Source organism: Paraflavitalea sp., from assembly GCF_059502485.1.
This window is the reverse complement of record NZ_JCACET010000010.1, coordinates 2,133,847-2,595,219: the sequence shown is the minus strand read 5'-3', so window position 1 is coordinate 2,595,219 and position 461,373 is coordinate 2,133,847. Positions and strand designations below refer to the sequence as shown.

357 protein-coding genes and 1 tRNA gene (1 of these 358 only partly in view) are annotated in these 461,373 nt (G+C 46.4%); 177 read left to right on the top strand and 181 right to left on the bottom strand.

Annotated features, from left to right (window positions below; all coding sequences use genetic code 11):
- Positions 1 to 696, top strand: partial view of an amidohydrolase family protein gene (locus AC5JBY_RS27515; protein ID WP_495907890.1) — the final stretch only. The gene continues 2,385 nt to the left of window position 1, outside the view; only the last 696 of its 3,081 coding nucleotides appear in the window; its start codon lies beyond the left edge, outside the window; the stop codon is at positions 694 to 696.
- A gap of 21 nt (positions 697 to 717) precedes the next feature.
- The gene (locus AC5JBY_RS27510; RefSeq protein WP_495907889.1) at positions 718 to 2,028 is read left to right on the top strand and encodes an amidohydrolase family protein; all 1,311 of its coding nucleotides are present in this window, start codon (positions 718 to 720) and stop codon (positions 2,026 to 2,028) included.
- Between the two features lie 94 nt (positions 2,029 to 2,122).
- Here AC5JBY_RS27510 and AC5JBY_RS27505 read toward each other — a convergent pair whose 3' ends face one another.
- The 13 genes from AC5JBY_RS27505 to AC5JBY_RS27445 all read right to left on the bottom strand — a co-directional run bounded on the left by AC5JBY_RS27505 (position 2,123) and on the right by AC5JBY_RS27445 (position 14,774).
- Positions 2,123 to 2,563, bottom strand: coding sequence for an NUDIX domain-containing protein (locus tag AC5JBY_RS27505; RefSeq protein ID WP_495907888.1), 441 nt, complete (start codon positions 2,561 to 2,563; stop codon positions 2,123 to 2,125).
- Positions 2,564 to 2,590: 27 nt separating this feature from the next.
- On the bottom strand, positions 2,591 to 3,109 hold the full coding sequence (locus tag AC5JBY_RS27500; protein WP_495907887.1) for a pyridoxamine 5'-phosphate oxidase family protein: 519 nt from the start codon (positions 3,107 to 3,109) through the stop codon (positions 2,591 to 2,593).
- A 126-nt stretch (positions 3,110 to 3,235) separates the two neighbouring features.
- Complete coding sequence (locus AC5JBY_RS27495; protein ID WP_495907886.1) at positions 3,236 to 3,913, bottom strand: hypothetical protein; 678 nt, start codon at positions 3,911 to 3,913, stop codon at positions 3,236 to 3,238.
- 70 nt (positions 3,914 to 3,983) lie between these two features.
- Positions 3,984 to 4,937, bottom strand: coding sequence for a hypothetical protein (locus AC5JBY_RS27490; RefSeq protein WP_495907885.1), 954 nt, complete (start codon positions 4,935 to 4,937; stop codon positions 3,984 to 3,986).
- Between the two features lie 74 nt (positions 4,938 to 5,011).
- The gene (locus AC5JBY_RS27485) at positions 5,012 to 5,629 is read right to left on the bottom strand and encodes a helix-turn-helix domain-containing protein (protein ID WP_495907884.1); all 618 of its coding nucleotides are present in this window, start codon (positions 5,627 to 5,629) and stop codon (positions 5,012 to 5,014) included.
- Between the two features lie 232 nt (positions 5,630 to 5,861).
- Positions 5,862 to 6,779, bottom strand: a complete 918-nt coding sequence (locus AC5JBY_RS27480; protein WP_495907883.1) for a UbiA prenyltransferase family protein — start codon at positions 6,777 to 6,779, stop codon at positions 5,862 to 5,864.
- Positions 6,776 to 7,501, bottom strand: coding sequence for a BlaB/IND/MUS family subclass B1 metallo-beta-lactamase (gene bla, locus AC5JBY_RS27475; RefSeq protein WP_495907971.1), 726 nt, complete (start codon positions 7,499 to 7,501; stop codon positions 6,776 to 6,778). Before bla ends, AC5JBY_RS27480 begins: the two co-directional genes overlap by 4 nt.
- 23 nt (positions 7,502 to 7,524) lie before the next feature.
- Positions 7,525 to 8,010, bottom strand: a complete 486-nt coding sequence (locus tag AC5JBY_RS27470) for a phosphatase domain-containing putative toxin (RefSeq protein WP_495907882.1) — start codon at positions 8,008 to 8,010, stop codon at positions 7,525 to 7,527.
- 14 nt (positions 8,011 to 8,024) lie between these two features.
- Positions 8,025 to 8,594: a hypothetical protein gene (locus tag AC5JBY_RS27465; RefSeq protein ID WP_495907881.1), complete on the bottom strand. Its 570-nt coding sequence runs from the start codon at positions 8,592 to 8,594 to the stop codon at positions 8,025 to 8,027.
- A gap of 6 nt (positions 8,595 to 8,600) precedes the next feature.
- Complete coding sequence (locus AC5JBY_RS27460; protein ID WP_495907880.1) at positions 8,601 to 9,548, bottom strand: nitrilase family protein; 948 nt, start codon at positions 9,546 to 9,548, stop codon at positions 8,601 to 8,603.
- A gap of 76 nt (positions 9,549 to 9,624) precedes the next feature.
- Positions 9,625 to 10,053, bottom strand: coding sequence for a hypothetical protein (locus tag AC5JBY_RS27455; RefSeq protein ID WP_495907879.1), 429 nt, complete (start codon positions 10,051 to 10,053; stop codon positions 9,625 to 9,627).
- Between the two features lie 101 nt (positions 10,054 to 10,154).
- A complete protein-coding gene (secA, locus tag AC5JBY_RS27450; RefSeq protein ID WP_495907878.1) occupies positions 10,155 to 13,484 on the bottom strand; it encodes a preprotein translocase subunit SecA in 3,330 nt (1,109 codons plus the stop codon).
- A gap of 312 nt (positions 13,485 to 13,796) precedes the next feature.
- A complete protein-coding gene (locus AC5JBY_RS27445) occupies positions 13,797 to 14,774 on the bottom strand; it encodes a c-type cytochrome (protein WP_495907877.1) in 978 nt (325 codons plus the stop codon).
- A gap of 228 nt (positions 14,775 to 15,002) precedes the next feature.
- Between AC5JBY_RS27445 and AC5JBY_RS27440 the strand changes: the two genes are divergently transcribed.
- Positions 15,003 to 15,755, top strand: coding sequence for an XRE family transcriptional regulator (locus tag AC5JBY_RS27440; RefSeq protein ID WP_495907876.1), 753 nt, complete (start codon positions 15,003 to 15,005; stop codon positions 15,753 to 15,755).
- Positions 15,756 to 15,908: 153 nt separating this feature from the next.
- On the opposite strand, the gene AC5JBY_RS27435 is transcribed toward AC5JBY_RS27440, so the two are convergent.
- From AC5JBY_RS27435 to guaA, 9 genes are all read right to left on the bottom strand, one after another.
- The gene (locus AC5JBY_RS27435; RefSeq protein ID WP_495907875.1) at positions 15,909 to 16,823 is read right to left on the bottom strand and encodes a histone deacetylase family protein; all 915 of its coding nucleotides are present in this window, start codon (positions 16,821 to 16,823) and stop codon (positions 15,909 to 15,911) included.
- Positions 16,820 to 17,485 carry a ligase-associated DNA damage response endonuclease PdeM gene (pdeM, locus tag AC5JBY_RS27430; RefSeq protein WP_495907874.1) on the bottom strand — a complete coding sequence of 222 codons (666 nt, stop codon included), beginning with the start codon at positions 17,483 to 17,485 and terminating at the stop codon, positions 16,820 to 16,822. Before pdeM ends, AC5JBY_RS27435 begins: the two co-directional genes overlap by 4 nt.
- A gap of 26 nt (positions 17,486 to 17,511) precedes the next feature.
- Entirely contained in the window at positions 17,512 to 17,970 is a 459-nt protein-coding gene (locus AC5JBY_RS27425) for a heme-binding domain-containing protein (RefSeq protein WP_495907873.1), read from the bottom strand.
- A gap of 76 nt (positions 17,971 to 18,046) precedes the next feature.
- Positions 18,047 to 20,533 carry a ligase-associated DNA damage response DEXH box helicase gene (locus AC5JBY_RS27420; protein ID WP_495907872.1) on the bottom strand — a complete coding sequence of 829 codons (2,487 nt, stop codon included), beginning with the start codon at positions 20,531 to 20,533 and terminating at the stop codon, positions 18,047 to 18,049.
- Between the two features lie 22 nt (positions 20,534 to 20,555).
- Positions 20,556 to 21,938, bottom strand: coding sequence for a c-type cytochrome (locus tag AC5JBY_RS27415; RefSeq protein ID WP_495907871.1), 1,383 nt, complete (start codon positions 21,936 to 21,938; stop codon positions 20,556 to 20,558).
- Positions 21,939 to 21,980: 42 nt separating this feature from the next.
- On the bottom strand, positions 21,981 to 23,630 hold the full coding sequence (locus AC5JBY_RS27410) for an ATP-dependent DNA ligase (RefSeq protein ID WP_495907870.1): 1,650 nt from the start codon (positions 23,628 to 23,630) through the stop codon (positions 21,981 to 21,983).
- Positions 23,623 to 24,645 (bottom strand): ligase-associated DNA damage response exonuclease, encoded by a 1,023-nt coding sequence (locus AC5JBY_RS27405; RefSeq protein WP_495907869.1) that lies wholly within the window; start codon positions 24,643 to 24,645, stop codon positions 23,623 to 23,625. Before AC5JBY_RS27405 ends, AC5JBY_RS27410 begins: the two co-directional genes overlap by 8 nt.
- A gap of 87 nt (positions 24,646 to 24,732) precedes the next feature.
- The gene (locus AC5JBY_RS27400) at positions 24,733 to 25,938 is read right to left on the bottom strand and encodes an ABC transporter substrate-binding protein (protein WP_495907868.1); all 1,206 of its coding nucleotides are present in this window, start codon (positions 25,936 to 25,938) and stop codon (positions 24,733 to 24,735) included.
- A gap of 109 nt (positions 25,939 to 26,047) precedes the next feature.
- Entirely contained in the window at positions 26,048 to 27,580 is a 1,533-nt protein-coding gene (gene guaA, locus AC5JBY_RS27395; RefSeq protein ID WP_495907867.1) for a glutamine-hydrolyzing GMP synthase, read from the bottom strand.
- Between the two features lie 121 nt (positions 27,581 to 27,701).
- Between guaA and AC5JBY_RS27390 the strand changes: the two genes are divergently transcribed.
- Positions 27,702 to 28,421 (top strand): head GIN domain-containing protein, encoded by a 720-nt coding sequence (locus AC5JBY_RS27390; protein ID WP_495907866.1) that lies wholly within the window; start codon positions 27,702 to 27,704, stop codon positions 28,419 to 28,421.
- A gap of 4 nt (positions 28,422 to 28,425) precedes the next feature.
- On the opposite strand, the gene pbpC is transcribed toward AC5JBY_RS27390, so the two are convergent.
- From pbpC to AC5JBY_RS27375, 3 genes are all read right to left on the bottom strand, one after another.
- On the bottom strand, positions 28,426 to 30,768 hold the full coding sequence (pbpC, locus tag AC5JBY_RS27385) for a penicillin-binding protein 1C (RefSeq protein ID WP_495907865.1): 2,343 nt from the start codon (positions 30,766 to 30,768) through the stop codon (positions 28,426 to 28,428).
- A 197-nt stretch (positions 30,769 to 30,965) separates the two neighbouring features.
- Positions 30,966 to 31,400, bottom strand: coding sequence for an IS200/IS605 family transposase (tnpA, locus tag AC5JBY_RS27380; protein ID WP_495907864.1), 435 nt, complete (start codon positions 31,398 to 31,400; stop codon positions 30,966 to 30,968).
- A gap of 5 nt (positions 31,401 to 31,405) precedes the next feature.
- Positions 31,406 to 31,753, bottom strand: a complete 348-nt coding sequence (locus AC5JBY_RS27375) for a hypothetical protein (protein WP_495907863.1) — start codon at positions 31,751 to 31,753, stop codon at positions 31,406 to 31,408.
- Between the two features lie 535 nt (positions 31,754 to 32,288).
- On the opposite strand from AC5JBY_RS27375, the gene AC5JBY_RS27370 reads away from it, so the two are divergent.
- From AC5JBY_RS27370 to AC5JBY_RS27350, 5 genes are all read left to right on the top strand, one after another.
- Positions 32,289 to 37,703, top strand: a complete 5,415-nt coding sequence (locus tag AC5JBY_RS27370) for an alpha-2-macroglobulin family protein (protein ID WP_495907862.1) — start codon at positions 32,289 to 32,291, stop codon at positions 37,701 to 37,703.
- 22 nt (positions 37,704 to 37,725) lie between these two features.
- Positions 37,726 to 37,893, top strand: coding sequence for a hypothetical protein (locus AC5JBY_RS27365; protein ID WP_495907861.1), 168 nt, complete (start codon positions 37,726 to 37,728; stop codon positions 37,891 to 37,893).
- Between the two features lie 166 nt (positions 37,894 to 38,059).
- Positions 38,060 to 38,893 carry a sigma-70 family RNA polymerase sigma factor gene (locus tag AC5JBY_RS27360; protein WP_495907860.1) on the top strand — a complete coding sequence of 278 codons (834 nt, stop codon included), beginning with the start codon at positions 38,060 to 38,062 and terminating at the stop codon, positions 38,891 to 38,893.
- A 68-nt stretch (positions 38,894 to 38,961) separates the two neighbouring features.
- Positions 38,962 to 39,429, top strand: coding sequence for a carboxymuconolactone decarboxylase family protein (locus AC5JBY_RS27355; protein ID WP_495907859.1), 468 nt, complete (start codon positions 38,962 to 38,964; stop codon positions 39,427 to 39,429).
- A 130-nt stretch (positions 39,430 to 39,559) separates the two neighbouring features.
- Positions 39,560 to 40,729, top strand: a complete 1,170-nt coding sequence (locus AC5JBY_RS27350) for an MFS transporter (RefSeq protein ID WP_495907858.1) — start codon at positions 39,560 to 39,562, stop codon at positions 40,727 to 40,729.
- Here AC5JBY_RS27350 and AC5JBY_RS27345 read toward each other — a convergent pair.
- The 3 genes from AC5JBY_RS27345 to AC5JBY_RS27335 all read right to left on the bottom strand — a co-directional run bounded on the left by AC5JBY_RS27345 (position 40,689) and on the right by AC5JBY_RS27335 (position 44,660).
- Positions 40,689 to 41,600, bottom strand: coding sequence for a toxin-antitoxin system YwqK family antitoxin (locus tag AC5JBY_RS27345; RefSeq protein WP_495907857.1), 912 nt, complete (start codon positions 41,598 to 41,600; stop codon positions 40,689 to 40,691). The two genes, AC5JBY_RS27350 and AC5JBY_RS27345, sit on opposite strands and share 41 nt — an antisense overlap.
- 197 nt (positions 41,601 to 41,797) lie before the next feature.
- Positions 41,798 to 42,907 carry an energy transducer TonB gene (locus tag AC5JBY_RS27340; protein WP_495907856.1) on the bottom strand — a complete coding sequence of 370 codons (1,110 nt, stop codon included), beginning with the start codon at positions 42,905 to 42,907 and terminating at the stop codon, positions 41,798 to 41,800.
- Positions 42,908 to 42,926: 19 nt separating this feature from the next.
- On the bottom strand, positions 42,927 to 44,660 hold the full coding sequence (locus tag AC5JBY_RS27335; protein WP_495907855.1) for a M14 family metallopeptidase: 1,734 nt from the start codon (positions 44,658 to 44,660) through the stop codon (positions 42,927 to 42,929).
- A 131-nt stretch (positions 44,661 to 44,791) separates the two neighbouring features.
- Between AC5JBY_RS27335 and AC5JBY_RS27330 the strand changes: the two genes are divergently transcribed.
- From AC5JBY_RS27330 to AC5JBY_RS27315, 4 genes are read left to right on the top strand one after another with little or no spacing between them, the layout of a single operon-like run.
- Positions 44,792 to 45,655, top strand: coding sequence for an ABC transporter permease (locus tag AC5JBY_RS27330; protein ID WP_495907854.1), 864 nt, complete (start codon positions 44,792 to 44,794; stop codon positions 45,653 to 45,655).
- A gap of 3 nt (positions 45,656 to 45,658) precedes the next feature.
- Entirely contained in the window at positions 45,659 to 46,903 is a 1,245-nt protein-coding gene (locus tag AC5JBY_RS27325; protein WP_495907853.1) for an ABC transporter ATP-binding protein, read from the top strand.
- 25 nt (positions 46,904 to 46,928) lie between these two features.
- Complete coding sequence (locus AC5JBY_RS27320; protein WP_495907852.1) at positions 46,929 to 47,948, top strand: glycosyltransferase family 2 protein; 1,020 nt, start codon at positions 46,929 to 46,931, stop codon at positions 47,946 to 47,948.
- Entirely contained in the window at positions 47,948 to 49,006 is a 1,059-nt protein-coding gene (locus AC5JBY_RS27315) for a glycosyltransferase (protein WP_495907851.1), read from the top strand. The genes AC5JBY_RS27320 and AC5JBY_RS27315 overlap by 1 nt, the downstream gene beginning before the upstream one ends.
- Positions 49,007 to 49,014: 8 nt before the next feature.
- Here the strand turns inward: AC5JBY_RS27315 and AC5JBY_RS27310 are convergent, their stop codons facing one another.
- Together AC5JBY_RS27310 and rpsT are read right to left on the bottom strand one after the other, a co-directional pair.
- Positions 49,015 to 51,228, bottom strand: coding sequence for a S41 family peptidase (locus tag AC5JBY_RS27310; protein WP_495907850.1), 2,214 nt, complete (start codon positions 51,226 to 51,228; stop codon positions 49,015 to 49,017).
- A gap of 474 nt (positions 51,229 to 51,702) precedes the next feature.
- Positions 51,703 to 51,966, bottom strand: coding sequence for a 30S ribosomal protein S20 (rpsT, locus tag AC5JBY_RS27305; RefSeq protein ID WP_119051641.1), 264 nt, complete (start codon positions 51,964 to 51,966; stop codon positions 51,703 to 51,705).
- A 283-nt stretch (positions 51,967 to 52,249) separates the two neighbouring features.
- Between rpsT and AC5JBY_RS27300 the strand changes: the two genes are divergently transcribed.
- Both AC5JBY_RS27300 and odhB read left to right on the top strand, forming a co-directional pair.
- Positions 52,250 to 55,009, top strand: coding sequence for a 2-oxoglutarate dehydrogenase E1 component (locus AC5JBY_RS27300; protein WP_495907849.1), 2,760 nt, complete (start codon positions 52,250 to 52,252; stop codon positions 55,007 to 55,009).
- A 107-nt stretch (positions 55,010 to 55,116) separates the two neighbouring features.
- The gene (gene odhB / locus AC5JBY_RS27295) at positions 55,117 to 56,361 is read left to right on the top strand and encodes a 2-oxoglutarate dehydrogenase complex dihydrolipoyllysine-residue succinyltransferase (protein ID WP_495907848.1); all 1,245 of its coding nucleotides are present in this window, start codon (positions 55,117 to 55,119) and stop codon (positions 56,359 to 56,361) included.
- A 503-nt stretch (positions 56,362 to 56,864) separates the two neighbouring features.
- On the opposite strand, the gene AC5JBY_RS27290 is transcribed toward odhB, so the two are convergent.
- The 3 genes from AC5JBY_RS27290 to AC5JBY_RS27280 all read right to left on the bottom strand — a co-directional run bounded on the left by AC5JBY_RS27290 (position 56,865) and on the right by AC5JBY_RS27280 (position 63,760).
- Positions 56,865 to 59,807, bottom strand: coding sequence for a T9SS type A sorting domain-containing protein (locus AC5JBY_RS27290; RefSeq protein ID WP_495907847.1), 2,943 nt, complete (start codon positions 59,805 to 59,807; stop codon positions 56,865 to 56,867).
- A gap of 175 nt (positions 59,808 to 59,982) precedes the next feature.
- Entirely contained in the window at positions 59,983 to 60,609 is a 627-nt protein-coding gene (locus AC5JBY_RS27285) for a response regulator (protein WP_495907846.1), read from the bottom strand.
- A 115-nt stretch (positions 60,610 to 60,724) separates the two neighbouring features.
- Entirely contained in the window at positions 60,725 to 63,760 is a 3,036-nt protein-coding gene (locus tag AC5JBY_RS27280) for a sensor histidine kinase (protein ID WP_495907845.1), read from the bottom strand.
- Between the two features lie 93 nt (positions 63,761 to 63,853).
- Between AC5JBY_RS27280 and AC5JBY_RS27275 the strand changes: the two genes are divergently transcribed.
- Positions 63,854 to 65,050, top strand: coding sequence for an RsmB/NOP family class I SAM-dependent RNA methyltransferase (locus AC5JBY_RS27275; RefSeq protein ID WP_495907844.1), 1,197 nt, complete (start codon positions 63,854 to 63,856; stop codon positions 65,048 to 65,050).
- A gap of 4 nt (positions 65,051 to 65,054) precedes the next feature.
- Here the strand turns inward: AC5JBY_RS27275 and AC5JBY_RS27270 are convergent, their stop codons facing one another.
- The 3 genes from AC5JBY_RS27270 to mnmA all read right to left on the bottom strand — a co-directional run bounded on the left by AC5JBY_RS27270 (position 65,055) and on the right by mnmA (position 69,038).
- On the bottom strand, positions 65,055 to 67,031 hold the full coding sequence (locus tag AC5JBY_RS27270) for a S8 family serine peptidase (RefSeq protein ID WP_495907843.1): 1,977 nt from the start codon (positions 67,029 to 67,031) through the stop codon (positions 65,055 to 65,057).
- Between the two features lie 44 nt (positions 67,032 to 67,075).
- Positions 67,076 to 67,849 carry a hypothetical protein gene (locus AC5JBY_RS27265; RefSeq protein WP_495907842.1) on the bottom strand — a complete coding sequence of 258 codons (774 nt, stop codon included), beginning with the start codon at positions 67,847 to 67,849 and terminating at the stop codon, positions 67,076 to 67,078.
- Positions 67,850 to 67,943: 94 nt separating this feature from the next.
- Complete coding sequence (gene mnmA, locus AC5JBY_RS27260) at positions 67,944 to 69,038, bottom strand: tRNA 2-thiouridine(34) synthase MnmA (RefSeq protein WP_495907841.1); 1,095 nt, start codon at positions 69,036 to 69,038, stop codon at positions 67,944 to 67,946.
- 287 nt (positions 69,039 to 69,325) lie between these two features.
- On the opposite strand from mnmA, the gene AC5JBY_RS27255 reads away from it, so the two are divergent.
- The 3 genes from AC5JBY_RS27255 to AC5JBY_RS27245 all read left to right on the top strand — a co-directional run bounded on the left by AC5JBY_RS27255 (position 69,326) and on the right by AC5JBY_RS27245 (position 71,932).
- Positions 69,326 to 69,778, top strand: a complete 453-nt coding sequence (locus tag AC5JBY_RS27255) for a single-stranded DNA-binding protein (protein ID WP_495907840.1) — start codon at positions 69,326 to 69,328, stop codon at positions 69,776 to 69,778.
- Positions 69,779 to 69,983: 205 nt separating this feature from the next.
- Positions 69,984 to 70,841: a LamG domain-containing protein gene (locus tag AC5JBY_RS27250; RefSeq protein ID WP_495907839.1), complete on the top strand. Its 858-nt coding sequence runs from the start codon at positions 69,984 to 69,986 to the stop codon at positions 70,839 to 70,841.
- A 173-nt stretch (positions 70,842 to 71,014) separates the two neighbouring features.
- Positions 71,015 to 71,932, top strand: coding sequence for an NmrA/HSCARG family protein (locus tag AC5JBY_RS27245; RefSeq protein WP_495907838.1), 918 nt, complete (start codon positions 71,015 to 71,017; stop codon positions 71,930 to 71,932).
- Between the two features lie 8 nt (positions 71,933 to 71,940).
- Here AC5JBY_RS27245 and AC5JBY_RS27240 read toward each other — a convergent pair whose 3' ends face one another.
- The 4 genes from AC5JBY_RS27240 to AC5JBY_RS27225 form a co-directional block, all read right to left on the bottom strand.
- Positions 71,941 to 73,242 carry a hypothetical protein gene (locus AC5JBY_RS27240; protein ID WP_495907837.1) on the bottom strand — a complete coding sequence of 434 codons (1,302 nt, stop codon included), beginning with the start codon at positions 73,240 to 73,242 and terminating at the stop codon, positions 71,941 to 71,943.
- A 16-nt stretch (positions 73,243 to 73,258) separates the two neighbouring features.
- Positions 73,259 to 74,545, bottom strand: a complete 1,287-nt coding sequence (locus AC5JBY_RS27235; RefSeq protein ID WP_495907836.1) for an RNA polymerase sigma factor — start codon at positions 74,543 to 74,545, stop codon at positions 73,259 to 73,261.
- Between the two features lie 71 nt (positions 74,546 to 74,616).
- The gene (locus AC5JBY_RS27230) at positions 74,617 to 74,967 is read right to left on the bottom strand and encodes a YciI family protein (RefSeq protein ID WP_495907835.1); all 351 of its coding nucleotides are present in this window, start codon (positions 74,965 to 74,967) and stop codon (positions 74,617 to 74,619) included.
- 165 nt (positions 74,968 to 75,132) lie between these two features.
- Positions 75,133 to 76,848 (bottom strand): PQQ-dependent sugar dehydrogenase, encoded by a 1,716-nt coding sequence (locus AC5JBY_RS27225; RefSeq protein ID WP_495907834.1) that lies wholly within the window; start codon positions 76,846 to 76,848, stop codon positions 75,133 to 75,135.
- Positions 76,849 to 77,458: 610 nt separating this feature from the next.
- On the opposite strand from AC5JBY_RS27225, the gene AC5JBY_RS27220 reads away from it, so the two are divergent.
- Complete coding sequence (locus tag AC5JBY_RS27220; protein WP_495907833.1) at positions 77,459 to 78,337, top strand: bestrophin family protein; 879 nt, start codon at positions 77,459 to 77,461, stop codon at positions 78,335 to 78,337.
- Positions 78,338 to 78,346: 9 nt separating this feature from the next.
- Here the strand turns inward: AC5JBY_RS27220 and AC5JBY_RS27215 are convergent, their stop codons facing one another.
- The gene (locus tag AC5JBY_RS27215) at positions 78,347 to 79,225 is read right to left on the bottom strand and encodes a YihY/virulence factor BrkB family protein (RefSeq protein ID WP_495907832.1); all 879 of its coding nucleotides are present in this window, start codon (positions 79,223 to 79,225) and stop codon (positions 78,347 to 78,349) included.
- A 766-nt stretch (positions 79,226 to 79,991) separates the two neighbouring features.
- On the opposite strand from AC5JBY_RS27215, the gene AC5JBY_RS27210 reads away from it, so the two are divergent.
- A complete protein-coding gene (locus AC5JBY_RS27210) occupies positions 79,992 to 81,875 on the top strand; it encodes a BamA/TamA family outer membrane protein (RefSeq protein WP_495907831.1) in 1,884 nt (627 codons plus the stop codon).
- Positions 81,876 to 82,236: 361 nt separating this feature from the next.
- The gene (locus AC5JBY_RS27205) at positions 82,237 to 82,497 is read left to right on the top strand and encodes a hypothetical protein (protein WP_495907830.1); all 261 of its coding nucleotides are present in this window, start codon (positions 82,237 to 82,239) and stop codon (positions 82,495 to 82,497) included.
- Here AC5JBY_RS27205 and AC5JBY_RS27200 read toward each other — a convergent pair.
- The 5 genes from AC5JBY_RS27200 to AC5JBY_RS27180 form a co-directional block, all read right to left on the bottom strand.
- Positions 82,494 to 83,273: a TIGR03915 family putative DNA repair protein gene (locus AC5JBY_RS27200; protein ID WP_495907829.1), complete on the bottom strand. Its 780-nt coding sequence runs from the start codon at positions 83,271 to 83,273 to the stop codon at positions 82,494 to 82,496. The genes AC5JBY_RS27205 and AC5JBY_RS27200 overlap by 4 nt on opposite strands.
- Entirely contained in the window at positions 83,273 to 84,529 is a 1,257-nt protein-coding gene (locus AC5JBY_RS27195; RefSeq protein ID WP_495907828.1) for a putative DNA modification/repair radical SAM protein, read from the bottom strand. The genes AC5JBY_RS27200 and AC5JBY_RS27195 overlap by 1 nt, the downstream gene beginning before the upstream one ends.
- Positions 84,530 to 84,718: 189 nt before the next feature.
- Positions 84,719 to 85,468: a DUF72 domain-containing protein gene (locus AC5JBY_RS27190; protein ID WP_495907827.1), complete on the bottom strand. Its 750-nt coding sequence runs from the start codon at positions 85,466 to 85,468 to the stop codon at positions 84,719 to 84,721.
- Between the two features lie 455 nt (positions 85,469 to 85,923).
- A complete protein-coding gene (locus tag AC5JBY_RS27185; RefSeq protein WP_495907826.1) occupies positions 85,924 to 87,150 on the bottom strand; it encodes a sterol desaturase family protein in 1,227 nt (408 codons plus the stop codon).
- Positions 87,151 to 87,183: 33 nt separating this feature from the next.
- Complete coding sequence (locus tag AC5JBY_RS27180) at positions 87,184 to 87,504, bottom strand: carboxypeptidase-like regulatory domain-containing protein (RefSeq protein ID WP_495907825.1); 321 nt, start codon at positions 87,502 to 87,504, stop codon at positions 87,184 to 87,186.
- Between the two features lie 421 nt (positions 87,505 to 87,925).
- On the opposite strand from AC5JBY_RS27180, the gene AC5JBY_RS27175 reads away from it, so the two are divergent.
- The 3 genes from AC5JBY_RS27175 to AC5JBY_RS27165 all read left to right on the top strand — a co-directional run bounded on the left by AC5JBY_RS27175 (position 87,926) and on the right by AC5JBY_RS27165 (position 90,436).
- Positions 87,926 to 88,807: a DUF4382 domain-containing protein gene (locus AC5JBY_RS27175; RefSeq protein ID WP_495907824.1), complete on the top strand. Its 882-nt coding sequence runs from the start codon at positions 87,926 to 87,928 to the stop codon at positions 88,805 to 88,807.
- A gap of 103 nt (positions 88,808 to 88,910) precedes the next feature.
- Entirely contained in the window at positions 88,911 to 89,267 is a 357-nt protein-coding gene (gene queD / locus AC5JBY_RS27170) for a 6-carboxytetrahydropterin synthase QueD (protein ID WP_495907823.1), read from the top strand.
- A 113-nt stretch (positions 89,268 to 89,380) separates the two neighbouring features.
- Entirely contained in the window at positions 89,381 to 90,436 is a 1,056-nt protein-coding gene (locus tag AC5JBY_RS27165) for a hypothetical protein (RefSeq protein ID WP_495907822.1), read from the top strand.
- Positions 90,437 to 90,690: 254 nt separating this feature from the next.
- Here AC5JBY_RS27165 and AC5JBY_RS27160 read toward each other — a convergent pair whose 3' ends face one another.
- The gene (locus tag AC5JBY_RS27160; RefSeq protein ID WP_495907821.1) at positions 90,691 to 92,520 is read right to left on the bottom strand and encodes a M61 family metallopeptidase; all 1,830 of its coding nucleotides are present in this window, start codon (positions 92,518 to 92,520) and stop codon (positions 90,691 to 90,693) included.
- A gap of 83 nt (positions 92,521 to 92,603) precedes the next feature.
- On the opposite strand from AC5JBY_RS27160, the gene AC5JBY_RS27155 reads away from it, so the two are divergent.
- The gene (locus tag AC5JBY_RS27155) at positions 92,604 to 93,080 is read left to right on the top strand and encodes a nucleoside deaminase (protein WP_495907820.1); all 477 of its coding nucleotides are present in this window, start codon (positions 92,604 to 92,606) and stop codon (positions 93,078 to 93,080) included.
- On the opposite strand, the gene AC5JBY_RS27150 is transcribed toward AC5JBY_RS27155, so the two are convergent.
- Together AC5JBY_RS27150 and AC5JBY_RS27145 are read right to left on the bottom strand one after the other, a co-directional pair.
- Complete coding sequence (locus AC5JBY_RS27150) at positions 93,077 to 93,442, bottom strand: hypothetical protein (protein WP_495907819.1); 366 nt, start codon at positions 93,440 to 93,442, stop codon at positions 93,077 to 93,079. The genes AC5JBY_RS27155 and AC5JBY_RS27150 overlap by 4 nt on opposite strands.
- A gap of 31 nt (positions 93,443 to 93,473) precedes the next feature.
- On the bottom strand, positions 93,474 to 94,043 hold the full coding sequence (locus AC5JBY_RS27145) for an RNA polymerase sigma factor (protein ID WP_495907818.1): 570 nt from the start codon (positions 94,041 to 94,043) through the stop codon (positions 93,474 to 93,476).
- Positions 94,044 to 94,220: 177 nt separating this feature from the next.
- On the opposite strand from AC5JBY_RS27145, the gene AC5JBY_RS27140 reads away from it, so the two are divergent.
- Positions 94,221 to 94,994, top strand: a complete 774-nt coding sequence (locus tag AC5JBY_RS27140; RefSeq protein WP_495907817.1) for a C40 family peptidase — start codon at positions 94,221 to 94,223, stop codon at positions 94,992 to 94,994.
- A gap of 132 nt (positions 94,995 to 95,126) precedes the next feature.
- On the opposite strand, the gene AC5JBY_RS27135 is transcribed toward AC5JBY_RS27140, so the two are convergent.
- The 3 genes from AC5JBY_RS27135 to AC5JBY_RS27125 all read right to left on the bottom strand — a co-directional run bounded on the left by AC5JBY_RS27135 (position 95,127) and on the right by AC5JBY_RS27125 (position 97,670).
- Positions 95,127 to 95,687, bottom strand: a complete 561-nt coding sequence (locus tag AC5JBY_RS27135) for an inorganic diphosphatase (protein WP_495907816.1) — start codon at positions 95,685 to 95,687, stop codon at positions 95,127 to 95,129.
- 118 nt (positions 95,688 to 95,805) lie between these two features.
- Entirely contained in the window at positions 95,806 to 96,207 is a 402-nt protein-coding gene (locus tag AC5JBY_RS27130) for a hypothetical protein (protein WP_495907815.1), read from the bottom strand.
- 428 nt (positions 96,208 to 96,635) lie between these two features.
- Positions 96,636 to 97,670, bottom strand: a complete 1,035-nt coding sequence (locus AC5JBY_RS27125; RefSeq protein WP_495907814.1) for a PhoH family protein — start codon at positions 97,668 to 97,670, stop codon at positions 96,636 to 96,638.
- 303 nt (positions 97,671 to 97,973) lie between these two features.
- Between AC5JBY_RS27125 and AC5JBY_RS27120 the strand changes: the two genes are divergently transcribed.
- Positions 97,974 to 98,378 (top strand): winged helix-turn-helix transcriptional regulator, encoded by a 405-nt coding sequence (locus tag AC5JBY_RS27120; RefSeq protein ID WP_495907813.1) that lies wholly within the window; start codon positions 97,974 to 97,976, stop codon positions 98,376 to 98,378.
- Positions 98,379 to 98,388: 10 nt separating this feature from the next.
- Here the strand turns inward: AC5JBY_RS27120 and AC5JBY_RS27115 are convergent, their stop codons facing one another.
- The 4 genes from AC5JBY_RS27115 to ahcY form a co-directional block, all read right to left on the bottom strand.
- A complete protein-coding gene (locus AC5JBY_RS27115; RefSeq protein ID WP_495907812.1) occupies positions 98,389 to 99,129 on the bottom strand; it encodes an EcsC family protein in 741 nt (246 codons plus the stop codon).
- A gap of 218 nt (positions 99,130 to 99,347) precedes the next feature.
- Positions 99,348 to 99,857 carry a YdeI/OmpD-associated family protein gene (locus AC5JBY_RS27110; RefSeq protein ID WP_495907811.1) on the bottom strand — a complete coding sequence of 170 codons (510 nt, stop codon included), beginning with the start codon at positions 99,855 to 99,857 and terminating at the stop codon, positions 99,348 to 99,350.
- Between the two features lie 81 nt (positions 99,858 to 99,938).
- Positions 99,939 to 100,208: a hypothetical protein gene (locus AC5JBY_RS27105; protein ID WP_495907810.1), complete on the bottom strand. Its 270-nt coding sequence runs from the start codon at positions 100,206 to 100,208 to the stop codon at positions 99,939 to 99,941.
- Between the two features lie 272 nt (positions 100,209 to 100,480).
- The gene (ahcY, locus tag AC5JBY_RS27100) at positions 100,481 to 101,806 is read right to left on the bottom strand and encodes an adenosylhomocysteinase (RefSeq protein WP_495907809.1); all 1,326 of its coding nucleotides are present in this window, start codon (positions 101,804 to 101,806) and stop codon (positions 100,481 to 100,483) included.
- A 212-nt stretch (positions 101,807 to 102,018) separates the two neighbouring features.
- On the opposite strand from ahcY, the gene AC5JBY_RS27095 reads away from it, so the two are divergent.
- Positions 102,019 to 102,321 carry a hypothetical protein gene (locus tag AC5JBY_RS27095; protein ID WP_495907808.1) on the top strand — a complete coding sequence of 101 codons (303 nt, stop codon included), beginning with the start codon at positions 102,019 to 102,021 and terminating at the stop codon, positions 102,319 to 102,321.
- Positions 102,322 to 102,325: 4 nt separating this feature from the next.
- On the opposite strand, the gene AC5JBY_RS27090 is transcribed toward AC5JBY_RS27095, so the two are convergent.
- The 7 genes from AC5JBY_RS27090 to AC5JBY_RS27060 all read right to left on the bottom strand — a co-directional run bounded on the left by AC5JBY_RS27090 (position 102,326) and on the right by AC5JBY_RS27060 (position 107,258).
- Positions 102,326 to 102,736, bottom strand: a complete 411-nt coding sequence (locus AC5JBY_RS27090) for an RrF2 family transcriptional regulator (protein ID WP_495907807.1) — start codon at positions 102,734 to 102,736, stop codon at positions 102,326 to 102,328.
- A 59-nt stretch (positions 102,737 to 102,795) separates the two neighbouring features.
- Positions 102,796 to 103,017: a response regulator transcription factor gene (locus tag AC5JBY_RS27085; RefSeq protein WP_495907806.1), complete on the bottom strand. Its 222-nt coding sequence runs from the start codon at positions 103,015 to 103,017 to the stop codon at positions 102,796 to 102,798.
- Between the two features lie 242 nt (positions 103,018 to 103,259).
- On the bottom strand, positions 103,260 to 103,976 hold the full coding sequence (gene dapB, locus AC5JBY_RS27080; protein WP_495907805.1) for a 4-hydroxy-tetrahydrodipicolinate reductase: 717 nt from the start codon (positions 103,974 to 103,976) through the stop codon (positions 103,260 to 103,262).
- Between the two features lie 63 nt (positions 103,977 to 104,039).
- Positions 104,040 to 104,744 (bottom strand): DUF5683 domain-containing protein, encoded by a 705-nt coding sequence (locus AC5JBY_RS27075; RefSeq protein WP_495907804.1) that lies wholly within the window; start codon positions 104,742 to 104,744, stop codon positions 104,040 to 104,042.
- Positions 104,745 to 104,755: 11 nt separating this feature from the next.
- Complete coding sequence (locus AC5JBY_RS27070) at positions 104,756 to 105,679, bottom strand: ParB/RepB/Spo0J family partition protein (RefSeq protein WP_495907803.1); 924 nt, start codon at positions 105,677 to 105,679, stop codon at positions 104,756 to 104,758.
- A gap of 16 nt (positions 105,680 to 105,695) precedes the next feature.
- On the bottom strand, positions 105,696 to 106,496 hold the full coding sequence (locus AC5JBY_RS27065; RefSeq protein ID WP_167289921.1) for a ParA family protein: 801 nt from the start codon (positions 106,494 to 106,496) through the stop codon (positions 105,696 to 105,698).
- Positions 106,497 to 106,574: 78 nt separating this feature from the next.
- Positions 106,575 to 107,258, bottom strand: coding sequence for a metal-dependent hydrolase (locus tag AC5JBY_RS27060; RefSeq protein ID WP_495907802.1), 684 nt, complete (start codon positions 107,256 to 107,258; stop codon positions 106,575 to 106,577).
- Positions 107,259 to 107,338: 80 nt separating this feature from the next.
- Between AC5JBY_RS27060 and AC5JBY_RS27055 the strand changes: the two genes are divergently transcribed.
- Positions 107,339 to 107,848 carry an NADPH-dependent FMN reductase gene (locus tag AC5JBY_RS27055; protein WP_495907801.1) on the top strand — a complete coding sequence of 170 codons (510 nt, stop codon included), beginning with the start codon at positions 107,339 to 107,341 and terminating at the stop codon, positions 107,846 to 107,848.
- A 70-nt stretch (positions 107,849 to 107,918) separates the two neighbouring features.
- Complete coding sequence (locus tag AC5JBY_RS27050) at positions 107,919 to 109,163, top strand: metallophosphoesterase (protein WP_495907800.1); 1,245 nt, start codon at positions 107,919 to 107,921, stop codon at positions 109,161 to 109,163.
- 698 nt (positions 109,164 to 109,861) lie between these two features.
- Here the strand turns inward: AC5JBY_RS27050 and AC5JBY_RS27045 are convergent.
- Together AC5JBY_RS27045 and AC5JBY_RS27040 are read right to left on the bottom strand one after the other, a co-directional pair.
- Positions 109,862 to 112,018, bottom strand: coding sequence for a PAS domain-containing hybrid sensor histidine kinase/response regulator (locus tag AC5JBY_RS27045; RefSeq protein ID WP_495907799.1), 2,157 nt, complete (start codon positions 112,016 to 112,018; stop codon positions 109,862 to 109,864).
- 105 nt (positions 112,019 to 112,123) lie between these two features.
- Positions 112,124 to 112,816, bottom strand: coding sequence for a LytR/AlgR family response regulator transcription factor (locus AC5JBY_RS27040; protein WP_495907798.1), 693 nt, complete (start codon positions 112,814 to 112,816; stop codon positions 112,124 to 112,126).
- Between the two features lie 234 nt (positions 112,817 to 113,050).
- Here AC5JBY_RS27040 and AC5JBY_RS27035 point away from each other — a divergent pair, with 234 nt between their 5' ends.
- Entirely contained in the window at positions 113,051 to 113,638 is a 588-nt protein-coding gene (locus tag AC5JBY_RS27035; protein ID WP_495907797.1) for a porin family protein, read from the top strand.
- 74 nt (positions 113,639 to 113,712) lie between these two features.
- Here the strand turns inward: AC5JBY_RS27035 and AC5JBY_RS27030 are convergent, their stop codons facing one another.
- Both AC5JBY_RS27030 and AC5JBY_RS27025 read right to left on the bottom strand, forming a co-directional pair.
- On the bottom strand, positions 113,713 to 114,204 hold the full coding sequence (locus tag AC5JBY_RS27030; protein ID WP_495907796.1) for a DoxX family protein: 492 nt from the start codon (positions 114,202 to 114,204) through the stop codon (positions 113,713 to 113,715).
- 89 nt (positions 114,205 to 114,293) lie between these two features.
- Complete coding sequence (locus tag AC5JBY_RS27025; RefSeq protein ID WP_495907795.1) at positions 114,294 to 114,872, bottom strand: Crp/Fnr family transcriptional regulator; 579 nt, start codon at positions 114,870 to 114,872, stop codon at positions 114,294 to 114,296.
- A 17-nt stretch (positions 114,873 to 114,889) separates the two neighbouring features.
- Between AC5JBY_RS27025 and AC5JBY_RS27020 the strand changes: the two genes are divergently transcribed.
- From AC5JBY_RS27020 to AC5JBY_RS27005, 4 genes are all read left to right on the top strand, one after another.
- The gene (locus AC5JBY_RS27020) at positions 114,890 to 115,414 is read left to right on the top strand and encodes a hypothetical protein (protein WP_495907794.1); all 525 of its coding nucleotides are present in this window, start codon (positions 114,890 to 114,892) and stop codon (positions 115,412 to 115,414) included.
- A 217-nt stretch (positions 115,415 to 115,631) separates the two neighbouring features.
- Positions 115,632 to 118,034, top strand: coding sequence for an endopeptidase La (gene lon / locus AC5JBY_RS27015; RefSeq protein WP_495907793.1), 2,403 nt, complete (start codon positions 115,632 to 115,634; stop codon positions 118,032 to 118,034).
- 398 nt (positions 118,035 to 118,432) lie between these two features.
- A complete protein-coding gene (gene porQ, locus AC5JBY_RS27010; RefSeq protein WP_495907792.1) occupies positions 118,433 to 119,506 on the top strand; it encodes a type IX secretion system protein PorQ in 1,074 nt (357 codons plus the stop codon).
- Between the two features lie 230 nt (positions 119,507 to 119,736).
- Positions 119,737 to 120,138 (top strand): response regulator, encoded by a 402-nt coding sequence (locus AC5JBY_RS27005; RefSeq protein WP_495907791.1) that lies wholly within the window; start codon positions 119,737 to 119,739, stop codon positions 120,136 to 120,138.
- A 55-nt stretch (positions 120,139 to 120,193) separates the two neighbouring features.
- Here AC5JBY_RS27005 and bioB read toward each other — a convergent pair whose 3' ends face one another.
- From bioB to AC5JBY_RS26965, 8 genes are all read right to left on the bottom strand, one after another.
- Entirely contained in the window at positions 120,194 to 121,207 is a 1,014-nt protein-coding gene (bioB, locus tag AC5JBY_RS27000) for a biotin synthase BioB (protein ID WP_495907790.1), read from the bottom strand.
- A gap of 96 nt (positions 121,208 to 121,303) precedes the next feature.
- A complete protein-coding gene (locus AC5JBY_RS26995; RefSeq protein WP_495907789.1) occupies positions 121,304 to 122,806 on the bottom strand; it encodes a sulfatase-like hydrolase/transferase in 1,503 nt (500 codons plus the stop codon).
- Positions 122,803 to 124,302: a sulfatase-like hydrolase/transferase gene (locus tag AC5JBY_RS26990; RefSeq protein WP_495907788.1), complete on the bottom strand. Its 1,500-nt coding sequence runs from the start codon at positions 124,300 to 124,302 to the stop codon at positions 122,803 to 122,805. The genes AC5JBY_RS26995 and AC5JBY_RS26990 overlap by 4 nt, the downstream gene beginning before the upstream one ends.
- A complete protein-coding gene (locus tag AC5JBY_RS26985) occupies positions 124,299 to 125,684 on the bottom strand; it encodes a class I SAM-dependent methyltransferase (RefSeq protein WP_495907787.1) in 1,386 nt (461 codons plus the stop codon). Before AC5JBY_RS26985 ends, AC5JBY_RS26990 begins: the two co-directional genes overlap by 4 nt.
- Positions 125,677 to 125,859 (bottom strand): hypothetical protein, encoded by a 183-nt coding sequence (locus AC5JBY_RS26980; protein ID WP_495907786.1) that lies wholly within the window; start codon positions 125,857 to 125,859, stop codon positions 125,677 to 125,679. The genes AC5JBY_RS26985 and AC5JBY_RS26980 overlap by 8 nt, the downstream gene beginning before the upstream one ends.
- Complete coding sequence (locus tag AC5JBY_RS26975) at positions 125,856 to 126,962, bottom strand: M42 family metallopeptidase (RefSeq protein ID WP_495907785.1); 1,107 nt, start codon at positions 126,960 to 126,962, stop codon at positions 125,856 to 125,858. The genes AC5JBY_RS26980 and AC5JBY_RS26975 overlap by 4 nt, the downstream gene beginning before the upstream one ends.
- A gap of 62 nt (positions 126,963 to 127,024) precedes the next feature.
- Positions 127,025 to 128,557 (bottom strand): hypothetical protein, encoded by a 1,533-nt coding sequence (locus AC5JBY_RS26970; RefSeq protein WP_495907784.1) that lies wholly within the window; start codon positions 128,555 to 128,557, stop codon positions 127,025 to 127,027.
- 21 nt (positions 128,558 to 128,578) lie between these two features.
- Positions 128,579 to 129,052, bottom strand: a complete 474-nt coding sequence (locus AC5JBY_RS26965; RefSeq protein WP_495907783.1) for a hypothetical protein — start codon at positions 129,050 to 129,052, stop codon at positions 128,579 to 128,581.
- A 42-nt stretch (positions 129,053 to 129,094) separates the two neighbouring features.
- Between AC5JBY_RS26965 and AC5JBY_RS26960 the strand changes: the two genes are divergently transcribed.
- Positions 129,095 to 130,081, top strand: coding sequence for a long-chain-fatty-acid--protein ligase (locus AC5JBY_RS26960; protein ID WP_495907782.1), 987 nt, complete (start codon positions 129,095 to 129,097; stop codon positions 130,079 to 130,081).
- A gap of 48 nt (positions 130,082 to 130,129) precedes the next feature.
- Complete coding sequence (locus tag AC5JBY_RS26955; RefSeq protein ID WP_495907781.1) at positions 130,130 to 130,510, top strand: hypothetical protein; 381 nt, start codon at positions 130,130 to 130,132, stop codon at positions 130,508 to 130,510.
- On the opposite strand, the gene AC5JBY_RS26950 is transcribed toward AC5JBY_RS26955, so the two are convergent.
- Positions 130,511 to 131,584 carry an oxidoreductase gene (locus AC5JBY_RS26950; protein WP_495907780.1) on the bottom strand — a complete coding sequence of 358 codons (1,074 nt, stop codon included), beginning with the start codon at positions 131,582 to 131,584 and terminating at the stop codon, positions 130,511 to 130,513. It lies immediately after the preceding gene.
- A gap of 34 nt (positions 131,585 to 131,618) precedes the next feature.
- Entirely contained in the window at positions 131,619 to 132,932 is a 1,314-nt protein-coding gene (locus AC5JBY_RS26945; protein WP_495907779.1) for a gluconate:H+ symporter, read from the bottom strand.
- A gap of 56 nt (positions 132,933 to 132,988) precedes the next feature.
- Here AC5JBY_RS26945 and AC5JBY_RS26940 point away from each other — a divergent pair, with 56 nt between their 5' ends.
- Positions 132,989 to 133,999: a metal-dependent hydrolase gene (locus AC5JBY_RS26940; protein ID WP_495907778.1), complete on the top strand. Its 1,011-nt coding sequence runs from the start codon at positions 132,989 to 132,991 to the stop codon at positions 133,997 to 133,999.
- On the opposite strand, the gene clsB is transcribed toward AC5JBY_RS26940, so the two are convergent.
- A complete protein-coding gene (clsB, locus tag AC5JBY_RS26935) occupies positions 133,970 to 135,169 on the bottom strand; it encodes a cardiolipin synthase ClsB (RefSeq protein WP_495907777.1) in 1,200 nt (399 codons plus the stop codon). The genes AC5JBY_RS26940 and clsB overlap by 30 nt on opposite strands.
- Positions 135,170 to 135,339: 170 nt before the next feature.
- Between clsB and AC5JBY_RS26930 the strand changes: the two genes are divergently transcribed.
- Positions 135,340 to 136,332: a helix-turn-helix transcriptional regulator gene (locus AC5JBY_RS26930; RefSeq protein WP_495907776.1), complete on the top strand. Its 993-nt coding sequence runs from the start codon at positions 135,340 to 135,342 to the stop codon at positions 136,330 to 136,332.
- A gap of 9 nt (positions 136,333 to 136,341) precedes the next feature.
- On the opposite strand, the gene AC5JBY_RS26925 is transcribed toward AC5JBY_RS26930, so the two are convergent.
- From AC5JBY_RS26925 to AC5JBY_RS26915, 3 genes are all read right to left on the bottom strand, one after another.
- Positions 136,342 to 136,608 carry a hypothetical protein gene (locus tag AC5JBY_RS26925; protein WP_495907775.1) on the bottom strand — a complete coding sequence of 89 codons (267 nt, stop codon included), beginning with the start codon at positions 136,606 to 136,608 and terminating at the stop codon, positions 136,342 to 136,344.
- A 1,386-nt stretch (positions 136,609 to 137,994) separates the two neighbouring features.
- A complete protein-coding gene (locus AC5JBY_RS26920; protein WP_495907774.1) occupies positions 137,995 to 138,525 on the bottom strand; it encodes an RNA polymerase sigma-70 factor in 531 nt (176 codons plus the stop codon).
- Positions 138,526 to 139,083: 558 nt separating this feature from the next.
- The gene (locus AC5JBY_RS26915) at positions 139,084 to 139,803 is read right to left on the bottom strand and encodes a sugar transferase (protein WP_495907773.1); all 720 of its coding nucleotides are present in this window, start codon (positions 139,801 to 139,803) and stop codon (positions 139,084 to 139,086) included.
- 155 nt (positions 139,804 to 139,958) lie between these two features.
- Between AC5JBY_RS26915 and AC5JBY_RS26910 the strand changes: the two genes are divergently transcribed.
- Complete coding sequence (locus tag AC5JBY_RS26910; protein WP_495907772.1) at positions 139,959 to 140,912, top strand: hypothetical protein; 954 nt, start codon at positions 139,959 to 139,961, stop codon at positions 140,910 to 140,912.
- Between the two features lie 14 nt (positions 140,913 to 140,926).
- On the opposite strand, the gene AC5JBY_RS26905 is transcribed toward AC5JBY_RS26910, so the two are convergent.
- The 5 genes from AC5JBY_RS26905 to AC5JBY_RS26885 form a co-directional block, all read right to left on the bottom strand.
- Complete coding sequence (locus AC5JBY_RS26905) at positions 140,927 to 142,351, bottom strand: B12-binding domain-containing radical SAM protein (protein ID WP_495907771.1); 1,425 nt, start codon at positions 142,349 to 142,351, stop codon at positions 140,927 to 140,929.
- Positions 142,348 to 143,157, bottom strand: a complete 810-nt coding sequence (locus AC5JBY_RS26900; protein ID WP_495907770.1) for a class I SAM-dependent methyltransferase — start codon at positions 143,155 to 143,157, stop codon at positions 142,348 to 142,350. The genes AC5JBY_RS26905 and AC5JBY_RS26900 overlap by 4 nt, the downstream gene beginning before the upstream one ends.
- The gene (locus tag AC5JBY_RS26895) at positions 143,150 to 144,610 is read right to left on the bottom strand and encodes a B12-binding domain-containing radical SAM protein (protein WP_495907769.1); all 1,461 of its coding nucleotides are present in this window, start codon (positions 144,608 to 144,610) and stop codon (positions 143,150 to 143,152) included. Before AC5JBY_RS26895 ends, AC5JBY_RS26900 begins: the two co-directional genes overlap by 8 nt.
- Before the next feature lie 301 nt (positions 144,611 to 144,911).
- Positions 144,912 to 145,859 (bottom strand): hypothetical protein, encoded by a 948-nt coding sequence (locus AC5JBY_RS26890; protein WP_495907768.1) that lies wholly within the window; start codon positions 145,857 to 145,859, stop codon positions 144,912 to 144,914.
- Positions 145,856 to 146,578: a class I SAM-dependent DNA methyltransferase gene (locus AC5JBY_RS26885; RefSeq protein ID WP_495907767.1), complete on the bottom strand. Its 723-nt coding sequence runs from the start codon at positions 146,576 to 146,578 to the stop codon at positions 145,856 to 145,858. The genes AC5JBY_RS26890 and AC5JBY_RS26885 overlap by 4 nt, the downstream gene beginning before the upstream one ends.
- Positions 146,579 to 146,727: 149 nt before the next feature.
- On the opposite strand from AC5JBY_RS26885, the gene AC5JBY_RS26880 reads away from it, so the two are divergent.
- Complete coding sequence (locus AC5JBY_RS26880; RefSeq protein WP_495907766.1) at positions 146,728 to 147,735, top strand: glycosyltransferase family A protein; 1,008 nt, start codon at positions 146,728 to 146,730, stop codon at positions 147,733 to 147,735.
- The gene (locus tag AC5JBY_RS26875; protein ID WP_495907765.1) at positions 147,732 to 149,273 is read left to right on the top strand and encodes a hypothetical protein; all 1,542 of its coding nucleotides are present in this window, start codon (positions 147,732 to 147,734) and stop codon (positions 149,271 to 149,273) included. Before AC5JBY_RS26880 ends, AC5JBY_RS26875 begins: the two co-directional genes overlap by 4 nt.
- Here AC5JBY_RS26875 and AC5JBY_RS26870 read toward each other — a convergent pair.
- The 3 genes from AC5JBY_RS26870 to AC5JBY_RS26860 are packed head-to-tail and all read right to left on the bottom strand — an operon-like array spanning position 149,270 to position 153,172.
- The gene (locus AC5JBY_RS26870; RefSeq protein WP_495907764.1) at positions 149,270 to 150,448 is read right to left on the bottom strand and encodes a glycosyltransferase family 4 protein; all 1,179 of its coding nucleotides are present in this window, start codon (positions 150,446 to 150,448) and stop codon (positions 149,270 to 149,272) included. The two genes, AC5JBY_RS26875 and AC5JBY_RS26870, sit on opposite strands and share 4 nt — an antisense overlap.
- Positions 150,445 to 151,515: a glycosyltransferase family 4 protein gene (locus AC5JBY_RS26865; protein ID WP_495907763.1), complete on the bottom strand. Its 1,071-nt coding sequence runs from the start codon at positions 151,513 to 151,515 to the stop codon at positions 150,445 to 150,447. Before AC5JBY_RS26865 ends, AC5JBY_RS26870 begins: the two co-directional genes overlap by 4 nt.
- On the bottom strand, positions 151,502 to 153,172 hold the full coding sequence (locus AC5JBY_RS26860; protein ID WP_495907762.1) for an ATP-binding cassette domain-containing protein: 1,671 nt from the start codon (positions 153,170 to 153,172) through the stop codon (positions 151,502 to 151,504). Before AC5JBY_RS26860 ends, AC5JBY_RS26865 begins: the two co-directional genes overlap by 14 nt.
- A gap of 218 nt (positions 153,173 to 153,390) precedes the next feature.
- Between AC5JBY_RS26860 and AC5JBY_RS26855 the strand changes: the two genes are divergently transcribed.
- The 8 genes from AC5JBY_RS26855 to AC5JBY_RS26820 all read left to right on the top strand — a co-directional run bounded on the left by AC5JBY_RS26855 (position 153,391) and on the right by AC5JBY_RS26820 (position 171,566).
- On the top strand, positions 153,391 to 154,263 hold the full coding sequence (locus tag AC5JBY_RS26855; protein ID WP_495907761.1) for an ROK family protein: 873 nt from the start codon (positions 153,391 to 153,393) through the stop codon (positions 154,261 to 154,263).
- A 134-nt stretch (positions 154,264 to 154,397) separates the two neighbouring features.
- Positions 154,398 to 158,549, top strand: a complete 4,152-nt coding sequence (locus AC5JBY_RS26850) for a two-component regulator propeller domain-containing protein (protein ID WP_495907760.1) — start codon at positions 154,398 to 154,400, stop codon at positions 158,547 to 158,549.
- Between the two features lie 191 nt (positions 158,550 to 158,740).
- A complete protein-coding gene (locus tag AC5JBY_RS26845; RefSeq protein WP_495907759.1) occupies positions 158,741 to 161,608 on the top strand; it encodes a TIM-barrel domain-containing protein in 2,868 nt (955 codons plus the stop codon).
- A gap of 47 nt (positions 161,609 to 161,655) precedes the next feature.
- The gene (locus AC5JBY_RS26840; RefSeq protein ID WP_495907758.1) at positions 161,656 to 164,850 is read left to right on the top strand and encodes a SusC/RagA family TonB-linked outer membrane protein; all 3,195 of its coding nucleotides are present in this window, start codon (positions 161,656 to 161,658) and stop codon (positions 164,848 to 164,850) included.
- A 19-nt stretch (positions 164,851 to 164,869) separates the two neighbouring features.
- Positions 164,870 to 166,489: a RagB/SusD family nutrient uptake outer membrane protein gene (locus AC5JBY_RS26835; RefSeq protein WP_495907757.1), complete on the top strand. Its 1,620-nt coding sequence runs from the start codon at positions 164,870 to 164,872 to the stop codon at positions 166,487 to 166,489.
- A gap of 29 nt (positions 166,490 to 166,518) precedes the next feature.
- Positions 166,519 to 167,727, top strand: a complete 1,209-nt coding sequence (locus tag AC5JBY_RS26830) for a glycan-binding surface protein (protein ID WP_495907756.1) — start codon at positions 166,519 to 166,521, stop codon at positions 167,725 to 167,727.
- Positions 167,728 to 167,819: 92 nt separating this feature from the next.
- The gene (locus AC5JBY_RS26825; protein ID WP_495907755.1) at positions 167,820 to 169,745 is read left to right on the top strand and encodes a T9SS type A sorting domain-containing protein; all 1,926 of its coding nucleotides are present in this window, start codon (positions 167,820 to 167,822) and stop codon (positions 169,743 to 169,745) included.
- A gap of 69 nt (positions 169,746 to 169,814) precedes the next feature.
- The gene (locus AC5JBY_RS26820; RefSeq protein WP_495907754.1) at positions 169,815 to 171,566 is read left to right on the top strand and encodes a glycoside hydrolase family 9 protein; all 1,752 of its coding nucleotides are present in this window, start codon (positions 169,815 to 169,817) and stop codon (positions 171,564 to 171,566) included.
- Positions 171,567 to 171,671: 105 nt separating this feature from the next.
- Here the strand turns inward: AC5JBY_RS26820 and AC5JBY_RS26815 are convergent, their stop codons facing one another.
- Positions 171,672 to 172,433, bottom strand: coding sequence for an SDR family NAD(P)-dependent oxidoreductase (locus AC5JBY_RS26815; protein ID WP_495907753.1), 762 nt, complete (start codon positions 172,431 to 172,433; stop codon positions 171,672 to 171,674).
- Positions 172,434 to 172,729: 296 nt separating this feature from the next.
- Entirely contained in the window at positions 172,730 to 173,764 is a 1,035-nt protein-coding gene (locus AC5JBY_RS26810; RefSeq protein ID WP_495907752.1) for a LacI family DNA-binding transcriptional regulator, read from the bottom strand.
- A 392-nt stretch (positions 173,765 to 174,156) separates the two neighbouring features.
- Here AC5JBY_RS26810 and AC5JBY_RS26805 point away from each other — a divergent pair, with 392 nt between their 5' ends.
- The 14 genes from AC5JBY_RS26805 (at position 174,157) to AC5JBY_RS26740 (ending at position 193,863) form a co-directional block, all read left to right on the top strand.
- Positions 174,157 to 177,381, top strand: a complete 3,225-nt coding sequence (locus AC5JBY_RS26805; protein ID WP_495907751.1) for a SusC/RagA family TonB-linked outer membrane protein — start codon at positions 174,157 to 174,159, stop codon at positions 177,379 to 177,381.
- Positions 177,382 to 177,398: 17 nt separating this feature from the next.
- Complete coding sequence (locus AC5JBY_RS26800) at positions 177,399 to 179,168, top strand: RagB/SusD family nutrient uptake outer membrane protein (RefSeq protein ID WP_495907750.1); 1,770 nt, start codon at positions 177,399 to 177,401, stop codon at positions 179,166 to 179,168.
- 28 nt (positions 179,169 to 179,196) lie between these two features.
- Positions 179,197 to 180,789, top strand: a complete 1,593-nt coding sequence (locus AC5JBY_RS26795; RefSeq protein ID WP_495907749.1) for a DUF5123 domain-containing protein — start codon at positions 179,197 to 179,199, stop codon at positions 180,787 to 180,789.
- Positions 180,790 to 180,813: 24 nt separating this feature from the next.
- Positions 180,814 to 182,202 carry a pectate lyase family protein gene (locus AC5JBY_RS26790; RefSeq protein WP_495907748.1) on the top strand — a complete coding sequence of 463 codons (1,389 nt, stop codon included), beginning with the start codon at positions 180,814 to 180,816 and terminating at the stop codon, positions 182,200 to 182,202.
- A complete protein-coding gene (locus AC5JBY_RS26785) occupies positions 182,186 to 182,953 on the top strand; it encodes a rhamnogalacturonan acetylesterase (RefSeq protein WP_495907747.1) in 768 nt (255 codons plus the stop codon). The genes AC5JBY_RS26790 and AC5JBY_RS26785 overlap by 17 nt, the downstream gene beginning before the upstream one ends.
- A gap of 7 nt (positions 182,954 to 182,960) precedes the next feature.
- Positions 182,961 to 184,334 carry a pectinesterase family protein gene (locus AC5JBY_RS26780; RefSeq protein ID WP_495907746.1) on the top strand — a complete coding sequence of 458 codons (1,374 nt, stop codon included), beginning with the start codon at positions 182,961 to 182,963 and terminating at the stop codon, positions 184,332 to 184,334.
- A 45-nt stretch (positions 184,335 to 184,379) separates the two neighbouring features.
- Positions 184,380 to 184,889, top strand: coding sequence for a hypothetical protein (locus tag AC5JBY_RS26775; protein ID WP_495907745.1), 510 nt, complete (start codon positions 184,380 to 184,382; stop codon positions 184,887 to 184,889).
- Between the two features lie 75 nt (positions 184,890 to 184,964).
- Positions 184,965 to 185,942: a pectinesterase family protein gene (locus tag AC5JBY_RS26770; protein ID WP_495907744.1), complete on the top strand. Its 978-nt coding sequence runs from the start codon at positions 184,965 to 184,967 to the stop codon at positions 185,940 to 185,942.
- 98 nt (positions 185,943 to 186,040) lie between these two features.
- Positions 186,041 to 187,057 carry a zinc-binding alcohol dehydrogenase family protein gene (locus tag AC5JBY_RS26765; RefSeq protein ID WP_495907743.1) on the top strand — a complete coding sequence of 339 codons (1,017 nt, stop codon included), beginning with the start codon at positions 186,041 to 186,043 and terminating at the stop codon, positions 187,055 to 187,057.
- 70 nt (positions 187,058 to 187,127) lie between these two features.
- The gene (locus tag AC5JBY_RS26760; RefSeq protein ID WP_495907742.1) at positions 187,128 to 188,762 is read left to right on the top strand and encodes a glycoside hydrolase family 43 protein; all 1,635 of its coding nucleotides are present in this window, start codon (positions 187,128 to 187,130) and stop codon (positions 188,760 to 188,762) included.
- Between the two features lie 123 nt (positions 188,763 to 188,885).
- Complete coding sequence (locus tag AC5JBY_RS26755; RefSeq protein WP_495907741.1) at positions 188,886 to 189,482, top strand: RNA polymerase sigma-70 factor; 597 nt, start codon at positions 188,886 to 188,888, stop codon at positions 189,480 to 189,482.
- Positions 189,483 to 189,559: 77 nt separating this feature from the next.
- A complete protein-coding gene (locus AC5JBY_RS26750; RefSeq protein WP_495907740.1) occupies positions 189,560 to 190,993 on the top strand; it encodes an NHL repeat-containing protein in 1,434 nt (477 codons plus the stop codon).
- A 126-nt stretch (positions 190,994 to 191,119) separates the two neighbouring features.
- Complete coding sequence (locus AC5JBY_RS26745) at positions 191,120 to 192,778, top strand: hypothetical protein (RefSeq protein ID WP_495907739.1); 1,659 nt, start codon at positions 191,120 to 191,122, stop codon at positions 192,776 to 192,778.
- Between the two features lie 74 nt (positions 192,779 to 192,852).
- Complete coding sequence (locus tag AC5JBY_RS26740; protein ID WP_495907738.1) at positions 192,853 to 193,863, top strand: tetratricopeptide repeat protein; 1,011 nt, start codon at positions 192,853 to 192,855, stop codon at positions 193,861 to 193,863.
- Here the strand turns inward: AC5JBY_RS26740 and AC5JBY_RS26735 are convergent.
- From AC5JBY_RS26735 to AC5JBY_RS26700, 8 genes are all read right to left on the bottom strand, one after another.
- Positions 193,852 to 195,582, bottom strand: a complete 1,731-nt coding sequence (locus tag AC5JBY_RS26735; RefSeq protein WP_495907737.1) for a hypothetical protein — start codon at positions 195,580 to 195,582, stop codon at positions 193,852 to 193,854. The two genes, AC5JBY_RS26740 and AC5JBY_RS26735, sit on opposite strands and share 12 nt — an antisense overlap.
- Positions 195,583 to 195,607: 25 nt before the next feature.
- On the bottom strand, positions 195,608 to 200,425 hold the full coding sequence (locus AC5JBY_RS26730; protein ID WP_495907736.1) for a hypothetical protein: 4,818 nt from the start codon (positions 200,423 to 200,425) through the stop codon (positions 195,608 to 195,610).
- Positions 200,422 to 203,181, bottom strand: a complete 2,760-nt coding sequence (locus AC5JBY_RS26725) for a hypothetical protein (protein WP_495907735.1) — start codon at positions 203,179 to 203,181, stop codon at positions 200,422 to 200,424. The genes AC5JBY_RS26730 and AC5JBY_RS26725 overlap by 4 nt, the downstream gene beginning before the upstream one ends.
- Positions 203,178 to 206,567: a DUF6603 domain-containing protein gene (locus AC5JBY_RS26720; RefSeq protein WP_495907734.1), complete on the bottom strand. Its 3,390-nt coding sequence runs from the start codon at positions 206,565 to 206,567 to the stop codon at positions 203,178 to 203,180. Before AC5JBY_RS26720 ends, AC5JBY_RS26725 begins: the two co-directional genes overlap by 4 nt.
- Positions 206,568 to 206,573: 6 nt before the next feature.
- On the bottom strand, positions 206,574 to 209,261 hold the full coding sequence (locus AC5JBY_RS26715) for a hypothetical protein (protein WP_495907733.1): 2,688 nt from the start codon (positions 209,259 to 209,261) through the stop codon (positions 206,574 to 206,576).
- Between the two features lie 286 nt (positions 209,262 to 209,547).
- Positions 209,548 to 210,108, bottom strand: coding sequence for a hypothetical protein (locus AC5JBY_RS26710; protein WP_495907732.1), 561 nt, complete (start codon positions 210,106 to 210,108; stop codon positions 209,548 to 209,550).
- 96 nt (positions 210,109 to 210,204) lie between these two features.
- On the bottom strand, positions 210,205 to 210,630 hold the full coding sequence (locus AC5JBY_RS26705; RefSeq protein WP_495907731.1) for an SRPBCC family protein: 426 nt from the start codon (positions 210,628 to 210,630) through the stop codon (positions 210,205 to 210,207).
- A gap of 113 nt (positions 210,631 to 210,743) precedes the next feature.
- Positions 210,744 to 211,433, bottom strand: coding sequence for a hypothetical protein (locus tag AC5JBY_RS26700; RefSeq protein WP_495907730.1), 690 nt, complete (start codon positions 211,431 to 211,433; stop codon positions 210,744 to 210,746).
- A 458-nt stretch (positions 211,434 to 211,891) separates the two neighbouring features.
- Here AC5JBY_RS26700 and AC5JBY_RS26695 point away from each other — a divergent pair, with 458 nt between their 5' ends.
- The 13 genes from AC5JBY_RS26695 to AC5JBY_RS26635 all read left to right on the top strand — a co-directional run bounded on the left by AC5JBY_RS26695 (position 211,892) and on the right by AC5JBY_RS26635 (position 232,518).
- Positions 211,892 to 213,001 carry a FecR family protein gene (locus tag AC5JBY_RS26695; RefSeq protein ID WP_495907729.1) on the top strand — a complete coding sequence of 370 codons (1,110 nt, stop codon included), beginning with the start codon at positions 211,892 to 211,894 and terminating at the stop codon, positions 212,999 to 213,001.
- Positions 213,002 to 213,257: 256 nt separating this feature from the next.
- Positions 213,258 to 216,539, top strand: a complete 3,282-nt coding sequence (locus AC5JBY_RS26690) for a TonB-dependent receptor (protein WP_495907728.1) — start codon at positions 213,258 to 213,260, stop codon at positions 216,537 to 216,539.
- Between the two features lie 18 nt (positions 216,540 to 216,557).
- A complete protein-coding gene (locus AC5JBY_RS26685; protein ID WP_495907727.1) occupies positions 216,558 to 218,258 on the top strand; it encodes a RagB/SusD family nutrient uptake outer membrane protein in 1,701 nt (566 codons plus the stop codon).
- A 731-nt stretch (positions 218,259 to 218,989) separates the two neighbouring features.
- On the top strand, positions 218,990 to 220,633 hold the full coding sequence (locus AC5JBY_RS26680; protein WP_495907726.1) for a glycoside hydrolase family 28 protein: 1,644 nt from the start codon (positions 218,990 to 218,992) through the stop codon (positions 220,631 to 220,633).
- A 31-nt stretch (positions 220,634 to 220,664) separates the two neighbouring features.
- Positions 220,665 to 222,653, top strand: a complete 1,989-nt coding sequence (locus AC5JBY_RS26675; RefSeq protein ID WP_495907725.1) for a glycoside hydrolase family 88 protein — start codon at positions 220,665 to 220,667, stop codon at positions 222,651 to 222,653.
- 104 nt (positions 222,654 to 222,757) lie between these two features.
- Positions 222,758 to 224,281, top strand: a complete 1,524-nt coding sequence (locus AC5JBY_RS26670; protein ID WP_495907724.1) for a tagaturonate reductase — start codon at positions 222,758 to 222,760, stop codon at positions 224,279 to 224,281.
- A gap of 114 nt (positions 224,282 to 224,395) precedes the next feature.
- The gene (locus AC5JBY_RS26665; protein ID WP_495907723.1) at positions 224,396 to 226,048 is read left to right on the top strand and encodes a UxaA family hydrolase; all 1,653 of its coding nucleotides are present in this window, start codon (positions 224,396 to 224,398) and stop codon (positions 226,046 to 226,048) included.
- Between the two features lie 18 nt (positions 226,049 to 226,066).
- The gene (gene uxaC / locus AC5JBY_RS26660) at positions 226,067 to 227,509 is read left to right on the top strand and encodes a glucuronate isomerase (protein ID WP_495907722.1); all 1,443 of its coding nucleotides are present in this window, start codon (positions 226,067 to 226,069) and stop codon (positions 227,507 to 227,509) included.
- A 16-nt stretch (positions 227,510 to 227,525) separates the two neighbouring features.
- Positions 227,526 to 228,296 (top strand): SDR family oxidoreductase, encoded by a 771-nt coding sequence (locus AC5JBY_RS26655; protein ID WP_495907721.1) that lies wholly within the window; start codon positions 227,526 to 227,528, stop codon positions 228,294 to 228,296.
- A gap of 58 nt (positions 228,297 to 228,354) precedes the next feature.
- Positions 228,355 to 229,185: a 5-dehydro-4-deoxy-D-glucuronate isomerase gene (gene kduI, locus AC5JBY_RS26650; protein WP_495907720.1), complete on the top strand. Its 831-nt coding sequence runs from the start codon at positions 228,355 to 228,357 to the stop codon at positions 229,183 to 229,185.
- A gap of 20 nt (positions 229,186 to 229,205) precedes the next feature.
- Positions 229,206 to 230,228 (top strand): PfkB family carbohydrate kinase, encoded by a 1,023-nt coding sequence (locus AC5JBY_RS26645; protein ID WP_495907719.1) that lies wholly within the window; start codon positions 229,206 to 229,208, stop codon positions 230,226 to 230,228.
- 1 nt (position 230,229) lies between these two features.
- On the top strand, positions 230,230 to 230,883 hold the full coding sequence (gene eda / locus AC5JBY_RS26640; RefSeq protein ID WP_495907718.1) for a bifunctional 4-hydroxy-2-oxoglutarate aldolase/2-dehydro-3-deoxy-phosphogluconate aldolase: 654 nt from the start codon (positions 230,230 to 230,232) through the stop codon (positions 230,881 to 230,883).
- 66 nt (positions 230,884 to 230,949) lie between these two features.
- On the top strand, positions 230,950 to 232,518 hold the full coding sequence (locus tag AC5JBY_RS26635; protein ID WP_495907717.1) for an MFS transporter: 1,569 nt from the start codon (positions 230,950 to 230,952) through the stop codon (positions 232,516 to 232,518).
- 223 nt (positions 232,519 to 232,741) lie between these two features.
- On the opposite strand, the gene AC5JBY_RS26630 is transcribed toward AC5JBY_RS26635, so the two are convergent.
- The 4 genes from AC5JBY_RS26630 to AC5JBY_RS26615 form a co-directional block, all read right to left on the bottom strand.
- Positions 232,742 to 233,059, bottom strand: coding sequence for a DMT family transporter (locus tag AC5JBY_RS26630; protein ID WP_495907716.1), 318 nt, complete (start codon positions 233,057 to 233,059; stop codon positions 232,742 to 232,744).
- Positions 233,060 to 233,131: 72 nt separating this feature from the next.
- The gene (locus tag AC5JBY_RS26625) at positions 233,132 to 233,698 is read right to left on the bottom strand and encodes a Crp/Fnr family transcriptional regulator (protein WP_495907715.1); all 567 of its coding nucleotides are present in this window, start codon (positions 233,696 to 233,698) and stop codon (positions 233,132 to 233,134) included.
- A gap of 76 nt (positions 233,699 to 233,774) precedes the next feature.
- Positions 233,775 to 235,079, bottom strand: a complete 1,305-nt coding sequence (locus AC5JBY_RS26620) for a Gfo/Idh/MocA family protein (protein ID WP_495907714.1) — start codon at positions 235,077 to 235,079, stop codon at positions 233,775 to 233,777.
- Positions 235,080 to 235,107: 28 nt separating this feature from the next.
- Positions 235,108 to 235,836: a ThuA domain-containing protein gene (locus AC5JBY_RS26615; protein ID WP_495907713.1), complete on the bottom strand. Its 729-nt coding sequence runs from the start codon at positions 235,834 to 235,836 to the stop codon at positions 235,108 to 235,110.
- A gap of 235 nt (positions 235,837 to 236,071) precedes the next feature.
- Between AC5JBY_RS26615 and AC5JBY_RS26610 the strand changes: the two genes are divergently transcribed.
- From AC5JBY_RS26610 to AC5JBY_RS26580, 7 genes are all read left to right on the top strand, one after another.
- Positions 236,072 to 236,848, top strand: coding sequence for a hypothetical protein (locus tag AC5JBY_RS26610; RefSeq protein WP_495907712.1), 777 nt, complete (start codon positions 236,072 to 236,074; stop codon positions 236,846 to 236,848).
- A gap of 42 nt (positions 236,849 to 236,890) precedes the next feature.
- A complete protein-coding gene (locus tag AC5JBY_RS26605; protein ID WP_495907711.1) occupies positions 236,891 to 237,463 on the top strand; it encodes a hypothetical protein in 573 nt (190 codons plus the stop codon).
- Positions 237,418 to 238,695 (top strand): hypothetical protein, encoded by a 1,278-nt coding sequence (locus tag AC5JBY_RS26600; protein ID WP_495907710.1) that lies wholly within the window; start codon positions 237,418 to 237,420, stop codon positions 238,693 to 238,695. The genes AC5JBY_RS26605 and AC5JBY_RS26600 overlap by 46 nt, the downstream gene beginning before the upstream one ends.
- A 36-nt stretch (positions 238,696 to 238,731) precedes the next feature.
- Positions 238,732 to 240,663: a hypothetical protein gene (locus tag AC5JBY_RS26595; protein ID WP_495907709.1), complete on the top strand. Its 1,932-nt coding sequence runs from the start codon at positions 238,732 to 238,734 to the stop codon at positions 240,661 to 240,663.
- Positions 240,660 to 241,796 (top strand): aminotransferase class I/II-fold pyridoxal phosphate-dependent enzyme, encoded by a 1,137-nt coding sequence (locus AC5JBY_RS26590; protein WP_495907708.1) that lies wholly within the window; start codon positions 240,660 to 240,662, stop codon positions 241,794 to 241,796. The genes AC5JBY_RS26595 and AC5JBY_RS26590 overlap by 4 nt, the downstream gene beginning before the upstream one ends.
- Positions 241,735 to 242,637: a hypothetical protein gene (locus AC5JBY_RS26585; protein ID WP_495907707.1), complete on the top strand. Its 903-nt coding sequence runs from the start codon at positions 241,735 to 241,737 to the stop codon at positions 242,635 to 242,637. Before AC5JBY_RS26590 ends, AC5JBY_RS26585 begins: the two co-directional genes overlap by 62 nt.
- Positions 242,638 to 242,961: 324 nt before the next feature.
- Entirely contained in the window at positions 242,962 to 243,792 is an 831-nt protein-coding gene (locus AC5JBY_RS26580; RefSeq protein ID WP_495907706.1) for an amidohydrolase family protein, read from the top strand.
- Positions 243,793 to 243,928: 136 nt separating this feature from the next.
- Here AC5JBY_RS26580 and AC5JBY_RS26575 read toward each other — a convergent pair whose 3' ends face one another.
- The 5 genes from AC5JBY_RS26575 to AC5JBY_RS26555 form a co-directional block, all read right to left on the bottom strand.
- Positions 243,929 to 245,299 (bottom strand): sigma 54-interacting transcriptional regulator, encoded by a 1,371-nt coding sequence (locus tag AC5JBY_RS26575; RefSeq protein WP_495907705.1) that lies wholly within the window; start codon positions 245,297 to 245,299, stop codon positions 243,929 to 243,931.
- Positions 245,300 to 245,911: 612 nt separating this feature from the next.
- The gene (locus AC5JBY_RS26570; protein ID WP_495907704.1) at positions 245,912 to 246,481 is read right to left on the bottom strand and encodes a hypothetical protein; all 570 of its coding nucleotides are present in this window, start codon (positions 246,479 to 246,481) and stop codon (positions 245,912 to 245,914) included.
- 2 nt (positions 246,482 to 246,483) lie between these two features.
- Entirely contained in the window at positions 246,484 to 247,209 is a 726-nt protein-coding gene (locus AC5JBY_RS26565; protein ID WP_495907703.1) for a dioxygenase family protein, read from the bottom strand.
- A gap of 146 nt (positions 247,210 to 247,355) precedes the next feature.
- Complete coding sequence (locus AC5JBY_RS26560) at positions 247,356 to 248,057, bottom strand: LytR/AlgR family response regulator transcription factor (protein WP_495907702.1); 702 nt, start codon at positions 248,055 to 248,057, stop codon at positions 247,356 to 247,358.
- Positions 248,058 to 248,075: 18 nt separating this feature from the next.
- Positions 248,076 to 249,185, bottom strand: a complete 1,110-nt coding sequence (locus AC5JBY_RS26555; protein WP_495907701.1) for a sensor histidine kinase — start codon at positions 249,183 to 249,185, stop codon at positions 248,076 to 248,078.
- Positions 249,186 to 249,367: 182 nt separating this feature from the next.
- Between AC5JBY_RS26555 and AC5JBY_RS26550 the strand changes: the two genes are divergently transcribed.
- Positions 249,368 to 249,790, top strand: a complete 423-nt coding sequence (locus AC5JBY_RS26550; RefSeq protein ID WP_495907700.1) for a small multi-drug export protein — start codon at positions 249,368 to 249,370, stop codon at positions 249,788 to 249,790.
- Positions 249,791 to 249,856: 66 nt separating this feature from the next.
- Here AC5JBY_RS26550 and AC5JBY_RS26545 read toward each other — a convergent pair whose 3' ends face one another.
- Together AC5JBY_RS26545 and AC5JBY_RS26540 are read right to left on the bottom strand one after the other, a co-directional pair.
- The gene (locus AC5JBY_RS26545; RefSeq protein WP_495907699.1) at positions 249,857 to 252,508 is read right to left on the bottom strand and encodes a matrixin family metalloprotease; all 2,652 of its coding nucleotides are present in this window, start codon (positions 252,506 to 252,508) and stop codon (positions 249,857 to 249,859) included.
- 71 nt (positions 252,509 to 252,579) lie between these two features.
- The gene (locus AC5JBY_RS26540; RefSeq protein WP_495907698.1) at positions 252,580 to 253,077 is read right to left on the bottom strand and encodes a DinB family protein; all 498 of its coding nucleotides are present in this window, start codon (positions 253,075 to 253,077) and stop codon (positions 252,580 to 252,582) included.
- A 164-nt stretch (positions 253,078 to 253,241) separates the two neighbouring features.
- On the opposite strand from AC5JBY_RS26540, the gene AC5JBY_RS26535 reads away from it, so the two are divergent.
- The 4 genes from AC5JBY_RS26535 to AC5JBY_RS26520 all read left to right on the top strand — a co-directional run bounded on the left by AC5JBY_RS26535 (position 253,242) and on the right by AC5JBY_RS26520 (position 259,402).
- Positions 253,242 to 253,643 (top strand): BlaI/MecI/CopY family transcriptional regulator, encoded by a 402-nt coding sequence (locus AC5JBY_RS26535; protein ID WP_495907697.1) that lies wholly within the window; start codon positions 253,242 to 253,244, stop codon positions 253,641 to 253,643.
- A 20-nt stretch (positions 253,644 to 253,663) separates the two neighbouring features.
- The gene (locus AC5JBY_RS26530) at positions 253,664 to 255,649 is read left to right on the top strand and encodes a M56 family metallopeptidase (protein WP_495907696.1); all 1,986 of its coding nucleotides are present in this window, start codon (positions 253,664 to 253,666) and stop codon (positions 255,647 to 255,649) included.
- A gap of 228 nt (positions 255,650 to 255,877) precedes the next feature.
- The gene (locus AC5JBY_RS26525; RefSeq protein WP_495907695.1) at positions 255,878 to 258,322 is read left to right on the top strand and encodes an outer membrane beta-barrel protein; all 2,445 of its coding nucleotides are present in this window, start codon (positions 255,878 to 255,880) and stop codon (positions 258,320 to 258,322) included.
- A 147-nt stretch (positions 258,323 to 258,469) separates the two neighbouring features.
- Positions 258,470 to 259,402, top strand: coding sequence for a D-2-hydroxyacid dehydrogenase (locus AC5JBY_RS26520; protein ID WP_495907694.1), 933 nt, complete (start codon positions 258,470 to 258,472; stop codon positions 259,400 to 259,402).
- Positions 259,403 to 259,416: 14 nt separating this feature from the next.
- On the opposite strand, the gene AC5JBY_RS26515 is transcribed toward AC5JBY_RS26520, so the two are convergent.
- From AC5JBY_RS26515 to AC5JBY_RS26490, 6 genes are all read right to left on the bottom strand, one after another.
- Positions 259,417 to 260,367 (bottom strand): DUF4034 domain-containing protein, encoded by a 951-nt coding sequence (locus AC5JBY_RS26515; RefSeq protein ID WP_495907693.1) that lies wholly within the window; start codon positions 260,365 to 260,367, stop codon positions 259,417 to 259,419.
- Positions 260,368 to 260,383: 16 nt separating this feature from the next.
- Positions 260,384 to 262,681, bottom strand: coding sequence for a S41 family peptidase (locus tag AC5JBY_RS26510; protein WP_495907692.1), 2,298 nt, complete (start codon positions 262,679 to 262,681; stop codon positions 260,384 to 260,386).
- Positions 262,682 to 262,789: 108 nt separating this feature from the next.
- Entirely contained in the window at positions 262,790 to 264,727 is a 1,938-nt protein-coding gene (locus AC5JBY_RS26505; RefSeq protein ID WP_495907691.1) for a gamma-glutamyltransferase family protein, read from the bottom strand.
- A gap of 52 nt (positions 264,728 to 264,779) precedes the next feature.
- Positions 264,780 to 265,427 (bottom strand): YdcF family protein, encoded by a 648-nt coding sequence (locus AC5JBY_RS26500; protein WP_495907690.1) that lies wholly within the window; start codon positions 265,425 to 265,427, stop codon positions 264,780 to 264,782.
- A gap of 14 nt (positions 265,428 to 265,441) precedes the next feature.
- Complete coding sequence (locus AC5JBY_RS26495) at positions 265,442 to 265,672, bottom strand: hypothetical protein (RefSeq protein ID WP_495907689.1); 231 nt, start codon at positions 265,670 to 265,672, stop codon at positions 265,442 to 265,444.
- A gap of 36 nt (positions 265,673 to 265,708) precedes the next feature.
- Positions 265,709 to 266,254, bottom strand: coding sequence for an SET domain-containing protein (locus AC5JBY_RS26490; RefSeq protein ID WP_495907688.1), 546 nt, complete (start codon positions 266,252 to 266,254; stop codon positions 265,709 to 265,711).
- Positions 266,255 to 266,814: 560 nt separating this feature from the next.
- Between AC5JBY_RS26490 and AC5JBY_RS26485 the strand changes: the two genes are divergently transcribed.
- Together AC5JBY_RS26485 and AC5JBY_RS26480 are read left to right on the top strand one after the other, a co-directional pair.
- Positions 266,815 to 267,243: a MauE/DoxX family redox-associated membrane protein gene (locus tag AC5JBY_RS26485; RefSeq protein ID WP_495907687.1), complete on the top strand. Its 429-nt coding sequence runs from the start codon at positions 266,815 to 266,817 to the stop codon at positions 267,241 to 267,243.
- Positions 267,244 to 267,352: 109 nt separating this feature from the next.
- Complete coding sequence (locus tag AC5JBY_RS26480) at positions 267,353 to 267,640, top strand: hypothetical protein (RefSeq protein WP_495907686.1); 288 nt, start codon at positions 267,353 to 267,355, stop codon at positions 267,638 to 267,640.
- Positions 267,641 to 268,022: 382 nt separating this feature from the next.
- Here AC5JBY_RS26480 and AC5JBY_RS26475 read toward each other — a convergent pair whose 3' ends face one another.
- The 5 genes from AC5JBY_RS26475 to AC5JBY_RS26455 all read right to left on the bottom strand — a co-directional run bounded on the left by AC5JBY_RS26475 (position 268,023) and on the right by AC5JBY_RS26455 (position 275,113).
- Entirely contained in the window at positions 268,023 to 269,405 is a 1,383-nt protein-coding gene (locus tag AC5JBY_RS26475) for a RagB/SusD family nutrient uptake outer membrane protein (protein ID WP_495907685.1), read from the bottom strand.
- Positions 269,406 to 269,410: 5 nt separating this feature from the next.
- A complete protein-coding gene (locus AC5JBY_RS26470) occupies positions 269,411 to 269,692 on the bottom strand; it encodes a hypothetical protein (RefSeq protein ID WP_495907684.1) in 282 nt (93 codons plus the stop codon).
- A gap of 76 nt (positions 269,693 to 269,768) precedes the next feature.
- Complete coding sequence (locus AC5JBY_RS26465; RefSeq protein ID WP_495907683.1) at positions 269,769 to 272,876, bottom strand: SusC/RagA family TonB-linked outer membrane protein; 3,108 nt, start codon at positions 272,874 to 272,876, stop codon at positions 269,769 to 269,771.
- A 269-nt stretch (positions 272,877 to 273,145) separates the two neighbouring features.
- A complete protein-coding gene (locus AC5JBY_RS26460; protein ID WP_495907682.1) occupies positions 273,146 to 274,375 on the bottom strand; it encodes a FecR family protein in 1,230 nt (409 codons plus the stop codon).
- A gap of 105 nt (positions 274,376 to 274,480) precedes the next feature.
- Positions 274,481 to 275,113: an RNA polymerase sigma factor gene (locus AC5JBY_RS26455; RefSeq protein ID WP_495907681.1), complete on the bottom strand. Its 633-nt coding sequence runs from the start codon at positions 275,111 to 275,113 to the stop codon at positions 274,481 to 274,483.
- A 429-nt stretch (positions 275,114 to 275,542) separates the two neighbouring features.
- Here AC5JBY_RS26455 and AC5JBY_RS26450 point away from each other — a divergent pair, with 429 nt between their 5' ends.
- The 16 genes from AC5JBY_RS26450 (at position 275,543) to AC5JBY_RS26375 (ending at position 302,204) form a co-directional block, all read left to right on the top strand.
- Positions 275,543 to 276,943 (top strand): sugar porter family MFS transporter, encoded by a 1,401-nt coding sequence (locus AC5JBY_RS26450; protein ID WP_495907680.1) that lies wholly within the window; start codon positions 275,543 to 275,545, stop codon positions 276,941 to 276,943.
- Between the two features lie 60 nt (positions 276,944 to 277,003).
- Entirely contained in the window at positions 277,004 to 278,290 is a 1,287-nt protein-coding gene (locus AC5JBY_RS26445; RefSeq protein ID WP_495907679.1) for a DUF4861 domain-containing protein, read from the top strand.
- Between the two features lie 570 nt (positions 278,291 to 278,860).
- Positions 278,861 to 282,574, top strand: coding sequence for an ATP-binding protein (locus tag AC5JBY_RS26440; protein WP_495907678.1), 3,714 nt, complete (start codon positions 278,861 to 278,863; stop codon positions 282,572 to 282,574).
- A gap of 6 nt (positions 282,575 to 282,580) precedes the next feature.
- On the top strand, positions 282,581 to 283,798 hold the full coding sequence (locus AC5JBY_RS26435; protein WP_495907677.1) for a hypothetical protein: 1,218 nt from the start codon (positions 282,581 to 282,583) through the stop codon (positions 283,796 to 283,798).
- Positions 283,799 to 283,807: 9 nt separating this feature from the next.
- Positions 283,808 to 285,199, top strand: coding sequence for a ComEC/Rec2 family competence protein (locus AC5JBY_RS26430; RefSeq protein ID WP_495907676.1), 1,392 nt, complete (start codon positions 283,808 to 283,810; stop codon positions 285,197 to 285,199).
- A gap of 229 nt (positions 285,200 to 285,428) precedes the next feature.
- On the top strand, positions 285,429 to 288,110 hold the full coding sequence (locus tag AC5JBY_RS26425) for an ABC transporter permease (protein WP_495907675.1): 2,682 nt from the start codon (positions 285,429 to 285,431) through the stop codon (positions 288,108 to 288,110).
- 172 nt (positions 288,111 to 288,282) lie between these two features.
- Positions 288,283 to 289,497, top strand: coding sequence for a sensor histidine kinase (locus AC5JBY_RS26420; protein ID WP_495907674.1), 1,215 nt, complete (start codon positions 288,283 to 288,285; stop codon positions 289,495 to 289,497).
- A 605-nt stretch (positions 289,498 to 290,102) separates the two neighbouring features.
- Entirely contained in the window at positions 290,103 to 290,753 is a 651-nt protein-coding gene (locus AC5JBY_RS26415) for a response regulator (protein WP_495907673.1), read from the top strand.
- A gap of 51 nt (positions 290,754 to 290,804) precedes the next feature.
- Complete coding sequence (locus AC5JBY_RS26410; RefSeq protein ID WP_495907672.1) at positions 290,805 to 293,918, top strand: ligand-binding sensor domain-containing protein; 3,114 nt, start codon at positions 290,805 to 290,807, stop codon at positions 293,916 to 293,918.
- A gap of 406 nt (positions 293,919 to 294,324) precedes the next feature.
- On the top strand, positions 294,325 to 294,882 hold the full coding sequence (locus AC5JBY_RS26405) for an RNA polymerase sigma-70 factor (protein ID WP_495907671.1): 558 nt from the start codon (positions 294,325 to 294,327) through the stop codon (positions 294,880 to 294,882).
- Between the two features lie 42 nt (positions 294,883 to 294,924).
- A complete protein-coding gene (locus AC5JBY_RS26400; RefSeq protein WP_495907670.1) occupies positions 294,925 to 295,920 on the top strand; it encodes a FecR family protein in 996 nt (331 codons plus the stop codon).
- Positions 295,921 to 295,981: 61 nt separating this feature from the next.
- Complete coding sequence (locus AC5JBY_RS26395) at positions 295,982 to 298,561, top strand: TonB-dependent receptor (RefSeq protein WP_495907669.1); 2,580 nt, start codon at positions 295,982 to 295,984, stop codon at positions 298,559 to 298,561.
- A 3-nt stretch (positions 298,562 to 298,564) separates the two neighbouring features.
- Positions 298,565 to 299,644, top strand: a complete 1,080-nt coding sequence (locus AC5JBY_RS26390) for a DUF4249 domain-containing protein (RefSeq protein ID WP_495907668.1) — start codon at positions 298,565 to 298,567, stop codon at positions 299,642 to 299,644.
- 165 nt (positions 299,645 to 299,809) lie between these two features.
- Complete coding sequence (locus tag AC5JBY_RS26385; RefSeq protein WP_495907667.1) at positions 299,810 to 300,661, top strand: glycosyltransferase family 2 protein; 852 nt, start codon at positions 299,810 to 299,812, stop codon at positions 300,659 to 300,661.
- A 40-nt stretch (positions 300,662 to 300,701) separates the two neighbouring features.
- Complete coding sequence (locus AC5JBY_RS26380; RefSeq protein ID WP_495907666.1) at positions 300,702 to 301,439, top strand: polysaccharide deacetylase family protein; 738 nt, start codon at positions 300,702 to 300,704, stop codon at positions 301,437 to 301,439.
- A 3-nt stretch (positions 301,440 to 301,442) separates the two neighbouring features.
- Positions 301,443 to 302,204: a glycosyltransferase family 25 protein gene (locus AC5JBY_RS26375; RefSeq protein WP_495907665.1), complete on the top strand. Its 762-nt coding sequence runs from the start codon at positions 301,443 to 301,445 to the stop codon at positions 302,202 to 302,204.
- A 215-nt stretch (positions 302,205 to 302,419) separates the two neighbouring features.
- Here AC5JBY_RS26375 and AC5JBY_RS26370 read toward each other — a convergent pair whose 3' ends face one another.
- Entirely contained in the window at positions 302,420 to 303,433 is a 1,014-nt protein-coding gene (locus tag AC5JBY_RS26370) for a LacI family DNA-binding transcriptional regulator (RefSeq protein ID WP_495907664.1), read from the bottom strand.
- A 173-nt stretch (positions 303,434 to 303,606) separates the two neighbouring features.
- Between AC5JBY_RS26370 and AC5JBY_RS26365 the strand changes: the two genes are divergently transcribed.
- The 11 genes from AC5JBY_RS26365 to AC5JBY_RS26315 all read left to right on the top strand — a co-directional run bounded on the left by AC5JBY_RS26365 (position 303,607) and on the right by AC5JBY_RS26315 (position 329,944).
- Positions 303,607 to 306,804: a SusC/RagA family TonB-linked outer membrane protein gene (locus AC5JBY_RS26365; protein ID WP_495907663.1), complete on the top strand. Its 3,198-nt coding sequence runs from the start codon at positions 303,607 to 303,609 to the stop codon at positions 306,802 to 306,804.
- A 19-nt stretch (positions 306,805 to 306,823) separates the two neighbouring features.
- Entirely contained in the window at positions 306,824 to 308,440 is a 1,617-nt protein-coding gene (locus AC5JBY_RS26360) for a RagB/SusD family nutrient uptake outer membrane protein (protein WP_495907662.1), read from the top strand.
- 70 nt (positions 308,441 to 308,510) lie between these two features.
- On the top strand, positions 308,511 to 309,398 hold the full coding sequence (locus AC5JBY_RS26355) for a DUF5017 domain-containing protein (RefSeq protein ID WP_495907661.1): 888 nt from the start codon (positions 308,511 to 308,513) through the stop codon (positions 309,396 to 309,398).
- Between the two features lie 20 nt (positions 309,399 to 309,418).
- Positions 309,419 to 313,708, top strand: coding sequence for a sodium:solute symporter family transporter (locus AC5JBY_RS26350; RefSeq protein WP_495907660.1), 4,290 nt, complete (start codon positions 309,419 to 309,421; stop codon positions 313,706 to 313,708).
- Between the two features lie 252 nt (positions 313,709 to 313,960).
- Positions 313,961 to 317,365, top strand: coding sequence for a hypothetical protein (locus AC5JBY_RS26345; RefSeq protein ID WP_495907659.1), 3,405 nt, complete (start codon positions 313,961 to 313,963; stop codon positions 317,363 to 317,365).
- Positions 317,366 to 317,375: 10 nt separating this feature from the next.
- Positions 317,376 to 318,788, top strand: coding sequence for an SGNH/GDSL hydrolase family protein (locus AC5JBY_RS26340; RefSeq protein ID WP_495907658.1), 1,413 nt, complete (start codon positions 317,376 to 317,378; stop codon positions 318,786 to 318,788).
- A 298-nt stretch (positions 318,789 to 319,086) separates the two neighbouring features.
- Entirely contained in the window at positions 319,087 to 320,949 is a 1,863-nt protein-coding gene (locus AC5JBY_RS26335; protein ID WP_495907657.1) for a glycoside hydrolase family 97 protein, read from the top strand.
- 4 nt (positions 320,950 to 320,953) lie between these two features.
- Positions 320,954 to 323,791 (top strand): hypothetical protein, encoded by a 2,838-nt coding sequence (locus AC5JBY_RS26330; protein WP_495907656.1) that lies wholly within the window; start codon positions 320,954 to 320,956, stop codon positions 323,789 to 323,791.
- A gap of 10 nt (positions 323,792 to 323,801) precedes the next feature.
- The gene (locus tag AC5JBY_RS26325; protein ID WP_495907655.1) at positions 323,802 to 325,799 is read left to right on the top strand and encodes a glycoside hydrolase family 2 protein; all 1,998 of its coding nucleotides are present in this window, start codon (positions 323,802 to 323,804) and stop codon (positions 325,797 to 325,799) included.
- Positions 325,800 to 325,826: 27 nt separating this feature from the next.
- A complete protein-coding gene (locus tag AC5JBY_RS26320) occupies positions 325,827 to 328,112 on the top strand; it encodes an FAD-dependent oxidoreductase (protein ID WP_495907654.1) in 2,286 nt (761 codons plus the stop codon).
- 212 nt (positions 328,113 to 328,324) lie between these two features.
- Entirely contained in the window at positions 328,325 to 329,944 is a 1,620-nt protein-coding gene (locus AC5JBY_RS26315; RefSeq protein WP_495907653.1) for an OmpA family protein, read from the top strand.
- A 131-nt stretch (positions 329,945 to 330,075) separates the two neighbouring features.
- Here the strand turns inward: AC5JBY_RS26315 and AC5JBY_RS26310 are convergent, their stop codons facing one another.
- Positions 330,076 to 331,053, bottom strand: coding sequence for a GlxA family transcriptional regulator (locus AC5JBY_RS26310; RefSeq protein WP_495907652.1), 978 nt, complete (start codon positions 331,051 to 331,053; stop codon positions 330,076 to 330,078).
- Between the two features lie 129 nt (positions 331,054 to 331,182).
- Here AC5JBY_RS26310 and AC5JBY_RS26305 point away from each other — a divergent pair, with 129 nt between their 5' ends.
- On the top strand, positions 331,183 to 332,736 hold the full coding sequence (locus AC5JBY_RS26305) for an MFS transporter (RefSeq protein WP_495907651.1): 1,554 nt from the start codon (positions 331,183 to 331,185) through the stop codon (positions 332,734 to 332,736).
- 6 nt (positions 332,737 to 332,742) lie between these two features.
- On the opposite strand, the gene AC5JBY_RS26300 is transcribed toward AC5JBY_RS26305, so the two are convergent.
- Positions 332,743 to 333,630 carry an alpha/beta fold hydrolase gene (locus AC5JBY_RS26300; protein ID WP_495907650.1) on the bottom strand — a complete coding sequence of 296 codons (888 nt, stop codon included), beginning with the start codon at positions 333,628 to 333,630 and terminating at the stop codon, positions 332,743 to 332,745.
- Between the two features lie 219 nt (positions 333,631 to 333,849).
- Here AC5JBY_RS26300 and AC5JBY_RS26295 point away from each other — a divergent pair, with 219 nt between their 5' ends.
- From AC5JBY_RS26295 to AC5JBY_RS26270, 6 genes are all read left to right on the top strand, one after another.
- Positions 333,850 to 336,171: a S9 family peptidase gene (locus AC5JBY_RS26295; RefSeq protein ID WP_495907649.1), complete on the top strand. Its 2,322-nt coding sequence runs from the start codon at positions 333,850 to 333,852 to the stop codon at positions 336,169 to 336,171.
- Positions 336,172 to 336,341: 170 nt separating this feature from the next.
- The gene (locus AC5JBY_RS26290) at positions 336,342 to 337,643 is read left to right on the top strand and encodes a hypothetical protein (protein ID WP_495907648.1); all 1,302 of its coding nucleotides are present in this window, start codon (positions 336,342 to 336,344) and stop codon (positions 337,641 to 337,643) included.
- 46 nt (positions 337,644 to 337,689) lie between these two features.
- Positions 337,690 to 338,865 (top strand): FG-GAP repeat domain-containing protein, encoded by a 1,176-nt coding sequence (locus tag AC5JBY_RS26285; protein ID WP_495907647.1) that lies wholly within the window; start codon positions 337,690 to 337,692, stop codon positions 338,863 to 338,865.
- A 108-nt stretch (positions 338,866 to 338,973) separates the two neighbouring features.
- Positions 338,974 to 339,753: a hypothetical protein gene (locus tag AC5JBY_RS26280; RefSeq protein WP_495907646.1), complete on the top strand. Its 780-nt coding sequence runs from the start codon at positions 338,974 to 338,976 to the stop codon at positions 339,751 to 339,753.
- Positions 339,754 to 339,987: 234 nt separating this feature from the next.
- Positions 339,988 to 340,869, top strand: a complete 882-nt coding sequence (locus tag AC5JBY_RS26275) for a hypothetical protein (protein WP_495907645.1) — start codon at positions 339,988 to 339,990, stop codon at positions 340,867 to 340,869.
- Positions 340,870 to 340,894: 25 nt separating this feature from the next.
- Positions 340,895 to 341,488, top strand: a complete 594-nt coding sequence (locus AC5JBY_RS26270; RefSeq protein WP_495907644.1) for a hypothetical protein — start codon at positions 340,895 to 340,897, stop codon at positions 341,486 to 341,488.
- 77 nt (positions 341,489 to 341,565) lie between these two features.
- On the opposite strand, the gene AC5JBY_RS26265 is transcribed toward AC5JBY_RS26270, so the two are convergent.
- The gene (locus tag AC5JBY_RS26265; protein ID WP_495907643.1) at positions 341,566 to 342,327 is read right to left on the bottom strand and encodes an MBL fold metallo-hydrolase; all 762 of its coding nucleotides are present in this window, start codon (positions 342,325 to 342,327) and stop codon (positions 341,566 to 341,568) included.
- 109 nt (positions 342,328 to 342,436) lie between these two features.
- On the opposite strand from AC5JBY_RS26265, the gene AC5JBY_RS26260 reads away from it, so the two are divergent.
- The 11 genes from AC5JBY_RS26260 to AC5JBY_RS26210 all read left to right on the top strand — a co-directional run bounded on the left by AC5JBY_RS26260 (position 342,437) and on the right by AC5JBY_RS26210 (position 352,053).
- Positions 342,437 to 343,516, top strand: coding sequence for a YncE family protein (locus tag AC5JBY_RS26260; RefSeq protein WP_495907642.1), 1,080 nt, complete (start codon positions 342,437 to 342,439; stop codon positions 343,514 to 343,516).
- A 242-nt stretch (positions 343,517 to 343,758) separates the two neighbouring features.
- Positions 343,759 to 344,643, top strand: a complete 885-nt coding sequence (locus AC5JBY_RS26255) for an alpha/beta fold hydrolase (protein ID WP_495907641.1) — start codon at positions 343,759 to 343,761, stop codon at positions 344,641 to 344,643.
- 89 nt (positions 344,644 to 344,732) lie between these two features.
- Positions 344,733 to 345,506: a hypothetical protein gene (locus AC5JBY_RS26250; protein WP_495907640.1), complete on the top strand. Its 774-nt coding sequence runs from the start codon at positions 344,733 to 344,735 to the stop codon at positions 345,504 to 345,506.
- A gap of 87 nt (positions 345,507 to 345,593) precedes the next feature.
- Positions 345,594 to 345,860, top strand: coding sequence for a DUF2024 family protein (locus AC5JBY_RS26245; protein ID WP_495907639.1), 267 nt, complete (start codon positions 345,594 to 345,596; stop codon positions 345,858 to 345,860).
- Positions 345,861 to 345,888: 28 nt separating this feature from the next.
- Positions 345,889 to 346,506 (top strand): MarR family winged helix-turn-helix transcriptional regulator, encoded by a 618-nt coding sequence (locus AC5JBY_RS26240; protein ID WP_495907638.1) that lies wholly within the window; start codon positions 345,889 to 345,891, stop codon positions 346,504 to 346,506.
- Between the two features lie 7 nt (positions 346,507 to 346,513).
- Positions 346,514 to 347,266, top strand: coding sequence for a YggS family pyridoxal phosphate-dependent enzyme (locus AC5JBY_RS26235; protein ID WP_495907637.1), 753 nt, complete (start codon positions 346,514 to 346,516; stop codon positions 347,264 to 347,266).
- On the top strand, positions 347,263 to 347,946 hold the full coding sequence (locus AC5JBY_RS26230; protein ID WP_495907636.1) for a type 1 glutamine amidotransferase: 684 nt from the start codon (positions 347,263 to 347,265) through the stop codon (positions 347,944 to 347,946). Before AC5JBY_RS26235 ends, AC5JBY_RS26230 begins: the two co-directional genes overlap by 4 nt.
- Before the next feature lie 42 nt (positions 347,947 to 347,988).
- Positions 347,989 to 348,201 (top strand): YwbE family protein, encoded by a 213-nt coding sequence (locus AC5JBY_RS26225; RefSeq protein WP_495907635.1) that lies wholly within the window; start codon positions 347,989 to 347,991, stop codon positions 348,199 to 348,201.
- An 86-nt stretch (positions 348,202 to 348,287) separates the two neighbouring features.
- Positions 348,288 to 350,771, top strand: coding sequence for a T9SS type B sorting domain-containing protein (locus tag AC5JBY_RS26220; RefSeq protein WP_495907634.1), 2,484 nt, complete (start codon positions 348,288 to 348,290; stop codon positions 350,769 to 350,771).
- Positions 350,772 to 350,865: 94 nt separating this feature from the next.
- The gene (locus tag AC5JBY_RS26215) at positions 350,866 to 351,687 is read left to right on the top strand and encodes a DUF6597 domain-containing transcriptional factor (RefSeq protein ID WP_495907633.1); all 822 of its coding nucleotides are present in this window, start codon (positions 350,866 to 350,868) and stop codon (positions 351,685 to 351,687) included.
- 69 nt (positions 351,688 to 351,756) lie between these two features.
- Positions 351,757 to 352,053 (top strand): YciI family protein, encoded by a 297-nt coding sequence (locus tag AC5JBY_RS26210; RefSeq protein WP_495907632.1) that lies wholly within the window; start codon positions 351,757 to 351,759, stop codon positions 352,051 to 352,053.
- A gap of 22 nt (positions 352,054 to 352,075) precedes the next feature.
- Here AC5JBY_RS26210 and AC5JBY_RS26205 read toward each other — a convergent pair whose 3' ends face one another.
- From AC5JBY_RS26205 to AC5JBY_RS26190, 4 genes are read right to left on the bottom strand one after another with little or no spacing between them, the layout of a single operon-like run.
- Positions 352,076 to 353,218, bottom strand: coding sequence for a cytochrome-c peroxidase (locus AC5JBY_RS26205; RefSeq protein WP_495907631.1), 1,143 nt, complete (start codon positions 353,216 to 353,218; stop codon positions 352,076 to 352,078).
- Positions 353,219 to 353,244: 26 nt separating this feature from the next.
- Positions 353,245 to 354,861, bottom strand: coding sequence for a DUF6850 family outer membrane beta-barrel protein (locus AC5JBY_RS26200; protein ID WP_495907630.1), 1,617 nt, complete (start codon positions 354,859 to 354,861; stop codon positions 353,245 to 353,247).
- 13 nt (positions 354,862 to 354,874) lie between these two features.
- Positions 354,875 to 356,194: a DUF4876 domain-containing protein gene (locus tag AC5JBY_RS26195; protein ID WP_495907629.1), complete on the bottom strand. Its 1,320-nt coding sequence runs from the start codon at positions 356,192 to 356,194 to the stop codon at positions 354,875 to 354,877.
- A gap of 39 nt (positions 356,195 to 356,233) precedes the next feature.
- Positions 356,234 to 359,179, bottom strand: coding sequence for a TonB-dependent receptor (locus tag AC5JBY_RS26190; RefSeq protein WP_495907628.1), 2,946 nt, complete (start codon positions 359,177 to 359,179; stop codon positions 356,234 to 356,236).
- 213 nt (positions 359,180 to 359,392) lie between these two features.
- Here AC5JBY_RS26190 and AC5JBY_RS26185 point away from each other — a divergent pair, with 213 nt between their 5' ends.
- The 4 genes from AC5JBY_RS26185 to AC5JBY_RS26170 all read left to right on the top strand — a co-directional run bounded on the left by AC5JBY_RS26185 (position 359,393) and on the right by AC5JBY_RS26170 (position 364,745).
- Positions 359,393 to 359,977, top strand: coding sequence for a Crp/Fnr family transcriptional regulator (locus tag AC5JBY_RS26185; protein ID WP_495907627.1), 585 nt, complete (start codon positions 359,393 to 359,395; stop codon positions 359,975 to 359,977).
- Positions 359,978 to 360,036: 59 nt separating this feature from the next.
- Positions 360,037 to 360,840 carry a DUF2306 domain-containing protein gene (locus tag AC5JBY_RS26180; RefSeq protein WP_495907626.1) on the top strand — a complete coding sequence of 268 codons (804 nt, stop codon included), beginning with the start codon at positions 360,037 to 360,039 and terminating at the stop codon, positions 360,838 to 360,840.
- Positions 360,841 to 360,961: 121 nt separating this feature from the next.
- On the top strand, positions 360,962 to 362,320 hold the full coding sequence (locus AC5JBY_RS26175; protein WP_495907625.1) for an aminotransferase class I/II-fold pyridoxal phosphate-dependent enzyme: 1,359 nt from the start codon (positions 360,962 to 360,964) through the stop codon (positions 362,318 to 362,320).
- Between the two features lie 25 nt (positions 362,321 to 362,345).
- Positions 362,346 to 364,745 carry an ABC transporter permease gene (locus tag AC5JBY_RS26170; RefSeq protein WP_495907624.1) on the top strand — a complete coding sequence of 800 codons (2,400 nt, stop codon included), beginning with the start codon at positions 362,346 to 362,348 and terminating at the stop codon, positions 364,743 to 364,745.
- Positions 364,746 to 364,808: 63 nt separating this feature from the next.
- On the opposite strand, the gene AC5JBY_RS26165 is transcribed toward AC5JBY_RS26170, so the two are convergent.
- The 8 genes from AC5JBY_RS26165 to AC5JBY_RS26130 all read right to left on the bottom strand — a co-directional run bounded on the left by AC5JBY_RS26165 (position 364,809) and on the right by AC5JBY_RS26130 (position 377,633).
- Positions 364,809 to 367,460: an HD domain-containing protein gene (locus AC5JBY_RS26165; protein WP_495907623.1), complete on the bottom strand. Its 2,652-nt coding sequence runs from the start codon at positions 367,458 to 367,460 to the stop codon at positions 364,809 to 364,811.
- 415 nt (positions 367,461 to 367,875) lie between these two features.
- Positions 367,876 to 367,949 (bottom strand) — tRNA-Met (locus AC5JBY_RS26160).
- A 225-nt stretch (positions 367,950 to 368,174) separates the two neighbouring features.
- Positions 368,175 to 369,254, bottom strand: coding sequence for a PorP/SprF family type IX secretion system membrane protein (locus AC5JBY_RS26155; RefSeq protein ID WP_495907622.1), 1,080 nt, complete (start codon positions 369,252 to 369,254; stop codon positions 368,175 to 368,177).
- Positions 369,255 to 369,359: 105 nt separating this feature from the next.
- Positions 369,360 to 374,447 carry a PKD domain-containing protein gene (locus AC5JBY_RS26150; protein WP_495907621.1) on the bottom strand — a complete coding sequence of 1,696 codons (5,088 nt, stop codon included), beginning with the start codon at positions 374,445 to 374,447 and terminating at the stop codon, positions 369,360 to 369,362.
- Positions 374,448 to 374,737: 290 nt separating this feature from the next.
- Complete coding sequence (locus AC5JBY_RS26145) at positions 374,738 to 375,934, bottom strand: pyridoxal phosphate-dependent aminotransferase (RefSeq protein WP_495907620.1); 1,197 nt, start codon at positions 375,932 to 375,934, stop codon at positions 374,738 to 374,740.
- A gap of 17 nt (positions 375,935 to 375,951) precedes the next feature.
- A complete protein-coding gene (locus tag AC5JBY_RS26140) occupies positions 375,952 to 376,398 on the bottom strand; it encodes an SET domain-containing protein (RefSeq protein ID WP_495907619.1) in 447 nt (148 codons plus the stop codon).
- Between the two features lie 335 nt (positions 376,399 to 376,733).
- Positions 376,734 to 377,177, bottom strand: a complete 444-nt coding sequence (locus tag AC5JBY_RS26135; protein ID WP_495907618.1) for a DUF1573 domain-containing protein — start codon at positions 377,175 to 377,177, stop codon at positions 376,734 to 376,736.
- A 12-nt stretch (positions 377,178 to 377,189) separates the two neighbouring features.
- A complete protein-coding gene (locus AC5JBY_RS26130) occupies positions 377,190 to 377,633 on the bottom strand; it encodes a DUF1573 domain-containing protein (protein ID WP_495907617.1) in 444 nt (147 codons plus the stop codon).
- 141 nt (positions 377,634 to 377,774) lie between these two features.
- Here AC5JBY_RS26130 and AC5JBY_RS26125 point away from each other — a divergent pair, with 141 nt between their 5' ends.
- From AC5JBY_RS26125 to AC5JBY_RS26110, 4 genes are all read left to right on the top strand, one after another.
- Positions 377,775 to 380,168 (top strand): alpha-ketoacid dehydrogenase subunit alpha/beta, encoded by a 2,394-nt coding sequence (locus AC5JBY_RS26125; protein ID WP_495907616.1) that lies wholly within the window; start codon positions 377,775 to 377,777, stop codon positions 380,166 to 380,168.
- A gap of 97 nt (positions 380,169 to 380,265) precedes the next feature.
- A complete protein-coding gene (locus AC5JBY_RS26120) occupies positions 380,266 to 380,886 on the top strand; it encodes a trimeric intracellular cation channel family protein (protein WP_495907615.1) in 621 nt (206 codons plus the stop codon).
- A 56-nt stretch (positions 380,887 to 380,942) separates the two neighbouring features.
- Complete coding sequence (locus AC5JBY_RS26115; RefSeq protein WP_495907614.1) at positions 380,943 to 381,749, top strand: PhzF family phenazine biosynthesis protein; 807 nt, start codon at positions 380,943 to 380,945, stop codon at positions 381,747 to 381,749.
- A 1-nt stretch (position 381,750) separates the two neighbouring features.
- A complete protein-coding gene (locus tag AC5JBY_RS26110) occupies positions 381,751 to 382,068 on the top strand; it encodes a hypothetical protein (RefSeq protein WP_495907613.1) in 318 nt (105 codons plus the stop codon).
- Positions 382,069 to 382,168: 100 nt separating this feature from the next.
- On the opposite strand, the gene AC5JBY_RS26105 is transcribed toward AC5JBY_RS26110, so the two are convergent.
- Positions 382,169 to 382,891, bottom strand: coding sequence for a YebC/PmpR family DNA-binding transcriptional regulator (locus AC5JBY_RS26105; protein ID WP_495907612.1), 723 nt, complete (start codon positions 382,889 to 382,891; stop codon positions 382,169 to 382,171).
- 146 nt (positions 382,892 to 383,037) lie between these two features.
- Positions 383,038 to 384,708 (bottom strand): amino acid permease, encoded by a 1,671-nt coding sequence (locus AC5JBY_RS26100; RefSeq protein WP_495907611.1) that lies wholly within the window; start codon positions 384,706 to 384,708, stop codon positions 383,038 to 383,040.
- A 203-nt stretch (positions 384,709 to 384,911) separates the two neighbouring features.
- On the opposite strand from AC5JBY_RS26100, the gene AC5JBY_RS26095 reads away from it, so the two are divergent.
- The 8 genes from AC5JBY_RS26095 to AC5JBY_RS26060 all read left to right on the top strand — a co-directional run bounded on the left by AC5JBY_RS26095 (position 384,912) and on the right by AC5JBY_RS26060 (position 394,170).
- Complete coding sequence (locus AC5JBY_RS26095; protein ID WP_495907610.1) at positions 384,912 to 386,177, top strand: dicarboxylate/amino acid:cation symporter; 1,266 nt, start codon at positions 384,912 to 384,914, stop codon at positions 386,175 to 386,177.
- 98 nt (positions 386,178 to 386,275) lie between these two features.
- Positions 386,276 to 387,034: a DedA family protein gene (locus AC5JBY_RS26090; protein WP_495907609.1), complete on the top strand. Its 759-nt coding sequence runs from the start codon at positions 386,276 to 386,278 to the stop codon at positions 387,032 to 387,034.
- Positions 387,035 to 387,037: 3 nt separating this feature from the next.
- The gene (locus AC5JBY_RS26085) at positions 387,038 to 388,285 is read left to right on the top strand and encodes an MFS transporter (protein WP_495907608.1); all 1,248 of its coding nucleotides are present in this window, start codon (positions 387,038 to 387,040) and stop codon (positions 388,283 to 388,285) included.
- A gap of 20 nt (positions 388,286 to 388,305) precedes the next feature.
- Positions 388,306 to 389,298: a glycosyltransferase family 9 protein gene (locus tag AC5JBY_RS26080; protein ID WP_495907607.1), complete on the top strand. Its 993-nt coding sequence runs from the start codon at positions 388,306 to 388,308 to the stop codon at positions 389,296 to 389,298.
- 50 nt (positions 389,299 to 389,348) lie between these two features.
- Positions 389,349 to 390,428: an Ldh family oxidoreductase gene (locus AC5JBY_RS26075; RefSeq protein WP_495907606.1), complete on the top strand. Its 1,080-nt coding sequence runs from the start codon at positions 389,349 to 389,351 to the stop codon at positions 390,426 to 390,428.
- Between the two features lie 126 nt (positions 390,429 to 390,554).
- On the top strand, positions 390,555 to 391,877 hold the full coding sequence (locus AC5JBY_RS26070; protein ID WP_495907605.1) for an aspartate kinase: 1,323 nt from the start codon (positions 390,555 to 390,557) through the stop codon (positions 391,875 to 391,877).
- 238 nt (positions 391,878 to 392,115) lie between these two features.
- Complete coding sequence (locus AC5JBY_RS26065) at positions 392,116 to 393,378, top strand: carboxypeptidase-like regulatory domain-containing protein (protein ID WP_495907604.1); 1,263 nt, start codon at positions 392,116 to 392,118, stop codon at positions 393,376 to 393,378.
- A gap of 6 nt (positions 393,379 to 393,384) precedes the next feature.
- Positions 393,385 to 394,170, top strand: a complete 786-nt coding sequence (locus AC5JBY_RS26060) for a hypothetical protein (protein ID WP_495907603.1) — start codon at positions 393,385 to 393,387, stop codon at positions 394,168 to 394,170.
- 7 nt (positions 394,171 to 394,177) lie between these two features.
- Here the strand turns inward: AC5JBY_RS26060 and AC5JBY_RS26055 are convergent, their stop codons facing one another.
- Entirely contained in the window at positions 394,178 to 395,107 is a 930-nt protein-coding gene (locus AC5JBY_RS26055; RefSeq protein WP_495907602.1) for an alpha/beta hydrolase, read from the bottom strand.
- Positions 395,108 to 395,257: 150 nt separating this feature from the next.
- Between AC5JBY_RS26055 and AC5JBY_RS26050 the strand changes: the two genes are divergently transcribed.
- Both AC5JBY_RS26050 and AC5JBY_RS26045 read left to right on the top strand, forming a co-directional pair.
- Positions 395,258 to 395,719 carry a hypothetical protein gene (locus AC5JBY_RS26050; RefSeq protein ID WP_495907601.1) on the top strand — a complete coding sequence of 154 codons (462 nt, stop codon included), beginning with the start codon at positions 395,258 to 395,260 and terminating at the stop codon, positions 395,717 to 395,719.
- 108 nt (positions 395,720 to 395,827) lie between these two features.
- Complete coding sequence (locus tag AC5JBY_RS26045; RefSeq protein WP_495907600.1) at positions 395,828 to 396,766, top strand: hypothetical protein; 939 nt, start codon at positions 395,828 to 395,830, stop codon at positions 396,764 to 396,766.
- A 37-nt stretch (positions 396,767 to 396,803) separates the two neighbouring features.
- On the opposite strand, the gene AC5JBY_RS26040 is transcribed toward AC5JBY_RS26045, so the two are convergent.
- Positions 396,804 to 397,940 carry a glycosyltransferase family 4 protein gene (locus AC5JBY_RS26040; RefSeq protein WP_495907599.1) on the bottom strand — a complete coding sequence of 379 codons (1,137 nt, stop codon included), beginning with the start codon at positions 397,938 to 397,940 and terminating at the stop codon, positions 396,804 to 396,806.
- Positions 397,941 to 398,044: 104 nt separating this feature from the next.
- The gene (gene queA / locus AC5JBY_RS26035) at positions 398,045 to 399,094 is read right to left on the bottom strand and encodes a tRNA preQ1(34) S-adenosylmethionine ribosyltransferase-isomerase QueA (protein WP_495907598.1); all 1,050 of its coding nucleotides are present in this window, start codon (positions 399,092 to 399,094) and stop codon (positions 398,045 to 398,047) included.
- 382 nt (positions 399,095 to 399,476) lie between these two features.
- On the opposite strand from queA, the gene AC5JBY_RS26030 reads away from it, so the two are divergent.
- Positions 399,477 to 403,364: a TraB/GumN family protein gene (locus AC5JBY_RS26030; protein ID WP_495907597.1), complete on the top strand. Its 3,888-nt coding sequence runs from the start codon at positions 399,477 to 399,479 to the stop codon at positions 403,362 to 403,364.
- Here AC5JBY_RS26030 and AC5JBY_RS26025 read toward each other — a convergent pair.
- Positions 403,361 to 405,073: an ABC transporter ATP-binding protein gene (locus AC5JBY_RS26025; RefSeq protein WP_495907596.1), complete on the bottom strand. Its 1,713-nt coding sequence runs from the start codon at positions 405,071 to 405,073 to the stop codon at positions 403,361 to 403,363. The genes AC5JBY_RS26030 and AC5JBY_RS26025 overlap by 4 nt on opposite strands.
- Before the next feature lie 35 nt (positions 405,074 to 405,108).
- Between AC5JBY_RS26025 and AC5JBY_RS26020 the strand changes: the two genes are divergently transcribed.
- Entirely contained in the window at positions 405,109 to 405,861 is a 753-nt protein-coding gene (locus AC5JBY_RS26020; RefSeq protein WP_495907595.1) for a phosphodiester glycosidase family protein, read from the top strand.
- On the opposite strand, the gene AC5JBY_RS26015 is transcribed toward AC5JBY_RS26020, so the two are convergent.
- Positions 405,836 to 406,606 carry an AMP nucleosidase gene (locus AC5JBY_RS26015; RefSeq protein WP_495907594.1) on the bottom strand — a complete coding sequence of 257 codons (771 nt, stop codon included), beginning with the start codon at positions 406,604 to 406,606 and terminating at the stop codon, positions 405,836 to 405,838. The two genes, AC5JBY_RS26020 and AC5JBY_RS26015, sit on opposite strands and share 26 nt — an antisense overlap.
- 107 nt (positions 406,607 to 406,713) lie before the next feature.
- Between AC5JBY_RS26015 and AC5JBY_RS26010 the strand changes: the two genes are divergently transcribed.
- Together AC5JBY_RS26010 and AC5JBY_RS26005 are read left to right on the top strand one after the other, a co-directional pair.
- Complete coding sequence (locus AC5JBY_RS26010) at positions 406,714 to 407,154, top strand: type I restriction enzyme HsdR N-terminal domain-containing protein (protein ID WP_495907593.1); 441 nt, start codon at positions 406,714 to 406,716, stop codon at positions 407,152 to 407,154.
- 51 nt (positions 407,155 to 407,205) lie between these two features.
- Positions 407,206 to 409,500, top strand: coding sequence for a DUF2339 domain-containing protein (locus AC5JBY_RS26005; RefSeq protein ID WP_495907592.1), 2,295 nt, complete (start codon positions 407,206 to 407,208; stop codon positions 409,498 to 409,500).
- A 79-nt stretch (positions 409,501 to 409,579) separates the two neighbouring features.
- Here the strand turns inward: AC5JBY_RS26005 and AC5JBY_RS26000 are convergent, their stop codons facing one another.
- The 8 genes from AC5JBY_RS26000 to AC5JBY_RS25965 form a co-directional block, all read right to left on the bottom strand.
- The gene (locus AC5JBY_RS26000; protein ID WP_495907591.1) at positions 409,580 to 410,110 is read right to left on the bottom strand and encodes a GNAT family N-acetyltransferase; all 531 of its coding nucleotides are present in this window, start codon (positions 410,108 to 410,110) and stop codon (positions 409,580 to 409,582) included.
- Positions 410,107 to 410,529 (bottom strand): GNAT family N-acetyltransferase, encoded by a 423-nt coding sequence (locus AC5JBY_RS25995; RefSeq protein WP_495907590.1) that lies wholly within the window; start codon positions 410,527 to 410,529, stop codon positions 410,107 to 410,109. The genes AC5JBY_RS26000 and AC5JBY_RS25995 overlap by 4 nt, the downstream gene beginning before the upstream one ends.
- An 86-nt stretch (positions 410,530 to 410,615) precedes the next feature.
- The gene (locus AC5JBY_RS25990) at positions 410,616 to 411,164 is read right to left on the bottom strand and encodes a DUF1003 domain-containing protein (RefSeq protein WP_495907589.1); all 549 of its coding nucleotides are present in this window, start codon (positions 411,162 to 411,164) and stop codon (positions 410,616 to 410,618) included.
- Positions 411,165 to 411,258: 94 nt separating this feature from the next.
- Complete coding sequence (locus AC5JBY_RS25985) at positions 411,259 to 411,651, bottom strand: hypothetical protein (RefSeq protein ID WP_495907588.1); 393 nt, start codon at positions 411,649 to 411,651, stop codon at positions 411,259 to 411,261.
- A 120-nt stretch (positions 411,652 to 411,771) separates the two neighbouring features.
- Positions 411,772 to 413,181, bottom strand: coding sequence for a Glu/Leu/Phe/Val family dehydrogenase (locus AC5JBY_RS25980; protein ID WP_495907587.1), 1,410 nt, complete (start codon positions 413,179 to 413,181; stop codon positions 411,772 to 411,774).
- Positions 413,182 to 413,393: 212 nt separating this feature from the next.
- A complete protein-coding gene (locus AC5JBY_RS25975) occupies positions 413,394 to 413,603 on the bottom strand; it encodes a CcmD family protein (RefSeq protein ID WP_495907586.1) in 210 nt (69 codons plus the stop codon).
- Between the two features lie 8 nt (positions 413,604 to 413,611).
- Entirely contained in the window at positions 413,612 to 414,283 is a 672-nt protein-coding gene (ccsA, locus tag AC5JBY_RS25970) for a cytochrome c biogenesis protein CcsA (RefSeq protein WP_495907585.1), read from the bottom strand.
- A gap of 93 nt (positions 414,284 to 414,376) precedes the next feature.
- The gene (locus AC5JBY_RS25965; RefSeq protein ID WP_495907584.1) at positions 414,377 to 415,045 is read right to left on the bottom strand and encodes a heme exporter protein CcmB; all 669 of its coding nucleotides are present in this window, start codon (positions 415,043 to 415,045) and stop codon (positions 414,377 to 414,379) included.
- A gap of 83 nt (positions 415,046 to 415,128) precedes the next feature.
- Between AC5JBY_RS25965 and AC5JBY_RS25960 the strand changes: the two genes are divergently transcribed.
- Positions 415,129 to 416,007 (top strand): DUF6263 family protein, encoded by an 879-nt coding sequence (locus AC5JBY_RS25960; RefSeq protein WP_495907583.1) that lies wholly within the window; start codon positions 415,129 to 415,131, stop codon positions 416,005 to 416,007.
- A 31-nt stretch (positions 416,008 to 416,038) separates the two neighbouring features.
- On the opposite strand, the gene AC5JBY_RS25955 is transcribed toward AC5JBY_RS25960, so the two are convergent.
- Entirely contained in the window at positions 416,039 to 416,608 is a 570-nt protein-coding gene (locus AC5JBY_RS25955; RefSeq protein ID WP_495907582.1) for a thymidine kinase, read from the bottom strand.
- Positions 416,609 to 416,684: 76 nt separating this feature from the next.
- Between AC5JBY_RS25955 and AC5JBY_RS25950 the strand changes: the two genes are divergently transcribed.
- Positions 416,685 to 417,395, top strand: a complete 711-nt coding sequence (locus tag AC5JBY_RS25950) for a DUF8457 domain-containing protein (protein WP_495907581.1) — start codon at positions 416,685 to 416,687, stop codon at positions 417,393 to 417,395.
- Here AC5JBY_RS25950 and AC5JBY_RS25945 read toward each other — a convergent pair.
- Positions 417,368 to 418,651, bottom strand: coding sequence for a 3-deoxy-D-manno-octulosonic acid transferase (locus AC5JBY_RS25945; RefSeq protein WP_495907580.1), 1,284 nt, complete (start codon positions 418,649 to 418,651; stop codon positions 417,368 to 417,370). The genes AC5JBY_RS25950 and AC5JBY_RS25945 overlap by 28 nt on opposite strands.
- 411 nt (positions 418,652 to 419,062) lie before the next feature.
- On the opposite strand from AC5JBY_RS25945, the gene AC5JBY_RS25940 reads away from it, so the two are divergent.
- From AC5JBY_RS25940 to AC5JBY_RS25900, 9 genes are all read left to right on the top strand, one after another.
- Positions 419,063 to 420,199: a DegT/DnrJ/EryC1/StrS family aminotransferase gene (locus AC5JBY_RS25940; protein WP_495907579.1), complete on the top strand. Its 1,137-nt coding sequence runs from the start codon at positions 419,063 to 419,065 to the stop codon at positions 420,197 to 420,199.
- A gap of 55 nt (positions 420,200 to 420,254) precedes the next feature.
- The gene (locus tag AC5JBY_RS25935) at positions 420,255 to 421,574 is read left to right on the top strand and encodes a UDP-glucose dehydrogenase family protein (RefSeq protein ID WP_495907578.1); all 1,320 of its coding nucleotides are present in this window, start codon (positions 420,255 to 420,257) and stop codon (positions 421,572 to 421,574) included.
- 41 nt (positions 421,575 to 421,615) lie between these two features.
- Entirely contained in the window at positions 421,616 to 422,596 is a 981-nt protein-coding gene (locus AC5JBY_RS25930) for a UDP-glucuronic acid decarboxylase family protein (RefSeq protein ID WP_495907577.1), read from the top strand.
- Between the two features lie 133 nt (positions 422,597 to 422,729).
- Positions 422,730 to 424,010, top strand: coding sequence for a nucleotide sugar dehydrogenase (locus tag AC5JBY_RS25925; protein ID WP_495907576.1), 1,281 nt, complete (start codon positions 422,730 to 422,732; stop codon positions 424,008 to 424,010).
- Positions 424,010 to 425,074, top strand: coding sequence for a dTDP-glucose 4,6-dehydratase (gene rfbB / locus AC5JBY_RS25920; RefSeq protein WP_495907575.1), 1,065 nt, complete (start codon positions 424,010 to 424,012; stop codon positions 425,072 to 425,074). Before AC5JBY_RS25925 ends, rfbB begins: the two co-directional genes overlap by 1 nt.
- Before the next feature lie 16 nt (positions 425,075 to 425,090).
- Entirely contained in the window at positions 425,091 to 425,651 is a 561-nt protein-coding gene (rfbC, locus tag AC5JBY_RS25915) for a dTDP-4-dehydrorhamnose 3,5-epimerase (RefSeq protein WP_495907574.1), read from the top strand.
- A gap of 9 nt (positions 425,652 to 425,660) precedes the next feature.
- Positions 425,661 to 426,527 (top strand): dTDP-4-dehydrorhamnose reductase, encoded by an 867-nt coding sequence (gene rfbD, locus AC5JBY_RS25910; RefSeq protein WP_495907573.1) that lies wholly within the window; start codon positions 425,661 to 425,663, stop codon positions 426,525 to 426,527.
- A 1-nt stretch (position 426,528) separates the two neighbouring features.
- Positions 426,529 to 427,740 (top strand): glycosyltransferase, encoded by a 1,212-nt coding sequence (locus tag AC5JBY_RS25905; protein ID WP_495907572.1) that lies wholly within the window; start codon positions 426,529 to 426,531, stop codon positions 427,738 to 427,740.
- 78 nt (positions 427,741 to 427,818) lie between these two features.
- The gene (locus AC5JBY_RS25900; protein WP_495907571.1) at positions 427,819 to 428,754 is read left to right on the top strand and encodes a hypothetical protein; all 936 of its coding nucleotides are present in this window, start codon (positions 427,819 to 427,821) and stop codon (positions 428,752 to 428,754) included.
- Positions 428,755 to 428,817: 63 nt separating this feature from the next.
- Here AC5JBY_RS25900 and AC5JBY_RS25895 read toward each other — a convergent pair whose 3' ends face one another.
- The 4 genes from AC5JBY_RS25895 to AC5JBY_RS25880 all read right to left on the bottom strand — a co-directional run bounded on the left by AC5JBY_RS25895 (position 428,818) and on the right by AC5JBY_RS25880 (position 431,177).
- Complete coding sequence (locus AC5JBY_RS25895) at positions 428,818 to 429,498, bottom strand: TapB family protein (protein WP_495907570.1); 681 nt, start codon at positions 429,496 to 429,498, stop codon at positions 428,818 to 428,820.
- Positions 429,499 to 429,665: 167 nt separating this feature from the next.
- The gene (locus tag AC5JBY_RS25890) at positions 429,666 to 430,196 is read right to left on the bottom strand and encodes a hypothetical protein (protein ID WP_495907569.1); all 531 of its coding nucleotides are present in this window, start codon (positions 430,194 to 430,196) and stop codon (positions 429,666 to 429,668) included.
- Positions 430,193 to 430,537, bottom strand: a complete 345-nt coding sequence (locus AC5JBY_RS25885) for a hypothetical protein (RefSeq protein WP_495907568.1) — start codon at positions 430,535 to 430,537, stop codon at positions 430,193 to 430,195. The genes AC5JBY_RS25890 and AC5JBY_RS25885 overlap by 4 nt, the downstream gene beginning before the upstream one ends.
- A 67-nt stretch (positions 430,538 to 430,604) precedes the next feature.
- Positions 430,605 to 431,177, bottom strand: coding sequence for an RNA polymerase sigma factor (locus tag AC5JBY_RS25880; RefSeq protein WP_495907567.1), 573 nt, complete (start codon positions 431,175 to 431,177; stop codon positions 430,605 to 430,607).
- 165 nt (positions 431,178 to 431,342) lie between these two features.
- Between AC5JBY_RS25880 and AC5JBY_RS25875 the strand changes: the two genes are divergently transcribed.
- The gene (locus AC5JBY_RS25875; protein WP_495907566.1) at positions 431,343 to 432,470 is read left to right on the top strand and encodes an SGNH/GDSL hydrolase family protein; all 1,128 of its coding nucleotides are present in this window, start codon (positions 431,343 to 431,345) and stop codon (positions 432,468 to 432,470) included.
- A gap of 86 nt (positions 432,471 to 432,556) precedes the next feature.
- Here the strand turns inward: AC5JBY_RS25875 and AC5JBY_RS25870 are convergent, their stop codons facing one another.
- Both AC5JBY_RS25870 and AC5JBY_RS25865 read right to left on the bottom strand, forming a co-directional pair.
- Positions 432,557 to 434,080 (bottom strand): IPT/TIG domain-containing protein, encoded by a 1,524-nt coding sequence (locus AC5JBY_RS25870; RefSeq protein WP_495907565.1) that lies wholly within the window; start codon positions 434,078 to 434,080, stop codon positions 432,557 to 432,559.
- Positions 434,081 to 434,093: 13 nt separating this feature from the next.
- Positions 434,094 to 434,465 (bottom strand): hypothetical protein, encoded by a 372-nt coding sequence (locus tag AC5JBY_RS25865; protein WP_495907564.1) that lies wholly within the window; start codon positions 434,463 to 434,465, stop codon positions 434,094 to 434,096.
- Positions 434,466 to 434,873: 408 nt separating this feature from the next.
- Between AC5JBY_RS25865 and AC5JBY_RS25860 the strand changes: the two genes are divergently transcribed.
- Both AC5JBY_RS25860 and AC5JBY_RS25855 read left to right on the top strand, forming a co-directional pair.
- Positions 434,874 to 435,923, top strand: coding sequence for an N-acetyltransferase DgcN family protein (locus AC5JBY_RS25860; protein WP_495907563.1), 1,050 nt, complete (start codon positions 434,874 to 434,876; stop codon positions 435,921 to 435,923).
- An 11-nt stretch (positions 435,924 to 435,934) separates the two neighbouring features.
- The gene (locus AC5JBY_RS25855) at positions 435,935 to 437,002 is read left to right on the top strand and encodes a mandelate racemase/muconate lactonizing enzyme family protein (protein WP_495907562.1); all 1,068 of its coding nucleotides are present in this window, start codon (positions 435,935 to 435,937) and stop codon (positions 437,000 to 437,002) included.
- On the opposite strand, the gene AC5JBY_RS25850 is transcribed toward AC5JBY_RS25855, so the two are convergent.
- The 8 genes from AC5JBY_RS25850 to AC5JBY_RS25815 form a co-directional block, all read right to left on the bottom strand.
- Positions 436,997 to 437,311, bottom strand: a complete 315-nt coding sequence (locus tag AC5JBY_RS25850; protein WP_495907561.1) for a hypothetical protein — start codon at positions 437,309 to 437,311, stop codon at positions 436,997 to 436,999. The two genes, AC5JBY_RS25855 and AC5JBY_RS25850, sit on opposite strands and share 6 nt — an antisense overlap.
- Positions 437,312 to 437,409: 98 nt before the next feature.
- Positions 437,410 to 438,306: a toxin-antitoxin system YwqK family antitoxin gene (locus tag AC5JBY_RS25845; RefSeq protein WP_495907560.1), complete on the bottom strand. Its 897-nt coding sequence runs from the start codon at positions 438,304 to 438,306 to the stop codon at positions 437,410 to 437,412.
- A gap of 685 nt (positions 438,307 to 438,991) precedes the next feature.
- On the bottom strand, positions 438,992 to 439,918 hold the full coding sequence (locus tag AC5JBY_RS25840; protein WP_495907559.1) for a nucleotidyl transferase AbiEii/AbiGii toxin family protein: 927 nt from the start codon (positions 439,916 to 439,918) through the stop codon (positions 438,992 to 438,994).
- Positions 439,915 to 440,706 carry a type IV toxin-antitoxin system AbiEi family antitoxin domain-containing protein gene (locus AC5JBY_RS25835; RefSeq protein ID WP_495907558.1) on the bottom strand — a complete coding sequence of 264 codons (792 nt, stop codon included), beginning with the start codon at positions 440,704 to 440,706 and terminating at the stop codon, positions 439,915 to 439,917. Before AC5JBY_RS25835 ends, AC5JBY_RS25840 begins: the two co-directional genes overlap by 4 nt.
- Positions 440,707 to 440,880: 174 nt before the next feature.
- Entirely contained in the window at positions 440,881 to 441,732 is an 852-nt protein-coding gene (locus tag AC5JBY_RS25830; protein WP_495907557.1) for a protein NO VEIN domain-containing protein, read from the bottom strand.
- A gap of 93 nt (positions 441,733 to 441,825) precedes the next feature.
- The gene (locus AC5JBY_RS25825) at positions 441,826 to 442,575 is read right to left on the bottom strand and encodes a hypothetical protein (RefSeq protein ID WP_495907556.1); all 750 of its coding nucleotides are present in this window, start codon (positions 442,573 to 442,575) and stop codon (positions 441,826 to 441,828) included.
- Between the two features lie 14 nt (positions 442,576 to 442,589).
- A complete protein-coding gene (locus AC5JBY_RS25820) occupies positions 442,590 to 442,832 on the bottom strand; it encodes a hypothetical protein (protein ID WP_495907555.1) in 243 nt (80 codons plus the stop codon).
- Between the two features lie 190 nt (positions 442,833 to 443,022).
- On the bottom strand, positions 443,023 to 444,342 hold the full coding sequence (locus tag AC5JBY_RS25815; RefSeq protein ID WP_495907554.1) for a hypothetical protein: 1,320 nt from the start codon (positions 444,340 to 444,342) through the stop codon (positions 443,023 to 443,025).
- A gap of 494 nt (positions 444,343 to 444,836) precedes the next feature.
- Here AC5JBY_RS25815 and AC5JBY_RS25810 point away from each other — a divergent pair, with 494 nt between their 5' ends.
- Together AC5JBY_RS25810 and AC5JBY_RS25805 are read left to right on the top strand one after the other, a co-directional pair.
- Entirely contained in the window at positions 444,837 to 446,006 is a 1,170-nt protein-coding gene (locus AC5JBY_RS25810) for an AlbA family DNA-binding domain-containing protein (protein WP_495907553.1), read from the top strand.
- Positions 446,007 to 446,192: 186 nt separating this feature from the next.
- The gene (locus AC5JBY_RS25805) at positions 446,193 to 447,737 is read left to right on the top strand and encodes an LA2681 family HEPN domain-containing protein (protein WP_495907552.1); all 1,545 of its coding nucleotides are present in this window, start codon (positions 446,193 to 446,195) and stop codon (positions 447,735 to 447,737) included.
- A 447-nt stretch (positions 447,738 to 448,184) separates the two neighbouring features.
- On the opposite strand, the gene AC5JBY_RS25800 is transcribed toward AC5JBY_RS25805, so the two are convergent.
- The 6 genes from AC5JBY_RS25800 to AC5JBY_RS25775 all read right to left on the bottom strand — a co-directional run bounded on the left by AC5JBY_RS25800 (position 448,185) and on the right by AC5JBY_RS25775 (position 455,108).
- A complete protein-coding gene (locus tag AC5JBY_RS25800) occupies positions 448,185 to 448,805 on the bottom strand; it encodes a hypothetical protein (RefSeq protein ID WP_495907551.1) in 621 nt (206 codons plus the stop codon).
- Positions 448,806 to 448,826: 21 nt separating this feature from the next.
- Positions 448,827 to 450,230, bottom strand: coding sequence for a pentapeptide repeat-containing protein (locus AC5JBY_RS25795; protein WP_495907550.1), 1,404 nt, complete (start codon positions 450,228 to 450,230; stop codon positions 448,827 to 448,829).
- A gap of 77 nt (positions 450,231 to 450,307) precedes the next feature.
- Positions 450,308 to 452,293 (bottom strand): YWFCY domain-containing protein, encoded by a 1,986-nt coding sequence (locus AC5JBY_RS25790; RefSeq protein WP_495907549.1) that lies wholly within the window; start codon positions 452,291 to 452,293, stop codon positions 450,308 to 450,310.
- Positions 452,294 to 452,304: 11 nt separating this feature from the next.
- Entirely contained in the window at positions 452,305 to 453,612 is a 1,308-nt protein-coding gene (locus AC5JBY_RS25785) for a relaxase/mobilization nuclease domain-containing protein (protein ID WP_495907548.1), read from the bottom strand.
- Positions 453,600 to 453,989 carry a plasmid mobilization protein gene (locus tag AC5JBY_RS25780; RefSeq protein ID WP_495907547.1) on the bottom strand — a complete coding sequence of 130 codons (390 nt, stop codon included), beginning with the start codon at positions 453,987 to 453,989 and terminating at the stop codon, positions 453,600 to 453,602. The genes AC5JBY_RS25785 and AC5JBY_RS25780 overlap by 13 nt, the downstream gene beginning before the upstream one ends.
- Positions 453,990 to 454,196: 207 nt before the next feature.
- Complete coding sequence (locus AC5JBY_RS25775; RefSeq protein ID WP_495907546.1) at positions 454,197 to 455,108, bottom strand: DUF8464 domain-containing protein; 912 nt, start codon at positions 455,106 to 455,108, stop codon at positions 454,197 to 454,199.
- 185 nt (positions 455,109 to 455,293) lie between these two features.
- On the opposite strand from AC5JBY_RS25775, the gene AC5JBY_RS25770 reads away from it, so the two are divergent.
- Entirely contained in the window at positions 455,294 to 456,223 is a 930-nt protein-coding gene (locus AC5JBY_RS25770; protein WP_495907545.1) for a hypothetical protein, read from the top strand.
- Positions 456,224 to 456,351: 128 nt separating this feature from the next.
- Positions 456,352 to 456,633: a hypothetical protein gene (locus AC5JBY_RS25765; RefSeq protein WP_495907544.1), complete on the top strand. Its 282-nt coding sequence runs from the start codon at positions 456,352 to 456,354 to the stop codon at positions 456,631 to 456,633.
- A gap of 336 nt (positions 456,634 to 456,969) precedes the next feature.
- Here AC5JBY_RS25765 and AC5JBY_RS25760 read toward each other — a convergent pair whose 3' ends face one another.
- The 7 genes from AC5JBY_RS25760 to AC5JBY_RS25730 form a co-directional block, all read right to left on the bottom strand.
- Complete coding sequence (locus AC5JBY_RS25760) at positions 456,970 to 457,227, bottom strand: hypothetical protein (RefSeq protein WP_495907543.1); 258 nt, start codon at positions 457,225 to 457,227, stop codon at positions 456,970 to 456,972.
- Between the two features lie 119 nt (positions 457,228 to 457,346).
- Entirely contained in the window at positions 457,347 to 457,994 is a 648-nt protein-coding gene (locus tag AC5JBY_RS25755; RefSeq protein WP_495907542.1) for a hypothetical protein, read from the bottom strand.
- Between the two features lie 125 nt (positions 457,995 to 458,119).
- The gene (locus AC5JBY_RS25750) at positions 458,120 to 458,377 is read right to left on the bottom strand and encodes a MutS N-terminal domain-containing protein (protein ID WP_495907541.1); all 258 of its coding nucleotides are present in this window, start codon (positions 458,375 to 458,377) and stop codon (positions 458,120 to 458,122) included.
- A 38-nt stretch (positions 458,378 to 458,415) separates the two neighbouring features.
- Positions 458,416 to 459,192: a DUF3560 domain-containing protein gene (locus AC5JBY_RS25745; RefSeq protein WP_495907540.1), complete on the bottom strand. Its 777-nt coding sequence runs from the start codon at positions 459,190 to 459,192 to the stop codon at positions 458,416 to 458,418.
- Positions 459,193 to 459,247: 55 nt separating this feature from the next.
- Entirely contained in the window at positions 459,248 to 459,622 is a 375-nt protein-coding gene (locus AC5JBY_RS25740; protein WP_495907539.1) for a hypothetical protein, read from the bottom strand.
- A 54-nt stretch (positions 459,623 to 459,676) separates the two neighbouring features.
- Positions 459,677 to 460,705: a DUF932 domain-containing protein gene (locus AC5JBY_RS25735; RefSeq protein WP_495907538.1), complete on the bottom strand. Its 1,029-nt coding sequence runs from the start codon at positions 460,703 to 460,705 to the stop codon at positions 459,677 to 459,679.
- 67 nt (positions 460,706 to 460,772) lie between these two features.
- Positions 460,773 to 461,195, bottom strand: coding sequence for a single-stranded DNA-binding protein (locus AC5JBY_RS25730; protein ID WP_495907537.1), 423 nt, complete (start codon positions 461,193 to 461,195; stop codon positions 460,773 to 460,775).
- Between the last annotated feature and the right edge of the window lie 178 nt (positions 461,196 to 461,373).

The following is a 461,373-nucleotide window of genomic DNA, read 5'->3' as shown; positions in this document are numbered from 1 at the left end:
GCCGCGTTGCGTGTAGCTGATAAATTCAATTTCCCCATCAACACTTTCACGCATATCCTGGAAGGCTATAAAGTAGCCGACAAGATGAAAGCACAAGGTTCCAATGCTTCTACTTTCAGCGACTGGTGGCAGTATAAAATGGAAGTGGTAGACGCTATCCCTTACAATGCGGCTATCATGCAACGGGTTGGTCTGAACGTGGCTATCAACTCTGATGATGCTGAGATGGCGCGCCGTCTGAACCAGGAAGCTGGTAAGATCGTGAAGTATGGTGGTGTTACGGAAGAAGAAGCGCTGAAGATGGTGACGCTGAACCCTGCGAAAATGCTGCACGTAGATGATAAAGTGGGCAGTATCAAGGTGGGTAAAGATGCTGACCTCGTACTGTGGAGCAACAACCCGCTGAGCATTTATGCAGTAGCTGAAAAAACAATCGTTGACGGTACGGTATTTTTTGATCGCGAGCGCGACAAAGAATTGCGTGCTCAAGTACAGGCGGAGAGAACAAGGCTGATCCAGAAGCTGGCAGCGGCCAAGCGTACTGCACCCGGTGGTGGCGCTGGCGGCGGTGGTGGATTTGCACGTCCACGTCCCCGCTATGAAGTGATCCAGGCTTGCATGGACCACCTGCACAGCCATGGTCTGCTGGCACTTACTGAAGAGGAAGCTGCTGAGTTGCTTAACGAAAACAAATAACCCCTGTAAATGAACTGAATTATGAAAAGAATATTCTTCACTATATTGATGGGCTGCTGGATGGTAACCAATGTTACTGCCCAGGAGAGCATATATCCTGCGCCTGCCCAAACGCAAACTATTGCGTTGACCAATGCTACGGTACACGTAGGTAACGGTCAGGTTATCGAGAACGGCATGGTCGTTTTCTCAAAAGGAAAGATCGTTGATGTACGTGCTACTGCTTCTATTGCCGATGCAAAGGTGATCGACTGTAAAGGCAAGCACATTTATCCCGGTCTTATTTTATCTCAATCCAATCTTGGTCTGGTAGAAGTATCGAGTGTACGTGCTACTAATGATGACAGCGAGTTGGGACAAATGAACCCTAATATCCGCTCACTGGTAGCTTACAATACCGATTCTAAAGTGACGCGTACGTTGCCTAATAATGGTATCCTGCTGGCCAACGTAGTGCCTGATGGTGGTATTATTTCCGGTAGCTCTTCTGTGGTGCAACTGGATGCGTGGAACTGGGAAGATGCAGCTTACCTGCCTGACAATGGCATTCAGTTGCGTATGCCTTCTTTGATGTTGCGTGGTGGTGGCCGTGGTGGTTTTGGCCGTTTTGGTGGTCAGCAGCCCGCTGGTGATCCCATTAAGCGGGCACTCGACCAGATCGAAGGTGTTAAGGCCTTCTTCCGGGAGGCAAAAGCTTACCAGGCGGAAAGCGCGCATGAAGAGACCAATTTGAAATATGAAGCAGTGAAAGGCCTGTTTACCAAAAAGCAGAAGCTGTTTGTTCATTGCAACATCGTGAAGGAAATGCTGATAGCGATCGATTTCGCAAAAGAGTTTGGTTTCGACGTAGTGATCGTTGGTGGCTCTGAAAGCTACCAGATCGCTGACCTGCTGAAAGCGAACAATATCGCGGTGATCCTGGGCCAAATGCACAACCTGCCTACGATGGTGGATGATGATGTCGACCAGCCTTACAAAACACCTGCTGCTTTGCAGAAAGCGGGTGTACTGTTTGCCATCAACGATGAAGATGGTAACACCCGTCAGCGTAACCTGGCTTTCAATGCCGGTACGGCCGCTGCTTATGGTCTTACCAAAGAAGAAGCATTGTCTGCAGTTTCACTCAATGCCGCTAAAATATTGGGTGTAGCTGATAAGACTGGTTCTCTTGAAACTGGCAAGGATGCCAACATTGTAGTAAGTGATGGTGACCTGCTGGATATGCGCAGCCAGATTATTCAGTATGCGTTTATTCAAGGTCGCGAAGTAAATCTTACCGACAAACACAAGCAATTGTACGAGCGTTACAAATACAAATATGGGTTAAAGTAAGTTTAATCCGTACCCCTATTTATTAGCCGGGAAGGCAGTAAGGCGTTAAGCGATTTTATAATTGCTAACGTCTTACCGTCTTCCCGGCAATTTTTTATCTCATAAAAGGCGGAGCTGTCGTGTCTAATGCATCTTCCAGCCAATAAGGATTGACCAATGCGAGTTCTTCCGGTATAGCTTCCTGCGGAAAGAAGCGCAGTTCAGCTGTTTCTTCATTGGAAAAGCCTGGCTGTATATCCTGTAGCAGCCTCACCTCAAAATAGGACGTAACGTATTGAACGGTCCTGTCGGTATAGTGATAGGTTTGCGAAAGCGGCGATGAGTAAATGCCGATGAACCTTTTGATGTCTGCCTGCGCGTCTGTCTCTTCCTGTATTTCGCGCAGGATAGCATCGGTAACGCTCTCTCCAAACTCCACATGGCCCGAAATAAGACCCCACTTCCCCACATCTTTGCGGCGCTGCAACAATACTTCGCCCTGCTGGTTGAACACGATGGCTGCCACTGCCGGCAGTATCTCTTTCCTGGTATGCATCTGTATTCGTTTCCGTAAAGATAGCAATCACCGGGAGTTTACCTGCAGGTCACCTTCCACGCCATCTTCCATGGTCTTATTGCTCACTACGGATGCCAGTATCTTGAGGAAGGAGATCATTTTTCCGTGTTTGGTATCCCAATAATGAGCTCGTTGCGGTATTACTTCAATCACAGAAATATAGGGATCATCTTTACCATCTTTGAACCAGGCTTTTGCAATGGGGGTCCAGAGTTCTTCTATTTTTGCTTTATCGCGTGTGGCGATTGCAGAACCTTCAATGCACATGTAGTTTTGCTTGCCGGGATTGGAATAAAGCAAGTATACTTTGTTGTACTCATCTATCTGTTCGTCTTTATTACTACGACGGTCGCTGAAGAACCATAGGTGGCCGTTGTCATCAATAGATTGTGTGCCCATGGGCCTGAACTGAAGACTTTCTTCCTGTCCTTCGGCGAAGGTGCAAAAGAGGCAAACTTCACCATTGCCCAGTTCCTGCATCTTTTTAATAGCTTCCTGATCTGTAAGATTTTGTATATCGCTCATAACTTATGTTTAGCGCTATACATGCAGAACGGATGCCAGCAGGTTTGTGTTGTAATTCAGGAACTGTGTTCCATCCTGTTAAACAAGAGGTAGTATAGTTGGGGAATTTATGGGCCAGGTATATTATTACTGGTTGAGGAACGCAAATAATTCTATAAGCCCCTTCTCGTTTTTCAGCTTAAGCTTTTTGGTGTCTGCTACATTTTTAATGGCGTCGCCATATTTGGGCAGGGCACACAGGTAGTCTTTGTCTTTTTTGACTTCTGTGATTTGCCCGTCGGGCAGCAAGGCGTACAACATTTCTTTGATCTGGTTGCTGCGACGTTCTTCCGGTACATCTTCTTTGTAAAGGCCAATGGTTTTAGCCCGGCATTTCAGTAGCTCGTATTTGCCGTCCACTACTACTTCATAGAATGTTTCGCTGGTATTCTTATGTATAGCAGGGAATCCATTTTTATAAGTTACATATCCGCTATCGCCTTTTATGATCAGCATGAGCGTGAAAGAGGCTACAGGGTTGTTGAACTCCATCGTGAGGTTGTTTTGCAGATAGTATAGCTTTTCGCCAAACTCGTCAAAGAGAAGGGGCACAGTCATGGAGGGGGCTCCGTTCTTAAAGGTCACTATGCCGGGCGACCATTCCTGGCTGAGGAATTTAGCACGTACTGTCTCGCTTTCCGGTACATCCGGCAGTCGGCCTATTGCTATGGGGCGACCGGCTGATCGGGCATCGGCGCCCAATCCCTGGCCCAGCACGGTAGCAGTGATCAACAGCAGGGCCCATGCTGCAAGCATTTTTCTCATGTGACTGTGTTTATCTAAATATACTGAATTCGGGCGAGATTCCGGGATAAGCGCTGCCGTGATGTTATATTCAAAATAGCTTAAACTGTTTGTTGCGGGTATCCAATACCAATATATTTGATATGAATAATTTGTTGCCCGTCATGCCGCCTATTCCCATTTTCATCATCTGGTTTACCTGCGTGTCGCTAACGCCTTCTATCCAGGTGGCGTGGCGAAGGGGAATGGTATGACCCGCTAATGTAATGCTGTCGGTGGTGGTGATCGTATTGGCTATTAAGGTTTTCCCCCAGGATTGTACGGGGTAGCGGACCGTTAGTAAGGTGTCGGCAGCCAGCTTGCTGCAGGTGGCTTTATCGGTGAGCAGTTCAAAGGCACTGGAGCCGCTATCGAAATACAGGATCGTTTTTTTGCCGGCCACTTCCGCCGGCAACAGGATGCGACGCATAGAAAAGTGGAACCCGGTGGTGATACCTTTTTGAAAAGCTGCTGGCAGGCTATCTGAAATGTGTAGTTGTTGCCGTGGATAATCGATTACTACTACTTTGTTATCGATCAGGTCAGTGCCAAGGGTGCCGATGATGATGGGTGCGCGTTTGTTTTTCCAGTCAATAGTTGTGCTGTCGAATGTACGGACAGGCACCTGGCGGGCAGTAATGGAGAGCGACCCTGCTTTGAAACGGAAGTTGCTGAGGCTGTCGCCAACATTGCGCAGTGCAGTGGTAGCGGGGTATTTCCGATAAATAGCCTGTAGCTTGTTGCCATAGAAAAGGGTATAAGGAGACCCCGTGTCAAATTGCATGTAGAAGGTATGCGGACAACCGGCAATAGTGACCGGGATGAGAAGGGCTGCGTATGGGTTCCATTGCCCGGCGAGTGTATCTCCATTCCAGCGCAATGGCAAAGTATGGTTACCGGCAGCAAGGATTAACTGATTGGCCGGAAGGGAAGGAGGTATTTGTGCCTGGGTGCTTTGCAAACAAAAGATGGATAGCAGGGCCGGGAATAATAGGCGTTTTTTCATGCAGGCAAGTTAGGGCAAGAGTAGCCGGAATGTACCCGACATTCGCCCGACATTTACCTGACATGTGCTGTCAATCAATTATTTACATAATAATTGCGGCTGTTATGCCTGATCCTGATAGCCGTAAAAAAGATGATAAAAGCGTTGAGGATGTACATGCCTGCAAACACCCAAAGGTAATTGAGCAGGTGGCTTTTGTCGAACCAGGTGGCTTGTACCAGGTTGTAAACAAGCGTGAGGAACATCAGAAAATGGGTGGAAACGGTCCAGTAGATCTGTTGACGGATAATACGCTGACCGGTAGTTTGAAGAACATCGTCTTTATCCTTTCTCTTCTTCAGCAGGAAAATAGGAATTAAGAAATGTATAAAAGGTACTACGAGGTAAGAGAATGCTGAGAGATTGAGTAGCTGGAGGAAGTGACGGTTTTCTGTTGGCTCGGCTGGCTTTTCTTCCTGCACAGACAGGTAAGCCGTACAAACTTTATTGAGACAAGACCTTACCGAGATAAAGTCTTCCAAAGGCATACCGAGGGCTGCGGCTATAGCTTTCAGGGTATAATCGCGTGGAATGCTTTCATCACTTTCAATACGTTGTATGGTGCGTACGGTGACGGATGCTCTCTCTGCCAGTTGTTCCTGTGTAAGGCCTTTACTCTTCCTGGCGCTTACTACTTTACTTCCGAGACTCATAATAGTAGAACTTCATTAGGGTACTCCATAAGCAAAGCCGGTGCCACCGGCTTATTGTTATACTCAGGGGTAGCTTGCACAAAGATAGTAGCGGAAAATCAATACCAAAAATCCTGTGTGTGGCGGATATAGGTTCTTACTTACCGGCTATAATGGTTTATGTAGTATAAGCCATTATTTATGAGTCGTTTAAATAATTGTCAAATTTACTTTTTACCCAAATACCATTAGGTTAAAAATAAACCATGGCGATGGTACCGCAGAGCGCTTTTACCAGCATAAGGCCGTCGATGATGATGAGGTAGTAGAGGATGGATTGACGGCGGTGCATAGACCAGGCCACTGCGATCAGGGCGGCAAAAGGGATGATGTTCAATGCTATTTTCATAAAATGAAAATGGCGGAGCATGGCGTAAGATACAAAGGACATCAGGCCAATGACGCACAGCGGAATGATGATATAGAAGATGGTATTGCGCAGGCCCACCTTCACCACAAAGGTCTTGAGCTGCCGGTTGTAATCGACAGCATAGTCCTTGATGTCGAACATGATGCACAGTACTGTGATGAACATGAAATTCTTAATAAAGAGAAAGAGGCCTACGAGGGTGGGCTGAAAATGTAGCCCATAATCGATGCTGTAAAATAATACGGGGTAGACAGTCACCAATCCTGCCCAGGCAAAGCCTATTACAAATGGTTTCAGCCAGCCTGAATTGCGCAGGTTGTACCTGCCCAGCTTTTTACTGTTGATGCCATAATACAAAGCTGCAGTAACGGGAAAGATCAATATCAGTCCCCAGTTTTGCCAGGACATCCATTTGATGGCCTGCCAGTTTTTGTACAGAAATATCCCTCCTCCTACTGCGACTATGATGGTAAGTATGATCTGTGAAAAAACTACCCACCGTTTGAACTCAATGTACCAATTGGTTCTTTGGTTGCTGGTGACAGCTTTATTATCGGTAATGTAGGCGCGTGTATAGTAGAGTACGGTAGCGCAAAAAACGATGGTATAATATAACAGGTTGTTCAGCGGGTATTGTTGCTGCAGGCTGGCTTCAATGGACAAGGCTACGGCGCATAGTCCGTAGAAATAGTTCCCAAAGAAAATAAAGCGGATGGCCGCCTGCCAGAAAGGGCGTTTCATGGTTTATGGTCCTTTAGCAATTGCAAGGTATGCTGTAATGACCGATTATCCTGCCATCCATCATGCCCGGGTATCACATAACGTGGGTTGGGAAATTTGCCCATAACCTTGTGAATGGATGCGGGCCATGCCTGTACGTTGGCATCCGACAGGTTGCCGAGGCCGGTGGCTTCTGTGCTCTTAACGAAGCAGCCGCCATACAGCACTTTTTCTTTATCAAACCAGATCACTATGTTGTCAGGGGCATGGCCCGGGCCGGGATAAAAGACCTGGAATGGATGGTTGCCTATGTTGAAAGTCGTGTCTTGTTTAAAGCGAAAGGCGGCAGGTGCTATGTTGTGTTGTTTACAAAGTGCCCAGGTTTGTTGGGTAGACCAGGTGGGGATGCCTTTGCGTTGCAGAAAAGATAAGCCGCCAGTCCTGTCTTCATGGAAGTGGGTGGAGATACAGAGCACTACTTCTTTATGGTGACGGGACTTGATGCTGTCGAGCAAAGGCTGGTATTGCGTCGTATCCCAGGGAACGTCGATCATGATCGCGCCTTTGCTGGTAACCACATACATGCTATTGGAAGGGACATAGTTCTTGCCGTACAGGTTGTAAGTAGTATAAACATAGAAGTCGCCGGTGAGGTGAGTGATCTTGAGCTTGGGCTCGGGTGGTGTTTGCGCGTGCAATTGCAGCGTGAAGAGCGAGATAATTATGGCGAGTAGTGTGATGATGTTTTTCATACTGATAATGTCGTTTATTGTATGCGCTTTAACCATTTTTCCTGTTCTTCAGTATCTGGTACTTTAAGTCCACGTATTTTGCTGATATGTGATAACACTTCGTTTGGTCTGTACCCTGCTTTCAACAATATGCAAGCTGCCATGATAGATGACCGCCCGATGCCCATTCTGCAATGAATAACGACCGGACTGCCATTATTGATCTTTTCGGTCAGGGCTTCTATCAGCGTTTTTGCTTTCTCCGTTGATACAGGGATGCTTCTGTCTGTGATGGGAAAATTAATGTATTCTATGGCATTGGCTGTACATGTTTGCTGTTGGGCATTCAATCCCAGTTCAGTAATCTCCTGTTGCTCCAGTAATGAAACCAACACCTGAACGCCTTGCTTCTTTAGCTGAGCAATCTCCTGCGTGAGCCAGTCGCCCCCACGTGGCCGGGCCATAATACCCAGCTTGGCGGCATTGTTGAACTGGTGTAGCCAATAGACTTTTGTGTACATAAGTGTAAGTTCTTTTAATCGCCGTCTTCAAATTCAAGGACCTGTTGTACGAGAAAGATGCCGGCAAATAGGAGTAACAGGTTGTTTCCATGCAGCTCTATTTCTCCTTCAAACGGGGAATTGCCTACCTGTACTGTACGTAGTGAGAAGAAAGTAGGTTTGTTGACTCTAATATGATAAGTTGCTGCTTCCACGATATTGCCTACCCATATAGTAATATGTTGTTGTTTGTCGTTTTTAGGATATGTATGTGCTGTTTTCTGGGTGAGATACATACTGTCTCCCAGAAAAAGCTTGCCGAAAGGAGTGGAAGGTCCTGTATAATCCCTCCTGTCATAGCCGCCTATTGCCTGGCCATCTTTTTGATCTACGATGGGGTAGAGAGTTTGACGAAGGAGCTTCCGGACGTAATTAATACGTATGTCTCTTTCTCCGAAAGCTAAAAAAGAAACTTCATCACTATAAAAGAAGCGTCCGACATTTTTCTCCGCTTCCGTAACTGTAAACATAGAGCAGAATTCCAGTCTGCCATATCCCGGCATGTAACGGTTTTCTACCAGCTCTTTTTTAATGGTGAAGTGCATAAGTGCCTATTTCTGTAACCATACTACCTTTTGCTCAGCAGTATGTTCTTTTCCAATGATGTCACGATACAGGTCAGGTCTGCGTGCCTTTATGTATCGGTGGCCACCTGCCTGAGTAAGTTTCTCCGGTGTGATGGTGGCAGTTACAATATCGTCACCTAATGTACGGCATTCTGCAATTACATCCCCAAACGGATCGATGATCATGGAACAGCCGTTTTTCAGTTGGTCATCGTCCATGCCGATGGGGTTGGAGAAAACGGCGTAGATCGCATTGTCATAAGCGCGGGCTGGTAACCACTTCATGAGCCAGTCGCGGCCTTTCATGCCATCAAATTCCAATCGGAGAGAAGTAGGATCGGCTTCGCGGTTTTCCCAGAGCACCGGATCGACAAAGCCTGCGCCGGGTCGGGTAGAAGGTGTACACATTGTTACGTGAGGCATGAAGATAACCTGTGCGCCCAGCAGCGTGGTGGCTCTTACGTTTTCAATGATGTTGTTGTCATAGCAGATCAGGATGCCGCATTTCCAGCCATGCAGGTCGAATACGCAATATTGATTGCCGGGTATAAGGTAGGGATTAATAAACGGATGTAGCTTGCGGTATTTTGCAATGAGGCCGTTCTTGTCAACGCATACGTACGCTTTGAAGAGATTGTCCTGCTCGTCTTTTTCAAACAGGCCGGCGAGTACAGTGATATTATGCTTCGCTGCGATCGTCTGCAACCGTTTAATGCTTGCTCCATCGGGGATCGGCTCTGCAATGGCCAGCATTTGTTCTTTGGTAAGCTGCCGGGCGAAGGTGTAGCCGGTGATGGAGCATTCATGGAATGCAATTACATTAGCTCCCTGCGCTGCGGCTTTTTGCGCCAGTTGATCTATAATGGAAAGGTTATAGGCTTTGTCGCCGCTTTTGTTTTCAAATTGTGCGGTAGCTATTTTCAGATTCTTCATGGCTTATGAAAGATTAGTAAGCAAATGTATTATTGATTTGTGATCAACAAACTGCCTCCTGTCTTTTAATGATTTTTTATGATAATGACCGCCTGGTAATAACGAGGAAAATGGGTACAAGTGTAAGAATGAAAAGCGGGATGTAAAAGATCATGCTGATAGATATTCCACGGCGGAAGGCTCCATCATGCGTGAAATAATAAATGCTTAGCCATAAGAAAAGCAATCCGAGTATATGCAATATCATTTTACCGGTTCTTTTCTCCTTTTTTAATAACATAGAGAATGCAAGGGCTATCTGCCCCAACAGACTGCTTATTGCAAAGGCATGCCAGGGATCTTTGAAGGGAGATAGTAAGGATGTATGCAATCTCAGTTCTCCGATATCGGTGAAGCTAAAAATTTCAATTATACCCAAAGTTGCAACGCCATGTCCGGCGCCTACTACAATAAAGAAGTGGACGATGATCGTCCATATTATAAGTCGGTTATGGCTGCGTATCATAAGGAAAAGCGGAAGATAGGCTAATTCAGGTAGGGTAGTGACGTTGCCAAACAAAAAAGCATCCACTTGCGTGAATGCTTTTTATAATATTATAACTGAAATTATTGTGCGTCTTTGCCGTGGCAGTTCTTAAACTTCTTACCGCTACCACAAGGACAAGGATCGTTGCGGCCAACCTTGGGGCCAACACGTACTGGTTCCTGCTTTACAGGAGGCGTAGAAGGATCATAGTAATCGTTCTCGTTAGCTGCATAGTCATCACCACGACGGTCGATCTCTTCTTTGTTGGCCGACATGCGGCTCATATCGGTCTTTTCTTCACGTCCTTCCCTGATCTGCTGCGGGTTCTGTTGTTCTTGCGGTATGTTGGCGTGGCACAGGAAGCTGATGATATCTTTGTTTACATCACTGTCCATGCGCTTGAACAGGTCGAAGGCTGTGATCTTGTAGATCACCAGCGGGTCTTTCTGCTCCAGGTAAGCTGTTTGTACGCTTTGCTTCAGATCGTCCATGGCACGCAGGTGCTCTTTCCAGGCATCGTCGATAATGGCCAATGTGATCTGGCGTTCCAGCGCGTTGGTCAGCTCACGGCCGTTGGTATCAACGGTTTTGTTGAGGTTGGCCAATACCTGCATGCCTTTCTTCCCATCAGTGAATGGCACCACTACGTTTTCGATATGGTTACCCTGTGTGGTGCGTATATTCTTGAATACCGGCACTGCCTGTTGCTGCACGTCGGTCAGCTTACGCTGATAGCGGGCAATAGCCTCAGCATACAGCTGGTCTGCCAGTTGATTGGGATTGCCTTTACTGAACTCCTCTGCTGTGATAGCGCTATCGATACCAAAGTTTACGATAGCAGCCATCTTGAAGCCTTCATAATCGTCCTGCTCCTGGAATGAACTGATCAATCCTTCTGCTACAATGTAGAAGGCATTATCGAGGTCAAGAGCCAGACGATCACCAAACAGGGCGTGGTTACGTTTCTTGTAGATCACGTTCCGCTGTTTGTTCATTACGTCATCATATTCCAACAGGCGCTTACGAATGCCGAAGTTGTTCTCTTCTACTTTCTTTTGTGCACGTTCGATGCTTTTGGTCACCATACTGTGCTGGATCACTTCGCCTTCTTTGTAGCCGAAACGGTCCATGATGGAAGCGATACGCTCACTACCGAACAAACGCATGAGCTCATCTTCCAGTGATACATAGAACTGAGTAGTACCAGGGTCACCCTGACGGCCTGCACGACCACGCAACTGCCTGTCTACACGACGGCTTTCGTGGCGTTCTGTACCGATGATGGCCAGACCACCTGCTTCTTTAACGCCAGGTCCGAGCTTGATGTCCGTACCACGACCGGCCATGTTGGTGGCGATGGTTACAGCGCCGGCCAGGCCAGCTTCTGCCACCACCTGTGCTTCACGGGCGTGTTGTTTTGCGTTCAATACGTTGTGTGGGATCTTCTTGCCCGCCATCATCTTACTCAGCAATTCACTCACCTCTACTGAAGTGGTACCTACCAGTACGGGACGGCCTTCATTACGCAGCTTTTCTATTTCATCGATAACGGCCTTGTACTTTTCACGTTTGGTCTTGTATACCAGGTCTTCGTGGTCTTTACGGATGGCGGTTACGTTGGTAGGAATAGTCACTACATCCAGCTTGTAGATGTCCCAAAGCTCACCGGCTTCGGTGATGGCTGTACCGGTCATACCGGCCAGCTTGTGGTACATACGGAAGTAGTTCTGTAAGGTGATGGTAGCATAGGTTTGTGTAGCCGCTTCGATCTTTACATTTTCCTTCGCTTCAATAGCCTGGTGCAAACCATCACTGTAACGGCGTCCATCGAGGATACGGCCTGTTTGCTCGTCCACGATCTTTACCTGGCCATCCATTACTACGTACTCTATATCCTTATCAAATAAAGTATAGGCTTTCAGCAATTGTTGTACGGTGTGGATGCGGTCGGCCTTGATGGTATAGTCGTTCAGTACGGCTTCTTTGCGTTGTAGCTTTTCTTCGCTGTCCAGCTCTTCTTTTTCAATCTCTGCCAGTTGAACACCAATATCCGGCAGCACGAAGAACTCAGGATCTTCTCCTGATTTGGTGATGGCCTGGATACCTTTATCGGTCAGTTCTACCTGGTTGTTCTTTTCGTCGATATGGAAAAACAATTCCTGGTCTACTGTCGGCATTTGCTTTTGCTGATCGGCCAGGTAATAGTTTTCTGATTTCTGTAGTTTCACCCGCACGCCTGGTTCGCTCAGGAACTTGATCAGGGCGCTGTTTTTGGGTAAGCCACGGTAAGCGCGCATCAGGGCCAGACCACCACTCTTGGGTTCATCATCGCCTGCTTCAAATAATTTCTTGGCTTCGTTCAGGTATTTGTTGGTAACCTGTTTCTGCATACCTACCAATGCATCTACCCGGCTTTTCAGGATATGGTATTGCTGATCGTCGCCACGGGGCACCGGACCTGAGATGATCAAGGGGGTACGGGCGTCGTCGATCAATACGCTGTCCACCTCATCCACCATGGCAAAATGGTGCTTGCGTTGTACCATTTCTTCGGGCGTATGCACCATGTTATCACGCAGGTAGTCGAAACCAAATTCGTTGTTGGTACCGTACGTAATATCGGCCTGATAAGCCTTGCGGCGGTCGGCACTATTGGGTTGGTGCCTATCGATACAATCTACAGTGAGGCCCAGCCATTCGAAAATGGTGCCGTTCCACTCAGAGTCACGTTTGGCGAGGTAGTCGTTCACGGTTACGATGTGAACACCTTCACCGGCCAGTGCATTTACATAGGCGGGGAGGGTAGACACCAGGGTTTTACCTTCACCCGTGGCCATTTCAGATATCTTTCCTTCATGGAGTACAGTACCGCCGATCAGCTGTACATCGTAGTGCACCATGTTCCAGGTAATGGGCGCGCCGCCGGCATTCCAGGTATTTTTAAAGATGACTTGATCGCCTTCTATACGGATATATTCTTTCTTTACACTCAGGTCGCGGTCGAGCTGGGTAGCAGTAGCTACGATCTCGGTATTTTCCTTGAAGCGGCGTGCTGTTTCCTTGATCACGGCAAACGCTTCCGGCAACAATTCTTTCAGCACTTCTTCGATCTGCTTATCCCGGTCCTTGATCAGCTTATCTACCTCCTGGTAAATAGTATCCTTGCCGGTGATATCGCTGACAGGCAATTCCTCGGCTTGTTTATTCAGCCCGGCAATCTCTTCATCGATCTTTTGCAGGTGGGCCTTTATACGTTGGCGGAATTCCTGTGTTTTATTCCTTAACTGGTCGTTGCTCAGTGACTGGTAGGCAGCAAAGTGTTGATTGATCTGCAGCACAATAGGCTGGATACTTTTAATATCCTTCTCCGATTTACTGCCTCCGAACATTTTCGATAAAAAACCTAACATGATTATAAGCTGGTTGAATGATTTAATCAAAATTAGCGCTCACTGGTCCTGCTGATCCGTACGGGCACAGGGCTTTGTAAACACCTGCAGAACCTGTGGGCCATTACTGTTGTCAAAAAAGGTGCTATAGTTTGATAACGAGCCAATTTGACAGGACGTCAAAGGTAAGGAAAAGCGGTGGGAGTGAAAGCTGACGATTGGTGGTAATAGGTTGCACTTATTACGGGCAAAAAGGCAGAAAAAAGGGTCCAAAATCCAGCGCCTGAATTTTGAACCCTGCTATTGATAATCAGTGGGTAAGGGATATGAAAATTATTGTTTGTTGGCCACTACCACCTCTTTGATCTCGTTTTTCACGGGTTTCAGGCTATTGAGGTATTTATAAAGGGCTTTCAACTCATCATCACTCATACGGGAGAAGGAGGGCCAGGGCATGGGGCTGTGCTGGATGATCCTTCCCTGACGGAATCTTTTGATGAATTGTTCCTGCGACCAGCCATACAGCCTGCCGGATTGATCGGGCGTAAGGTTGGGAGTGAGGACGGAGTAATTTTCCGGATCTACGACTGATTCCATTTTGAGCCCGCCGGCAAACTCGGGCCCGATAGCGGCGCCGGTCATCATATCGCGGTTGGTGTGGCAGCCCACACAATTGGCCACGCTGTTGGCGATGTATTTACCATAGGTGGCGGTGGTATCGCGGGGAATGCTTTTGGGTACTTCACCACTGGGACCTACCGGTTTGATGAGAAAGGCGTTTACGACCCTGCCCATCGCGAATATCTCATGGTCGGGCACTTTATGTTTTACGGGTTGCTGGCTGCGCAAAAATGAGAGGACGGCGGTAAGGTCTTCGTCAGTCATATCATGAAAAGGCATAAAGTTCAGCCCGGCTGTGCCGTCGGGCCTTACGCCATAGCGCAACATGCGGGCAATTTCTTTATCGGTCAATTTACCGATGCCTGTTTCCATATCGGGTGTGATGTTGCGAACATAGATATTGGCAATGGGTAATTTGAAAGGCATACCACCGGAAAGGGCTATTTCCTGACCTTTCAATAGCAGCTCGCGTGCATTGGGATCGCCATGGCAATCGGCACAGTGTCCAGGGCCATAGGCGAGGTACCTGCCGCGCGCAACAATGCTGCTATCGGTTGATGCCTTGAGATCAGGGTAGGGGGCTTCGAACTTCAGGTTCTGCCTGAATGATACAGTAATTATCAGGATGATGATAAGTGTGGCAATAACGATCCCTGTCCACTTAAGGACTTTCTTGATCTTCTTGATCATGTTGTTTGTTTTAGATGGCTGTTACGGGTTATAGGGTAAAAGATTAGTGACGCAAATGTTGCACTTAAACAGGCGTTGTGAAAGTGGAAGGAGGATGGATTGAGAAATGTGCGTAGTGAGTTGTGCGGGTATTTTAATAAGATTTAATGTCGGCTCAACACTTTATCTATAAAATATTTGGTAGAATGATAAAATAGTTAGTATTTTTGATGCTAAAATTATTAGTCTATGGCAATAGCTGGTAAAAACCTTAAATATCTCCGCAAGCTAAGAGGCTGGACGCAGGAAGAGTTTTCTACTAAACTTGGCATCAAACGTTCTTTGCTGGGCGCCTATGAAGAAGAAAGGGCTGATCCACGTATTGAAGTGTTGGAACAAGTGGGTGAAATGTTCAAGCTCTCGTTGGATGAGTTGCTGCTGAAAGACCTTGGAGATGCGAAAGGTAATTACCTGGCCAAAAGACGTGCTCAAAAGATGGCCACCGGCTCCGCAGAGATACAACTGGTGCCTGTAAAAGCTGCGGCCGGCTACCTCGCTGGTTATGCAGACCCTGAGTTCCTCGATGAACTGAATACTTTTACCCTTCCCATGCTGGCGCCGGGCTCTTACAGGGCTTTTGAAATTGTGGGAGACTCGATGCTGCCTACGCCCAGTGGTTCTGTGATTGTAGGTGAGAAGGTAGATGATGTGGAAGAAGTAAGGAACAATAACACGTATATCGTTATTTCCCGTAATGAAGGTATTGTATATAAACGTGTGTTGAAAAATACACGTGCCAAGAACAAGTTTACCCTGATCAGTGATAACGTGGCTTATCAACCTTACAATATCAATGCGGAAGATGTGATCGAATTGTGGAAGGCTACCATGGTGATCAGCAAAGCCAACACCCAACAACGTTGGGATGTGAACCAACTGGCCAGTGTGGTAAGCGACCTGCAGGAGCAGGTAAGCAAACTGAAAAAGAAGAAAGCAAATTAAAACGAATTAATACGGACGGTTCACTTGGATTTATGTGATTGACATTAGGTTGACAGTTCTGTTTGTTGAAGACCAGCACAAGTCGCATGTCAATTTTTTTGCAGCGCAATAGTCAGTATTTACTGGTTATTGCGCTGTTTTATTTGGGGAAGGTCAGAAGTAAATATCCAGCGCGGTACGGAAAGTATTGCAATGAGCTTCTACGATCGTCCTTACGTCGGGGGAGTAACCGCCGCCCATCGCTACTGTGCAGGGAATGCGGTGTTGGCGTAGGAGTGAAAATACAATTTCATCTCTTCTGTGGCAACCTGGTATGGTAACTTTCAACTTGCCGAATTTATCTGTTTCCAGGATATCTACACCTGAGAGGAAGAATGCAAAGTCGGGTTGCAGTTGTGTGATCAGTGTTTGCAGCGTGTTTTCCAATAGCGGTAAATAGATAGCATCGTTGGTGCCATCTTTCAAGGCAACATCCAGATCGCTGCGTTCTTTATGAAAAGGATAGTTGTGATCGCCATGCATGCTGAAAGTGAACACGCATGGTTCGTTTTCAAACAGCCGGGCCGTCCCATTGCCCTGGTGCACATCAAGGTCGATGATCAGTATTTTATTTGCCAGCTTTTTGTGGAGCAGGTAATTGGCGGCGATGGCGAAATCATTCAATAAGCAAAATCCCTCTCCACGATCGGCAAAAGCATGGTGGGTGCCGCCGGCCACATTCATCGCCACGCCATACTCCATTGCATAATGGCAGCAATCAATGGTGCCTTGTGCGATCACCAGTTCGCGCTGCGTTAATGCAGGCGATTGTGGAAAGCCGATGTGTCGTTGTTCTTTAGCGGAAAGTGTTTGCTGGTGCAGTCTTTCGAGGTAGGCGGCATCATGTGTCCACAGCACTACTTCATCCGGACAAGGTGTTGGCGCAAACAAATTGTTGGTAGTAATGCTGCCTTCATATAGCAACTGCTCTGGAATGAGCTCATACTTCAGCATCGGGAAACGGTGCCCTTCTGGCAATGGGTGAGCATAGATAGGATCGTAGGCGATCTTCAAGTGTGCAGTGCTCATTGCAATTGGATGATCTGTTTGTTGACGATCGCAAATACGTTTTCATCGGCGGCGGGACGGATCATGGCCAGACCTGTAAACTGTCCAAAGGCTGGCAGCACACAAAAGCTTCTCGTGAAATAGAAGCAGGGGAAGGAAAGTGATTGTCTGCCTTTGCCGCTAATTGAGATACCGGGATGCAGGTGTCCGGAGAAATAGTAGTCTGTTCCGGTGTTGTTCATTTGCTCCGGCAGCAGGTCATGTATAAAGTGGAAATGATTGTTGATGCTCAGTGAATCTTCTATTACTTCGATGGCTGCTTCCTGGTACCATTGTTCGTGCAGAATATCATGGTTGCCTCTTACCAGCCGGATGGGCAGGTCGGCAAGATCATGGCGCCATCTTTTGAATAACTCCAGTTCCTTATTCTGGTGACTGTGGAACAGATCTCCCACCACGATGAGTTGCTTAGGTTGGAAATATTGTAGCTGGCTTACCAGTCGCTGAAGATCATTCTTATAAACTGTTTGTGGAACGGGTATACCGTGTTTGCGAAAGTGCCCCGATTTGCCGAAATGAAGATCCGAAACGATCAGTGCTTTTTCTTCCTCCCAGAAAACACAGCGGTCAGGCGAAAGCCAGAACTGGTGCTGAAGTAATTTATGTGCAACGTGTACCTGCATGAATGGAGGGCAAAGTTAGGAAAATCCTACTTCACCGCTGCAATCTCTGCCTTTAGTTGTTTAGCCCATTCGATCAGCATTTCCTTCTCTTCTTCAGTTAGCTTGGCACCGCTATGCATCCAGGTGTAGCTGTTGAGCGGCATGGCGTTGTTTTCAATTACTTCAATGATCTCTTCCATAGCGTGGTCCTGATCTTTGGGCTTGTAGGTGCCAAATTCACTGAAGTTCAGATTACGCTTACCATCATCTACATGCTCCTGCATCCACCAGCCAAACGGCTGTACATTGGTATACCAGGGATAGATGGTATTGTTGGTATGACAGTCATTGCAGGCACGCTTAAGGATAGCGCTTACTTCCGGGGAAATATAATAAAGCTGGCTAATGTCGTTATTTGTAATAGTGGTGGATTCATTACGGGTGGGCCGGATAAATTGTATGCCTATAATGATAAGCAGCAGTATCCACAATAGCTTCTTTTTCATACGGTCTATGTGTTAAGGACCCTCAATTTAATGAATCCGGTTAAATCGGGGAGTGGCTTTACACCAATAGACAGAATTACTTGCCCAATTGCATTTGCATCTTCTTGACACGGTCTTCAAGTTTTTCGGAAGTGAGGTTTTCACGCATGCTGTCGACCTTGATCGGGAAACAGAATGGTGTTAGTCTTTCGGGGAAAGTGAGAATGATGTTGGATTGTTGTATCCGCTCCAGCATATTGCGCAGGCGTACTTCTTCCATCTGCTGGTCCAGCACTTCCTGATAAGCCTGGCGCAGCAACAAATTGTTGGGCTCGTACTCAGAAAATACGTTGAATAACAAGGATGCTGAGGATTGCAGGTGTCTTGCTTTCTTCTGTTCGCCGGGGTAGCCCTGGAAAATGAGTCCGCCAATAACGGCTATGTCCCGAAACTTACGCTTCGCCATTTCTGTGGCATTCACGCTTCGTTGAATATCAGCCAACAGATCGTTGGGGGTAAACAGATCATACACATTGGTATCATCTACTGGTATAGGCTGATCACTCAACAGCTCAAAGCCATAATCATTCATAGCAAAGGAAAACGTAATAGGCCTGATCTTACTAATACGGTAGGCCAGTATAGCGGCCATGGCCTCATGCACCAGTCTGCCTTCGAAGGGGAATACAAACAGGTGAAAGCCATCTTTGGTTTCTATCTGTTCGATCAATAACTCGTTGGCCTGCGGCACATGTGAAAGTGACTCCTGCAACCGGAACAATGATTGCAACGCTTCCAGTTCAATGTCTCTTTCCTGCTGCGGATTGCTGACTATTGCTTCATTGAACTTCTCGCGCAGCTTCTTTCCAAGATTAGCCGATAATGGCATGCGCCCTCCCTGCCAGCTGGGTACGATTGATTTGGTGGCGTTGGATTTGCGCACCAATGCCGTCATATCTTTGATCATCACCAGCTCCAGGTTTCTGCCTGCCAGTGTGAACACTTCTCCCGGTTGTAAGCGGGAAACGAACCATTCTTCTATAACGCCGATGAACCCACCGCTTATGAATTTTACTTTCATCATCGACTCACTCACGATAGTGCCAATGTGCAGGCGGTGACGCATAGCAATGCGCCGGCTGGTAATGCGGTGCAAGCCATCTATGACTTCAATCTTTTTGTAATCATCATATTGCTGTAATGCCGTGCCGCCTGCCGTTACAAAATGGATGATGTTTGCCCAATCGTTGGGCGAGAGGTCGCGGTAGCAATAAGTTGCAATGATCTCTGGATATAATGCGTCGGGATTGAAGCCATCTGAGATGGCCAGTGTGCCGAGGAACTGTATCAATACATCGTAGCATAGCAGCATGGGGTCGCGGCTTTCGATGAAATTCTCTTCGATGGCCGATTTCAGGGCTGCTGCTTCCACCAATTCCAATGAGTGGGTGGGCAGGAAATATATCTTACTTACTTCTCCGGGCTGGTGGCCACTACGTCCGGCTCTTTGCAAAAAGCGGGCTACGCCTTTGGGTGAACCTACCTGTATCACCGTCTCTACCGGACGGAAGTCGACGCCGAGGTCGAGGCTGGCTGTGCATACTACTGCTTTCAGTTTACCACTGTGCAAATTTTCTTCTACCCATATCCGCAATTGCTGCTCTATACTGCCGTGGTGGAGTGCAATAGCGCCAGCCAACTCGGGGGCTTCGTTGAGCAATGTTTGGTACCACCGCTCACTCATGCCGCGCGTGTTGATGAAGATGAGTGTAGTGCGGCTATTATTGATGATGGGTATTACTTTATGCGCCAGTTTGATACCGAGATGACCTGCCCAGGGATACTGTTCTATTTCATCGGGTATAATGGATTCGATCGCTACTTCTTTGCGCAGCTTGGCTTTTACAGTAGCACCTTTTCCGCCAACGGGTGATAGCAATACATCCTGTGCTTCGTCAAGATTACCAATGGTGGCGCTGATGCCCCACACAGCGCAATGGGTATTGTAATGTGCCTGTTGTACATGCACGATCCTTGTAATGGCCAACTCTATCTGCACACCACGTTTACTGCCAATCAGTTCATGCCATTCATCGATGGCTATTATCTTAAGGGATTTAAAAACTTCTGCATATCCTTTTTGTGCCAGCAACAGGTGCAGGCTTTCTGGCGTGATCACCAATGCTTCAGGCATTTGTCGTTTCTGCCGCTGACGCTCACTCGTATCGGTGTCGCCATTGCGGATGCCTACTTTCCAGCTCATGCCCAGCTCTTCGACTACTTCTTCCATGGCACGGGCAATATCTTTTCCCAAAGCACGCAAGGGAGTAACCCACAAGAGCTGTAAGCCGTTCTTCGATTTTGTTTTGTAGTTGTTGGGATGCTGATTGATGAAGTCGATCACGGCGCCAAGGAATACCGAGAAGGTTTTCCCAAAGCCGGTAGGAGCATTTACCAGGCCACTTTCGCCATGTATGATATGCTCCCAGGTTTCTTCCTGGAAAGAAAACGGACGGTGGCCTTTATCTGCCAGCCATTGCTGAATGATCTTGTATCCTATGGTATCACGGAGTTCTGTCTGCACCCGGTAAATTTAGGAGAATAATTTATAGCTTCTTCATGTATTCCAGTACTGCCTTTCTTTCCTTGTCGGTGAGGCGGTCGCCGAAGGTGTGGCCCGCGTTGGAATAGCCGGGCTTGGTGGTATTGTAGACATTTTTGCCGGGCTGCTCCTGCTTCTTGTAAACCCAGCCAACCTTTTCATAATCATAAACAGGTTTGTCGAAGTTCCTCGACCAGTAGGCGGGCCGGAGGTCGCTGTTGAGCAGCGCTTCGAGGGTGGGCACTGAAGCGTTGTGCAGAAAAGGTGCGGTGGCCCAGATGCCGTCCAGGGGTGGAGCGATGTAGCCATTAAAGGGTTCCAGCCGGGCAGGGTGGTCGCCACGGGTAAACCAGCTCTTGTTGAACCACTCCACAAACTGTGGATTGGAGTAGTTGCTTTTATATAGTAATGAATCGGTTTGGATGACCGCCGAAGGGATCAATAAATTAGGGAAGGTTGCTTCTTCACCATATTTGCCGTGGCACTTCGCACAATTGTTGATGAACACTATTTCCCCGGCTGCTGCCTGCGTACTATCGATCGGGCCGGGATATTTGGGCGCTTCAAGCGAATAGATATAAGCCAGCATATCCGGCATGTGGGAATCTACTTCGGCAGACTCACTGGTGTCTGTAACCGTGAGCAGGTTAGACGCACCGAGGAACTTACCAAAATCACCTCTGCCAAATCCATTGTAGAACATGGCGTTCTTCTTTTTCAGTAGCCACCAGGCAGGTACATCAGTGGGGATTACATCTGATGGCAGTTCCAGGTAGGCCGAGTCATTCCATTTGAAAGTAACGGGATCACGATGCGCTACCAGAATGGCAGCAAGCCGGTCAGCTGCATTAACGCCCTGCACATCTGTTTGCAGGTAGGGACCTATAGCCTTTGCGACATTGATAAAGTTTTTAGATGCCTGGTATTTTTTAGGAGCAGTGAGTTTGAGCCACGACTCCATCATCTTCAGGTTCTTGATATTCATCTTGTCGTTCTGCGTGAAATCGATGAATGTGTTGCCCATGCCAATGTATAGCTTGTCTTCAAATACCTGTGCATGGCATTGCAGGCAATTAGGTGCTACTACGATTTCTCCATTGGGAGCAGTGTTGGCAGTATACTCGTATGGAAGATTTTCATTCTTTCCTTCTCTTTCCAGAAAATTGCGCCGGTCTTTGCCGAGGCCCATTACAAAGGCACTGTAGGGAATACCACCTTTTACATAGTCACCGGTGGTGAGGTAGGCTAATCCTTTCTGCACATCACCGCCAAGGCGTTGGGTACTGGGAGGGATGGGAACAGGATCGTATTCACTGGATTCCTGTATCCAGGTAGTGAATGCAAAGCCGCTAATCAGCAGGATCAACAAAACAACATATTTCCTCATGTATCCCTCAATTTCAGTCTTCAAGTTACTACATCCGGCGCGCTATTTCCCATAGAGTTCCAACATCTTTTTGAGGTCTTCCACCGTGTTGATCTCATCAGGCTTTTTGTCGGTACGCCAGCGGCTGATGCGGGGAAAACGAAGCGCCACGCCCGATTTGTGCCGGTTGCTGGCAGCGATGCCTTCAAAGGCGATCTCAAATACCAACTCTGGCTTAACGGTGCGTACAGGGCCAAACTTTTCTATCGAGTTCCTTTTAACAAATGCGTCTACCTGTGCAAACTCTTTATCGGTGAGTCCGGAATAGGCTTTTGTAAAGGTGACCAGCTTATCGCCGTCTTTCACAGCAAAAGTGTAATCGGTATACAGGTTACTTCTTCTGCCGGCTCCCTTCTGTGCATATATCATCACCGCATCGATCGTGAGTGGATCGATCTTCCATTTCCACCAGTCACCTCTTTTACGGCCAACGAGGTAAGCAGAAGATTTTCTTTTCAGCATCAGGCCTTCGCTGTTAATGTTGCGTGCCTCCTCACGAAGTTGGGTGAGTTGATCCCAGCTATTGAAATCAACTATGGGTGAAAGCTGTATGAAGGGTAGTTGTAAGTTGTTGATCAATGTTTCTAATGCAGCTCTGCGTTCGCTCAATGATAAGTGACGAATATCCTGTCCGTCCAGTTCCAGCAAGTCATAGGCAAACAAACCGGCAGGCGCTTCCTGTAAATTTTTTTTGGTAACGTTCTTGCGGCCGATGCGTGTTTGCAGCACATTGAAGTTGAGCACCTGTCCGTCTTTATAAGGAAGTATTTCGCCGTCGATCACTACGCCATCTGGTAGTTTGGCCAGCAAGGCGCTGAACTCAGGGAATTTCTCCGTGATCAGGTCTTCACCGCGGCTCCATACAAAAAGCTGGTTATCGCGTTTGATGATCTGCCCGCGTATGCCGTCCCATTTCCACTCTGCCTGCCATTCAGCTGGCTCTCCTAAGTTGCTCACTTCTTCTTCAATCGCGTAGGCGAGGTAAAAAGGATAGGGTTTTGAATAGTCGAACGAAATATCCTGCTCGCTCAAAAGGTCTTCAAAGTTGGTAGTGACGGGGTCCCAGTTGCCGCTGATACGGTGGGCAATAACGCTGGGTTCCAGTTGTACAATTTTAGCCAGTGCATTTACCATCAGACCCTGAGATACACCGACGCGAAAAGTACTTGATAAGAGTTTATTGAATACAAACCGTTCTTTACTGGTAAGCTCATCCCAGGATTGCAGAATGAATGTTTTCTTCTCCTGCTCATCAGCTTTTTCCAGTTGCAGGAATTGCTCAACATAATAGTGCAATTGCTTTCCGGATGTTGCAGGCGTGTCTTCCCGTTCAGGTACCAGCAAAGCGATCGTTTCCGACAGATCGCCTACAGTATGATACGATTCTTCCAATAACCACAAGGGCAGGTTAATGAGCTCGGCACACCATGTTTGTAACTGGGTAGAGTTGACGGTGCGCCGTGGCCGGCGGCCACTGAATAAAGCAATTACCCATACTTTGTCTTTTGGGTCGGCATAAGTAAAGTAGTTGACCAATGCATCCAGCTTATCGTTGATCTTGGTGCTCATGCCCAGTTGCTGCACCAGTTGTGCAAACAATTGCATGCCTCCTAAGGTTGGCGCTGTAATGGTATGGTCATGTGTTTTATTCATCTGTCTTTTCCGGGCTTTCTACTGCTTCTTCCTCTTCTGTTCCAAATTCAGTTTTTACTTCTCCGGCAGCAATGCCCTGTTCATTCAGGTAGCGGCTGAATGCCGATTGAAAGCCGTGTGTTACAAATACTTTTTCTGCGCCGGTAGCTTTAACGGCTTCTAATAATCCTTTCCAATCTGCATGATCGCTCAGTGCAAACCCGGCATCTGCATTCCGCCTGCGCTGATGTCCTCTTACCTGCATCCATCCACTGCATATCCCTACGCTGTAGGGTGCAAAGCGTTTCATCCAGGGCGTTCCGTCTGCCGATGGTGGTGCTATTATTATATTTCCTTTGAACACTTCTTTAGGTAGCTCGGGTGTTACGCGTATTACTTCCGGTAGTTTATGGCCTGCTTGTGTAAGCACCTGATGTGTATTCCAGATAGCGCCGTGTACAAAGATGTTGCCGGTTACTTCTGCTACTGCTTGTAATACACGTTGTGCTTTGCCCAGGCTATAGGCGATCAACACGGAGGTTTTGCCTGCGAGTTGATTGCTGTGTACCCAATGTCGGATATCGTTGTAAATGGTTTCCTGTGGCTTCCAGTTGTAGATCGGTAACCCAAAAGTAGATTCAGTAATGAAGGTGTTGCAGCGTATAGGTTCAAAGGCACCACTAATGCCGTCATCTTCCGTTTTATAATCGCCACTCACTACCCACACTTCACCTTTGTATTCCACACGCACTTGTGAGGAGCCGATGATATGTCCTGCAGGATGCAACGACACCTTGACTTCATTCATGTAGATAGGCTCGTTCCAGCCTATACTTTGGTAGTGATGATCGCCCAGCCGCAACTGCAACATGGGTTTGGTATCGTGGTGACACAGGTAGTATTGATTGCCGGCACGGGCATGGTCACTATGGGCATGGGTAATAATGGCTTTATCTACCGGCTTCCACGGATCAATATAAAACTGACCGGCCGGACAGTAAAGTCCTTTATCTGTAAATTCTATTATCTGCGCCATGACTCCCGGATTGATGCAATTTTAAGGCCCGTTAAAGCCTCCGTCCTGCTAATCCAACAAATCAAATGAAACGAGGTTCAGACAAGCTTAATAAACAGCTTTTACGAGGCCGTCGACCTTTTTAACGAAGTAAAGTTTCTTGTTCTCGAAGTAATCCAGCGTCATGGTTTGTTTGTTGATCACCGGTTGGATATCGAACTGTGTGAAGAGTTTGTATTTCTTATCGCCCAGGCTGGAACTTAGGTTCTTGCCGTATTGAGCCAGCAGGCGACCGAAATGGTAAGTAGTTTCGTAGCCACGGTACACCATATCGGAAGGACGTGAGTAAAAATTGACCCTGAAATGTTCCTGTACACCCATGGCCAGTGTGTCGGCCGGATTGATGTAGAAGGGCGTGCTGTAATATACTTCTATGCCTTTGAATATAGGCTTCTCAAAATCGAACTGATCCCAGGTTGGCATGCCCATTACGGTAGTGGTGTAGCTGCTGCTCACTGCAGCCAGTTGCTGACAAACCTGTTGGCCAAAGAAGGCATCGAGGCTGGCTACCAGGCATACGTTCGTTTTGTTGCTATCGAGGTAGTCGGTAATGTCATCTGGCGTGAAGTTGTTTTCCAACGTCACGTATTTCATTTTCAATGGCACGCCCATGGTCGATTTCTCTGCATCTGTAAAGTATGTCTTCAAGAGATCCTCTGTAGCTCCTTTTTTACGAAACACCACGATGGTCGATACAGAGAAGTTCTTTTGCAGGAATTTGTAGATGCCTGTACACTGCGTTGGCAGGGTAGAGTTCAGGAGGACGTAGTAGGGGTTATTTTGTGCGCCTGCTACGTTGGGCATGTTCACGTTGATGAAAGGTATGGTGTGTGAGGCTGCTATTTGCACCAACAAGTTGGCCTCGTTGACATTCACATGTCCTATCAGCAGGTCCATTTGCTTTATTTCCTCGCTTCGCAACACCTGCATTAGGGGGCGACTGGTTGAGCGGGTATCATACACATGTATTTCCAGCTGCTGCCCTTCCTTTTCCATGGAGTCGATAGCCAGCTGGGCGCCTTCCCAAAACTCGAGGCCTGGGTTGATGAACTTCGGGAAGCTTTTGGCATAACGGTACTGGCCGGAGGCATCAAAAGCTGAATCAAGATACAATGGGGCAAACAGGGCAATGTGGTGACGCCTGGACAGGGTATCGGGCTGGGCAACTGTTACAGAATCCGTTTGTGAAAAAGAGATAGTCCATTGCAGCAGGGCGCAAATGGTAAGTACGATAAGCTGTCTATTCTTTTTCATGATGGTTCATTATGAGGTGACCCCTTCCACAATATCCTTTAGGCGCAGTCAATAACGCTCTGTTATATGCAGATATTTTGCTGTGTTACAAGGATTATGACCAAGACGGTTACTCCCACTCAATCGTTGCAGGGGGCTTACTGCTTATATCGTATACCACCCTGTTAATTCCTTTAACATTATTGATAATATCATTCGAAATATGTGCCAGGAAATCATAAGGGAGGTGCGCCCAGTCTGCTGTCATACCATCAACCGATGTAACGGCGCGTAAAGCTACGGTGAACTCATAAGTCCGCTCATCACCCATTACGCCTACACTCTTCACAGGGAGGAGGATAGCTCCTGCCTGCCACACCTGGTCATACAGGTTGTGTTCTTTAAGCCCTTGTACGTAACGGTCGTCTGCTTCCTGCAGCAGTTGTACTTTATCGGGGGTGATCTCTCCAAGGATGCGGATGGCTAATCCGGGGCCGGGGAAAGGATGACGATTTAATAAGTTGGCAGGGATGCCCAGTTCGGCACCTACACGGCGTACCTCATCTTTAAACAGGGAGCGGAGGGGCTCAACCAGTTCAAGGTGCATGATATCAGGCAAGCCTCCCACGTTGTGGTGCGACTTGATGGTTACGGAAGGTCCATGTACAGATACGCTCTCGATAACGTCGGGATAAATAGTGCCCTGCCCCAGCAATCCAACGCCTTCTACTTTCTTCGCTTCATCCTGGAATACGTCTATAAAGAGCCGGCCAATCACTTTGCGTTTGGCTTCGGGGTCTGTTTTGTCTTTCAGTTCTCTGTAGAAAAGTTCTTTGGCATCAACGCCTTTTACGTTCAGGCCAATGGAGGCATAGATATCGAGTACTTGTTGGAACTCATTTTTGCGTAATACACCGTTGTCGACAAAGATGCCATAGAGACGATCGCCGATGGCTTTATGTATCAGCGTAGCGGCAACTGTAGAATCAACGCCACCGCTGAGCGCCATGATCACTTTTCGGTCGCCGATCTGCTTCTTAAGGGCAGCTACGGTGTCGGTAATGAAGTGAGCAGGTGTCCAGTCCTGGGCACAACCGCATATATTAATGAGGAAGTTCTTCAGTATCTTTTTCCCTTCGATGGAATGGTATACTTCGGGGTGGAACTGTACACAGTACAGCGGCAACTCAGTACCATTTTTCTTGAAGGCCGCATAAGGAATAGAGTCGGTAGTAGCCAATACTTCAAAACCGGAAGGAAGGTCCAACACGGAATCAGCATGGCTCATCCAAACCTGGCTGTTATCAGTAACATCTTTCAGAAGGATGTCCTCTTGTGTTTTGGTCATCAGGGCGCGACCGTACTCTCTTTTGTCACTGCTGGCCACCCGTCCGCCATATTGTTTGGCGGTGAGTTGAGCGCCATAGCAAACACCCAGAACAGGTAGTTTCTGGTGCAGGCTGTCTACATCTACTAAAGGAGCGTTGGCGTCGTTTACCGAGAAGGGGGAACCCGATAGGATGATCCCTTTCAGGGAGGCGTCAAATTCAATTTTGTGATGGTAAGGGACTATTTCACAATATACGTTGGCCTCGCGGACGGCCCTGGCAATCAATTGAGTATACTGACTGCCGAAATCGAGAATGAGAATCTTTTCCGTCATGGTGGTGCGAAGGTAATAAAGTTTCGGGTGTCTTGAAGCCTGTAACGTTTTTTTCCTCCCTGCGTCTAATCAGGAAAAGTCACCAATAATCAGCATTTTTGCCAGGCCAAACCACCAACACATGAAAAAACTCTTTTTTGCGCTCTGCGCTGCTGCCTTATTCTTAGCTTCCTGCGATTTCGTATCCGGTAAACGGGTGAAAGGAAATGGGAACATGAAAACCGATGAACGTTCAGAGACCGGCTTCACAGGCGTAACCAATGGTACCAATTTCGATACCTATGTAGGTATCGGTCCTTATTCTGTTAAGATCGAAGCAGAAGAAAACATCCTGCCTTACATCAAAACTTTCGTAGACAATGGCGTGCTGAAGGTTGAAACAGAAGACGGCTTCTGGTTGAAAACTAAACGTACAGTAAAGATCTATGTAACGGCGCCCCGGTTAAACAAGATCAATGCAGCAGGAAATGGGGATATGTTCAGTTCTACAAAGCTTACCGACTCTTCCAGGATAGAACTACACATCGGTGGCAATGCCGAGATGAAAATGGAAGTAGATGCTCCGGTAGTTGATGCCAGTCTCGGTGGCAATGGAGGCATTGAGCTGAAAGGCCAAACCCGTGATTTCAAATGCTCCAGCGCCGGCAATGGCGAGATCAAAGCTTTCGACCTGTTAACTGAAAATACTAAAGTAGAGATCTATGGTAATGGAGATGCCGACGTTAATGCCAGTATAAAGCTCGACGTACGTGTTGGCGGCAATGGTGATGTGCGTTACAAAGGCAATGCGCAAACTTCTTCCCAAATAACAGGGAACGGTAGTGTAAAGAAAGTGGATTAGTGAGTTACATATTTATGTACCTCACCGTGATCCAGACATCTCTGTTCCGGCCTTTATCGTCGGTGCAGGATATTTTGACGGGGCCTTCTTCGGGAATGAAGAACTGTTTTGCCTTAGCCTCGGCAGTCTTATAAAACCGGTTGTTGACATACCAATATACTTTGCTCACATCATTACCTGTTTGACAGGTAAGCTGCAATGGTTCCGGATGCTTACTACTGATGAGGTATTCGGCGCCATTGCGGGGTGAGGTAATGGCAGGCGCTCCGCCCACAAATACCTTCTCACAATTGGGATTGTGTACCGGTATCTTTTCATAGGCAATGCGATGCTCATCATAATATTGCTGCATCTCTGCCGATACTGTCTTGTACCACTTCTTCTTATAGCCCGTCTGCGGCATACATATCTTACAATACGATAACTTTTCATCCGGCGACACCATGATTTCCTGCCTGTTGTTGCAGGTTTGTGTGGAAGATATCAATGGGATAAAATAATCCGATATCGTGTGGTGGCAATGTTCTCCGGGCACCATGCCTGTTTCTGAACACACCAACCTGCTTTCGCAATCTTTCGGCTGGGTAAACCACTCCTGGTCACTGTCGTAATCGATCGTGTTGAACACTTTGAAGAGGAGTGGGGTGGCTACGTTGGCGCCACTTAATTCCGGAATACCAAGAGCGGAGAAGTTGCCCACCCATATTCCCACTGTAAAGTTCTTGTTGTAACCTATACTCCAGGCATCACGGCGGCCATAGGAGGTGCCTGTTTTCCAGGCTATCTTAGGCATGTGTTCCGTGCTTTGCCAGTTGAGCGGGAAGTCGGGCCGGTTCACCTTCGATAGCATATCATTGATCATGAAGGTGGCTGCGGGGCTGATCAGGTTATAGCCTGCTTGTGCGCCAGCTTCTCCTGTGGCCAGTGTTCCATCTACTGCTTTTACATAGCGTGGTCTAAAATATTTGCCTTCATGTGCAAAGGAACTGTACAAGCCTGTCAACTCTTCCAGCGTAGCACCGCATCCTCCTAACACCATCGATAAGCCCAGCTTCTTCTGGTCTTTTTTGATTTGCCTGAAGTCGCAGGCAGCCAGTTTGTGCACCAGTTTGTCCTTGCCTAATAGTTGTAACCCTTTTACGGCCGGTATGTTGAGGGAGTGTTCCAGTGCATACTCCATGGTAACGTATCCATTGAACTGCTTGTCGTAGTTCTCGGGAGCATATCCATCGTAGTTCACAGCCACATCGGTGATGATGGCCTTGGGCGTCATCAGCCCCTCGTCCATGCAGAGACCATATAGTAATGGCTTTAAGGTACTGCCGGGTTGGCGGATAGCAGCAGCGCCATTGACCTGTCCGGCATCCAGTGTATCATAAAAACCGGAAGAACCAATGTAAGCCACTATTTCATGTGTCTGGTTATCGATCACGACAACAGCTGCGTTGCGGATATTCTTCAATCGTAATGATCGTGAATAATCTTCCACCAGTTTCTCCACCTTGCTTTGCGTGTTCATGTTGATGTTGGTGGCTATAACATCGCCGCCCTGCTTCTTTAGCTTCCAGGCGAGATGGGGAATTAGTTTAGGTACCACCAACCGGGTGGCAGTGAGCGGTTCGCTTAAAGCATCCTGTATTTCTTTTTCGGTGAACACCTTGTCGTCTGCAAACTTCTTCAGCCAGCGGTTGCGCTCCTGCACGATCAGGTCATTGTTCTTTCCCATTACCAGTGTGGAGGGACGGTTGGGTATGATCGACAAGGCGGTGATCTCGGCCAGCGACAGGTGGTCGGGGTTCTTGTTGAAGTACAGAGTGGCAGCGCTTTTAACGCCCTCGATGTTACCGCCGTAAGGCACCAGGTTGAGGTAAAGCTGTAGTATCTCGTCTTTGCTGTATTTCCATTCCAGTTCGAAAGCCCTGAACATTTCTACCAGCTTGTTGAAGTAGGTCCGGCGTTTGGGTTCCAACGCGCGGGCCACCTGCATGGTAATGGTGCTGGCGCCGGAGGTTCGTTTGAGCCGGAAGATATTTTTGACCATAGCGCGGCCAATGGCCAGTAGGTTTACACCAGGGTGATAATAGAAGTATTGGTCTTCTTTTTCAACGATGGTCTTGCGCAGCAAGGGGGATATTTCATCGAGGCTGGTCTTCATGCGCCACTTCTGATCTTTGGTGAGGAAGGCATGAATGACTTCTCCTTTGTTGTCGGTAACGATCGTGGAGTACTCTACCTGATCGGGGAGGGGGAATATCCATTGGAGCAATAGAAAGAGCAGGAACATGCCACCGCTGACGATCAGCAGCCATTTGCCCAGTCGCTTTAATTTACTCCGGATATTTTTCACGGGTTAAAGATATTCTCTTCCGGGTGATCTTAAAATGTACAGTTGTGTTAAATGCTGGTTTGGGAGTAAACAATGCGGTGTTCCAGGTTGCTGTATGAACCCTTATATGGCGTTTTTGCAGTTATTTTATCTTAAGCTTGTCAGGTCGGCTACATCTTTGTTTTAAATTTGTGAGACGCTGTCTCACGTATTTGGATCTAACTCAATTGAAGGAATTTGTATTTCCTGATAAACTCCTCATATTCCTCTGCAAATGTCTTTGTCTTGTGGTGTTCGACCTGGTTTTCAATATAACGTCTTAGGGTATCCACTTGCGATTCGTTGACTGAAACGGCAAAGTATTCATCCTGGCATTCTAATCTATCTGTCCTAAATCCTGATTGGTTGTTGAACCAGTAGGCTGCTTCTCCTTTTAGCAACTGCACGGTTTTCTCGATGGTTTGATCTGTACTCAGGGATATCAGGCAGTGTACATGGTCATGATAGCCATTGATCCTGTCGATGTAGATGTTTTTCTGGCGGGCATTTCCGCGAATATGTTCGAATAATTGTTCTCTAAACGGGTCTTTAAGGGTGGGCTGTCTTTGTTTGGTCGCCCATACGTAGTGAATCCATATCCTGATATGTGGCATCTCGTTTACTTAATAAACGAGTATCCGGCTAAAGCCGATTGGATTGTCTCGATATTTTTGTTCTGAATCAGCTTACAGTAATATTTTACAGAAATGATGGCATAGCGGAAGGATGTTGTGTCAAAGGGAATTGCCCCGCCCTTTAGGGCGGGGTAATAAAGGGGCTCTTCTTTGGGCTTTAGCCCAATTTTCTCAAAGAGCTTGCAGAATTGGGCTAAAGCCCAAAGAGGGGAGAGCATTCTTGTTCCCGGCCCTGAAGGGCCGGGCAACTCCGTATTCTTCGATATCTTTCTCAAGAATACTCCATGTCTTAGGATAGGGTTCCCTCCAATATTGTCCAGGAATGTTGTCATAGCAGAAGGATGTTGTGTCAAAGGGAATTGCCCCGCCCTTTAGGGCGGGGGTAATAAAGGGGTTCTTCTTTGGGCTTTAGCCCAATTTTCTCAAAGAGCTTGCAGAATTGGGCTAAAGCCCAAAGAGGGGAGAGCATTCTTGTTCCCGGCCCTGAAGGGCCGGGCAATTCCGTTTGCTACGACAGTCCTTTGCTACGAAAAGCCTTTGATTCGATTCTTTTGCGTCGGGAGTTGCTTTTGAATTTGCGGGACACTGTTCCGCAAATTGGGTTTAACTCAACAAAAAACTTGTATTTAACGAATTAACAAATCCTTATCCCCGGCAATTTGCAAATGGCATTGGCCGTTATGTAACTTTCGTATGAAATAACCCTCGTATGGATTCGTCCAGCCTCCCTCCTTAGTTTCCTACACTTATTGCTCATGGTATTCCGGGATATTCTCTGCCTAACGCTCCACGATCGTTGGGTAATCCACTATATTTTGTATTTTAACGCCGCTTTTCCTTAAACAATCATATCAATGTTAGCCCTTTATGCGTAAACAACTGATTGCCGTAACAACCGTGCTGGTTGTTATTTTTTTGTATGCCTGTAACCGCAGTCTCGTAAACCTCGATTATACCAATGCCAAAGGAGAGGTACAATCTCTCGGCAACCTGGTATTCCGTTTCGATAAATCGCTGGTGGCCGACTCGCTCCTGAACCAATGGGACTCGACCGACTACATCAGCTTTGAGCCTAAGATCCCCGGCCGCTTCCGTTGGGAGTCGCCCGACCAACTGGTTTTTTCGCCAGCCAGGCCGCTACCCCCCGCTACCAGCTTCAAGGCCAAACTGAACAGCGACATCCTGCAGCACAGTCAGTATGGTAAGATTGGTAAAGCAGATGATCTTACTTTCTCCACACCCTTCCTGCAACTGGAGAATACCAACGTGACCTGGACGCTCGCCGACGAGCGCAGTACCACAGCCATTCCGCAGGTTGACCTTTACTTCAATTATCCCGTAAACCCGGCTACCATTAAGGAAAAGATGAAGCTGGAGATTGAAGGCAAAGCTGCTAATTATGATGTATTGACCCTGTCCAACGACAGCAAGGTTTCTCTCCGCATATTGGGCATTAAAGCAGAAGACAAAGACCTCGATGCCAAGGTGACGCTCGATAAAGGGTTGGTGCCCGATGGTGGCGCCAATGGCACCAAAGAGGCTATCGAGAATAAACTTGTTATTCCTTCTCCTTTCAACCTCGGCATCAACGATGTAACAGCCGAACATGATGGTGCCGGTGGTACGGTGTATGTGCGTACTTCTCAACAGGTAGTAATGGAGGGCATCAGTTCTCGCATCCAGTTTGATCCTGCTGTGAAGTTTACCGTTCAGCAAACCGATGATGGCTTCAGCATCAACAGTGAAAGCTTCGATGCCGATAAGACTTACACAATTACCATTGCCAAAGGCTTGCGTGGCCGTATCGGCGGTGTGTTGCGCGAGGAGTACAAAGGCAATGTTGCTTTTGGTGAGCTGGAGCCTGCTTTAAGCTTCGGTAACAGCAAGGGTGTTTACCTGTCGTCCAAAGGCAGCCAGAATATTGAAGTGAAGATTACCAATATCCCCAAGGTGAAGGTGATCATCTCGAAGATATATGAAAGCAACCTGCTCTTTGCACAGCGTTATGGCTACAACCCGAGAGATGAGCGTAGTGGTGGGGATGACGAAGAAGGAGAATATTACAGCGACGATTATTATAATAGCTACAGCGATCTTTCAATGGGAGATGTGGTGTTTGAAAAAGAGATCGAGACGCGCACGCTGCCCAAGTATGGCAACAGCCGCCTGTTTACTTTCAACGTAGAAGACCGTCTGCCCGATTTCAAGGGTATTTATCATATCAAGATCCGCTCAGCTACCGATTACTGGGTTACTGATAGCCGGTTTATCTCCAAGTCCGACCTGGGGCTGATCGCCAAAGAAGGCAAGGATAAAATATTCGTGTTTGCCAACTCCATCAAAACAGCCGAAGCGGTGAATGGGGTGAACGTGATTGCTTATGGCAACAACAACCAGGTGCTGGGCATGGGTACTACTAATGCTGAGGGTGTGGCAGAACTGGCACTGGCCCGTAAGGAGTTTGCCGGTTTCCGTCCGGCGATGATCATTGCCAAAACGGCCGACGATTTCAACTACCTTCCTTTCAATAATACACGCGTAAACACTTCTCGCTTTGAAGTGGGTGGTAAACGCAGTAACAGCACGGGCCTCGATGCCTTTATTTATGCCGAAAGGGATATTTACCGGCCGGGTGAGAAAGTGAACTTCTCTGTCATCCTGCGCGACAGGTTATGGAAATCACCGGGTGAACTACCCGTTAAAATGAAATTCCTGTTGCCAAACGGTAAGGAACTGAAAACCTTCCGCAAGAACCTGAATGCGCAAGGCTCGTTGGAAGGCGATGTGGATATTTCGGTGTCGGCTATTACGGGCAGCTATACGCTGGAAGTGTATACTTCCAATGATGTATTGCTGGGTAGCAAGAACTTTAGCATCGAGGAGTTTGTGCCCGACAGGATCAAGGTGTCGGCCAAACTGGATAAGCCCTTCCTGTTGCCGGGACAAACCGGTAACCTGGCTATCAATGCACTCAATTTCTTTGGGCCACCTGCTGCCAACCGCAATTATGAGGCGGAGGTACAGATCAAGCAAAAGTATTTTAGCTCCAAAAAGTATAACCGTTTCAGCTTTGGCATCCAGAACCAGGGTATTTCTTTCGAAAAAGATGTGAAGCAAGGCAATACGGATGACAATGGTAATGCTACCATGACGTATGAAGTACCGGAGATCTATGCCAACAAGGGTTTACTGGAAGCGACGTTCTATGCTACGGTGTTTGATGAAACGGGTCGTCCGGTAAGCCGCAGCGCTTCTGCCAATGTTTATACACAGAATGTATTCTTTGGTGTGGGCAGTGATGGCTATTATTACTATCCGCTCAACCAGTCTGTACGCTTCCCGCTCATTGCCCTGGATAGGAATGATCAGCTGGCCAATGGTGCCAGGGCAGAGGTGAAAGTTATCAAACATGAGTACCGCACGATATTGAGAAAAGAGGGTAGTTACTTCCGGTATGAATCTCAACGCGATGATAAGGTGGTGGCTGAGCAAACGCTGCCTGTAAATGGTGAGAATACTACTTACTCTTTTGTGCCGCGTTCTCCCGGTAATTATGAATTGCGCGTAGCGATTCCCGGTTCGTCCAGCTACGTAAGCCGTTCTTTCTATAGCTATGGTTTCTGGGGTGGAGATAACGCTTCTTTTGAAGTGGATACAGAAGGCAATATCGATATCGAGTTGGATAAGGCTTCTTACCAGTCGGGCGAAAGCGCCAAGGTGTTGTTCAAAACGCCTTTCAGCGGCCGCATGCTCGTAACAATGGAAACCGATAAGGTAGTTTCTTATCAATATGTAAATGTAGAAAACCGCACGGCGTCTGTTGACCTGAAGTTGACCGCAGAACACCTGCCCAACGTGTATGTGACTGCAACCTTGATCAAGCCACATGATGTGAGTGAAATTCCGCTTACCGTGGCACACGGCTTCCAGAGCATCACGGTGGAAGAGCAAGACCGTAAAATTGCTGTGACTATTGAAGCACCTAAAACTACCCGCTCACGTACGCACCAAACGGTGAAAGTAAAAGCGAAGCCGGGTAGCTTTGTTACGCTGGCCGCTGTTGATAATGGAGTGTTGCAGGTGAGTGGCATGGAAACGCCCAAACCGTATGAGTATTTCTATGCTTCCAAAGCGTTGGAAGTACAGGCCTATGATATGTACCCACTCCTGTTCCCCGAATTAAAGGCCCGCTTAAGCAGCACCGGTGGTGATGGCGATCTGGAAATGAACAAGCGCACCAACCCCATGCCGGCCAAGCGTGTGAAGATCGTTTCTTACTGGAGCGGTATTGCCAAGGCTGATGGCAGCGGTAATGCCAGCTTTGAATTTGATATTCCCCAGTTCAGTGGCGAAGTAAGGCTGATGGCTGTGGCTTATAAAGATGAAAGTTTCGGCAGCAGCGAGGCCGCTATGACGGTGGCTGATCCGCTTGTGTTGAGCACAGCACTGCCGCGTTTCCTGAGCCCGGGTGATACAGCTACTGTTCCGGTGATCATTACCAATACTACAGCGAAAAGTACTTCGGCTACTGCCACGCTCAGCGTGAGCGGTCCGCTGAAAGTAGTAGGCGAGAGCCGTCAATCGGTATCGCTGAATGCCAATAGTGAGAACCGTGCCATCTTCCAGGTTGTAGCTGCCCCTGCTGTAAACGTAGGTAAGGTGGCTGTGGAAGTGCAAGGTCTGGGTGAGAAGTTCAATGATGAAACAGAGATCAGTGTGCGTCCTGCCTCTCCGTTGCAGGTGTTGACAGGCGCCGGCACGATTAGCGGTGGTAACACGCAGCGTGTGGCTATTCCGCTGAATGATTTTATGCCTGGCAGCTCCGACTATCAACTGGTGGTGAGCCGCAGCCCTGCGCTGGAACTGGGTAAGCAATTGCGTTACCTGGTGCAGTATCCTTATGGATGTACAGAACAAACCGTGTCTGCTGCCTTCCCACAATTATATTATGATGATATGCTGCAGCAAATGCAGTCGAAACAAGCTGGTAATTCCGGGGCCAACTGGAATGTGCTGGAAGCTATTCGCAAGATCAAAATGCGGCAGTTGTACACCGGTGGTGTTACGCTGTGGGATGGCGAGGGCACTGAGCAGTGGTGGACTTCTGTGTATGCTGCTCACTTCCTCATTGAAGCACAGAAAGCCGGCTTTGATGTAGATAAGAGTCTGCTCGGTGGGTTGACCAACTTCCTCAACAACCGCCTGAAGAACAAGGAAACCATTTCCTATTATTATAATCAGAAAGAAGAAAAGAAGATAGCGCCTAAAGAAGTGCCTTACAGCTTGTATGTGCTGGCGTTGGCCGGTAAGCCCAACGTATCGGCTATGAACTACTATAAGGCCAATCCGCAGTTGTTGAGCCTCGATGGCAAATACCTGCTGAGTGTGGCGTATGCTATTGCCGGAGATAAGGCGAAGTTCAGGGAATTGTTGCCCACTTCGTTTGCCGGTGAGGTATCAGTTGCACAAACGGGTGGCAGCTTCTATTCCGATATCCGGGATGAGGCGGTGGCACTGAATGCCCTGCTGGATGTGGACCCGGGCAATCCGCAAATACCTATCATGACCAGTCATGTGGCCAATAAGCTGAAACAGCGGTACTGGTACAGCACACAGGAGTGTTCTTTCAGCTTCCTGGCGCTGGGCAAGCAGGCGCGTGCAGCCAACAAGGCTACTGTGTCGGCTACCGTAAAGGCAAATGGTAAAACCGTGGGAACCGTTGAAGGCAATACCCTGAAATTAAATGCACAGCAACTTGGTAACAATAATATAGAGATCACGACTAAGGGTGAGGGCCGCCTGTATTACTTCTGGCAGAGCGAGGGTATCAGCGTAAGTGGCACGTACAAAGAAGAAGATAGTTATATGCGTGTGCGTCGTAAATTCTTTGATCGTTACGGCCGTGTTGTTACTGGTAACTCGTTTAAGCAGAATGATATGGTGATCGTACAGATCACGCTCGAGAAGGCTTACAGTGGTGATGTCGATAATGTGGTGATCACCGACCTGCTGCCTGCCGGTTTTGAGATAGAGAACCCCCGCACGAAGGAAATACCGGGTATGGATTGGATCAAAGATGCCAATACGCCTACTTATCTGGATGTGCGCGACGACCGCATCAACCTGTTTGTGGACCTGCGCAGCAACCGTCAAACGTATTATTATGCGGTGCGTGCTGTTTCGCCCGGCTTATACCGGATGGGACCTGTCAGTGCCGATGCCATGTACAATGGAGAGTACCATTCTTACAATGGCGCCGGGGTGATCAGGGTCACTCAGTAGTCAATTAATCATCTCTATAGCTATGAAACCTTTTAATCTGCAATCTTTAAGACTTTTCAGGATCACCATAGCCATCTTATGTGCACTGGTGGTTGGTACTTCTTTCTTAACGCCGGAGCGGGAAACTATTCTCCCAAAGAAGCGTGGTGGTGGCGAGTTAACGACGCATACAAATAAGCCGAAGCCCTGATATTGTTTTTATAATGTATTGAATGCAAGAGCGACTGCCTTTGGCGGTCGCTTTTGTTTTCTTAAGAAGCCCTTCACAAGCTGTTAAGGTGGGTCGCCCTCCAAAGGGCGGCTCACCCTAACAGCGTTTCTGTTTCCTGTATCTTTGCTTTCTTACCACGCTTTTTATGGAGGAGTTAAGACCGTTGTTGACGACTTATGCTTATAATATTCTTGGTTCACTGGACGAAGCCAAGGATGTTGTGCAGGATACCTTTCTGAAATTCATCGGTATCGATAGTGATAAGATCGAAGACAAAAAGAATTACCTCATCCGCATGGTGGTGAATCGCTCTATCAACGCCAAGAAGCGGCAGCAAAAGTTAGTGGCTGATTATATCGGACCCTGGCTACCCGAACCAGTGGCGACGGAAACTGCAGATGCTGGTATAGAACAAAAAGAAGTATTGTCTTACTCGCTGATGGTGCTGTTGGAAAAACTCAACGTAAAGCAACGGGCTGTTTTTATTCTGAAAGAGGCGTTTGATTATGACCATGAAGAGATTGCTGAGGTACTGGACATCAGCGTGGACAATTCACGTAAGTTGTTGAGCCGCGCCAAAGAGCAATTGCAAAAAGGTACGCCCATTGTTCATAAGCCTGTGCAATCGGATTATATGGATAAATACCTTGCCGCCATGATGCAAGGAGATACGCAGCAATTGGAACAAATGTTTCACGATGAGATTGTACTCCTGTCGGATGGAGGTGGTAAGGTTGTAGCTGCTACGAAACCGCTGATCGGCATCAGGCCGGTGATCACCTTCCTGCTGGGTATTTTCGATAAAGGCGGCTACCGGCAGGCACGCATTGAAAAGGCTATGATCAACCATGAACCTGCACTAATTTATTACCACGATAATCAATTGATTACCTGCCAAATATTCTCAATCCGCGACGGACGGGTGGACGGCTTCTACTTCATGCGCAATCCCGATAAATTAAAAGAACTGGAAAAATAATTGCCGGGATCTGTCACGTTTTCTTTCCCTGTTTTGTTTTCTATGTATAAATCATAAAATCAAAATATATGGAAAGGATTTCTTTTTCGAACTTACCCGCAGGCTGGTATCAGACGTTAGCCAATGTTGAAGCATATATCGCTAAATCAGGTCTTGATCCTAAATTGGTATACCTGCTGAAGTTCCGGGTGTCGCAGATCAACAGTTGTGCTTATTGTATCGATATGCATTTTAAAGAACTGATGCATGTAGGTGAAACACCTTTGCGTGCTATCTCTGTATCAGCCTGGCGCGAAACGCCTTATTACACACCCAAAGAACAGGCCGCGCTGGCTTTTGCCGAAGAACTCACGCACCTGCGTCCTGAAGAACACAGTGATCATATTCATGATGAACTGAACAAGTATTTCAGCAAAGATGAAATTGCTCATCTTACGCTGGTGATCGCTCAGATCAATACCTGGAACCGTGTAGTGCGTTCTTTCGGTCCGGTGCCTGGCAATTACGTGATCCGGGAAAAGGCACACGCCAATTAATCTTCTTTTTACCGCCATTCATACGTCTAGTCTGGCTATCGGCTCAAAATGCGTCACGCTGGCGGCGCATTTTGGCCGATATTTGCATATGAGTCGCAAGGAAAGGATTATCCTGTTTATTTTGGCGTGTTTGAACTTTACCCATATTCTTGATTTCATGATCATGATGCCATTGGGTAATTACCTGATGCCTTATTTCAAAATATCTACTCACTTCTTCAGTTGGATTGTGGCGGCTTATCCGGTTACTGCATGTATCTCTGGCCTTATCGCTGCTTTTTATGTAGACCGCTTCGATCGTAAGAAGGTTTTGTTGTTTGCTTACAGTGGTTTTATCATCGGTACTGTCTGTTGTGGCATTGCGCCCAGCCCCGGTTTGCTGATGGCTGCCCGTATCCTAACTGGTTTGTTTGGCGGGTTGATCGGTGCGCAGGTACTTTCCATCATTGCCGATGTTTTCCCTTATGAGAAAAGGGGACAGGCAATGGGCACCATCTTTATGGCTTTTTCGGTGGCCTCTATTGCAGGAGTGCCTTTTAGTTTATACCTCGCCAGTCTTATCAGCTGGCATGCCCCTTTTATTTTTATCGGAATCCTTGGTGCTTGTCTCCTGCCTTTTATTGTTCGCTTCCTGCCATCTATGCAGTCACACTTATTACCTGTGGCTGAAGGTGCGTCTTACAAACCTGATGTGGGAAAGGTGCTGGGTGATATTATCGATAACAAGGCGCAGTTGACTGCCTTGTGTATGTCGGGTTTCCTGATGCTGGGTCACTTCATGGTCATTCCTTTCATTAATCCTTACATGGAGTTTAACCTGGGCTTCTCAAAAGCACAAACGCCACTCATTTATATGATCGGTGGCAGCTTCACGCTGGTGTCTTCTTTTGTTATAGGCAAGCTGTCTGATAAGTATGGCAAGTTTCGCATTTTCACTATTTGCCTGTTCTGTTCATTAGTGCCTATCTTCTTTATCACCAATATGCCTGCTATTCCTTTTGTGGCAGTGCTGGCTATTTTCGCTGTGTGGTTTGTTTTCTCCTCAGGCCGCAATATTCCGGCGCAGGCCATGATCACTACCGTAGTGAACCCGGCACAGCGTGGTCAGTTCATGAGTTTTATTGCTGCTTTCCAACAGTTTTTTACAGGCATTGCCTCGATCATTGCGGGCATGATCGTAGTGGAGGGCGCCCACGGGAAGATACTTCGGTATCACTGGGTAGGCTATCTGAGTATTACGATTGTGGCCAGTACCTTCTTTATTGCGCGGCGACTGGCAAAGCATCAGAAGTTGAACTAAATCTTTTGCTTCCGATCTCTTTTCCGCGACGATTATACATTTTAATACCTATCAACCGGCCGGATGCAGTGTAGTATTTCCAGCTGTCCTGCTTGTGTCCGTGGTGGTAAGCGCCGGTAGAGCGTATGTCTCCGTTGTTGAATGATTCTATCCACACGCCATCGCGCAGGCCATTATGATAGAAGCCCGAGTCTTTTACTTTACCATCTTCATAGTAGTTCATGTAAAGGCCATGATGCAGGCACTCGGTAAAAGGTGGTAGATAGGGATGGTACCCACTCAATGTATTTTGTTCAGCCCTTGCTTCCAACGTGCGGGGCGCCACTACATGTGGATTGGCTGCATTGACAGCAAGAGTTACATATGAATAGACGGGAGTTAGCAGTTGCCATGCATAGGATGGGTCGGTGCGGGCGATATCGGTGATGGCAAAGAAAGTGGCCTTTGTGCCGCGGCGTGGTATCTCATCTTTTATGCGGTGCAGCATAAAGGCACTATAGTTGCGCACGGAGCGGGGCTGTCCATTGCTGTACCAGCTTCTCCATTCTCCATCGGGAATGTTGTGTGATAATCTTCCTGAGTCGCAAAGTTGTTCCGGTGTGTACCAGCTCACCCAGGTGCCATGAAGCTTACCTCGTTTAAGGTCACCCAGAAACAAGGTATCACCATTCATTTTATAGGCAGTAACCTTGCCCTGGTGCCGGTGTTTTTTGTTAATGATCAATGAGGTTACGCTGTGTGGTGTTGGATGCAATCCAACAGGCAGCAACAGTGATTTGGAGGATATGGGCATGCCCCTGTGCTGGGCCTGTATTTGTGATACAGACAATAATGCCCATACCATGGCTGGTATGAGTAGAGTTATTTTCATGACAATGACAAGCTTTAGCAGTATAAAGGTAGTGCAGCTTTGTATTGAACGAACGTTTGTGATAAAAAACTAATGCCTTTCTAATTCAGGCACAGGACAAAGGGAGGTCTTACGATGGAAATATCGTTAAGCTGAGTTGATGAGTTTTTATATTAATACGAGGCTTTCCCTGTTATTGGATGGAGAATTTGTACTTCTCAACGATAAAAAGGCACTTTATACTTCGTGGTGTAATCTATTGGGCGGTTGTGAGAAACCGCAGGAGACCATTTGAGTGTATTGAAGAAACGGATCACTTCGGCCGACATCAGTGGGTGAGGGGTGCGTATTACTCTTAAGTTTTTTAGTTCCCCATCTTTCGAAATGGTGTATTCTATCTCCACTTCTCCTTCCACTTCGGCGCGTTTAAGCTGCTCAGGCCAGAACATATTGTCCAATGCATACTTATCAAAGTCCATGAATTTGCCCTGGGCTACAGGAGGTTTCAATATAGGGCAGGTATTGCCTGCAGGGTTTCCCTGTTCGTCAAAGCATTCAAGGTCGGCTATTTTATTTTTTACATATTTTTCTCTGCTGCTGCGCGCGCCATTTTCGCGATAGTATTCCCAGGTACCTTCCTGTATATTTTTCACATAAGTGCCAACTGATTCAAGTTTCCCATCGGGGTACCACTGTTTCCAGATGCCTTCTTTACGGTCCGATTTATAAGCGCCGGAATCGCGCAGCTGTCCGGAGGAGTAGAAACTCATGGCGGGGCCCTGCAAAATACCTGTCGTCGTATCGCCGGTGAGGATGGGGAGCCTTTTATCCCGTGGATTTATGTAGCCTTGTATCACGGTTTTTATTAAGGAGTCTGCAGGAAAATTGAGTATGGTGGCTATTTGCCCTGAATCATTCCAGGCGCGCCATTCTCCGACCATGTGATTATTCTTGTAAGTACCTGAATCTTTTAGCTGGCCGTTTTTGTGCCAGGCCATCCATACCCCCTGCTTGATATTGTTGACATAAGTGCCTGCAAACATTTTGATCTTTCGTGGATGGTAAAGTATAAAGGGACCGTCTTTGATGGTCAATGCTTCATCCTGAAAGTAGGCCCTTAATAAAGGAGTGGTGTCTGCATAGGCCGAGACGAGCAGCCAGTGATCTCCTTGTCTTATGGCCAGGGCTCCATACACCCCATTGGCTTTGTTGGTCAATGCGAGCCTACCATCAAGGTACTTGCGCACGGTATCGGCAGACTTCTTTTTCTGTGCGAAGCCGGTGATGAAACAGGTGCAGAGGAATAAGAGTGTAATGATCTTATACATAGGCTAAGTCGTTCAATGATCAATGTTCAACGATCCGGAAAACCGGGTACCGCATGTGTGCCGGTTCATAGTACGGTGAATTCTTGTATACAAAATCCAGTTGTGCTGCGGCGCTTTTGGCCAGTGCGGTGTCGGTAGCTTTCTTTTCTTCCAGTTGTTTTTTCGCGTCAGGATGCTCCTGCAGGTATTTAGCGGCAATATCTTCAAATGCATAACCACTAAAACCTTCTTTCTGTCCGAGGATGCCATCAAAATAGTTCCAGGCAAAATAGGAGTCGTCGCCCTGTGGCTCTAATACTTCTACCAGAAAGCGGTTAGCCACCTGGTTGAGCGGAACATAATAATCACCTTTACGGAAGGCAATTTTTTGCAGGCTCGTGCTCAGCTTTACATCACTGTTGAGGTGGTGCATTTCATAGGGGCGGGGGGAGGTTTTGTAATCCTCTATACGGTATACTTCTACTTCTATCGTAGTGTCTTTAGCCAATGGCTTCATCTGCACTTTGTTCAGCTTAAGCAGGTCTATGATCTTCCACCATCCTTGTGGCACGATGTACGCAGACGGCCTTTTGATAGTAGTCTTTGCATTGAAGAAGTTGTAGTATTTCAGCTCCTTTTCGTAAGGTTTGCTGCGATCGTAGTACAGGCGTGGCAGGCCTGATACGTCGCTGGGCTTGCGGCCTGCTTCGAATCCTTTGAAAGTTACGGTGGCTGTTTTATTCCTGTCGAGTATCCAGCTTACCGGAAACTCAGTTTGTTGTTTTACGGATTGTTTGGTTTGCTCACGGAGCTGTTTGATGGTGCCGCTGTTCTTGCTGGTGAAGGCGATGAAGCTTTCCATCAGTGCATAGGTGGATTGCACTCGCTGCTCGTAGCTCTTAAGCATATGTGTTTCGGGCACGAAAGCAAACGTGTGCCACAGCGTAGCGTATCCACTGCTGTAGCGGGGACCATCGAAGTAAGCGGTCAATCCCTGATCGGGTGTGCCGCCGCCAAAGCTCACATAGGGTACGAGATCATAACCTTTTTCTTTCATCAGGCCATAGATACCTGGCTCAAATTGTTTGTTCATATACTCGCCCATGACGCCACCCAGTTTACTGTGTTGCGATGTCAATAATGTCATTACGTGCTGGTAGTCGGCGCCATTACTTACGTGGTTGTCTACAAAAACATCGGGATCACAGAGGTGGAATATTTCTGCAAATGATCTTGCTTCCTTGGAGTCGGCTTTGATGAAGTCGCGGTTGAGGTCGAGATTCTGAGAGTTACCACGGAACCCAAACTCTTTGGGGCCGTTTTGGTCAACGCGGTAGTTGGCGCTCCGGTTGAGGCAACCACCAATATTGTATACAGGTATGATGGCCAATACTACATTGGCAGGCAATACTTTTTTGCGGGTCACTATATCGCGCACCAACAGCATGCTGGCATCGATGCCGTCGGGCTCGCCGGGGTGAATGCCGTTGTTGATCAGTATTATTCTTTTATCTTTCTTCTTAAGGCTGGCAATATCTACGTCGTTATCCGGGCTCACGATGATTAGGTGTAAGGGGTATCCGGCATCGGTGGGACCCATAGTCTGCATTTTGATCTGTGGGAATTTTGCATCCATTATTTTCCACCAGTCGATGGCTTCCTGGTAAGTGGGTGTTTCAAGGTGTTGGGTCTGTTCGTATTTGGTAGAGATGGTTTGGGCGGTGAGGAGGGTGGTTGGTAGAAAGGCACAGAAAAACAGTAGAATTGTTCTCATCTTTGATTGGTTATGCCATAAAAATAAGGAAGGCGGTTTTAAGTAAAGCTGTTGGGGCCGCTTTTCACTTAAATTTATACAGATGATGGCAGTAGATAATCGTTTATTATCTTTAAGCATAATATTTATTGATGGCTTTATCCGCTGGTACTAATGATCACTGGGATTGGGAGGTTGGCAGTCGCAGCACCTGGGGCAGTTGGTCATTTCAAGAGTTGTGGGCTTACCGTCACCTGTTGTTCCGGTTCATCCGGCGTGATTTCCTGCTCAATTACCAGCAAACCATTCTGGGGCCGCTCTGGATCGTGTTGCAACCTGTGTTGACGCTGGTGGTGTATGTGCTGGTATTTGGAAAGTGGATGGGTGTCTCTACTGGCACAGTGCCCCCTGTATTGTTCTTCCTGTGTGGCATTCTTTTATGGGGCTTGTGTAATGACTTGTTTACCGGTACTGCTTTTATTTTTACCTGGTACAATTACCTATACAGCAAGGTTTATTTTCCCCGGTTGATCATTCCCTTTTCTATTACCGGCACCCACCTGGCCCGTTTTCTTATTCAGCTCGTATTGCTACTCGTGGTGTTTGTGTATTATTGGTTTTGGCGCAGCCAACCTGTTGTGTTGAATGTCTGGTTGTTGTTTGTGCCCGTTGCCGTATTGCTCGTTGCCGCTTTTTCGCTATCGCTTGGCTTGCTTTTTTCTATATTGACCGCCCGTTATCGTGATCTTTCGAATATTGTTCATCTTGGTATTCGATTGTTTATGTTTGTAACGCCTGTGATCTATCCCTTGGCGCTGGTGCCGCAAGGTATCCGGTGGCTGGTAAATATAAACCCCCTGACCGCTCTCTTTGAAGTTTTCCGGTATGCCCTGTTGGGGCAAGGTTCTTTTACCGCCGGTCAACTGGCCTATAGTAGCCTGTCCATCATCCTAATGCTTGTTTTGTCACTGGCATGGTTCAATAAACAATCTGCCAGGTTGATCGATGTTGTTTAATTTATGAGTAATGTAGTTATAGATGCTTCGGGTGTTTCCAAAATGTACCGGCTTGGTGTAACGGGCACGGGCTCTTTTCGCCAGGACGTTAAACGCTGGTGGAATACGAGGTTGTTGAAACAAGATGATGCTTTTTTTCAAACGGAGCAGATGCAGAACGCTGAAATATGGGCGCTGCAGGATGTTTCTTTCCAGATCAACCGGGGCGAGGTATGGGGCATTGTAGGCGATAATGGTGCCGGTAAATCCACTTTATTGAAGATCATATCACGTATTATTCAACCTACTGCCGGACGCGTACGGGGAAAAGGAACGGTGGGCAGCTTGCTGGAAGTAGGCACTGGCTTTCATCCGGAGTTGACGGGGCGCGAAAATATTTTTATCAGTGGCCACCTGTTAGGTATGAACAAAGCCCGGATCAGGGAGAAGTTTGATGAGATCGTCTCGTTTTCAGGAATCGAAAAATTTATCGATACGCCGGTGAAGCGTTATTCTTCGGGCATGTATGTGCGACTGGCTTTTTCGGTGGCGGCTCACCTGGAGCCTGATATCCTGATCATGGATGAAGTGTTGGCAGTGGGCGACATTGCTTTTCAAAAGAAATGCCTTGATAAGATGCAGCAGCTGGCTAATGACAGTCATCGTACCATTTTGTTTGTCAGTCACAACATGCAGGCCGTTCATCATCTTTGTCAGCAGGCCATGTGGTTGCAGCGGGGTAAGCTGGTAGCGATGGGGCCGGCAGCGGAAGTAGTAAATAATTATGTTGGCAGCTTGCAACAAAATAAACTAAGCCACCAGTGGCTGGATGCCAGTACGGCGCCGGGCAATCAATATGTGCGCATCCTGTCGTTTGAGTTGATACCGGGCACACCTGCTCCAGGGGTGATCGATGTGCGTACGCCGCTGACGATTCGGTTCTGTATTCAGAATAACGAGGCTGGAGTGTTGTTGAATGCCGGGCTACACCTGTACAATTATGCCGGTGAGTGCATTTTTGATGTAGCTTCTCCGGCAGTGGTATGTGAGGAAGGAATGGTGAAAGGGGAGTGCCATATTCCCGGTCATTTTTTAAACGATGGAGCTTATTATTTTTCCCTCATTGTAGTCCGGGACACGTCGATTCCCGTATACTATTATGAGGGAGGTATTCATTTCGAAGTGGCCGACTACCGGGAGAACACTACCTGGTTTGGCAAATGGAAGGGCGCTGTACGTCCGCAGTTTCCTTTTAGTTTCGGTCATTGAATCCTTACCAAAGAAAATTAACCGTATGCCGGTGGACAGAATTCCTTTAACGCCTCCTGTTATTCAACCGCTTCCAGCCGATAGTTACCGGCCGCGCTGGAGCGTGATGATCCCTGTATACAATTGTGCTGCTTATTTAAAGGAAACGCTGGCGGCAGTTTTGCAGCAGGCACTTCCACAGAAAGATATGCAGATCGAAGTGGTGGATGATGGCAGCACGGATGCCGATGTTGCGGCGCTTGTAGCTGATATGGCGGGAAGCCGCGTGCAATATTTCCGGCAGCCTTATAATGTGGGTAGCCTGCGCAATTTTGAAACCTGTATCAACCGGGCTACCGGACACCTTATCCATATTTTGCATGGCGACGATCTGGTGAAGCCAGGCTATTATGCCAGCATGCAACGTCTGTTCGATCGCTTTCCGGCCATTGGAGCTGCTTTCTGCCGGTATGCTTATGTTGGTGAAAACAGCAAGCCATTGTATGTACGTGATCCCGAAATGGATACAGCAGGCATCCTGGACAACTGGTTGCTGCGGCTGGCTGAGCGTCAACGGTTGCAATATTGCACGGTAACAGTGAAGCGGGAAGTCTATGAAAAGCTGGGTAGTTTTTTTGGGGTGGATTACGGTGAAGATTGGGAAATGTGGATGCGTATTGCACGCCATTATCCGGTAGGGTATGAGCCGGAAATACTGGCGGCCTATCGTTTGCATATGGCTTCTATTTCCGGGCAATCGTATGCCAGTGCAAAGAACCTTAAGGATTTGCAATGGGTGATCCGGACCATTCAAAAATATCTTCCTGAGTCTGAAAAGGAAGTTTTGTATAAAGAAGCGATGAAGTTCTATGCGCATTATGGCTTAAAAGTTGCCAATGACCTGTGGTATGGTTTGCGTAACCGTATGGGCGCAAAAGTGCAGGTGCGTGAAGCTTTGTCGATGCATAAGGATGCTTTGCTGTATTGGAAGATAACCAAGCTGTATATCAAGATGGCGTTAAACATAACAGCTCTAATTCCCCGCTACAAGCGGCCTATCGACTGATGAATCCGGGTGTTACGATATTGATCTGTACATATAACGGCGCTGCGCGGCTGCCTGTTACGCTGCAACATATTGCACAACAGGTTATGCCTGCTTCAGTGCCTTGCGAAGTCATTCTGGTTGACAACGCGTCGCTGGATAATACCGTAGAGCTGGTGCAGGAGGAGTGGTCGAAGTATGACACGCCTATTCAGTTACGGATTATCTCAGAACCTAAGCCCGGACTTACCTATGCACGGGAAAGTGGTTTTGCTGCAGCCGCTTATGAATTCATCATCTTGTGTGATGATGACAACTGGCTGAGTCCTTCTTATGTTGATCGGGCTTTTACGGTTATGATGCGGCATCCGTCTATTGGTTTGCTGGGTGGTTATGGCCAATTCGTTTATGAGACAACTCCTCCCGAATGGCTTGTTGTGTTTAACCTGTATGCGGGTGGCCGGCAGGCTGCAGCCAGCGGTGAAATGAAGGATCGCCTGGTGTATGGCGCTGGTGCTGTGTTGCGGAAAGCTGCCTGGGAAACCTTGCGACGCCAGGAATTTGCCGGTGCGCTTACCGACAGATTAGGGCATCAGTTAAGTTCGGGTGGGGATTATGAATTGTCTTATGCAATTGCGCTGGCCGGTTACATGATCTGGTACGATGAGGAGTTGACCTTTCAGCATTTTATTACTACCAACAGGCTCACCCGCGACTATTATATCACGTATATCAAGGAGAGCTCCCGGTGTTTCTCTGTGTTGGAACCTTATAAGATTCTGCTTAAAACAGGCCGGCATGGGTTGGGTAGTTTTCGCTGGGAGCTATTCAAAAGCTTTTGGTACCATGTTAAAAAAACAGGAGCCCTTCTGTTCAAAATTGCTTTTGTCAGGAAAGGCCCTGGAAGGCGAACAGCCTATATGCTGGAGCTGTTGCTTTTGAAAGGAAGACTAAGGTCCTATGAGCACTTGGTGATCATGGAAAAGAATTACAAGCAAGCCATTGAGTTGAAATTTCGTTTGCTACAAGATAATGTTCCTAAACCACGTTCTTCCGATTACGCTACGGTGCCTGATTAATCTTTCTTTTATTCGTTGATGTAAGTGATAGCTGCTTCCAGCACTTCGTCTTTGCCTACAGCTATTCCTGCTGCTGTTGGTACCACCTTTTTATCTACTCTGACGCCTACTTGCTGTGTTGGTGATCCATCAGGATAGAAGATGCCGAGCCCTGTCATATAAGTTGAGTGTCCTCCGGGCAGGTAGAGCATGGCGGAATTACCATCGGCGCCGGATGTTTGGCTGCCGATGGTGTAGCTCCCGGGCACCGCCTGCAGGCCCATCGTACTCCATTCGGCATGGCTTTGTGATGTTTCGTTGACGAGTATCACAATCTTTCCTGCGTATTTAAAATCTTTCCGTTTATTATTCAAGGGACCACTTTGTGAAGGGGCGGGTATCCACTTGAATGCTCCGGGGTAATCGAAATCCGGATAGGCGAGTTTTGCAAAGGGAACGGGTTTATCGAGCAGGTATTCTGTGATGGCCGGCACTGTGCCACGTGGATAGTTGCGGATGTCAAAGATAATGGAGCGGGTGTCTTTCAGCATCTTCATCATGCTGTCGACTTGCGTTCTTTCGAGGATGCCCATATTTACATAGCCGATATTGCCGGGTAGTATTTTCCAGTAAGTGCTGTCTCTTTTATACTTGTAATCAAACTGATCATAGGTGTATCGCTGCACCTGCCGGGAGGATGACCTGCCATTGCGTCTTACTGTTATGGTGACTTGTGGTGTTGTGCCGCCGGCAACAATGTTTTGAAAGCTCATCCTGCGCAGTGTGGCAGGGTAGTTGGACCCCGTCATGAGTACTTTCTTTTCTTCAATGTGGTCTTTTACAGTTCGGCCATTCACTTTTTCTATCACATCTCCTTTTTGCAGGTCTGCCAGCGCAGCGAGGGAATCATTATAGAGCCCGGTTACTACCAGTTCATCATTGTATAGGTAGGTGGTTACGGGCAGGTACAGCTCATATTGTTTGGCCACGATGCGGTTGTAGCTGTTGGCGTGCGAGTCCTGGACGCTGGTGATGAGTTGTAATAGGGATGTATTGTAGGCAAGCTCGTCTTTGGCTTCTGCCATGCGTGGAATGAAGTTGTATAGTACTTCATTCCAGTTTTTATCGATGATGTTTTTGTAAGGATAGAAGTAGTGGATCATGTTCCAGTAGCGAAACAGGGTAAGGAGGCGGAAGTTCTCGCTGGGGTATTCGCTGTTGCGCCACTTGTATTCAGGTTCATTGGGAAATGATGCATTGGAACCTCCTTCGTATTTCACATAATGTCCGACGCCTTTGTGTCTGTTGGCCAGCAGGAATTGTAGTTTTTGCTGGATGGCAGGGGACAGGTGTTTGTCTTTCATCCAGGCCAGATCGATGTTGTAGGTCAATACATCTTTGGGTATTTCGGCTGTACAGCTGCCACATTCTTTTACTTTTCCCAGCGCATTTATCCAGTTCAGTAGCGTGTCGCTGAAAATAGCATCACTGACCGGGCTTTTGGCAACGGGTATCAGGCGGAATAATTCCATATCCCAGTTGAAGCTGCCCTTAGCTACTTCGGGGTGGTAGTATTTGAGGAATCCCCAGGTTTGTCCCAGCAAGGCAAGGCGGGTGATCTGTTCCCTGGTCAGCGGTTGTATTTTTTCATTGATGGGCTTACAGAAGGAGGTCATTTCCTGCACAGGTTTATCATCGGCATAGAGGGTAAGGTTGTCGAGCCACATACTTTGCTCGCCGCTGTACCCTGTGGTAATGCGTATATGATCGGTGGGAAAGGTGAGTTTCTCCATGTCCAGTTCGGTGGTGTATAAGGTCCAGGCAGTGTCGCGGACGGTCACGGTCTTTGATTCTACCTTTTTCTCGCCCTTGTCCTGGCTTATCAGCAAGCCTACGCCGCCGGGTGTGGTCCCTTCCACTTTGGCATAAAAGGTCAGTTTTAGCTTTTTGCAGGGCACGTCCAGGGCAAAGACGTTTACAAACTGGCCGTCTGACTTGTCCGGGGCAGTGGGTGCATATTGAAACCGCACGGAATAGCGGCCGTGCTGGCGGGTCGTGCTGTCCGGGGCAATCCGGTGTTCCTTTTTGTGGTACCAGGTCTTGTACCAGGGGCTAAACTGCTGGTAACGGAAGTTATATTGTTCAAAGTCCAGGTTCCAGGTGTCTTCCTGGGCAAAAGAAGATAAGAAGTTGCATAGCAGGCATGTCAGCAGGAAGTATCGGGAAAGGCGGGCGATCAACATAATAGAAAGAGGTTTGCTTACATGACGCAGCCAATAAGTGGAATGGTTGGGAGGGACGAGAATCGTGTCAATTTGGCGCAAAGTCAGCTTCCCTGGAGTTCATGGACAAGCAGATCAACCACCGGAATGAAGGCAGTTTGATGTATAGATACTGGCGGGATGCTGTATAGTAAAGCTAAACCAAAACTAAACCAAAGCCAGACTTAAGCTAAACCAAAGCTAAGCGGACCACATTTTTGAAGAACAATAGGGGAAGTAACGGCTGGAACCATAGTCGTATGAAAAGAAGCAACTCCGATAAGATTAGTAGCAGATGTCATATGCTAAATATACTGCAATTGTGTCAGGATTTAAAATTTTCTTACCCACAACAGACCTGTCCGGCTCGTGCTATATCTCTTGAATAGGCACAAAAAAATAGTCCCGTCACGAATGAGGGGACTACAGTAGCTTTATAAAAGAGTCTCGGAAAAACTATTTTGCAGCGGCGAGAGCATTCACCTTCTTAGTCAGCTTGCTTTTCAGGTTAGCTGCCTTGTTCTTGTGAATGATACCTCTTTTCGCGAGTTTATCGATCATAGAGGCAACATCGGGCATCTGCTCAGTAGCTTCCTTACCAGTCTTCAGGGCTTTCAGGTCACGAATAGCATTACGGGTAGTTTTTCCGTAATATTTGTTTCTTTCCCTGCGTTTTGTAGCCTGACGCACATCTTTTTTGGTAGCCTTATGATTTGCCATGTTCTTTCGAAAAATTTAGGACGGCAAAGGTAACGTCCATCACGGAATATTCAAAAAGAAATCCCGATTTATTTTAGGATCACCCGGCATTAATGGGGTTTTAATGTACAACTCCCGGAAAACCAATTGCCCATCTGGCGGCTAATTTAGAACAAGTATGTGTCATTCCTTGTTATATAATGCAATAAAATGGCCTCATCGGCTGTTAATCAGGGAATCTGTGGCTATATTTGTACCCCGATTTTAAATACCTATATTCTTTATAGCATTCAACGGCTTCTTCATGAAGGACTTTTCGTACATCACCAGCTCATCTCCGGCTTTTATTGAGAGTCTCTACCAGGATTTTGTGAAAGACCCCAATAGTGTTGACCCGGAATTGAAGAAATTTTTTGAAGGGTTTGATTTCGCAGTAAGCGAAGGCAAATCCGGCGCCAATGGAAATGGAACGGCTGTGGCCGAAGCTTCCGTAAGCGTTGCCGGCGGCATTGACTGGAAAAAAGAGGTAGGCGCTTACCGCCTCATCCTCGGTTTCCGCAACAAGGGACACCTGATTGCGAAGACCAATCCCATCCGTCCAAGGAAGGACCGGGGGGCCAACCTCGACCTCGCTTTCTTCGGTTTTACTGAAGAGGACCTGGACAAGACTTTCCATGCCGGCAATATGATCGGCCTGGGCACTACCACCCTTCGTAAAATTCTTGCCCACCTGCAAAGCTGCTATGCATCCCACGTGGGTCTCGAGTTCAAGTATATCAGCGACCAAAAGAAGGTCGACTGGCTCACCAACGAGATGGAACGCAACTTCAACAAGCCTTTTGCGGTAGAGAAGAAAAAGCGTGTCCTCGAAAAGCTCAACCAGGGCGTTCTGTTTGAAAAGTTTCTCCACACCAAGTATATCGGCCAAAAGCGTTTCTCACTGGAAGGTGGCGAAACGACTATTGCCGCACTGGATGCCATCATCAATACGGCTGCCGACCACAATGTGCAGGAAGTAGTGATCGGTATGGCGCACCGTGGCCGCCTCAACGTGCTGGCTAATATCATGGGTAAGACCTATGAGCAGATCTTCAGTGAGTTTGAAGGCACTGCCAAGCTGGACCAGACCATGGGTAGCGGCGACGTTAAATACCACATGGGTTATGGTAGCGAAGTGCAAACACCTGCCAACAAGACGATCCACCTGAAGCTGATGCCAAACCCTTCTCACCTCGAGGCCGTTGACCCCGTGGTAGTAGGTTTTGCCCGCGCCAAGGCTGATGTGTTATACGAAAGTGATTTTGATAAAATATTGCCTATCCTCATTCATGGTGATGCTTCCGTAGCCGGTCAGGGTATCGTATACGAAGTAGCACAGATGAGCGACCTGGAAGGTTACTATACCGGTGGTACGATCCACTTTGTGATCAACAACCAGATTGGTTTTACCACTGATTTTGAAGATGCCCGCAGTGCCGACTACTGTACTTCATTGGCTGCCATGATCCAGGCGCCTGTGATGCACGTGAACGGCGATGATGCCGAGGCGGTGGTGAAGTGTGTGGAAATAGCCACGCGCTATCGTCAGGAGTTCAACAGCGATGTATTTATCGATATGGTGTGCTACCGCAAACATGGCCACAATGAGGGTGATGATCCCAAATTCACGCAGCCTCATTTATATGCGCTGATCGAGAAGCATGCTAATCCCCGCGAAGTATATACCAACTATCTTCTCGAGAATGGTGAAGCCGACGCCAAAGAAATGGCGAAGGAGATGGAGAAGAAATTCTGGGGCGATCTGCAGGAACGTCTCGATGAGGTAAAGCAAAACCCGCTGCCTTATCACTACCAGCAGCCTGAGCTTGACTGGAAGACGCTTCGCAAAGCTACTCCTGAAGATTTCGACCAAAGCCCTGTTACTGCCATCAGTGAAGGCGACTTCAAGAAAGTGTTTGAAGCGCTGATGAAATGGCCTGATGACTTCAAGCCTTTGAAAAAGGTAGAAAAGATATTGCAGGATAAAGTGAAGTTGTTCAACGAAGAAGGTAAGATCGACTGGGCTACTGGTGAGTTGATGGCTTATGGCAGCTTGCTGCTGGATGGCAAGGATGTGCGTATGAGTGGCCAGGACGTAAAACGTGGTACTTTCTCTCATCGTCATGCTGTATTGCGTGATGAGAATACCGATAAAGCTTACAGCCGCCTGAGCCAAATCCCTGATGCGAAGGGTAAGTTCAGAATATATAACTCTTTGTTGAGTGAGTACGGTGTACTGGGTTTTGAATATGGTTATGCCATGGCCAACCCCAACGCACTGGTGTTGTGGGAAGCACAATTCGGTGATTTTTGCAACGGTGCACAAACAATGATCGACCAGTTCATTGCTGCCGGCGAGCAAAAGTGGAACCGCATGAATGGTGTAGGTATGTTGCTGCCGCACGGTTATGAAGGGCAAGGTCCAGAGCACAGCAGTGCCCGTATGGAAAGATTCCTGCAGATGTGTGCTGAATTGAATATGGTAGCTACCAATGTGACTACTGCTGCCAACTTCTTCCATGCAATACGCAGGCAACTGGCCTGGTCGTTCCGCAAGCCGTGGATCAACTTCTCTCCGAAGGCTAACCTTCGCCACGCTGGTTCTTACTCTCCCAAAGCAGAGTTCCTGCAAGGTGGTTTCAAAGAGGTGATCGACGATGTGTTTGTAGGTGATGCCAACGGGGTTAAGAAGGTATTGTTCTGCAGCGGTAAGGTTTATTTCGACCTGGCCGAGCGTCAACAGAAAGAAGGAAAGAAAGATACAGCGATCATCCGTGTAGAGCAGCTTTATCCGCTGCCCCTGAAACAACTGGAAGCGCTGTATGCTAAATATAGCAAGGCTACCTGGTTCTGGGTTCAGGAAGAACCGCTGAACATGGGAGCTGCATCTTATCTGCAAATGAACCTGAAATCGATCAACTATGGTGTCATCAGCCGTCAGCCCAGCGCTGCGACTGCCACTGGTTATCTGAAGGTGCATACGCTGGAGCAGACCGAAATTATTGATACGGCTTTTTCTATCTAAATGAAGTAATTTGCTTGCGCTGAATGTAAAGGTGTTAGCTTTTAGGTATTAGCCTTTAGCTTATATCAAACCGGATGCAAACAAACCAGTAATAAGAAATTGATTATATGATCGATATTAAAGTTCCGACAGTAGGTGAATCTATCAGCGAAGTGACTTTATTGAAATGGGTGAAGAAGGATGGTGATTATGTAGAAAGAGATGAAGTGATTGCTGAACTGGAAAGTGAAAAAGCAACCTTTGAAGTGAATGCCGAAAAGGCGGGTGTTTTAAAGCGTGGCGCTCAAGAGGGCGATACCTTGAACATTGGTGATGTGCTGGCTACCATCGATGATGCGGCTGCCAAGCCTGAAGGGGCGCCTGCTTCCAATGGTGCTGCCGCTCCTGCTAAGAAGGAAGAGCCTAAGGCTGCTCCTGCTGAAACAAAAGCTGCTTCCCAGGCTCCCGTTACTTCCGTTCCGAATGATGTGAAAGCAACACCTGTTGCGGCCGCTATCATTGCTGATAAGAAAGTTGATCCGAAGTCGGTAACACCCACTGGCTACCAGGGCAAGATCGTAAAAGACGATGTGCTGGCTGCTTTGTCCAACCCCGGCAAGGTAACTGGTGGTAAGGCACTCTTCAACCGCGACCAACGCCGCGAGAAGATGAGCCAATTGCGCAAGACTATTTCCCGCCGCCTGGTGGAAGCAAAGAATACAACGGCCATGCTCACTACCTTCAACGAGGTAGATATGAGCCGGATCATGGAAATACGCACCAAGTACAAGGATAAATTCAAGGAATCACATGGTGTGAACCTTGGCTTTATGAGCTTCTTTGCAAAGGCTGCAGCCATCGCGCTAACGGAATGGCCAGCAGTGAACGCTTATATCGATGGCGACCAACTGGTGTACCATGATTACGTGGATATTTCTATCGCTGTTTCCACACCCCGTGGTTTAACAGTACCTGTTATCCGCAATGTGGAAAGCCTCAGCATGGCTGATATAGAAAAGAAAGTAATTGAACTGGCTGGTAAAGCCCGTGACAACAAATTGTCCATGGAAGAGCTGCAGGGTGGTACTTTCACCATTACCAACGGTGGTGTGTTTGGCTCTCTGATGAGTACCCCGATCATCAACCTGCCGCAGAGCGCTATCCTCGGTATGCACAAGATACAGGAGCGTCCGATGGCTATTAACGGACAGGTAGTGATCAAACCGATGATGTACCTGGCTGTAAGTTATGACCACCGTATCATCGATGGTCGTGAATCTGTGAGCTTCCTGGTACGTGTGAAGGAATTGCTGGAGAATCCAGAGTTGTTGTTGATTGGTAAGGACCCCGTGAAGACTTTATTGGAGTTATAATATTTTATCTCTTTGTTGATATTTCAAAAGCCTGTTGTAAAGACAGGCTTTTTTGGTTCTGGAGGGTTGCTATAAATATGGGTTAGCAAAATGTTGGTTGAAAGGCTTATTATTTGTGTCTCGTTGCAGAAATAAGGAAGGCCGGTGGGACCACCAGCCTTGCCGCTGGCATTAAGGTTGACTTATTTAATGCCTGCTATAAGTATCACCGCTCTTTAATCCTCAGCCGCTGACCCGTAGGTAGTAGCTGAAATATCATAAGTGGCAGAGGTAGGTCGTGAGTGGCCTGAGAAACCGCGTTCCTGTACAAATGTCTGCCGGTAGTGTGGGGCTTCCAATACTCTTTTTGAGTGAGGAAAAGTACGCAAAGGGACGATCGGGGCCGCGGATTCCACACCTGTTTGGGTGAGTGGGAAGGCTTCGACAAGCTCAGCCTGACAAAAGAAAGTAAGAGTCCTGTTGGGTGACAGGACTCTTTGTGTTGGGTAAGCTGTCGGCTCAAGTTACTGTTTGATCAGTTTCAGTGTTTGCCATTGATTACCATCACTGATTCGCAGGTGGTAAACGCCTGCCGGTAGTTGTTGTAAGGGTATTTGTATTTGTGTAGTGCTGGCGCTTATGCCGTCCTTTCTCCATACCTCCTTGCCCTGACTGTTGTATAATAACAGGGCTTTTATCTGCACATGATCATCTTCAATACGGAGGATAGCCTGATCAGTAGTTGGATTGGGCGACAGTGTCAATGACTTGCCTGTTGGCTGTTGCCGTAATACAACTGTTCTGCTTACACTGCTGCGTGCGTCCAGATCACGCTGGCGTACGCGGTAATGGTTAGTGAGGCCATTGGCCGGTACCACGCAGCTGTATTGATTGCCGCCATTGGCTGGTACAGTACATACTTCTGAGTAGCTGATTCCATCTGTACTGTGTTGCACCACATAATCCTTTACTTGCTGTTCATCTGCTACTTTCCAGGTCACTTTCGCTTGTGTGCTATTTACCCACTGTGCATCGATGCTGACCCAGGTAACGGGTAGGGTGGAAGCGCTCTTCAGGACAAAGAAGTTGCTGAAGCTGTTTACGTTGATCTCCACATAATAACCTCCTTCCACCGTTCCCCAGGCTATTGGTGTAATCAATTCATCGGTAGGTGCTGAAACATAAGTAGTCGGAACGGAGGCCGTACCATTGGGTTGTTTTACAATGCCTAGGCTACCGGGGTTGGTGATCGTAGGATCGGCTGTTTTCAGGCGCGTAAATTCATCTTCTGTAAAGTATAGACGAACTTTTGCCGTAGCTCCGCCAGTCAGGTTGTTTTGTGGAAAGATGGTGTAGTTCCTATCGAGATAAGGTTTGCCATCTGTTGTTCTGATGGGGGTGAGTGGGCTGTTTTTGTACGCCTGTATCAGCACATTCCCAAAGTTATAGTCGTCTACAATGGCAGCCACGGTGCTCCAGCCTGTTGGGGTCAATGCATCGAACATACTCCATTTGTTGCTGAGTCCGTATAGTATGTAAGGAGGTAATAAGTTAGCAAAGTTGTTCAGCCCGATCAGTTTCTTCACTGGTGGCAGGTAGTCGTATACATCCAATGTATCCAGCCGGCGCATGTAAACGTTGTAAGCAGTAGTATTGGGCACGGTAGGTCGCCCATCATGCCAGGCAATAACGGCGGTGCCATCTTCTCCCAGGGCGGCGAATGCTTTATCGGGACCATATGTATTACCGATGGAACGTCCCATGGCGCCCCAGCTGAACTTGCCGCCTTCTGCTATTGGACTCACGCGTACATATCGTCCATATTCGCTGATGTAGAATAATGCATTGCCCGTGTGATCCATCGAGATCATAGGTAAGTCGTACGTGATGTTTGATCCCTGGAAGCCAGTGCTTAGTTCACGTCCTACGACAATACCTTTTTTATCTGTGGTATTCACTTCTACTGAATAGTAATGTGGCCCTATTGGTTTGGTCACCAATTCTTGCAGTAGTACCGTGCCGCTGTTCGTATAATCTGGATGGGCTACTTTGGCGGTGAGCAGTGCGCGGTTACCTCCGCCTGTCAATTGAAAATCGTAGTAATAGGTGCTAGATGCGAGTAAGGTATCTATCTGGACTTTTACTGAATCCAGGTCGTCAGGTCGTGTGGTGTTGTATGCCCGATAACGATTTTCATTATCGCTACGTAGCTGATAAGGTATGCTATCATATATTTCATCGGCCAGTCCATAATAGCCCCTGGTGTGAAAGGTGGTAACGGCGTTGTTGATGTACAGCCGCCTTACAATGCCTATCACATTTGCATTGGCGTTGCCGCCGGTTTGGATAACAGCGCCTTTGGGATAGTAAAGATCATGGATAGGGTTGGTAGTTTCATTATAAACATCCAGCAGGAAGTATCCCTCTCCGCCATTTTCAATCCTTTCGTTGGGCACTACATTGGGTAGGCAGATCTGCGAAAAGAAGAATGAGTGGAAATTATACAAAGCCACTACACTGTCTTTTCTGTAGAAGCGGTTGATCTCTGTTAGAGTAGCAATATCATTGGTGCGGCGGAATACTTGTACCCGGGAATCTTTCTTTACCCGGCATAATTTATTATAAGCTACAAAGGGACCACGGGATGGTTGTGCAAAATTTCTTTCGAAGGTCCAGATGATGCCGCAACCTCCCTGCAGATCAGGATAGATATTAAAGTGATAGACATAGTCTTCGAGGTAGTTGAAGTTTGTGCGGAGGCCGCAGGGACCTAACGTGGTGATCTCTGTTACGTCGGGATCCAGTTTCTGGCCACCATAAAACCGCAGGTCATCTCCTTCTGTGCGATAACAGTTTACAAACACATCTCTGGTGGCAAACCCGATGCGGATGTAGCCGATAAAGAATCCTTTGTTGCCATCGGGTATCAGTTGCGGGGCTGCAAACTGATAGTTGTCGTTGAGAGCGCCCTGTGCTATGACGCGGCCTGTATCGGCAAATACTTTAGTGCCGTTGCCGCGCACGTGTTGTAGGCAGACCCTGGCTTTATTGGTTACGTGGGTGTTGACCACGTTGGCATCCTGCCAGGCCACATAAAAGCCATTGCTGCTATCGGTAGCAGCGAGGGAGTAATACCTGAAGTCGCTGTTTTGTGAAGGATTGAGCTGCTGGTAATCGGGGCCTGCAGCAACGGGTATTCCGTTTGTGGCCCACTGAGCAACGCCGTTTTTATCGTACTTCTGGGCATAGATGTCTATGTCTCCAAAGTTGGTGCGTGAATCTTCCCAGATGACGATCCATCCGCTATCTGGGTAACTGCGGATCACGATGCTATTGCCCTGGTTGTTGGCCGCTACTGCTACCGGCATGTGCAGCGTGTCGTAAAACTGGTTTTTGGTATCGCTCCATTGCCCGTGGGCAATAAACGTGGTCATGCATACCACGCACAGTGTGTACAGGTATCTCATATTAATAGTTTGCTGTTGAAGAATGTGACGTAGGCTGCCGCCGGGTTTGAAGCAGAGGATATGAATCTATCTGGTGAGTTTAGAGGAGGTGTCTATAGTCGTGTTATGACGCTACAAATGTCTGTCAGTATGCGTGGCAGAACAATCCTCTTTTTGAGTAAGGATGGAGATTAAATTAAACTATTCTCTCACTGAGGGCTTTGGCAATGGCTTCTTTGCCGCAATTGACGTGGAGTTTCTGGTATATGTTCTTAAGATGGGCGCGCACCGTGTCGAAGGCCAGCTTCATTTCTGCTGCTATGAGCTTAATGCTGTAGCCTTTGGTGAGCCATTGCAATACTTCTATTTCGCGGGGAGACAAATTGTATTTGTTGCTGTCCGTTTTGGCCTGGAAGGTATTCAGTACTTTTTTGGCTATGGTGGGCGACATGGGGGCGCCACCTTCCAGTACTTCCTGTATAGCATCGAACAGTTTGGCCGGTGGTGTTTTTTTGAGCAGGTAACCATTGGCGCCGGCGCAAAGACACTGGAAGAGTTTGTCATCGTCTTCAAATACCGTGTACATGATGACTGCTGTAGATGGTTGTGCTTCTTTGATCAGCTGCACACCCCTGATGCCAGACTCGCCAGGCATGTCGATGTCCATCAGCACTACGTCGGGTTTGTAGACGCGTGCAATATTGGCGGCATCATTGCATTGGTTGTAATCGCCTACTACATCGTAGTCATTCATCTTAAGCAGGTAGGCAAGCGATTCCCGCAGTCTGTCGTTGTCTTCAAAAATGGCAATCCTGGCTAACATGTCGTAAAGATAAGCTTATGCTACTACTAAGTGGTATCGCTCATTTGAGGGGGGAAGAAAGTGAGACGTCAGACGTGAGCCGTGAGACTTCGGCAAGCTGTGAAATTAGAGGTGTTTAACTGACGGGAAAACTGATGTTTGTGTGGGTGCCTCTGCCCGGTTGGGATTGTATCAGCAGGCGTCCATTCCATTTAGCTACGCGCTGGTGCATGTTTTTTAATCCATTGCGATGGGTCACTTTTCCCGGGTCAAATCCTTTCCCATCGTCTTCGATGTTCATGTGTAGTTGATTGCTTTCCAGCCAAACGCGGATGAGTACATTTTTTGCATCGGCGTGTTTGTAGATATTGTTGATGACTTCTTTGAAGAGTAGGAAACAATCCCGGCGCTGCTCCATGTTGAGCTTACGTTGGGCAAAGTATTCATCCAGCAGCAGGGTATAATGTATGTTGGCCCCGTCGAATATCTCTGCTGCGTATCGACGCATGCGGGCCACTGTTTGTTCAAGCGTATCGTTGTTGGTATTGATGCTCCATACAATATCGTCCAGCGCCTGACTGGAGTTGGTCACTTCTTCGGTGATCCGGTTAAGAAATACGCCTGCTTCTTCCTGCTGTCCTAACTTCTGGCGGCTTAGCTCAGACAGGATGCTGATGTTGGTGAGGGTAGATCCTATATCGTCGTGGAGATCGGTGGCTATGCGGTTGCGTACCTTTTGCATGGCTATGAGCTGGTTGATGCGGTAGCGGTAAAGTAGGTAGAGCAGGGTTGCTAATGCCAGCACGAGTAGTATTACAAACCACCAGGTTTTCCAGAAGGGTGGCGTAATGACGATCGTGAGTAGTCCATCCTGTCCGCTGGCTCCCTTCACTTGCTCCCATTCCTTCACGCGGAATGTATAGGTTCCCGGAGGAATATTGGTATAGGCCGCATAATTCCTGTTGCCTGCTTCTATCCAGTTCTTATCATAGGGATAAAGCTGGTAGTAGTATTTTATTTTTCGTGGCGCCACAAAGTCCAGTGCAGCAAAAGTGAAGGAGAGTGAGTTCTGGTGCCAGGCCAGTTGGAGACTCTGCTTGTAGGCCGTAGCTGTATCGCTTTTCAGCGGTTCGTTGTTGATGGATATGCCCGTGATCACTACTTGCGCGGCCGGATGAGCGCCTGAATATTTCATGGGGTCAAACCAATTCATGCCGCTGGACCCTCCGAAATACAAGGTCCCGTTGGCATCGGCATACCAGGCGCCGGTATTGAATTCATTGCCCTGCAGGCCATCTTCTGCTGTGAATTCGCTGAAATGGGTGCGGTTTGTTTTTTGCAGATCGGCTGGTGGTGTGAACCGGATGATACCTTTGTTGGAGCTCATCCAAATGGCGCCTTGCTTGTCGGGCATGATGCTATAGATCGTATTGTTGGGAAGCCCGTTTGTATCTTTTATGGCAAGTGTTTTCCCTGTTGCCGTATCAAAAATGATAATGCCATTGCCCAGTGTACCTATCCACAGGTAGGGTGGCTGGAAAGAGGTGCATTTCAGCGTATATTCCTTTTCCCTGAGTTGTTGTAACGTTTGGGGATGTGAAAGGAAGGTAAATTCTTCAGTACGCGTATTGAAGAATTGTATGCCTTTGCTTTCGAAGCCGAGGCAGAGTAGTGTATCGTTGATAGCGGTTATGGTGCGAACGTTGTTGTCGATGATGCCGCCCGGATAGCTGCGTTCTTTGTTAAAGTTTTTAAGGAGGCCTCGCTGTTTGTCGAGCAGGCAAAGTCCTGCATTGCGGGTGCCCAGCCACGCCTGCTGATTGTTGACTGGCAGCATGGCCCATATCGTGTGATCGGGCAGGTTATACTTTCCTTTTCCTTGTGGACTGAAAATTGATTTGATGCTTTTGGTGCGACTGTTCATAATGAGCAGGCCATTGTCCTGCGTACCGACCCAGGTATCTTCACCGTCTGTACGCAGGGATACGATCCGTCTTCTGTTATTAGGGGCGCTTATTGAAGTGAGGTCTACCGATTCGATCTCCCTGTTATTCCTGTCGCTTACGTACGAAAGCCCGCTGTTGGAGGTGCCGATCCATATTCCTCCTTTATTATCAGTGGTGATGGAGCGAACCTGTTCTATCGGTATGTCTTTTTGTACCGTGCTTTTGGTAAACATGGAAAACATGTTGAGGCGTTTGTCATATAGACTTACGCCGCCGCCATCGGTGCCTACCCAGATACCGCCCAGTTTATCGCGTTGTATACAGAGTATGTCTACATAGCTGAGAGAAGCCGCATTGCCCTCTTCGGGCATAATGTGATGCACCGTGGCCGCTTTCATGTTGACAATGTATAATCCTCCTCCCAATGTCCCAATCCATATTTGCCCTTCCTGATCGGTTTTTATGGTGTGTACCACCAGGTCAGACGGGAGTTTCTGTTGTGGATTGAAGCCGGTGAATGGCGTGAAGGTGGTGTCTTGTGGCCTTTTTAGGTAGACTCCTTTTGCATAGGTACCCACCCACAGGTTGCTTGCCTGGTCTTCCTCCATTACGCTGCAAGAGATATAAGGAGCCGTGGTATTGTACAGGAAGCGGGTGGTTTCTGTGCGGCCGGGTGTGATGACATTGATGCCATTGCTGGTGAGTACCCAATACTTTTTATTGCGGCTCCGCAGGAGGAACTGTACGCTATCACTGTTGAGCTGGTTATTGCTACGGGCATAGTGTATGGTTTTTCGGGTAGCTGTATCATGGTAATACAGCCCTTCTCTGATCGTGCCTATCCATAAAGCGCCCTGTGCTTCGGGGTACAGGCAACTCACAGGTGGTAAGGGGATGTCGGGAGATAGCTTTTTATAGTGGGTGAAGGAATCATTGAGGAGGTTGAAATTTTCCAGTTTGCCGCCGCTGGTAATCAGCCACAGGTCGTGGTTATTACCCGGAATGATCTTGCCAAGGTGGCTATAGGCTTTGGTGGTTACATCGTCGAAGTTCTTCCAGAATACCGCAAACTCTTTACCGTCGAAGCGGTTGAGGCCGTCCTGCGTAGCAAACCAGAGGAAGCCTTTTTCATCGGTAGCTATGTCTATGACGCTGTTTTGGGAAAGGCCGTGGTTGATGTTGATCGTCCTGAATAAATAAGGCGCCTGCCGGGCTGCAGCGTGCATGTGAAGAAGCAGTATACACCATATTGTGAGCTGTGTGCGCATTGGTTGGTCAGGATCGTGGTGGTAAATTACTGAATTGCTATCTTGCACCGGATGAAATTTTTTGCTCACCTCAATACGGCCGTGCAGATCCTGTCGCAATACCAGGGGCAACAGCCTTTCGGTATTTTCATCAAGGACTTCTTTCGCCAGGATAAGAAGTATGGCTCCCGCGACCGTAAGAGCATCAGTCACCTGTGTTATTGTTATTTCAGGCTGGGTAAGGCCCTGCCGGATATGCCGGTAGCCGAAAGAGTGGTAACAGGATTATTTCTCTGTTCTGCCAGCCCAAATGATATGTTGGGACAGCTGAAGCCGGAATGGAATGAGCAGGCAGGATTAAGTGTTGAACAAAAATGTTCCATGCTCTCCCGGTCTTCAGCGGAGCAATATTCAACGTTCCCTGTTTTTCCATGGAAAGACGCGCTTAGTGAGGGGATAGACCATACTGCTTTCAGTAATTCTTTTCTTATACAGCCGCTATTGTTTCTGCGAATAAGGCCGGGCAAATTATCTGTCGTGACCCGGAAGCTGGAAGGGACAGGTATTTCTTATACAGCACCTGCTGCTGATAGTCTTGCTTTGCCCAACGCTTCGAAGGTGGATGAGGTAATCGTTTTGAATAAGGAGGCTGTGATCCAGGACCTCAGTTCGCAAAGGGTAGGGGAGTTGTTGCGGGTTGTTCCTGCTTCGGGCCCGGAAGCTGGCAAACAGCAGCCAAAGCTTACTGTGTGGGATTGCTGTGCTGCCAGTGGTGGCAAATCTATCCTGGCCTGGGATGTGTTGGGAAGCATCGATCTTACAGTGTCTGATATACGTGAATCTATTATCGCCAATCTTAAAAAACGTTTTGCGGAGGCAGGCATCAGTCCGTATCAATCTTTTGTGGCTGATCTGAGTAATCCGCGTGCTACGCTGCCGGCGCTTTCTCCTGACCTTATTGTTGCCGATGTTCCCTGCTCGGGTTCCGGCACCTGGAGCCGTACGCCGGAGCAGTTGTTTTATTTTGACAAAGCTGCTATTCTACGTTATAGTGAGCTACAGAAAAAGATCGTAGGCCGCGTGCAGGAACAGCTGCGCTCAGGTGGTCATCTTTTGTATATTACGTGTTCTGTGTTCAGGGAAGAGAACGAAGGAGTTGTAGCATTTCTCCAGCAGCAGTATTCGCTGGAGGTAGTTAAAATGGAATTGTTGAAAGGCTACGATCAACAGGCCGACACCATGTTTGCTGCCTTACTAAAGAAGCCTTGATCAATTACGGCATTCGCATGAGCTTTTGTTCGAAGAGGCGTTTACTGCCGTTGTAGAGTGTAATCCTGTAGACACCGCTTTGCCAGCCATCTGTATATACCTGCCAATTGAAATATCCTGCCGGTTTGTTGATTATTCGTTTGTAGACTATGCTGCCTTGCATGTTGGTAATCTGTATGCCCATGTTGTTGATGGCATCAGGCGTATTGATGACCAGGTTAAATTGCTGGTTGAAGAAGCTGGGTAATACACGTATCGTATTTACCGGAAAGCATACGTCGGTAATGTTCTGTTGCACGGAGCCAATCTCAAATGTAGTATCGGTGCCAATTGACTGTACGATCGTATAACTGGCAAGGCCCGATCCTGCAGTGGTCAATGTATCCTGCCATGTATAATTGTTGGAACGGAAAGTGAAGGAGGTAGATGTCATTTGTTTAATGACCGTATAGGTTGCTTCTCCGGGCAGTTTCCTGGCAACGGTGTAGGTGACACTCGTATCGTCTTTACTGCTCCATTGGAGATTGATGATGCATTTGTTGTAGGTGCTGCTGGTGGTAGCCTGTTGTTGTATCAACGATACTACTGCTTTTTTGAAATCGGGCAGGCCATATCCGTAACGGTCGTCGGGGTTGTTGTATTTGTGTGCGCTCTTTTGTACGGCGTCTATGATCTGCATGTTGCTGCGTTCCGGAAACGCCTGCCATAAGCAAGCGATCAGGCCAGCAATGTTGGGATTGGAGAAAGAGGTGCCATTGCCGGATGCAGGCGTGCCTGCAAGGCTGGCGAATACAGTGCCTTGTCCTACTGATGCAATGTTGGGTTTTAGTTTTCCTGCTCCGTTGGGACCCCAACTGCTGAATGCTGCTATAGCGCCACTGTTAGTAGTAGCGGCTACTGCTACTACGCTATCGCCATCGGCAGGGCAGGAGACGAATTTAAGGTCGTCATTTCTGCTGCCATTGTTGCCTGCGCTGTTCATCACGATCATGCCTTTGCGCGCTGCGAAATCGGCTGCGCGGGTAATGATCGACGTGTTGCCATCACGTTGAGCATAACTATGATCGAAAGCATGATTGTCGAAGTCAATGTATCCAAGGGAGGAGGAGATCATATCTGCGCCTGCACTGTCGGAAAACTCTGCCGCTGCTGCCCAGTATTGTTCTTCTACAGGGTATTCGCTGCTGGCATTTTCCGTGCGCAACAGCCAATAGCTGGCATGCGGTGCGGTGCCTACTATTTGCCCCGGCCTGTTGGAGGCCATGATGCTAAAGCAATACAGGCCATGTGTGTCGTCTTCTGTAACGCTGCTCTCATTGTTCACATAGTCCCAGGTGCCGAGAATGCGGTTTTGTAAGCGTACGCTATCGAGAGCTGGGTTGGTATTGTATGTCCGGAACCCTGCATCAAGGACGGCGATGGTGATGCCGCGGCCTGTGAAGCCAAGGTTGTGCAGGTATTCTCCCCGGTGTATGTGTACCTGGTTGTAATTGCTGCCATATTGCAAGGCAACGATGCCTGTGGTCCTGGCGGCTTGTTGTATGGCTGCCGGTTCTAATGGAGTTACTGTTTCAGTGAACCTCGCTGCTTTATCTTTTTGCTCTGTTCCCTGTGTGCGTAGCCCGAGGGGTGCAGCTGTTTTTACAAAGGGATAGTTTCTGATGGCCGCCAATGCGTTGGCATCCGTTGTTTGGATCAATACCTGGTTGAGCCATTTGGAGGTATTGAGTACCGTTACATTCGGTATTTTTCTCAGGCTATCGAGGTAAGCTGCTGAAACCGGTAGGTCGGTAGAGTCGATGGCAATGTGTTGCCGCGTTCTGCGCTCGATGGCTTTGGAAGAAAGATAGGTGGCTGGATTGGCCAGAGTATGCGTAGTTCCTTTCTTATCGGTAAGCTGTATGATGTGGCGACTATACTGCGCCTGTGCGGTAATGGTTATTGCTATAATAAGGGCTGTGAGCGTAAGGATTTGCTTCATGCTGTTGCGTTTTTTTGAAATCCCTGCCGTGTTTGTATACCGGATTAGTTATGGTCCAGTATCGACAGCCTGATACCAAAGCCGATCTTTTTACCTTGTGGGTCTGTTGCCGGCGGTTGGTATTCCCAAATTATGGCATCTTTATAAATAAGGCCGATGTCTTTGGCATATTTCTCTATCCACACAGTTTTTTGCCCTACGCGGTTGGGTTCTACAACCGGCACGTTGGAAGAGTCGTTGATCTGTGTGATGGTGATGGTATTCTCGTAATTCTTGCCATTCAGTTCTGTGCTCATGCCTGTTTCGTCGATGGTATAATCCCAAAACTGTATGCTCACTGCAGCGCTGAATTCATACTGGCTGTAGGGCTGATCGGGGAGGTATCCGTTGCCAGACCAGTTATGTCCTTCTTTGATCGGCCCCTGCATTTTTATAAAGCGCAGGTTGTTTTCGTATAGTTCAAGGGTGTTGTCGCCGGGGGTAACTTCGTAGGCTATGTTTTCTTTCCAGTCACGATCATTGGTGCTGTTCAAGGGGCGCAGGTAGCGCTGTATGCGCCAGGTTGGTCTGCCCAGCAGATCGGTACTCGTGGCTTCTACGATGTCTTTTGCCTGATAGGAAACAATGTCCTCATCCTGGCCAAAGTTGACGAACCGGGTAGAGTCTAACCGGTATATGATGTATTTGCCTATTTGCAGGGGGTAATAATCGGCGGGTTTATCGTATTGTGTATCATCGGTTTGCTTATCACAACTGCTGATAATGAACAGTAGCGCAAGGATTGAACTCCATCTTATCAGGGTAAAGCTCTTTTTCATGTTAAACCGGTTGATTCTATGGATATTGTTAACGTTGCACGTGGCTTTTTATTGCCTGAAAATCAAGTGTAAAAGGGCTTTCCCGGGCGGGTGCTTATCCGCGTTGGATGATGCCTCCGCCAATTACGTCGTTTCCTTCGTAGAATACCGCGCTTTGGCCGGGTGCTACGCCTTTGGCATCTTCATAAAACCGTACCATTACGCCTTTATCGTGGGTATAGAGGTTGGACAGAGTGCCTTTGTCTTTGTACCTGATCTTCGTAAGGGCTTCCATGCCGTCGGTTACACCGTCGTATTTCAGCCAGTTGATCTTGCTTACCAGCATGTCGTGGCGGTTCAGGTCTTCTTCATCGCCCAGCATAACGGTATTGGTTTCGGGGATAATGTTGGTTACATACACCGGCTTGCCGAATGCAATGTCCAATCCCTTGCGTTGCCCAATCGTATAGAAGGGGTATCCCTTGTGCTTGCCTAATACTTTTCCGTCCTTGTCTACAAAATTGCCGCCTGCTACCTGTTGTTCCAACCCGTCTACGCGACGTTTCAGGAAGCCACGGTAGTCGTTGTCGGGCACGAAGCATATTTCATAACTCTCACTCTTTTTGGCCAGTTCGGGGTAGCCATAATCGAGTGCCATTTGCCGTATTTCGGGCTTCCGGTATCCACCAAGTGGGAGAAGTGTACGGGCCAGCAGATCCTGTTGCAGGCCCCACAATACATAGCTTTGGTCTTTCTGCTCATCAACGCCTTTGCTGATGTAGTAGCGGCCATTCGTATGCTGATGGATATGGCCGTAGTGACCGGTTGCAATGAATTCGCAATCAAGCGCATCTGCACGTTTTAATAACGCCCGCCACTTGATATGCGTGTTGCACATCACGCAGGGATTGGGGGTGCGGCCTGCGAGGTATTCGTCTACAAAGTTGTCGATCACAAAGCCACCAAACTCATCGCGGATATCCAATATGTAATGGGGAAATCCGTGTTGTACGGCGGCCATGCGGGCGTCGTTGAATGAGTCTACGTTGCAGCAGCCTGTTTCTTTTTTGCTGCCTCCACTGGCGGCATAATCCCAGGTTTTCATGGTAATGCCCACCACTTCATAGCCCTGGTCGTTCAGCATAAGCGCAACCACGGTACTATCGATACCGCCGCTCATGGCTACCAGCACTTTTCCTTTTCGACTCATCTATTCTTTGTTTTTGTATGGAGAATAACAGGCAAATATACAAACTGTTCGGGGGATGGGGGAGGGATGCTGGCTGCCAGTTGCTGGTTGTCTGTTACAGGTTTCAGGTTACTGGTTGCAGGGGTGTTTGGGTGAATGGGTGGTGAATATGTAATGGATTAATAATCAATGCCAAAATGCCTGCCAACATGTTATTAACACCATAAATATCTATTTGGGTTACCGTTGCCGGATGGTGTAAATTGCCCATTCAAACAATATTAGTACGAAGCTAAATTTTATTAAGTATGATCAAGTTAACAGCAATCGGTAACCTGGGAAAGGATTGTGTAACGAACACAGTCAATGGCAAAAATGTGATCAACTTCAACGTAGCGCATACCGAGAAGTTCCGTGATGCCCAGGGTAACCAAAAGGATAAAACTATTTGGGTGGAGTGTGCTTACTGGACCGACCGTACCGGTATTGCGCCTTACCTGCGCAAGGGTACCCAGGTTTATGTAGAGGGTACGCCTGATATCAGAACTTATTCAAAGAATGACGGTACTACCGGTGTTTCTTTGACATTGCGTGTACAGAGTGTGCAGCTGCTGGGCGCCCGTGGTGAAGGTGGCGATAGCCAGCAGGGTGGTGGTTATAGTGGCGGCAACAGTTATGCTGCTCCGGCTGCCAATAATGCTGTACCTGCTTCTTCCGGCGGCGGAAATTATAGTGAGCCAATGGATGATCTCCCCTTCTAAGTGTTTACTAACCCACTGTTTTATAGTTTAAGTAGGTGCCCTCGCTTTTGCGGGGGCATTTTTTATGGTTTTAGGGGGCGTGACTATGCACAGTTATGGGCAAAAATGACACGGTTTTGGCCTGTTTTTACGCGAATATCGGTTTGGCTCAGAGGGCTAAAATATCCGTTTTATTTTAGCGTTTTATTTACCTATAACCCTATTTATGAAGCTGTTAAAAATTCTCTCCGGGAGTCTTGTATTGTACTTCCTGTTTTTTGCTACTAGCACGCAGGTTTCGTCTTGTGTTAAAGAGACTATCTATGATACTGTAATTATCCGGGATACCACCATTATCCGTGACACTGTAGATTGTAATTGTTACGATCTTAAGGACGGCCTGGTAGCCTGGTATAATTTTAACGGGGGTAATCTTAATGATAGCAGCGGTAAGAACAACCATATCGCCTTTAACAATGCCGTTAAAACTACCGACCGTTTTGGCAGGGCCGACGGTGCTTACATATTTAATGGAAGTGCCAGCTACATGCGCGTCACTAATAGCGGTAGCCTTAACCCAACCAGTGCAATTACCCTGGCTGCTGTGGTTAAAGTGAATGACTTTTATAATGGCCTTTGCCACGTGAATCAAATATTGGGTAAAGTAGATAACTATGGCGACTACATGCCTGGTTTTTATAACCTGCGTATTTCAGATTACCCGGATTATTGTGGTAACCCTATAGACGTGAACAAACAAAAGTTCAGTGGTGCTTACGGGGATAATAATATTGGTGCTGCTTTTACGCGTACAGATACTGTATTTGTAAAAAAGTCTCAATGGTACAATATCGTGTATACTTATGAAAGTGGAGTGTCGAAGTTGTATATCAATGGAGAGTTGAAAGACACGAGGTCATTGGCTGGTAATACATTTACGCCCAATACAGCAGATCTTTTTATTGGAAAATGTAATAATAGTCAGTATCCTTATTGGTTCAATGGTGTTATAGATGACGTCCGCATTTACAACAGGGCTTTGTGTTTGGGTGAAGTGAAGCAGTTGAACCGGGTAAAAGATTAAATGTGTTTTTTTAGTGTATAGGCCCCCGCATTAGCGGGGGCTTTTTCTTTTTAGGCTTTCAACTCATGCGGCTGTTTTGTCAGTTCACTACCCCTATTATTCCTGTTCGGTGGTAAACCATGGTACTTTGCCCTGTTAATAAGATTATCATCATTGTATCAAATGTTATAGCCATGAAGAAGATCATTTTAGTAACCGGCGCCACTGGTGCGCAAGGGGGAAGTGTTGCCCGTGTTTTACTTGACAATAAAAAGTTTGCTGTTCGTGTTCTTACAAGGAATGTACAATCTCAGCAAGCGCAGGCGCTGGCAGCAGCTGGTGCTGAAATCGTTGAAGGTGATTTTGATGACGTAGAAAGCCTGCAGCGTGCATTGCAGGGTGTGTATGGTGTTTTTGGTGTTACTAATTTCTGGGAGCATTTTGAAAAGGAGTTCCAGCAGGGTAAGAACCTTATCGATGCGGTGACGTTGGCTGGTGTAGAGCATTTTGTCTATAGCTCTTTGAAGGATTATCATGCATTGAGTGGTGGTACTTTGTCTGTGCCGCATTGCGATATAAAGGCTGCGCTCAGGAACTATGCAAAGGAGCTTCAATTGCCGGCTACTTTTACCGAGGTTGCTTTTTATTATGAAAACTTCCTCACGTTTTTTCCTTTGCAGAAGGATGAGCAGGGTAGTTTCTTCTTTGGCTTTCCGCAGGGTGATACCAAGCTTTCCATGTTCTCTGCCGAAGACCTGGGTGGAGTGGTTGCTTCTATTTTTGATCATCCCAATGAATATATTGGCCGTACGGTTGGTGTGGTAGCTGAAGACCTTACTTGTGCGGAGTATGCACAGATCATGTCGAAGGTATTGGAGCGGGAGGTGTATTTTAATTATATACCGCGTGATGTATATGCAGGGTTTGGTTTTCCCGGTGCAGAAGAGCTGGCTAACATGTTTGAAGTGCAGCGGCTGTATATCCCCAACCGTCAACTGGATCTTATAGAGAGTTACGGATTGAACCCCGGCATGCAAAGATTTGAAAGTTGGTTAAAGAAGCATAAGGCCACTTTTGTTGAGCGTATCAGCGAGCAATTGGCTACAGTATAAATGAATGGTTAGCGTGCCTGTTCATAGGCTTTTACCCAACGTTCCAGTTCTGCGCGGCTAACAGGCGCCTGATGATCATCGAGGTTGATGACAAAGAGATAGCCTTTACCGCCCGGTGAGGCCGTGAAGGCACTCACCATGTTAAACTGTTCACTGACCAACAGGCGACCATTGGAAACATTCCACAGTTCTTTGGCGCAGAGGCAGCCATTGGTAGGCGTGAGTGGATACCAGCTTTTTTGTTTGAAGTATTCCGGGTCGATGGTGGTGCCGTGTGCAATGATCTCTGAGCGTCCTATAAGCCCTGCCTGGAATACTTCTGTCATGGGCGTGTACTTGCGCCAGGAAGGTGGAAGTAGTTCCAAATAAGTTTGCATGGAATCGCGGGTGCTGTCCCAATGTTCCCAGGGCGGTAACTGAAAGTATTTATCCCAGCTATTTTCGTTAGGCATTATTAACTGCAGGTTGGGAGTTGGACCTATCAATGTGTTTTTGGATACTGCAGTGCCTTGTATGCTGTAGATGCCTTGTGGTGTGCTTCCATTCGTAATGAAATAAGGGAGATCGGATGCTGATCGTGCGAGCTGTTCAAAGATCATCAATCGTCCATCGGGGTGCCGCATAAAGCGTCCTGCAGCATTTTGTACTATCGACATGCCCGGATAGTCGCGGTTCCAGCGTTGAAAGGAATAGATGGTTTTTTGTTTGCGTTCTGCCTGGTACCTGAACAGGGCTGCTATGTCTGGTGTTTTGCGGGCCCTGTTTTGTTTGTTGGTATTCAGGTGATATTCCAATGCCTGTAATAATGGTATGGAATCGTAATTGCTGAACTGTTCCACCATCCTGATCTTGATATCATTTACATTGTTGACTGTTGTATCCTGGCGGAAGAGATAGACTGCGCTCATTGCAAACAGCTTCGGGTGTGTTTCTTTTTGCAGTATCTGTTGTACCTGTTGTACGTACCTGCCGGGATAGGTGGCGTAGACCGCTTCGAGCAACGCTCTTTTGGTATCGTATTGAAGGGAGTCGTATTGAAGGAAGAGTTTATCGAATCCGTGAGCCACGTCTTCACCGGTGAGCTGGAATTGAGAGATGGCAAGGCAGGCTGATTCAAAGCGGTATTCGGTATTGCTGTCGATTGCTTGTGTGAAGGTGTAGCCGATCACATTTTCCCGGAGGTCTTTCTGAAGCCAGGCTCTTTTGTCGTAGAGGACGAAGCCTGAGTAAATATCTTCTCTGCGTGTTTGTGCAGTGCTTGTATTTTCCAGTAATAGTAGTGCCAGTAAGGATACGAGCCAATTCTTCATCTTACAAAAATACGTTTTAGTTCAGGTGTATCTGTTCTGCCTGTTTGATCTTTTCCTGTATTAGTTTTTTCTCGGCGAGGGAGGTGGTGAGGTCGTGTGCCTGTGTGAGGTATTTGCGGGCATTGTTGCAATCGCCTACCTGGCTGTAGAGGTCGCCGAGTACTGCGCTGAAGAGGTATTGGCTGGCGAGGTGTTTGTTGATGTCGTCGATATTCCAAATATCGCGGATGGCCTGTCCGGGTTGTTTCATCTGTGCCAGCACGATGGCCCGGTTTAGCTGTACAAGTGGCGTGGGTTTCATCTCCAGCAGTAGATCGTAGAGGTACAGCATGCGTTCCCAATTGGTGTTTTCAAAGGAGTCTGTCATGCAATGTTCTGCTGCGATGGCTGATTCGATGTGGTAGATGGTCAGGGTTTGTCCCTGCGAAGAATGGTTGAGGTACTGGAACCCTTTTTCGATTAGTTCTTTGCTCCAGGTGTTGCGGTCCTGGTGTTGGAGGAGAATGATCGTATTGTTCTCCGCTATGCGGCTTTCAAAGCGGGATGCCTGAAAGCACATCAGTGAGAGCAGGGCAAAGGTGGCGGGCTGGTTGCCCGCAGGGTGTTGTGTTAGTAACAGAGCCAGGCGCATGGCTTCCACGCACAGATCGCGACGGATGAGTTCATCTTCCTTCCCGGAATTGTATCCTTCATTGAACAGCAGGTAGAGTACGGCGTATACTATTTCCAACCTTTCCGTTAGTTGTGCTCCTGCCGGTATCTCCAGTTTGATCTGTTCTTCTTTGAGGAATTGTTTGGCCCTGTACAGGCGTTTCTGGATCACTGTTTCATTGGTGACCAGGGCGCGTGCAATCTCTGCTGTACTGAAACCTGAAATTGTTTTTAATGTCAAAGCTATCTGGTCTTCTTCTTTGAGGGAGGGATGGCAGCAGGTGAAGATCATACGGAGCTGGCTGTCGGCAATTTCCGTATCCAGAAAAAGTTGTTCCACTATGCTTACGGCCTCATTGGCTTGTGCCTGCAGGTGGTGGACCAGTTCTTCGGAATAGAGCCGGTAGGTGTGTTGCCGGCGGATAATGTCGATGGCTTTGTTCTTCGCCACGCGCATGAGCCAGGCTGCAGGATTATCCGGCAATTGGTCATAGCGCCAGGTTTGTGCTGCTTTGAGGAATGCTTCCTGCACCACATCTTCTACCATGCTCAGGTTGTGTGTGCCAAATACCCGGGTAAGTACGGCGATCATCTTTCCGGATTCATGCCGGAAGAGGTATTCTACAACCTGCTGTGGTGATTCTTGTGGCATTGTTTGGTAGTAAAGTTACCAGTTGCCGGTTAATGAGTAACTGGCAACTGGTAGCTTTATGATGCATTGGTTTACATGGAGCCGGGGGTTACCTGTACTTCGCGTACTTCTATGCTGCCGCCCAGTTCAAAATCGGGAAAGCCTTTGGTGTGTTTCAGCACATCGTCGATGCTTTCTGCCTTAACGATAAAGTATCCACCTACCAGTTCTTTGCTTTCGGTAAAGGGGCCATCTGTTACTACGTTTTTACCTGTTACGATCTTACCTTTTTTTATCAGAGGGCGTCCTTCTACGTACACTCCTTCGCTTTTAAGTTGTTTCACCCATTCCAGCCATTTCATCATATTGGCTCCTGCTTCTGCCGGGCTCATGGTGAGGTCTTCGTAAGAGGGTCCTTTGAAAATGAACATAAACTCTTTCATACAAGTGTTTTTGAGCTTTATTAAAATGAACTGTCGGGGGTACGACGAATGGGGGAAATGGTGCAGGACAAATTTGCGAAAATTATTTTGGTGTCTTGTGCCGGGCATGTAAAAACCCGGCATTTCGCCGGGTTTTATGTAGTGTTCCCCTTGGAAAGGAATGATTTATTGGACCATGAAGTTTTTGCTAACTGTTTTATCGGCGCGGCTGGCGACTACGGTGTACACTCCTTTGTTCAGACCGCTGATATCGAGGCGGATAATGCCGGTTTGGTTTTGCAGGTTGCGGGTAATGAGGGCTTGTCCCTGCATATTGTATACCTGGAGGTTGGTAAAGGGCTCGTTGAGTTGCACCTGTAGCTGGCCATTGGCATTGACTGTGGGGAAGAGCTGGAGTTCTTTGCCTTTATCAGGCCGGGTATCGATGCTGATGATCTTTGAATACATAAAGGTGTTGTCCCTGTCGAGCATCTTGAGGCGATAGAACATTGTTCCTTCTACATTCGTGGGGTGTTTGTAATAATAGTCCGGGGTTGCTCTATTGGTCACTGGAGGGACGGTGCCTGCTTTGTTCCAGGTAATTCCATCTTCGCTGTACTCAACGGTAAATTCCCTAAGGTTGATCTCCTGGGTGGTTTGCCAGCGGAGTTCATTGTAGCCGGTCTGGGCTTTGGCGGTGAAGGAGATCAGGGTCACAGGTAAGGTACCTGCAGTGCCCACCTGGAAGAGGTCGCCGGCATCGAGGGAAAGGGCATAGAGTTCTCCATTTTCTGCTTCGCCAAATGCGGCAATGGCGCCGGGCAGTCCACCCTGCCGGGTCACTTCCCACCCGCTACCTCCATTGGGTCTGATGATCCAAACATTGTCGGTAATGTAATCGGCGCAAACGTAGTAGCCAGCCAGAGCCGGGAACTGGGTACCGCGGTAAACGTAGCCTCCGGTGACCGCGAACCCACCAGTGGTATTGTCGTGGGGATAGGCGAATATGGGGCTTACATAATTGGCTGCCGGGGCACACCCTGCTGTGTTGTAACTGACATCGCCTTCGTAGCAGCGCCATCCATAGTTGATGCCTCCGGTGGCGCCTGCTGCGCGGAAGTTGATCTCTTCGCGTGCTCCCTGTCCTACATCAGCAATCCACATGTCGCCGGTATTACGGTCGAAGCTCCAGCGCCAGGGGTTGCGGAGGCCAAATGCCCAGATGGCATGGAGCGTGTCGGTAGCACTAACAAATGGATTAGTGGGCGGGATGGTGTAGTAGGGTGGTGTAGTAAAGTTGTTGACGTTAATGCGTATCATTTTTCCGAGCAGGCTATCGCCGCGCTGGGCATAGTTGCGGGTGTCTCCCCCTCCTCCGCCATCGCCTGCTGCGAAGTACAGGTTGCCATCGGGGCCAAAGTTGAGTTTGCCTCCATTGTGGTTGGTAAAGGGTACCGGTTTTTCAATGGTAAGGATCACGGTTTTAGTAGCGGGGTCGGCTGTGTTGGGAGTGCCTGCCGGCGTTTGATACCGGGCTATTTCTATATCACCAGCTGTATTGGTGTAGTGTACAAAGAAGTACCGGTTGGTTTCGTAATCCGGATGGAATGCCATGCTGAGTAGTCCCTGCTCGCCGCCGGAAAGGATGCCGGTAACGGTGAGAAAATTACCCAGGGAGTTGAAGGATGCATCGTAGGTTTTTATGGTGCCGCCCCGCTCTACGATGAACATGCGGTTGGTGCCATCGGCGGCATTGACCACGTCTACCGGTGAACTTAGTCCTGTTGTAATAACCGGTGTGAAGGTAAGTACGGGTTGTGCCTGTAGGGTTGTATTGTTCAATGTAATATACAGGAAAGGGAGGATTAGTACAAGATAGTGAAGGCGTGTAAAGTTTGTCATATACTTGATTTTTACAAGTGGCGTGTCCAGGTTTTGGTTCGTGGCGACACGAACCTGGGCTAAAAATCAGTTTGACAGGTTCCGGATAATGGATATGGGTGTTTTGTACAAATCCGATGCCTGATAATTGTGCTTTTGGTTGGAGGATATACTGGGGTGCGGTTACGAGGGATTGATATAAAGCAGATCGCCTGTTGGTTATGCATGTAAAAAATACCATTAATTGTGGTATTTGTACTTATTTAATCATCTTACCCTGTATATGGGTGTAATACTACTAAGGGAGTATTGGTGTTTACAGAAAAGCGTCTTAATTTTACGGGCGTACAGCAAGGCTATTTCTTTCTATCCGTACTGCCCGGCGATGCTGCAAGCATAATTTACCCATCTCTTTTAGGACTTAGTTACCTGTAAAAATATAAGAGGTTGTCGAAGGAAGCCAATTTCGCAAATAAAACAAAGGGGGAAAACGCAATGATGAAGAACATGAATGATTAATTTGCGTTCTTTGGTTTATCCGCTAACACCGGTGCTCTACTGAGCGCGAAATATATGGTGCTAACTTTGTACAACCTCTTTTTTCTATTGCCCCGGGGATTATTTTTGTAGTATGATCACTTACAATCCCAAAGACTGGTTCACGTTCATTTTTCGTTTCCACAAGGCTGATACTTTACGTTCTCTGGTGCCGCTTATTTTAGGCATTAGTGTGTACTCGGCTGTGATTGCCGTCCTCGAGATGGAGGTCTTCCAGCTCAGTCAGAATAATCACCTGAAGAATGTTTCGATGATGAATACTTTGCTGAGCTTCGTGATATCGATGCTCCTGGTATTCCGTACGAATACTGCTTATGATCGTTGGTGGGAGGGGCGTAAGTTGTGGGGATCGCTGGTGAACAACAGCCGTAACCTGGCGCTCAAAATGAATGCGATCCTTGACCCAACGGATGAAGGCAATCGTGCTTTTTTTCGCCGGGTGATCCCTATGTATGCTTCTGTGCTTGCCCGCCATCTTGGGGAAGAAAGTACGCGGCTGGCGCTGGATGACAAGGAGCATCCTGAACTGGGCGATCTGGATCATGCGAAGCATGTTCCGAACCAGGTAGCCGCTTTACTGTTTCAGCGTATTAACCGCCTGTATCAGGAGGGAATTATCAAGGGTGATCAATTGATCTTTTTGAATGGGGAGCTGCAATCTTTTACTGATGTGTGTGGGGCTTGTGAGCGGATCAAGAATACGCCTATTCCTTTTTCTTATAGTGTGTTCCTTAAGAAGTTCATCTTCTTTTATGTAATGACGCTTCCGCTGAGTTTTGTCTTCAGTCTTGGTTATATCACCATTCCCGTGGTGGCTTTTATTTTTTATGTGCTGGCGAGTCTTGAACTGATCGCTGAAGAGATCGAAGAGCCTTTTGGTAATGATGCGAATGATCTGCCTACGCAGAAGATCGCGAGCAATATCAAGAAGCATGTGCAGGAGATCCTGTAATATCCCTGGTTACTCTATCAACGATACTTTATATTTTACTGCATGGCTGTGTGGTTTGATCGGCTTTTCTCTATGCCGGGCCCAGACTTTGAGGAAGCAGGCGCCGTAGTAGAACATGAATGAGCAATAGAATACAAAGAGTAGCAGGAGTACAAACGAGGTGGACGTGGCGTAGATGTTCTTGATGGCACTGTAGGACAGCAGCACGCCTAATATCAATTTCCCAATTGTAAATAAGAGCCCTGTAAAGAAGGCGCCTACGATGGTCTCTTTCCAGGATGTATATCCATCGGCGAGGTATTTGAATAATACCGTGAACCACACTGTGGCTGCGATTATCGAAATGATCTGTTTTAACAATCCCACCAGGAATACTACACGCTCGGGCAAGAGGGATATCACGCCTTCTGCAAACAATACGCTCAGGAACAGGATGCCTGCCAGTATGATGGCTACGAATGACCGGCCTCTTTGGCGGAGCTGCAGTTTTATCCCATGTCCATCTCTTACACGTATGTCCCATAGCTGGTTTAGCGAATCTCTGATGACCTTAAAGAGGGTGGTAGCCACAAAGACGAGGAAGGCAAACAGGCCGGCTGCGATGTACCAGGACCGCACCAGTGAGCGGACGTTGCGCAGGGTTTCGCGCATTTCTTCTACGGCATTGGGGCCTAAAATATCTGTGAGCCCGGTAAAGAACTGAAGGCCGATGGCCCGGCGACCCATGATGAGACCGAATATTTGTATGAGGAGTAGCAGGATGGCTGGTAATGCAAAGGTGGTGAAGAACGCTGTGGCGGCTGCCATGCGCAGGGGTTCATTTTTCTTAAACTCCCGGTATGCGCCTTTTAATACTATGACAAATGTGACTATATGCCTGAAAATCATCTGTGTCTCATTTTACGCTTCTCTATCAAATATTGATCCTGTGAAAAATGAAGATAGGTAAAATGGTGGATGGGGATAGTGTAAAAACAAAACTCCCTCTTTAGAAAAAGAGGGAGTTGGGTAAACCATCCAATATGTATTCCTTTGAAAAAACTGTAACCTGTGTTGAAAAAACCGGGACTTCTCTTACTGCGCTTCATTCATGGATTATGGTATTTTGAAACATGGCTCCTTCACTCTACCGCCGTAATCCTGAATAATTTTGTTTCTTTTGCTTGCTATACTTTTTCTCTCGCCTCTCTTCACCGAGTCCCGGCTTTTTGTTTGTTGGTATGCTATAAGGGTTAGTTATAGCTGTTTCCTGGGCACCTGTCCATATCTTTTGTGGTACGAGTGTGATTCGTGTTGACACGAAGCTCTGCACTGGGTACGATCTAAAAACTAAAGGAACTAATACCGATCTGATAAGGCTTTTTGTTACGGATAAGATCTAATGCTGTGATAAGGTTGATCTGGTTAATTGTTCCTTTGTTGACACAAAACTAATACGTGCAGTGGCCTATAAGAAATGCTATTGAGCAGACTGTGTTTTTTATTTAATGAATGGGGTCAAATTGCCTATAAGCTGTTCCGGAGACCATGTAGAAAGCGTTAAAGGGATGGTAAAATGAAGGATTGAATTGGCGATACCCACTTACCGGGTATCGGTTTTGCAAAGTATTCTTGTTAAAAGCTTATTTTGCCGTTCATAATCGGGTGGGAAGCTATGCGGTCTAAGTGGTTATCCTTTTTATATCTCTGTTCCCTGTTGCTGTTGCCGGCGATCCAATCGCTTGCTCAGGACCCTGATTCCGTTGTTCAAACAGTAAAGGTTGATACTGTTAGGCGTGCTTCGATCGACAGTTTTATCCTGAAGCGTAAAGGGTTATTGGGTAAATTAGCCCGTAACCTGCTCTCCAATAATCCCATTGGTGATGTAGTTACTGGTCCCGTCAGAAATGATCTCTTGTTCAGTATTTATGATGGCCGGGTGATACGTAGTATTACTGTGGTGGGGGTTGATTTTGGTACGGCTATTACTGATACCAGTAAAAGGTTCAAGAACCAGCTTACTAAACTGGCCAATGCTTTTCATCATAAAACAAGGAATCACGTCATCCGCAATAACCTGTTTTTTAATGTGGGTGATAAGGTGTTTCCTTACCTGCTTGCTGATAACGAGCGTCATCTGCGTGACCAGCCTTATCTGCAGGATGCGCGGATCATGATCCGTTCTTCGGACAGAAGCAATGATTCGGTGGACGTCACGATATTCACCAAGGATGTATTGTCTATAGGTGGTTCTTTCCGAATGCATAATTCCCAAAGTGTGAGTGGTACGATACGGGAGGATAATCTGGGAGGCCTGGGGGACAGGTTGTCGGGGAGCCTGCTGTATGATCAGCGCCGCAAGGAAAAGGTGGGTTATGGAGCCGAATACATCAAACGGAACATTGCGGGTTCTTTTATCGATGGTTATCTGGGGTACGACAATTTTAATGATGCTTTCAACAGCGGCCGTGATGAGGAGGTAACGTATTATGCCCGGCTGATCAGGCCATTGGTAAATCCTTATCTGCGTTTTACTTATGCCGGCGAAGTGGCCTACCATCGCACAGAAAACATGTATCTCAACGACTCTACTTATAAAACGGATGCACGCTACCAGTTTCTTAATTATGATTCCTGGGTAGGATGGAACACAGGGGGGTACCGGATTGGTAACGTTCAAAATGAGAATGACCGTATCCGTACTTTGGTCAGTGTGCGTTACTTCCGAAAGCAGTTTAGTGAGGTGCCGGATACTTCTTCGCAAGAGTTCTATTATAATTACTTCGACAGGATGGGGGCGCTGGCATCTATTTCGATCTTCCGGCAGGACTTTTATAAGGTGCGATATATTTATGGTTTTGGCCGTAACGAGGACGTTCCGGAAGGTATGGATATCTCGCTCACTGCGGGCTGGACCAAAACGCAAGGGCGGGAGCGGCCTTATGCCGGCATCGATTTTCAACGTTTTTACTTTACCGAGAAGGAGGATTACTTCAATTATACTGCGCGTGTTGGTGGTTACTTCAAAAAGAATTCGCTGGAGGATGTGGACGTGTTATTTAACCTGGATTATTTTTCCCGGTTGCATAACTGGAGCAAGAACTGGAAGCAGCGGACCTTTGTCAGCGCCGGGGTCACCTTGCAGGCACATAAGGAGTTGAATGAGCCGCTGTTCCTGGAGAGTCAGTTTGGTCTGCCTGAGTACCGTAATAACAGGCGGGTGTTTGGGGAGATCAGGAGTACTTTGAAGGTGGAGTCCGTATTTTTTACTCCCTGGATATTCCTCAACTTCCGGTTTGCTCCTTTTGTTTTTGGTAATGCTGTTTTGCTGACGCCGGAGAAGCAGGAGCTGAAGAAGAGTGATCTGTATAGTAGTGTGGGTGGAGGGTTGCGTAGCCGTAACGAGAGCCTTATTTTTGGTACGCTGGAGTTCAAGGCGCATTTCTTTCCGCGCAAGAATTATTTTGGCGATAGGTGGAGGATTGAGGTTAACACGAGTGTGAAGTTTAAGTATAACAGGCAGTTTATTAAAAGGCCTGAGATTATTCTTGCGAATTAACTTTTCTTCGCGTATGCGATTCCTTTCTTTATTTTGATGCAGGCTTTGGCCTTGTGCATCGCCTCTGCGATGTAGTCACTTTCTTTGCCTTGACGCAAAGAAAGTAACCAAAGAAAAGTCAAGCCAGGCCCGATCGCTCCGCGCGGCCTGGCGGGCCGACGCCTCTCCAAGGTGTAACATGCTTTACTTGTTATGGGCATCCAGCCCTTTAGGTGTGATGTTCTTTGCTTGTTACAAGCTCCCAGTCTCTTTAGGTTTAACAGCATTCTTATTCTGCAATAAACGATTTGGTATTATATCCCAGTTACGTTGGGTGTGATGGCATTTGAATTGCAGCCTGTTGCTATATAAATCTGTTTTTATGGCTACTAAAAAGAAGGCTGCTAAGAAAGCTACAGGTAAGAAAACAGCTCCAAAGAAAACGGCACGGAAGAAGGCGGTGCCTAAGAAGAAAGGTGCAGTTAAAAAGAAAGGCACGGGGAAGAAGAATAAGTTGGGGGTAAAGAACTCGCTGGTGAATAATATTAATGCGCGGAAGAAGAAGGGCATATCAAGGTCGAAGAGTAAGAAGACGATTAGCAAGGAGTCTTACAAGCATATGGAGAATAACTGGGAGGATTAATAATTGTTTTCACACGGGTTGTTTTCGGTGAGGTATCTCCAGTAGCGGCGGGGCACATGTCTGATGTGTAGTTTGGTGTTTTTTCTTGCTTTTATGTTTACGCTGTTGAAATAGTGTTGCCACAATTGTTGGTATAATGGCTCTTTCTCGTCGTGTATGGCGGCGAGGTCTTTTCCTTCCTGTGTCGTTGCTTCAAAGTTTACCTGTACGGTTGTTGTTTGTTGCAGGTCATAATATAAGCCATATTTCCGCCGGCTGTCGTAGATCATCCACTGCTGGTCGGCGTACCGTTTTTCGAAGTGGTCCTGTATCAATGGGAGTACGTTGAAGTCTGGCTCTATCAATGCATAATACAATCCATCTTTTGTTTTTTGAAAGCGGACGAAGGCTTCCATGCGGTGTTTTTCGCGATGTACTTTGCGCGCTGTTTCTGTGACGTACAATACTGCCGGATGACTATAATCTTCTTCTATCGAGTTGTTATTGCTAAATGCGTATTGCGCGTATTGGAGTAACCTGTTCTCCATGCCCTGTTGTTCTGATAGGAAGGTTTTGTATAGCAGTTTGGTGGCCTGGACTGAAATGCGCTGCTGTAGTCCTTTCCACACACGGGTGGCTTTGGATTCATCGGTGTGCACTATGTGTGCCTGTCCAAAAAGATCATCCTGTCTTATTGTTTCCGGTATAATGTTCACGTCTCTATACTTGTATTCGTAAGTGTCGAATACGGCGGTAAGCCAACCGGAGAAACTGCCGTCGTATATGAGGGTTTGCATCAGAAGAGGGCTGTTTGTGATGAAAAGTTGGGTTGGTATTTACTGTTGCCCTGTGCCAGGATGAATTGTTTGATCTGTGTGGGGGTATAGTCCCGGCGTTCAAATTCCTGGCTGTTGCAGGTGATGAAGTATCGTGCTCTGTTGATGGCAATGCCCATTTTCTTTAAATGTTCCCAGTTCAGTTTATTGAATCTACGGGCGGCGATTATTTTATGGGCCGACTGGATGCCAATGCCCGGGATGCGTTTTATAAGGGCCGGCTCTGCTTTGTTAACGTCGAGTGGAAACAGATCGAGGTGGCGCAAGGCCCAACCCAGTTTGGGATCGATGTCCATGTCCAGCAGGGGTTGTTGGGGTGAAACCAATTCCTGTACAGAGAAGCCATAGAAGCGCAGGAGCCAGTCTGCCTGGTAGAGCCGGTTTTCGCGCACCATCGGTACGGGTGTTCCTATAGCTGGCAACCTGTTGTCGTTGCTGATGGGTACATAGCCGGAGTAGTAGACTCGTTTTAGTTCCATCTTTTTATAGAATTGGTCGGCGATGTGGAGTATTTGCAAATCTGTTTCGGGTGTGGCGCCAATGACCATCTGTGTGCTTTGGCCTGCCGGGGCAAACAGGGGTGTTTTGTGGAACTTTTGTTTTTCTTCTCTGTTTTCGCGGATGGCATTTTTAAGAACATTCATGGGCTGCAGCATCTGTTCCCTCTTTTTATCGGGCGCCAATAGCTGCAGGCTTTGCTCGGTAGGCATTTCCACATTGATGCTGAGGCGGTCGGCGTAAAGGCCGGCTTCTTTCACCAGTTCTTCACTGGCGCCGGGAATGGTTTTGAGGTGGATGTAGCCATGAAAGTTTTCTTCTGTACGCAGCTGTTTGGCTATGCGTACCAGCCGTTCCATGGTATAATCCGGATTGGAAAATATGCCTGAGCTCAGGAAAAGACCTTCAATGTAATTGCGGCGATAGAGGTTAATTGTGAGATCTACCACTTCCTGTACCGTGAATGCTGCGCGCTTGACATCGTTGCTGCGACGGCTAACGCAGTATGCGCAATCATAGATGCAGTGGTTGGTGAGGAGAATCTTCAACAGGGATACGCAACGTCCATCTTCGGTGTAGGTGTGGCAAATGCCCATGTTGGTGGAATTGCCCAGTCCTTTGGTCTGGTTCTTCCTTTCGCTTCCGCTGGAGGAGCAGGATACGTCGTACTTGGCGGCATCGGCCAATATTTCCAGTTTCTCTGTTATTCTTTCCCACATATAGGTGTAATGTACGCTCTGGTTACTAATTATATTAGTTTATTAATGCTAATTTAATTGGTGTTTAATTGTTGTTTGGAATGGGGTGAAATGGTTGAACAATGTTGAGAGGTTGATGGGTTGAAAGGTTAATAAGGAAAGGCAGAGGTAAGAAGTAGGATGTAGGAAGGCAGGCTGTTGTTGCGGATTTCAAGTTACTTTTTGGGCGGGTTTGAGCTTGTTTATAAGGTAAATGGCGTTGTGGATGGCGGAGACAGCGGCGGTGTTGTTGAAGTAAAGGTAAGCTGTTTTGGCGGCGGCATGGGCCTGGATCTCCTGGCTGATGCGGTCGAGGAAAGTGGTAGGGTATTCGGAGTAATAGAGTTTGGGTACGCCGTGAAAGCGGTAGTAGGTTACGGGGGTGTTTACGATCGCTTCGTCAGGCAGGCCGGGATAGCTTTGGCCGCAAAAAACTGTTTTATATTTGGCCAGCAGGTTGTATACGTCTTGCCGCCACCAACTGGCGTCCCTAAATTCGAGTACGTTGGTAAAGGTGTTGTCCAGTTGTTCTATTATTCTTTGCAGCAGGGCTTCTTCGTATTTGACCTGGGGTGGGAACTGGAACAGGACAGGGCCGAGTTTTTCTTTTAGTCCTTCGCGGATGGTTGCGTAAAAATCGTCCAGTTGTTGTTGGGTGTCGTTGAATTTTTTGTAGTGGGTGATGAGGCGGGGTGCTTTTACGGAAAAGGTGAAGTGTTCAGGGCTTTTCTGGCACCAGTTTTCTAAGAAGGACACCTGGGGAAAGCGGTAGAAGGTGACGTTGAGTTCCAGTGTATCGAAATGGGTACTGTAGTATTCGAACCACTTGCGTTGGGGTACGCCTTTGGGATAGAAGGTTTCTTTCCATTCTTTGTAGTGAAAGCCGGAGCAACCGATATGCCATGTAATTGGTGTGGTCATACGATGCGAGGCTCTAATTGTGTGCCAGAGGTGGGATTGGGCTAAAGCCCAAAGAGGGGTTGAGCTTTTTAACCCCGGCCCTGAAGGACCGGGCAATTGACGTTTGCTTCGTTAGGGTCGAAGGCCCTGGAATAGGACTGCGAGGCTGCAAGCCTCGCAGAGCGGCGCTTACTTCGACAGGTTCTTCGATAGCCTGTAGGGAAAAGAAAAAGGCAGTGTAGAAACACCGCCCGTTCATCAACGATTGCTTGCCATACGAAAAAGACGTTTATGTTCTCATGTGACGCATAGTGGCATGCTGCTACGCAATAAAATGGAAGGCGATGTAGAAACATCACCCGGAGGTTCAGGTATGAAAGTTGAACCGATGCAATGTAGTTACGGGTGGAGTCGAACCACCGTAGAAGGTCTTGCCAGCCTTCGCCTGACCTCTCAGCCACGTAACTCGTGTGTATTTAAGAGCTTCTGTGCCGGTGATATACCCATTGGAGGTAATGCACGCGGATGGTATCGAAATAGGCTATCAGTAATATGGCTACAAAGAGTACTACTATGTTGAACCATACTGCCGGATATACCCATATAAATCCTATTGTGACGGTTAGTAAGCGTAAGAACTCCAAATAATAGATCCATTGTTTCTGTTCCATGATCGCCCCGCAATTGATGAGGGTGAGCAGGATCGCCAATGTGATCAATACCTGTTGTGCCAACGGTATATAGTGTTCGAACAGGATGAATATGAAGAGGAGGGCAATGGTGAGCCCGATCTGCCATATTACGTATCTGTTGAGTGGCTTATCAAACGGTTCTTTGCTTTGACGAATCCTGAATCGTTCTTCTGCTATTTCCCGCACAGCTGGCTCTATGTGTTCAGGTCTGCTAAACAGGAGCCTGAACTTATTCCATCTTCCTTTGGTGCGCCGTACTGCATAGGTGAGCTCGGCGAGGAAATGGAAGTGCTGCCAGAGGAAGCTGTAGCTTTTCAAAGGATGTGTTAAGCCATATTTGATCTCTATATCGTCTTCTTCTTTTTGAAATGTGCCAAAGAGCTTGTCCCATATGATGAATACATCGCCATAGTTTTTGTCGAGGTATTGTTCATTGCTGGCATGGTGTACCCGGTGGTGTGATGGTGTTACGAACACATATTCCAGGATGCCCAGTTTGCCAATGAGCCGGGTATGGATGAAAAACGGGTATAGTCCATGTACCAGTAATATGCTGGTGATCATCGATGCCGGGAATCCCAGCAGGGGCAATACTGCCCAGAATCCCGTGCGTACGAACGCCTGCAATACCGTGATGCGCGCTGATACTGTATAGTTAAAATCCTCGCTCTGGTGGTGCACAATGTGTGCAGCCCAGAAGATATTTATTTCATGTGCGAGGCGGTGGTACCAGTACCACATGAAATCGGTGCAGAGGAGCAATAGTATCCAAAGTAGCAGGTTGGGCTTTATTTGGAATAGTCCATAGTGCTTCTGTATGTAATCGTACACGAAATAAAATATACCAACTACCCACACATCCATCAGGCGTTCAGCAATGCCTACGCTGATGTTGGCAATGGAATGATGCAGGTTAAAGTAGGGCAGTTTTTTCCGCCTTGCTACTACATATTCCAGGATCATAAACGAAACAAAGAGCGGTACTGCAAAGGCCAGTATGTTCAGTTTCATGGTGAGCCGTATTGATGAAGGGTAGTCGTATGCTTATTTCGGATCAAGTTTTATGACTGTTTTTTTTGCCGGATCTTTTATACTGATCTTTTGGGGCCTGTATTTAGGATGTTCTACCACCAGGGTTACGGGTAATTGTTGCCAGGTGGAGATGGTAAATACGCCATCTTTCCCTGTGAGTGCTTCTTCTTCGCCTGACACGATATAGATGTAGGCGTTCTCCACTTGTTTGCCATTGAGGCTATGGATGACGTTGCCTTCTATTTTTACCGGTTTGGACGGGAATATTTCCGAAGGGTTCATGATGAGGGCAGGTACTGCCAGTAGCCAGGTGTATGCGGATGCAGGTTTCATGTTTCCATTTTTGTATAAACAAATAGGTGTGTATTCCTGTTAGAAGGAATCAGCTACATCGTGCTTTTGTGTTATGTGGTAGCATGGTGTATCGTATTCTGAATGCAATGATAGGTATTTCTATTAAGTCTACAAAAATAGTGGACTATTATTTTTTGAGGGGGCGAGTAGCAAGTGGTGAATGGTGAGTGTAAAAGCTGCAAATGGTGCTGAAAGGTTCGTAGCATTATAAGTAGTCTGGCGGCCTGGAGCGGCCTGACTATGCAGCCAGGCGGCGCTACGTAACGGTTTATCAAAGGGTTGGGTGGTGGTGGGTGCCGGGGGGAGATTTATATTTATCCACTTTTTAATGTATAGGCACAGTAGTTGTAATAATGTGTATAGAGACGGTTTCTATTCACCACTTAAAACGCTTACACATATGACCACGAGAAGAAAGCTATTGGGCTTATGCTCAATGGTAACAGCTATTACTGTTATTTTCTTTGCCTGCTCTAAAGATGATTCGCATAATAATGATCCTTTACCGCCCGGTAAGCAAGAGGTTCAGTTGTTTCTCACCGATGATCCCGCTTTATTTGACAAGGTCCTTATCGATATCAAGAGTGTACAGGTGTTTATCGATACCTGTGATAAGAACAAGCATGATGATGACGATGATGGTCCTGGCCGTGGTCATGACGACGATGATCACGAGGATCATTGTGTGAACTGGGATACCTTGAATATTGCACCTGGTATCTATGACCTGCTTGGCTTGCGCAATGGTGTCGATACTTTGCTGGCCAGTGGCATCATTCCTGAAGGGAATATCAAGAAGATCAAGATCGTACTGGGTAGCAACAATTCGCTGGTTAAGGACAGTGTGACTTATCCGCTGGACCTATTCCCGGGCACTCAGTCTACTATTATTTTAAAGATCAAAGGGCGTGACTGGGATGAATGGCAGCCTGGCCGCAACCGCCTGTGGCTCGACTTCGATGTGTCAAGGTCTATTTTCGTAGTGCGGGGCAAGTTCTACCTGAAGCCTTTCCTGAAGGTCTTTACCGTGAAAACCACCGGTAGTCTGGAAGGCAGGGTGCTGCCCAAGGATGCTTATCCCGTGATCAGCGTGTATAACGCGCAGGATACGGGTTATGCTATTCCCTGGCATAATGGCGACTTCAAGGTAAGGGGTCTGCAGGAGGGTACTTACAGCGTGTTCATCAACGGTTCGAATGGGTACCAGGATACGACCATCACCGGGGTCGAGATCAAGCGCAACCGGGAGACGGAGCTACCTAAGATAACCCTTCATAAGTAACATAATTACCATTAGATCAGATACCAATTGAAGAAAGGTGGAGTTTTTACAACTCCACCTTTTTTATTGATAAGGGTGTAACTTTGGGCCCTCAAGGTATTTTATGCTGATCTATAAAGAGTTTACTTTCGATTCGGCCCATTTCTTGCCCAACGTGCCCGACGGGCATAAGTGTAAGGAAATGCATGGTCATACTTACCGTTTGCGGATATGGATCAAGGGGCAGCCCGATCCGAAACTGGGATGGGTAATGGATTTTGCCGTGCTGAAGGGTGTTGTAAAGCCTGTTGTGGCTGAACTGGACCATAAGTGTATGAACAATGTTCCCGGTCTGGAGAACCCCACCTGTGAGCTGATCGCGGTATGGATATGGAACCGACTGAAGCCGCTGCTGCCCGCTATGGACCACCTGGAGCTTCATGAAACGCCTACTTCGGGCGTGGTATATAATGGGGAGTAGACATACTATTTTCATTACTGGTACGTTTTTGGTGTTACTTATATTTGCAATCTTCTATGAACCAAAACCTGAAGTCTATCTTTTCTCTGCACTCCCACAAAACATTTTTCACTATGATCAAAAAGTCCTGGTTACAGGCCTCCGCTCTGTGCGCTACCGCCACCACTTGTATTGCTTTGTTTAGCAATTGCCAATCTTCTTCTGCTGAAGCTGCTGCCATTGCTCAAAGTTCCAAAGACACTACCGACAAGAAGGCTGCGGCTGCAACGCCACCAACTCCTTCTACCACGCTGGACACTGCCTGGTATAACAGGAGTATGACCATCATGGCAAACGGTGACTCTACCGGTAAGTGGCCCGTGAAGCATGATTATCCGCTTGCTGGCGCTGTTCTTCCCATGAAGCGGGTGCTGGCTTTTTATGGTAACCTGTATTCCACGAAGATGGGTATCCTCGGAGAGCTGCCTGAGCAGCAGATGTTGCAGAAGCTTCAGGATGAGGTAAAACGCTGGCAGGCAGCGGATACTGCGGTTGAAGTGGTGCCTGCGCTGCATTATATAGCGGTAACTGCTCAGGGTAGTCCTGGTGCTGCCGGTAAGTACCGTCTTCGGATGCCTTTCAAGGAGATCGATAAGGTGCTGGCCATGGCTGCCAAGATCAATGCGCTGGTATTCATCGATATCCAGGTTGGTTTGGGTACTGTGCAGGAAGAGGTGCCTCAGCTGGAGCAATATTTCAAGATGCCGAATGTTCACTTCGGTATTGACCCTGAGTTTTCCATGAAGACGGGCGCCAAGCCGGGTTCTGTGATCGGCAGCTTTGATGCGGCTGATATCAACTATGTTACTAATTACCTCGCTAAGATCGTGAAGGAGAATAACCTGCCTCCCAAGATGCTGGTGGTTCACCGCTTTACGCAAGCTATGGTGACTAATTATAAGAATATCAAATTGCAGCCTGAAGTGCAGATTATCATGGATATGGATGGCTGGGGCGCCAAGGCCAGGAAGATCACTACTTACAAGAGCTTTATTCACCGGGAGCCTGTTCAGTTTACTGGTTTCAAGTTGTTTTACAAGAATGACTTCCGTGAGCCCGGCAGCCGTATCATGACGCCTGAAGAGGTGTTGAGTCTGAAGCCGAAACCGATCTATATTCAGTATCAGTAGGCGGCAGTCGGCAATGGGCAATCGGCAGTGCGTTTACTTCGCGGGCAGATTTCTCACCCTGCAGGTGTTGTTGAGGTTTGTAGTGTGCATGGCAGGGTTCGAAATGACAGCGTAATAAATCTGTTGCGTTGCTGATAGGTTGAAAAGGTAAGTTTATCTGTAGTTAGAAATAAATGAAATGGCCTTGATGGTTTGTCCGTCAAGGCCATTTTGCTTTTTGTATACAGCGACCCACCTTTGGGATATTAGAATTCTTATCGTTTGATTTGGCTGCCGAACCAGCTTTTGCGGAAGGCCAGCATTTCGGCTGTGGGTGTTTGTCCTTCTTTTTCGAAAGTGGTAATGCTGTAGCTTGGGTTGCCTGCTAATGTGAGGGTGGCGGTTTTCTTTTCTCCACGGTGCAGGTACTCTACTTGTATTGCGTCTCCGGGTTTATGTTCTTTCAGGATGGGCTCTATTTCATTGGCCTTTTTCACTGGTTTTCCATCGAGGGTTAGCAGTTGGTCATCTACGTCCAGGCCTGCGATATAGAGGGGTGTGCCTATTACTGTATTGGAGGCAATGGTAAGGTTTGTGCCTTCTCTGAATTGTACGCTGCCCATCCAGGCTTTGGTTTCGTTGGCTTTCTTCAATACCAATCCTGCTTTTTCCAACAATGGTTTGTAATTAAAGGACTCGTGGCCGGTGATGTATTTGCTGAAGAAGTCTTCTGCAAACTTTTTGTCGCCGGTCAGTTCTGCCAGTACGTCTTGCAAGCCGGGGATGGTATAGGCTACTTCTGTTTTGCCGAACTTTTTCCAGAGGGCTGTCATGTAGCTGTCCATCGTGAGGTTGCTAAAGCGGGTGCGCAGCTCAAGCTCCAGCGCCAATGCTATTGCCCCTCCGTAGGGGTAATAGGAGGTGTACATGTTGATGTAGTTGCTTTTGTCGATGGCTACGCCTGCATCTACAAAGACTGCATGGCGGCTCATTTCTGCGGGGGAATATCTTTTTGCGCCTGCAGTGTTTTCTTTCGTGTTGATCAGTCCGGCGAGGGCAGGCAGGTAGTCGTCTACTGATTGGTAGCCTGTGCGGGTGATCAACAGGTCGCCATAGTATTGGGTGAATCCTTCTGCGCACCAGAGCTCGTTGCTCATGTTGCTTTTTTCGAAGTTGAATGGTTCCAGTGTTTTGGGACGGATGCGTTCTACGTTCCAGCAGTGGAAGAACTCGTGTGAGAATACATCGAGCAGGTAGTTGTTGCCATCGAAGTTGGCGGGAATGGAGATCATGGTCGAGTTGCGGTGCTCCATGCCGTCGCCTTTCACCCAGGGGTTGATGCTGGCTATGAAGGTGTAGGTACCATAGTCGTAAGCGGGCACCTCTCCGTAGATGGCTTGTGCTTCTTCGGTGATGTTTTGCACTTTACGAGCAAAGGATGTTGCGAGGGTATCGCTGGTCTTTGCTTCGAGGGCCAGCTTGAAGTTGTATGTCTTTCCGTTGGCGTTCTTTATGGTCCACTCTTTCCAGATGAGGTCGCCTATTTTGGTGGGGCTGTCCATGAAGTATTGGAGTCCGGGTGCGGTAAAGAGGGTGGGATTGTCTGCTACTGGTTTCAGCTGGGTGGCAATGGTCCAGTTCTTTCCTGCAGGGATCTCGAATTTTATGTCGATGGGGGCTTTTTCCATTCCTTTCACCCACATGAATACGGCGGGCATGTTGAAGTGTACGCTGGACTCGTCTATGCCTGCGTAGGTGCCGTCGGGGTGGTTAGCGTATATGGTATATTCTACGCGCACGTAGCCGTCCTGGCGGGGTACATCGTACACGTCTCCGTCGATGCGGTTGATGGTGAGGGGCTTGCCGGCACGGTCGAAGGCTTTTACGTCGTAGATGTTTTTTCCAAATTCGTGTGTGGCATAGCGGCCTGGTGAGGAGCGGCTCATGCGGAAGGTGGCGTTTCTCGTAGGTGTTTCGGTGGCTATCACCGTGATCTTAGCTTCATGGTGTACGATGTTGGGGAAGGTTACGATGTAGCTTATTTTTTGTGCCATCGTAACGGTGGCGGCTATCAGGCCGCACGTAATGATCAGGAGTTTCTTCATTTTCGGGATTTGTGACGTCAAGTTAGTTAATGGGCCAATATGGCCTTCCGGATTTTGTATTTTAGCGGTCAAATTAAGCTGTTATGACGGAACGTGAGTTGCATTTTATGCAGGCGGCTATCGACCTGGCGCGTCAGGGAATGAATTCCGGGCAGGGTGGCCCCTTTGGGTGTGTGATCGTTAAGGCGGATGTTATTGTGGGGAAGGGTTGTAATGCTGTTACTTCAACGAATGATCCTACTGCTCATGCTGAAGTGGTGGCTATTCGCGATGCCTGTACCAACCTGAAGACTCACCAGCTTACGGGCTGTGTGTTGTATACTTCCTGCGAGCCTTGCCCGATGTGTATGGGTGCTATTTACTGGGCGCGGCCGGATAAGGTTTTCTTTGGGGGTACCCGGTTTGATGCTGCTTTTGCCGGGTTTGATGATTCGTTTATTTATGAGGAGCTTACTGTACCGATGGAAGACAGAAGGATTCCTATTGTGAATGGCGGGAGGGAAGAGGCGGTTAAGTTGTTTGAGGAATGGATGCGGAAGGAGGATAAGGTGAGGTATTAGGGTTGGTGTTGTACCTTTTTGATGACGATGTAGGCGAGGATGATCAGGATCAGTATGAGGAATATGGCGAGGTAGGTCCAGGGTTGTTCCTGGATCTTGCGGCGTTCGCGGCGTTGTTTTTTGGTCTTTATGTATTGGTTGAGTTCTTTGTTGAGCTGGTCTACGTAGTTGTTGATGTCTTTTTTGGCAGTGAAATCCTGCAGACCTTCCATGGCTTCGTTGTCGAAGTCATTGTCGACCATCCAACGTTCTACTTCATGTTTTTCCTGCTCCGACAGTTTGCCGGCCAGGTAGTCCATCAGCTTCTGGTTGTCGATGTCTTTGTTACTGTTTGATAATATGTTCAACAGGTCACGGTTCATGTTGTCTCTGTGTCGTTCTGTATTTGTTTGTTTAGCGATTGAGTTTTTTGTCCAATAATATTTTAAGGTTCCTTTTTCCGTTTTGTATATAGCTTTTCACCTGCATCATGGAGAAGCCTGTTATTTCGGCTATTTCCTGATAAGAGCGTTTTTCCAGGTAGAACAAAGTTACGCACTGTTTCTGCTCTTTGTTGAGTTCCTGCAGGCTTTCGTCCATTAATTCCAATTGTCTATCTTTCTCAAGATGGGTGTTCATGCCTTCTTCTGCTTCGGCAGGTGTAACGGCCATCTGTTCTTTGATCTCTGTTTGGCGTCCGGGTTTATCGCGTAGTTTCATGAGGCAATGGTTTTTTGCCACCATGTAGAGCCAGGACTTAAAGTATTCTACGCGGTATTTGTGCAGTTCGGTAATGGCTTTGAGGAAGATCTGTTGTACGCTGTCTTTGGACTCTTCTTCATTTTTCAGGTATTTCATGCACACGCCTAATAGCAGCAGGGTATACCGTTGTAGTAAAATGCCTAACCAATGGTTGTTGTGATCGCTGTAGAAGCGTTCCAACAGTTGCTGGTCGGTTATATGTGCATACTGGTCATGTTTCACCGGGCGAAAATTAACTCTTTTCTTTTTGTGAGATGCAGAGAGCCGGTTTTTCCATAAAACTTAGCAGATTAATTAGTTAACAAGTTGATAAGTTAATAGGTTGATAAGGTGAGATAACGCGGGGGTGCACTTTTTTCGTATCTCTTTTTGTTTCTTTGTTTAAAATTTGGAGTTCCTATGTCCTTTGTCGTTTGTTGTGTTCCTGTAAGCCCGATGCGGGTTGAATCGAGCCATAAGAGTGAAATGAGCAGCCAGCTTTTGCTGGGTGAGGCAGGTGAGTTGCTGGAGGAGTCTGAAAACTTTATCAAGTTGCGTTGTTTGCATGATGGGTATGAGGGTTGGTGTCAACGCAGCCAGCTGGCTATCGTAGATGTTTTGCCCGGGGATTTGAATAATGGTTTGTATATCGGTGACTGGACTGATAAGGTGCTGATCAATGGTGTTGCGGCATGGGTGCCTATGGGTGCTCCTGTTTTAGCGCCTGCCAAAGATGTGATCCAGGCTGGTCCTTACAAGTTTCAGTATACTACCGGGAGCGCCTGGCAGGCAGTTGGTGCGGTACCTTCGGCAGAAGCTATCAAGGCAAGGGCTGAACGCTTTTTGAATACGCCGTATTTGTGGGGTGGCCGGTCTGTGTTTGGCATTGACTGTAGTGGTTTTTGTCAGATTGTGTTCCGGTTTTTCAATATCCGCTTGTTGCGGGATGCTTATCTGCAGGCTACGCAGGGTGAGAGTATCGGTTTCTTGCAGGAGGTGAAATGTGGCGACCTTGCTTTTTTTGATAATGCTGAGGGGCGCATTGTGCATGTGGGCATTTTGTTGAATGAATCGGAGATCATTCATGCTTCGGGTAAGGTGAGGATCGACAGGATCGATAATGCCGGGATCGTTAATTCGGATACGGGGGAAAGGACGCACCAGTTGAGGATTATCAAGAGGTTGATAGGTTAATAGGTTGACAAGTTGATAGGGAAAAGAAAGAGCCGCATTTTTGATGCGGCTCTTTTATTAGTTGCCAGTTTATTGTTATTGTCGCTTTACTATTGTCGCGTTCTTGTTGCAACGTCGCTGTTGCGTGTGTTCTTACTTTTGGAGGAGCTTGGGGCTGAAGTGTTCTTTGTAGGTGTTGATGGCGTCCTGCACTACTTTTAAGGCCATGGACTTGTCGCCGAACTCTTCTACTACTACGGTTTTGTTCTCCAGCTTTTTGTATTCTTCGAAGAAGTGACGGAGTTCTTCAAAGAAGTGACGGGGTAATTCTTCGATGTTGTTGTAGTGGTTAACGCCGGGGTCGTTGGCTGCTACTGCGATGATCTTGTCATCTGCGTCGCCGCTGTCCACCATCTGCATTACGCCTACTACTTTGGCTTCCATCAAGCAAAGTGCCTGTACGGGGAGTGACGTGATCACCAGGATGTCCAGGGGATCTTTGTCATCGCCATAGGTTTGGGGGATGAACCCATAGTTACAGGGGTAATAGAAGGATGAGTATATTACGCGGTCGAGCTTGAGTAACCCGCTATCCTTGTCTATTTCGTATTTAGCTCTCGAGCCCTGCGGGATCTCTATTACTGCATTTACAATGCGGGGGGCATTTGCACCATACGGCACTCCATGCCAGGGATGAGAAATTGTCGTGGTCATGCTGATATACTATTAATGTGATTCAATGTGCTGGTGTATATGTAAATCAGGCATTGCAATCGTTGGGGGTGTACGTTTGTTTAAGCCGATTACACAAACGGCCTAACATGGGTTGTTATTACATTTTGATCACGGATTTGAGATCTACCAACCATTCGTTGTTGACTTTTATGATGCGGATGGTGGTGGTATCGGTCGTATGAAATGAATTGTGGTATTTATAGGTGGTCGTCGAATCGTTTATTGGTGTGATCGCTATTGGATTGATGTTGGCATCGGCAAAGGAGCGTTTGTCTTCTTTGCTCAACTGCTGGTAGTTTATTTGTTGTTTTCTGAGGAGGGTAAGGTTGTCGTCGTCCTTGAGGAGGTAGAACTTCGCTTTTTCATAGTTGCCGTCCAGGGAGGCGCGGATAAACTGGCGGCCAGCGTCCTGGGCATCTTCTGCTTTGTAATAGTCGCTGCTGCCTCCGCAGGCGGCCAATATTACGGTCATGGCAATGATTGTGAGATATTTAATCATACCGCAAAAGTAAAGGTTTCCGTCTGAACGAAGATTTCGGGGATTTTAAGGATTGGGGGAGGTTGATGGGTTGATAAGTTGAAAAGGGGAGTACAAGTAGGGGCACAAGTACCCAGCGCGGCGGGGCCGGGCAGCATACTTGCGCCGTATTCGATTGGAAGATGGTTGAAGTGTTGATAAGTTGATGGTTTGAAAGGGCTTACGATAGGTGATTGGTAGGGGCAAAGGATAGGGGCGTGGACAGATGTCCCCCGAGCCAGGTATAGGCGGGGTTAAGGACAGGTACAGGGCAGATGGGGGGCAAAGTCTCTATAAGGTCTCTATAAACTCTCTGTAATGTCTCTGAAAGGTCTCTGTAAACCTGCCTGGCAAAAAAATAAAAAAAGCCCTCCGCAATGGGAGGGCTTCGTTGTTTGAACTGGTATGTTTTACCCTTCTGTGTTGGGTTTTTCGTCTCTTTGATGGCGGTTTCCTCTCCAGTTGCCGGGTGTGTACTCGGGTGGTGGATTTTCTTTGTGGTCGCGGTCGTAGGCCTTGATGATGGCTTTTACGAGGCGGTGACGTACTACGTCTTCCTCATCGAGCTCGATATGGGCGATGCCGTCGATGTTGCGGAGGATGCGTACGGCTTTTTCGAGGCCGCTTTTCTGGTTTTTCGGCAGGTCGACCTGTGTCATATCGCCCGTAATGATGGCTTTGGCGTTGGCGCCGATACGGGTGAGGAACATTTTGATCTGCAGGTCGGTGGCGTTCTGGGCCTCATCGAGGATGATGAAGGCGTTGTCGAGGGTACGTCCACGCATGTAGGCGAGGGGCGCGATCTCGATGACGCGGGTGCTCATGTAATAGCCCAGTTTGTCGGCCGGGATCATATCGTCCAGGGCGTCATACAATGGACGCAGGTACGGGTCGATCTTTTCTTTCAGGTCGCCGGGCAGGAATCCGAGGCTTTCACCTGCTTCTACTGCGGGACGTGTAAGGATGATCTTCTTGACCATTTTGTTTTTTAATGCTCTTACTGCCAATGCTACGGCGGTGTAGGTTTTACCTGTACCGGCCGGTCCGATGGCAAAAACGATGTCGTTTTTCTCGGCTTCGTGGACCATTTTTTTCTGGTTCAACGTCCGGGCGCGCACTGTTTTTCCGTTGGGGCCAAATACGAGGACATCATTGGGGTTTCGCTCAATGAAGTTGTCAACGGCTTCTGCATCATCTCCGCCGAGTATTTGCTCAAAATAGTTCTGGCTCATGTGCCCATTGCGCTGGAGGTATTGAATGATGAGGTCAATCTTCTCTTTTGCAGTGTCTATTTGTTCGGGCAGCCCACTTAATTTGAGTTGTGTACCACGGGAAAGAATTTTCAGTAGTGGGAATTTCTTTTTGAGCAGGTCTAACTTACCGTTGTTTACACCGAAAAACTCTATAGGGTTTACGGCGTCGAGGCTGATGATAGTTTCTGTCAATTCACTTCAGTTTAAGTTCACAAAAGTGTACCGATTCGTGTCGATACTTCTAACCCTTCCAGTTATTCCAAATATAATTTTTGGAACTGCATCTAAACAAAGTTACTTATTAACAAGATGTGGAAAATGGCTGTTTAGTTGCTTCTTGAAGTTACTTCTTTTGTGTGTCAATTTTTCTCTTTTGTGCTTTACCTTTTTGTAAATGTTTTTAAACTTTTTGGCGCTGTGTTTGTTGGTATCTTTTAGTAACTCGTTAACTGTTGGAAAGCGAGTTTCTTATAACTACCTACCAAATTTTGTGTTATGGCTACAAATATTACTACCGCTGCTACTACTGAAACTGAATTTGTCGCAACCGGAAAGCGTAAAGTGAGCAGTCCGGAATGTAAACAGCATATTCAGCCTGTTCATGATGCGCTCGATATTTTGCATGGTAAATGGAAGTTGTTGATCCTGATGTCGCTGGGTGAAGGCCCTATGCGGTTTAAGGAAATTCAACGTGAAGTGGAGGGTATTACTGCGAAAATGCTTTCGAAGGAGTTGAAGGACCTGGAAATGAATGAGCTGGTTCAGCGCACTGTGTATGACACTATTCCTGTGGCTGTAGAATATTCCAGAACGGCATATGGGGCCAGTTTGAAAAAGGTGATCGATGAGTTGCATTCCTGGGGTTTGCAGCACCGGAAGCGCTTAATGAGAAGGAATTAGCTTTTAGGTGTTAGCGGTTAGCTAAATCCTGTTTTTCTTCGAAGTAGCGCATGCGGTATGCCATCATGGCGGTGTGGCCCAGTTTGCGAATGAGGCGGTAATTGACGATGGCACCTACAGGGGCGCCTATTATTGGGATGAGTTGGGCCATTTTGGCCAGATCGATGTAGTCGCGGTATTCCTGCTGGAAGGTGCGCCAGTCGAATGCATGTATGTCTTCGGGTAGTTTGTGTTTTTGTGAATCCCAATGTTCCATTTTGAGGTATATTTCTCGTCTTTGTTGCTGGCTTGAAAAGGCGAGCTGAAAGATGTAGAGTATGTATATTCTTTCTTTGTAGTCTTCTACGTTGTGTCCATACTGGCTGGCAATATCGAATAGTAATTTTAGTTTAATGCCTATCAGGATCGGGAAATCTGCCAGTCCCAATAATAATCCACCTGCGCCTGTGATGCCGCCTTCTGCTGCAGCGGTGTTGCGGTAGATAGTGATCTTCTCTTCGATGGTTGTCTCGCGGTCGGCGAGTGTTCCTTCTTTTATTATTGTTGGTGTGGTGATCTTTGCGCCGAAGAGGACAGCGCGTATCATTTGTTTGATGGTAGCGGTAATGGCCTGGTGTACTTTTTCCGGGATGATGTTATTGATCTTCGTTTGTACGCGTCTGGTAACCCGGCTGAACAGGGTGGGTTTGCGCAGCATCTGGTGCTGCCATTTTTTGAGGTCTGTCTGAATATTTTGTTCGTAGCTGTTCATGTTACAATCTACTTCCAAAAGTGTGCCCTGACAAATTGGGCTAAAGCCCAAAGGCAAAGAATTTTTGTTACCCCCGTCCTAAAGGACGGGGCAATTCCCTTCGAGGCGGATATCCCATTAATACGATATCCCTTTGAGGCGATATCCTTTTGATACAGTATTCTTTTGATGGGAATGGTTGAAGGAAACCACAAACTACAGTGCTAAGGTCTCCTACGCTAAAGCTCCGGCGACCGAAGGCTGCGGATGAGTTCGCCGTAATTCATTTTTTGGGTGAGGCCGTTGACGGCCTGGGCGATGCGATTGGTTTTGGTGGCTTCTGTTTTAGCGCTTTCTATCCATTTGCTGAAGTAGGCCTGGTGTGATGGGGCAAGGGTTTTGAAGAAGGTGAGTGCTTGTGGCTCGTCCGAAAGGCATTCCATGAGTTCGGGATTCAGCTGCAGGGGTGCTTTATCTTCCTGTAGTTGTACCTGCAGCATGGCGCCTTTGCGTTTTTTAATGCCTTTGCGCATGTCGGCATTGATGGGCAGGATGTAGCTGCCTCCACCATGTGGTAACAGGGCTACTGCTTTGATAGGATGCTTATCGAGTTTTCCTTTTACGCGGAAGCTTTTTTTCCACCCTAGTTTTATTTGTTCTGCTATATCGGGTGTAATGTGGATGTATGTCCAACCGGTTTTGTCTCCCTGTTCGGCAAATTGCAGTATGGTGGTGGTGAATTGAACCATTAGTAAGTTACGCGATAGACGTCAAAGGTTAAACGTCAAACGATTGCTTACTGCAATATACTTACCGAACCGGAGAATGTATTACATGTTGTTGAGTTCTTCTTCGATCTGGTCGTGGAACTGTGCTTCGGTGTCGATGATCCAACGGGGAAGTGATTGTGGCTGGATTTTCCAGGCGCCATCTTCTTTTTGCATGCGGAAGAGGATGCGGTTACCGCGATCATCTACTACATCTACGGTAAAAATACCTTCATTGACACCGCCGAGTTTTCTGAAGTTAAACTCTCTGAGACGGCCTTCTACTTTCAGCAGTTTGGTGAACTGTATATTTTTAACGAATTGGATGCGCATAATGCTTCTATTACTTTTTGTGTTATCAATTCTCATGCTACACTTTGTCAAAGCCTTCTTAATAAACTACAAAAGTTTTGCACAGAAGGAATAACGGTTAGCTGTTGGCCTTACTAAGGCTTTCAAAAGGCTTAAGGTAAATCTGAGGGGTAGAGTTGTTTCTGCGGTGGATATGGGTGTATGTTGCAAAGGTACGTATTATATCCTAATAATAAACCCCAGACTGACGGGCAGCCTGGGGTTTGTATGTTTGGCCTTTTGGGGGCGCTTGTTTAGTACCTGTAGTGCTCGGGCTTGAATGGACCAGCCTGGGGAATACCGAGGTAATCGGCTTGTGCAGGGGTCAGTTCATCCAGTTCCACACCAATTTTCTTCAGGTGCAGGCGGGCTACTTTCTCATCGAGGAACTTAGGCAGTACGTATACTTTGTTCTCGTACTTGTCTGTATTGGTCCACAGTTCGAGTTGGGCCAGTGTTTGGTTGGTGAAGGAGTTACTCATCACGAAGCTGGGGTGACCTGTTCCGCAACCGAGGTTAACGAGACGGCCTTCAGCGAGGATGATGATGTCTTTTCCATCTACATTGTAGATATCAACCTGTGGCTTGATGGTATCTTTTGTATGACCGTAGTTGGTATTCATCCAAGCCATGTCGATTTCGATATCGAAGTGACCGATGTTACAAACGATGGTCTTGTCTTTCATTGCACGGAAGTGCTTTTCTGTGATCAGGTCGCGGCAACCAGATGCTGTTACAACGATATCAGCTTCTTTTACTGCGTCGATCATTTTCTTTACTTCAAAGCCGTCCATAGCTGCCTGAAGAGCGCAGATAGGATCGATCTCTGTTACGATAACGCGGCAACCAGCACCTGCCAGTGAAGCGGCAGAGCCTTTACCTACGTCGCCGTAGCTTCCTACAACAGCAATTTTACCAGCCAGCATTACGTCTGTAGCGCGGCGGATAGAATCTACGAGTGATTCTTTACATCCGTATTTGTTGTCGAATTTGCTCTTTGTTACTGAGTCGTTTACGTTGAAGGCGGGGATAGGCAGGGTGCCTTTTGCCATTCTTTCGTAGAGGCGGTGTACGCCGGTAGTTGTTTCTTCGCTCAATCCCTTGATGTGCTGTACCAGCTCGGGGTATTTGTCGAATACTATGTTGGTGAGGTCGCCACCGTCATCGAGGATCATGTTCAGGGGACGGTCTGCACCACCAAAGAACAGTGTTTGCTCGATACACCAGTCGGCTTCTTCGAGGGTTTGGCCTTTCCAGGCGTAAACTCCGATACCAGCGGCTGCGATAGCGGCAGCGGCGTGGTCCTGGGTAGAGAAGATATTGCAGGAGCTCCATTTTACCTCAGCGCCAAGGGCTATGAGGGTTTCGATGAGCACGGCTGTTTGGATGGTCATGTGTAAGCAGCCAGCTACACGGGCACCTTTCAGCGGCTGTGAAGGTCCGTATTCTGCACGCAGTGACATTAAGCCAGGCATTTCAGCTTCTGCCAGACGAATTTCTTTACGGCCCCATTCAGCCAAGCTGATATCTTTTACCTTATAGGGTAAGGAGAAATCAATGTTTTTTGAGATAGTTGACATATTTTAATTATTTCGCTGGCAAAGCTACAATTTAGGGTTGTAATGGCAAAGGAAGGGGGGCCAAGTTTATAGGTTTATAGGTTAATAAGTTGACAAGGGAGTGGCTGGTAAGTGGGTAGTGTTGTAGGTTTTATGGTTCTTGTTGGTGATAATACGGTGTTAACAGGGGGTAGGGGGAATGTTGTTTATCTTTAGGTTATTAATTTTTTGTCATGCATACTTATGATACAGTCTCTGAGGCAGTGAATGGCCTCCGGCAGCGGGGTTATGGTATTGATTTTAACCGGGAATTTGATTGTATTACCTGCCAGACGAAGGCTTTATCGTTGGAGCCACATGAGTTTGAAATTACTGAGGTTCATCGTTTTGAGGGAAATTCGGACCCTGCAGACGAGGCCGTAGTGTATGCCATCGAGTCGAAGCACGGGGAGAAGGGTATCCTGGTGGATGGTTTCGGGCCCAGTTCCGAAACAGCCAGCGAGGCGATGATCGGGAAGCTGGCTGTACGGTATTAGGGTATTAATGTTTGGATATATCGGCGACTGTCTTTTTCTCCAATAGTTTGAGGGTCACATCGCGCACCTGTATCATGCTATCGTGCAGGCCGCATTGTTTTTCGTCGCAATTCTTGCAACGTTCATAGAAATAAAGGCTTACACAGGGTAGCATGGCTATGGGGCCATCTATCAGGCGCATGATCTTTGCCATGGTGACTTCTTTGGGGGACATTTTGAAGAAGTAGCCTCCTCCTTTGCCTTTTTTACTGTCGAGGATGCCGTCTTTTTTCAATTCCAGCAGGATATTTTCCAGAAACTTTAATGGAATCTTCTTCTTTTTGGCTATTTCCGCAATGAGTACCGGCTGATTGTCTTTTTTTTCAGCCATGTACATCAATGCTTTAAATGCATATTGGGCTTTTTTGGAAAGCATGTGACGTATTTGATTTGGCGCGAGAAGTTAGAATAATTTTTTGAATGGCCAAGCTTTCTTTATACGAGCTTGTGTTCATATATGTATTTGATCAGCCCAATTACATTATTGGTCCGGGTTTTCCGGAGTATGTTCTTGCGGTGTGTTTCTACGGTCCGCTCGCTGATGCCTAACTCTCCTGCTATTTGTTTATTACTGTATTCCCGTTCGATAAGGCGTATTACTTCCAGTTCTCTATAGGTAAGGGGCGTACTTTCGGTAGCCTGAAGTTGCTTTTTCATACTATCAGATTGTTTTCAGTTGACAAAGGTTAATGGTTAGCCGGCACATGTACCGGATATCAAGTTAATGTTTAGATGTTACAAATGACTGTAAGGTTGCCTGAAGCGGCACTATAAAAAGGAAGTAGGTTACTTATCCCTGGATGAAAGGCCGGGAGGTTGCCTGAATGTTGCTGCGCGAAAAATTACATCAAATTGTTCAATGGACTGGTATAAAGCTTTGTGAATTTAGTTGCCTTATATCAAATTCCCAATACATCGCTCATGGTGTAGATCCCTTTCTTATAATGCAAATACTCTGCCGCCAATACTGCGCCGGTGGCAAAGCCTGTGCGGTTGTGGGCGGTGTGTTTGATCTCGATATCGTCTATTTCGGATTTATAGGTGATGATATGGGTGCCGGGGGCGGGGTCGATCCGCTCGCTGGTGATCACGAGGTCCTGGGTGAGGTTGCTTGGGTTGTTGACCCATTGCTTTTTCTGCTCGTTCTTATCGAGTATCTGTTCTGCCAGTGTGATGGCGGTGCCACTCGGTGCGTCTTTCTTTTCTGTGTGGTGCACTTCTGTCATTGACACATTGTATTCTTTATGGGGGGCCATCAGTTCGGCCAGTCTTTTATTGATGGCGAAGAAGATGTTGACGCCTACGCTGAAGTTGCTGGCATAGAGCAGGGCTCCTTTGTGGGCGAGGCAGGTGTTTTTGGCTTCTTCGTAGCGTGTCAACCAACCTGTAGATCCACAAACTACGGGTACGCCGGCTTCTATGCACCGTATTACATTTTCGAATGCGCTTTCGGGGCCTGTGAATTCTATGGCTACATCGGCCTTACGGATGTTGTCGATAGTATTGTCTTCGAGGTTTTCTATGCCTACTTTGAGTACTATTTCATGTCCGCGTTGGATGGCTATTTGTTCTATGGCCTTTCCCATTTTTCCGTATCCGATGAGCGCTATTTTCATGTTTGAAAGAATATAGTATTCAGCATCCAGTATTCTGAATCCAGAATAAATACAAGGTTAATTTTAGCGGAGCGAAGATATTGTTTTTGGACGATTGTTACCGATGGTGAGTGCAAAACTCAACCCAGGTACATTGCTAATGCTGGGTATATTGCCCGGTAGCAGTGTCGGCTTTATGCGGAGTGTGAGGTCGTCGCTTACATCAAAGTCTTTGAGGTGGGCATCTACTGTAGCGTCTACTACATTGAGGCCCCAGAGGACGAGGCCAAAGAGGATGGCGTAGTCTCTGTTGCGGCGAAATTCGTTGCGGTAGTTGATGAGTGCATTTACGCTGCGCGATTTTACCAGTGGCGCGAGTTCGGGATCAACCTGATCGAGGAATATGGGCAGGGTTGTTCCTGCATCTGCCACTTTCACGGCAAAGCTTGTTCGCCGGTACCATTCCTGGTTGTAATAGACGAGCCAGCCTGGTATTCCCACTGCTGCAACGGCGAGGGGTATTTTCCAGTATTTTTTGTTGTATGCCTGTCCCCAGCCTGGTATGATGGCAGACCGGAGGGCTGCTTTGCGGGGACTGTGTTTAGGCTTTACTATGCTGTCTTTGAGTTTCGTGGTGTCGATCTTCGCAGGAATTTTTTCTACCACTTTGCCTGTATTATCGCTAATGACCAATGTTGGTTTTGCAGGAATAGTATCCTTCGGCTGCTGCGATATGGCCAGCAGCGGCATAGCGATGATGACGACAATAACAAAAAAATCTCTGATCATGTAAATGATACTTAGTTGGCAGAGACACCAATTGCATCCAGTATTTTGTTCAGATCCTGGATAGAGTAATACTCAATGGAAATGCTTCCGTGTCCTGTTTTGTTGTGGTTGAGTTTTACTTTGGTGCTGAAATGCGAAGCTAAATTATCTTCAATTTTCTTGTAAGCCGGTGGCAATGTGGCTTTTACCGAATTTTTAACAGTGCCCGCTGTCTTGTAGAGTCTGCGTACAAGCTCTTCTGTTTGTCTTACAGAAAGGCCTTTGCTTTTGATCTCATTGTAGATGAAGAGTTGTTTGTCTACTGTATCTACGTTGATGATGGCGCGTGCGTGGCCCATGCTGATGATGCCGGTACGTACGGCTACCTGAATATCGGGTGGTAATTTGAGGAGGCGGATGTAGTTGGCTACTGTGCTTCTTTCTTTGCCCATGCGTTCTGCTACCTGTTCCTGTGTTTGGCTCAGTTCTTCCATCATGCGTTTGTAGCTAAGGGCGATCTCCATAGCGTTGAGGTCTTCGCGTTGGAGATTTTCGAGCAGTGCCAGTTCAAGCAATTGCTGGTCGTTGGCCTGGCGAATGTATGCCGGCACGTCTGTAAGACCTGCCAGTTTGGATGCTCTCCAGCGGCGTTCGCCGGATATGAGTCTGTATTTTCCGTTGGGAAGTGTCGATACGGTGATGGGCTGCACGAGGTCGTGCATTTTGATAGAGGCTGCCAATTCGTTCAATGCCTGTTCGTCGAAATCGCGGCGTGGTTGTTTTGGATTGGGCTCTATATTCTCTACCGGTATGCGCTGTATGGTTGTTACCTGCTCTACCACCTGTGCCTTGAGGCTGTTACCGGCTGTGTTCTTCAGGTCGGAATCGATGCTCTGCAAAAGGGAGCGGATGCCTTTTCCCAGTAACTCTTTATTGTTGCTCTTTTCTTTTGACATTGTTTATCTTTTTGAGCTATTCTAATATTCTCTCTTCCTGTTTTATTTTGGTCATGTCGTTTTTCTGCAGGATCTCTTTGGCCAGGTTGAGGTAGTTCATGGCTCCTTTGCTTTGCCCGTCGTACAGTATTACGGGTTTACCTACGCTGGGTGCTTCGCTGATACGGCTATTGCGGTGTATGATGGTATTGAATACCATTTCATCGAAGTGTTTGCGTACTTCATTTACGACCTGGTTGCACAGGCGGAGGCGGCCATCGTACATCGTCATGAGGATGCCTTCGATCATCAATTCGGTATTGAGCCTGGTTTGTACGATTTTAATGGTATTGAGCAGTTTGCCTAATCCTTCGAGGGCGAAGAATTCTGTTTGTACAGGAACGATGACAGAGTCGGCGGCTACAAGTGCATTGACTGTAATAAGGCCTAATGAAGGGGAGCAATCGATGATGACGAAATCGTAATCATTTTTTACTGGCTCCAGGATGCCTTTGAGTACACCTTCCCGGTTGGGATAGTTGATCATTTCAATTTCGGCTCCTACGAGGTCAATGTGGGATGGTATGACATCGAGATTGGGTACATCTGATTTCAGGATAACGTCTTTGGCCAGTGTTCCATTGACCATGCAATCGTACAGGCTTTGCTGTATGTTGTGCAGGTCGAAGCCTACTCCGGTGGTGCTGTTTGCCTGTGGATCGGCATCTACCAGGAGGGTCCTGAATTCCAGTACTGCCAGGCTGGCTGCTACGTTAATAGCTGAGGTAGTTTTTCCTACTCCGCCTTTTTGATTGGCTACTCCAATTACTCGCGCCATGCTTATTGTTATAATGTTGTTTTTGTGTTTCAGAGACTGGTAACGGCTCTTGCTTTTTGCTTCGCTACGAAACGTTTTTTACAGTTCTATAGTATCGCCGATGTTTACCAGTTTCAATGCTGCGCCTGCCGCTGCGAATGTTTGTACGGCCTGCTGGTGATCTATTTTGATGTAGCCAAAGGTATCGTAATGCACGCCTACTACTGTTTTACAATTTACCATGCGCGCGCATTCGGCTGCATCGGCAGCATCCATCGTAAAGTTGTCACCAATCGGTAAGACCGCAAAATTTAGTTTTGCCCAACGGGGTATTAACTGCATATCCATTGTGAGTGCCGTGTCGCCGCTATAGTAAAAATTTCCTTCATCTGTATAGATGATGAAGCCCATGGGGTTGCCGCCATAGCTTCCATCGGGCAGGCCAGAGGAGTGTTGTGCCACGACGCATTTAACGGTGAATTCGCCAAAGTTCCATTTTCCGCCGGTATTCATCTGGTGAACGTTGGTGATGTCCTGTTTGATGAGCCATTCGCCGGTTTCCCAGCTGCAGACGACCTGGGCGTTGGTGCGGGCAGCTATGCGCACGCAATCGGCCACATGGTCTACATGGCCATGGGACAGGAGGATGTAGTCGGCTGGTATCTGGTCTACATCTACTATATTATTAGCCAGTTCATTGTAGGTAATGAAGGGATCGAACAACAGTTTCTTACCTTTGACGATCACAGAAAAACAGGAATGGCCGTAGTAGGTTAATTTCATAATATTCAAAAGGACGGCAAAAATACGTCTTCGCTATAAGAAAAAGAACCAAAAACCTACCTGCCCGTTAATACTATAATATGAGCGATTTTTATACTATTATATCCGGTACCAACAGGGTTGGCAGTAATACCATGAAGGTGGCCCAGCATTACCGTGATCTGCTGGAAGCCAGGGGTATCGAAACCCGGCTTATATCGCTGGAGGGCTGGAAATCAATAGAGAGAACTCCTGAATATATCCAATTAGAGTCTGAGGTGTTGATTCCCAGCAAAAAGTTCATTTTCGTAGCTCCTGAATATAATGGCAGCATCCCTGGGGTGTTGAAGGTGATGCTGGATATTTCTGATTACAAAAAGGCCTGGTGGGGTAAAAAGGCTTTGCTGACCGGGGTGGCCCTGGGCCGTTCCGGCAATCAGCGGGGTATGGATCATTTGACGGGTATTTTGCACTACCTGAAGGTGGTGGTGCATCCTAATAAATTGCCAATCTCTTCTGTCGATAAACTCCTGAACGGCACCGGCGTTATTCATGATAAGGGTACGCTGGATGCGATCAAGGCGCAGGTGGATGAATTTATTGATTTTTAGAAAATATTCTGCTGTTTTAAAATATTCCTTCCTGCAGATCGTCTACCTGGTATAGACTAAATTTTCATTCATGCGTAATGCGGGTTTTGCCTGGTTTATGGTGGGTATTATGATCCTGCTGGATTTTTATGTATTCCAGGCTATTAAAGTGGTTGCTCCTTCTTCGCCAAGGATGCGGCTTATCGTTGTATCTGTTTATTGGTTTCTTTCTGTGGCTTCTATCGCGATGATTCTCTTATTGCCTTACAGCAATTCGGCTGCATGGCCCAAATGGGTAAAGAATTATGTTTTTGTGATCGTGATCGGTTTGCTGATCAGTAAGCTGGTGGGTTCTTTGTTCATTGCCGTGGATGATATTCGCCGGGCGGGTACGTGGGTGTTTCAAAAGGTTTCCGGCAAGCCTGCTGTGGCTGTTGATGGCGCCGGCGGTGGCATTACCCGTTCTGTATTTTTAAGCTGGATGGGCCTCGCTGTAGGTGGTGGTTTGTTTGGCACTTTGCTGTATGGGTTTAATAATAAGTACCGCTATCATGTGAATAAGCTGAAGCTGAGTTTTGAAAACCTGCCTGCAGCTTTCAAGGGTTTGAAGATTGTTCATATTTCAGATATCCATTCGGGCAGTTTTACCGACCGTGAGGCGGTGGAGAAGGGCATTGCCAAGATCATGGAGCAAAAGCCTGATCTTATTTTATTTACTGGTGACCTTGTGAATGACCGGGCTACTGAGATGGAGGAGTACAAGCATGTGTTTAATAAATTGAAAGCTCCCATGGGGGTATACTCTACTCTTGGGAATCATGACTATGGTGATTATGTGCATTGGGAGAGTGCCGAGGTGAAGGCGGCCAACCTGGAGAGCCTGAAATCTGTTCATGGGGATATGGGTTGGCGTTTGCTGATGAATGAGCATGTAGTATTGGAAAAGGATGGTCAGCAGATCGCTTTGCTCGGTATCGAGAACTGGGGTGCGCGTGGTAATTTTCCCAAGTATGGGAAGATGCATGAGGCTTACCCCGGTTCTGAAAAGTATCCTTTCAAGATCCTGATGAGTCATGATCCCAGTCACTGGGATGCGGAAGTGTTGGATAAGTATAAGGACATTGATCTTATGCTGGCCGGGCACACGCACGGTATGCAGTTTGGCCTGGAGATCCCTGGTTTTAAATGGAGTCCTGTGCAGTATATGTATAAGCAATGGGCCGGGTTGTATGAGACCGAGAAGCAAAAATTGTATGTGAACCGTGGTTTTGGGTTTATTGGTTATCCGGGCAGGGTGGGTATTCTGCCGGAGATCACGGTGTTGGAATTGGTGTAAAGGCAACGAGGCATATAGGCAAAAAGGCATCGAGACAGGAACAATTGTAAAGACGAGCAGACAGTTAAAGTGTAAGGCAGTATGGATCTAAAAGAAGAAGGCCGGCTTACTTATCGTAAGCTGGCCTTTTTCTTTACCAAATAATTTGCTACTAATAGAGTCGTAACCAGTTAACATTAACCATTGTACCAAATTCTTCCATTCGCTACTGTTCTGCATACATTGTTTGGTTGGGTCACTGCTGTATGCATGCAATGTTTTCGAGGTACAGGATAAGCACAGGAACCTTCAAATTGTACGGAGTTAAAAACGAGCACCCATTGTTGAAAATCAATCTCTTCTTATACATTCTTCATCACAGAGATAAGGGGTGTTGCTACGGGAATTTTCTCATGTGACTCGCAACTTCATTTTTCCAGGGTCAGGGTGGGGCGGTCTTTCACTCAGGCAAATATGTTGAGCAGTTAGTTTCGGATAAGTTTAGGGCTTAGGGGCGTAGGTTAAAAAATCTTTCCCTATTTGTTAACCTCTGATTCGTAATTACATAACAAATATACGGCGGCTGGGAGGGGGTAAGTGGCGGGAATCGGTGAGCCCGGTCATTTTATAGCCGGAGTACCGGAATTTGCCGGTGGAGGGGGTGTATAGAATACGCAAAGGGGGGGGGCTCGGGGAGGGGTGACTGAACTTGGGTAATATTATAATATGTTGTGTATCAATAGTTGATTGATTTCTTTCAGGACCAGTTGCCGCAGTTCGTCGAGTTTATTGAATTCTGCGGCGAGCACTACGGGGCTCACTTTGTTCTTGGCCATTTGTTCCATCTTTTCCAGTTGTTTGAAGAAGGGGGTATTGCGGCCAAAAACGGATACTGTGGATTGTATGTGGTGTGCGAGGGTACAGGCTTGTTTTACGTTCTTTTGTTCGATGGCGTCTTTCAGGGCTTCCATTTCACCGGGAAACTGGTTGAGGAACTGGCGTATTATATTATTAAGGAAGGCGCTGTTGCCCATCACGAGGTCGTAGAGGAAATCGAGGTTGATGTTGTGGAGGCTGGATTTCAGGAGTTCGAATGAATGTTTTTGCCGGGTGAGGTACCTCCTGATCAGGCCTAGGAGTTCTTTTTCCTGAATGGGTTTGGAAATGTAATCATTCATGCCATGGCTCAGGCATTTTTCGCGTTCACCTGCCATAGCATGGGCCGTCATGGCAATGATCGGTATGTTGCTTTTTAGTTCGTTGCGTATGGTTTTGGCGGTGATGTATCCGTCCATGATGGGCATCTGGATATCCAGTAGTACGAGGTCGTATTTATCGCGATTCAATTTGTCTATTGCCTGTTGTCCGTTTTCTGCCAGCTCGAAGTTGAGGTTCCAGCCCTGGAAGGTGTGTTTCATGAGCAGCTGGTTCATCTGGTTGTCTTCTACGGCCAGTACTTTTACTCCTTCAAACAGGCCGTTGCCCGATTCGGTGAGCTCGATGTGGTGTCCATCTTTTTGACTGTCGGCCATAGGTAATATTTCGTATTCCAGTTCGAATAAAAATTCTGTGCCGTTGCCTGCCTCGCTTTTGACCGAGATGTTGCCTTGCTGGAGGTGGATGAGGTTTCTTACGATGGATAACCCCAGGCCCGTGCCGCCATACTTGCGGGTGGTGTTGGCTTCTCCCTGTTCGAAGCGTTCGAAGATGGTTTCCAGTTTATCGGGTGGTATGCCGATGCCGCTGTCTTTAACGGAGAACCGGAGCCGCACGTTGGTGTCTGTTTGTTTTGCCGGGATGATGACGATGCTGATGCCGCCTTCCTGGGTGAACTTGATGGCATTGCTGATGAGGTTGACCAATATCTGGGTGAGGCGTACTGCATCGCCGGTGAGGGTGTCGGGTATATTTTCCTGTATATAGATGCTTAGTGAAAGCCGCTTTTCGTTTACGCGGTGATGGAACATGGTTTCGAGGGAGCTGCACAGACCCCGCAGGCTGAAGGGGCTTTTTTCGATGCGCAGCATGCCTGCTTCTATTTTTGATATATCAAGGATATCGTTGATGATGGTGAGCAGGCTTTCGCTGGCTGATTGTACGAGGTGTACAAAGTGTTCCTGTTCGGAGGTAAGGGTTGTTTTTTGCAGCAGGTTGGTAAAGCCAATGACTGCGTTGATGGGGGTACGTATTTCGTGGCTCATGTTGGCCAGGAACTGTTCTTTGATGTGGGCCGACTGATCGGCTTTTCGTTTGGCGTCTTTGAGTTCTTCTTCTATTAATTCCTGTTGTGAAACGTCGAATACGGTAGAACGGTTGGACAGGTATTCGTCGTTGTCGTCGTAGATAGCAATGGAGTTCAATGATACAGGGATGATAAATCCGTCTTTACTCACCATGCTGAGGCGGAGCTCGCGTATCTCTCCATTTTTCCTAAATTGGGCTTCACGTCGTTTAACGATTTCGGCACTGCTTTCGTCAAGTACATCTATAAAGTGCATCTGACCTATTACTTCTTCGCGCCGGTAGCCAAGCCAGTTCAATGCTGTTTGGTTGATGGCTATGAAGCGTCCTTCTTTGTCGAGGGAATGGTAGCCGCAGGGGGCATTGTTATAGAGGTCGTGTATATCGGCGGATACTTTTTCGAGGTTTTGGCGTACCAGTTTTTCGTTGTCATGTGCATCTTCCAGTTCTATGATGAGTGCCTGCTGACGTTGTAGCCGGCGTATGATCACGACGCTCAGGAAGAGGGTGGCTGTAACGGTGAGGGCAAGAAGTATGCGGCTAATGGTAAGTACCGATACTGTTTTTTTATCATCGGCGGTGAGTATGCTTTCCAGCCTTATTTGCAATATGATGCCCGTGGTTATGAATGCCACGAAAAGAAGGATAATGATTGCAATAAGATAATTGGGCTTTAATTTCATTTTCATAGTTCCTTGTGCATCGAATAAATCCCATGTGCTTCTTGTCCTATCTCACTGTTATAATAGTTTCAATTTTTTCATCAGCTGGCTGCGATAGCTTTCTGCTACTGGTATGGGGGTGCTCATGATGTTGAGCACGCCATCTTCTATACTATCAATCTTATCAAGTGCCACGATGTAGCTCCGGTGTATACGCATGAGCCGGGGTGAACGTATTCTTTCTTCTACGGCTTTAAGGGTGGTATGGACAATATGCCATTTGCCGGGGGTGTATATTTTAATGTAATCGCCCATGGCTTCGATCCAGAGTATTTCTTCCAGCCTGACCTTCTTTAATGCTCCGTTGTCGCGGATGAAGATGTAATCTTCGTCAATGTTATTGACTTCGGTATCGTCGCGTTTTATTACTTCGCGGGCCTTATCGATGGCCTGTAATAGTCTGGGCAGGGTCACGGGTTTCAACAAGTAGTCGACCACATTGAGCTCAAATGCTTCGAGCGCGTAGTCCTTGTTGGAGGTGGTAAATATTATCAACGGCTTTTTAGGGAGTGTCCTTAACAATTCTATGCCACTCATTCCCGGCATCTCGATGTCCAGGAATGCAAGGTCAGGCGAATGGCGGGTAATCTGCTGGTGTGCCTCCAGGGCATCCCGGCACTGACCTATCACTTCGAGGAGGCCTGTCTGGGTAACCAGCTGACTGAGCATAAGCCTGGCCATATCGTTGTCGTCGACTATGAGGCATCTCATCTTTTTCAGAGGAACGCGCTTTGGTTAAATGGTAATGTTGTGTTTAAGGTAGCAAAAATATATCAATCATTGAGCCATTAACTATTTTTTTAATCCTATTTACATTTGTGGGGATAGGGGTATGACCCTTTCCGGGTGTCATGCTTTGGTGACGCGCTAACGAATTAACAACCAGTTGGGTTTCGTTGGCATGTAAGTTGAAAATACTTTAGTGAACTAAACATCAATTGATATATGAAAAAGAAATCACTGGCTTTATTGACAGTTGCTTTAGCCCTTACTACCTTTTCTTTCGCGCAAGGTGTTCACCTTGGTTTTAAGGCCGGCGCCAATATGTTTAAAGTGGATGGCAAGTCTTTCAAAGATGAATTCAAATTTGGTTATAACCTCGGTGCTTTTGCAGAGATCAACTTCAATCAGAAATGGGGTATTCAGCCTGAGCTTTTATGGAACCAAACGAATTACCGTACTGGTGATAATTTCGATGATCTATATCCTGGTGGCAAGAGTGATGTAGAGGGTAAACTGAATTATATCAGTATTCCTCTGTTGTTAACTTACCGTCCTGTAAAGGTGCTTTCGCTGCAGGCTGGTCCTCAGTTTGGCATTCTAACGAGTCAGGATAAAGATCTATTAGGTGAAACTAAAGAGGCTTTCAAGAGTGGCGACTTCTCTATGTTGGGTGGCGCTCAGTTGAACCTCGGCGCTTTGCGTGCAGGTGCACGTTATGTAATTGGTTTGAGTGATATCAATGACCTTGGTAATAACGACAAGTGGAAGAATCAGGGTTGGCAGATATATCTCGGTTTTGCCATATTGTAGACGATATTTGCATTATAATGCGAAAGGCCTTGCAGGGAATATCTGCAAGGCCTTTTTGATTTTCATTTGCTATTTTATTGTACTACTGGTTTGTTCATGATTTTGCCTGTAGTTGCGTGTACTGTGCGGGTAGTGAGCCATCTGTCTATTGAATATTTTCCACTTCCGTTGATAGTAATTACGATGGCAATGGCCCAGAAGAGTATATCGAATTCATAGCCTTCTCCTTTGGCGGTGCCAAACCAATTCATGAAGAATCCATTGGGGAGGTGGGCAACGAAGAAGGCGCCTGCCATAACGAGGGCCATAAGGGCTGCGTTGATCCTGCCGGCGAATCCTATGATGAGGAGTACGGCTCCCAGGGATTCTATGAGAATGATGAGTGCACTGAGCCATGCAGGTAATCCAACTGTTCCTGTAAAGTATCCCATCGTATTGTTCCATCCAAAGCCTCCAAACAATCCAAATGCTTTTTGTAATCCATGTCCCAGCATTACCACGCCGAGTGCTACGCGTAATATGAACCAGCTATAGTTGTCGGTAGTTGTTAAAAGTTTCTTTTGCATATCATTGAAGTTTATACTGCAAAAATGCATCGGGCGGGCAGGTGTTTCCAATGACGTGGGGTAAGAAAAAGGCTTATCATAGGGTAAGACTATTTTCCTGCTATCTGGCGGCGGATGCGGCTTAGTGATTCGGGAGTGATGCCGAGGTAGGAGGCGATCTGTTTGAGGGTAAGGCGTTGTTCGAAATGGGGGTAGCGTTGCTGGAAGTTGAGGTAGCGTTCTTCGGCTGTAAGGCTCATGTTTTCGCTGATGCGGCGCTGGGCGGCTATGTAGGCGTTTTGAAGAAGTATGCGGAAAAAGCGTTCAAATTTGGGTATTTCCATGTACAATTGTTCTAATTGACTTTTCTCAATTGTCAGCAATTCGGCGTCTTCCATGGCCTCAACATGGTACAAAGCGGGCTGTCCGCTCAGGAAACTGTACATGTCGCCGGTCCACCAATCTTCAAATGCGAACATAACAATGTGCTCTTGTCCGTTGTTATCGATATGGTATGTTCGCAGGGAACCCTTGTTCACAAAGCATTCGTAGCGGAATACGTCTCCTGCCTGCACGAGGTATTGTCTTTTGCGCAGGGTGCGTGGTTTCAGTACGGCAGTAAAGTGTTGTATTTCTTCGGGGGTGAGTTGTATAAAGCGGGCAACGTTTTTGAGAATGAGTTCATACATAGGTTAAAGATAGAATTATGGAAACAAAGAATATTGGCGAAGACCCCGTATTGCATGCGCCGGAGTATTCTCCCGTGAAGGAGAACGAGCAGGTATTGCTGTCTTTAGGTATTACGGCTGATCATATTGCCGCCTTGCCTATGATCGTGAATACCGGCAATCCTTTTCTGTTGCTGGAGGTGCGCAACCCGGACATTCTGCAATCGCTGCACCCTGTCCCTGATTCTATTCGCCTGCTGGCTGATCAATATAGCTTGTCGGGTTATTGTATTTTTTGCCGCAATGATGGCAAGCTGGCGGATGCCACTGCCCGTACTTTCCTGGCCTCTGCTCCCGATCAGGCCACGGCGCCGGGTATTCAGGCTGCCGGTGCGCTTGCCTGCTATCTATATGATATTGCAATGATTAAGAAGGAAATGATGGTCATTTTTCATGATTTTCCGCCTCAATCTCCGGCCACTACGCGTATTGTGGTGCACCTGCATACGGAGCAGGGCAAAATCCACTCTTTGGAGCCCGGTGCGCTGGAACCGGTCCAATAACTTCTGAGGACTTTCTCCCGCTTTATTCGGTTGTATATTTGAACAACCTGTTGGTGTTTCTGCGTAATCTGTAACTTACCCGCCTGAACCGGTTGGTGACACCCCCTGCTATTCGGTTGGCACTAAACTTGACCTATATACCCTTCTCTTGAAAATATCAGGTTTTTAGGACGGGACGTGTTATTTTGTCACATTGTTAAACTGTAGTATGAGTAGTATGAAAGAACCCTCAATCTTATTTCAGCCGGAAGATGATATGGACTTTATTCCTATAATCCCGCTCAATGAAAATGAAGGTGATAACGGCCCTGAGATTGTAATCCCAGACGAATTGCCACTGTTGCCATTAAGAAATACGGTCTTATTTCCCGGGGTGGTTTTGCCCATTACCGTGGGTCGCGATAAAAGTATCAAGGCTATTAATGACGCTTACAAGGCTGACAAATTGGTAGGCGTGGTTGCACAAAAAGACAGTAACGTGGAAGATCCTACTGTCAGCGATTTAGAAGATATTGGCACTGTTGCGCGGATCATTAAGCTGATCAAAATGCCGGATGGCGGAACCACTGTGATCATCCAGGGTAAAAAGCGTTTCAAGATCACTGGTATTGTTAGTGAAGATCCTTATTTCAAGGCGCGTATTTCTCTGCTGGAGGAGAATGATACGCCTCAACTGGAAGATTTCGAGGCTTATGTGGCTAATATCAAGGATCTGGCCACGCAGATCATCCAACTTTCTCCCAATATTCCTTCGGACGCTTCTATCATTTTAAAGAATATCGAGAATCCTTCTTTCCTGATCCACTTCATTTCGAGTAATCTCAATACGGAGCTGGTTGAAAAGCAGAAGCTGCTGGAACTGAATAATATAGAGGCCAGGGCCGACCTGCTGATGCAGTTGCTGCAGCGTGAATTGCAGTTTGCCGAACTGAAGAATAAGGTTACGACGAAAACGAAGACGGAGCTGGATAAGCAGCAGCGAGAGTACTTTCTGCAGCAGCAGATGAAGAGCATCAAGGAAGAGCTGGGCGGTGATACCAATGATCGTGAGATCAAGGACATGAAGAGCAAGGCCGAGCATATGAAATGGCCCGAAGCCGCCAAGGAAATGTTCAAGAAGGGGATTGAAAAGCTGGAGCGTATGCATCCCAGCACACCGGATTATTCGGTGGTGTATAATCACCTCGACTTGTTGCTGGATCTTCCCTGGGGGATTTACACGCAGGACTTGTATGATCTGAAGAAGGCCCGCAAGGTGCTGGACCGTGATCATTATGGTATGAATAAGGTGAAGGAGCGTATCCTGGAATACCTGGCTGTGTTGAAGCTGAAGGGGGATATGAAGAGTCCTATCCTGTGTTTTATCGGCCCTCCGGGTATTGGTAAAACTTCTCTTGGCCGCAGTATTGCCAGCGCTATTGCGCGTAAGTATGTTCGTATCAGTCTGGGTGGCTTGCATGATGAGAGTGAGGTACGGGGTCACCGTAAAACATACATTGGTGCTATGCCGGGTCGTATTATCCAATCATTGAGAAAGATCAAATCTTCTAATCCTGTCGTGATACTGGATGAGATCGATAAAGTAGGTACTGATTTCCGTGGTGATCCTTCTTCTGCTTTGCTGGAGGTGTTGGACCCTGAGCAGAACCATACTTTTTATGATAACTACCTCGAGCTGGAGTATGACCTCAGCAAGGTGTTGTTCATTGCTACGGCTAATGATATTAATAATATTCAACCTGCTTTGCGCGACCGTTTGGAGATCATTGACCTGAGTGGGTATGCCGTGGAGGAAAAGATAGAGATCGCCAAGCGTCACCTGTTGCCCAAACAAAAGGATGCGCATGGTTTGAAGGATATCAATTTCAAGGTTGGTGATAAGGTGCTGGAGAAGATCATCCAGGATTATACGCGGGAGAGTGGTGTGCGTGAGCTGGACCGTTACCTGGCTTCGGTAATGCGCTATGAAGCAAAGGAGTATGCGTTAAAGGATAAGATCAAGAGCACGCTTACCGCGAATGATGTTGAGAAGATCCTGGGCAAGCCGCGTTTCAGCAATGAAATGTACAAGGTGGCCAATATGCCTGGTGTGGCAGTTGGTCTGGCCTGGACGTACGTGGGCGGTGATATCCTGTTTGTTGAAACCAGCCTCAGTGATGGCAAAGGTGACCTGAAGCTTACGGGCAACCTGGGTAATGTGATGAAGGAGAGTGCTGCTACTGCATTGACGTTTTTACAATCCAATGCCAAAAAGCTCGATATCGACAGCAGCCTTTTTGAAAAGAAAACGATTCACGTGCATGTGCCGGAGGGCGCCACTCCCAAGGATGGTCCCAGTGCCGGTATCACGATGATGTCGGCTATTTGTTCGGCTTTAACTGGCAGACGTATAAAGTCTTATCTCGCTATGACGGGCGAGATCACTTTGCGTGGGCAGGTATTGCCGGTTGGTGGTATCAAGGAAAAAGTGCTGGCAGCCAGAAGGGCTGGTTTGAAGGAGATCATTCTTTGCTGGCAGAATGAGAAGGATATCCAGGAGATCGATTCCAACTTTATCAAAGGGTTGAAGTTCCATTATGTAAAGAGTATGCAACAGGTGCTGGAGTTGGCGCTTGTATAAGTTATATAAGAATACGTTAAGAAGAAGGGGACATTTTCATTTGACATGCAAGTGAAAATATCCCCTTCTTAATTGGGCTAAAGCCCAAGTAGGTATTGACTGCAGTGTTCCTGTCCTGAAGACCGGGCAATTCTTTTAGTTCGCTTTGTCTGGGTTATCTCTTCCTTCTTATTTGCTTTAATGGGATTTTAATAAAATTGGTTCTGCTGTTTTGAACAAAAGCTTTGAGTGCGCGTTATATTAGTATAGTAGTTATTCACGAAGCAAAATTCAAGATTACTATCTATAAATTTTTCATGTTGGTTGTTTTAAGGGTTAAAGGAATTCCTCCATATCCATGGAGGAATTTTTTTTTAACAAACCGTTGAGAATCTCCTATTTTCGTTTGCATCTTCTGCATGCGGAATGTACTGCTGATATTGGTTTTGCTTTTGTTTCAGGTTTATGGGTTTGCCCAAACCCTGGGTGGCAGTACTGTTTATAATTTTCTTCGTTTATCAAATACGCCTCAACTGACCGGCCTCGGTGGCGTGAATGTTTCCAATCAATCGGCAGATATCGGGCTTGCCTGGCATAACCCTGCTTTGTTGCGGCCTTCCATGCATACGCAGGCGAACCTCGTGTTCAATGCTTTTTATGGCGATATACGTAATTATCATTTGTTCACTGGCTTCAGGCATGAACGGTTGAAGACCACATTCGCTGCGGGTATTAATTATTTCAACTATGGTTCAATACCCGAAACAGATATATCGGGTAACCGATCCGGTGATTTCAAACCATCGGATTATGTGGTGCAGGTGTCGGCCAGCCGGCAATATATGGAGCGCTGGCACTATGGCGCCTCGCTTAAATTTATTTATTCGAACTATGGGCAGTACCGTTCTTCGGGGCTGGCCTTGGATGTAGGTATCAGTTATTCGGATACGGCCAATCTTGTTCAGGCTTCTTTGGTAATCAAGAATATGGGTGCTCAGCTCAAAACTTATACGGGCACTGCTTCCGGCGATCTGCCTTTCGATCTGCAGGCTGGTATTTCCAAGCGGCTGGCCAAGGCACCTCTGCAATTTTCACTTACAGCTCATCACTTACACCAGTTCGATATTTTTTATCGTGATACGGCATTCAATAATGATAATGGCTTTGATCAGAACATGGGTGATCAAAAGTTTACGTTCGATAAATTGTTTCGACACATCGTATTGTCTACGCAACTATACATATCCGACAAAATAGAAGTGAGCCTTGGCTATAATCATTTGCGTCGCAGGGAGTTGAACGTGGGCAACACCGGCAACGGGCTAAATGGTTTTTCTATTGGGGTTGGCGCTTTGTTTAAAAAGCTGCAGATCCGTTATGCGCGTAGTTACTATCAGAATAATACTGCTTATAACCAGTTTGGTCTTTCTCTTCAACTCAATGATTATTTCACTGGTGGTCGCAAAACAGTCGGCCAGAATAGTGGGAAGTAATTGTTTACCCTTAGATGGCCTTAGCCACTTTCTTTGACTTCTTTAAATTTAACTATCAAATTGCTTTATTTGAAATAGTTTCAAGTACTTTAGTAGTTATGCTTTGTGCAGGATAAATTATTAGTAACTGGATAGATTGAACGAAGTTTGTCTTTAGGCGATTATTGATTTTTGTCAATGCTTTCGGTGCGGCAACACATTTGTAATATCTATGCGAAACATATCTGTTAATGATTAATGTGGTTATAGTGGATGATCACCGCCTGGTGCGGGAAGCCTGGAAGCAGGTGTTGAATCGGGATAAGCGGTTATCAGTGGCGGCTATTTGTGAGAATGGTTTTCGGGCTGTGGAAGCCTGCCGGAACCTGAATCCGGATGTTGTGTTGATGGATATCAATATGGATCCGATGAATGGTATCGATGCCACGAAGGCTATCCGGGAGTTTTCACAGGATATCAAGATCATCGGTATTTCGGTACATACTGATCTCTCTTATATCAATGCGCTGATGCAGGCCGGGGGTAATGGTTATGTGACCAAGAATTCATCGGGCGAAGAAATGATCGGCGCCATTATGCTGGTGATGGAAGGTCAGCAGTATTTCTGCAAGGAGATTGAAGGTATCATCTAATTCGTATTATAAAAGAAAAAAGCCTGAAGGATTGTATTCTTCAGGCTTTAGTTTTTTATGCTGTTACAGCTTCCTGTGTTTCGGGTGCTGCAGTTCTTGTTTTGAAATCGGGATCGTCTTTGAAGGCTTCTCTGGGTTTCAGTCCCAGCATATCGAACATCGCCATGTCCTCATCGAATGACGGATTGGGTGTGGTGAGCAATTTCTCTCCGGCAAAGATAGAGTTGGCGCCAGCCATAAAGCAAAGTGTTTGGTCGGCCAGGCTCATGCTGGTTCTGCCGGCACTAAGGCGCACCATAGCTTTGGGCATCAATATACGGGCAGTGGCGATCATGCGCACCATATCCCACACGTTTACTTTAGCATTGTTTTCCAGTGGGGTTCCTTTTACAGGCACCAGGGCGTTGACGGGAACGCTTTCCGGATGTTCTGGCATCGTGGCGAGGGTGAAGAGCATTTTAACGCGGTCTTCGTGGGTTTCGCCCAGGCCTACAATACCTCCGCAGCATACGGATACACCTGCTTTGCGCACGTTATCGAGTGTATCCAGGCGGTCATCGTATGTACGGGTGGTAATGATCTCTCCGTAATATTCTGATGATGTATCCAGGTTGTGGTTATAGGCATACAGGCCGGCATTGGCGAGTTTTTGCGCCTGCTCTTCGGTGAGCATACCAAGCGTGCAGCAAACTTCCATGCCCAATTCATTAACTCCTTTTACCATATCGAGCACGCGGTCGAAGTCGCGGTTGTCGCGTACTTCGCGCCAGGCAGCGCCCATGCAAAAGCGGGTGGAACCGGCATCTTTTGCCTTCTGTGCGTATTGGAGTACTTCATCTTTCTTCATCAATGCCTGTACATTGAGCCCGGTGTTGTAGCGGGCTGCCTGCGGACAATAGGAGCAGTCTTCAGAACAGCCCCCGGTTTTTATCGACAGGAGGGTACATACCTGTACTTCATTGCTTTGGTTGTATGCTCTATGCACTGTAGAAGCCCGGTACACCAGGTCCATAAAGGGCATATTGTATATTTCCTGTATCTCCGCTATTGTCCAGTCGTTTCTTATCATAGTAGTCAGATTGTGTTTAAGTCTAATATGGGTTCAAAAGTATAAAAAAACTAAGTGCTGTTAACAATATGGCCCTTTTATTGTTCGCCGGCGGGGTTAATACAGCAATATCGTGGAGTCTTTGGATAATGGGAGTGTTGTGCGAAAATATTTATTGCTTATTACTTTAAATGTGTTAACGGGGCTTATGCTATCGTATAACAGGCCATAGTCTTTATCTGAAAAGTAGTATGCGTTCAGATTCATGAATTGTTTTTCCCGGATAGCTGACTGATTGCTGTCTCTGAAGCCGTGGTCGCCTTCGATGATCACAACGCGTGACCTGGCAAAGGGTTGATTGGCCGCTTGCGCAAGGGAGTCGATCCACTTATTACAATAAGCAAGTTGCCTAAGATAGGCTTCTTTATCGTATGAGTCGGGGAAAGGGATTTGTATACGGCCTTCACCATCGAGTATGAATGGCGCATGTGGCATCATGATGTGTGTGAATACAAATTTGGGGCGGGTTGTCTGGTTGTTCAATGCAGCCAGCGTAAGTCGAAAGTTTTTATCATTTCCTGTTACAACTTGTGTGGCCTCCCGTATTTCCTTTTTTTTGTGTAGGGTATTCAATACAGGGATGTTCAGCTTCGACAGATGCCACCATATATCTTTCTCTATTCTTCCCCAAAGTGTTTCACGATATAATGGCCTGGATTCATATTCTGAAAAAGTTCTGTAAGTGTTTACGGGGTAATTGTTCAGGTCGCACAGTCCAAAATTATACACTTCATACCCTTTACCTGAAAGCAATGTTGGCAATTGGCTTTTTTTGAGGCTGTAGAGAGCTTGCAATATGCTTTTGGTGGTCGTTTTTTCTTGCTGAAAATCTTTGTCGAAATACTGCATATTGAAGCTGGAGCCTATGGAGAGCGGTGTAGAGTTGTAATTGCTTTTTGAATTTGTAGCAATATAAAAGTTATTGGCTCTAAGTGCAGCGTCCAGAGGGGTATTGTCGTATTGCAAGTATTTTTTCAACGCCAGGCTGCTGGTGTATTCATCAAATACAATAAAGAAGATATCCGGATCCATACTGTCTGATGGAGGTAGTTTGTTTATCAGCGGCGGCTGGTTGTATGCATAGTTATTGGCTGCTTGTTTATTACCGGCTACTTTGACTACGGCGAACACGATCTCGATTAATACGAGTATGGTAAAGAGCAGGTTCAGATAGTGATGTATTTTAGGGAATGTCTTTTGACTTCTTCTTAAATAGACTGTATAGAGTATAGCTGTTATTGCAATGATTATTAACACAGTGGAATAGGAAGTGAACTGTGGTGGTAGTGACAGTTTTTTAAGCCAGTCGTGTGTGGCACCAAAGAAATAAAACATGATTAGCAGACTTGTTGCCCATATCCCGGACTTGTTGAGCGAGCCGAGGAGCCATTTGCCTGCCAATAGGAGCAGGGCTGACAAAGAGAAATAATATAATCCAAATGTGAAATATGGTTTGGCGGGTATTAATCCATAATAGTCGTTTAGTACGTGTAGTATAAAAAACGTGGGCAGCAGGAAGACGTGAAAAGGAAATGTTTTTATGGTAGTGGCTTTGATCATTTGTCTGATAAAAAGATGGTAGAGTCTTTTAACATAGGGTATTGCTGATTGAATAAGGTATTGAATGTTGCCCTGAAATAGTTCACATTGGACATATTGTCGTACAGTTTTGAATAGTTGCCGCCTGGGAAATAGGTCGTATTCAGGTTTCTGAATACATCTATGCTGCTATCAATTCCCGTTCTGAAGCCATGGTCGCCCTGCAAAATGATCACAGCTGATGAGCCGGTATTGTGTTGAAGGGTGTCGATCAGCTGCCGTATTTTGTTATTTACGTAGGGAATGTATGCAATATAATTTTCCACGCTCAGGGTTTTTGCTTCTTCTATGATCAGTGAATCGGCTCTTTGGTTACCGAAGCGGTCAAAGAAGAAAGGCATGTGTGGCATGTACAGGTGTGTGTATATAAATCGCGGAGCTGCGTTTTTAATGGTCGATTGTCTGATTGCTTCCTGGTATAGTTTTTCATTGTTCTCCCGGTGTTCGAGATAGGCATAAGCAGGTTTACCCAACAGCCTGGCAAGAAGCTTATTGGAGAAGAAGTACCATTCGAAATCCCGGTATACCCTGGCCCACAGGGTGCCTTCTGTGATCATTTTGGTCTTGAGTGGAAGAAAGGATTGTTGTACAATGGATGGATGGCCTGCCAGGTCAAAGACCGACAGGTTGACGATCTCATAGCCATTCATGCCGAGAAACCGCACCACTTCATTTTCTCTTATGAGTGGATTACAATTCAGGTAGTCTAACCTGTCTACTTTCGCATTGTTGTCTATCGTAGTGAGGTATTGCATATTCAGGGTAGCAGCTACCGAGAAGGGGGTATAGTTGTAGTTGCTGATGCTATTGGCCTGTATATGAAAGTTGCGCGATAACAGAAAGCTGTCGAGGTCGTTGTGGTAATTAAATTTTTCCTGCAGTGATCGTGAGCTGGTGTATTCGTCGAAGATGAAATAATAAATGTCGGGCTTTTTACAGGAGTCCGGAATATGGCGCTGGTTATTGCGGGCAAAACCATAGTTGGCCATGTCGTTGTTGCCGACGCGTATGGCTTTCCAGCCAATGGTAGCGAGGTCAACGCAGAGGTATATCAGTAGTAATACATTCAGAAAGAGTACAAAGCGGGTAATGGGCTTTGCTGACTTTTTAAGAAAGATGAACAAGGCGATCAACGCTATCAGGATCAATGGGATCAATACGCTGTATTTGTGCAGCCCTTTTATAGGGGAGTGGGCCTTCAAAAAGTCGAAGAGGGCACCATAAAAGAAGTAGACTGCCATCAGGGCAGTCGTCATGAGGGCAGCTTTGGTATTGTTCCGGAAAATGAGCCTGAATAGTAAATACAGCAGGGCGGTTGCCACGCAATAAACGATCAGCAAATAAGCTATGTCCTGTATGCCGATGAATGAGTAGTGTTCTGCATATCCATGCAGTACAAAAAAAAGGGGAAGCAGCAGTACAAACCAGGGCTTATTTTTTAATAGCTGAAATGTCATGTATTTTTTCTTTTCATGCGGTACATGATGCGTGGCGTGTGTGGCACCTTCTCTTTTCTTTGTATATCAAAATAGGGTAGGAATGCTTCTTCAAAGTTGTTTACTGTATAATCGCTGAATATATCTGGCCTGCTTGCCATCATCTGCTGCACTTTCTCATCTTCCTGTGGCACAAATTCAATGATCAGCAGTGGGGCTATATCACTGAAGTAGGCGGCCAGTCTATGCAGGGGAATATTCTTTCCAATAACGAGGTGGTGTATCAGGGCCAATGCTATCACCAGGTCGGCTTGTATGCGCTCATGGAAGGATGTTCTTTCCTGGTTGTGGAATCCTACGGCTGGTGAGGGATTGGAGATGTCCAATAATAATGGCAACAGGTTGGGGGTGTTCTTTTTCTTTACCTCGCGGTAGAGACGATTGATACACTGGCCATCTACATCGGTGGCTATTACCTGGGTGCCTCTCGCTGCCAGCAGTTTAGAAAAATAGCCATCATTGGCACCGAGATCGAGCGCTGTTTGCAGGGTAAGTTCTTTACAGAGATCAAGAAAGATCGTTTCTTTCGCCTGCAGATAGTCTTTGCTTAGTATGGTGCCTTCGTAATAGTTGTTCCAGGTGGTTTTATGAACGCGTTCTTCCGGAAAACGTTGCAATATATTTTCGAGATGACTCGTGAGGTCGAGTAACTTCTTTTTTTGAAACTGTACGGTGTTGGTGTGGGCGCCCCCTTCTTTTTTATTGCGCTGTACGGTATTCTGGAGGTATACGTGCAGCCATACGCCCAGGCTCAGGTTGCTTTTCCAGGGCAACAGGCGGGCTGTAACATCTACAGGAATGCCTTCTATGTAGGTGCTGAGTATTTTCTGCACGTCTTTTTTCAGGTAATGCTCGAGGTATAAAGGAAAGAGGAAACACTGACAAAATTGGCGATAGGCTACCCAGGGTTTGGATGGATCATAAATATCGAAGGAAAGGGTATCTATGAATACTGGTCTTCCTTCTACGAATTGAATATTGAAAGGGGTAGCGTCTTTGAGGATCATGCCATGATCCAGGGCCGTCCGCAATATGCTTAAGGTCAGCAGGGCTGCGTCGCGCAGCTGATCGAAGCTCCATTCATAGGGGTATGAAATAAAGGGAACCACCGCCGGTTGCAAGGTCTTGTACCAATGGGCCGAGCCGGTGATGTTCTCTTTTACTTCTGTGTGGCTGATCAGCTGTTTTTTGCTTACGAGTTGCTTGTAGAGCCCGGAGCTCATGAGTTTATCGTAGGCTGCTGCGTAAGGTTGATTTACTTGTCTGTAGATGGTTTCGCCGGCCATGAATATGAAGCCTGACGGATCTTTAAAGGATGCTGGATGGGTGCTATAGTTAATCATTTACGGTATCGTTCCCGGCAGTGTCGTCTTTTTTAGGTTTGAAGAAAAAAGCCTTGATTCTCCACCAGATGTTTTTAAAGTAGAACAAGGCTCCCACAACTGCCGCTATAATTGCCTGCACCAGGTAGCTGCCGCTACCTGGGTCAACGTATAGGAATATGGATGAACAGATCATAGATAGCTAAGGTTTGTTTTAGGCGATAATGCCAATAGGGTCTCGTACATTAACTGTATCGTCTGTTCTATATCGCTTTTATGCAGCATTTCCACTGTGGTGTGCATATAACGAAGTGGAATAGAAATTAGTACAGAAGGACAGCCGTCATTGGCATACGCGAATGAATCGGTGTCGGTACCGGTGCTGCGTGATACAGTTCTCAGTTGTACGGGGATATTCTTTTTCTCAGCCACATCTTGTACAAGGTTCAGCAGCTTGTTGTGTACTGCTGGTCCATAAGCGAGGGAAGGGCCTTTGCCACAAGCTACATCGCCCTCGATCATCTTATTGACCATGGGGGTGTAGGTGTCGTGGGTTACATCGGTAATGATGGCTATGTTGGGCTTAATGCGACGGGCAATCATTTCTGCGCCGCGCAGCCCTATTTCTTCTTGTACGGCATTTACTACATACAATCCGTAGGGCAGGGTTTTCTTGTTTTCTTTGAGCAGACGGGCTACTTCGGCGATCATAAATCCACCGACGCGGTTGTCGAATGCACGACCTATGTAATAATCATTGGCCAGTTCATCAAATCCATCCTGGTAGGTAACGACTGCTCCAATATGTATACCGAGGTCTTCCACTTCTTTGCGGTTGCGGGCGCCGGTATCGAGGAATAGATTATCTACTTTGGGTTGTGGATCTTTTACGTCGGGATTGCCCAGGCGGGTATGAATGGCCGGCCAGCCAAATACACCTTTTACCGGTCCTTTTTTGCCATGGATGAATACTCTCTGGCCGGGTGCGATCTGGTGGTCTACTCCGCCATTGCGTTTCAGGTACAGCAGACCTTCTGCCGTGATGTAATTGACAAACCAGCTTATTTCATCGGCGTGTGCTTCTATTACTACTTTAAAGGGAGCCTTGGGATTGATGACGCCTACGGCTGTTCCATATGGGTCAACGAAGGTGGTGTCAACATATCCTTTCAGGTAATCGAGCCATAACTTCTGTCCGCTGCTTTCAAAGCCTACCGGTGAGGCATTGTTGATGTATTGTTTCAGGAACTCAAATGCCTTATTGGTGATCAGTGATTTTTCCTTTGTTGCTTTTGCCATAGTAATTGCTAATAGGTTATTTTATAGATCAAGCTTTAAAATTACATAATTTATGTTCTGTCTCACCGCATCTTTAATATCACCATCCCTGTGGTATCGGATGCGATGGTGGCCGATTTGTATAAGGAGGTTTGCATAAAGGCGTCCAGGTCTGTACGGTAGCGGTAAAAAAAGAAGAAATAGTCGATCGCGTGCTCTTTCAGTGCGTTGTGTAGCTCCTGGTAGTTGTTTGCCTCTTTTGTTGGCATATATAATTGAGAATCATTGATGTAGGCTGCCCGCTCCAACAATAGATGATTACCATTGGCGGTAGTGGCGTATTTGCCCAGAATGCCTTTTGTCTTCCAATCTTTTACCAGCATAAAGACTTCTTTATCGCGCCCTGCAACATCTTTCAGCCAATTAATGGGATATATGAGGAAGCTGGCAAAAAAGATGCCCCAATAAAGGGCTTTGAGTTTGCCGGGCTTTACGATCTCCATTGCTTTTTGTAGCAGGAACAGGCCGCTGATCAGCAGCAGGAAAGTAATGGGGTAAATATACCTCGGTTGAATGCTGATGAACAGGTAGCCAGCCGGCATCAGGATCATGAAGAGGAAAAATAAGGAGTATAGGGTGTCTCTTTTTTTGAGCAGGTAAACTGACAAGGCCGTAATAATAGCCATACTGAAAAAAGAAAACGTGGTCAGTAGCTCTATGGCCGTCATGCAATTGGTGAGTATGAGTCTTATTTCCCGGATGATCAGTGTGAAAAAGCCTGTCTTGGCATACCTGTAGGGGTAGTGTAATGGATCTTCCCAATTGGCAGGTGAATCGGGATAGGGGGGCGCTTTCAGCAGGGAACCTTCATATTCAATCCTGTCGAGCAGCTCCCATTTCAGGTTCAGCTGACCGGAATAGCCGAAGGTCAGAAACCCATATTTGTTGGATAAAAGATAGATCCATGGACTGGCCAGGAGCAGGAAAACAGGGATAGCCCAAAGCAGGTTTCGTGTGAACAATGCTTTTTTGTTGGGCAGGCCGGAGGCTTTGTACAATATGAATTGAACTGCCAGAAAACTTACCGGGAAGAATATAAATCCATAGGTTTTGGCAAAATAGCAAAGGCAGCCAATGATGCCGCAGGCAATGTTTTTATTCCTTGACTGGAAAAAGCCTTCGGTTGCCACTATGTTGATATACACCAGTATCAGCAGGCAAAACAATATATCTGCAGCAAGGTCATGGAAAACATAGCTTAGAAGGATGGGAATGCAGGTGAACAGGGCTATTGTTTTCAGGTTTTCCTGGATCTGAACTTTGTTCAGTAGCCTGTTTACGCATGCCAGGATACCTAAGCCAATAATACCGTTGGAGACTTTGAAGGCGGTGAAAACATCAACGCCCCATCGAAGAAACGGGGCGATCAACCAGGAATGGAGTGGGCTCCAGCAACCATTGATGGCTCTCGTATAATCGGCCTGTGCCAGTCTTTTGGCCACCATCATGTAACCAATGCCGTCAGCGTCGAACAGGTATTGGTATAAGGGGTAACAAAGTATGAATGAAAGCAGGTATAATACCGAAACAACAAGCAGCCGGTTGGTATTCAGCATCAAGCCTTGGTTTTACAGTCTTTAATTGCGCATTATCACGATCTTTTCTGTCGATATGGTATCGCTGGTGTTACCGGCTCTGTCTTGCAGGGCGAATTTCATGATGATGGTATCTGACACCTTCTTGGTGGGGTCTGTTGGATCTGTAGGCGGATTGGAAGCAGAGATGATGTCCTGGTATTGTAATCTCAACTCAATATCTCCGTTTGACTTGGCCGGAAAATCGGGTATCATCAGGAAAAAGCTATCGCGTATGGTAATGCCACTTACCGGCGGTATGGTATTGAGGCGTATTTTTTTCAGGAAAAGTGAATCGTTCACATCTCCTTCTTTATCGGCAAATTCGAGGGTAATAAACAGACCACTGTTGACAGGTACGATGTTGCCACTGATGGATTTAATTTTTATAGTGGGTTTGGTCTCCGGCTTATCTTTGCCACACGCCAACATCAACAATATACCGGCACAGATGGTTATATAACGCATATTTTTCATAATTGTGTACAAATTTAACCGCTTGCGGTTTAGCAATACGATATGAATTGTGAACATGAAGATAAAGTTTTTTCGACGGACGAGGCTCATTTTGAAGAACTGGCTGTAGACCTGTTTCACTTTCAATATAAACATAACCCCGTTTATAATCAATACGTAAACAGCCTGCCAATAGTTGGGCAGGATGTGCGGTCTCTGGCAGCTATCCCCTTTTTACCCATCCAATGTTTTAAGTCGCACACGATCAAGACGACTTCTTTTGAGGCGGAAGTAGTGTTTGAGAGCAGTGGTACCACCCAAACGATCAACAGCCGGCATTATGTAAAGGATGCCGGGCTGTACAAGCGCAGCTTTTTGACCGCTTTTGAGCAGTTTTATGGTCCAGCGGCTGGTTGGTGTGTGATAGGTTTGTTGCCCAACTACCTGGAACGTCGCCATTCATCGCTGGTGGTGATGGTGGACGAGCTGATCCGGCAAAGCGGACACCCGGCCAGCGGTTTTTACCTGTATGAGCATGAAAAGCTGCATGGCGTGTTGCAGCAGCTGGAAGCCCAGGGGCAAAAGACCATCCTGATCGGTGTAACTTTTGCTTTGCTTGACTTTGCCGAAAAATTTCCCTTGCCTTTGAAGCATACTATTATTATGGAAACTGGGGGGATGAAGGGACGACGGGAAGAAATAACACGGCAGCAGGTGCATGATATTTTAAAGGCGGCATTCGGTTTGCCTGCCGTTCATGCGGAGTATGGGATGACGGAGTTGTTGTCGCAGGCTTACGCGGCCGGGGAAGGTATGTTGCATTGCCCACCCTGGATGAAAGTGCTGGTGCGCGAGGAAGATGATCCTTTTGCGGTGCATGCTGCAGGCACTGGGGTGCTGAATGTGATCGACCTCGCCAATATTTATTCCTGCTCTTTCATCGCCACGGAAGATGTGGGGCGTGTATATGCGAACGGCAGTTTTGAAGTGCAAGGCCGTATGGACAATAGTGACATACGGGGATGCAGTCTGATGGTGGCTGGCTTATAAGGCAACGTTTTTGTATCATATACTGTCAAGAACCAAATTAAAACCGCTATGAAGCAAACCATTATTGTCCTCGCTGGCATTGCCCTGATCTCTTTTCAGTGTGGTGTAAATAAAAATCAGCCATCAAAAGATTGTGTACAGGGAAAGGTGATCCGCATCAGCTGCGCCAGTTATGTGGTGCAAGCGCTCAACAGGGATACGTTGGGTGAGGATGGCTGGAAAAACCTGTCTGATACCACGACGTTGTACGACAACGTTTTTGACGTAGCCAATAAATGTAAGCTGCCTGCCGATATCAAAGCCGGCGACACCATTTATTTTACTACGCATGCGGTGCAGCCATCAGACTGTGTAAGCTGTATGATGTTTGATGCGCCTCCTGTTGTGAAGTACGATCTGCAGGATGTTTCCAAAGAGCCTTGTAAGTAATTATCGATATTGTATATCCAGCAAGCCTGAACAGGGAACGGTACATTGGCGGGTGTGGCTTTCAAAAGCCAGCTCTATCATCCGCACTGTATTGTAGCCGTGTTCAGGTTTTTCTTTTAGGGGAGCATTGTTAACAATGGTATCGTGAAGGTTCCTGTAGTACTGTGCATAATCTCCGGCAGAGGAAGGAACGGTCTTTTTTACCAGTTCGCCGTTGATCTCTGTGTGCAGCAAGCCGTGAATAGATTCCGGTTCTTTGCCCCAATCTGCTCCACCGGGTAAAACACCCGCCCGCAATAAGGCTTCCTGGGGATCTTCTCCAAACTTGATAAAAGAACCAACAGTTCCGTGTATCATATACCTGGGGCCTGGTTCGCGCACCAACATGCCGGCATGTAGTATCACTTTGGTAAATCCATAGTTGAGGCGCAGGTCGAAGTAGTCATCCACTTTGGCATGCGGACGTTGTTGCCTGATGTCGGCTGTAATGCTTTGTGGTAATCCGAATAAATATAACACCTGGTCCAGCAGGTGAGCACCCAGGTCATAAAGGATGCCACTGCCTGGTTTTACTGCTTCGCGCCATGCCTGTGGCCTTGCTTCTGCACGGTAGCGATCGTAGTGCCCTTCAAATTCATGTATCTCGCCCAATAATTTCTTATCGAGAATATCCCGGATGGTAAAGAAGTCGCTTACGTAACGTCGGTTCTGGTATACGCTCAGTATTTTGCCGCTGGCAGCTGCCAGGTTCACCAATTCCTGTGCTTCGGCTGAGGTGTTGGTGAATGGTTTTTCCACCACCACATGTTTACCTGCCTGCAAGGCTGTCTTGGCGTAGGGGAAATGTGTTTCGTTGGGCGAAGTAATAACGATAACGTCGATGGATGGATCAGCCACCAGCTCTTCAATGGTCCTGACCACTTTTACAAAGGGGTATTTTTTTTGTGATTCGTTTTTTGTTCTTTCCAGTACGGCCACCAGTTCATATTCCGGCATCGTTGCAAAGAATGGTGCATGGAATACGGTGGCTGAAATACCAAAGCCTGCTAATCCTACTCTGATGGGTTGTGCCATACTGTAATTTTTGGCAAGATAGCCATTTGACGAATTATATGAACAGGTCCAGGATCAACACGCCGATCAATCCCATGATGCCTACAATGGTTTCCATGACCGACCATGAGCGGATGGTGTCGCGTATGCTGAGGTTGAAGTATTCTTTGTACATCCAGAAGCCTGAATCGTTGACATGGGAAAGCATCAAGCTGCCTGCGCCGATGGATAGCACCATGAGGTTGGGATTTACTGCCAGCTGCGGCATCACAGGTGCTATGATACCAGCGGTCGTCAATCCTGCAACGGTGGCCGAACCGATACATACTCTGATAATGGTGGCGATGAGCCAGCCCAGTACCAACGGATGTATATCCCATCCTTTGAGCAGGCCGGCAATTTCCTTACTTACGCCACTGTCTACAAACACCTGTTTGAGAATACCTGCTCCTGCCACGATCAATACGATGAGGGCAACTTCTTTTACGGCATCGCCAAAAATGTCCATCACGGCCTTCATGCTCTTTCCCTGTGCAATGCCTAATGTGTATACTGAAATGATGAGGGCCAGCAGCATCACGATATTGGCGTCGCCCACAAAGGCCAGCAACTGACCACCTTTATCGCCGGTTTCTGCGATGTAGGGCAACAGTGTGGTGCATGCCAGTAGTATTACCGGCAACAGTGAGGTGATAAAACTGTTGAAGGCACCGGGCAATTTATCTTCAGGAATATGTTTGGGCTGAAAAGTTTGGAGTGGTTGTGACTTTATATTCTTTAGTGTGCTGGCAAATATGGGCCCGGCCACAATGATGGCAGGGATGGCTACTACCAGTCCATATAATAAGGTCAGCCCCAGGCTGGCATTGAACTGGCCAGCCAATGCAGTAGGAGAGGGGTGTGGTGGCAGGAAGCCATGTGTTACGGAGAGGGCCGCCAGCATCGGCAACCCAATGTATACGGCGGGTAATTTGTATTGGTATACTACTGAAAAGATGAGGGGTACCATCAGTACAAACCCTACATTATAGAATAAAGGAATGCCCGCAACAAAGCCAGTGATCATCAGTGCCCACTGAATATATTTTTCACCAAATGTTTTCATCAGCACTGATGTTATTTTTTGCGCAGCGCCGCTTTCTACCACCAGTTTGCCAAGCATCGCGCCCAGCATAATAATGATGGTCAGGGAGCCGAGTGTATCGCCAATGCCTTTTTGTACGGTTTGATTGATCTTCTCCAGCGGGATGCCCAGCCGCCAGGCGGCAATGATGGACACTATCAAGAAGGCGAGGAAGGGATTGCATTTGCCCCAGGTGATCAGTAGTATCAATAAAAGGATGCACAGCAGAACCGTCAGTAGTGTCATGTAGGCTAATTTAGTCATTTATCGGGCAAATGATTTGCTATTATTAACTTGCCGCTATGGATTCGCTTACACATATCGTATTGGGCGCCTGTATAGGAGAAGTGGTGGCTGGTAAACAGTTGGGTAAAAAGGCCATGTTCTGGGGAATACTTACCCAAAGTTTGCCGGATATCGATTTCGTGGCCTCGTTCTGGATGAACCCAGTCAATGACTTGTTGGCGCACCGCGGTTTTACCCATTCGTTCTTGTTTATTGCACTGGTGGCTCCTTTGCTGGCACTGGCTGCCGATCGCTGGCATCGTCCGCATAATTATAGCTGGAGAGGGTTTACGTTGTTGTTTGCACTGGAAATGCTGGTGCATGTGCTACTGGATGCCTGTAATGCCTATGGCACGGGCTGGTTTGAGCCTTTCTCTCATTACCGTGCTTCTTTTCACCTGTTGTTTGTGGCCGACCCATTGTTTTCTATGTGGCCTTTCATTGCTTTTATGGTGTTGTTGTTTGCCCGCACCACTTATAAAGCCCGCAGAAAATGGGCGATCAGTTCTTTTGTTTTATGCGCCGCTTACATCGTTGTCAGTATCGTTAATAAAACAAGTGTCGACCGGGCAGTAAAAGAAGTGGCCCGGCAGGAAGGTGTTCACTACAAGCGATACTTCAGTACGCCTACGCCGCTCAACAACATGCTGTGGTTTGTGGTGCTGGAAGATGATAAAGGATATTATATCGGTCACCGGTCTGTATTCGATGCTGATACTACCAATCTTCATTATGTTTTGCGCCGGGAAGATTACCTGGAGCCTATTGAGGATAAAGAAGATGTTCACCGGCTCATCAGGTTTTCGCAAGGCTATTATACGATCGATCGATACGACAGTACGCTGGTGTTTAATGATCTCCGCTTTGGGCAGATGCTTGGCTGGCAAGACCCCAGGGCTCATTTTGTATTCCACTATTTCTTGCAAAAGCCGGATGAGAACTCGCTGGTGATACAGCGTGGCCGGTTTACCAATTGGGATAAAAAGGCTATCGGTTATTTACTTCGGCGTATGCGTGGATTTAAATGATCGTTGCTTGAAGTAGAACGTAAATAAAAAGAAAAGCACCCGCACTATCTGGTAACAGCTCTGCTGGTACAGCCGCTTAAAGAAGTTATAGCGTGTACGGTAATCTTCTTCCGTGATCTGTTCACAATGATCACGAATGATCTCTTCCATGTGTTCCTGCATCGATTGGGCAAAACGGGCCTCGTTGATATCGAGGTTGAGCTCTATACTGGCAAATGCGCTGATGTTATTTACATTGTAGGAGCCAATGGTAGACCATTTGCCATCGTAAGTGGCAATCTTGGCATGCAATACAGCTTGGTTATACTCATATACCTCGATGTTGTTTTTGAATATCCAGCGGTAAATGTAGCGTTCGGCATGTTTGGCCAGCATGACATCTGATACGCCTGCCAGTACCAGTTTTATCTTAACGCCCCTTTTCGCTGCCCTGGCCATTTTTTTCCTCAACAGCATGCCGGGCAGGAAGTAGCTGGACATGATGTAAATATGTGACCGGGCGCTTTTAAACATTTCGAGGTAGCTGTTGGTGATCTGGCTTCGCTTTTGTACCCAGTCGTTTCTGCGCAACCTGATGAGGCATTCCTGTTTGGGAAGCTCCATGGCTGGCTGAGCTTGCCATAACAGCTTCTTTCTTTCCCTTTTTACTCTTGTCCACAATTCGAGGCACACGCGCACCAGCTCCGGGGCTATTTCCCCTTCTGCATACAAGGCCCAATCGAGCCAAGGCTGTGTTCCAAAGCCATCGTTGTATTTGTTGCTGACATTGATCCCGCCTACAAGGCCATGCAGGGCATCTGTTACCAGTATCTTATGGTGCAGGCGGCGGCCAAAGTAAAAGTTGTCACTTTTGAGGATGGGTTGAAAGAAGCGGAAGTGCACGCCTCCTTCTTCCAGTCGTTTGATGAATGTGTCTGATAGGTCCTGTGAGGCATAACCATCGGCTACCAGGTATACCGCTACACCGCGTTGCGCTGCTGCTATCAGGGCTTCCGCTACCGCAAGCCCGGTTTCATCTTCATCATAAATGTAAGTCTGCAGGTGGATGGTTTGCTGCGCCTGTTGGATAAGCTGTATGAGCAGGGTAAAATAGGCTTCCCCGCCACGGATCAGCTTGGCCGTATTGTGGCTGGTGTAAGAAAATGAAGGGCTGGATCTTCCTGAAGCCATAAGTTACAAGCTAATTAAATATTGTTTTAGATCAAAAAATCAAAGATGTACATCAAAGTATGTACCCGCCTTTAGGAGTAAGTACTTACACCCAAAACCGTAGGTTATTCATAACAGCTATATTTCAGGTGTTTGCTCTGGATATTGTTGATGAAGGATAAAGCATGAATATGGATTTTACTCTTTTAACGCAGGAGAATGGGCCAATAGCTTATTCTCCGGTTATACCGCCGTCCCTTGCTCGTTTTTGTGTACCTGGTACCAGGAATTTATTTGCCACTGGCGACTTTGGAACATTACTCTTTTGTGAACAATCTGCCCCCGATTTCCATCTTTGGCATAAATGCTATTTCATAAAGCAAAACACGACTTTACGGGCTGCTGCCGATGCGCCCTTGTTCCAGTTGTGTGTGGCTGTCAACCGGCCTCTTCGCTTTCAGCAGCAAGGCATGAATAAGGTAAAGCTCGCAGAGGGCCAGTTCAATATATTTTATGCTCCTGTTGTGAACACCCAAACCTGGTTTGATAAAAGCAAGAAATATATTGTATACGAAGCGCATCTCTCCCACGGTTCCCTGGAGCAATTAACCCCTCATTTTCCCCTGCTGGCAGAATTCCTGGTAAAGGCTGGAAAAGGGATACCCTGTCAGCTGAGTCCGGTCCATGCGCATGTTACACCCGATATGATGGGGCTGCTGCATGATATGCACTATTGCAGTTATAAGGAGGAGGTGAAGGTGGTGTATTTGCAAACCTTATTATCAAGATTAATGATGCAGTCCCTTACCCGGCTTTCGCTGGTGCGTGTGCCAACCAATGAGGTTAAACTGCAACCCTATGAACTGGCCAAGTTGCGGGAGGCATGGGATTACCTGCTGCACCATATCGAGCATCCTGGTTCGGTGGCCGACCTGGCTCATGCAATTGGGATGAATGAGGTCAAGCTGAAGAAAGGATTTAAACAATTATACGGCATTACCATTTTTGAGTTCCTGGTTGAAGCACGTATGGAGAAAGCCCGCAGGCTCTTGTTGGAAACGGATATGACGGTTCATGCTGTGGCTATCAGCATAGGGTATAAGAACATATCCAGTTTTACAGTGGCATTTAAAAATAAATTCGATCAGCTGCCCAGCGAAGTACAGGGTAGTAGAATGAAGTAGTTTAATTACTCAGCAATTGGTGAGGTCTTTCGTATTGCCGAATATCCGCTGATTGATCTTTTTCAGCCGTATCACCGGTTTGTATTTATAGAAATCATGCAATAACTGGTTCAGGCTGTCCGGATCGGTTAGCTCCTCCAGTAGTAATTGGTTGTCTGGATGTTCGGCTGTCCAGGCAACAATCGTCTCCGATTCCCAGAGGCTGGGCTGGGTATGTATTGTTCGGGTGATTAACCCTGCCATCAATGATGCTTTTACAATTTGCTCTTCTTTCATGGGATGTAAAGTTATTATCCATGGATGGTAGGCAGTGCTAACCAATCCATTGGTTGCTGGTTTAACCAGGATTGAGGAGAGGAGAAGCGCTGTAGTTGCTAAGGATGCTTCTGTTGCTTTCAGTCGTGCGCTCATTATTATAACAACTACAAGTGCCTTTCGTACTAAAGCGGGATCTAAAAAAAAGTATTAAAATTTAAGCAGCCTGCTATAGTCCTTTGCCGGCAAAGGGTTCCGGTGGTTCAATGTTTGGCGTCTTATGTAGCTGGTTGATAGCGTATAAGCGAGCCTGTAATTACAAACCATACTTTCAGCATTACGATATCTCTAATGGTTTTCCCTTAACGTCTCTGCGAAAAAAAATGACATAGAAGTCATTTATGGAAATTTTTGTCGGTCAAACATAAACAAGAAGACAGAAATCGGTTGGATATTTAGGTGGGAAAGAATAGTATGTTGACCGGCAGGTTTTAGGGATAATCGCCTTCCCGTGAGGCCTGCCTTGAAAAACGGTTGTATGATAGTAACTCTTTCTTACAGTCCGGGTGACCGGTTATGTGGTCAAATCCATTCTATGTTAAGGAGGCCTTGGTTATGTTTAGGTTAGAGGGTCAGCATAACTTGCAAGGTTTAGCATCGAATGGTAGTGCTTTTTCCCCTGCTTTGTCGCTCCTGGCAGCGGAAAATAAATGGGTGGTTACGAGGCTTTGCATAACCGGCGCCCGGATTATAATAAAACCTGGTGGGGATCGATCTTGTAGCGGGTTAAATAAAAAAGCCAGGTAAGATTACCCGGCTGTGGGGATTCCTGCGCCTCTTCTGTACCCTGAAGAGGGCTGATGCACATGAGGAAACAAGGTGAACATAGTTCACCTGCTTAGTAATATGTCCTGCTGATTTGTTTCAGGGATAATTTTTTTATGAAAGCTCTTATATAGTACCGGTAGACTACCGGCTGCTTGAAAGAAAAAATAAAGGGAGAGTAGAAACACTCCCTTGTTGTGACCCAACCAAACAGTCACATGAGATCAAAACTAACTGCTGTTATAAGGCCTTGTGAACCTTACATAAGCAGGTTACATGAATATCGTTTGCTTGTCTCGTAATAATTGTAAGAACTTCGTCAGCCACCATTTTCCCGCTTCAATATCATTTTCACTGCTATGTTCATGCGGAATGTAGAGGCGTTGTATTCTATTATAAAACAAATTTTCAGGTCCTTTGTACTAAAAGGATTTAAAATATATTTTTTACTATATGTTATCTGAACACGGCAAATGAACAATCCTAACAGCAATAATTCACCGCATTAGGAACTGTTCAACCCTAACGTAGGCATTACTTCACAAAAAAGTAGTTATACGTAAATAAAAGCCAATGGGTATTTTATCCCAGCAGGTGCCGCCCTTCAAACTTTGTTCGCAATAGTTGTAAACCTCTTGCTTTTTGGTTCCTGACCGTATGAACGGATATTTCGAGCTTGTCTGCGATCTCATGGTTCTTGAGTCCCTTTACATAACTCATTTTCAGGATGGTCTTGCACTGCATGGGTAGCCGGTCCAGTTCCTGGCTAATGACCCGCAGCACTTCGGCCCTGATCATCTCGTTGAGGATAAATCCTTCTTTCTTCTCAGCGAGGTAAAGCATCTCTGCCTGTGATACGGTATCACGTTGCGATTGCTTGATGATGTTGATGCAGGCATTACGGGTAGTGATGTACAGAAATGCCTTGATACCGTGTTCGCTTTCAAAGTCGGATCGTTTATCCCATAGTTTCATAAAGGTCTCTTCCACAATGTCTTCCGCTACCTGTTGGTCTTTTACCAGGCGCTCGGCAAAGTAGCAGAGTGGATTGTAATGAAGATCAAAGAAAAACGCAAAAGCTTTGGGGCTTTCCCCTTTCAGTTCGGTTAACATAGTTGAACAAATAGCCTCTTGGTGCATCTGCAGCAGGTTTTAATAAGCGGTTTAAAGAAATAACGTACCCATCGCCAATAACTATAGCGATGACTATCAGGGCAATACAATAAAGCATAGCCACCAATAGCGGTGATTAACCTAAATGAAAGGGAATACAATGCAAGGACAGGCAGACATTCATTCGAACATGTAACTGTTGAACGAATTGCTCGTTGACTAATACAGGAAATATTTAGTAGTGTATCCTACGATACAACACTAATGAAACCTTTGCTACCTGAGAGCTTACTTTTACCAGAATGTGGAGGAGGAATAACTATTTTCTGGAACAAGTTTACAAGTATTATTCAATATTACAAAATTCACATGGCCAATTTGTGGTATGTATTATTAGCCCACATTTCGGTTAAACACGCACATGTTCAATAGTTTTTATAAAAAACGATTGAATTTTGATTATTATATGATATTGCCAGTGTTTTATTAGAAATTTACGAAGAAATGGTAATCTGTTACCACTGGTTTGCACAAACGTTTCAGCAGGCCCTTACCTGTTCAATCGGTGCTAAATCTATCCCCGCCTACTTTACGAACAGGGGGTACTATGAAGCGCATACGCTGATAGAGGGTCCGGGTCAGAATGGTAAAGTCCAGCCAGGTGGAGGCATTGCGCACATAAAAAACATCCCACTGGTAACGCACGCTTACTGCTTCGTAATCACTGGCCGGTCCATGATAACCTTTTACCTGGGCCATTCCGGTGATGCCAGGTTTTACCAGGTTCCTCAATTTATAGCGTGGTATTACCCGGGCAAACCGCCGGCAGTCGGCATGCATATGTGGCCGGGGGCCAACAATACTCATTTGTCCCAGCAATACATTCAGAAACTGAGGCAATTCGTCGATGTTGGTTTTCCGGAGCCATCTGCCTATCCTTGTTATACGATGATCGTTTTCTTCTGCCTGCTTTTTATGAGCTTCTTCATTCACGACCATCGTACGAAATTTATAACAGGTGAAAGATCGCCCACCTTTACCTACCCGCTTTTGAAGAAAGAATACAGGCCCGCCGGAGTCCAGTTTCAGTAGCAAAGCAATAAGTGGCAACAGCCAGCTGAAGATGACCAATAGGAAGATGATCGACAACACAACATCTGTGAGCCGCTTAAAGAAAAAGTAAGACCTTTTAACTTCTATATAATTCCTGTAGGATAAATACTTTTTTCCGGGCGCCAATTCCGGTGCAAGGACAATGACTGGAGTAGGAATGCTCATGCCGTTATTACTTTAAAAGAATAGGTATACACTTCATTGATTCTGCTATTGGGGGCAACCTTTTTTCAAAAACAGCAGTACTACTATGTAGAATACGGGGATATCCTGAAAGAGTTGCTTCAACATTTATCTGCTCAATTCAAAACCTGTTTATATTGAAACCGGAAAATAGTGTATTGAAAGTACTTGCCTGGTTCGACCTGTTCAATTATCCGCTTACCCTGGCAGAAATTCAATTCTTCCTGGATCAGCCGCTTACGCAGGATAAACTGAAAGCTCAGTTGCAGGAGTTGGTGGAACGACATGTTGTATATCGTCCCGGAGGTTTTTATTCCTTACAAAGCGATGAAGCACTGGCTACAAGACGTAACAAAGGCAATCAACGAGCCGCACAATTGTTAATCACTGCACATCGCGTTGCCCGCTTATTATACTACTTTCCTTATGTACGTGGCATCGGTATATCAGGCTCTCTCTCGAAGAACTTTGCAGATGAGAAAGCCGATATCGACCTGTTTATTATTACCAGCGCTAACCGGTTGTGGATAGCGCGGACCGCGATGCACTTGTTAAAGAAGCTATCTTACCTGGGAGGTTGGCAGCATTGGTTTTGCATGAACTATTATATCGATGAAGATGCGCTGAAGATCGATGAGCAAAATGTTTTTACAGCCACTGAATTGATCACGTTGATGCCGGTTTGTGGTGATGAAACTGTTGGCCAATTTTTCAGGATCAATAATTGGGTCAGTAATTACTATCCAAGCTACACCATTAAATCTCCTGCCTATATCGATTCCGGCAAAGGTCATCGCATAAAAAGGTTCCTGGAGTATTTATTCAATAACCGCATAGGCGACCGGCTTGATAACTACCTCATGAAACTAACCACGCGTCGGTGGAAAGACAAAGAAGAAAAGCATCGCCTTAATATGCGTGGTGTAAGAATGGGATTGAGCACAGGAAAGCACTTTTCCAAACCCAAACCCGGCTTTTTCCAAAAGAGTATTCTAGAACAATACCAGCATAAACTCGATGCTGCCTATGCAAAATGGGAGAAGCAAACCGCGAATCTTGAACCACATACTGTGGGCGCCGATGTTCGATAATTGCATGCTTCCTGTTAACCGGCCGCAGCTCGTAGCCCGAGGCTCTTCTTCTCTTCTATTCTCATCTTTCTTTGGGCCAGCACAGATTTTAATTTGAACATAGGAATGCGGAACAGATTGGCCAATGGTTTCTTCATGGCCTTGTGATAATACATTTCATAGTTGATCATCTGAATGGCGTAGTCGTAATACTGACGGTTGTAGGTCCGCTTGAAGTCAATGTCCCGGTCGGTACTGCTTTCCCAGGGAAGACTTGTCAGGAAACGATCTTCTACTTCCGCATATAAGGGCGTTCCTTTGATAGGATAAGTCACCGTAATGGTAAACAGGTCGGGCTCTGCAGTCTTCAGGTGATGCACCGTTTCGAATATATCTTCTTTCGTTTCGCCGGGGTAACCCACCATGATGAAAGTACCTGCCTGTATACCATGATGCCTTGCGAGTTTGATCATGTCCCTTACCTGCTCCACTTCCACGCGGCGGTCCATCAGGTCGATGATCTTTTGAGAGCCACTCTCGGCGCCAATCCATACACGGAAACATCCGCTGGCTTTTAAGTGGAGTATAACCTCTTCATTCATACGATCAGCACGGGTGATGCATTCGTATGGCATTACCAGGTTGCGGCTGATAACTTCCTCTGTAAATTCCTGCATCCATTTATGGCTCACGGTGAATACATCGTCTACAAACCAAATGCTATCAACATTATAATGCGTTTTGATCCAGGCTATCTCATCGGCTACCGCTTTGGGACTTCTGCGCCGGTAACTCTGGCCATACACGGCCCTGCTACACCATTTGCAGGAATAAGGGCAGCCCCGCATGGTACTTACTGAGATAGCATTGGTGCCATGACGTCCTTTCCAGGCATCGAAATACAATTGAAGGTCCACCTGGCTGCGGTTAGGGATGGGGAGTTCGTCGAGGTTTTTCAACTTCATCCTTTCCCGGTTCTGCCTCACGCCCTGCTGTTCATCCAGGTAAGCGATGCCATCGATCTCCGGTAAACTTTTAGTACTCGTACCTTCTACCCATTGCACCACTTCGAGCATGGTTTGTTCCCCTTCACCCAGCACGATAAAGTCGGCCTGCTGCTCCAGAAAGTTAGGCAGGTGGTTACGCACCTCCGGTCCTCCCAGTACCACTTTAGTGTGCGCCAACAGCGGTTCCTTTTTTATGAACCGGATGATGCGCAGCACATTCAGCTTGGTCATCAGGTTGGTATAGATGCCCACTACATGAGGTTGATCTTCTACCAATGCACGACATAATTTATCGAAAGAAGAAAAAGTACTGTCGAAGATCCGGTTATCATACCCGTGTTGTTCCAGGTAAGCCGATATATATAGAATCCCCAATGGAATATAAGGGCGCATAATAGCCTGTTCTTTCTCGTCCTCTTCCAGGAAATAACCATGTGTAAGCATGATTTTCATGGTACTCGCTTTTTAAGAAGTAAATAAGTATGATCGGCCAAAGCACTGCATAGGGAAATAACCCGCGTTAAACTTTCCAGTTTTACCAGTAAACCAAATACACGCCTGTTCCTGCGCATACTGTGCTCCATATAAGAAGGAGGGATAAACAGGCCTACTGGTTTCTTTTCCAACAGGGAAAACTGTTGCATGCTTTTCATGAACCTGCTTATCGAATAATAATAAACAGGTTGCGATACGTTGTCTGTAAGCCTTGCTGCGACGGGTTTGCGTGTCCACCGCCGGAACGCATTGCGACCGTCTGCCTTTAACAGGTAATAGCAGGTTTCCCACCAGCAATATTTACCAAAGATCACAGCAGCTATATGGCCATCTTCGGTAAGTAGTTGTTGCAGTTGCTGGTTAAGGGTGGTTAACTGCGCAGGAGATATACAATTGAGGCCGGCGAAATTAGAAAATACAAGGTCAAACCGTTCGTGTTGCAGGGTTGGTCCCAACTGATCGAAACTACACGTGATGAACGAGGGATTGACATTGGATATGCCTGATGATCCTTTTTGCTTCGCTTCCTGTATCATGTAAGCGCTTTGGTCGGTAGCAATAACCGTATGCCCCAGCGATGCCAGCCACCAGGCGTCTTCACCCGTGCCGCAGTTGATCTCCAGGATGCGCAGCATGCCTTTGCCCACCAGGAATGATTCCAGGCGTTGCCTGCTCACGGCACGTTGAGCCTGCCCCGTGAGGCTTTGGCTGAAGGAGGTATCATAATCAGCCGCCAGTACATCAAATGCGGCCTGTTCATTCATAAGATAATTGTTTCAACTGCCATTTGCCGATAACGATTTTGGGTACGTACAGGCAGGCTGCTATTACTTTTTTATAATCGGTGGGTTTAATGGCAAACGGGTTCCTCAATGCGTTTTTGAATACCTGCCAGCCCTGGCGGCTGCGGAATATATGGTGTACATGGCGATGCAGCTTCTTATAAAAAGCCGGCGGATACGTATTCCTGAACATCAGTTGCAGCTCATCGGAATCTGTCCAGTTGGCTTTCTCCGTCAGCTCTGCCTTTACCCGGTCATAGAATACGGTGCCGGGCAATGGGTACGAAACCGATATACCCAGCTCCGAGGGCATCAATTCCTTGATCATACTGATCGTTTTCCGGATGTCCTCTTTCGTTTCGCCGGGATAGCCAAACTGTATAAAGAATCCAGGCCTTATGCCATGTTGTTTCAACAATTTGGTAGCAGTATGTATCTGCTCGATGGTAGTGCCTTTGTCCATCGCATCCAGTATATCCTGTGAACCGCTTTCTGCACCCATCCAGGTATTTTCACAACCTGCACGGGCAAGTGCTTCCACATAGTTTTCCTGCACCAGCAAGTCGGCCCGCGACTGTATCTTAAAGCGTAGTGACAGATTCTCCTGCTCAGCAAGCGTAGCAAACTCCTGTACCCAACCGGGCTTCAGCCCGAATATGTCGTCGCAAAACCAGATATGATCAAAACGATATTGCTCTTTCAGCCATTGTAATTCCCGTATCACGTTGCGCGGCGACCGCGAATTGTACCGGTTACCGTAAATGGGTTTGGCGCACCAGTTACATTTAAAAGGACAGCCGCGGGTAGTGCCCATGTTCATGGAAAAATAACCGGAGCTTTTCATCCACATGGCACGGTAGGGCGTTATATCCACCAGGTCCCAGGCAGGAAAAGGCAATGCATCCAGTTCCTTAATGACAGGACGTTTACCGGTCCTGACAATGCTATCTCCTTGTTGATAGGCAAGACCCGGAATAGCTGATACATCGGCGCCGGGATTACCTAAGGCTTTCACCAATTCCAGTAAGGTCACCTCGCCTTCACCCAGCACGATAAAATCGGCCCCTTCTGACAGGTATTCCTCGAAATGATCAGTAGAGTCGGAACTGGAAACGATTACTTTACAACCTCTCTCCCGGGCCAGCTTACACATATGGAAAGCTGCTTCCCGCATGTTGGTGAGGCACATTTTGGTGAGGTAGTTGAACCCGTCGTCATAGATCACAAAAACATCCGGCTGAAAATTGTCCAGCGAAGGGATCACTTCTTCCGCCCGTTGTGCAAACATGGTATCGAACAGGGACACCACGTAGCCATTTTCCCGCAGCAACGCAGCAGCATATAAAGTGCCCAGCGGAGCATAAGGTTGGCCGGTGGCCCATTGCTTGGGATCGAATTGCAGGAAATAGGAATGCGAAAACAAAATCTTCTTCATAGTGCCGTATGGTTGGACAAAACCGTGAACCTCAATTGATCGCGGTCCTATACCTATTACGGCTCAGTACCAATTAGGTTGCCTGCACCCAGGTACTCTTGAATACGGTTTTCAAAGTCTCCTCAAACCTTCATCCTGGGGTCATCTTAGGGTCATCCTAGGGTTTTCTTAGGGTTATTTAAGGGTTAAAAACTTAAAACAACCCTACAATAACCCGATCATAATCGGAAGATGACCTGTAAAAGCGGCCATTCGGAGGCCGTCAGCAAGGCACCTGGGTTGATCCGGGCGGCTATAATGATCAGGTCAATGGATAGGAAATCCCATGTTCCTGCTGGTACAGATGGTGCAGGAAATGTATGAGGTATAAATGGCCGGTAGATGGACGCAATATCTGCTCTTCGGAGGTGGCGCCCCATATCAGCATGTGGCTTCCAAGGTTGATGGTTTGCAGCACATCGATCTCGCGATAACTGAGCGCCCACTCGGGCACATAGAACCCATGCTTTTTGCTGGTGATTACTTTAAAAGGTAAAGCGTCAAGCTGTGGCGGTGCGCTGCTGTGGTGTGCGCCCAGCCGGTAGATGGTGTCTTTTTGTGTGTAAGGCGCTTCCGATGCTACCAGCTTGCGCGTGGTTATTATTTTGTCCAGCGCCACATTGCTGTGCCGCAGGCCAAAAACAAACCTGTTGCTGCCGCTGATATCACCCAACAGGTCCATGGGAAAAATATTATAATAATTATCCTGTCTGAAGGAGATCACCCGTATACGCCGGGGATAGCTATAGGCCGCTACAAAAGATTTGAATTGTGGGAAGGAGAGCCCATTCTTTTTGTAATACCTGCGAAAGATCAGGTATCGTTTTACTGCATTCAATTGATGAATATGGCTCTTCTCCAGTTTCAACAGAAACAGTGTGCCGGCTTCTTCTTCTATGGCCTGCATCCTGGTAAAGTTCAGGGCTGCTTCTACAGGACCGGACAGGGGGCTTGTATCCTGGTTGTGGCTGTTGAAATATAGTTTACAGGTAGTAGCGTTTTGAAGGGCTGCTTTGTGGGCTGGCTTTTCAATCCATATACCAAATACGACCGGTTCAATACAAAGCAACCAATGCTGTTGGGAAATATTGATGAGTTGACCATTTACTTCGAGGTATACTTTCTCTTGTATGGACTCGGGCACGGTAACAGTAGTATATTCACTGATCATGTGATCGCCTACCAACATTTTCCGGATCAACTTTTTCATTGCTTTACCAGGTGGAGTAAAATAAAAGAAGTTCCGCTCACAGGTTGGCAACTGTTGAGTTTGAAATACGGCGCAGCAGCTTGCTGTATCTCTTTGGCTGTATGCACATATACCGTTTGCCGGTGATCTTTATGCCACACGTACATAACAAATGGGCGACTAAACAGCAACGTATTGATGGCATTGCGACGATGCCATTGCCACATCATTTTTAATGGGCGATCAAGTATGGTGATGAAGCAATGACCGCCCGGTTTGGTTACCAGCGACAGGTGTTGAAAAAGCAGCCTGATCTCCGAAATAGCATTGAGTACGCCAAAGTTGGCGAGGATGCCATCGACTGATTCGAAAGAAGGCAATTGAGACCGCCAACGGATAAAGTCTGTTTGCGAATCATCGAGGAAACGGATATTGTTATGATGTAATAACTCTTTGCTGTATTGGATAGCTTTTTCCCGCATGCTGGCAGCAGGTTCACAAAAAATAACCTGGTATTGGTTGTCTGTCAGCCAGCCAAGATCAAGACCGGTACCTCCGCCGAAATCGAGAATTGTGCCTGAGGGAACAGCCTGCATAAGCTGATCCTTCACCTGCTGCCTTACCAGTTGGTTGGAAGTATCCTGAGTTAATATGCTGTCGTACTGGTCGGCAATTTCATCATAATAAGCAATGTTCTGCTGGCGTACGTGGTTGATGGATGTGGGCTGGGATACTGACATAACTAAAATTGCAATTGGGACTATACGAGGTAAAGTCTGTCGGGGTTGCCTGTACGAAAGGTTATTTATTTTATTGTTTTCCATGAGATTACGTTGGTAAATAATTATATAATATTGCCGTGGCTGAAGATGGTTACAGCCCGATTCAAATGGATATAAGTGTTGTTATTCCCACCTGCAACAGGAAGCAGCGGCTATTGCAATTGCTGCACAACCTGCACCTGTCTGCTCACCCCCTGCGCGAAGTAATTATCGTTGATTCGGGTGAAGACAGACTGGTAACGGAAGACTTTGCTGCTTTTCAAGGTTTATCCATTTACTATCTCGGTGCTGAAAAATCGGTGTGCATACAACGTAACAAAGGCATACGTATGGCAAAAGGGGAATGGATATTCCTTTGTGATGACGATATAGAAATGCCGGCTGACTACCTGCAAAAAATAGCTAACCATGTAGCCTTGCACCCGGAGGCCGGCGCTGTCTCTGGCCTGGTGAAGCAGTGGGTAGAGGGGGAGTGGAATGCCAATTACATCATCCATTCACCGGTGGCGCTGGTATGGAGTTATGTATTTCAACTAAGCCTTTGGGGAGAGATCAGGCCGCGCAATAATAATGTCCTGACACGCAGGATTGCCGGTTATTACCAGCGAAAAGGCAACCACATTACCCGCGCTGGCTGGCCGGTGGTAACGGATTTTGCGGGTGATTACTTCACCACACCTATATATGGACTGGGCGCATCCGTGGTTAAAAAAGAATGGTTGTTGCATTCGCCCTACGAGGAGGTATTGGATCGCCATGGCATGGGCGATAACTACGGTGTGAATATCGGATTCCCCGACACGGGTGTTCATGTGTTGAACGATGCTTTTGTATACCATCATCGCGAGGCGGAGAACCGACTTAAACGGCCACTTCAATATTATCGCAGGATGTTGGCGCTGCATTATTTCATGAAGACCAAAGAGCGGCTGAAGACGACCAGCAAGTCGTGGTTGCTGTGGTCGTTGACGGGTAATATCCTAACTTTTATACGCATGCGCGACGGGAATATGGTACGGGCGGCTGTAAAGACCTTCTGGCAGATCACGTGGGAGCAAAACCCTTATTACCAGGCTGCCAGGGAAAACAAAAAAGTAGTGGAGCCATCTTTATGAGTAATTACGCAAACCTTACCTGGACGGATAACAGAGGCATACAGGCTTCCTGGGTGAGGTTGTTGCCAGGTATTTCTTTCTTTGCATATGTATTGCTATCAGTATATGCCATGCTGCATCATGAACCCTGGGGCGATGAGATACACAGTTGGAACATTGCCAAAGGAAGCGCCAGTTACCTCGATGTGATTCAAAATAGCCGGTACGAAGGCCATCCACCTACCTGGTATACTATTATGTGGATTGTTTCCAAGTTCACCCATAACTTTTCCTGGGTTCAGGCTGTGCACCTTTCTATAGCTACCCTTACTGTTTTTCTTATACTGTTCTATTCGCCCCTCCCGTTGGTATCGAGGTTGTTGATCCCCTTCGGTTATTATTTTGCTTTTGAGTTCAGTGTACTGGCCCGCAACTATGCCATTGGCGTATTGACGGCTTTTTGCATTTGCCTGATCATGCGGCGTTCCTTCCGGTATAAAATGTTCTGCTATTACGGACTACTGCTGGTATTGGCAAACGGACATTTATTTGGATTGATCCTGGCAGGCAGCCTTCACTTGTATTACCTGGTATGGGATTATGAACAGCATAAAAATATGCGGCGTATTGCTACTCATCTGCTGGCAGGCGCTGTATTCCTGTTGCCTTCGTGTTACTTTATGTTCCCGCCTTCAACAGGCGCGCTGAATGTAAACTTCTGGATGGGCCGCTGGAATATTTCCAACGTAATGATCACCGTGCAATCCCCTTTACGATCTATCACACCTGTTCCGGCCTGGTGGGATGAACATTTCTGGAACACGCAATTCCTGATGGAATGGCAACATGACTACAGGTGGATGAAATATTTCACCCCTTTGTTATCGGTTGGTATTATAGCAGCTATCTTTTTCATCCTGCGCAAGAGCCGCAAAAGCAACCTGCTTTTTTTCAGCAACCTGCTGGTCACTGGCTTTATTAGTGTGCTGATCTTTCCGCTGGGATGTGCCCGATATGCCGGATTGATCTACATTGGTTTCTTGGCGGCCTGGTGGTTGTATTGTTACGAAGCAATGCCGGTCCGCTGGCATAAATGGGTAGTCAATAGCCTGCTGGTAGTACAGATGATAGCAGCTGCCGTGGCTATCGGTGCAGATAGTGGACGTCCCTTTTCCAATTTCAACAGGGTAGGAGCGTTGGTCGGTAAGGTGCCTGCCAATGAAAAGATAGTGGTCGATTATTGGGGAGCAAATGCTACTGCTGCTTTTATGGACAAGCCTTTTTATTGTCTCGACCTGAAGAAAGAAGTGTCTTTTCTATTGTGGGATAGCGATATGGCTAAACTTATGAAAAGCAATTATCGCTACACAGAAGGCGCTGAATACCTTGCTACACACGGCGTCGATAAATTCTGGATGATATCTACCGGTTCACCGGATAACCTGTCTACAGTGGATACCCGTTTTGCTACAGCCTGGCAGGTGAAGTTGATGGATAAAATAGAAGGAGCCATCGAGAAAGGCGGAAATCTGTATTTATATGCGGTGAGCAAACATTAGGCGCTCTTACCGTTTTTCTGTAACCGGGTTTGTACCACCTGCCGGTAATGCTGCGCTGCTACCCGGGCAATCGCTTCGAAAGACAGCTGCTGTTGATAAAAATAGATACAGGCATTGGCTTCCTGCTCCAATGGTTTTTGAAGAGCCGCTGCTATTGCTTCTACAAACGAGTCCCTGCTACCGGGCTCCCATAAAGCACCCAATTGCCCTTTGTTGGTCATCATGCGAAAGCTGGGAATATTCGTTACTATCGGAATACATCCGCAACGTAGTGCTTCGCTTAACGCATAACCAGATCCTTCATAATGGCTGCCCAATACAAAATAATCGGCACTGTTGTAATACTGTTCTATTTCTTCATGAGGCACTTTGCCCAAAAGACTAACATGAGCGGTCAAGATCGTAGAGGCTGCTATTTTTTGTTGTACAGCTGGTAATAATAAACCATCACTATAGATCATGAATAACCTGGCGCCGGGATGCTCCTGCAAAATGATCTCAAATCCCTCCAGTATGGTAAGCGGATCTTTATTGCCGTCCAGCCGTCCTACCCAGAGAAAAACCGGCTTGCCATGCATGCCTGTTTTTGTTCTGGTCTTTTGTCTGTCATCATACACCGACAATCTGCTGGCATCCCTGTTATCGTAATCAAAGTAGGTAGCGCCTTCCATAACAGGTAATACTTTATCAAAAGGATTTTTCTTCAGAAACCACGCAGCACCCTGGGCAGTGGTAGTAAAAAAGAAGGCATCTGCCACACTGTTGAGTAGGTTGTGTACTGTCCGTTTAAATGCTCCCGGTGATTTGCCACCGTGGTGCTGGACGATAATAGCTGTTTTCTTATTCAGCAACAATCGCAATAAAAAAGTTTGTAGGGAAAGCGTAAGGCTGTGTACGTGGATCACATCGGCATCCAGTTCATTGACCCGGCGCAGGAACCTGATGGGCAGTTGCCAAAACCTGATCCGGCTGCCAAGGTTGTCTTTTACAAAGTAGTGGGAGATATTGTTTTGCTGGTAGAAGCTTTCCTTCATGAATCGTGTCATAATGATGCTCTCAACACCCCTGGTATGTAATGCTTCAGACCAGCCGGTAGTGGTATAGTAGTACCGGATCAGTTCTTCTTCACTGCTAACCCTGTCGTCATAATAGTAAAAGATGTTGACTACTTTCATTGCTTAAGTTCACGGGTAAATAATTCCATCACCTGTTTGGCGCTGTCGTCCATGGAATGATATAATATCGAAGTATGATCAGTAGTTGGGTCGCTGAGTACTTCAATAGCTTTGGCCACCATTTCATCTGCCTGCTTCACCACATGCCAGTGAGGCATTGGATGATCGAAGGGATAGCAAAAGCTGATCACATGGGCACCTGCATACAACGCTTCGAGACATACGGTGCTGCAACCTTCATAACGTGAAGTATGAAGGAATACCTTACTGCGCTGCATCCATGTCAGTACTTCCGGATGTGGCCGACCCCCAAGCAGCGAAAGCGTGTTATCAAGAGACTCAGCTTGTATAATACTTTCCACCTTTTCTTTTTCCCTGCCCAAGCCACAATGAATGGCTTTAATAGCAGGCAGACTTTTCCGGATGGTGGCCACAATGTTTGCGTACAGGTCATATTGTTTGAGCGGTTCAAAATTGCCGGCGGCCATAATGTCGATATCTCTTTCTGCAGGAGGAGTTACCGGGAACGCCTGCGGGTTAATGGCGTTGGGTATTAAGTGTAGCGGTTGAATGCCGTGGCTGCGCTGGTATTCATCGCGCAGGAAAGCACCCATTGCTGCCAGTTGGTGACCTTTGGGACGAATGAAGCGCACCCATTTGTTTTGCTTCGTGGCATCCTGACCGCATATCCAGCTGATATGTTTGATACCATGCAACCGGCTAAAGTATTGACTGATAAAAGCACACTCGCCACTCCAGAAGCTGAATAAACCAATAATGGTATATCGACGACGCAGACCATGCAACGACTGCCACACATTTTTCCAGAGTGCCGGACGCTTCCATTTACGGTAATACATGCCGTTGAAAGGCGTTACCTCTATATTGTACCAGGTATAAGCTGATTGTTGCTGAGGGTACAACAGCGAGAGCACAGTGATCTTTATCCCCGGAAAGTTTTCCTGTAATGCCTTCACCATCCCCTGTTGAGAAGGGACCCACCACGAAGCCTGTTCATGATCAGGAAAAGCGGGTGTTATCACTACCAAAGTTTCAGGCTTCTTCATCCAGGGATACAATTTTATTGCAGAAAGAAAAGCTCTCTTTATTGTGCGTGATCAGTATGACCATTTTTCCTTGTTGGGTAAGCTGTTTGAAATGATGTAGCAAGGCGTTTTCCGAGTCGGCGTCCAATTCGTTGAACGGTTCATCGAGAATGATCAGGTCTGCATCTTTATATAAAGCGCGCGCAATAGCTATTCGCTGTCGCTGCCCGCCACTGATATTACGTCCATTTTCGGTGATCATCTTACCAGTATCACCTGTTCCATTGAACAAGCTGCTTAGCCCGGCTGAAGCGATGGCCCTTTTGAATTTCTTTTCGTGGTAGTGGCTGCCATTGAGCGTGATGTTGTGCAGAATAGTATCGTGAATAAGGAAAGGCTGTTGCTTTACATAAGCAATGACCGGCCAATATTGCCGCCGTTCATGCGTGTCCGCCGGCGTGTCGTTGATAAGGATATGACCCTGCCCCGGTTTTAAAAAGCCCAGCAGCAGGTTGAGGATGGTGGTCTTACCTTGGCCGGAGTGACCTGATATGCCAAGGAAGTCGCCCGGCTGCAATGTCCAACACAGGTTTTGCAGCACTGTTTTATCACCAAAACTGAAATGTACATTCCTGAACTGAAGCGACTGGATAGGGGGTAGCTTATCATGATGTTGTTTATCAGACATAGTGGCCACTTCATCCGTCAATGCATCGGCAGTATAGGAATAGGTCTGTAGCTGTCCACTGGTGTTGAGGATCTTTACGATGCCCGGAATGATCTTGTAAGCAGCGGCCATAAAAGCACCGATGGTGATAATGGCGTTACTGTCGGTCGGACCCCACCACTGGTTGAGCGCTACGAGGATAAACAGTCCCAGCAACGCAAATATTTCCATCATGCGGGCAGGCATGCCCTGGGCAATCAGCGTATTGGCAAAGTGCGTATTGAACTGCTGCTGATAAGTCATGTACCGGTCCAGGAATACGGCGTTTTTATCATAGATATTGCTTTCTACAAAACCATTCAGGGCCTCCTGCAGGTGTTGCAGCGCTTTTTCACTGCTGCTGCGGGCGTTGCTGCGCACCTGTTTCAGCCGTCTCTTGACTAAATAGAATACCGCCACTACGGGCGGCAGCAGCAGGAGGAACAACAACAGGAATAGCTGTGCATTGAATATGAGTATGGCGCTAACCGCCAGGATGATCAACACCGTCTGGGTAATGATCTGTTGGATGCCGCCCAGAATATGCTGACAGAAATCGATGGGTTGATAACTGATCGAACGGATATGAACGGCTGAATCTACGTTCACATAGTTGGTATAAGCGCCTTCGAGGTAGTGTAACAGCCGGTGACGGGCAATGCGCGTGGCCACCTGGGCAATGAACCGGCATTGGCTCCGGTACACCAGGAAGCCTGCCAGGTTTTTGCCGCTGAACAGGAGCAGGAAAACCGTGATGGGCAGCAGCGATTGCCTGTTCTGCAGCCAGGTAGGCAAAAAGCCCACTGCTTCGGCGGCTTCCGGCTGCGTGTAGATCCTGACGATCAGCAGCAGCCACGCCAACGAAGCAATATCGGCCAGGCTGATCAGCAGGTCCAATACCACCAGCATACCCATTCGCCGGCGCTCTTCCCGGGTGAGGATGGAAATGCTTTTTTTAATAATATGTCTCAAAGGGTGGGTTATTGAGTTATGGCATTGATCACCAATACTCCATACGTTTTACGGCAGGAGGGGGTTGCTTGCGCCTGTAGCCGTTGGCAAATGACTAAGAAATATTAGCTAAAACGGTATAGTTAGCGATTCCGCGAGTATATTTGCGTTCAGTTACAAAAACATAACCTTATTTTTTGATACCAAAGCTGTACGTGTAGCCCAAAACTGATTCTTGCATGAATAATCCTTTAGTGGCTGGTGTTGATATTGGAGGTTCTCACATTACTGCTGCACTCGTTGACCTGGAAGTCCGGAGTGTATTGCCTGCCTTTTCAGCCCGTAAACATATAAATGCCCAGGAAGATGCTGCCAGTATTATTGACAGCTGGTGCGCAACCATTGGTGAAGTTTTTGAAGCACAACCATCCCTGCCCAAAAGAGTAGGCATAGCCATGCCCGGTCCTTTTGATTACGAAAAAGGCATTTCCTTTATAAAAGACCAGAATAAATACGAATCCCTCTACGGCCTGAACGTGAAAGAAATGATGGCCGAGCGGCTGGGCGTAAGCCCCGACAACATTCGCCTCATGAACGATGCAGGATGCTTCCTGCAGGGCGAAGTGGTAGGCGGCGCCGCCCGTGGGTTCAAAAGTGCAGTAGGCGTTACATTGGGTACCGGCCTGGGCACTGCTACTTTTCACAACGGCATCGCCAAAGATGCCAATTTATGGTGTGCTCCTTACCTGGATGGCATCGCAGAAGATTATATCTCTGCCCGTTGGCTCATCAAGGCTTACCAGAAAGTGAGCGGCACTACGGTTGAAAATGTAAAAGGGCTGGTGGCGCTGATCCCTTCAGACCCCCGCGTTAAAACAGTATTCCAGCAATTTGGCCATCACCTGGCTACCTTCCTGACGTCTTTTATCCGCGACAATAACCCTGAAGTAGTGGTCATCGGTGGCAACATTGCTAAAAGCTCCGAATGGTTCCTGGCGCAGGTAGTAGAAGAATTACAAGCCGCATCCATCGACATTCCTGTACGTACTGCCCGCTTGGGTGAGAACGCTCATATCGTGGGAGCTGCCGGCTGCTGGATCGAGAATATATAGTTCCACTTAATACAGACGATAAAGGAGATACCTTTCCCTGAGCGACGCAGGTGACTGGTGTCTCTTTTTGATTAGTGTCTGAAAGACAATTTTCCTCATTCGCCCAAAAAAGCTTAATTTTTTGGCGGATGCGTATGAGGACGATTGCCATTATACTACTGCTTTGCCTGACAAGTTGGGGCTTGTTGGGCCAAACCCAACAATACCAGTTCTCCCGGATTGATATCAGCCAGGGACTGTCGCACAACCAGATCAATACCATTTTCAGGGATAGTAAAGGATTTATGTGGTTCGGCACCATGTCGGGCCTCAACCGCTACGATGGTTACACCTTCACCGTTTTCCGGCACAATCTGTCCGACTCCTCCACGCTGGCCGATGACTTCATCATCCGCACCCTTGAAGGGCCCGACAATACCATTTGGGTGGAGAACAGGAGCGGCCTCAACGTCTTCAATCCCCTTACCGAAAAGTTTAACCGCAATGCTTCTGCCATATTGGGTAAATATGCACTGCCACCTGCCAAGGTACTCAATATTTTAAGAGACAGCCGTGGTCATTTCTGGTTTATCATGGATGCAGCGGGCTTGTATAAATATGATCCCGTTACACATAAGACCAGTAAGGTATATCAGGCCACAGGCACCGGGGCCACACAAATAACGCCTGTATCATTGGCAGAAGATACCCATGGCGATCTGTGGGTGGTGTTCAATGATGGGCACATAGAAAAGATAGATGGCCGTAAAGGTACCGTCGTATTTAAAACCGAAGCGTTGGCACAGGCCATGAAATATGAGCGGTTGAATTATGTGCTCTTCATCGATGCGCAAAACGAATTATGGCTGTACGTCCCAAGCTCCACACACGGTGTATTTCAATACAGTCCGGTTTCAGGTATATTGCAGCGTATCACTGAAGGGGTAGGAACATTCAGGCTGAACAACAACCTGGTGATGGGATTGCTACAAGACAACAAAGGCAATATATGGGTGTGTACCGATCACGGTGGCATCAACGTGCTGAATAAAAAGAGCCACACCACGCAGTATCTCATGGCCAATGACGATGACCCGAAAAGCCTGAGCCAGAACAGTACGACCGTTGCCTATAAAGATAAAGCAGGCATCGTATGGGTGGGCACTTACAAACAAGGCGTGAACTTTTATCGCGAACGCACGGTCAGCTTTCCGTTGTTTACCCATCAGCCATCAGATCCGCAAAGCCTGCCCTACAATGATGTCAACAAGTTTATCGAAGATGCAGCTGGCAACCTGTGGATCGGTACCAATGGCGGTGGCCTTATTTATTATGACCGTAGCCGGAAAACCTTCCGGCAGTTCCTGCACGATCCGCGTGATCCCAATAGCATCAGCAACAATGTAGTGGTAAGCCTTTGCATCGACCATCAACAGCGGCTATGGATAGGTACTTATTTTGGCGGACTGGATAGTTATGATGGAAAAAAGTTTACCCATTACCGCCATACAGATAATCCCAATAGTCTTTCCGATAACCGGGTATGGGAGATATTTGAAGATTCGAAGAAAGAGTTGTGGATAGGCACGTTGAACGGTGGTCTGGATAGGTTCGACCGGCAGAAGAACATATTCCATCATTATACCTTTGGTCCACCTGCCTCGATAAGCGCCAATTACATTGCTGCGCTCCTTGAAGATAAAAGTGGCAGGTTGTGGATTGGCACTGCCAACGGCGTGGATGTGTTGTGGCGACGACCTAATTTACCCGATAGCTTTGTACATTATTACAATACACCGGGCGATCCTGCCAGTCTCAGTAACAACAATGTCATTACCCTCCTGCAGGATAGCAAAGAAAACATCTGGGTGGGCACGAGAGATGGGTTGAGCCTCTTTGACCGAAAGAAAAATACTTTTCACGTCTTTCGCCGCGAAGATGGCCTGCCGGATAATACCGTGCAAACGATGTTGGAAGATGATGCAGGTACCTTGTGGGTAAGTACGCCCAATGGTATTGCACACATTACACTCCAATACGACGAAGCTAAAAACAGCTATAAACTGCAAAGCCATCGCTACGATGAATTGGATGGCTTACAGGGCACAGCTTTCAACGAAAATGCAGCGTACAAAACAAGTAAGGGAGAGTTGATCTTCGGTGGCCCTAATGGCTTCAATATCTTTCATCCGGCCAGCATAGTACCGGCACGTCAATCAATCCCGTTGGTATTTACCGACCTGCGCATTTTCAATAAAAGTGTAGGCATTGGTGAGGAGATCAATGGCCGGGTGGTGTTGCCGGAATCCATTGTACAAACAGAGGACATTACCCTGAAGTACAATGAAAACGTACTGTCTATTGAATTTGCCGCGCTTAGTTATAGTAATGCCGATAAAAATAAATACGCTTACAAGCTCGAAGGGTTCAACGAAGACTGGACCACTACCGATGGCAGGATGCGGGTGGCCACCTACACCAACCTCGATCCGGGAGATTACACCTTCCGTGTAAAAGCAGCCACCAGTAATGACGTATGGAATGAGCAGGAACTAACCCTGCACATTAAAATATTACCGCCTTTCTGGAAAACGCCCTGGGCCTATGTATTATATGCTTTGGTATTGGCCGGTATACTCTGGTTCAGCAGGCATATGATAGTGCAGCGTGCACGCATCCGTTTCCAGCTGGAGCAGCAACGCAAAGAGGCCCAACGCATGCACGAACTGGATATGATGAAGATCCGCTTCTTTACCAATGTGAGCCATGAGTTCAGAACACCGCTGTCGTTGATCCTTACGCCCATGGAAAAGCTGATACAACAATCGGAGAGTGAAGGACAGCAAAAACAGTTCAGGCTCATTCACCGCAATGCCCGGCGTTTGCTGAACCTGGTGAACCAGCTTCTCGACTTCCGCAAAATGGAAGTGCAGGAGTTGAAGCTGAACCCGGCGCAAGCCGATATAGTCAGGTTTGCTAAAGACATATCTTATTCATTTACCGACATAGCCGAGAAGAAGAATATCCGCTTCAACTTTTATACAGAAGTGGAAAGCCTTGTTTCCAGCTTCGACCACGATAAGCTGGAACGCATCCTGTTCAACCTTATCTCCAACGCATTCAAGTTCACGCCCGAACATGGCAGTGTAACGGTGGTCCTGCGTGGTGAAGAAAAAGAACCGGGCAAGTCCTTCCTTGCCATCCAGGTAAAAGATACGGGCATTGGCATACCAAAAGAAAAGCAGGAGTTGATCTTTGAACGTTTCTTCCAGCACGATACGCCCGGCAGCATTGTCAACCAGGGTAGTGGTATCGGCTTATCCATCACGCGCGAGTTTGTAAAGCTGCACAACGGGTTTATTACCGTAGACAGTGAACCTGAAAAGGGGAGTTGCTTTACTGTTTGGCTACCAGTACAGGCAGCGGATGTGCCGGCTATTGTGTCCACTGCTACTTTGAATGGACATACAGTAACGGCTGCACTGATGAAATCGGAAGAGCCGGTAGTCGTTGAATCTGAACCGGTAGCACTCAATGGTCATGGCGACCGCAAAAAGATGTTGTTGCTGGTCGAAGACAATGAAGACTTCCGGTTTTACCTGAAAGACAACCTGCGACAATATTTCACGATCCTCGAGGCCGCCGATGGAAAAGAAGGCTGGCAAAAAGCCTTGGCCCATCACCCCGACCTGGTGGTGAGCGATATCAGCATGCCGGAGATGGACGGTATCGACCTGTGCAAAAAGCTCAGGAAAGACCAGCGTACCTCGCACATTCCCATCATCCTGTTAACAGCCCTGGCGGGGGAACAACAACAACTAAAAGGACTGGAAACCGGGGCCAATGATTACCTGACCAAGCCGTTCAACTTTGAAATATTGCTGTCACGCATCCGGAACCTGCTGGCCCAACAGGCTATTGCCCGTAAAACATTCGAGAAGCGCATCGAGTTAAAACCGGCTGATGTGAGCGTGGCCTCGCCCGACGAGCAGTTCCTGCACCAGGTGATGGAGATTATCGAAAAGAACATCGCCAATCCGGACTTTTCGGTAGAAGAACTGAGCAAGGGGGTATACATGAGCCGCGTGGCCCTGTACAAAAAACTACTGGCGCTCACCGGCAAAACGCCCATCGAGTTTATCCGTTCAGTACGGCTCAAACGGGCTGCCCAGTTACTTGAGAAATCTCAAATGACGGTGGCCGAGATCGCTTATGAAGTTGGTTTCAACAACCCGAAATACTTCTCCAAATATTTCAAGCTGGAGTATCATGTACTGCCCAGTCAGTGGGGAACCAGCGGAGCTTAATAATGTGATCGGTACATAAAAATAATATTGACAATCAATTCTTTGTTTCCCGAGGTTAACATTTGAATACCCATTCATAAACATCTGCCTACCCTCCTTTAGCACGTCGCGTTCTACATTTACGACGCCGGTATACGAACCGAAAAGGACCGCCGCCGGCGCCTGATTTTGAAACGAAACGAATGACTGCTATGTGGAAGAACATGATTGTATTGTCTTGTCTTGTGGCTACCCTATTGTCCGTAAGCACCCTGTCTGCACACACGATTCCCCCCGGTGATTACTCAAAAGTAGAAGACGGAATTATTGTTCACGTAAAGCGCAAAATGCCCAACGGGGTTTGCCTGGTCCGCCTACAGGCCATCACCGACCATATTATACGCGTAACGGCCAGCCCGGTAGATTCTTTCAGCAATGTGCCCAGTCTCATTACCCTTGCGAAGAAAAGAACGCCCGTAAAATGGAATGTGAAGGAAGACAAAGAACAGGTGACCCTGATCACACCGGCATTGAAGGCCATTGTATCACTGCTAACCGGCGAGATCAGCTTTACCGATCACACGGGTGCTCCCATATTGGCTGAGCCTAAAGAAGGCGCTAAATATTTTACACCATTCACAGAAGAAGGCCAACCAGCTTTTAGGCTTAACCAACAATTCATGGGAACGCCGGATGAGGCATTCTATGGACTGGGCCAGCACCAGAATGGTATCATGAACCATAAAGGGCAACAGGTAGAACTTTTGCAGAACAACACAGAAATAGCCGTTCCCTTCCTGGTATCCTCTAAAAACTATGGCATTCTCTGGGATAATTATTCAATTACCAAAGCAGGCGATACCCGCGATTTTGAACCACTCTCAACCCTGAAGCTCTATGCTGCGGATGGTAGCCAGGGCTGGCTCACAGCCACCTATGCGAAGAAGTCAAGCCCGCTACAGATAATCGTGAAGCGGCCCGAATCGGTACTGGCCTATGATTATTTATGCTCCCAGAAAGAATTTCCCGAAGGAATAAAATTGGAGGATGTAAAAGTGACCTGGGAAGGAGCAATAGAATCTGCCTACACAGGTGTACATCAATTCCTGTTCCGTTATGGTGGCTACAGCAAAATATGGATCGATGGCAAGCTGCTGGCCGACCGCTGGCGTCATTCCTGGATGCCAGGCACAGCCGTATTACCAGTACAGCTCGATAAAGGAAAGAAATATAGTTTTCGCATAGAGTGGCTGCCCGACGGGGGGCAGTCCTATCTATCCTGCAAATGGTTAAGCCCGCTGCAGGGTGATCTTCAAAACCAGTTTGGTTTCAGCTCCGAATCGGGCGATCAGCTGGATTACTATTTTATACAGGGAAAGAACCTGGACGAAGTGATTGGCGGCTACCGCGATATCACCGGTCAGGCATCATTGCTGCCCAAATGGGTCATGGGTTTCTGGCAAAGTCGTGAGCGGTACAAAACACAGGATGAAATACTCAACACCGTTAGCGAGTTCAGGAAGCGGAAGATACCGCTGGATAATATAGTACTGGACTGGTCTTTCTGGAAAGAGAACGACTGGGGTAGTCAGGACTTCGACTCCAGCCGCTTTGCCGATCCGGCAGGCATGATCAAAACCCTGCATGAGCGATACAATACCCGGTTCATGATCTCTGTATGGCCCAAGCTCTATGAAGGCATTCCTGTTTATAAGCAATTCGACAAAAATGGCTGGTTGTATAAAAGGAATATTGCCGAGCAGCGACGCGACTGGATAGGCAAAGGCTATACCTCCACTTTCTATGATGCCTACAACCCACAGGCGCGTACAGCCTTCTGGAACTTGATAAATGAAAAACTATATAATAAAGGAGTGGATGCCTGGTGGTTGGATGCAACCGAACCGGATATTCATTCCAACATGTCGCCGGAAGAAAGAAAACAAACGATGAACCCTACAGCACTCGGTTCGTCAACACGCTACTTCAATGCCTTTGCCTTGCAAAATGCAAAAGGAGTGTATGAAGGTCAACGGGCTGTTGATCCCAATAAGCGTGTATTCATCTTTACCCGCTCAGCTTATGCAGGTCTGCAGCGTTATGCCGCTGCATCCTGGAGTGGTGATATTGCAGCACGCTGGGAAGATTTCAGCAATCAAATATCTGCCGGGCTCAACTTCTCCCTGTCGGGCATTCCTTATTGGACAACTGATATTGGTGGTTTCGCAGTAGAGCCCCGTTATGAAAATGCAAAAGGAGAAGACCTGGAAGAATGGCGCGAACTGATGACCCGCTGGTACCAGTTTGGTGTTTTCTGCCCCATCTTCCGTGTACATGGTCAATTTCCTTATCGCGAGATATACAATGTAGCGCCGGAAACGCATCCTGCTTATCAAAGCATGTTGTATTATAATAAGCTGCGCTACCGGTTGATGCCCTATATCTATTCTCTCGCAGGCAAAACCTATCACGATCATTATACCATCATGCGAGCGCTGGCGATGGATTTCCCGGCCGACCCGCAGGTGAAAGACATAGGCGACCAATTTATGTTTGGCCCTTCCATATTGGTGAATCCTATTATTAAATACAAAGCCACCGACAGAAAGGTATACCTGCCGGCAGGTACCGGTTGGTACGATTATTATTCAGGAAAATACTTGCAGGGCGGCGTTTCCATTACAGCAAATGCTCCTGTAGAAAAGGTTCCGCTGTTCATTAAAGAAGGTTCTATTGTAACTACTGGCCCGGAGATGCAGTTCACGGCAGAAAAGCCTGCCGATCCCATCACCCTGTTGGTATATACCGGCAAGGACGGACAGTTTACCCTCTACGAAGATGAAGGCACCAATTATAACTATGAACAGGGAGCTTTTGCCAACATCCCATTCGCTTATGAAGAAGCCTCCAAAACATTGACGATCGGAGAAAGAACAGGAAAGTTCAACGGCATGCTCGAACAAAGAACATTCCGGGTGATATGGATCAGTAAAGACAAGCCGAAACCATTTGACCCGGACGGAAAAGCAGACCATGTTATTAAATACAGTGGGAAGAAAGTAACTGTGAAGATGAAATAGTCATCCTTATAACTCAAGTGATACTTGCAAAACGAAAACGATCACATATGAAAAAAACCAAAACTGCCAGAAAGCCGGCTGCTCTGTTATGGACGCTGGTATTGTGCATGCTGGCCATCTCCCAGGGGTATGCACAACAAGAAACTGCCGCGAGAAAGATCACCGGTAAGGTGACCGGCAAAATGGGTGAGGAACCGTTAGTCTCCGCATCGGTTACTATTAAAGGAACAACTAATTCAGTTTCTACCAATTCAACAGGAGATTTTACCATTGAAGCCAAGACCGGAGATATACTGGTTATTTCTTCCATTGGGTATGCCGCCAAAGAAGTGAAGATAGGCAGCAGGTCAAATAATCTTGACATCAGACTGGATGCGAATTATAATGATCTGCAGGATGTAGTGGTAGTAGGCTATGGCCGTATGAAGAAAACAGACCTCAGTAGCTCGCAGGTTACTGTTACTGCTGCCGATATGCAGCGGACGGTCAACACTACATTGGAACAGGGATTACAGGGACGAGCTGCCAACGTATACGTTACGTCCAACAGCGGACAACCCGGTGCAGCACCTTCAGTACTGATTCGCGGTATTAGCTCAATCAATTACTCCAGCCAGCCATTATATGTTATTGATGGAGTACAAATAAAGCCTGATAATCCCAATGGCGGTACTGGTACCAGCAATACGGCCACAAACGTTTCTTCCAACGTTCTCGCAGGTATCAACCCGGATGATATTGAAACCATCAACGTACTGCAGGGACCATCGGCAACTGCCATCTACGGAGCGGTAGGAGCCAATGGTGTAATACTTATAACAACCAAAAGAGGTAAAGCTGGCGAAACAAAAGTAGCTTTCAGCAGCCTGACTACTATTCAGGACAGGCCGGAAAAAGTACCGGTGATGAACTTGCAGGAATATGCTACCTACCGCAATGAATTTGCGAAGGCAGGTGCGGCAGCATTTGAACCTCAGTTCGTCGACCCTTCTGTATTAGGGCCAGGTACCGACTGGCAGCGATCTCTGTTTCGCAGAACCTTATTGCAGAAATACAGTTTGGGTTTGAGCGGAGGTAGTGAGCGGACTACCTTTTATACCGGTGCAGAATATTTTAAGCAGGAAGGCGTAGCGAGAGGTTCAGGCTTTGAGCGTTCTTCCATCCGTTTAAACATAGACAACCAAACCAGGCGTTGGTTGAAGCTGGGCGTCAACCTGAGCGTAAACCAGGTAAAAGAAAATGTAAATACCACCAATGGCGATTTGCTGAATATTGCCATCAGTCAAAATCCTGCTGTACCGGTTACGAATCCGGATGGTAGTTGGGGTGGTCCGGTAAACACACAATTCCAATACACCAACCCGGTAGCCCTGGCGGAAATAAACGACAACCGCAATAAGTCGATGGCTTTTATCGGCGGTATATATGCGGATATCAACTTCATGAAAGGTCTTGTATTGCACAATGAGTTCAATACGTATTATCAATACACAAACAGTTACATCTTTAACCCCTCTTATAAATTCAATGGCTACGAGAATACCACGACCGTTTCTTCACGCCGCAGTGGCAACAACTACTGGTGGGGGCTACAAACCCGCTTGCAGTACGATACTAAAATTGGCAAGCACGGCATTACAGCCATGATAGGCCATGAAGCTACAGAGAATGCACATGAAGGGCTGGAAGGATTGCGCCGCAATTACATTACCAACAATATACAGGAACTGCCGGGAGGTGATGCCTTAACTGCCACCAACTCCAGCTCAAAAGGTTCAAGCGCCCGCGAGTCATACTTTGGCAGGTTGAACTATGTATACAATGATCGCTATATTCTGCAGGCTACCATGCGTGCAGACGGCTCTTCCAATTTCGGTCCCGAGAACAGGTGGGGTTATTTCCCTTCCTTCTCTGCCGCCTGGAGAGTATCACAGGAAAACTTCATGAAGAACATGGAAGCCGTTAATGACCTGAAGTTGCGCGTAGAGTATGGCCTTAGTGGTAATGCTGCTGCTGCAGGTTATTTTGCTGCCTTGTATAGCGTACCTACTGCTGGCGGTACAGGTTATCTGTCCAACAACTTTGACAATCCTTACCTGAAATGGGAGGAATCGAAGACACTGAACGTAGGCTTCGATGCCCGCTTGTTCAACAACCGCGTGGAAGTAATTGCCGACTTCTATATCAAGAAAATTACCGACCTGCTTACCACCAATGATTTTCCTTTCTATTCCGGTGGCGATATGTCGTACTCATCCGGTTATATCCGCTTCCCTACATCCAACGTAGGTTCGATGGAGAACAAAGGATTTGGTATCACGATCAATACGGTGAATATTGAAAAACCCTTTACCTGGAAAACAGGATTGAACTTCTCGATAGACCGTAACAAGATCACAGAGCTATACAACAATACACCTATCAACAGTACCTATAAAACCAGTTCATTGATCAGTTCTTCCAGAGTAGGCCAGCCGGTAGCATTACTTACAGGTTATATTGCCGATGGCATATTCCAGAATATTGGAGATATCAAAGGCCATGCTAAACAATTGGCAAGCGGTGTTATGTTGGTTGACCCTGCACAAGGTACCTGGGTAGGTGATGTTAAGTTCAGGGATATCAGTGGCCCCAACGGAAAACCCGATGGTGTCATCGATCAGAACGACCGTGTGGTGATTGGTAACCCCTGGCCCAAGTTTACATTTGGATTCAACAACTCATTCGCCTATAAGAATTTTGACCTGAACGTCCTGATCGTTGGCGTACAGGGAAATGATGTGTACAACTACACAAGATATGTGAATGAGAACCCCCAGGGCGCTGCCGTTTTCAGCAACTATTTTAAGTCAGTAGCCAATTTTGCACGTCCCAGTAGTATCGATGCCAATGACCAGTCTACCAAACTGAATAATCCAGGTTACCAGATTGCACGTATTTCACCCAATACAGCCAACGGTAACTTCCGTGCCACACAATGGTACATCGAAGATGGATCATATATACGCATCAAAAATGTTACCCTTTCTTATTTCCTGCCGGCTAAGTGGGCTTCCAAAATAGCCATGCGCAACCTGAAGCTATCGGGTAGTGTACAAAACCTGGCCACGTTTACGAAATACAAAGGGTACGATCCGGAGATTGGTATGACACCCAATTATGGTTCACTCACAGTTGGAGTAGATGATGCACGCTATCCTTCTGTCAAAATGTATTCATTCAGCCTCACCGCTGATTTCTAACCTTCCTAAAATGCAGAATATGAAAAAGCTTTCAATCATATTGATCACGCTGGTGCTGATAGGATCACAGGCTTGTAATAAAGAATTCCTGAACAGGCCGCCGGAAGACCAGTTGATTGCCAACATCTTTTATAAAACCACCGAAGAAGTAAGGGCCGGTACGGCGCCACTGTACAACATCGTGTGGTTTGATTATAACGACAAAGCCGCCTTGTCTTTTGGTGATGCCCGCGGGGGTAATATGATATCCAACGATCGCGATCAATTCTACCGTTTCGCTGTGGCCTCCACCGACGTAAACACCCTGTTGCCTGCGTACAAGTCTTTTTACAAGATCATTGCACAAAGCAACCAAACCATGATGAATATTCGCAACAATGCCACTACAGTACCGGATGATATAAAAAGAGCCGGAATTGCAGAATGCCGCTTCATGCGGGCCATGGGTTATTATTTCCTGGTGAGCAACTGGGGAGCAGTACCAATTATTTACGACAACGTAGCACAAATGGGTGATCCCAACGTAACGCGCAACACAATAGAGAGCGTTTGGGAGCTCATCATCAAAGACATGACCTATGCAGCAAAGAACCTGCCTGTCACTTCATTCGCAGAAGGACGGATCAACAAATACTCTGCAGAAGGCATGCTGGCCAGGATGTACCTCACCAGGGCAGGTGTGGGCAGTGGTAACACACGCCGCAAAACCGACTTGGACAGTGCGAAATTTTATGCAGCAGATGTAGTGCACAACAGTCCTGCTGTGTTGGAAGCTAATTACTATGATCTGTTCCGTGGAGAGAACCACAACAGCTCCAAGAATAACAAAGAAAGCCTGTTCTCCATTCAGTGGATGCCCATCAAAGATCCCTGGGGTATCAACAACTCCTTCCAGGCCTATATGGCGCGCAATGGAGATATTACCGGTAGCTGGGATGGATGGGGTGCTGCACACGGAGCCTCTGCCAACCTGATCCAGTATTACCTGGCCAATCCTGCCGATTCTGTAAGGCGTAAAGCGACATTTATGTTCCAGGGCGATTTCTATCCTGAAATACGCAAAGACCTGAACGGTTATAACTTCACTGCTACAGATGTAGCCAATACCAAAAAGTACATCATTGGTTCCGTAAAAGACAATGCAGGCAAAGGCAGTGAAATGTGCGCTTACATCAATACCTATATGCTGCGTCTCGCAGAAGTATACCTCATCTATGCAGAATCGATTCTTGGTGATGCAGCCAGTACTTCAGACGCAGAAGCGCTGAAATACTACAATGCAGTGCGCAAGCGCGCTGGCATGCCGGAGAAGGCTTCCATCAACTTTGATGATATCTTCCTGGAGAAAAGGATTGAAACCGTATTTGAAGGCATTTACTGGTACGAATTGATGCGCTTGTACTATTTCAATCCTGCCAAAGCGACGGCCATTATCAATGATCAGGAAAAAGGCGCCTATACACTTACCTATAACACAGGTACCAGTAACCCACGTACCTGGGCGTTCACAGTTACGACGAAGAAATATGAGGTAAGCGATAAAACCATCTATTTGCCAATGCCCGAGGCAGAGTTGGTGAAAGCGCCAAACCTGGCCAAAGCACCGGTAGCATTTGATTTCAGCGTGCTGCCCGACTAACACATTTATAACACAATAACCCTTGCGCTATGCGTAATAATAAATTGCAGATTATAATATTGTTGCTGGCCTTGTTCATTGGCTTTGTAGCCTGTGACAAGGACGATGACAGTAAACCCGTTATCACAAGGCTGCGGGCCAATACCCCTGCGCCGAACGATTCAACGCTGACCCTGGCTGGTCCGGGACAAACGGTGGTGATACAGGGTAGTGGCTTTGCTTCCACCACGCGGGTCTTTTTCAATGGGTATCCTACGCCCTTCAATTCGGCCATATTGACTGATAATAATATCGTGGTGACTATTCCTGCTGATATGCCTTTCGCCAGTCTTGATCCCAGCCAGTTGAATACGGTGAAGGTGGTTACAAAAAATGGAGAAGTAGTATTCAGTTTTCCTGTAGTACCACCGCCTGCCATCGTGAGTGGTGCCAGTAACGAAAACGCAAAAGCTGGCGAGCGCATCACGATCATGGGGAATAACTTCTTCTTTGTAGAAAAGGTCATCTTCCCCGGCGGTGTAGCAGCTACTGCCAATATTGCGACTACTACCTCGGGCACTTCCTTGCAGGTAACAGTACCTGCCGGTATCACACAGGCAGGCACCGTTCAGGTAGTTACAAAGTTTGGAACAGGCACGTCAGTTTTCCGGTTCAATGACTTTGCTACCGGCATGATTGCCAACTTTGATGACATAAGCTACTATGAATGGGGTTGCTCTATCAAAGATGATGCAGCCTTATTCCCCGGTAACCATGGAAAATATGCCCACCTGCAGCAGGATGCGATCGGCGGCAATAACTGGGATTGGTGGAATGGCAAAAGAGGCATCATTACATTCAAGAGAGATTGGCTACCTGCTTCCGAAAATGGTAACCCTGCAGCCAACTACGCCATGAAGTTTGAAATATATATAAAAGAGCCTTTGTCGAATGGTGTACTGTTTATAGGTCCTCCACCCAATGATACCTGGATATATATGTACCGGTTCGAACCATGGAAAACGGCCCCAGGCCTCAAAACCAACGGCTGGGCCACTGTAACGGTACCGTTGAGTGAGTTCAGAAAAAAAGCAGCCAACGGAACCGATGGAGCAGGAGACAAGGCTAATACAGTAGCGGATGTGATTGGCAATATTGATGAAATGGTCAGGTTCATGTTTGTTAACGATACCGGAACACCTATTCCCAAACTGGATATAGCGATCGATAATATCCGTGTATATAAAATTGTGAAGTAATCTCGAAGGCTGGGTCGCCCTCAAAACTTGTCCCGCTCTGCGGGAGGGCGGCCCACCCTTACAAAGAGATGTTTCTTATTTAAACGACCCGCGTGAAAAAGTTACTGCTTGCTTTTTGCTGTACTTGCGTGCAGGGGTTTACCATGCACGCACAAGATCCAGGTTTTTTCCTGAACGACTGGCAACCTGTAAACATTACGGCGCCTGCTTTCAACAACGTGGCTAAGCCGGCAGGTTCGCCAGCCGTTACTATTACCGTTGATGCCAACCAGGTCATCAACAAAGTGTCGAAGTATCTCTTTGGCAACAATGCCAATCCTTACATGACACAGATGGTAACAGAGCCGGTGTTGATAGATCACATCAAAAACCTTGCTCCCAATATCATCCGCATGCCGGGCGGCAATATCAGCAGCGTATATTTCTGGAATGCATTACCCAATACACCACCAGCCGATGTGCCGGATTCCCTCTACGACTCCGATGGAAAAAAAGTGATAGCAGGCTACTGGTATGGAAAGAACACAGCCGGCTGGACATTATCGCTCGATAACTATTATGCCATGTTGCAACAAACAGGCAGTACAGGCATCATCACAGTGAATTACAGCTATGCCCGTTATGGCACAAGTGCTGATCCGGTAAAGCAGGCCGCTCACCTTGCTGCCGACTGGGTACGATATGATAACGGGCGAACAAAGTTTTGGGAGATAGGCAACGAAGATGCTGGTCCCTGGCAGGCAGGTTATAAAATTGATGTCAAGAAAAACAAAGACGGTCAGCCGGAGATCATCACAGGCGAACTCTATGGACAGCACATTAAAGTGTTTATCGATTCCATGCGTAAAGCCGCTTCAGAAAAAGGAACTACCATCTATATCGGCGCGCAGTTGATACAATACGATGCCGCCAATTCCTGGAATCCGGTCGACAGAACCTGGAACAGCGGCTACTTCAGCAAGGCAGGAAATGCTGCCGACTTCTACATCGTTCATTCCTATTACACACCCTATAACGAAAATTCTACAGCGAGCGTCATTCTGAACACAGCAGCTACGGAAACGCAAAGCATGATGAACTGGATGAAGACTACTACACAGCAGGGTGGGGTAGCGCTGAAGCCTATCGCGTTGACGGAATGGAACATTTTTGCAGTGGGCTCCAAACAAATGGTGTCACACATCAATGGCTTGCATGCTACGCTAACTTTGGGAGAGTTGATTAAAAGCAAGTATGGGCAAGCATCCCGCTGGAACCTGGCCAACGGGTGGGACAATGGCAATGACCATGGAACTTTCAGCCAGGGCGGTGAGCCGGGCGTCGCTGCATGGACGCCCCGGCCATCTTTTTACCACATGTATTATTTCAGAAAGTATTTTGGCGACCAGATGGTCAGCGCTTCAGTCATTGGGCATAATGATATAATAAGTTATGCTTCTACGTTCAGCTCGGGGCAGGCAGGTATCGTGATCGTGAACAAAGGAACAAGTGCACAATTGGTAAAACTGAACTTTCAAAACTTTAATCCCGGTAATCGTTTTTATTGGTATACATTAACCGGTGATACTGACAATGGTGAGTTCTCCCGTAAGGTACTGGTCAATGGAAGTGGACCCACAGGTGAAGCTGGTGGCCCGGCCAACTACGTAGACCTGAAAGCCAATTCAGCCCTGTGTGAAAACGATATCAGGCTCAACATTCCGGCGCGTTCAGCTACATTTGTATTGGTGGAGAAAAGCAGCGTGACCGCTGTCGTAGATATTGACCCGCAAGACAAACTGGTGCAGGTGTTTCCTAATCCATCCGATAACGGCAATTTTTCGGTGAAGCTCAATGGCTTTTCTCCTGCAGAACAAATATCCATGCGGGTGATCAACAAGTCAGGCCAGCTATTGTATGAAATAAATACCCGTGGCGAGCAGGTAGTGCCGGTCCATCGATTCCTGAAAGCGGGTGCTTATTGTCTGCAGGTGATCACGGCCAAAGGCAATACCACTAAAAAGATCATTATTCAATAGTATACTGGTCAGGCCGCTTTAGCCGGCCAGACCAAAAGATCGTCAGTTACGCTAAACGAATAAGTACTCATGAAGCACCTCGCCACTATTATCATCGCTTTATCGTCTGTTGCTTTTGCACAAGCTCAGCAACCTGTCAATCCCATTCGCATCAACCAGGAGGGGTATTATGTACAGGCGCCCAAAGTGGCAGCTATAGTAGGCAACATCACTGCCACCAGCTTTACAATTATTGATGCTAACCGTAGCGATACGGTCTACAGGGGAAAACTGAGCCCTCAAAAACAATCATCCAATTCTTCTTTACAAACGAAGCTGGCCGATTTCAGTGCCTTCCAAAAAGCCGGCAGTTTCCGGCTGATAGTTCCAGGCAGCGCACCATCTTATGTATTTCGCATTGCGGCGAACGTTCACAACAGTTCTTCAATAGCTTTATTAAAAGGCTTTTATTACCAGCGCGTGTCGATGCCGCTGCAACAGCAATATGCAGGTAAATGGCATCGTCCTGCAGGCCATCCGGATACGGAAGTATTGATCCATCCTGCTGCAGCTACTGAAAAGCGACCTGCCGGAACTGTTATTGCTTCACCCGGTGGCTGGTACGATGCAGGCGATTATAACAAATACATCGTAAACAGTGGTATTACCATGGGCACGCTGCTATCGGCCTATGAAGATTTTCCTCAATACTTCAATGCACTAAAGACGAATATTCCGGAAAGCAGGAATAGCATCCCCGACCTATTGGATGAAGTATTATACAACCTGCGCTGGATGCTGACGATGCAGGACCCCAATGATGGAGGCGTGTACAACAAATGCACCAATGCTGCTTTCGATGGCATGGTTATGCCCGGCGTCACCAAACTACCGCGTTACGTGGTACAAAAAGGAACAGCCGCTACATTAGACTTCGCCGCTGTTATGGCACAAGCTGCACGTATCTACAAACCGTTCAATAAACAATTACCTGGATTGTCCGATTCTTGTCTCGCTGCTGCCAAACAAGCTTGGCAGTGGGCGCTGAAGAATCCCGATCTCGTATATGACCAGGATAAAATGAATACAACACATAAGCCGGCTGTTTCTACGGGCGGCTACGGTGATAGAAGTTTTAACGACGAATGGTTATGGGCAGCAGCCGAGTTGTTGATCACTACGGGAGATGTAACATATGAAAGTACAGTGAACAAAGAACTAAACAGCCTGCTAGCGATCCCATCCTGGGCCAACGTACGCATGCTGGGATATTATACATTATTGAGAAATAATAAAGCGTGGCCGTCACGACACACAGCCGAAGCAGCCACGCTCAAAGAAAAAATAATCAAGCTGGCCGATTGGTACATAACACCGGTCAGCGAAAATGCTTTTCATACCGTGATGGGACGACAGAAGTCTGACTTTGTATGGGGCAGTAGTTCTGTGGCGGCCAATCAGGGAATATTATTGATCAATGCCTTCCTGCTTACAAAAGATAAAAAGTATATACACTATGCGCTGACGAATCTTGATTACCTGCTGGGCAGAAATGCTACAGGCTTCAGCTTTGTAACGGGAATCGGCACTTACCCGGTGATGCACCCACACCACCGGCCTTCTGTGGCAGATGGAATCGTAGACCCTGTGCCGGGATTATTATCCGGAGGACCTAACCCCGGCAGACAGGATCGTTGTAAATATGAATTCACAGAACCCGAAACCGCTTTTACTGACCAGGATTGTTCCTATGCCAGCAATGAAATTGCCATCAACTGGAATGCCCCTGCTGTATATCTCTTCGCCGCAATAGAAGCCTTAAGCAAACAAGTCGGTTATTGATAATCTGCTATCGAAGTAAGGTTTCGAAGCGGGCGAATATTGCCCGGCCCTTCAGGGCCGGGATAAAAAAACGTACAACTTACTGGGCTTTAGCCCAATTGAACATTACAAAAAGATCCCCCCGGAAACTTCAATTCGTTGTGCGGTAACCCAGGCAGCTTCAGGTGTGCAAAGGAACGCAACCACACCACCAATATCTTCCGGTAAGGCAGTACGCTTGAGCGCAGTCTGGCTTACAAGAAACTCTCTTACCTGCGGATTGCCCAGCGAGTTCTTCGTAAAATCTGTTTCAACAGGCCCCGGAGCAATGGTGTTGGCAGTAATGCCACGGGCGCCAAGTTCTTTCGCCAGGTAACGCGTAAACACTTCTATAGCGCCCTTCATAGATGCATAAGCACTATAACCCGGAACTGCAAAGCGGGCAAGACCGGTAGAGAAGTTGATAATGCGGCCACCATCAGCCAGCAGCGATATTGCTTTTTGCGTAAGAAAATAAGTTCCTTTCAGGTGAACATTGTAGAGGTTGTCAAACAATGCTTCGGGAGTATCAGTAATGAGGTTGTATCCCTCGATACCGGCATTGTTGATCAGGAAGTCGAACTGTTCAGTGCCAAAACTATCTTTCAGTGCGGAAGTCAACTGTTGAATAAACCCATCAAGAGATTTAATATCACCTACGTCCAGTTTCAGGGCTATGGCCTGCTGTCCGTTTGCGCGTATGGACTTTACAACCTCTTCAGCCTCTTCTTTATTATTCCGGTAAGTAAGAACTACATCGATACCTTTCTTTGAAAGCGAGAGCGCTACATTTTTTCCGAGCCCGCGGCTACCACCGGTAACCAGGGCAATTTTGTGCTGTTGTGCCATCTTATTTGTTGTTTAAATGATGACACAAAGCTCACACCCAATTGGCGGTTGGTTATGGTGACAGTTTCAGGTAAAATGGTGACCAGTTCAGTTTTTTACTCCGGTGGTATCACAAGTTGTGATACCACTCATTTAAAGAGTAGTTATTTAATGTATTGAAAATGATTTAGTTGTGTTGTTGTCTACATTGGTGGTGTCACAAACTGTGATACCACAGCCGCGATTCAGCCAATCAATTAACCAGCCAGCAAGTTCTTATCCCCCTTATCAACCTTTCAACTTATTAACCTATCAACTCACTTTCTCGGCAACGACGACTCCCTGATCTGCAACTCCGGCGTAAGCGTCCTTTTTTCAAACTGCTTGATGGGGCGTTTGCTTTCTATTAGTTGAAGAAGCAATTCAGTAGCATCGCGGCCGATCTCGTAGGCAGGTTGGCGCACTACGGTGAGTGGAGGACTAATAAGTTCTGCGATATCTGAGTTGGAAAAACCCACGAGAGCAATATCATCGGGTACTTTCAGTCCACGTCTTTTGAGCGTCTTCAGGCAACCACTGGTCAGTTTATCACTCATGGTCACGATGGCATCCGGCTTTTGTTTCAGGGTAAACAGCTTGTTCACAGCCTCCTCTATTTCAGAGAAGATCATGCCGCCATAAAAGCAATGCTTAATATAAGCATCATCAGGTTTTAGATCATGCGCCAGCAGCGCTTCGCGATAACCTGCCAGTCGCTCGGAAGTAATAGACAGGAATTCTGAGTTGGCAATAGCAGCAATACGTTTATAACCATTGTTCACCAGGTGCTCCGTGGCTTCGTAAGCCCCTTTGAAATTGTCTACGATAACACTGTGCGTATTGATCTCCTCGGTAATGCGGTCGAAGAATACGATGGGTAGCCCCTTTTCGTGTAGCGCCTTCAGGTGACTGATATCATTTGTTTCTGTAGAAACGGAGATCAGCAGCCCATCTACAGAGCGCGAAGCGAGATAGCGAAGGTCCATCACCTCCCGTTCGTAGGATTCATGACTTTGCGATATGATCACATTGTACCCGCGGTCATAAGAGATGGATTCGATGCCGTTGATGATCTGTGAAAAGAAGTTATTGGCAATTTCACATACCACTACACCAATAGAGCGGCTGCGCTTTTCTTTGAGGCTAAGAGCGATAGGGTTGGGGCGATAGTTCAACTTTTCGGCACAATCCAGCACTAACTGCTTGGTTTCCGGGCTTATTTCATAACTGTCGCGCAGCGCCCTTGAAACAGTAGAGGTAGAAATTCCGAGAGCTTTAGCAATATCCTTGATAGTAACTGCTTCAAATTTCATATGCCGGCCGTTGTTTTAATAGCTGCGTTTAACTGCGCTGGTCACTAAGGTACCGCTTTTCTTCCAAAGCCCTGTGAAGCATTCACTTGTCAGATTGACACCACGCCATCGTTGCCGGGAACGATTGCGTAAATAAAAGCCCCCAAAGCCTTCGGCATTCCTGAAAAAGGATATAGAATTGTTGTGCTATTTGCTAACATAAAATTTGCTTGCTATGCTGGAGATCTTCCTTTCTCATAGTGCATGTCCCTCTATGCACTTATTTACCCGTTACATGACCATTTTTCCCGTTCAAATTGACCTTTATCAAAGGGAATAACACCTTTTTGCTGCACTTCACCATTATATTTTAAACCCTAACCCATTGACTCATCACATTAAAAAACTGCTATATGAAAAGATTACTGCTGCTATTGATATTGGTTGCTGCATCCTTGCACCTGGCGGCTCAAAGCCGGCAGATCAAAGGAAAGGTGACCGACGATAGCAATGTACCACTCGAAGGCGTAACTGTCCGGATCAAAGGATCGACAGGTGGTACACAAACCGACAAAGACGGCAACTTCACCCTAAACACAACTTCCTCAGGTAAAGTAGACCTCGTTTTTAGCTCCACAGGTTTTAAAGAAACGACAGTAAGTGCCGACGGTTCAAAAGCACTGTCTGTAAAACTCGCCAGCGCAGCGTCTGCACTCGACGATGTGGTGGTGGTCGGCTACCAGTCTAAGCGAAGAAGAGAACTGACCAGTTCAGTTTCCTCTATCGGCGCCAAGGATATGAAAGATATTCCAATTAATTCGGCGGCGGAAGCTATTACCGGTCGCCTGGCGGGTGTACAGGTCACCACTTCCGAAGGTTCGCCCGGAGCTTCAGCGGTCATCCGTGTGCGGGGTGGAGGCTCCATCACGCAGGATAACTCTCCGTTGTACATCGTGGATGGTATACAGGTAGAGAACGCCCTGTCAGTACTTTCCCCACAGGACATAGAATCCATCGACGTGTTGAAAGACGCTTCCGCTACAGCTATCTACGGTGCGCGTGGCGCCAATGGGGTGGTCATCATCACTACCAAAGGCGGTAAGGATATGAAAACCGTGATCAACTACAACGGCCTGGCAGGTATACGACAGTTGGCCAACAAGCTGGAGGTGATGAACCCCTACGACTTTGTGATGTATCAATATGAAAGAACACGCGGTGGCTCCACAGACCGCGATGGATTTCTGAATACCTATGGTCGTTGGGAAGACCTCGACCTTTACAAATCGGTTCCCTTTGTAGATTGGCAGGATGAAATGTTTGGCCGCAATGCCCTCATGCAAACACACAACATCAGTGTAGCAGGCGGTACGGCTGCCACCAAGTTCAACCTGAGTCTTACCTCTAATACAGAGGAAGGCATAATGTTGGGGTCAGATTTTGATCGTAAACTTGTCAACTTCAGGTTCGATCACACCGTTAGTAAAAAACTAAAAGTAGGAGCTGTTGTTCGTTACAACCATACGGTAGTCAATGGGGCAGGTACTACCAACGAAGGCTCATCTGGTACCAACCGTCTGCGTCACAGCATCAAGTTCAGACCTATATTGATGAATGGACAGGACCTGACGGATTATGATCCTGACTATGCCTTGCAAACAAATGCCAACGGCCTTTCACTCGTCAATCCCATTTTGCTCAATGATGCAGAGTATCGGAGAAATCCTACCAACGTTACCAATCTGAGCGGTTATTTCAACTACGAGTTCAACCGATACCTGTCATTCAGGTCTACCTTCGGTGTCGACATCACCAACACACGGCAGAACTCATTCAATGATACCATTACTACCATTGCCCGGCAGAACGCCAACCTGCCAACCGCCTCTATTAATACGATTACTCGCAATACGCTGAATAACTCGAATGTACTGACCTTTACCATGAGAAAGTCTGGTTCAAAATTCAGTGACAAGCACGACCTGGATGTATTGTTGGGGCAGGAGCTCTACCAGAATACTGAACGTCGCTACAATATAGAAACACGTTACTTCCCAATAGGTATCACTGCACAAAAAGCGCTCGGTAATATGGGGTTGGGAAGCGCCCCCGCCGGTAGCGTACAACCACTGCCGTTTTCATCTGAAGTCCCCAGCCGCCTTTTCTCTTTCTTTGGACAGGTAAACTACATGTTTAATAAAAGATTTCAGCTTGATTTCACCATGCGCGCAGACGGCTCTTCCAAATTTGCTTCCGACAACAGGTGGGGTTATTTCCCATCCGTAGCAGCAGCATGGCGTATCTCCCAGGAGCGGTTCATGGACGACTTTAGCGAAGTGATCAGTGATTTGAAATTAAGAGCCAGCTATGGACGTGCAGGAAATAACCGCATTGATGATTTCCTCTACCTCACCCAGTTCAATGCCAACGTATACTACGGATTTGGCGACAACCTGGTTACATCCTATAGTCCGGCAGCATTGTCCAACAACTCTTTGAAATGGGAAACAACGATATCGCGCAACCTTGGTTTGGATATCGGTTTCCTCAACAACCGTTTGTTGCTTTCTGTGGATGTCTATAGCAACAAAACACAAGACCTGCTGGTAAACGTACCGGTGCCCACCAGCTCGGGTTACACCTCACAGCTGCAGAATGTAGGATCTACCACCAATAAAGGAGTGGAAGTACAATTGAGCGGTACGCCGATGCAAACAAGAGATTTCCGCTGGACAGCGAACTTCAATATCTCTTTCAACAAAAACAAAATCGAAAGCCTTGGAGCTTACCAGAGTTCTTACCTCTTCTCCTCAGGATGGGGTGGAAGCGCTCAACCGTTTGATTACCTCGTGCGCGTAGGTCAGCCGGTAGGTATGATATGGGGGCTACAGACAGATGGCTACTACACCATCGATGACTTTACTTACAACAATGGCATATATACACTCAAGCCCGGTGTTCCCAACAATAGTGAGATCACGGCCACACCACCGCAACCTGGTATGTTGAAGTTTAAAGATCTCAGTGGAGCGAAAGGTAAACCAGATAGTCTGGTAGATAATAATGACAGAACTATTATTGGCAACACGCAGCCTAAATTCTTCGGCGGCTTGAATCAACAGTTTTCCTACAAAAACTTTGACCTCAGCATATTCCTGAACTTCCAGGTAGGCAACGATGTATACAATGCCAACAAACTGGAGTTCACCAGCGGCTACACCGTCAACTCAAATCTCCTCGCGTCGATGAACGATCGCTGGAAAACAGTGGACGCCAACGGACAGGTAGTGACCGATCCTGCCGCACTGGCTGCGCTCAATAAGGATGCGAAACTGTGGCAGCCGCTGCGCAGTGCCAGCTCTTTCTACGTGCATTCATGGGCGATTGAAGATGGATCCTTCCTGCGGGTCAATAACATTACCCTTGGTTACACGCTGCCTAAAAAGTTATTTAATAAAACCGGCATCAGCAATCTCCGCGTATATGCTACCGTCAATAACCTGCATGTGTTTACCAATTATTCAGGATACGATCCCGAAGTGAGCACGCGCAGGAATACACCATTGACACCGGGCGTGGATTATTCAGCATACCCGCGTAGCCGCTCTTTCATCTTTGGCCTCAACCTGTCATTATAACTTTAAACTGAGGAACAATGAACAATAAATATCTATCCAAATATACCTTTAGCAGCCTCCTGTTGGCAGCTATACTACTGGGCGGAGCATCCTGCAAAAAATACCTGGAGCTCACACCGGTATCCTCTTTCGGTCCTGAATATGTGTTCAGCAATGTGCCCAATGCCGATAAAGCAGTATTGGGCGCCTACTCCGCACTGGGCGGCGATCAGGGCTACGGCATACGCATCAGTATGTACTACCCTTACGACAACGACGAGATGATGGGACAGGGTGGCGCTGCAGGTGATAATGAAAGAAGAGACATTGCCCGCTTTTCCGTTAAATCCAGTAATACACAATTGGCTGGCCCCTTCAATCAGCTATACGCTGGCATAGAGCGAGCCAACATCTGTATCTACAGCATTCCCAAAATGACGATGTACACGAGTGGTACCGAATCGGAGAAAAGGCAGTTGAAAAAACTTTACGGTGAAGCACTTACCCTGAGAGCGCAGTTTTATTTTGAACTCATCCGCAACTGGGGCGATGTGCCGGCACAGTTCCTCCCATCCAGTTATGAGGCCGATCTCTTTAAAGCAAAGACAGATCGTGATACGATCTATACGAAGATCATTGCCGACCTGGCCGAAGCGGCAGATTTGCTTCCCTGGCGCTCCGCCAGCGGCACTACCAACGAGCGGATATCGCAGGGAGCAGCACGTGCTTTAAGAGCGCGGTTGGCATTGTTCAGAGGTGGCTATTCACTACGTAAGAACAGGAAGATGGAACGTCCTGCCGATTACAAAACCTTCTACCAGATAGCGCGTGATGAATGCAACATCATCATGCAGCGCAACGAAGAACACAAGCTAAATCCGAGTTTCCGCGCGGTATTCAAAGATGCCATCGGCGCCCATAAGGAAGATCCTTTTGGAGAAATATTATGGGAAGTGGGCATGACAGGCGGTGGTAGTGGCTTTGGTGACAGCAAACTGGGTTACTATAATGGACCACGTTACAACAACACCGGTAACTCGGCCCTTACGATCCTGCCAACTTATTTCTATGCATTTGATTCTACGGATACCCGACGCGATGTGACCTGTGCACCTTACAACATCTTACTTAACATGAGTCTTGAGGGCCGCACGCTGCAAACGATGGTAGATGGTAAATTCAGGAGAGATTGGAATCCGGTAACCACTTCAGCAGCGCAGTACTTTGGAACTAACTGGCCAGTGATCCGTTATTCAGATGTGCTGCTCATGTTTGCCGAAACAGAAAATGAATTGAGCAATGGACCCACGGCAGCTGCTAAAACAGCCTACGAGCAAGTGCGCCTGCGGGCTTTCGAAGGCAACGCTTCCCGCATTGGTACCACACCTTCCGATTACGCTGGTTTTTTATCCGCCATCATGAACGAGCGGATGCTGGAATTCGGAAGCGAAGGCATACGCAAGTTCGACCTCCTGCGCTGGAATAAACTCAAAGAACGACTGGATGCAGTAAAAGTGGTCCTCACCGCGATGGCCAACAGAGTTGCGCCTTTCGACAACCTGCCAACAGCTATGTATTATAAAACAGGTTCTACCACGATGGTATGGGCCAATTCTTTTTACAAGCCTACACCAGCAGGCGGCGTGCCTGCAGGCTATGCTGAAATAAGTTGGATAGGCACTGGCATCACATCCACCATTACTCAGTACCTGGGTTCCGGCTTTGCCGAAGGCAAAAGCGAACTCCTGCCAATACCGCAGGCTTCGCTGGATGCCAATCCAAAACTTACACAGGACTACGGGTATTGATTAAAGCAAACCAAAACAGATTCAAGACATGAAAACATTTTCATATAAACCAGTGCAATGCCTCCTCATCGTAGCTGCTTGCCTGTTTACCATTACTTCCTGTAAGAAAGACGAGGAGACGGTAATGACCCTGCCGCGTATGTTTACGCCAGGCACAGTTGCCCTTACCACTACACCTTCACAGGTTACCATTAGCTGGAAACGCCCGCCCTTTTCCGACGGCGCAAAATATACGGTAGAAGTTTCTACTGATACCCTCTTCGGAGGCACACCGCGCATCAAAAAAGAAATGGACACCTTATCGTTCGTTGTCAAAGAAGCAGATGTAGAACCAGGCATTAAATACTTTGCCAGGGTTCGCACCAATGCAGTGAATACGACGGAAGCATCCAATTGGGCCTACTCTGCTTCTTTCATCGTTACGGGACAACCTATCCTGCTTCCGGTGGCCGCAGCTGATCTTACGCCCACAAGCGTAGTATTGAAATGGACAAAACCTAATACGGTAACCCACATCATGCTGAACAATGTTCGCTATAATATCACTGCTGGTGAAGCAACAGCCGGCGAGAAAACAATTACTGGCCTTACCAGTAAAGTAGATTACACAGCCCAGATATTCAACAACAACATCATCAGGGGAACACAAACATTCAGAACGCCCGCCAACATTCCTACAGGGCCGTTGGTGGTTGTAGTGCAGCCGGGACAGGTATTGGGCGATCTGCTCGCCACTGCTGTTGATGGGAACATCTTCGTATTGTTGGAAGGCACGCGTCACGACTACAGCGCTGCAGTGGTATTGCCGTCTGGTATTTCAGTTACGATCTTTGGTGAAGAAAGCAATCAGAAACCGATACTGGCATTCAATGGATTTACGTTGCCCGCCACTGCAGGAACGATCACCTTCGAAAACGTGGATATTACTGGTTATCCCGAGAACAACCCAGCAATGACCAAACGTAACTATATCTTCAATCAAAGCACAGCTTCCGCTACGGAGAAGATCGTCTTTGAAAATTGTACCATCCGCAACTTTCTCAATACACCATTCCGCCTGCAAAGTGCCAACCCCATCACGGTAAACAGGCTGGTATTCAACAGGTGCATTGTGTACGACTGCGGCGATAACGGAGCTGCCGGTACCTATGCCTTCATACATACGAATGTGGCGACTGGTCGCGTCAATAACATCGAGATAAAGAACAGTACACTATACAAAATTGGGTACAGTATCATTCTGCACAACGCAGCTCCTACCCAGTCCATCTTCATCGAAAACTGTACTTTCAACAACACGTTGGGAGATGGAAGATACTTTGTTGATTACAACGCACAAACCGTAGGTTCATTCACTATCCGTAATTGTATCATTGGAAAAACCCTTTCACCGGCTAATACGGCCAGGGGCATCCGGTTGGCAGCGGCATCAACGTATACCACTGATAATTCTTATCAGACAACAGATGCGGTTTTCGCGGGCAATCCCATTAACGGTATCATCAGCTATAGTCAGGCTTCCACGAATCTTTTTACCGATCCGGCCAATGGCAACTTCGGGATAAAAGACAACACCTTCGCAGGCAGTGCTACTGCCGGCGATCCACGTTGGAGACCATAATACAGCATACTAAAACAAATAAAGTTGAACAGTTTTATCCGTACAGCGATCACCCTTACCTGCATGCTCACTGCACAACAGTGGCTGCATGCCCAGGCGACTGCCTTTCCCGGTGCAGAAGGCTTCGGTCAATACGCTACTGGTGGCAGAGGAGGAAAAGTATTAGTGGTGAACAACCTGAATGACGATGGACCCGGTAGCTTCCGGCAGGCGGCAGTAGCCAAAACGCCAAGGATCATTGTGTTTGCTGTGTCAGGCACGATACACCTCGAATCGAAGTTGACGATCGCCGGCAACGTTACGATTGCTGGCCAGTCGGCCCCAGGTGATGGCATCTGCGTGGCTGACCAGCCGGTGAGTATCGGAGGTGATAACATTGTGATCCGCTACCTGCGGTTCCGCATGGGCGATAAATACCAGCGTGGCGGCATGGTGGATGGCAACGGCAGCGATGATGCATTTGGAGGCACGCGCCGCAAGCACATCCTCATCGATCATTGCAGCCTTAGCTGGAGTACCGATGAAGTCCTGTCGGTATATGCAGGCGACAGCTCAACCCTGCAATGGAACCTGATATCAGAACCTCTCAACTATAGCTATCACTTCGAAACAGGCGATAAAGACTACGAGCGTCATGGCTATGGCGGCATCTGGGGTGGCAGGCATCTCTCGGCCCACCACAACCTGCTGGCCCATTGCAACAGCCGTACACCAAGGTTCGATGGTATCCGCAATGCGCCGGAAGAAAATGTCGACTACAGAAACAATGTCATTTATAACTGGGGCCACAACAATACCCATGCAGGAGAAGGAGGGTGCTACAACATCGTCAACAATTATTACAAGTATGGTCCATCAACGCTCAAAGGCGTAAGATTCCAGTTGCTTAATCCCTTCAACCGGAAAGATATTCCCTACGGTAAATTCTACGTCGATGGCAATTGTGTCGATGGAGCTGCAGACGTGAGTCGGAACAACTGGCTGGGCGTAAAAGTAGGCAACGGAAAAGACGATCCCGCACAGGCAAAACTGGAAGCGCCTTTCGAAATTGTGCCGGTTACCACGCAAACGGCAGAAGAAGCATACCGGCTTGTATTGCAAAAGGCAGGCGCCACATTACCCAGGCGAGATACACTGGATCAGCGTATCATTGGTAATGTGAAGAGCAGAACAGGAACACTCATTGATGTACAGGGAAATTTTTCCCACGGCACGGCATACGAACAAACAGTTGGAGCATGGCCCACGTTGAAAACGGAACCCGCGCCCAAAGACACTGACCAGGATGGTATGCCCGATGACTGGGAAAAGAAGCACGGCCTTAATCCCGACAATAGCAGTGATGCGGGCCTTTACACACTCGATAAACAATTCACCAACATAGAAAAGTACTTGAATGAACTGGTGCCGTAATAAAATATCCCGGGCAGTATGGTTATACGCAGGCATCTTCCTCGCGTTTTCCTTGCCGCCTAAAAAGAAGATCACAGTGTACCTCATTGGCGACTCTACGATGTCCATCAAGCAGGTGAAAGCCTATCCGGAGATGGGGTGGGGAATGCCCTTTGTGTACTTCTTTGATTCTACGGTGAAGGTAGACAACCGTGCACAAAATGGCAGAAGCACCCGTACTTTCATGGCAGAAAATCGCTGGCAACCGGTAGTGGATGCGCTGCAGGAAGGTGATTACGTATTCATCCAGTTTGGCCACAACGATGAAGTAAAAACAAAAGCGAGCTATACCACAGAAGAAGAGTTTAAGAACAACCTCATCAAATACGTTACCGATACAAGAAATAAAAACGCTATTCCGATACTGCTCACACCGGTGGCACGCAGAAAGTTCGACTCCACCACAGGTAAGTTGGAAAGCACACATGAGCTCTATTCGGAAATAGTACGCACCACAGCGCGCGAACAAAAAGTAGCACTGATCGACCTGGACAGAAAAAGCCAGGCCCTCCTCCAATCGATGGGTGTGGAAAGTTCAAAGCTGTTATTCCTGCAGCTGAAACCCGGCGAACATCCCAACTACCCCGAAGGAAAAGAGGACAATACACACTTCAATGAACTGGGCGCCCGGAAGATGGCTGAAATAGTATTGGCAGAAGTGCGTGCCCTGAAGCTGGAATTGGCAGAGAGAATAACGAAACCAGGTAAATAATACCAACATGCGGGTCATTGCCGGCTTATTGTTGATGATCAGTTTTCACGGCCCTCTCATGGCGCAGACTGCTTCTCTTCGGGCCGATCTTATTGTGGCCAAAGATGGTAGCGGGCAGTATGCAACCGTGCAGGCGGCTATTGACGCAGCACCTGCAGGAAGCACAAAACCTTTCGTGATCTATATAAAGAATGGCATCTACAAAGAAAAAGTAGACATACCAGTCCACAAGCCATTTATCCACCTGATTGGAGAAAGTGCTGCCAATACGATCATTACCTGGGATGACTACAGCGGCAAAGTCGTGAATGGCGTTGCTATCCGTACAAGTACTTCCGCTACGATTACGATCAACGCTACAGGCTGCTTCGCAGCTAATATTACATTTGAAAACGCTACCGGGTATACGGGCGATGGACCACAGGCATTGGCCACAAATGTGAATGGCGACAGATGCGCCTTCAGCAATTGCCGTTTCATCAGCGGACAGGATACCTTACTCGCCACAGGAAACGGTAAAAGACAATACTTTAAGAACTGCTACATCGATGGCAATACAGATTTTATCTTCGGTTCCTCCACGGCAGTATTTGATGACTGTGTCATATTTCCCCGAGATCGCGTAAACGGCGGCAATGGAGGATACGTTACTGCCACCAATACACCGGCTGGACAGCCCTACGGCTTTGTTTTCCGGGATTGCAGGATAACAAACAACAGAGGCGTTACCAGATATGTACTGGGCCGCCCTTGGCAAAACGACTCCACCAGAACGGCAGAACAGAAAGCCCACAATAAAACAGTATTCCTGAATACGGTCATGCCGGTTTCCATAAAACCAGAAGGATGGAGTAAATGGAATGCGGGTACCAATACAAGCCTTATCACCTATGCGGAATACAAAACAAAAACATGGGATGGCTCACTACTCAACATCGGCCAGCGCGTACCTTGGTCAAAACAACTGAGCGATGCGGAAGCCGCTGCATATACTTTGCCAGCCATCTTCGGCGATTGGGACCCCTGCACTTTATCACCTGCGCTCTGCAGCCGTCAGCCGGTGGAAATTGCGGTGTCCAATGCACGGGCGCAACGCGATAGCACCCAATCCTTGATCAGTTGGAACCTGAGTTGGCCCCTTACCGATATGAGCTATGAGGTATACCGTAGCAAGGATAGCGTTCACTTCAGTAAGATCAGAGAAGTGAAAATGAAGACCGATTCCGTAGTAGCTTTTAGCATCAAAGATGAGTTGCCGCCGGCAGGCACTACCTGGTATTATTATATCAGGGCATCCCGTGTAGGTATGCCCGCTCATAAAAGTTATACAATAGTGGTGAATGATAAAACAATATTGATTCGGAATAGCTCAAATGGGTGAGAAAGCCTGGATGCTTTTGGCTATACCTTGCGAAAAAGAATTGATATGAAAAATTCAACAGTACTGATCGCAGGTATGATCCTGGCCATAGCTATGTTCTCATGCAAGAAAGGAGATACCGGTCCCGAAGGGCCGAAGGGCGCAGACGGTATAAACGGAAATGCCAACGTAGTTCAATACACATTTGGGGCACAAAACCTCGCAACAACGAGTTTTGTAACCTTACAGGTTACTACAACCAAAGACACGATGGACAAGTGTGCCTGGTTTGTGTATCTGTATTATCAGACCAACGACCGCTGGTATTTTATGCCAGGTTCCGGTGTTGGAGGAACTACCCAATACCGCTTGAACATGGGATATTCATCCAACAAGGTCAATATCTATATCGACAGGATTGGCGTGGGCGAGAACTATGCACAGGCAAAAGTTGTACGCATATTAACAAATAGCACTTTACCAGGAGGTCGCGTTGCTGCCGGAGCAAACCCACTGCCTGATATTGATTTTACAGATTACGAAGCGGTGAGGAACTACTACCAGCTTCCGCGGTAATTTACTGGGATAGTGCGGGACGGCTACAGAAGCAAAAAGGGTTACTTTAGCTTCCCCGAAATAGATTGCTGAACTATGATAAAAAAGATAGCCTTTCTGATCTGCATCATATTCATTGCTGGCCATGTGATGGGGCAGGCCACCACATACCCTTCCTCTTTTACGGTAGCGCAGGATGGCAGCGGTAACTTCAAGACGATACAGGAAGCAGTAAATGCAGTGCGCGATCTCTCCCAGCAACAAGTGAAAGTATTTATCAAAAAAGGGATATACCGCGAAAAGCTGGTAATCCCTTCCTGGAAATGCAGAATATCACTGATAGGAGAAAGCAAGGACAGTACGATCATTACCAACAGCGATTATTCAGGGAAAGATTACCCGGGAAAAGATTTTACGGGTAAGGATAAATACAGCACCTACACATCCTACACGGTGCTGGTACAGGGCAACGACTGCACGATTGAAAACATTACTATAGAAAATAAGGCAGGCAGGGTAGGGCAGGCAGTAGCACTCCACGTAGAGGGCGATCGCTTTATGATTGCCAATAGCCGCTTATTGGGCAACCAGGATACTTTATATGCAGCTACAGAAAGCAGTCGCCAGTATTACAAGGACTGCTACATTGAAGGCACTACCGATTTTATTTTCGGAGAAGCTACAGTAGTGTTTCAACGCTGCACGATCAAAAGCCTTTCCAATTCCTACATTACTGCTGCAGCTACTACGCCAAGACAACCCTTTGGATTTGTCTTTTTCAATTGTTCACTGATAGCCGATACGGCTGCCAGAAAAGTATTTCTCGGCCGCCCCTGGCGGCCTTACAGCAAAACCGTTTTCCTGAACACAACGATGGGAGACCATATTGTAAAAGAAGGCTGGGACAATTGGCGCAACCCGGAGAATGAAAAAACAGTCCTCTACGCCGAATACCAAAGTGTCGGCGCTGGCGCCAGTGTTGAAAAAAGAGTCAAATGGTCCAAACAACTCACTGCAAAAGAAGTGAAGCGTTACACTTTGAAGCATATCTTTGGAGACTGGACACCTGAATAATGATACGTTCGAAGTAGGTAGTCGGACTTCGGACCTTAGACCTCAGACTTCTTGCTTTGCTTTTTGCTTATTTACTAAGCTAAAAATATTATATCGACATGAGATCATTAGTGTGCACCTCTCCAGGCCAATTCGAGTACAAAGACATTGAGCAACCGGCACCGGCAGCGGGACAGGCACTTATCCGCATCCGGCGCATCGGCATTTGTGGCACCGACCTGCATGCCTTTGAAGGCACACAGCCATTCTTCACCTATCCCCGTATCCTTGGCCATGAACTGGCAGGCGAGTTGGTGAATACGGGCGGTGCTGAAGGTTTCGAAGTAGGAGAAACAGTTTCCTTTATTCCCTACTTTAATTGCGGCACCTGCATTGCCTGCCGCAATGGTAAGACCAACTGTTGCACCAATATAAAAGTATGTGGTGTGCATGTAGACGGCGGCATGGTGGAATACCTTTCAGTGCCTGCCCACACATTGTTACATGGAGAAGGGTTGCCGTATGATGCACTGGCATTGGTAGAGCCGTTGGCGATTGGCGCACATGGTTTGCGTCGTGCCGGTGTGCAGGCGGGAGAGTATGTGCTGGTAGTAGGAGCAGGGCCTATAGGATTAGGCATTATCGCATTAGCTAACATCGCTGGCGCCAACGTGATCGCACTGGATGTAAATGATAACCGCCTCGACTTTTGTCGCAATAAACTGGGCGTACAGCATACGATCAACGGAGCTACGCAGGATGTGATGGCACTGTTGAATGAGATCACCAATGGAGATATGCCTACGGTGGTGATCGATGCTACGGGTAACCTCAAAGCGATCAACAATGCTTTCCAGTATATGGCACATGGGGCCAGGTATGTGTTGGTAGGATTACAAAAAGGCGATATCAGCTTCAGCCATCCGGAATTTCACAAGCGCGAAGCCACATTGATGAGCAGCCGCAACGCCACCCGGGCCGATTTCGAACACGTGATCCGCTGCATTAAGAACAAACAGATCGATCCCCTTACTTTCATAACCCATAAAGTGGCCTTCGATCAAACGAAAGAAGAATTTGCCGGCTGGCTCAACCCCGCCAATGGCGTCATAAAAGCAATGGTAGAGATCAACTAACTAAGTCGCCAGCCTCTGGCTGGTGACGGGTATTTGCAAGCCTCTGGCTTGCCCTCAAAACAAAAGCAACATGCGCCTATTCTGCATCATCACTGGGTTGTTGGCCACTGTCTTGCCAACCTTCTCCCAAACAACCACCCCCATCTCCAAAGTTTGGGTAGCCGACAACGGCGATGGCACCTATAAAAACCCGGTCATCGATGCCGATTATTCCGATCCCGATGCAGTACGTGTAGGAGAAGATTATTACCTCACGGCCTCCAGCTTTGACGCAGTGCCCGGATTGCCTATCCTGCATTCCAAAGACCTGGTAAATTGGACGCTGATAGGTCATGCATTAAAGCGCCAGCCACCGTTCGATCATTTCTCTAAAATACAGCACGGCAACGGCGTATGGGCACCTGCCATCCGCTACCACAAAGGAGAATTTTACATCTATTACCCCGATCCCGATTTTGGTATCTACGTCACCAAAGCAAAGAATATCAAAGGCCCCTGGACCGATCCGGTACTGGTAGAAGGAGGAAAAGGACTGATCGATCCATGTCCCCTGTGGGATGACGATGGAAAAGTATACCTCGCACATGCCTATGCGGGCAGCCGCGCATCCATCAAAAGCCTGCTGGTGATAAAGGAGTTGGACCCTACGGGAACAAAAGTCACTACCGAAGGCATGATCGTATACGACGGCCACGAGAAAGATCCTACGATAGAAGGCCCCAAGCTCTACAAGCGCAATGGCTACTATTATATTTTCGCCCCCGCAGGCGGCGTATCGACAGGCTGGCAGTTAGTGTTGCGTTCCAAAAATATCTATGGGCCTTACGAACGAAAAGTAGTGATGGATCAGGGCGCCACACCCATCAATGGCCCACACCAGGGAGCCTGGGTGCAAACGCCCGCCGGGCAGGACTGGTTCCTGCATTTTCAGGACAAAGACGCCTATGGAAGAGTGGTCCACCTGCAACCCATGAAGTGGGCAAATGACTGGCCGGTGATTGGAGTAGACAAAGAAGGAGATGGTAAAGGAGAGCCGGTATTGGTATACAGGAAACCGGCCGTTGGAAAAACTTACCCCATCGCCACGCCTGCAGAAAGCGATGAATTTAATAGCCATACCCTCGGTCTGCAATGGCAGTGGCAGGCAAATCCGCAAGCCACCTGGTCATTTATGGATGCGGCGAAAGGAATGCTGCGATTGTATTCCGTACAGTCTCCCGATTCAGCCAACAACCTGTGGGATGTACCCAATGTCCTGCTCCAGAAGTGGCCGGCAGAAACATTTGTAGCAACTACCAAACTATCATTCACACCCAATCCAAAGCTGGAAAAAGAAAAGACCGGCTTGGTAGTGATGGGCCTCAGCTATGCCAGCATCGCATTGAAGCGCCAGAAAGATGGCATCTGGCTGGTGTACAGCACTTGTAAAGATGCATACAAAGGAACAGCCGAAACAGAAAAGACCCTCACCAAAGTAGGAGACTCTACAGCTACCGTTTACTTGCGGGTACAGGTACAAACGGGTGCCAAATGCCGCTTTGGCTACAGCCTTGATGGCAACAGCTTTACTGATGTGGAAGCTGATTTTCAGGCCCAGCCCGGTCGTTGGATCGGAGCTAAAACAGGCCTGTTCTGCACCCGCACTACCAGGATCAACGATGCTGGTTTTGTAGACGTAGACTGGTTTCGTATTGACAAGCGCTGATAATAAAATACGGGGTAACCCTTAGGTCGTTACCCATTCCGGCAACGATTGCGTAAATAAAAGTTCGTTGGCCGTTCCGTATTCCGGCTATTCTCGCTACACTTGTTGAGAACGATTGCTAATATGTCCAACAGCTTGCGTGCTATACAGGATGCCATCTGTAAAGGTCATGAACCTGCCCTTACCGAATTGTACAAGCTATTTAGCAGGCGTCTCCTTCATTTTGCCCGCGTCATCACCCGCTCCCCGGAAATAGCAGAAGAAATAGTTGAAGATGTGTTTGTAAAACTGTGGACCAACCGCGCCCGTATATCCGAAGTGGAGAACCTAACGGTATACCTCTACGTCGCTGCCAAGAACCAGGCCCTCAACGCAGTTTCTCAAAAAGCCCGGGCATTGATACAGGCCCCTTTCGACGACCTGGATATTGAAACCGCCCAGATAGTTGCCGATCCATATACAGAACTGGTCACCGCCGAAATGATGCAAAAAATGCAACAGGCGGTAGACAGCCTGCCACCCCGCTGCAAGATCATCTTCAAGCTGGTAAGAGAAGATGGGCTCAAACACCGTGAAGTAGCAGAAATACTTAATATCTCCCTCAACACAGTAGACGTACAAATGGCTATTGCGATTAAAAAAATATGTACCGCCCTGAATATCGACAGGAGCCTCAAACAGACAGAAAAAAATACCCGCGCCCAGGGACCAGCCATATAAATACCCGTTTCAAAATGCACCCGGACTATGTATTTTTACACAACGTGCATCTATAGATGCGTAGAAACCATTCACCCATGAACCGCATTATATTTCCTTTGCTCCTGCTGTCTTGCATGGCCTGCCGGAAAGATAAAAACAACCAGGGCGAGCCAACGCTTACCGGCGATGCCTTTTTAGTAAGCGCAGGAGGCAAGTCCACGGATTTGTTGAATGATATGTATACAAATAGCGATGGTGCTACCTGGATCACGGGCAAAACACAATTCACCCCCATTTTCGATACAGCCATTTATTTTGGAAACAACCAGTTAAAAGGAGTGGGTGGAGAAGATGTAGCCATTGCCCGGTACGACAAGCATGGGAATGTACTATGGGCAAAAATAACAGGAAGCCAGGGATGGGATGAAGGAGAAGCGATCGTCGCCGATAACAATAATAACTGCTACGTAGCAGGTGTTTTTAGCGGTAAGATCCGTTTTGATGATACGGAGTTGACACCCCAGGTTATCAATAACAGCAGTGGCATGCCCAACCTGATGGATATGTTCCTCACCAAATACGATCCACAGGGAAAAGTCCTTTGGGCAAAACAAATACGTGGTGTAGGATATGAACGTCCTACAGCAGTAGCACTCGACAAAACAGGCAACCTGGTAGTAACAGGATATTACCACGCCAAAATACAGTTTGAAGAAACCCTCAATCCGGAGATCACTTCTTTCGAACGCCCGGGATCTGCATTCTTCATAGCAAAATATACACCGGCGGGTAATCTGCTGTGGGCGAAAAGCGTTGGTAAAAGTGGAGGAGGCAGTTTATACCCATGCGATATAAAACTCGATCCTAACGATAACATCTTCATCACAGGTTCATTTGAAGGCACACAGGACTTTGGAGGGACTACTCTGCAAACCAATGGCGACCAGGATGTGTTTACTGCCAAATTCGACAACGCCGGCAACATCCAGTGGGCAAGATCATTCGGTAGCACCAGCACAGAGAACAGCAATGCATTGGTATTGGATAAAAACAATAACATATTTATAGGCGGATTATTCAGAGAAAGCATTACAATAGGAAGTACCACAATTACAGCATCCCCAAATAGCTTCGATGCATTCTTCGCGAAGCTGGATGCAAACGGGAATATACAATGGCTGAAAAATGCACTGGGAGATGGAGAAGAAGGCGTTCAGGATATGGTTATTTACAACGACAGCCTGTATTTAGTAGGCTATTATACCCGCAACCTTACAATAGAACATTACATTTTGCACAATGAAGGCTGGGGAGGATTTGTCACCAGGCATAGCCTCGATGGCAAAGTAGGTGCATTTCGCAGCTTTACTTTGAACACCGGAATACCCAAAAGAATGTACATGGATGCTGCCGGCTCCAGTGTTATCGGCAGCTACTTCCACGGTGGCATTTATATCGATAAACAAAGCAGAAACTCCCGTGGAAGCTATGATATGCTGCTATGGAAAAGCAAGCTGACGTTCAACTAAACAAGAATTTTGAAAAGCAGTAAGTAAGTTTATAAAAGCAAGTTGAAGCCTTATCAACTTGTCAACCTTTCAACTTGTCCGAAAAGTACAATTTTCAGACCCTCATCCCCTGTTCCTTTGTGAACTATGAATAAGCCCTTGCTACTGATTGTAGGACTGCTTTTGGCAGTCACTATTATATACGCCCAGCCTCCCAGCCGCGCCCTGTATGATTCAGCACATGTTTATTACGATAAGAAAGACTTTGCCAAGGCATTCTATTTCTATGAAACACACTATGCCGATAAAAGAAATGGTCAAAGTAACTATGACACCTACTTCTGGGCAATAGCAGCCTGCCACGTTGGAGAAATGCAAAAAGCCGCTGCATACCTGAAGCGTTCTGCTGAGATAGGCTATGACCTGAGCGCCTATGATAAGTTTGCTAACGATGAAGACAACAAATGCCTGCGTAACCTGCCGGAATGGAATAAATTCATTACAGACTTTAAATACAAAGCTGACTCAGCCGCTATTAGCGATAAGAAGATCATGGACGACCTCACAGATACAGCTACGCGGGTAAACAGATCATTGCTGACAGATACAAGCTATTGGCACAATCTGGCCCGGAAAAGCGATGCATCCCAGCTGTTAAAACAAATACATGCCTTTAACAACTACCCCACGCCCGGAGCTACGGGCCACTGGACGCTCTATCACACACAGGCGCGCGATACAGTGAAAGCCCCTTATCTTGTTTACATTCCCAAAAACTACAAACCCCAAAACAAAACACCACTATACATATACCTCCATGGAGCAGTGTCCGGGCGATCCCGGTTTACACCGCCCCATTACATTCACTATGAAGAAAAAGTATTGCAGAAAGCCATCGAACAAAATGCCTTCATCATTTATCCCTATGCAAGGAAAGACTTTAACTGGCTCATCCACCAGAATGCCTTTGATGCCATACTCACAGCTATTCGTACTACAAAGTCATTATACAATATAGATGACGACCGGGTCTACATAGGAGGCCATTCCAATGGCGGTACGGGCGCCTTTTGGTTTGCATTAAACAAAGCCACGACCTTTGCATCTTACTATGCCATGTGCCAAAACCCGGTTTCCTACACAGGCAATACGCCACTCATCAACCTCTCCAATAAACAGCGGTTCATCGGCCTTAGCGCCACAAAAGATGAAACATTCAATATCGATTATGTGAATGACATCGTACAATACGCTCGGCAGCAGGGCGCCAACTGGACAAACTTTACCGTTGCTGCAGGTCACGGAGTTCCATATTCAACCCCGGATTCCATTTATTTCCTGTTCGATACATTACAAACCCTACGCAGAGATCCCGCCCCTCACCAGCTCACCTGGGAAACAGAAGATGTGAGAAATGGACAATATTGCTGGATGCAGATCACGGCCCTCGATACGTTGGCCGATAAAGCAGCCTGGCACCAGGAACTCAACCCTCCTGTCCGTTCAAAAGAAGGACAGGTCAGCAAACTGAATTTCAATAAAAAACGGTCAGGGGCCGTCAAAGCCTCGATCAAGAACAATGCAGTTTATGTCGAAATTTCGCGGATAAAAGCATTTGATATCCTTTTGCTGCCGGAATTATTCGATATCCGGAAACCGGTACAGCTGTACGTGAATGACAAACTCGTTTGGTCGGGCAAAGTGAAGCCCGATAAGGATTTACTGCTGAAAACATTCCTCGCCACCAAAGACAAAAACTTCCTGCCACTGTGCAAAATCAGCTGGGTAAAGGAAGACAACAGATAAAGGTTCCAAAAATATAATGAACGGTAGCATTTTTACCACAAGGCTGCTTATATTTAACTTCTATACAGCGCTTTATGGTAGAATTGGCAAACATGCAGGAAATAGTGGCATCCATCCTCGCGGGAAACAGGATATCGATCGATGATGGGGTGGACGTGTGGGTGTTTGACAAAACACAGGAACACGAAAAAGAGAGCGTGGGAAAGAAGTTTATTTCTCTCGCTTCCAACGTCGACCAGCAATGGCTGTACAGGTTGGCGGATGAGCCCGTTTCACTTGATACGCGTATTTATTTCCTGGATGAAAGAGGCTCCTCCATGAAGAACTTCTCCATGTCGGAGCTCATCAACAAAAAAGACATTTACAAGACCACCTCCAAAATGAGGGAGGGCAGAATAAAAGAGTACCAGGCATTACTCGATGAATACGCCACCTGCCCCGGCAGCCTGTATTGGATAGCCAGCGAACTTTCCCTCGCAGTATATGATGAGCGGGGTTCCGAAGAACTGGAAAAAGTAAGCCTGCAGATATTCACACAGCTGGCAGAAAAAGGAGACGCAAGAGCCTGTCACGAAGTCGCCAATCACTATTATTTCAATACCAGCGATCAGGAAGAAGTAGTAAAATGGCGGCTGCTGGCCATCGAAGGAGGAGAAACGGAAGACCTGAAACAGTTGGCCGATTTTATAATCGATGAATACCGCCAGAAGATTGACCTGGCATTAGATACCCTGCATACCATGCAGCAATACCACCTCCATGAAGCATGGGCATTTTGGAAAGAAGGCCAGATACTCATGGAAGGATTGGGAGGAGTAGAGCCCGATCCGGTACGCGGCGTCGCATTCCTGCAAAAGTCCAGCGACCTTGGCCATGCTGTTGCTAAAAGTAGCCTCGCCTGGTATTACTACGAAGGCAAAGGAGTGCCCAAAGACCTGCACAAAGCCCTTCAGCTGCTCACAGAAGCCAATGAGGCATCGAAAGAATTCAACAAACAGTTTGCAGACGAAGACGATCCGGATGCCATCACAGAAGGCGATTTCGAAGACCAGATCGACATCATCAAAAAAGAATTAGGTCAGTAGATCAAAAGTAAGATTACTGCCACCTTCACCCTTGCCAGCCTGCTTTTCACGACCCAGCCATTGTGCAACAGTTCCATTGATCCAGCGTGTACGTTGCCAGTGACGGATGACAGAAGTTCCCGCCCGCGAAATATTTTCTTCATTGATATAATAAGGCGAAGCAACCTCCGTGAGGAGAACGCCCCTGGGGTTGGTGCCTTGAGGCATGGTAGCCCGTTGCAAGCGTATTTGCGAATGCGTAGCATCAAAAGGAATTTCCACAGCAACAAAAGGAACCTGGTAAAAAGGCACATCCTTGCCAAGTAAATATTTCACCGGTGCATCCTTTGTAGGCTGTTGCTCTTCGACTATTTCTGTAGCTGCTACTTCAGCACCTTGCAGGCCCTTGCTGAAAGCACCTGGGATTACATTTTCAAAAGCCCATACCATATTAGACACCTCATCACGCAAAAAGCTCACCCGTTCCAATGGCTCCTGGTCAACTGGTTTAAGTAAGGTAGGAGCTAAATAAAGAACAGGATTAGGCGCAACACCGGGCGCATCCGCTTGGTTAAACAACGACCATTTTTTCCAGCTCACAGTAGAGCCCGTATCCACAGGTGGAATATAAGTATGGAAACCAAAAACATCTTTTACGAGTAGTCCCTTAATAGAACAAAGACGGTTCAGTTGCATAGGGAAGGGGATCATCAGCCAGTCATTCCCATACAACAAGGCAAAGTCGATCAGTAGTAGAGAAGGAATATCGGTGGCCTTCACATTCACATTCCCGAAGTTGATAACACTGTCCTCCATTTCCCACCAGCGCGGTTTGGGCATACCGGGATAAGTGACCGGCGTAGGAATACTGGTATAAGTAGCCTCAGTACTGTTGGAGTCGGTCACCTGTTTCAGATCGAAACTATACCAGTCGAGGCGGCCACCTGGATAATGATCAACATCAAGAATAGTAGCATCTTTAGGGTCTGCTGAAGTTTGCACACTAAATCCATAATCGAGACTACCGGATTGCCAGCTGGTATTTTGAAGAAGGAAGTCATGTCCATAAAAAAGAGTAACCTGCTCCAGAAAACGTTGTCCGGCTTTTATGGCTGCCTCGGCAGTAGCCTGGTCAAAACGTCCATATGCCCAGTCGCTATATCGATCCTTATACGTTAATGCACTAAAAATAACAAACCCATCGAGCACCCGGTTTTTCAACGCATCAAACAACAACAAGTCATTTCTGTTGGACCGCACAGCAGTTAACAACTGCTTATTCCCGGCATCTTTTTCATTCTCTTCCAATAGTTGCAATCTAAACGCTTCGAGGAAATCGCTGAAATACCCATCCAGTTCGTATTCACCAAGCATCTCCTTGAACAATTTGCCCAGCTCTATCCGCAAAGCAAGATCGGCAGTGCGGCCTTCACGCTCTACTACCATTTCGAGCGGCATAGCAGAAGTATCGATGGGATAAATGTTCTTATCACCGGTAGCAAAGTGAGTCACCTGTTGTTGCGAAGTGAGCACCTTAGCCTTCACGGCTGTGCCGGTATCCTCCCCGTCAAACTCACCCATCTGCCATTGCCGCGTAAGCATCCACAACGCATCATGCACGGGCGCCTGCAAAGATTTACGATAATCCTGTGATACAGGCACTCCTTCGAGCCGGTTATAACCGGTAATAGAAGGACCATTGTAAGGTGGACGGGCTATATTCTTTTTTGTTAAAGCCATGATAGTACAATTCAGGTTAAAGACATCATCTGTTTCTGAAAAAAGCAGAAAAATTAGCTTTCGTGGCAGAAAATTCTGCAAGCGCACCGGGCAACACGCCAATCCAGTCGGTACCCGCCAGCTCATTGGTGCCCACGGCACGTTGCTTGGCCCGGTACAGCGTATCATCGATGATATCACTCAGCGTATTCCAGTTCCACTTGCTGTTATCTTTGGGAGCAACAGCCAGCAATAAGGCCTGTGGCGGTTGACTATCCGGTTGATTATACTGAAAACTAATACCGGTCAATTCCTCTTGGCCCGGGATTTCTTCTACCCATTCGTCCACCAACAAACCACAATACGAAGCCCCCTTCCAGTCAGGAGCACCGTTTTGCGGATAGTGATGCAACAACATAGACAACTTACCGGCACGGCCAGCCGTCTTCTCCGGAAATTCGATACCCAGCCAGCTGTCCTCCTTTGCAAAAGGCAGTTGCATCACATGCAGATCGAGCTGCTCTTGCCGGAAAGCGTTGAACCAAAGCCGCGCAGTTTCAAAAGCAGCCAGTTTGGAACGAACATAAGAAGCCCCATTAATCCAGTTTTGAATATGCTTTTGGCGCGACAACTTTGTTTTATCAGTAATAAAAGCGAACAATTGATCTTCACCGTCATAAGCCTGCCGCACCAGTTCCAGCCTGTCCGCTTCATCATTAGCCTGTTCTGGAAAATGGAACACAGGCAATACCTTGAAAGCAGGACCAAAGAAAGGAGCGAAGGAGGCCGTCAAACCTTCAGAAGTCATAACACTTGCCCGCGCAGTTGTCAACATTTGCTGCAGGTCTTTTACAACAGCCACAGCCTGCTGTTGCAATTGCTGCTTCAATCCATCATCTTCACCCACGGCAGATTGAGGAAAAGCAGCACGCAATTCGAAAACACAACATTCGATAAGACACTCCCTGAGCTCTGCGCAGGAGCTGGTAGAGCTCTCAGCCAGTTTCTGCAACTTCACCTGCAATGGCTCAACAACCCCAACTAGCCGGTCCAGCCTCGCCTTTAATAACCCAATATCTGTAACAATACGACCCGCGCGCTCGATAATCAAATTAGCTGCGTTGGTTTTGCCAGGATAACGTTGCAGGTCAAAATCAGCGGCGTCCAGCACCTTGGCATTAGTCACCACCTCTTTCAACAACTTCAACAACGGCAACAACTCAGCAAAACTTTGATATTTCTTTTCAGCCCCATCCCAGGCGATCTCTATCTCTACATCCTCTTTGATCCCTTGAGCAATGCGGTAATGATAAGCGATCCGGCGCATGAGCTCCGAGTCCTCATCCCAATGAGTAGGAGCGAGGTAAACGATATCGATAGGCTGCAGCTGTAGGTCTTCTAAAGTAACGAGGCCGTTGGTGCGCGACTCCACCTCCGTTACCCGGCATTGGAAAACATCTGGCATACCGATCACATGCCCCAGCCATTCATTGAGCGCAGGCTCAGTGAGAGCACGTTGAGATAAAGCGATAGATGGCCAGGGATTCACAGGGTTGGCAAGATCACCGGGATTCAATAAGATAGAAGCTCGGTGTGTAAGTATATCAGCAGGCGTACGCGGCGTTTGAATACATTCAAACCGGGCAGGCGGCTTTAATTCATGAATAGATTTCAGCAAAGCGCCGGCACGGTCAGTATTGCCCTGCACAAGATGATGAACACTTTCAGCCACCATCAGGTCCTTCATAGCATCGATACAGTCCGTTAGGTCGGCGATTCCTGCTTTAAGCACATCCGCGTCTGCACCCGTCAAGGGTAGTTGACCAATACCGAAAGGATAAGAAGTTCCACCCTTGATAGCATTGATCATGGCCAGTCCGTCAAGGCGTGCCACCGAAGCAGCAGGCTTATAAGATTGCGTGGCAAAAGTATCATTACCATTACCGGGATTCCCGATCGTTCTGCCACCAATAGGAAAGGCGCCCCGTAAAGGACCAATATATTTATCGAGCGGCACAGGCTGATCATGCAAGAACCGCTCAAACCGGTAGCCAAGCAATTCACCGATTAGGTGCCCCTTTTGAATACCATCAAATAATTCCAGCGCTTTGCGAACACGCGGAGCATTCAGATTGATAGCCATCATATCAGGATTGGCGGCGTCGTGGTGATGCAGATAAGCACTCCGCGATAGCGCGGCCGATTTGGCCTGCGTCATCGAAGGCGCATGAATATAACCACCTTCGGCGCTGGCCGCTATGATAGGATTACTGCTACCAGGTCGAAGCTCCGCAGGAAGGTCGGCCTCCTGTATATACGTTACATTCGAAGCAGCACGCACATTGAGCAGCCAGCCATAAGCGCCCACAACAGTACCGGTTGCCTTTTGGTTACCCCTGTGTGTTTCAAGTTTGCGATATACAAGCCCTGTTTGCCATGCGTCGAGCCGGTAAGTAAGACAATCCAGATGCTCCACCATAGCCCTTTCCAGTCGGGCCGAAGGTTGGTTGGCAAGCAAAGCAAGCGAACTATAAAACTCGGTCAGGTACCTGAAATCATTAGTTATCTCCGGGGTCATCTGACCCAGCCGAAGCATATTCCTGATGATACCATTGGCGTTATACAAAAGATAAGTTACGGCATCGGTAGGAGGCTTATTAGGCAAAAGCCCACCATCGATCATCATAAGCTCCATGGCGCTGATGTCCTCCTTCTTTTGGAAAAAGTTCAGGAATTCCTTGGGAGCAATGAAGTCGGCAGTAGCAGAGCCGTCATGAAATAACTTCAACGAAGGAGCCAGTACACCATCTTTACTCAGCCAATGAAAAACACATTTATACAGTTGAAGCAACAAGCCATGCTTCAGCAATGGATACAGCAGCGGAGCGGCAATCCGTGGATCGGTATAAGCAAAATAATCCTTTTCAATATCCGCAGATCCACGTATATAGTGCTGTTGCAGCCACTGAATATAATTGGCACCCTGGTGCACAGGCTGAGGTACGGCCTTGGGAATCGACACAGAAGTTGTTTCACTTACAGGCGCCACATCTACAAGCCTGCGCTCGTCGAGCTTGTAAGTACTCCTTTCGAATACGAGCTTCTTGAGTTGCAGGATGCCCTCCGGCGCTGCTTGCGTATAATTGGCGAACTTGGTGATGAGGCGTTCCAGTAATTTATTTGGAGGTTGAATAACATTTGTCGCAAGTACACTGCGCAAAGAGCTTTCGCTATAGCCAATCCGTTGATAAAAAGTAGCCGAATTAGGATACAACCCAAGTATTGAATCCAATAACTCATGCACATCCTTAGCCTGGCCAAGCTTCGATACATTGGATATACCCGCTTCAAAAGCAGCGGCAGGTTCCCGCAGCAATTCCGTCAACGGTAATAACAATTTGTAATTCACATCATCCTTGGTGGGATAGAACTGCTTGAAATCAGTGGTAGGTAAAATGCCATAAGGTTGTGTACCCTTACGAAAGGCCGGCACAGGACCACGCCCGGTAACATAGCTACAGAAGAACGAACGGATCACATCCAGTTGCTCCGGTTTGAAAAGCGGATGCAGCAGATGCCGGAGGAAAAAGCCGAGGGTAGCAGGATAAAGAGCCTTGTTCATCGTGATAGCTTCCTTGCGATCAGTATTCCGGCTATGCTCCAGCTTGTCAAACAAAGTGATGTCGAGTCCCAGAGCAGCAGCGAGCTGTTGACCATCGGGCCGGTCATCAGCAATATTACCAACAATAGAAGGCCGCAGCAACTGCTCATACCTGTCCTCATTGAACCCGCCCTGCTCTTCGAAGCCAGAACTGCGCTCTTCTGTATTATTGGTGGGAGTACCTTGCGGCACAAGCGCAAGGCCGGCAGCAGTATATTGGTGATTGTCAAAAAGAGAAGACAACAACTTCGTGCCCGCTTTGGGAGGCGACGTTGTTAACGGCGATTCATCAAACAACGATTTGATACCCATCACGGTGATGCGGCTGAACCCTTCAACAGCATTATACCCGGCAACATAACGAAGGTCTACTTTGAAAGCCATGCCCGCATCCAGCGCCTTGTCGAAATCCTCGAGCCACGCAATATCAGTATTGCTCCAGTCCACAGAACCGGGTGCGCCGGTAGCCTTGGGATCGGGGCCAACAGGCAATGGATAAGTGATCGGTAAGCCTATCACTTCAAAAGCGAGCGATTGATTCACGTACAACCGAAGCTTCAAAAGATCAGGCATCACATAACACTTCGCCGCCTCATGCCACGCCCGCGGTTTGGTAGTAAAAGGAGCAGGAGCAAGATCAGCCTCTTGTAAGATCAGGTTGAAATCCTCTGTGTTGGACAACTTCACAGGCTTTGTCTGCTTGAATATCCAGCGGGCCCTGTTCTCGCCAAACCTGTTCACTACCTGGCTCCAGGCTCTCTTCCTATGTTCGGCGAAATCAGTCAACTTGGAATGCTCCCACAAGTACTTCCAGAAATAACTGCCAGCCTTCACCTCTGAATCAGTAAGCGCACCATCATGATTATTGATGGCAATTTCATCTGGATATACACGGACCCACAATTCATTACCCCCTGCAGCAAACCTTGTCTCCAGCCTTAAAGGCAATAGCAAAATAGGATTAGGCTCATCTATTTGCAATAGAGGATCAGATTTCGGATCAGTATACAATTGCGTGATCGCATTGCTGATCTGCCCCCTGGCGGTCGCAATATTTTTCTCGAGCGTCTGCAGCTGCTTCTTCAATCGCACATCATTCCGTATCACCAACTGCTTCTTAAGGTCTGCAGCCTTCCGCTCCAGGTCACCCACGTCCTGCTTTAATTTGTACAGGGCATTGATACTTGTTTTATAATCACTCATAATGAAGGAAGCATTTCGTTTGCGTGAATAGCGATCATCACTGGTTTCTGATAAAGAATAAAAGCCATGTCGGCAGCATTCCTGCCCCACCGCGTCCTTTCAGCCACGGGCATGCCGCCGGTAATGGACGAAACATTGTCGTTCTTGGAAATATAGTTTCCCTGCACCAGTTGCCAGGAAGCATCATTCCAGGAATAAGCCGCTGCTCCGGTAGGAGGCGCTTGAATATCCAGCCCAAACCGTGCTTCGCCCGGAGTTTCCTGCATAATGAAAAACCACCCGGCATGAGCAGCATCACCCTTGGCCGCAGCAACAGTGAGGTCAAAACCGATAAATTGAAGATCTGCGCCGGAAGCAGCTTTGAACACGGGAAACTTGATCGAACCATTAGGCTTGATCACCATTCTTTTTTGCGTAGCACCATTGTCAGTATACGATTCTTCCAATGCCTCGGCAGCATAAATAGTAATGTTGGGAAAACATTTTAGTAAGTCACCCTTGATCGTGAGCACGAGCTGGTCCGCTTCAGGCAATTGAGCCCTTACGTTGTGTTCACCAAATACATCGAGTTTTGCATTCGCGGGGTTCATCGTCCAGTTCTTCCACGTATCGATCGGGCTGATGTCTTTAAACTGCTCTGCAATAGTTGCAGCATTCCCTGCATTATTGAAATTCTTGATACCCTTCACATTCCAGAACTGGCGGAAACAGCTGCCCCGCTCATCAGTAGGATATTCACGCCAGCGCATTTCCTTGTTCATCGCCACATTCACACCCACCATAAAAGCCTCGATAAACTTCCGGTTCGATTCAAGCAACGTCACCGTATTATTAGGAATAAGATCAAGGTTAGGAGCGATCCATTCAGGTGAGTGCTCCTGCAATTTCTCCACCATTGGATCTTCAAAATCAGGATAAGCCAGCGCAGCTTTTATTTTTAGCGGATCACCAAACCAGTTACCACCGGGCATATCCAAAACCTGGCCAAGCAAATGAGAAATAGTAATAACAGGATTGATAGCATGCTGAAGATCATAACTACCCCTTTCTTCACAGCCTGCAATAGCAGGCTCATTAGCGATCATATTGGTAAAAGCAGTAAAAGCCTGTTCCAGTTGAGCAGCACTGATTTCCAGCTGCCGGTCACCAAAGCTGCCGGAAGGCTTTCCAAACTTGGGCCGGTCGATCACAACAACATCCTTATACTCCTTGGCCTCCTTTAATATAAAAGGCGTTCTGGCCTTTAGTACCATTAGCTTCTTCAACACTTCAAGGTTCAGATTGCCACCACCACGTTCAAGTTTGCGACGGAAAGGCCCCTTACCCCTGATCAGCTTGCGGAAACCCAAAGAATAAATAGAACCATTGAAACAGCTGAGCCGGAACAGTTCACTCAGCGAAACCATTCTCCCATCGCTTTTCTTCGCTTTGATCTTTACATGCACAGGGCCGGTAATAGCAGTCAACGCTTCAGAAGACAGACGCGCAATATTTTGCTCATACAGCAAACTGCAAATAGCGAGCGATGCATTAGCCGCATCGATAATTTTATTGGCCTCCACAATGCTTTCCAGTTGCTCCCACGCCTTCTGCAGATACACATCCTGGTACTTCCTGAAAATAGTTGCACCCAGGCCAGAAGCAGCCCGCCAGGCAGGGTCACGGTTCAACTGATGGATCCACGTATTTTCAGTCAGAGACAACGATTGCTGGAAAATATGTTGCTGGCCATAAAAAGGAGGAACAACTACAGGGTCGCCATTAGCAGAAATAGAATGGTCCAGTAAGCCCTTGATCCGGCTGCTGAAGTCCGTTAAGTTGGTAGCAGAAGCTTGATCGATGGTAACAGTACCGGTCGATTGGGGAGCACGAAGCGCACCTTCAAAATATAAAGTAAAAGCATTTGGATAATCAGGCAGCCCAAAACCCGGTTGGCGGCAGTCGAGCGGCTTCCTGCCCACCATGGGGTCTGTGGGCCTTGCTTCCAGCAACGAGGCAAGATATTCGAAATCCATGTTCTCCGCCGTACGGAAAAACCATTCATAATATACGGGGAAAACAGCCTCCTGTTGTGGAGAGAGGCCCCACGCAGGATCTTGCGTATGCACCAACTTGATATCATCTTCGCTCCTGCCCAATCCGGCCAGCCGTCCACTCTCAAACGTGGGGATCACAAACGCATAATAGCGCGAGTTCGCCTCCAGTTTGCGTGGGCAAACCAACCGGCTGATAATATGATCTGAAGCAGCAAGGTCTTCGACAATCTCAGAAGAAGAGATTTGCTGCACATGCGCCCAAAGCCAGGTCTCATCAAAAGGAGGTAAAACAGCAGCATTCGTCAATTCTATCTGCGGCAGCGGAACAACAGTCTCCCTGCGTGTAAATTCTCCTTCCTTTAAAACGATGAGCGTGATCCATGGCCTCAGCTTATCACCATTAGCCCTGGCCGGTGTGTAGCGCCAGGGAAGGTCCTCTTCATAAAACTCTACATGCGCCACATAGTTAGGAGCCCAGGTAGTGCTCCAGTTTTCCGGGGCAGTCCGGATCACCATGTCCTTATTGAAACCAACTACCTCCGATGGCCCGGCCATCAGGAATTCCTTGGTGCCGGCAACGGCATTATTCACCTGCACATCCACTTTTAAGGTAGCGCGGCTGCCTGCCTCACCCCCGCTGCTAAGCGTATCCGGAGTTTGGAGCGCTCTGCCCGCACCAGTGCGCAGCCACGGAAGAAACGTATAATTGGCTAAACTCATAATTCATGCGTTGATAAAACGACGGTACCCTGAACCCCATGCGCTTGCTGTTCATTGTACGCCGCCGTTTGGTTACTGAAAATTTCCGTTCCCAAAAGAGAAAGATCATTACTGTTCACAACTACATATTCAGGCCGGTTGATACCGATCACAGGAGGAGCCTGATGAGAAGTCCGGTTCTTTTCCAGGGAGAATTTAGACTTGGCCGCCGCACCACCATCGGCCAGAAGCACCACCATTTGAGCACCCAGCAAATTCATCACAACACCCGGTGCAGGCTTCTTGCGCCTGATATAAACCACTTCGTAATCTATGTCCTTCGAAACAGCAGTTCCATTGGCAGGAGTAGAAGTATTGATACTAAAAGTTTGCCCGCTTTCAAACCGTTCAAAGGAAGGACGCGATAACTGCTGGGACTTCGGAATATTGAAAAACTGGCCCGGTGCAAAAAGATCATACAGCGGAGTGCCACCAAGTCCCAGACCAAGGTCGGGTAGGGAGGCAGAAAGAGTATACTGTCGCGCGTCCTCGATACCCTTATTACCAAACTTTTCAAGATTGGTTTTCAGAGGAACAGCCCGCTGATTGAAAGACAAAGTCGTATTGGGGTGAATGAGCATATCGTCTGGCCCCGTTTTATTTTCGCGCAGACTTATTTTAGGCGGCCCGGTAACAACCGTGATCGGTTTCCAGTTGGAACTCTTGGGAATTTCTTCTTTCAGTATGTCAAGCACCTTTTGAAGACCTGCCGACAGCTCTTCAATAGGATCACCAAATGTTTCATCAAATGGGATCTCTATCGAGAAACCAATGATACTGGCCTTTGCATAACCCCACACATGCCATTGATTGGGACCAGATAAATTACCCCGCACATCGATACCGATGTCGATGAATGGACCCGTCACACGGCCGGTTAAGTAAATGGCAACGGTAAAGAAGAAAGGATCGAATTGAATAAGCGCGTCGAACCCTACTTCAGCAACAGCAGTATAACCGCCACTCTGCGCCCAGAACCGCGCACGGGCGCCTATTTGAACAGTATTGGTAGTTAAAGCAAAGTAAGCATCGATGCCGAGCTTGATAGATTCCTCATTGATCACCTGGATACCCAGCCGCTCCATATGTTGCAACTCTACAGGAGCCTCTTTAAAATCGGGGTGAAAACCACCACTGCTGAAAATAAAAGTAGCAGGAGAGCCCCAGCCGATCCGCAACGCAAAGTCACCGGTGATAGTCATTATAAGAATACGCGAATCGGACAGAGACGCATCGAGCGAAAACATCTTCTTTTCAAAGTCGATAACACCAAGGAAGTTGATCTGTAGCAGAAGAACAGGTTCCTTCGGATCGGGCAGTTGCAAACGAATAATGCCTAAGATGGCAATGATCACAGGTTCCGGCACCTGGATCAGCACGCCGATTTCGGCGGTCACAAGCGTAGTGCCCCAGCCGATCTTGATCATAGGGCCTATCAGGAAATTGTTACCGATGGGGAACACCCTTTTAAGATCACCAACGATCCGGCCGATATTGGCGATCACATCTTTGGGAAACAAGATGCTGTCGAGTGCTTTCGTTTTAAGGCCCAGCCGCAGCTCGTCAGCCTGGAAAGAACGCTTGTAACCAAACAATCCTCCCAACCCATTCAGTGAAAATCCATAACCGAGTTGAATAGGATTGAACTCGGCCGTAATGATCACGAGCAGCGAGAAACTACCATCAGGAAGATTGGTGTTGATGATCGCAATAGCCTTGATCGCAAGATTGAAAGATTTGATCTCGAGCTCCAGCGCACCGATATACTCGTTCGGTTTGATGCTAAGGAAACCGCCAGCCTTTACAACAGAAGTATCGATCGAAAGACCGATAGCATCAGGGAATTTAAAGTCGAAACTGGCATTTACCGGACCCATATTCCCGCCGTTATCGGCAAAGGTTAGGTTTGTTTTGAGACCTATGTTTTGTACCACAACAACCAGCGGTCCAAGCTCAGCCTTTACATCGGCACCAACAGAGATCGGGATTTTATTATTCTCTATAGTAACACCAACCAGTATGTTTTGAATTTCAACAGGCCCCAGTTTTAGTTGCACAGGCAACAATATCTCTATACCGCTACTCCCTTTGAAATAGAATTTGCGTTTAAGCGAAAAGCCGAGCCCGAAACCCACAGAAGCACTGATGCCATCCTCAGGAAGCATTTTGTTGAGGAAAGAATCACCCTCACCGCCACCAACCTGCAATTTGATCTTTTCAAAATCGATCTCCAATCCAATATCCTGACCGCCGGCCCCGGAACTCACAAAGAATTTAGCCGCAATACCTTTAATAGACATATGCGTATCGCTCTCCGAACCAAATAAATAAATAACGGGCGACTGGTTATTCTGATCAGGCTTTTGCTTTACCGTAAGGCCGAGTTCGAAAGAGCCCGCCTCGAGAGGGGCCGAAAAGATCCTTTCAAATATCTCTACATTGAAAGGAGGCCTTATCACAAGACCAACACCGGCGTCCAAAGTAAGCTGACTGGTAAAAACAGCCATCCATTTTTTACTGATCTCAAAATCAAATTGGCTGGTGCCAGTGAAATAAGGGATCAGTGCAATCCCCTTGAGAGCATTCGCCTTCGCTTCTGCTGGCGATAAGTTGATACCGAGTTGAGCATATAGCTCAGGATAATAACCCTTTTGTAGAACAGGTATCCTTAATTCCGACAGATCGGCGGTAGTATTTCCGAGTGCATTTTTTACTGTGGCACTTTGCTTATAAATACCCCCTGCTATGCCCATGGCCTTCAGGAAGAGTTGAAAACGACCAAGGAAAACATCAGTATTGAACGAGGTGCTCCAGCTGTACATTTCATTGAACACCACTGCGGGCTCCGTGAAATAGCGTGGCAATCTGTCCCAGTGGATAACCTGCAATTCATTCGCATCATCCAGGATGCCCAATAAATAGAAGATGCCGAATATTCTGGGCTGACGTTGATATAAATATTGAAAAAGCAGATAATCGATAACCCGCTTCGGAAGCTCACTCAACGGAGGATTGTTGGCAGCAGAATAACCAGCCAGGCTATTGATGGCAGTAACAAGATTACTTACCTCTGCAAAGGTGCTGCCTACTTTGGGTACCAGCGCGACAATAGCAGCTTGCCTTTCCGAATCCGTGGTAGCATTGGCTAATTCACTGGCGCCCTCGATCACATCCTCAACCTTGGTCACTAAAGTTGATAAAACAGACAATACATTGGCTTGTGGCAGATCGTAGCCAAGTTTCTTGAAAAAGGCAACCACCCGCTCACCGGAATTCAATGACTTCACCGGGCTCAGCAGGTAGCCTGTTTCCAGAAGAACTGTAGCAGAGAAGTTATTGTTAGCCATAAGAATTTAAAGAATAATGACAATTGTATTAAAACCAAAACCCTGCAAATGCAGGTGATGATCATGCCTCACCACAGGACCATTAACCTGTGTATTGGCCAACGGACCACTCAATACCAGTTGTGGATTATCTACCCCCGGATTAACATCAGCTGAATCGAAAGACTGATTATTCACAGTAACACGATGAAAGTGTGTCGTGTGCGGCAAAAGGATCGTCTGGTTGTTCCTGATAAACCTTTCAGATAACATATTATTTGTCCGGCCCCATCCATATAAATGCAATGAATTAGTAAAAGTGATCTGCCTGTTATAATCAAACTGGGCATCCCGCACAGTACAAGCCTGTCCATCACGATTTGTCCTTAAATACCGGAGATCACCATTTACACCATTAATGTGAGAAACACTCGCGCCGGCTGAACCATCAGGCATACTAAAGCCATTGAACCCAAGATCTGCAATGTCATCCTTAGCCATTGCCCCCAACAAGCCCGCAAAACTGTCCAGGTTAATATAATCCCGTGGAGAATTATCCGTCATAAACCGGATATGCACACCATCCCGGTTATACTCATGCAACCTTGTAGCTTCAACCATCGTTACAAGATCAGTAGGTTGAGTTTGGGTAATCGGCCACCTTTGTGTATACCGAATGGTGAATGATCCAAAATAATGTTCATTATCATTTTCATCACGATAATAATACACCACATCCGTTGCCTGCGTTGGAATAACTTTACCGATCACGCTGGCAGCGCCACCACCGGCAAGTCCCTGCAGATAATTATAAAGGTCAGTAGAATGGAAAATGTCATAGAAGGCCCGACCCACTAATCGGAATTGACCCTTGGCAGCAGTATTTAAAAAAGTACCGGAAGAGCCGTGGCCATCTTCGCCCCAATACGCCTCACTATTGTCTGACAATTTTACGGTTGGCAAAAGATTGTTGGTTCCTGCAGTAGTTAAGTTTGCATACCAGGTATTGAAAGACGCACGGGTTGCTGGCCTTAAATACAATTTTATAATAGCCTTGTCGGCATGATGCTTCTTCAGGTTCACATAATGAGCACTCGAATGATTATTGTTTTCCAGGTCCACAAACGATCCTACCGTTGCGCGATGTTCAGTATCCTGTGTACCATTCCGCATGAGACCAAGTGCTCCGCTGGCAAGCACATCCTGTTCTGATTTTACTTGACAGATCACCTCTTTATTTTCCAGACCTATCGTTTCAATAATGATATATACCTCCCGGCCCAGTACGCCGTCAAAAGGAATATTGGCGCCGGCGCTATCCTGTTGCAGGTGCAGACTATCGATTGGAATAAAAAAACAGCTTAATTGATTATTAGTACTGACAACCTTTTTCTTTGCAAAATAGACGTTGGTAACCCGTGGGTAGAAATTAGCAATAGTATAAACATAAGGCGACCAGGCATACTGCCCGCAGGTGCGGGCCGGTCGCCTGAATGATGTTACCTTATTGACAGGCCCTTCCAGGTAATGAGAATACAAATTGTTGATCAGGTCCGACTTGGTCTTTATGCCATCCAGTGTGGGAAAAGCCCAATCCAGGGCTTTATACAGACACTCATTATGAGTATTCTTCCGCGAAGCTTCAAAAATGAACTTGAATAAAATACCCGATAAGATGATAGACGATTTAGGAAACCGCGACAAGTGATACAGATCGAGCAGCTTGCGGCCATCGAAAACAGCCTTTTGCGCAACGAGGCGATCTTTGGATTCCTTGATCAGGCGCAGACTTTCTTCATCATTTTGAGCCGTATCGTCTGCATTAGTGCCGGCAATCACAGGCCGGCTCAGCATTTTGTACAACTTATTATTACTGTCGATAGAAACGAAATTGGGCAAGGTCGTAAAGTCATCGATAACATCACTTAGCAAATGCAGAGGAAGCTCACAAATACCATTATTGGTATTTTGGATCGTGTCTCCCATAGTATCCGAGAGAATGAACGCTTCGATTTCCCCATTGTCGTGCCTGCCTATATCATAATAAGAACCATTGTTAATGCGGTTCTCCAGGTAGGTCACTGTTTTATAGTACAACAAAGCAGTTACATAATTGATAAGACTGCTGTCACCGGTTACTGCCGTACTCACGGGCAAGCCATTCCAGGTAATAAAATTACCGGGAATGTAATCCTTCAAAAAATTAACAAGGAAATTCGTGGTATCAGGATTGCCGATGAAAGAACCATACTCCATATTAGCCGTAAACAAAGTCTCGACGCCTATGAATTTTACCAGCGTGTGATGCAGTTCGATCGTCTTTGAATCGGCGCCTTTACTTACAACACACGTTACCGTCAGCCTGCTGAAACGAAGAGCCTGATGATTATCCAATAAAACATTGCTGAATTCAAGCACGTACTCATTGTTCTTTATGACCGTAGCAGGCAGTAAAGTAGCATCAGTAGGAAAAGCCTCATCCTTGTCATTGTGCAATCGATAACTCCAGGTAACAGAATCTACCGTATTGGTATTCTCGAGAAAGAGAACATATTTATTGGTAAACCGCATTGTTTCCCCGATCCGGAGGTTGCGGGACAAGTAACTGATCACACAGATCTTCGATCCATTATTAAAAGCACTTTCACTGAACAAGCCACTTAAATTCGATAGATCAACAGAAGGATAATAATTATAGATCCGGCTAATATCCATTACCAATATATTATCGTAAATGAATAATAAGACAGGAAGGAAATTGGAAACGGGATATATATTTAGGGGAGGGTAATGTTCGATAGGGCTCCAATTGCCGACATGCACTTTGTCACTGACCAAAAATAAATGTCCATCCCATCACAGCGCCTCCCTGAAAAGCGGTATTTTTTCTGGCATAATAACAATTTTGTGTACAAAAAAGCCCACAACAGCAGTTGCAGGCTTCAACAATAAAAAAAGTGTTAGCAATAATTTAATGCGAATGGTATAAATACAGTTAGGGCTACAGCTTTTCCGCAAATTCTCTGATTGTCATGAAGGTGGTATCGCCACTAAACTTCATCTCCTTTAATTGCTTATACAAACTATCCTTCCCGGAAACTTTCTTGATCGAACCCTTGGAGAAAGAAAAAATAAAATACTGTTCAAAATAAGGAGTCTGATCCTTATCAAAGTCTGTTTTACACTTTGATCCAACGAAATACGATCTGTCAAAAATGAATTTGTCAAAGTAAGGAGTCAAAAGCTGAACACCCCCGCCTGCGTCGAAATCAGTTTTACCCTTTTCACTGCAAATACCGCCATATACAGTCTCATCGACACAATTGATCGCATAAGGATAAACCAATGGAAATCTCCACCAGTCATATATGCCCCGGTGCGTATAAAATGCTTTAGGAACAGTTCCTTTATAAATGGCAGGTTCGTACGATTTTAAAGTATCCAAAAGATCAATAGGCGCTTTCTTTTCAGTAATAACAGCATCGGCCTTCTTATCATCCTTTGTTAGCCAGTTGCAGGAAAAAGCAAAAAAAGAAATGAATACGATGAGGAGAGGTTTCATATCCCTCAAATATATACAACACACACAGTAAATAAAACAAAAGCGGCAACATCAGTCACCGCTTTTAATTTTGTTGGGCTATACTTATTTTATTAGTTAAGCTGCTTCAGTATGCTTCTTATAGTTATCAAGGATCGCCTGCCAGCCTGCCTGTTGCATTTCAACAGAGTGAGTATCCTCTGCGTCGAAAGTTTCTATTACATGAGTCTCATTACCCTTGTCTTCAAAAACAACCTTCACCTTCCTGCCATCGCCCATAGTATATTCGATCAGCTTATGCTCGGTTACAGCGTCATAAATGCCACCAAAATCGAAGCTAAAGCTACCGTCTTTAGCAGCCATAGTGGTAGAGAAAGAGCCGCCCACGCGCAGATCGTTAGTAGAAGCGGGTGCATGCCAGTCGGGGGAAGCAAAAGCCCATTGCTTGATATGTTCAGGTTCGTTGAAATAAGTCCAGGCCTTAGCTACAGGAGCTTTAACAGTTGTTTCTACGGTGATGGCTGTTCTTGCTTTTGTTTCCATGATTTTACTTTTAGATAAGATGAGTGATTATTTGTTTATTTGATAATGCAAACATACACCCCATTATAAAAACAGGTAAGTGGCAAAAACGACAAAATGGAGGTGCTTTGCGACTAACTCGTTTTCACTACAGCCAGCCCTCTGTAAGTAGCCACATCATAATATTTCCCATTCACATGAGAATACCCCGATATACCCAGCAACACAATATAAGGAGCAGTAGCTGATGGCGCAGACACTTCAAATGATAACTCATCCAGCTTACCTGGATAAGTTATCATGTCACTGGCGGCAATCTCTTTAACAACACGGCTCTTGGCAAAATTGGGATACAACACAACCACATGATACCGGTAATGCGTCATCCCCTTTACATCCGTAGTAGCAGGAGGCACAACAAGCCCAACAGAAACCTGCAGGCTCTTCGCCGCGCGTTCCACGTTTACCGAATACCTGGTCCCAAGAATGTTGGCCAGTTTACACTTGGCATCACATTCCAGTCCCAGCAACATGCTCACGTGAGGTTTTAAACCCTCCTTGGCACGTTTAAAAAAGAGCGACAACAACCGCGACCACAAAGTGCCGTCACGATACTCATCCCGCAAAGTTTCAAAAATAATTTTTGCTTCACCGTTACAATCCATGAGCGTGTCCTTACATGCCTCCATAGTAGCATTGAGAGAAATGGGAGTGTAGGTACCTCGCTCTGCGCGAACATGATCCCCGTAAGCACGGCTGTTCACGTGCGTTAGTCCACCAAGAGTTCCTTGAAGCTTAATAGTGGTAGATAAATTCCTGGCCATAAGATAAATGATTAAAGGTTATAGAAATGGTTGAATAGAAAGATTCATCCATTACCTAAGATAAATAAAAAAAATTAACCATACAAGTTTACAGAGACCTTTTAGAGATATTACAGAGAGTTTATAGAGACCTTATAGAGACTTTGACCCGCATCAACCCTACACCTGTTCCTAACCTCCCCTGGGGCCGACAAGTAGGTCGCCTGTGGACCATCTCCCTCCCGTAGCACACCATTCTTACGATCCCCAGAGCCAGCCCTGTTAGTTGTAAATGATTGATTAGTAGTAGATAATATCTCCCTTTCAACCTATTGACCCAGCCAGCCTATCAACCCTCCCCCTGTCAACTTATCAACCTATAAACTTTTCAACAGTCAGGAATCCAAAAAAATATGGTTTCCCTTTAATGGTCTTTTCCAAAACCCCTGTCCTTCTATGCGTAAACGGTAGAACACAACATGGAAAGACCAGAAAACATATGGTTCCTGATGTCCCGCAACCTGAGCGGAGAAGCCACGCCGGAAGAAAAAGCAGCGCTCATGGAGGCTCTGCAACAACAGCCGGTACTCATGCAGCAATATGAATTATTGCAGCGCCTGTGGAAGCCCGATCAGGTGGGCGGCACAGAAGAAGTAGCTACCAGGATCAACAATATCCTGCAACGCTCCGCACAGGAAACCCCGGCAATAGACGAACAACAACAGCCGGTTCCACGAATACCCCGGGCAGCCCGCCTGCTGAAACTCACACGTTGGGCAGCAGCCATTGCAGGCGTAGCCCTGGCCGTTTGGTCCTGGTCTTCTATAAATAACAATAAGCACAAAGAAGAAAATGAGGTCATCGCCAAAAAAGGAAGTAAGACCCGCATGCTGCTGCCCGACGGATCCACGGTGTGGCTCAATGCAGGCTCAGGCATTACTTACGATCCCGGTTTCAGTGGCAACACCCGCGAAGTGACACTACAGGGAGAAGCCTACTTTGATGTGGTAAAAATGCCCGGCAAACCATTTATAGTACACGCAGGCAATATCAACATCAGGGTATTGGGCACAGCCTTCAACGTAAAATCATATACAGAAGAACCAAACGTAGAGACCACCCTCATACATGGGCTGGTACAGATCACCCGCACAACAGACAAGCCGGGACAAGCCCAACCCATTTATTTACGTCCTAACCAAAAGATCGTATTACCTAAAAATATTACCACGTCTGCCAGTGAAGAGAACACAGTGTCGCAACAACCGGCTACTGTAAGCGCAAAGGAGACAGGCATTATTACACTCGATAGCAACCTGAAGGCAGAAGAGCGGTTCGAGACTGCCTGGATGTACAACCGCCTGGAGTTTAGAGGCGACCGTTTTGATGAATTGGCGAAGAAGTTGGAACGCTGGTACAATATCACCATCCACTTCGAAGAAGAACAGGCACGTACACTTGTATTCAATGGCTCACTCGAAACAGAAACCGTGCAGGAAGCATTCAGGGCCTTATCGATCGCCGTTCCCTTCCAATTTGAAATAAAAGGAAACGAAGTCTTTATACGAATAGCTAAAACTACCGAATGAGAAAATTAGGAAAGATCCGAAACAGGGAACCTGCCGAAAAAATAATCGTAAACTATAAATAATCAGCAACCACTGCCGATTGTCGACTGCCGATTGCCGTCATTCAGCAACCATTGCCGATTCACGATTGCCCATTGCCGAAAAAGGAACGGAGAATGTTGCAGCATTCCCCGTTCAGGCCATAGGTTAAAAACTGGTGTACTCTTTCTGCTTGTCGCGGAAGGAGAATTTGTTAACCCATAACGATCACTAAAGTATGAAAAGTTCGCTAACGGGGCGACAACGCGCCCTGCTTTCCAAAGCACTGCTTGTTATGAAATTGACTACTTTCTTGCTTATTGTCTTCACGCTCAACGTGTCAGCTACCGGCTTCGGTCAGGAAAAGCTCAACTTCCGGTTCAAAAAGACCGAAATAGCCGGCATCCTGAGCAGCATCGAAAAAGCAACCAATTACAGGTTCCTTTACAACGACCAGCTCCGCAACATCCGTCAGAAGGTAAACCTCGATGTGCAGGATGCCAGCATCCGGCAAACACTCGATCAGCTCCTGGCAAAAACAGGTCTCATGTACCTCCTGATGGAAAACAACCTGATCGTCATCAAAGAAAATGCGGTATCGGCAAAAAAAGACCTCATCACCGGAAAGATTACCGATGATACCGGTGTGCCGCTATCCGGCGTATCCGTAAAGATCAAAGGAACAGAAAAAGGAACTACCACCAACGATCAGGGTATTTTCTCCCTCGATGCAGACGACGATGATATCCTCGTGTTTTCCTCCATAGGCTACGACCCACAGGAAGTAAAAGTGGGCAACAAAAAAGACATCAGCGTAGCAATGACATCAGTAGCCAGAAGCCTGGAAAACATAGTTGTCATTGGTTATGGCCAGGTAAAAAAGCGCGACCTTACCGGGGCAGTAGTATCCGTCAAGAGCGATGAGATCAAAAAAGTACCCTCCGGCAATGTGCTCGAAAGCCTGCAGGGTAAACTACCCGGTGCAGATATCATGCGCTCCAGCGGATCAGCCTCTGCCAATGTCAGCATCGTTATCCGCGGCAACCGTTCACTGATGGCGAGCAACGCACCCTTGGTGATTGTGGATGGTATACAATACAATTCTTTCCAGGACATCAACCCCAACGATATCCAGTCACTGGAAGTATTGAAAGATGCTTCCTCCACAGCCATCTATGGTTCCCGCGGAGCCAACGGTGTTATCCTCATTACCACAAAGCGTGGCAGCAGCGGTAAACCGAAGATTAGCGTCAACTCTTACTACGGACAATCAGACGTATCGGCATATCCGCGTTACATGAATACGGAAGAATACAGAGCATGGAGAAGAGAAGCCAACCGCAAGATCGATCTGGCAGGCATCAATCCCAATGGCACTTGGTCCAGCCCTGCTAATGATGCCCTGCTGTTCAGTGCCGAAGAACTGAAGAACATTGGCAACGGCGTCAATACAGATTACTCGGATAGGCTCTTGCACCGCGGTAGCCAGCAGGAACACCAGGTAGGTGTTGCTGCCGGAGGCGATAAAACCAAAGTATACCTTTCCCTCAACTATTATAATGAGAAAGGCCTCCTCAAAGGTGATGAGCTGAAACGCTACACAGGCCGCATGAACGTAGACCAAACCTTGGGCAAAATTGCCAAAGCAGGCATGCAAATGCAGCTCACCTATTACGATGTGGATGTACGCGCCAACCCAATGGACGAAGCGAGCAAGGTAGCCCCTTGGTCACTGCCTTATGATAGCGCCGGCAATATTATACTGTTCCCGGTCAACGATCAGGCCCGCTGGAACCCACTGGCCGACGAACTACCAGGCATCGCAACAAACAATACACTGACCACACGCACGTTGGCAGCCACCTACCTGGAGTTGACACCTTTCAAAGGCATTTCATTGAGAAGCAACCTCGGCTTTGTGTTCAACGATATGCGGCAAGGCGCATTCTTTGACCTCAACTCCATGTCACAGCGAGGACAACGCTCATTGGGTTTAGGCGTAGCTACCCGCGGACGAAACATCAACTGGGAGAACATACTTACCTATAATAAACAAATAGGAGACCACAACCTCACACTCACAGGCATCACCACCTTCCTCGAGATCAGCAATGAATTTGTACAGGCGCAGGGCAACAAACAAATATTGCCATCACAACTATTCTACGCCCTGCAAAACACCACAGAAAACCTGGCCATCGCCAGCGGGTATACCAAAGAGAACCTGATATCCTATGCAGGCCGTGCCAACTATTCCTTTAGAGGCAAATACCTCGCTTCATTCAGCATACGCACAGATGGATCATCCAAACTGGGCACCGGCAACAAGTGGGATGTGTTTCCGGCAGCAGCCGTGGCCTGGCGCCTGAGCGATGAGCCATTCATGAAAAACATCAGCTACCTCAACGACCTGAAGCTGCGCGTAAGCTACGGCATCACAGGTAGCGATGCCATCACGGCCTATCGCACGCAATCCACACTGATACGCATCCCCAATTCATTTGGAGATAACTCGGCATTGGGTTTCACATTCAGCGATACCATCGGTAACCCCAACCTGCAATGGGAAAAAACAAAAGCCCTGAACCTTGGTTTTGATTTCGGCCTCTTCAGCAATCGCCTCAGCGGTAGCATTGATCTGTACCAAACAAAGACCACAGACCTGCTCACCCTCCGCAAACTGCCCGCTTCGTCAGGCGTATCCGCCACCTTCGACAATGTGGGCAGCACACAAACAACAGGTATCGACATCAACCTGAACGCAGCCATCATTCGCAAGTCCGATATCAGCCTCAACGCTGGTGTTAGTTTCTTCACAGCTAAAGAGAAGATTACAGAACTGGTGGGCGGCATCGACGATGTCCTCAACGAGTGGTTCATCGGATATCCTACACGCGTAGCATACGACTTCAACAAAATAGGCATCTGGCAAATAGCCGATTCTGCATTGGCAAAACTATACAACCAAAAGCCAGGAGACATTCGCGTGGAAGACATGGGCAAGAAAGACACCATCATCAGCGCCATCAAAGACCGCAAAGTAGTAGGACAGCTCGTGCCCAAATGGAATGCAGGCCTCAACATCGACTTCCGGTACAAAGCCTTTGACCTGAACGTCTTTGTTTTCGCACGTATGGGACAAACGATCGAATATGCCTACAATAGCCGCGTGCACCTGCCTGGTCGGGAGAACGGAGCAGTGGTAAACTATTGGACGCCCGAAAATGCCTCCAACGATTTTCCGCATCCGCGCACCAGTAGCTCATTCGCGGCCTTGCCATACTCATCTACGCTGGCCTACGAAGACGGCTCCTTTGTAAAGATCAGGAACATCACACTCGGATACAACCTGCCCAAGACAGTACTCAACAAATTTGGCGTAAGCAGTATGCGCTTTTATGTAACCGGTAGGAACCTGTTCACCTTTTCAAAGATCAGCGAATATGATGTAGAACGCGGTGGCGCCCTCAACGATCCAATGACCAAACTCGTAGTAGCAGGCGTTAACGTAGACTTCTAACCAACTAAAAAGATTATTATGAAACGCATTCCCATATACCTGTCGGCCTTCACAGCCATACTCCTGCTGGCCACAGCTTGCACCAAAAAACTGGAAGAGTACAACCCCGGCGGACTCACAGCCGATGTAGTATTCAATACACCAGCCGGATTTGAAGCCGGCGTAAGCGCAGCCTACAGCTACAACCGCCACCTCTGGGGCAAGGAAGCAGGCTACCATCTATACGAAGCCTCCAGCGACCTCTGGATGAGTGGAGTAGACGATCCCAATACCGAGCTCACACAATTCACGAGCGGTCTCAACTCCAACAATGCTATCCTCACGGCCAACTGGCAGCGCTTATATTCAGTAGTCAACCTGTGCAATGCTTTGATCAAACGCGTTCCACAATCAGGCTTGACAGATAACCTCAAGAGCATCCGCGAAGCAGAACTACGCATGCTGCGCGCCTGGTATTATTACACCATCGTCGAGACCTGGGGCGGCGTTCACTTCACACTCGAAGAAACACAGGGACTTGTCAATACAGCCAACCGCAAACCGGTCGATACATTCTACAACCAGATACTGAATGATCTGCGCTTTGCAGCAGCGCGGCTGCCCAATACCACTCCGGATAATGGCCGTGTCACCAAACCAGCCGCAGAAGCATTCTTGTCGAAGATGTTCCTCTATGTCAACAAGCCCGACAGCAGCTATTATTACGCCAACCGTGTAATGACACAATACGGTCTGCAATTACAAACCAGCTACGCGGCACTCTGGAACATGAACAACCAGATCAATAAAGAGATCATCTGGGCAGTCAACTACAGCACCAACCTGGCAATAAACGATTTCCAGGGACCAGCCGGTGCAATAGTCTACCCCGGCGGCCACCCTCGTGGAGCACACAATGGCCACCTAATGTTCCTTCAGAAATATGATGTGCGCCCAGGCTTGGTCAGAGATGTTATCTATGGCCGGCCCTTCAGCCGTTACATGCCCACCCGCTTCCTACTCGATCTGTTTGATGAAACCAAAGACAGCCGTTATGCGGCAAGCTTCCAGGATATTTGGTTCAGCAACAGACCTACCGCCACAACATACGAGCGCACATTGACAACAGGAACAAAACAAAACTTCACCCTCAATCCCGGCGACACAGCACACTGGATGCCCAAAGGCACAGTGACGAATGAGTTTAGGGATAGCCGCAAATATGAGATATTCGATCGCGCCAATGTTTTCAATGCCAACGGCACACCGAGAAACACATCCAACTTCATTTCCCTGAAGAAATTCCTGGACCCCACCCGCCCCAGCGTAGCAGAGCAGCAAAGCGCACGCGATGCCGTGATCTTCCGTCTGTCGGATATTATACTCATAGCCGCTGAAGCGAAGATTCGTATGAATGAGCCCGCGGCCGCAGCCACCTTGATCAATGAGGTCCGCCGTCGCGCAGTCATCACGGGACAGCCCACCAATTCATTGGACATTACCCCGGCGAATGCTACCATCGATTTCGTGTTGGATGAGCGCGCCCGCGAACTGGCCGGCGAACAATGGCGCTGGTTCGATCTGAAGCGCACAGGCAAACTGGTGGAGCGCGTAACCCAATACAACCCACAAGCGGCCCCCAACATCAAAACATACCATACTATACGGCCCATTCCGCAAACACAGATCGACGCCGTAGTCAACAAAACCGAGTTCACCCAAAACCCGGGCTACCAGTAAACGTATCCACGCAAAGGGAGAGGGAGGAGGAAAGGTATTCACTCGCTCGCCTCTGGCGAGTGAGGGTATTTTCAAGCCTCCGGCTTGAGGCAACGCAAACGAAGAGAAACGAAGCGAACGAAGCCAAACGACGCAAACGAAAACGTGTCAAAAGGCATTCAGCCCCAACGGGGCTACAGCTTCGTAGCAGAGAATTCATAAAAGGTATTCAGCCCCATCAGGGCAACACATGAGAAGATCAAAAGCTTGGTTTAGACGGAAACCTTGAACAACCAACAAACGGCCGGCGCCCGGACTAACCACCCGGGAAGCCGGCCACTTTTAAACAGTAGCGAATCTCTCTTGTGTCATTTCGAACCCTGCCACACGCACCTGCCACCACAGCCGGTATACAGGGTGAGAAATCTGCTATCGAAGCAAAAGGAATATTAGAGTTATCGATCGGCCATTCTTATTGCCCTGAGCCACCTGCACATTGTCGAAGTTTGCAGGTATAGACGGTTTCTTGCCGCCTTAACGCCTTCCCGGCGAATATTGAGAGAATACGTCTTCCCCCGAAATCCTTTTCGGCAACGTTTGCGTAAAAAAACAATGGAAATGAGTTCGTTAATAATAAATAACTGTTTAGACTTGTACCTGAACCAGGGCGCAAAATGCCCTATAGGGACCCTGTCCGCGCCCCTCAAATTAAATTATTGATGCATATTATTCGTGCGATTGACTTGACTACTATGAAAAAGATTTGCTTCCATACAACACTCTTGACGATCCTGATTGCCGCCTTTTCACCCACTACGGCCCAGGTATTGCCTAAAATTGAGCAACCCACTTTCAAAAAAGACACATTCAACATTGCCAGATATGGCGCTGTTGCCGACGGCGTCACCATCAACACCACCTCCATCAACAAAGCAATCGACGATTGCAGCAAGAAAGGTGGGGGAGTAGTATTGGTGCCGGCGGGATTGTGGAACACGGGACCGGTAGTGCTGAAAAGCAATGTAAACCTCCACCTGCAAAAAGGGGCGGTACTGCAGTTCAGCGACGATTTCAACCAATATCCGCTGGTAGAAGGCAACTGGGAAGGATTACCACAAATGCGCAACCAGTCGCCCATATCCGCCCAGGGCCAGCAAAACATTGCGATCACAGGCAGCGGCATCATCGACGGTAATGGCGATGCGTGGCGCATGGTGAAAAAAGAAAAGCTCACCGAAAGCCAGTGGAAAAAGCTGGTAGCTTCCGGAGGTATCAGCACGGACGGACGCACTTGGTACCCCTCGCAAAAAGCACTGAAAGGATCACTCCTCAAAAACCCCGGCGTCATAGAAGCAGGCAAAACAGCCATCTTCTATGACTCAATAAAAGACTTCCTGCGCCCCAACCTCCTGGTAATCACCAAATGCAAAAAGATACTCCTCGAAGGAGTCATCATACAAAACTCACCCGCCTGGTGCCTGCACCCCTTGATGAGCGAACACCTCACGGTGCGCAACGTCACCGTTAAGAACCCTTGGTATGCGCAGAACGGCGACGGCATCGATGTAGAGAGCTGTAAAAATGTACTTATCGAGAACTCCACATTCGATGTGGGCGATGATGCATTATGCATGAAAAGCGGTCGCGATGAAGCAGGTCGTCAGCGCGGTATGCCCACGGAAAATGTGATCATCCGCAACTGCATCGTCTACCATGCCCATGGCGGATTTGTCGTAGGCAGCGAAATGAGTGGCGGCGCACGCAACATTCACGTCACAAATTGCACCTTTATAGGGACCGATATTGGCCTCCGCTTCAAAACCACCCGCGGCCGGGGTGGGGTAGTAGAGAATATCTTTATCAAAGACATCTACATGAAAGATATTCCCGGCGAGGCCATCCTGTTCGACATGTACTACATGGCCAAAGATCCGATCCCGCTGAACGGAGAAAAAAGAGAAGCACCCAAAGTAGAGATGTTGCCCGTAACAGAAGCTACACCCGTATTCAAAGACATCTATGTAAACAATGTAGTATGCAACGGCGCTGAGAAAGGCATATTCATCCGGGGCCTGCCCGAAATGCACATTAAGAACATTAAGCTCGAGAACATGGTTTTGCAGGCGAACAAAGGTATCGACTGCAGCGAGGCCACCGGCATTACATTCAACAACATTAAGCTCATCACCAAAGAAACCAACCCGGTAGTAGACGTACTCAACAGCGATAACCTGTCATTCAACAAGATCACCTACCGGGATGGAACAGAACTACTGTTCCGCATTGGCGGCGACCGCACCGGTAAAATTGCAATCACTAACACCGATGCATCCAAAGCCAAACAAAAAGTCCAATACGAGTTCGGCGCCTCCGAAAAAAGCGTCACACTGAAATAATTAACCAAAGACTTCTTACCATATCATGTATATGAATATTAATAAACGCACTTGCCACTCATTGCCGATTGCCGACTGCCGATTGTCGATTCTTACAGTTGTGATCACACTTATCATGTTTACGAACCAGTCAATCGCCCAAACCTCCACCAAACTCACCAGCACACCCGCTATACGCTGGTCACAGGAGATGACAGCTACAGCCATGAAAATATGGAGCGATTCATTTGCCCTTACCCCAGATAGACCCGCCCGCTGGTCCTACGACCAGGGCGTCATCCTCAAAGGAGTAGAAGGCCTTTGGAATGCAACAGCCAACGCCCGCTACTTCGATTACATCCAGCGCAGCATGGATTTCTTCGTACAAAAAGACGGCACCATCAAAGGCTACCGCCCCGATGAATACAACATCGACCACATCAATAACGGAAAGTTGATACTCTTCCTCTACCGCGTAACCGGACAGGAGAAATATAAAAAAGCGGCCGACTTGCTGCGCAACCAGCTCCGCACCCATCCCCGCACATCCGAAGGAGGCTTCTTTCATAAACAGATATACCCCAGCCAGATGTGGCTCGATGGTCTGTACATGGGTCAACCATTTTATGCCGAGTATGCTAAAATATTCCACGAGGATGCAGCCTTCGATGACATCACCCGCCAGTTTGTGATCATGGAGAGCCATGCGCGCGATCCTAAAACAGGATTGCTGTACCATGGATGGGATGAATCGCGCCAGCAGAAATGGGCCAACAAGACCACAGGACTTTCACCCCACTTCTGGGGCCGCGCCCTTGGTTGGTACGGTATGGCGATGGTCGACGTATTAGACCATTTCCCCGCTAAGCACCCCGGTCGTGATTCCATCATTGCCATCCTCAACCGTTTTGCAAAAGCGGTAGTGAAAGTACAGGACCCAAAGTCAGGAGTATGGTACGATATAGTAGACATGCCCAATGAAAAAGGCAACTACCTCGAAGCATCCGCATCATCCATGCTCATTTACGCACTGGCAAAAGGCATGCGCAATGGCTACCTGCCAGCCACCTATCTGCCCGCTGTACAAAAAGGATATGCAGGCCTCGTTAAAACATTCATCGAAACAGATGCCAACGGACAAACCAACCTCAAAGGCACAGTAAAAGTATCTGGCCTTGGCGGCAACCCATACCGCGATGGCAGCTTTGCCTACTACATGAGCGAGCAGGTCATTGTCAACGATCCGAAAGGAGTGGGAGCCTTCATCCTCTGCGCAGATGAAGCAGAGATGCTGCCAACCCTGCCATTAGGTAAAGGCAAGACAGTGGTCCTCGATACCTGGTTCAACAACGAGTGGAAGAAAGATGCTACAGGAGCACAAGTGCGCCACCACTATACCTGGGACGACAAAACCTACGGAGGCTTTGCCATGCTGGGCGACATCTTCCGCATCCACGGCATGAAGACCACTTCACTCGAAACAGCGCCCACAGCCCAAAACCTCAAAGGCGCTTCCATCTATGTGATAGTAGACCCAGACACGAAGAAAGAAACAACCGATCCACACTTCATACAACCACAGGATGTAAAAGCTATCAGCGATTGGGTAAAAGCAGGCGGCGTATTACTACTGATGGGCAACGATTCAGGCAATGCAGAGTTTGAGAACTGGAACAAATTGGGCGCAGCCTTTGGCATCCATTTCAACGAGAACAGTCTAAACCGCGTACAAGGCAATCAATACGAGCAGGGAGCGTTTTACCCTACAGCACAGGATGCCATATTCAAAACATCGAAGAAAATTTACATCAAAGAATACAGCAGCCTGGAATTAAAAGCGCCAGCTACCGCCGTTTTCAAAGACGCGAGCGGTAAAGACATAGTGATGGCTGTAAGCAAATATGGAAAAGGAACAGTATTCGCTGTAGGCGATCCCTGGTTCTACAATGAATACGTAGATGGCAGAAAACTGCCCGCCGAATTCGAGAACTATAAAGCCGCTACAGATCTGGTAAAGTTTTTAATCAGTAAAACAAAATAACCCTAACCCTGCAACCCGAACCGTGAAACCTGAAACTTGTAACCTGTGACCTGAATCCTGTAACCTGTAATAAAAAACAGAAATCCCGAACATAAACGTGCAAGATGAACCTGTCAAAGAAAACAATTGATCAGATTAAAGCAGCAGGCATCAACCAGCCTGCCCCCGGTTATTTTGAGCTGCCCGAAAAAGTATTACAATTTGGAACCGGAGTACTGCTGCGTGGGTTACCCGATTACTTTATTGACAAAGCCAACAAACAAGGCCTGTTCAATGGACGCATCGTAGTCATAAAATCTACGGGCAATGGAGCCACAGACGCCTTTGCCGACCAGGATGGCCTCTACACACATTGCATACAAGGCATTGAGAACGGTAAAAAAGTAGAAGAAAAAATACTGAACGCATCCATCAGCCGGGTACTGGCCGCCAAAAGCGATTGGGACGAGATATTGAAATGCGCCGCCAATCCCGATATGCAGATCATCATCTCCAACACTACGGAAGTGGGGATCACATTGGTAAAAGACAATGTACACGCTTCGCCACCCGAGTCATTCCCGGGCAAGCTGTTGGCCTTCCTCTACCAGCGCTTCAAAGTATTCCAGGGCGACGGCTCCAAAGGAATGGTCATCATCCCCACCGAGCTGATCCCCGACAATGGCAAAAAGCTGGAAGCCATAGTCTTGGAATTAGCCCACCAAAACGGTCTGGAAACAGCCTTCCTCGATTGGCTCGAAACATATAATTATTTCTGTAACTCACTGGTCGATCGCATCGTGCCCGGTAAACTACCGGCCGTTAAGCACCAGCAAATGGAAGAAGACAACGGCTACCGCGATGAGCTCATGATCATGTCGGAAGTATACAGTCTCTGGGCCATAGAAGCTGATAATGACCGCGTTCGCGATATCCTCTCCTTCAGCAAGGCGGATGCGGGCGTGGTAATTGCCCCCGACATCAACATTTTCCGGGAGCTGAAATTGCGTTTACTGAACGGTTCACATACCTTTAGTTGCGGGCTGGCCCATTTGGCGGGCTTTGGCACAGTAAAAGAGGCGATGGACGATGCCACATTTACATCCTACATCGGCACCCTCATGCAGCAGGAAATGGTACCAGCTGTAGCCAGCGAAACCATCTCCGTATCCACTGCCAAAGACTTTGCATACAAAGTACTGGACCGCTATCGCAACCCATACATCGAGCACCTGTGGTTGAGCATCACAGTACAATACTCATCCAAGATGAAGATGCGCAACGTACCCTTGCTGCTCCGCCACTATGAAAAAGCAGGCACCATACCTGAATACATGTCCCTCGGATTTGCCGGGCACCTGCTATTCATGAAGTCTGTCCGTGGCGATGATGGCAAATACTATGGAGAATACAACGGAAAGAAGTATCTTATAAATGACGACAATGCGGCATACTATGCAGAGAAGTGGGAAGAGAATGAAGTGCCCGCATTAGTACAGAAAATATTGAGCGATACAACCTTCTGGGGAGAGAACCTGGCCAAACTGCCCGGCTTCGCAGAAGCAGTAACCAACAAGCTCGACAACCTGATAAAAAAAGGCGCCGCAGCCGCCATGAAAAACCTGCAAACCGACGGCGTCACAGCCTGACGAACCATGTAGAATGAATGTTTGTTTTAAGTAAGGAATAAGGAGTTTTACAGTCGCCAGCCTCCGGCTAGTGACGTTATTTGTTAGCCTCCGGCTAACGTCAAAAAAAAGATAATGAAGCAGATCGTATTGAAAGTGCACCCGAAAGACAATGTGCTGGTAGCTTTACAAGACCTCACCAAAGGACAAACCATTCCCTATAACGGCAGCCAATACACCCTCGTGGAAGATATTCCTGCCAAGCACAAGTTCGCAACAGAAACATTGCCAATCGGCGGAGCCGTAACCATGTATGGTGTACTCATCGGAAAAGCAAAAGAAGACATTCCGGTAGGCGCTCGTATCTCAACTTCCAACCTGAAACACGCGGCAGACGAATACCAACTGTCCGATCAACGCAGAACGAGTTGGCAAATTCCCAATATCGGCCACTGGAAGGAGAAGACCTTTAAAGGCTTTCACCGCGCCGATGGCAGCGTAGGCACCGGCAACTACTGGCTGGTAGTACCCCTGGTATTCTGTGAGAACCGCAACGTAGAAGTGTTGAAAGAAGCCCTGCTGGAAGAATTGGGATACGCACGGCCAAAAAAGTATAATGATTTGACAAAACAACTGATAGACGCATATCAGAAAGGATATAATATTGACACCGTAGAATTCAAAGAGCCTGCGTCTAACGACGGACAGGCAGCACGTCATTTGTTCAAGAACGTAGACGGCATCAAATTCCTGTCCCATGAAGGAGGATGTGGCGGTATCCGCCAGGACGCACAAGCACTGTGCGGACTGTTGGCCGGTTACATCACCCATCCCAATGTGGCAGGAGCTACAGTGTTGAGTTTGGGTTGTCAGAATGCCCAGGTCACCATGCTGCAGGAGGAGATCGCAAAACGGTTACCCAACTTCAGCAAGCCACTCTACATTATGGAACAACAGAAAGTAGGGCTGGAAACAGACCTGCTCGCACAGGCAGTAAAGCAAACCTTTGCTGGCCTCGTAGAAGCCAATAAAGTTACCCGTCAACCAGCACCACTCAGCAAAATATGCATCGGACTGGAATGCGGAGGATCAGATGGCTTCTCTGGCATTTCCGCCAATCCGGCTATCGGCTACACATCCGATCTGCTGGTAGCACTGGGAGGATCGGTAATCCTTTCTGAGTTTCCGGAGTTGTGTGGCGTAGAACAGGAGATGAGCGATCGTTGTACCACGCAGGACAGTGCTAAAAAGTTCATTGACCTTATGCGCACCTACAATGCCCGCGCAGTGGCAGTAGGTTCCGGCTTCGATATGAACCCTTCACCCGGCAACATCAAGGATGGCCTTATTACCGATGCCATCAAATCAGCAGGCGCAGCTAAAAAAGGCGGCACCTCACCCGTTACCGATGTACTCGATTATCCGGAGAAGGTTACCAAGCCCGGCCTTAACCTGCTGTGCACACCCGGCAACGATGTGGAATCGACTACTGCAGAAGTTGCTTCCGGCGCCACGGTAGTATTGTTTACGACGGGTCTGGGAACACCTACTGGCAATCCGATTGCACCGGTAGTCAAGATCGCCAGCAACACAATACTGTTCAATAAAATGCGCGACATCATTGATGTCAATGCAGGAACCATCATCGAAGGAGAAGAAACCATAGAACAATGTGGAGAGCGCATCCTCGATTACATCGTTAAAGTAGCCAGCGGAGAAACCATCGTCAGCGCCGTTCGTCACGGTCAGGACGATTTCATCCCCTGGAAGAGAGGCGTATCATTATAATTAAAGACAACGAAGAATATGAAGAATTTCTTAGACGAAAATTTCCTGCTGCACACGAAAACAGCACAGAAGCTATACCACGATTATGCGAAGAGCATGCCCATTATAGATTATCACTGCCACCTGCCACAACAACAGATAGCAGAAGATAAACAATTTGAGAACCTTACCCAGATATGGCTATACGGCGACCACTACAAATGGCGTGCGATGCGCACCAATGGCGCCGACGAAAAATATTGCACAGGCAATGCCAGCGATTACGAGAAATTTGAGAAGTGGGCAGAAGTCGTACCCTACACATTGCGCAATCCGCTGTACCATTGGACACACCTCGAATTACAACGCTACTTTGATGTACACAAAGTATTGAGCCCTTCCACCGCGAAAGAAATATACGACGAGTGCACAGCAAAACTCCAGACACCAGAGTTTAGCGTACGCAACCTGCTCCGTAAAATGGATGTAAGAACCGTATGCACTACCGACGATCCCGTCGATACGTTGGAATACCACGCTCAACTCCAGGCTGAGCGTTTCGAAATACCGATCCTCCCTGCCTTTAGGCCAGATGCAGCAATGAACGTAGACAACCCTGTTAACTTCAATAATTACGTGAGCAAGGTAGAGAAGGCGGCAAACGTTTCCGTAAGCTCCCTGAGCGATTACCTCACTGCATTGAAAAAACGCCACGACTTCTTTGCAGCCCACGGCTGTAGCGTGTCCGACCACGGCCTCGAAGAAATATACGCAGAAGACTACACAGAAGCAGAACTCAACACTATATTCGATAAAGTACGCAGTGGTAAAACATTGGAGCTGACAGAACGCAAGAAGTTCAAATCAGCCATGCTCGTCACCTTTGCAGAATGGGATTGGGAACGCGGCTGGGTACAACAATACCACCTCGGCGCCCTCCGCAACAACAACAGCCGCATGCTCGGCCAGTTAGGACCCGACACTGGTTGGGATTCCATTGGAGATTTCCCCCAGGCAAGAGCACTGTCCAAATTCCTCAACCGCCTCGACACCGATGACAAGCTCACCAAAACCATCCTCTACAACCTCAATCCGGCCGACAACGAATTGATGGCAACCATGGTGGGCAATTTCAACGATGGCTCCACAGCCGGTAAGATCCAGTGGGGCTCAGGCTGGTGGTTCCTCGACCAAAAAGATGGCATGACCAAACAAATAAATGCCCTATCCAATATGGGATTGATAAGCAGATTTGTAGGCATGCTCACCGATTCAAGAAGTTTCCTTTCATATCCGCGACATGAGTATTTCCGTCGTATCTTGTGCAACCTGTTTGGGGACGAAATAGAGAACGGAGAATTGCCCAACGATGTTCCCTGGGTAGGAAAAGTGATACAGGATATCTGTTTCCACAACGCCAAGAACTATTTCAACTGGCAGCACGTCGAAAAACAATCACTCATTACAGAAAAGATATTTTAAAGCGGATACATCAACCATGGCAGTATTGGACTTCTTCAACCTCAAGGGCAAAACAGCCCTCGTAACAGGATGTAACAAAGGCATAGGAAAAGGAATGGCATTGGGCCTTGCAGAAGCAGGCGCCGATATCATTGGCGTTTCAGGTTCCCTCGAGCTCAGCGGCAGCGACATTGAAAAACAGGTTACTGCTCTCGGCAGGAAGTTCAAAGCCTACCAGGCCGACCTTTCCGACCGCACAAGCCTCTACGCCTTCGTTGAAAAAGCCAAAGCAGAAAACCCGCAGATAGATATACTCGTCAACAATGCCGGCACCATTATGCGTAAACCCGCAGCCGAGCATCCCGATGAATACTGGGACAAGGTAATGTCCATCAACCTCGATGCACCCTTCATCCTGGCAAGAGAGTTTGGAAAAGACATGGTAGCCCGTGGTAGTGGCAAGATCATATTCACCTGCTCACTCCTCACGTTTCAGGGCGGTATCAATGTACCATCCTACGCATCTAGCAAAGGAGCCTTGGGTAGCCTGATCAAAGCATTGGCCAACGAGTGGGCAGCCAAAGGAGTGAACGTAAATGGCGTGGCGCCCGGTTATATCGCTACCGATAACACCGAAGCATTACGCAACGATCCGGTACGCAGCAAGTCGATCCTCGATCGCATACCAGCCGGCCGTTGGGGCGAAGCAGAAGACTTTAAAGGAGCCGTTGTGTTCCTCGCATCCGATGCCTCCTCCTACGTCAACGGCACCATCCTCACCGTCGATGGCGGCTGGATGGGAAGATAAATAGCATGTCACGCTGAGCTTGTCGAAGCGCTAACAAAGAAATCTTGAAACTATAAACATGGAGATACGTTTTCAAAATAGCCCGAAGGAAACCAGCCGCATGAACACCAAAGAACTGCGGGAAAATTTTCACATTCCTACCCTCATGCAGGATGACAATGTGAACCTGGTATACTCACACTACGACCGCGTCATCATTGGTGGAGTAAAACCCTTCAGCAAAACAGTCGAACTGCCTAATCATACCGAGCTGCGCGCCGAATACTTCCTCGAGCGCCGCGAGCTGGGCATCATCAACGTAGGCGGCAACGGCACAGTAGAAGCAGATGGTACTAAATACACCCTCAGCAAACTCGATTGCCTCTACCTGGGCAAAGGAATAAAGAAAGTATTATTCAGCAGCGACGATAAAAACGCACCGGCAGTATTTTTCCTGCTGAGCGCTCCGGCACATCACGCCTATCCAGCTAAGAAATTAACGAAAGAAGAAGCGTCACCGGTAGAGCTGGGCGATCAGACAACAGCCAACCGCCGCACCATCTACAAATACATCCATGCAGATGGCATACAAAGCTGTCAGCTGGTAATGGGACTTACGGTATTGAGCAGTGGCAGCGTATGGAATACCATGCCGCCCCACACACATACCCGCCGCATGGAAGCCTATTTCTATTTCGATGTACCCGAACAACACCGGGTATTCCATTTCATGGGAGAACCAACAGAAACAAGACACCTGTTGGTAGCAAACCATGAAGCCATCGTATCACCACCATGGTCTATCCATTCCGGTTGCGGTACATCCAACTATTCCTTCATCTGGGGAATGGCCGGTGAGAACTACACCTTCACCGATATGGATGCTGTAGCCATCGCCGACATTAGATAAAACGATATTTAGTAGCATATATGAAAGGAACTGTATTTTGTTTTGGTGAACTACTACTGCGCATGTCGCCTGTGCTCGACAGAGCATGGATACAGAGCAATACCATGCCCGTGTATATTGGCGGCGCAGAATTGAACGTGGCTACGGCATTGGCGCGCTGGAAAATACCAACGAGGTACAGTACGGCATTACCCGATAACTACTTATCCAAAGAGATTCGTGACGAGGTCCAGTCTAAGAACATCGATACATCAGCCTTTTATTTTTCAGGCAGCCGGGTAGGCGTCTATTACCTGCCCCAGGGCATCGACATGAAAAATGCAGGCGTTATCTACGATAGAGCTCATTCCTCCTTTGCCGAATTGAAACCCGGCATGATCGATTGGGACACCATCCTGAAAGATGTAACCTGGTTCCACATGAGCGCCATTAGCCCGGCCCTCAATGAAAATGTAGTAGCAGTCTGTAAAGAAGGAGCCGCTGCGGCATCAGCCAAAGGCATTACAGTATCCATCGACCTGAACTACCGCGCCAAGCTATGGCAATACGGCAAAAAGCCGGTAGAAGTAATGCCCGGGCTGGCGCAATATTGCGATGTCATCATGGGCAACATCTGGGCAGCCAACAGCTTGTTGGGCATCCCTGTTGATCCCGAGATACACATCAACGGTAAGAAAGAAGATTTCCTGCAACACGCCATAAAGACTTCAGAAGCCATACAACAACAATACCCCAAATGCAAAGTAGTCGCCAATACATTCCGCTTTGATCACGGAGATGGTGGCATTTTGTATTACGCTTCATTGTACACGGGAGATAAGCTATACAGCACGACTGAGTTGATAGCGAACAAGATCGTCGATAAAGTAGGCAGTGGCGATTGCTTCATGGCAGGGCTCATCTATGGCCTTTACCATCAGCAGCAACCCCAGCAGGTCATCGATGTGGCAGGTAGGGCAGCATTCGGAAAACTGATGGAAAAAGGAGACACCACCAGCCAGGATATGGAAACCATTATTGCACAATTAAGCAAGCATAGCTGATATGGAAGGAATAATCAAGAAAATTGCGGAACAAGGCATGCTGCCATTATACTTTCATGCCGACCCATCCGTAAGCGTGGAAGTATTGAAAGCATTATACGCAGCAGGCATTCGTGCCGTAGAATATACAAACCGTGGCGAGGCCGCGCTGGAGAATTTCAAACTGTTGAAGGAAACCCGTGATCGCGAACTCCCCGAGATGCTGCTCGGCATAGGTACGATCAAGCGTAAGAAAGACGCCAAAGCATTCATGAAAGCCGGTGCAGACTTTATCATTGCACCCGGCATGATAGAAGAAGTGGCCGAAGCAGTGCACAAAGAAGAAATGCTGTGGATTCCCGGTTGCATGACACCCACAGAGATCATCAAAGCCGAAGAAGCAGGCGCCAAACTCGTAAAGCTGTTTCCTGGCAATCTGTTAGGACCTGCTTTTGTAAGCGCCATCAAAGAACTGTTCCCCGACCTGTATTTTATGCCTACCGGTGGAGTGGAAGTAAACAAAGAGAACCTCACAGGCTGGTTCAAATCCGGTGTAGTAGCAGTAGGCATGGGCAGCAAGCTCATCACCAAAGACATTCTGGAAAAGAAAGAGTACGAAACACTCATCAATAAAACGAAAGAAGCAATCGCCCTTGTGCAGGAAGTGCGTGGATAAGAAGGGACCTCGTATAAACAACCAATTCTAAATCCCAAATCCGGAATCCGGACTAAAAAAACGATCATGCAGCAAGCCATAGGGAAATACAGGTGGACCATTTGCGGACTCTTATTTTTCGCTACCACCGTCAACTACCTCGACCGGCAGGTATTGAGCCTTTTACAGCCACGCCTGGAGTCGATGTTCAACTGGTCAAGCAGTGACTATGCCAATATCGCTGCCGTGTTCCAGTTTACCTACGCCATCTTCATGCTGTTTGCTGGCCGCATCATCGATAAGCTGGGCACAAAAAGCGGTTACGCCTGGGCCATCGTTATCTGGTCCATCGGCGCGATTATCCATTCACAGGCCGAACCTATTGGTAAAGCAGTAGGTGCTGTTGTAGGAGCTGCTGGTGCATTCTCTGTAATAGGATTCATGGTATGCCGCGCGGTGTTGGCACTGGGTGAAGCAGGTAACTTTCCCGCAGCCATCAAAGCAACCGCCGAATACTTCCCCAAAAAAGAACGCTCATTCGCCACGGGTATCTTTAACTCCGGTGCCAACGTAGGTGCTATACTTGCACCACTTACTGTGCCTTGGATCGCCGACCATTGGGGTTGGGGAGCAGCCTTCGAGATCATCGGGGCCGTTGGGTTCCTTTGGTTGATCTTCTGGCTATTCCTGTATGAAAAACCCGAAAAACAAAAAAGACTCTCGGCAGCAGAGCTGAAATACATACAAACAAACGAAGAAGAGAAATCAGTTGCCCCTGAAGCTACAGACGATAAAAAAGTATCATGGTTCAAATTGCTTACCTATCGCCAAACCTGGGCGTTTACCTTCGGTAAGTTTTGTACAGATGGCATCTGGTGGTTCTTCCTCTTTTGGCTGCCTGCATACCTCAAAGCACAGTACGGTATGGTAGGAGAGTCGATCCAGTTACCATTGGCAGTCTGCTATACATTCGCAATGATCGGTAGTATCGGCGGAGGTTGGTTTCCCATGTACTTCATAAAGAAAGGATATGCCGCTTACGATGCACGTATGCGTGCCATGCTCCTCATTGCAGTATTCCCCCTCGTAGTATTACTGGCACAGCCATTAGGCTATATCAGTTTTTGGATGCCAGTATTTTTTATCGGTATCGGTACCGCAGCACACCAGGCTTGGAGCGCCAATATCTTCACCACAGTGTCAGATATGTTCCCCAAGAAAGCCATAGGTTCCGTGATTGGTATTGGGGGTATGGCAGGTGGATTAGGTGGCGTATTGGTTACCAAGATCGGAGGCTGGCTCTTTGATGCCTATACCCATGCAGGTATCGCCAGGTCATGGGTCGACGCAAAAGCCGCTGGTCTCGGAGAGTTTGTTGACAAGATACTGGCAATGAACTTGGTTACCAAAGCAGGCGATAAAGTCGACATACATGCAAAAGCATTGTCCAACATATCTAAAGATGTAGTAGAACAGGTAAGATCAGTAGACACTGTAGCCTTCGAAAAATTCCTGCAAATACAAAAACCACTCGTACAAGCTGAAATGGCAACAGCTTACACGATCATGTTCACAATTTGCGCCTTGGCTTATTTATTCGCCTGGTCTATTATGAAATTACTCGTACCGAAATACAAACCAATCACAGACCTGTAAAACATACGCAACGAATAATAATAAAAGCGGTGACATCGAAAGGTGTCACCGCTTTTACATTAAATATCGAAGTGAACGGTATTCTACACTCGCTCGCCTCTGGCGAGTGAGCCTATTGCTGGGCCTCTGGCCCATCGAAGCAAACGGAATTGCCCGGCCCTTTAGGGCCGGGGTTCCAAACCCCCAACCCTCACTTTGGGCTTTAGCCCAATTATAATTCGTGTCACTTCGAAACAACCTTCAACCCCACAATCGACCCAATCAACAAAAAGATAAAAAACATACGCCAGAAGTCCGCAGGCTCCTTATAAAGCGTAATCCCCATGATCACAGTACCCACCGCACCAATGCCAGTCCACACGGCATACGCCGTTCCAATAGGAATATGTTGAATAGCCTTATTAAGCAAAAGAAAACTCGCCACAATACACACAAAAAAAGCACTCGCCCACTTGATATTGGTGAAGTTGTTAGACAGCTTTAAACAAGTAGTAAAACCGACCTCGAATAACCCTGCGATAATGAGTATGATCCACGACATAGCCTTGCATTTTAGACCGCAAAGGTCGGCTATAAGCGCAGGAAATTTTTTAACATAAGATAAGAAAGAATATCAACGCAGCTCAGCTCGTATCCTGCTGAGCGTCACTTGCGTCACACCAAGGTAAGAAGCAATATAACCAAGCTGCACCCGCTGGATCAGCTCGGGATTACTGTCCAGCAGATTTTTATACCGCTCTGTAGCAGGTTGAAATTGAAGACCGATAAAACAGGATTCCGTTTTTACGAGCTCTTGTTCGGCGAGCTTGCGCCCCCAGTTAGCCAGTTCAATATGCGTGTCGAAGAGATGACGAATTTCGGAGTGAGAGATACTATAAACGATAGAGTCCTCCAGCAACTCCACAGTTTCATAGCCGGGCTTGTCTGCCACATAACTGTTGTAAGAAAACACGACAGCGCCCTCCGCCCCAAACCAGAAAGTGATCTCCTTATCCTCCCGGTAACAATAAGCCCGTGCGATACCCTTTTCTACAAAGTATAGCCTTTGCTCTACACGCCCTTCCCTTAGCAGTACATGATTTTTAGGAAGCTCCTCCGCCACCAGCAAACCAGTCAGCTCTTGGAACACTGGCTCTGGCAGCGGATAGATCCTTTGAATATGCTCAACAACAGTTTTCAATAATTTTCCCTTATTAATTAAGCATCAGTTGCATTTCCCACATGTAACCTGCAACTTGAAACCTGTAACCCCAATACTATTTCAACTTCCAACCATTTTGAATATTCGCCTTCGTCAACGCATTCGCTTCCCTATCACCAATGAAACGTTCCTTTTTAGGGTTCCACTTCAAAGGACGGTTAAGCCAGTAAGCAATATTGGCAAGACAGCAAACAGAACTGGAGCGATGGCCTGTTTCCACATCGCAAATAGGAGCCTTGCCACTCTTGATGGCATCCAGCCAATCCTGGTGATGATTCTCACTATTATACAAATGAATTTCGTTAGGCTGAATGATGGAAGTAGCGATATTGTCCGGCTTGCTATCGATATAAGAGCGGCTGATATCGAGCGTGCCCTTGGTGCCAATAAAACGTACGCCATTGCCCCGTCCAAAATCCTCATGCTTCATCACCACACCATTATCATATACCATGGTTAATACCTTATGATCCTTTCCATCCGGAGGATAAAAGGCCACAGGTCCACTATCATCCTTACCGAGCGCCCATTGCGCAATATCGAACATGTGAGCGCCCCAGTCACTCAGCAGCCCACCACCAAACTCTTTATAATTACGCCAGTTGGGGAAAATATCTTCCTCTACAGGTGGCGCTAACACGGCATTGAACGGACGCAGCGCAGAAGGACCTACCCATTGAGCCCAGTTGAGCTCTGCAGGTATAGATTGTTCAGGCAGATCACATACAATACCAGCCTTGCCTACATTCACCAGCACCTCTTTAATATCACCGAGATAACCATTCCGCACAAGCTCACAAGCCTGCCGGAAGTTTTTATTCGAACGCTGCATACTGCCCGTTTGCAGAATGACATTATTCCGCTTCATGGCCTTCACCATAGCGCGCCCTTCTTCGATAGAGTGAGCCAACGGCTTTTCACAATACACATGCTTCTTGGCATTAGCCGCCATCACAGATTGCACAGCATGCCAGTGATCAGGCGTGGCAATCACCACTGCATCGATATCCTTTCTTGCCAGCAGTTCCTGGAAATCGCCATAAGCAGTGAACCCTTTATAGTCAGGCTGGTCTTTAGCTTCGGCATACAACTTTTCAGTGATCTGTTTGAACAGCGTCAGCTTCTTACTGTCTACATCAGCCCCGGCCAGCACCTGCGTACGCGGAGCAAAACCACGCACAAGGCCGCGTGCCTGCTTGCCGGTACCAATGAAACCAAGCGTGATCTTGTCACTGGGAGCCACATAACCCTTGCCCCCCATTACAAAGCGCGGGATGATCATGATACCCACCGAAGCGGTGAGCGTATTCTTTACAAAACTTCTTCTGCTGAGATGCTTAGATTGGTTGTTATCTTTCATATAAGGTCGTTAGTATAAGATCAGGAGACTATTTTTTCATGGCATATTGGATGCCACCCAGCAAATGCTGCAGGAACAAAGTATCGGTGGTAAAAGATTCCTTGGTATGCCCCAGCTCAGTATAGAACGCGCGGCCACCATCAAACTTATGATACCAGGCCATAGGATGATAAGTAGTGTCCATCCGTTGACCGGTATAAGACGTTTCATCGATAGTGATCAACACATGAATACTGTCCGATACCCATTTAAAATTATACCACTCGTCCTTTCTTGTCCAGCGCTTGGGCAAATGCTTCGTGGAAATATGTTTGCTATCTACAATATCAAGCGAAGCATCCTGTGTAGCGGGGTGGCTTTTAAAGTAAGCGCCTACCAGTTTGCCATACCAGGGCCAGTCATATTCAGTATCAGTAGCGGCATGTACACCCACAAAGCCACCGCCAGAGCGGATATATTGCTCGAACGCTGCCTGCTGTTGATCATCCAATACATTACCCGTAGTGCTCAGGAATATCACAGCCTTGTATTGCTTCAGGTTATCCTTATTAAATACAGAAGCATCAGTCGTAGTATCAACCCCGAATTTATTCTCCTGGCCCATTTTGATAATCGCCAGCTTGCCTTCAGCAATAGAGTTGTGATGATAACCAGCGGTTTTGCAGAATACCAATACTTTATTCTTCTGCGCAAGGGAAGTAAAAGACACCAATACCACAGAAAACAGGATACTGAGCATTTTAGAAAAAGTGATCATATGGCTTTAAATTAAGAAGATGAAGTGATTCCGTGAAACTAAGGTAAAACCACGAATATTTTTTCATCCATTCCCATCTCCCTTGCCCCATCACGAAAAAAATTTCATCCTCCTTCTTTTCTCAACTAATTGACAGCCAGACTTTTTCTCAACTGGCACCGCCTTTGGATATACATCACCGTAACCAGGAGTTACCTAATTGTAAACATCAATCTTCATTTTAAAACATTTTGTTATGCACAACATCGATCGAACAACCAATGAGTATGAATTCAGCCATGAATTCGAATTTGAAGGCGAAGGAGAATTTGAGTTTGAATTTGAGGGAGAGGGCGAAGGAGAATTTGAATTTGAAGGAGAACTCGAAGGAGAAGCGTTGGAACTCGAACTGGCTACCCAGTTGCTGGAAGTTACCAACGAATATGAGCTCGAACAATTCCTCGGCAATGTATTCAAGAAAATAGGCCGGGGCGTTTCCAACTTTGCTAAATCATCAGTAGGTAAAGGACTGTTAGGTGGCTTGAAAACCATTGCCAAGAAAGCCTTACCCATTGCGGGCGGTGCATTGGGCAATCTCGTAGCACCCGGCATTGGCGGTATGATCGGCAGCAAGCTGGGCGGCTTTGCTTCCAACATGTTCGAACTGGAACTCGAAGGCCTCAGCCATGAAGACCGTGAATTTGAAGTAGCTCGTCGCTTCGTTCGCTTTGCTTCCGATGCCACCCGTCGTGCATCCTCAGCAGCAGCTGCAGGCGCATCCCCCAAAGCAGCAGTAGGCAATGCCCTGAAACAGGCAGCTTACAACCATGCACCCGGTTTACTCCGCAAACGTCGTGGCGGCAGACCAGGAAGGTCAGGTCGTCCAGGCGGCAGACCAGGTATAGGCATGGGCAGCAGCGCAAGCGCCAGTGCTTACAGTGGTAGTGGCGACAGCTATGATGGCGGCGGCGATACAGGCACTTCAGGCACATGGGTAAAAGATGGCAACAACATCATCGTTTACGGAGCCTGATCAACAACACAAAACCATTTACACATCCTTAAAAGAACTTCCATGAGCTTATACGAATATGAATTCAACAACGAATTCGAATACGAAGGAGAAGGTGAACTCGTTCACGAACTGTTAGCAGTTACCAATGAATACGAGTTCGAGAACTTTCTCGGCAACGTTTGGAACGCTGCCAAGCGACTATACAATTCCCCACAAGGGCAAGCCATTAAAAAAGACTTCGTTGCCGGCGCCAAAAGCTTCGGTAAGAAAATGCTCCCCAGCGTAGGCCGCAACATCGGCTCCTATGTAGGAGGCAGTACCGGCGCCAACATTGGAGGCCAACTGGCCAACGCAGCCAGCAACTGGCTCTTCAATGAAGTGGGCGAAACAGAAGCAGTCGACTACCTGCGCGTAGTACGCAAAGCCGCCAAATACCTCAACAAAGCACTCAGCGAAGGCGCAAGCGGCTCACCAAGATCAATGGTCACCCAGGCCATCAACCAGGCTGCCCGCCCGGTATTGGCCAAACGTCGCTCCCAATCCAACGGTGGTGCATTCAATGGCTCCTCATCTAAAAAACAGGGAAAATGGTTCAGACAAGGAAATCAATTGATACTCCAGGGCGCAATCTGAAATACCAGCAGTTCCTCATCAATGAAGCCCAGGGATTACTGACACGACTGTCGCAGATGCAGCCATTCGAAACATCCATGCCGATGGTCATAGCAGCAGCCATTCCCTACGTCGCGCAAAAGAACATCTATGAACTCATGCGCACAGGAAAAGAACTGCTCTCCACCAAAGTGCGGCGCTTCATAGACAGGATGAGACAACCACACGGCATACACATCGAAAAATGTCAGGCAGCCTATGCAGTATTGAAACTACAATTCAATGCACTCCTCGACCAGTTCGACATATTTGCCGATGTAGTAAGCCAGCGCGGCGAGAACGAAACCGGTATATGGGTGGCAGGATTAGACGTCTTCGCAAAAGACGCCCTTAAGATGGAGCGCTTCCTGATAGACGCACCACCACTCATCTGCTACCTCGACCGAGGACATGGAGCCGCCATCCGCAGAGCGCGTACACGATTACCCGGCGGCGACGAAAACCCTGTCGCAGTAATCAAGATACCACGCGAAAGGATGGTAGCGAGCGGCATAGGGTCTTCACTGGTTCATGAAGTAGGGCATCAGGGGTCAGCATTACTCGACCTGATCCCTTCACTGAAACCTGTACTCGAAGACCTGTCGCGGCGTGATACTGCACGCGCAGAATCTTGGCGGTTATTGAACCGGTGGATATCAGAGATACTCTCCGACTTCTGGGCGGTGTCCTTCCTCGGTATCAGCGCCACCACTGGCTTGATGAGTGTGGTAAGCCTGCCAAAATACTTTGTATTCAGGGCTGTGGACAACGATCCGCATCCCTTTCCCTGGATACGCGTGAAGATCAGCCTCGCTTTTGGCAAACACATTTATCCCGAAGACCAATGGTATCGCCTCGAGCGGCTATGGGAATCCATGTATCCAAAAACAGGGCTAAAACCATCCGCCTTGCAATTGATCAGTAACCTCGAAGAAACACTGTCCGATTTCGTAAAGCTGGTAGTCGATCACAAACCCTTAAAACTAAAAGGGAAACAGGTGCGCGAAATATTTCCTTACGGACAAAGACATCCGCGCCAGTTGAGAGCCTATTACCAGCAATGGGATAACGACCAGGAGATCATGAAAAAACAACGACCATCACTGGTATTTGCAGTAATAGGACAGGCAAGAGCCGATAACGTGATCACACCCTTTACAGAAAACAGGGTACTTACCAACATGCTCCGGCATTGGGCATTGGTGAATATCTGAGCCTAAAAAATATTGTAGACCATAAAAACATTTATTATGAGTACTTCAACAAGTAAAGTAATTCACAATAGCTCGGGTACACTTTCCTTTGCCCTGCAAAGAGTAGGAGGAAAGAATATCATAGACGTTGGGAAAGTACTTACCAGTCCAAAAGACAACCTCATCAAGGTAGGAGACGTCATCTACCTTACACTCACCTTCAATGCGGCAAACGCTAATGCTGAAATTCTGGCAAAAGACCTGCCCAACTTCTTTAAATTCTATTCCCCGGTAGATGATGAAGACCTCGATGTAAAACTCCTTGTCAACAGCGTAAACCCGGCCCAGATACCTCCGGGCGGCACGAACCTGCAGTTGACATTCGAATGCCTCCTCGACCTGTCCGACCTGGCATCCGGTGAAAAAGTGATCCACCTGATAGGCTATGAAAAGAAAGGCAACGCCAAAGTAAAAGAAGTGCTGCTCGAAACATCTGACGCCTTCTATGTGCAACAATCCCTGGCCGACCTGATGCAGCCAAACGTTGCCAACCTGGGCATTGCCAATGATGAGGCCAACCTTTCCCGCGACCGCATCAACAACCCTACATACTTCCCCGTGGGCTTGCAACCTGTCAACCCATTATATACAAAAGATGTAAAACTATGGGAAGCCATCAGAGATGCCACAGAAGCACTCTCCTTCAGGAACTACCTCGATTTCATGAACGTTATCTTCTGCGGAGAAGATATACCCATCGATCATGAAAGCATATTTCAGCAGGAACTGAAACGCCTTAAGAAACGCCGCAAACTACCCTTCAATGATACGGATGCCTACCGTTCCATCAAAATAGCGACCGAAGCATTTGTGATGGTCAACCTGGCCAACAGCACAGGCGACCTGAGCGGCTACCTGCGCACAGTATCCGATTCCACAGGAGAAGTATTACAGATCATTCCTTACCTGGCCATCATCCGCCAGAAACTAAGCGACATAGATTTCAAATCCACCAGCTTTGAAGATGCGATGAACAATTTCATCGACAACGGTTCCGCCAGTGTGGCCGACACCTGCTACGGCATTATATCCGAACGCATACAACAACCCATCTACCTCGAACTCATCTGGAGCTACTGGCACGAAGAAGCCATGATGGTACAGGGAGTAAATACCATTGCACGTCGCTTCCAGAACATCAAAGGAGAAGGTGCCGTCGATCCGCTGGCCAATGTAGAAATAGGACCATTACGTCCATTGAGCAACCTCATGTGGGGTTACATACAGGACGAACAACACCGCCTCACAGTACGTCGTCGCGCCTACGAGTACGATCACCACTATGGCATCACACTCCAGGGCAAGGCTGTGACCAACATGCGCACGGTCGACAGTCGCAGCAAATTCATAGAAGCATTCCACATGCTCATGAACCTTTGCATGAAGTTCTTCCGCCAGTATGATGATACCACAGTAGTAGCCGACGGCTTTCCCATCATGAATGCACTCAAAGAAGTACACATGATCCTGAGCGAAGGCGCCCACAACCAGTACGGCGACCTGCCCTCTACAGCCCGTATCGAAATGCTGATGCAGCAATACCTGCTGGCGCGGCCAGAGTTCAGAGAATTCCTGCCCACACGCCAGATGGTGCCCTATCCCGAAGCATGGATGGACAGAGTAGCAGTACTGAACCAGCTACACGGTTGGACTAAGACGAGCGTTCTCCACTTCCGCGACCTGGCTGTATTCGGTGAACAAATACTCCTGTCCATCAGGTTTGGTGCATGGAGCACAGTATTCAACCGCGATCAGGCTGCAAACTGGGCCATCTTCTGGAGGCCACAGATCCAGAACTACATGCATGCTTACCGTGCTGTTACAGGAGTTGACCTTACACGTGAAGACGGCGCGATGATCGATGCACAACAACCATCCACACATTTATTACGCAGGCTAAAAGAACAAAACAGTAAGATGAAGCTATGATGGATTTTACATCATCGCTGTACCTGGGGATGAAACATAGCAGTAATGAATTGAAAAGTTGGCAACAACTAACGACAGGCATACCTGCTGCATTGGGAGAATTCGGAGAAGCCGTACACGTGGCAAACTACGCGGCAGGTATGCAGGGTTTGGAAAGCGGATTAGTGGCCCCTTCCACCTTGCACCTGTATTTGGACCTGTTTGATTTCCTGAGTCACCGGCAGGTGGTCGTATTCATAGATGAAAAAGTATACCCCGTTTCAAGGTATGGCATAGAAAAACTGTTACTCAGAAAAATACCCATACACACGTTCAGGCATTTCGATGCCTCACATGCAACAGAGCTGGTAAAGAAAAACTGCAGCAGCACAAAGATGCCGGTAATAATAAGCGACGGATGGTGTCCGCCCTGCGGCAGCTCAGCTCCGCTACAACAATACACAACGATTGTAAAGCCACTGAACGGATGGGTGATCGCAGACGATACACAGGCATTCGGCATATTGGGCGCCGGCAAACGCACAACACTGCCCTATGGAAACGGCGGCGGCGGATTACTCCAATGGCAGTCCCTACGATCCACAACCATCGTAACCATTGTTTCATTAGCCAAAGCATTTGGAGCACCCTTGTCTGTAATAAGCGGTCCGGGAACATTCATTGAACTCTTTGAGCAACATAGCCAGACGAGAGTCAATTCGAGTCCGGTGAGCCAGGCCCACCTGCATGCTGCCATGAATGCATTTCATCTTAACCAGCTGGAAGGCGATGCCCGAAGAAGAACCCTTTGGCGGAATATCAACCTGTTCAGATCACTGCTACAAAATGCAGGCATAGCTGTGCAAGGCGGCATATTCCCGGTCCAAACCATTCGTTGCCGATCTCGACAACAAACCATATGGCTGTGGGAGACACTGAAGAAGAAAAAGATCAGAACAGTACTCATCACGCCCCACGACGAACAGCATACGGTATTGTCATGCATCATCCGCAGCGATCACCAGCCCGGAGAGATCCAGGTCTTGGCAGAAGCTGTAAAAAAGTACCCATTACTATTTAAACCATTTGATTATGTCAACACTACTACAGGAAATATTAACCGAGCAGGAAGTGCTCAAAATGCCTCCTGGTGATATTTCAAAAGTGCATAAAGGACCATGCTCCTGTCTTCAATGCACCCATGGAGCAAATAATCCTGCACACAAGAACTGGCGGCAACGAAGAAATGCCCGGTATTTCACACCCACAGAAGATTGCGGCTCCGCTGAACAGAAAGAGTTCGAAGAAGAACAATTCCTCGGATCGGTATTAGGCACTGCAGTAAAGATAGGATCAGGTCTGGCCAATGCAGCCAGTAAGGTTTCAGGAGTTGCTTCTAAGCTATCTTCCGTAGCAGGTAAAATACCAAAGTCTCCTATCATTAGTATTGGCAACCGCCAGCGCGCTGCCCTGCTACAACATTGGGGCAACAAACTGAACAGAGCCAAAAGTCCGGTAGTGCAGGCAAGGTACCAGAAGTACATCGATACCATCAACAAGCGGCAACGCCCCTCCTGGCACCAGTCAGAAAAAGACCTCCAACTCTTCTTCAAACAATTAGGCATGCCGGAGCAAAAAACATTCCTCGGCAATCAACCGGCCAAATGGATCAAGCGCGCTGATGGAAGACATGTGCCGCCACGTGGTAGCGTTATTCCGGATATCAACCCCGCTGATGCAATGGTAGAAGTGAAGAACTACAACATACAAAACCAGGATGCCCTCATCCGCAACCTGCAACAACAGATAGGCCGTCGCATGCAACAAGGACCGCAAGATGCCGCCGGCAGTCCGCTCGACCAGAAAGTGATCCTCGACATGCGTGGCCAGCAAGCCACCTTAGATCAGCTCAAACAACTGGCCCAACGCGTATCCTCCGGCACCGGCCTCGCCCCCGAAAACATCCAAGTCGTCACCTGGGAAATCACATTATAATGTTTGATTGTTTCCTTAACCTGATTTGTCACCGCGAACCCTTGTTTGTTACCCTAAGCTCTTAGTTGTCATCCTGAGCCTGTCGAAGGATTTTTGGTGAGTGTCACCCTGAGCTTGTCGAAGGGTTTAGTTAATCAGTAAGTACACTTAAGAAATATATTTCTGAGCGAGTTATTCTAACGAAGAGCTATCGAAGCAAAGGGCATTCAGAGAGTTATTCCAACAAAGGGCCGTCGAAGCAAAAGGAATTACCCGGTCCTTTAGGGCCGGGACACCAATGACTAATCTCTATTTGGGCTTTAGCCCAATTGAAATAGTAAACACATGCTAATCATAGACGCACACTGCCACGCAGGAAAAGGAGACGGCCTCACCGGCCCTTGGGACACCAGCGCCCCATTAAATAATTTCCTGCGCTGGTCGGAAGAAGCAGGCATAAAAAGAACAAACCTGTTCGCCGCCTTCCATTCCGATTACGCAAAAGCCAACGCAGCAGTGTCGGCAATCGTCAACAAACAACCCCAGCGCTTCTACGGATTCGCCTTCATACACGCCATCAACGACCGCGGACGCGTATTCGACCTTGTCAACACGGCGGTGACACAATACGGCTTCTGTGGCATCAAAGTACACCGCCACGACGCACGCATTTCAAGAGAGATATGCGAAGCAGCACGGTATTTTTCCATGCCGGTCTTGTACGATGTAGTAGGAGAAGTATCTATGATAGAATTGCTGGCCACCGAATACCCCGATGTAAACTTTATCATTCCGCACTTGTCCAGCTTCTCAGACGACTGGCGCGCACAGATCGCGCTTATCCCCCTGCTCGAAAGACACCCCAATATATTTACCGATACCTCCGGCATACGCCGGTATGATCTGCTGGAAATGGCTTTCAAACGCGCAGGCGCCGGCAAGATCATTTTCGGAACAGATGGCCCCTGGCTGCATCCTGCCGTAGAACTAAAGAAAGTGATGGTACTCACCCGCAATAAAACCGACCTGCAACGCATGCTGGCCGGCAACTTCCTCCGCCTTACAGAAAAAGTACGCAACGGCGAATACAAAACAGCCCGCCGTCCCAAACCAACCTTCTCCAAAACTGCAGAACCCCTCAGCTACGAATACCGCGACCCCTGGTTGATTAAGTAAAATTCTTGCAAGAGTCAATGCTACTTAGTGTGAGAGTAATGTTCATGTAGGTGTTTTTAGCCCCTTTAGGGGCTACAGCTTTGTAGAAAAACATGTAAAAAGGTTTTGTGTGCCGTAGGTACACAACGCTTGGAGCTTAAACCTCATTCCGTTTTCTAATATACTGCAACGTCCTCACTTCCACATTGAGCTTGCGTGCAGCCAGCTTCAAATTACCCCCACAATCTTCCAGCGCAATCTCCATCGCCAGCATGGCAATATCATTCTTTATCTTCAACAAGTCCTTACCACTGGCAATGGCCAGCCGGATGGACTGTTGCATACTTTGATGCTGCTGGTTCCACGCCTGTTTGAGATGCTGCACATCAGGCAACTCATCCTCCGGAATATCGCCCATACTGATAAAACCCTCACCGGTATAACGCATCGCAATCCTTGCCATCAGTTGCTTCAGCTCCCGCACATTGCCAGGGTAGTCACGACTGACGAGATAGTTCATAACTGTATTATCGATCTCCGGCGCTACTATACACTTTAATTCCTGCCGCAAAAAATACCGCGCCAGCTCTGGAATATCTTCCCGCCGTTCTTTCAAAGAAGGCAATAGCAACACCGCCGACGCGATCCTGAAATAAAGGTCCTCTCGGAAATTTCCCTTAGCGATCTCCGCTTTCAGATTCCTGTTGGTGGCAGTGATCAGTCGGAAGTTGGTCTTATTCCAGGTATTACTGCCCACCCGTTTATAAGTCCCCTCCTGTATCACCCGTAGCAAGCCAGCCTGTAAGGTCAGCGGAAGCTCACCCAGTTCATCCAGAAACAAAGTCCCTTTATCAGCCAGAGCAAAAGCCCCTTCCCGTGTATAAGTCGCATTGGTGAAAGCCCCTTTTTCATGACCATAAAACTCACTACCCGAAAGCTCGGGCACGATGGTGGTGCAATCCAGCAAGACGAGCTCTTCCTTTTCCTTGCGTTGGTCCAATGCATGAATTAAACCCGCGGTCATTTCTTTACCCGTGCCAGACTCACCCATAAGGAGGATATGATGATTCGTAAACCAGGCAGCTTCAATAACCCTGCCCAGGAATTTCTTCCAGGTACTGCTTTCACCGATCATGGTTTCTTGCACCATAGCCGATTGAATCAGGTCATCGATCAGCTTCCATCTTTTTATCCGCGATACGAGTAAGCCCGTCACAGTTGCTTCATCCTTCCAGGCAATCACATCATTAGCCCCTGTCTGCATCAATTGCCATTTGAGAATATCAGAAGAAGTATGCTTCACACAAAGGACGATCACTTTGCAGCCTGCAAGGCACAACTGCTGCAATTGCTCCGTTACCCCTTCAAAAGTTGTCTTTTCCATCCAGCACAGTATCACCACCTTACAGTGCTGGCCTGGCTGCTGGCAACAATCAACACCCTTAGCCCGCAAAGCAGACAGAATACCTTCCGCTTCCGGATTACCAGCACTTACTGTTGAGATCACACATACCGATAGGTTTTCCATGACGATGCCATTAATGCGTCGTTAGCGATGATAATACCAGATAAATGATAATGGTAATAGGCTCGTTTCAATGAAAGGCTATAACGCCCGGATACAGAAGAAGACACCGGTAACAGGACGAGCATTGAGCACCTCCTGTTGCCGGTTCATCAACAGTGAATCCGGGTTGCAATCTTTCAAAAAAACACTTTCAGGTAGAGAGAAGACCCCACAGGTTTGTTAAGATGCACACGACTCCCCTTGGAGCGGAGCAAACGCTGTCAGGTCAAAAAGAACGGCGGCAGGGAAAGATAAAGTGATGTTCTTCCCGGAGGTTTAATGTAGTAGATGAGCCAGGAAGATCAAAACAAAGCGGTGATAATATAGCGGCAGGTGAGAGGCGAATATAAAATTACGTTCGGGCACTGATCATTGTACACATAAAAGTTGGTTGTTTTAAAGGTTGCTTCCTATAAAGGTAGCAGCTAAAACAACCGTTTACAATACCACATTGTGGTAGTTTTTATACACTACGACGCATCAACAGTCAGGCCGCTCAAAGCGGCCAGACAGATTAATGCAAAGAGACCAATTGAAGATGAATGAATTGCTATAGAAAATAAAACGTAAACATCAGGTAGTGAGAGTATGCGTTTGAAAAGCAGCCGATTGAAAAGCAGCAGGCAATTCTTCACCGGGAAGATAACCGGAGATAGATAATCCGGGTTGCATTTTCAGCAGGAAGGTTTGCATCCAGGTCCCTGGCGTTAGTGCGGCCGGGTCATCGAAGCTCAGGATCAGACAATCACCTGCAGTACCCACAAAAGTAATAGCAGGAGTGGTATAAGCGATCGCCACAACGTGCTGTCGCTTATCACGCACGTCTGAAGCAACGATGGAGAACTGGTGTTCTGCAAAAGGGATATCGATCACTTGTTGCGTATCACACAAACCCGGTATTTGCCCACCCAACTCCTGTACATACAAACCAATAGCGAAACCCACTTTGTAATGAATCGAATTAGCCTTGGGATCATGCTCCGTGATCTCGTGGAAGCTGGCAAACTGATTGTCCTTATTATATCGTTGCGCCTGCAACAAAAATTCACTGTAACTATCGTTGAACACGTTCTTTTCAAAGCTACCGGCGGTGCTGTGATCGATCACCTGCCGGTAGCTGAGTTGGATATATGCTATAGACATAACTATGCTTTTACGTAAATAGTATGAATCAGGTCATAACCACCAGTGCTGCTGTTGGCAGTTACGGTAGCCAGCTCGTTATCGAGAGAGTCCATGATGATATTATCATTCGCATTGGTCATGGAATTTTGACCGTGCGTCGAATACAGCGAAGTTTTGTATACCGCCGTATTGATGGCATCCGGGAATGCGATCTGGGTGGTTAGCTTTAAAGAAGTACCAACATATACCTGCGCATGGATATGCGTTACGCGGCCGGTATACCAACCGGGATAAATAGTTTTAAACTTTACCAGGCCGCTGCTGTCAGTATATTGCAAACCCCGGCAGAATACCGCCGATGAATTATTTTGCGTACCGAGGTAGCCGGAGTTCGTGTAGCCCGAATAATAACCATCCTTGTCACAATGCCATACATCTACACGTGCATTAGCCAGCACATTACAACCATCATTCACATTACGGATAGTGATCGCCATATCAAGTTGCAACCCCGTTTTACCATCTGTAATATCAACCCGCTGAATAGAAGACCCCCGGCTGCTGTACAAGGGGTAAGGGCCATCAGTTTCAGTATCAGTGACAGTACAACTGCCCGATCCGGGCCCTTCACCAGTACCATCATCAGTACTATTATCAGTTCCCTTTTTGCAGGCTTGTAAAAGAATAGGAACGGAGGTAGATCCCACGATCAGGTGCTTAAGGAATTTTTTTCTTGACTGCTCCATAGCTCTATGATTTAATGAACAATACTGGTTACAGGAGCAAATCTTGCAAATAAGAACGATGGCAGAAACTACGATAGACGGATATCCGGTTTGTATCGGTGAATCCCGGAGAAGCCCTTCACCCTTAAGAAAGCCTTAACATTTACTCAGTTAGATTGCTTCCATTCAGTGATGAAAGAAACGTAACTATCACTTACAGGAAGTTCAATAGAAGAGGAGAGCGTTACCTTCCGGTTCAGGATCGACCTTACTTTATCAACCGACACGATATAACTGCGGTGTATGCGTTTGAACTTATGAGATGGTAGTTTTTCCAGCACGCCCTTTAAAGTCATTAAAGTGAGAACAGGCTTATCATTAGTGCGGTGAATTTTGATATAATCTTCAAGGCTTTCGATGAATTCAATATCAGAGAGATTGATCTTCATCATGCGGTATTCCGAATAAATGAAGAGGCTTTCTTCCGCCTCATACCTGGGCTTGCTTTTGTACGTATGATAGTCGATAGCCTTCTGTACAGCCCGGGAGAAACGATCGAAGCTGATAGGCTTCAACAGATAGTCGATGGCATCCAGCTCAAAACCCTCATGAGCAAACTTCTTATAAGCCGTTGTAAAGATGATCATGGGCTTTTCAGATAAAGACCGCACAAGGTCAAGCCCCGTAATATCAGGCATATTGATATCGATGAACAAAAGGTCCACAGGATGCTGGCGTAAATACTCGGCGCCGCTGATAGCATCGTCGAAAGTTTGTACAAGCTGCAAAGCAGGAAATTTAGATAAATATTCCCTGATCACAGCCAGCGCTGGCGGCTCATCATCGATTGCAATACATTTCAACGTCATGCGGTACAACTTTACAAGTTAAACATCCAGAGTCAATGATACAGAGTAAAGGTTATTATCAGTAGTAATGTTTAAGAGATGCTTATGAGGATACAAATGTTCCAGTCGCTGTCGGGTATTGGCAATGCCGATGCCCGTTCGTTCATCCTGCTTACGGGGAAACAGCGCATTGCTGCAGCTGAATACAATACTACGTGGGTGAGCCTGTAAGTCAATAATAATAGAAGAAGCCTGGTGATTACTCACGCCATATTTAAAAGCGTTCTCAACAAAAGTCATCAATATCAACGGCGCTATCGACAAAGGAGCAGGGTTGCCAGCGATGTTAAACGACACGGTGGTCTTCTTGCCCAGCCGCAGCTGTTGCAGGTCGATATAATCCTGTATACAATCGATCTCCTGTTGTAGCCCCACATGATCCTGCTTCACCTCATCAGTTACATACCGCAATATATTCGACAACTTCATGATACTGTCAGCTGTATGCTCACTATGCGTGATAGCCAGCGAATAGATGTTATTCAATGTATTGAATAAGAAATGAGGATTAATCTGAGCTTTAAGGAAAGCAAGTTCGGCCTGCGCTTTCTCTGCTTCAGCCTGCAGCGCACGCTTTTCAGTACTGCGCCAGCGCCAGGTAGTTTGCAGCGCAATACTAAGCGACAACGTCAGAAAGAACAGAAAGATACTTACGATGTCAAAGTGTTGCCCCCTTGGCTCCCTGCGTGGCATGGGCCGCCGTGCATCGAAGTCTGGTGCTGGCGGAGGCATTTCATCAAACTGCGGCCGGGGCCTGCCTTCATCCATCATGCCCCGGTCCAGGTGCGACACCTGCGTAAACAGCCGGTCAAATGGCCGCAACAAATAAATGCCTGCCAGCAGTAAAACAATGATCCCTATATACACAATGATCTTTTTCTCCAGGTAGAGCTTGGGGAAAAGGAAATAAGTATGCAAATAAAACACAACCGAATAACTCCCGAAAAGAAGCCAGTACCACGGAGAAAAGAGCGTGTCGAAAGCCTTGTCTTTACCTGCCTGTCCGGCCATAAAAAGCACGGGCAGGCTCAGGAAAATAAGCCAGCCGGTAATATGCGTAACGACAGCCGGAGTTTTGACGCGGGACATAGGCAAATAAACAATTTTAAAAATACGTAATATTCAGTGTACCGGCAGATGGGATATATGTATAGATAAATGAGACACAGCCAATTGACCAGAAAAGCCAAATATTACCCAAACCTGACCGCCAGACTGGTAATCCGGGGAAAATTGACTTACATTCGCGCATTCAACCCCCTTGTTTTATCATGGTCTATAAAATACTAACTGTCGCAGGCTTAGCTACCTTTGAGATATATGCGGCAATCCCGGCGGGATTTGCTTTTAAGCTTTCTCCGTGGGTCATATTCTTTGCCAGCTTAATTGGCGGATTGGTAGGCGTATATGTAGCCGCTTTCCTGGGCGATAAGATCCGTGCATTCTTCCACCGCAACAAACCAGTAAAAGAAGAAAAACCCAGGACCGGCATTATCTATCGTATCTGGGATAAGTACGGTGTAATTGGTCTGGGATACCTTGGAACAATGACAGTAGGAGCCCCGGTAAGCATAGCCGTAGGAGTAGGATTCAAAGTGCCGCTGAATAGATTGATCACCTGGTGCTGTTTAGGCGTACTTACACGATGTGCATTGTTCACTGCTATTGGCTATTTCGGATTGAAGTTATTCTAATATACAAAAAGCGAAAGTCCCCGTAAACACGGGGACTTTTTGTTTTTTATGAAGGGTAGGTTAGTATCATTGTTCTTTCACCACTTTCATCACCTGCTTACCGGCATTAGTTACGAAAGTAGCTATATAAGTACCGGCTCCCAATCCCTGCACACCGGGAATATCTACCAATGCAGTTCCTTTCTGTAAAACGATCTTGCGTTGCGCTACGATCCGGCCATTCATATCGGTGAGCGTAATAGAGCAATCCTGTAACTGCGGCGATGTGATAGTAGCCTGCAGTTGCTGGCGGAAAGGGTTTTGCAACACTTTTACCAGGAAGTCGCGGTTATTACGTTCAAGTATTATAATAGCACTGTAAGTGAATTGACCATTATCATCCACCATTTTCAGGCGATAATAATAAGTAGGCCGAATATTACTGCTTATATCATCAGTAAAGCGGTATTGTTTGTTGCTGGTAGTAAACCCTGATGCAGCTACCTGTCCAATCGTGGTAAACTGAATACCATCTATACTACGTTGAATATCGAAAGTCGAGGTATGCTCTTCAGAGGCAGTTGTCCATTGCAGCAGATTGTTGGAGCCAGAAATAATGCCGCTGAACTGCAGTAACCGTAAAGGAAGAGTAGAAGAACCGGTATGTACAAAAAAGCCACTGAACCCGGTTACATTGAAAGTGATCTCCCAACGGCTGGCAGTAGCATTCCATACAATATTAGCATCTGTCGGATTGATCAGTGCTGCTGTACCGGAATAGGAGCCGGGCGCACCAGTTCCGCTGGTACCATGATATTGAGTAATACGCAGGTTGGCAATGCCGGCGGCATCTGAGGACCCTGTTGGTAGATCCGCATAAGCGCCGTTGGCTACATTGAAGGAGTCGAATTCAGCTTGCGTATAATACAAAGTAACAGTAGCAGTAGCGGTGGAAGCACCTGAAGCAGGTTCTATATCATAGCGCCGCTCACAATAAGGTTGGCTGTTAAAAGTAGCTATCGTAGATTCATATTTCGTACATACATTAATAGAGCCTGATACAGGAGAAACGCCGGAAGGAACGATGCGTGCAATAAGATCACAGTCGGCATCAGTATAATTGGTCCCGCCACCGGCAACTACACCACTGATACAAACCTGCACTCCGCCTTCCGTTCCTGCAGGATTACTCAACAATAAAGGATCGCCCACAGTAATAGGATCCCAACAACCAAAATCAGTAAGGGCGCGGGCCATAACAGCATTACCACCATTAATATCTCCGGTACTTAATACACGGGATTTCGCACCGGCAGCAACGGCAAAATGCATCACTGCGCCCGGACTGATAATATGATTAAGCTGATGACCATGGCCCAGCTCATGTACAGCTACCGTCTCAAAATCTATTTCACCCGGAAGAGGATCGGCTGGACCATATTGCCAGGGACGTGCATCATCAAACACCACGTCCAGTTCAACTACTATCCATATATAAGGACTGGCTGCGCCACAACCGGCATACCAGCTCGTACACCTGCCCAATACACCTGCCGGTAATTCATTGCCAACATCGAAGCGTACAACGCTAACATCTTCTGCTGCTACCGTATTCACAGTAGTAACGGCGCCTACAGTCCAGTTCATACCAGTCTTGCAGGTCCACGTATGCATGGCCCGTTTAAAAGCATTACTGGCCGCTGTATTAGCGGCAAAGCTCGTTTCCATCCGGAAAGTATAGCCTCCGGTATTTAACCAGTCGACATGCGATGGGATTTCAGAAGTAGGCTCATCAACACCTGGATTATCAGTATCAGGGATATTGGTATAAGAATAAGGAATAGTGACGTTGCCTGCACTGGTGCCAGTGGCAGGGTCACTGTTGGTAACACGTACTACTCCTGTGCCGGCAGATGGGCCAGAGATGCTGGCCGAAGGTACCATTACCTGGATCTCGGTATCAGTCCAGGAAATATAATCGGTAAGTAAAGGCTGAACAAATGCGGCTGGATTGGAGCTATTCGCATTTCGAAACTCCACAAACCCTGTGCCTTTGGATGCGCCAAAATTACTGCCGCTGATGGTGAGGATGGCATCAGTACCTGCCGCAATCGTGGTAGGCGTAAAGCCATTGATAATAGGAGTGGCCATTGGCCCCATTACCGAATTGAGCTGGTGATCTGCCACTATTGGTTTTTCACTGATCCGGCGTTCAATGCCCGTCAGTTGTTTAACAGCCAGGGTAGCTTCAACCACATTATTGTACCTGGTAAAAGGATCGGCAGCCGTATTGGTCTTTTCATCGTAAGCAATAAACCCTTGCAGGCTGCTGTATACCATGTAAGAGTTGCTTCTCAAATTGGTACGTCCACTGGATATACCACCCCTTGTAGGCATGCAAAAAAATACACCGGTCTCTCCAATATTCAATGACAAGGTGGAAGAATGGGCCTGCCGTAACCGGCCCACTGTTCCACCTTCTGTAATGATCTCTATTTGGTCACCTTGTAAACTTCCTTTAAAAGTTCGGTAAACCTGTACCAGGCTCGATGTATAAATATTGCCCTTGGGTGAAGGTTGAAAGCTGTACTGAGCTATCACCTTCCCTTCGGCGATCAGAACCGAATTGCTTACCCTTTGTGTAAGCGGTACAGGATATAATTCGTTGGCAAATGTAAATTGGTGAGAAGCAAGTAAAAGCAGAAATAGTAATGGCACTCGACGTAAATGGTTCTTCATAAACGAGGGTTAATGATGCTGGATACGTAAAGTAACGAAAAAAAGCATCATATAGTACTTCCCTCTATTCCCTAAAAATCCATTTCATCTGCGCTGGGGCCATAACTCCCCGGAATGGGTACATTCAATAATCGAAGATACACGCCCAGTTGAGCCCGGTGGTGAATAACCTGCGAGTAAGACATGCGGATTACATCAGCCTTGCTATTTACACTATACACTTGGTCACCATTACGCAAGGTCCAGTTGCCTGCCATTTCATCCTCCGTGGCCTGTTCCAGGCGGCTACGGCCTTCCAAAAGACTTTGCTCAAAATACACCAACAGGTCTTTTGTATTATTGATTGTAGGCACAGAATAGGGGTTTTGAGCAAAATCCAGTTCACTGGTATTAAGAGCCATACTAACCCAGGATGGTAATTCGGCAATATGAGTAGCCAGCCGGCGGATATTCATGCTTTTTTCATGCGGCTGCCAATCATATTGATCATCAGGCACACGGCTTAACATTTTACGGGTAGTTTCAGCTTCCTGGTTCATTTCTTTCAGTAAAGATTGAATAAGTGACATAGTTGTTTGTTTTAGTAATACAAAGAAAATAAGGGGTAGTGACAGCCTTATGTCAGCAGCTGTCAGGAAAGTTGGAAAATATTTTATCTCCCCTTGTTACTTGGTCTTTTAAAAAAAATAGAGGTATTCCTTGTTTCGTACGAAATATTTCCTACCTTAGTTTCATGAAAGCGGAACAACCATCAAACAAGCTTCCCGAGCCTACTAAATCGGAACTGGAGATATTACAGGTACTATGGCAGCATGGCCCTTCCACCGTACGTTTTGTCAACGACCAGCTTAATGAACAGAAGCGCGCCGTACAATACACTTCTACATTGAAGCTCATGCAGATCATGGTAGAAAAAGAAATGCTCAACCGTGATGAGAGCAGCATGAAGCATGTGTATAGTCCCGCCTTGGAAGAGCAGAAAACCAAGGGCTTTCTGTTGGATCGGTTTGTGGAGTCGATGTACAATGGTTCAGCCACCAGCCTGATGATGCAATTGCTGGGCAATAAAAAGACTTCCAAAAAAGAGTTACAAGCTATTAAAGACCTGCTGAATAAGATGGAAAACGATAAGTAATAACTTATTAAACCTGTTATATGCAACTACTATTCATGAACGGATGGTTGCCGGACAATGTCGTCCGCGCGATCTGCTGGACGCTGATCCATTCACTATGGCAAGGTTTGATACTGGCTGCCTTGGCTGGCTTGCTCGTCCTGTTCACCAGGAAGTCGGTAGCTGCCTTCCGGTACAACATGCTGGCAACACTTTTCTTTGTATTCATGGGTGTAGTCACCTTCACCTTTCTCTATGAACTTAACGGATCAGCCGCTGGTAGTAATACAGCAACATTCGCTCCTGCAGCACAAACAGAGCAGATAGTTGCCCAACTTCCGGCAGTGGACAATGCTGATACAGTAGTCAGTAGAGAAGAAGGATACATCACCCGCTTTATAGGCTATTTTAACCAACATGCATCTTTATTCGTGGCCATCTGGTTCCTGGTATTCCTGGCAAAAGCCGTGAAACTGATGGGTGGTCTTGTATACGTACAACGTATCAAACATTACAAAACCCACACACCCGGCCAGTATTGGACGAACCGGATGCAGGAATTGTCTGATGCATTGGGCGTAAAAGTATCCGTTCGGTTGCTGGAATCAGAACTGGTGAAAGTACCACTGGTCGCAGGTTTCCTGAAACCCATCATACTGGTGCCACTGGGCTTGATGGCCAATATGCCAGCCGACCAGGTGGAAGCCATCCTGTTGCATGAACTGGCCCATATCCGTCGTCGCGACTTTTTAGTGAACCTGGCCCAAAGCTTTGCCGAAACACTTTTCTTCTTCAATCCTGCTGTACTGTGGCTATCCGCTTTACTGCGTGAAGAACGCGAACATTGCTGCGATGATATGGCCATAGCAGTCACCCAAAGCAAAACAGGCTATATAAATGCACTGGTGTCTTTCCAGGAATACCAACTGGAAAATAACACACCATATACCATGGCCTTCCCCGGTAGAAAGAACCAATTACTCAACCGCGTTAAGCGCATTATCGATAACAGTCATAAAACCTTGAATATGGCCGAAAAATCATTCCTCGTACTTTGCCTCAGCCTCATAGGCATACTCTCTGCAGTATGGGCACAACCTGAAGAACAAAAGAAACCGCAAACTACAAAACAAGAGCCCGTACAACAGCAGGCAGAAAAAGAACTTGCTATGCTGCAAAAATCTGAAGCTACTACTACTAAAGACGAAAGTAAAGACGAGACCAAAGATGATGCTATAGACAGGAGCGAGGACGAAACAATAGATGAAAGCAATGCAGCAGATACCACATACAAAGACTATGCACCTGATTATAAACCCTATGCCGCTAATTATCAACCCTACGAACCTCGTGAATCGGTGCCTCCGGCCAGTAAAGATACCATGCCGGTATTGCGTAAAGGCAACAGTGTAATGACAGGTACCATCACACACGATAAAGACGGAAAAAAATACCAGGTCACTATTGATAAAAACATGGCCACTGGTTTAATGATTGACGGTGTAAAAGTACCAGATGAAAAGCTGGTAGAGTACAGAGACCTTATCAGTAGCATTTTCCGCGATATGCAGGCCCAGGCTGAGGAGTCATATCAAACGCGCGTTCAGGAACACACCACTACCACCACCACCAAAATTCGGCAAGGTATGCCTGCAAACGCGGACCATAATACAAGCTACAATAAACGCTTCAATACAAGCGAGAGGATGCAGGTTATGAAGTCTGCTCCACAAGTACGTGCAGGCTTTCCGGTACCAGAACATAATTTCAAACCACACGAACCTATTTCTGTCAAGCCAAACAAAATAGTTGACAGCCTGATAGATGACCTCATGGAAACAGGCCTGATCACAGAAAAAGAGTCTTTATCCTTTAGACTCAATAAAGATGAGTTTGTTGTCAATGGAAAAGCTGTCTCGGCGGATATGCGTCGACGCTTTCAGGATAAGTATGTAAAAAATCCTGCCAATACTTTTTCCTACTTAAAACAAGGCAGCACCACCAGCACACATGTCTACGTAGACTAATAGAATTGTGATCAGCGGAAAGTAAAAATTACCCGGATACTTTATTTTGCAACCGATACATCCCCGTTGGTTATGACACCCGTATGATTTGGAACGTCGATCGGGAGAATACTGCAGGGATGACTCGGTTGCCTTCATTACACGTTTTCACCACCCTCATATTATTGTAATTGCCGGCAGGCAGTTGGCGCAAGCGTCTATGCCTGTCCTGGAATAAAATGCACATACATGAACAAATGTTATGGCCTCATGCTGGCATGCAGCATGATATTGTTACCCTTTTGCCTCTCCGCGCAAACCAGCGCCTCTATTAGCGGAACAGTACAGGATAAACGTCCGAAGCCGTTAGTAGCTGCATCGATAAGCTTGATCAAAGCGGCAGATACCATACTGATCAAAGCTGCAGTTTCCTCCGACAACGGATATTTTACATTCGATAACCTGAAACCTGGTACCTATCGGGTAACAATTACAGCCGTTGGCTTTGCGACCTACAACAGCGATACGATTGTCGTTGCTGCAAATGAGCAGATAAAGCTACCTGCCATTGAACTGGCTGCTGCGGATGCCAGTCAGCTCAATGCTGTCACAGTAACTGCCCGCAAGCCCTTGGTAGAACGTAAGATCGACAGGACGGTAGTAAATGTGGATGCCCTTATTTCCAATGCTGGTACCAGCGCATTGGATGTACTGGATAAATCGCCCGGCATATTGGTCGATCAGGATGGCAACGTAAGCATGAACGGAAAATCAGGCGTAGTGATCTTTATTGACGATAAACCCACTTACCTGAGCGGAGCAGACCTGGCCTCATACCTCAAATCACTTCCTTCCGGTACACTGGAATCTATCGAAATCATGACGAAGCCGCCTGCTAAATACGATGCAGCAGGCAACGCTGGCGTGATCAACATCAAAACAAAGAAACTCAAACAAAAAGGATTCAACGGTAACCTGTCTCCCAGCTATTCGCAGGGAGTATATCCAAGGAGCTTCAATAGCTTAAACCTCAACGTCCGCAATAACGCCTTTAACTACTTTGCCAACATTGGATACAACTACAGTGAAAACTTCAATGACCTCCTCATACAACGGCGCTATGTAAATGACGACGGAACACCCCATTCCCTCTTCTCCCAAAACTCCTGGATTAAAAGAAAAGAGCGTTCCGGCTCCTTGAGAACGGGCGTTGATTACACAATGGACAAATTCAATTCCATAGGCCTGGTATTGAACGGAACCAACCGAAAAAGCAATAGTGCAGTAGACAACAACAGCTATTTATACAATGGAGCGGGATCATTGGATTCGTTGATTACAGCTGATAATATGGACGATCGAACCTTCAGCAGGGGAAGCGTAGGATTGAACTATCGCCGCAAATACAAAGCACCCGGCCGCGAACTGGGCGTAGATGTGGATTATATCTACAATGAATCCGACGCCAACCAATTGTATCGAAATGCCAGCTACCGGGCAGATAATACGGTAAAAGGAAAAGATGACCTCACTGGTAAATTACCCTCTTATATTAATATCTATTCTTTCAAGGCCGATTATTCACACCCATTATCCAACGGGTTCAAAGCAGAAGCAGGAATAAAAGGCAGCTTGATCGAAACCAACAATATAGCAGAGTATTATATCACAGTAAACAACGTCACCAGTCCGGATTACGATAAAACCAATCACTTCACTTACCGGGAAAACATCAACGCCGCATACCTGAATTTCAGTAAAGAGTGGAACCGCTTTGCTGTCCAGTTTGGCCTGCGGGGCGAGAATACGATCATGCGAGGCCATCAGTTGGGCAATGCAGTTAAGCCCGATTCTTCCTTCAAGCGCGATTACATTAACCTGTTCCCTACTTTTTATCTTTCCTATAAGTTAGACTCTGCCGCCAAAAATCAGTTTGTCTTTTCTTATGGCAAGCGCATACAGCGACCTAACTTCGGTAACCTGAATCCATTCATCTCTCCGTTGGATAAGTTCACTTTTTATGTAGGTAATCCCTTCCTGCAACCAACAATAGCCCATGCCATTGAAGTGTCACACATTTACAACAACAAACTCACTACCACGCTGGGTTATGAATACTACGATGGAGACATCAATGAAACAATTGAATTACAGGGTCACCAGTATTATAGCCGCCCCGCAAACGTGGGAAAAGCCCAATACCTGAGCCTCACGATGAATGCAACCATCGAACCGGCTCCCTGGGTTACGATCAATTGGTTTGGCCTGGCACAATACGCCAGCTTCAAAGCCGATCTGTACAAAAACAAACTCGATACCAGCGGCGTGAATTTTATTACCAACTTCAACAGCCAGTTCAGGTTGGGCGGTGGATGGACAGCTGAGCTATTGGGCGTGTTCAGAAGTGATTTCATAACTACTCAATTTGTGTTGGGCGATTTCTGGACCCTGGGCGGAGCCATCCAGAAAAAGGTACTCAAAGGCAAGGGCTCTGTAAAGCTAACTATCCAGGATATATTCTTTACCCGCCTTAACTACGGAGCTATTAATAATCTGCAAAATGCCAAAGGCAATTACCGCAACCAGGGCGATACCCGCGTAGTAGGCATCAATTTCACCTGGAGTTTTGGTAAAACCTTCGAAACCCGCAAGCGCAGCAATGGCAGCGCGGAGCAGGAAACACAACGCATATAGTGCTGAAGCGGTGAGTTGTCAGAAGTGAGTAATGTTTTACCAATACTGACAACTCACCACTAATAACTCACAATTTGGTGAGCAGGTTGTATATTCGGTACTGGCATATAAATTTGAGCAACATATGCCATTAAAACCGATGCAACCATGATTGCTTTTGTATACAGGCAGTTGAACGATCAGGCCAACCAATACCTTGCAGCCCGTCTCCCGGAAGGCGTACAGGCAATTTTCCGGTCCGACCTGAAGCCAGACGAATACCGCCGCACCTTTGAAAAGGCAGATTTCATATTAGGCAATCCACCCCGAGACTGGTTCGGCGCTCCACCCATACAACTTAAGTTCTGGCAGCTATCTTCTGCTGGCTTTAGCGAATACGAAGGAATGACATCCCCGGTACCGGTTGCCAATATGGGCGATTTCTTTGCCCGTCCCTGTGCGGAGACGATTGTAGGAGGGGTACTGGCATTTTACCGGGGCGTTCATACGCTCACCAAACTGCAATTGAAAAAAGAGTGGAAAGGAGAAAAAGCAAGACCTTTCCTGCGTTTATTAGGCGAGCAGCAGGCGATCATATTAGGTGCAGGTGCTATTGGCGCTTGTGTGAAAGAGATGCTGCAAGGCTTCGGATGCAAAGCACGCATGACTGCCCGCACCAATCCGGCAGCAGAGATACATTCCCGGGAAGAGCTGTTGAAAGCCTTGCCACAAACTACATTGGTGATTAATACACTTCCAGGCAGTGCAGAAAAATATGTAACAGCCGAAATGTTGAATACATTGCCATCAGAGGCTGTTTATGCAAGCGTGGGAAGAGGGGAGACAACAGACGAGCAAGCCCTCATCACAGCCCTTCGTGCTGGCAAGTTGGCTGGTGCCGTACTGGATGTTACCGAAGAAGAACCATTACCAGTTGATAGCCCCTTATGGGAAATGGATAACGTAATTCTAACTCAACACACGGGAGGGGGTAAATCAGATGAGCTTACCGGTATAGCCCAGCAGTTTATCGATAACCTGCAACACTTCCTGAAAAAAGAACCCCTCGAAAACCCAATAGAGCTTTCAAGGGGCTATTAATTAAAAAAAGCTGGTTATACCTTCAAGGTACTTTGCAACTCCTTGTTGCTATTAATGTCGATATAAGCCCACGGGTAAACAGTCATCTTCCCGGTGATCTTTTGAGCCGTAGTGCGGGCGAGTGCCGTTTCTCCTGTCATATGAAATAAGAACGAGAAATAGTTATAAACGTAAGGGATCAACAATTTCCCATCTTCTTCCTCTTTATATCCGGCATACAAATTCTTAATAGTAGCCTTCAATCCCCCATCCTTGAAAAACTGTTGCTTCTTATCCTTTTCATCATTCATGCCATAGTATAACCATTCCTCCACCCAGGCAAACAGCTTTAACGTCACCAATAAGCTACTGCCCGTCTCTTTATACATAGTATCGGCGAAAGAGTGCATTTCTTCCAGGCTACCCTGCCATTTCGGATTCAGGTAGTTGATCATCATTAAATGCGCTATTAGATGATTCGGTACCAGTTGCCTGGCAACCTCAAAATAACTGAAGGCAGTAGCAGTGTCCTCTTGCAAACCCATGCACACCCTGATGGTACGTGCACATATCTCTGCATCCTCCGCATTCAACTCATCAGCCCGCTGCAAATGATCAAACGCTTCTTCCAGCAAATTGAAAAACTTTTCGGCTTTCGCTTGTGATACAGAAGCACCCAACGCAGCTGTTCTGGCTATCCAGGCCAGGCAGGTTTTGGATACACCGGCAAACAGGTGAGCAACGTAAGAATCCGGACGTTGTTGAACCCATTTAGTGATCAGGTCTGCATTGTCAGCTTCTAAACCAATACCCTCATTGAGAAGGCTCTTGGCATCCCAGGTAATGGTTTCATAAGCAGTTTCAAAAGCTGCGTAGTTGCCCTGTTCAAGCATCCCTTTGAATTCAGCAAGACGGCTATAGCCCAAAGAAAGATCGATGTCCGATTTCCCTTTGCCTCCGAAAGCCTTAAAAAGTTTGTTCAGCATAGCAATATTAGGTTGGTTATTTTCCTGTTTTCAAAAACACAACAGCCCTTTCCAACACTTCGTCCTTACCTGCCCGGATGCCTTTAATAGTTGGCTTTACTACGATGTCTGGAATAAGCCCCTTACGTTGCATCGTTTGACCGTTCGGATAACTAACATTCTGACCACTGAATGAAAGGTTAGTAAAGCCAGGAATGTTAAAGTTCGTTACATCACCATTGGCGCCCGCTGTCTGGCTCCCAATAAAGGTAGTATTATTGGCGGCTTTAAAAAACAGCCCGCTATGTTCAGCCTGACTTTGGGTAGTCTCATTCATCAACATCACCGTTTTGCCGGTATAACGCCAATCGGTGGTAGTCGGTAGCTTTTGCATGAACGATACCGTAGTGGTGGTTGCACTTACTTCATTGCCATCGGCAGAAATGTCTGGTACAGAAGGTTGTAGTCGCGTGAACAATGCACCGTCCAATATGTTTTTAGTGCTCAGACGAGGCGCCAGGGCCCAGGCCGTTCCCTTTGGATAACCCCGCACGTCCATGATAAACGCTTTGGTGTTCTTAAAAGTGTTCAGCATCGAATCGACCATATTACCCTCCAGGCGTTCCATATCTACATAGCCTATCTCCGGACTCAGGAGCTTGAAGATAGGCCCCGCATTTTCTACCCGCTTCTTCTCCCAGAAAGGTTTGTTATAAGCACGCTTACGGGTTACTGCCACTTCTTTTACCTTATTGTCCTTGTCCATTATTTTGAGAGCAGCTGTAGAACCGTCATCACCACAAAGCAGGAAATCGGTAATATAGCGGGTTTGCGTCACATAATTGCTCGCTGCCTGGTATGGACGTTGCTCATCGATTAGTTTAAGTATATCCTTGCCGTTAATACTAAGAATAACATCGCCAACAGCCAGCCCTTCCTTTTTAGCAACACTGTCTACAATCAAAGACGTGATGACAAATTTGCCCTCTATCACCCTTCCATAGACAGATGGAGTGACACCCTGTCCAACAAACTTTCTGGTCGTGCTCACCTGGCTGCTGATGAAGCCATGACCATCCTGAATATGAGCATACATTTCTGCTACCGCCTGCGCATATTCCATAGAGTCCCGGGCAGCTACAAAACGCGGAAGATATTGTTCATACACCTTATCCCAGCTTTCATCCATCAGTTTCTTGTTGACAAAGAAAGTATTGATGACGGTGTAGATCTTGGCAGCTGCCAATACGCGATAGCCCAACGAAGGATAACGCTTATCATTAGGATAACCTGCCAGTTTAGGAAGACTTTCCAATGGCAGCGTTTCACGACTTTCAGTAGGAGTCGGAATACCAGCTTTCAGTAAGGCAACCGTTTTATCGAGATTTACCTGGAGGTCGGCTTGTTTATCGAAAACGGCATTAGCAGTGATGGTCGTTTTACCATTCTTTCTTACCACTTCACCAGTGCGTAAACTGATGATCACACTATCGGCAATGCTGTACCGCATGGCCAGGTTGGAGTTACCCAGGTTCAATGCTCCTTCACTAACAATAAGTGCCTTGCCTGCATCTTGTAGCGTAAGTGCTATGGCCGGCAAAGGCATATTTTCATTGACAAGGAAGGCAATCGGCACGGGATTCCTTTGTGTACCGGTAACAGTGCTTATCTGGTTGAATTTGAAAAAAGAAGAATAACCGCCAGAACTACCCCCGCGCTCAGGCACGAAACCATCATGCACGATGGAACGCGTGGATGGCTTGTACAAAGTTCCGCTACAAAGACCAGCTTCAACGTTACCATAGTCAAGAAGGCCACCCAAATCGGCCCAGGCATATGGTTGCGTAGGGCGCAGGTCAAATACAAGGTAACGTACGTCCGAAAGCTGGCGGGGTATTTTCTGCAACGTCGATATGGAGAGTTGCCAGTTATCCAGGTCCTTCAGGTTCCTGATAGTTACAAATAAAATACTGTCTTTAGTAACAAGAGTAGGAGAGGGATTTTCTTTGCTATACTGTGCACCTGTTGTCATCCCCGGTACAACAGTAGTGGTGGGGTCTTGCAAAATATCCAGCCATGGTTGCAGCGCCCTTGCATAGCTGGCTTTATCAGTTGCCTCGATAATACTGGGCACGGCAGCAGCAAAAGCCGAATCCCAGTTGATGCTTTTATACTGCAAATAAGGATGGAAATATTTAATATACCCCCATAACTTACCTGCATCAGACAGGCGTTTACTTTGTTGAGGCGTAAGGCTGGGCGTTTGGCTTTGCAATAGATCCGGTAATAGCAGGCCAAAGGTCAACAGCAGGATAGGCAACTTAATAATGGACATGGAGATAATTTAAGGTGAACGAGATGCCGCAAATTAGTATTCCCCAACCTACGCAAAAAATAGGTTATACCAATAGCCACATGCCCGGTACCAAATCCCTTTACCACATTACCAGCCTATGCCATAATCTTCCCCGTTATTACTGCTGCCACCCCATAAACTACCATGCTTCCAATCAAAAAAGATCAGATTGATGGGGCCGCTGCTACGGTCGTCGAAAGAGAGCGTATAGCCCATCTGTTTTAGGGCAGTACGTACAGATTCAGGAGTCCTGTTGTTCAATAAAAGATGACCCGGCTTGGGCTGCCGGTCTGCTATTTTTGTTCCCCCCAGGGAGAGCCAAAGTTGATTACTATTGATGTTGGCGGCTTCAGCAGCCTGCTGCGCGGTCATGCCAAACTCTACAACATTCAGGAAGCATTGAAGCAGATTTTGGTCTTGCGTATCCCCGCCTTGCACGGCAAATGACAGGAAAGGCTTACCATCCTTCAAGGCCAGTGAGGGCGTGAGCGTTACCCGTGGCCGCTGTCCGGGGCGCACTACATTAAAAGGATTCAACGCAGAATCTAAAACAAAACTTTGCATACGCTGGCTCATGCCTACGCCGGTACGGCCGGCAATACAAGCTGGTAACCAACCCCCGCTGGGCGTGATGGACACCACCCAGCCTTCTTCGTCTGCTGCTTCCACCGAGGTAGTGCCCCGCCATAGGCGATCGAGATAAGCACTGTCCGTAGAACTTTCCAGGTTGGCGGCTAATGCATCAGGAGACATGTCGTATAAATTCATACCAGTACGTACATCATGCGAGGGAACAAAGTTGCGTTGACCACCACTGGTATCGAGCTTATACCCCCTTTGCTTGAGCAATTCGACATAAGGATTCTTCTTGCCTTCAAAAACATAAGGATCGCCGGGGCCAGCCAATGCATCATTCTTATCAGCCTTGATCAGTTTAGCCCGCTCCTTTGCATACGCTTTGCTTAATAACCCTTTCATCGGTTCTTCCGGTGCTACATAAGGATCGCCATAATAAAAATCGCGATCGGCAAATGTGAGATTCATAGTTTGATACAGCGTATGAATATATTGAGTGCTGTTATACCCCATACTTTTCAGGTCGAAGTTCTCCAGTATGTTCAGGCTTTGCAGCAACATCGGCCCTTGCGTCCATTGAGACAATTTATATACATCGATCCCTTTGTAGTTCGTTTGTAGCGGTTCTTCCCATATTGGTTTCCAGTTGGCCAGGTCTTGCAGTGTATGCAAGCCGCCCTGTTCCTGGCTGCCACGCACATACTCTTTGGCGATATCACCCTTGTAAAAGCGGTCAAAGGCTGCCATGATAGCTTCCTTTCTGCTCTTCTTTTGTTTAAGTGCCGCCTGCTCTGCATCCACCATTTTCTGAAGCGTGGCCAGCAGGTCCGCCTGCACAAAAATTTCACCCGCTTCAGGAGCTTCCCTTTGGGCGCCGGCATGCGTCAGGAAAACAGCCTTACTGTACGGCCATTCTTTGATACGCGCTTTACCCCGCTCGATGCTGTTAGCAGTCTGCGCATCTATAGCATAACCGGCCGCCATTTGCATAGCAGGTGCCAGCACTTCCTTCAGGCTCATGGTGCCATATTCAGCCAGCATATAACAAAGGCCGCCAGGTGTTCCGGGAGTGGTAGCAGCCAGCGGACCGTATTCGGGAGGGAAATTATAGCCCTTGCTTTTGAAGAAATCAGCAGTAGCACCGGTTGGAGCTACGCCAAGCGCATTCAGGCCAATTACTTTCTTCGTTTTAGGATTATAGATCAAAGTCTGCGTTTCTCCACCCCAGCTCAACACATCCCACATGGTACAGGTGGCAGCCAGCATGGCGCAGGCCGCGTCTACAGCATTCCCTCCACGCTGGAAAATGATACTGCCGGCTGTAGCAGCCAGCGGCTTACCTGTAATGGCCATCCAGTGTTTGCCGTGCAGCGGCGGCTTTTGAGTAGGCTGTGCAAATGCAACAAATGAAGTAGCGATCAGAAGCAGGATAACAGAAAGGGATCTCATGTAAAACATTTTGGTCCCTTAAAGATAAGGATTGCAGCAGGTAAGCTTTTACTTACTTTACCAGATGCTTATCAAATCCTAACGCCACCAGCTGCTCATAAGCCTGCCAGATGGGGGAGGGTATTTCCTGGTAGATCTGGAACCCTTTCTCAGGGTAAATTTTAATCCGTTGAAGGTCGCCCACCATGATATTAATGACCCTTTCCAGGGGGATTTCAGCATTGGGATAGGCAGTGAAGGATATTTGGGGAGAAGTCACCAGCAGTTTTTTATCAGGCCAGTGCTTTTTAAAGGTGGCATAGCTCCTGCGCTCCATGTAAGGCTTCTGAACCACGATAAACGACTGGGGATCGAGACCGCGTTCCCGGAGCAGTTTTTGAGTGAAAGTGATGTTCTCGCCGGTATTGGTAGATTGGTTTTCTACCAGAATAGCGTCGGAAGGAACGCCCATATTGATCGCGATGGCGGCAAACTGATCAGCTTCAGTTTCGGTCCAGATGCCCTTGGTCACATTGCCCAGTCCGCCGGAGAAGATCAACAGGGGCGCCCATCCTTGCAGGTAAAGTTCAGCGCCCCTGTTGGCCACACGCAGGTCATGGCTGCCCAGCACAAAAATGCAATCCGACTTTTCCGGTGCATGCTGCATATGGTGATAATCCCAAAGCTGTTGTGCCAGTGCAATAACTTCATCAGTGATCATATAACTGCCTGCGGTTACTGGTTTAAATACTTATATACATTTTTCTTGTAGGCCTCGAAATCTTCGAGGTTGGAAAACTCATCGAATTTGTCCACCTGCCCCGACCGCTGTTGCCGGACCAGTGCTACAATTCCACCGCCTACAAGGATCCTTTTGGCACGTTGGAAAATACTGTCCAACCCGTCAACATCATTGATCATTTGCAGCTCCTCGATCTTCCCGACATTAATGATATAATCTTCCATAATACATGGTATTGGTGATACCAGATAAACGCAGCATTAGCGCTTGGTAGCCTTTTTCGTCTTTTTAGCCTGCTTCTTTTTAGGCGCTGTGCTCTTGGTCTTGCCTTTTGCCTTCTTGGTAACCGATTTGCCGGCCTTTTCTTTTTTCAGGCGCTCCTTTTCATTGGCTATGTCGATCTTGCGATTGTGCTTGATCACTTCCCAATACTCAGGGCCATAACTTACCAGAATTTCTCCACGGGCAGGAATATCCTTGAGCGATTCAATAAACACCCTGTTACCCTCTGTGATGTAATGGCTGTTATTGCTGATTCCTTTTACGCGGCCAATACCACGCGCATCGTTGGCATAGCGTCCCAGCGCTGTTTTATCGTGTTGCGCATCCAGCACGAAGTTGCGGCTTACGTAATAGATATAACCATTGTTGCCTCCACTGTGATCTACATCTTTCCAGGTAGAAGCCTTGCCTTTGTACTCAACAATACGGGTACCTTTTGGGATAAACTTTTTGGTAAACAACCCTTTTCCGGAATCTGGGATAGTAGATTTCTTTACCGTCAATTGCTTTTCAAGTAGTGCCATTCTAAAATCGCTTATTGGTGATCTTTAATTAAGGCGGCGAAGATAATTATTATTAGCTGTTACTACATCGTTTCAGCCAACAAGCCTTGTCCGAAAGCAAAACATAATTTTAAGGTCAGTAAGGCAAAAGCTTTAGGATGGCTACTGCAAAACCTGTACAGATAAAAAATTTGGTTGATGTTATATTTGATATTATCTTCATATCTGATTGATGACTGCTTGTGTATAATCTACTAATCATCTCTCGTCCTCGCCTTTTATTCATTCATGCGCATAGTTCTCCTCGTGTCCCAACCGTATAACCCCTAACAGGTGTTTGCAATTGATATAAATCATTTATTGTCTAAATGATTATTGGTATAACAATACAATCTGGAAGCTTTTTAGTTACATTTGTTTCCAAGGCATTCCATTGTCATTAGTGCACTTTTTCCCACCATTTTACCTTTCCGACGTAACGATTGTTAGAATCACGTAAACTGATTTGCTGCTGATATGTCTTTTATCCTGGACGGGTTATGTCCTATGGACTGGCATTGTTATCTATTTTTCTAATCAATATGAAACGTAAGATCGTAATTGAGATCCTATCATCCTTGTTGATCCTCCTTTTTGTGTATACGAGCGTGAGCAAGTGGCTTGCTTTCAACACGTTTGTCGGACAGATGAACAATCAGCCCTTTCCAAACTGGCTGACGCCTGTAATAGTTTGGACACTCCCCGCCACAGAGATCATTATTTCATTGTTACTAATGTTTGGGCGCACGCAACTTATTGGCTTCCGCGCTTCACTTATCCTTATGCTATTATTTACTGTCTATACATTTCTTGTATTGATCAATGTGTTTGGCAGAAGGCCATGCGCTTGCGGTGGCGTAATCGAAAATCTAACCTGGGGCCAGCATTTAGTGTTCAACCTTTTCTTCGTTGGGGTGGCAACTGCTGGAATCCTACTCAAAAAAAGAGAGGCGAACCCGAGCATTTCATAAACAAAGAATCAGTAGCTCCTGAAAGTGGAAAGACACATTCAGGAGAAGCCGAAAACCTATATAAAAGAGTAGGCATTTTTTATTTATCTATCTATCTTAAAACCCATTTATGAAGAAAAGGAGATTTTCAATCATGGCATTGGCTGCCGTCGCCGCCCTTGCCAGTGCTTTTGCAACTAAGCCGAGTTGCTTTCAATGCGAACACACTACACAGTATCACAAAGTGAGTGGCATTTATTTTCCTGCAGGTGAATTCGGACTGGACTTTGACTGCGATGAAGAAATATCAAGTACCTGTACTTATTACAAGCCTAATCCTGAAACACAACCAAACGTATACTGGCCTTGTCGGTCGGGAGTTTACAACGACTGGACTGGTCGTAGGGCTGGAAAATAAGTGTTTATATAACAATTACTCCTCATCTTTTTGTAAAACTCTTAAGTCTTAATTAAAGCGATCAACAACAATTTTTTGGTGCTAATTCTCGCATTCCTTGAAAAAAACGGTTTAGCAACTAAAGGAATGTTAATCAATGATTAATAAGTCTTCTAAACAGTTGTTAGTCAAAATGTTGGTCTGCAAATTTTCACCTTATCAGAAAAATGTTTTAGATTTATGTTTTCATAGGATAAGGTTTAATGGTTAATGGTATTTGATTAGTGCGGTCCCGCTTCGGCGGGACCTTTTTATTGGGGTATGCTAAATAAGAATAATGAAAGCCTGGTTATCCCGTTATACGAGAGTCTTATTGAAGGAGACTTTAGTAAATGTTTAAAAATTATCGAGGATTCTGTTGTATTCCACTAAGCGCGATTACATCAGGTGGTATTAGTAAAGTATAGCGGAGATCATTAGGCTTAAGTTCATAAGTTTGGTTTCCCAACTTACGAATCAATGTAATATTAGCACCTGCTTTGTTGAAACGGCGCAAGTCTGTCCATCGCAAGCCTCGAAAAGGCAACTCCTTCCTTCTTTCTATCAAGATGATTTTTAAAGCTGAGTCTGCATTTGGGGCAGACAATGGAATAAATGTATTGGCTTTCCAGCGTGTGGCTAATAGTTTATTGAGATCGTTCATAGCGGCTTGAGTATTTCCAAGACGAGCCTCACATTCTGCTCGTATAAGATATACCTCATCAGTGGCTATGCCGGTGAACAATTGGTTTGTACCGGTATAACTACCTTTAGGATTTAGGTTGCCAGAGGTAGGATGTGTACGGAAAAAAATAGTACTTCTTAGATCGTTTGCTTCATAACTTTTATAGAGGGTAGAATCTATTATGCAGTTAGAAATCGAAAGGCCCCGTAATAAATTACCGGTAATAAACTGGCTTTGGTAAATCGTTTCCGGATTGAATTTAGTAAAAGGAACTAAAGCTTGGTAACTTACAGTGTCATATTTGATCAATACATTGTGTAATTGTAGGCAACTATCTGAATATTTTTTTGCATCCGAATATTTATCCATGCTTAGATATGCCCTGGCAAGTAACGCGAACGCGGCTGGTTGAGACGATCGATTTCGATTGTTAACTGGTATTCCAGCAGGTAGTAAAGCACTTGCTGTAATCAAATCTGTAATGATCTTGTTATAAGTTTCTTGCAAAGAAGAACGAACAGACTTTTCATCAACTCCTGGAGTAAGTCGCAAGGGAATGCCACTATTTTCGTTAATAACATTACTGTTATACACTGGCGAAAAAAGTTGTGCTATTTGGTAGAATGCATGTGCTCTCGCAAAAAGAGCCGCACCTTTAATGGCTTTCCACCTGTTGGCATTACTGGCAGTAATGGGTAGTTTGTCAAGACCATCGAGTATTACGTTGGCATAGAAAACTTGTTTATAAGGCGTATTCCAATCCGGAATATTTCCTCCTAAGCCTTCGAATGTTTCGGCTTGCCATATATAAGTGTTCTTTTCTTTGAGACCAAGTCCTTGCCAGTAGGAAATAGGAGTGTAGAAGTTATCGGCAGATATCTCCCCCAATACGGGAGTTTCATTCATGACTATATCATTGTCAAGCAGCGCCTGGAAATCATCCAGAGTGGTAGGAATGAATAAATCCGAATCTGGGATAGTTTCCAGAAACTCTTTTTTATTGCAGCTTAATATACCGACTATAGCAGCAACAAGGAACAAGAAACATATTTTTTGTGCCATGTTCATTATTTAAAGTCAATTTTAATGCCGCCTGCAATGGTGAGTGGTGTAGGTATTCCATCGATATTGTCTGGATCGATACCTTGTTTATTAGCTTTCCATACTATGCCTACGTTATTTACATATACGTAAAACTGTAAAGATTGAATGGACAGACGATTAAGTGCCTGTTTACTGTAGTTATAACTTAATCGGATGTCTTGTAAGCGCATATGATCACCTTTTTCCACCAGCGCACTGGAGAATTTGTAAAAGTTATCTCTCAATTCGGTCGCAGGATATTGCATGGATGGAACATTTGTATTGGCCTCATCTCCTGGCTTTTGCCATCGCTTGGTAAAGTCGCTATGCCCTTTAGAGCCATTAAATAATCCATAATAGCTGATAGACGGCCTTCTGAAGTAAATACCCTGCTTTCCAGATAATATTAAAAGACAACTGGAGTTGTTTCCATGAGACTGTATTACGTAAGCTGCCGAAGAAAACAGGATTGGCCGGGCCAATATATAACAGGTCACTAATGTCTGTTGCGTTGAGTATAGCTCTATAGTCTTTACTTACTTCGTTGTTCAATATTCCTTGTGGATCACCTGTAAGTGGGTCAAGTCCCATCCATTGCAAACTGTATACAGAGTACAGAGGCTTTTCCTCTAACGGATTGAACAAGTCGGGATTGAGGTAGGAATTGATAGTACTTGGTTGCACTTTATAAGCAGTTACTTCATCCTTAGTAAAGCTGAAGAGGACAGTGCTTACCCATTTAATATTTTTTTGATTGATATTTTGAGTATTGATCGTGATATCAACTCCTTGGCCTTTCATATTGGCTGTATTGCCCCGGAAAATGGGATTGCCGGTTGTAGGGTCAAGCGGACTAAAGCCGATAAGGTCTTCGGCATACCGTTGATAGTATTCAAGGCTACCATTAACAGTATTATTTAGACTGGTAAAGTCAACACCAAGATTGGTCATCCGAACTTTTTCCCAACGCAAAGCTGGATTAGGTGGATTTATGATGCTACCTGGTAAAGCACCGTAATTATTCTGCCCAAAAATACTAGCAGTGGTAAAGGCTGATACATTTCTGTCCACATTGCCATTATAACCATGAGTAAGACGTAGTCGCAAATAGGGAAGCCAGTTGCTCTCATGATAGAATTTTTCTTTGCTGATTTCCCAACTAATTCCTGTACTCCAAAGCGGTACTCCCTTTTGATTTGTTTTTACACCAAAGATATTCGACTCATCTTTACGTGCGCTGGCAGAGATAGTATAACGTTGCCCAATTGTATAGGCAGCATTGACGAAATAAGAAATATAGCGATCAATCTTTCGCCGATTATTGTCATTATTAGGAATCCTTCGTAGTGATGAAGGGTCATGATACAAGGGAAATGTCTTTATGTAATCAACCGGCATACTGGTTTGTCGGTCTGGGTCATATCCATACAGGCGACTGCTGGTAATCTGGTTGGTAAAGCTTCTTAATTCAGCACCGGTAAAAATATTAATACTGTGATTAGAGTTCCACGTATGATTATAATCTATTTGCGTTCGTACATTGTGAGCCTGGTAGTTTAAATTAATTTTATCTAAAATGGCCCCATAGGGCACCGGAGTGATGAGTGTATCTCCACTGATTTGAGTAAACTGATTAATAAGGTCTCGGGTGATATAAGTTCCCAATCCCTGCAGATTCCGTTGTTCTGAAAACCCCTTGTTGTATTGGTAAAGAATATTGGCGGTAAGTCCTTGCAAAATAGTATACTTTAACCCGGCATTTATACGATAATCAGTAAGGGTGGTTTTATTATCGGCTAACCGTAATTCATCCAGTGGCCTGTAATTCCAATCCAACATTTGACCACCACCTGCAGTATCGATATAAGGTTTCCTCATACCATAATTTATAGGAAGTGCCTGTCCGTTGACATCTACCAAATTGGCATAAGGATAAGCGAGCAGGAGTGTAGGTGCCTGCTTGATTTGGCTTGAAGAAAAGATAATGCCAGTAGTAAGTTCTAATTTCCGATTCAACCAACTATATGTATTATTAGCATTAAGAGTAACTCGATCGTATTGGTTCCCCACCTGGGTAGCCAAGTTCTTGTCATACCCGGCAGAAAAGTAATATTGGTTATGAATACCACCACCACTGGCACTGATAGAGTATTGCTGATTTATACTTTTTCGGTAAAAGTATTTTTCCTCGTCTATGCGTTTATCCTGTTGACGCAAGGTATTTAATAATGAAGCTGCTTGTGTAGAAGATAACTTACCATCGCGCTCCAGGATCATGATTTCTACGGCAGGTGACAATGCCAACTGTCGAGGGTCATTTTCTTTATTAATATAATGATCATTATTGAACAGAAATCGCTCTACATCAATATAATCACTGGAGTTTAGAATGGGCTGGTAATATAAATCAGGCTTATTACCTATTGTAATATTAGTATTCAAGGATAGTTTGATGGCTTGGTTATATTTGCCAGTTTTTGTTGTAATAACAATGACTCCATTTGCAGCATAAGCTCCCCAAATGGAAGCTGCGGCTGCATCTCTCAGCACGGTTATGCTTTCTACATCATTTGGGTTAATATTATTTACATCTCCTGTGTAAGGAAAATTATCTAAAATAATAAGAGGTTCCGGATTGGCATAAATTGTACTACGGCCACGTACACTAAGACTGGATTGATTTGTGGGACCACCGGGAACTACATTTTTGTTGAATAAGAAACTACTTGTCACCCCATCCAGCCGGTCAATTATAGTAGTAGACACGCGCCGATTCAACAATTCTTGATTCACTTTACTGAACGAACCCGTCAGCTTCTCTATTGACTGTTTTTGATACCCGGTAGAAACCACCACCTCCGACAATTCCTTAACCTGTGGCTGCAGGGTAATTTGTAGTTCTTTATTGCCATTGATGTCAATGATACCGGTTTCGTAACTAACATAGCTTACGATAAGCTGCTCATTACTGAATACATCATTCAACGAAAAGTTCCCATTTGCATCAGTGGTGATCACCTGCTTACTTATCTGAGAATAGACCGTCGCACTCGCCACAGGCTCGCCAGCCAATGTCGTAACCCTCCCTTTGATATTTATTTTTCCAGTTGGTGTCGTCGGTTGGGTGGGTGATTGTATAGAAGTCAGTGGTGCAGGAAATAATAAAATGACTTTGCTGCCAGGCGTGTATTCATACCGGATGGGCTGATGTTCAAAGATCAGCTTCAGTGCATCTTGTAAGGGAAGATCATTGATCTGAAGTGTTACCCTGGTTGCATTTCTGAGAAGTGGCGTTTCATAGATGACAGAAATGCCTGTTTGTTCTTTGATACTCGTAAAAATAGTTCGAAGAGGGGCGTTCTTTTGGGAAATAGTAACCCGTTGAGCTAATCCGGGGAGGCTCATCAGCAAGCAAGTAATGGCTACCAGTAAGTAGATGGTTCTTTTCACTTATGCCCAGTTGTTATGGTTACCTGTCTCCCCGCTTAGGAAACATACATCCCTGTTTAGCCAGGCAAAGGTTTTTCACAGGGATATAAAAGAAGAACTGCGAACCATGAGCAAATATAACTCTTGGTTCGCAGTTCAAAAAGATTGCTGCATGTTTTATACATCATGCAGCACAGGTGGATTGGTCTAATGATTAATGGGAAATCTGTTTTCCTAATTATTTTAAAGTGACCCTTTGATTAACTCTTTGACTAATACTGGATTACAGCCTATATAACTACTATCTTCCGCTCCTTTTCATTCAGCTGAACTTCTATTCCGTACTTTTTTAGTATGTCTAACACCTCTTTAACCGGACGATCGCGAGGTATTTGACCATTTAATGACGCAGTTGGTACCTTGCCAGCATACTCGATCTTCACATTGTACCACCGGCCGATGTCCTGCATCAGGGACTTCACATCTTGTTCAAGATTAAATTCCCCGTTCTTCCAGGCCAAATTCCCGGCCATATCTACTTTCTTCACACCGATTATCTTTCCACTCTTATCTACTGTTGCTTCCTGGCTCGGTTTTAAAACCCGCTGGTTGGAAGTCTTGGTCGTAAGCTTTACAGAGCCTTCCTGGAGAGTGGTTTTAACCCCTCCGTCCTCTGTATAAGCATGTATATTAAATTGCGTTCCCAGCACTTCCACATTCCCTTCATTTCCTTCTGGAGTCTCTATAGCCACCTTAAAAGGCTTGTTGGCCATTGGAGAAACCTGAAAAAAAGCCTCACCGGTTAGTGAAACGTTTCTTTCACCACCGGCGAAGGCTATAGGAAAACGCAATGATGAAGCCGCATTGAGCCAAACTATACTGCCATCAGGAAGTATAACCTGGTACTGGCCACCCATCGGGGTAGTTACAGTATTGTAAAGAGCTGTTGATCCAACTATTGGATCCTGACCATTCGCTGCATTCTCACTATTATATAATAACCGTCCATTGTTATTCAATATGGTAATGGCGCCTTGCTGGATCTTTTCCTGATGATTAACATTATCAAGTTTGATCTCTTTGCCATCGCTCAACTTCAGTATCGCCTTAGTACTCCCGGGAACAATCTCCGCAATAGCATTTTTGGTGTCTACTGTAGTCTCGGCAACAGGCTGATTAGCTGTTGGCTTAAAATACAGCCAGCCGGCTACTGATATACCTACTACCGCGGCAGCAACAGCTGGATACTTCCACCACGTCCGTTGAGCTGGGTACAAAGGTTTTACCTTGGTATCAGGCTCAATCTGTTGTAATGTTTTCAGCCATATCGCCTCACTGTTTATCGCTGAATAAGACTTCAACTTATCAGTTAAAGACGTTTTGTCTGTCAATTCCTCAAACAAAGAGCGGTTTTCAGTCGATTCGGCCAACCAGGTATCTAACTCACCTTGCTCATCTTGACTCAATACCTCTTCCCGATACTTATTAATTAGACCTACTATTTTTTCGACTTTTTCCATAAGTAATAAGGTAGAAATAAATTGAGTTTTGATCCAGTCACTCGGCGGTTCCTGTTAAATGAACAACGAGCACAGACTTTTGACAAAAAGAATTTTCAGATTTTTTTACTTTTCTTTTTTCTCCTCGGGGATGGAGGGTAGGTTACTATCAATATGAGCATTATTCTGCATGCTCATAAGGCAGTAAATGAATGAAATAAGAAGGATTTTGTCCCTTAGTAGCTGTTCGGCCCTGCTTTTTTGGCTGCGCACATTCCGGGTCGAAATGCCCAGCTTGGTGGCCGTTTCTTCGATACTCGAACCTTCAAAATACACCTGCTCGAAGACTGCCCGGCACTGTTTGGGCAATTGTTCAATGAAAGGATATAGCTTCTTCAACAATTCGGTTTCTACCAGTTTACGGAAGAAATCATCCTCTTTGTCTACTAAAAGATAAGCCAACTCATTATTAGAGGCAGACCTGCGCTGCTTTTGCTTTAAGAGGTTCAGACAGGCGTTCCGGATGCTCGTGATCAGGAAGCCTTTAATATGACCCGCATCGCTGAACTGCATCCGCCCATGCCACAACTTGGTAAAAGCGTCCGCAACCACATCCTCCGCCTCCTCTTTATCAAGAAGATACTTCTCTGCCAAATAACACATTGACCGGTGATATTCTTTAAACACCTGCTCAAACGTGCCCGCTTTCCCTTCCCGGAAGGCTGCAATCCATGCTGTATCCTGGAAAATCGGGGTCATCGGGATATTGCGGTTGATGGCTTTTATTGATTAATGAATAAAAATAAAATTACCTCCCCACCAATATGGCAAGGTCGATTAGATAAGGCTTAACCTTTCCTGGGAAGAATGAGCACAAAAATCAAACCCCGGCAACACCATTCACTTTAAGGGGAGAGAATGCTAATGATAGTAGCTTGCCGGAACCGCAATATGGCTGTACATGCCTTATTTATACAGATTCAACTGCAGGTGCAAGTTTACAAAATAAAAGCTAAACCCAAGCCCGTATAATCACTGCAAATGCTCCCGGTCACATCATTTACGATCATTCCCGGATGAGCGATTAACTAAATTAATGTGATTGGTCGGATTTTGATGTAGATCAACTAAAAAGATATCTTCGCTTCTATCCACTAAAACCCCCATCACTGGGTAAATTAACTTAACATGCAAGCGCCAACCAACACGACTGCTCTGCCAGGGCAACACACAGCCGGCCCCTCTTCGGGTAACCTTTTGGGCATTTCCCTCATCGCCTCCCTCGCGGGTTTCATCTTTGGGTTCGATACCGTGGTTATTTCAGGGGCCAACCTCCCCATCAAAGAACTATGGCACACTTCCACCTGGTTCCACGGCATCTTTATCATGTCCATGGCCTTATGGGGCACTGTAGTAGGCGCCCTGTTTAGCGGAGCACCAACAAAGCGCTACGGCAGGAAAAAAGTGCTACTCTGGATCGGAATACTTTTCACAGTATCAGCTGTAGGTTCCGCCTTGGCGCAGGATCCTTACACATTCTCTTTCTTCCGGTTTATCGGCGGCTTGGGCATTGGTGTATCTTCCGTTGCTGCCCCAACTTATATTTCTGAAATATCGACCCCTGCCACCCGGGGTCGGTTAGTAGCCATGTACCAATTCAATATCGTATTCGGGATCTTCATAGCCTTTCTATCCAACTACTTCCTGAAAGGAGTGGGAGGCGCCAACGACTGGCGTTGGATGCTGGGCATAATGGCCCTGCCTTCACTAATATATACTATAATGGTAGTAAGCATACCCGAAAGCCCACGATGGCTATTGGCCAACAGAAATGATGAAGCGGGAGCCAGGAAAATATTATTAAAACTGGGATTCTCCAATATAGATGAAGTAGTCAATTCCGTTAAGCAAAGTCTTCAGGGCACAGCGACTGTCGGTAGCAATACGGGCTTTTTCAATGCCAGGTATAAGACCATACTTTGGTTGGCATTCATGGTTGCCTTCTTCAACCAATGGTCAGGCATCAACTTCATTTTATATTATGCACCGGAAATATTGGAAAGAGCAGGGCTCGCTGCCAAAGAGTCGCTGTTGAACTCCATTGCCATCGGAGGCACCAATCTTATTTTCACTTTTGTAGGGTTGTACCTGATCGACCGGGTGGGAAGAAAAACCTTATTGATCGTCGGTTCTATCGGCTATATCATTAGCCTTTCAATGGTGGCCTGGTCCTTCTATACCAACGCAGGCCCCGGATTTCTAATGACTTTCCTCTTATTATTTATAGCATCCCATGCAGTAGGGCAGGGAGCTGTGATATGGGTATTCATTGCAGAAATATTTCCCAATAAGGTACGTGACATGGGGCAATCCTTTGGAGCCAGCGTACATTGGGTTTTCGCGGCTGTTATTGCGCTGATAGTCCCCGTTTTCCTGGATAAAGAAAAAGGAGTTTTTGGTGAAGACCCCTGGCCCATCTTCGCATTCTTCGCCTTTATGATGGTGCTGCAACTAATTTGGGTGCTTACCAAAGTACCGGAAACGAAAGGCGTGTCATTGGAAGAGCTCGAAAAAAGACTGGTGAAATAATGATAATAGCACAAAGCATTTAAATTGTGCCACAAAAAAGTAAGCACTAAAATATTCAATATGCATTCTTCTTCTTTTAAAAAGCTGTCAGTATGGATGATGATCATAACCATAGTTGCTACAGCTTGCAGCGATAAAAAAGCATCCCAGCTGCTAATAGAAAATACAGGCATTGATAGGCCCGGTGAACTGGTCGTGTTGAAACGTGGCGAGCTGGAGAAAAAAGTAGATAGCCTCACGCCCGGCAAATACATTATACTCAAAGAGAGTGGCCGCCCGCTGGTAGTACAGCATGACGATCGTGATGGAGATGGCGTCTGGGATGAGATCGCTTTCCTGCTGCCATTACAGGCAGGCGAAAAAAAGACACTGGATATAGAAGTATCAGATGCACCCGCCACGATAAAAGCCGCAGTGTTGGCACACGTTCGCCACATGCGCAAGAATGCCGACAATACCTTTGGCAACGATCTGCAAAGCGACACAGTACCAGCCGGTCAGCCAGCCACCGACTTCAGCAAGCAACCCTTGCCCCCTTTCTTAACAGAAGGGCCAGCCTGGGAAAATGATAAAGTAGGATTCCGTCTTTATTTCGACGTGCGCAACGGAAAAGATATCTGGGGCAAAACCACTGCCCGTATGGTATTGGATGAAGTAGGAGCAGATACCAGCAAAAACTATCATGCACTCGCTGATTGGGGCATGGACATCCTGAAAGTAGGAAAGTCATTAGGCGCAGGTTCATTGGCCTTGCAGATGAAAGACGCAGCAGGTAAAGATACACTGGTGCGGCTGGGAGGAGTAAACATGGGGAGCATCGTATACCAAAAAGTAGCCGACGGTCCTGTACGAGCTATCTTCCGTTTGCAATACCCTGCCTGGAAAGCACTGGACACAACACAGGTAATTACAGTAGCAGAAGAGATCAGCATCTGGGGTGGACAGTATTTCTATGAAAGTAACGTATACCTCGGAGGAACCCCTGCCGGCTCTAAATTAGTTACAGGTATTGTAAACCTGCACAGCCACGAATCTAAAACAATAGATACAGCAGATTATACAGCATTATATACCTATGATGCGCAGAGCGAAAACAAAGACAACCTGGGAATGGCTATCGTAGTGTCAAAAAAAGCATTCAGTAGCTTTATCACTACCCCCAATGCCAATACAGATATACAGAACACCTATGCAGTAGCACTGAATACCAGCAACGATGCGGTCACCTATCGTTTTTATGCCGGCTGGCAACCCAGCGATCCGCAGTTTGCCAGCGAAGCAACGTTCCGTCAGTTCCTCACAAAGGAAATACAACGCACTGCACCGGTTACCATAACATGGAAATAGCTTTTTAGGTAGATCATGCTGACCCACGGCAAAGCTGCTTTGCTTGAACGAAGAAGGTCTATCTACTATTAATAACTCAAAACTCATGATGGCCAGCGCCAGCAATTATTCTCTGCAACTACCAACTTATTATCTGCAGCATCCCACTCGCAGCAGCGGGAAGACGCAGCAGTATTAAGTTGTGGTATGACAACTCTTCCGGCGCCATTTGGGAAAATGCCTTGCCGATAGGTAATGGTAGGTTGGCAAGATTTATATACTAACGGGCAAATAAACTGAAAAATATACTTAGTAAAAGGCTGGCGGTTGACACTGTATGTTAGCTGCCAGCCTTTTTAATGCCTAATACTGGTTCTTTTTATGAATAATTTGATAAAAGATAAATCGGATGAACATACCGTTTAATACTAAACGCTTGTATTTCAATATAAAGAGATATCGTTGCTTCTTAAAAAGGGTTTTTTCCCCGTTGTCGATTTATTTATATCTTAGTACTTTACCCAACCATTCCGATACATACAAAGCTACCTCCGGAATTTAGTATACCTAAATAAACACATCTGGCGCCATATGATAAAGGACGTGCATATTATTATTGTGCAGGCAATGCAGCTATCCGTTGTATTGTTTCTCATTTTGTTTTCCGGAAGATCAAGGATAGGTAATGTCATCCCTATAAGGCGAAATAAATCGCTAAATATACCTGGTGATGCAGTAAAGTATTATTCTCTTAGCCTGATTGCTTTAGGGTTTGCTTTCAATTTCCTTTACTTGCTTGCCAAAATAGGGAGTTATCTTCCAGATGTTGATAGGTTTCATCTTAATGATAGAGTCTCTTCTCCGTTAATTCTTCTCCTAGATGTATTGACTATTTCATGTTTTGTTTTAGGTTCAATAAACATAACATCAGTTACATCTGCAATATCCCCTAATAAAATGCCTGTTCTTTTACGATGGGATAAATTGTTATTAGTGCGTATGCTTATTATCATGCTGGCAGCTTTCGTAGTGGTATATACAAACTGGAACAATCATGGTAACTCTAATTATTTTTTATATTGTTTTAATTTTTTGGGCTATTTATTTACCAGCGTCTGGTTATTAAAAAGTTTTACATTGGAACGGATAAATCCTCCCAAAAAAGTAAAGCGAAATTATTACGTGTTTATAGGCTTTATCATATGGGCAGCGCTTCAGTTATCGGGATTGTTTTTACCACTAGTATTGAATGTTGAAAATGTCGAAATGTGGATAGAGTGGATAGGATTTGGCCTTTCATTGGTCAGTAAATGTCTTATACTTTTTGGATTGTATAATTTTTCAGCTAAAATGGCCAGCTATGCTGCAGCTGAACTTATTACGGTAAACGAAAAGTTGAAACATAACGAGGCCGAAATGGTGAAAAACTTTTATCATCTCGAAAGCCATTCAAAGAAAACACAGCGACTTCATAAGCTGATAGAACAAATTTACGGGTTAGATAAAAATGAGAAAGTCATCTCCATGATGCTTCATCACTTGTTATATTCAGAGATATTTAATTTCGATTATGCTATTTTTTCAGAAGTAGACAAATTTCAGGAATTTATTTTTCATAAGGACGGTGATTCTATGTGCAGATCATCACAAATCCGTGGTATTAAAAATTGGGTGAAAAAGGGTGGTTTTTCACTTAATCACCAAGATATTATGGCTCAGACAGTTAAAAAGGATGATATATTTTATGTTAAAGGAAACATAGTAAATGGAGAAGAAATCGATATCGAAGATCCTTTATCTATTCTCAGAAAGGATGTTTATTATGTTTATGGTCATGATAGAGTCGATAGAATGTTTATACCTATATCTAATCGTGACAGATTAAGTGAACAAAATGCTGATCAGCAGGACATAGTTGATAAAACGGAGATAATCGGAATCGTAGAGGTTGGCTACAGCATAGATTCACAACATTATTCCGCTTCGTTATTAACTAACAAAACAAATGAGCTCTTTATCTATCTGTTCAATCTTGCCAAGAATTATCTTAGGAATAGAGAAGCGGAAGAGTCGAATATAATTGATAAGGATATTGAGGAATTGGGGAAAGGGGTCAATCACATAGGATTTATGCAACGTGTACTATTCAAATGTGCAGAGGATTTAAAAGTGACTTATGGCGATGTTTCTTTCCTTTCCCTGGATGATGAACAATTTGAGCTGGAGGGTGAACTTATTTACGGAGAAGCTAGGGCTAATGCGGTAAAGAAGATCAGGCTTAACAATGATAAATTGACTAATCCTAAAAAAGGTATATTCAGGCATGTAGCCGATTTGAAAGCTCCTTATTTTGCAAATAATGTATCAATAGATCCATACTATATAGCTGATTTTCCTAACGTAAAGTCTCAGCTTTCTGTACCTATCGTATACTTGGGTACAGTGCTTGGGGTAGTGAGTTTATGCGCTTCCGATAAAGATTATTTTAATGAATTAAAGAAGAATTATGTTGCTAAGATCATTGAACGCGCAACAGAAGTTTTTATGAGGTTGAAAATATCGAATGCTACCAGTAGTTTAGTGATTCCTTATAGCATGTACGACAGACAAAAAATTTATGAGTCTACTTTTGAAAGGATTCGTAAGTATTATGCCTGTAATTATTTGACCTTATGGGAAGGGAATGAAGAGAATAATAACATTTATAGGATAGCCTTTACAACAGATAAATCACTGGAGGCTAATAAAAGCCTTGCTATTTTAAGTGATTTTGAACGTAATATATTTAAGTTGGGTGGACCCCAAAATGTTTTTTTGCAGGATACCAAGAATCCAAGCCTGAATAAACTGGAGCAATACGCCGCCTCCAATTTTCAAACGCTCATTTATGTTCCAGTGGGGAGAAACAAGGGAATATCAAGGTTTATAACCCTTTTTTCTAAAGTGAAAGTGGAGCATTTATTTCCGGAGGATAAGATATTTTTTGGTCAGATCAGTACGAAACTTATTCTTAGCCTTAATTTCTTCGAGCTATATAGTTTTTTCGATAAATTAACCTCGGAGAATTATGCAAGGCACAAAGATGAAATATTGCGAGATTTTACAGAACCGATAAAAAGAATATCCGGAGCGGATATCCTGCTCTTGTTTACCTTCGACCCCGAGCAACGAAAATTCATTAAATCGATTAAGCCTCAAGGGAATTTACGGGATAAAAAGCTGTTGGACCGGCTTGACTCAGTAGAAATTACTGGAAACGATTTCTCTTATTCGATCATAGAAAACGGTTCGCAATGGATAGAAAATGACGAACAATATATTGCTTACCGCCAAAAGCAAGCTGAATGGAAAGGATGGGGAGTTTTTGAACAAGATTTTTGGCAAAGAGAAAAAATAAAATCTCTGGCTGCTGTTAGGGTTGAGTTTGAAGGAAAGCCACTTGGCGTAATGTTTTTTAATTTTCGCGAGGAAAGACAACAATTTAGGTCAACAGATAATAAAAAAGATTCTGAAAACCAAGCTTGGATAAAGCTACTTGCTAACTTGGTTGGCAGAGTAATTAAAATTTCAAATACGGTTGAAGAAGAACGTTTGCTGCTGAGTAGGGAAACAACGGAAACATTTCAAATGGCATTGAGCGAAGCTGCCATTGGTATGATTCACAATGTAAAGAATTTATATACTGATATATCTTATAAATATGATTTCCTCAAGCAGGAACTTGAGAAGACGACGGTGATGCAGGATGATAATGTTTATGATAGTCTTACAGATTTAGGTGAATCCATTTTTGGATTTCAGACTGACTATCTACTTTATCGAAGCTATTTGGACTTTAACAATTTTAAAGTTGAGAGTCATTACGCCGAAGAACTCTTTTCAGATCTTCGAAAGATTTTTATTTTCCAGCACAGAAGAAAGCCGGTAGCCCTAAAAATGGATACATTCAGTGATGCTTTAACACTTGATTGTGATAAGGTTCAATTCGTACATGTAGTTTTAAATATTGTCAAGAACGCTGTAGAAGCTTTTGCATCTACAATATGGATTAAAATAACAGAATTTGATAGTACCAGGCAGTATCGTGTTATAGAAATACAAAATAACGGAATTGGAATTAAGGATGAGGATAAACCTAAAATATTCCTACCTGCTTATACAACCAAACAACATGGAACGGGAATGGGGTTGCCCGTTTGTAGGAGAGTAATTGAAAGGCACGGGGGCCGGATCGATTTTAACTCAACCTATAATAAGAATAAAAGCTCCTTTACTAACTTTTCTATTTATTTACCTATAAAATAGCTAAAAATGCGCGTTCTTTTAGTAGAAGATTTTCAGGGAATGATGCAGAATTATAAGAAGATCATCAGAAATTATGATGAAAATATTGAGATCATAACAGCAACATCGTTCAGTGATCTTCGTTCAAAGCTTTTGTCTTACGATTTTGATACTGCTATCGTGGATAATGATCTGTCTATTTGGAATGATTATGGTGAACATGATGGTATTGAAAATGGAAAGAAATTATGTGATCTCCTTCAGAAAACGAAGAATTTTAAAAATATAAAATCGTGTCTTTTTTTATATACTGCTCTGGATAAGATAAAGATAGCCAACGATGGAAATAAAATTGATTACACAGTAATTGAAAAATCAGGGGAGAGAGATTTAATACGGAAGTTTGAAACTGAAATACTCGAGGTTATGAATGATATAATTGATATAGAACCCCCGGTAACCCTCGATGATTTCAAAAAGTACCCAACTTCTAAAAGAATACATCATTATAAATCTGTCATCAATAAAGATAAAAGACCGGGGCGATTTGTTAATAAAAGCAATAGGTATTTATGGACAACAGATATTGCAGATGATGATAATAAAGAAATTGCCTGTCTGAAACCGTGGTCTGAGCAAAATATTAACACTTTTGCTGCATCCTGTTATAGTGAGTTGGATGATCGCATCAATCGAACCAACAAGTTGCCAGCTATCTTTTGGAATTATACTGATCCTATTTTATTAAGAGAACAAAAGGAATGTATCAGAGACGTAGACTTTGAAAATAATTTTATAAACCTATTTTTTAGAGTATCTTATTCGCAAAGCATAGCCTTTCATTTATTACAAAACGATCAACAGTCAATAGATTTCCACAACTTGACAAAACTAATAGATAAAACTGATCCCCTGATACTAAGAGAAACACAGTGTGAAATGATTGATATAATGTCGCAGGAGTTAGAAAATGAATCGGCTATAAAAAAGAAATTATCCGCTGTTCATATATCTACTGGCTATGAAATTGTTGATTATTTTGATGGAAATATAGATTATTATGATGTTGAGTCAGGAATAGCTTATGTAGACCTTGTTAGCAGAATTAATTCGAACAGGTATCTGAAAAAAGCTTTTCGATACAAAAGACTAACAGATGAGGGTATTAGGTTTAAGGAAGAACCATTTAGTTATTGTGTTTCCAAATTTGAAGGAACCATTTTAAGCCATATTGAGCCACTTTAAATTGTTTGTATGATCCAGCAGAATAGTTTAAAAGTTTACTTATTTAACGTAGGGGCAGGAGATCACATCATGTTAGAATTTCCGGACGGCTCCTTAGGTATTATTGATTCCTTTTATACACATGCTAATCTCTTATTGCAGGAGCCCCCTGCCCTTACCTATTTGAAATACCTTGTAGCCAAGGAAAAGAAAAAGACAGCACCGGAAAAAGTAGTTATTTCCTTTTTATGTATCTCCCATGCAGATATAGATCACGTAAAGGAAATTGACAAGCTATTCCAGTTTATAATAAAAGAATCTGCCTATGTGGTGTTAGAAAACCTGTGGTTATTTGGGGGGCATGCCGATAGTATTACTATATATCAGCAAGAGATCGTTAAATTAAAGAAAAAGATCATTGAAGCAACAACTGGAGATACTAAAAGAGAGATTCGTGCTAGGATATCAAAGTATATAACATGCCTGAATAAAATAAATAAATTTAAGGAGTATTGGAGAAACCATTATAAGCGTGGAGAATATTATTTCACTGACTTTGCAAAAATACAGAAGTATGGAAGTCAGCGTATTTTTAACGCGTATAGCCTTGGCCCAATTTCAAGAATTACGAATGAGATTAACAATTCTGGTGTCACCTCATTAATAAACCAGCTTTTTGAAAAAATTCAAAGTCTTATAAATCCGCTTGATGAAAAAATTGACAGTAATTTCGAAAGCAAACTTAACAAGAATTCTGTTTCTGCTATTTTGGGTATCCACTATGGTAATTATAACCTGATTTTCGGGGGGGATGCGACTAGGGAGACATTGGAAGCGTCATTGTATGATATTCCTCAAAGGTTTGATGAACAAGATATTGACCTTTTCAATCCTGACTTTTTAAAAGTGAGTCATCACGGGGCAAAGGGGTCTACTTCGCAGATAATTTGGGAGAAATTATATGGAGCTCCCAAAGGGGATATTCTTGTAGGAATATCTGCCGGGCGTAGACATAATCACCCTCATGATGAATTCTTTTTTGATCTGACTGGATGCTGTAAATTAAAGTGTGTCAATCATAATATCTACCGTACTAATTTATGTATGGAGTGCCAAATTACCCACCAAATTTCGTCAAAGATCGACCTCGACGATTGGTTTCAATACCATGGTTGTGATATCATCGATGAAGACCTGTTGACAGCGTTGGATCAAGAAGCTCCAGAGGGACTTAAAGGAAAACTCCAAGAAAAAAACCTGCTTGCTTTTATTTTCGAATTCCCGGCAAATGGTAACAATCAGGATATTAAAGTACATAAAGGCGTATCCGATAGAATTGGGAAATATGAAAATTGCGTCTTCGGAAACGATATGCGTACGCATTATTGTGGGATAAGCTCCCTTGAAAACACCGCCACTTAATACTTCTTTTTTCCATTAATTTATTGTTCTTTCTGTAACATTGGGTAGCTGTCCTACGTCTGTTAATTCAGTAAAATGAACACAGATTGCCTGATTTCCGTCCGGCAAAACGAACACCCTGTACCGGAACCGGACAATTAAAGAGACTTTAATGAGATCCTAAAACACTGGTTGTCAAAAATATAGTATATTGGCATACCAATGGATACAGACACCACATAAGTTAGCCATGCAGGAACAAGATCGTATATGGGCGTTGGTCGCTCGCAAACTCGCGGGCGAAGCCACCGATGCAGAACGTAAAGAGCTGGAACAGCTCCTATACAAGTATCCGGACATGACATATACGGTGGAAATGATGCTCAATATGTGGTCCCAGCAAAAAGCATCAGACAACGAAGGCGTGGAAGATGCATTCGAACGCCTCAAACAAAAGATGGCCGATAAGCCATCAGGCGCCTTTCGCTCAACCCCACACATCGCCAGCAGGGTTACCTGGAAAAAAAGACCCAACAGAACAGCCCGTCTCGCCAGCACCCTGTCCAATAGCAGGGATATGCTCAACAATTACTTAAAAACATCCTTCCGCACTTTATTACGCAACAAAACATTCTCCTTCATCAACATCGTAGGTCTGGCAGTAGGTATGGCCGGAGCCGTCCTGCTTTTACTATGGATACAGAACATATACACCTTCGATGCATTCCATGCTAAAAGAGACCGTATCTACCAGCTATACAACCGGGCCAAATACGATGGTAAAACAGATGTTTGGGGCGTCACTTCACACCCCGTAGGCCCGGCGCTGAAAGCAGGCTATTCACAGATAGAAGAAGTTGTACGCACCAACTGGGTAGGAGCCTTCGTATTGAAATATGGCGATAAACAATTACAGCTACAGGGATTCCTTACAGACTCAGCCTTTCTAAACGTATTTGACTTTCCCTTGCTCAAAGGCAATCCCGGCACTGCATTGAACAGCCCCCACACCATAGTCATCACACAAAAAACAGCTAACAAACTTTTTGGTGAAGAAGAAGCGCTGGGTAAAGTGATCAGGATCGATAGCAACGTCAACTTTACAGTAACAGGCGTTTTAAAAGACCTGCCGCAAAATACACGCTTCAATTTCGATTACCTTGTACCATGGAGCTATACGAAAGAAGTAGGGTGGAATAACACCGATTGGGGCTCCAGCTCCATTACAACCTATGTGATGCTGAAACCCGGCGTAACAGAAGAAGCCGCCAACAAACTAATCGTAAACCTCGTTAAAAAAAACGCGCCCAAAGAAGCAATAGAACTATTTCTTCACCCAATGCGTAAATGGGAATTGTGGAGCCGCTTTGAGAATGGAAAGATCGTAGGAGGAAATATCGAAGTAGTACGATTATTAGGCATCATAGCCGCATTTATATTGCTCATCGCCTGCATCAACTACATGAACCTCAGTACAGCCCGCAGCGAAAAACGAGCCAAAGAAGTAGGCATCCGCAAAGTAGCAGGAGCAGGAAGAGGAGCATTGATCACCCAGTTTATTACCGAGTCCGTGATCATAGCTTCCGCAGCCGGCGTGTTGGGCCTCATCATTGCACAATCGGTCCTTGGGTGGTTCAACAAACTGACCGGTGTGGAGCTCGTCATTCCTTACAGCCAAATAGCTTTCTGGTTGTCAGGAGTAGCCTTTATCATATTCACCGGCCTGTTGGCAGGTAGCTATCCGGCCTTTTATCTCTCGGCATTCAGAGCAGTGAAAGTATTGAAAGGCACCTTCAAAGCAGTACATGCATTGGTAACGCCTCGTAAAGTACTCGTAGTAGTACAGTTTGGGTTTGCCATCGTTTTCATCATTTGCACCCTCATCATTTACCGGCAGATACTACATGTACAACACCGGGATGTAGGCGTCAATATGGATAAGTTGGCATTCGTATATGTGAAAGGCGATATGAGCAGGAATTATCAGCTGATCAAAAATGAATTACTCAACAGCGGCGTGGCCACAGCCGTCACCCGCACCAATTGCCCCATTACAGATATCTGGAGCAATTCAAACCGATATAGCTGGGAAGGCAAAGCACCCGACGAAAACCTGGGCTTTTTGCAGTTCCTGGCCGATAATGATTTCACCCGGACCATGGGCTTAAAAGTGATTGCAGGCCGTGATATCAATACCGCAGAATACCCCACCGATTCAACAGCAATGCTGCTCACAGAATCTGCCGTAAAGAAAATGAAATTGAGCCAGCCCGTGGGGCAGATCATAAAAGATGAAAAAACAAGCTGGCATGTAGTAGGCGTTGTCAGCGACTTCATACCCGGCTCACCCTTTGAGCCTGTATGGCCAATCGTATTGCAGGGCCCCGATAAAGATTGGTTTGGCGCCATCAGCTTCCGGCTGAAAGATGAGTCCAAAGCCAGCCTGCAAACAGTAGAACAGATATTTAAAAAGTTCAATCCCGGTTATCCTTGCGATCTGTACATGACAGCCAAAGCCCATACTGATAAATTCAGCGGTACGAAATATACAGGTACGCTGGCGGCTATTTTCGCAGGGCTCACCATCCTCATCTCCTGCCTTGGCTTATTTGCCCTCGCCACCTATATGGCCGAAAGCAGGACCAAAGAAGTAGGCGTGCGCAAAGTACTCGGCGCATCAGTATCGGCCCTCGTTACTTTATTATCAGGCGGCTTCCTGAAACTTGTCTTCATAGCATTCCTCGTTGCTTCACCCATCGCCTGGTGGATGATGCACAGCTGGTTGCAGCACTTCGCCTATCGCATCGAGATCGGCTGGTGGGTATTCGGCATTACCGGTCTGGTATCGATATTAATAGCGGTACTGACGGTGAGTTACCAGGCCCTGAAAGCGGCCCTCGCCAACCCGATAAAGGCTTTACGCAATGAATAACAATTATTATCATTAATTTCATTTTAATGCAAAATGATGTGTTGGCTACCCGGACCAGGGTAGCCGGTGGCTGTCTTGAGAACAAGTCGTGCGGGATAGAGCGGGGGAACGGGCTGGCACATTTTTTTAAATGATGATCATTATACATATAAAAGCCTAAAGCTGGTACCAGATGAAAGCCGCTACTATGAATGATGAGCTCAAAATAAACAATGCCTACCTCAACCTACTCCTGGAGAGAGAGGCCCACCTGGCGGCAATAGTCAGTTCCTCTGATGATGCCATCATCAGTAAGACATTGGAAGGCATCATTACCAGTTGGAACAATGCGGCAGAAAGGATCTTTGGCTACAAAGCAGCCGAAGTAATTGGGCAGCCCATTACCATACTCATTCCGGCCGATCGGTTGGAAGAAGAGCCGGCAATTATCGAGCGATTGAAAAGAGGAGAGCGCGTTGACCACTTTGAGACAAAACGCATCACGAAAGACAAAAAGATACTCGATATATCACTTACCATTTCACCCATAAAAAGCAGTGATGGCACCATCATAGGCGCCTCCAAAATAGCCCGTGATATCACCGGCCAGAAAGCGGCAGAAAAACTCATCGCAGAAGCAAAAGAAAAATTCAAAGACCAACTCGAAAAAACAGTAGAACAAAGAACAAGTGAACTGGTACACATGAATGAGGAGTTGGAGAGGTCAAACCATGAACTGGAACAGTACGCCTATATAGCCAGCCATGATCTGCAGGAACCCCTGCGTAAGATCCAGACCTTTGTAGAACTGCTGAAGATGAACATACATGATGCCGCAGCCGTAGAGTCTTACTACAACAAAATAAGCGTTTCTGCCAAACGCATGTCCAGCCTTATCAAAGACGTGTTGAACTACTCCAAACTGGCAAGATCCGATTACGCCTTTGGCCCGGTCGCACTCAACCAGGTGTTGCAGGATGTAAAGAGCGATTTTGAAGTAGTGATCGAACAGAAAAAAGCAATCATAGAAGTTATAGGCGGCACACTGCCGGTAGTCAAAGGAGATGCCCAGCAGTTACGTCAGCTTTTTACCAACCTGTTGAGCAATTCACTCAAATTCACCGACCAACAACCCCACATACAGCTACGAGGTACAACGATCATACTGCCTACCGGTCAGTATGCAGAGATCATTTTTAAAGACAATGGGATTGGCTTTGAACAAAAGTATGCCGACCAGGTATTCGTTGTATTCAAGCGATTAAATAACCGGCAAGTATATAGCGGCACCGGTATCGGCCTGGCAGTGTGTAAAAGAATTGTAGAAAGACATGGAGGCATGATCAGTGTCAGCAGTGAACTCGGAAAAGGAACCACTTTCACCATATTATTACCGGCAGCTATTTAAAAAACAAAAAGACTCCCAACTCGTGCGATTCTATACGGTCGACCTTCCCAACGATCCCCCATGGATGTGAAAAATCTTCTGTACCAAACCTTCACTGTGGAAGCCTTTCTGATTTCCCATTGTTCTCATCGCCTGTGCAAAAGAACTTTCGGTATAATATACCGGTATATGAATAATTTAATGTCGCTACTATTATTTCGGTGAAACTTGCCTTGTAAGACACTATGCGCGCTTTCAAGCATAAAAAGAAAAGGATATAAAAAGGAAAGTCGGTTTTGCCAGAGTGGCTGATATCAAACGGTCTGGTACAAATGTAAAGGCTCTATACACATGATAGTGCAAGATCAAATTTTCACTACCTCAATTTAGAATTACAACTATGGGGTAAACTATTAGAAAAACGATACAGAAATACCCTACTCGAACTTGAATGATACGCCGGATTTGACTTTTGATGGTACAATTTTAGGGCTGGCACCAATTGAAATTAGTGACAATAGAAAAATAACTATGAAACAATCATTATTATTCGATGCATAAATATCAGAATAACTAGTAAAATGCTTATTGTATTATATATTTTTGTATAGCATCAACCACGTACCATGGCCAAAATCTTAATAATCGACGACCATTCTATCATTAGAGTAGGCATTGCCTTTCTCATTAGGCAGGAAATACCCACCGCTGTAATAGACGAAGCAAAAAGCGGCGACGCTGCAGTAGCATTGCTCAAAAAAAATACTTACGAGCTCGTCATACTCGATGTTAATATCCCCGGTACAGATACGATTGACTTTATCAGTTATCTGTTGACAGCTACACCTCACTTGAACATTCTCATCTTTACCATGAACCCCGAAGAATGGTATGGCAGAAGATTCCTGAAAATGGGCGTCAAAGGCTTTCTCAATAAAGAATCACCCGAAGAAGAAATTAAAAAAGCGATCTGGACAGTCCTGAAGGGTAACCGTTATATCAGCCCTGCCCTGGCCCAGATCATATCCATGGACGCCCTGGAAAAAAAGAAAGACAACCCCTTTGATGAACTGAGCAACCGGGAGTTCGATGTAGCCATGCGTCTTACCCGCGGCGACTCGGTATCAGTAATTGCAGAGTCCCTCAACCTGCACGCATCCACCGTTGGCACCCACAAAGCACACATTTTCGAAAAACTGAACGTGCAAAACATTATTCAGTTAGCCGACCTCGCCCGGCTGTATGATGCCAATGGCATTTCGGGGAATAAAAGTTAACCGTATATTTAAGGCATGATAAGATGCCCTGACAGGCATCCACATGTGCCTATGAAGTTATCCCTACGGTATGGCTTAATAGCCATCCTTTTTCTATTTCAGTTATGCCCCGATGAAGTGGCCGCCCGGCAACCGCAGCCGTTCGCCAGCCAGTATGTGATCCATTACGATGATGAGAATGGATTGCCCTCCAATGATGTTACCGGTTTCGGAGAAGACAACAATGGCTACTACTGGTTTGCCACCCAATCAGGCGTCGTTAGATTCGATGGTATGGAATTCAGGCATTTTCATACCCGCAATGTCCCCACCCTCAGCTCAAACCGCATTTACTCCATCAACAGAGACGCAACCAACAACCTCTTTTTTCCAGACGAATCGGGCGGCATACATATTATACAACCGGATGGACAAGTAGTGCCGGTGGCAGGCGCTGTAGCCAGGTACAACTACCTCACCAGTCGCCATGGCTATGTAGTAGACATGCGTGCCTACCTGAAAAACAAAGCCGACTCGACACGCATTATGCAAGAATTGGTGGCCACTAAGTACTATACCGCCATGCAGGAGTTTTATCCCGACGATAAAGGCAACGTTTGGTTCATAAGCGGCGAAGACATCAACTATTTCAGCAAAGGACACTTTGAGCGCGTAGACAGGTACGACCTGAAAACATACCAGCACTTTTTTGTGAAAAGTACCCTTTTCACAGTAGATGCCGCAGGCAATATCCAGGCATACAGCCAAGGCAAAAAAACGAGCTACACAGCTTCATTACAACAACTCCTGTTACCGCTAAAAGAAACGGCCCGGTTCAACAGACAACAGTCTTCATTCTGCTCCAACACCACAGGCGCCTTCCTCCAGTTTCGCGACAAGTTGTATACATTCAACTTCGACGGACAAACATTGCAGCCAACCCTGCTATTACAACAACTACAGATCCCCCTTGTCAAAGACATTTTCTATTCAGCACGCTACCGCTTGTACATAGCGATCACCAGCACCAATGGCTTTTACCTCATAAAAGACCAGCCCTTTACCGTTCGTCGCTTCCGGGAAGGACTGGAAAATAACTTTTATGCCGCAGCCGAAATAGAGCCTATGAAAGTACTGGCCTCCAATGGCGTACTATTCACAAAAGACACGGCAACAAGAGTATACAGCTACGATTACATGGTCACCAATGCAATCCTGAAAGACAGGCAACAACAACTATGGTTCGTGGCAGGCGATACCCTGTTTTGTATGAACAGTAAACTGCAGGAAGTAAAGCGATGGATGATAAAAGATACCTACCTGGCCAGCATCGGACAGGATGAACAAGGAGATATATGGTTTAGCACCAACAATGGAATGGGTAGGGTAGCAAACGGTAAATTAGAAACCATCTATTCCCAGAACAATACATTCGGCCGCACCCAGTGCATGTTCCTGCTCAACGATACCACCATCTGGTTGGGCACCACCAAAGGCCTGTACGCTTTCAATAAAAAAAGCAAAATGATCACACCTATCGAAACCATGCAAGGCAGATACGTGCGGCACATGTACAGAGCAAAAGATGGTAGCCTGTGGATCGGTACCTATGGAGATGGATATTACACCTACAGAAATGGCCGGTTTATAGAACTGCCGCAAGACCGCATGGGCTACCTGGCCTATGCCCATTGCTTCATGGAAGATGACAAAGGATTCTTCTGGATTCCTACCAACAAAGGATTGTTTCAGGTACCTAAGCAGGCATTGGAATCGTGGCTGCAGAATGGTGATCAACAAGTATATTACTATTACTATGATAAAAACGATGGCTTTGGCACCAACGAATTCAATGGAGGCACCAGCCCGGTAGGCATCCGCTTGCAGGATGGCACCTTTTCCCTGCCATCCATGAAAGGACTGGTATGGTTCAACCCCTTACACGTGAAGCCCTTTTTACCGGCACAGGATATCCATGTCGACCGGGTGATGGTAGATACACAGGAAATAAAGTATACAGGTAGCCTGGCATTCAATCCCGGCTCTCGTAAAATGAGTTTCCGGATCAATTCACCCTATTTCGGCAACATAGCCAACTTCCAGCCAGAGTACAGGATTGGTGGAGTAGATAAACTATGGACACCGGTGCCATCCGATAATAACATCATCATCAATTACCTGCCACCAGGCAAGTATACCCTGGACGTTCGCCTGCGTCGCGGTTTTGAAGCAGACGCCTACACAACCAAATCGTTACCATTCTCCATAAAACCCCATTGGTACGAAACCCTGCTGTTCAAACTATTGCTTTCGCTGATTATATTACTATTGTTGGCAGTAGCAGTCTTTGGATACAACAAGCGTCAGGCCCAAAAGAATAAAAAAAGAGAACTCGACCTGGAGCGGCAGGTGAGAGAGCGGACACAGGAGCAGGCCATTACAGTAGAAAAGCTGGAACAGGCGGTACAGGAATTGAGAGCATCTGAAGAAAACCTGCACCAAAGCAACCTGCTGAAAGATAAACTCACCTCTGTTATTCTGCATGACATTCGCTCGCCATTACGCTTCATGAACATGCTTAGCAACCAACTCCACATGACCCTCTCTAAGGGGGATAACCAGCCCCTTACAGCCCTCACAATGGAACTGAAAAAATCGTCCGACCAGTTGGATGTATTTACACGCGAATTCCTGGTATGGCTCACCACACAACAATCAGGATTCAGGATACGCAACGAATACGTACAGGTACAGGAGATGTTCAACGAAGCAGAAGCCTTTTTCAGCAACATACTGAGTTGGAATGGCAATAAACTCGAAATGGAGACGGCAGAAGATATCCGCGTCTGGACAGATAAACAATTGATGCGGATCGTGCTCCATAACCTGATCGACAATGCCAATAAACACACGGAGAACGGTACCATCAGGATAAGCGCCCTGCTAAAAGAAAATGACCAGCTGGAAATAAAAGTAGTAGATACCGGCAAAGGCATGACCCACACCGAACTGGAGGTACTGCAAAACCGCCTCGAAGACGAAAGAAACCAGTTCATTACCGATAGCACAGGCAACCTGGGCTACCGGATCATTCGCGACTTCGTCACCAAGCTGCGCGGAAAGATCATGGTAGAAAGCCTGTACAACAAAGGAACTACCGTCACCATCATCATTCCCATTTTATGATCCCCCTGTCAACTTTTTGAACTGTTAACCTTTCAACCGTGTTGCAAAAAGATCCTCCCTCATCAACGATTCCCCCTCCGGCCGATTTCGTAAATTACAAGTAAGCACGAAGCCCGGAAATCTGGTAAGTAAAACTGGAAAGTTGCCATAAAAAATGGAACTATTTGATTATGAATCAAACGGCTCAAATAAGATATTCTTCGCCTTTCAAATCTAACCAGCCAGCCCTGGCTAAAAAGGTACCCTTGTCCGGACCTTATCCGGAGGTTATCCGGACCTTATCCGGAGGTTATCCGGACCTGGCTGTATAGCCCCTCCCACCCAGCCCCGCATTAGCTCCCTATCGGGCACCCCCAACATTCACCCACGATTTTTGTTATTTTCACGCCGCATTCCATACGATTGCATGCAAGACCCTACCAAATACCAGTTATTTCAAGAGGCGTTTCATACCTGGTATGAGCAACTCTGCCGGTATGCATTTACACTCACCAAAGAATATGACTCCAGCGAAGACATTGTCCAGGAAGTTTTTCTCCGCATATGGGAAAAGAAGCAGGAACTGATCGGCACAAAAGAGCTGAACTTCTATTTATTTGGCGCCGTGCGCAACAACTGCCTTACTTTCCTGGAAAAGAAGCACAAGAACATGGTCGGCGAACTGAGAGCAGAAGAAGTAGCCGATGTGCCGGTAGAGAGAGACCCGGAAAAAGAAAGCGGGAAAGATTACAATACCCTGCTGCAGGAAGCACTACAACAACTACCCCCCAAATGCCGGGAAGTATTTGTATTGAGCCGCATCAGCGACCTTACCTACCAGCAGATCAGTGAAACACTCGACATTTCCGTAAAGACGGTTGAGAACCACATGGGAAAGGCACTCAGGATATTACGCACCTTTGTCCGCGGGAAAAATGTCAGCATAATACCCCTCACCTTGTTTTTTCTTTACGGGGTAGGATAGGGGAAAGCAGGATTTTCATGTTATAATAATCAAAGGACCTAAATGTTACAGGAAGACCACATAGTAAACATCATTGTCAAAGACCAGCGCGGACAGGCTACAGCCGAAGACCTCGCCCTGCTAAACCAATGGCTGTCAGCAGATCCTGCCAACAAGCAGGAGTATGACGAGCTGGTACTGGCCTGGCAGGAAAGTGGCCGGCTCATGGCCGGGCAAACCTTCGACACCAGCGCCGCCTGGAACAAGATTGCTGCCCAAACAGGCGCTGGCAATACAAAAGAGACCCCGGTCCGCCACCTCCAATCCACTTCCTTCCTGTATAGAAAACGTTGGATGCTGGCCGCCGCCGTAATAGCCCTCTTTATTATCGGCGGGTATTTGTGGAGCAACTATCGTACAAACTGGCAGGAGTTGGTAGCCGATAACAACCAAACCCTGCGGCTGCCTGATGGTTCAACCGTACAATTGCGCAAAGGAGCCACCATTCAGTATCCCCTTACTTTTGAGGACGCAGAACGTATGGTACACCTCACGGGCGAAGCCTTCTTTGAAATTCAAAGAAATGAACACCAGCCCTTTATAATAAACACCAGCCATGCTGCTGTAAAAGTGCTGGGAACATCCTTCCTGGTCAATACTACCAAAGAGACCGATGAAGTAATAGTAGTCACGGGAAGAGTGAGCGTTACGAGCACCACCACCTCCGGCACGCAGGTACAACTTACAGCAGGCGAGCGTACCATACTTCAAAACGATGAGTTCCGGCAAAACCAGGTCACCAACGCCAACTATATCGCCTGGAATACCGGTTTGCTCGATTTTAAAAACGCCCCCCTCCAACAAGTATTGGAAGATATGCAGGACTATTACGAAGTTCCCATTACCCTTGATAATCAACACCAGGAGGCCATTTCAGCCATCAACGTTACAGTCCGTTTCGACCACCAGCCATTAGAACAGGCACTCGAAGAGATCAGGCTGATTACAGGTTTGAGCATGAAAAAAGAGGCCAATAAAGTAACCTTTTATATGAAATAAATAGTTCCTTTGTCGGGTCAACTGCACTAACCCCAACCTTTAGAACTTCAGGAACTATTTCATGAAAAGAGCTTTCTGCCTGCTGGCTTGCCTGTGCTGCTATATGCACATTGCTTTGGCGCAAAAGCTTGTCATTGCAGGACGTTCCTACTCACCCCCATTCGAAAAAGCATCCCTCAAAGAATTTCTGGACGCTATCAACCACAGTGGTAAAGCCATCATCGAATACGCCTCCAACAGTATCGACACGGGTAAAATAATACGCCTGACAGGTTCACCCACTACACTCGGCGCTGTGTTACAACAAGTACTCAAAGACCAGAAAATAACCATACTGGAGAAGAACGATAAGATCATACTCATCCCTTCGCCCGTACCACTGCCCGATGACTTTTTTATTACCTGGTATTCTATCTACGGACTCATTAAAGAAAACATAAGCGGAGAGCCACTGGCCGATGCTACCATATGGCAACCCTCACTCCAGAAAGGCAGCCTGTCCAACGGATTTGGACATTATACATTGATGCTGCCCGAAGGAAAACAAGTACTACTCATCACCTACGCAGGATACAATAGCCGGCGCGTGGAACTTGACCTGCGCGAAAATACCCGGATCGATCTTTCACTGGAACCCAAAAGCAACATACCGGAAGTAACAATTACATCAGAAAGCTCATCGGCTGCCAAAACCAGCGACCTGACCGGCGCTACGGAGAGCGTACAGGATATGTTTCTCGGAGAGCCCGATGTGATCCGCTCACTATACATGCAGCCCGGCATCAAGAACATTCCGGAAATAGCCAATGGCCTGTTAGTACGAGGCGGCAGTCCCGATCAGAACGTATTCCTGTTGGATGGCAACAAAGTCTTTAATCCCACCCACCTGTTAGGAACCCTGTTCATCATTAATAAATCCGCAGTCAAATCACTCAACCTCTACAAGAGCAATTTCCCGGCAAGATATGGAGGCGGGTTATCGTCAGTCATAGATGTCATCACCCGCGATGGCAACATGCAACAATGGAAAGGAGAAGCCAATGCAGGTGTACTGGCAGGATCATTTACCATCGAAGGACCCATTAAAAAAGACAAAGCAGCCATCATGCTATCGGTCCGGCACAGCTGGATAAACCCACTATTGCGACTGATGAAAGCAGATATCGGCGTCAACTTCTACGACCTGCATGCCAAATACACACAATGGCTGGGCAAAAAAGATAAGTTGATGCTCCATATATACACGGGGCAGGATAACCTCACATTACACCGTGACTATACAAACAACGTGCAACGCTGGGGCAACACAACAGGCTCGTTGGGGTGGAACAGGATATTAGGACCTAAAGCATTTATCAATACCTCCATCAACTTCAGCCGCTATAGGAACATTGCCGGCTTCCGTTACAATCTATACGACAGTACAGGAGTTTCCATGCAAAACAGAGTATACAATACATACTCTTCGATTCAACAATTCAATGCACAAACCCGGCTGGAATTTGCTGCTACCAATTCCGTACGGCTGATCACAGGAGTGAAAGCCAATCTTACCAAAGTACGACCCTTTGATTCCAATATCTCGACAGAGTTCTTTGAAAAGCCCGACGACTTCTCCGATTTCCCACCCATTTCATTCCAGGAAGGAGTATACTTTCTGGAAAGCGAGATCAGGGCCGATAAACAATTCTTTTTGCGTCCCGGTATACACATATCCCATTTCAGAAACAACGAGTTTAAATACACTTCCTGGCAGCCTCGCCTGTATGCCACCTACCGGTTGAACAAACACCATCAGCTTAGCCTCTCCTACAACCACATGACCCAATACCTGCACCTGGTCACCAACCCATACCTGGGTATCAACGGCGATGCTTGGGTACCCAGTACTAAGATGTTGAGTCCGGAAGAAAGCGATATGATCAACGTTGGATACACCTGGCGGGATAATAAAAAACTCATCATTACAGCAGAAGTCTATTACAAAGAACTCAGGAACGTGACCAATTATGTAGAAGGAAAGAACCTGTTTTTGAATACAGCCGATTGGGAGCAGAACGTGCAGTCGGGTAGAGGATGGTGCTATGGGGTGGAAACAAAGATGGAAAAGACGGCAGGCAAATGGTACCTGCAAATAGGATACACCCTCGCATGGAACTGGCGCCACTTCAAGGGCATTAACAACGATGAGAAATTCCCCTTTAAATACGACCGCAGGCACAGCCTGAATACGGCAGCAACCTATAACCTGAATACACATTGGAACTTCTCTATGGTGTGGACGTTTTCAACAGGCGACGTATTTACCCTGCCCGATAGAGGTTACCCTGATTTTGATGACGCCCAGCAAGTATTCAATCCCCTGTCACCAAAAGAATACCGGTTGATCTATCACTCATCCGCCGTCAACCAGTACCGCACATTACCATACCACCGGTTGGATATGGCAGCCACCTATGAACAACAACACAACAGCAAACTCCTGTCGCGCGTCACGTTTGGTGTATACAACATATACGGTTCACCCAACCAATACGTGTACGACCTGGAAGGCACCATGGGCAAACGCTCACTGGTTGTGTCTACCCAATACCAGTTCTTCAAGATTACCCCCTACGTATCCTATACACTTGTATTTTAAAACATGCATACAAAACAACCACCATACCACACAAAACAAATGATCAACAAAAGTTGGTGGTGGATCAGTATGCTATTACTGATAGCAGGAGCATCCTGCAAAAAAGGATTTACATCCGATCAGTTTGAAGACGATCAACTCGTAATACTCGCTGAGATATCAGCCCTCGATTCAGTAAAAGTGCCAATAGGAAAAACCATCAAAGTGGGCAATGGCAGCCTCATACGATTTGAAAAAGTAAACGACGCCACAGTTACACTGACAGAAGAAAACAGTCGTACCTGGCTACTGCAGCCGAGCTATGCCTGGCAATATGCAGGCAACCCCACCACCATATTCACCAACAGAAAACGATATAAGGCCGGCACCCGGTATTCCATCGAGGTAAAACATCCCACGATGGGAGTCGTTACCGCCACTACTCAAATACCCCAGATACCTAAGTGGACAATAGTTGATACCAGCACCGAAACATTCCAGGGTAAAAAAGTGCTGGCGGTAGACATTACATTCCAGGATCCGGCCGGCAAAGAAGACTACTACATAATAGAAGCCGTAAAAGAACTCCTGAAGCCGGGCCGCAGCTTTTTTTACCGCGGGGTGCGCTACGATTACAATACCCCACAGGGCAAAACCCTGTACGACCAGGTAAAAAATACGCCCGGCGTGTATTTGTTCAATGATACCGTATCCATCAATAAATACCTCCGGCTGGAGCTACATACCCAGGACGCTGCTACCGAAAACGCCCGGCTCGACAACCTCGATAACCCCTTCCGCCGTTTGTTTTTGACCGACAAAACCTTCGATGGTCAATCCTACACCATACGATTTTACGTTGATAAGCAGTTTTTTATAGCCAACGAACCCATGCAAAAAGGCCGGGTTCACCTCCAGTTCAAAGCAGCCAGCAAAGAACTATTCGATTACCTCCTCGAATACGAAAAATACAAAGCTGACTTCGGCGCCATTCCTGCCAACCAACTGCCATCACCCCGGGGCAACATTAGCAAAGGCGGCCAGGGCATATTTGGCGGTTCCGCCAAAAGAGAGCGCATCTACTACTTCGACCAGCTCTGGTAGTTTTTCCCTCGTTGCCTCAATGCCTTGCTGCCTCGTTGCCTAAAAAAAGTTCTCCCTCCAATAGGGGTATCTCCCTTTTACCGGTTTTCCTACCATAGAAGCACCTACACTTATCCTGCACATCCACCTGTGATATTTTTTAATGCCCTAAACGTTAGCACTATTATGAGCCTTCCAAAGCTTTCACCGGTTATTGTCAACATGTCCGGACTAATGCAGGTAAGTACGCCCAAACCCACAGAGCTTAAAATAAGCGCAGTGATCATTACCTGGAATGAAGAAAAGATCATACGCAAAACGCTGTCCCGCCTGTCATGGTGCGATGAAATAATCATTGTCGACAGCCACAGTACCGACAAAACAGTGGCTATTTGCAAGGAGTTTGGATGCGATGTATATACCCGCACATTCGATGGATACGGTTCCCAGAAACAATTTGCCATAGCCAGGGCCACCAACGATTGGGTACTTTGCCTCGATGCCGATGAAATACCTACCGAAGAGCTGGTACAGGAAATCAGGAGCATCCGCCCCGATACAGCCTATGCAGGCTTTTCATTTCCCATGAACCTCGTTTTCCTTGATAAAGAATTCCGGCATGGGAAAGAAAGTGGCCGCTATTTCACACGCCTGTTCAACCGACAGAAAGGAGGCGTAACATGCGATAGAGTGCATGAAAGTTTCAAGGTAGAAGGCCAGGTAAAAAAACTGGAACACACCATTCTCCATTACAGCTACACCAGCATACACCAGTGCATCGAAAAACTCAACCGATACTCCGCTTTATCAGCCGAAATAGCCTATGGAAAAGGAAAGCGCAAATCGGCCCTGGCCGTATTCATGGGGCTTCCCTTTAATTTCTTCAAATATTATCTGCTGGAACGCAATTGCCTCAATGGCATGAAAGGCTTTTACTGGTCGGTCTTTTCCGCCTACTACCACTTTATGAAATATGTGAAGTTGAACGAGTTGAACCAAAGGAGGACCATTCCTATAGCAGATGCCGCTTACGCATAGCCATTAAACAACCTATCCCAATCCACCCAAAAACAACACCTTGTCTGTTGCAGTGAAGCACCCGCTGAGGGTTTTAATGTACCATAAGATCTCTGCCCACGGAATAGCCGACCCACTTACCGTTCCGGTGAACCACTTGGAAGCCCAGCTCCATTACCTGAAGCAGGAGGGCTACAATACCATACAGCTAAGCGACCTGGTAAAATATATCCGGCAGGGAACGCCCCTGCCCGAAAAACCCGTATTGATCACCTTCGATGATGGCTACCGGGACAACTTTACCGCCGGCTACCCCTTATTCGAGCGATATGGGCTCAAAGCCAACATTTTCCTGGTACCCACTTTCCTGAAAGAGCGCGCTGCAGAGGCGTCAGACTACCTGAGCCTGGAAGATATGCAGGCAATGGACCCCCGTCTGGTGGAATACGGCCTGCATTCATACGACCATAAAAGCTATAAAACATTGTCCCCTGCGGAGATGGAGACAGACCTGCGGCAATGCAGCGGCATGCTTGCCCGGAAGGGAGTCAATTTTCAGCCCTGCCTGGCTTTTCCCTACGGCGCATACCCCAAAAAAAATGCAGATGGACATCGCGAATTCCTCGAAATACTGGCAGCCGGAGGAATAGTAGCAGCTTTCCGCATTGGCAACCGGCTGAATACATTGCCCCTTCGTAACCCCCTTCTTATTCAACGACTTGATATACAGGGAAACAACAATTTTAAAAAATTTACCCAGCTTCTACGCAATGGAAAGACCTTGTTTGGGTACCTTTAGCGGATGAAGAGAGACTTCGGCCCCCTTAATTCTTTTTTCGACAAGATTTACATACTCACTCTACCACGATTGCAAGACAGGATCGAGGCGTTTACACGTGAATTAGACGGATTGAATTACGAAATTTTCTATGGTATAGATAAAGAACAGGTAACCCTCGATGCACTAAAGCAACAAGGCATCTACAGCACAGCTGCATATACCGACTTCTATAAACGACAACCCGACATGGCCACCGGCATGCTATGCTGTTCACTGGGCCACGTCAAAATATACGAATCCATCATTGCCAACCAGTATGAGCGCGTGCTGATACTGGAAGACGACGCCTTCCCACTTCCCGAAAACCTGCCCCTTTTTTCTCAGATGATGAAAGAACTTCCGGCAAATTGGGAGGTATTCTACCTCGGCTATGAGAACAATGAGGTCTTCGGGTGGAAGCAAACGGTCAAACGGATGTACTACCTGACATTCCCTTTCCACACATCGTTGCGTTTGTCCCGCACAATATTTGCCAACTATTATCCCAAGCCCCTTTCCACCCATGTAGCCAGAGCAGGTTTCCATGATTGTACCCATGCCTATGCGGTGACCCTGGAAGGCGCCAGGAAATTGTTGAAGCTCCAGACACCTGTTGTCTACAATGCCGACAACCTGCTGTCATACGCCATCACCACCGAACAAATAAAAGGCTACATAGGAAGACCCAAACTATTCAAACAACGTACAAACACCTACGAATTCAGCTCCCTCACTGGTAGTTAAGCATTACTGTCTTTTGTCATTTTGAAGTAAACTCGCTTTTTCTGTCATTTCGAACGACACTCACTCTTTTTTGTCATTTCGAACGGAGCGATAGCGAAGTGAGAAATCCGCCTGCGAAGCAAAGGAAAATCGAAGAAGAGATGTCGAAGCAAAAGGAATTGCCCGGTCCTTTAGGGCCGGGAAGAAGATCGCCCTCCCTTTGGGCTTTAGCCCAATCAACTCGACTTCCTCACAATCAATTCCGTCTTCAACACCCGGATAATAGACTTCCATTCCGAGATGTCCCGATTGATCTGGTCCACCAGCAGCTGCGCAGCAGTGCTGCCGATCTCCTTCACAGGTTGCGACACGGTCGTCAATGACGGCTCGATCAACCCCGAAGCATAGTCGTTACTAAAACCCACAATAGCAATATCCTTGGGAACCTGCAATCCCTTCTTCTTGACAATTTGCAAAGCCTCGATAGCAGTAGGGTCATTAATAGCAAAGATGGCATCAGGAGGATTGTCCAGCCGCAACAGGTGATTCACATAGATCTTCACCTTGGCAATCGTAAGATCATAAGGAATGATCAACTCCTCATCGATGGGAATATTATACTTCTTAAGCGCATCACGATAACCCCGTAACCTTTTTACACTGATAGGCAAAGTATCCGGACCCGCTAAGTGAGCGATCCTTTTCTTCTTGCGCTTGATCAAATGCTCCACAGCACGGAAAGCCCCCTCATAATCATCCACTACTACTTTGGGCACATTCATATCCTCACACACGCGGTTGAAGAAAACGATGGGAATACCCTTGCGTTCAAACACCTTCAAGTGATCGAAGTTTCTCGTCTCCTTTGTGAGCGATACGAGCAAACCATCTACCTGATTGGCCAACATCAATCGTGTATTCGCCACTTCTGTTTCATAAGTTTCATTCGAGTGACCGATGATGATATTATACCCCTCTTTAGCAGCAACCTCCTGCGCGCCCATGATCACCTGTGGGAAATAAGAACTAATAAACTCAGGAACAATAATGCCGATAGTGTTACTCTTTTTATTGAGCAAACTGATCGATAACATATTTCTTTGATAGTCGAGCTGCTCCGCGAGCTCAAGAACGGCCTTGCGAGTTTTTTCACTGACACTGGGATGGCCAGTCAATACACGGGATACAGTAGACTTAGATAAATTGAGCTTTTCGGCAATGTCTACAATCGTTATCTGGTGACGTTTCATTAATAGCGATTTTCGATTAATGATATTTTAAGAAACCCGGATACAAAGAAAAGGTAAATTACATCAATATGGGAATGTTCCCGTAAAATGGGAATGTTCCCACAAATAAATAAGCCGTACTTTTTTTGCTTTACTGTCCCTATTCGGCATTTTTGTTTAAGAAGTTTCGCCGTATGAAAAAAACATTGCCTGCAATTCATCTTGCCCTGCTTATGCTTGTAGTACTCTTCACTACAGCCGCTTATGCACAAACACCCGCTACAACAAAAGTCATTACCGGTAAAATTACCAACGCGGAAAATGAACCGTTGGAAGGAGTGACCGTACAGGTAAAGGGAAAACAACAATCAGTCATTACCAACGAAAATGGTATCTACAGCATTACCATCGACAAACCCCAGGGTGTAACATTAGTGTTCTCCTCTGTGGGATTTTTGGAGAAAGAAGTAAAGCTCAATGCCAACACTACATTATACAATGTAAAGCTCGATCACAATCCCAAAGACATGGAAGATGTGGTCGTGATCGGTTATGGAACCGTGCAGAAGAAAGACCTTACCGGGTCAGTGGGACAAGTAAAAGTAGCAGAGATAAAAAAAGCACCCGTAGCCTCTTTTGAAGATGCACTGGGAGGCCGCGTAGCAGGCGTGCAGGTGGGCGCTGTAGATGGCCAGCCAGGCAGTAGCAACCTCATCACCATCCGTGGTGGCAACTCCATCACTCAAAGCAATGCACCATTATATGTAATCGATGGGTTCCCCGTTGAAAACCCCAGCAACAACGTCTTCAACCCCGACGATCTTGAATCCATCGAAGTACTGAAAGACGCTTCTGCCACAGCTATCTATGGAGCTCGTGGTGCTAACGGCGTTATCATCATTACCACCAAAAAAGGAAAAGCAGGCGCGCCGGTTGTCACCTACAATGCCTGGTACGGTTTGCAGAAAGAGATCAACCGCCAGGAAGTAATGAGCCCTTATGAATTTGTAAAATACCAATTAGAACTACAGCCTACACAGTCTACCGATCTATACCTCAAAAATGGGAAAACGCTCGACTACTACAGGAATGTCCCCGGCGTTAACTGGCAGGATGAAATATTCCGCACAGCGGCCATGCAAAACCACAGCCTTTCAATAAGTGGCGGCAGTGGTGGAACACGCTATGCGCTTTCCGGAAATATACTCGACCAGGATGGCATTCTTATCAATAGTGGGTTTCAACGTGCTCAGGGAAGAGTAGTACTGGACCAGACAGTGAATTCAAAACTGAAAGTAGGCGTCAATATTAACTATTCATCACTGAAGACAACGGGCCAGATCGCTACCAATGGTGGCGACAATGGCATCAACGCCTCCTCCTATTTATTCTATAGCGCCTGGGGCTATCGCCCGATAACAGGAGATTCCTTGAGCGACCTCAGCTTTTCAGAAGATGCGTTCGATGCAGGCATTACCAATACTTCCGACCTGCGCGTAAATCCGATCATATCAGCTAAGAACGCGTACAACGTTGCTTTTACAAATGCGCTCTTTGCCAATGCCTACCTTGAATACAAAGTCATGAAGAACCTCACACTGCGTGTAACAGGTGGCATAACAAGAAATGCAGTTCGCAGAGAGATCTTCAACAACTCACAAACAGCCGCTGGTAACCCACGTACCGTGTATGGAGCTACCAATGGCGTCAATGGCTCTGTTAACAACAACATTTTAAGCAGTTGGCTGAATGAAAATACCCTTACATGGAACAAGCGCTTCAATAAAAACCATATATTGAATGTTGTAGGCGGCTTCACATTACAGAAGACCAAAACACTCATAGATGGTTTCTCCGCCAATAAAGTACCCAACGAATCCCTGGGCATCAGCGGCCTTGATGAAGGTACGCCGCTGGTAAACATATCTTCTGAGTCCGAAGCTGCACAGGCATCATTCCTCGGAAGGGTCAACTATACCCTGTTCTCAAAATACCTGTTCACAGCTTCCTTCCGTGCAGATGGTTCATCCAAATTTGCAAAAGACAACAGATGGGGTTACTTCCCCTCAGGTTCAGTCGCCTGGCGTATTAGTGAAGAAAATTTCATGAAGAAACTGCCCTGGATATCGGATGCCAAGCTGCGCGTGAGCTATGGTATCACCGGCAACAACCGTGTATCAGATTTCTCCTACCTCTCGGTGTTGAGACAAACAGGCTTCACCAATGGTAGTGCAAATACTACACCAGGCTACTATTTCAATGGCATACACATCCCGGGTTCAGCACCAGTAGAAGTAGGCAACACAGACCTGAAATGGGAGCGCACCGCACAAACAGATGTGGGCCTTGATCTCGGATTCCTCAATAACCGCATTGCCATCTCAGTAGATTATTACTATAAGAAGACGAGCGATCTGTTGCTCAATGCAAACCTTGCTTCATCTTCCGGTTACCTCAATGGCTTTAAGAACATCGGTAAAGTATCCAACCAGGGACTTGAATTTACCCTCAATACCGTTAATATCAATAACAAGAACTTTGGCTGGAACACCAACTTCAATATAGCCTTCAATAGAAATAAAATACTGGAGTTGAACTACGACCAGCCAAGCATCACTACCCGCCTGCAAGGCTGGAACGACAACTTCAACAACTCACTCCCTTACCTCGCCAAACCTGGCATGCCGGTGGCCCTGTTTTTCGGCTACCTCGCAGATGGGTTATACCAGGTAGATGATTTTACACAACTGCCCAACGGTTCTTATGTGCTGAGAGAAGACGTGCCCAACAACGGCCAGGACAGAGCCCTCATTAAACCCGGTTTTGTAAAATACGTGGATATTAACGGAGATGGCGTTGTGAATGCCAACGACCAGACATTTATTGGCAATCCACTTCCTGTTCACATTGGAGGATTCTCCAACAACTTCCGCTACTACAATTTCGATCTCAACGTATTCTTCCAATGGTCCTATGGCAATGACATCCTCAACGGTAACCGCACTGTATTTGAAGGAATGGAAGGAAGACCCTACCTGAATATGTATAAATCATTTGAGAACAGGTGGACACCAGAGAATACGAACACAGATATGCCAGTTGCCGGCGTCACCAGTCCCAACGTATATTCCACGCGCCTCATCGAAGATGGATCCTTTCTGCGGCTGAAAACAGTGTCGCTCGGCTACAACCTGCCGGCACAAGTACTGAAACGCATAAAAATTCAGGGCATCAGAGTCTACGCTGCTGCGCAGAATCTGTACACCTGGACCAATTACTCCGGCGTAGATCCTGAAGTGTCTGTTAGAAATACAGCATTGACACCGGGCTTCGACTGGTCAGCCTATCCCAAGGCAAGAACGATCACACTGGGACTTAACGTAACATTCTAACGAATAAAAAGCTTCGAATATGAACGCTAAACGAAAAACTTGTAACCTGCAACCTGTAACCTGTAACTATTTGTTACTGATCATCCTTTCAGTTGCATTACTAAGTTCTTGTAATAAATTCCTCGACACAAAACCCGTCGACTCTATTACTCCCGATACCTATTATAAAACACAGGAAGACCTCAACAGGGCCCTCGCAGCTGTATACGACAGGCTGGGCGACCGTCGCACCTACGGTAGCGCCTTATATGGATACCTTGCCTTTAGCGACGAGTTTTACCTGAAAAGCCAGTTGACAGGCTATATGTCCAATACCATCGATGCATCCATGCTGGAGCTGAACCGCTGCTGGGAAGCATTGTATGTTGGCATCGAACGCGCCAACATGCTGCTGGACCACCTCGATGGCGCCCTGGTAAGCGACTCTTCAAAAAACGAAGTAAAAGGACAGACGTTGTTTTTAAGAGCCTTCTACTACTTTAACCTTGTAGATAATTGGGGAGCTGTACCATTAAAACTCACCTCTACCAAATCACCAACAGAACCACCTCTGCCTCGTGCCTCCGTAGCAGACATATATGCCCAGATCGTAAAAGACTTAAAAGACGCAGAAGGATTGGCGCGTGATATAACCTACTATGGCTACAACGGTCGCATTTCCAAAACGGCTGTACAAGCCATGCTGGCAAGGGTATACCTTACCATGGCAGGATATCCCTTGCAGGATGAAGCAAAATATGCGGATGCAAAGACATATGCAGAGAAGGTAATCACATCCAACTTACACGCTTTGAATCCGAGCTTTTCACAGATATTCATCAACCTCGCACAGGATAAATACGACATCAAAGAATGCTTGTGGGAAATAGAATATTACGGCAACAACCAGGGCATTGTACGCGAGGGCGGCTATGTAGGCTCCTGGATGGGACTCTATTGCCCGAACATCGATACAGGGTTTGCCTATGATTATGTACATGCTACCCGCAAATTGTACGATGCTTACGAAGCCGGTGATCTCAGGAGAGATTGGACCATAGCACCCTACCGTTTCAATCCCAGTGGCACCGGCGGCAACCTTGTTAAAGTAACAAGAACCAATTGGGGACCCACAGAGATCTACGAACGAAGCGCCGGTAAATACAGAAGAGAATATGAGCTGGTCAGGCCAAGAGACCAGGACTTTACAACCATTAATTTCCCCATGATCCGTTATTCCGACGTACTACTCATGTTTGCAGAAGCCGAGAACGAGATCAACGGACCTACAGCAGCAGCCTACGATGCCATTAACAAGGTGCGCAGACGCGGATTTGGAAAAGCGGTAGAAGTAGCCGATCCTACCGCCGACCTGCCGGCCGGACTCGCGCAAGTTGATTTTTCCGAAGCCGTTAGAGCAGAACGTTTCCGTGAGCTGTCCTATGAAGGCATCAGAAAACATGACCTGCTCCGTTGGGGAAACTATGTGTTGACAATGCAACAAATGGTAACGGCATACCAGACGAACATGCCTGCTACGCTTTCACCTGCCGCAATAGGACAGGCGAGCAGAATAACTTCCAGGAGTGTCCTGTTCCCGATACCCAACAGCGAAATAGCAGTCAACCCCAATCTGTCACAAAACCCCGGCTGGTAATATTAATAATCAAGCTAAGGGTGGGTCGCCCTCCAAGGGCGGCTCACCCTGAACAAAAGAACCCACAGCTATGAATAAAATACTTTCCTTCTTCACAATATGCCTGCTGGCAGTTTCCTGTACCAAACGGGACACGATCAGCGCACCGGTATTTGATGTAACCACGGCATCCACCACCTACAAAGTAGGCGACTCGATCATATTTAAATTTACCGGCGATCCACAGAACATCGTGTTCTGGTCGGGCATGCCGGGCAGCGTATACGAATACAGAGATAGGTTATTTACCACCGACAATAAGCTGCTCGTTAAATTCAACACCTACCAGCAGTTTGGCATCCGCAACAACATGACCGTGCTGGTATCCAATAACTTTAATGGCACTTACGACACTACGAATGTAAAAGCAGCTACCTGGACTGATATCACCAACCGGGTCACACTTTCACAAGGCGCCGACCAGGTACAATCAGGCACAGTAGACATGTCGGAGTTTACAGATGGCAACAAATCGGCCACCGTTGCATTCCGGTATATTACTACCACCATCCAATCCCAGAACAGATGGGTGATCCGTACCTTCAATGCCGACAACCAGGCGCCAGATGGTACCATTACGCCCATGGCCAACATGACTACGGCAGGCTGGAAGGCAGTAAGCTTCCAAAACCCGGCAGCCGTGTGGTCAATTACCAGTGCACAGTTACTGTTACAAGGCAGTGCCAACGCACTCGACGATGATTGGGTGTTGACAAGAAGCTTTAACCCCAATGCGGCGGTACCTGACAAAGGCGTAGCCATTAAGAACATTACTACCAGCCTCACCCAATATGCGGCCACAGGCGTATATACAGTACCCGGCACCTATAAAGTAGTATTTGAAGTCACCAATGCAACCTATGTAAACGATAAAGTAGAAAGCACACTGAAAGAAATTACGTTAACAATAACGCCATAACACCCACCGTCCTTTACCTTATGAATCAAACAATAGATACTACCGTCATTGTTGTCTTCTCCATCTTCATCATGTTGATCGGATTCCTGTTTGTTCGTACCGGCAGGAACCTGAAGTCATTCTTTGCCGGTGGAGAAGCAGTACCCTGGTTCATAGGAGGATTGTCATTATTCATGAGCTTCTTCTCCGCAGGCACATTCGTAGCCTGGGGCTCCATTGCCTACCAGCACGGCTGGGTAGCCATTACCATACAATGGACCATGTGTATCGGAGGCTTGATCACCGGACTTTACCTCGCCCCCAAATGGAAAGCCACCGGTAATCTTACTGCCGCCGAGTTTATTCGTGAGCGATTGGGTGTTGGCGTACAAAAAAGCTACATCTACATCTTCATGTTGGTATCCTTGCTGATCAAGGGATCAGTATTGTACTCCGTAGCAAAGCTGGTGAGTTCTTCATTAGGCTTTCCGCTGGTACCAGTAACAGTTGTATTAGGCTTGTTCATGATTGCTTATACGGCCGTAGGCGGATTATGGGCGGTGATGGTAACCGACATACTCCAGTTTGTGATCCTTACTGCGGCCATCCTCATCATCATGCCGCTTGCTTTTAAAGCAGCAGGAGGAGTAGACCATTTTCTCGAACAGGCGCCTGCAGGATTCTTTAAACTGGTGAATGGAGAATACACTTGGGGCTTTATCCTGGCCTTCGCACTATACCACATCTTTTACATTGGAGGCAACTGGACATTTGTGCAGCGCTACACCAGCGTCGATAAACCAAAGTCGGCCTCCAAAGTTGCTTACCTCTTTGCAGCATTGTACATCATTAGTCCCATACTGTGGATGCTGCCCCCGATGATATACAAAACGATCAATCCATCCCTGTCAGGAATGGAAACCGAAAACGCTTACCTGATGATCTGTAAGCATGTGCTGCCCGCAGGATTGATGGGCCTCATCCTTACAGGCATGTATTTCTCAACCTCAGCTTCTGCCAATACGGCCCTCAATGTGGTATCAGCCGTATTTACCAATGATATTTACAAAGGCTCTATCAATCCCCAGGCTTCCGATAAAAAACTAATGAGCGTAGCACGCATCTCCTCCTGGTTCTTCGGACTGGGTATGATCGGCGTTGCACTTATAGTGCCAAGGATAGGAGGCATAGTTGAGTTCACCCTGAGCATTGGCGCAATTACGGGCGGCCCTTTGCTGGCGCCGCCTATCTGGGCCCTGTTCTCTAAACGGTTAACAGGCAAAGCCACGATATTCATTACCCTTATCAGCCTGTCGGTAAATGTGATATTCAAAGTAATACTGCCCCACACCATCAGCTTTAAACTGGACCGCGCCACAGAAATGCTGGTAGGAGTAGGATTACCATTTATCATGCTGGCCTTGTATGAACTATACGCGATGGCAAAGGGACTTGGCAACAATGATTACTTGGCATACCAACAACGCAAAGCACAACGAAAAGAAGCCGCATTGGAAGCCACTGAAGAAGAAACACGCGAGATCAGGAAACAGAACAAGTTTGGTTTGCAGGTGATAGCCTTTTCCCTCGCATTCATAGCAGTACTCCTGTTCGTACTAAGTCTGCTCACTACATCTGGAGCAGGCATTGTTGCAGGCATTGCTGCAGTTATCTTAGTGTGCTCCCTGATCCCATACCGCGCAGCCCGTAAAGTAAAAGTACCAGCGGCTGCGTTGGTGTCACTCATCATAGTGGGGCTGTTACTGCCACAAGCCGAGGCTAAAGCACAAACAGTAACAGGTACAAAAGCAACCCTTGCATCACCCACCTTACAACTGAACTGGACCAAAAACAACAACGGCTGGCAATTACAAAAGCTGGCAGTGAAAAAAGGCACACAGTGGATCAGCCTATCAGGTGCGAGTGGTGAATACACTATTTTATTTTCAAAGCAAAAGCCAGACACCATACCGCAGCCCATATACGATGCGGCAGGCAAACAGGTCATCTTCCCCGAATCCCATTATCGCTATACAATTCCCGTATGGGCAGAAGCCACTACACCCGTAGCAATGAATACGGCTGGTGAAGCAACACGTTTTTATCCCGCAAATGCACAAACCACCAACAACGAATTAACTTTTACACAGGATACCAAAGAGGCAACCATCAACGCCACCTGGAGCATGGATCCCCAATACCAGGGCGACATACTGGTCACCCTTACAGTAACAGCCAAACAGGATGGATACTATTCCATCGCTTCCCCTTCACTGGCCATTGTCAACAATAAAGAAATGACCTGGGGCATGGTGCCTGGTCACTTCCAGGGCACTGCCATCGAAAAGAACTTTGTCAAAGCATTTGCCTACGGACAAGGCATTCCCGACAAACCGGTAGTGAGCCGCGAACGTTCGGCTTCCACACTGTCACCGTTGATCAGCACAAAGCAAGGCATCACGTTCGCTGTAATACCCGAGCCAGGCACAGGCCGCGATCCCTGGGAAAACAAGAACAGCACGCAAACGATCTGGCAGCTTGGCCTGTCGCTGATGAATAGACAAGCCCAATTAACCCCCACAGCCTGGCACCCGGTATTGGGACAACGCGGTTCCTTCCTGAAGACAGGCGAGACAACTAACTTCTCTTTCCGTTATACAGTACAACCTGCTAACTGGTACACAGTCTACAAACATGCGGTGAACGATATCTACAAGCTGAAAGATTTCCTTGCATTAAAAGAAACAAAACAGTCCCTCACGAACCGCATCCTGTCCATGCATAAATACGTAGTGGACGATAGCACCTCCAAATGGCGCACGATGCAGTATCAGGGGCTCACCATCGGAGCACAGGATTACCTGGGTGGAGTATACGGCGGTGATGGCGATGCGATTAAGAATGCGGACTACGGCGCCATGTGGATGCTGGCCCGCATCACCAACGATCCGGTATTGAAGCAAACCCGCTTGCCTTACGCACTCAACTTTAAGATCACACAACAAGATAGAACACCGGGATTCTTTTACGGCGCAGCAGCAGGACAATACTACCTGCCCAAGAGCCATAAATTCACAGAAGAGTGGGGCCCTTACGTCGAGCCGATGGGTACTACCTATTACGTATTGATGGACGTAGGCAACGTATTATTATTCAATCCGGGCGACACAGCTTTGAAGCGTGAACTAAAAGACGCCGCCGATAAATTGCTGGCCTGGATGGGCAAAGATGGACAATGGCAAGTTGCCTATGATCATATTACTCATCAGCCATTATTCGCCGAAGTAGAAGACCTGCGCCCTACATTCTATGGATTGGTGATTGCTTATAAAATGTTGGGCGATAAAAAGTATTTGGACGGAGCCGTTAAAGGAGCAGAATGGTACATTACAAACGCAGTTAACCGCGGACGCTTTACCGGCGTATGTGGCGATACCCGCTTTGCACCTGACTTTGCAACTGGACAAAGTGCGCAAGCCCTGCTCGACCTGTATGACATCACGAAAAACCAGCGATACCTGCAGGCGGCTATTACTACAGCAAAGCTGTACACCACTTCTGTCTATACACATCCCATTCCCAACCGCACACCGAAAACGGCAGGAGGCAAAGAGCGGCAGGATTGGGAGATCAGCCAGGTCGGCCTGAGCTTTGAACATGGCGGCAGCATTGGCTCCGCTACCAAGCATGGGCCTATTCTATTAGCCAGTCATGCGGGCATGTTCATCCGTATGTATTCCCTTACCCGCGATTCATTGTTCCTCACGATGGCGCGTGCTGCAGCATTGGGCCGTGATGCGTTTGTTGATCCTGCTACGAGTGTGGCCTCCTATTACTGGAATGTGATGAACAAAGGAGCCGGCCCCTATCCACACCATGCCTGGTGGCAGATTGGATGGATCACCGATTACTTGTTGTCAGAAGCGAGCTTACGTACAAATGGAAAAGTGCAATTCCCGCGCGGCTTCATAACACCCAAAGTAGGACCACACCAGTCCTATGGCTTTGCCCCGGGAAATATCTACGGCGTCAAAGCTGAGTTGTTGTTGAGAGACGGTATGCTGGATGCCGGCACACCTTACCTCGATTACTTTGGCGCTATCAACAAAACACAGAAGAAACTATTCCTGCTCTTGCTCAATGACGATGACGCAACACTATCAACTACACTGAAAGTTGATTACAGCAAAGTATTGGACAACCAAACGATACAACCAAAAACTGTTTATGCCATTGACACCAATGGCAAAAGAACACCACTGAACAGCACCAACAACTGGCAAACAGCCATACCTGCTTATGGGATACAAGTAATTGAAATCAATTACTAAAGCAGTCAGGCCGCTCCAAGCGGCCAGACCAACGAATCAAACCTGTCAGGTTTTTGTTTCCGGTGCCGTTAGGCACCAAAGCTTTGTAGCCTTGAATTTGTGCGTTAGCCACAGCCCCTTTAGGGGCTACAGCTTTGTAGCACCGGTTTTTTGTGTTGGCCTCGGCGCCTTTAGGTGCCGCACTCAGTAACTGGCGCAAGTATGCAGCCTGGCTTTGAGTAGAGTGTACTTGTGCCCCTCTAAACAAAGAATATGAAAACTTCTTATAAACATTCACTGTGCGCCATCCTGACCATAATGGTTGGCCTCATTACCCATGCCCAAACCAATTACCTCCTCGAAGCCGAAGACTTCCAATTCAAAGGAGGCTGGACGATCGAGCAGGAGGGAGGCAAAGGTTTCCTGAACAACCAGATACTGCGTGTGCTCTCCACCAAAACAAAAGCGGTGGATGCGCTCACGGTGATAGCTGTGAAACAGGCGGGTACCTATGCCGTATGGGTACGTGCTACCGATTTTCCCAACGATCGTCCCGGCACACGCTTATTCCGCCTCCTGGTTAATGAACAACCGATGGAAGAATCTGGCAAACACGGTAAGCCCGGACTATACTGGGAAAAAGTAGGACAGGTTTCCCTGCCTGTAGGAGATGCGATCATGCGACTCAACGACAGCCGCGGCAACTTCGGCCGCTGCGATGCCATCATACTATCATCAGTACAGGACTTCGATCCCAACACACAATCCCTTACAACGTTAGTGAGCTATCGTATAAAACCCATTACCCAACAGGCAACACCGGTGAAATACCCGGTAACGACACAGGTACACACCGATCCTAAGGCCATTCCAACAGCTTCCATCGCCAATGATCAGGTACAACTTCGCTTTGTACCGGTTACAAGCAGCAATGAAAAAAGACTGGCAGCCAAAACAGCGATCAAGCAGCAAGGCCGCTGGACGACCATGAACGATCAATTGGAAGACCATAAAGTATACGTCATTCGTGCCGACAATCCCCAGCTGGGCTTTGGTAATTTCTTTCCTTCCTGGAATGGTTCGGTAGGACTCACTTCCTTTACCAACAATGGCAAGACCTATAGCATACTGGAGACAGATAACACGCTGAACCCATTTTTGTCTGGCCAACTCACAGAAGCAATTCCCGTTGCAGCAAAACAAATAAACAAGCAAACGATAGAAGTAGATTATGCAGTAGGAGGAGAACAGGTATTGAAAGGTTGGTGGAGTTTGACGCCCGGTACTCGTCACATCACGGTGAAGCTGCAATTCAAGCCTTCCGTAAATGGATATTACAGCATGGGCCTGGCTGCCTTTCAAAGCATGGCGGTGGATAGTGTAACGAATATCCAGTTACCACCTATGTTTCAGTACAGGCGTTTATCACCACAACCCATTCTGGTGCCTTCGGGTATGATGCCCCAGCCGATGGCGATTGCAGAAACCAAAACAGGCAATGGTCTGTTCAGCACCTTTGTCAGTGGTGTTGTTCCTACCTTCAAAACATCCGATTGGGGAAGTGCTTACAGCAGTCCTTTCGGCTTCAGCATCAAAAATGATGTCAATAGGATACAACCAGTTGCCTTTGCGCCGGTAATGGGATTGGACGATTCTAAACTAACAGCAGGACAAACGATACAACGTGAGTTTGTGATCGGCGCCATGGCTGGCGGATGGAATGAAGTGTTGGAATATGTTTCAGATAGCATCTATAAAGTAAAAGATTATCGCACACAGCATACGGCTTCACTCACAGAAGCCGCCTTCAACATGATCGACCTGATGAAGAACGATGCTGCATCAGGTTGGGATACACAACTCAAAGGCTTTTACGACATCGAAGCCAATCCTGCCGTAGTGCCTACAGTGGTACATGCTTCACCACTTACCATTATATCCGCAGCTGTGTTGGGTCGCGACGAAGACTTCTATATTAACCGCGCATTGCCTACGATCGAATACACGCTGTCACGCAGCGGGTTCCGTTGGGCGAAAGCAGTATCAGGTACGCCCTTCAATAGTGATAAAAAGTCTTTACAGTTAAGCCCCTTTGGCTCTCAGTTCACCACCAATTACTTCGAAGGATTGTACCAACTACTCGGTGCAGCCAATCCCTGGTTAAAAGATATTGCCTTGCCCGATGGCAAAGTACGCCCAACAAGAGGATACTCTGTAGATGTGCCCGCCTGGACACAGGAACTGGCAGCCTGGCGCCTCACCAAAGAAGACAAATGGCTGTCCGCTGCCAAAGCCGGTGCTGATCAATACCTCAATACACAGGTATACGGCAACCTCACCAAACCTTTATCGCGGTTACCATTCTACAATGCGGCCTTCTATGCCTATTGGTGGGATCTCACCGATCTGTATGAAGTAACGAAAGACAAACGTTACCTGCAGGCAGCAGATATTTCTGCTTACCACACCTTGATAGGCATTCGTTCCTACCCGCAGGTAAAAGATACTTTACAAACCATCCATCCCGGTAATGAGTTTGAAGGCAATACAACGATGTGGTGGAAGGGCGATAAAAAATACCGCCTTGGCTTCCCACGCGTAAAAGGAGACGCACCGGAGAAACAAGTTTCACAAGGACTGGTATCACCAGTTGGCTTGGGCTTTGAACAGCCATTCACCTATTTCGATGTAGCCAAGACTGTAAGACCGGTGTTCATGTCCAACTGGGCGCCACACCTACTACGGCTCCATCAGTATGGCCACAAGAAGATATTTGAAACCTACGCGCGCAATGCAGTGATTGGTCGCTTTACCAACTATCCCGGCTACTACGCAACAGGGTTCACAGACATTACCCTGCGTCCCGACTTCCCTTACAAAGGACCCGACGTAAGCTCTATCTATTACCACCACATACCACCACACTTATCCTTTACCCTCGATTACCTGGTAACAGAAGCCATTGATCGCTCCAACGGAAAAGTGCAATTCCCCTACGGCAAGCAGGATGGATTTGTATGGTTCAACAACCGGGTGTTTGGAGCTGGTAAAGGACAGGTATTCGATGATGCGGCAGTAAGCCTGTGGATGAAGAAAGGATTGATCACGATCGATAAACCCGAAGTGAATTATGTAACTGCTATATCCGATAACCGCTTCTGGATACTGTTGAGCAGTGAAGCGCAGGCCACTGTGCAAGTAAATATAACTATGGGGCAGGAAGTTGCTGTAGCTGATGCCGGCACAACTACCATACACAATGCCGCAAACAATAAGAAAGAAACAGCAGCTATAAAGAACAGGCAGGTTGTAGTATCGCTGCCGGCAAAAGGTTTTAAAGCCCTGTCATTCCCGTTGACAGCAAAACAACAAATCGTTACATCATCACCCGTAGCCAACGGCATGAAGGTGATCGACCTGGGCGCGCCATTTGGTAAATGCTACGTATTCAGGATACGCAGTCCCTTTGGTTGGGATTCCTTCTACGGTTACCTGGAAGCTGCACCCACAGAGGGCATTGCCATCACAGCTACCCTGAATGGCAAAACAGTAACAAAAGATACATATCCCTACGAGTGGTCATTCTATAAAATAACAGCCGATCAACCGGTCAAAACTGTACTACAGCTAAAAACCGCTGATGGCAAAACCAAAGAAACTACCATTGAATTCGAGTAAACCTATACCTATGCGTAGATGCCTGTATACATTCGGGTTACTATTAATAGCCAGTACTGCCTTCACTCAAAGCAAGAGTGCCGAAGATGCAGAAAGAGAGAAACTGATCGCTGCTTCCCAATCAGGAGCTTCACCCTTATTCTTTGATCCTGCCGCGAAAGATGTACCGGTTATACAACTGAGCACATTCAAAGATCCCCGGGAGTTTAACATACGAAAAGGCTTACCCAACTTCTTTGCCAAAGCAAAAGCTGGTAAACCGGTTACCGTTGCCTACATCGGTGGTAGTATTACACAAGGCGTTTATGGATACCGCACGCGCAGTGCCCGGTACATTCAATCCATGTTTCCCAACACACCCATGAAGGCCATCAATGCAGGCGTGTCGGGTACAGGTACCGATTTGGGCGCCTGCCGCCTGCAGGAACAAGTACTGCAATACCATCCGGATGTAATATTCATTGAGTTTGCGGTGAACGGCGCTTACCGTGATGGTATGGAAGGTATGATCAGACAGATATGGCAATACGATCCAAATATCGACATCTGTTTAATCTATACGATCCACAGCGGTCAGACAAAACTATATGCAGCAGGAGAGATTCCTGAAAACATCCAGGGACTGGAAACCATCGCAGCCCATTACAACATTCCTTCCATACACATGGGAATAGAAGCTGCCATGCTGGAAAAAGAAGACAAGCTGGTATGGAAGGCAGATACAGCTACACCCGGTAAGATACTCTTCTCGAAAGACGGCACACACCCGGAAGAGCCGGGAGGAAACCTGTATGCCGCTGCTATCGGCAGAGCCTTCAACATGATGAAGGAAAATACCAAAGCAGTAAAACATGCATTACCAGCTGCCATGATACCGGGCAACTGGTCAGATGCAACGATGTACAATCCGTCGGTAGCACAGTTCAGCAAAGAATGGAAAAAGATAGCTCCCGCGCAGGATGCGAGACTTAAGCAATTCGCTGGTTGGTTTTCCGAAGTAATGACGGCAGAGCAGCCGGGCGCTTCCTTCACCTTTCGCTTCAAAGGAAACATGTTTGGCATCTTCGATATTGGTGGACCTGAATCTGGACAAATAGAAATAACAGTAGATGGAAAATCGGTAAGAGTGAAAGACAGAGGTATCAAAGGCTCCCACCAGTTTGAGACCAGCGACCTGAGAACCAATGTAATAAACCGGTTCTTTACCTTTTGCAACAACCGCTACCGCGGGCAGTACGAATTTATAAACGTACCCCAGGGCGAGCATGAGGTCACCATTACCCTGTCGGCCCAAAAGTCCGACAAGGCCGCCATCCTCGGCCCCAAACAATTAACCGACATCACCGCAAACTCCGCCAAATACGACCGGACTGTCCTCTATATCGGCAAAATCCTGGTCCGCGGCGAAGTGCTGTCAAAGTAAAAGTTAACAGAGGTAGGAGGCACTCGCTCGCCTCTGGCGAGTTGAGGGTATTTGCAAGCCTCTGGCTTGCTGGTGGGTTCAACCTGGCGAAGCAAACGGAATTGCCCGGCCCTTTAGGGCCGGGAACACCAAAAAACAGCATCTTACCCGGGCTTTAGCCCAACGCAAGATGTTGCTTGCCGAAACAAAGAGCTCGCCGCTCATTTGGGAACATTCCCGCAAATTGGGAACATTCCCACGGTTTTTAGGAACGAAAACCCTTGACCATAGCTGGTACAGGGCGTTAAATTTGAAGCTGATGCGTACAATGCTTGTCATATGTTTCCTGATCGCAGGCCACTGCCTGCAAGCCGCTGGTTCCCATCAGTTGCAAAGCCCCAATAAACAACTGCAGGCACGCGTCTTCCTGGAAAACGGAACAATAAAATACCATGTCACAGCCGGTAAAACCGTGTTGATCGAACCAGCTACACTTGGCATCCAATTCAGCAACCGCATAATAGGAACGGGAGTTAAGAATCTTTCCATTGCACGGCAATACCTGATCAACGAAAAGCAATCCTCACGCCTCAACACCAATGAAACAATCAATCATTGCAAGGTATATGTAATAGCCATACACGGAGAGCAAACAACAGACACGATCGAGTTCAGGATATTTGATAACGGATGCGCTTTTAGATATATCCTTGCACGCAATGACGCCCAGCTACAGGAAGAACGCACAACATTCAGGTTGCCGGCTGCATCCACAGTGTGGTACTTTGAAAGAAACAGCGACTGGAAACTGAAGTCCTACGCAGGGCTATGGCAAAATACTACTGTTGAAAAGCTGCCAACCATTTCTTCGCAAGGTCCTATCCAGGGCAAGCCATTAGTAGTAGAGTTGCCCACAAAAAAATACCTGGTACTTACCGAAGCAGCCCTGTATGATTACAGTGGCATGCGGTTAAAAGCCATTGGTAACAATACGATACAGGTAAACTTTACAGAAGGTAAAACTGGTTTTGCCGTAAGAGGCAAGCAAGCCACGCCCTGGCGCGTGATTCTATATGCCAACGACCTCAATGCCCTGGTCAATAATAAAGTAATTGAGAACCTGAACCCTGCGCCCGATACAAAACTATTTGCACAAACAGATTATATCCAACCCGGCAAATCAGTATGGAGCTGGATCACCCGCGATGAACAATACATGCAGCCGGCTTCAGAAAAACGCTTCATTGATGCAGCATCGGCACTACAGTTTGAATACACCCTGCTCGATGAAGGATGGGAAACCCAATGGCCCCGCAAATGGGAACAGTTGCAGGAACTCTGCACTTATGCAGCACAGCGCAAAGTAAAAGTGTGGGTATGGAAACATTCCAAAGACATCCGCGACACTACCCAACGCAATCATTTCCTTGATAGTGTCAGGCTTGCTGGAGCCGTTGGCATCAAAACCGACTTCATGAACAGCGAGGCCAAAGACCTTATTGATTTTGAAATAGGCTTGCTCGAAGCTGCAGCCCGCAGAAAATTGATGGTAAACTTTCACGGCTGCCACGCACCAACCGGAGAAAGCAAAACATATCCCAATGAAATGACGCGTGAAGGCATCAGGGGCATGGAACTCAACATCATGAAAGAGCCAATCCCTGCCTGGCATAATGCGGCATTGCCCTTCACCCGCCTGCTGACCGGACATGGCGATTATACGCCCGGCTTCTTTAGCAACAAAGCCAGTACCACTTACACACATCAGCTGGCATTGCTATACCTGTTTAATTCACCATTCCAGTGCATCGCAGAAAACCCTGCCAGGCTGTTGAATGAAGCATTGTATCAGCCGGTATTACCCTTGTTGAAAACATTGCCCGTAGTATGGGATGAAACGATTGTGCTGCCTGGCAGCAAGATTGGCGAACTGGCAGCCTTTGCCCGACGCTCAGGAAAAGATTGGTATGTGGCAGTGATCAACGGAACAGACAGTACAAAGTCATTCACCCTGCAACCCTCTTTCCTGAACAAACAGCAACAATACAAAGCATATAGGATCACCGATGCGCCGCAGGATAAAGGATTTGTAGAGAATGAACAGAGTATCGATCAGAAATACAGTCAGCAAATAGATATCCCTGCCACTGGCGGCATGGTTATCCAAATCAAAAGCGAATAGCCATATGATGAATAGGAAGGTTAAAATATTATTGATCACGTTACAATGTTGCCTGCTGACAGTTGGCACACAGGCACAATTGCGCGTGCTGGCCGGACAAAGCAATATGATCATTACGAGCGGGCAGCGTAGCTATACCTTTACACCTTCCTTTGTTGTATTGTACAATGCAACCGATCCCGCCATGGCATTGAAACCTGCAGGCATTAGGAAAGTAGAATACAACGTACTCACCTGGAAAGTGCCCGACAGCAGTCGCGCCGACTTCGCCCAAAAGAAAGTGAGCGCTGCTGTGGCAGGCGATGGCTTCGATGATCGTATACTGCGCAGCAAAGCAGAATGGAGAACGGCGAACATCTTCAACGCCGGTGAGAGAACAGAAATACTGGCAACCGGTACCCGGCAAAAAGGCGACACTACATTTTTCATTTTCCCTCCGTCCCCCAAATATGTACTATCCGTCTATCTTTTGACAACTGCAGAACCGTACCCTTTATTGCAGTATTCTTTCAGGCCCTTGCAGCCTGGTTATTATAGCATAGGTTACACAGGCGCGCCTGTTTGCACAGCCGACAAGGTTACAGCAATATGGCAGCCACTCATCTGGCAGGAAAAACGTATACCGGATGCGGCCTATCTTACCCCGGCCTTTATGGCTACCCTGCCATCTACCATGGTATACGATGGCGCCAATACGATTGGTGTGTTGGCAGCGCCCAAAGAAATTCCTTTTCAGCCATTACCCATGCTGCCCAACAGCCGCTTTGGCGTATCACTGCTCAATCAGCAACACCAGTTGCAGCCACAGGTATATGCACCGATCCCGGGAGGTTATCTGTCGCAGATGAAAGCCAATGAAGAATTTACCTTCTCCTTCTATCTCGTTACAGAACCTCGTCCCATTAGCGACACTTACCAGAAGATTGCACAGCAGGTATTCGGGTTCAAAGATTATCGTCACAACGATATCGCTTCCCTGAATACAGCGCTGGACAATATGGTCGATTACTCCCTGTCACAATACGCCTGGTTTATCGACAGCCTGAAAGGTTGCGCCTATTCTACAGACGTACCGGGCGCTGTAAAGAACGTATCGAGCCTCAACCCATTAGAGCTGGCCTTGGTGCGCGATGATCCGGAGATGTTTGAGAAGCGTGCCTATCCGCTCATCGAGTTCATGCTGTCACGGGAGAAATTTCTGTTTAGCCTCGATAGTAACCAGAAGATACAAAGCCCTTCACGCAAGTTGAAAGGCCCTATTGCGCCATTGTCTGAGCTGACAGCCCTCTACAATATCTTCCATAAACAAAACAACTTCTACCTGCAGATGGCACAGCAGGAGTTTGGCAAAGACCGTGTGCGTAATATGGATGGCAAAGAAAAAGGCAACACCTGGATCAATGCAATGTACCTCTACAATGCAACAGGCGATAAGAAATACTTACAGGATGCGGTAACCAAAGCCAACCAATACCTGGCCCAACGCATCGACAAACCACAAACAGCTTTTGCTGATCCATTACAAACAGGTTATTTCTTCTGGCCCACCTTTACGGGCCGGTGGATCGAGTTCTTACAATTATATGAACTCACAGGTGACAAGCGTTACCTCGATGCAGCCCGGCAAGGCGCTCGCCAATACACGATGTTTACCTGGATGAGCCCGCAGATACCCGATAGCATGATTACGGTAAACAAAGGTGGCAAAGCACCGATGTACTGGTACCTGAAGTCGAAAGGCCACAAACAAATGTATTACCCCGAAGAGCAGGCGCCAGCCTGGCGCTTATCGGAGATGGGCCTTACACCCGAATCATCCGGCACATCCACTGGTCACCGCGGCATCTTCATGGCCAACTTTGCTCCCTGGATGCTGCGCATCGGTTATTACACCCGCGACACTTTCCTCATGAACGTAGCCAAAGCGTCGATCATTGGTCGATACAGAAGCTTTCCGGGCTACCACATCAATACAGAAAGGACCACAGCCTATGAGAAAGCCGATTTCCCCTTACATGAACACAAAGACCAAAGCGTAAACTCATTCCACTACAACCATATATTGCCAATGGCGTCTATGCTCCTCGATTACCTGGTTACTGACGCATATGTACGCAGCCAGGGAAAGATCAGCTTTCCTTATGAATACATGGAAGGCTATGCCTATCTGCAAAACAATTTGTACGGAGCACAGAAAGGAAATTTCTATACGGAGAAAGAAGTACAACTCTGGATGCCTGCCCGCCTGTTGAACATCAGCAGTACAGAACTCAACTACATAGCTGCACGTAAAGACGATAAAGTATTCCTGGCCTTTACCAATCAATCAGCCAAAGCAGTCACTGCAACAGTAACGATCAATCCTGCCTGGGCAAAGATGAATACAAAAGCAGCCGTAACAGCCTATGCTGGTAAAGTAGCAAAAGCGCTTAAAGACAGCAGCTTTACCATTACTGTTCCTGCCAATGGCATAGCGGCGGTAACAGTAGCGGGTGCTGCCATTCAATCATCCTTCCAGCAAAAGATACTAAACACGAGTGGAGGAAACACAGGCCGCGATTATGTGAAGCTGTCCGCCGGCAATGCGCACGCCATGCTGTTCAACCTGGGCGAATACGGCCGCCGTCTCTACACGTACCTCGAAGATGATGACAACAAATACAGGAAAGCAACACTGGTATACAACCACAATGGCAAAGAAGAGAAAATAGAAGATACAGCCTATCCATTTGAATTTACCGTGCCGGTAGATAAACAGCCGGTGACATTTCATTTATTGCTTACAGGCGTGGATGGTAAAGAAGTGACAGGCGAAACGGTAACGATGGGCGTTGTAAAATAACAGAAGACACATGTTCAGAAGAAAATTACTATACAGCTTATGCATACTATGCCTGCCAGTATTGGCAGCTGCGCAGGGCATGAAGCGTGTATCACTCAACGATACCTGGACCTTTGCGCTCGACCCGGTGAAAGTAGGAGAGGTCGACAAGTGGTACACACCCGACTTTGCCAGCGGAGGATTCGATAAAGTACAGGTGCCACACAGCTATACGGTCGACAAGCGCTATTTCTTCTATACAGGTACAGCCTGGTACTTTAAAAAATTCCAGGCAGCTGCCGTGCCAGCCGGTTACCGCGCTTTCCTGCACTTCGATGCCGTGTTCTACAAAACGGCTGTATGGCTCAATGGTAAAAAGACAGGTACCCATGAAGGAGGCTACACCCCTTTTGAAATAGATGTAACCACCACATTACAGAAAAACAATACACTGGCGATCTCCGTCAACAACGAGTGGGACACAACCACGATTCCCGGTGCCAAGACAGCCGACTCAACGTTGCGCCCCAACGCCACACAGCTTTACCCCTGGATAAACTACGGCGGCATTACACGACCTGTCTACCTTGTTATACGTCCGGAGGTATACATATCCAAAGCACACATCATCACCAATCCCGATCAACCCAAAGGAGATTCCCGCATCCTTGTTAAAACATTTATTAATAACCTGGCGACGCAGAACGCCAATGTGCCGCTAACCGTCAATGTTTATTTTGGCGGACAGAAAGTCAACGCTAAGTTCAAATCAATAACCACCGCTGTGGCTGCCAACAGCAGTACACCTGTTGTGCTGGAAGGTGTGCTGCCTGCGGCAGCCGTAAAACGTTGGTACCCCGATGAACCCAACCTGTACACTGCTGAGGTGATCGCAGCCAGCGATACATTCACTACAACATTTGGTATTCGAACGATCACAGTAAGAGGAACACAACTGTTGCTGAATGGCGAACCCATTAAGATGGGAGGCTGCAACCGGCCACTGGATTATCCGGGCTATGGTTCTCTTGATCCGGATAGCATTCTGGATAAAGACCTTACATTGATCAAAAACGGTAACCTGGAGTTTTCCCGCCTGAGCCACTACCCGGTATCGGAAAACCTCCTCAACTGGGCCGATAAAAATGGACTACTCATCATTGCCGAAGCAGGCAACTGGCAGCTGACACCGAAGCAAATGGCCGACCCCCTCATGCGGGCCAAGTACCAGGCGCAAGCCACCGAAATGATGGAGCGCGATTGGAATCACCCCAGCATTATTGCCTATAGCCTCGGCAATGAATTTCAATCCCAAACCCCCGAAGGGCAAGCGTGGGTTCGGGACATGAGTGTATTTGTAAAAACAATAGATACTACCCGTCTCATCACATTTGCCAGCTTCAACGTTTGGCGCGATTATGTAAACAAACCAACAGATGAAGCCTCCCAATACGTGGATTTCATCAGCACCAATATCTATGGTAACCATTTAAAAAACCTGCAGAAGATTCACAGCGTATATCCCGACAAGCCCATTTACATCAGTGAGTTTGGCATACGCCTTACTGCTACCAACAAAGAAGAGAACAGGCTCGATTACTTTAAGAAAGCCATAGAAGCATTCAGACAATGCGATTACCTGGTAGGCGCTTCCGTATGGACATTGAACGATTACATGAGCCGTTACCCCGGCACCGATGCAGATGGTTACAGAGCTTGGGGCCTCATAACACCAGATCGTTCACTAAGGAATACATATACCTACCTGCAGGAAGAATTTGCACCGGCCACCCTGGAAGTGATAAAAAAAGAAGCAGGTAAGATCATGATAGCAGTGACAGCCCGTAATAACTTCCCGGCTTACACGCTGCGTAATTACAAGGTGAAATACGGAGACACAGAAATCAAATTGAAGACACTGAAACCCGGCGAAAAGCAGGAAGTAGAGATACCGGTATCGGCAGAGGGAGTGAAGATATCATTGATCAAGCCAGGAGGCTTTATAGCAGTAAATAAAACATTCAAATAACCTTATCATTCAATATTAATCCGGCAAATGATGAAATTGGACAACAACAGTAGTAGCAAGCGCTCTTTTGTAAACAGAAAAATAGATGCAGATCTGATCGTAACAGGCGGAGGTCTTTCCGGCGTATGCTGTGCCATCACAGCCGCCCGGCAAGGTTGTAAAGTTGTATTGGTACAGGACAGGCCGGTATTAGGAGGCAACTCCAGCAGTGAAGTGCGGTTGTGGATTTTGGGCGCCACTTCACATATGGGTAACAACAACCGTTGGGCCCGCGAAGGAGGAGTGGTAGATGAGATACTGGTAGAGAATACCTATCGCAACCCCGAAGGCAATCCCGTAATATTTGATACGATCTTACTGGATAAAGTAGTAAGCGAACCCAACATCAAACTGTTATTGAATACAGCCGTATATGAAGTAGAAAAGAAAGACGAATCTACCATCAGCTCCGTAAAAGCATTTTGCAGCCAGAACCAAACCGAATATGAATTACACGCACCCTTATTCTGTGATGCTTCAGGTGACGGAGTGGTTGGCTTCCTCGCTGGCGCAGCCTTCCGTATGGGTGCAGAAAGCAAAGAAGAGTTTGGAGAACTGTTTGCCCCCTCTGCAGAATATGGTGAACTGCTGGGCCACACTTTATATTTCTACAGCAAAGACACGGGCAAGCCGGTTAAATATACACCACCTTCCTTTGCATTGACAGATATTAAACAAATACCTCGCTTCAAAACATTCAATGCAAAAGACTTTGGTTGCAAACTGTGGTGGATTGAATACGGTGGCCGCCTCGATACGGTGCACGACACAGAACAGATCAAATGGGAACTATGGAAAGTAATATATGGGGTCTGGAACTACATAAAGAATTCTGGCAACTTCCCCGAAGCGGAAAACCTCACGCTGGAGTGGGTGGGTACAATACCCGGAAAGCGTGAGAGCCGCCGCTTTGAAGGAGACTACATGATGATACAGCAGGACATTGTAGAGCAGCGGCTGCATCATGATGCCGTCGCATTCGGCGGCTGGTCTATTGACCTCCATCCGGCCGATGGTGTGTTTAGTGAAAAGCCGGGTTGCAACCAGTGGCACAGCAAAGGCATTTACCAGATACCTTACCGAAGCCTGTACAGTAAAAACATCAACAACCTCTTTTTGGGCGGCCGTTTGATCAGTGCTTCACACGTAGCATTCGGTTCCACCAGAGTGATGGCCACTGCGGCCTATGCTTCACAGGCGGTAGGTATGGCGACAGCCATATGCCGTGAAAGAAATATTCTACCTGCTGCCATCATCAGCAATCAATACATTACCCACCTGCAACAACGCCTGCTGAAAAGCGGGCAATACATACCGGAGCTGTCTTTAAATGATCAGGAAGACCTGGTACAGTCCGCCACCATTACAGCCTCCAGCGAACTGGTAATTAAAGAACTGCCGGAAAGTAACTTCCTGAAGCCATTGCAACTGTCAGTAGCGCAGATGATACCATTACAAAAAGGGAAAGTAGAGCCATTTGTTTTTCATGCACAGTCCGATATCAACACCACCCTGCAGGTAGAGTTGCGCATCAGCAGCAAACCCGCCAATCACACACCAGATGTCACGGTGGCTACAAAAGTGCTGGACATTCACCCCGGTAGAAATTGTATGCAACTGAACTTTGATGCGGTGCTGGATGATGCCGCCTATGCCTTCATCACCTTCATGAAAAATCCGGACGTACAACTTCATTTCACCACAAAACGGGTAACAGGTATCTTGTCGGTGTTCAACAGCGTAAACAAAGCCGTATCCAACTATGGCAAACAAACACCGCCTGAAGATATTGGTATGGATGCATTCGAGTTTTGGTGCCCGCAGCGTCGCCCCGAAGGACATAACATTGCATTTAAGTATGCTGCCGGTCTGAACCTCTTTAATGCAGAGAACATTCGCAACGGTATCGATAGACCTACTAATCAACCCAACGCCTGGGTGGCCGACTGGAATGATGTACAACCACAATTAACGCTCAACTGGAATACGCCACAGGAGATCAGCCAGATCGACCTGTTCTTTGATGCGGATTACGACCATCCGATGGAATCAGTATTGATGCATCATCCGGAAACCGTAATGCCATTCTGTGTACAGAAATACCGGGTGAAAGACGAAGCAGGTAATATCCTGGCGGAGAAAAAAGACAACTACCAAACACATAATCGCATACAATTCGGGCAACCCATAACCGCGAAAAAGCTAATTATCGAGGTCGAACATCCTTCTACAGAGGTGCCGGCTGCCGTGTTTGCAGTGCGTTGCTATAAATAGAGCAGGGGAGAAACCTGGTAGAAAAAGCAGCATTTTTCCCTGCTTTTTTGGTTGTAAAAAGGTCAGTTAGTGACAGTTAAAGCAGGTAATAAGATCATTATGGATTGATTTACAATCGCATACTGATGCCGTTTAGCGGTTTACGCAATATTTAATCCCAAACAGTAGGAGATTCCTTGATTTTGGGATATTTTGTTGCAAATCCAAAGACCGTGAAAACACCCATTATTACCTGCTTGCTGTGGCTGATAATGTATTCTGTATCAGCACAACCAAGCGCCCGCACAACTTCCGACTCTGCTGCCGGGCTAAAGCAGCAAAAAGACAACATTATTAACGCGAACACCATTCTCAAGATCGAGAACCTGGGTATTAACATCAATTCCGATTTACCGGAGTTGCGCCCTACGATCTCTGCCGATGGCGATCTGCTATTCTTTATTTGCGAAAACCATCCGGCCAATACGAAGTACAATTCGATCCCCAACTCACAGGACATCTGGTATTCCGAAAGAGACAGTACGGGTAAATGGAGCGAAGCCCGCCACCTGAAAGACCCGCTGAATACTACACACTACAACGCAGTCTACTGGATATCTCCAGATAAGAACCGCATATTGATACGCGGTGCATTTAACAATGGAGGCTATCATGGAAAGGGAGTAAGTATGAGCTATCGAAAGGCAAACGGACGTTGGAGCGATCCGCAAATGCTATATATAAAAAATTATGAGAAGTATGATCGGGGATTACTTTCAGGCGCTTCCATGACACATGATGCGCAGGCCTTGTTGCTATACATGACACCGGTCAAAGGCAGCAGCCTGAATGACCTGTACGTGTGTTTCCGGCAACAGGATGGCTCCTGGTCGGAGCCCAAAACGCTGGGCAAGCAGATCAGTCTGCCTGAATATGATGAAATGACGCCCTACATGGCAGCAGACGGCGAAACGATGTACTTCAGCAGTAACCGCCCCGGCGGACTTGGTGATAACGATATATGGATGACGAAGCGGTTGGATAAAAGCTGGCAGAAATGGAGCGAGCCGAGGAACCTGGGCGCGCCTATCAATACTACCGGTTGGGATGCCTTCTTTACGCTTGATGCCGGAGGAGAATATGCATACCTCACTACGAACCTGAACACTTATGGAGAGAGTGATATAGTACGTGTGAAACTGATGGAGAAAGAGAAACCCAATCCTGTGATATTGGTAAGCGGCAACGTATACAACCAAAAGACGAAACAACCGTTGAGCGCTTCTTTGATATACGAAACACTGCCCGATGGTGTGCAGGCAGGTAATGGAGTAAGCAGTCCTGAAGACGGAGCCTTCAAGATCGTACTGCCTTATGATAAGAATTACAGCATTCATGCAACAGCCGATAAATTCTTTGCCGTATCCGAAAACCTGAACCTCGACTCTATGGTGAAGGCAGGATATAAAGAGATACACAAAGACCTGTACCTGGTGCCCATTGAGATAGGTCAGGTGGTGCGACTCAACAATGTATTCTTCGATTTTGATAAATGGGACCTTCGTCCGGAGTCATTCATAGAGCTTGACCGGGTAGTCACCATGCTGAAAGAAAACCCGACGATTGAGATAGAAATGAGCGCCCATACCGATAGCTATGGTACCGACGAGTACAACGTGAAGCTGAGTGACAACCGTGCTAAATCCGTACGGGAATACATCCTTTCCAAAGGCATCCCGGAAACCCGTATTATATCGAAAGGTTATGGAGAAACCAAGCCTGTAGCCCCCAACGATACCGACGAAAACAGGCAATTGAACCGCCGTGTGGAGTTTACTATACTAAAGAATTGATTATAAGTATTTAAAGTAATATCGGCCTTGTGCCATCCATGTGTGAACCATGTACAAAGTGCGCTTTAACCTGCATGGTTCACACATGGATGGCACATCTTTTAGGCAGGACTGCTATGTCCAAATTGCCCCTAAGCAACCGCTTTCCGGTTATATTTATTGCGGTATTGCACCGGCGATAGCCCGGTAAGTTTCTTGAAAGTAGTACGGAAAGCCTTGGTATCGGAATACCCAACTTTGTACATTACTTCATTCACATTCTCGCGCGAAGATTCCAGGCTCAGCTTGGCTGCCTCGATCTTCACCCGCTGTATATATTCCACAACAGTATTGGAAGTCGCTTTCTTGAACCGCCGCTCCAAGTTCCGGCGTCCCATGGCAAACATACCCGCCAACTGTTCGACAGTAATCTTATCCTGGAAATTCTTTTCAATAAACAATTGCGCCTGCTTGATAGGCTCATCTTCATGCTCCTTCTGCCCGTTGAACATGATGAAAGGCGATTGACTGCCACGGTCGATCTCGATGCCAAATACTTTTGAGCAAAGAATGGCAACATCACGGCCCGCATATTTTTCAATGATATACAATACGAGGTTGAGATAAGAATAAGCCCCGCCGCTCGAATAAATACCTTGCTCATCTGTGATGATCTTGTCAACCACCAGGTCAACGTCGGGGAACAAACGCCTGAACTCGTTGGCGCTGAGCCAATGCGTAGCACACTTCTTACCCTTCAATAAACCAGTAGAGGCTAACAGGAAAGCACCAAGGCAAAGACTGGCTATTTCAGCACCCTTCCTGTATTGCTGCATGATCCATGGAATGAAAGCCTGGTTGATCTGTATAGCTTCCTCCAGGTTGCCAGCTACAGCAGGTATGATAATAAGATCTGTTTTAAAGTCATCCTGAATGGTAAGTTCGGGATGTACAGTAAACAACCCTTTATTCAGTTTCATAGAAGGAGCGAGACCTACCAGCTGTACTTCGAACAGAGGATCACGACCCATACTGGCAAGAATGCCATTCACTTCAGTAAACAGCTTGTGAGGCCCTTCAACGGCCCCCATCATGGCGCCTTCCGGCACAAGGATAGATAAGTGTTTCATACAATAAAAGTAAGAAGATACATTGTCGCGATCAACCCCTTATAAAGCCGTATTTACACCCCTTGAATATGATTGGATACAGGTAAGTTTGTGATCCCCCCGATCCGTCCTGACAAAAAAAGTATAGCAATGAATAACACCACCCAACAAGAAACAGTGGCGGGAGCGCCTGCGCCGCCCAAAGCCACCCGTAAAGATTGGTGGGGATTGACTGTAATAGCCCTTCCCTGCGTATTGTATTCCATGGACCTCACGGTACTGAACCTGGCAGTGCCACAACTGAGTGCGAGTCTCAAACCTTCCAGCACACAACTATTGTGGATCATGGATATCTATGGCTTCCTCGTGGCCGGGTTTCTCATTACCATGGGCACATTAGGCGATCGTATCGGACGGCGTAAACTCTTGATGATCGGAGCCGCCTTTTTTGGTGTAGCATCCATACTGGCAGCATTTGCCAGTACGGCCGGCATGCTCATCGCAGCACGTGCTATCCTCGGCATTGCAGGCGCTACACTGGCGCCTTCCACATTGTCCCTCATCCGCAACATGTTCCTCGATCCACAACAGCGTACCATGGCCATTGGTGTATGGGCAGCCAGCTATTCTGCTGGAGGTGCTATTGGCCCGTTGGTGGGTGGAGCAATGCTGGAACATTTCTGGTGGGGTTCCGTATTTCTGCTGGCCATACCTGTTATGATATTGCTGCTCGTACTTGGCCCTATCTTGTTACCAGAGTTTAAAGATCCCAAAGCCGGTAAGCTCGATTTGTTCAGTGCCGTGCTGTCGCTGATAGCCGTACTGTCCATTATATATGGCCTCAAACAAATAGCTTCCGAAGGATTTGGATGGTTGCCATTAGCCTTCATCATTGCAGGTATTGTCATTGGAATATTGTTCCTGAAAAGGCAAGGCAAACTGGCCGATCCACTCATTGAGATACGCTTATTTAAGATACCTGCATTCAGCGCTTCCCTGGCGATCTATGGCGTCGGATGCTTTGTGATGTTTGGTTCCTTCTTCTTCACCTTTCAATACCTGCAGTTGGTACTTGGCTTGTCGCCTATTAAGGCAGGCCTTTGGTCATTGCCTTCTTTTGCGGGCTTCATGGCCGGCGCGATGCTGGGGCCGATGTTGCTGCGTTATTTTACACCGGGCAGGTTCATCGCCTGTGCGCTGGTGTTGGCGGCAGTTGGTTTTATACTACTTACGCAGGTTACGCCCGATACAGGTATTGGCCTGGTCATCGCTGCACTGCTGTGTACTTCACTTGGCTTTGCTCCAGTAGTGACCATGGCTACCGACCTCATCATTGGCGCTGCACCACCCGAAAGAGCAGGAGCAGCGGGAGCCATCTCAGAAACAAGCGCCGAGTTTGGCGGAGCGCTGGGAATGGCCATCCTTGGAAGCGTAGGCACAGCCGTATACCGAAGCAGGATGGAAAATACAGTACCGGCACAGGTTCCGGCGGAAGTTGCTGAGTCAGCCAAACAAACACTGGGCAGCGCCGTCAATGAAGCAGCTCAATTGCCGGGCACTTCCGGACAAGCCTTGCTGAGCGCTGCACACGATGCCTTTGTAGGCGGGTTACAAATAGCCGCTGCCAGCAGTGTTGCCATTATTGCAATCCTTGTTCTCATTGCCTTCTTCAAACTCCGCAGCGTTCAACCCGCTGCACATTAATGAAGGCTACTGCAAACTCAACGGCGCCACATTATCAATAAACGGCTGAATGATCGCCCACAACTTTTGCGTTTCCATCATCAACGTTACATGCGATGTCGCAGGTACGATGGCAAGGCGGGAGGGAGGAACACCGGTCATATCGGCAAACACACTGCCACCCACCAGCTTATACGATTTGAAGATATGCTCCTTATCAACCCCATCATTATCACCATTGATGATGAGCACAGGCTTCTTGATATTCCTGATCTTCTCCTCACCGAGATCAAAATCCTTTTTGTCAAACTCGATGAACTTGGTCAGGAAGGCGCGCCAGTTGCCGGGTTTGGGGCTTGTCCTTTCATATTCAGTCTTCAGCGGAGTGGCATCCAGGAACTCGGGGCTCATGGTTTTCAATATGTCCAGCACTTCTTGTTGCCAGCCTTTGTATTTGTACACACTGGAAATAATGATGAGCTTGTTGACCATCTTAGGATAGTCGATGGCGAACTGATAAGCGACGGTACCGCCCAAGCTATAGCCCAATACATCGGCACTGTCGATCTTCAGGTGTTTTAATACACCGGCCACATCATCGGCCAGCGCTTTATAAGAAGGCGCCCGGTCGATATCGGCAGTATGACCATGCCCCTGCATTTCTACTGCAATAACCTTATGCGATTTAGAAAGCTCAGGCATCAGTTGACTCCAGTTCAGGCCAATGGTCATATAGCTGCCATGCAGCAATATGATGGGCTTTCCTTCACCGTACACTTCATAATACATTTTGAGACCATTCACAGGCGCATAACCTGTTGATTTGGGTGTGCTTTGCGCATGGACAGCAACAGTAGAAATAAACAGGCTTGTCAGCAACAAGAGCAGCTGTTGGATAAGAGAGATGATTTTCATTTGATGGTTTTTTGTTTTCATGACTATACTGTAGTATTTGACAATGCAAACATAGAATCCTTCCTGCGCACCGATCGTGTGCGATTACGACAACTTAGCGGTGGTTTTACGACCAGCTTTTCACCCTATAAAGCCAATAACCGGGTATAAAGCGTTAAAAAATGCTAAGCCTAACCACCCTAATAATGATAATTTTATCCCAGCCAAAGCGTCACTCTTATGCATAAAATATTGTTCTCCCTGTTATTAGTAGCCCTTTTGAACAACTCGTCCGTTACGGCACAAACAGTTACCCGCTTTCAACCCACTAAGGAACAACTGATACAGCGTTACCTGCGCGCAGCACGGATAGACGATGCCACCAAAAATTCCGTATTCAAAAGCACTGTTGCCGTATCCTGGTTGGCAGGCGGTAAAACAGGTTGGTACAGGAACCTCTTAAAAGACAGCGTACAGGAGTATATTTATGTAGATGCAGTGAAAGCGAAAAAGCAGCCATTGTTCAATCGCCAACGGTTGGCTGAAGGGTTGAAACAAATAGGCATCACCATCGATTCCCTGCGCCCTTCTGTTACGGCGGTGGAAATACCGGTAGGAAAACAACCACTGCTGCGCTTCACAGTACAGGGACAACGCATTGAATGCAACACCAGCACCTATGCCTGTACCAAAATAGCAGCGTCGGCGCCGGTAGCGGAAGGTGGTCGCGGCCGCTTCCGGGGCGGTGGCGGTTTTAATAACCCCTTTCCCAATGGCGCCACATCACCCGACAAACAATGGGAGGCATACCTTGAAAAAGGAAACCTTTTTGTAAAACCGGTAGCAGGAGGCACACCCATACAATTTACTACAGATGGCACTCCCGATAAATCCTATGGGTCAGTATACTGGAGCCCCGATAGCAAATACCTTATGGGCTATCACATCAACCTCGTTAGAGATTCATCAGTATATTATATCCTCACGTCGCTGTCAGGCACCATGCGCGGACAGCTGCGTTCTCAATCATATAAGCAACCCGGCGATCCCTGGACAAAATACACGCCCTTCCTCTTCAACCTGGAACAGCGCAAAGCCATTAAGGTCGATGCAGATCCGGTTGATTTCCTCAATGCGCCACAACCACATTGGCGCACGGGTGATGCCCGCTATTTCACGTATGAGAAAATGGACCGCGGTCACCAACGATTCCGTGTGATAGAAGTAGATGCTACCAACGCTTCCATCCGCAACGTAGTAGACGAACAAACAAAGACCTTCATCTACAACACCCGCAACTATACCAATTACCTCGCTGCCACCAATCAACTGGTGCGCACTTCAGAAAAAGACGGCTGGAACCATATCTACCTGATTGATCTCGTTACTGGCAAAGAGCAGCCCGTTACTACCGGCAACTGGGTGGTGCGTGGTGTAGACAGCATTGATGCTACTAAAAAAGAAATATGGTTCCGCGCCAGCGGCATGAACGCAGGTGAAGACCCTTATAACATACATTATTATCGTATTGGCTTCGATGGAAAGAACCTGAAGTCATTGACACCTGCTAAAGGTCATCACGCAATGGTGCTCTCCGATGATAAAGCTTATTACGTAGACACTTATTCAGAAGTGAACATAGCGCCGAAAACGGTACTGTACCGCACGGCCGATACCAAAGAGATCATGTTATTGGAAGACGCTGACCTGTCTTTGTATAAATTGGCTGGCGTAAATCCGCCGGAGGTGTTTGTTGCAAAAGCAAGAGATGGCGTTACCGATATCTGGGGCATCGTGAGCAAACCTTCTGATTACGACCCCACTAAAAAGTATCCGGTATTGGAAAATATCTATGCCGGACCCCATGACGCTTTCGTACCTAAAAACTTCGTACCCTACAGCGAAATGCAAAGCCTGGCCGAACTGGGCTTTATCGTAGTCATGATCGACGGCATGGGCACAGCCAACCGCTCCAAAGCCTTTCATGATGTGTGCTGGAAGAACGTGGCCGATGCTGGCCTGCCCGACAGGATATTATGGATAAAAGCACTGGCCCAAAAATACCCTTGGGTAGATGCCGAAAGAGTAGGCATCTACGGCACCTCCGCAGGGGGGCAAAGCTCTACCGGCGCCCTGCTCTTCCATCCGGAGTTTTATAAAGCGGCCGTATCGGCCTGCGGTTGCCACGACAACCGCGTAGATAAACAGTGGTGGAATGAACAATGGATGGGATTCCCCGTAGGCAAACATTATGATGAACAATCAAATGTGACCAACGCCCACAAATTGCAAGGCCATTTATGCCTCATTGTAGGCGAAGCCGACACCAACGTGCCACCCGAATCTACTTATCGTGTAGCAGACGCATTAATAAAATCAGGCAAGTCCTTCGACCTGCTTTCCATTCCGGGCATGGGCCACAGTGACGGAGGCGTATACGGCAGGATGAAAAAACGTGACTTCTTTATCAAACACCTGATGGGTGTTGACCCACCCGATCGCAATGCTGGTGAAGTACCCGCTTTTGCTGAAGTGGGCAGAGAAAGATGGAGCTTTCAGTAATATGTTGTAGTAATGATGTAGTGCTAAACCCCATAATTGAACCCTTAAAAACCTTTTGAAGTAGTATTGACGTAGTCTATTTTTGTTGTACTGGAGTCCACCCTTTTAATTTTACCCCCTCCGGATTACCGGAGCTAACTCGATCAGGTGAAATATTAAAATGCGTGAATATGACGACGACAAAAATAACGATAGCTGCTATTGGCATGATGGCGACACTGACTACGTATGCACAACCATCATCCATCCACTCACAGGATGTACCTGTAAAAACAGAATTACGTAAAACAACCGAAGGATACCAGCTGTACAGAAATGGACAGACCTATTTTATAAAAGGAGCTGGTGGCAGTGCCTATCCCGCCCGCATAGCAGCCTATGGCGGTAACTCTATTCGTACCTGGGGCTCCAGAGGCGCAGAGGCCATTCTTGATACCGCTGCCAAATACGGTCTTACCGTATTGCTCGGCCTCGATGTAGCACGCGAAAGACATGGCTTCAACTATGATGACACCGCTGCCGTAAGAAAACAGCTGGATAAAATACGCACAGAAGTAGTGAAATACAAAGACCACCCAGCCCTCCTGGCCTGGGGCATTGGTAACGAGCTGAACCTGCAATACAAAAACACCAAAGTATGGGATGCTGTCAACGACATCTCTAAAATGATACACAGCCTGGATCCCAATCATCCTACAACCACGGTGCTGGCAGGCGTTAACAAAGACCTGGTGGACTTACTCAAAGCAAAAACAACCGACATCGACCTGCTGGCCATCAATACCTACGGAGGATTGGCAGGCTTGCCGCGTACACTTGCTCAGTCAGGTTGGGATGGCGCCTATATGGTTACTGAGTGGGGGCCTACCGGACATTGGGAAGGCTTGCAAACCGAATGGAAATCTTCCATCGAAGAAACCAGCAGCGAAAAAGCAGCCGTATACAAAAGCCGCTATGAATACTCTGTAGAAAGAGACCGCGGCCGTTGCCTGGGCTCCTACGTTTTCCTCTGGGGGCAAAAGCAGGAGCGCACGCCAACCTGGTATGGACTCTTTACCGAGAAAGGCGAAGAGTCGGAAGTGATGGACGTAATGCAATACCTCTGGTCGGGAAAATGGCCTGCCAACAAAGCGCCCCATCTCTATTCCATGCAGCTCGACAATAAAAAATCACTAGACAATATATACCTTAAACCCGGCACCAGCTACAACGCACTGGCAGTAGCCACTGATCCGGATAAAGACAAACTATCCTATCGCTGGGAAGTGATGCCCGAACCTACCCAACTGAGTGAAGGCGGCGACTTCGAAGCCCGCCCCAAACCCATGGAAGGATTTATTACGGCGAGTGGAGAAGGCAAGGCTACCCTCAAAACGCCGGAAAAAGAAGGAGCCTACCGCATCTTTGTATACATCACAGATGGCAACAACAATGTGGCCACTGCCAACATACCCTTCTACATTAAAAAATAGTTGGTAGTTTTTTGTACATTCATGGAGAGCATTAAAACACTCCAGGATGCGAAACTATTTTCATTACCGGGTAATACTGGTCTGCTTCATTACCTCGATCGTTGTTATAAATGGTCAGGCACAGAAAGGACATGTGGTCACCTTTAAAAAGCATGTAGTAAGCAGCGTGTTCGTGTCTGAGGGAGCAGCCACCGGTGATGTCAACAAAGATGGCCGCATCGATATCCTGGCTGGTCAATACTGGTATGAAGCGCCATCCTGGAAACGGCATACCATACACAACGATACCCTGAACGCCCCTAAAGGATACAGTACGAGTTTCCTCAACTTTTGCATGGACGTGAACAACGACGGCTGGGTTGATCTTATAAAATTCGACGTGCCCGGAGGAGAATGCACGTGGTACGAAAATCCCGGGAAAGAGAATACAGCTTGGAAACGTCGCCTCATCCTTACATCAGCAGGCATCGAGACACCATTGCTTACAGATGTAGATGGCGATGGAAGGAAAGACATTATCTGCAACGATGCAGGGCAGAAACAAGTGATCTGGCTTAAATCACCCGTTGGTAAAGGCGATACTACCTGGCAGCGTTACCTTATCAGCAGTCACCCCGATCGTGCTACCCATCGCTACACACATGGCGTGGGCTGGGCCGATGTTAACCTCGATGGCCGGAAAGATGTGATCGTGAGAACCGGTTGGTGGGAAGGACCAGCCAATGTGAAACAACCGGAATGGATATGGCACCCGGCTGATCTCGGAGCTGATTGCGCCAATATGTTTGCACTGGATGTGGACCTTGATGGCGACATGGACATCATGAGCTCATCCGCACATGACTATGGAATATGGTGGCATGAACAACAGAAGAACGGGCAAGGCGAGTCAACCTGGATCACCCACGACATCAGTAAAAGTTTTTCTCAGTCACATTCCATGGCGATGGCAGATATTAACGGCGATGGCAATCCCGATCTTATTACCGGCAAACGCTTTGGCGCCCACAACGAAAAAGATCCCGGTGCCGCCGAGCCTGCCGTGCTCTATTGGTTTGAATGCCTGCCTGGTAAAACACCCCGCTGGATACCTCACGAGATCGACAACAACTCCGGCATTGGTAACAGCTTCGAAGTAACAGACATCAACAAAGATGGCCTGCTTGATATCATCACCTCCAATAAGAAAGGCGTATACTTCTTTGAACAGGTAAGAAAGTAACTCCCACTGTGGCATTACCGCCACACCCTTTGATGTATGTCATAAATGCTGTGCAGGCACCGGCAGCATTGTTCTTTTCCGTTAAATTCATGGATAAACTTGTCAGCTATGAAAAAGAACTTTACCTATGGCCTCGCCTGCCTGTTGCTCATTGCCTCCTGTAAAAAATTAGAAGACTTACCTATTCCGCCCGGTGCCAACGAAAAAGAATATACACTGAAAAAGCTGGTGCACGGAACACAGGAATATACTTTCTACTACAACAAGAAACACGCGCTGGATTCGGTAGGCATTACCGATGTAAAAGACAAAGCAGTATACCGCATAGTACGTCGCAACAACAGGATCGATTCAGTGATCTTTAAACGCAACGGATCAACCCTGTGGTACAATACAAATGTGCAATACGATAGTGAAGGAAACATCACAAGATTTGAGAATCATGCTATACCACCACAGCCATTTCCTGAACCTGGCATTATTACATACGATCAGGGGAAAGTACATACCATTACACTGATCAATACTTACCTCTCATTCCAGAGTAAGTACGATACTGTAACCTATAACCAGAAGAATGATATTATCCGCTGGGCTTCCGCAATACCCAGATCCACTATGGTTGACGTGAGAGACTATACTTACGACAACAAATACAATCCCCTATACTTTATTGACGATTTGCTGATCGTATTTTCAGAAGAACAATTCCTGTGGGAGTTCTTCTTAAGTCAGCACAACAGCCTTACCCAGTACTTTCGTTTGTACAATGTGACTGTTAATTACCAAAACACTTACGACCGGAAGAACCGGTTGATAAAGAAAGTATTTAACCAACGCTTCGATGCCAATGCACTCGACAGCCTGACCTTTCAATACATGAAATAGAAGTTTCTCTCTGCTATTGCTATTCCTTCCTGAGTAGACTCCTGGTAACCCGGGCTCGTAAATGTTGTGAATTAACGGAACAAAACACCGTTTAAAGACGGTAGACTGCAATGTAATTCATGTAATACATTTACCATAAATAGGCTTTGATTCTCTTTCAAAGTGTAATTCCTCTTTAAACCGTGCCTTAATTAAGCTGTATTAGTAATACATTAACTACACAACCATAATAAAATGGGAAAAAAACACACAACAGAAGAACTCAATGAAAGCGCTAATACATACCTGGCTAAAGAACAAGTTTATGACGCAATTGAAGCTCAAAATAGACTTGGAGTTAAAAGTTATACAGCATATGTAGAAGCCGACGCCTTTATTGGAAATCCCTATTCTTTGTTGGGAAGAGTTATAATGATAAGAAAGAAAGATGGGAAATGTCCGCAAGGAATCGTTGACAATGATTTTATTTCCGAGTTCGCTCCATCTCCCATTACAGGAATTCTGGTTGATAAGGATTCTAAAATTGAACAACCTATTAAAAGAGGGTCTATAATTGTAACAAAAGACTTATCTGCAAAAGTTGGATTTCTTAACTACTTGTCTGCGGAATTTTCTTCTAATTCGTCGTTTAGTATAATGCTATTTGATCAACTTACTGGCCTCGTGGATGTTCAATCGCCAACCTGGCAAAATGGCTTAAATCAGTGGATATTGAGCAATGCTTATCTTCTGCAAGACCCTGATGTCTGTTATTTGTATGCGATTATTGGTATTGTTCAGAAAAATGTGATTCGAAAAAAGTATACCAAATTAGACGCTAAAGCAGGTGGCGGAGCATACGGAATTAATATAAATGGAGAAATTCATACAAGTAATGAAGATTATTTTTTGGATATAAGATTCGGGCTAACACCAGTTATAATAAAAAGCCCAACATTTACTATACAATTACCGAAAAAAGAACTGGCTGATAAAATGGAAATTGCTTCAGAGATCAAAGGTTCAACGTTGGCAATGATTGATTTTAGTTTGAAGCACAAAGGAGCATTAAACTATTCTTTGCCAAACAGTGAGGAACTGGATGTGTTTAGGTTAATTCAAAATATAAAAGTGTAACATAGCAAGTACAAATCCCTAAATTATGAACAGAGTCGTTTTTTTCTTAGCATTTTTTTTATGCCTGATTTCAACTACTTATGGGCAGCAAAGAGTAAAGGTAACTCCCATCTTTGTAGATGACAGCTTTGATGATGTTTCGTTGTCCAAGCTTAACGAGGCAGTAATATTATTAGAAAACGCGTTTAATTCGAATGAGTTCTCCAATCGGGTATTGAATACGAAATTCGGTGTTGGAAATTTTCGACTGACAAGCAGTGAGATTTTGGAAGTTATCAAATCAGGAATGGATAATTATACAGGGAAACCCAAAGATTTTTCAATAGACCTGAGGATTAAGCTTTTTGATCAATATTTCGGGCATGGGAATTTTGGTATAACAGATATGAATACAAGGGTTACTCGAACACACAGATGTTATATTCTTCAGAATGATGTTAAATGTTATGCTTCTCACCTGGCGCATGAGTATTTGCATCAAATCGGATTTTATGATGATCGAACTTGGTTTCTTGGCACTAAAACTAAAAGTGTTCCTTATAAAATTGGGAATATCATTGACGATATAATTGGTAATGATAGTCATTGCATAGCTATAGATGCAACTTGCACAAAGTGAGGTAATCCTCCTTACTTCTATTCATGAGAAGAATTGGTATAAAGATGGTTTGTGCAGCTATTGATTATTAGCGATAATTATTGAGCAGCAGCATACCAGTTGCGCAGCCTTACGTCAATGGACTTACCGCCTGCATCAACAAGGCTTTTAAACCCATTTACATCGCTTAAGCCACCCTGTCCTCTATAGTGGTAAGGGTAAACGATCTTGGGTTGAAAAGCCAGCACAGCGTCAGCGGCTTCCTTTACATCCATGGTATAAGGCAGGTTCATACATACGAAGGCAACATCTATATTTTTCAGTCCACGCATTTCGGGGATGCCTTGCGTGTCGCCGGAAATATAAAAACGTTTACTGCCGATGGTCAGCACATAACCATTACCGCGGCCCTTGGTATGCCGGGCAGTTTCACTTTCCGGAAGGTTGTACATGGGGATCGCTTCGATGGCAATACCGGACTGAGTGGACTTATCGCCATTCTTCAAGATAACGGCTTTGGCTTTATCTGCTTCAGATAATTTATCAGCTACCACCTGGGGAACAACCAGGATGGTGTTGGGAGTTTTAACCGCATCGATCGATTTAGGATCAAAGTGGTCGCCATGAATATCACTGATAAGAATAATATCAGGCGCAGGAAGACCTTTGAAGTTATTGGCCCCGAAAGGGTCGGCATAAATAACCAGCTTGCCCACCTTTAGGATCAGGCTGGCATGCTGAACAGGTTGAACGATAATATTCCCCATCTTTTTATCGACAATAGTATCGGGAGCAGCGAGTTGAGCCTGGACCTGGCAAAGCATAAGCAGCAGGAACAGTGAAGAGACAAAGGTTTTCATTATAAGTGAGTTGAGTAGTGTAAATATACTTGAAATTGCCTATCTTTTGTTATATATCAAACAGCATATGAAATGCAACAAACGATGCCTTGCCACAAGCATTATCTGCTTGATACTTCTGCCAATACTTTATAGCGATCTGCAAGCCCAGACACCTGCAAAGACGAAACGCTATCTCTACGTTGCTACACCAGGTATTCGCGACTACCTGGGTTATGGCGGCCATGGTATCCTGGTATTCGACATGGACAATAACCACCGGTTTGTAAAAAGGATCAAGACCCAGGGCCTTCATCCCAATGGTAAACCCTCAAACGTAAAAGGAATAGCAGTAAGCATACCCCTCAATAGCATATATATAACCACGCTGGAGTCGTTGCAACGTATCGATCTGACTACTGAGAAAATTGTGTGGGAAAAGAAATTTGAAGGCGGCTGTGATCGCATGGCCATTTCTCCCGACGGACTGACCATGTACCTGCCATCTTTGGAAAATACTTTCTGGAATGTGGTCGATTGTAAAACGGGTGACATCATTAAAAAGCTCACCGTACACAAACGGGCACACAATACGATCTATGGGCGTGATGGAAAAGTGGTTTACCTGGATGACATAGCCAGCCCCTGGCTACACATTGCCGACGCACAAAAACATGAGCTGATAGGAAAAGTAGGTCCATTTGCCAATAACGTGAGGCCCTTTACCGTCAATGGCAAAGAAACCATAACATACGTTACTGTCGACAGCTTGCTTGGTTTTGAAGTAGGCGACCTGAAAACCGGAGCAAAGACTGCCCATATAGCAGTAGAAGGGTGGGAGAGAGGACCCGTCAGAAGACATGGCAATCCCAGTCATGGTATTGGGCTTACTCCCGACGAAAAAGAAATATGGCTATGCGACGGCCACAATATGCGGTTGCACGTATTCAGTGCCGAAGCTCCCTTTCAACAATTGACCACGATCCCCCTGCAGGATATGCCCGGCTGGATTGTATTCAGCATGGATGGCAAATATGCCTACCCATCGAGTGGAGAGGTAATTGACGTTAAGACCCGCAACATACTTTTCTACCTTAAAGATGAATCCCACAACAACGTAGCCAGCGAAAAAATGGTAGAGATCCAATTCAGCAGCAACAAAGCCATTCGTGCCGGCAATCAATTTGGTATCGGGGCCAGGACATTTTAAGACAGAATAAATAAATATTTTCCCGCCTTTATTGCTTCACGAAAACGAGCTTTCGCGGATGCGGCCTTGTTTGCACTGAATTATACAATAATAACCCGCAATTTGCCATTGCTGCCGCGCCCGATCTGTACAATATTTGCAGACCCTGCTCTCCTGCTAACATGAACTGCAGTAACACCACTGTTGCTGTCAGCCTTCCGTTTCCCGCTTACATACAGATCATAAACCAAATAAGTAAAGCCATGCAATTAGTGGTAGTGCCAATAGACAAACCAATGGCGGAAGTGAATGCAACAAATGCAAGGACACAATGGGCTGCGATCAGTGGAAAACATATCGCATACCGTTCAATCGGACATGGTGATCCCATTATCTTTTGTCAACGCTTTCGTGGCAACCTCGACGACTGGGATCCTGCTTTTCTCGACGAATTGGCACAACATTACAGGGTCATCACCTTTGACTTTACGGCCATGGGATCTTCAACCGGTAGTCCCAACAGAGATATGTTGATGTTTGCTTATGATGTTATTGACCTGGCGGATGCACTGGGCATTGATAAATTCATCATGGGTGGTTGGTCGTTTGGCGGCTGGGTAGCACAGATCGTTACTACAGAGTTTCCTGAAAGGATACAACAAACTATATTATTAGGCACAAGGCCACCCGGAAAAGTGACACATCCGATGGAAGATATTTTCCTGGCAACAGCCCATGTGCCCGACAATACACTGGATGATGAAGTAATACTTTTCTTCGAGCCCATTTCAGCAACGAGTAGGGAGGCTGCCCGGTTAAGCCATGAACGAATCAATGCCCGCACAATCGATAGAGACAGAGAAGTGAAGCCTGAGTCATGGCAACACTACAGTGAAGGGGCCGAAGATTATATCAACGATCCATACGATGCAAGGAGAAAATTGACAGAAACAAACATACCCATCCTGGTGATATCAGGCGATCATGAGATTTGTTTCCCACCAGAAAATTGGTTTGAACTGAACCGCCAATTACCTACCACACAAGTTATTATTATACCACGGGCAGGCCATGGCCCTCACCACCAATACCCTGCAATGGTGGCGAACTACATACACGCCTTCATTGAGAACAACAAAGGCCTTTAGAGAATAATTAACACGAAGGTAGTATATATTGTTAGGAATCCTAACTATATTTGTATGGTCAAATATAACACATCACCAAACCGATAATCATGAAACAGGTACTTACATTGACAGGATTAATGCTATGGGCAGGAATGGCAGCAACTGCCGGTAACTATTGTGACTCATGCCAGAAAACAAAAACTGGCAAATCAGACATCAACGAGACGGACTACAAAATCACAGCAGCTTCAGTTACGCATAATAAGAAGTGGGGACAACTGGAGTTCGAGATCATTGTGCAAGGACAGGCTGGCCGCAGCGTTTCCAAACCAGCCGGACAAATGAATGGTGCGCCGGTAGACGGATACGTATTCCCTACCACGCTATCCTCAGAAGACATTGGCTTTAGCAAAACAGAAGGTATTTTAGCGTTGGCATTGACAGCTCACCCCGACTTTGACGATACACCGCTTTGGGATGAGGATGGCGACGGCGATTATACTAACGATAAAATAGTATGGCATCCCCATTGGGTAGTATTGGTACAGGACAAAAGAGTACCGGGCGGCTTGGCCGTTAAAGAGTTTGATGCAAAAGACAAAACAGTCGTGTTGCCAAAGACCAATCCGGGTATGCCGATGTACATGGACTCACCGGGATTTCAGGTAATTACAGAAGGTAAAGCGATACGCGTAGTAGTGCCGGATTACAGGGTACGCTTTAAAACAAATTTCAAATACGATGCAGTAGGCGCTTACATGCAGCTATACACGGGAGAGGGAGGTGCGCACCTGGCAGATGGTAAAATGCCGATGTTGGGCGTGTATAAGGTTTACAGTGTATTATCCAAAAACCTTTCATTACCCTACCAGGTAAAATAATTACTAAACATATATGCAGGGGAGTAAGTGGGAGTTTTCATCGCAGGCGCATAAGCTTACTCATCCTGCATTTTTAAAACTAAGTATATGAAAGTTTCAGTTTACGACACCTATGTCACAAAGAAAGATGGCAACATCATGCATTTTGATATCCTGGTACCCACCAATCTTAATGATACCGAAAAGATATACGATTTTGGGCGTACCTATTTGGCCGGAAAACAACAGGCTGGTCAACCACTTACTACCAAAGAATGCCGTTTCTGCCATATAGAACAGGCCAGTGCCGAAGTAGTAAATGATATTGAGCGTCAGGGATTCTCGATCATTGAGATGGAAGGATGTAATAACTGAGCAGGGTTTTGCCTAATTTGCAGCAGCAATGAGCAGTATGAACGAAATACCCTTTGATCCGGATACACAGAACACTTCCAACGACGCTTTGATCGTCGCGGCCCTGGAGCGTATTGGAGAATCTTTCCGGGTCATGCTGTGGGAGCAGGCAAAAGAACATGGCCTCAGCCCGATACAGGTGCAAACGCTCATCTTCCTGAATACCCACGATGAATCCAAAGCTACGGTAACCTATTTGTCAAAAGAGTTTAATGTGACCAAGGCTACAATGAGTGAGGTCGTAAAAGTGTTGTCGGAAAAGAAGTTGTTGTCGAGAAAAGATAACCCGGCAGATACACGGGCACAAATACTGAAGCTCACAGCACAGGGAAAGAAGGTGGCTACAGCCACAGGAGGTTTTGCCAATTCCATCCTGCGGTATATGGATGAGTTGAGCGACCGGCAGAAGACAGGACTCAAAACAATACTGCTCGATCTTATCTACCATCTATACAAGGATAACATTATCACCATGCAACGCATGTGCTTTACCTGCGTGAATTTCGCTACTGCCAATAACAAACCATTCTGCAACCTGCTTAAAATTACCCTCACCCCCGATCACCTCCGGCTCGATTGCCCGGAACATGTATTAAAACAGGACTAAAGCAAACATGAACACTGAAATAAATGAACAGGATATAGCTGCAAACATTGCCCACATAAAACAACGCATACAAACGGGCTGCAACAAAGCAGGGAGGGACACAGAAGAAGTGCGATTGTTACTGGCCACAAAGACCGTAACAGCAGAAAAAATAAAATGGGCCATTGACACAAGAGAAACACTGCTCGGAGAGAATAAAGTACAGGAGCTAAAACAAAAGGACGATCTGCTCGGTAAGCTGAACATAGAACGGCATTTCATTGGACACCTGCAAACCAATAAGATCAAAGAGGTATTGAAATACGTACAGTGCATTCAGTCAGTCGACAGGTTGGACCTGGTAGAGAAGTTGGATAGCCGCATGCAACAGGAAGGAAGATCGATCGACATATTATTCCAGGTCAACACTTCCTTTGAAGAAAGTAAATTTGGCGCCCATCCCGATGAGGCCCTTACACTCCTGAAAAAGATCAGCAGCTATGACACGCTGAACATAAAAGGATTGATGACGATTGGCCTTTTCGACGCCGACCCGGAAAAAGTGCGACCCTCCTTCGTTTTATTGCGGCAGATAAGGGACCAGGCTATCCGGGAAGGCATACTGCAGCCAACAGCCCGTGAGCTCAGCATGGGCATGAGTGGAGACCTGGAAACAGCTATAGAAGAAGGCGCTACCATCATCCGCGTAGGGACCGCTATCTTTGGAAAGCGACAATACCCCGACAGCTATTATTGGAACGAAAACAAACAAGTACAATGAGGATACACTACATACAACACGTGCCCTTTGAAGGTTTAGGATATATACAAACATGGATAGCAGCAAATAACCATACCCTCACTGCCACCAAAGTTTGGGAAAAACCAGTGTTCCCTTCAATGGATGATTTCGATGTCCTCATCATTATGGGTGGCCCGATGGGCGTTTATGATGACCATCAATACCAATGGCTGTCCGAAGAGAAGAACTTTATCTTCAGTGCCATTAAAGAAGAAAAGAAGATCATTGGCATTTGCCTGGGCGCTCAATTACTGGCTTGCGTATTGGGTGCTACCATCTATACCAATAAACACAAGGAGATCGGTTGGTTTCCGATCCATATAGAAAGTTCCTTCAAAGAATGGCTGGGAACAGAGGTGCCCGAAGAGATGTTGGTCTTCCATTGGCATGGCGACAAATTCGATAATCCTTACGGGGGGCTCATCCAGGCAAGTTCGGAAGCCTGCAATCACCAGGTATTCACCTTTGGCGACAACATGATCGGACTCCAATTCCACCTCGAAGCCAATAATGAAAGCATCCAGGGGATGCTGCAACATTGTAGTCATGAACTGATAACAGCCCCTTATATCCAGGATATCACCACCATCTCAAACCACCAGGCATTCACAGCACCCAACCAGTTGATGGGGCAGATCTTGCAGAAAATGTGTAGCTGATTATTTTGCTTTCTTAATTTTACGGCAGATAAACAGCAGCATATGGATGGCCAATACAGAAAAGATATTTATCCGGGACAGGAAGTAGCGATCATCCTCAAAAAGGACCAGCGAACAGGCAAGTTGACGTACGGTATCGTCAAAGACCTGCTTACCTCAGCCGCCTACCATTCAAGAGGTATAAAAGTGCGGCTGGAAGATGGGCAGGTTGGCCGTGTAGCCGAAATAGAGGTAGTTGACCCGGATAGCGAATAGCTGGCCACATAGCAGAAATAGTCAGCAATAAATCTTATTTTGTCAACGAATAGAGATTTAAGACTCTGCAATAGCCCATAACCCCTATGTTCAAGTTATATACATCTGCGATATTATTGCTGCTGACACAGGTACTATTTGCGCAACAGCCTGTTCTTCAATGGGCTAAAGCTTTTGTGACTTCCACTTATATTACCTCGAATAGCAATGGCAGGGCCATAGGAGTAGACGGGCAGGGAAATGTTTACTCAGCCGGTTTTTTGCATAATACCATCGATATGGACCCCGGTCCTGCAATGTTTCCACTATCAGGTACAAGCCACGGCGAATACGGGATCTATATCTCGAAACTCGACCCTGATGGGAATTTCGTCTGGGCAAAACAGATTCCGACATTGGTTGAGTTTGGCGATATTGAACTTAAGGTTGACAAAGATGGGAATGTGTACCTCGCTTCTAATCTGCCCGACCCCGCCGATATGGACCCCGGTCCCGGCGTTCAGATAATGACACCTATCGGAGCAAAAGATGCTTTTGTAGTAAAATTAGACACAGATGGCAACCTCGTATGGGCAAAACAGTTTGGCGGCCCCGGCGATACCGTTCCGCAAGCAAATGTGCTGGTCATTGATAAAGATAATAATGTGATCATTTGTGGTTTGTTCAACAATACCGTGGATTTTGATCCCGGTCCTGGCACATACAATATTACATCTACCGCGCATATACAAGCGTATGTGGTCAAGTTGAACAATAACGGAGATTTTATCTGGGCAAAGCAGCTCGGTAATTCCCCTATCGTATATAGTGGTTCTGCCATTGTTGATGTGAATTGCGATAAAAATGGAAATATTTATACCATGGGCGCGTTTAGTGGTACTTGTGATTTTGATCCTGGCTCAGCTGTACATAATTTGACATCGGGCAGTATACGGGATGGATTCGTGGCAAAATGGACACCCGGTGGTGACTTTATTTGGGCCAAAGGAATTAAGAACGTTGCAACAGAGTACAACAACCACATGTATCCAAGAGCAATTGACTTTGACAATATGAACAACGTCATTGTTGCTGGATCATTCTACGGGACATTTGATTTCGACCCGGGTACGGCAAGCCATAACATCGTAGGCAATGGTTATGATTGTTACATACTTAAACTTACAGAGCAGGGTGACTTTGTATGGGTCAAAATCATCAGCGGTAACGGGTATGAGGCGGCACATGACTTTATGGTAGGGGCCGACAACAACTTATATATTATTGGCGAATTTGGTCCCACTGTTGATTTTGACCCCGGCCCAGGCGATCATACCGTTACTTTTCCGAATTATGGTGCTTCAGCCGTTATAAAACTAACCAACAATGGAGATTTTATATATGCAACGGCTTTTCCGGGTACCTCCGGTTCTACTTTTTTTAGGCGAATGGAAATGGACCCTTCGTTGAATATTTATATCACGGGCACCGTGTCAGGCTCAATCGATTTCGATCCTGGACCTGGTGTCTATACCCTGAATGCCAATGCCAGTGCCGCGCCACTTGTTTTAAAACTTGGTCCTTGTGCCAACAGAACTACTTCTACCCTTGCGATAAATGCTTGCGATAGCTATACCTTGAATAATACAACGTTCAATACGTCCGGTACCTATATCCAAACCATTCCTAACACGCAAGGATGCGATTCAATAATCACATTGCAGCTTACCATCAATAAGAAAAGCACGCAACAAACAAAGACCATTTGCGAAGGCGAATCCTTTTTTGCAGGAGGTTCCGATCAAACCATATCAGGGACTTATGTAGATGTGTTGCGGACAGTATTGGGCTGCGATTCGGTCGTTACCACCATTCTGACAGTAAATCCCAAACCTTTGCCCAATCTTGGACCTGATAAAAACTTATGCAATAATACTCAACTGAATGTTGCACCGGGAATATTTACGAGCTATCAGTGGCAGGATATGACAACTGCAGGTAGTTTAACCATTAAAGAGCCTGGAAAATATTGGGTAAAGGTTACGAATAGTTTCAACTGTACAGCAACAGATACACTCACGATAGCAATGATGTTGCCTACACCTTCGAATTTCCTAAAAACCGCAGACAGCGTTTGTAATTACGAAAGCCTGGAAATTTCTCCATTGAACAATTACACCAGTTATCAATGGTCGACTGGCGCTACAACAAAAAATATAAAAGTAGAGAAACCGGGCAACTGGTGGCTTAAAGTAACAGATATCAATGGATGTTCAGGAGCTGATACGATCACTGTTTTCGATAAAAAATGCATGTGGGGTTTTTACGCGCCTTCGGCATTTAGTCCCAATGGGGATCGGAAGAATGATGAGTTTAGGCCACTCCTGTTTGGTAAAGTAAAACAATACCGTTTTGCAGTATATAACCGCTGGGGAACATTGATATTCCAGACGGCTGATCCCTACAAAGGGTGGGATGGAAGAATTGGTGGTACGGCCCAACCCAACGGGGTATTTGTATGGACCTGTTCTTATCAGCTTGAAGGAGCACCACCGAAAACCGAAAAAGGAGCTGTAACATTAATACGATAGGTAAACTTTTCTTGTTCAGTTTCTTTCCAAACATCTGGCAAATCAAAATATATCATAAACGCTAAAATGGTAACTTACAGGAAGCTTATAATACATGAAGTTTCAGGAAATAAAACCATTTGCACCACTCCGTCCATACATCGACAGGATCTTCATCCTGGAGTGTGAAGGCAAATTGCCTAAAGACGACCTGAAGCTAATAGTACCCAATGCGAGGGTGAAGATGGTCATTCCTTACAGAAATTCAATTACCGCACAGTTTAACGGAAGCACGTACCACTCCAAAGAAAGTAAGATCACATTGATCGGCCTGAGCGACATACCGGCTGTGGTCGATATTGGAGAAGATCGCCCATCCGGCAACATAACAATAGAGTTTAGCCCGCTCGGCGCTTATCGCTTTCTTAAGCTCCGGTTGGCTGAGATCAAGAATGGCATTTACGCCTTTGAAGAGTTGGCAGGTGCTGCCTGCCGGAGGTTGGAAGAACAAGTAGAGGAAGTTGCCACTGTCCCGGAAAAATTGGAGCGCCTGCAGAACTTTCTGCTTGCGGCATTTTTACAAAACAGCGAAGACAACGTCTTTGAATACTGCGTAAAACGACTGATCAGGGATAAAGGAAGAACCCTGATCACCGACCTGGAGCGCGCAACCGGCTACACGGCCCGCTGGCTCAATGCTAAGTTTAACGATAGAGTAGGTACCAGCGCCAAGAACCTGGGTTCCATTATTCGTTTTCAGCATTTCTACCAGTCGGTACATGCCAACAAAGAGCGGTACTTTTTCGAGCGGGAATTATACGATTATTACTACGATCAGGCGCATTTCATCAAAGACATCAAGCGGTTTACAGGTTACCCTCCCAAACAGCTCCTGCAGCAGAGCAACGACTACGACCGCTTCTTCTACAAGGGATAACACTTCCGATTTTTACAATCCTGCCTTTTAGGGTCTACATAGCTTTGCCGGGTAATCAAACAATGAACGATGAAATATTTCATGTACAAACTCATCCCGCCAAGGCCAACCTTTAACCTGGATATGAATGCAGAAGAAGCAGCAGTGATGCAATCCCACATCCAATACTGGAATGGTCTGTTTGCAGAACGAAAAGTATTGATTTATGGTCCGGTGCTTGATCCAAAGGGAGTCTTTGGACTGGCTGTTATTGAAGTTGGGTCAGACGAAGAAGCGCAAGCTATGATAGACAAAGATCCTGCAGTAACATCCGGAATCAATAAATACGAACTATGGCCAATGCTGCCGGGACTTGTAAGGCAATAACCTAATAACGAACCGTTACAGATCACTGCGGTAATTCCGGTCTGCGCATTTTGTATTGTGTGGCCGTAATAGCGTTTAGAAAAGCGATGAGGTCATCCTTCTCTGGCTCTGTCAACTGAAGGGGACGCATTATAACGTCTGTCTTGGGATACAGTGGATCATTCTTATCCTTAGCCTTATCGTCCAGCATGTGCATGCCACTGTTGTAAATGTTTATAACGCCTTTAATGTTATCAAACAAGCCATTGTGCATCCACGGATTCGTTTTCATCACATCGCGCAGGGAAGGCGTTCTGAACTTACCTACATCCTTAGGATCTTTGGTTACCTCGTAACGGCCTAGGTCCTGGTACTTGCGGCCATAATACGATAATCCGATGTTGTGAAAATCGCCATCTGTAAAATAAGTTCCGTTATGGCAGTTCATGCACCGCGCCTTTCTTCTAAACAGGTCAAGACCTCGGATCTCCTGGTCGGTCATCGCTTTATAATCTCCCCGAACAAAACGGTCGAAATCACTTTGACGGCTCTTGATGATCTTTTCGAATGCGGCTATCGCGCCTAAGATCTTATCTATGTTAACACGTTCGTCACCATATGCCTGCTTAAAAAGAGCACGATACCCCTTGATCTCTGCTATTTTGGAGGGTAGCAAAGGTGTTTCCATATTCATTTCGTGGTGGGTACCCAGCGGATTCAGTGCCTGATCTTCCAGGCTTTCACTGCGGCCGTCCCAAAAGAAAGAACGATGTAGCGATACATTTAGCAGGGAAGGCGTATTCCGTTTTCCTTCCAGGTGATCATGACCCACAGAAACCCGTCTTGCATCACCCCAGCCGATCTCCGGATCATGACAACTGCTGCAGGATATTTGGTTGGAGCTGGATAAGCGGGGGTCGAAAAAAAGCAGTTGACCCAGTTTTACCTTTGGGTCTTTGTCCACCAACAACCAGGAACTATCATAAGGCAATGCGCCCAACTCAGTATACCGGATATTACTATCGATAAAAGGGCGGGGCCACTCCTTAACAGGGCGTGCATACAACTGTCGCAAAGAGTCCTCCCGCAATTGGCCGGCATCACCCACCTGCGGCGAGGTTACTACCCACGATGCCAAAAACAATAAACAGGCGATCATCATGAACATCTTGCTGACAGTACCCATAACTTCCTGAATAAATCAAATAGTGTTTAAAAATTACAACCTGCCGTAACCAATACAGCATGACGATAATGACCCGTATACGATACATCGAAAGCTTTGGTATAAGTATAAGCTAACCGGAGGTATGGAGCAACCCGGCTATCGGCTTTGTAAGCGTACTGCAGGGCCGGGCCAAATTGCACACGGGGTTTCGTCAGGTATTCGTATTCCCGGTAAAGATACAAATCTCCCGATGCCGGCGGCGTTTGACCGGAAGAAGGAGGAATATATAAACCATCGTTCCTGGGAGTGCCGCTGCCACCACCATAGCCTGCGGAGAGCGAAAAGCTGTACCTGTTATTACCTTTTATGATATGTCGTTCGCCGGCTGCATAAACGCGATACCCCGTCAATTGCTGCTTCCTGAAAAAAGGATACCGTGTCACTGTTTGTTGCCGGTCTTCATAACCAACGCCACCTTTGATCGTCCATAAAGCGCTATTATTGACGACCTTCAGAAAAGCGGCATATTCAAGCGTAAGTTGAGTGATGTCCTGCGATAGTAGGTCATTTTGCCCGTAATACACAATTACCCGGTTGCCCGATGGCGACGTTTCGGAGCGGTACACATTCTCTTTGTTTTGTAAGCTTTCATAGGATCCTTTCAGGTTAAAGCTATGCAAGGTGGTTCCTTGCTGCCAGGATAAAGACCCCTCATAACCATACAGAGGCGCCGTATGTTCCGTGAAAACGATGGTGGTGGTTCCCTTTTCGCCGTAGTATCCATGGCGGGCACTATAATAGATCCTGTTGTACCAGGTAATGGAAGGACTGAGCCGCATACCGGCATGCAAAGAGGCAGTATGAGTAACATTGACAAGAGGCCTTACCTCAGAAGTATATCCATGATCGCTAAACAATTCCGCAAGCCCGTAAAAAGAGCCGAAATTGATGAGCGAAACATATTGCCGGTCGGTGTTGCCTTGTGTCTCGAATTTCACACTTTCTATCCGGCGATGATAGCCATAGCTGGCGCCTATGCGGGTATCTTTTCCGATTGTTCGGCTTACTTCTGCTTCTGCATTGAGGTCGGTGAGGCTGTTGATGTGCCGCAAATCCTTTAGTTTGGCAAAGTTGGCAGCTTCGTAGCCAATGCGGCCACCCACTGTCCAACGGGGATGAACCTGTGCACTGACTGTTGCTGTAAGAAAATAGCGCTCCAGCTTTTTATTCCCCCGGTTACTATCTGCAAATTCGTCGATATCGATGGGATTCTTGTAGGGATTGATCAAGGCAGAACCATTCATATTCCTGCCATAAAAATGTTCGTACTGCACCTGCCCCTCCATCACTACATGAGGATTGAGCCGGTATACAGAACCGCTGGCTACACTGATACGTTCACTATTGTCCGACTCGTGAAAGTTGGCGAAAGGTCCTTTTACTTTATGGAATGATAAAGTAGCATTGGATAGCTTGGTTACAGGTATATACGATAAGCCCGTGATAGAATGGCCGCTCAACCAGGCATTGGAGTGATAGATGTAGCTTGCATCCCACCAGGCGCTATCGCGCTCTTGTGCAAAAAGCCTGGCGGAATCCAACATTCCGCCAGGCAGGATCAGAGAACATAATACGATTAAAAAGATATTCCGGATACGCATTCCTTCACGTCTGTTAATTCGTTCTTAATGAAGCCTTGCTGCGCATGTGAAAATCATTGGTGGAGTTATTGGAATCCTTGTACACCACTTTAGCTCCGTTTTTAATAGACGCTTCAGCATCGATACCACTCGGATCGGTTGTGCCGCCAACGGCTACAGTACCCAATTGATAGTTGTACACGATCTTGCCGGCATTGCCTGGTATGGCTTCTGTGGCAGTCTTGTCCACATTCCGGTAAATAGAATAACCCTGGTTGTTTATGTGATATACGTAGCCTGCGTCGATAGTAGGCGTAAGACGTTTCTTGTTGCCTGTGTTGTTAAGCAGATAAGCATCCACGCCATCTACTACCCATTCTACAGGTACTTTTTTGCTGGTGTAAGCACCCAATACATCTGTAAGCGTTGCATTGGCTGCAAAAGCTGCGGGTGTAGTTCCCTGCGGACTAAAGATAAACAAACCAGGGCTGGTATTGCTGAGTGTCCAGGCGGTACCCGTGCCATATTTTTCCGCTTTCAGGTAATGGCTGGTAGGGATGGAGGCTGCAGGGCTTGCGTAGGTGGCTGCATGAGAAAAATCATCGACGTCATACATACAGTAGTAGCTTGCATTGTCAAAGTTGATGGACTTACTGTAAGTAGTTGTATTATTAACGGCATTGGTAAGCGCTACCACTACCTGTTTGTAAGGCTCAATGGTAACTGCTGTTTGAAAATACCAGATACCTTGTGCAGCTGGTACCCAACCCTGGGTTTTATAGGTCAGCTCACCATCGGTGCCATAATAAGCATTGGTGGCGTTTGCGTTGTAAGGAGCAACCGTTGCAAAACACAAGTCATCCAGGTTGGCAGGTGTAGCTGAATTGTTATAGAGCAGCACATACCTGTCATAGGTAAATGCGCCAGAACCATCATCTTTGGGCGTACCACCTACGAATACTTCTTTGATGACAACTTGTGAAGCCTTCGATTCAGTCAGGCTCAGGGTTACTACATCGGTGCTGATCCAGCTGCCGGTAACAGTGACACCCGATTTAACACCATTATAAATATAAGACGTGCCCCCTTCCGAGCGGTTGTCAGTAGCGGATAACTCATAGATACCTACGGGCAAACTGAAAGTGGCCAATCCATTCGCATCTGTTGAGTCTTCATAAACAACAGTACCGGAATTTACTTTTACCACCACATTGGCAGCTACACCAAAACTACTGCCGGCAGGATATGCCAACTGTACTTTTACCTCGCGTAAACCAGCATTGGGGTCGTCATTCTTTTTACAGGAATAAGCCAGTACCGTTACGCACAACATTAAGTACAATACTTTTTTCATAAACACCTTTTCTTTTATAGTTACTAAAAATTGTTTCTACTATACTTTCAGCCGCAAGGACAGTCCATAATAAAATGCCGGAATAGTGGAGCTGCCAAACAAAGACACGGCTGCATTATTCGAGCTGAAGCGCACCTTCGACAAATTGTTGATGAAATTGGTGGCATTGAAAGAGAGGGACGCGAAACGGCCGATCTCCTTCGTAATGCCGATATTGGCTGAATAATAAAATGATACCCTGTTAGGATTGAAATAATAACTCGTATTGCTCTTGACGACCAGCTTGGCCAGCTCATTGTATAAGAACTGATCATTGGTCTTTGCCCACGAAAATTTTTCAGCAAAAGGAATGGGCGTATTCATATCGTCGAAGCTCACATAGTAATCCGGGTAAACTCCTACAAACTGATCGCCGGCATAGATATTCGATTTGGAAGCAGAGGGGTCATTGGCATTCCTGTCGTCCAGCACAAAACCCCGTTGACGGCCTTGTATTTCACTGAGGTTTCGTGAATAATCATACAGCGAACATTCCACCCTGGCGGATACGATCAACCGGATGGCCGGGATATGTGTAATAGTGGTGAAATTTACATTGACACTTTTCGACACACTGCCATTGGCCGAGACGGCTCCACCGGTGAAAAAGCCTAAAAATTTATAAGGGTTGCCATCCGCCATGGTAGCATTGTCATTGGGCCTATACGTACTTACTGTTTCTTCTATGCCTTTATAATAGTAGAAATTGCCATCTACGCGGATAGAAGTTTTAAGCGCGGCAATTTGCCGGAAATCCACGATCCAGCTTAATCTTCTACGCAATACAGGAGAACCATTTACTTGCTTTCTATTGGATATAAAGCGTGTGATCTCCTGATAAGAGAGCGTTTCAGTTGGTTGTGCACCCGTTTTATCTGTCACGGTCACTACACCTGTTTGCTGATCTACTGTGTATAGCCGGTCGCCTATCGGAATATGGGATTGTTCCAGGCTCGATTGACCGGTAAATTTATAGGTGAATGGCGTGTAAATATTACTGGATGTATAAGCGTTCCTGGTTTTATCCTGTTCGGCGGTTACCGTGATCTTTGTGCCGTTTATATTGGCGTTGACAGCCACCTCCTGGTGCACATTTTGCTGCCATCGGAGATCAGGATTGAAAAGCCTTGTCGATGGCATCGTATAATAAGCGTAAAAAGTTTTCCCGTCGGAAGTAGTGCCCGGTGCAAAAGTCAGAAAGTCACGGTAACCGATCTCCGGATATAGGACACTGAAAGAAGGCAGTTTCACTGTTTTTCCCCAGCCAGCCCGTACACTCAGGTCCCTGACCTTTTGTTTGGCTTTTTCCCAAAACACCCACTCGCCGGTGATCCTTGGTGAAAGACTGTTCACGCCTCCATATTCGGAGCCACTGACAGATACCAGATCGCCACGTACACCAGCAGCTATCCGCAGCAAAGAGCGGCCTGATTGCCACTGTACTTTGTCTTCTACATACCAGGCGTAATTGTTGATACTGGAAATCTGGTCATATCGGTATTCCCGCCAGGTAGGAGCATACCGCATATCGGCATAATATTGTCCCGCCCCCTTATTCCCGCTGCCCGCATATTCGCCACCTGCCAGTACATTATTGTTCAATGCCCCCCATTTACGGCTCCAGTTGGCCTTGAAACGCGCAGAGGTATTCAACACCTTGCTGTCGTCATACGACAATTCATACCAATAGCCTGGCTCGATCAGTATCAGATCCGCTGCAGGGTTTTCATCATACAGCTGTCCTACATAATACCCTTCTCTCCTGGCATGTAAGGCCGCTACGGAAGAAGAAGCCGATCTGTTTTTACTGACTTCCGATAATTGGTTATTATAATTCACCGTTCCGGTAAATTCAATATTCGTGATCCAGCGTTTGTTCAGCAACCATTTAAAAGAAGCGTTGCCACGCAATACCTGGTCCTGTTGTTTGGAATAAGTGTTGACAAAAAGATCGGGGTCCGATTTGGAATTATAACCACCCAGGTTGCCCGTAATGCCAAAGTCAATGAAGATGGGTTGCCGCTGTTTGTCCTGGAATGTATTGGAATATTGCAGTGTCAAACTATTCCTGGTATAAGTAGTATAAGGAGAAGTGAGGCTGGCAATAGACCGGGTGTGTTCCAGGTTCACATTCAATACACCTCTCCCATGCCCCACACCAAAACCTTTGCCCGCTGCTACCTGCTTGGTATTGGGTTTCGTCATCATTTCGATGGTCAGGGGCGATTTTCCCCTTCGGGTAGTGATCCGTACCATACCATTCGTCATATCACCGTGCTCCACCGAGGGGAGACCGGTGATGATCTCAATACTCTCTACGTTGGAAGAAGCAATGTTGCGGGTATCGGAGCCCGTTTTTCCCGGAACGGCATTATTGCTCAGGCGAACACCATCCACTTCCACCGCCACGCCAAAAAGAGCATTGCCCATTTCACCACTGGTACCATTCACTGCTATCGGTTGGGTGTAGGGTGTGGCAAGATGATTGGTGCCGCTGGTTTTACCACCTGGCAACAGACTGGTAGCATCCCGCACATTCAGCATCTGCATGTGGTCCAGCGCCGTGCGGTCTATTACATAAGAAGTGGTGAGCGAGGCTGCCTTTTTCCTGGCGGTAACCAATACCTCATCCAGCTGCAGGTTGAATTCGTTGAGGATGAAAGTCATGTCTGCGGTATCCCGCTGGAGTATGAAATCGTATGTTTTCTTTTCGTATCCAAGGTATTCTATCGTGAGGCTTACATTGCCGGCAGGAACTTCTTTGATGCTAAATTCCCCTTTAGCATTGGCCGTGGCCCATAGATCGAGCGCTGGTATAGATACGATGGCAAAAGAAATGGGCGTACGCTTCCTGCTGCCCAACACCTTGCCCGATAGGGTATACTGGCTGAAGGCTGTCTGGATCAATCCGGAGAATAAAACAATAAAAATGAGATGTTTTCTCATTGATGTGCTACTATATAAGTCCAAAAACCGGCGTTCGGGCGCAAAAACCTGCAACGCGAATAAATAATCAGGAGATTGGTTTATTATCCGGCTGCGATGGATAAGGGGTACGGGCCGGAAAGAATGCGCAAAACTCGCTTTTTGCCCGTTCAGGGGGTTACGAGATCAGGAAAAATAACACCGGCGTATGTATATTTATGGTAAACCATGAGAATGCAACATTATCATGATGCACTTTTCGAATATATTTCGCTGATAATCGATATTCCGGAGCATGACAGGGATCAGTGCCGCAACACTTTTAAGCCATTATGGGTAGCCAAGGACACGATGCTGGAAGTGGCTGGTAAAGTACCCTTGTACCACAATTTTATAGTGTCCGGTTTTATGCGCAAGTTCTATGTCAATGATAAAGGAGAAGAAGTAACCGTTGACCTGAACAACGGACCCCGGTTCTTTACCTCCTATTATGATTTTATGAGACAAACAGTCTCCAATGAATACCTCCAATGCATTACAGATTGTGAGCTGCTTAGGATCACAAGACCCGATGCAGAAAGCACTGCTAAAACAAGCATAACACAAAAGGACTATACGATCAGGCTATTCCAGCAAATACAGGAAGAAGACCGGGAACGGATGGATGACCTGGCTACGCTTACTGCAGAACAGCGATACGTGAAGCTGATGAAGAACAGTCCCAATATCATACAAAACGTGCCCCTTAAATACATTGCATCCTACCTTGGTATAAAACCCGAAAGCCTCAGCCGCATACGGCGCGAGATCATTTCTTAACAATTGTTAAGTGGCACTCGGGAGGCCTGAAGTTATCTTTAACCAATCACTTCAGCGCCATGACACCAAAACCCCAAACAGCTGCCATACAAGTCTTTAAGCATGTTACCCGTTCTTGGTTTGTAGTAACGTACGTAGGACAGTTGATCTTTGCTTATTATGTATTGATGCTCTATTGGAAGTCGGCGGCTTTCGGCCACTTTGAAAAATGGAATACAGCCAGTCATTTTTACGTCAAAGGCGATATGGTCGGGAACCTGATCTTTGGGTTGCACGTGGCATTGGCCGCTATCATCACTATACTGGGTCCATTACAGTTAGTACCGGCCATCAGAAATAAAATGCCCCGGTTGCACCGGATCAGTGGCAGGATATACATCTATTCAGCTTTTATAATCAGTGCAGCAGGTTTATATCTTACCTGGGTAAGAGGTACGGTGGGCGGATTGTTTAGTGCAATCGGTATTTCCATCAATGGACTGATCATTATAGTCTGTGCGTTCTTCTCCGTTAAGTATGCTATACAAAGAAAAATAAAACTCCACAACCAATGGGCCGTGCACCTGCTATTAGGAATGAGTGGCGTATGGCTGTTCCGCGTATTTTTTATGCTCTGGATGGTTATACATAGAGCACCGGTTGGCTTTGATCCCGAAACTTTTACTGGCCCTTTCCTGAATGTGCTCGCAGTCTTCGTTTACATTTTTCCCCAGGCAATAGTAGCCTTATACTTTAAAGCTAAGTTTTCAGGCTCACCTAATAAGAAGTGGGCTTTTTCAATACTCTTGTTGGTGATCACCATTGCTATTGCAATAGGAACATTTGGTGCAATCAAAGGCATGTGGCTCCCCCGGATATCATAAGTTACCAACAGTCTTCTTTTTTCTGCCATCCACTTTAATTTCCTGCCGGTTGCTAATACTTTATTGAAAGCCCTTGTATCGTCGCTTAATTTCAACCTGTCCCATTGCTAAAACCTTATATATGCAGACGATCCAGGCGGCAAATACAAAACAGCTTGATTACCCCTATTCATTGAATGGAGAAACAAGTCACCTTCATTTTAAAGAAAGCAATCCGGGCATGATTGATCCCGAACGGTACAGCCTCAGGGAAATATTACATGACAAACGTCTTGCTCATTTAACATTCAAACAGCGCCATGAAATAATGAGCCGCTTTATTACCGGGGTGAAAGCCATGCAGCATTACACTTATCGCCGCGAACTGTTGAGCTCTTGCGATACTGAAGTGATCGTAAAGTGCCAGGTTAATAACGATACAAAGAAAATGGTGAACCTCGCTTCCAACGATTACCTCAACCTTTCCATACACCCGAAGCTAAAGAAAGCGGCCGCAGACTGCATCAGCCAGGTGGGTTTTGGCAGTGGTAGTGCCGCAATGCTGGCGGGTACCCACAGTCTGCACCGGCAGCTGGAAGATAGAATCGCCGCATTGCAAAACCGGGAGGCCGCCATGCTTTTTACATCCGGATATAGCGCCAATACAGGATTACTCAGAGCATTACTGCGCGAGAATGATGTAGCCATTTGCGACACCTATGCACATGCCAGCTTAATAGATGGTTGCACACATACCAATCAATTGTTCTTTGCACACAATGATATGCAGTCCCTCAAAAACACCCTCGAAAAAGCAGACCGATACAATAATAAGATCGTTGTAATCGACGGAGTGTATTCAATGGAGGGAGATATCGCACGGCTGGATGAAATACTGCAACTCGCACATGCCTATGGAGCCTGGGTACTATGCGATGAAGCACATGCTACAGGTGTGATCGGGCCTAACGGCAGAGGAACCGAAGCATATTTCGGGCTGGAAGGGAAAGTGGATATTATTACCGGCACCTTTAGCAAAGCGTTGGGAGGGGTAGGAGGTTTTGTGGCGGGCACCAGCGAGCTCATCGATTATTTACAGATCGCCGCAAGATCATATATGTTTTCAACCTCACCCTGTCTGCCGGCAGCAGCAGCGATGTTGGAGGCGTTGGATATTATAGAAACCGAACCAACGCATCTACAGGCACTATGGAATAATATCAGCTATTTCCGTAATGCCCTGCAGGCAAAAGGTTTCAATACTGGACTTTCAGAGACCGCTATTATCCCGGTTATTATCGGCAACGACACCATTGTGAAAGAAATGACGAGGCGCCTGCACCTGGTAGGCGTATTGGTGAATGCCGTTCCATATCCCGCTGTTCCCAAAAAGCTCACCAGGATAAGAATATCCCTGTCTGCCAATCATACCCCCGAACAAATGGATTATGCACTCGCGCAAATCGAAAAAGCTGGCCGGGAAATGGGCATTATTGCTTAGATTCATTGGCAAATAGCCAAACAGCATGTACCCGCAACGTTTAAAAATTGCCCTGCGCACACTTTGGAAACAGCGGTTTTATACTGCTTTAAATGTATTGGGCCTGTCATTAGGCATTGCAATTGGCATCATCCTCTTTCAATTCATACGTTTCCATTCCAGTTTTGATAGCTATCATCCCGATGCCGCACAATTGTACAAAGTAGTGACAGAAGTGCACCTGCCCGATGGCGCTGTAATCAATGAAGGAGGCACCCCTTTGGCACTCACCAAAGCGCTGAAAGATCAAATCCTCCAGGTAAAGAATGAAACTGTATTGCTTTCCTTGAAGGCTGCGACGATCAGTGTTCCATTGGGCAACCAGGTAAAGCATTTCTCGGAACATGGAAACATTGCATTCGCAGATGAGAACTGGTTCAACATGTTTAGCTACAAGGGAGCAGCTGGTAATGCAATAAATTTATCACCCGAACCTGGTGCTGTAGTGATCACGCAGCGGCTGGCAGAAAAATACTTCGGCAACACAAACCCCATTGGAAAAGTAGTACGGCTCGACAATAAGAACAACCTCACCGTCACTGGCATTATAGAAAATAACCCCGCCAATACGGATCTCAAGTTTGACATGTTCATTGCCGGCTCCTCTTTCCGTTCTTTTTATCCGCAGCAGGAAGCAGATATGAACAAGTCTTGGGGTTGGATAAATTCCACTACCCAATCCTTTATTTCATTGCCGGGAGACGTACCGGTAAAGAGAGTAGAAGAGTCGATGGCCCGATTGGTGAAAGAACATTTTGATCCCAGCATAGCTGGTGCGTACCAGTTTCATTTGTTGCCGTTAAAAGAATTGCATTTCGACGGACGATATGGTGGCGTAATACGTAAATCATTATTGACTACATTAGGCTTGCTGGGAATATTTCTGGTGGTCATTGCCTGCTTTAATTTCATCAACATGGCCAGCGCGCAAAGCGTAAAAAGAGCCAAAGAGATCGGCACCCGTAAAGTGCTGGGCAGCACGCCGGCTGCTATCTTTTGGCAGTTTATCGCCGAAATATCCTGCGTTGTTTTACTGGCCACTGCTTTGGCATTTGTTTGGATGACATTGTTCCTGCCTGTAATTAACACCTGGCTCCAAACAGACCTGCAAATAAACATCCTGCACGACCGGATATTACTGCCTGCTATTTTGTTGCTGTTGCTCTTTGTAATACTGGCCAGCGGTACTTATCCCGCGATTGTATTGAGCCGGTTTAAACCACTGGAAGCACTAAAGAGTCAGAAGTCCGGCCCCGGTACAACCAAATACCGTAGGGGCTTGATAGTCGTACAGAACATGATCGTGCAGGGACTGATCGTTTGCACGCTGATCATTGTATTGCAGGTAAGGCATTTTAAAAATGCTGACCTGGGGTTCAATAAGAATGCAGTACTGATGGTTTCCATTCCGGAGAACAGTAAAAGCAAAATGACCTACCTGCGAAACCAGCTATTGATGAACCCAAAAATACAGTCAGTGTCCTTTTGCTACCAGGCTCCTTCATCAGACGCCTATACAGGCGGATCAGTTCAGTTTGATAACCGCGAATGGGAAGACTTTTCGGCCGGGATCGTTATGGGTGATTCAGCCTACGTGAATACCTTCGGCTTAAAGCTGATGGCCGGTACTAACCTCGTCGAAAGCGATACGGTCAACCAGGTACTCATTAACCAATCCATGCTGCATCGGTTGGGTTTCAACAAACCGGAACAAGTGCTGGGCCATCGGCTGGTAGCGGGCGGCCTCGATGATCGGCCTGCAACTATTACAGGGATTGTTAAAGACTTCAACGTTCATTCACTGTATACACCGATTGCGCCCGTGCTGATTACAACGAATCGTACAAGGTACCGCTACGCAGCCATTACCCTGGCGCCACAAGCACAAAACGAAGCAAGAGATATCATACAAAAAGAGTGGCAGGCTGCTTATCCGCAGAATGAATTTGAATACCGTTATTTAGATGAGCAGATTGATGAGTTCTACCACAAAGAAGATCTATTAAGCAAGTTGGTCAAGACAACCACCGGAATAGCCATCGTTATTAGTTGTCTGGGATTGTTAGGGCTTATTTCTTTTGTCACGCTGCAGCGAACCAAAGAGATTGGTATTCGTAAAGTATTGGGTGCTGGTATTGTAGATATAGTATTACTTTTCTCCAAAGACTTCCTGCGACTGTTGGTTGTATCGATGATAATAATTTTTCCTGTCGCTTTCTTCTTTATGGACCGCTGGTTACAGGATTTCGCTTATCGCATTAATATAAGCTGGTGGATGTTTGGGTTTGCTGCTCTAATATCAATATTCATAGCCTTGGTAACGATCAGTTTTCAATCTATAAGGACAGCATTGACCAATCCTATAAAAAGTTTGAAAGTGGATTGAGTAAGAAATAAATGCATTCCTTTTTAGGATAAGCGAACTAATTAAGATTATTCCTTTATATACTTATACCAAGGTTTCCAATACTTCTATACAATATTCGTAAATAGCGTCAGAATCATTTTTATTTATATGAGTAATTAGACGATCTTCTTGGTATTGTATTTTATTCTGATTGAAAACCTTATGCACTTCTGCGAGTATATTTTCTTGAATTTTTTTACCAATATTTGAGGCCCAATTGCCGAGTAATATATGTGATTCATTGACGGCATTTCTAGTGACATTAAGATCAAACCGAGCATTTCCGAAAAAATTTGCTATTGCATAACATGACCCTATTGGTGCAATCGACCAAGCCTTAATCGGAAGCTTTATTCCGTCTTGATACAAGGACCCATTTAGATTTTCCTCTAGCAGCGAGTCTAAGTTGCCAATAAAATTCTCATCTTCACTGATTTCCTCCGGATTGCTGGATAGTTTTGCTTTGTTTTTATGTAAACTTGAATTGATCAGGAATGAATACTGCTCATCTGAAATCATATCATCTAGGTCTTCACGAACTATTAGTGTATCATTTTTTTCTGAAATCATTGCATAGTTCACCATATCGCCATATTTATTAAAAATATCTTCTTCTATCTTTTTTGGCCTTCTTTTTAACTTTTTCTTAGATTCAACATCATGAGTTTCCTCGTCTATATCTTCATCCTCTTCTTCAAAGAGATCATTTTCGGTATTATCAGTAACGAAATTTTTTTCATTCTCCCATTCTTCTTGGGTTAAAATAATCACATTCTTTTCTAAACTTGCTTTATCAAACACCTTATATCGATAAAGGGTCTTTTCGTGAACCTTACGCTTTAGAATAAATGCGTGAATCGAAAACCATTCAATACCTTCTTTAGTATCATAAATTTCTACAGGGATAAGGGCTATTGAAATGGACTCTCTTTTTTTTACTTCATCATAAGTATCAGAAATGGATGTTACCTGAAAGTTCTTATCTAGATATATAAAAACTGGAGTTTTTATTACGTCTTCAAAAGAGTGTTTTTTTGATTCAACGATTAAATATGGGCTTTGAAGTTTTCTGTCTATTTTTTGAGGTTCAAGCAGGCTTTTTATGTCTGAAATTTTAGAAATCCGTTCGCTAATAGACTTAATATCGGCAATATTATTATGTTCGATTATTCTTTTAGCTATATCCGAGTTGTATATAGCGATTGGAACCGCAGTCGAATAGTAATTAGCCAGAATGTAATTCTGAATATCATTGTAAGCGTATTTTTTATTTAAGAATAATATTATGCGTGTACCATATTGGCATTCTGAAGCTTCGAGACAAGCATCTAATACTTCTGTTTTTAGAACAACTTCCCTCCCGAAATCTTTTTTGTTTTCACGTGATTTTGTTTTAACAATTATTTTGTCTGCTCTAACAAGGCATGATACAAACCCGATTCCAAATTTGGCAATTGAAGGAAATGGAATGTTTCTATGTAATGCATTTCGGCTATATCCTGAACTAGCTACATTAAATAGAAACTCTTTCAAGGAATCTTTATCCATTCCTACTCCATTATCGGCTATCTCAAGTAACCTATTTTTTTCAGAATATGCTATAATTACTTGTGGGTTATAGTTAGCTAAAGTCCAATATTTAGGATTGCATCCATCTACGATGCCTTCAGAACTTGAATAAATCCATCTAAGACAAGCATCTATACTATTTTGTATTAATTCACGTACAAAATCAAATTTACCTGTGTAAATGGATTGAGAAATTACATCCCAAATTCTTCCTTTATCATCAATCTCAAATCGAAGTGTCCACAATTCATATTTAGCATTTTTTGCCTTGACAATTTTAGAAGAAAATTTAGGTAACTGAAATACCTTAAGGGAGCCTTTAAAAACATAAGTATTTGCATGAAGAATATCCTGTTTTAAATATCCAAACCATTCATTCCATATTGTATGATCTTCTTTCGATGTCGATTCAACCTCAATGTTAATTTCCTCTGGAGTGTAATTAAAACGAGTAATATGCTTATGTCTTTCATGGTGAAAATTCGAATAATTATTATTAAAATATTCTGAGGCAAATTTTCGCAACGGATCGCAACTTCTATCAGAATCAATATCGAGCAAATCACCTACACGCAATAAGATAGATAAAATCCTAGCTCTTAATGGTTGCTCAATAATCGTCTCATCTGTTAAAAAATATTCGTTTGAAGACAAATCCTCCCATGTCATTCCATGTGATTTTGCTATAAAACCAATACACTTTATCAGCCTTGGTGAATACTCGCTTATACTGGATAATCTATTCGGTAGATATTCATTTAGAAACTCTTCCGATAGAATATGGTGATTTTTCCTTACTTGATCAGAATCTGTATCATTTTTTATCATTCCTACGTCATGAAAAGCTGAAGCAATGATTAAAGAGAAAATTTCAATTGATGACAAGCTTTCAAGAGCACGACTTGAAATAATACTTTCCACTTTTTTGATTATTCGCCAGGAATGTTGTAAGTCATGTCCAGTATACGATGGAAAAGTTTTCCTTATGAATCCTAAAAATTCATTTGCATCACCGGACAGAGAGATAATTAACCCATTTAATACTCCTGCAATAGGATCACTTTGCTTGGCTCTGCTAAGTATTATATTATAAAGCTTTAATTGAGTTAGGTTGATTTGTATCATAATAGCAGTTAGTATGTTTGGGATCGTCAGAGTTACTCCTCGATACTCAGTGTTTTTATGAATACTTCACTTTGTCTACATGTCAACTCGTTCCTTGTTTTTTTGTAGACTTCTTGCTGTGCACAATCTTTGGGCTGAAAGATTAGATCAACCACCTCATTTTAGGAGGAGTTTTTGGCTGCTAAAATGGGATAATTGTCTACTAGCAAATGTGAATAAGAACTCATTATTTCCTATGAGATTTAAGTGGCTAACATATCAAGGCAAATAAGAATGAACAAAACTAACACTTATTAGTCTATTTGTTCATGCGGAAAGTGTGTGAGTGAAGAAAATAGTGTAATAAATTTATTCAAATGTTAGACCCAATAAAAAAGCGACTACAACTTTATGTTATAATCGCTTCATTTACAAGTACCGAGGACGGGAATTGAACCCGTCACCTCAGGGTTATGAATCCTGCGCTCTAACCAACTGAGCTACCTCGGCAAAATATGTCTCGGGAAGGGAGCTAAACCCCTTTTGGTTCCCCGGTGAAGTTAGAGCTGAAAAGAAATACTCAGACTCCCGTCACTTTTACCTCTTCCTCCCATTCTTCAGCCTAAAGGCTTAAAATGGGCTGCAAAAATAGCTAAAAACCCCTTTCGGCAAAAACTTAATTCAAAGAAAGTCAAAAAGATTGGTGGGGTAGGGCATAAATAAGCCGCCGGTCCCTCAATACCCGATCGGACAGGCATATTTGCTGGTAATCCGTGGTTTACAGGGGTTGTCACTGTCCTGCGGATAGGTGTCCATATCCCACACCACGCCCAGTTCCGAGCTGCCGGTGGTGTAGGAATACCGGTTGCGGCCCAGGGGTGCGTCGTGCGCAATACCCGCCCGCACTTTGTGACGTGTGTTCTCCCGGCCGGAGAGGTTGATCGACAAAGTCACCGTAAAAGCGTCCATATCCCGGAAGTTGATACTGCTGCGGTACCAAAGGCCCAGACTGATATCATAACTGTTCTGCGTCACCTCACCGCCAATCTGCAGGGAGTTGTTTTGCGCCTGGCGGTAGAACAGTCCGGCCGCACTGTAACTCCAGGTGCGATCAGGGTTGGTGTAGGTGTACATCATATTGCCACCCCAGCGCACGGGCAGTTGACTGCGCGCCGTATCGGAAGTAGAAACCAGCGATTCATCTGGCCGGTTGATATGGTGCCCGCTAAAGCCGAGCAATATCCGGCTGTCTTCTGTCAGGTTGTAATTGAAGAAAGCGCCGGCAGCAAAGTCAGGCCGCCACTTGCCATTGTTTACGGCTACGTCTGCGCCGGTGCGACTGCCCGGGATCACTCCATCGATATCCAGTTGGTCGGCAAAAGTCAGCTTACTCAGATCGATGCGGCGTTGCATCACCCCAAACTGTAAGCCCATCGCCAGGAACCATTTGGGATTACCACCATTATCGGCCACAGACAGCGTACGTGAACAGATCGTATAGGAATAAGAACCATAAACCCCAGTGTTCTTCAAATACCCTTCAGTACCATGGGTAGCCAGCACACCAAACCCTCCCTTTAGTGATGGCACATATTTATCTACTGACACCGCTGTGTAATTAAAAGAGGCCGGTATCGTCCACCACTGTCTGCGATGAATAGCACTAAAGCGCAGATCATGCTCACCAGCGCCAGTCGCAGCAGGATTCAGGTAAATCGGCGACAAGAACGCCTGCGAAAAAATAGGGTCCTGCGCACCTGCCTGCAAACCGCAAAGGCATATCATCATCAACCCCACGAATATATTTTTATTCATACACCGTATTTATAGCTTAATACTTTCAGCTGGTAGTGTTTCATTTTGAGAATGACCGCTCTATTTCGTCTTAACGTCTTCCCGCCTTACCGGCAAATTGAGACACTACTTCATCACCGTCACAAAGCCCGACTTAACCGGCTTGTTACTACCCGGATAGATCATGCCCTTCCATTCTGTTCCATTCATATACTTCGCTTCAATTTGCCATTGATAACTGTCTTGCTGCACGGGCTGACCATTCACCCTGCCATCCCATCCCTGACTTGGTGATCCATTGGCATCCAGGCTGGTACTTTCAAAAAGCAGCTGGCCCCAGCCGTTGAAGATGCGCAAGCGATATTGTGATAGTCCTTTACCCATAGGCAGGAACTGCCGCAGACCCGCATTGCTGCAACCCGGACAAATAGCATTCGGCACCTGCAGATAACCCGGGATAAACAGGATGGTTACTTTCACGGAATCACGTACCTGGCAACCGGTAGAGTAGTCCACAGCCAACACTTTCACTTTGTACGTACCCGTATCACCATAGCGGTAACTGATCTCACGACCACTGCGGTGCTGACGGGTGAAGTCGCCCATATCCCAGTCGTAAACCTTATTGGGATTACCGGTAATAGAATCCCTGAAACCAAACGTATAATTAGGTTGCTCCTGCACTACACCCGGCGTTACGATGATCACAGGTTTCAGCAAAGGCTGTATCGTGATCGTGCCGGCATTGGCGGTGTCGCCACAACCCACACTGTTTTCGGGAGATACCTGTATGTTGAACACAGAGCGATTTTCGTTATCACGCGGCACGTTGAAGCGATATACAAAAGGATTACTGATGCCTTCAGTATTTCCATTTACCATCCACTTATATTGGATCGCATCATTACCGCTGTATTGAACCCTCGCGGTGAATTGAATAGTCGTATCGGTATTGCAGGAGAGTACGGTGATGGGAGTAGTCACTGCCTTGGGCGTACTGAACACTTCAAAGGCATATTCAGTGCTGTCAACGCAACCGGCTGCTGTATGTAGCACGAGTTTTACTTTGTACCTGCCGGGTGTGCTGTACACATAAGAAGCATTCAATCCACTGGCCTGGAAAGTGCCTGGCGAGCGGCTCTGATCATAAAAGGTCCACTGCGCGCTTTGGGCATTGGCAGCGCCACCGGCATTCACGCGCAAGGTATAAGGCACACAAGGCTTTTCGCTGCCAACAACAATTTGCGGAGGTATTTTGTCTACCACAGTCACCTGCCGCGGAATAGTATCCGTACAAGCCACGCCAAAGTTGTTGACCGACTTAGCGACGAGCTTGATGGTATATACGCCAGCCTGTGCATATTGGTGACTGCCATGCAGCGAGGAAGTAGTCTGCCCATCGCCCCACAGCCATTCATAAGCCTGTGCATTTTGCGAAGCATTGGTAGTGGTCACGGCATAGTTGGTGCAAACCGGCGTATTATTTACGGTAAAAGCAGCTACAGGCGTGGCATACACGGTTACCTGCCGGGTGATGGTAGTGTCCGTACAATTATTTTTCAGTTGTATCCTGATGGTATAGTTGCCAGCCTGTGTAAATACATGGCTTACGCTGGTTTGATCATTGGGCGTGATAATAGCGGGCGATCCATCACCAAAATTCCAGGTAAGCTGTGCAGCGCCCACACTGTTGTTGTTGAATACCGCTGTATGAGGTGCACAACCCGAAAGCTGGTTACCATTCACCGCCACTTGTGGTTGAATGGTGCTGGGCGATACCAGCAGCGAGATCATTTGCGTATCACGGCCACAACGATTCTCAGCAATCAGCCGTACGGTGTAGGTGGTAATGCTGCCTGTGTAATACACATGGTCCAGGCTACCGGTAGTATAAGTAGTATCACGCTGCCCATCGCCAAAGTCCCAATAGAAAGCAATGTGATGACCAGGAGATGTATTGCGTAGCCGTGCGCGGAAAGGAGAACAACCTTCCGTAGCATCCACACCAAAGCGCGCCTTGGCACTGGCAAACACTTTCACACTATCCCGGTGATAAGTAGTATCACAACCATTGAAGGCTTTCAGTAAAATGTAATAGGTAGTATCATTATACGAAGGGCTGGACAGGAAAGTTACCGCTCCCGGCTGTGCTTGCGTACTGGTCATACCATTGCCAAAATTCCAGGAGAATTGTACACCGGCAATGGAAGTAGAGATGTTATTGAAGTTTACAGACAATGGCGTACAACCATCCATCCTCGTCTTGGTGAAGTCAGCCAGCACATTGGCGGCAGTCTGGAAAGTCATCTCCATGCTATCAGCCTTGCAGCCAAACGGGCTTCGCACCAGCAGCTTTACTACGAGTGTTTGTCCTGCCGTATTCACCAGCCAATTAGGTGCTGCGCCAGTGGTATTGCTACCGGCAGGTGCACCATTCACAAACCATTCATAAGTGCCATTACCGGCAGGGAAAGTGGTCACCCGTATTACGGTATCGAGTCGTACAGGTGAGCACAACGTAGTGCGCGGTGCTGTGAATTGTGCTTTGGCGTCGGGGTTCACGATGATAGGTATTTGCACAGTATCACGGCATCCGTTACTCAGTGATCCGATAACCTGGTAAGCCGTAGTCAAAAGAGGAGAAGCAGTTACCACATCACCCGTCGTATTGTCGAGCGTAGCAGCAGGCGTCCAGTTGTAATTACCAGCACCGCTTACCGTAAGCTGAATGCTGTTACCAACACATATTTGTCCCGAAGCGGGTAGTACACTCATGTCAGGCTTGCGCTTCACGGTAATATAGATCGAATCCTCACTTACACAATTACTGCCTGCAGCGGCAGTAAGCTTAAAACCATAAGTGGTGTCATCGGCAATACCTGTATATTCCAAAGTAGCCGTAGGGTTGCTGATGTTGGCATTACTCAACCCAATCATGGGCGACCAGCTATACGTAACACCCGCTACGCCGGCAGCGCCAATAGCCACCGTTTCACCACTGCAAATACTTTTATCAGTGCCTGCATTGGCCACAGGTTTGGATGTGATGGTTACCGTGGTATTCACCGTTGTTGACACGTTGCAGCTGAGGTCGGTTACTTTCAGCGACACGGGGAAAGTGCCTGTGCTGTTGTAGGCGATATTGCCTGGAATAAGATCAGTAGAAGTAGCCGGCAGTCCATTGGTGAAGATCCACTCATAATTGAAAGGCCCGGCAGAATAACAGGCGGTAGCCGTAGCTACCGGCACAATATCATTGTTTACGCACACGGCATTGATAGGAGTAATAACTACTTTAGGTGGTCCCTTCACATAAAAGGTATCTTCCTTATACACCGGTGCGCAGGTAGTGGTCGCATTCCTGGCAGTTACAGTCAGTCGCACAATATACCGTCCCGCCAGGTTGAACCGGATCACCGGAGAAGCCGACGTAGGCGTAGTACCATTCATATAGCTGAAAGAAGTGCCTTGAATAGTGTTGCACTGTTGCGGATCATCGTATTGAACACTCCATGCATAGCTTTCACCAAAGCAACCACCGATGGGGCTGGTGTTGGTGAAAGACATATTGCCAGGGCCACACAAGGTATCTGCAGGGGCCGTGAAATCTGCCTGCGGTGGGTTACGTACACAAATGATTTGTTGCGTACTGTCCAAACCGCAGCGATCGTTGAACACATAGATCTTCACGGTATAAGTACCGGTATTGGTAAACCGTATATTGAAATTACTGGTGCCACCTGTCCATAGCAGGCCGTTGGTATGACTGCCGTTCAGCGAGCCCAGCGAACCACCGGTGATCGTATAACCGGTACCCGGCGAAATAGCCCATACCTGCTTACCCGTATTGGTACAGTTGGTAGTAGTGCTACTCAGCTGGTTGACTACATTGCCAAACTGCGAAGCGCTGATTACCGTAACAGTATTGTTCACGCACACGGCAGGAGCCGGTAAAGAAATAATAGCACGCGGTTTACCCGATACGTAAATAGGCACCACAGAAGGGCTGGTAGTGCCGCAAGGGTTGGTAATAGTAAGGTAAGCACCAAAGGCATTGTTGAAAGAGCTAATGCCATTATTGCTCGTATTGCCACAGCTGCCCCGCTCAAAATAATGTCCTACCACGGCAGGAGCAGGGTGCAAAAAGGTCTGTTCAAAAGAGCCATCATTGATCAGGAAAGAATACAACGTGCCCGGAGGATTGCCACTTACCCCATTGATGGTAAAACGCAAGGAGTCGGTAGCGCAGATATCTGTATTACCCAAGCTGGCCAAACCACCAGCCGGGTTAGACCCAACGAACACCGTGTATTTTTTAATACCTATACAACCATCCGGTCCCGTTGCCTCTACCGTCATGGTACTGCTGCCACGGGGAAAAGTGTGTTTGACCAATGCGCCTGTAGCCCAGGTGCTGAAAACAGAATCAGGACTGCCTTCGCCCCACTTGATCCGGTAACCGGTAATGCTGGCAGCGGTAGTAGAAGCATTCGTAAACGAAAAAGTATAAGAAGGAATATTGTTGCAGCGCTTGAAAGTAGGAATGCCGTTGAATGTACCGAAGTTTACATCCACATCTGCATTGCCCAGGGCAGCATCGGGCACCTTTTTCACCGTCACCGTTCTTGTTACCGAATCCTTGCAGCCGTAAAAGTTAGTCGCTACCAGCTTCACGGGAAAAGTTTGTGTACCGGGCGGACCGACTGCTTCCAAAAAAGGATAAACAGGATCAGCTTCTGTGCTGCCACCTTGCGGCGAAAACGTCCACACATAACTCAGTTGATAGCCCGTGCTGAGGTTGCTGAAGTTGGTAGGTATATTGCCACATACATTGTCAGGAGAGAAATTGAAATTCACGACCGGTTTTTCTGAAGCCACCTGGATGATGAGAAACATGGAATCCGAAAAACCGCCGCCCGTGATCCTTTGCCAGGTGGTGTCGAAGCCGGGCGTATTGTACAACACCGGCGGAGGATTGATGCCCGTGGCAGTAGCCGGTGACCCGCCGTTGAATACCCATTCGTTATTCACCGATCCGATGCCCACGCTTTGATAAGAAACAGTGCTACCCTGACACACGCGCACGGTGTCGCCATTGTTCATGATCTTGCCATTGGCACGGATGCCGGCTATCACCTGCGCCCGGGTAGTAACGGTCGTACATACCAATAGCAGGAATAACAAGTAAAAAGGATAGGAACGCCTTCCACGCATGAGCTGCATAAAACAGTTAGAGTATCAATAAATAAAATAGCAGCAAACAACCAAGGGTTGGTAAATAATAGGAAAATGGCTGCGTGGCCTTACAAGAGGTAAAATTGGGTTGGTCTAACAAGGGAACGAGGACAATGCGAAGGGTATATAAATATATAAAGAAATATGATATGCGAACAAACCCTCCACGGGAAGATGAGATATTATCTGGGTATTTTTCAAAAGAAAATCCCGGATCAGCCTTTTTGCAGGATGAACCGGGATTTAATATTATCTAACTGTTAATTGAGCTAACTCTTTCTGCCAGGATACACTTTCAGCGCTGCTTCCAGGCTATCCATAGCTTTGTTGAGATCCTCTACATTGAGCACATACGCCAGGCGCACCTCATTCAGCCCAAGACCCTTGGTGCCATAAAAACCGGTAGCAGGCGCCAGCATTACCGTTTGCTTGTTGTGATCAAATGATTCCAATAACCATTGGCAAAATACATCTGCGTCATCGATCGGCAGGCGGGCAATAGCATAAAAAGCGCCACCGGGATTGGGACAGAATACACCCGGCATCGCATTGAGCCTGCTCACCATGGTATCACGGCGTCTTTGATATTCAGCTTTTGTGGCATCGAAATAATCATCGGGTAAATCTACCGCAGCTTCGCCCAAAATTTGGGCAAAAGAGGGAGGACTCAGGCGTGCCTGCGCAAATTTCATGGCAGTGTCCAGCACCTGCTTGTTCTTGGTAATGAATGCACCAATACGTCCGCCACAAGCGCTGTAGCGTTTGGAGATGGTGTCCATCAATACCACATGATCATCCACACCTTGCAAATGCATGGCGCTGATATGTTCGCCTCCATAGCAAAACTCGCGGTAGGCCTCGTCGGCAAACAGGTATAAGTTGTGTTTGATGATGATCTGCTTCAACGTTTCCATTTCCTCGCGGCTGTAGAGATAGCCGGTAGGATTGTTGGGATTGCACAAAACGATAGCCTTAGTCTTAGGGCCGATCGCTTTTTCAAACTCACTGATGGGAGGTAATGCAAAACCATCTTCGATATGAGAAGTAATCGGCTTCACGATTACATCGGCTGCCACCGCAAAACCATTATAGTTGGCATAGAAAGGCTCGGGGATGATCACTTCATCACCGGCATCCAGGCAGGCCATAAAACCAAACAGGATGGCTTCCGATCCACCGGTAGTAACGATGATCTGTGTGTGATCGATCTCGATACCCCTTTTCTTATAATACTGCACCAGCTTGCGGCGGTAGCTTTCATTACCGGCGCTGTGGCTATACTCCAGTACTTTGAAGTCGGCATGGCGCACAGCATCCAATGCTGCCTTGGGTGTTTCGATATCGGGCTGACCAATATTGAGGTGATACACTTTCACCCCTTTCTTCTTGGCTGCTTCGGCATAGGGAACCAGCTTACGGATGGGAGACGGGGGCATAGTTTGCCCGCGATGACTGATTGTTAGCATGGCGCAAAAGTATTAAACTAAATGAATCCTTTGCAATTCTTGGCACCACATTGACAAGGCAGCTTACCGTCATGATGTGTTTCGCCATAATTGCAGGTCAGTTCCTCATTGAGCTTAATAGGCCGCAAAGCATAAAACTCTACCCGGCGATGCGTAAGGCGCATGTACGTGTTGGGGTCGCAGGAGTGATTGATATAGCGTAGCTCATTACTGTTCACGGATGCGTTCAGGGCCTCGCCATTGTCAAACTCTACCATCGCCACCCGCTTGGTCTGGGCAGTAATGCGGCGGGCCTCCCGGATGGTAATGATCACCCCGCCCAGGTCGCCGATCTTTTTGCGGGCCGGGATGCGTTGCAAAGCATAAGCTCCCTGACCGTCAATCTGGCTTTTGGCCACTTTAATGGGATAGAATACCCGGTATTCGGGCGTAGTAAGCGCTTTTTTCCTGGATGATGAAGCCATGGGTTAGTAATGTTAGTAGCTGGCAAAGCTATGTCAATGGGCTACTTGAAACTAAAAATTATGCAAATCACTATACTCAATAAGCTAAGAATACTTTTTTAAGTTTATTTAAGCATAGATGCAGCACCTCTTTTAGTATATCCTGTATCTATGCTGTATATGTGCTCTATATATGCTGCATATATGCTGCATTCTCCCATAACACATTGATAACCTGTAGTGGAGTTATAAAGCAAAACTGACGGGTGGTAAAGGTTGGCTGAATCTTTGGCCGGTAGAAATAAAAAAATCCCCGTAACGGTTGCTACGGGGATGTATATCAATCAATTAGATGATTACTTTTTGCCCTTCTTGGAGCCTTTTTCTTTCTCGTACTTGGCATAATCTACCTCGTTCAACACTTCACCAGTGATCTTGATCTCCATAGGAGTATCGATACCGGCCACTTTGATGGTGATAGGCTTGGTGAACACACCCAGTGCCTGAGCGTTGAAGCCGGCAGTGATCTTGTCTTGCTTGCCTTTAGCAATAGGAGCTTCTGGCTTTACAGGGGTAGTGCAACCGCAGGAAGCCTGCGCCAGTTCGATCACTACAGGTTTAGCACTCGTATTGGTGAAAACAAAGTCATAAGTAACTGGTACTCCTTGCTTTATTTTACCAAAGTCGTGTACTGATTCTTTGAATTTGATCACGTCAACTGCTTTTGCAGCATTAGGTGCTTGGGCATACATGGTGGCAGAGATGATCAACGCGCTGATTGCCAATGCAATTCTTTTCATATTTTAATTGGTTTATTGTTTTAGTAATGTTAATGACGCATTTACAGGCGCAGACGTTGCGGGCGCTCTATAAACAGTTCCGGAAATTACGATCGTTTTTGTCTGGTTAGTGTTGTACACAACAGTTACCGTCTTGCTGAACTGACCTTCCGCGGCAGCATTGTAGCCTATCTTGATGGAGGCGGTAGCGCCGGGCTGGATGGGTTCGCGGCTCCATTCGGGTGTTGTACATCCGCAGGAAGCCTGTACATTATCGAGCCTTAAAACTTCTTTGCTGGTGTTGGTCACCTCAAACACGTGGGTCACCGGGCGTCCCTGAGGGATCTTTCCAAATTCGTAACCGGTCTCTTTCAGGACCAGTACTTCAGGCGCCGCAGATTTAGTGTCGGGGGCGGTTTGGGCTTGCGCCGCGGTAGCTAATCCAGCTACCAGTAAAAGTGTCAACCATTTTTTCATACTCCAAAGGATTTGGTTAGAAACCCTTCAAAATTACATTTTTAAGCCACTTCCAGGGAATTATTTTTACCCCTAATGACATTTTTTTAACATCCGGGGAAAAGCGATTTATGAAGGGCAGATAATCAATACTTTTACAGCATGGAAAACACGATTCACAACCCATTGCTCACCAGCGAGAAGCTTTCTTTCGACAAGTTCAGGGAAGAAGTGCTCCGGGACTACCGGATGGCCTGTGAAAGCCGGGAAGTCAGCCTGTTAGGTCGCAAAGAAGTGCTAACAGGGAAAGCCAAATTTGGCATTTTCGGCGATGGAAAAGAAGTTGCTCAGATTGCTGTCTCTAAGTTCTTTCAACCCGGCGATTTCCTCAGTGGATATTACCGCGATCAAACCCTGGCCTTTGCCACGGGGCAGGCTACACCGGAAGAGTTCTTTTCCCAGCTGTACGCCGATCCCGATCCGGCCAATGATCCGAATAGTTCCGGCCGCCAGATGAACTCACATTTTGCTACCCCCAACGTGGACAGCGACGGCAACTGGCTCGACCTTGTGAATCGTAAAAACATTGCAGCCGGTATGGCGCCTACTGCCGGACAAATGCCCCGCTCACTGGGCTTCGCCCTGGCATCTACACTCTTCCGTCATTCACCAGCCCTGCAGGATATGCATGAGCTGAGCGATAATGGCAATGAGATCTGTTTCTGCACCATCGGTGATGCCTCTACTTCCGAAGGACATTTTTGGGAAACGGTGAATGCTGCCGGTGTACAACAGGTGCCGCTGGCCGTGTTTGTATGGGATGATGGATACGGCATTTCTGTACCCCGCAAATACCAAACCACCAAAGGTTCTATCTCCGAGGCGCTGAAAGGCATGCAGAAGAAAGACCACACCAACGGATTCGATATTTATAAACTGAAGGCCTGGGATTATGCAGGCATGTGCGAAGTGTTGGAATCAGCGATACAAAAAATACGCACTACCCATATCCCCGCTTTATTCCACGTAGAAGAAGTAACGCAACCACAAGGACATTCCACTTCAGGTAGCCATGAGCGCTACAAAAGCCCGGAGCAGTTGGAATGGGAGCGTGAGTGGGATGCCAATAAGAAGTTTCGTGAATGGGTACTGGAAAATGAACTGGCCAGCGAAGACGAGCTGTACGATATAGAAGTAGAATCCAAAGAACTGGTGCGGGAAGCTAAAACCCACGCCTGGGAAAAATATACGGCGCCGATCAAGCAACAGGTAGCGCAATGCGTGGAGCTGTTCGATGCATTGATCACGCAGGGAGTAGATGTGCATGGCGATATCGAGAAAGCAAAACGCGAACTGGCTTCCAACAGAGAGCCACACCGAAAAGATATTTTGCAAACACTCCACCGTGTTATCGACGCTGCTGGTGATTCACTGCTGGTGGATGAAGTGAAAACATTGTACACCTCACTGAAAAAAGAAGGCTACAATTTTTACAATACCTACCTCTACGAGGAAAGTCCGAAGAGCCCGGTGAAAGTAAAAGCAGTAGAAGCGGAATATGCATCCGACGCACCCATGGTGAATGGTTATGAAATACTGAACAAGTATTTCGATGTACTCTTCAGCAGCAATCCCAAAGTGCTGGCATTTGGAGAAGATGTAGGTAAGATCGGAGATGTGAACCAGGGCTTTGCCGGATTGCAGGCCAAATATGGTGAGTACCGCATCTTCGACACCGCCATCCGTGAATTGACGATCATGGGTCAGGGCATTGGCCTGGCTATGCGTGGCCTGCGCCCCATTGCCGAAATACAATACCTCGATTACTTATTATACGGCTTGCAGCCATTGAGCGATGATGCAGCCAGCCTCCACTGGCGCACGAAAGGAAGACAAAGCTGTCCGATCATTGTGCGTACACGTGGCCACCGCCTGGAAGGCATCTGGCACAGCGGCTCACCGATGGGCATGATGATCCATTCCCTGCGCGGCTTCCACATTTGCGTACCACGCAACATGGTGCAGGCAGCTGGCATGTACAATACCCTTTTGCAGGGCAACGATCCTGCCATCATGGTAGAATCACTCAACGGATACCGCCTCAAAGAAAAACTGCCTGCCAACTTACTCGATTATCGCGTGCCCCTGGGCATACCTGAGATCGTAAGAGAAGGCAACGATATCACAGTGGTATCATACGGCTCTACCCTCCGCATTGTGCAGGAAGCAGCCGTAATGCTGGAAAAGTCAGGCATCAGCTGCGAAGTGGTAGACGTGCAAACACTCCTTCCATTTGATATCAACCATGATATACTGGCATCGCTGAAGAAAACAAACCGCATCGTATTCGTAGATGAAGACGTTCCGGGAGGCGCTTGCGGCTACATGTATAATGAAGTAATGGAAAAACAAGGCGGCTATCGCTGGCTCGATGTGTCGCCCCGTACCATTACGGCCCAGGCCCATCGCCCCAGCTATGGAAGCGATGGCGACTATTTCAGTAAGCCCAACCTGGAAGAGATCGTGGATGTGATCAGGGAAATGATGGCAGAATAATCAACAGCCGTTGCAAGTTTCAGGGTACATGTTTCAGGGGGCGATGATTCCGGCGTTGCCCTGTAACTTTGGAACTTGTAACCTGCAATAACTACAGATGAATATCGATTTCCTTTCTCTCATTGATATTCTTGGAACAGTGGCTTTCGCCGCTTCCGGCGCATTCTCTGCTATGGACCGGAAGCTGGACCCCTTTGGCGTCATCATCCTGTCGTTTGTCACAGCGATCGGTGGAGGCACCCTGCGTGATATGCTTATCGGCAATACACCGGTGGCCTGGCTGCGCAACGATGTAACAGCTATTGTCATATTGGCTACTGCGCTTATCACCTTGTTCTTTGGACGCTATGTAAAACAGTTTCAGAAAACATTGTTCCTGTTCGATGCCCTGGGGCTGGGCGTATTCACCCTCATCGGGATGGAGAAAGGCATGCATGCCCAATTGAGCCCTGGCATTTGCATTGCACTCGGTACCATTACTGCTTGCTTTGGTGGCGTGATTCGCGATGTGTTGCTGAATAATGTGCCGTTGATATTTCACCGCGAGATCTATGCTTCCGCTTGCATATTGGGAGGAGCTGTGTATCTCTTGTTGCAGAAGACGGGTATACCCAACGATTGGAATACGATCATCGCCATCCTGGTGATCGTGTTTATTCGCGTCATTGCCATGCGTTATAAATTGATGTTGCCGCGCGTGTATGAAAACAGAATGTGAGTGAGCATTTACACTTAAATTTAGTATCCATTACCAATGATCAATAACCATACAATATGAAACTGACACTTTACCAGGTAGATGCGTTTTCGGATAAGTTGTTTGGCGGTAACCCGGCAGCAGTCATTCCCCTGCAGCAATGGTTGAGCGATGAACTGATGCAGCGACTGGCGCTGGAAAATAACCTGAGTGAAACTGTTTTCTTCGTACCAGGCAAGCCTGCCGACGATTACGATTATCATATCCGTTGGTTTACGCCAGCTGCAGAGATCAACCTGTGTGGACATGCCACCCTGGCCTCGGCCTGGGTGCTATACAATATACTGGGGCATGCAAAACCTACGATCCGTTTTCACTGCCTGAGCGGAATGCTCACTATTTCCCGGGAAGGCGATCTGATCAGCATGGATTTTCCTGCCTGGAAACCGGAACCCCTGAAAGATTTTCCCGCCGACCTCTCTGTGGCGCTGGGCTTCATACCCATTGTGCAGGTATATAAACACCGCGATTTCCTGGTGGAGTTAGAAAGCGAGGAAGCGGTGCGCACTTGCCAGCCCGATTTTGTGCGATTGAAAAGGCTGGGAGAGAAGGTGATCATTACCGCGATGGGAACCAAGGGAGTAGATTTTGTGTCACGCTTCTTCGCGCCGGTAGTAGGAATTGATGAAGACCCTGTAACGGGTTCGGCCCATGCTCAATTAATTCCTTATTGGGCAAAAAAGCTGGGAAAGACTAACTTGCGGGCGAAACAGCTATCCCGGCGTGGCGGTGAATTATGGTGTGAACATTTAGGAGAGCGTGTTACCATCGCCGGAAAGAGTGTTTTTTTCATGAAAGGAGAAATAGACCTCACAAACCAATAACGTGGTATCAGATAAAGAAAAGCGGTTTATCAAATATTGGGAAGAGCAGCGCACAGGTGGCCGCTGGACATACTTCGCATTGTACATACCTGTAGGAACATTCTTGTGCAGTATACTCTCCGCATTCCTGTTTTCTATGGTTTCCTTCATTGAGGTCAATTCCATTGCAGGATTGGTAACTATCGGCGCCGTGTTGTCTGCTATCATCACCATTGCCACCTGGTTCAACAATGAAAGAAAGTTCAAGGACATTATACGTCGCGAAGTAAATGCCGGCAAAGCCAGGGATACCCAGCCTTCCGATAAAGAAGTATATTAATACGGTGAAGGCACTACGAAGCGAATAGGAAATAAAGCATAAAATAAAAACGGGCTGATGTCTTAGACATCAGCCCGCTTTCTTTAATATAAGTTGTTGCTTATGCGAGGTTATGAAACACCTTCTGCACATCTTCATCCTGCTCCAGCTTATCTACCAGCTTCAGCACATCCTGCGCCTGCTCTTCACCCAATTCAACCGGGGTTCCAGGAATCCATTCCAGTTCAGCACTGATAGGCGCGATGCCTTTTTCTTCCAGCGCTTTCTGCATGTTGCCGAAGTCGGTAAACCCTACCCGCACTACCAGAACGCTCTCTCCATTCTCACCGGTACCTTCACCCAGTTCTTCCAGACCAAAGTCGATCAGCTCCAGCTCCAGGTCTTCCTGGTTGAGGCCTTCGGGCTTTAATTTGAAAACGCCCATCTTTTTGAACTGGAAGCTTACACTGTTACTGTTGCCCAGCGTTCCCTGGCCTTTATTGAAGATGGATTTTACGTTGGCTACGGTACGCACGTGGTTATCGGTAGCAGTTTCTACCAGGATGGCTACGCCATGGGGGCCATAACCTTCATAGAGGATCTCTTCATAGTTCTCCATTTCCTTACCCTGCGCCCGCTTGATGGCGGCTTCCACACGGTCCTTCGGCATGTTCACGCTCTTTGCGTTCTGCATACACCGGCGCAAAGCGGGGTTGGTATGAGGATCAGGACCACCGGCCTTTACGGCAATGGCAATTTCTTTTCCAATACGGCTGAACTGTTTGGCCATTTTGTCCCAGCGGGCAAACATGGTAGACTTACGTACTTCAAATATGCGACCCATAAAAGTGTTATTTCGGGTTGCAAAAATAGAATAAGCAAACGACCCTGCCAACCCTTCCTTGCAAAACCCGCAGTATTCTGGCCGGGAAAAGAAAAAGGCCCGTTTGCCGGAGGGCGAACGGGCCTTTTATATTGTAAAGCAACAGCTTATTTCTTAGCTATTTTGCTGCCAAAGTAAATGGCATGCAGCGCGGCGAAGATCAGGGAGAAATAGAACAGGCCGTTATCAGGCGTTACAGTAGCATCTACTTTTTGCTCTTCCAGTATAAAGTAATGATGCAGGTAAGCAACACCAGCCAGCACCAGCGCCAGGATTAATCCACTCCAGCCCACCACTTTATTACTTTGTGAGGCAGTGTTAGGCAGTTTGGACGACAGTTCGCTATGGCGGATACTGTAAGCCAGGTAAATATCAAAACCGATCAACATCCACACGATCAAACGGATCCAGGTGTCCAGTGGCAGGAATACCATCATGAACAGGCAGGTAACCACACCAAGGATTGGAACCAATGGAACCAACGGTGTTTTGAAAGCGCGGGGCGCATCGGGCATGGTTTTACGCATTACCACCACACCGATAGATACCAGGATAAAGGCAAACAAGGTACCGATACTGGTCATTTCACCTACCACACGGGCTGGTACGAAAGCCGCAAAGAGGCTCACGAACAGCATGAACAACAGGTTATTCTTGGCAGGCGTGCGGAATTTCTTATGTACTTCAGAGAATACGCCGGGCAACAGACCGTCTTTACTCATACTGAAGAACACACGGCTTTGACCCATCAACATCACCAGGATCACAGAAGCGTAACCAGCAAGGATCGCTACTACGATGGCGCGGTTCAGCCAGGGATAGTCGGGGTGGATAACACCGGCGGCATCAGCTGTACCCATGTGATCGATAGCTACGGCAACCGGAGCGATACCATCCTGACCTTTGAAAGTCTGGTAGTTGGTAACGCCGGTCATTACGTGCGCAAATAAGATATACAATACCGTACAGATGGCCAGTGAACCCAGGATGCCGATCGGCATGTGCTTGCGGGGGTTCTTGGCTTCCTGTGCTGCCGTGCTCACCGCATCGAAGCCGATGTAGGCAAAGAACACGATAGCAGCTGCGCGGATGATACCACTGAAGCCAAACTCACCAAACTTACCGGTATTGTCAGGAATGTAAGGAGTGTAATTGTCGTTGTTGATGTATTTCCAACCGAGGAAAATGAAGATCAATACCACCGCTACTTTCAGCGCCACGATAACAGCGTTTACGGTAGCACTTTCTTTGGTTCCTTTGATAAGCAGGGAGCTCATCAGTACCACGATGAATACAGCGGGAAGGTTGATCATGCCACCATCCCAGGGACCGGTAACAAGCGCTGCCGGCAAATGAATATCAAAGCCTTCAAGGAATTTCACCAGGTAACGGCTCCAACTGATACTTACAGTAGCAGCACCCACAGCGTATTCCAGTACAAGGTCCCATCCAATGATCCAGGCGATGAACTCACCCATGGTAGCATAACTGTACGTGTAGGCACTACCCGCTACAGGGATCATAGAAGCAAACTCTGCATAACACAAACCGGCAAAGGCACAACCTGCTGCCGCAACAATGAAAGAGATCGTGATGGCCGGACCTGCCTGGTTGGCAGCCGCACCACCAGTAATGGAAAACAGACCAGCACCAATGATGGCGCCAATACCCAGTGCTATAAGCGCTCCGGCACCAAGGGTTCTTTTAAGGGAATGTTCGCCCGTGTTTTGTGCTTCGGATAATAATGACCCGAGGGGTTTCTTAACGAACAAGCTCATACAGTTGGTTATAGTTTATTATGTGACCAAAAAAGTAAATAAAGGCGGAAAGATAAGGATTTATTAATCACAATGATTTTAAAATGGGCCGTTGGCGGGCGTCTTACCATATATGGTAATATCGGTTAACCTGAGGCTTCAAGCCGATTGTTTTTTCCCTTTATATCCTATATTGCAGGCTATTACCCATAAGATACGCCTTCATGAAGAAAAACAGGCTGACGCTCTACATCATCCTTGCCATGATACTTGGTCTGGTTGTCGGGCTAATAGTACATAAAACTGCTTCCCCGGAATTTATCAAAGGATTTTCCAAAAACATCAACTTACTGAGTAAGATATTTATCCGGCTGGTACAGATGATCATTGCGCCACTGGTTTTCTCTACACTGGTAGTTGGCATCGCCAAGCTGGGTGACATGAAAACCGTTGGCCGGATAGGCGGTAAAGCCCTCCTTTGGTTCGTATCGGCATCGCTTGTATCTCTGCTGGTAGGGTTGGTATTGGTAAATCTCTTGCAGCCCGGACATTACATCGATCTTTCCCAGGCCGATACTGCCGGCGTAAAAGACCTGATGGCGAAGAACCAGGAATTCTCACTTGAAAAATTCGTAGAGCATATAATTCCCCGCAGTTTTGTAGAAGCAATGGCCACCAACGAGATATTACAATTGGTGGTGTTCAGCATTTTCTTTGGCGTAGCTGTGACGGCCCTGGGTGATTATGCAAAACCACTGATCAAAGCATTGGATGTGGTGGCGCATGTGATCCTGAAAATGGTGGGCTATGTGATGAACTTCGCACCCTATGGCGTATTTGGTGCGCTCGCTGCCGTGATTGCGGTGAAAGGACCGAGTATCTTTAAATTCTATATTGTTTATTACCTGTTCTTCTTGTTGGGCATCCTGGTATTGTGGGTTATATTATTAACTGTAGGATACCTTATATTGGGTAACCGTGTGCCGCGCCTGCTCAAACGCATCAGCAGCCCGCTGCTCATTGCTTTTGGTACCACCAGCAGCGAAGCCGTGTTTCCCAAGCTTACCGAAGAACTGGAGCGCTTTGGCTGTAAAAGCAAGATCGTGTCCTTTGTATTACCATTGGGTTATTCCTTTAACCTCGATGGCAGTATGATGTACATGACTTTTGCCAGTTTGGCTATTGCGCAGGCCTATAAAATACCGCTCGACCTCGGTACACAGCTCACCATGCTGCTGGTGCTGATGGTGACCAGCAAAGGAATTGCCGGGGTGCCACGGGCATCACTGGTAATCGTACTGGCTACCTGTTCCATGTTCGGTATTCCGCCGGAAGGGGTAGCTTTGATACTGCCGATCGATCACTTTTGCGATATGTTCCGTACAATGACCAACGTGGTGGGCAATGCATTGGCCACCAGCGTCGTTAGTAAGTGGGAAGGAGAATTGGGGCCTGAACAGGTAGGAGATGTAGAGAAAGTGGCTGCTTAAATAAAAGCCATTGGCCGTTAGCTTTTAGGTATTAGCTAACAGCTAAAGCCTAAAAGCTAATACCTAAACTTAATACCTAAATAATTTAAGCACGTAGTATGAGTTTGCTGGACATGATCTTATTGGATTTTCACTGGAAGCAGTTATTGAACCCACAGTTTTATATCGAAAATGGAGGTTTATGGCTGCTGCTGTTTGTGGTGTTCGCTGAAACAGGTTTGTTTGCCGGGTTCTTTTTACCCGGCGACTCATTATTATTTGTTGCCGGTATTTACGCACATGAAGGTGAAGGCGGAAAGCCCGGTATTACCTACGAATTGTTACAACTGTTTGGTATGGGCCATATCCGCAATGAATGGCTCGACCTCATCATACTCTGGCTGCTGATCTCCTTAATGGGTATCCTCGGTAACATGCTGGGCTACTGGACCGGCCGCAAGATCGGACCAGCCATGTATTCCTGGAAAGACAATATGCTGTTTAAAAAGCATTACCTCCACCAGGCCCATGAGTTTTATGAAAAAAGAGGCGGTAGTGCTATCGTGATCGCCCGTTTCCTGCCTATCATCCGCACCTTTGCCCCCATCGTAGCCGGCATCGTGCAAATGGAAAAAAAGAAGTTTACTTATTATAATATAGTAGGCTGCCTGGCCTGGGTATTCAGCATGCTCTTTGCCGGTCACTTCCTGCAAAAATGGATTCTGTCGCAGTTTGGGTTCGATCTGAAACAACACCTTGAAGTAATCGTAATCGGTATAGTACTGGTAACTACTGCACCAGTATTGATCAAACTATTTTTCGGAAAAAAGAAAGCGGGCGAAGAAAAACTGCCCCCAACTAACGAAACGCCAGAATAGCCTATGCAACAGAAACCTGCTTCTGTTTTAAACATTGCTGTCATTGTAGCCGCCCTTGGATATTTCGTAGACATATACGATCTGCTGCTCTTTACCATCGTGCGCGAACCCAGCCTCGCAGGATTGGGTGTAGACCTGAAGAATACCAAAATGGTCATAGCCGCCAGTACCAAGATCATCAACTGGCAGATGGTGGGCCTCCTTATAGGCGGCATCGTGTGGGGTGTCATGGGCGATAAGAAAGGTCGCCTGAGCGTGTTGTTTGGTTCCATCTTACTCTATTCAGTAGCCAACTTCCTCACCGGTTTTGTGACCAGTACCGATCAGTATGCCTGGGCACGCTTTGTGGCAGGTCTGGGTCTGGCAGGAGAGTTGGGTGCAGGCATTACCCTTGTCAGTGAATTACTTCCTAAAAATAAAAGAGGTATCGGTACATCATTGGTGGCAGGCATTGGTCTGTTTGGCGCCGTGTTCGCCTATTTCACTTTTCAGTTTACCGATCAGGACTGGCGCCTTTGCTATAAAATAGGGGGAGGCCTGGGAATCGTGCTGCTGTTGCTCCGTATCAGCGTAGCCGAAAGCGGTATGTTCAAAGCAGTGAAATCACAGGAACATATTCAAAAAGGCAACCTGTTCATGTTCTTCAACAACGGTGAACGGTTCAAGAAATACATCCTGGCTATCCTCATCGGGTTGCCAACCTGGTATGTGATAGGCATATTGGTAAACCTCAGCAACCGGTTTGCCAATGAGTTTTACGGCGAGAATAAAATAGAATCAGGTCGTGCTATTATGTATGCCTATGCAGCTATTGCTATTGGCGATATCCTGGTAGGGCTGGTAAGCCAGTACTTCAAGAGCAGGAAGAAAGCGCTGTACTTGTTTTATTTCTTCTCCATTGTATCCGGCATTTACTTCTTCAGTGGAAACATAAAGAACGATGCTACCATGTACGCCGCCTGTGCAGCACTTGGTTTCAGCACCGGCTTCTGGGCCATCTTTGTAACGATGGGAGCCGAACAGTTTGGCACCAACCTGCGGGCAACTGCCGCCACTACCATCCCTAATATGGTGCGGGGCGCTCTGCCGCTCATCAACATGATGTTTAAAGATGTGTTCCAGGACAACTGGAAATGGGGGCTTATCCAAAGCGCTATCGTAACAGGCATTATCGTAATGGTAGTATCTCTGGTGGCTGCTTTCTTCACCCAGGAGACATTCCATAAGGACCTTAATTACGTAGAAAAGTAGGAAGCCTTAACTTCGCGGGCATGAAATTTCTCATCATCCGTTTCTCCTCCATTGGTGATATCGTATTGACCACACCGGTTGTGCGTTGCCTGAAAAAGCAGGTGGTAACGGCTGAAGTGCATTACCTCACAAAGCCTGCGTTTCGCACCATTGTAGAGACGAATCCCTACATCGATAAAGTTCATTACCTGCAGGATGATTTTGATGCCATGATCAGCTCATTGCAGGCAGAGGATTTTGATTACGTGATCGACCTGCACCATAACCTGCGTACCCTGAAAGTGAAACGGGCACTGCGTAAAAAGTCTTTCGCCTTCAATAAGCTCAATATAGAGAAGTGGCTGCTGACCAACTTCAAGGTCAACAAGCTGCCGGATGTACATATTGTAGATCGCTACCTCGCTACGCTGCAAACATTTGGAATAAAAAATGATGGCATTGGGCTGGACTACTTTATTCCCGAAGAAGATAAGATAAAGGAAAGTGATATCCCTGCTTCGCACCACGCAGGCTACATCGGTGTGGTGATCGGCGCAGCGCTCAACACCAAGAAGTATCCGTTGGACAAGCTGAAAGCCTTGTGTGCTTCTATACAACACCCCATCATATTGCTGGGAGGCAAGGAAGATGCGGCCAATGGAGACGCCATTGCCGAAGCCGACAAAGTAAAGATCTATAACGCCTGCGGCAAGTTCAACCTCAATGAATCGGCCGACCTCGTAAGAAGGGCTAAGCTAATCGTTACCAACGATACGGGCCTAATGCACATCGCTTCCGCTTTCAACAAACCCATCATATCGCTCTGGGGCAATACGGTGCCTGAGTTTGGCATGTACCCTTACATGCCCGGCCGCAATCAGCTCTTTGATATCATAGAGATCAAAGGACTCTCATGCCGGCCCTGCTCCAAGATCGGACACAACAAATGCCCGAAGGGACATTTTAAATGTATGCAGCTCATTAAACCGGAAGAAGTACTCGATAAAGTGAATGTGCGGCTCGGGCGGTCGTGATTGAATGGGCAGAGATGGTTTTCTAATTTTCAAATCTTCAAATCAATCCAGTGTCAGAAAGAATATATCCTTATCAGCAGTTATTCGAATTTACCAAAGCAATATTTATACAAATAGGCTGTAGTGAAGCTGATGCAGCTATCGCTACCAAAGTGCTGTTGTCGGCAGACCTTAGAGGTGTTGATTCGCACGGCGTAGCGCGCCTGAGCGGTTATGTACGTTTGTGGGAGGCCAACCGCGCCAATACAAAACCCAATGTGCGGATCATCCATGAAACACCTTCCACCGCAGTAGTAGATGGAGATGGCGGTCTTGGACTGGTAGTGGCGCCCTTTGCTATGCAGGTGGCCATCGATAAGGCCAAACAGGTAGGCACGGGCTGGGTGAGTGTGCAGAACAGCAACCACTTCGGCATAGCAGGCTATCATGCCATGATGGCCCTGGAGCACGATATGATCGGCATGGCCATGACCAACGCCAGCCCCCTGGTGGCGCCCACCTTTTCGGTGGAAAGGCTCTTGGGCACCAACCCCATTTGCGTGGCAGTGCCGGCAGGCGAGGAGCCCGCTTTTGTGGCTGACCTGGCCACTACCACGGCGGCCAATGGCAAGCTGGAGATACTACAGCGTAAAAGCAAAGAAACACCCACCGGTTGGGTACAGGATAAACAGGGCAACCCATCTACCAATCCACATGAGTTGAAGTCGGGTGGCGCCTTATTGCCCCTCGGCGGCGACCGCGAGCACGGCAGCCACAAGGGCTATGCCCTGGGAGCAGTGGTAGACATCTTCTCTGCCGTATTGAGCGGCGCCAATTATGGTCCCTGGGTGCCACCTTTCCCGGCCTATGTGCCCATGCCCACCGAGATGCCTGGAAAGGGCATCGGGCATTTCTTTGGGGCCATGCGGGTAGATGCCTTCCGCCCGGCAGAAGACTTTAAGTTCCACATGGACAAATGGATACGTCGCTTCCGAAGCGCCACACCGGTGCCCGGCGAAGAGCAGGTGCTGATCCCCGGCGACCCCGAGCGGGAAATGGAAGCCAACCGCATGAGGGCTGGTATCCCTTTACTGAACTCGGTATCAGAAGATTTGCTGCTGTTGGGAGAGAAGTTTGGGATACAGCTGTAGCCTGTTATTCCGACTTTTTGGGTAGACTAAACCCGCAATCGCATCTTCCCTTATCTTTGCGCCTGCTTTGCAAAAATTATTTTCCAACCAAAACATTCCGTCAGTAACGGAACAGGAGAGTAAACCATGAAAATTATGAAATTCGGCGGTACCTCAGTAGGTAAGCCGGAGCGTATGCATCAGGTGGCAGAATTGATCACCAAAGATGCAGAATCCAAGATCGTCGTATTGAGTGCCCTCAGTGGTACTACCAATGCACTGGTATCGATTGGAGATGCGATGGCATCCGGTGACCGCGATGCTGCCAAACAACAAATTGAAAAGCTGGAAGCGCATTATCAAACATTCATCCGCGACCTGCTGAAGAAAGATGCAACCCTCGAGAAGGCGAAGCGTATCGTAGCTGAGCACTTTGAATTCTTAACCATCATACTCAAGATATCATTCAGCGAAGCACTGAGCAAGGACATCCTGGCCCAGGGTGAGCTGCTTTCTACCAAGCTGTTCAGTACCTATCTCGAAGAGAAGGGAATAGACCACGCTTTATTGCCGGCATTGGAATTCATGAGCATCGACATTCATGATGAACCACAGGTGCCTGCCATCAAAGCAAAGCTTCTTCCTATCCTGGATCAACACAAGAGCAAGAAACTGTTCATCACACAAGGCTATATCTGCCGCAACGTACGTGGCGAAGTAGATAACCTGAAACGTGGTGGTAGTGATTATACTGCATCACTCGTAGCTGCTGCTGTAAACGCTTCCGTATGCGAAATATGGACCGATATCGATGGCATGCACAACAACGATCCCCGTGTAGTGAAGAAGACGTTGCCCATCGAGCAATTGAGCTTTGAAGAAGCAGCCGAGCTGGCTTACTTCGGCGCCAAGATCTTGCACCCTACTTGTATATGGCCGGCACAACAACAAAAGGTACCGGTAAAGCTGTTGAACACCATGCAGCCACAGGCCGCAGGCACCGTGATCACCCAGGAAGCGGGTTCAGTAGGTGCAAAAGCAGTAGCTGCCAAAGATGGCATCTATGCTATCAACATCAAGAGCAGCCGCATGTTGCTGGCTTATGGATTCCTGCGTAAGATATTCGAGGTGTTTGAAAAGTACCGCACCCCCATCGATATGATCACTACTTCCGAAGTAGCTGTATCTGTAACCATCGATAGCGGCACACACCTGAAAGCCATCGTAAAAGAGCTGGAACCATTTGGTACCATCGAAGTGGAAGAAAACCAAACCATCATTTCTGTAGTAGGTAACGAAATTGCTCAAACGCAGAATGTATTGAGCAAGCTGTTCGATGCACTTACGCCAGTGCCCATCAGCATGGTAAGCTATGGTGGCAGCAAGCACAACGTGTCTATATTGTTGCCTTCTGACTATAAAACCCAAACATTACAATTATTGAACAAGGGACTGTTTGGATTAGAGTAAAATCAAGCAAAGCAACAATACCACAAACAGGGTATACGTATAGCAATTTTCCCCGATTTGGGGAGCCCAACACATTAAAATTGCTTAAATAGGAAGGGATTCTTGTGTAGTCACTATATCCTGCCAAACTTGTTTATTATCTTAGCCGGTGTAATAGCACCGGCTTTTTTGGGCCCTCATGGCAGAAAGACCATGGTCGTTCGAAACCGGGATTCACCTTACCTTATCGTAGAGACCATTGAGAAACTTAATCGACTTTGCTTGTGTTCTTGGATTGATGTTGTTATCGACCCTCTCTGGCATGGCCCAGGGTAGAAATCGTATTACCGGTACTGTTATCAATGACAAGACCGGAGCAGTCATTGCAAGCGCCAGCATCTTCATCAACGGATCTTCCAAAGGAACAGTCAGTAATGCCAACGGCCATTTTGAATTGACAGATGTTCCTGCTAATGGCTCTTTTGAACTCATCATATCTTCTATCGGTTTCACTACACTTAGCTATCCTTATACGGGCGATTCATTACCCCTGATCTTGCGCATACGTTTAAAGCCTAAAATAACAGAGCTGCAATCGATCGTAGTGGAACCCTGGGAAAAGGATGGATGGGCAAAGTGGGGCCGGCTATTTACAGAGAGCTTTATTGGTACTACTGCAGCTTCACGCAATTGTGTGATCAAAAATTCCAAAGCACTCCGCTTTCGTTTTTCCCGCAAGACCAACACGCTGATAGCGGTGGCCGATGAACCATTGATCATCGAAAACAAAGCGTTGGGATATCGTATCAAATACCAACTGGAAGACTTTATTTACAACATGCGCGAGCGTACGTTGCTGTATGTAGGATTCACTTTCTTTGAAGATATGTCGGAAGACCGCAACCGCGTACCCCGCCGTTGGGTAAACAGCCGCAAGCATGCTTACGAAGGTTCCATCGTGCATTTTATGCGTGCGTTATACACCAATAAGCTGGCCAGCGAAGGATTTGAGGTACAGCGCATGATCAAAGAGCCTAACCTCGAAAAAGAGCGGGTAAAGAAAGAATACGCAGCCCTTTGGAGAAGGAACTATGGCACTGGCGGCAGACTAATGATGGGAAGAGGTGGCCCGGTTACCGTAGTAGGCGATTCCACCAATTATTATAACCGTATACTCAATCAACCTGATTTTATAGATATTGTCAATCCTACTTTATTGACGGCTGATAGCCTTACCACCCGTGCCGATTCCACCCGTATTTCACTGTTCTTCCCCCATTATCTCCATATCACTTATAAAAAGGGACTGGAAGAAGAAGGCTACCTGGAGAAATATGGCGAGATACGAAAACCCTGGCATCCACGTTCTGATGTATTCCTGCTGCAGGGCACTCCTGTAGTGGTGGAAGCCTCAGGCGCCTACTTCCCACCACAGGATTTCTTCTCATCAGGCTATTGGTCCTGGAGTGAGAAGATATGCCACCTGCTGCCAGTTGATTTCGACCCTGAAAAAAACAGATAACCTACTATGCCTCTTCTTTACCGCTGCCTCGTTTTGTTGACCATCATTACCCTGTTCAGCAATTGCTCCCGTCGTGATGCACTTAGTAAAGTATGGTTTTATACCTACGACGATACCAAGAGCAATACGGCTAACAGCAGTGATGACAGTGACCCCTTTCTTACACCTGTGCATTTTATGAACCTGCAGGCCGATGGCAAGTTTACGGCTTACCTGCAGGGTTTTGACTATGGTGATTGGGAAGTGGATGGCGATTATATTATTCTCAAAAGCGCCGATAAAAAAAGGCGGCGTATCCAGTTGCAGGGGACAGGTAAAAATGAGATCACGGTAGATATCCTGCCCGATAATGCTTTCCAGTCGGCCTATCGCTTCGAAGGCAATAGCAACAAATTCGATGAAGCTGATAATCCTTTTTCATTAGCCAATAACAAGTGGCGTATCAAAGCCACGCACAAGGAAAGCGATGCGGAAATTACAAACCGCCTGAAAAACCACCTGCTGTACTGGGAAAAATATTTCGCCTGGGGTATCAGTACCGATAAGAAATCCCTCGATGTACGCAGTCTGCCCGGCCCTTTAAAAATGTATGGCAATGGTTTTGAACTGGTGCCATTGGAAGACTGGGCGCCTGAATGGGAGAGCCTCTTTTACGATAAAGAAGATGCCCGCATTGCCTGGAATAAACTGCATTACTTTTTCACCTATAAGCGCATTGCCTGGGCAAAGACCGACCATAAGTTTAAAATGTTTGTTTCAGCCTTTCAGCAAATGCAGCGGCAGGTAGAGTAGCAGGAGCTTACTTTATCAGCTTATTACTTTTCAACCACTGTTCAACCAGGTCCATCCATTTCACCTCGCTGGTTTTATTGTACATGCCAAAACCATGACCTCCCTTTTCATAGAGGTAGATCTCACTGTGCACTTTGTGCTTTTGTAAAGCCTCATAAAAGCGCTCACTGTTTTGTACGATTACGGTCTTGTCATCTTTAGCATGCACCAGGAAAGTGGGCGGTGTGACCTTGGTCACCTGCAACTCATTAGAGTATAGCGTGATCTTTTCTGCAGAAGCATTTTCGCCCAATAATTTGGTGCGGGAGCCTTTATGAGCCAGGCTATCGGTAAAGCTGATCACCGGGTAAAGGAGGATCATGAAATCGGGCCGTACCGGTGACTTGGCCGGTTGCTTATAAGTTTCGTTGGTAAGAACGTTGTGCTGGAAATGCGTGCCGGTAGTAGAGGCGAGGTGGCCACCGGCAGAAAAGCCGATAATACCTACCTGGTTCTTTTTAATACCCCATTCGGCAGCGCGCTGGCGCACCACCAGCAATGCCTGCTGGGCATCCTGCAGGGGGCCGATCTCTTTATTGAGCATGGTGGTATCATTGGGCAGGCGATATTTCAATACAAAGGCTGTAATACCCATTTCATTGAATTGGCGGGCTACATCGGAGCCCTCGTGACTGGCCGCCAGGATAGAGTAGCCACCACCCGGACAAATAACAATGGCAGTGCCGTTCGCTTTGTCTTTGGGGGCAGGGTAAATGGTGAGTGTAGGCTTGGTGACATAGCTGATGCGGAGCTTGCCGTCTGCACCAACTGTTGAGCTCTCCTTATCGGGTACCGGTTTGGAGTTGGGAACGTTATCAGGATACAGTGGGATCGTAGTTTGTGCCATAGCAGCGTGTGCAAAGCTAAAAAAGGATAAAATGATCAGTGAGCGTTTCATATGGTGTGAGTTGTTGACCAAATATAATGCAAACAGTTTGGTTTTCCTTTTAGGTTTCTTTCACAGAATGTTAAGTTAAAACAGGGGTGTAGGTCATTGACACGTGTAACTTATAGATATACCTTCAAGTCATACAATAAACCAGCGTTTATGAAAAAGTTATACTCCCTTTCAACATTACTTGTTGTTTTAATATTCTTCTCCGGTTGTAGTAAAGACATCTTTAAACCATACGATGACCGCATTGAAGGCGTGTGGGAATTGACCGATGTAGACAAAGTAGGTTGGGGCAGCACCAACCTGAATTTTACCGGCGGACGGTTCACCTTCTATGGCAGTGGTAAAGTAGAATACGAAGATGGCTATGGTGGTTTTTATGAAGGCCGTTGGGACATCCGCAACCGTAACATTCCCGATTGCTACATCGATGAGAATGGCAACTCGATTTGTGACGGCCGTAATGTGCGCACACTGAGCATTAATGTTACCGACTTTGTGACCCATGATGTATTGTCCGAGTATTTTGATGAGATCGTGTTTACAGGCACTAACCGTTTCAAGGCTTACCTGTATGATGGCAATAGAACTTACGTATTCCGCTTCAGGCGCTAAGTATAATATAAATTCTTATCTCATCAGGACTCCCGGAATTTCCCGGGAGTTTTTTTATGATGGTTACTGGTAAACCTATATCTTGACATTCCTAAGCCTGTTTACAACATGCGATTGATAACAATATTCTTCCTGTTGCTATTGTATACCGTCGGGGCTAATGCTCAACAGAATAAGAGCAGACGCATGCAGCAGGAGTTGCAACAAATACAGAATGAAAAGGCCGACTACCTTATTGCTGATCTTGTTAGAAATAGTGCTGGTAAAATCATCACCGGAAGCCGGTTGGTACTCCAGGATCCGTACCTCAAACAAATGGCTGCACGGTATGGGACAACGGCTATACCCACACTGGTTGAGATGCTGGAGGATGAAAAGAGAGACTGGGCGGCTATATTGCTATTGTATCATATCACACAGGAAGATCCGGGTGTGCTTGAATTTTTCTCCTATGAACAAATAGCAGATTGGAGAACCTGGCAACGGATGCGGGAACTGAACTGGTGGAATAGCTATCCGGATTCAAAAACGTATTGCTGCATCGATACTTTTGAATATAGGTTCCGTGTTAAGAATAGCAGACTTCAGCCGGTAGATAAGCATATCTATGTAGGCATGCCTCCCGCTGATTTTAAGACCGAAACACTTACTTATCGGAAACTGATCTTTGGCGAGAGCCGCTCGAATGTAGTTGGTTTAGTGCGGCAGGATAGTAGTGCGTTATGGTATATAGATGTCAATCTGTTTAATCAAATGCCGACCTCCACGGAGTATCCATTGCTTTACTTTAACAAACCGGTCAATGAAACATGGAAGGTCGATATTGGATGGAGTTATTTCGAGGGAGTGGAAATTTCACTGACTGACATAGAAAACCGGGATGGAGATACCGTTTATATATACAAGGTAGCTGTCCAGGAAGGTCATACCAATCCGGGTGATAAACTCACTGGAATACGATATAGTAAACAACGGGGTTTTCTTGAACTGGAAATCACCAACCACTGGGTTGCTATGCCAGTCAATAAAATAGGGCAGCCTAAGTGATGATGAAATTGTGTTGTAGTCTTATATTTTCAAGGCGTTATTTCCCGTACTTCTTCAACAACTGCTCGTACAATCCCTCGATCTGTCTTGTCATGGTAGAAGCACTGTAAGTGGAGCTGATAGTTGCTCTTGCTTCCCGGCCAAGGCGTTCGCGCAGGACAGGATCGGTTAATTGAATAATCGTTTGAGGTAGTGTGCTGTCCAGTGTTTCTACGGGCAACAGTAAGCCATTTACATCGTGGCGGATGACTTCTGAGGTGCCATCTACCTTGGTGCCGATAATGGCTTTGCCCATGGCCATGGCTTCCAGCAATCCAATGGGCAATCCTTCCCATAAAGAAGGCAATACGAAGATATCAGCGGCAGCGAGTACATCAGGTACATCCTGGCGGAAAGGAGCAAAGATCACCTGGTCGGTGATGCCCAGTTGCTTTACCATTTCCAGGGCTTCCGCCTTTTGGTCACCATCACCCACCATTAATAAGCGCAGGGAAGGCAGTTGTTTCACCGCCTGTGCAAATGCGCTGATCAGCTTCAGGGGCTGTTTCTGGTGAATAAATCGGGCTACAAACAATACCAGTGTAACGTCTTTAGGGATGCCCAATTCACTACGCACGTCTTTGAAGGAACGGCTGGGATCGAACTTGGTTTGATTGATACCATTGTTCACCACTACCGATTCGAACCCACTGAAATATTGCTTGCCGGTCTGTTGATTGGAGGCCGACACGGAGATATTGATATCTGATTTACGGGTGAGCACCTTTTCGCCAAACACACGGATCTTCTTGACCAAGGGATTTTGGTCGTCGTGGAATGACCAGCCGTGGATGGTGTATACCAGTGGCAGTTTCAGCTTCTTGGTAGCCCAGAATACGTTGGAGTTGGCGCGTGTGCCGTGGGCATGCACCAGCTGAATATTATTAGCCTCAATAAAAGCCTTTACCCGTTTCCATTTGCTAAAATCGAATGGCTTTTCGGTATAGATCACTTCCGTTTGAATGCCCATTTCCTTCAGCCTGTCTACCATCGGGCCTTCGGTAAAAGAAAGTACCACCGGCTCATACCGGCTTTTGTCCAGATTCTCTACAAGGCTCAATAAATGACTTTCCCCGCCACCGATCTGGCCTTGCCGGATGGTCTCCAGGATGCGTATTTTGTTGGTATGGGTCATAACGAGTGCGAAAGTAATACACAGGGCCAGGATATAAAAGAGGGGCAAAAGAAAAGCCCCACTTAAGTGAGGCTTTCTGTATTAATTAATCGTCAATCGACTTTTTAGATCACGATCATGGCATCGCCATAGCTGAAGAAGCGGTACTTGTCCTTGATAGCCTTTTTGTAGGCTTCCATGGCCAGGTCATAACCGGCAAAAGCGCAGGTCATGATCAGCAGGCTCGTCTTGGGCAGGTGCAGGTTGGTAACCAGTGCGTCGGCAATGTTGAACTGGTACGGGGGGTGGATGAAAATGTTCGTCCAGCCTTCGGAAGGTTTCAACAGCTTTTCAGCAGTGTAAGAAGATTCCAGCGCCCGCATGGTAGTAGTACCTACGGAGCAGATACGGTGGCCGCCTTCGATCGCCTTGTTCACGATTTTGCAGGCAGTATCTTCTATGCGATAGTATTCAGCATCCATCTTGTGTTTGCTGAGGTCTTCCACCTCGATGGGGCGGAAGGTGCCAAGGCCGGTGTGCAGAGTTACCTCTGCAAAGCGGATACCTTTAATTTCCAGCCTTTTGATCAGCTCGATGCTGAAGTGCAGACCGGCAGTGGGAGCTGCTACAGCGCCTTCATGCTTGGCATACACCGTTTGGAAACGCTCTTTGTCTTCAGCCTCGGGCTTGCGCTTGATATATTTAGGCAGGGGTGTTTCACCCAGGAATTCCAGCATTTGACGAAACTCGTCGTCGGTGCCATCCCACAGGAAGCGGATGGTACGGCCACGGGAAGTGGTATTATCGATTACTTCGGCTACCAGCTCATCGTTCTCGCCGAAGTAAAGTTTATTACCTACACGGATCTTACGGGCGGGATCAACGATCACGTCCCAAAGGCGGTTAGGCTTATTCAATTCTCTTAAGAGGAATACTTCAATTTTAGCACCGGTTTTCTCTTTGCGTCCATACATCCGGGCGGGGAATACCTTGGTATTGTTGACAACGAAAACATCCTTGTCGTCAAAATAATCCATGATATCGCGGAAGTGCTTGTTTTCGATCTGGCCGGTCTTACGGTGCACCACCATCAGGCGGGCATCTTCACGTTTTTTCGTAGGGTGTTGGGCAATAAGATTAAGCGGTAAATCAAACCTGAACTGTGATAGCTTCATGTGAATTATAACAATTTTATTACGGTAGGTAGCCACATGATACCAAGCGGTAGTAAGAGCGGGTACATCGGGGGAAGTGCTCCGGACAAACGAGGTCTTACGGCACCAGGTTTGATAGCATGTCAGGCATAAATTTCAAGCGGGCGAAGGTAGGAAATAATAAGGATATGAAAAAATAAAGAATCTGGCCCAACGGCCTCGTTTTGCGCCCCGTAAGCCTACAGTGGGCGCTACAGCTCGTTTTAAGAAAACAAAAACACCAAATATTTTATGATTTCGGCTGTTTTTAGCATCTTCCAAAGGGGACCCGGGAAGCGGGCGGCCCGGCCTTCGGGTACGGTCCAGCTGCTTCGTAAAGCCCTTCATAAACCCTCCCTTGTATATGAGAAAATTTGTCCTGCCACTCACAGTCCTGTTCACTATTTCTACCCTGTCTTTATCGGCACAGCAACGTGGGCGAACGCCCGTCAAGCAGCCTTCTGCGGCCAAACCAGCCATCAGGGATGCCAGTAAGAAATACCCCAGCCTCCTGTGGGAGATCTCCGGCAACGGGATGAAGAAGCCTTCCTACCTGTTTGGCACTATGCACGTGAGCGATAAGCTGGCCTTTCACCTTGGAGACACTTTCTACAACGCGATCAAGAGCGCGGAAGTGGTAGCCCTGGAAACCAATCCCGAAAGCTGGCAGGACGATTACAGCAATTCCTCCTTCTTTGGCGCCAGGGGACGTGGTAGCGATAGATTTTCCGCACGTGATGAAGGTCAGTTACTCTCCGACAATATGCGCATCACCACGTTTGCCATCGATAGCTACGAAGAGGCCATCAAGGCAGCCCTGTCGGTGGAACCTTCCATGATCAATGGAATGTTGTATCGAACGTATGGTACCCGAACTGATGATTTCGAGGAAGATACTTTCCTGGATATGTACATCTTCCAGGTGGGTAAGAAACTGGGCAAGCGGCTCAGTGGCGTAGAGAATTTCGAAGAAAGTGAAAAGCTCGTAGTTGAAGCTTATAAGGATATGATCCGCGACCGCAACAGGAAGCGGAAGAGCTATGACATGGAAGGCATGATGACAAATCCTAAAAAGGTGGAAGAGGCCTACCGCCGTGGCGACCTTGATCTGCTGGATTCGCTGGAAGCGCTCACGGTAGCTTCCGACGCCTTCCAGGAAAAGTTTCTGTATAAACGCAATGAGATACAGGCCAACTCGATCGATTCCATCATAAAAAAGCAATCGCTGTTTGTAGGTGTGGGGGCTGCCCACCTGCCCGGCAAAAGAGGCGTTATCGAGATGCTGCGGCAAATGGGGTATACCCTGCGGCCCATCATGATGGATGACCGCAACAGTACCCAGAAAGAAGCCATCGAAAAGATGCGGATGGAGCACCGCTTTGTTACGCAAACAGCTGGTGATGGTTTTTACAAAGTGAATATCCCCGGCAAAAAGTTTTACCAGTTTACCGATTGGAATGGCATGGACGTCGTGCAATATGCTGATATGGTAAACGGCGCCTACTACATGGTGACACGTGTAAAGACCAACAGCCTGGCTTTGGGCCATTCCACCGAAACGGTGTACAAGAAAGTAGATAGCCTCCTGTATGAAAATGTGCCGGGTAGAATATTGAAGAAAACGCCCATCATGAAAAATGGGTATAAAGGGTATGACATTGTAAACCGTACCCGCCGGGGCGACTGCCAGCGGTACAATATCTTCATTACTCCTTTTGAGCTGGTCATCTTTAAGATGAGTGGTAACGGTGAATTCATCAACTCGGGTACGGAGGCGACTAAGTTCTTCCAATCAGTGCAGTTGAAAGAATACAGTGCTGGCGGATGGCACACCTGGCAGCCTGCTACCGGTGGCTTCAGCATCCAGGTGCCGCATACGCCTGCTCTATTACGCGATAACAACATAGGGACCGACAGGCTGGAGTACAGTGCCTGGGATAAACAGGATGGGAATTACTACCTGGTTATGAAAGTAGACCTGCACAATTATGCTTTCATAGAAGAAGACAGTTTTGAATTGAAGTTGATGGATGAAAGCTATGGTTATTCATCCTTCATTGAAAAACAGCTGAGCAGGAAGTTTACTTTACAGAATGGCTACCCGGCCCTGGAAAGCAAGTTCAGCCACAACGATGGCAGTTATAGTTCGGTGAAGTACATCATTCGTGGGCCGGTGTATTATGCGGTAATAGCCCGTTATAAAAACGAGAATGCCAATGTGCGCCGGTTTATGGAATCCTTTGCCGTTCAGCCTTTCTCTTATCCTGAAGCAAAGCTGCGTACGGATACTTCCCTGCATTTCACTGTACGATCACCTTTGTTTCCTGAAGAGAAGAAGGAAGAAATAACAGATATGGATGACATCTATCGGATGGCTTATGAGGAACTTGGTGAGGAAGAGCTATTCCGGGGTAATGATAAAAAGTTCATGCTCATTGGCAACGATACCACCGGAGAAAAGATACGGGTTGTTTATGATCCCCTGTCTAAATATGCTTATTGGAAAGACAGTGCAGCATTCTGGAAGGAGAACTTTACAGAGGTATGGGATGACGACAGTACTTTCATTGTTCGTTTCGACAAGCAATACAGCTTGCCCAATGGATTCCGGTGTCGTGAAAAGCACTATACAGATACTGGCAGCAGCCGGTTGTTGATGGTGAAAACCTTGTATAAGGATGGACATTTGTTCAACCTTGCTACGCTTACCGATACTATGAATCAGCGCAGCCCTTTCCTGCAAAGCTTCTTCACCAGTTTTACGCCGGCCGATACATTGAAAGGCAATGCTGTATTTGTACGTAAAACCGATCAGGTTCTCCGGGACCTGTTTAGTAAGGATAGTGTTACTGCCCGAAGGGCTGCCGGCGCCATTTCGCTGGTAACCTATGACTCCACGGATGTTCCGCGGATCAAACAAACCATCGAGGCCCTCAATTGGGACGTCACCGAATATTTGCGCGTTAAGCGATACCTCATAGGCAGGCTCGGCAGGTCGAAGGATACAGCTGTTACTGGCTGGCTACAGGGGTTGTATTGGAAGGTAAAAGATACGGCCGATCTGCAACATGCTATTCTGAATGCGCTGGCCAGGCAACAGACTAAAGTCTCTTTTACTGCTTTTAAAAATGCGATGCTGCAGGAGCCGCCAATCGTTGAAGAAAGTAGCAGCTCTTATAGGTACGGAGGGCGTTCCGTCTCTATGTCATTCAGTGGTTTTTCCGGAAGAGGGTATTTCCGTGGCAGAGAGGCGGATAGAGGCAGCTGGTATTATCTGTACGATACACTGGCGCTCACCAAAATCATCTTCCCGGATATACTGCAACTCATGGTGGTGGATGATTATGAAGAGCAGATCATGCAACTGCTGACGAAGATGGTGGACAGCGGCTACCTGAAGGCGGCTGATTATGAATCATACTTCAGTAAGATATATCTCGACGGCAAGCAGCTACTAAAGAAGCAAGTAGCTGCAGAAGACAAGGAAAAGATAGACCGGGCCGGGAAGAAGAATCAGCGTAGGTCTATGCTGTTGCTTGGATTCGATGATGACGATGAAGAGCAGGAAGTGGATGAAGGCAATGACGACCTGGAGCAATATGCAGCACTGTTGTTGCCTTTCCGTGATAAGAATCCCGGTGTACAGAGCTTTTTTGAGCAGCTGATGAAAACAGGCGACAGGCGGCTGCTGTACAATACTTTCATTATGCTACTCCATAATAAACAGCCAGTGCCCGATTCGCTGTTTATGAAATATGCTAAGCTGGACAAGTACCGGAGTAAACTGTATGAAGACCTGGAAGAGCTGAAGATGATTGATAAATTCCCGGCTCAATATAAAAACCAGCTGGATATTACCCGCAGTTTGCTGCTCAATCAGTCTGACAGATATATAAAGTTGGATACGATCGTGTTCCTGGATAAGCTGCCAGTGACGTATAAAAAGAAAAAAGGCTGGGTCTACTTCTATAAATACAAACGGATGCGTGATGACGCCAACTGGTATGTGGCAACGGTAGGCATGCAGCCTGAGAAGATGGAGGAGATTGATATAGATAATGATGATTTTACCGACCGTGAGGAGCAGAAGCTGGAGACTGATAAGCCTGTAAAAGAACAGTTAGAGAAAATGATGCAGGAGATGCTGACTGCCAAACGGAGAAGCGCCTGGTCTTATTATCAGGCTCGCAACATCAGGATGTACAAAGGATATATGTCGGATATGGTGAAGAGCCGTAGGTACCGCGATTAACTTAATACGCCCTTCGGAATAGATGCTATTAATTGCTGTGTATACGCCGTCTGTGGATGGAAGTATACCTGCTCTGCTTCGCCGATCTCTTCAATCTGACCTTTGTTCATCACCATGATGCGGTCGCTGATGTAGCGCACTACAGAGAGGTCGTGGGAGATAAAGATGATGGTGAAGCCAAATTCCTTTTTGAGGTCATTCAGCAGGTTCAATACCTGGGCTTGCACGCTTACATCAAGTGCAGACACCGATTCATCGCACACGATAAAAGAAGGATTCAATGCTAAAGCCCTTGCTATTACAATGCGTTGGCGCTGGCCACCGGAAAACTCGTGGGGGTAGCGGTTAAAATGTTCGGCATTAAGGTTCACCTTTTCCAGTAATTCCACCACTTTGTCCCTACGTTGTTTATCTGTAGGCAGCAGACGATGGACCTTAAGCGGTTCTGCAATAGCGTCGCCGATTGTGAGGCGTGGGTTCAAAGAAGAGTAGGGGTCCTGGAAAACGATCTGTATGTCTTTGCGGAGTGCTTTCAGTTCGTCTCTCTTTTTGGCTGTCAGGTCGATGCCATCGTAGATGATCTTTCCCCTGGTAGGTTCGATCAGTCGCAGGATGGTCCTGCCCAAAGTAGTTTTGCCGCAACCTGATTCTCCTACCAGGCCCAGTGTTTCTCCTTTGTATACCTCGAAGCTCACATCGTTGACCGCTTTGGTATATTCCAATGGCTTGCCCAGGAATGATTTCTTAGAAGGAAACCAGACGCTCAGCTGCTCTACGCGAAGCAGGGGAGTGGAAGGCGGAGGTCTGAGGTCTGAGGTAGGAGGTATGAAGTCTGACTTCTTACCGCTGTTTTCCTGGTTCTCCAAAAAATCACTCACTACCGGAAGCCGTTTCCCTTTCGGATGGAGTATCGGCCGGCAGGCCAGCAGGCCTTTGGTATAGGGATGTTGTGGGTTGCTGAACAGGTTGGCAACAGGGCCTTGCTCTACAATATTGCCTTTATACATTACTACTGCTCTGTCGGCCACTTCTGCCACCACACTCAGGTCGTGGGTAATGAAGATCACACCCATCTGCTCTGTTTGTTGCAAAGACTTGATGAGTTGCAGAATAGTTTTTTGTACTGTTACGTCCAGCGCAGTCGTAGGCTCGTCACAGATCAGCAGATCGGGCTCACAGCTCATGGCCATAGCGATCATGACGCGCTGCTTTTGTCCGCCACTTAATTGGTGTGGGTATCGGTTGAATAGTTGTGCCGGGTTGGGAAGTTTTACTTTCTCAAACAGCTCAATGGTTTTCCGCGAAGCTTCTTCTTTGGATAATTTCCGGTGCAGCCGGATGGCTTCCATCACCTGGTCGCCACAGGTAAATACAGGATTGAGGGAAGTCATCGGTTCCTGGAAGATCATGGCTATCTGGTTGCCCCGTATGGCCCGTAGTTGCTGGGGTGTTTGCGTAAGCAGGTTAACGGAGGTTTGGCCGTCCGGCGAAAATAGGATATTGCCCTGGGTATACCTGGCCGGTGGAGTAGGATGCAGTTGCAGTATAGACAGGGAGGTAACCGATTTACCGGAACCTGATTCGCCAACGATGGCCACTATTTCTCCACGCTGTACTTCCAGGGAAATGTTATTGACAGCAGTGGTGGTGCCGATCTCCGTAACGAAATCTACCTGCAAATTATTTATTTGGAGCAAGGGTATGGCCATGGGGTGTAAATTACGCTAATAAAAGTTTTCACGCGATGCGATATAAACATTTTCCGGCATGGATGCTCATTGCAACACTCCTTATCTTAAGTGCAGGTGTGTCTTTTGCACAGAATAACAAAGACAGTAACAGGGTAATTAGTCACATTGTAGATCTTCAAAAACAGGACCTGCAGTTGTATTGGAAAGATGATAAAGGAAGTATCCTGGGAAGTATCGAGCGCCTGCGGCAATTCCTCAACGGCAAGCAGCAGACATTGGTCTTTGCTATGAACGGTGGCATGTATATGGAAGACCGGACGCCCCTGGGGCTTTTTATTCAACAGGGACGGCTGGTAACAAAACTTAATACGTCGTCGGGATATGGTAATTTTTATATGAAACCTAACGGGGTATTCTATATTACTACTGATAAGAAGGCAGTCGTTTGCCGCACACAGGATTTCAAATATGATAAAAAGATCAGCTTTGCCACGCAGTCGGGACCGATGTTGGTGATCAATGGTGCGATTCACCCGGAGTTTAAAAACGGATCTATCAATGTCAATATCCGCAACGGCGTTGGTGTGTTGCCAGGCAACAAACTCCTATTTGCCATGACGAAAGAGCCCATGAATTTCTATGACTTTGCTGACTTTTTCAGGCAACAGGGTTGTCTCAACGCTTTGTATTTAGACGGCTTTGTGTCCCGCACCTATTTACCCGAAAAACAGTGGATACAAACAGATGGCAGCTTTGGAGTGATCATTGGTGAAGTGCGTGCTAAAACTTCAAATGCCGCACGGTAAGCCCGTTATTGATCAGTTGCTTTAAGGAATCGATGCCGATGCGCAGGTGACGCTCTACGTAATTAGCAGTGACAGCTTTGTCACTTTCTTCTGTTTTTACGCCTTCCGGTATCATCGGTGAATCGCTCACCAGCAGCAGGGCGCCGGTAGGTATCTTATTGTAAAAGCCTACAGAGAAAATGGTAGCTGTTTCCATGTCGATAGCGTAGCTGCGAATGCGTTGCAGGTATTCCTTGAATTGCTCATCATGCTCCCATACGCGGCGGTTGGTGGTATAAACAGTGCCTGTCCAGTAATCCACACCATAATCACGTATGGTGGTAGATACGGCTTTTTGAAGGGCGAAGGCAGGCAGTGCCGGTACTTCGGGTGGGAAGTAATCGTTGGACGTACCTTCTCCACGGATAGCCGCAATAGGCAGGATCAGATCTCCGATATTGTTGCGTTTTTTCAATCCTCCACATTTGCCCAGAAATAATACAGCTTCGGGATCGATGGCTGTGAGCAGGTCCATCACGGTAGCGGCAGTGGGGCTACCCATGCCAAAGTTGATGATGGTAATGTTTTCGGCAGTGGCGCATTGCATAGGACGGTCAAGACCAATGACAGGGACTTTGTTCCATTCGGCAAACATCTTTACATAGTTGCTGAAGTTGGTCAGCAGGATGTACTTGCCAAAGTTGTCCAACGCTTCTCCGGTATAACGGGGCAGCCAGTTTTGAACGATGTCTTCTTTTGTCTTCATATAAGGGTTAAATTTCGCTTATTTTCCCCAAACAAGACATTTTATTAATGTGAAGAGAGGCAAGCGGATATATATGAATATATCCTGGCAAACCGTAGTTTTGGCACATGATCCGCATCGAGTATCCATCATTTCCTTTCCGCATCCGGGAAGAAGAAGGCAAAGAGCTCATCTTTGATGAGCTGCGCAAGGTATGGATACGCCTGACCCCGGAGGAGTGGGTGCGGCAGAACTTTCTGCAATACCTGGTGCAGGTGATGCAGTATCCTGCTTCGCTTATTGCCGTAGAACGGGAGTTGAAACTGGGAGAACTGAAAAAGCGGTTCGACGTGCTCGTGTACAACCGGCAACACCAACCCTGGATGATGGTGGAATGCAAAGCGATGGAAGTAAACCTTGATGAGACCGTGCTGCAACAGGTATTACGTTATAATATAGCCGTTCCGGTACCCTTCCTGGTCATTACCAACGGACACTATTGTGCGGGATTTGAAAAGCACAATCAGCAGTTGCAACTCATTGAGGCTCTGCCTATGTTTGCGAATTAGATTTCTTTTAACGCTTTTTGTTGTTTCTTTAAGATAACCAATCATGCCTTTATGGCTACACTGCAAGAAAAAATTGATGAGTTAAGTCGTCAGATCAGTGAACTGGCCGCTCAGCAAACGCACCTTGGTAAACAATTGCTGGCCCTGATGAATGAGCTGGATGCGTTGAAGAAACAAGCCGCTGCTTCTACTCCCGATCTCACCGGCGCTAAAGACCCCGTTCCCGTAAAAGTTATTGAGTATACAGAAACCATTACTGCCCCTTCGCGCAAACCCGGCAATGAAGGAAGTGCAGCATCCCAACGTGGTGCTACACCTGTTGGTACACACAGCAATAAAAGCAAGACTTCTTTTGAAGAGTTTATTGGTAAGAACCTCGCCAGTAAAGTGGGTATTCTTGTAACGATTGTAGGGATATTCATTGGCGCACGGTATGCCATCGAGCACAATATGGTGAGCCCGGTAGTGCGTATTATCAATGGATATGTGAGTGGGCTGGTATTGATAGGTATCGCCCTGAAGCTGAAAAAGAAATACGAAAATTACAGTGCTGTACTGATGGGAGGAGGCTTGTGTGTATTATACTTCATCACTTATATAGCCTGGAGCTTTTACAGTATGTTGCCGCAGATGGCAGCCTTTGGCCTGATGCTGTTGTTTACAGCGGCTATCGTATATGCGGCTATACTATACAACAGGGTCATCATTGCCCACCTGGCGCAGGTAGGCGCCTATGCCATTCCTTTTTTGCTGAGTAACAATTCAGGGCAATACGCCGTATTGTTTACCTACATACTCATCATCAATGCGGGCATTCTTGTATTGTCGTTTTACAAATATTGGAAATCGCTATTCTATGTGGCTTATATAGCTACCTGGCTTATTTATGCAGCATGGTATGTGCTCGATTACAATAACCAGCACTTTAACCTGGCGCTGGGTTTTCTTTGTGCTTACTTTATTCTATTCTACGCCACTTTCCTGGCCTACAAGCTCATCCGGAAAGAGCAATACAATATCGGCGATGTGTTCCTGTTGCTTTCCAATTCCTTTATTTTTTATGGCCTTGGTTATGGTTTGCTAAGTGATTATGCCTCCACGAAATACTGGGCAGGCTTATTTACGGTAGTCAATGCGCTTGTTCATTTAGGCGTGAGCTTAGTGGTGAGGCGGCTTAAGTTGGCCGATAAACCATTGTACTATATGATACTCGGCCTGGTGGTGGTTTTCCTCACCATTGCAGTGCCTGTACAATTGGATGGAAACTGGGTTACGTTGTTGTGGATAACAGAGGCGGTATTGTTGTTCTCCATTGGCCGCACACGTGGTGTACCGGCGTATGAGCAACTGGCGGCAGGGTTGACCATCCTGGCATTTGTGAGTATGATAGAAGACAATCTCCGTACTTATTACCGTTCTTCAGAAAAGCCGTTCTTTAATATTACTTTCTTTACAGGGCTATTGGTGACAGCGTGCCTGGGATACATCGTTTGGCTCAACAGAAGGCCGAAATGGAGCGTGCCGGCTACAGCGCGTACACAGTTTCATGCATTTTATGATTATATCGTACCTGTGTTCCTGCTTATTGCCAGTTATTTTGTTCCTTTCCTGGAACTGACCGAAACGATCAGTGACTTGCAAATAAACTGGCTGGAGAAGCATTTTCTGGTATTCAATGTTGCTGTCAATTTTCTTTATGCAGCGGTATACGGGGTGTTGGTGATGTTTATCAATCAACGATGGATCAGGAACCGCTTGCTGGCAGCTGCTTCATTGACCGGTATATTGATATTATGTGCCAACCTGCTGATGGCCACTATGCCGGCGGCCAATGAATTGAGTATTGGATATTTTCAAGATGGTGATAAAGGTGTTTGGCATGTAGCGATCCGCTATGTAGTAATAGCCATCATGACGCTGGTACTGGTGATGGGTACACGCGTAGTGCGGAGCTATGTTACAGAGACTATGTTGCAGAAGTCATGGTGGCTGATGGTGTATGTTGCCTTGTTGGGCACGGTGAGTTATGAATATGTGAACTGGACAACTATTGTCGGTGCAAGTGATCAATTCCGGGTTGGGCTTAGCATCGTGTGGGGATTGTTTGCCCTGGCGCTGGTGGTTTATGGCATACGAAAAAAGAAGAAGTATATCCGGCTGGCCGCCATTGTATTGTTTGTTGCCACCATTCTTAAACTGTTTGTATACGATCTGGCAGAAGCGGGTACCATCACCAAAACGGTGTCCTTCATTTCCCTGGGTGCTATATTGCTGCTGGTATCATACCTGTACAACAGGTATAAAGAAATACTGTTTGGCGAAGACAGTGCGGAGGTAAGGCCTTAAAAATACTTGTCACCCTGAGCCTGTCGAAGGGTTTTTCTAACGCGGCTTCGACAAGCTCAGCCTGACAACTTGTAATTCATTATATCATAACTCTGCGTTCTTCGGTAGCTGTTCTTACTTCGTTGAAGCCTGCTTTCTTATAGACGTTGATCGCATTGGGGTGGTCCAGGGTGCAGGTGTTAAGTTGAATATGTTTCGGCTGGTAACTCCAGGCTGTTTGTATCACTGTTTGCAGGAAGTAATTGCCGTAACCTTTGCCAATAAAGGCTGGCAACAGGCCAAAGTAGAGTATTTCCACATAATCCTTTTCCTTTACAAACTCTGCAAATCCGCCAACCTGGTCTTCGATATATAATACGTAAATATCAACATTAGGGGCATTGATCTTTTCGTGCAACAATTGGTCATCCATCACCATCCGGTCGAGCCAATACCATTGTTTGCCCACGCCATAATAATAGTTGCGGTACTCATTTACATCAATCGGTTTGGGGAGCAGTTCAAAATGCATGGCAAAGGCCGCCGGGATCGTGTTGGCTGGTTGTTCATGCATTTCGAGGAAGGTGACTTCTACAGGTTGTAAGGCGATATGGGAGGTATCGAAGCTCATTGTAATTTCTTTTGACAGTGAAAGCCTATGATCTTGTAGCCCTGGTTTAGCCAGAACCGGATGCCATTGTTGTTGACGACATAGCAGTTGAGTTCGGAGGCAATGCAACCTTGTGAGCGGCCATATTCATATACCCAGGCCATCATTTCTTCGCCTATTCCTTTGTTGCGGTATTCAGGCAGGATCATTACATTGTCGGGCTCGATGTGTTTGCCTACATAGTATTTATTCAATATCCACAAACCACAAATGCCGATCAGCCGGTCCTGGTCATAAACACCGGCGCATTCGTAATTGCGTTGCTTCATGTCTTCGAGGCGTTCCTGCAGCGTAGCTTCGTCGATCGCATCATTCAGGATGCGGAGGAGTGGGATAATCGTGTGAAGCTGGTCTTTGGGAATAAGGCGGATATCGTACATAGGCTACACTTGTAGCCGTAAAATTAGTGATTATTGACACGCTCCTGTTATATTCTTTGGCATTTACACCAGCGGATTGAAGGATCTCATGTTTCTTCTATCTTCAGTTTGTCGCATATTCTTTTCAAATGTGCCAGTTGTTCCACCTGCATGTCGTACAAGGCTTTGATCTGCTGCTGTTGCAGGAGGTCTACTTTTTGTTGCAGACTTCTGATCTCCAGCTCGGCTTTCAGGTTCACGAGGTAGTCATTCTCTGCCCGCTTGCGATCTTTCTCTTCCTGCCTGTTCTGGCTCATCATAATAACGGGCGCCTGGATGGCTGCTACACATGATAGAACAAGGTTGAGCAGGATAAAAGGAAAGGGATCAAAACTATCTTTTGAGGGACTGGTGAGATTGTAAATGATCCATACAATCAGGATGACGAGGAAGGAGATGATAAACTTCCAGCTGCCGCCAAAGCGGGCCACTTTATCGGCAATGCGTTGGCTGGGCCGCAAGTTATCGGTAGGAGGGTGCAGGAGGTTGTTGATGATCAGTTCTTCTTCCTTGATGGTCTCTGCAACGATGTCCTGTAGCTTTTTTAATTGATCTTCTTCCTCCGTCATGCGCGAGGTAATTTCCTGATCTGCCATACTTGTAGTTTGTTAAGGTTGATATATTATCGGTATCCTGAATATACACCTTATCTCTTGCATGGCCATCCTAAGCGGATGTTAATGGATCTCTCTATTGAATAGTATTGGTATCGGTATAAATAGTGGTGACAGTAGTGGGTTTTTGTTTTGAACCGGGATACAGTTTTTCGAATACATCGAAAATGCTGTCTATCTCATGGCTGGTGGCTGCCTGTACCGTGATATCAGTATAGTTATTTTTAGCGTACCTGATCTTAAAGATCAGCTGCCCATGAGTTCTTTTAAGGAAGGAGTTGTCGTGGTCTTTACGGTATTCGGTGAAGTATTCTTTTTCGTTATCGAAGCGCCATGATTCATCGCCGCGGGTGAGGTAGTAAAAGGTAGTTGGTTGTTCGTTCTTCTGTGCATTTACCAGTTTGCTGAGTACTTGTTCTATCTTATCAGCCTGGAAGTACGCCTGTGGGTAAAGTTTAGATTTTTCCATTTGGCTAAGCAGTTTTATGGTGTACCTAAATCTATATGTTTTTTCCCGCTCCGGCAATTAAAAATCCCATCCGCTGTAACGCGAATGGGATCAAGATATTATAATAGGGCCGGCAAGGGCCTATGGGAATATACCGAGTTCGGCGTAGCTGGTAGCCACTTTGTTGATGGCAACGAGGTAGGCGGCAGTGCGCATGTCCGGTACCTGGGGATTGGCTTTCCAGGCATCCATGATCTCGCGGGTAGCCGTGATCATCGTTTCTTCCAGACCGCTGCGTACGAGGTCTACTTCATCAGGGCCATGCATAATGAATTCACGCTCTTTCTTGTCTACCTTCTTGCCCGTCAACCCTTCGATTTGTCCAAGGATATGGGTGTTGAGGTTTTCGGTGAAGCGTTTCTCCATACGGCCATAACGTACGTGGCTAAGGTTTTTCAGCCACTCGAAATAAGATACGGTAACACCGCCTGCATTCAGGTACATATCGGGCACTACCAGTATACCACGTTTGGTGAATATTTCATCAGCCTCTGGTGTTAAAGGACCGTTGGCAGCTTCGCCAATGATCTTTGCTTTAACGTTAGGAGCATTGGTGCCATTGATCACATTCTCCAGAGCGGCAGGGATCAACACATCGCACTCCATTTCCAGTGCATCGGTATTCTTGGCGAAATTTTGAGCGCCTTTAAAGTTCAGGATCGAACCTGTTTTCTTGCGGTGCTCAAATACGGCGTCTACATCCAGTCCATCGTTGTTCCAGATAGAGCCTTCAAACTCTGCCAGACCAACGATCTTGGCGCCCGCTTCCTGGAAGAACTTGGCGCTGTGGTAACCCACGTTACCCAGACCTTGTACCACGATGCGCTTGCCTTCAACACCGGTAGTGAGCCCCAGCTTATCCATCTGGTCTTTCATGCTCAACACTTCGCGCAGGCCGTAGAATACACCGAGGCCGGTAGCTTCGCGACGGCCACGTACACCACCTTGTGTAACGGGCTTGCCGGTAACGCAACCCATCGCGTCGATCTCGCCGGGACGCATGCTGGCGTAGGTATCTACGATCCAGGCCATCTCACGTTCGCCGGTTCCGTAGTCGGGAGCGGGTACGTCGATGCCGGGGCCGATAAAGTTTTTCTTAATAAGCTCGGATGTATAACGGCGTGTTATCTTCTCCAGCTCATAAGGAGTATATTTCTTGGGGTCGATGGTGATACCACCTTTAGCCCCTGCAAATGGAACGTTTACGATGGCGCACTTGTAGGTCATCAGCGCTGCCAGGGCCATTACCTCATCGAGGTTTACGCTCATGGCAAAACGGATACCTCCTTTACAAGGGAGCTTGTGGTGGGAGTGCTGAACCCGGTAGGCTTTAATTACTTCGATCTTCTCACCGATCTTCACCGGAAAGTGCATCCGGTATACGGCATTACATTGTTTGATCTGCTCCAGGACACCCGGGTCCCATTTGGTAAACTGCGCGGCTTTATCAAAACTCTTTTCTACCGCGCCAAAAAAACTGTACTCTGACATGATTAAGCAATTTTTATGGTGAATCGTTAAACACTTGAATCGTCAAAAGGCAATTGTCAGTCGCAATGCTGAACGATTGAGGCTTGCGTATTATTGGGAACAACCAAAACTATTTTTGGTTTATAAAAAAATCCCGGGTCACGGGATTGCTACTTATTACGAAGCTTTGCTACTACAATTGTGCCCGCTTACCGGTGGGGCTTCCTACTGTTTTAGGCTCCCTTCTCCAGCTTCGTGAGCTTCCGGTCGAGGCGGATCATGTATATGATCAATCCCAACAGGATGGTGACAGCTACGGCCACTACTACATAGATCTTTCCTTCAGACCGCATACCGGTGGCTTGATCAGAGGCGCCATCGTTCTGGGCACTGGCCCATAAGGCTGGCAGCAGAACAAAAAGGGTTATCAGTAATTTCTTCATGCGCATAATTAAAGGGGATGTTTTTTCTCTTCCAATATTTTCCAACGCAGGTATAGTGTGGTCATCCATACACCCAGGAGGCTCCAGCCTACTACTGCGGGCCAGAATACTGTGCGCATGGTGGGATCCAGATCGCCCCCGTTCAATCCGGGGTTGCCTTCCACGCCTTTGCCACCGGGGTGCAGCGACTCTACGAGACGGGGTAGGATCAGGATCATGGGGATATAGATAAAATAGGCAAATATGTTATAAACAGCTGCTACACGGCCTCTTTTATCAAGATCGGTCATGGAATTACGTAGTACGAAGTAGGCCAGGTAGATCAATAAGGCGATAGCGACGCCTAATTGCTTGGGATCATTGTTCCAGGGTGTTCCCCAGGTGTAGTTGGCCCAGATCATGCCGGTGAGCAATCCAAGGCATCCGAGCACGGTACCTGTTTGGGTAAACTGCCAGGCATACAGGTCGTATTTAGGCTTCGGATCACGGAGGTACATGATAGAGTAAACCAACGATACCGTAATAAGTACCAGCTGGGAAAACCACATAGGTACATGAAAAAAGAGATTGCGTATGGTTTGATTAAGATTACCGATATCCGGTACATCAATTAAGAAACCTGCAATGAATGTGTAGAGCAGTAAAAGGATACACAGTATTTTCCACCAGTACTGGCGCATAAATTTCCGGGCTATGTGTGATAGATATTGGCATTTGCAGGGTGGTGAGGCGTGCCAATTACCTGAATAGGGGGCAAAATTAGGGGAAAACGATCAGTCTTTCCAAAGAAAGGGGAATAAGATAACAGCAAGTGCTATTACCATGATATCCAGCCCCACCAGCATCAGTACGATCTTAAGCAGGTCTGACTGGATCACATCGGAAAAGGCAGTGTTGGCAATACGCATTAACAGCAATACCTGGGGTATGATGAGGGGAAAACCCATGATGGCCATCAGCGCGGCGTTCTGTTGTGCCCTGGCCGCAATGGCTGCCAGGAAGGTAAATACCAGGCTGAGGCTACAACCGCCGAGGCACACGATGCCCACGAATTTTAAAGGGTTATGTACCGGATTGCCCAGCAGCAGCTGGAAGAGTATGAGGCTCACCAGGCTCATGATCACCATCAGCAGCACATTGAAGAGCAGCTTGGCCAACACAAAATCGCGGGCGCCGGCAATGGTATAGAAGTATAACATGCGGCCCTTGCTTTCGGCAAGGAAGCTTTTGGATACGGCGTTAATGCAAATGAAAAGCTGGATCATCCAGAAGAGGGCATTCCATACTTTATCTTCCGGCTCCTGGCCCATGGCGAGGTACAGCACAAAAATGGTGGAAGCCACGTACAGCAATATGCCATAAAAGGTATATTGTTGCCTGATCTCCAGCAGGAAATCTTTTTTAACGAGCGCCCAGATATGATTGATTTGTGTGCGAGCCATACGAATGCGCGAAAATAAACAGTTCCGGCGTTTATTCCATTTTCTCTTTGTTGCATCAGATGCTAAACCTTCATCAAACTTATATGAGAATATTGTCTTTTGTTCTATTCGCCTTCATGCTATTGAGCATGACCTGCCGGAATCCTGCAGGAGACAGGTGGATGCTGGAGCCTGCCGGCGGCGAACCCAGCTATGTAATTACAGAAGTGGCGATACCTGACGTGTCACGGCCAAGACCAGATACCATCATTACCGGTTTTCGGCTGCGGCAGTATGGCTCTGTGACCAAAGGTAACGTGGTGGATAGTTTATTGATGATGGAGGCGGTGTTTGAGCAATTACAACGTACAGAACGGTTCCCGGTATTTACTATGGCAGGCCAGCCGCCCAGCAGTATGGAAAAGATATACCAGGACATGAGGGCTACGCACGACAGTTGCCGGCAGGGTGTGATAGGTGATTCTGTTTCGTTTTACAGTGACAGAAGCGGGCATGTCGTATCGGTAAAAGGGGCTGATGAAGTAGTAGAAAAGATAGCGCTGGCCACCGGTAAAGACGGCCGTGAAGTGTATGGCAGCTTGCGCGATATGTTCAGTACTACCGTACTGCAGGACCTGTTCACCCGTCTATTGTTTTACTTTCCTCCCTCCCGGAGGGTGAAGGTGGGTGACAGCTGGGTAAACAATTATGTGTTGAAGGCTAAAGCGCCGGTGAAGTACAGTAATATTATCACGGTAAAAGGGATACTGGGTGATACCGTGATGATGTCTGTTAAAGCTGCCGTATCGGCCTGGACGGGTGAGGGCGGAAGGATCTTTGCCCAGGGCACGCAGGAAGGCACCATTACTGCCAGTTTATCTACCGGGCTGCCGTATCATTTTTCACTTGAAGACAAGCTGGTCACGAAAACCGATCTCCAGGAAATAACAGCCAGTCATACTTTTACTGTTCGCCGCCAATAAACTGATCAAAACTTTTAGTGAGTTATAACTGCTAAGCTTTTTCGTAATAACATTTTCTGCAGCGAGGCTCATAGCTGTCTTTCTCGCCCAACAATATCCGGGAGGCGTCAGGTGCTTTGCGATAGGAGTAATTGGCAATGTTGCCGCAGCGTACGCAAATGGCGTGGAGCTTGGTAATAAAGTCTGCCTTCGCTAACAGATTCGGCATTTGCCCGAATGGTTTGCCGAGGTAATCCATATCGAGCCCTGCGATGATGACGCGTACGCCTCTTACCGCCAGCTGATCGCATACGTCCGGCAGCTGATCATCGAAGAATTGCGCTTCATCGATACCTACAACATCTACACCGCTGGCCAGTAACAGGATCGTTTGGGAATTGTCTATCGGAGTGGAAGTAATGCTTGTTGCATCGTGCGATACGATATCCTGTTCATGGTATCGCACATCTATTTTGGGTTTAAAGATCTCTACGTTCAGGTTGGCAATGCGGGCACGCTTCAGCCGCCGGATCAATTCCTCTGTTTTACCGGAAAACATAGAGCCGCAGATCACTTCTATAAAGCCGCGCCGTTCGCCTGATATATTTGGTTCTATGAACATGTTAACGGAAATAGGTATAATAATTGTTAACTTTATAGTACAATATCTAACCCATAAAGTACCCACCCAATCTACTATGGAGCGATTAAAACAATTAATCGGCAAATTAAACGAACAATTCGAACAAAATGCCGATAATAAACAACTATTAGTCACCACTCAACTCATTGAGGCGGAGCTAATGCGGTTGTCCGCAGCTTCACGAGTGGCGCAGGGCACTTCCAAGGTAGCGGTTGTAATGCCCGCTGCACGTACAGTATACAATACAGTGACGGTGGAAGCGCCTGTACTGGAAGAAAAAGCCACTGAAGAGATGACCTTACCTGTTGAAAAACAGGAAGAAAAACCTGCTAAAAATGGCAATGGTCATCATGCTCCGGTTGCAGCCCCGCAAAATGGCTATCAATACAACCCGCTTACTGAAATACCGACGCTGGCCCATCAATCTTCGGCCAAAGAGCTCAATGAAATGATGGCAACGGCCCAGGATTCTCTTAATGATAAGTTAAAAGAAGAGCGGATAGAGATAGGCCACCGGCTCAATGATTCGCCTGTTCGTGACCTCAAAAAGGCCATTGGTATCAATGACCGTTTTGTGTTCATCAATGAACTGTTCCGTGGCGATGAAGTGATGTATGAGCGCAGTATTAAAACCATCAATGGCTTCCGTATCTATCCCGAAGCACAGTACTGGATAGAAAGGGAATTGAAGATAAAGCTGGCCTGGGATGATTCGAAAGACACCACCCGCCACTTTTATCAGTTGGTCAAAAGACGGTTCTCGTAAATAAACTGCAAGACGGCTTTTGTAGCGCCTGTTTTTGCATGAACATATTGGCCTGCCTGTTGGCAGGCTTTTTTGTAGGCAGCCTCGTTGGATAACAGCTCATCCAGTGTTTTCTCCAACTCCAGCGCTGTGTTGATGGGAAAAGCGCCACCCTGGTCCACCAGTTCTGTGGCTTCAATATACTTCTCATACACGGGCCCAAAGACAACGGGTTTATTGTACACGGCCGCTTCCAGCACATTGTGCACGCCATCACTGCCAAACCCTCCACCGATATAAGTAATAGTGGCGTATTTGTAGAGGCGCGATAACATGCCGATGTTGTCGATGATGAGTGTATTGGTATTTTTTTGTTCGCGGCTTACGGTGCCCGGAACACGTTTTTGAAGTATAGAGTAGCGAATAGTATGCTTGAATAGTTTTTCGATCTCTACGAGGTGGGCTTCTGTGATCTCATGCGGGGCAATGATGAACCGCATGTCGGGGTGCGTATTGGCATAATGGTCCAGCTCTTCTTCATCATCGGGCCAGGTGCTGCCGGCTACGACGGTAGGATGATCGCCGCAAAAGGCTTCAATGGCGGGTATGGGCGTGAACTTCTCTACAATGGCGGCCACCCTGTCGAAGCGGGTGTCACCATTCACCGTTACATTCTTAGTAAAGCCGATGCCGGCCAGCAGTTCCTGCGAAGCAGGCGTTTGTACAAACAGGTGGGTGAAGCTTTCCAGTATATATTGGTGGAGGCGGCCATACCATTTGAAAAAGGGCTGGTCGGGACGAAAGATGCCTGATACGAGCAGGGTGGGGATGCTGCGTTTTTTGAGTGTGGTGAGGTAATGATACCAGTACTCGTATTTTATCCAGATCACCAGGTCGGGCTGTACGATGTCCAGAAAGCGGCGGGCGTTGGCCTTGGAATCCATGGGCAGGTAAAAGATATAATCGGCGCCTTCATAGTTCTTGCGCACCTCATAGCCGGAGGGGGAGAAGAAGGTCAATAGTATCTTAACTCCTGGGTGTTCTTCCCGCAACGCCTCTAAAACGGGCCTGCCTTGCTCAAATTCGCCCAGGGAGGCGCAGTGCATCCAGATGATCTTTGAGTCATGGGTTATGCGACTTCCGATGGCTGCTTTCAGCTTCTCCAACAATCCTTTTCTTCCTTCCAGCCATAGCCTTGCTTTGGGGTTAAAACGGGCGGCCAGGCGTACGCCTAACAGGTAGAGGCGGCAAAAAATAGTGTAAAAAAACAGGTGCACGGGTGATTTTGAATTATTTGCAAAAGTCGGGAAAAGACGGGAAGTTATCAGTGTATTATATGTTTAGTGTTTGGTGTATGCCTCAAACAATGCGTAGTATTCCCAAATATGGAATAAGTGTCTTGTCTTGGGAACCGAAGGCATCGATAGCCCGTTGTAGCTCGCTGCTGATCGGATAATTATTAATTAAATATGAAGCCTTGTTGCCTGTGGAGGGGCCAGGTGAGAAAGGGGTGATTCTAAACAGGTGGGGAATGGGTATATTACGCAATAATTTAAGCTAAAGCTTGCGTAAGGATACGCTAATACATAGGATTATTCCTGATTTGCCTGCATTACTTACTACGCCCCCATTGCATAAACCAGTTTTTTGTGGTAGGTTTGTGCCCGTTTCAAAAGAAAACGTTGAGTATGCGGCCGATACAAATGGTGGATTTAAAGCAGCAGTATGCAAAGATCAAGAAAGAAGTAGATGCAGGTATTCATGAGGTGATCGATGCTGCGGCGTTCATAAATGGAAAAGCAGTTACGGATTTTACGGCCGCCTTAACGAAGTACCTGGGGGCAAAACACGTAATCCCCTGCGCTAATGGTACAGACGCCCTGCAGATAGCAATGATGGCATTGAATTTGCAACCGGGCGACGAAGTTATCACACCGTCCTTTACCTACATTGCAACGGTAGAGGTGGTAGCCCTCCTGAAACTGAAACCAGTCTTCGTGGAGGTAGATCCCAAGACTTTCTGCATCGATCCTGCTGCTATAGAGAAAGCCATTACATCAAAAACCAAAGCGATTGTTCCGGTACACTTGTACGGACAGGCAGCCAATATGGAAGCCATCATGGATATAGCCAACCGCCACGGGTTGTATGTTATCGAGGACACTGCACAGGCTATTGGTTGTAACATTACGCTGAAGGATGGCACCGTGAAGAAAGCCGGTACTATCGGCACCATCGGAGCTACTTCGTTCTTCCCATCTAAGAACCTGGGATGTTATGGAGACGGCGGTGCGATATTCACCAATGATGATGAGCTGGCCAACCAAATGAAAAAGATTGCCAACCACGGACAGAGCAAGCGTTACTATCATGATGTGGTTGGTTGCAACAGTCGCCTCGATTCTTTACAGGCTGCTGTGTTGAATGTGAAATTGCCACACCTGGATCAATATATTGCTGCACGCCAGGCAGCGGCTGATTTTTATGATAAGGCTTTTGCCAATCATCCAAAGATCACTACGCCAGCCCGGGCATCGTATAGCGACCACGTGTTTCACCAATATACCCTCCTGCTTGAAGGCGTTGATCGTGATGGTTTGAATCAGTATCTGGCCGACAAGGGTATCCCATCCATGATCTATTATCCTGTACCCGCCCATCGTCAACAAATGTTTGCAGCTTTCGGCGGTTCATCCTTTATCCTCGAAACGACCGACTGGCTTACGGAAAGAGTGATCTCGTTGCCTATGCACACAGAACTCGACGAGGAACAACTGCTTTTCATTACCAGCAATGTATTGGAGTTTATTAACAAACATTCATAAAACCTTAGCCTGATGACAAAGGCTTAGTGAACCCTAACACAAAAAACGTTTCAATATGAAAATTGCTGTTGTTGGAACCGGTTACGTAGGATTAGTGACCGGGACCTGTTTCGCTGAGACAGGAAATGATGTTACATGCGTGGACATCGACAAATCGAAAGTGGATAAGCTGACGAACGGGCAGATCACCATTTACGAACCAGGTCTGGAAAAGTTATTCCTCCGCAACCTGAAGGAAGAACGTCTCCGTTTCACCACCAGCCTTGAAGACGGTATCAAAGATGCCGCTATTATCTTCCTGGCACTGCCTACGCCTCCCGGCGAAGACGGCTCTGCTGATCTGAAGTACATATTGGGCGTTGCCGATCACCTCGGTAAGATCCTGAAAGATTATAAAGTTATCGTAGATAAAAGTACGGTACCTGTAGGTACTGCTGAAAAGGTACATGCTGCTATCGCTAAGAACTACAAAGGTGAGTTCGACGTAGTATCTAACCCCGAGTTCCTGCGCGAAGGTGTGGCTGTAGACGACTTCATGAAGCCTGACCGTGTTGTAATCGGTGCTTCTTCCGACAGAGCCAAGAAAGTGATGGGCGATCTGTATGCTCCGTTCGTTCGTTCCGGTAACCCTGTTATCAACATGGACGTTCGCTCTGCAGAGCTTACTAAATATGCCGCTAACTCTTTCCTCGCTACCAAGATCTCTTTCATGAACGAGATCGCTCAGCTGTGCGAGCGCCTTGGTGCTGATGTTGACATGGTGCGTCGTGGTGTAGGTAGCGATGATCGTATCGGCAAGCGCTTCCTGTTCCCCGGTATCGGTTACGGCGGAAGCTGCTTCCCTAAAGACGTTCAGGCGCTGGTGAAATCTTCTACTGAAGTAAATTATGATTTCCAGATCCTGAATGCAGTGATGGACGTGAATGAGAAGCAAAAGCTTCACCTCATGCCCAAGATCAACAAGTACTTCAAGGACAACCTGAAGGGTAAGAAATTCGCTATGTGGGGTCTGGCCTTCAAGCCTAATACAGATGACATCCGCGAAGCTCCGGCTTTATATATGATCGATGAGCTGACAGCTGCAGGCGCTACACTGAGCGTGTTTGATCCTGAAGCGATGGCCAATGTGAAAGGTGTTATCGGCGACAAGGTAGAGTATGCTGAAAACCAGTATGACTGTCTGGAAGGTGCCGACGCTTTGATCATTGCTACTGAATGGAATGAGTTCCGCACACCCAACTTCCTGAAAATGGTAACGGCGCTGAAGAACAAAGTGATCTTCGATGGTCGTAACCTGTTTGAAGGCAATGCTGTAAAAGAGTTAGGTTTCTATTATGAAAGTGTGGGAAGGGCAACGGCCGTTCCAGGTAAATAAGCTGTATTCATTTCCCTTACCCCCACAAACAACAACACAACATGGCAAAAAAGAGAGTTCTGATAACCGGTGCTGCCGGATTCCTGGGTTCGCATTTGTGCGACCGCTTTATCAAGGAAGGTTTTCATGTAGTAGGCATGGACAACCTCATCACCGGTGACCTCAAGAATATCGAGCATTTGTTCAAACTGGAAGAGTTTGAATTCTATAATCACGACGTTTCTACGTTCATTCATGTGCCGGGCAACCTGGATTATATCCTGCACTTTGCTTCTCCGGCCAGCCCGATCGACTACCTGAAGATCCCTATCCAGACCTTGAAGGTAGGTTCATTGGGTACGCACAACTGCCTTGGTTTGGCAAGGGCTAAAGGTGCCAGGATCCTGGTAGCTTCTACTTCTGAGATCTATGGTGACCCGATGGTGCACCCACAGAATGAAGAATACTGGGGTAATGTAAACCCTGTAGGTCCCCGTGGTGTGTATGACGAAGCTAAGCGCTTCCAGGAAGCGATGACGATGGCTTATCATACTTTCCATGGTCTTGAAACCCGCATCATCCGCATCTTCAATACATATGGTCCGCGTATGCGCCTCAATGACGGCCGCGCGTTACCAGCTTTCATCGGCCAGGCTTTGCGTGGTGAAGACCTGACTGTGTTTGGCGATGGTTCTCAAACAAGAAGCTTCTGCTATGTAGATGACCTGGTGGAAGGTATTTACCGTCTCTTGATGAGCGATTATCATATGCCGGTAAACATTGGTAACCCCGATGAGATTTCCCTGAAAGAATTTGCAGAAGAGATCATCGCGCTCACCGGCACCAAGCAGGAGATCGTATACAAGCCACTGCCTGTAGATGATCCCAAGCAACGGAGACCTGATATTACCCGTGCTAAAGAACTGCTGGGCTGGTCACCGAAAGTAAACCGTAAAGAAGGCTTGAAAATTACTTACGAGTATTTCAAAGCCCTGAAGCCGGAAGAATGGTTCAAGCAGCCTAAAGAATTCGTAAGCAGATAAATTTATATCCCATCAGGCCGCTTCAAGCGGCCTGATGGGCTTCATTAATCCCTGGACCCGGAAAACCAAAACTTCTTCTTAGGCCTGACTGGTTTTTGCTTAATCTTGTCGGGTTTATAAATTCAATACCATAATGTACCAGGAATTAGTTGAACAGAAAGCCAAATTAGCTGTGATAGGTTTGGGCTACGTAGGCCTGCCTATTGCATTGGAGTTTGCCCGTAAAATACCCGTGATCGGATTTGATATCAATGCCAAACGTATCGAAATGATGCAAAATGGTATTGACCCCAGCAAGGAAGTAACAGCAGAAGAGTTCAAGGGTACCAACATTGTTTTTACCAATCAGTTGGATGTGTTGAAGCAGGCCAATTTCTACATTGTTGCTGTGCCTACACCCGTTGATAAATACAATGTGCCCGACCTGAAACCTTTGTTAAGTGCTTCTGAAACGGTGGGTAAAGTGCTGAAGAAGGGTGATTACGTGATCTATGAATCAACTACCTATCCCGGATGTACAGAAGAGGATTGTTTACCGGTATTGGAGAAGTTTTCGGGACTAAAGATGGGGATTGATTTCAAGCTGGGTTATTCACCTGAGCGTATCAACCCGGGCGATAAAAAGCACACGTTGCGCACGGTGATCAAAGTAGTATCTGGCAGTGATGCAGAAGCGCTGGATGAAGTGGCGAAGGTTTATGAGCTGGTAGTAGATGCCGGTGTACACCGCGCTTCTTCTATCAAAGTGGCAGAAGCTTCGAAGATCGTTGAGAACACGCAGCGCGACCTGAACATTGCTTTGATGAATGAGTTGTCGCTGATCTTTGATCGCATGGGCGTTAATACGTATGATGTAATAGAAGCGGCCGGTACCAAATGGAATTTCCTGCGGTTTCAGCCGGGCCTCGTAGGTGGACACTGTATAGGAGTGGATCCTTACTACCTTACTTACAAGGCAGCCTCGCTGGGTTATGAATCGAAAGTGATCACGGCCAGCCGCTATATCAATGATGATATGGCCAAGTACGTGGCACGCAAGATCATCACTCATGTGCTGCGCAACTCCAACGATCCTAAAGTGCTCGTGAAAGGAGTTACGTTTAAAGAGAATGTAAGTGATATCCGTAATTCGAAGATCGTAGATACGGTAAAAGAATTACTGGCTTTCAATATTCAGGTGGACGTGGAAGATCCTTATGCAGAGAATGAAGAAGTGCATGAAGAGTATGGATTGCACCTGGTAAAACAACCCGCAACGGATTACGATGCGGTGATTGTGACGGTGCCACATAAACCTTATACTACGCTGGGCGATGCCGATTTTGTGGCTATTACCCGTGAGCATGCGTTGATCGCAGACCTGAAAGGAATGTATAAACATACTATCACCAGCAGAAAATACTGGAGTTTATAATGGCTAACTATACTAAAACCTTAATGATCACAGGCGGCGCCGGTTTTATCGGCTCCCATGTGGTGCGGTTATTTGTAAACAAATACCCTGATTACCGTATTGTCAACCTGGATGCCCTGACTTATGCAGGCAACCTGGAAAACCTGGAAGATGTAAAGGATAAACCTAATTACGTTTTCGAGAAAGGTGATATTACGGACGAACAAAGAATTACTGAACTGTTTGAAAAATACCGGTTCGATGGCATCATTCACCTTGCGGCTGAAAGCCATGTGGACCGTTCTATCAGCAACCCGCTGGCTTTTGTACGTACCAACGTACTGGGCACAGTAACGTTGTTGAATATATCCCGTCAGTTCTGGGGCGCTGATAAACAGGGTAAACTGTTTTATCATGTTTCTACCGACGAGGTATACGGCTCTTTAGGTGAAACGGGCTTCTTTACGGAGGAAACTGCTTATGATCCCCGCTCTCCTTATTCAGCTTCCAAAGCTTCTTCGGATCATTTTGTAAATGCCTACTATCATACTTACGGGCTGCCGGTGATCATGAGCAACTGTTCCAACAACTATGGCTCACACCATTTTCCCGAGAAGCTGATACCGCTTATGATCAACAACATCAAGAACAGCAAGCCACTGCCGGTATATGGCAAGGGTGAGAATGTGCGCGACTGGTTGTTTGTTGAAGATCATGCCCGTGCTATCGACACCATTTTCCATAAGGGTAAAGTGGGAGAGAAGTACAATATCGGTGGCTTCAACGAATGGAAGAATATCGATATCGTAAACCTGCTGTGCAGCGTCATGGATAAGAAGCTGGGGCGTGCAGCCGGCGAGTCGGCTAAACTGATCACTTACGTGACTGACAGGCCCGGCCATGATATGCGCTATGCGATCGATGCCACCAAGCTGAATGAAGAACTGGGCTGGAAACCTTCTCTGCAGTTTGAAGAAGGACTGGAAAAGACAGTAGACTGGTACCTGCAGCACGAAGAGTGGATAAACCACGTTACTTCTGGTGACTACCAACATTACTACGACGATCTATACGCTAAGAGATAGTATTTAAAATTGTTCTATGCCTTTTATTGAAACAGGATTACCCGGCTTATTTGTTTTTGAACCCATCGTATTTGAAGATAGCAGAGGATATTTTTACGAGGCGTATAATGCGAATACTTATACTAAACAGGGTATAACCACTCAATTTGTACAGGATAACCAATCCCGTTCCTCCTACGGTGTGATCAGGGGCCTGCATTATCAATTGCAGCCGCATGCGCAGACCAAGCTGGTGCGTGTGTTGCATGGCACTATCCTGGATGTAGCTGTCGATATCCGCAAGGATTCTCCTACCTATGGTAAAGTGTTCTCCGTGGAATTATCGGCTGACAATAAAAAGCAGTTGTACATACCTGCCGGTTTTGCACATGGTTTTTCAGTGTTGAGTGAAAAGGCCGAAGTGCTGTACAAATGCGATGCTTTTTATAGCAAGGAGAGTGAAGGTGGTATTCTGTACAATGATCCTTCTTTGAATATCGACTGGAAGATTGCTCCTGACAAAGCGATCGTGAGTGACAAAGATATCAAGTTGCCAACACTGGCCGACTGCAAGAATAATTTCGTTTTCGAAGGTTAATCATACATCATGGCAAAACCTAAAATACTGGTTACGGGTGGTAAAGGACAGGTGGGCATGTCACTTCAGATGCTGTCTGCTTCTTACCCTGCTTTTGATTTCATTTTTGTTGACAAGGAAGAGTTGTCCATAGACCGGTTTGAACTGGTAAGTCAATACTTCGATGTAGTGAAACCTGCTTATTGTATCAATGCAGCTGCTTATACGGCGGTAGATAAAGCAGAGAGTGACAAGGAAGTTGCTTTCCTGGTGAATGGTGATGCGGTGGGTGTACTGGCTTCGGCTTGTAAGAAATATGGCACTAAATTCATCCACATCTCTACGGACTATGTATTCGACGGCACTTCGCCGGAACCTTATAAAGAAGACACGCCTACCAATCCTGTCAACGTTTATGGTGTTTCCAAGTTGAGGGGTGAGGCATTGTGTTTATACTACAATTCCGATGCGGTGATCATCCGCACAGCCTGGGTGTATTGTGAATATGGAAACAATTTTGTGAAGACCATGCTGCGCCTGATGAAGGATCGTCCGGAGCTGAATGTGGTGAGCGACCAGGTAGGCGCCCCTACGTATGCGGTTGATCTGGCGCAGGCGATGCTCGACATTGTGACGCAGGATGCATCAAAAGGATGGGCTCCCGGTATTTATCATTACAGTAACCAGGGCCGTATCAGCTGGTACGACTTTGCCGTGGCTATCAAGGAGCTGTCCGGCAGCAGTTGTGCTGTGAATCCTATTTCTACGGACCAGTATCCCACGCCTGCCAAAAGGCCTTCATTTTCTTTACTGAATACGCATAAAATTCAAGCTACTTACGGGTTGACTATCCCGGCCTGGAAAGATAGCCTGCAACGCTGCCTGCAACGTTTATAACATGAACAGACATTGCGACATCATCTGCTTTACCTTATCAAGATGGGATTCTACCATTTCTTCTCCGGCATTGGCATTGGCTATTGAATTTGCCAAGAACAACCGGGTATTTTATGTGGAGCATCCTTTTTCCTGGAAGGATTACGCAGGTATGCGCAATGATCCGCAGATACAAACGCGTAAGCGGGCTTTGCTGACAGGGAAGGATATTTACAGTAACCCTACTTCGCTGCCTTCCAACATTACTGTAGTAACGCCTCAGCTTACGATACCTGTCAACTTCCTGCCACCAGGGGGTACGTACAATCGCTTATCGAAGATCAATGACAGGCTGGTGCTGAAAGTGATCCGCCAGCTGATCAAGGATTACCAGGTGAAGGATTTTATCTATCTCAATTTCTTCGATCCTTATTTCGTACGCGAGCTGCCTGATGATATAAAGCCTATCTATACTGTTTACCAGTCGATGGATGATATTTCACAGGTGGATTATTCCAATCGTCATGGAACAAGGCTGGAAGAGGAGATCATTCGCAACTTCGACTTTACGTTATGTACTTCCAAAGAACTGACGCGGCTGAAGTCGCCTTTTTCTCCCAATACGTATTTCCATCCCAATGCAGCTGATATAGACGTTTTTCAAAAGGCGGCTACTGTGACGCTGCCTAAGCCGGAAGCACTTCAAAATATTACCAAGCCTATTATTGGTTATACTGGTAGTATTGAATACCGTTCAGACTTCGAACTGCTGAAAAAGATAGCAGAGTATCATAAAGACAAAATATTATTCCTCGTTGGCCCCGTGCAGGGCGAAGAACACAAGGAGGTGGGACTCGATAAAATGCCCAATGTGGTATTTGCCGGCCCCCGTAAGATCACCGAACTGCCCAATTACCTGCAGTACTTCGACTGTGTGATCATTCCTTTCAAAAAGAATACGCTCACCAAAAGTATTTACCCGCTCAAGATCAACGAATACCTGGCTGCCGGCAAACCGGTGATCGCCACTCATTTTTCGGAGGATATTTATACCTTCAAGGATGTAGCTTATGTGGTAGACAGCCATGAGGAATTCCTGCAAACCATCGATAAAGCGATTGCAGAGAATAACGAGGCCCGCAAGCAAGCCCGCATGAAGGTAGCTGCTTCCAATACCTGGACTGCACGGGTAGAACAGTTTTGGCAGATACTGGAGAAGGGAAAGAAGGCATAGTTGACAGGTTGATGAGTTGATAGGTTGAAAAGGAAGGCAGTCGTTGATAAGTTGAAAGGTTGGAAAGCTGACAAGGTCATGAAGCATCTTCTCATATTCTTGATTGTCATTTTGTGTGTTTGTTCTGCGGTGGCGCAGGAGGGAGATAACATGCTGTCTTTTAAGGTCGGCAATGATGTGATTGTGACCATAGATTATCCTGCTGTTATTCATAAGGATCGAAAAACAACACTCGTTTTCTTTGCCCTGCCCAATGGTAATACTACTGCTCAAACGATAGGTAAAAAGATGGAAGCCGGCGACGACTGGCATTATGATATTCAGCATATAGGGGCGCAAACGAGGTTTGTACGAAATACGTGGAAGCGCCAAAATGTAATAGTAGCCTACCTGGAGAATACGTACAAAAGCTGGCCACAATGGAAAACACAACATCCCAATTACCGTGAACTGGTACAGCATATTACGGACACGGTAATAAGTCTGGCTCCTGGATTATCCAATGTTTACTTTAACGGACATAGTGGGGGAGGAAGATTCCTGTTCAGTTATCTCGACGGCGTAGATACCATACCGGTTTTTGTGCAACGCATCAGTTTCCTGGACAGCAATTATGGCTACGATTCTTCTTATACGCAAAAGCTGATTACCTGGTTGAAGAGTAATAAGTCTGCCTGCCTGAATGTATTTGCTTATAACGACAGTGTTGCGGTTTATAATGGAAAGCCCCTGGTATCGGCTACCGGCGGCACCTGGTATCGCAGCCGGCTGATGCTTCAGCACCTATCGTCGGCATTTTCTTTCAAACAGGTACGAAACGATAGCCTGATCGTATACAAGAGTAATGATGCGCGCATTCAATTCTTCCTTAAAACCAATCCCGACCGGAAGATATTCCATACGCAACAGGTAGGACTGAATGGGTTTATTCATTCGCTTTTTTGTGGTACACGCTATGATTCGCGCCGGTATCAATACTACACAAAAAGGGCCTACTCAAAGTACATTGAATAGGCCCTGTGCCGTAATTCCGTTTGCCTCCTTATAGTGGAGAAAAACCTGATCCCTGATGACTGTTTATTTGATAGCAGTGATGGCTGTGCCACCATGCTTGCTGTCTGTTTTTACCACACCAAAGCCGGGTGCAAACCACTCTGTTCCTTCTATGTTGACAGGGATACCGATTCCCATCGTTTTAATAGTGATCTTACTTTTATAGGTGATCTTAAAACAATCCCACGTACCAGCGGTGGTTGTTACCTGTTCTTTGCCTTCTACTTTACGATTGCTCACGATCATATTGATCGACTGCTTCATACCTTTATTATCTATCTGAAGGTCCATGGTAGCATCTTTCAGTTGATCACCCACCTGCATGGAAGCAGGATATTCCATGTAAATGTTTTCGGCTTTTGCATCGGTAGTACCAAATTGTTCCTGTTGGGCAGCCGGTAAGGTCATTTTCATGTCTACCATCATGATCCCTCCTTTACATTGGATAGTGCCTTTGGCCTTGCTCATGGATTTCCCTTTCTTATCAAACATTTCAGAGTTGAGCTGACCGGTAACGGTGCCACCACCATTGGTTACTTCGGATACGTTGTATACCTGCTTGCCATTGGCATCGCCCTTCTTATTATAGATGGTCATTTCAATGGTCTTGTTGTTTTGCAGGTAGTAAAAACCTTTACAATCCTGGGCCATGCCTGGTGTGATGAGCAGGCATGCCAATAGTGTAAGCAACCAGTTATTTTTCATGAAGCTGTTTTTACGGGTGTTTTGCTACTGCAAAGTAACAGCGTATAGAAAGGGAAGACAATACCCTCTTTGTGGTAGGTAGGCTTTAACCAGTAGTGGGGAGAAATGAAAGTGTGAATGGTACTGCTACCACATGCTTTAAATTCGGTCGGTTTGAGTAGTTTGTATTACTTCTTTACTGCGCCAGAATCTTTGGAATTGCCGGGTTTACCTGGGTTGCGCCAGCCACTTGTCATGCGGTTTACAATTTCCTTGACAACGGTATCGAACTTCAACACCTGCTCGGGCTTGCAAAGGGCGCGAACCTGCTGGAAGTGTTGGAAAGTAACGAGGTCTAATTGCTTTTGCAAGGCGCCAATTTCATCGGCCTTGGTTTGTAAGATGGTGTCCTGTGTGGCAGGCTCTTTCAGCAGATCGAAGAATCTCTTTTTGGTATTGCGGATAGAGTCCATGAGGATCTTTTGCCGGCCAAGCATGGTATCTCTTAATTTCCAATAGACGGTTTCCTGCTCTTTATCGAGCTTCAGTTCATTGACCATGAATTGCCCCATGCGTCTTTGCCTGTCACCGCCGCTTTCGTTATTGCGGGGCTGTTCAGCAGGCTTCATGGACCAGTAAATAGACAAAGTAATGATGTTGGTTACCAATAAGATCGCTACTAACAACAGTAACCACTTTTGCCTTGGAAATTTCGTCATGGTGCTACATTGGTTTCATCGTATACGGGGTACGTGCCCATCGAGTAGTCGGATGCTAATAATTGTTGTTGTTGTGTGCTTTCGTTGGTAACTACTTTTTCCTGCTCCCACATCTTCATGATGGTAGTAGCATTCAGGATAAGGATAATGGCTGCCAGACTGAGGGCTAATGCCGGTTTGGCGAGCAGGCGTACGATAGGGCCGCCTGTGTATTCCAATTCCCGTTCCATCCTGCCCCGGAGACGGGTGTAGAAGAACGCCGGGGCCTTGGCCCTTTGGATACCCTCCAGGCTGGAGAGCACCTCGTCGATCTCGTGTGGATTGTTCGGCTTGGTTGACATGATCTTGTAATTTATGTAAAAACTACTGTATTTATTTGACGTTTTCAGATAAGGAAACCTGCGAATATTACCCCCCCTGTTGCAAATGTTTTTCCAGTATTTTCCGCAAATTCTGGCGGGCCCGGAAAAGCAGGGATTCCACTGCCGACACCGAGAGCCCCATCACATCTGCAATCTCTTGATAACTAAGCTCTTCTGTTTTATGGAGGGTAAATGCTGTTTTCTGATTTTCAGGCAGTTGATCTATCGCCTTGAATAAGAGGGCCGCCTGCTGTTTCCTGTCCAGCGCTGCGCCCGGGTGGTGGAAGTCCACCGGATCGTGCAAAAGTTCATTATCGGCGCCAAACAGGCTGGTTAGGAAGGCGAACCGCTTTTTCCGCTTCTTGCTCCGGATATGGTCCAGAGCTTTCGTAGTGGTAATACGATAGATCCAGGTGGACAGGCGGGCATCTCCTTTAAACTGGTCGATCGATTTATATACCTGGATAAAAACCTCCTGCGCCACATCTTCCGCATCCGATTCGTTCTGTACCACACCAAGCGCGGTATTAAACACCATATCCTGGTAACTCTCTACCAATGTTTTGAAAGCCAGCTCATCACCCTGCCGGAGAAGTAGTATTAATTCCTGTTCGTTCAAGAAGTCACCCGATTAGAGTTTGGCGCTACAACTTACGAAATCCTTCATAATTAAAATCACCCTTAACATATAAAACCGACCGCCAGTACTTCATAAACAACGTTTTAGGCGCTTTTACGGCATTTTCCCCCGAAATAAACGATAGTTTTGTACAAACCTGTATGCATGAAGGGTAAAAAATGGCGTTCCCGAAAGCCTGTGAAAATAGCACTCTACTGCATTTATCTTTTCGTGATCGTATTTATTGCCCTGGAAATCATACTGCGCATCTACAATCCTTTCCATTTACGGCTGAAGGGAGATAAGATCATACTCCCGGTCAATCAACACCAAACCATCACCAATTCGATCAATCCCAAGCTGGATTCAGTGATTGTCAACACCAGGAACGGGCTGGGATTCCGGGGGCCTGAATGGCCGGTAGATGGAAAAAAATACCTGAGCATCATTACAGTAGGAGGTAGTACAACGGAATGTCATTTTCTCAACGATCAATATACCTGGCCTTACCTGCTGGGGCAAAAGCTGGGCGACTCGCTCAACAATGTATGGCTCAACAATGCGGGAATGGATGGTCACTCCACCTATGGCCATCTCATCATGCTCAACGATCACGTTAAGAAACTGCATCCATCGGTAGTATTGTTTCTGACAGGTATCAACGATGTGGAAACTGCCAGTCCCTCCTTTCATGACAACCTAAGCACAAGGGGAGCATGGTCTGACTTTAAACATTATATTTTTGAAAACAGTGAGGTGCTGAATCTTTTATTGAACCTGTCGCGGGGCTGGCGTGCGCAAAAGTTTAACAATACTACACATGATATGATAGTGTTGAATAATGATAAATTGTTGCAGCTTCCGGATTCAGTGATCAACAAACGAATAGCTGATCAAAAACCATTTCTGACGGCTTATAGAAATAGGTTGCTGCAACTGGCTGATACCTGCATAGCTAACCACATGTTGCCGGTGTTTGTAACCCAACCCAATCAATTTGGTGCAGACAAAGATTCTCTGACGGGTGCAGACCTTGAATTGTTTGAGGTAGAACCCGGATTGAATGGTAAACTGATATGGCGCATATTGGAAGAATACAACGAGGTGGTGCGCAACCTCGGGCGGGAAAAGCAAATACCGGTGATAGACCTTGCCCACCTGTTGCCCAAGAGCAGTGTGTATTTTTATGACGCTTCACATTTCACCAATGCCGGCGCTGAGAAAGTAGCCTCCTTGCTTGCTGCTGGTTTGTTGCCTGTATTGGAAAAACAATTTCCGGAAAATAATAAGTGAGTTGTCAGTGGTGAGTTGTGAGTGAGAATGCGAAAATAAGAAGGCTGCTCCCAAAGTGGAAGCAGCCTGTTATGATCCGTCCCTGATTAAAATTTGAACTCGTATAACCGGCCGGAAGTCGTCCAGCCATAAATAGCTTTCGCTCCATTAATGGTAAGCACGGCCACGTATTGAATGGAAGGCGAACCGGCTTGCCTGATCACGGGTCTCCATGTGCCACCGTTGCCATCGGGCAAATATTCCCACACATTTTTATCTGTTACGAAATAAGCTTTACTGCCAATGGTAAAGGAAGGATTGGTGAGTGATTGAACATCTTCAGGAATATCGGTAACCCTGGTGACACCACCTGCTTCTGTATATTTATATATCGCTGTGCGTTGTTGCAACATGGCCGGTAATGCCCTGCCCATAAAAGCTTCATTGTTCAATACAACTGCACTGCCGGTATTCAATTCACTGAAAGGTGCATTGCCCGCAGCGAGTGTCCAACTGCCGAGGTTGTTATTGGCAGTGGGGTTGAACTGGTAGAGGTTTTTATTGTCGCCGCCATATCCTACAAATATTTTATTGTTCAGGGTGAATGTCACAGCACCTGCTACCTCATGTGGGTAATCGGTAAGCCGGGTAGCGGTATTGGTTTCAGGATGAAATTCATACCATTGCTTGCGGCCTGCGTTGGCAAAGCCGGTACCCATAAATACGCGGTCATTGTGAACGATGGCTGCTACGCGTATCACCTTAGCGGGTACCATCTCCTGCGGAACAGGATTTTGTACCTGCCATCCTTCAGCTGGTTGTGCAGGATCATATATGGCGTATAGTGATTCGCTTTCACCAGCTACAATGTTGTTGAAGCCCCAGTATATTTTGTTCTTGTATACGAATGATGTTCCAAAGGGGAAGGCGTTGCCACCGTTGCCAAACAATACTACATTTTTGGATTCCCAGCGTGCATAGGGGCCTGATGCCTCTACTGTAAAGACGTCGGTTGTTTCCAATACATCCGCATCGGAGTTGACTACAATCTTATGTGCAGTGAGCGAAGTATTGACGGGGATTGTAAACACGATCTGTGTGGCGCTGCGTTGCGATACCTGGGCTTCTACGCCATTGAGCTTTACAGTTATATTGTTGCCAAACTTCTTTCCGGTGATGGTAACGGTGGTGCCTAAGGGCCCTTGTTTGGGTGCAAAGTCAGTGATGGCTGTTACTTCGGGATCTACTATAAAATCAGTAGCTGAAGTATCCGATTTGTTGCCCACTTTCACAATGATCTTTCCTGTAACAGCAGTTGCCGGTACTTTGGCTTTGATCTCAGTAGCGTTGGCGGCTGTTAACTCTGCCTCGATGGCTGACCCTGCAAACGTTACCCTGTTTTGTAAAATACCTGCACCAAAGTTCTTTCCCTGTATGGTGATGATGGTGCCGGGAGTTCCGTGGGCTGGTGTAATGGAAGTGATCTCCGGGCTGGTGTTGCCCGGCGGATTGTTGTTGTCATCGCGTGGCTTGTCGTGGTCTTTTCCACAGGCTTGCAGGATCATTAATACTGCTAATAATGTCCATAATAGGGTCCGTTCATTACGTGATCTTCCTTTCGTCTTGTACATGTTATAATGCTGATTATGATTTTGGCGTAGTAGTAAAATCCATATCTATTGAAAGCTGCAGCCCTTCATCAGGTATTCGCTCAACGACTATTTTAAAGTGGATGATACCGGAGTATTCAAAAGAAAATTTCCTGGGTGTACAACTGTTGTGCTGTGCAGCAGCAGTCGTTGTTTTCTTTTCAATAGCCATGTTTTCGACGGCCGGACTGAATCCCGAGGAAAAGGAGAGGGCAAGCAAGGCGGAAAATAACAGGATCAATGCGCCCGGGAAAGCAGGCAGCAGGTTAACCCTGTTGCATGAGCTATGAGCCCACGATTTGCTGCCGGTGAGGCATGCGGCAGGGTAACCTGCTGTGAGGTGATACATGGATGGTTGCTTATTCATGGTCGATACTTATGCCTTGCGGCAACAATAAATAATTGGAGAATCTTAAATGGAGGGTGTATTCATTCTTGATTCAATCGTTAATCTGTCCGGAGGGTGGTTGGACAGGAGTAACAGTCGTATTGCTTTGACACAGGATTAGACGCAATCGTTGTATTGGACGGAACAAAAGTAGCAGAATTATTTTCCAGTAAAAGTTATAAATATGTGAACGGTAGGCCGGGTGGTCAACAACTGTTTGTTATGCAGGTTTTTGCAGGCTTCCGTCTGGTAAACATCTGCTGTTGGGTGGCCTCCATTTGTAACCTGCAACCGGGACTGTTTTTTCAAACAAATACACGCTCAGCTTCACTTTTACTGCCGGCAATGCTTAATATTTGCCTTTTTTACCGCTATATAAGTTACAGTATGAAGAGTAATGCAATTGTATTGACAGATGGTATGCTGGCCGAACCGGCTGCCAAAACCGCGCATGGTTTGATACGTGGTTCGGACAGGTTTACTATTGCAGGTATTATCGATCCTTTGCATGCCGGCAAAGATGCGGGTGAAGTGATCGACGGACGCAAAAGAAATATTCCGGTGTGGGCTACGGTGGAAGAAGCGATTGCACAAAGTGCTGAACCCATTCAATACAGCATCGTTGGTATTGCTCCCAAAGGTGGTAAGCTACCCCCCGCTCTTTATAAAGGACTTGAAATTAGTCTCAGCAACAAGATCTCTATCATCAATGGTCTGCACGATTTTATTTCGGACATGCCTGAGCTGGCTTCCCTGGCCAGCATTCACGGCGCTACCATTACAGATATCCGGAAACCTAAAGACAGGAGTGAACTGCATTTCTGGACAGGCTGCATTTTTGAAGTAACCTGCCCCATCGTAGCGGTGTTGGGCATAGAAACAAACCTGGGCAAGCGCACTACTACGCGTATGCTGCGGGATAGTTGCCGGGATAATAACATACAGGCGCAAATGATATTTACCGGTCAAACAGGTTGGATGCAGGATGGTAAGTACGGATTTGTACTGGATACTACCGTGAACGATTTTGTATCGGGCGAACTGGAGCATCATATCTACACTTGCTACAAGGAAACCAATCCGCAGGTCATCTTTATCGAGGGACAATCAGGACTGCGTAATCCATCAGGTCCTTGTGGATCAGAATACCTCGTATCGGGCAATGCCCGTAAAACAGTGCTCGTGTTTAATCCGAAAGGACAATACTTCAGTGACAGACCCACCTGGGGCGTACGGCCTTCTGTAGAAAGTGAGATCGCGCTGATAAAAGCGTATGGCAGTGACGTGATTGGTCTGGCCATCAATACCAGGGAATGTACCAATGAAGAAGCATACCGCTTCCGCGATCAGTATGAACAACAATTGGGGCTTCCTGTGGCGCTTCCGATACAGGAAGGAGTAGATAAATTGATACCCGTAATACGTACCATTATTTAAACGACTCATTCATGAAGATCAGATCTGTTGTTGCCAGCTGCGAGGATCTACAATTGACCAGGCCTTATACGATCGCTTATAAAACGGTGACGCATGTTGAGAATGTGGTAGTGAAAGTGGAATTGGAGAATGGTATAGTAGGGTTGGGCACTGCCAATCCCAGTAAATATGTAGTGGGCAGTGATACCACGGCTACTTTGCGCGCTTTACAATTGGCGGACCTTGACCAGTTGAAAGGAAAAGATATCCGTGCGTTCTATTCACTGTTGCAATACGTACATCAGTTGTTCAGTAAAGAAGCAGGTGCCCGGGCTGCATTGGATATTGCTTTGCATGATGCGTTTACGCAATGGCTGGGTGTGCCGCTGGCGGGTTTCCTTGGTCAGGTGATCAACAAACTGCCGACTTCTATTACCATCGGCATCAAGCCGGTGGGGGAGACGCTGGTTGAAGCAAAAGAATATGTAGAGCGTGGCTTTCGCATATTGAAAGTAAAGCTGGGCCAATCACCCGAAGAAGACATCGAGCGGCTGGTGAAACTGCGTGAAGCACATGGCAACAATATTGTTATTCGCATAGATGCCAACCAGGGATATACTGCGGAGGAACTGATCAGCTTTTATGAAAGAACGGTGCCGCTTCACCTGGAGCTGATAGAGCAACCGCTGAAGGCTGATGCTATAGAGGCTATGAAACAACTACCCTCTTACATTAAAAAGCTGGTGGCTGCCGATGAATCGCTTGTTAATCCTGCCGATGCGTTTCACCTGGCCGATCATCCGGGAGCTTGCGGCATTTTCAATATCAAGCTTATGAAGTGTGGTGGTATTCAGCCTGCGCTGGAGATCGCTACCATTGCCCAAAACGCCGGCCTCGAGCTGATGTGGGGCTGTAATGATGAAAGTATTATCAGCATCAGCGCAGCGTTGCATGCTGCGTATGCTTCTGCTGCTACCCGCTATCTTGATCTCGATGGCAGCTTTGATCTTGCCCGTGATATCGTGAGTGGAGGCTTTACGGTGAAAGATGGGTATATGTCGATTAATGGTGAGCCGGGATTAGGTGTGACTCGGTTATGAGTGTAAGCTAAGGCCGAAGTCACTGAGCGCGTAATTTTTACTGATGTGGTTAATGCCGTCGACGCTTAACGTACCGGTAATAATTTTCGTAACATCATTGGCCGTCAATTTTAATTTATAGTCACCACCTTTGTTTCCTTTAATAATAAGGCGGATATTAACGGTAGTATCCTCAAACTCGATGATACGGTCGCCCATATGATTTTGCCCTACTTTGGCGACCGGGATGCCTTGTGCTTCGATGGCAATGGCAATCTTGTTGAAGTCGCCTTTGGCAGAGATGAAGACTCTCTTTTTTACTTTAGGCATGGCAGCAGGTTTTCGTAAATATAGCTAAAATATGTATGTTGCCGTTAGTGTAACATTATTACGCTTACTCGATCATGATGAGCTAAAAACAAAAATGGTTATCTATCTTCTTCCTTAATCTTCACGCCATCTTTGAAGGTTATCACTGTATAGAGCTTTCCTTCTTCGGTGTAGTAATTGATATAGCCGTTACCATCCTTCAATGTTCCCTTGTCTCTTTCCTTGCCATTTTTATCATAACTACCAATAATATTCATCGTCTTTCCCCGCTTGTATACCGTTTCGGTCCACAATTGTCCGGAAGGGTAGTAGTACCGGTATACGCCATCGATGCTATCTGCCTCATTGCGGAAAACCTCCTGCATCTTTCCGTCCGGGTAGTATGATTCATAGGCGCCCTGCCTCAGACCTTTGTCGTATTCAATGATGAAGCTCAATTTACCGCTGGGATAGAAGTACTCCTGTCGACCCTGCTTTTGACCTGCTACGAAGGTTTGCTTACCAAAAACCTTTCCATCCGGGTAAAGCAATTGAGACGAACCATCAATTTCCCCTTCCTGGTAAGTGCCTTCCTGGGCGGTCTTGCCATCCGGATAATAGTACTTGAAAGGGCCATTCGGTACGCCGGCCTGGTAGGTAAGGGTCTGAGAAAGGATCTTACGAAAGGATTTGTCCTCGATCACATAGATCCGCCAATCGCCCGTGCGTTTGTCATCAGTGAATTCACCTTCTCCATAAAACAGGTATATGCCCATCGTTTTCAACGGACTGCCTTTGCTTACCTGATAGGAGCCGTCGTGGATCGTCTCATAGTCTTTCCATTTGCCCTGGCGCCGTTCTTGCTTGTCATGACGGCCTTTGGGTATAAACTCTTTACCGGCCAGACCACTACGCATGTGGGCATTCATGATGCTATCGTAGATGAGAGTAAGTTGTTGGGCGGCAGCGGTGAGAGACAGGCTAACGGTCAGGGTAATAAGAATGAGATATTTCATGGTTTGGTATTATAGTAAAGATAGGGAGTTAGAAAGAGATGAGGGTGTCGTCGTAGACAGTACAGGATGATGCACAGGCTGTTCGAGGAGCTGAGAAGTGCAACGTTTAGATGAGTTATGTGGCCTTACTGGCATACCTCCTTACGAAGAGCTTCACCTTGACGAAGGTCAACTTACCTTAGTTATAAAAACAAAACCCCGAAGCATGTGCTTCGGAGTTTCTTTGTTGCCCGACCTGGGCATGAACCTTGTCTGATTTCCAATGTCTTATAAACCAAGTGCCACACAAAGTGCAACACATCTCAATTTCATTTTTCGTGCATCAAAGTGGTTGACGCTCAGCAATAAAGGTACAATTAATTATGTTAGATTAGATTAAAAACGACTATTTTTTTACAATAATTGATTATAATAGAGCATCAAATCCTGCCAGCAAAACTTATAGCAAAACCAAGAATTTATTAGCTTAGTAGAAATTTAAAAATGGCTGAAAGTTTGTTTGATGGTTATGCTGCATTCCCGGAAAGTGAGGGCGATAAACATAGAAATCAGCGAAAGGAAAATAAACAGTATCGTGTATCGCTTATCATTTCAATTATAGCTTTAGTCATCTCTGCAGTTTCGTTAGTTATGCAGGTTATTCAATAACGTCTACGAATTAAAACTCATTTCAAATAATCAACATTTACATAAGCGAAATGTGTAATATTTGCTGCAGTCTCTCCAAGGCCTGCTTATGCTTTTCAAGGGGCATTTTTTGCAGATTGAATTGTTTCCATTTTACAGAGGGTAGATTAGCTATTTGGTCTTCACCAGGCAAACCAAGTAAAAACCAATTTGGCGTTTTCGATTTGAACGAAAGAAGAAATTGTTTCTCTTCTCGTGTCAGGGTTTCATTTAGACGAGTAATCAGTTCCTCCCTTGTATTTTCTAGTACGCTTACAGGTATGTCAACCTGTGTCATTCTTACGAACTCGCTTTCATACACCTTTTTGATGTCTTTTCTGTTCGGCCGCAATAATTCAGCGATTGGTCGCTGATGAGAAATTATATACACCAGGCAGGTCTTGCGGAACTGATCGCCAAATCCTTCATTGTCTAATAACAGACGTACATCAAACAGGTCACGTGGGTGTTGCCGATCAAGAGCGGCGCAAATTTTACCGGCATAGAGATCGGGCAGCGAAACTATGGGCATTTCGGTAAATCCAAATTCACTTTCTACTGATTTGGATACAGCTCTTGTTTCGGGTTCAAGCACCGTTCCACGAATGACAGGGGACATTTCAATCTTTATTCGTACGTCAGCGCGTTGTACAATGAGTCGTAGGGCTTCGCTTTGTTCATGCGTTTTCTGTACCTGACTGCCTGCAATGGATTTAGTGATTAAATCGCTAATACGGCTAAGCGCTGTGCGGATGTTTGTTAATGCTACATCGCGCCCGTCTTTTGGCAGATACACCAGATCAATATCGACCGAAAGCCTGGGCATATCACGGACAAACAGGTTGATTGCTGTACCTCCTTTTAAAGCGAATATTTTTTCTGTTGCAATTAACGGAAGCACCTGAATCAACAACTGCACTTGTCTATAATATATTGTATCTCTCATAAATCTCTGGGCACGGTAATCATATATTGTTTATCAAGCCTTCCACCTTTTTCGATCACCCGGTTGCCTATACCCAAAGATATGGCTGCGCGGTTTAATTTTTTAACCCAGGGCCAATTGTGCCGGTCGGCTAAAAAAAAGAATAACCGGCGCACCTTAACATTCTGACATTGCTCCAATAATTGTTGCAATCGTTCTGGTGACAGACTCGTCATACTTTGCATAAGTAAATTTGCATGATCAACGGTAACAGTATTCGGAACCTGCGCCAGCACTTGTAACAATGCAAGTTCAGTGCTCGCTACGATCAGAGAAGGTCTGTTTTCCCTCCATTGTCGCATTATCGTATGCTGCATGAGGTCTGCTGATTTAACGGCGTTGTTTCTCCTTCCCAGTAGCATTTGGTGCGAGTAAAATATAAAGCTCACCCCATCGATCAGGTCATCTAACCATTTAGGAGGCGCCTGACTTGCATATAGTTCTATCTGAATCGGCCGCATAAATGACATATAATGCCCATACCCTTGTAAGTCAAGTGCAGTAAGACCTCCGACAATAACATCTATTTCGAATTTGGTTTGTAGCGAGCATATTACGCTCTCCCAGGTAAGTTCCACAGGTGGTTTGCCATAGACGCCTTTGGCAACAACTTCCAACTGCCCGCTTTTGACCAGGTTATCCAAAATGTGACGGTTATATAACCCCTTCATTAACAGGGAACGAGGTACCAGTATTCCTTCCGGTATAATCGTTCTTGTAAGATTCCTATAGTGAGTATTGCCTTTCACTTTACAAAAGTACGAGTTTGCGGCGAAATTTGCCGCAAAAAGTATATATTGTAAACTAAGACTAAAAATCGGAGTTTATTTGAAGTGGATATTGCGGCGATTATCGCCGCAAAAAAGCATAGAAATAAATGAATGATTTGTGTATTAGCATTTCTTTCTTAGCAGACAGCAATGCTACTGTAAGCTGACTTTATACAGTACTCGCTTTATTTCAACTTTCCCTTCAAGGGTTCGAATGGGGTCTTGAACTATTTGTAGAACCTTTCCTGTTCCCTTCTCCAGACCATAGATAATTACCCTGTAGAGATAGGCTTCCTTTCCCAAGTCTGCAAGGGTTTCATACTCATTTGCGGTTAAATAAAATGAGGAAGTTGCGGAAAATGAGGCTTTCACTTCAATACAGCGTTTATCCTGTAAATAAGCTGAAACGATATCATAACCCGCAGAGGTGTTGTATAACGCAACATGGTCAATGTTCTTCGCCGAATCCTTTGCCCCTAATTTTGCTAATCTTTCAACTTCATAGAAATACACAATTCTTTCACCTACTTCTCCCATTTTAATTTGCAAACGTAATTTGTCTCTTAACTGTTCGGGAGACATCGATTTTTTGATTTTTTTAAGCCCTATCCATTTATTTTCCTTTTCAATAGTAATAAATCTGGCGTTGTAAATATTGTATTTTGGAAAGATGGCATGAATCCAATTAATAAACGAAATTTTCAAAGAGTCACTAATCTTATCAAAAGGGCACCACTTTTTTTGCGTTATCCAACTGATGTGTCGCTGAGTTTTCCCTCCGTCTGCTTTTCCTCGATCTCCCAAGACATAACCTTCCACAGTCATGTTTTGAAAAGCTGTAAATTTAGAAAGGCTGAATAAATCTTTATTACCCAGGCGTACATGAACAAAATACACAGGTGGATTCCCTAAGACATTTCGCTGTAAATCCGTAGCTGCATAAAACCGAAGCACATTATTATATAATTCCTCATTGTTTTTGCAGAATTGGTAATCGATGGGCATTTGTTGCGTTTTTTTTAAGAACGAATTTACAGGAAGGCTTTCTTATTGGGGTAAATAGACTGTCGAAGGTTCTATAGAAGCCATTCTGAACTATTAACCTTGTGTGAATTTGTCTGTTTTGTAAAAGGTATTTAAATAAGGAAATGTCATATCCGGGGGCATAAAAATTACAGTAATCTCACCATTAGCCAGTAAGGACTGATTGAAAACTTTATTGTATTTATTAAATTCCAGCTCCACATTAAATACAATTCCGTTCAATATCAATACAACATAATTAAGTCCATCACCATGGGCCATTACTGGCTGAGTGATTATTCCAATGATTTTATTGAACTGAGCTAACAACCCAAATGCAGAGATACGTATATCAATATCCACACCAGGAGATTTTGATAATAAATAATTTCTAATTTTTTCTGCATGCGATCCTATATCAATACCCTTAAAAAAAGGATTTTGTGATACATGAGCACGCCAAACAATAGATAGAATCGCAAGTTTTAATTTAGGATAATCCGATACAAGTTTATGAGTTGGAGGCCGGACTATATGCGATCCTATATCAAAACCTTTTGCAGCTCTTTCATGAAGAATTCTATCGAAATTAGCCAGCTCACGTTCAAAGCCGGAAATAAGTTCGTTATCACAGTTTTTACATAGAATTGAAGATTCATAGAAGAAATTCTGCTTCCAGCTGGGATTTTCCCAGCTCTCTGTTTTTGCAATAATAAATCTATTGTCTTTATCCCTAAGTTTCTTTATGTAAGAAAATGGTATAATGTGCGATTTGCTAATAAGGTTTGCCTGTTGAAGGCATAATTTACACTGACCTTGAATCATAACTGTGATGAAATTTATTCACCAATACCTTTAACTATCTCAAATTTAATCGTTACTATTTTGGGATAATTCCGATCATCCATAATTGTAAGGAAGGTTGCGTTAGGGTGAACCTTTTGTTCTAAAGCAGTCTGATAGTGGAAATAGAAAGTGTATTGCTCCGCTTTATCAAGCAAAAGCTTTTCCTCTTCTTGCGTTTGGGAAACAAGTTCAATTATGCAAGAGTTTCCAATTTTATTTGTGATATTGTATTTCATAATTACAATTTTAGGAAATAAGCTTTTGTAATTTCTTTTCCAAGCTTATTCATACCCTTCTGAGACGTCTTTATTACCCGATCAAATTGATTTATAACAGTTCTATTAAACTTAACCTTCCAATCATTTTTGTCTAAATGATATTATTCAATTTTAGGCTTAAAACAAAGAGCGAACGTGGTCTGAAAGTTTAGTGTTGATGCTTAATTATTCTGGCGAGAGAAATATTATTGTCAGCAGGCAGGTCAGTTATATTCGTGAATAGGTTAGTTGTTTTACTAATGGAGTTTAAGTATTCGAGGAAGGCAGCGGCTTCCTGCGCTGTTTCAAATTCTGCAATCGCATTGTCCACTTGGATGGGTACTGCAGGATTGGCGCCATTATAAATTCTATATGTAGCAGGCTTCATGTCTTCGGGCTTCACCAAAGCAATTTTCAATGGTGCTATATATCCATCATCATCCTTTTGGCCATAGCCGACTTCCCCATAAAAATTATAAACCCGTTGCCTCGCTTCAGGAAGATGTTTCTTCGACCCTTTCCTTACATAGCGGTATAAATACTTGTACTGAATTGTTCCTTCTATAGTTTCTGAAAAATTCGGAAACAACCACATGATTCGGCTCTTTTTCAAGTCTGCCGTTGGGATAGCAACCTCTTCGTTATAATATTTGGCAATTTTCAACACATAGATTGGCGCTGCGTATGCACCTTGATAGGCATATTCTACGGCTATTGAAGTATTCCCGCTTAGGTCCGTATCAAAAGCGCCTTCCTGGCGCAAAGTCATAGCCTGGGAAGATAAGGTGCCTGAAAGTTTTATACGTGACAATAGCAGATTGATACTTGTTTCATATTTATCCACAAAGTTGAGGCTTGCGCTGGGGCCAATTGAAGTGGATCTTTCTTTCCCCGTAGTCGTTTCATCTCCTGCCGTGTTGCTTCCAGAGCTTTCCTGTTGCCCGATATCTGCCTTGCCGGTTTTGGTGGCCACATTTGAGGAATTAGACAATTTGTTGCCCTCGGTGAGCTTTCCGGTAATCGTACCGCTTACATTGGCTGTTGCGGACCATTGCTGCGATGAAGTTACCTTGCCAAGATCGACAGCCACGCGGTCAGTCACGAAATTATTCCAGGAGTTAAATATGAAATTTTTTCCATCAGGCAGGCTTACGGTCATTTCAAGGTTCGCCAAGCGGTCTGCAGTGCGGTTGATGATCCGATGGTCAGGATCGTAGCCTTCGGAAACCCATTTCCTGTCTACTGAAAAGACTATGGACTTGTTAATAGTCAACGGAAACACACGGATTTTTTTAGGGGCTTCCGCATTGTCGCTAAGTTTACCTCGAATAGCATTCAGAAAAGGAGCGAGGGCTGTATCGCCGGTTTTTTTGCCCAAGACTTTCAGAAATTCCGCCTGAGCTTCCGGGGACAAGTCAAAAACATTTCTCGCAGGTATCGAAGGCTTCGCAGGATCGGCGATATTAAAGGCCTCTGCTTTAACTTCCACATACTTGTTAACATCCTCTTTACTTACCCAATAATTATTATGACTCTTAAAGCGTCTGGCCAGGTTAACACAGGAGGAGAAAAGGATAAATAACAGTAGTAGGGATAGAGGCGTTAGCCTAGTAAATTTAGGAGAAAACATAAATAGTGCGTTAGGGATAATGCAATAAGTGTTTGGGTTGGAATTAGTTAATAGTCAACCAAATGGAGACCACACAAGATATTTATTGCCCAGTAATAAAAGACCCGTAAAATCACGGTATTTTATTTGGAAATCTTTGCTTATAGCTTAAGGGTTATCTGCATGCGGAAAATTATCCTGCTAAGCTTAAGGCATTTCCCATTCGTTAACGCCACTATTCCACCGAATCAGACCCGAAAGTATAAAACTTCTTAAAAGACGTGATAAAACAACGTCATCGCTATGATATAGCCTTCCTAGGGGAATAATAATTAGAAATTGATTAATTTCATCAATGTGAAATAACCCCTTCTATGAAGCTAAACGATATAATCGCCTACGAGCAGGAATCTACCTACCTTGACTTCAAACTCATTCAGTATCCCCGATCATCCCACGAATCGCTGATCAAGGATATTATTGCGATGGCGAACGCAAATACCAAAGAAGAAAGGTTAATTGTTTGCGGAGTAAAATTCTCACCAGGCGGCCACAAAGAAATAGTAGGTATAGATGGTGCATTTATTGATTCATCAACCTATGAACAGCTAATTCACGAGAATATTGAGCCAAGCTTAGACGTAAGCTATTTTCCTGAATTATACGAAGGGAAAATACTTGGTATATTTAAAATTCCAGCAACCAACCGCAAACCCTATTTAATGAAAAAAGATTTCGGTTCATTGCGTAAAGGGGAGGGCTGGATTCGAAAGGGGAGCCACCAGTCGAGGTTAGTACGAGCAGATATTGAAGAGATATATGAGCAGCGATACGCACGGATAGGGTTTAACGGCGAAGTCGAATGTGTTTTTACAAGCGGTTCGACTAAGTTACAGATCTCAATTCATCGTCAATTGCAAATGCCGTCACAGCAAGCGAAAGAAAGAATCGAAAGCGTTTTGCAAAAAAAACAGGCGGAAATCAACTCGGTTTCTGGGACTATCCTTAAGTATAGTCTCGACCGGGATATCCCGCGCTTTGGCGGAAATACATATGAGGATCGCAGCATTGCAACACTGAAAGAAAATCTTAAGAGTGTAAAAAACGACTTCCTCGAAGATGACCATTTCTATCTGTATTCAAAAGGCGCCCACAAAATCCGCTTGATATTTACTAATAGAGGAAATGAATTTTTAGAAGACTGTTCCGTAGAGATCGTTATTCCTAAGATACAAGGATTTTACCTTTTCGATCAAGTATTTCGAAAGCCATACAGACCCAATCCGTTTTCACTTGACCCACCACCAGCTCCTACTTTTGATGAGCTTAACTACCCAGAAATAACGAAACATCCTCAGCATTATCTGATTATGGAGGCGATAGGTAATTTAAAACATAATTTGCCTGCCTGCTTTCCGCAGATTCCCTTTCGAATACTTCTTAATCAGAACCTTGTCGGTGAAACTTTGTCGGTCGAAGTGAGACTTCATGCCAAAAATCTTCCCCAACCGAAATTATTTAACTTGATGATCGAATGTATATGACATCATTATTTAATGAACGGCTATTTATTCGTCCTATAGAGGTCGCACAAAAATCGCGATGAGCCGCTAAATAAATTGCTATTTATAGTTGTAAGACTCAGGCTTCATCTAGTTAGCATGCATATCTACAATACGGAAGGGTTCTCGCTTAAAATTCCTTAATTCAACAACCCACATTACAGGTTTATGAACAAAACCACTGAACAATTAAATTACCTTTTGAATACTGAACAGTTTGATCAAGCTAGAACAATAATTGACGAACAAATTAAAGAGTGTATTCAAACAAAACCAAGTAATCAACTTTTTCTACAATTAGAACTTTATTGCTTTCTAATCGATATCGGCTGCGTCACTATGCATGAAGCGGATATCTTAAGAGGTATTAAGTTTTTAGAAGAAAATGAGGTGGCTATTCAGAAAATTATCACCAAAGCAAGTTATTATTACAACTTAGCAAATGCTAAACAAGGCCTATGCGGAATATTTTATTCAAATAACAGGGGTGTTCATCCCATTTCATTAATAGCGGCAAAATTTCAACAGCCAATCAACCTTTTCTGGATGGCTTATAAACAAAATGACTACGATACCTCCATGTTACACCAAATTCTTATTAACTTGTCTAACTCGCTTATGGGTGTCTTTCGTATCATTGAAGCAATACAAATGCTGGACATTGTATTACTAAGTGAACCGGCATTCCCTCAGGCATTGATTGCGCGGGCGAAAAATCTTACCTTTCTTAGTTATTATACTAATTCCCCTCTTACCGTTGCACTGTTTGCACAAATTTATTTGAGTTATGAAATGGCAATACAAACTGGCAACCTTCCCCCTACTGTATTGCAGACCAGCGTAAGTGGAATGGCAGAGGCGGTGAAGTCTATCGAATCTTACGGTTTTTCGCTGGCAGATATCGCTAAAGAAATTGAGGAAACGAAAAAAGAGCATAATAGTCATACCGCATTCAGGAAATTTTGCATAGAAAAATTTTTGACGCTGAACGAGCATAGTATCTATTGCAATTGTATTGCGACGTCAAAAGATGAATTGCAAATCGGTATCACTAATGTGTTATTCAAAGGTCAAATATTACCTCAACTGGAACTGCTTCTAAACAGGATAAAATCTGAATTTGCATTTGCACGATGGAACTATTATAGGTCTGAAACAGAAGAAGCATTTGACTATGATGTTCACTTTTCCGAGTTACTAGAGGGGGAGATCATTAATTCGCAAACAGAATCACTCAGGACTAGCTACCGTATTTGCTACGGAATCCTTGATAAGATTGCACTTGGAATTTGCAAGTTGTATAAAGTTGAAGGCGGGAATATTTTTTTTGAGCGATTCTGGAATGATAAAGACAGAAAACCTGTTTTGGAAACTCAGAGAAACATTCATCTTAACGCATTGTTCAGTATCGCCTGCGACTTGAATACAAAAACAGGTGAATTGAGACATTTTAAGAACTGGCGTAATAAGCTGGAACATAATCTCCTGATTTTAAAAGATACAAACATCGTGGCCGCGGATCCATTGAAAGTATTAGATGATGAAAATTTTGTTGCAGTTGTCGATATAGACGAATTCAAGCAAAAAGCGCTTCAACTCCTGCAGGTCACCAGGGCTGCTATCTTCAGCTTCGTTTATTGCGTTCGGCTGGAAACCATCACAGAAAGGCCTACAAGTGACAACGAGAATTCCTTCACCATTGCCTTGAAATGAAGAAATGATCTTCTTATGATACACAAGCTTAAAAATTGAGTTCTGCACACAATAGGAGAATGCTTTGTAAAAGGTCAATTTTTTACGATAACAGAGATTATAAATCCTTCACCACTTATTTGGAGAATTTAGACCTTTCCTCTACCTATTTTCAATTAATAAATTTCAAATTCTATTCAAATTGAGGAGAAATGAGAATTTGTTTAAGCCGCATAAATACTCTTGACCATAAAGTTGCAATTCATAAGATCAACGGATCCCGTTTAGGAATCTTCATATCTTTGAAAAATTGGGAACAAATATAAACTCAATATAAATGAGCGAACTTGAGCGATTGCTCAATTCATGTTTTCTAGCTTGTCTTACAACAAACTTTAATAGACACTTTGAACATAATTTTAAATGGAATTCTTACACCTAGTTTCATTTTAGGCGAAATTTCTGTGACTAAAAGTCTTGGATAGAACATACTTTATAAGTAAAGCGAAAACTTTTAGTAATAGGAAATATGTTATCTCCTGTCACTTTAATCTTAAATAGATAATCTTTATCCGCAAAAAGTAAGACCCTACCAGTCCTCCCAGAACCAGATTTATGAAAGCCTTGTTCCGAGGCGATTTGAAGCAACGGGCGTGCTTCGGCCCTTTTATGGAATCGAAATACATTTAAATCAGCCTCATCACCAACATTTAATTCGGTGACCGAACGAATTTTGTCATCGATCACTCGCGCCCAAGACAGCGACAACCACTGATACGAACTATTTGATCTATACGCCTGGATATTTGGTTCTTGATTTGGGGGTACTAAGTCTTCCGGTAAGTATTCTATAAATATAAAGCAAGTCGCTGATTTAATAGTCGAAATGCCTTTGTTTGTAATGCGCAATGGATGGCTTATATGTTCGTTGATAGGTGATTCATCGGCTGGACGCAATTTGATCTTAACCTTTCTTGTATTGATCCAACGAACAAAAAAGTACTTTGCGATTGGATAAAGAACTGCTGTAACCGTGCCTCCAATTATGGCTGAAACAAAGATTTGTAAAAGTGAAATATTCGATTGCATGTAATTTAGTTGGAAGATATACTAATGTTGAATTATATAATTTGCCATATATGCTAGGCTAATTGTTCCAAACGAATAAAGAACGAATAAATATAGCACTCCAATCGTACTGTCAAATTTGACTCTATCAAGTTTTAGTGAAAGACTAAAAAAAAGTATAATGGTGTATATAAAAGCTATCCAAATTTTGTTGGAAATCCTTATGGCCGGATATTTTGAAATATTTTCAATTGAGTACACTTTGGTAGCCATGTATTTATAGCTGAAGTAATTGATAGCGGTAAAAATCATGATAGCCCAAAAAATGATAGTGAAAATGTTTTCCTTCTTGTATCCATATTGCCACCAGTATTCAGGTATCCACCAAAGAAAGCCAAACGGTCCTTGTTGCGCACTATATCTTTTGTATTCTATATCAAGTGATTTAAAACTCTCAGAGTACGAGTTCCTTTTAAAATTTTCAAGTAACTTTTCATACATACTTAACTTTTCATCGGCCGAGATATTGCGAGTGAATGCGAGGGTAAAGCGGTCATAGCTCATCTTAATTTTACTTACATCAGTACTATGTAATAAAATTGCACATTTCTTTGCGAATACTTTTGGTCTGGCGTTGTACAAGTCAACTATATTTGCCGAATTCGCATTATCGGAAAAGTCCAAGGTGTCCGGCAAAACTGTAAATAAGAAACTGATATTTGTTTGCTGGCTTGCACGAATTGACCTTAGTGAAAGGTTCTTTTGAAACGAAGCAAAGTCCATGTTCACCGTATCCGTGAAATTGCTTCCAGATAGGTCAACATCTTCGTTAAATATTGTGGCAGTAAAGTCTATCTTGCCAAAAGTACAGTTGTTAAATAACACCTTTCCTTTACAATCTGTGCTGCCAATTAGAACATTTTTGAAGTTACAATTTTCAAAATAGATGGTTTTCTCAATCGTATCATGTAACAATTTAAGTTCATCAATATTGCAGTTTTTAATAAAAAGAGATTCCGAAACGCGTGAATTAAGTAAGTATAGTTTGTCAAAGTTTGAAAATGACACCAAAACGGGGGTTCCCGACAGTAAAGATTTATATATAGTCATCTCTTTAAAAAATGAGCCATGTAGATTTGTTGATTTGACAGTTGAGTTATTTATTCGAATTGGAGACTCAATGAAAACTGTATTCTGGCTTTTTTTATTTTCCGGTCCTATGTGAATATCCAGAGTTTTACCCTCTATGCTAATGAGCGAATCTAATACTAACGGTGTTTCATATGGGTTATTTATGATCAAATTTTGACTTAATGAACGGCTGGAGAAAAGTAGCATTGATATTTTTAAAAATATGAATACAGGCAACCAATATTTGTAATTAGAACGAAACGTGGCTCCCGTTCTTGCTGGCTTTAGAAGCGGCTTGTTTATTTTAAGTTTCATTTTCGTATTCTTATTCAGAGTTTGAAAGCGGCGTTATGCACCTAATGAACCTTCAAAGAAATTTCTTTCGCTATTAATTATTTCTTAACAAGCAAATGCTGCTTGGCAGGATCATTTAGAATCTCCTCATAAACCGCCTGCTCGATGTCCTGGATATCCTGCTTAATCTGCTCGTAATTCTGGAGAATGGTGGCCTGGGTAACGGTTCTTACTTTGGGCAGCGGAAGATAAGCAGCTTTTTCTGCATCAAGAGCCTTTTTATCCTGGATTATCTTACAATGGAAAGCTTTCAAATCGATCGGCTGATCGGGGTTGTCTGCCACGACACCGCAAAACTCACCTGAAGATAAATTACTGATCGTTGCCGGGGTAATGGCGGCGTCCAGCTGTTTCGATTTACTCACGGACGTGTCAGACGAATTAATAGACATGCTCTGCCGGTCCTGCATAATCTTGGGAAAGCGTTCAGCGGCACTCTTTGCACTATCGCCGCTGACCTGGCCACAGATGAAATTCCCAGTCATGTTAATAAGCCCCTCGGCCTCCTCTTTTGTGTAAAGTGTACGCAATTGGTTAGCGTCCTGGACGACCAAAACAGTAACAATATCATGGCCGCGACCGGTTGCGACCGTCTGGAAAATACTACTGACCCTGAGACTGCTGAATTCGTCGTAATTGCAGGCAATTTTGTATTGTCCCTTCCGGTTAATGATCTTGTTCATCCGGTCACAAAACAGGCTTAAAATGGGCGCCAAAGCCTCGGATTTGACGGGATCGTTACCGAGGCAGATAATTTTTGGCTGCAGGGGATTGTTGGCATCCAGGGTGAAGTCATTGCCCGACAAAATCCAATATAAAAGGGGAGAGGAGAGGCGCCCCAACGGCACCCGGACACTCGCCATCTGATTATCTATAGTCTCAAAAACGCCTTTTTCAAAACTGGAAATAAAGGGTGTGAGTAGGGTCTGTACTTCCTTTTCCGTTCGTAAAATGGTAAACAATTTGTCGTATTCCAATTGGAGCAATTCTATAGCGTGAGGTATAGTGCAAAAAATGCCATCTGCAAACTTTCTCAAAAACCAAAAGACCGCTGCCAGGAGATTTTTTGCGGACTCCACCCAGAAATCACCCTGTTTGCCGGACCAGCTTTTATTCATAGAGAGTAAAATGCTGGTTGCCGCTTCAACGGCATCGAGCATTTCCAGCATCATAGGCGCATATATCGGGTTGCACCGGTGCGAGTATTCCGGGTTGTGCCAATTGATGCCGCACCATTGTGGAGCAACAGGATAATTGCGCCAGTTTTTTAGAAAATGATTGTAGGCAATCAGGGTCAGATCCGGGTACTTAAAATCATAGATAAATTGCGCATAAGCTTTGGCTGACTGTTGGCGAATCATCGGCTCCAGGAAACACCAACTTTTCGCCGAGCCAGGATTGCCCATAATCAATACAGACCTTCGTGGATTGACAATTGAAACCCATGAACTTCGAACTTTCCCCTTCAGGTTATACTGCGCCTGGAAATTAAACGAATACTCATTGGTCAATTTCCTTTCTTCTTGCGGAAACGTCTGGTTAAGTTTATTAAATACATCCCCGCGAAAGTTGGCTTTTATCACCCGAGCAATAACGCTGCCTCCGGTCAGCATCAATAAATACCCGGCAATATTCACACTTCCATACCAAATAGTGATTGTAGTGGATGGATAAGGCAAATAAAGGCATAAAAAGCTAATAAAATAGACAATTAATCCGGTGATGAAATAAGCCAAAGCCGTTTTATAATTGGCCTGCTCGTCTTTCCTGCCTTTAACACCTAATAAGGAGAGCAACAATAAAGCCAACGCAATTAATTTAGATTTCAGATAGAAATTAAATAATCCCGTCTTGCTTAAATTTCTCAGTAGATTATCGCTTATATTGGTCCTGATATTCCAGGAAGCAAACCCCTCGTAAGTGTAATAATAGATATGCAACAGCAAAATGAAGATGCTGATAAATCGAAGCAGGTCGATGATTTTTCTTAACCCCTGTTCATTCTCTCCCGTATTCATAGCCATAATGAAAAGTTTTACTGAATATTTTGTTTTCGTTTTTTTCGCTTGCGTTCATTCTCTCTTAATTCGTAGGCGAGCTGGCCGGCATATTCTTCCTGCTGTAATTCCGCGATGATTGATTGAATACCCTGTTTAAGTACTTGAAATGAAAAATGTGGACTTATGCTGTGTGGTTCTTCTGGCCTGCTGATGCTGAATTTTATTGGTCGCTCATTTAATAGTAACGTTGGACGACAACGCTGCTGAATAGCATTCGCGCTATAGGCTTTGCCCAGTGAATTACCATTAAACACGCATTTCATTTTATGATCTGTATAAGTAATTCCATAAATAACTCCTTTGGCATTGGTCCAGGCATGCAGATGGATGCTGTCTTTTTCAAGAGCAACTTTTAGTTTTGCTATGGAGTTTATTTCTTGCTTTTTAAAGGCCAAATCGATCGCCTGTTTTAGCCGCCTATCTGGTGAAACTGTAATGGCCGGTTTCTGTGCGGGGTTAATTTGATATTTAAGCCGGTCATTTTTCTCAAACTGCTGTTGTAGAAATTTCAATGTGGGCTTGTTGAAGAAGTGGCTGGCAGGAATGGGAACGCCTACCGGTTTGCCATTTTCCATGGCCCTATATACCAGTCCTCCATTTTTATAAATTCTTGAATCTTTTCCGCCCCGATCTGCCATCACATTGTATTGCAACAGTACCGCATTGAGTTCGGCTAATGACGAATATTTATAGGTATCCAATACACCATATAGTATATTACTAATTTGCCGTTTGGTTTCTGCTTTTCCATAATGCGCCTTACTTATAGTGACTGGCTTTAAAGCGTGTTCCTCCGCCTGCATCTGTTTTTCTGCGATGACCATGCCATATTCTTTCTCAATAGTTTTTCTAGTCAGCTCTGATTTCTCTTTGCCGATGTTGTGAGACGGAATTCTTTTTCCATTGGCCTGAACATTAATGGTAACGATGTGCACGTGGGGGTGGCCGCTGTCCAGGTGTTCATATAGTAAATATGGCTGCTGGCCATAACCAATTCCTTCCATATACTTCTTTGCCATTTCCCTGTATTGATCGTGCGTTAATTTTCCCCTTTCTGAAGGATCAAAATTCAAACTGATATGCACGCTATGTTTTTTTACGCGTGGATTAAGTGCCGCCTGGTTTTTTAATCTATTCAATTTGTCCTTAAAAGTTAACTGATCAGCATCCTTCGGATAATTTACTGCATCAATTAACTTGGCCACGTTGTCCTTAATCTTGTTTTCATTATAATTAAGGGTGTGGCGGATACTATCGGAAGGCTTTTGTATCACTGCAACCATTCGTCGGAAATTGAATTGATTTTAGTTTTTATTTCGTCAATTTTTGCCAGCAGGATCTTGCGTGTATTTTCATTCAATACCACCCATATTTTTATCTCGTCACTTTGTTGTAAAGTGTGTAGTCGCTTGACTAATTGATTGAAGTTATTCCCGATGGCATTTAACTCATCTTTTAATAAAATGAGTACTGGCATAATGTCATCGAGGGAACCATTGCGGGTTTTAATGATCACCGGTTTATTGAATAGTATATTACGCACGTAATCGTTAAATACCCGGCAGGTTGTCTGCGTATATTTATTATGCAGTGTCTCATATTCTTTATGTGTAAAGCGTATGGTAATTCGCTTTACACGGAATTGCTTTTCGTCTCTCATGAATTGAAAAGTTTCTGTTTGATAAATAATTAATGGAAGTCTCCTTTCCAGCGACTTTGGAGCGTCCGGAAAGCCAGATGCTCGCAGGCGGCAGCCAAGAGGACATCTGGCGGATTGAGGCGCAGCCGTCAATCGATGGCCGCTGGCGGCCTGTACCTACATTGTTAAATGATTAAATGGGCTATAGAGTGGCTGGCGAAACAAAAATTAAGGTTTAGGCGTCATCCTCATTTGCTGGTGTAGACCAATGTGTTGATGCCAGTCGTTTAAGTCATTATATCCTTTAAATAATCCCCGTTCATCAATGAACTTGCCGCTATCCGTTTGCAATGCGAGTTCGATGCATTTATCACCTGTTTTATCATTGTCCAGGTAGCAATGCACTTTCTCATGCTCCTGCATTTTTGACAGTTGTTGCTCAAAAAAAGAAGTGGAGTTAAGTATTAAATAATTCCTTGCATCATCACACTGGCCCTCCTGAATAGTCTTATAAGAGAGGAAGTCGAAGAAACCTTCAAACACCGCTAAACTTCTGCCTTTATTATCAATAAAAGTGGAAGTTTTAGGAGCGCTGGATCCTTTACTGTACCGGTTCCTTAATTCATATCCCCCGGCATCATTTTTAAAACCTATGGCATAGTAATTTTTACCATTCATGGTATAATTCACTTCCTTACAAAATTGTCTCGAAATGCTATCTGGTATTTTTCGTCGCTGCAAGTAATGCAGGAGTGAGAATGAGCATAAACTTTGCACTTTGGTAATCACAATTTTCTTATCATCTTCTGTAAGGGTTTTGTCTTTGGTTTTTCCAAGCTGTTCAAGATTCGGGATAAAATTAAAAGCAGACAATTTTTGGAGAAAATCACTCACTGTGCATTTATGGTATTTCACGCCAAAATCTATCAACGTTCCTTTTTCGCCCGATCCCCAATCCTTCCACGCGTTGATTTTATTATTGACTTTAAACGACGCCGTTTTTTCGTCATGCAGCGGGGATAAATACCAAAAGTCGTTGCCGCTTACTTTCTCGGGGCGGTAGCCTAATGCCGCCAGGTAATCAACTAATTTAATTTGCTGTTTCGCTTCTTCACACGTCGGGATCTTCCTGATACTCATACATCACATTTTCAATTACACAATCAGATTATCCCTGTAAAATTAATGGCTGCCAAATAGCCATAAAATACCCCTTCAGAAACTGAATAGGTAAAAAGGGTGTTTTAACGGTATTGCGTTCGCCTAGATTTCTGCTGCTTTGCGTAAGCAATTACATGTATTTAACCACTTAAAAACTACTCCCAATGATCTGGTTTAAAAGAATGACTTATTTCCTTGTTCTTTTATTATTCCACTTTGCCAGTTACGCGCAGCGCAAGATCAATCTCAATGATGTGAAGTTTGACATCTCCACCTACATTTTTTATGGCCAGCCTACGCTAGAAAAAACAGATGGAGAAGGCCGGCCTTTAACAGCTGACGAATTTGCAACGGTGAGTGCCCCTCTATATTCGACATTCACGATCCATAAAGCAGTTGATAACGATGAAACATATATTATAAAATTTAAGCGATGGTCCACGCGGCACGGAGTTTTTGAGAGTAAGCAGACGCATGTGTCGAATTTAAAAAAGGCGCTTATATATAATCATGTTGTGCCGAAAGAAACTACCAGCACTTTCAATGCAAAAAGCAAAGGTGAAAAATCCGACTTGGTGATCGGTTTGGAAGAGGAAGCTTATTTTGAGATTAGCAAGGATGATTTATTAAAATATGCCTATGAATACAATCCACTAAAGAGGTTGGAATTCAGCTATGGAACTATATCTTACCTGGCTAGGATGAGAAGTAAAGTAGGGGATATTCCGGGCAAATGGACTACAGATTTGAATCTAGGGGTAACTGCTGGCGTTCGCTTAAACTTTACTAAAAATGTGGGACTTTCATTATTGGGGGGACTTGCTATATCCAAGATAAATCTGGATTCCATTTCAACCAAAGGATTAATCAAGAATACCAGCGAAAAACCTGCATTTACACCAAGCCTCAATTTGTTGTTTTCCTATCAAAACTTTTCGGTAGGCTTTGGCATTGGCATGGACTGGATCAACCAGGATTCTCCAGAAACCAAAGAATGGATTTATAACAATCAGATATTTTATTCCATTGGATTTGGCATCAACATTTTCAAGACAAGCGACAATGAAAGTGAACAAGCCGACCAAAAGCGTTAGCGCTGTTTCATGTAATCCAATTTTTTAAATGACCCCTTCAAAAGCTGAAGGGGTTAATTGTTTTGTGATGCAACGATATTCATATTTTTACTGTGTGAAAATGATTTGTGAATAAGAAATTTAAGATTATGCAAGCAAGCGAAATTGCCAAGGTTTATGAAACGTTGTTAAGTATTCCAGGAATGAACGATGAAATGAAAGTATCTCTGAAGATCTCCAGGAAAAATATTTTGCTATTGAGTCAGGTCATAGAAAATGGTGTGGCAGTCGAAGGAAAAGAACAGACCGGTATTTTAAGTGTAATTGACAATGAAACAAAAAGGGAAATTTCCCAAATTGCCAGCGATATTTTAGAAAAAAGCGGCATGAAAGCTATGAAAGATAAATTGAGCGCTTTTCAAAGCAAATAAAGCTTTAAGGTGCATAATGTAATGAGTTGGCAAAAGGCAATAAAGGGCGGCTTTCAGCCCGCTCTTTACTCGTACGAAGAACATAACATTCCGTTGGGGGAAGTTACTGCTGCATTGCGTTGCAAAATATGGGCGCAAAAAATAATGGCTATCAATTGTTATTTTGAAGATCCTGTCAACGCCAGGCGTTTTGTATTAACCGTATTATGCAATAAGCGCGGGTATTTTATTGGGACTTCAGCTATTAATTTTGCCTCATGTCCCATTGGCCAACTATATCAGTTGCACATAATAAAAAACAATAGGGATAAAATTGAACTGCGATTTGCAAAAGCATTAACGGCCGAATAGGCAGCGTGAAATGTTTCTGATAATAACGATCATCATTATTGCGACAAAAACCGCTTTACCCCAAAACAATCCATCATGCTTTCGGGCAGGTAAAATCAAATCGGCTATAAAATACCCTGCGATGAAAAAAGGGAAAAATAACATTATTTTCAGGATTACAGGAGCACCTTTTTTACCGACATTCTTTTTAGGAAGTCTTTGATAGTAGAAAAACTCATCTGTTCCATATTCAAATTCTTTCATACACGTGTTTTCTATTACCTACAATTTACATAATTAATTTACGCTACAGAAATAATTATCTAAATGACAAGCTGCCGGCCCCTGTTTTCGGCCGGCAGCTTACTGGACGTTACAATTGCTTATAACATAGCAGGTTTTTCCGGTAATGGTAAAGATGCATATAATTCTTTGGGTACGTCTTGAAAATCGGCGTAATAGGCGAAGTGGACTGCAACTGCTCTTGCACTGAATATTTTGTGCAATGCCTGTTTTTTGTTTTTCATCCTAATCAAAAGGAAGTTTTTTGCGCTTAGATAATCCGGCCCAAAGCTATTGATTGGATACATGTATTGCGCTACTCCCTGGGCATTGGTGAAAGAAACGATAAATGCCCATTTATAATTGATTATCCAGTTTTGTTTGTCGGACTGAATATTCTTTTCAAGACTGTCTTTTTCAATCATTGGCACCTTACTATTTGTCATTTCTGTTTCCTCTTCATCAATAATATAGACCTTATTTTCCTCGAATAAAGATTGTTCAGCATCTTCTATTGTATCATCTTGATAATCCCGAAATTCTCCAGGAACAATAAATAATGGTTGTGCTGTGACACTTGCTACCTGTATGATAAAAAAATCCTGCTCATATGCAAACACTTTTACAATGTCAAATTTGTCGTAATTATTCATTACCTCGGCTATATTTTCGACCTGTAACGCCTGCTGATAAGTGATTTCCTGCCGCGAGGCTACGAATCGGTCAAAATCTTTATTATTATGTACCATAGTATTGGCTTAAAAATGATCAATTTATTTGATGACAAGCTGCCGTCCTATGTTTTCGGACGGCAGCTTCTTCATACTTAAAATAAGGTGGGCTGGATGCCTTTACCGGGGGCTGTTTCTACTAATTAACAAATACCAATTTGGCAATGGGCGTTAACCATTGCTTGCAAATAAGGTACTAAAGCATTAACAGGAAACACGCATAATTTTACAATCTGCATATTTTGATCTTCACCGTCATATAAATGAAGGTTAAGGATCCCGGCTGTTTTTATGGCGTCCTCTGCAAAAGATAGGTAAACTTCACCTATGCAAAACCAAAGTATCGTATCTTTATAATCAGGCTTAATTTTATTATATACGGCGGTGTCACACTTTTTCATATTCATTAATTTAAAGTTTGCATTCCTGAAAGGCTGAACTATTGATATTGAGCGGCCAGCGTTTGAGCCAATCTAAAAGCCCAAACAGTATAATGGCGTTGCCAAGCTTTTTCAGATGGCGCCCAACGAAAGCCGTTCTTTTTGAGCGTAGCTCGAAATTCTTCAGCAGGTTTTCCCGGGAAAAAAATTTGTACCCGGTTGGCTTCCATGTTGGCTTTTATCACAACTTCGCCGATGGTGATTTCCTCAGAAGTTTTAGTGGCTAAATATTCAAGATTTTGCAGCCTGAGTTTAAGACGCTTTAAATTGGCGTTATTATTTTGGAGCTTATAACGTGGAAATCCGATACCGTGTACACGATCAGGAGTTGATAGCTTTTGCCATAAATCCTCGGTAACCCCTTCTATTTTTAAGAAGGTTTGCTTATCTTTTTTCTTCAACAGTTTATTTATCAATTTCATTGTGTCTTGTAGATTCTGCAGCTCTTCAACTCTTTGCCTTAATTTCTCTGTAGCCTGCGGATCATCAGCAAAAATGGCTGTATTGTTTTCAATGGCTTCTGCTTTATCAGCATAGTATTTCGCTTTCTCCCATGCCTTAACTGATTTTCCGAAAGTGTTATGAATTTTTTCGCGATAGTTGCGATCTCTTTTTTCTGAATGATGTCCCATAAGGATGGGTTGCCCCATTGGGATGACTGCACCCATTTCTTTTGCCCGATTGTAGAGTTGATCGGATAATTTATTGTTTTTATCCGCTTGATCGTTGGCATAATCGATTCGGTTTTGCCTTCTTTCTTCATAATTATTTTTCATACTGTAGATTTTTATATGGTTTGTAAAATGAATACGGTGAATATGATCCTTTACATTAAGCGAATAGTTGAATTACCCGGTTATTGAATTTGTCATTTTCAGGAATAGCATGACAGAGACTAAATAAACAATGAAGGGTGAATATCCTGTACCCATCGTGGAATAATAAACGGGCAAATGTTGCCGCATCCTTTTTTAGCACTGGTTTATTATCCTTTAACCTGTCATTAATGGCATCAATGGCGTCTGCCCATACATCGAAATCATAAATTTTCGTCTGTCGTTCCCATTTGCTTTTGTTGTAATTAAAGTTTGTCTTTACGGCGTGGATAACGAACTGCATAAAGTCCACTAAAAAAGCCGTTTCTATAGGGAATTCCTCATGTAAGGTCATGGCATCGGCCATCATATTGCTATGTTGATTATTCATATTACTCAATTGAAGGTGAAAAAATGGCGGGGATCGCTCCCCGCCGGGGAGTTGTTAGTTCTTAGCCAGGTCCAAACAAAGTTTAAAGGCTGTTTGTGAGCGCTGTTGAGCAGTGCCGCCGTACAGTATCGATTTCAATTTGTTTTCGCTGTTCTTATATTCCCGAACATTTTGGAAATAACCCGTAATCGCGTTGTAAGCACCAAAGACGGTTCCTTTAGTGGTATCCAATTGCTGGGAGGGATTGGCGAGGGCGTACGCGTAAGCACTTTCTACTGTGTTTTTAAATTGTGTACTTAATTCATCGTCCTTGCCCATTTCCAGATTGGTCAGGACTTCTTTATTCGGTGCCAATGCCTGTTGAATTAATTTTTTTAATTGGGGATCAGTAATGCGCACCTTTGACCATTTGTTAAACAGGGTTTCCAGCTCTACGGATAATGTATTGCTTAACCCCATTACTTTGTGCGCCTGTTCCAGCCTCTCTTTTGCATTGGCAGTATGGCGAATTTTTATGGAATGGCTCATATTACCCATTGCCAATGTCAGGGTATTATTACAAACTATACGGGTAGGCGTAAAAGCTGCTATAATGCTACCCGTTCCATCGTGTGAAGTAGTAAGGAAAATATATTTTTCAATCATATCATCACTGCCCACTTTTATATAATCTGGTAATTTGGCGGTAATGAATATGCGTTCTCCTTTCCCTAATGCTCCAGCGGTTTCATACATAATGCCATCTCCGCCTACAATGCTATCGAAAAAAGAAAAAGCGTTTCTGTTTTGTACGATTTCGTAATCCTGACCGACTACTCCCAAAACATCTCCAGTATCGGGACGTATAGTGGCAAAGTGGGTCTTTACTCTTTTAGTAACATCCATTGCCTGTGCATCGGCATTGTAAGCAGTTGTGTAGAGATCCTGCTTCACTACGTCATAATTCAATCCTGCGAATTGTATTGCTTGCGCACTGGTGAGGTAATCCTGTACAATAGTGCCCAGCCCATGCCATGCTTTTTCTTTTACTGAAAAAAAACTGTGTTTGCCTGTTTGTTGATTGAAATGAATATTGTGTGCCATAATTTGCTACCCAGCTTTAATTTTTATCCCGCAGGCGGTACTACTGCGATTTATTTGATATAATTAATTAAAATGGCAGGTCATCCTCGGCTGTTGCCTGTTTCTTTTCGGAGGCAACGGATTTAGTTTCTTTTTTGTCTTTGCCTTTCTTTTTGGTTTCAGTCACCGGGGTATTGTTGCCCAATAGCTGTATGCCTGTAACGGTGGCGCGTATGACGCCTATGGCCTCGCCTTCTTTGTTGATGTAGGCATCTGCATATAGCCACGCATCTATAGAAACCTGCATGCCTTTGGTGAGATATGGCTGAATTTTAGATTCCTGTTTCCAGTAGGCACATTCGTAATAGGTAACTTTTTGCTGCTTATTACCCTCTTTATCTTTGTAGGGGAAATTCATAGCGACGGTAAAATTGATCACCGATTTGCCGCTCTCTAATGTGTTCGCAGTAGCGTCTTTTGTTAATCTGCCGATAAAAGAAATTGTTTTCATAATCTTTATTTTTTTGTTGATAAATGGCGGGCTGCGCCGCGTTCTTTCTTTTTCGCCAGCAACGCTGTAGATTGTTTACCGGAGGCCGGAGAACGAGCCGCCAGAAAAAAATACTACCCGACCCTAGGAGGGTGGAGATTTTTTTCCAGGTGAGTGCGTAGGCTCGGAGGAAAACAAT

Excerpts from the sequence above, each read along its gene's own strand:
- AC5JBY_RS26610 (WP_495907712.1), top strand. The coding sequence starts at position 236,072 with ATGCACAACATCGATCGAACAACCAATGAGTATGAATTCAGCCATGAA.
- AC5JBY_RS26220 (WP_495907634.1), top strand. The coding sequence starts at position 348,288 with ATGTTCAAGTTATATACATCTGCGATATTATTGCTGCTGACACAGGTA.
- AC5JBY_RS27445 (WP_495907877.1), bottom strand. The coding sequence starts at position 14,774 with ATGATCAAGAAGATCAAGAAAGTCCTTAAGTGGACAGGGATCGTTATT.
- AC5JBY_RS26835 (WP_495907757.1), top strand. The coding sequence starts at position 164,870 with ATGAAAAAGCTTTCAATCATATTGATCACGCTGGTGCTGATAGGATCA.
- AC5JBY_RS27435 (WP_495907875.1), bottom strand. The coding sequence starts at position 16,823 with ATGAGCACTGCACACTTGAAGATCGCCTACGATCCTATCTATGCTCAC.
- AC5JBY_RS27090 (WP_495907807.1), bottom strand. The coding sequence starts at position 102,736 with ATGCTTTCCAAAAAAGCCCAATATGCATTTAAAGCATTGATGTACATG.
- secA (WP_495907878.1), bottom strand. The coding sequence starts at position 13,484 with ATGTTAGGTTTTTTATCGAAAATGTTCGGAGGCAGTAAATCGGAGAAG.
- ccsA (WP_495907585.1), bottom strand. The coding sequence starts at position 414,283 with ATGCGCCAGTACTGGTGGAAAATACTGTGTATCCTTTTACTGCTCTAC.
- AC5JBY_RS26635 (WP_495907717.1), top strand. The coding sequence starts at position 230,950 with ATGCAGCAAGCCATAGGGAAATACAGGTGGACCATTTGCGGACTCTTA.
- AC5JBY_RS25825 (WP_495907556.1), bottom strand. The coding sequence starts at position 442,575 with ATGATTCAAGGTCAGTGTAAATTATGCCTTCAACAGGCAAACCTTATT.
- AC5JBY_RS25980 (WP_495907587.1), bottom strand. The coding sequence starts at position 413,181 with ATGTCAGAGTACAGTTTTTTTGGCGCGGTAGAAAAGAGTTTTGATAAA.
- AC5JBY_RS26195 (WP_495907629.1), bottom strand. The coding sequence starts at position 356,194 with ATGAAAAAAGTATTGTACTTAATGTTGTGCGTAACGGTACTGGCTTAT.
- AC5JBY_RS27300 (WP_495907849.1), top strand. The coding sequence starts at position 52,250 with ATGAAGGACTTTTCGTACATCACCAGCTCATCTCCGGCTTTTATTGAG.
- AC5JBY_RS27410 (WP_495907870.1), bottom strand. The coding sequence starts at position 23,630 with ATGAATAAAACACATGACCATACCATTACAGCGCCAACCTTAGGAGGC.
- AC5JBY_RS25895 (WP_495907570.1), bottom strand. The coding sequence starts at position 429,498 with ATGAAAAATAACTGGTTGCTTACACTATTGGCATGCCTGCTCATCACA.
- AC5JBY_RS25820 (WP_495907555.1), bottom strand. The coding sequence starts at position 442,832 with ATGAAATACAATATCACAAATAAAATTGGAAACTCTTGCATAATTGAA.
- AC5JBY_RS26735 (WP_495907737.1), bottom strand. The coding sequence starts at position 195,582 with ATGGCTTTAACAAAAAAGAATATAGCCCGTCCACCTTACAATGGTCCT.
- AC5JBY_RS27070 (WP_495907803.1), bottom strand. The coding sequence starts at position 105,679 with ATGTCAAAAGAAAAGAGCAACAATAAAGAGTTACTGGGAAAAGGCATC.
- AC5JBY_RS27220 (WP_495907833.1), top strand. The coding sequence starts at position 77,459 with ATGATCACTTACAATCCCAAAGACTGGTTCACGTTCATTTTTCGTTTC.
- AC5JBY_RS26820 (WP_495907754.1), top strand. The coding sequence starts at position 169,815 with ATGAAGCACCTCGCCACTATTATCATCGCTTTATCGTCTGTTGCTTTT.
- porQ (WP_495907792.1), top strand. The coding sequence starts at position 118,433 with ATGCGGAATGTACTGCTGATATTGGTTTTGCTTTTGTTTCAGGTTTAT.
- kduI (WP_495907720.1), top strand. The coding sequence starts at position 228,355 with ATGGAGATACGTTTTCAAAATAGCCCGAAGGAAACCAGCCGCATGAAC.
- AC5JBY_RS26145 (WP_495907620.1), bottom strand. The coding sequence starts at position 375,934 with ATGCTAACAATCAGTCATCGCGGGCAAACTATGCCCCCGTCTCCCATC.
- AC5JBY_RS26190 (WP_495907628.1), bottom strand. The coding sequence starts at position 359,179 with ATGAGAAAACATCTCATTTTTATTGTTTTATTCTCCGGATTGATCCAG.
- AC5JBY_RS26060 (WP_495907603.1), top strand. The coding sequence starts at position 393,385 with ATGCCTCTTCTTTACCGCTGCCTCGTTTTGTTGACCATCATTACCCTG.
- AC5JBY_RS26525 (WP_495907695.1), top strand. The coding sequence starts at position 255,878 with ATGAACAAATGTTATGGCCTCATGCTGGCATGCAGCATGATATTGTTA.
- AC5JBY_RS26940 (WP_495907778.1), top strand. The coding sequence starts at position 132,989 with ATGGATTCGCTTACACATATCGTATTGGGCGCCTGTATAGGAGAAGTG.
- AC5JBY_RS26500 (WP_495907690.1), bottom strand. The coding sequence starts at position 265,427 with ATGATCACTGATGAAGTTATTGCACTGGCACAACAGCTTTGGGATTAT.
- AC5JBY_RS26800 (WP_495907750.1), top strand. The coding sequence starts at position 177,399 with ATGAACAATAAATATCTATCCAAATATACCTTTAGCAGCCTCCTGTTG.
- AC5JBY_RS26630 (WP_495907716.1), bottom strand. The coding sequence starts at position 233,059 with ATGTCGTGGATCATACTCATTATCGCAGGGTTATTCGAGGTCGGTTTT.
- AC5JBY_RS27140 (WP_495907817.1), top strand. The coding sequence starts at position 94,221 with ATGTCCTTTGTCGTTTGTTGTGTTCCTGTAAGCCCGATGCGGGTTGAA.
- AC5JBY_RS27505 (WP_495907888.1), bottom strand. The coding sequence starts at position 2,563 with ATGCATACCAGGAAAGAGATACTGCCGGCAGTGGCAGCCATCGTGTTC.
- AC5JBY_RS27005 (WP_495907791.1), top strand. The coding sequence starts at position 119,737 with ATGATTAATGTGGTTATAGTGGATGATCACCGCCTGGTGCGGGAAGCC.
- AC5JBY_RS27195 (WP_495907828.1), bottom strand. The coding sequence starts at position 84,529 with ATGTGGGAAAGAATAACAGAGAAACTGGAAATATTGGCCGATGCCGCC.
- AC5JBY_RS26385 (WP_495907667.1), top strand. The coding sequence starts at position 299,810 with ATGAGCCTTCCAAAGCTTTCACCGGTTATTGTCAACATGTCCGGACTA.
- AC5JBY_RS27095 (WP_495907808.1), top strand. The coding sequence starts at position 102,019 with ATGCATACTTATGATACAGTCTCTGAGGCAGTGAATGGCCTCCGGCAG.
- AC5JBY_RS26570 (WP_495907704.1), bottom strand. The coding sequence starts at position 246,481 with ATGTCTATAGCATATATCCAACTCAGCTACCGGCAGGTGATCGATCAC.
- AC5JBY_RS27460 (WP_495907880.1), bottom strand. The coding sequence starts at position 9,548 with ATGAAGAATCTGAAAATAGCTACCGCACAATTTGAAAACAAAAGCGGC.
- AC5JBY_RS27400 (WP_495907868.1), bottom strand. The coding sequence starts at position 25,938 with ATGAAAAAGAATAGACAGCTTATCGTACTTACCATTTGCGCCCTGCTG.
- AC5JBY_RS25800 (WP_495907551.1), bottom strand. The coding sequence starts at position 448,805 with ATGCAATCGAATATTTCACTTTTACAAATCTTTGTTTCAGCCATAATT.
- AC5JBY_RS26270 (WP_495907644.1), top strand. The coding sequence starts at position 340,895 with ATGAACAGAGTCGTTTTTTTCTTAGCATTTTTTTTATGCCTGATTTCA.
- AC5JBY_RS27510 (WP_495907889.1), top strand. The coding sequence starts at position 718 with ATGAAAAGAATATTCTTCACTATATTGATGGGCTGCTGGATGGTAACC.
- AC5JBY_RS26360 (WP_495907662.1), top strand. The coding sequence starts at position 306,824 with ATGAACGCTAAACGAAAAACTTGTAACCTGCAACCTGTAACCTGTAAC.
- AC5JBY_RS26020 (WP_495907595.1), top strand. The coding sequence starts at position 405,109 with ATGCGATATAAACATTTTCCGGCATGGATGCTCATTGCAACACTCCTT.
- AC5JBY_RS26330 (WP_495907656.1), top strand. The coding sequence starts at position 320,954 with ATGATGAATAGGAAGGTTAAAATATTATTGATCACGTTACAATGTTGC.
- AC5JBY_RS26990 (WP_495907788.1), bottom strand. The coding sequence starts at position 124,302 with ATGACATTTCAGCTATTAAAAAATAAGCCCTGGTTTGTACTGCTGCTT.
- AC5JBY_RS25750 (WP_495907541.1), bottom strand. The coding sequence starts at position 458,377 with ATGAAAAAGTGTGACACCGCCGTATATAATAAAATTAAGCCTGATTAT.
- AC5JBY_RS27235 (WP_495907836.1), bottom strand. The coding sequence starts at position 74,545 with ATGCCACAAGAATCACCACAGCAGGTTGTAGAATACCTCTTCCGGCAT.
- AC5JBY_RS25775 (WP_495907546.1), bottom strand. The coding sequence starts at position 455,108 with ATGAGTATCAGGAAGATCCCGACGTGTGAAGAAGCGAAACAGCAAATT.
- AC5JBY_RS27345 (WP_495907857.1), bottom strand. The coding sequence starts at position 41,600 with ATGAAAATAACTCTACTCATACCAGCCATGGTATGGGCATTATTGTCT.
- AC5JBY_RS25930 (WP_495907577.1), top strand. The coding sequence starts at position 421,616 with ATGGCAAAAAAGAGAGTTCTGATAACCGGTGCTGCCGGATTCCTGGGT.
- AC5JBY_RS26390 (WP_495907668.1), top strand. The coding sequence starts at position 298,565 with ATGCATACAAAACAACCACCATACCACACAAAACAAATGATCAACAAA.
- AC5JBY_RS26975 (WP_495907785.1), bottom strand. The coding sequence starts at position 126,962 with ATGGCAAAAGCAACAAAGGAAAAATCACTGATCACCAATAAGGCATTT.
- AC5JBY_RS26865 (WP_495907763.1), bottom strand. The coding sequence starts at position 151,515 with ATGAAGAAGCCTGAAACTTTGGTAGTGATAACACCCGCTTTTCCTGAT.
- AC5JBY_RS26850 (WP_495907760.1), top strand. The coding sequence starts at position 154,398 with ATGAGGACGATTGCCATTATACTACTGCTTTGCCTGACAAGTTGGGGC.
- AC5JBY_RS25925 (WP_495907576.1), top strand. The coding sequence starts at position 422,730 with ATGTACCAGGAATTAGTTGAACAGAAAGCCAAATTAGCTGTGATAGGT.
- AC5JBY_RS26995 (WP_495907789.1), bottom strand. The coding sequence starts at position 122,806 with ATGATCAAAGCCACTACCATAAAAACATTTCCTTTTCACGTCTTCCTG.
- AC5JBY_RS26960 (WP_495907782.1), top strand. The coding sequence starts at position 129,095 with ATGAATTGTGAACATGAAGATAAAGTTTTTTCGACGGACGAGGCTCAT.
- AC5JBY_RS26175 (WP_495907625.1), top strand. The coding sequence starts at position 360,962 with ATGCAGACGATCCAGGCGGCAAATACAAAACAGCTTGATTACCCCTAT.
- AC5JBY_RS27200 (WP_495907829.1), bottom strand. The coding sequence starts at position 83,273 with ATGCAAACCCTCATATACGACGGCAGTTTCTCCGGTTGGCTTACCGCC.
- AC5JBY_RS26905 (WP_495907771.1), bottom strand. The coding sequence starts at position 142,351 with ATGAAAATCATGCTTACACATGGTTATTTCCTGGAAGAGGACGAGAAA.
- AC5JBY_RS26745 (WP_495907739.1), top strand. The coding sequence starts at position 191,120 with ATGAATAAGCCCTTGCTACTGATTGTAGGACTGCTTTTGGCAGTCACT.
- AC5JBY_RS26405 (WP_495907671.1), top strand. The coding sequence starts at position 294,325 with ATGCAAGACCCTACCAAATACCAGTTATTTCAAGAGGCGTTTCATACC.
- AC5JBY_RS27330 (WP_495907854.1), top strand. The coding sequence starts at position 44,792 with ATGGCTTTATCCGCTGGTACTAATGATCACTGGGATTGGGAGGTTGGC.
- AC5JBY_RS26875 (WP_495907765.1), top strand. The coding sequence starts at position 147,732 with ATGAGTAATTACGCAAACCTTACCTGGACGGATAACAGAGGCATACAG.
- AC5JBY_RS26845 (WP_495907759.1), top strand. The coding sequence starts at position 158,741 with ATGTGGAAGAACATGATTGTATTGTCTTGTCTTGTGGCTACCCTATTG.
- AC5JBY_RS26140 (WP_495907619.1), bottom strand. The coding sequence starts at position 376,398 with ATGGCTTCATCATCCAGGAAAAAAGCGCTTACTACGCCCGAATACCGG.
- AC5JBY_RS26595 (WP_495907709.1), top strand. The coding sequence starts at position 238,732 with ATGAGTACTTCAACAAGTAAAGTAATTCACAATAGCTCGGGTACACTT.
- AC5JBY_RS25845 (WP_495907560.1), bottom strand. The coding sequence starts at position 438,306 with ATGAAATATCTCATTCTTATTACCCTGACCGTTAGCCTGTCTCTCACC.
- AC5JBY_RS26740 (WP_495907738.1), top strand. The coding sequence starts at position 192,853 with ATGGTAGAATTGGCAAACATGCAGGAAATAGTGGCATCCATCCTCGCG.
- AC5JBY_RS26470 (WP_495907684.1), bottom strand. The coding sequence starts at position 269,692 with ATGCAATATCCTGCGACCGAATTGAGAGATAACTTTTACAAATTCTCC.
- AC5JBY_RS26445 (WP_495907679.1), top strand. The coding sequence starts at position 277,004 with ATGCATTCTTCTTCTTTTAAAAAGCTGTCAGTATGGATGATGATCATA.
- AC5JBY_RS26310 (WP_495907652.1), bottom strand. The coding sequence starts at position 331,053 with ATGAAACACTTATCTATCCTTGTGCCGGAAGGCGCCATGATGGGGGCC.
- mnmA (WP_495907841.1), bottom strand. The coding sequence starts at position 69,038 with ATGAGTCGAAAAGGAAAAGTGCTGGTAGCCATGAGCGGCGGTATCGAT.
- bioB (WP_495907790.1), bottom strand. The coding sequence starts at position 121,207 with ATGATAAGAAACGACTGGACAATAGCGGAGATACAGGAAATATACAAT.
- AC5JBY_RS25830 (WP_495907557.1), bottom strand. The coding sequence starts at position 441,732 with ATGCCCATCGATTACCAATTCTGCAAAAACAATGAGGAATTATATAAT.
- AC5JBY_RS26840 (WP_495907758.1), top strand. The coding sequence starts at position 161,656 with ATGAAAAAAACCAAAACTGCCAGAAAGCCGGCTGCTCTGTTATGGACG.
- AC5JBY_RS27110 (WP_495907811.1), bottom strand. The coding sequence starts at position 99,857 with ATGGTTCAATTCACCACCACCATACTGCAATTTGCCGAACAGGGAGAC.
- AC5JBY_RS26255 (WP_495907641.1), top strand. The coding sequence starts at position 343,759 with ATGCAATTAGTGGTAGTGCCAATAGACAAACCAATGGCGGAAGTGAAT.
- AC5JBY_RS26005 (WP_495907592.1), top strand. The coding sequence starts at position 407,206 with ATGGCTACACTGCAAGAAAAAATTGATGAGTTAAGTCGTCAGATCAGT.
- AC5JBY_RS26675 (WP_495907725.1), top strand. The coding sequence starts at position 220,665 with ATGAATATTAATAAACGCACTTGCCACTCATTGCCGATTGCCGACTGC.
- AC5JBY_RS27165 (WP_495907822.1), top strand. The coding sequence starts at position 89,381 with ATGATCAAAAAGTCCTGGTTACAGGCCTCCGCTCTGTGCGCTACCGCC.
- AC5JBY_RS26010 (WP_495907593.1), top strand. The coding sequence starts at position 406,714 with ATGATCCGCATCGAGTATCCATCATTTCCTTTCCGCATCCGGGAAGAA.
- AC5JBY_RS27485 (WP_495907884.1), bottom strand. The coding sequence starts at position 5,629 with ATGAGTCTCGGAAGTAAAGTAGTAAGCGCCAGGAAGAGTAAAGGCCTT.
- AC5JBY_RS26250 (WP_495907640.1), top strand. The coding sequence starts at position 344,733 with ATGAAACAGGTACTTACATTGACAGGATTAATGCTATGGGCAGGAATG.
- AC5JBY_RS25870 (WP_495907565.1), bottom strand. The coding sequence starts at position 434,080 with ATGTACAAGACGAAAGGAAGATCACGTAATGAACGGACCCTATTATGG.
- AC5JBY_RS26450 (WP_495907680.1), top strand. The coding sequence starts at position 275,543 with ATGCAAGCGCCAACCAACACGACTGCTCTGCCAGGGCAACACACAGCC.
- AC5JBY_RS26170 (WP_495907624.1), top strand. The coding sequence starts at position 362,346 with ATGTACCCGCAACGTTTAAAAATTGCCCTGCGCACACTTTGGAAACAG.
- AC5JBY_RS26280 (WP_495907646.1), top strand. The coding sequence starts at position 338,974 with ATGAAAAAGAACTTTACCTATGGCCTCGCCTGCCTGTTGCTCATTGCC.
- AC5JBY_RS26645 (WP_495907719.1), top strand. The coding sequence starts at position 229,206 with ATGAAAGGAACTGTATTTTGTTTTGGTGAACTACTACTGCGCATGTCG.
- AC5JBY_RS25860 (WP_495907563.1), top strand. The coding sequence starts at position 434,874 with ATGAAGAGTAATGCAATTGTATTGACAGATGGTATGCTGGCCGAACCG.
- odhB (WP_495907848.1), top strand. The coding sequence starts at position 55,117 with ATGATCGATATTAAAGTTCCGACAGTAGGTGAATCTATCAGCGAAGTG.
- AC5JBY_RS25995 (WP_495907590.1), bottom strand. The coding sequence starts at position 410,529 with ATGTACGATATCCGCCTTATTCCCAAAGACCAGCTTCACACGATTATC.
- AC5JBY_RS27055 (WP_495907801.1), top strand. The coding sequence starts at position 107,339 with ATGAGCGATTTTTATACTATTATATCCGGTACCAACAGGGTTGGCAGT.
- AC5JBY_RS27105 (WP_495907810.1), bottom strand. The coding sequence starts at position 100,208 with ATGCGCATCCAATTCGTTAAAAATATACAGTTCACCAAACTGCTGAAA.
- queD (WP_495907823.1), top strand. The coding sequence starts at position 88,911 with ATGCTGATCTATAAAGAGTTTACTTTCGATTCGGCCCATTTCTTGCCC.
- AC5JBY_RS26150 (WP_495907621.1), bottom strand. The coding sequence starts at position 374,447 with ATGCGTGGAAGGCGTTCCTATCCTTTTTACTTGTTATTCCTGCTATTG.
- AC5JBY_RS26620 (WP_495907714.1), bottom strand. The coding sequence starts at position 235,079 with ATGAAAGATAACAACCAATCTAAGCATCTCAGCAGAAGAAGTTTTGTA.
- AC5JBY_RS25955 (WP_495907582.1), bottom strand. The coding sequence starts at position 416,608 with ATGTTCATAGAACCAAATATATCAGGCGAACGGCGCGGCTTTATAGAA.
- AC5JBY_RS26335 (WP_495907657.1), top strand. The coding sequence starts at position 319,087 with ATGCGTACAATGCTTGTCATATGTTTCCTGATCGCAGGCCACTGCCTG.
- AC5JBY_RS26415 (WP_495907673.1), top strand. The coding sequence starts at position 290,103 with ATGGCCAAAATCTTAATAATCGACGACCATTCTATCATTAGAGTAGGC.
- AC5JBY_RS27085 (WP_495907806.1), bottom strand. The coding sequence starts at position 103,017 with ATGAAAAAGCAACTTCAGGCTACCGAAAGTACGCCCCTTACCTATAGA.
- AC5JBY_RS26580 (WP_495907706.1), top strand. The coding sequence starts at position 242,962 with ATGCTAATCATAGACGCACACTGCCACGCAGGAAAAGGAGACGGCCTC.
- AC5JBY_RS27365 (WP_495907861.1), top strand. The coding sequence starts at position 37,726 with ATGAAACCTTTTAATCTGCAATCTTTAAGACTTTTCAGGATCACCATA.
- AC5JBY_RS26855 (WP_495907761.1), top strand. The coding sequence starts at position 153,391 with ATGAATAATCCTTTAGTGGCTGGTGTTGATATTGGAGGTTCTCACATT.
- AC5JBY_RS26665 (WP_495907723.1), top strand. The coding sequence starts at position 224,396 with ATGAAGCAGATCGTATTGAAAGTGCACCCGAAAGACAATGTGCTGGTA.
- AC5JBY_RS26290 (WP_495907648.1), top strand. The coding sequence starts at position 336,342 with ATGACGACGACAAAAATAACGATAGCTGCTATTGGCATGATGGCGACA.
- AC5JBY_RS26115 (WP_495907614.1), top strand. The coding sequence starts at position 380,943 with ATGAAACTGACACTTTACCAGGTAGATGCGTTTTCGGATAAGTTGTTT.
- rfbC (WP_495907574.1), top strand. The coding sequence starts at position 425,091 with ATGCCTTTTATTGAAACAGGATTACCCGGCTTATTTGTTTTTGAACCC.
- AC5JBY_RS26815 (WP_495907753.1), bottom strand. The coding sequence starts at position 172,433 with ATGGCACAACAGCACAAAATTGCCCTGGTTACCGGTGGTAGCCGCGGG.
- AC5JBY_RS27360 (WP_495907860.1), top strand. The coding sequence starts at position 38,060 with ATGGAGGAGTTAAGACCGTTGTTGACGACTTATGCTTATAATATTCTT.
- AC5JBY_RS26475 (WP_495907685.1), bottom strand. The coding sequence starts at position 269,405 with ATGGCACAAAAAATATGTTTCTTGTTCCTTGTTGCTGCTATAGTCGGT.
- AC5JBY_RS27490 (WP_495907885.1), bottom strand. The coding sequence starts at position 4,937 with ATGAAAAAACGCCTATTATTCCCGGCCCTGCTATCCATCTTTTGTTTG.
- AC5JBY_RS25865 (WP_495907564.1), bottom strand. The coding sequence starts at position 434,465 with ATGAATAAGCAACCATCCATGTATCACCTCACAGCAGGTTACCCTGCC.
- AC5JBY_RS26055 (WP_495907602.1), bottom strand. The coding sequence starts at position 395,107 with ATGAAACGCTCACTGATCATTTTATCCTTTTTTAGCTTTGCACACGCT.
- AC5JBY_RS26765 (WP_495907743.1), top strand. The coding sequence starts at position 186,041 with ATGAGATCATTAGTGTGCACCTCTCCAGGCCAATTCGAGTACAAAGAC.
- AC5JBY_RS25850 (WP_495907561.1), bottom strand. The coding sequence starts at position 437,311 with ATGCCTAAAGTAAAAAAGAGAGTCTTCATCTCTGCCAAAGGCGACTTC.
- AC5JBY_RS26085 (WP_495907608.1), top strand. The coding sequence starts at position 387,038 with ATGCAACAGAAACCTGCTTCTGTTTTAAACATTGCTGTCATTGTAGCC.
- AC5JBY_RS26980 (WP_495907786.1), bottom strand. The coding sequence starts at position 125,859 with ATGATCTGTTCATCCATATTCCTATACGTTGACCCAGGTAGCGGCAGC.
- AC5JBY_RS25735 (WP_495907538.1), bottom strand. The coding sequence starts at position 460,705 with ATGGCACACAATATTCATTTCAATCAACAAACAGGCAAACACAGTTTT.
- AC5JBY_RS26225 (WP_495907635.1), top strand. The coding sequence starts at position 347,989 with ATGGATGGCCAATACAGAAAAGATATTTATCCGGGACAGGAAGTAGCG.
- uxaC (WP_495907722.1), top strand. The coding sequence starts at position 226,067 with ATGAAGAATTTCTTAGACGAAAATTTCCTGCTGCACACGAAAACAGCA.
- AC5JBY_RS26210 (WP_495907632.1), top strand. The coding sequence starts at position 351,757 with ATGAAATATTTCATGTACAAACTCATCCCGCCAAGGCCAACCTTTAAC.
- AC5JBY_RS26710 (WP_495907732.1), bottom strand. The coding sequence starts at position 210,108 with ATGAAACCTCTCCTCATCGTATTCATTTCTTTTTTTGCTTTTTCCTGC.
- AC5JBY_RS26200 (WP_495907630.1), bottom strand. The coding sequence starts at position 354,861 with ATGCGTATCCGGAATATCTTTTTAATCGTATTATGTTCTCTGATCCTG.
- AC5JBY_RS26490 (WP_495907688.1), bottom strand. The coding sequence starts at position 266,254 with ATGGCACTACTTGAAAAGCAATTGACGGTAAAGAAATCTACTATCCCA.
- guaA (WP_495907867.1), bottom strand. The coding sequence starts at position 27,580 with ATGACGGAAAAGATTCTCATTCTCGATTTCGGCAGTCAGTATACTCAA.
- AC5JBY_RS27150 (WP_495907819.1), bottom strand. The coding sequence starts at position 93,442 with ATGAACCGTGACCTGTTGAACATATTATCAAACAGTAACAAAGACATC.
- AC5JBY_RS26135 (WP_495907618.1), bottom strand. The coding sequence starts at position 377,177 with ATGAAAAGAATTGCATTGGCAATCAGCGCGTTGATCATCTCTGCCACC.
- AC5JBY_RS27190 (WP_495907827.1), bottom strand. The coding sequence starts at position 85,468 with ATGACCACACCAATTACATGGCATATCGGTTGCTCCGGCTTTCACTAC.
- AC5JBY_RS26420 (WP_495907674.1), top strand. The coding sequence starts at position 288,283 with ATGAAAGCCGCTACTATGAATGATGAGCTCAAAATAAACAATGCCTAC.
- AC5JBY_RS25890 (WP_495907569.1), bottom strand. The coding sequence starts at position 430,196 with ATGACGAAATTTCCAAGGCAAAAGTGGTTACTGTTGTTAGTAGCGATC.
- AC5JBY_RS26720 (WP_495907734.1), bottom strand. The coding sequence starts at position 206,567 with ATGGCTAACAATAACTTCTCTGCTACAGTTCTTCTGGAAACAGGCTAC.
- AC5JBY_RS27215 (WP_495907832.1), bottom strand. The coding sequence starts at position 79,225 with ATGATTTTCAGGCATATAGTCACATTTGTCATAGTATTAAAAGGCGCA.
- AC5JBY_RS25875 (WP_495907566.1), top strand. The coding sequence starts at position 431,343 with ATGAAGGGTAAAAAATGGCGTTCCCGAAAGCCTGTGAAAATAGCACTC.
- AC5JBY_RS26655 (WP_495907721.1), top strand. The coding sequence starts at position 227,526 with ATGGCAGTATTGGACTTCTTCAACCTCAAGGGCAAAACAGCCCTCGTA.
- AC5JBY_RS26120 (WP_495907615.1), top strand. The coding sequence starts at position 380,266 with ATGAATATCGATTTCCTTTCTCTCATTGATATTCTTGGAACAGTGGCT.
- AC5JBY_RS26440 (WP_495907678.1), top strand. The coding sequence starts at position 278,861 with ATGATAAAGGACGTGCATATTATTATTGTGCAGGCAATGCAGCTATCC.
- AC5JBY_RS26080 (WP_495907607.1), top strand. The coding sequence starts at position 388,306 with ATGAAATTTCTCATCATCCGTTTCTCCTCCATTGGTGATATCGTATTG.
- AC5JBY_RS27175 (WP_495907824.1), top strand. The coding sequence starts at position 87,926 with ATGACCACGAGAAGAAAGCTATTGGGCTTATGCTCAATGGTAACAGCT.
- AC5JBY_RS26730 (WP_495907736.1), bottom strand. The coding sequence starts at position 200,425 with ATGAGTGATTATAAAACAAGTATCAATGCCCTGTACAAATTAAAGCAG.
- AC5JBY_RS26350 (WP_495907660.1), top strand. The coding sequence starts at position 309,419 with ATGAATCAAACAATAGATACTACCGTCATTGTTGTCTTCTCCATCTTC.
- AC5JBY_RS27455 (WP_495907879.1), bottom strand. The coding sequence starts at position 10,053 with ATGATACGCAGCCATAACCGACTTATAATATGGACGATCATCGTCCAC.
- AC5JBY_RS26700 (WP_495907730.1), bottom strand. The coding sequence starts at position 211,433 with ATGGCCAGGAATTTATCTACCACTATTAAGCTTCAAGGAACTCTTGGT.
- AC5JBY_RS26400 (WP_495907670.1), top strand. The coding sequence starts at position 294,925 with ATGTTACAGGAAGACCACATAGTAAACATCATTGTCAAAGACCAGCGC.
- AC5JBY_RS27030 (WP_495907796.1), bottom strand. The coding sequence starts at position 114,204 with ATGCAAAAGAAACTTTTAACAACTACCGACAACTATAGCTGGTTCATA.
- AC5JBY_RS26945 (WP_495907779.1), bottom strand. The coding sequence starts at position 132,932 with ATGACACTACTGACGGTTCTGCTGTGCATCCTTTTATTGATACTACTG.
- AC5JBY_RS25905 (WP_495907572.1), top strand. The coding sequence starts at position 426,529 with ATGAACAGACATTGCGACATCATCTGCTTTACCTTATCAAGATGGGAT.
- AC5JBY_RS25810 (WP_495907553.1), top strand. The coding sequence starts at position 444,837 with ATGAAGCTAAACGATATAATCGCCTACGAGCAGGAATCTACCTACCTT.
- AC5JBY_RS27160 (WP_495907821.1), bottom strand. The coding sequence starts at position 92,520 with ATGAAGAAACTCCTGATCATTACGTGCGGCCTGATAGCCGCCACCGTT.
- AC5JBY_RS26095 (WP_495907610.1), top strand. The coding sequence starts at position 384,912 with ATGAAGAAAAACAGGCTGACGCTCTACATCATCCTTGCCATGATACTT.
- AC5JBY_RS27480 (WP_495907883.1), bottom strand. The coding sequence starts at position 6,779 with ATGAAACGCCCTTTCTGGCAGGCGGCCATCCGCTTTATTTTCTTTGGG.
- AC5JBY_RS27225 (WP_495907834.1), bottom strand. The coding sequence starts at position 76,848 with ATGACAAACTTTACACGCCTTCACTATCTTGTACTAATCCTCCCTTTC.
- clsB (WP_495907777.1), bottom strand. The coding sequence starts at position 135,169 with ATGGCTTCAGGAAGATCCAGCCCTTCATTTTCTTACACCAGCCACAAT.
- AC5JBY_RS27275 (WP_495907844.1), top strand. The coding sequence starts at position 63,854 with ATGAAATTTTTTGCTCACCTCAATACGGCCGTGCAGATCCTGTCGCAA.
- AC5JBY_RS27500 (WP_495907887.1), bottom strand. The coding sequence starts at position 3,109 with ATGAGCGATATACAAAATCTTACAGATCAGGAAGCTATTAAAAAGATG.
- AC5JBY_RS26100 (WP_495907611.1), bottom strand. The coding sequence starts at position 384,708 with ATGAGCTTGTTCGTTAAGAAACCCCTCGGGTCATTATTATCCGAAGCA.
- AC5JBY_RS27240 (WP_495907837.1), bottom strand. The coding sequence starts at position 73,242 with ATGAAGAATTGGCTCGTATCCTTACTGGCACTACTATTACTGGAAAAT.
- AC5JBY_RS27315 (WP_495907851.1), top strand. The coding sequence starts at position 47,948 with ATGAATCCGGGTGTTACGATATTGATCTGTACATATAACGGCGCTGCG.
- AC5JBY_RS25935 (WP_495907578.1), top strand. The coding sequence starts at position 420,255 with ATGAAAATTGCTGTTGTTGGAACCGGTTACGTAGGATTAGTGACCGGG.
- AC5JBY_RS26540 (WP_495907698.1), bottom strand. The coding sequence starts at position 253,077 with ATGTCACTTATTCAATCTTTACTGAAAGAAATGAACCAGGAAGCTGAA.
- AC5JBY_RS26545 (WP_495907699.1), bottom strand. The coding sequence starts at position 252,508 with ATGAAGAACCATTTACGTCGAGTGCCATTACTATTTCTGCTTTTACTT.
- AC5JBY_RS26885 (WP_495907767.1), bottom strand. The coding sequence starts at position 146,578 with ATGTCAGTATCCCAGCCCACATCCATCAACCACGTACGCCAGCAGAAC.
- AC5JBY_RS27205 (WP_495907830.1), top strand. The coding sequence starts at position 82,237 with ATGGCTACTAAAAAGAAGGCTGCTAAGAAAGCTACAGGTAAGAAAACA.
- AC5JBY_RS25760 (WP_495907543.1), bottom strand. The coding sequence starts at position 457,227 with ATGAAAGAATTTGAATATGGAACAGATGAGTTTTTCTACTATCAAAGA.
- AC5JBY_RS26520 (WP_495907694.1), top strand. The coding sequence starts at position 258,470 with ATGATTGCTTTTGTATACAGGCAGTTGAACGATCAGGCCAACCAATAC.
- AC5JBY_RS25940 (WP_495907579.1), top strand. The coding sequence starts at position 419,063 with ATGCGGCCGATACAAATGGTGGATTTAAAGCAGCAGTATGCAAAGATC.
- AC5JBY_RS26375 (WP_495907665.1), top strand. The coding sequence starts at position 301,443 with ATGAAGAGAGACTTCGGCCCCCTTAATTCTTTTTTCGACAAGATTTAC.
- AC5JBY_RS25730 (WP_495907537.1), bottom strand. The coding sequence starts at position 461,195 with ATGAAAACAATTTCTTTTATCGGCAGATTAACAAAAGACGCTACTGCG.
- AC5JBY_RS26895 (WP_495907769.1), bottom strand. The coding sequence starts at position 144,610 with ATGAAGAAGATTTTGTTTTCGCATTCCTATTTCCTGCAATTCGATCCC.
- AC5JBY_RS26510 (WP_495907692.1), bottom strand. The coding sequence starts at position 262,681 with ATGTCCATTATTAAGTTGCCTATCCTGCTGTTGACCTTTGGCCTGCTA.
- AC5JBY_RS26435 (WP_495907677.1), top strand. The coding sequence starts at position 282,581 with ATGCGCGTTCTTTTAGTAGAAGATTTTCAGGGAATGATGCAGAATTAT.
- AC5JBY_RS26830 (WP_495907756.1), top strand. The coding sequence starts at position 166,519 with ATGCGTAATAATAAATTGCAGATTATAATATTGTTGCTGGCCTTGTTC.
- AC5JBY_RS27025 (WP_495907795.1), bottom strand. The coding sequence starts at position 114,872 with ATGTATGAACTCATTCTCAAAAACGTTGCCCGCTTTATACAACTCACC.
- AC5JBY_RS26775 (WP_495907745.1), top strand. The coding sequence starts at position 184,380 with ATGAAAAATTCAACAGTACTGATCGCAGGTATGATCCTGGCCATAGCT.
- AC5JBY_RS26590 (WP_495907708.1), top strand. The coding sequence starts at position 240,660 with ATGATGGATTTTACATCATCGCTGTACCTGGGGATGAAACATAGCAGT.
- AC5JBY_RS27135 (WP_495907816.1), bottom strand. The coding sequence starts at position 95,687 with ATGACCACGACAATTTCTCATCCCTGGCATGGAGTGCCGTATGGTGCA.
- AC5JBY_RS26205 (WP_495907631.1), bottom strand. The coding sequence starts at position 353,218 with ATGGGTACTGTCAGCAAGATGTTCATGATGATCGCCTGTTTATTGTTT.
- AC5JBY_RS27425 (WP_495907873.1), bottom strand. The coding sequence starts at position 17,970 with ATGAAAAAGAAGCTATTGTGGATACTGCTGCTTATCATTATAGGCATA.
- AC5JBY_RS26900 (WP_495907770.1), bottom strand. The coding sequence starts at position 143,157 with ATGAATGAACAGGCCGCATTTGATGTACTGGCGGCTGATTATGATACC.
- AC5JBY_RS26265 (WP_495907643.1), bottom strand. The coding sequence starts at position 342,327 with ATGAAAACCTTTGTCTCTTCACTGTTCCTGCTGCTTATGCTTTGCCAG.
- AC5JBY_RS27060 (WP_495907802.1), bottom strand. The coding sequence starts at position 107,258 with ATGAAATTAACCTACTACGGCCATTCCTGTTTTTCTGTGATCGTCAAA.
- AC5JBY_RS26030 (WP_495907597.1), top strand. The coding sequence starts at position 399,477 with ATGAGAAAATTTGTCCTGCCACTCACAGTCCTGTTCACTATTTCTACC.
- AC5JBY_RS26340 (WP_495907658.1), top strand. The coding sequence starts at position 317,376 with ATGCGTAGATGCCTGTATACATTCGGGTTACTATTAATAGCCAGTACT.
- queA (WP_495907598.1), bottom strand. The coding sequence starts at position 399,094 with ATGAAGCTATCACAGTTCAGGTTTGATTTACCGCTTAATCTTATTGCC.
- AC5JBY_RS26760 (WP_495907742.1), top strand. The coding sequence starts at position 187,128 with ATGCGCCTATTCTGCATCATCACTGGGTTGTTGGCCACTGTCTTGCCA.
- AC5JBY_RS26615 (WP_495907713.1), bottom strand. The coding sequence starts at position 235,836 with ATGATCACTTTTTCTAAAATGCTCAGTATCCTGTTTTCTGTGGTATTG.
- AC5JBY_RS26555 (WP_495907701.1), bottom strand. The coding sequence starts at position 249,185 with ATGTCCCGCGTCAAAACTCCGGCTGTCGTTACGCATATTACCGGCTGG.
- AC5JBY_RS25960 (WP_495907583.1), top strand. The coding sequence starts at position 415,129 with ATGAGAATATTGTCTTTTGTTCTATTCGCCTTCATGCTATTGAGCATG.
- AC5JBY_RS26805 (WP_495907751.1), top strand. The coding sequence starts at position 174,157 with ATGAAAAGATTACTGCTGCTATTGATATTGGTTGCTGCATCCTTGCAC.
- AC5JBY_RS27285 (WP_495907846.1), bottom strand. The coding sequence starts at position 60,609 with ATGTTAGCCAGGATTGCCATTTTTGAAGACAACGACAGACTGCGGGAA.
- AC5JBY_RS26550 (WP_495907700.1), top strand. The coding sequence starts at position 249,368 with ATGGTCTATAAAATACTAACTGTCGCAGGCTTAGCTACCTTTGAGATA.
- AC5JBY_RS26870 (WP_495907764.1), bottom strand. The coding sequence starts at position 150,448 with ATGAAAGTAGTCAACATCTTTTACTATTATGACGACAGGGTTAGCAGT.
- AC5JBY_RS26320 (WP_495907654.1), top strand. The coding sequence starts at position 325,827 with ATGATGAAATTGGACAACAACAGTAGTAGCAAGCGCTCTTTTGTAAAC.
- AC5JBY_RS27120 (WP_495907813.1), top strand. The coding sequence starts at position 97,974 with ATGGCTACAAATATTACTACCGCTGCTACTACTGAAACTGAATTTGTC.
- AC5JBY_RS27290 (WP_495907847.1), bottom strand. The coding sequence starts at position 59,807 with ATGAGATACCTGTACACACTGTGCGTGGTATGCATGACCACGTTTATT.
- AC5JBY_RS25885 (WP_495907568.1), bottom strand. The coding sequence starts at position 430,537 with ATGTCAACCAAGCCGAACAATCCACACGAGATCGACGAGGTGCTCTCC.
- rfbB (WP_495907575.1), top strand. The coding sequence starts at position 424,010 with ATGGCTAACTATACTAAAACCTTAATGATCACAGGCGGCGCCGGTTTT.
- AC5JBY_RS26780 (WP_495907746.1), top strand. The coding sequence starts at position 182,961 with ATGCGGGTCATTGCCGGCTTATTGTTGATGATCAGTTTTCACGGCCCT.
- AC5JBY_RS27470 (WP_495907882.1), bottom strand. The coding sequence starts at position 8,010 with ATGTACACAAAAGTCTATTGGCTACACCAGTTCAACAATGCCGCCAAG.
- AC5JBY_RS26950 (WP_495907780.1), bottom strand. The coding sequence starts at position 131,584 with ATGGCACAACCCATCAGAGTAGGATTAGCAGGCTTTGGTATTTCAGCC.
- AC5JBY_RS26915 (WP_495907773.1), bottom strand. The coding sequence starts at position 139,803 with ATGAGCATTCCTACTCCAGTCATTGTCCTTGCACCGGAATTGGCGCCC.
- rfbD (WP_495907573.1), top strand. The coding sequence starts at position 425,661 with ATGGCAAAACCTAAAATACTGGTTACGGGTGGTAAAGGACAGGTGGGC.
- AC5JBY_RS26795 (WP_495907749.1), top strand. The coding sequence starts at position 179,197 with ATGAAAACATTTTCATATAAACCAGTGCAATGCCTCCTCATCGTAGCT.
- AC5JBY_RS26130 (WP_495907617.1), bottom strand. The coding sequence starts at position 377,633 with ATGAAAAAATGGTTGACACTTTTACTGGTAGCTGGATTAGCTACCGCG.
- AC5JBY_RS26535 (WP_495907697.1), top strand. The coding sequence starts at position 253,242 with ATGAAAGCGGAACAACCATCAAACAAGCTTCCCGAGCCTACTAAATCG.
- AC5JBY_RS27325 (WP_495907853.1), top strand. The coding sequence starts at position 45,659 with ATGAGTAATGTAGTTATAGATGCTTCGGGTGTTTCCAAAATGTACCGG.
- AC5JBY_RS25965 (WP_495907584.1), bottom strand. The coding sequence starts at position 415,045 with ATGGCTCGCACACAAATCAATCATATCTGGGCGCTCGTTAAAAAAGAT.
- AC5JBY_RS26015 (WP_495907594.1), bottom strand. The coding sequence starts at position 406,606 with ATGAAGACAAAAGAAGACATCGTTCAAAACTGGCTGCCCCGTTATACC.
- AC5JBY_RS26370 (WP_495907664.1), bottom strand. The coding sequence starts at position 303,433 with ATGAAACGTCACCAGATAACGATTGTAGACATTGCCGAAAAGCTCAAT.
- AC5JBY_RS26810 (WP_495907752.1), bottom strand. The coding sequence starts at position 173,764 with ATGAAATTTGAAGCAGTTACTATCAAGGATATTGCTAAAGCTCTCGGA.
- AC5JBY_RS27370 (WP_495907862.1), top strand. The coding sequence starts at position 32,289 with ATGCGTAAACAACTGATTGCCGTAACAACCGTGCTGGTTGTTATTTTT.
- AC5JBY_RS26105 (WP_495907612.1), bottom strand. The coding sequence starts at position 382,891 with ATGGGTCGCATATTTGAAGTACGTAAGTCTACCATGTTTGCCCGCTGG.
- AC5JBY_RS26565 (WP_495907703.1), bottom strand. The coding sequence starts at position 247,209 with ATGGAGCAGTCAAGAAAAAAATTCCTTAAGCACCTGATCGTGGGATCT.
- AC5JBY_RS26235 (WP_495907637.1), top strand. The coding sequence starts at position 346,514 with ATGAACACTGAAATAAATGAACAGGATATAGCTGCAAACATTGCCCAC.
- AC5JBY_RS26070 (WP_495907605.1), top strand. The coding sequence starts at position 390,555 with ATGAAAATTATGAAATTCGGCGGTACCTCAGTAGGTAAGCCGGAGCGT.
- AC5JBY_RS26715 (WP_495907733.1), bottom strand. The coding sequence starts at position 209,261 with ATGGATATTAGCCGGATCTATAATTATTATCCTTCTGTTGATCTATCG.
- AC5JBY_RS26325 (WP_495907655.1), top strand. The coding sequence starts at position 323,802 with ATGTTCAGAAGAAAATTACTATACAGCTTATGCATACTATGCCTGCCA.
- AC5JBY_RS27245 (WP_495907838.1), top strand. The coding sequence starts at position 71,015 with ATGAAGAAGATCATTTTAGTAACCGGCGCCACTGGTGCGCAAGGGGGA.
- dapB (WP_495907805.1), bottom strand. The coding sequence starts at position 103,976 with ATGAAAATAGCGCTCATCGGATACGGAAAAATGGGAAAGGCCATAGAA.
- AC5JBY_RS27415 (WP_495907871.1), bottom strand. The coding sequence starts at position 21,938 with ATGAGGAAATATGTTGTTTTGTTGATCCTGCTGATTAGCGGCTTTGCA.
- AC5JBY_RS26240 (WP_495907638.1), top strand. The coding sequence starts at position 345,889 with ATGAGCAGTATGAACGAAATACCCTTTGATCCGGATACACAGAACACT.
- AC5JBY_RS27035 (WP_495907797.1), top strand. The coding sequence starts at position 113,051 with ATGAAAAAGAAATCACTGGCTTTATTGACAGTTGCTTTAGCCCTTACT.
- AC5JBY_RS27495 (WP_495907886.1), bottom strand. The coding sequence starts at position 3,913 with ATGAGAAAAATGCTTGCAGCATGGGCCCTGCTGTTGATCACTGCTACC.
- AC5JBY_RS26455 (WP_495907681.1), bottom strand. The coding sequence starts at position 275,113 with ATGACCCCGATTTTCCAGGATACAGCATGGATTGCAGCCTTCCGGGAA.
- AC5JBY_RS26515 (WP_495907693.1), bottom strand. The coding sequence starts at position 260,367 with ATGCTGAACAAACTTTTTAAGGCTTTCGGAGGCAAAGGGAAATCGGAC.
- AC5JBY_RS26925 (WP_495907775.1), bottom strand. The coding sequence starts at position 136,608 with ATGAAAGAAGAGCAAATTGTAAAAGCATCATTGATGGCAGGGTTAATC.
- AC5JBY_RS26890 (WP_495907768.1), bottom strand. The coding sequence starts at position 145,859 with ATGAAAAAGTTGATCCGGAAAATGTTGGTAGGCGATCACATGATCAGT.
- AC5JBY_RS26685 (WP_495907727.1), top strand. The coding sequence starts at position 216,558 with ATGAAACGCATTCCCATATACCTGTCGGCCTTCACAGCCATACTCCTG.
- AC5JBY_RS26165 (WP_495907623.1), bottom strand. The coding sequence starts at position 367,460 with ATGATACAAATCAACCTAACTCAATTAAAGCTTTATAATATAATACTT.
- AC5JBY_RS27405 (WP_495907869.1), bottom strand. The coding sequence starts at position 24,645 with ATGGCGCAGATAATAGAATTTACAGATAAAGGACTTTACTGTCCGGCC.
- AC5JBY_RS27310 (WP_495907850.1), bottom strand. The coding sequence starts at position 51,228 with ATGTTGATCGCCCGCCTTTCCCGATACTTCCTGCTGACATGCCTGCTA.
- AC5JBY_RS26275 (WP_495907645.1), top strand. The coding sequence starts at position 339,988 with ATGGGAAAAAAACACACAACAGAAGAACTCAATGAAAGCGCTAATACA.
- AC5JBY_RS26495 (WP_495907689.1), bottom strand. The coding sequence starts at position 265,672 with ATGGAAGATTATATCATTAATGTCGGGAAGATCGAGGAGCTGCAAATG.
- AC5JBY_RS26585 (WP_495907707.1), top strand. The coding sequence starts at position 241,735 with ATGTCAACACTACTACAGGAAATATTAACCGAGCAGGAAGTGCTCAAA.
- AC5JBY_RS27465 (WP_495907881.1), bottom strand. The coding sequence starts at position 8,594 with ATGCACTTCACCATTAAAAAAGAGCTGGTAGAAAACCGTTACATGCCG.
- AC5JBY_RS26410 (WP_495907672.1), top strand. The coding sequence starts at position 290,805 with ATGAAGTTATCCCTACGGTATGGCTTAATAGCCATCCTTTTTCTATTT.
- AC5JBY_RS27255 (WP_495907840.1), top strand. The coding sequence starts at position 69,326 with ATGATCAAGTTAACAGCAATCGGTAACCTGGGAAAGGATTGTGTAACG.
- AC5JBY_RS26965 (WP_495907783.1), bottom strand. The coding sequence starts at position 129,052 with ATGAAAAATATGCGTTATATAACCATCTGTGCCGGTATATTGTTGATG.
- AC5JBY_RS27185 (WP_495907826.1), bottom strand. The coding sequence starts at position 87,150 with ATGAAACTGAACATACTGGCCTTTGCAGTACCGCTCTTTGTTTCGTTT.
- AC5JBY_RS26785 (WP_495907747.1), top strand. The coding sequence starts at position 182,186 with ATGAACTGGTGCCGTAATAAAATATCCCGGGCAGTATGGTTATACGCA.
- AC5JBY_RS26245 (WP_495907639.1), top strand. The coding sequence starts at position 345,594 with ATGAAAGTTTCAGTTTACGACACCTATGTCACAAAGAAAGATGGCAAC.
- AC5JBY_RS26680 (WP_495907726.1), top strand. The coding sequence starts at position 218,990 with ATGAAAAAGATTTGCTTCCATACAACACTCTTGACGATCCTGATTGCC.
- AC5JBY_RS26285 (WP_495907647.1), top strand. The coding sequence starts at position 337,690 with ATGCGAAACTATTTTCATTACCGGGTAATACTGGTCTGCTTCATTACC.
- AC5JBY_RS27230 (WP_495907835.1), bottom strand. The coding sequence starts at position 74,967 with ATGAAAGAGTTTATGTTCATTTTCAAAGGACCCTCTTACGAAGACCTC.
- AC5JBY_RS26705 (WP_495907731.1), bottom strand. The coding sequence starts at position 210,630 with ATGGAAACAAAAGCAAGAACAGCCATCACCGTAGAAACAACTGTTAAA.
- AC5JBY_RS25780 (WP_495907547.1), bottom strand. The coding sequence starts at position 453,989 with ATGAGAGACGAAAAGCAATTCCGTGTAAAGCGAATTACCATACGCTTT.
- pdeM (WP_495907874.1), bottom strand. The coding sequence starts at position 17,485 with ATGCAGGTACACGTTGCACATAAATTACTTCAGCACCAGTTCTGGCTT.
- AC5JBY_RS27075 (WP_495907804.1), bottom strand. The coding sequence starts at position 104,744 with ATGATCAGAGATTTTTTTGTTATTGTCGTCATCATCGCTATGCCGCTG.
- AC5JBY_RS25745 (WP_495907540.1), bottom strand. The coding sequence starts at position 459,192 with ATGAAAAATAATTATGAAGAAAGAAGGCAAAACCGAATCGATTATGCC.
- AC5JBY_RS26505 (WP_495907691.1), bottom strand. The coding sequence starts at position 264,727 with ATGAGATCCCTTTCTGTTATCCTGCTTCTGATCGCTACTTCATTTGTT.
- tnpA (WP_495907864.1), bottom strand. The coding sequence starts at position 31,400 with ATGCCACATATCAGGATATGGATTCACTACGTATGGGCGACCAAACAA.
- AC5JBY_RS26090 (WP_495907609.1), top strand. The coding sequence starts at position 386,276 with ATGAGTTTGCTGGACATGATCTTATTGGATTTTCACTGGAAGCAGTTA.
- AC5JBY_RS26180 (WP_495907626.1), top strand. The coding sequence starts at position 360,037 with ATGACACCAAAACCCCAAACAGCTGCCATACAAGTCTTTAAGCATGTT.
- AC5JBY_RS26530 (WP_495907696.1), top strand. The coding sequence starts at position 253,664 with ATGCAACTACTATTCATGAACGGATGGTTGCCGGACAATGTCGTCCGC.
- AC5JBY_RS26970 (WP_495907784.1), bottom strand. The coding sequence starts at position 128,557 with ATGCTGAATACCAACCGGCTGCTTGTTGTTTCGGTATTATACCTGCTT.
- AC5JBY_RS26345 (WP_495907659.1), top strand. The coding sequence starts at position 313,961 with ATGAAAACTTCTTATAAACATTCACTGTGCGCCATCCTGACCATAATG.
- AC5JBY_RS26575 (WP_495907705.1), bottom strand. The coding sequence starts at position 245,299 with ATGGAAAACCTATCGGTATGTGTGATCTCAACAGTAAGTGCTGGTAAT.
- AC5JBY_RS26920 (WP_495907774.1), bottom strand. The coding sequence starts at position 138,525 with ATGTTAACCGAACTGAAAGGGGAAAGCCCCAAAGCTTTTGCGTTTTTC.
- AC5JBY_RS26670 (WP_495907724.1), top strand. The coding sequence starts at position 222,758 with ATGAACCTGTCAAAGAAAACAATTGATCAGATTAAAGCAGCAGGCATC.
- AC5JBY_RS26125 (WP_495907616.1), top strand. The coding sequence starts at position 377,775 with ATGGAAAACACGATTCACAACCCATTGCTCACCAGCGAGAAGCTTTCT.
- AC5JBY_RS26770 (WP_495907744.1), top strand. The coding sequence starts at position 184,965 with ATGATAAAAAAGATAGCCTTTCTGATCTGCATCATATTCATTGCTGGC.
- AC5JBY_RS27335 (WP_495907855.1), bottom strand. The coding sequence starts at position 44,660 with ATGAGAACAATTCTACTGTTTTTCTGTGCCTTTCTACCAACCACCCTC.
- AC5JBY_RS27115 (WP_495907812.1), bottom strand. The coding sequence starts at position 99,129 with ATGAACAGCTACGAACAAAATATTCAGACAGACCTCAAAAAATGGCAG.
- AC5JBY_RS26600 (WP_495907710.1), top strand. The coding sequence starts at position 237,418 with ATGGTTCAGACAAGGAAATCAATTGATACTCCAGGGCGCAATCTGAAA.
- AC5JBY_RS25765 (WP_495907544.1), top strand. The coding sequence starts at position 456,352 with ATGCAAGCAAGCGAAATTGCCAAGGTTTATGAAACGTTGTTAAGTATT.
- AC5JBY_RS25950 (WP_495907581.1), top strand. The coding sequence starts at position 416,685 with ATGGAGCGATTAAAACAATTAATCGGCAAATTAAACGAACAATTCGAA.
- AC5JBY_RS27040 (WP_495907798.1), bottom strand. The coding sequence starts at position 112,816 with ATGAGATGCCTCATAGTCGACGACAACGATATGGCCAGGCTTATGCTC.
- AC5JBY_RS26025 (WP_495907596.1), bottom strand. The coding sequence starts at position 405,073 with ATGGCCATACCCTTGCTCCAAATAAATAATTTGCAGGTAGATTTCGTT.
- AC5JBY_RS26395 (WP_495907669.1), top strand. The coding sequence starts at position 295,982 with ATGAAAAGAGCTTTCTGCCTGCTGGCTTGCCTGTGCTGCTATATGCAC.
- AC5JBY_RS26295 (WP_495907649.1), top strand. The coding sequence starts at position 333,850 with ATGCATAAAATATTGTTCTCCCTGTTATTAGTAGCCCTTTTGAACAAC.
- AC5JBY_RS27130 (WP_495907815.1), bottom strand. The coding sequence starts at position 96,207 with ATGATTAAATATCTCACAATCATTGCCATGACCGTAATATTGGCCGCC.
- AC5JBY_RS25805 (WP_495907552.1), top strand. The coding sequence starts at position 446,193 with ATGAACAAAACCACTGAACAATTAAATTACCTTTTGAATACTGAACAG.
- AC5JBY_RS26155 (WP_495907622.1), bottom strand. The coding sequence starts at position 369,254 with ATGAATAAAAATATATTCGTGGGGTTGATGATGATATGCCTTTGCGGT.
- eda (WP_495907718.1), top strand. The coding sequence starts at position 230,230 with ATGGAAGGAATAATCAAGAAAATTGCGGAACAAGGCATGCTGCCATTA.
- AC5JBY_RS27390 (WP_495907866.1), top strand. The coding sequence starts at position 27,702 with ATGAAAAAACTCTTTTTTGCGCTCTGCGCTGCTGCCTTATTCTTAGCT.
- ahcY (WP_495907809.1), bottom strand. The coding sequence starts at position 101,806 with ATGTCAACTATCTCAAAAAACATTGATTTCTCCTTACCCTATAAGGTA.
- AC5JBY_RS26305 (WP_495907651.1), top strand. The coding sequence starts at position 331,183 with ATGAATAACACCACCCAACAAGAAACAGTGGCGGGAGCGCCTGCGCCG.
- AC5JBY_RS26690 (WP_495907728.1), top strand. The coding sequence starts at position 213,258 with ATGAAAAGTTCGCTAACGGGGCGACAACGCGCCCTGCTTTCCAAAGCA.
- AC5JBY_RS26750 (WP_495907740.1), top strand. The coding sequence starts at position 189,560 with ATGAACCGCATTATATTTCCTTTGCTCCTGCTGTCTTGCATGGCCTGC.
- AC5JBY_RS27375 (WP_495907863.1), bottom strand. The coding sequence starts at position 31,753 with ATGACAACATTCCTGGACAATATTGGAGGGAACCCTATCCTAAGACAT.
- AC5JBY_RS26480 (WP_495907686.1), top strand. The coding sequence starts at position 267,353 with ATGAAGAAAAGGAGATTTTCAATCATGGCATTGGCTGCCGTCGCCGCC.
- AC5JBY_RS27065 (WP_167289921.1), bottom strand. The coding sequence starts at position 106,496 with ATGGCGCGAGTAATTGGAGTAGCCAATCAAAAAGGCGGAGTAGGAAAA.
- AC5JBY_RS26695 (WP_495907729.1), top strand. The coding sequence starts at position 211,892 with ATGGAAAGACCAGAAAACATATGGTTCCTGATGTCCCGCAACCTGAGC.
- AC5JBY_RS26605 (WP_495907711.1), top strand. The coding sequence starts at position 236,891 with ATGAGCTTATACGAATATGAATTCAACAACGAATTCGAATACGAAGGA.
- AC5JBY_RS25755 (WP_495907542.1), bottom strand. The coding sequence starts at position 457,994 with ATGGTACATAATAATAAAGATTTTGACCGATTCGTAGCCTCGCGGCAG.
- AC5JBY_RS26430 (WP_495907676.1), top strand. The coding sequence starts at position 283,808 with ATGATCCAGCAGAATAGTTTAAAAGTTTACTTATTTAACGTAGGGGCA.
- AC5JBY_RS25790 (WP_495907549.1), bottom strand. The coding sequence starts at position 452,293 with ATGGCTATGAATACGGGAGAGAATGAACAGGGGTTAAGAAAAATCATC.
- AC5JBY_RS25975 (WP_495907586.1), bottom strand. The coding sequence starts at position 413,603 with ATGAAGAAATTACTGATAACCCTTTTTGTTCTGCTGCCAGCCTTATGG.
- AC5JBY_RS26985 (WP_495907787.1), bottom strand. The coding sequence starts at position 125,684 with ATGATTAACTATAGCACCCATCCAGCATCCTTTAAAGATCCGTCAGGC.
- AC5JBY_RS26485 (WP_495907687.1), top strand. The coding sequence starts at position 266,815 with ATGAAACGTAAGATCGTAATTGAGATCCTATCATCCTTGTTGATCCTC.
- AC5JBY_RS26425 (WP_495907675.1), top strand. The coding sequence starts at position 285,429 with ATGCAGGAACAAGATCGTATATGGGCGTTGGTCGCTCGCAAACTCGCG.
- AC5JBY_RS25770 (WP_495907545.1), top strand. The coding sequence starts at position 455,294 with ATGATCTGGTTTAAAAGAATGACTTATTTCCTTGTTCTTTTATTATTC.
- AC5JBY_RS25985 (WP_495907588.1), bottom strand. The coding sequence starts at position 411,651 with ATGGAAAAATCTAAACTTTACCCACAGGCGTACTTCCAGGCTGATAAG.
- AC5JBY_RS26040 (WP_495907599.1), bottom strand. The coding sequence starts at position 397,940 with ATGACCCATACCAACAAAATACGCATCCTGGAGACCATCCGGCAAGGC.
- AC5JBY_RS27280 (WP_495907845.1), bottom strand. The coding sequence starts at position 63,760 with ATGCACGCTGCAGCCCGGCAGGCGCCTTATTTATTCAGGACGATCAAC.
- AC5JBY_RS26755 (WP_495907741.1), top strand. The coding sequence starts at position 188,886 with ATGTCCAACAGCTTGCGTGCTATACAGGATGCCATCTGTAAAGGTCAT.
- AC5JBY_RS25840 (WP_495907559.1), bottom strand. The coding sequence starts at position 439,918 with ATGAGAGATACAATATATTATAGACAAGTGCAGTTGTTGATTCAGGTG.
- AC5JBY_RS26955 (WP_495907781.1), top strand. The coding sequence starts at position 130,130 with ATGAAGCAAACCATTATTGTCCTCGCTGGCATTGCCCTGATCTCTTTT.
- AC5JBY_RS27355 (WP_495907859.1), top strand. The coding sequence starts at position 38,962 with ATGGAAAGGATTTCTTTTTCGAACTTACCCGCAGGCTGGTATCAGACG.
- AC5JBY_RS25795 (WP_495907550.1), bottom strand. The coding sequence starts at position 450,230 with ATGAAACTTAAAATAAACAAGCCGCTTCTAAAGCCAGCAAGAACGGGA.
- lon (WP_495907793.1), top strand. The coding sequence starts at position 115,632 with ATGAAAGAACCCTCAATCTTATTTCAGCCGGAAGATGATATGGACTTT.
- AC5JBY_RS26880 (WP_495907766.1), top strand. The coding sequence starts at position 146,728 with ATGGATATAAGTGTTGTTATTCCCACCTGCAACAGGAAGCAGCGGCTA.
- AC5JBY_RS25785 (WP_495907548.1), bottom strand. The coding sequence starts at position 453,612 with ATGGTTGCAGTGATACAAAAGCCTTCCGATAGTATCCGCCACACCCTT.
- AC5JBY_RS25900 (WP_495907571.1), top strand. The coding sequence starts at position 427,819 with ATGAAGCATCTTCTCATATTCTTGATTGTCATTTTGTGTGTTTGTTCT.
- AC5JBY_RS27265 (WP_495907842.1), bottom strand. The coding sequence starts at position 67,849 with ATGAAAAAGAGCTTTACCCTGATAAGATGGAGTTCAATCCTTGCGCTA.
- AC5JBY_RS26365 (WP_495907663.1), top strand. The coding sequence starts at position 303,607 with ATGAAAAAAACATTGCCTGCAATTCATCTTGCCCTGCTTATGCTTGTA.
- AC5JBY_RS26215 (WP_495907633.1), top strand. The coding sequence starts at position 350,866 with ATGAAGTTTCAGGAAATAAAACCATTTGCACCACTCCGTCCATACATC.
- AC5JBY_RS27210 (WP_495907831.1), top strand. The coding sequence starts at position 79,992 with ATGCGGTCTAAGTGGTTATCCTTTTTATATCTCTGTTCCCTGTTGCTG.
- AC5JBY_RS27440 (WP_495907876.1), top strand. The coding sequence starts at position 15,003 with ATGGCAATAGCTGGTAAAAACCTTAAATATCTCCGCAAGCTAAGAGGC.
- AC5JBY_RS26725 (WP_495907735.1), bottom strand. The coding sequence starts at position 203,181 with ATGAGTTTAGCCAATTATACGTTTCTTCCGTGGCTGCGCACTGGTGCG.
- AC5JBY_RS26050 (WP_495907601.1), top strand. The coding sequence starts at position 395,258 with ATGAAAAAGTTATACTCCCTTTCAACATTACTTGTTGTTTTAATATTC.
- AC5JBY_RS26930 (WP_495907776.1), top strand. The coding sequence starts at position 135,340 with ATGGATTTTACTCTTTTAACGCAGGAGAATGGGCCAATAGCTTATTCT.
- AC5JBY_RS26460 (WP_495907682.1), bottom strand. The coding sequence starts at position 274,375 with ATGGAAAAAGTCGAAAAAATAGTAGGTCTAATTAATAAGTATCGGGAA.
- AC5JBY_RS26560 (WP_495907702.1), bottom strand. The coding sequence starts at position 248,057 with ATGACGTTGAAATGTATTGCAATCGATGATGAGCCGCCAGCGCTGGCT.
- AC5JBY_RS27180 (WP_495907825.1), bottom strand. The coding sequence starts at position 87,504 with ATGAAACCTGCATCCGCATACACCTGGCTACTGGCAGTACCTGCCCTC.
- rpsT (WP_119051641.1), bottom strand. The coding sequence starts at position 51,966 with ATGGCAAATCATAAGGCTACCAAAAAAGATGTGCGTCAGGCTACAAAA.
- AC5JBY_RS27270 (WP_495907843.1), bottom strand. The coding sequence starts at position 67,031 with ATGAAGCAAATCCTTACGCTCACAGCCCTTATTATAGCAATAACCATT.
- AC5JBY_RS26230 (WP_495907636.1), top strand. The coding sequence starts at position 347,263 with ATGAGGATACACTACATACAACACGTGCCCTTTGAAGGTTTAGGATAT.
- AC5JBY_RS25990 (WP_495907589.1), bottom strand. The coding sequence starts at position 411,164 with ATGGCAGATCAGGAAATTACCTCGCGCATGACGGAGGAAGAAGATCAA.
- AC5JBY_RS26000 (WP_495907591.1), bottom strand. The coding sequence starts at position 410,110 with ATGAGCTTCGATACCTCCCATATCGCCTTACAACCTGTAGAAGTCACC.
- AC5JBY_RS27320 (WP_495907852.1), top strand. The coding sequence starts at position 46,929 with ATGCCGGTGGACAGAATTCCTTTAACGCCTCCTGTTATTCAACCGCTT.
- AC5JBY_RS27155 (WP_495907820.1), top strand. The coding sequence starts at position 92,604 with ATGACGGAACGTGAGTTGCATTTTATGCAGGCGGCTATCGACCTGGCG.
- AC5JBY_RS27340 (WP_495907856.1), bottom strand. The coding sequence starts at position 42,907 with ATGTATAAGATCATTACACTCTTATTCCTCTGCACCTGTTTCATCACC.
- AC5JBY_RS26185 (WP_495907627.1), top strand. The coding sequence starts at position 359,393 with ATGCAACATTATCATGATGCACTTTTCGAATATATTTCGCTGATAATC.
- AC5JBY_RS27250 (WP_495907839.1), top strand. The coding sequence starts at position 69,984 with ATGAAGCTGTTAAAAATTCTCTCCGGGAGTCTTGTATTGTACTTCCTG.
- AC5JBY_RS27020 (WP_495907794.1), top strand. The coding sequence starts at position 114,890 with ATGGAAACAAAGAATATTGGCGAAGACCCCGTATTGCATGCGCCGGAG.
- AC5JBY_RS26045 (WP_495907600.1), top strand. The coding sequence starts at position 395,828 with ATGCGATTGATAACAATATTCTTCCTGTTGCTATTGTATACCGTCGGG.
- AC5JBY_RS26355 (WP_495907661.1), top strand. The coding sequence starts at position 308,511 with ATGAATAAAATACTTTCCTTCTTCACAATATGCCTGCTGGCAGTTTCC.
- AC5JBY_RS27050 (WP_495907800.1), top strand. The coding sequence starts at position 107,919 with ATGCGTAATGCGGGTTTTGCCTGGTTTATGGTGGGTATTATGATCCTG.
- AC5JBY_RS25855 (WP_495907562.1), top strand. The coding sequence starts at position 435,935 with ATGAAGATCAGATCTGTTGTTGCCAGCTGCGAGGATCTACAATTGACC.
- AC5JBY_RS25740 (WP_495907539.1), bottom strand. The coding sequence starts at position 459,622 with ATGAATAATCAACATAGCAATATGATGGCCGATGCCATGACCTTACAT.
- AC5JBY_RS26300 (WP_495907650.1), bottom strand. The coding sequence starts at position 333,630 with ATGAAAATCATCTCTCTTATCCAACAGCTGCTCTTGTTGCTGACAAGC.